Below are 362,166 nucleotides of genomic sequence, written 5' to 3' on the forward strand. Positions count from 1 at the left end.
GGGCGCCTTCGTGCGCCAGGTGCTGATCCGCCTGGCATTTCTGGTCATGGTCACGGCCGTGCCGATGATTGCGCTCGATCAATACATTCCGGACGGATTGGCACATACGGCGGCCATCATTTTTTCTGCTCCCGCACTTTCCGTGCTGGCCATGTGGCTTTTCGTGCTGACAGCGACCGAACGCCGTTATGTGATCGCCGGCCTGGGCAAGCTGATCGCCCGCCGCAGAGGTGATCCGGCCAGGGCCACGAGCTGATGGAACCGAGCGGCACCAACCCTCCGATTAGCGTTTACCGGTTTCCCCCCTCCTCGTTCTGCCGCCCTCTCGAACCATGCTCGTGCGCCCGACCGTCCACTTAGCCCAGCCGCTCATGCGGCTTGTGATCCTGATTCTAATCAGCACGGCTGCCGCCACGGGTTCCGCAGCCCGCGCGGCTACCGAGCCCACTGTCGCGATGCCTGAGCTCGAGAAGAAGCTGGCCGAGTTGGCCGGTCCCGCCGCCGAGACGCCATCCGAACCGGACTGCGGCAGCGAAGTGGCCCGGGCGTATAGCGCACGCAAATTCACATCCGCCTGGTTGACCGGCACCCATCCGTCCTCCCGCGCCGCTGTGCTGCGGAGCGTGCTGGAGGCTTCCGGCGACGAAGGATTGTCCCCGTCCCGTTATCGCACGGCCGACATGGCGCGCTGGTGGGCCAGAACCGATAACACCAGTCGGGCGCGACTGGAAATCGCTCTGACGGAAGGCCTTTGCCGCTATATTCGCGACATCACACTGGGCCGCAGCGAACTGCGCAGCGTCGAACAAGCCACGACAGGCACGAACGCCGCGGGTGTCAGCGCCCTGCGAGCGCTACTCCAGAAGGCACTCGACACAAGCTCGCTCGAAACGTTCTTGCGCCAGCTGCCACCGCAGGATGCGGAGTATCAGCAACTCCGGACCGCCCTACGCAGCCTGCGCCAACGTGCACGCGAGGGCGGCTGGAAGGACGTCGTGGCCGGTCCCATCCTGAAGCCGGGCGCCAGTGACCCGCGTATCCCGGCGATACGGCAACGACTCTCTGTGTCGGGCGATTTTTCGGGCCCACTATCGAGTGCGATCGCCTACGACGCCGAACTCACCAAGGCCGTTCGTCGGTTCCAGCGCCGCCACGCGTTACCGCAGGAAGGCGTCATCGGCGCGGCCACGGTGAGCGCTTTGAATATCCCGGTCGAGCAGCGGGCACGGCAGATCATCGTCAATCTCGAGCGCCGTCGCTGGAATCCTTCCCGCAGTGCCGGTCGGCAAATCGTCGTCAACATTCCCGGCTTCGAACTGGTTGCGCTCAACGACACGAAGACCGTCCTGGATATGCCGGTCGTGGTCGGCAAGGCCTACCAGCAGACACCCGTCTTCGACGAAAAGATGGAGTATCTCGAGTTCAATCCGGACTGGCTGGTGCCGCCCGCGCTGGCGGCCGCCGAGTTCCTGCCCGAACTGCAACAGGATCCGAGCCGTCTGGCGCGTAAACATATCCGCATCTTCAAGGGCCTGGGCAAAGACGCGCCCGAAGTCGACCCGAAGTCGGTCGACTGGAAGACGATCACGCCGACGACGATGGTCCGTTATGCCTTTCGCCAGGATCCGGGACCGTGGAATGCGCTCGGCCGACTGAAGTTCATGTTTCCCAACCCCCACAATGTCTACCTGCACGACACCTCCGAGCCGCAGTTCTTCAATGAGCGCCAGCGCACCTTCAGCCACGGGTGTATCCGGCTGAGCCGCCCGGAGGAACTGGCCGCATGGGTCCTGGAGGGGCTGGACCCGCCCTGGGATCGTTCCCGCATCCGCGCCACCGTAGCGGGCGGCCACCCGTTAACGGTCCCGCTGGCGAAGCCGATTCCGATTCAGCTCGCCTACCACACGGTGTTCTTCAAGGACGATCCGCTGCTGCACTTCCTGCCGGACATCTATGGCCGCGACGCGGCGTTGGAACGAGTACTCCTCGGCGAAGAGACCGGAAGCGAACATGCGCAGAAGCCGAAGGCGGCGACCACCACGGCGGCTCCCGCGAACCGGCAAGCTTCTGGTACCGCAGCAACGTCCGCGCTCGCGCGCACGCCGCCGCAGAAGACGCCACCGGCGGTGCCCGGCGGACCACGTCCGAAACCTCCGGCATCAGTCAATACTCGCATGATGATGCGATAGACTATGCCGGCATAGCCCTGTTGCTGACGTCAGGACTGCTTGCTTTCCGTGCCGCTGAGCACGACCTGATCCAGGCTGTCGTCGAGAAGGCCCGGATCGTGCAGATGCGCCGAGTCGCCTTGCGACAGTCGCTAAAGATCGAAATTTGGACCGGGCATGAAGAAACCCGAAGACAGCGGCATTGGGCAAGGCGAGGGGCAACCCGCCACAAGGCCCGGTCCGAAACGAAAAGCCACCGCGCACCGGAAGAACGGGGCAACACCGCTGCGCGAGCTGCAGCGACTCCGGCGAGCGCTCGCGGACTCCCGGCAGCGCTGTTCGAAACTGCTGGAACTCGCGCCTACCGGCTGCCTGATTATCGGTCCCGATGACAGGATACGGGACGCCAACCCCGCCGCAGCCCGGCAACTCGGCTTCCCAGGGTCGGATCTGAACCGGCAGTCCCTGTCGCAGTTCATCCTGCCGGAGGATCGCGAGGCCTACGATCGGTGGCGACTGGCGCTGTTCTCGGGGTGTGCGGTGCCACCGTTCGAGTTTGAATTCAAACCGCACAACGGCGCAGCGAGACGTGTGCGACTGGAAGCCGCATCGCCGGCAGCCGCCGGCCGGCCACCGTCGGAAGCTTATCTGCTGTTGACTGGCCCTGCCACGGGCCGGTCGGCGGACGACATCGAACAGGATGTCACCGAGCACTTCCGTCTGCTGTATGAGGAAGCGCCGGTGCCCTACCAGTCCCTGGACGCCGAAGCCAGGATCCTCCATGTCAACCACGCCTGGCTGAAGCTGCTCGGATACCAACGCGCCGAAGTCATCGGCCGTTGCATCAGTGATTTCCTGAGCCCACAGCACGTCGAACGACTGCCCTTGCGATTCGCCCGCTTCCGGGAAGAGGGCCACCTGCACTGTGCCGAGGTCGAGTTCGTCCACAAGGATGGCAGACGCATCCTCGTCGAAGCCGAAGGGCGGATCTGCCGGGATCGGGACGGTCGGTTTCTCCGGACGCATTGCGTGCTGTTCGACATCACCGAACACAAGCAGGTCGAGCAGACCCAAGCCTTCCTGCTGACCTGCGGGGTACCGGGCAGCGGCGAGGACTTTTTCCTGTCCCTGGCCCGCCACATCGCCGCCAGCCTGGAGATGGAATACGTCTGCATCGACCGTCTGGAAGGCGACCGCCTCAGCGCAACGACGGTAGCCGTGTACAACGACGGTCAATTCGAGAGCAATGTAACGTACACGCTCAAGGACACACCCTGCGGCGCCGTGCTCGACGAAAGCGTCTGCTGCTTTCCGCGCGACGTACAGCGGTTATTCCCGAGAGACACGGTGCTGAAGGAGCTGCGAGCGGAGTCCTACATCGGTACCATCCTCTGGGACTCCAGGGGACAGCCGATCGGCCTCATCGCCGTCATCGGACGGCGCCCCTTGTCGGCTTCGCAACGTGGCGAGGCCCTGTTGGCGCTGGTCGCACCGCGGGCCGCAGCGGAACTGGAACGACGGGAGGCGGAACGGCTGCTGCGGGAAAGCGAGGAACGACTTCGGCTGGCGCTGCAAGCCACCCACGACGTCATCTGGGACTGGGATGCGGTCAGCGACCTGCAGCGTTGGAACGTGACCGGAACCGAGGTGTTCGGATGGTCGGACATCGTCACGCAACAGAAGAGCGCGGCCTGGTGGCTCGAGCGGGTTCACCCTGTGGATCGGTCCCGCGTCGCGGCGGGCTTCTATCAGGCGGTGGGACATCCCTCCACAACGCATTGGGAGGACGAGTATCGGTTCCAATGCGCCGACGGCCGCTGGGCGCTGGTGTATGACCGGGGCTACGTGTTGCGTGATGCCGATGGTTGCGCGCAGCGGATGATAGGCGCGATGCAGGATGTCACCGCGCGCAAACAGGCGGAATCCGAACTGGAAGGTTATCGGTCCCACCTTGAGGACCTGGTGGAGCAGCGCTCGGCCGAATTGCTCGCCTCGGAGGCCAGAGCGGCTCAAATCCTGCAATCCAGCGCGGACGGACTGTTCGGCATCGGCCTCGATGGCCGTACGACCTTCATCAACCGGGCGGCGTGTGAGATCCTCGGGTACCGGGCCGAACAAGTCATCGGCCGATCGGCCCATGACCTCTTCCACGGCCGACACGCCGATGGCAGCCCTTATGCCGCGGCCGATTGCCCCAGCCTCCGGTGCCTCACAACCGGACAACCGATGCGCGTCAATCGCGAAGTCTTCTGGCATGCGGACGGACATTCGATTCCGGTGATGTATGCGAACCATCCCTTGGTTCAGAACGGGGAGATCACGGGCGCCGTGGTCAGTTTCGTCGACATGACGGCACGTCAGGCAGCAGAACAGGCGCGTGAGGAGGCGCTGGCCGCCGCCGAGAATCTGGCGCGTGCCCGACGGGAGTTTCTCGCGAACATGAGTCATGAGATCCGTACGCCATTGAACGGCGTCATCGGCTTCGCCGAGATCGGACACCGTCATTGCCAGGACAGCGAAAAAGCGCGCCTGGCGTTCGAGAAAATTCTGCAGTCCGGACGCTTGCTGCTGGGGGTCGTCAATGACATTCTCGATTTCTCGAAGATCGAGCAAGGCAAGCTGATCATCGAAGCCATTCCGGTGGATCTGGTCGCCCTGATGCGCGAAGTGCTGGCTCCCTTTGAAGAAACGGCCCGCAACAAGGGGCTCGCCCTCCACGTCAGGAAGGCCGCGGATCTGCCGGGACACTGCATGACCGATCCCCTGCGGCTCAAGCAGATCCTGATCAACCTGATGTCGAACGCCGTCAAGTTCACGGCCACGGGGAACGTGACGCTGGCGGTGCGACGGGAGAAAGACAACCTGGTCTGGGTGGTCACCGATACCGGGATCGGCATGACGGAAGATCAACTCGAGCACCTGTTCGAGCCGTTCGAACAGGCCGACAGTTCCACCACCCGCGAATTCGGCGGTACCGGACTGGGTGTGGCCATCACCAGCCGGCTGGCCAGGTTGATGGGGGCCAGCCTCCGCGTCGAAAGCACCCCCGGCATCGGCAGCACCTTCGAGTTACGCTTACCTTACCGGGCTGTGACCGGCTCCTCCGCGCCGGCGCCTGTTGCGGCAACGTCGTCCGGGGACTCCGCGCTCCCGCTCGCCGGACTGTCGATCCTCGTGGCCGAGGACAACGAAATCAATCAGCAGATCATCGAAGCCAATCTCGTGGATCGCGGCGCGCGCGTGGTCATCGTCGGCAATGGGAGCGAGGCCGTGTCTTACATCGCCGAGCACGGTCCGCAGGCATGCGATATGGTGTTGATGGACGTGCAAATGCCCGAGATGGACGGCTATGAGGCCACGCGCCGAATACTCGCCCTGGCGCCCGACCTGCCGGTTGCCGGACAGACCGCCCATGCCTGCGAAGAGGAACGGGCCAAATGTTTTGCCGCCGGCATGATCGATCACATCCCCAAGCCGATCGATGTCGGCCGACTCGTCGACTTGATCCGCCGGCATACGGGTCACCGCACTGCCGACACACGCCTGATCGACGATGCCGGCAGTACGCCCTCCAAGGTTGGAGCAACCGCCATGGTCCCCGATGACGCCGACCCACACTGACCTGACCCATCGTCAGCTTCCGGCCCCCGCTGCGCGACGCACCGCGACTAACGAGTGCGCGCGACAGTCGCGTAATGGCCGAACAGGATCCCTCCGACGGCTCATGGCACCCAAAATTCGCCTCGCCATCATGTGCCTGTTCGCACCGCTCATGGCAGCGGGTGACGAGATTGCGGTAATCCGCCTGCACCACCGCACGCTGGAACAGGTCGTGCCGATACTGCAACCGCTCGTCGATCCGGGCGGCGCGTTGTCGGGCATGGACGATTCGCTGATCGTGCGTTCCAGCCCCGAGAACATTGAGCAGATCCGGCAGGTTCTATCGGCCATCGACACCGCAGCGCGGACACTGATGATCTCGGTGCGTCAGGGTAGCCGCAATGCCGCCGATGTGCGGGACGCCGGCGTCTACGACCGCATCGGGCGCGGGCACGACGACGTGCTGCAACGTGTGAAGACGCTCGAAGGCAACCCCGCGTATGTCGCGATCGGCCAGTCGGTCCCGGTCCCCTCCGGTTACGCGACGGTCACACCGGGCGGTGTCGTGTTCCAGAACACCGTAACGATGCAGGACTACGCCACCGGGTTCACCGTCGTGCCGCGGCTCAGCGGAGATCAGGTCACGCTGGAGATCGGCACGGCCAAAGACCGGCCGATCGGCTATGGCGGCGCAGCCCGCCTCCAGGGACTGGCGACCACGGTCAGCGGCCGGCTCGGTGAGTGGATCGATCTGGGCGGCGTCGTGCAGACGATCGCCCGCGACGAACGCTCGATCACCTCCGGGGCGGCAGAGACACGCAGTCGCGCGGCAACGATACAGGTGCGGGTGGATGAGGTACGGTAACGGATCGAAGGGATTGGGAGGCACCGCGGCCGTGGCGACGCGGCCGCCATCATGAGCGTGCGGTCGGACCCCGGAGCTTCCCGGGCCGGACGGCTGGTCTGGATCGGGCTGCGGCCGGAGCGGCTGGCGCCGCTGGCGACGCCCGACCAAGCCGATCTCGATACCGAGACCGGCCTCGCCGGCGACCACTATGCCGGGCGAACCCAGCGCAAGCGCCAGGTCACCCTGCTGCAGTACGAGCATCTGGCCGTGATCGGATCCGTGCTGGGGCGCGAGGTCACACCGGCACTGCTGCGGCGCAACTTGGTCGTCGCCGGCATCAACCTGCACGCGCTGAAGGATCAGCCGTTCGAGATCGGCCCGGTGCTGCTTCAGGGCACCGGATTCTGCCATCCGTGCTCGCGGATGGAGACGGCATTGGGACCGGGCGGCTATCAGGCCATGCGCGGCCATGGCGGCATCACGGCCCAGATTCTTCGTGGCGGGACCATCCGGCTCGGCGATACCGTCCGGCCCACGCAGTTGGATCTGTTCGCCAGCAGCAACGGCGACTAGTCCGCCGCCGCGGGCGTCAGCGCGTCGATAACTGCCCGCGCCACCGGCTCCGACGAGGCCGGATTCTGTCCGGTGATCAGCAAGCCATTGCGTACGCAATACGGCTGCCAGTCGGCGGCCTGCTCGTAACGACCGCCGTTCGCCTTCAGCATGTCCTCGACCAGGAACGGCACCACGTCCGTCAATCCGACCGCCGCCTCTTCGCTGTTGCTGAAGCCGGTCACGCGTTTGCCTTCGACCAGCGGCTTGCCGTCGGGAGCGTGCGCATGACGGAACACCGCGGGCGCATGGCAGACCGCGGCCACCGGCTTGCCGGCGCTGATGAGCGCCTCGATAAGTGTGATCGAATCCGCATCCTCAGCCAGATCCCACAAGGGGCCGTGTCCGCCCGGGTAAAACACCGCGTCGAAGTCTCGCTCGGACACCTCACTGAGTGGCACCGTGTTCGCCAGCGCGGCTTGCGCCTCTGCATCCTGCGCGAAGCGCCGCGTCGCCTCGGTCTGGAAGGCCGGGTCGCTGCTCTTCGGGTCGAGCGGCGGCTGGCCTCCCTTGGGCGAAGCCAGTGTCAGCGTAGCGCCGGCATCGGCAAACACGTAGTACGGCGCTGCCAGTTCCTCCAGCCAGAAACCGGTCGGCTCGCCGGTCTCACCGAGACGGTCATGGGAAGTCAACACGATCAGGATATTCATCAGACACCTCCTGGTGTAATGCGCGTGCTACCCGTCGTAGCGCGCAAGGCCTTCGAGCACGAGGTCCGGGGCTTGCTCGTGGCGTATCGACAGCCGTGGCGCGATCGTCGCGGAATCACCGCCGGTCAGCACCACGGTGGGTTCGGCGAGCAAGTCCTCGTGAGCCTGACGGACGGCGCGCTCGACCAATGCAACGGTCATCTGAACGATGCCGCTTTCCAGGCAGGCACCGGAATCACGCCCCCAGAATGCGGAACGCTCCACGTCGGCCTCGGGCCTGACGCCTTCCGCCCGTTGCAACACGCTGTCCTTCATCAAACCGAGACCTGGCGCGATGAGTCCGCCACGGTGGCGACCATCGGCGTCGACCAGATCGACCGTCACCGCAGTACCGAGGCTAACCACACAAACCGGCAGGCCGAATACCGCCACGGCGCCGATCATCGCGACCCAGCGGTCGGCACCGAGCCGTGACGGATCGGCGTAGGCGTTGACGATGCCATGTGCCTGCGGCGCGCTGCGAATCCAGCGGGGCGCCATGCCCCAGAGCGGGGTGCACCAGTCGGTCAGGACAGGCTCGAGCTCCGCGCCCTTTACATTGCAGACCCACACCGCGGACGGACGTTCAATCCCGCCCCAGTGCCGCTGCAATTCACCCGGCAGCGCTTCGATGTCGCTCGGAAAGCTCGTGCCGGCGATCAGATGACCCGCGCCCGCATCACAGGCCCATTTGACCCGAGTGTTGCCGATGTCGACCAGCAGCCTCATGCCGAGACCGGACGTAGTCTCACATCCCCCGAAGCAAACTCCCGCCGCACTCCGTCGTCGCAGTCGAGCAGCAGGGTGCCGGATGCCGAGACGCCGGCGATGCAGCCCTCGATCGCCGTCGTGTCCAATTCCAAGCGGGCCCGGCGCCCATCGAAGACGTGATAGCGCCGCCATTCCCCGATATGCGCGCCGAAGCCGCGCTCCTCGAAGCACGCGAGCATCGGCAGCAACTCAGCCAGCAGCGCCGCCACCAACTGATTGCGCGAGGGCACGCGCTCACCCAGGATGCCGTGCAGATCGACGACGGCCTGATCGATCGCTTCCGCCTCCCGCGCGGTCAGATGGCAATTGAGGCCGATCCCGATGACGGCAGCGACGCGGCCGTGCGTCTCACCGGTAACCTCGACCAGCACACCGCCCAGCTTGCGCTCGTTCCAGAGAATGTCGTTAGGCCATTTCAGACCGGCCTCGGCGACACCGGCCGCGCGTAGCGCCCGGATCAGCACGGCCCCGACCGCGAGGCTCAGCCCGCCCAGCACCGACGAATCCGAGAACGACCACAGCACCGACAGGTAGATGTTGCCGGCGAACGGTGAGTGCCAGATTCGCCCGAGCCGGCCGCGGCCCTTGGTCTGCATTTCCGCCAGACAGACCGTGCCGCGCGGCGCGCCCTCACGCGCAGCCGCCAGCAGTGCGGCGTTCGTGGACTCGATGCACTCATGCACCCGGATCTCGCCCGCCAGCGGCCGAGCAGCAGGCGTCAGCGCACGTCGGATCACCTCCGCATCCAGCAGTTCCAGCGGGGCATCCAGGCGATAACCCGCGCCCGGAACGGCATGGACTGTCAGGCCCAAAGCCTCGAGCTGGTGGATCGCCTTCCAGATCGCGCTGCGGCTCAGACCCAGAGCCGCGGCGAGCCGACTGCCGGAATGCGCCCGACCGTCGGCCAGCAAGCCGATCAGCGCTCGCTGGAGGGCGGTCAGGTCCGGCGCGGCGTCATGACGCATCGGTCTTCGGGGCGATCCCGCTGGCCGCGCGCAGCGCCGCCAGCTTCTCGGCAATCTTGATTTCGAGCCCGCGCGGCACCGGATGGTAGTAGATGCGGCCCTGCAATCCCTCCGGCAGATACACTTCGCCGGCCGCGTAGGCATCGGGTTCGTCATGCGCGTAGCGGTAGGCCTTGCCGTAACCCAGCCCGCGCATCAGTGCCGTAGGCGCATTGCGAAGGTGCAGCGGCACCTCCAGCGTACCCGTCGCATCGGCCTCGGCCCGCGCGGCCTGGAAGGCGCGGTAGACGGCATTGCTCTTCGGTGCACAGGCCAGGTAGGCGACGGCCTGGGCCAGCGCCAACTCGCCCTCGGGACTGCCGAGCCGCTCCTGGGCATCCCAGGCATTCAGCGCCAGAGCCAACGCCCGCGGATCGGCATTGCCGATATCCTCCGAGGCAATCCGAACGATGCGCCGCGCCAGATAGGTCAGGTCGCACCCGCCGACCATCATGCGGCTCAACCAGTACAGCGAGGCATCGGGGTCGCTGCCGCGCACCGACTTGTGCAGGGCGGAGATCTGGTCGTAGAAGGCCTCGCCCTGCTTGTCGAAGCGCTGACTCAGGCCACCCGCCAACACTTGCTCGGCCAGTTCGCGCGACACGACCGGGGCCGCGGCGTCGGGCATCAGGTCAGCGGTGATTTCAAGAAAACCGAGGAGTCGACGCGCATCGCCACCGGCTGCGCGCGCATACCAGCGGCGGATCTCTTCGGGAAAGTCCCAGACCCTCCCCTCGGGCGACGCCAGTTCGGTCCGCAGCGCCCGCTCCAGCACGGCCAGCAAATCGTCTTCATCGATGGCTTTCAGCACATACACGCGCGCCCGCGACAATAGCGCGCCGTTCAACTCGAACGAGGGATTCTCGGTGGTCGCACCGATGAAATAGATCGTGCCGTCTTCGATGTGCGGCAGGAACGCATCCTGCTGGGACTTGTTGAAGCGATGGACCTCATCGACGAACAGGAGGGTCCGCCGACCGTAGCCGGCCCGCGCCTGGGCCCGGGCGATCGCATCGCGGATGTCCTTGACGCCCGACAACACGGCAGAGAGTGGCTCGAATTCGGCGTCGGCCTGCTGCGCGACCATGCGTGCCAGCGTGGTCTTGCCGGTGCCGGGCGGCCCCCACAGGATCATCGAATGCAGGCGCGCCGAACGCACTGCCTCGTATAGCGGCTTCCCGGGTGCCAGCAGATGCCGCTGCCCGCAGAACTCGTCGAGCCTGGTGGGCCGCAACCGGTCGGCGAGCGGGCGGTAGTCGCTGGAAACGGTCAACGGCTCTTTTCGTCGAACACGTCCACGCCGGCCGGCGGCGTGAACTTGAACAGCTCGGGCGACAGGCGCAGACCGCGCTTGACGTTCGAAAAATAGATGCGCGTGACCTGCCCGAAATTGTCGTTCAGTTCCATGCCCCGCAAATCGTCCCCGACCAGCCCGATCAAGACGTACTTGAAACCGCTCTCTTCCGATTTCGGCAACAGACGGATCCAGGCCATGCCCTCGTCGGTGCCCTGGTCTTCGATCGTGAAGTTGGTTTCGATCGCAATCTCACCGCTCAGCAACAGTGCGGGAGTCGAGCCGATGGCCTCGTTCAGTTGCTTGACGGTGACCTGCTCCAGGTCCGCGTCGTAAAACCAGACCTTATTGGCGCTGGTCACGATCTCCTGATGGAAGGGCTGCGTGTAGTTCCAGCGAAATTTGCCCGGCCGCTCCAGATAGAACACGCCGGAGGTCTTCTTACCCGAGGCGTTCCCCTTGGCATCGATCTGCACCTGCGAAAAATCGGCCTGCAAGGTCTTGGCACCGGCCAGGAAAGCTCGCAGCCGGTCGACCGGTGCGGCGGTCACCGCAGTGACGCCGGCAGCCCATAACAGCACGGCGCCTATCAGGGGACTCCAGAACGACACGCAGCGGCGCTGCGATTCAGATTTCATGCGCAAGTTGCTCCGCATAGCCAAGATAGGTTTCGGGGGTCAGTGCCAGCAGTCGGGCCTTGGCCTCGGCCGGAAGGTCGAGACCTGCGACGAAGACGCGCAGATCGTCGGCCCCGAGGCGTCGCCCGCGGGTCAGTTCCTTGAGCTTTTCGTAAGGTTGCGGCACGCCGTAGCGGCGCATGACCGTCTGGATCGGCTCGGCGAGCACCTCCCAGTTGTCGTCGAGATCCCGGTGCAGCGCGGTGCGGTCGATCTCGAGCTTCGAGACGCCCTTCAGCGTCGACTGCAGCGCGATGAGCACATGTGCGACGGCCACGCCGAGATTCCGCAGCACCGTGGAGTCGGTCAGATCGCGCTGCCATCGCGAGATCGGCAGCTTTTCGGCGAAGTGGCTCAGCAACGCGTTCGCAAGTCCGAGGTTGCCCTCGGAATTCTCGAAGTCGATCGGGTTGACCTTGTGCGGCATCGTCGACGAGCCGACTTCCCCCGCTACGACACGCTGCTTGAAGTAGCCGACCGAGATGTAGCCCCAGATGTCGCGGTTGAAATCGGTAAGAATCGTGTCGAAACGCACCAGCGCGTGGGCCCATTCGGCGATTCCGTCGTGTGGCTCGATCTGGATCGTATAGGGATTCCAGACCAGCCCCAGCGATTCGACAAACCGCCGCGCCAAGCTCTGCCAGTCGACCTCGGGATAGGCTACGACGTGGGCATTGAAATTGCCGACCGCGCCGTTGATCTTGCCCGTCAGACTTGCCATGGCGAACTGGTCCCGCTGCCGGCGCAGGCGCGCGACGACGTTCGCCCATTCCTTGCCCATGGTCGTCGGACTCGCCGGCTGGCCATGGGTCCGTGACAGCATCGCATCGGCCGCATATTCATGCGCCTTGACGCGCAGCGCCTCGATCACGCGATCCATCTCCGGCAACAACACGGTCGAGCGGGCGTCGTTCAGCATGCACGAGTACGCGAGGTTGTTGATGTCCTCGGAGGTGCATGCGAAATGGATGAATTCACAGATCCGGCTGAGCTCGGCCGAGTCGACCAGACGTTCCTTCAGGAAATACTCGACGGCCTTGACGTCGTGGTTGGTCGTGCGCTCGATCTCCTTGACGCGCGCCGCGTCCTCCGGCGCGAACTCGGCCGCGAGGCGCCGCAGGCGTTCGGCCGAAGCGGCGCTGAGCGGCGGCACCTCCGCTATGCCGGAGTCTGCCGCAAGGGCTTCGAGCCAGCCGATCTCGACCTTCACGCGGAAGTGGATCAGGGCATATTCGCTGAACAGGGACCGCAGACTCGCGACCTTATCGGCGTAGCGGCCGTCGACAGGCGAAATGGCGGTCAGGGATGACAAAGGCTGCATGCGGATTCTGAGCGTGGTTGAAGTGAACGGGGTGCAGAGGCTCAGGCTGCGGCGACGGCCGGCGCCTGGGCGAGCGTATTCTGGTTGTAGGCGTTGGCGATGATACCGCCGCCCAGGCACTCGTCACCCGCGTAGAGGACGACCGACTGACCGGGCGTGACCGCGCGTTGCGGCCGATCGAAACTGACCCGCACCCGCCCCTCGGCGAGCGGCTGCACCCGACAGGCCTGATCCGGCTGGCGGTAGCGGGTTTTCGCGACACAGCGCAAGGGCTGCCGCAGCGGCTCGCCCAGCCAGTCGAGGCTGTCGGCTTCCAGCGTGTCGCTGTACAACAGCGGGTGATCGTGTCCCTGGCCCACGATTAGCGTGTTCGTCGCCGTGTCCTTGGCCAGCACATACCACGCATCGCCGCCGCCGTCCTTGCGACCGCCGATGCCGAGGCCCTGCCGCTGACCCAGCGTGTAATACATCACGCCATAGTGCTCCCCGACAACGGCCCCGTCGGGCGTCCGCATCTCGCCGGGCTCACCAGTCAGGAAGCGGGCCAGGAATTCCCGAAAGCGACGCTCGCCGATGAAGCAGATGCCGGTGCTGTCCTTCTTGCGATGGTTCGCGAAGCCGGCCCGCTGCGCCATTGCCCGCACCTCGGACTTGTGCAACTCGCCGACCGGGAATAGCGACCGCTGCAGCGCGGCCTGCCCCATCGCATACAGGAAATAGCTCTGATCCTTGCCGGCGTCCCTGCCCTTCAGCAACGTGCGTCGACCGCCGTCCCCGCCGACGCGGGCATAGTGTCCGGTCGCGATCCGCTCGGCGCCGAGATCCAGGGCGTGCTCCAGAAAGGCCTTGAACTTGATGTGCTTGTTGCACAGGATGTCGGGGTTGGGCGTTCGTCCGGCCTGGTATTCGCGCAGGAAAACCTCGAAGACGTCGTCCCAATACTCAGCGGCGAAGTTGACCGTGCGGAGCGGGATGCCGAGCCGTTCGCAGACCTGGCTGGCGTCCTCCAGATCCTGCTTCGCGGTGCATAGGCTGGTGCCGTCGTCCTCCTCCCAGTTTTTCATGAACAGGCCGGTGACCGCAAAACCCTGCTCCAGCAGCAGCAACGCCGCCACCGCGGAATCGACGCCGCCCGACATACCCAGGACGATGCGCTCCATTAGCTGGCTACCGGCCCGTGAACGACCTTGATCAGGCCGGTGGGATAACGCTCACCCGCCAGGTAATCGGCGACCACGCTGCGGACCAGCGGACTGCGCAGCTGGTCTGACCTTTCGTTCAATTCGTGCCAGTCGAGCCACAACACGTCTTCGATCCCCTCGTCCAGTTGCGGAGCTTCGTCGCGCACGGTGACTTCACCACAGACCGCGAAACGCACGTAGTTCGGGCCATAAATCGAATGCTGCCACTGGTAGACGCCGACCACGGCTTCCGGGACGAAATGCCAGCCGGTTTCCTCGCGGGTTTCGCGGACCACGGCCTCCATCAACGACTCACCGCGTTCGAGATGGCCCGCGGGCTGATTGATCACGAGTCGCCCGTCGGCGGCGCGCTCCAAAACAAACAGGAAGCGCGAGTCGCGTTGCACCACGGCGGCGACGGTTACGCGCGGTCGTTCCCGGGTCCCAGACGCCATTTCGCGTTCGTACATGCAGTCTTCACCGTCGGTCCAATTGTATTGTCGAGACGCCTATGCTATCAAAATGCCGTAAGGGATCCGGGGCGCGTGCCCTTGGGTGGCAGGACACTGGTCGTCGCGATGTGAACTCCGATCTCGCGGGTAAGGGCCGGCATTCTACCCGATGTCCGCAGCCGACGAAGCGGCGTTCCCGATGCCGCACGGATCGGCCCGGGCCACCCAAGCTGCAACCTAATGGCCCCGGCGCCGTCCAAAGCCGCGAGGCCGCGGTATCCGGCGCCGAATGCGTGCGTCGTCCCGGCGCGGCGCAGACTCTCCGTGGTAAGCTGGAATCCGGGGCACCGATGACCCGGCAGCATATATAGTTGATTGCAGTACAGGTTTGGCAGATGGCACAGTTTCCCGACCGGGTTCCCGGCGACGACTTCCTGGTACAGGAGGCCAAGCCGAAACTCAAGCGGCCGCCGCTGTTCAAAGTCATTTTGCTCAATGACGACTTCACGCCGATGGAATTCGTCGTGGACGTCTTGATGAACTTCTTCGGCATGGACGAGGAGAAAGCCACGCAGGTGATGCTGCACGTGCATACGCGCGGCGTTGGCGTGTGCGGGGTCTTTTCGAAGGATGTCGCGGAGACGAAGGTGAAGGTCGTAACCGACTATTCACGGCAACATCAGCATCCGCTATTGTGTACCTTGGAAGAAGCTTAACGAGCCCTCCTAACCCAGGCCATTCTTATGCTCAGCAAAGAACTCGAATATTCGTTGAATACGGCGTTTCGGATGGCCTACGAGAAGCGCCACGAATTCATCACGGTGGAGCATCTGCTGCTGGCCATGCTGGACAACTCGGTGGCCGTGGAAGTGCTCAAGGCCTGCGGCGGCGACGTCGACGGGTTGCGGCGGGAACTGAACGAATTCCTCGATGAGACCACCCCGCAAATTCCGCCGGGCGTCAAGCGCGAGACCCAGCCGACCCTCGGTTTTCAGCGGGTGCTGCAACGGGCGGCCTTCCATGTGCAATCCTCCGGCAAGAAGGAAGTGACCGGCGCCAACGTGCTCGTCGCCATCTTCAGCGAACAGGACTCCCATGCCGTCTATCTGCTAAACAAGCAGGACGTGACGCGACTGGACATCGTGAACTACATCTCGCACGGCATCTCGAAAGTGCGTGACGAGAGCGAACCGTCACCCCGCGGCGCGGCGCCGGAAGGCGACGACAGCGAAAGCCCGGTCGGCAACCCGCTCGAGAAATTCGCGGCGAACCTGAACGAAATGGCCCGCAAGGGCAAGATCGACCCGCTGATCGGTCGCAAGGACGAAATCGAGCGGACCGTGCAGGTGCTGTGCCGCCGGCGCAAGAACAACCCGCTGCTGGTCGGCGAGGCTGGCGTCGGCAAGACCGCGATCGCCGAGGGTCTGGCGAAGAAGATCGTCGAGAATGACGTCCCCGAAGTGCTCAAGGACTGCGTGATCTATGCGCTGGACCTGGGTGCCCTGGTCGCCGGGACGAAATACCGCGGCGACTTCGAAAAGCGTCTGAAGTCATTGCTGGCGCAGTTGCGGAAGGAACCCAATTCAATCCTGTTCATCGACGAGATACACACGATCATCGGCGCCGGCTCGGCCTCGGGCGGCGTCATGGACGCATCCAACCTGATCAAGCCCGTGCTGGCTTCGGGCGAACTGCGCTGCATCGGATCGACCACCTACCAGGAGTTCAGGGGCATATTCGAGAAGGACCGCGCACTGGCGCGCCGCTTCCAGAAGATCGACATCCACGAGCCGACGGTCGAGGAGACCTACCACATCCTGCGTGGGCTCAAGTCGCGCTTCGAGGAACACCACGACGTGAAGTACTCGCTGGCTGCGCTGAAGACCGCGGCCGAGTTGTCCAGCCGTTACATCAACGACCGCCACCTGCCGGACAAGGCCATCGACGTGATCGACGAGGCCGGGGCGAGCCAACGCCTGCTGCCGCCGTCACGCCGGCGCAAGCTGATCGGAACACTGGAAATCGAGGACATCGTCGCCAAGATTGCCAGGATCCCGCCGAAGACCGTGTCGACCAACGACAAGGACAAGCTGCGCGAACTCGAGAAGAACCTGAAACTGCTGGTATTCGGCCAGGACGAGGCCATCACGACCCTGGCCTCCGCAATCAAGCTGTCGCGAGCGGGCCTGCGCGAGACGCAAAAACCGATCGGCGCCTTCCTGTTCGCGGGCCCGACCGGCGTCGGCAAGACCGAGGTGACGCGTCAGCTGGCCCGCGTGCTGGGTATCGAGCTGATTCGTTTCGACATGTCCGAATACATGGAGCGGCACACGGTGTCGCGTTTGATCGGCGCACCGCCCGGCTACGTCGGCTTCGATCAGGGCGGACTGTTGACCGAAGCGATCAACAAGCATCCCCACGCTGTTCTATTGCTCGACGAAATCGAGAAGGCCCACCCGGATGTCTTCAATCTGCTCCTGCAGGTCATGGATCACGGCACGCTCACGGACAATAACGGCCGCAAAGCCGACTTCCGGAACATCATCCTGGTCATGACGACCAATGCCGGAGCCGCCGAAGGGGGTCGGCCGTCGATCGGTTTCACGCAGCAGGACCACACGACCGACAGCATGAAGGCCATCGAGCGTCTGTTCTCGCCGGAATTTCGTAACCGGCTCGACTCGGCAATCCAGTTCAAGCCGCTGAACATCGACATCATCGGGCAAGTCGTGGACAAGTTCATCTTCGAGCTCGAAACGCAACTCGCCGAGAAAAGCGTATCGCTGGTGCTCGAGCCGGAGGCGCGACAGTGGCTGGCGGAGCATGGCTTCGATCCGCGAATGGGCGCACGACCGATGGCGCGCGTCATTCAGGACAACATCAAGAAGCCGTTGGCGGAAGAGATTCTGTTCGGAACGCTCAAGGCGGGCGGCATCGTCCGCATCGCCTTGGCCGCGGACGGCGCGGGGCTGACCCTGGACGTTAGGAATACCGAACGGGCAGTGGAAACGGTGTAGCGACGGGTGGCGCTGATGCGCCCTACCCTTAGCGCTGACGGAAGGTGATTCGGCCTTTCGTCAAATCGTACGGAGTCATTTCGACCTTCACGCGGTCGCCGGTCAGGATGCGGATGTAGTTCTTACGCATCTTGCCGGAGATGTGGGCCGTGATGATGTGTCCGTTATCGAGCTGGACCCGAAACGTCGTGTTGGGCAGGGTCTCGATGACCTTGCCCTCCATCTCCAGATGATCTTCTTTCGCCATGAATGAGCTTTTGCAACCGTAGAGCAATGCAGCCGCGGAGTATAGCACGCATCCGCGTACGCTCCGAATTTGGCGCCGAATGCAAGCAGGCATCCTCAACTCGCGCCATTGCCCCCGTTCCAGCGGTGCCGAACATACGGCCCGCCCCCGCCGCCGCAGGGCACTCCGGTCAGTAAGGCGCACACCGCTGTCCCAAGGCATAGGGAGCGGATTCCCACTGTTTGATGGCAGTTCGACACCCGCAACCGGTATCCTGTCGCCGGCCCATTACGCACCCGTCGTGTGGCAATCCTCTACTCGCCTCGGAGATTCCGCCGTGAAGCCAGCTTTCAAGTGGACATTGTTCGGATTCCTGCTAGTTGCAGCGCCGACCGTACTTGCCGCGGAGACGATCCGCCGGGAACCCATCCATTTCGCCAAGGGCGCCACCAGCGCTAGCGTCAAGGGCACCCTCAAGGGCGACCAGACCGTTGACTATCTGTTGCAGGCCAAGGCCGGCCAGTCGATGACGGTCGACTTCAAGCCGAGCAATGCCTCCGCCTATTTCAACGTTCTGCCACCCGGCTCCGAGACCGCGCTGTTCGTGGGTTCGACCTCCGGCAACCATTTCGTCGGTGACTTGCCCGCGGATGGTCAGTACACGGTCCGGGTTTACCTGATGCGCAACGCAGCGCGACGCAACGAAACGGCCAAGTATTCGCTCGACTTCGCGATCGGGGGCGCCAAGACAACCGCCGGAGCCGCGACCGGACCCGCGGCGGGCGGCCGATTCGACCGCAAGCTGGAACTGAATGGCATCCGCTTCCACGTCTCCAGCGGCAACGACGGTTCGCAAAACACCCTTAAGATCACCCCATCCGGACTGGAAATCGACAATGCCCCCATCGTCCGAACCGTCGACGGCACCGTAACCGGGGCCGAGATCGCCGACATCAACGCGGATCGCTCGCCCGAACTGTATGTCTACGTGACCTCCGCCGGTAGTGGCTCTTACGGCATGCTCGTCGCGTACTCCGCCAATCGTCGCAAATCGCTGAGCGAGATTTATCTGCCGTCCGTCGCCGAGGACGCAAAGTTGGGAAAGGGCTACATGGGGCATGACGAGTTCGCCGTGGTCGAGGGTACCTTCGTCCAACGCTTTCCCGTTTACCGCGAAGGTGACACCAATACCAAGCCCACCGGCGGCATGCGGCAGATTCAATACAAGCTCAAACCCGGCGAAGCCGGCTGGCTGCTGAAGGTGGATCGGGTCGTCGAGTACTGAAGAACCCGGCAGCCACACGCGTCGCCGATGTCTCGCACCGTGTCGTCGGCCCGATACCGGACTCGTTGACCGGGATCGACGGCCGAAAGCGATCGCCCTGTGCGGGTTTTCACCACAGGGTCTGCCTGCTCCGACGCGACAGGCGGCGGCTTACCGGGTGGCTTGGTGGGTATGTGATCTGCCTACACGGCGACCGAGCGATGTTCCCGGCGACAGCCGACTGAAGCGGCTAATCGGAAGGAATAGCGGCCCTTCCTGTATCATACGGCTTAGGCAATATATCGGGACGGTTTCGGTCCGATGCGGGCTGACAGCCGCACCAGTCCCCTTTGTCACACAGCAGGAACCAATTCCGTGAAACGATACGCCCCACTCGCGTTGGCGTGCTTCGGCCTGTTGGTCTCGCCCGCCTGGGCCGACAACGCCATCCAGCAGAAGACGGTGCAGTTTGCCAAAGGCAAGGACAGCATCACGCTGAAAGGTCACATCAAGGGCGACGAGACCATCGACTACAAACTCGTGGCTCGGGAAGGACAGACCATGACGGTGACGCTGAAATCCAGCAATCGCATGAATTATTTCAACATCCTGCCGCCGGGGGCTGACTCTGCCCTGTTCGTCAGCGCCGACTCGAGCAACCACTATTCGGGAGCGCTGCCGAAGAATGGTGGCTATACCGTGCGGGTTTACCTGATGCGCGCCGCAGCGCGCCGCAACGAGGCCGCCGACTACAGCCTCGACATCCGCATCACCGGGCATTGAGCAGTGACCGGCCGATCCGGCGACCATCGCGACTGCCCGGCTCCTGTGCCGCTTGCGTGGTCGCCTGTCGGCGGCTCAGGGCAACCGGTGATCACTGACCGGGCTACCGGGTCAATCTGAGGAATGGTCTGGACAGTGCGAAAAGCCACCGGATCGCACCAAGGGCAAGTTCCCCGGCGGCGGCAGCAGTCTCCTGACCTGCTCCCGCCCGAACGCAATCCCCGATTCCAGTGAGGCCCGGCGGCAACGCAAAGTCGATGCGATCGTATCTGTGCTTGTTCGGCGCGGCCACATTGAGCGGCTGCAGCTTGTGGGGACCCGACTACCAGGAGCCGCAAAACCAGGCGCCCGGCGCGTGGCGCTCCCAGGACGCTTACGCGAAGATCGGCGCCGAACGGATTCCCGAGATGGCATGGTGGAACAAGTTCCGCGATCCATTGCTGCAACAGCTGGTCGACAAGGCCCTGGAGCGCAACAACAACATCCAGTCCGCGGTGGGCGGGGTCTACAAGGCCAAAGCCATCCTGCAGCAGATCGAGATGAACTGGGTACCGACGGTCAATCTCGGCGCGGGCTACATGTCGACCCAGCACGACCGCAATGACAGCACCTACACGACCCTGCCCTTCCCCGGTGCGTTCTCGGCGGGCTTCGTGCCCAACTACTCGCTGAACATACTCCAGCAGCTGCGCAACCAGGAACAGGCCGAGGCAAATATCGCGAGTGCCGTCGCGGCCAAGAACGCGGTCCGCCTGGCCATCATCGGCCAGGTCACGGGAAGTTATTTCAGCCTGCGGGAGGAGGAATACCGGCTGGAGCAGCAGCGGCAACTCGTCAGGAACCTGCAGGAAGTCGTTGCAAAGTATTCGGAGGCGCACCGGGCCGGGTTGATTTCGCTGTTCACGCTGCAACAGTACGAGGTGGAACTGGCCAAGGCGAACGCCGAGATCCCGGTGATCGAGTACAACATCGTCCGGCTGAGCAATGCCATTCACGTGCTGCTGAACGAGAATCCGGGCACCATACCGCCCGGACAGCCCTTCATGGACCTGCAGTACAAGGGTATCGTCACCGGCAATCTCCCGTCGACGGTGCTCAAGAACCGCCCGGATGTCATCCACGCCGCTGCCGTGTTGAAGCAGGCGAATGCCAACATCGGGGTGAATACGGCCATCTTCTTCCCGACGGTCAAGCTGACCACACCACTGGGCCTGGCATCTAACTCCCTGAGCAATCTGTTCACCGCCAAGGACAGTTACTGGCAATACCAGGGTGGCATCAACATGCCGATACTCAATCTGGGCGCATTCGGCGCCATCAAGTCCGCAAAGGCACAGTACTACGCGGACTTTTTCGCCTACCAGGAAACGGTCAAGACCGCCTTTGCGGCCGTCGACAGCGATCTGTCGTCGCATCAGAAATATACCGACAGCCTGGACCGCATGCTGGCCTTCTACGGCACCACGGATCAGCGCTACCGCAACGAGCAGCTGCGCCATCAGGAAGGACTCGTCGGCGGGCCACAGGTGCTGGCTCTGCGTGTCACGCTCAATCAGGCGGCGATCATGACGGCCCAGAGCAAGCTGGCCCAGTTGTTGAGCATCGTGACGCTCTATCAGGATCTGGGCGGCGGTTACCAGTACAAGAACAACGAAACAGTCCGGGATCTCGGTGATGGACATCGGTTCGGCGACCTTTTCTAGAGCGCACGAGATGCGGATACCCTGCTTATTGCTGGCATTACTGGCTCTGTCGACGGCCTGCAAAAAGGAGGAGCCCCCTCCGGACCCGACCATGCACGTCAATGCCCAACAGGTTTACGGGCACGACATCGAATACATCTATGAGTACCCCGGTGTCGTCCAGGGTGTCACCGACTATCCGGTGATCCCGCGCATCAGCGGCGCGATCTTCAAGCAGCTCTATAAGGAAGGCGGTTACGTGCAGAAGGATCAGCCGCTGTACGAGATCGACAAGCGCCCTTACCTCTTTGCGCTGAAGAGCCTCGAAGGACGACTGCAGAAGGACAAGGCGGCCCGGGACAACTACAAGATCATCTACGACCGCTATGCGAGCCTGACCGAAAAGGATGTGACCTCCATCCAGGAAGTCAACACCGCGCTGATCAGCTATCAGGCGGCGGTCGGCGATGTCATGACGGATATCGCCAACATCGACAATGCCAAACTCAATCTGGAGTACTGCACGGTGCGGGCACCCGCCTCGGGCTACATCTCGGAGCGCATGATCTCGCCCGGCATGATGGTTACGGCCTTCCAGACTCAACTCAACGTCATCAACTCGCAGGATGCGATGTATGTCGCGTTCTCGATGCCGGAACTGGACCGCCTGGCCATCGAGAACGGAAAGCTGGACAGGCTGTATCAGGTACCTGACGACTATCGCTTCAATGTCGATCTCGAACTGGCCGACGGCACCCGTATTGCCAACGCCGGGCGGGTCGAGTTCAAGGACATCCGGGTCTCGTTCTCCGACGGCGTCTGGCAACTGCGCGCCACGATCGACAACACCCGATTACCCCGCAACAAGCTGCTGGCGGGACAGTTCGTGCATGTCTACCTCCGGAACCTCTACGTCAGGAAGACCTACGCGGTACCGCAGGAAGCCATTTTCCGCGACCGCGAATCCTCGTACATCTTCGTAAAGGACGGCAATAACGCCCGCAAGCACCGCGTCACGGCCGGCAAGTACCTGACGGACGGAACGCAACTGGTCGATGCGGGCCTGCAGGACGGCATGATCGTCATCACCAACGGCGGCGTCCGCATCGCCGACGGTGATCCGATTGCCGTGGATGAGTTGAAGAGCGACCGCGACCCCAGTTCGTCCACGCCGACGACTGACAGCCCACAGGACGCGCACCGGTGATCTCCGAGACCTTCATCAGTCGCCCGGTGCTGGCGATCGTCTGCTCCATCATGATCGTGATCGGCGGCGTGATGGCCGCGCTGAATGCGCCGATCGACCAGTACCCGCTGATCATTCCGCCGGTGCTGAACATCAACTCCACATTCCCGGGCGCCAGCGCGGAGGCGATCGCGAACGCCGTCGCCGCGCCGATCGAAGACCAGATCGCCGGCACCGAAAACATGATCTACATGCAGTCGGCCAGCCAGAACGGCAGCAACAGCGTGTCGATCAACGTCTACTTCAACGTGGGCACGAGCCTCGGCATCGTCGAGGCGGATACCCTGAACCGCTCGCTGACGGCTTCCAATTCCTATATTCCCGAGCAGGCCCGGGCGCAGGGCATCCGTATCCGCAAGATGATCCCGGACCTGTTCCAGGTCATCCCCTTCTACACGGAAACCGGCTCACCCGACCCGCTGTATATCGCCAACTACGTGCAGCGCTACATCTACCCAGTGATCGAACAGATCCACGGCGTCGGCTTCGTCAACATTCTCGGTCAACGTTCCTACGCGATCCGCATCAACGTCGACCCGAAGCGCCTGGCCTTCTACAAGATCGGCATCCCCGAGATCATCGAAAAGGTCCGCGACCAGAGCGATCAGTACGCGGTCGGGCAAAACGCAATGCCGCCCACCTATGGGCCGGAAAAGTCGAACTTCCTGATCACGACCACTGGCTATTACACCGACGTCAAGCAGTTTGAGAACATCGTGCTGCGGGCCAATCTGGACGGCAAGAACGAGGTACCGCTCAATAACCCTGATCAGGTCGAAGCCGCGAAATTCAGCCTGGCGGGCAACGCCCAGATCGTCAAGCTCAAGGATGTGGCGCGGGTCGAACTGGATGCGAACAACTACAACAACTACTTCCACGTCCACAAACGGGACGAGAAAACCGGCGAGGTCAAGACCTTCGAGGCGGTGTCGCTGCAGCTCTATCTGGTCCCTGGCGCCAACCAGCTCGAGACCAAAGCCTCCGTCGCCGCGGCGATGTCGCGCATCGACCAGTTCCTGCCGAAGGGTATCAAATATTTCTACCACTACGACTCGTCGATCTTCGTCTATCAAGCCATCCAGGGCGTCGTCGTCACGCTGCTGATCGCGTTCGCGCTGGTCTTCGCGGTGGTGTTCCTGTTCATCCAGAATTTCCGCGGCACCATCATTCCAATCCTGGCCATCCCGGTCGCCGTGATCGGCGCGTTCGCCGGAATCTATGCCAGCGGGTTCATCATCAATACACTGTCGCTGTTCGGCCTGGTGCTGGCGATCGGTATCGTAGTGGACGACGCCATCGTCGTACTGGAGAACGTCGAGCGCATCATGGAGGAGGACCAGCTGAACTCCTTCGATGCGACGGTGAAGGCCATGCGGGAGGTCTCGGCGCCGGTCATCGCGATCGTGCTGGTGTTGAACGCGGTCTTCGTGCCGGTGGCGTTCCTGGGCGGATTCAGCGGCACGATGATGCAGCAGTTCGCCGTGACCATCGCAATCTCGGTCGTGATTTCGGGCTTCGTCGCGCTGACGCTGACACCGGCGCTGTGCGTGATCTTCCTGAAGAACGTCAAGCACGACGCATCTAAACCGAAGTTCGTGTTCTTTCGCTGGTTCGATGCCGGCTTCGCGAAACTCCAGAACGGCTATATGTCGACGGTGATCTGGCTCATCGACCATGCCAAGATCGGTCTGACGGTCTGGGCAGTGGTCCTGGTGGCGACCGTGGCGATGTTCCTGCGGATCCCGACCTCGCTGATCCCTCTGGAAGACATGGGCTATTTCTACAACGTGACGCACGTCAATCCGGGCGGCGCGCTGAAATACAGCGTCGACGAAGCGAACAAAATCGCCGCCGAGATGATGAAGCGCATTCCCTATCTGGACCGCCTGGTCGTGATGGGCTCACAGGACATCATCGACAACGGCACGTTCAAGACCAACACGTCGACCATCATGGGCGTCCTGAACGATGAGGACAAACGCGACATGGTCCATCAGACCATCGACACGGCCATCGAGGAAACGACGAAGATCAATGGCGAAAACAAGAACATCAACGGCTATGCGTTCAACCAGCCACCGATCCGCGGGCTGAGCCCGTCCGGCGGCGTGACGTTTTACCTGCAGGCGACGCAGCCGGTCTCGATCAAGGAAATCCACGACGATTCGGTCAAGCTGGTCGAATATCTGGAGAAGAACTACCCCTCGGTCAAGCGCGCCAGCCAGTTCTACGAGATCGACACCCCGGAACTGCGCGTCGATGTGGATCCCGAGAAGGCCTACTACTACAAGGTCGATTTCAAGAGCGCCTACAACTCCCTGCAGGGCATCTTCGGCCTGTACTACATCACCTTCTTCACGAAGTGGGCAGACCTGTTCTGGGTCGAGATCACTGGCGAATACGATTACCGCAAGAATCCCGAACTGCTGAATACCGTCTACATCAAGAACTCGGCCGGCGAAATGGTTCCGGCCGGCAACATCATGAAGTTGACCGAGACCACGGGTGCGGAAGTCGTGACGCGTCTGAACGACTTCCTGGCCAGCCAGATCGTCGTCGACCCGGATTCGGACAATGGCCACACGTCCGGCGAAATCATGGACATCATCGAGGACGTAGTGCCGAAGGTCCTCGGCAACCGCTACGACGTGAAGTGGTTCGGGCTCGCCTATCAGCAGCAAATCGCCGGCAACCAGTCCGCCGTCGCGCTGTCGCTGGGTCTGATCATGGTGTTCCTGATCCTGGCCGCGTTGTTCGAGATGTGGAGCCTACCGATCGCGATCGTGATGGCCCTGCCCTTCGCCCTGTTCGGCGCCGCCTTCGTGCTGCTCGTGTTCCAGAAGCCGAACGATCTGTACTTCCAGGTCAGCCTGCTGACACTGATCGGCCTGTCGGCCAAGAACGCGATCCTGATCGTCGAGTTCGCTATCGAGGGCGTCAAAAAAGCGGCAATGTCCTACCGCGATGCGGCGATCCACGCCGCCAAGCTGCGTTTCCGGCCTATCGTGATGACGTCCATCGCGTTCATCCTGGGCGCGGTGCCCCTGGTCACCGCCACCGGCGCCGGTGCGCACGCCCAGAACTCCGTCGGCGCCGGCATCGTCGGCGGCATGTTGGGCTCGACCTGCGTCGCGGTGCTGTTCGTTCCGATGTTCTTCGTCGTGATGATGGGCTGGTCGGGAAAGAACAAGCCCGAGCCCGAGGGGACACCGGCGCCGGAGAACGTCAGGGGATAGCCGGGGCCGGACGATCGTGGACGCCAAGACATTCTGACGGAATGATGTCAGCGGTTATTCCGAGAGCGACATTGTTGTCTTTCCCGAGAGGATTAGATTCGCGATCGTTACTGGATCACGCGTTTCCGGCAGCCATCATGCGTAGTGAGTAAACGAAGCACCAATTAGACGGCCAATAGGACCAACAAAAGGATTTACAATCCGGGCCGAAATTCTCTGGCCCCACATGCCTCACGGGTTCCGGTAGAATTGGGGCCACGTTTTAGGCGCAAGTTCGAGCATGAATATATCGAATCGGTAATTTTCCTAACGCTAGAGGACACGGCGATGAAAGTGATGAGTTTAGTGATAACGAGCGCCTTATTGGCTACTGGCTGCGCAACGCAGACCTTTTACATCAATCCGAGCGCTTCAGCATCATCGGTACCGACAAAGCAACAAGAACAAAGCTTCATTTTCCGCGGGGTCGGGCAAACAGAATCGATAGATGCTGCACAAATCTGTGGTGATTCCAGTAAAGTCGTCAAAGTGGAAGCAACCTACACGGCAACTGATGGACTTTTTGAATTCTTGACGCTCGGGATCTATGCGCCGAGGGCGGCAAGGGTTTACTGCGCGAGCTAGATACAGGATAAACAAACCCGCCCGGATCTTCGGGCAAGTCCGCCAGACTATCGCGGACACGCCTCCTACTCCGTCATTTTTGATCTTCTCCGCAGAGAAACCCGGCGGACAGCCCGCTGCGAAGGGGCACAGCAAAGGGAAAGGCGCGACAGCGGACGAGCGGTATGCTGCGCCTCCCTGCGTAGTCGCAGAGCCACTTGTGAGGAGAGCGGGGCCAGCGTGAGGTTCCTTTTCAATCACAGAACTCCGTCATCCGCAACCTGGATTCGACCTGCCTCGCGGCGTAATTCAATCCGACGTTTTCGTCGTGCTGATGGACTGGTCGGGAAAGAACAAGCCGGAGGCCGAGGGGACGCCGGCGCCGGAGAAGGCCGGGGGATGGGCGGTGCCTGACGCTTCCGGCCGCCCGTGCAGGACTCCCTCGTTCAGTTGCTTAAGCGCACGCCAATAGCTATCATTTGGTAGCTATCACTTAACGAGGCGTCCCGTGGAGACCGCAAAACTGTTCACGTCCGGACGCAGTCAAGCGGTTCGGTTACCCAAGGCTTTCCGTTTTGAAGGAAAGGAAGTCATCGTCAAGCGCTGCGGAAACGGGGTCTTGCTGTTGCCGATGACAGACCCGTGGCAAGTGTTGGAAGAAGCTCTGGACGAGTTCGAACCCGGGTTTAGGCTCGAACGCTCGCAACCGGACGATCAGGTTCGTTCCGATCTGGCGCCGTGAAGTACCTGCTCGATACCAACATCTGCATCTACATCATCAACGCCCGACCGGCCCACGTACTCGAACGGTTCCGGGACAACGCGATCGGTGACATCGGGATCTCGGCGATCACCGCGGCGGAGTTGGCATTCGGCGTCGCCAAGACCGGATCGCAACGGAACCGGCTCGCGCTCGAAAAGTTTCTTGCGCCGCTGGAAATCAAAGCCTTCGATGCCGACGCGTTCTGGCGCTATGGGGAAGTACGTGCTGCCCTGGAGAAACGAGGTCAGCCCATCGGTTCCCTCGACACCCTCATTGCGGCCCATGCCCTCGCCCTCGGCACCACGCTGGTGACGAACAACCAGGCCGAGTTCGCGCGTGTCGAGGGCTTGCAGCTAGAGAACTGGGTATAGCTCTGGACTTTGGCTGCGGCCGACGTTCAGGGGACGTCGAGAGATTAAGCGAGTGCCACCGTTGGCAAGGGAGCTAATCCGAGCCCGAGCCAGGCCCCTTTTTTCTTTCGTCAACCGTTCATCGGCGCTGCAACAAAACGAGTAGCTGGCAGACTTCTATCGCGCTCCGGACGTGACTCAGGTCTGCCCGTCGACCGACTCATGAGTAGGCCCTTCCGAGGATTGACCGTTTAGGCACCGCTCACGGCGGAAGGCGGTCAAAAGCAGGCACAGTGTCAAAGTTCTGATCCCAGACCGCTCTGCTCGCAACGAAAAGATGCGCGTCGGGCCTGAGAGCCACAGGCACATCGAGAGAACCTGCAGGAACGACCAGCATGTCACCCGTTTCGTACGGCAGGGCTGACCCACAGATGGAACAGAAGCACTTCCTGTGTCGCGTACCCGGTAGATTGAACGAGGTTGCCTTTTCCGCGCCGGCGGTCCAGCTGAGACGAGCCGTCGACGAGAACAGATTGGCGGCGTGGCCCGAGCCCGTGTCCTTGCGGCAATGTTCGCAATGGCAGAGATAGAAGCGCTCAAACTCGCCGTCCACCTCGAACCGCACTTCACCGCACAGGCAAGATCCGGAATATCGCTTGCTCATCTCACACCTCGTGGATGCTTCGCGAACCGCAACCGAACGTGAGCGGAACTGGAAGCCGCCTTTCTGTAACGCAGGATCCGGACATTCTAGACTTACCGATTTATCCGCAAGCTATTCGCAGTCTCGTACCTGACACCGAAAGGGCCCATGCCTCATCCAAACCTACCGACCAATATGAACTGATTAAATTTTAAGTTTTCTTTCCGCCTCTAACAGTCACGCCGATTCCCTTCGAGAACATCTGTCGTGCATCATCAAGCCAGTCTCCGCTTAGCTTAAGCTCAACGACAAAACCATGAGGCTCGGCATTGCTTGCCGCCACCAGTAAATGAATTTCATAGTCTCCTGGCTCAAGGCTTGAGCTGCCGATATAAGGTCTCACTTGGGTCTGCATTTGAAAGTGTGTTTTACCATCTCGAAGCTCCGCAGGCCGAATAATTCTGGCATGCCGCATACCGGGCGGGTATACGTAACCGAGATCGCAATGTTGTCCCATTCTTGGCGCTATCCCTTCTGAGAAAACCTCGCCCGTATGCGCCCACAAAAGATTCATCGGCTGAAACTTATCGAGGACGCGAAATTTTGAATCGGCGCATTTTTGCTCAACTCTATCAACAAATACCTGCACCCGCACTCCTGTAGATCTTCCGACATTCTTTACCCAAATGCGAACGCAATAGGGGTTAGCCTCTACAGAAGCTGGTATTACTTGGCCCTGGCCAGAAAGAATGCTAGTAGCAAGGTCCTGGCGTATCCGAAGACAGTCTGGGGCTGACTGAACAACTCTGATCTCAAACCGCGGCCGTCGAATCCACAGAAAAAGACTCTCTCGAAATAGCGCAACCAAGACAGCCACCGTGGTCGCAAGCGCACTAACCAGAGGGGCCCAGTCGAGCAGATATGCTAAAAAATACATCTGATCTGTACGTATCGTAGGTTTTTTGCTCAGAACCCAAGAAGGTAACGGAACGGGTTCAGGTTTTTTATCGGTGTACGCGAGGCCAACTCTCGCGTTACAACATCTCCCACCCGAAAAAAATGGGCCAGGCTGGAATTAATAGAAAAAGTGAACCCTCGCCCTGCTCCCTGTTGGCCGCCTGGAGCTATCTTGATGCCCCTTTCAGCATCTTCGTATCCAGCAACCGGGCGCCGTGCAACACTCGGAGCACGATCACGTAATCACCGGTAATCTTGAAGATAGCCCGATAGTGACCGAACAGTAAATGGCGATATCGGTCGCCAAGAAGGCCGCTCTCCGGAATGTGAGGGCAGCGCTTGGGGAACCGTTCCAGGGCGCCGATCTGCTCGTCCAAACGCAGGATAAAGGCCGATGCCGCCGCGGGACTATCCTGCGCTATGTAGTCCCAGATGTCGGCAACATCGGCCTCGGCCGTTGCTGTAATCTCAACCCTGTATGTCCTTTCCACTCTTGAACTCTTCCATGAATTCGCGCATCGGACGGGTCTTTCCGCTTTCGATATCGCGTTCGGCTGGTGTCAACAACTCGGCCATATTTCCCGCCCTCAGAAGCTCTTCGTAAGCGCGGACATCCAGCAACACGGAATTGGCACGCCCGTTCACCGTCAGGATGACCGGCCTACCCGTCGCATGAAGATGGTCGAGGATTTCGCGCGTATGGCGCTTCAGATCGGTGACGGAGCGGATGTCTTCTGAAGGGCTGATCTGTGACACGGCTTTCCCCTATGATGCTTAATTTCGCACCGAATTTAGCATTGCATGAGGCGATAGACAAGGTGTTTGGGAACGGTCAAAGCGGGAGCTGCACCCCCCGCACGGCCTGATTGGGTCCCTGGCGCACGATGGCGATCATCGGCATGAGATATTTGGGAACCAGACTGAAAGCGAACGCAGACAAACGGGACACTCGTACCCCCGAGCAGTACAACCACAACGCCGGCTACAGGCCGCCTTTACTGACATGGCTCGCGCAGCACCCCCACCGCCCGCAAACACATCCTCCATCGTCCGCGGCATCGCCCTTTTCGAAGCCTCGAAGGGCGCAGTGGTGTTCCTGGCGGGGTTTGGCATCCTGTCGCTGATGCACAAAGACGTGCAGGCCATAGCGGCGGAGTTGCTGACGCACTTTCACCTGAATCCCGCCAAGCACTATCCCAGCATCTTTCTCGATGCCGCGGGAAAGCTAACGGATGCGCGACTCTGGACGCTTGCGGCACTGGCCGCGGCCTACGGCACCGTCCGCTTCATCGAAGCCTATGGGCTGTGGCGGGAGCGGCGCTGGGCGGAATGGCTGGCCGCCGGCAGTGGCGGTCTTTACATCCCTTTCGAGATCTACGAGATGACGCGGGGCTTCGGCTGGCTGTCGGTCGCCGCGCTGGTCATCAACGTGGCGATCGTCGGCGTGATGGTCGATGCCCTGCGGCACCAGCGGGCGGCGGGGCCCTGAACCGTGCGGTCGACTCAGTGCGCGGTCCGGCGCATGGTGCGTAACACGTCGGCCGGCACCCGCGACAACTGCCCGTCCGCGGTCACGCTAAGCCGCCCTACATCCACCTGTCCCAGCACCTCCGGCCCCGTTTTCGCGAGCCGGCACACATCGCCGTTTTCGATCACGCAGGCCGTCGGCACATGGCAGTCGGTCGCAATCGCCGCATTGGCGGCCAGATGGCGCGGCGTCCCGTGCACCGGGATCACGGCCGGCGGCCGCACCCAGTCGTAGAGTCGGCGCAGATCGGCTTCGGCGGGATGTCCCGAAACGTGCACGTGGGCGTGGGCGTCGGTCACGACCTCCACGCCGTGCTGTTTCAGGTGGGCCTGCAAGCGCTCCACCGAACGCTCGTTGCCGGGAATCATGCGGGACGAGAAGATCACGGTGTCGCGCGGGTCCAGCAGCAAATAGGGGTGGCGATCGGTCGCGATACGCGCCAGCGCGGACGTGGCTTCGCCCTGGCTGCCGGTGCATGCGGCCAGCACCTCGCCGGGTGGCAGGAAGCCGAGATGGCGCGGGTCGACGAGGTCGGGCAGATCGTCCGGCCAGTAGCCGGCGCCGCGGGCGAAAGCGACCATCCGTTCCATGGCCGGGCCGATCACACCGAACCGGCGGCCGACGCTCTTGGCCACCCGCGCCAGCGTGACCAGACGCGCGATGTTGCTCGAAAACGCGGTGACCAGCACGCGCCCGTGGGACTGCTCGGCCACTTCCCGCAGCGGAGCGAACAGCGAGGACTCGGAACCGGTGCTGCCGGGCACGACGGCATTGGTCGAATCGCAGACGACGGCGAGTAGCGGCTCGCGCCGCAGCGACAGCAGGCGTCGGTGGTCGTAGCGGCGGCCGATGACCGGATCGTCGTCGAGTTTCCAGTCGCCGGTGTGCAGCACTGCGCCGCACGCCGTCGTGATCAACAGCGCGTTCGGTTCCGGGATCGAGTGCGTCATGCCGATGTATTCAACGGCGAACGGGCCGACCTCGAAGCGTTCGCCGAGTCCGATCTCGGTCACCGGAGCATCGTCGATGCCGGCCCGCGCCAGTTTGAAGCGCGCCAGCGCCGCCGTGAACGGGGTCGCATAGACCGGGCAGCGCAGCCGCCGCCACAGATAGGGCAACGCGCCGAGATGATCCTCGTGGGCATGGGTCAGCACGACCCCCGCCAAGCGCTCGCGGCGGTGCGCAATGAAAGCCGGATCGGCCATCATCACGTCGTAATCCGGAAAGTCGTCGCCCCCGAAGGTGATGCCGACATCCACCGCCAGCCACCAGCCGTCATGACCGTAGAGGTTCAGGTTCATGCCGATCTCGCCGGTACCCCCGAGGGGTACGAACAGGGTTTCATCCGAGGCAGGCGTCACGTGCATGAGATTCGAGCGTGCATGAGATTCGAGTCGCCCGAGGGCGATGGGAGCCTATCGGCTGGCCGCCATTCTGCCATCCTTTCGTGGCGCTGAGGCCATGGCGGCGGGTCCGCGGAAGGCACCGAGCGGTGCGAATCGCCCGTTACGAGTGCGATGCTTCCGCGAACGCCCCCCGGCCCGTTGCCTCCGCGAGCGGAACCCACGACCCGCCTACCCGGCCTTCCAGGGGCCGGAAGCGGCGCTTGTAGTCCATCTTCCGACTGCCTTCGATCCAGTAACCGAGATAGCACCAGGCCAGATCCAGGGCCCGGCAGCGTTCGACCAGATACAACACGGCATGAGTGCCCAGCCCGCGCTGGTGCTCGTCGGGGTCGAAGAACGTGTAAACAGCTGACAGTCCTGCATGCACCCGGTCGGCCACCGACACCGCCAGCAACCGGCCTTGCCGCCGAAATTCGACGAAGACGGTGTCCTGCCAGTCGCAGCTCAGGAAGCCGAGATATTCGTCCGGACTCATGCCCGCCATGCCGCCATCGGCGTGACGGGACCGCTGATAGCGGAGGTAGAGACGATAATGTTCGTCGCGGAACTCCGCTTCGGTTTCGGCCACGGTCAGATCGGCGTTCCGGCGCCAAGTCCGACGCTGGGAGCGATCCGGCGCAAACGCCGCAACCGGGAGGCGAACCGGAATGCAGGCCGCACACGCTTCGCAGTGGGGCCTATAGACGTCGCCGCCGCTGCGGCGAAAGCCCTGGGCGACTAGCGCGCCATAGACCCCGGGAACCGCCGCCCAGGCAGGGTCGACCCAGGCCAGGCGCGCCACGCGGCCAGGCAGATACGGGCATGCATGGGGCGGACCGCAGCGAGCCGAAATCGCCGTCAGAGCCATGCGACGCGGCAGTCCTTCCAGGCAGACGGGTCGACCTTCGCGTCGCGATGCCGGCCCAGCAGCGTCACGAACTCGGCGCGGGCGATCTCCCGCGCGCCCAGACTCATCAAATGCGGCGTATGCACCTGGCAGTCGATCAGGCGGTAGCCCCAGTGCGCCATCGCGGCACAGGCGAAAGCCAGAGCCGCCTTGGATGCGTTGTCGACGCGATGGAACATCGACTCGCCGAAGAACATCTGCCCGATCGCGACGCCGTAAAGCCCGCCAACCAGTTCGTCCCCCTGCCAGGCTTCCACCGAATGGGCATAGCCCTGCCGATGCATTTCCACGTAGGCGCGCTTCATCTCCGGTGTCAGCCAGGTGCCCTGAGCGTAGGCGCGCGGCTCGGAACACGCGTGCAGCACACCTTCGAAGGCGCGGTCGCAGCTGAACTGGAACTCCTCGCGCCGAAGGGACCGCCGCAACGTCCGCGACAGATTGAAACCTTCGGGTTCGAGGACGAGCCGCGGATTGGGCGACCACCAAAGAATTGGCTCGCCCACCGAGTACCACGGAAAAATGCCGTGGCGGTAGGCGTTGACGAGGCGTCGCACCGAAAGGCACCCGCCGATGGCCAGCAAGCCATTGGGATCCTCAAGCGCCGATTCGACCGGCGGAAACGGCTGGTTACGATCGTGCGGATTCAGCACCTTCAGCATCCCGCCTCCCGGCGATAAACCGAACGTCCGGCCAGTGCAGCCATGTAGGCGTCTACATCCTGGGCCTCGCGCTGCACGAAGTGCCGGATCCCGACCCGCAGTTCGGGATCGGCAATCCAGTGGTAGGACCAGGTCGGCCGCGGCATGAAACCGCGGCTGACCTTGTGCTCGCCCTGAGCGCCGGGTTCGAAGCGCCGCAGGCCCTGCTGAATGCAGTATTCGATGCCCTGGTAGTAGCACAGCTCGAAATGCAGCGCGGGCACCTCGTCCTCGGCACCCCAGTAGCGGCCGTACAAGGCGTCCGAGCCCACCAGAAAAAAGGCCGCGGCGACGATCTCGCCGCCCTTGTGCGCGACCGTCAACAAGACCTGAGCGCCCATGGCCTCCCCCAGCCCCGAGAAGAAGGCGCGTGTCAGCGCCGCATGATTGCCGTGCTTGTCGAAAGTGATCCGGTACAGCCGGTGAAACTGTCGCCAGTCGCCGTCGCTGGCGCGATCGCCGGTAAGCCGCTCGATCGACAGCCCCGCTGCGGCGGCCTGCCGTCGCTCGCGCCGGATCTCCTTGCGGCGCTTCGCCGTCAGCGTATCGAGAAAATCCTCGAAATCGCGATAGCCCGGGTTCTCCCAATGAAACTGGCAGCCCTTGCGGGCAAGCAGTTCGGGATGTGCAGCCAGTTCGGGGTCCGTCCCGAACAGCCAATGTGCGGAAGACAGGCCGAGCTTGCGGGCAGCAGCGAGGGCGGCATCGATCAGCGCCGTCGCCGCGGTTTCGCGGGGGGCCTGCGCAGCGATCAGCAGCCGTGGGCCGTTGGCCGGCGTGAACGGCGACGCGATGACGGCCTTCGGGTAATACTTGAGACCGCAGCGCTCATGGGCGTGAGCCCAGGACCAGTCGAACACGAATTCGCCGAACGAGTTGGCCTTCAGATACATCGGCAGTGCACCGATCAGACGACCGTCATCCTCTTCGCAGACGAGATGACGAGGAAACCAGCCGACGTAACGGCCCAAACAATCGTGCGCCTCGAGCGCGTGCAGAAATTCGTGACGGAGAAACGGGTAAGGCTCAACCGACAGGGCATTCCAGACCTCCGGCGACAGCTCGTCGATACGGCTGAGCAGGCGCGTGTTCAGTGGCAACTCCGTTGATTCGAAAACGGTACGCGGTGCGCGGAGGGCGTCTGCCGTGAAATAATAACGGGTTTTCGAAACCCCATTCCTCGGCAAGCCATGGCCCAATACATCTATACCATGAATCGTGTCAGCAAGGTGGTCCCGCCCAAGCGGACCATCCTGCAGAACATCTCGCTGTCCTTCTATCCGGGCGCCAAGATCGGCGTGCTCGGCCTGAACGGCTCGGGCAAGTCCTCGTTGCTGCGCATCATGGCCGGCGAAGACGCGGATTTTGACGGCGAGGCACGGCCGCAGCCAGGCATCCGCATCGGCCACCTGCCCCAGGAACCGCGCCTGGACCCTGAGAAGACCGTGCGCGGCAACGTCGTCGAAGCCGTGGCCGAAGCGCAGGCGCTGCTGGACCGCTTCAACGAGATCAGCAATGCGTTCGCCGATCCCGACGCCGATTTCGATGCGCTGCTCGCCGAACAGGCGGAATTGCAGGAAAAGATCGACGCCGCCGGCGCCTGGGAACTGGAACGCAAGCTGGAAATCGCGGCCGACGCCTTGCGCCTGCCTGACTGGGACGCGGACGTCACCAAGCTGTCCGGCGGCGAGAAGCGCCGCGTCGCACTGTGCCGCCTGCTGCTGTCCAATCCCGACATGCTGCTGCTCGACGAGCCCACCAACCACCTCGACGCTGAGTCGGTGTCGTGGCTGGAGCGCTTCCTGCACCAGTACCCCGGCACCGTCATCGCCGTCACCCACGACCGCTATTTCCTCGACAACGTCGCCGGCTGGATCCTCGAACTGGACCGCGGACAGGGCATCCCGTGGGAAGGCAACTACTCCTCGTGGCTGGACCAGAAGGAACGTCGCCTGGAGCAGGAAGAGAAAACCGAAAGCGCCCGGATGAAGGCGATGAAGTCGGAACTCGAATGGGTGCGGGCTAACCCCAAGGGGCGCCACGCCAAGAGCAAGGCCCGTCTGGCCCGCTTCGAGGAACTGTCCTCGGTCGAGATGCAGCAGCGCAACGAAACCCAGGAAATCTACATTCCGCCCGGCCCGCGCATGGGCAATATGGTGGTCGAGGTCGAGAACGTGCGGAAGTCCTTCGGCGACCGGTTGCTGGTCGACGATCTGAGCTTCCGGCTGCCGCCGGGCGGCATCGTCGGCATCATTGGCCCGAACGGGGCCGGCAAGACCACGCTGTTCCGCATGATCGCCGGGACCGAGAAGCCAGATTCCGGCACGATCCGGATCGGCGAAACCGTCAAGATCGGTCATGTCGATCAGATGCGCGACCACCTCGACGATAACAAGACCGTCTGGGAGGAAATCTCCGACGGACTGGACATGGTCACGGTCGGCACCTACCAGACGCCATCGCGCTCTTATTGCGGCCGTTTCAACTTCAAGGGGCAGGACCAGCAGAAGCGCATCGGCGACCTGTCGGGGGGCGAGCGCAACCGCGTCCACCTGGCCAAGCTGCTGAAGAGCGGCGGCAACCTGCTGCTGCTGGACGAACCGACCAACGACCTCGACGTGGAAACCCTGCGGGCGCTCGAAGAAGCGCTGCTGGCCTTCCCCGGCTGCGCCGTGGTCATCTCGCATGATCGCTGGTTCCTGGACCGAATCGCCACGCACATGCTGGCCTTCGAGGGCGACAGCAAAGTGGTCTGGTTCGAAGGCAATTACGCGGACTACGAGGCCGACCGGAAGCGCCGTCTCGGTCAGGACGCCGACACGCCGCACCGGATCAAGTTTCGGAAGCTTGCCTGACGGCCGGCCGGGCATTGCAGAGAACGTCCATGAGACGGCGAGGCCGCAGCGACGAAGCCGCTCAGCTTGGGCGGGTGTTGACGCAGGCGGAGCGACTGCTGGCGCGTATCGAGACCCGGCTCCCGGCGCCCGAGGTGCCTCGCTTTGCCTGGGACGGCCACATCGCGTTCCGCTGCCTGGCTACCGACGGCGGGATCGCGCTGAAGGGCATCCGGCATCCGCACCGGATCGGGCTGGCCGACATCCGCTGTGTGGATTCCCAGAAACAGGAACTGGCCCGCAACACGCGCCAGTTCCTCGCCGGGCTGCCGGCCAACAACGCGCTGCTGTGGGGCTCGCGCGGGACGGGCAAATCCTCGCTGGTCAAGGCCCTGCTGCACGAATACAGCCCGCAGGGGCTGCGCTTGATCGAAGTCGACAAGGCGCTCCTGACCCATTTGCCCGACATCATGGAACTGCTGGAGGGCCGCCCCGAGCGCTATATCCTGTATTGCGACGATCTGTCGTTCGAGGCCGATGAGTCGGGTTACAAGACCCTGAAAGCCGTGCTCGACGGCTCGGTCAGCGCGCTCGGTGGGAACGTGCTGGTGTATGCGACCTCGAACCGTCGTCACCTGCTGCCCGAGTACCACCACGAGAACCTCGCCACGCGCAGCGTCGACGGCGAGATCCATCATGGAGAAGCTGTAGAGGAAAAAATCTCGCTGTCGGAGCGCTTCGGGATCTGGCTGTCGTTCTACCCGTTCACCCAGGACGAGTATCTGGAGGTCGTGCGTCACTGGCTGGACAGGCTCGGCGGACCGAGCGGCGCATGGGATGAGGTTCGGGCGGAAGCCTTGCGTTGGGCCCTGCAGCGCGGATCGCGCAGCGGGCGTTCGGCCTGGCAGTTCGCCCGGGACTGGACTGGCCGGCAGGGGCTTCCATCAGGGGTGGACCCATCATCGGCAGACTTGCAAGACTGATCTCACCCCGAGGCCCGCGCTGGCGGCTCACAAACGCTCACCCTGCGCTCATGGCATGAACAGCTTATGAAATCCATCTCCGCAAGCTCCTGCGCCTTCGCCTTACTGCTGGGCAATGGACCTGCACTGGCAACCGACACTGCCTGCCAACCGATCGTCGACGCCGGCAAGGCCCAGTGGCGCGCACCGATGGTGCATGACCGCAAGGTTCTGAGCGATGGCTACACCTACGAAATCATCAAGCTGGGCGACATGCTCTACCTGAAGAACGGCGCGACCTGGCGCATGATGCCGTCAGCCATGGCCAAGATACTGACCGATCCGGCCAGCATCGAGAAAGCCGGCCAGGAAATGCGTGACTGCAGGCAGACGGGCACCGAAATGATCGGTCCGATGTCGACCGTGATTTACAGCTTTACGTCCACCCTCGCCAGCGCGCCGCGAGACTCCGGCACCAGCAGGATCTGGATCGGCAGCGACGGCCTGCCCTATCGCCAGGAGAGCAAGGAATTCAACGCGACAACGGTATACGCGGGCGTGACGGCGCCGGCGCTGGGGAAGTAAGGCCGGCCAGCCCTGCGCTCAAGACGAGCACGTGATCGATGGAGAGGCCGTGACGCCCGAATGCCTGACGAGGCCTCCTCCGCTGCTCAGGCGGTAGCCGATTCCAGCCAGGCGAGGTTCCGGTAGGCCGTTTCGTCCCGGTCCCCGCACTGTTCCAGGCTGGCGCGAAAGCTGACGCAGATGGCCGGCCGTTCGGGCAGACCGAACAGACCGCAGCGGTTATCCTCCGTCAACTGCACGCACCGCACGCCGGCCGGTTTCCCATGGGGCATGCCGGGGATGGCGCTGGAGATCGAGATGACGACGCAGCAGGCGCCGCAGCCGATGCGGCACGACACCGGGCTCGACCCGGCCAGCGGCACATCCACCGTCATACAGATGCCTGCAGATCCGGCAGGTGGCGCAGGAAGGCCCGCAGCAACTCACCGACCTGTTCCGCGGGATAGGGTTCGCCCCGGTCGCGGCCCCAGACCGTGCCCGGCCAGGCCGGATCGCTGCGGTACCGCGCCACGTGGTGCACATGTAGCTGGGGCACGAGATTGCCGATCGCCGCGATGTTGAGCTTGTCGGGCTTGAACAGGGTCAGCATCGCTTGCGCCACACTGGACGACTCGGCGATCAACACCTGCTGGTCGGCTTCCGTCAGCTCGCAGATTTCCGCTATCCCGTTGCGTTGCGGCACCAGGATCAGCCACGGATAGGTCCGGTCGTTCATCAGCAACACCCGGCACAGCGGGAGGGTGCCCAGCGTCAGGCAGTCGCCCGCCAGACGCGGATGCAGGGTGAAATCGTTCATCGTTCGTTCAACGCACGTCGCGCCCGTAGACGCGGGTGATCCAGCGCGTCATGACCGGCACACCGACGATCAGATAGGGGTAGTAGCCGATCAGGCGCCACAGGATGGCCACCGACAACGCGGTGCCTACCGGCAGCAGATCGCCGAACATCCAGGAAAAGCCGAGTTCCGCGATGCCCGCACTGCCGGGCGTCGGCGAGAGCACCATGAGCACCCAGAGCACGGCCTGACGCGCAGATGCCAGCACGAAGTCGAAGAAGCCGAGCGGCGTCGTGGCGAAGGCTCCGACGAGACCGTTCAGGATCCAGTAGCGCGCCAGCCAGGCCAGCGAGGTCGCGGCCCACACCGCGAGCCAGAAACGCAGGGGCCGCCGCCGAAGGTCTCCCGACGCGACCAGCAGGTCGTTCGCCATGTGCAGGCCGCGCTCGCGCCACGGCGCCAGCCAGCGCAAACCGAACAGCTTGGCGAGCCACCAGTGGATCAGGCGCGGAGCCACGAACAGCGCCGCGATCAGGAACAGCACATAGACCAGCAGCGAACCCCAGGCGCTCCAGAACCCCGCAACCATGCTCGTACCCAGCAGGTCGGACCTGACCCGATACAGTGGCGCGAAGATGTCGTCCTGCGGCACGAAGAAACTGACGTACAAAGGGATCGCGGTATAGAACACCTGATCGAGGAAGATCGTCGTGAACACGATCGTCGTGGTCCGCCCTACGCTGAGCCCTTCCTTCAGCAGCATGAAAATCGCGACCGCCGTGCCGCCGATGATGGACGGCGATACCGCCGCGAAGAAATTCCACAGCACGACCACCTGGAAGCAGCTGGCCCAGCTGAGATGGCGATCCGTCAACAGCCGCAATTGCCAGATGTAGCCGAACTCGCGCACCGGCACCATCGCCACCGAGAACGCGAGCCAGAAGTAGGTGCGCGAGTTCCAGTCGACCGCCGACCAGGCCTCCTCGAGTTGTTTGCCGCTCTTGGCGAACTCTCCGTAGAGCACATAGCCGACGATGCCAAGCCCCAGCAGAATCGGAATCACGATGCGACCCGGACTGAACTGGCGGAGCGCTTCGGGTGATTTTCGGTCCATGATGGCTAGGATTGTTCTCGGCGAGGTACAGGCGGGGCGTCGCGGTCGCCGGAGGCCCCCCTCAGTGGCTGGGCGCGAACCGGGAGGCCATTACACGCAAGCCGGCGCGGGTGGCGATGCGATTTATCGTCGGATCTTCGGCGTGACGAACATCGCGTCGCCGTAACTGAAGAACCGGTAGCGGGCGTCGACCGCATGCCGATAGGCCGACATGGTCTCATGATATCCGGCCAAGGCACAGACCAATGCCAGCAGGGTCGATTCGGGCAGATGGAAGTTCGTGATCAGCGCATCGACGCAGCGAAACGAAAAGCCGGGGCGTATGAAAAGATCGGTCGCCCCGCGATAAGCCTGCAGATCGCCATCGCGGGCCGCGGTCTCCAGCGAGCGCACGACCGTGGTCCCGACCGCGACGACACGTCCGCCACGTTCGCGGGTCGCGCGCACCTGCCCGACCAGATGCTCATCCACCTCACATTCCTCGCTGTGCATCGGGTGATCATTCAGATCGTCGACCCGGAGCGGCTGGAACGTGCCGCTGCCGACATGCAGCGTCACGAAACCCTGGCGGATGCCGAGCTCGGTCAGAGTCCGCAGTACGTCCTCGTCGAAATGCAGGCCCGCGGTGGGCGCGGCAATTGCCCCGGGACGGCAGCCGTAAACCGTCTGGTAGCGCATCGCATCGGCCGGTTGATCGGCACGTTCGATGTACGGTGGCAAGGGAATGTGGCCTATCGCCTCGAGCACCTCGGACACCGAGTGACCGGCGGCGAACTCGAGCAGGAACCGTTGATCCTCGCGCGCGACGACCGTTGCCGAGTAACCTCCGTCGAGCAGGATCGTGAATTCGCTTCGCGGAATCTTGCTGGCGCGTAGCATCGCCAGCGCGCGTCGATCCGACAGGACCCGCTCGACCAGCACTTCGACCCGTCCCCCGGACGGCTTCCGGCCGAACAGGCGCGCGCGGATCACCCGGGTGTCATTGAAAACCAGCAGGTCTTCGGGGCGCAACAAACTAGGAACATCGCGGAACATCCGGTCCTGCACGCTTCCGGTCGCCCCGTCCAGCACCAACAGGCGGCTGGCACTGCGCTCGGACAAGGGTTCCTGGGCAATCAGGTGTTTGGGGAGTTCGTAATGGAGATCGCTTCTCCGCATGGCGGGTTTGAATGGTAAGGGACGATAGACAAGGCGCATCTGGCGCGCCGGGACTTAATTTTCTATACTACCGCGCTGATACGCCGGGGTGGCGAAACTGGTAGACGCGCCAGACTCAAAATCTGGTTGGGGAAACTCAGTGTCGGTTCGATTCCGACCCTCGGCACCAAATAAGAAAAAAGGACTTGCGAGGAATCGCCGGTCCTTTTTTTTGGCCCCGGTGGCCAAGTTGCCCGTCACCGCAATCCCAACCCACGGTCATCCATGAAGCTAGAGAAATCAGCCCGTTTCAGCCCCTGCCCCGGCCCGCTCGTCACCGTGATCCTCGACGGCGTGGGCATTTCGCCGCGTGAGGACGGGGATGCCGTCAAGTCCGCGCGCACACCAACACTGGACCGGCTGATGGCGACGTGTCCGACGACCGCGCTGCGCGCCCACGGCACCGCCGTCGGCATGCCCAGCGACGAGGACATGGGCAACAGCGAGGTCGGCCACAACGCCTTCGGTGCCGGCCGCGTGTTCGCGCAGGGCGCCAAGCTGGTGGCCGAGTCGATCGCCAGCGGCAGCCTGTGGCACGGACAGGCCTGGGCGGACGTCATCGGCGCCGCGAAGAGCGGTGGTACGCTCCACTTCCTGGGACTGTTCTCGGACGGCAATGTGCATTCGCACATCGACCATCTGAAGGCGATGCTGATCCGGGCCAAGGAAGAAGGCGTCAAACGGGTCCGCATCCACATCCTGCTGGACGGCCGCGACGTCGGCGAGACCTCGGCGCTGGACTATGTCGATCCGTTCGAGCTGTTTCTGGCCGGCCTGCGCGACGGCGGTTTCGACGTGGCGATCGCGTCCGGCGGCGGTCGCATGCAGATCACGATGGACCGCTACGAGGCGGATTGGTCAATGGTCGCGCGCGGCTGGGCGATTCATGTGCGCGGCGAGGGGCGCGCCTTTGCCAGTGCCCGTGAGGCCATCGAGACGTACCGCGCGGAAGCCGCGGTAATCGACCAGGATCTGCCCGGCTTCGTGATCGCTGCCGACGGCAAGCCGCTGGGCCCGATCGTCGACGGCGACGCGGTGGTGCTTTTCAATTTCCGTGGCGACCGGGCGATCGAAATTTCGCGGGCGTTCACCGAAGAGCACCTTGCGGCCTTCGATCGCGGCACCGTGCCACGGGTGACCTATGCCGGCATGATGCAGTACGACGGCGACACCAAGATGCCGGCGCGCTTCCTGGTCGAACCGCCGGCGATCGACCGCACTCTGGGCGAGTATCTGGCCCGCAATGGCATCAGTCAGTATGCCATCAGCGAAACCCAGAAGTACGGGCACGTCACCTACTTCTGGAACGGCAACCGGTCCGGCAAGTTCGACGAAGCAACCGAGACCTACGTCGAGATCCCGAGCGATGTCGTGCCGTTCGAGCAGCGACCCTGGATGAAATGTGCCGAGATCACCGACGCGCTGATCGAAGCCGTCCAGAGCGGGCATTACCGCTACCTTCGCGTCAACTACGCGAACGGCGACATGGTCGGCCACACCGGCAACTTCGAGGCCGCCGTGACCGCAATGCAGGGCCTCGATCTGCAACTGGCGCGCTTGATTCCGGCCGTCCTTGCCGTCAATGGCACCGTGATCATCACCGCCGACCACGGGAATGCCGACGAGATGTACGAACTCGACAAGAAAGGGAACGTCAAGCGCGACGCCGACGGCCGCACGAAGGCCAAGACTTCGCACACGCTGAACCCGGTGCCCTTCGTGCTGATCTCGGCGGCCAGCCACCCCGGCTATGCCCTGCGCGACGATCTGGCGGCACCCGGTCTGTCGAACGTTGCCGCAACGATTCTAAATCTGCTCGGTTTCGAAGCGCCGGCAGACTATGATCCGAGCTTGATCAAGCCGGTGTAGCCCGGCGACTGTTTTGTCTATATCGGGAGTGTGATCCGGCGCTGCCGGCGTTATCATGGACGACATATGGAAACACCCCGCTGGCAGCTGACCCCATGAAGTACAAGGACTATTACAAGGTCATGGGCCTCGAGCGGACGGCGACGGCGGAGGACATCAAGAAAACCTACCGCAAGCTGGCCCGCAAGTATCATCCGGACGTCTCGAAGGAAGCCAACGCCGAGGAGAAATTCAAGGAAGTCGCCGAGGCCTACGAAGTTCTCAAGGACCCGGAAAAGCGAGCCGCCTACGACCAACTGGGCAGTCATCAGCCCGGCCAGGATTTCCGCCCGCCCCCGGGATGGGAACAGCAGTTCAGCGAGCGCGATTTTTCGTTCGAGGGCATCGACCTCTCGGATCTGTTCGCCACCTTCGGCGGAGCGCGCCCTCGCGGAGCTGCCAGCGGTGGCCGCCACCCCATCCCCGGCGAAGACTACGAGGTCAATGTCAAGATCACGCTGCAACAGGCCTGCGATGGCAGCGAGCTGGACCTGCGGCTGGAACTTCCCGAGTACGATACCCACGGCTTCGCACACCGGGTGCCACATACGGTCAAAGCCCGCATTCCAAAGGGCGCCACCGAAGGGCAGCGGCTGCGCCTCTCGGGCAAGGGCGGCAAAGGACTGAACGGCGGTCGCGCTGGCAACCTATACCTGAACATCTCGCTGGAACCGCATCCGCTCTTCCGTGTCAGCGGCCACGATCTATACCTGGATCTTCCGCTGACTCCCTGGGAAGCCGTGCTTGGCACGACCGTCCAGGTACCCACCCTTAAAGGGGATGTGCGGCTCAAGATACCGTCCGGCACCACCGGTGGACAACGACTGCGCGTGGCCCACAGGGGTCTCCCCAAACCTCATGAAGGTGCGGGCGACCTGTTCGCGATCGTGCAAATCGCGGTACCGACGACGGTCAGCGACGACGAGCGGAAGCTGTTCGAAGCGCTGGCCGAGAAATCACAGTTCGATCCGCGCCGCCATTTCGAACGGAGGTAGGCCATGTCGGAAGGACCAGCAGATTCCCTGTGGCTGCACCACTATCGCATGTGCTCCCTGACCGAGGTCGTCGAACTCTCGGGACTGACGGAATCGGAGCTGCGCGAGTGGGTCGAGGCCGGCATTCTCGATCCTGCCGACCCGCAGGTCGAACCCTGGTCGTTCCGGGCCGACTGCGTCGTGACACTGCGCACGGCCTGCCGTCTACGCCAGGATTTCGATCTGGATACGCACAGCGTCGCCCTGATGGTGACCCTGTTGGACCGAGTGCATGCGCTCGAGGCGGAGGTTCGCGAGTTGCGCGCCCAGTTGCCGCAGACTCATCGCTGACCCCCGACGGTCCGGTGCGACCGATGGTTCAACCGTCTCTCCCGCGCACTTCCGGGGCAGGGTGCCAAGTCGCAGGGGATGAACAATAAACCAGGAGAAAGACGACCGGGAGCCGCTAAGCCAGGGGGCAAGTGCCTCGATCCGGTCTTGACAGTGTGGAGGATCGCTGACGGAATGCGGCGCGCCCCTGTTGGTTACCTGCGGAGGGTGCAGGTGCAGGCAGAGGTGCTGCGTCATCCAGGCGCGGTGGCTGTCTGCAAGGGGCTGCCGCCTTGTCATAGCGAGGGAAGGCGTGGCTCAGCCACTGCCACGGCGGGAAGTGGGATTCAGAGGAAACAACGGTGAAAGTAGTACTTTTTTGCGGCGGGCTCGGAACACGGCTTCGGGAGCATTCGGATACTATCCCCAAACCCCTGGTCAACATCGGCTACCGGCCGATCATCTGGCACCTGATGCGGTATTACGCTCACTATGGCCACAATGATTTCATCCTCTGCCTTGGCTACCGTGGCGACCTGATCCGGAAGTTCTTTCTGACCTACAACGAGTGCATGTCGAATGACTTCGTGATGTCGGAAGGAGGTAAGAAGATCGAACTGCAGTCCAGCGACATCGACGACTGGCGCATCACCTTTGTCGATACCGGGATGCATGCGAATATCGGGCAGCGCCTGTTGCGGGTCCGGAAATACCTCGAGGGCGAAGAGATGTTCCTCGCGAACTACTCCGACGGACTCTCGGACCTTCCACTTGATCGGCACATCGCCGACTTTCAGGCACGCGACGTCGTAGCCGGATTTCTGTCGGTACGGCCATCACAAAGTTATCACGCCATCCGGACTGACCCGCAAGGCTTCGTGACCGAATTGGAGCCGGTCAGTGAATCGGACCATTGGGTGAACGGCGGCTTTTTCTGTCTGCGTCCGCAGGTATTCGACTACATCAAGGAAGGCGAGGAACTCGTGGAAGAACCCTTCCACCGCCTGATTGCCGAGAAACAGTTATGGGCACCCCGTCATCAGGGGTTCTGGGCATCGATGGATACCTTGAAGGACAAGATCACCTTCGATCGTCGCGACGCCCGCGGCGATTGCCCGTGGGCGGTCTGGAACTCCTGAGCACCGGCCTGCGGCCGGTGTCCCGCGCAGGCACCGATCCGGTCAGAAGCGGCCCGATGCGAATTCCCTCACTCGCATCGGGCCACCGATCAGGTCATCCGCCCCATCATCAACAGCACGATTCCAGGTAGCAATACGGCCGGACCCCACCAGTTCCCAATCACCGTAGCGATCACGCCCGCCGCCAGCAGCAGGATGCCGACGGCCTGGAACTTGCCGCCGATCCCGGCGATCAACCGACGCCCGCCCTTTGACGGCGCTCCAGAGGCCCCGCCACATTTGGGGCATTCGACCGCCTTGTCGGATATCTCGGCCCCACATTCGGGACATGCGATCAGTGCCATAACCTCTCCCCTCCCCTTTTTTGCGGATCGAGCGCTACGCGGCGCCCGTCTCTTGGTTTTGTATCCGACGGGCGGATGGCAGATCCGGAAACGGGCCAAACCGAACGTCGTTGTCGCCGGATGAGTTTGTCGCAGGCCGCGACTCCGCTCCGGACCGGCGGAGCGTATCATGGCGCGGCCCTTCGTTTCGAGACGAACGGAGAAAACCCGCGGACGATGCGCGGCGCCCGGACGCTCCGAGCGGCTCCTGCTGGGCTAGGGGAGGAAGTAAAAGGCAATCGCCAGAATCACATACACAGCGAGCAACTGGACGCCTTCCATCCAGTTCGACTCACCGTCCATGGCGATGACCAGCACGACCCACGATGACAACACCACGGCGACCGTCTCGAAAGTCGTGAAGACCAGGTCCATCGGCTGGCCGATCAGGTAGCCAGTGAAAACCAGCACCGGCGCTACGAACAGTGCGATCTGGATGCTCGACCCGATCGCGATATTGATGGCCAGGTCCATCTGGTTCTTGGCGGCCATCAGCACCGCAGTGCTGTGCTCGGCTGCGTTGCCGACGATCGCGACGAGCACCACGCCGATGAACACATCGGTCATTCCCAGTGCTCGCGCGGTGTGCTCCACGGCGCCGACCAGGAATTCGCTCATGACGGCTACCACCATCGTTGCGAGCAACAGGACGATCAGCGATTTTTTCTGGCTCCACGTTTCCATACCGAGGGCTTCGTCGCCAGCCTGAGTGGCTTCGCCGACGTACAGGTGCCGATGCGTGCCCAGAGAGAAGATCAGGCTCAGGATGTAGCTGATGAACAGGACCGCAGCGATCTCCAGGCTCAGTTCGCGCTCGTGAGCGGCGGGATGACCGGCAACCACCATGTGAAAGATCGCCGGCACCACCAACCCGATCGTGCTGAGCGACAGCAGCGTCACGCCGACGCTGGCAGCCGTCCGGTTGAAATACTGGGTCTGGTGCTTGAGCCCACCGACCACGACTGCCCCGCCCAGCACCAGCAACGCGTTGCCGATAATTGACCCGGTGATGGAGGCCTTGACCACATCGATCAAGCCGGCTTTCAATGCCATGAAGCCGATGATCAACTCCGCCGCGTTCCCGAACGTTGCATTCAGCAGTCCGCCGAGCCCCGCACCGACATGCTCTGCCAGATGTTCGGTGGCCTTGCCCATCAAACCGGCCAAAGGGATGATCGCAAGGCCCGACATCGAAAAAATCCAGACCGGATCGGCTTCCAGGAATTCCAATACGATACTGATCGGTACGAAGATCAGCATGACCGACAGGGGCTCCACGTCCCAGGTTCCGATTCGCATTATTTTGGTACTCAAGAATGATCGTTCAGCCACCCTGGCTCTGGCCAGGCGCGGTCGGTCGCGTGCCTCTGCTCCGCGGTATCCCAGCCGCACTCCGTCGAAGGAACGGAAAGGGTTCGACGCGCCGGGGCGGCACGACAGGCGGGCATCGCGTGGTGGGCGGAGATGGCGGCGACCGGTCACCCCGTGAGGCGCCGCGAACAACGCAGGCCGGCCATGCGCAGCCTGGCTGCATTATCGCCGAGCCCCGAAGCAAACGCGACGCGGTGAGCACGCCGTCATCGTGGCGGTTTGTGAAAATCCGGATTCTCCATGCGCTCGACCGCTGCGGCGACCGGCGCCAGTGAAATTACCACGCTGATCGCAGCGGCACCGAGAGCGGTCGCCAGCGCCTCGGTCCACGGCCCGCCAAACCCAGAGGGATGGGCCAGCCGATCGGCCATCAGCGTGCCCAGAAAGGAAATGAGCGCAAACGACACAATGGGGTTATAGCGTCGGAACAGCGGCGTGAAGCTGACGAGAACGGCGAAGGCACCGGCCAGCGCCCCGGTCATCAGGGCCACAGTCCAGTGCTTCAGCGTGACGGTCGAAAAGTCGCCCTGAGTCATGGCCGTGAGGCACGCAATAGTAGACTGCCCCAGATGGCGACCGAAGATCGCGACCTTGATCATGATGCTGTTCCACATGGAGGCGCTCCTTAGTACCGTTGATGTGTCGCACGCGCTACGCAGTTGCCTGCCCTGACTGATGCGGCGCTTCCTGCGATAGAGGGCTGTATCGCCTGACCACACCCACGGAGCCAGTCACTCAGCGTAAGCTTAGGCCGCCGCGATATCCGCGAGAATCTTATCCCGAACGAGCTGTCCGGACAGCGTGACCATCGGCATACCGCCGCCGGGGTTCACGCTGCCGCCGACGAAATACAGATTCCGATATGTCCCGCTGCGCTGGGGCGCCTTGAATCCCAGATTCGTGAAGCGGTCGCTGACGACACCATAGATCGAGCCCTGATTGGAATAGTACTTGGCCTGAATGTCCAGCGGAGTCCAGGTCTCCTCGCAGACGATATGCCGGCGGAGATCGGTCAAACCCATGCGCTCCAGTTTCGTCAGAACGCGCTCGCGAAATGCCAGATAATCCTGTTGCGTGAGGGGTTGGCGCTCATCGATATGCGGGATGTGCGGCAGCGCCTTGATGACTTCGCAGCCGGCCGGAGCCTGCCCAGGATCGGACTTGCAGGGTGCCACCAGATAAATCGTCGGATCCTCGGACAACTGCCGGGTGCGGAACACGGCGTCGAAATGTGCCTTCGAGTTCCGCGAGTAGAGGAAGTTGTGGTGAGCCAGTTGCGGGTACTGCCGATCGACCCCCAGATGCAGGACCAGGCCCGAGCAGGTCGGCGCGAACTTTCGCAGAGGACGCAGCGCCGCCTCGTCGGCCTTGAGCAAACGCCGCAACGCCGGAATGACCTCCATGTTCGAAACGACGATGTCGGCCGGGAGTCGTTCCCCGGCCGCGGTCAGCACCGCACTCACTCGACTGCCATCCCGCTGCACCTCGACGATTTCGGTATTCAGTCGGACCTTGACGCCCAGTTCCCGCGCCAGCCGCTCCAGGCCGGCCGCCAGGTTGTACATGCCCCCGTTGACGTACCAGAGGCCGTAACCGAACTGGATATGCGGCAACAGGTTCATCAGGGCCGGAGAATGGTAAGGCGATGAGCCGACGTACTTGATGAAGTAGTTCAGCGTATCGACGAGTTTGTCGTTGGTGACGAACCGTCGGACGCCCTGGTCCATCGAACGGAACACATCGAAACCCAGCAGACTCCGCACCGGGCCATACCACTTCAGGAGTTCCCAGAATGAATCCAGGCCCTTCGCGAAATAGCCCTCTTCGGTAATGGCAGAGAGCTTGCGCGAATACTCCAGGAAACGGTAGAAACCGGCCGCATCTTCCGGCGCGACGCGGGCCAGTTCGGCGTCCATCGCGGCGCGGTCAGGCGTCAGGTCGAATACCGTCCCGTCCTCGAAGAAATTGCGCCAATGCGGCATCACCGGGGACAGGCTCACGTAATCGGACATCTTCCGTCCGGCCCGCGTGAACAAGGCCTCGAAGATGTGGGGCATGGTCAGGATCGACGGCCCCAGATCGAATGTGAACCCCTCCTTGCGCAGCACGTTCAGCTTGCCGCCCAGCTTGTCGTTCTTCTCGACGATCGTGACGGCGAAGCCCTCGGTCGCCAGCGAGATCGCCGCCGACAACCCACCGAGCCCGCCCCCGATCACCACCACCTGTTTGCCATCGCTTGCTGACATGAGACTCCCGTTGCGCAGACACCGGCGAGGCGGCTAACCGCCCTTGTTCAACTTCTGCCGGAGATTGAATGTGAAGAACTCGCGAAAGCTCTTGAGCGCCGACCAGTTGCGCACGAAACGCCGCGGCAGGCTACCCTCACCGAACACGAAGTCCATGAAGCCGCGGAGATCGCGGTAGCGCTCCGCCGAGTACGGAAACCAGTTCGGCTCGCGCGGCATGCGCCCGGTGTTGACGAGCACGGAGACCGGCTGCGTAAAGCTGAGCAAACCCTCGGCACCGTGCGAACGCCCGAACCCGCTGTGCCGAACGCCGCCGAACGGCAAGCCCGGGTGCCCCGCGTTCTTGATGACGTCGTTGACGGCGCAGCCCCCGACCGCAAGGCGGGAGGCGAGGCGCCGTCCCTTGGCGAGATCAGTCGTCCAGACGCTGCCGTTGAGGCCGAACGGCGTGTCGTTCGCGAGACGAACAGCCTCATCTTCGTCGTCGAACGGCATGACCGCCAACAGCGGCCCGAAGGTCTCCTCGCGCATCACCTGCATCGAGTGGTCGACATCCCACAGCACCACCGGATGGACGAAATCACCCTCCTGCTGCCAGGGTCCGGAGGCCTGTGCGCCTTTCGCCAAGGCATCGCGATAGTGCGCTTCGACGATCTCGATCTGCCGAGGCGAGGTCATCCGACCGAGGTCGCTGTCGCCGTCAGTCCCGACGCGCAATGCCCGCGTCGCGGCAACCACGTCCTGCACGAAACGCGGATAGATCGGCCGCTCGACATAGAGACGCTCGACCGCGATACACATCTGGCCGCTGTTCGCGAAGGCGCCGTAGACCGCCGCGCGCGCGGCACGTTCCCAGGGTGCATCGGCACAAACGATCATCGCATCCTTGCCCCCCAACTCCAGGATTACCGGCGTGCCACTTCGGGCCGCCAGCGCCATGACCGCGCGCCCCGCCTCCCCGCCACCCGTGAAGAAAATCAGATCGGGGCCGGCCGCAACCAGGGCCCGCCCGGCTGCGCCATCGCCCTCGAGTACCGTCAACGCCGCGCCTATCGCCGGCACCTCCCGCAACAGGTCGGCAATCAGCGCCGCGACCGACCCGCATAGTTCGGAGGGCTTCAGACACACGGTATTCCCTGCCAGCAGCGCAGTCGCCGCCGGAATCAGCGACAACTGAAAGGGAAAGTTCCACGGCGAAATCACGGCGACCGTACCGAACGGCCGCCGTTCGACGTACGCGCTGGCAAAGGGATAGGCGAGCGCCGAGGTCGGCACGGACTGAGTTCGAAGCAGCCGAGCGGCTTCCTTCTCGTAGTACCGCAGCATTTCGAGCGTCGGGTAGATTTCCCCGAGCAGGGCCTCCGTTGGCACCTTGCCGGTATCGCGGCAGACGATCTGGACGATCTCGTCACTCCGCTGCTGGATGACGCGTCGCAAGGCGGCCAGGGCTGCCGCGCGCGCAGCAACGGACCGGGATGACCAATCCGGAAAGGCCGCGCGCGCCGCGACGAGGCACTCGTGAGCGCGCCGCGCGGGATCGCTATCAGCCACGACGGAGTCCGGCATCCAGCGTCGTGCTCATGCCGGGGTCAAGCGCCAGCCTCGTCCAGCAAGGGAGCCGGCTGCGGATACGGGATGCCGAACTGGCGGCAGATCAGATTCGAGGAAAGCTGCGCGGACACGTAAATCGTCGGCAGTCCGCTCCCGGGGTGCGTGCCACCGCCCACGAGATAGCAGTTATCCAGTTCCTCGAACTTGTTGCGCGGCCGCAGGTAGAGCAGTTGGGAAAACTTGTGGGACAGGTTGAAGGTCGCGCCCTGATAGATGTTCTGGGCGCCTTCCCAGTCGCCGGGGCTGATCATCCGTTCCACCTCGATCTGGTCGCGGAGATCCGCAAAGCCGGTCCGCTGAATGACCGTGTCGAGCAATCGGTCGCGGAAAGCGGACTTCTCGGCCTGCCAGTCGATTCCACTGCTATTGTTCGGAACCGGCGCCAGGATATACAGCGTCGACTTGCCCGGAGGCGCCAGCGTCGGGTCGGTGACCGAAGCATTCTGGACGTAGATGGACATGTCGTCGGACAGCTTCTTGTCGCGAAAAATGTCCCTGATGTTCGTCTGATAATCTCCGGCGAACAGGACGTTGTGGTGCTGCAGCGGGTACCGCTTCTTGACGCCGAGGTACAGCATGAAGGTGGAGCACGAAAATTCGCGCTTTTCGAGTTTTTCCGGGCGGTATTTCTTCAACACGCCCGGCGGCACCAGACGTGACATCGCGTAGCCGAAATCCGCATTGACTACGACCGAATCGGCAGCGATCCGTTCGCCGTCCTCGAGCACGACGCCTTTGACCCGGCGACCGTCGAGGTCCAGCGAGCGCACCGCGGTATTCGTCAGAATCGAGCCGCCATTCTCCCGAATCACGGTGGCCATGGCCTCGGAGATCCGGTTGAGCCCGCCCATGACGTGATGAATACCGTACCGGTGTTCGACGAAGGGCAACATCGTGAATAACGCAGGGCATTCCCACGGGGACATGCCGAGGTATTTCGACTGGAAGGAAAACGCGAGGCGCAGTTTCTCCTCGCCAAAATATCGCCCCAGGTTCTTGAAGACGCTGTTCGGCAGGGCCAGATAGGGCACCGCACGCAGCAGGTCCCACGACAGGAAGCGGCTGAAACTGGTGTAGTCGCGCTGGATACAAGGGTAGAGCCGTTTGAAGCGTTGCTCCTCCTTAGCCAGAAAGGCATCGAGACCGGCATCGCCCTCCGGAAAAGCCCGCCGCAGTTCACGCCGCATCGCTTCGCGATCCGACGACACCAGCAGTTCGCGGTCGTCGTATTGCAGGCGGTACATCGGGTCCAGCTGAACCGTCTCCAGATAGTCTTCGATCCGTCGCCCGGCTTCCCGGAACATTGCATCCAGCACGAACTTCATCATCAGAAAGGTCGGCCCGGTATCGAAGGTGTAGCCGTCGACATGGATCGGGCGGTTGCGCCCGCCGACGGCGGACTCCTTTTCGACCACGGTGACATTGAAGCCACGCTGCGACAGGATCATTCCCGCGCATAAACCTCCGGGACCCGCCCCGACGATGACGATATCTTTGGTCTTCGACATGATGAGAAAGTTGAGGTAGCTAGAACGAGCAATGGCTAGCGGCGTCGTGCCCTACATTCAGCCCGCCGATACAAATGGCATTCGGGTGACCCCCGCCGTAAGCGCGGCGGAAAACCGCAGTTCCAGAGGATTGCAGGAAAGGGGAAATCGCTTCGCACCCGGGGTCATCGCGCGTAATGCCGTGTCGGTGCTGCCGCAGCGATGGCACGGCAGCCTTCCAACAAGTCCAAATACTGAGACCGCTGTCGATGGTCCGACAATCCGTCCGAGGTTTTGTTTCCGCAGGCGCGCCCGCCCGGACCAAACGTATGGCCCGGGCGGGCAGCGGCTAGACGGCATAGGCCTTGCGGTAGTAGGGCCAGGTTTCCACATGCAGATACCGCCGTATCGGAGATTTGATCACCGAAACGCACAGCGCGATCGAGAACAGACACCAAACCGCCGCGTATTCGTTCGGATCGCGGGTCAGTATGTCCGAAATCAGCGGCCCTACTAGATAATGGAATCCCACGAAGCGCCAGGAACCATAGAGGATCGGCATCCAGAACGCCGTCACGATGTACGTCACGCCGTGCAACCCGTAGCGGAAACCGATCGCATTTTCGGGCGAGTCCGACAGCAGGCCGTTCAGCGGTAACTGCCACGCGATATGCCAATCTCCCGACACCGAGCAGGCCTGCGTGCCGCAGAAGCCCTCCCAGCCGACGATGCAGTTACCCGCCCAGGCCATCGGATACATCTTGACGAGCATGGCGAGGGCGCCGACCGCGCAGATCGAGTAGACAATGGTGCTGATGCGCTGTTTGACCTCCTGCGGAATGAAATACATCGCCACCATGTTCACGAAGAAGGGCTGGAAAGCGATGTGGATATAGCCGAACAAGGTCAGTATCTGGTTCGGAGGCGCATCGCACTGATCGATGTAGACGTACGTTGCGGCCTGCAGCAATTCCATGCAGGCGAAGTACGTCAGCGGGATCCACAGTTCCTTGGACTCGCCCTTGTACGCGACATAGGTCGCGGTTCCGAAGCCGATCGTGGCGAGGACCGCCGACGCTTCTCCACTCCAACACATACCGTTTCCTCCCGAGAATGCTTGATATCTAGGTATTCGTGATTATTTCTGACGCAGACGGGCGCCGGGCAAGGATAACACCAGGCCTCCCGCCCTTGCCGAACGCCGCCGACGGTGATCAACCGACATCGAACGTCCGATAAGTCTTCATGCCTCCGGACAGGATCTTCACCTTTAGACCGTGCTGCATCAGCGCCCGCAACCCGAAGTAGGCCCGCTGCCCGACCCCGCAGACCAGCCAACATTCGCGATCGCGCGGCAGTTCCACAAGGCGCTCACGCAACTCCTCCAGCGGCAGGTTTACGGCCCCCGGTACGTGTTCCTGCGCAAATTCATCGCGACTGCGAACGTCGACCACCAGGGCTGAGGTGCCCGGCAGATCCTCCCAGCGCGCAAGCGGCAGATCGCCCCGAACATGGTTGGCGGCGATCATGCCGGCGATGTTGACGGGGTCCTTGGCCCCACCGTACTGAGGCGCGTAGCACAACTCGGCCTCTTCGAGATCGAACACGGTACCGCCCATCTGCAGGGCCATGGCGATCACATCGATGCGCCGGGCGACATCGGCTTCGCCGACGGCCTGAGCACCCAACAACCGGCCGTCGGTCGGCGCGAACAAGAGCTTCAGGTGAATGGGCTTGGCGTCCGGAAAATACGAGGCGTGATTGCCGGGGTGCAGGTAGACCTTCTGGTAATCGGTCTGCCCGGCAGCCAGCAAGGCTTTCTCGGTCGCGCCGGTCGCAGCCACCGTGAGACCGAACGCACCGCAAACGGCCGTGCCTTGAATGCCGCGAAAACGCATCGGCGAGCGCTTCAGGCAATCAGGATCGCCGAGCCCTCGCAGCACCGACGATGCCGCGATGCGTCCCTGCCGGTTCGCCGGCCCCGCCAGCGGTACCGGCTGGTTGACCCCGGTGACGATGTCCGGACTGCCGACGACGTCCCCCACCGCCCAGATGTGCGCATCGCTGGTTTGCATAAACTCGTCGACGACGATCTCGCCCCGCTCGCCGAGCCGCAGCCCAGCCTCGGCGGCCAGCGTCGACGCTGGCCGGACGCCGATACCCAGGATGGCCAGGTCGGTCGCAATGGCCTCGCCCGCCGATGTCTCGACCCGCAGGCCACCGTTCGGCGCTTCGATAAAGGCGCTGACGCTCTGTCCCAACAGCAGCCGCACCCCTTGCTGCTCAAGGCGCTCCGCCACGTACACCGCCATCTCGGCGTCGAGCACCGGCAGGATCTGCGGTGCCAGCTCGACGAGCGTCACCTGAAGCCCGCGATGAACGAGATTCTCTGCCATCTCGAGGCCGATCATCCCGCCGCCCACCACGACCGCGCGCTGTGCGCTCTCGACCGCGGCACGTATCTTCCGGCTGTCGGGGATGGTTCTGAGCACATGGACACCGGGCAGGTCGATACCGGGCAGCGGCGGCCGAATCGCCTGAGCTCCGGTCGACAGAACCAGTGCATCGTAAGCCTCTTCGCGCCGGGCACCGGTGCGCAGATCCCGCACCTCGATCACGCGGCGCAGCGGATCGACATGCGTCACCTCATGCTCGAGATGCACAGCGATGTTGAAGCGGTCCCGGAACAGCTCGGGCGTCGCGATCAGCAGCTTTTCCTCGGCCTTGATCACGTTGCCGACATAGTACGGCAGGCCGCAGTTCGCGAAGGAAACGTAAGGCCCCTTGTCGTAGATGACGATCTCGCACCGCTCGCAAAGCCGCCGCGCGCGGGTCGCACAGGACGCGCCTCCGGCTACTCCGCCGACGATCAGGATACGCTTCCTCGTTGAGCTAGCCATGACTTCTCCGTGAACTCGTGTTGACTGCCGCCGCAAAGATGCTGGGACCAACGCCGGCCGCACCTAATGCGGCAGCGCGATCGCGGCAGCGGGACCCGGGTGCGCCGAGCCGCCATCCCGTTCCAGATCGTGCACCAGCGACTGCGCCGTCAGAATGAGGGCCACGCCGGCCGCGATGAACACGATCTGCTGCACGGTTTCGATTCCGCGCGTCTTGCGGTGCAGCGAGGGTATCAGGTCGGCCACGGCGACGTAGATGAAACTCGATGCGGCGATGGCCAGAAAGTACGGCAGGCTGTCGTGCATCGATTCGAGGCCGAGGTACGCCAGCACCCCACCCACCACCGCGCCGAGGCTGGACAGGAGGTTGTACATGAAGGCCCTGGCCGGCGGATAGCCGCTTTGCAGCAGAATTGCAAAATCGCCGACTTCCTGCGGTATCTCGTGGGCCGCCACGGCCAGACTGGTCACGACGCCGAGTTGGATGTCGACGAGGAAGGCCGCGCCGATCAGGACGCCATCCACCAGATTGTGGATGCCGTCCCCGAGCACGATCAAGGTACCGGCCGGCTGATGGAAGTGCGCTTCCGAATGCACGTGGCACTCGCTGGCATGACAATGACGCCAGATCAGGAGTTTCTCCAGCAGGAAAAAGCCCATCAACCCGGCCAGCACCGTCGCGAACAGCCCGCCCACGCGCTCCGGTCCCACCTTCTCGACTGCATCGGGCAATAGGTCCAGCAGGGCCACGGTCAGCAATGCACCGAGCGCGAAACTGACGCCGTGCGGCACGATGTCGGGATGACGGTGATGGGGGATCAGCAGCAGCATCGATGCCGCCGCAACGCTCAGCACCCCGCCTAGCAGCGTAAAGGCCACGATCCAGATCAGCATCCCGCCACCGCCCCGCATGCGGGAATGCGCTGCCCTACACGCGCCATATCAGCGTCGCCATACGCCCCGTGATGCCATCCCGCCGGTACGAAAAGAAGCGGTCCGGATCGCTGTACGTGCAGTGCCCGCCGCCAAAGCAGTCGTCAACGCCGACGGTGTGCAGCTGCCGGCGGGCGATCGCGTAGATGTCGGCCAACCACTTGCCGTCACCAACGGCACGGAAAGCACCAGCCAGCTCCGCATCGCCGGCCAGAAAGGTATCGCGCACCTCGTTGCCAACCTCAAAGGCCTCCGGCCCGATGGCCGGCCCGAGCCACGCGATCAGGCGGCGTGTCCCCATTGCGGTGACGGTCGTTTCCAGGATGCCGGCCGCCAGACTCCGCCATCCGCCATGCACCGCCGCGACGCACTGCCCGTCGACGGAACACAGCAGCACCGGGAGACAGTCGGCCGTCATGACCGCACAGACCGGCCCAATGGCCGAGGTGAACGCCCCATCCGCTTCCGACCCCGTGGCGCCTTCCGCATCGACCACGCGGGAACCGTGCACCTGCCGGAGCCAGACCGGCTCCGAGGGCAGGGCCAGTGCCTCGCGCACCCGCTGGCGATTGCGCTGCACGACGTCGGCGGCGTCGCCGACGTGATCGCCCAGATTGAGTGCCGCGTAGGAACCCTGGCTGAATCCGCCGGCCCGCAGCAGGCTGGCGGCCCGCACGCCCGGCGGCGCCGGCCATTCCGGCGTCAGCCAGAACGTCATGCTTCCTCCCTCAACACGGCCAGTAGGCCACAAAGATCCGCTGGCATCGGAGCGCGCCATTCGAGCGATTCGCCGCTGGTGGGGTGCTGCAGTCCCAAGCGTTCGGCATGCAGGGCCTGACGCCGGAAGCCGCGGAGCGCAACCGAAACCGCCTCGCTTGCGCCGGCCGGCAAGCGCAGCCGACCGTAGACCGGATCGCCGACGAGGGGATGATGCAGATGACTCATGTGGACGCGGATCTGGTGGGTGCGGCCGGTCTCCAGACTGACCCGCAGCAAGGTGTGTTGGGACAAACGTTCTTCAACCCGAAAATGCGTGACGGAGGGTTTACCCGCATGGTGTACGGCAAAACGCTTGCGGTCGACCGGATGACGGCCGATGGGCTGATCCACGGTCCCGCCCGCGATGACCTCTCCCTGCACCAGAGCCAGGTATTGCCGCCGCGCTGTCCTGGCCTGGAGCTGCTCCACCAGCGACTTATGGGCCATCAGTGAGCGCGCAACCATCAGCAGGCCGCTGGTGTCCTTGTCGAGGCGATGCACGATACCGCAGCGCGGCAGCTTCGCCAATTCCGGCATCGCGTGCAGCAGTGCGTTCAACAACGTGCCACGACTATGGCCGGCTGCCGGATGGACAACAAGTCCGGCCGGTTTGTCAATAATGACAAGATCGGCATCCTGATGGACGATACGCAGCGGGAGATCTTCGGCGACATCGCCCACGGTCTCCTCGAGGTCCGCCCGCAGGGCCACGACTTCGCCACCGACGATGCGCTGCCGCGGCGCCACCTGCGCGCCATCCAGCAGCGCACACCCGTTGCGGATCCAGCTCTGGAGCCGGCTCCGTGAGTACGCGGGAAATAGCTCGGTCAATGCCTGATCGAAACGCAGGCCAGCCAGATGATCCGGAATCGCTACGACCTGGTCCGACCCTGGCGGCGCTGAAGCATCAGTCATGATTGTCGGTATAATCCCGAATCCCGGTCCAGAACGACTTTTCCCGCATGGTTTCCTCGCGTTCACGATCCAGGATCGCCGACTACTTGAGGCACCTGGGTATGCTGCTGCTGTTCGCTTCACTGTCCGCGTGTTCGGTCACCAAGGACTTCTCGTCCCTGACGAACATCTTCTCGGGCGACGACAGCGAGGAGCCGCAGGACGAATTCTCGGCTTACACGGAAGAACAGTTCGCCGAGGAAGCCAAGATTGCTCTCGATGAAGAACGGTGGACCAAGGCCATCCAATTATACGAGAAACTGGAAGCACGTTACCCATTCGGTCCGTATACCACGCAAGCACAGATCAACATCGCCTACGCCTACTACAAGAACAACGAGCCCGACTCCGCGCTCGCCGCTGTCGACCGGTTCATCAAGCTGAACCCGGCGCATCCCAATGTCGACTATGCGTACTACCTGAAAGGCCTGATCAACTACAACCGTGGCCTGACCTTCGTCGATCGCTTCGTACCGACCGATCCGTCCCAGCGCGACCCCGGCGCCGCGCGACTCGCCTTTCGCGACTTCGAGGAGCTGGTCAACAAGTTTCCCAACAGCCGCTATGCGGAAGACTCACGGAAACGCATCACCGCATTGCGCAACAATCTCGCCATGTATGAATTGCATGTGGCCGAATACTATATGCGCCGCGGCGCCTACCTCGCCGCATCGCGCCGCGGCGCGGAAATCCTGCGCAACTACCAGCGCACGCCTGCAGTGCCCGAAGCGCTCCAAATCATGGAAGCGGCCTACCGGAAACTGGAGATGGACGATCTCGCTGACGACATCAGCCGGGTCTACGCCTTCAACTACGCCAACGGCGTCCCCACCGAGGCCGAGGGCCTCGAATACGAACCGGCGCTCGCCGAACGAGTGATGCGGACACTGGGCTTCGAATGAGGCCAACGTCCGGGTCGTTCGCGCCTTGCGCACCCGGGGCCGCTCTCGCTCCATAATCGACCGCGCCAAACAGTAGGAGAGCGCTCCACCCGCCGCCCAATGGGCCAGCGCCCAACGAGAGCCAGCAACCCTACCGACAAGGTCCGGAGGGCGCCCTCGACACGCAGCAGGGCAAGAGCACAGGGCGGCCGGGCCCCGCCTTGCCCGGTCCGGGTCGCTGCCGGGCAGTGCGATCAGCGAACCGCTACTCGGGTCACGCGGCCGCAAGGCCGGACGAGCGCATCGCTCACCACTTATCACGGGAGGCGCGGCGAAGCCGCTCAGAGCGCGCTAAATGGCCCCGTCCGGCATCTACACCGATCTTTCTGGCGGGGGATGAGCTTCCGCCGGATCTCCGTCCGCCACGATTAGGAATCTGGAGCAGAAAACGGTTCATGGCCAAGTCGTCTTCCCCTGCTACACTCGACGTCCTCTGCGTCGGGCACGCCTCCTTCGATCTGGTACTCAGCGTGCCGCACCACCCGGATGCGGACGAAAAGCTCTTTGCGGATAGCCTGCTTGGCTGCGGCGGTGGGCCGGCCGCGAACGCTGCTGTCACGGCGGCCCGCCTGGGTTCACGCGCGGCCTTTGCCGGCTATCTCGGACAAGATCTTTACGGCTCCACGCATCTCGAGGAACTGCAGCACGCGCGTGTGGACACGCGGCTCGTGGTCCGCGGCAGCAGCCCGACACCGCTCTCGGTGGTTCTCGTGAAGCCGGACGGGCGTCGTGCCCTGGTCAACTACAAGGGCGGAACGGAGGCGCTCCGGGCTGATGCGATCGACTTTTCGCCTCTGGCACCCAGGGTCGTGCTGTTCGACGGCCACGAGCCCGACATCTCGACCCCACTGGCCACCGATATCCGGCGCGCCGGCTCGGCCATCACCGTGCTCGATGCCGGGTCGCTACATCGGGGAACGCAGGCGTTGATGGGACACGTCGACCACCTGGTCTGCTCCGAAAAATTTGCGGCGCAGTGGTTGCAGAAGGACGACCCAGCAGAGGCCCTCGGCCGGCTCGCGCAGGTCGCACCGGCGGTGGTCATCACGCTGGGGGAACGCGGCTTGATCTGGCGCATCGGCGGGGAGCAGGGCACGCTGACCGCGTTTGAGATACACGCGGTTGACACGACCGGTGCGGGCGATACCTTCCACGGGGCATTCGCCGCCGGCCTGGCAGCGGGGCTCCCGTGGGCAGAGTTGCTGCGCCTGGCCAGTGCCGCCGGCGCGCTGTGCTGTGAGCGCCTCGGTGCCCGGCCGGCGATACCGACTCAGGCCGAGGTGTCCGCGCTGCTGTCCCGCGGCACCGCTGTCGGCTAGCAAACCGACCCTATCCGCATGAGCGGAATGAGCGGACTCAGCGCTTTTTCTTGACGTGCCGCATCATGCGGCGACGACTGCGCACCTGTCTTTCCGTCAGTTCGTTCTTGCGGCCCTTGAACGGGTTGAGCGAACTGCGGAAATCGAGACGCACCGGTACGCTCTGCAAGTCCAGCGCGGCGCGAAAGGCGTTCATCAGGTAGCGGCGATAGGCACCGGGCAACTCGTCGGTCTGATTTCCGTGTATCACGATCGTCGGCGGGTTGTGCCCACCCATATGGGCCACCTTGAGGCGGATTCGGCGCCCCCTTACCAGTGGCGGCTGATGGTCGGCCTGGAACTCCTGCAGCAGGCGCGTCAGCAGCGAGGTCGGAAAGGCCGCGACGACGGAACGGTGTATCAGGTCGACCGCCTCGAGCAGGTGCCCGACGCCGGTGCCGTGCAGGGCCGAGATGAAATGCTTCTCGGCGAAATCGATGAAGGGCAGCTTGACGTCGATTTGCCGTCGCACGCGTTCCCTTTGATCCCCGGTCAGACCGTCCCACTTGTTCAGTGCGATCAGCAGACCACGCCCCATCTCGACGACGAGCCCGAGCAAGTTGGCATCCTGGTCAGTGACGCCTTCGCTGGCATCGACCAGGTAGATCACCACCTCAGCCTGCTCGACGGCTTTCAGCGCCTTGATCGCGCTGAATTTCTCGATGACCTCCGAGACTCTGGCACGGCGCCGCAGACCGGCGGTGTCGATCAGCACATAGGCCTTGCCGTCCTTTTCGAATGGTACGTCGATACTGTCTCGTGTCGTACCGGGCTGGTCGAAGACGACCACCCGCTGCTCACCGAGGATACGATTCACGAGCGTGGACTTGCCGACATTCGGACGGCCGACGACAGCAATCCGTATACCGGGCGGGCCGGATGCCTCGGCCTCGGCGTCTGCCCGTGGTAGCAACTCGTCCAGCCGGGACTGCAATGCCTCCATCCCGGAGCCATGCGCGGCGGCGATCGGCAGTGGCTCGCCTAGCCCGAGCCCATGGAAGTCAGCCGTCACGACGTCGCTACGCAGACCATCGACCTTATTCGCGACGACCACCAGCGGCTTGCCCATCCGGCGCAGTCGTTCGGAGAAGTACTGATCGCTGACGTTCAGGCCGGCGCGCGCATCGACCAGAAACAGGATGACATCGGCCTCCTGGAGCGCAGCATCGACCTGCCGCATGGACATCTCGTCGATGCCATCGGCCATCTCCACCATACCTCCAGTGTCGACGACCAGGAAGCGACGTTCACCCAGTTGCGCGCGACCGTACCGTCGATCCCGGGTCAGGCCCGGGTAATCGGCGACCAAGGCATCGCGGCTGCGCGTCAGGACATTGAACAGCGTCGACTTGCCGACATTCGGACGCCCGACCAGCGCGACAACCGGCAAGCCCATCAGTCGAGGCTCACTGCGGCGAGCGTGCCACCGGAACTGTAGGCATACACGACATCGTCAAATACCACTGGCGGGGCCTCGATCGGGGTGTCGTCGATCTGGATCCGGCCGGCGACGCTGCCATCATCCTTGGACAGGAAATGCAGATATCCTTCCATGTCGCCGACGACGAGCCAGTTTCGCACCGGAACGGGCGCAGTCAGCCGCCGTTGATGCAAGGCGGTCTGCTTCCAGAGGTCACCGCCGTTGCCGACATCCAGTTGCCATACGTCGCTGACCGGATCCGTCAGATAGAGGAAACGTCGGTCCGCCGACAGCCCCGTGGGCGTGGACAGGTTCTCTCGTCGCCAGAGCACCTCGCCATTGCTCAGCCCGACCGACGCGATGCCGCCCTGGTAACCGGAGACGTAGGCCGTGTCACCCTTGATGACCGGCGTCGAGTCGATGTCGACGAGCCGCTCGATCTCGGAACGTCCATGGGGAATCGCAATGACCGCCTCCCACTCCTGCTTGCCGTCTTCGAAGCGCAGCGCCATCAGCTTGCCGCTCGCGTAACCGTCCAGCACGAGGTCACCGGCGATAACCGGGGCGCCCCGGCTACGCACCGACAACGGCGGGACCGAGCGTTCGTGGGACCACAGTGTGGTACCGGTCTTTTCATCCAGCGCCGCGATGCGGCCGTCATTGCTGCGCACCAACACACGCCCCCGGTTGATCTGCGGGAAGGCGAGGACTTCGCTACTGACGCTGGTGCGCCAGGCGATCTCACCGCTATCGGGGTTGATCGCAAGCACATCGCCATTGTTCGATGCCACCACGAGCACGGTCTTGCCGATGGCGGGGCCGGCCGTCAGCGTCAGCTCGACTTCGGTCGACCACAGCTCGTTGCCGGTAGACCGATCGTAAGCCACAAGGTACCCGCGGCGATCGGCTATGAAAACACGACCCGAGTCCACCGCCGGACGCAGGTTGACGTACTGCCCATCGTAACCTTTGCCGATGTCGTGGTCCCACAGCGTCCGCACCGACAGGGTCGGCGTGATTTCGGCCAATTCGACGGGCGGATCGACCGGCTCGGTGGTATCGAACAGTTCGGTCAGCCCGCTGAACCCCTCCTTCAGCGCACCGAGGCCGGCACAGCCCGCCAGCAAGGCACTCAGCAGCAATAGAGCAAGGCGCGTCACGATTTCGGCGCCGCCAGATCCTGGAGTTTCAGCTCGAGCAAGGGCGAGATTTGGCCCAGTTGTTTGGCCTGGAGATACGCAGTCCTCGCCTCCTCGGTACGGGCCAGCGACAGCAGCAGATCCCCCTTCAGTTCGGCGTAGAGTCCTTGATAGGCCTCAGCCTTCTTGGCTTCCGGCGCGTCGATCAGTTTCAGGCCCTCTTCCTCCTGATGCAGAGCCAGCATCACCTGTGCGGCTCGCAACCGGGCCAGCGCCTTTAGATTATCGTCCTTGGCGTTCGCCAGAACGGTCAGCAGTTGATCCCGGGCACCCACGAGATCGCCGCCGGCCGTCTTGTACTTCGCACTGAACAGCCGCCCATACCATGCGTAGGCCGTCGACGGAAACTCGTCTGCCAAACGCTGGCTGAGCTTCAGCGCCGCTTCGGATTGCTTGTCATCATCGGCCTTCAGCAGTTGCTGAAACACGCCCGATGCCTGCTCGGCGGTTTGCTGCTGGCGGCTCTGCCAGACATTCCAGCCGGCGACGATCAAGGCCCCGAAGCCCACCCCGAACACGACCGAACGCGCATTCTCCTTCCACCAGCGCTTCAGCGCCTCGACGCGTTCTTCCTCGGTCAAATAATCATCCATCGTGTATCCCTCAGAATCGGAAAAAATCGCGGAGATACTGCGGCAGCACCGACTGCTCCACGGTTGTCTGATCACCGCCACCGCGCAGCGGCTTCACGCCGATCAAGCCCACACGCGCCTCATCCTCACCCAGGATCAGCGCGAGCGCGGCACCGCTGCGGTCAGCGCGCTTGAACTGTGACTTGAAGCTGCCGGCACCGCAATTGGCGACCAGTTGCAGATGAGGAAGTGCGTCGCGCAGTCTTTCGGCCAGGACGCCGCCATGCCGCTCGGCGCTTTCTCCCACCTGGATAAGGTAGACATGCGGTGCCGCGACATCGAGGCCCGCCGCCCCATCGTCCAGCATTTCGATGAGCCGCTCGACGCCCAGCGCGAAACCGATGGCCGCCGAACCGCGTCCACCGAGCTGCTCAATCAACCCGTCGTAGCGGCCGCCCGCACACACCGTGCCCTGCGCTCCCAGTTCGGTCGTCACCCACTCGAACACGGTCTTGCAGTAGTAGTCCAGGCCGCGTACCAGCCGCGGATTGAGTACGTAGGCCAGCCCCGCGAGTTCCAGCCTTTCGCGCAGACCGTCGAAATGGCGCCGCGACTCGTCACCGAGAAAGTCGCTGAAGGCCGGAGCGTCGGCTATCAGCGCGGCCAGATCGGGGTTCTTGCTGTCGAGAATACGCAGCGGATTCGTTTCGAGGCGGCGCAGGCTGTCGGGATCGAGCAGGGCGCGATAACGGCCGAAGTAATCCACCAGTTCGGCACGATAGGCGAGACGTTCTTCCAGCGTGCCCAGCGAGTTCAGTTGCAGTTCCAGGCGACCCGCGAGATTCAGCGCCGACCACAGCCGGCGGCTCAGCAGGATGACCTCGGCATCGATATCGGGCCCCGGCATGCCGTAGGCCTCCACCCCGATCTGATGAAACTGCCGGTAGCGCCCTTTCTGTGGCCGCTCGTGCCGAAACATCGGACCACCGTACCACAGTCGCAGCACCTGATTATGCAGCAGACCGTGTTCCAGGCAGGCGCGCAAACAGCCGGCCGTTCCCTCCGGCCTGAGCGTCAGCGAGTCTCCATTGCGGTCGGCAAAGGTGTACATCTCCTTCTCGACGATGTCCGTCACCTCACCGATCGAGCGCTGGAACAGTTCGGTCTTCTCGACGATCGGCAGCCGGATCTCGCCGTATCCATAGGCTCCCATCACTCGGCGCACTTCGGCTTCGAGACGCTGCCAAGCGGGAGTCCGATCGGGCAGGATGTCGTGCATCCCGCGTATGGCCTGTACCTTCTCTGTCATCGCGGCAATTGGGGTGATTATCGGAGGAAGCGCACTTTCATCAGTGACCCGCCAGCGTCCCGGCGGCGACGTGCGCCTCGCGGCTGTCGGGATACTGCCGCTGCAGCTGATCGACATGGGTCTGCGCAGCCGTTCGGTCGCCGAGGGCGAGCTCCGTCTGCGCAGCCAGCCAGAGCGACTCGGGGGACTGACGCACAAGGCCGCGGTAGCGATCGAGGAAAACCCGTGCGGCGGCATAACGCCGGCTGGTGAAATTGAGCTTCGCCATTTCGAACAAGGCCGGCGCGAACTGTGGGTTGCGTTCGAGCGCCCGACGAAAAAAGTCTTCGGCGGCGGCGTTCTGCCCGGCCGCCCGTGCGCACAACCCGGCGTTGGTCAGTGGGATCCAGGGCTGCTGGTACAGCGGCTCGGCGATAACGCGCTGGACCTGCGCCATGCCTTCGTTGACGCGTCCGCGAGCGCAGAGGTAACGTCCGTAGTTGTTGCGGGCACTGAAATTATCGGCGTCCAGGGACAAGGCCTTCTGGAAGTTTTGCTCGGCGTCCGGTAGTCGATTCAGCCGCTCGTACAATACCGCGAGGGCATTGTAGGCTTCGCTGTTGCCGCTGTCGGCCTCGATCGCCCGGGTCAGATCCTGCAGGGCAACGGCGAGCGAACCCTGCTCCATGTACTGTACGCCGAGTTGTACATAGACGTCGGACTCACTCAGAGAAGCGTAGGGATCCCCCACGGATCCCGGCTTGGGAATCTCCAGCGGAGGCGGCGGCTCGGGCGTGCTCTCGCAGGCGACGTTCATCGCCGCGATTCCCAGAGAGAGTCCAACGAGCCAACCATTCATTGACCTACCGAATGAATTCTCTGGAAGCGCTGGCTGTTTCCGCGCTGCCGGACCTCTCCGACCAGCTGCCCGCAGGCCGCATCGATATCCTCGCCGCGCGTTTTCCGTCGGGTCGTGACCAGACCGGCCTCACGCAGGATGTCGCCGAAACGCTCGATGGCTGCGGGGGTGGAGCATTGATAGCCGGAGTTCGGGAACGGGTTGAACGGGATCAGGTTGACCTTGGACGGAACATGGCTGAGCAGGCGCACCAGTGCCCGCGCGTGGGCCGGTGTGTCATTGACGCCGTCGAGCATGACATATTCGAATGTGATCTTGCGCCGGCTGTCGCGCCCCACGTAGCGCTTGCAGGCCGCGATCAGGTCCCGTATGGGGTACTTGCGATTGATCGGCACCAGTTCGTCGCGCAGCACGTCATCGGTCGCATGCAGGGAAACCGCGAGGCTGATGTCGCTGACCATTCGCAGCCTGTCCAGAGCGGGCACCACGCCCGAAGTGCTGAGCGTCACCCGGCGTTTGGACAGGCCATAGGCAAAATCATCCATCATCAGCCGGGTGGCTGTGACGACATTGTCGAAGTTGAGCAGCGGTTCGCCCATGCCCATCAACACGACATTGGTGATGCGCTGCTGATCGCCCAACGCGCGGGACGCAACCCAGAGTTGCCCGATGATTTCGGCGACGCGGAGGTTGCGGTTAAAGCCCTGACGCGCCGTCGAGCAGAAGGAGCAGGCCAGGGCGCAGCCGACCTGCGAGGACACGCACAGCGTGCCGCGACCCGGTTCGGGGATGAAGACCGTTTCGATCCGATTGACCGGATCAACCTCCATCAGCCATTTCCGTGTGCCGTCGGCCGAGGCCTGCTCGTGCACCACCTCGGGCGCCCGGATCACGCATTGCTCCGCAAGCCGGTCCCGGAGACCCTTGCTCAGATTGGTCATCGCATCGAAACCGTCCGCGCCGCGCTGGTGGAGCCATTGCAGCACCTGCTGGGCACGGAACGGCTTCTCGCCGATCTGCCGAAAATATGCCTCCAGTCCCTCCCGATCCAAATCGAGCAGGTTGACCGGAGCAGTTACCTCAGCGGGTGCGGGGGCAGAGTTCATCGCTGTTGAAGAAGTACGCAATCTCCTGCGCTGCCGTGTCGCTGCCGTCGGAACCGTGCACGGCGTTCTCGTCGATACTCACCGCGAAGTCGGCGCGAATCGTTCCCGGAGCCGCTTCTTTGGGATTCGTGGCGCCCATGATGTCGCGATGCGCAGCGATGGCATTTTCGCCCTCGAGCACCTGGATCATGACCGGCCCGCTGATCATGAAGGCGACCAAGTCGTTGAAGAACGGCCGCGCCTTGTGCACTGCATAGAAGCCTTCCGCATCGGCGCGGCTCAACTGCTTCATCTTTGCCGCGACTACCTTGAGCCCTGCCTTCTCGAAGCGGCTGTAGATTTCCCCAATGACGTTCTTCGCAACGGCATCGGGCTTGATGATCGACAGCGTACGTTCAACCGCCATGCTTGGCACTCCTTAAGAAAGTTTGGATGAGTCTGGAATCGGTTAGGGGCGATACGGGGTATGGCACCGCCATCCTAAGGCTGGAGCGCGGCAAAGGAACGTCGTCGAACCGCTATGCTTGGCGGAGATAAGGCAACTTGAGCCGCGAGAGCCCGATTTAGCCTGCGGATTGTAAAGGAATCGGCGCGCCTTGGTAAGGCTTTCGCCTGGGGAGGGCTAGATCGTGAAACTCTCGCCGCAACCGCAGCTGGCCTTCACATTGGGATTATTGAAGCGATACGCTTCGTTGAGCCCCTCCCGCCGATAGTCGACTTCGATACCGTCCAGATACGGTAAGGCATCCTGACTGACGACGACCTTGACGCCATGCTGCTCGAACACTGCATCCTCCGGCAGCACGGAATCGGCATAGTCGATCACATACGCGAAACCGGAACAGCCCGATTTCTTAACCCCGAGCCGGAGGCCAATCGCGTCACTGCGCCGCGCCAGTTGTTTGTTGATCTGCCGCGCCGCACTCTCGGTCACCGTCAATGTCATGTTCTCACCTCTCTCAATCGATGCGTATTGGCTGTCGGGCGTGGGGCCGCCAACAGGCTTAGCGATCCAGCGAGTGCCCGGTGGCGCGAAGCCTCGGTCAAGCTACCGACCGGATCAGGCACTCGCGGCACGTGGCCAGTGCTCGGCACCCGTCTGCGCGGCAAACTGCTGCAACGCGGCGAGAAACTGGTCGACCTCCTGCCCGGAGTTCGCGGGCCCCAGACTCACTCGCACTGCTCCCTTGGCGACGGCGGGTTCCACGCCCATCGCCAGCAGCACCGGACTGGGTTCGTCCACACCACTGCCGCAGGCTGATCCGCTCGACACGGCGAATCCGGCACGATCAAGCGTCATGACCAGCATCTCGCCATCATAACCATGCAGTGCGAACTGCACGGTGTTCGGCAATCTCGCCCCATGCTCGGCAAACAGCGTGATGCCCGGCATCGCAGCCAATCCCTGTTCGAGGCGCTCCCGCAGTTGCCGGGTATGCCTGCTGCGCTCGTCGAGCGCGCTGCGCGCCAGTTCCGCGGCCTTCCCAAAGCCCACGATCGCCGGAACGTTCTCGGTGCCGCCGCGCAGCCCGCGTTCCTGTCCGCCGCCATGCAGCAGCGGCACGAGGGAGACCGCCGGATCGCAGATCAGTGCGCCAGCACCCTTGGGGCCGAATATCTTGTGCGCCGACAGGGACATCAAGTGAACGCCCGATCGGTGGAAATCGACGGGCACCTTACCCGCAGCCTGCACCGCATCAGTGTGCAACAAACCTCCCCGCTCGCGAACCGCGCCGGCGATTTTCGGAATGTCGCTGATCGCCCCGGTCTCGTTGTTGGCCCACATCACCGAAGCGAAGCTGAGCCCGCCCGGCTTGAAGCGGTCGAGCTGTTCGGCAACGATGTCCCCATCGGCTCCGGCGGACAGCGTCTCCACGCGCCACCCCATCGTCCGCAGGAAAGCCGCCGGCGCGCTGACGGCAGGGTGTTCCGTCGCCCCAACCGCAACGGTACCCGGCCTCATCGAGAAGGCCAAACCCTTGATCGCGAGATTGTTCGACTCCGTGCCGCCGGAAGTGAAAGTCACCTCCGCGGGTTCGGCACCGACCAGTGCCGCGACCTGTTCCCGGGCCGCTTCCACCGCCCCACGACAGACCCGGCCAAGCCGGTAAAGATTCGAGGCATTGCCGTACAAACGGGACAGATACGGTTCCATCGCCTCGCGGACCCGCTCGTCGAGCGGTGTCGTGGCGTTATGATCGAAATAGATCATCCGCCGGTATCGAAGGCCTGCACGTCCGACCGCAGTGCCATCTCAATCGGTTGACCGGCGCCATGCCGGTCCTGCCGCTCGGCGACCTGGCGGACGCTGCGACGCTGCAGGAGATCGTGCAGATTGATAGTCGCCAGATAGTTGCGTATCTGGTCGCTCAGACCCATCCAGAGATCGTGCGTCAGGCAGGGCTGATTGTTTTGGCAGTTCGCCTTGCCCCCGCAGCGCGTCGAATCGATCGGCTCGTCAACGGCGAGGATGATGTCCGCGACATTGATGAGTTGCGCATCGCGGCTGAGCTGATAGCCACCACCGGGACCGCGGACACCTTCAACCATGCCGGCACGCCGCAAGCGCGCGAACAGCTGCTCCAGGTACGATAGCGATATGTCTTGCCGCTTCGCGATGTCCGTCAGCGTTACCGGACGCTTTTCGCTATGATAGGCAAGGTCGAGCATCGCCGTCACGGCATACCGCCCCTTCGTCGTTAACCGCACGGGCGTTCTCCCATATGTTGATCAAAAGCGTAGGAAAACAATTAGGACACATCCGGTTTTAAGAGTCAATTTCCCGAACGATCGCGGGGTGATCAAGCGCCCTCGCCCGCCTCGGTGACGCCCATGCAGCGTGGCTGGGAGTTCTGGATCGACCGCGGCGGTACGTTCACCGACATCGTGGCGCGCAGACCCGACGGGGTGCTTGAGGCGCGCAAGCTGCTGTCCGAGAATCCCGAGCGTTATGCGGACGCGGCCCTTCACGGGATCGCCGAGATCCTCACGGGCCGTGCGGAGAGCGCGACCCGGGTGTCGGCAGTCAAGATGGGTACGACCGTCGGCACCAACGCGCTGCTCGAGCGCAAGGGCGAACCCACCGTTCTGGTAACCAACCGCGGCTTTGGGGACATCCTGCAGATCGGCTACCAGAACCGCCCCGATATCTTCGCACTCGATATCCGGCTGCCCGACCGACTCTACACAGCCGCGATCGAGATATCCGGCCGCATCGATGCGGCCGGGAGCGAACTCGAGCCCCTGGAACTGGCCGACGTCGAGATCAGCCTGCAACAGGCCTATCGACATGGCCTGCGTTCGGTGGCCGTGGTCCTGATGCATGCCTGGCGCCATCCGGAGCACGAGACGTTGGTGGGCCAGGTCGCCGCCGACATCGGTTTTACCAATGTCGTTCTGTCGCACCGCACCAGCCCGACGATCCGGCTTGTCAGCCGCGGCAACACCACCGTTCTGGACGCTTACCTGTCACCGGTCCTGCGCCAGTATGTGGAGCGGTTCGCCTCAGGCCTCGAGAGGGTGCTCGGGCAGGTCGGCTCCGCGGGCCCATGCCGGCTATCGTTCATGCAATCCCATGGCGGGCTGACCGACGCGACGCGCTTCGGCGGCAAGGACAGCCTGCTTTCCGGACCAGCTGGCGGCATCATCGGCGCCATCGCGAGTGCTCGCCGAAGCGGCTGCGAGAAGATCATCACCTTCGACATGGGCGGTACGTCCACCGACGTGGCGCACCATGCCGGTGCACTGGAGCGCACCGAGGAAGCCGAGGTCGCTGGCATTCGGGTGCACTTGCCGCTGATGGCCATCCACACGATCGCGGCCGGCGGGGGCTCGGTACTGCGTTTCGACGGCGGTCGCTACCGCGTCGGCCCAGAGTCGGCGGGTGCCAGTCCGGGACCGGTCGCCTACCGCCGCGGCGGGCCGCTGTGCGTCACCGACGCAAACCTGATGGTCGGTAAGCTCCATCCCGACTTCTTTCCGCGCGTGTTCGGGCCGAATGGGAACCAGGCACTGGACCGCGACGGAGTGCAGGCCGCCTTTGCTGAACTTGCCGCGGAGATCGCCGCGTCCACCGGACGACCGGTCCAACCCGAAATCGTTGCGGAAGGATTCCTGCACGTGGCGGCGGAAGGGATGGCCAATGCGATCCGCAAGATCTCGGTCGAGCGCGGCCATGACATCAGCGACTACACCTTGTGCTCTTTCGGCGCCGCAGGCGGCCAGCACGCCTGCCAGATTGCGGACCTGCTCGGCATTCGACGCATTCTGATCCATCCGCTCGCCGGTGTGCTGTCGGCCTACGGCATGGGACTCGCGGACCACCGGACCCTACGCGGGATGCCCATCGCCGCGGAACTGCGCGCGGGACTGATCGCCGAGCTCGAACAACTCGCCTCGGAGTTGGAGCTTGCCGCCCGCAACGAACTGATAGCGCAAGGCATTACGCGCGAAAAAACGTCCGTGATGCGCCGCTTGCTGCTGCGCTATGCCTGGACCGATACACCCTTGACGATTCCGTGGGGCACGGAACAGACCATTCGTCGGAGCTTCGCGGACGCTCACCGTCAACGCTTCGGCTTCGTCGCTCCGGACAAACCGCTGGTCATCGAACGCGTCGAGGTCGAAGCGATCGGGAGCAGCGAGCCCATGGACCAACCGCCGCATGCCGTGCGATCGCGGAGTGCCGGGGCACCCGGTGCCTTGACGCAGTTCTACTCCGGCGGCCGCCATCACGTGGCCGGCATTTACCGGCGGTCGGAGTTGGCGCCCGGGATGCACCTTGACGGCCCTGCCATCATCGCCGAGGACACCGCAACGACCGTCATCGAACCGGGCTGGTCGGCCGAGGTATCCGCGAACGAGGACCTGCTCCTGCAGCGCATCGGAACCGCGTTCAGGCGCGCAGGCAGCGACACGGCCGTCGATCCGGCGATGCTCGAAATCTTCAGCCAGGCCTTCATGGCCATCGCCGAACAGATGGGGTTTGCGCTGCAGAACACGGCGCATTCGGTCAACATCAAGGAGCGGCTCGACTTCTCCTGCGCCGTATTCGACCACCTCGGCGAACTGATCGCCAACGCGCCCCACATCCCGGTCCACCTTGGGTCGATGGGAGAAAGTGTCAGAAACCTCCTGGAGGCGGTTGGCCAGGGCCTGCGCCCCGGCGACGTCTACCTGACCAACTCGCCGTACCACGGCGGAACGCACCTGCCCGACATCACGGTGGTTACGCCGGTTTACCTGGACCCTGCCGAACGACCAGCGTTCTACGTCGCCAGCCGCGGGCATCATGCCGACGTCGGCGGACCGACGCCAGGCTCGATGCCGCCGCACAGTGTATCGATCGCGGAGGAAGGCGTGCTCGCGGAAAGCCTTCGCATCGTGGCCGGCCAACGCTTCGACGAAGCGGCTGTCCGCGACTGGCTGGGAGCGAACGCGTACCCGGCCCGCAACCCGGACCAGAATCTGGCGGATCTTCGCGCGCAGGTTGCGGCCAACGAAAGGGGAGCCGAAGAATTGAGACGGCTCGTCGCCGAATATTCGCACGCGACCATCGCCGCGTATATGGGGCATATCAAGGACCACGCCGAAACCGCTGTGCGCGAGGTCATCGGGACGCTGACGGACGGGTCGTTCTCCTACCCGCTTGACGACGGGGCCGAGGTCTGTGTGAACATTCGGGTGGATCGGGATGCGCAGCGAGCCTGCATCGATTTCACCGGAACCTCTCCGCAACGGACGAACAATCTCAACGCACCGGCAGCGGTCTGCCGCGCCGCAGTACTGTATGTCTTCCGTACCCTCGTGAAGCGCGACATTCCTCTCAATGCCGGCTGCCTGCGACCGCTGGAGATCGTGATTCCCGACGGTTCGATGCTGAATCCTCGCCCCCCCGCAGCGGTCGTTGCCGGGAATGTGGAGACTTCCCAATACATCGTCGATGCCTTGTATGGCGCCCTGGGCATCATGGCCGCATCGCAGGGCACCATGAACAACGTCACCTTCGGCGATGATGATCTCCAGTACTACGAGACCATTTGCGGCGGTGCCGGCGCCGGACCGGACTTCGACGGCTGCGATGCGGTGCATACCCACATGACCAACTCACGCATCACCGACCCGGAGATCCTCGAAAGCCGCTTTCCGGTGCGCCTGGAAGCGTTCTCGATCCGGCGTGGAAGCGGTGGCGCCGGCCGTCATCGGGGCGGGAACGGGGTAATCCGGCGAATCCGCTTCCTGAAACCGATGAATCTCGCCGTGCTGTCGAGCCACCGGCTGCACCCGCCCTTTGGCCTCGCCGGCGGCAAACCCGGTGCGCTGGGCCGCAACACCTTGGTGCGAGCGGACGGCCGGAGCGAGGACTTGTCCGGGCGCGCGGCCTGCACTGCGCTGGAGGGCGACGTGTTGGTGGTCGAAACACCGGGCGGTGGCGGATTCGGTCAGGAACGGGAGCCGACGCCGCCGGACAGCGAGCCCGCTGACGACAGCGCGACCGCTGCGGCGTGACGAGCCGTAGGAGCGACCGCCCTGAAACCTGAAGGCTGGGAGCAAACCTGAAATGCGTGTATGCGACAGATTCCGGCCATAGCTGGAATCCGCCGCCGGTGGCGCTCCGCGGCATTCCATGTAAAATAATGGCTTATTCACTTGGATCGGATCGATTGCGTGTCGCGTATTAACAACTCACGTTCACCCGATAGCACGCCGTCCTGCGCTTCCATGGGCTTCAAACGGTCATCGGCCACATCATGAAGGTAGGCTCATCAATGCGGCGCGGTTTGCGGGCGTGGTCCCGATCCTTGTTCCTGGGCCTGGTGTTCTGCCTGCCGCTGGTTTTCGCCGCCGCGTTTCGCGACTGGCAGCAGTACGTCGAGGAGATCCGGCAATGGTTCGCTCAGGTCGGTGTGCTGGCGCCGGCAATCTTCACGCTCGGTTCGGCGCTGCTGACGGCGATCGGCATGCCGCGCCTGATCTTCTGTGCGGTTGGCGGTGTGCTCTTCGGAGGTGCCTGGGGTTTCCTTTGGAGCCATCTCGGCACCGTGCTGGGCGCTTATGGGGCGTTTGTCGTAGCCCGCTGGACCGCGCGCGATTACCTGTTGGCGCGTTATCCGAGCCTGCAGTCTCTGGCGGCGAAAATCGATGACTCCGGCTGGTGGTCAGTGATACTGATACGTCAAATGCCCATTAGCGGCCTCTACAACGACATCCTGCTGGCCTTGTCGCCCGTCACTCACGGCGCCTTCTGGGCGGGTACGCTGCTAGGGTTTCTACCGTTGGGTGTCACTGCGACCCTGATCGGTGCGGGCCTGATGCAAGCGGATATCGGCCAACTGACAGCCTATCTCGCATCGGCAGCCATCGCGATGGTTGCGCTCGGCGGTGCCTGGAACTGGCTCGCATCCCGGACGCGGAAGCCCGATCTGCGGTACTGACAAGCGCCCCGCAGACTCCGGTCGCGAGCGGTCTCGACGCCAGTGTACCGGTTGCCGTCAACGGGTCGGAAGCGCAGCGCTACGCGATGTCTCCGCGTCTCCCGCGGGGGCCGCTCGACACAGTTGCAAGCGCTGATCGCGGTCAATGCCTCGCCTGCCGCGGGGGATTCCTGGAAGAAGGAGATGAACTCGGCGGGGGCATCACAGGCTGTTGGGCCCTGTATACCCCCACCGCGAACGGCGACTAACGCGACCGCAACAACCGTTCGATTCGTTGACGGGCGAGGCGGGAGCGCTGCGAGCTGGAGCAGCGATAGACATGGAGCGTGTGCACCAATGCCCAGGAGTAGGTAAGCAGGGCTGCGGTGATGGGAAGAGCGATCATGACGATTCATCCTGTCGCGGGCCGACCTTGTGAAAGACGAAGCCAAAACGACAAGAAGCATAGCCGGCGCCGCGAGATATTCCTGCGTACGCGTTAACAGTTGGTTGCTGCGCCGGCTAACTTCACAAACCTCAGGCTCAGCGACACCAGTTGACGTTGGCCGAACGCCCTCACCGATGACGCGCCCATCCATCCCTCGCTACGCGAATCTGACTCTCTTCCTCGGCGCCCGGCTACTCGCCACGATGGCCGTGCAGATGATCAGCGTCGGCGTCAGCTGGCAGGTGTATGCCCTCACGGGGAACGTGCTCGACTTGGGCTGGCTGGGACTGGCGCAGTTCGCTCCGTTAATCCCATTGGTCCTGCTGGCCGGCCACGCTGCGGACCGCTTCAGTCGGCAATGGATCATCGCACTGTGTTACGGTCTGGAACTCGTCTGCGCGTTGTTGCTGATGGCAGTCAGTGCGGTACCGCAGGCCGACGTCGGGATGATCTTTGCGGTCATGGCGCTGCACGGCTCTGCCCGCGCATTCCTGATGCCCGCAAACCAGGCGGTACTTCGGGATCTCGTACTCCGGGATGATTTCGAGCGAGCGGTCGCCCTCAGTTCATCCACGTTCCAGCTCGGGGTCATCGCCGGACCCGCCGTCGGCGGCCTGCTTTACCTTGGGGGGCCCACCACCGTGTACGCGTCGGCAGGGTCACTCCTCGGCATCGCCATCATCCTGATCAGCAGCACGCGCCCAAGCCGAGCGCGCCCCGTCAGCGGTCCACTAAGCCTGGAACGCTTGCTCGACGGCGTGCGTCATGTGCGTTCCCGGCCGGTCATCCTGGGTGCGATTTCGCTGGATCTGTTCGCGGTTCTATTCGGCGGCGCGTCGGCGTTATTGCCCGCCTATGCCAACGACGTCCTCGGCGTCGGGCCCGCCGAACTCGGCCTGTTACGAACTGCGATGGCCCTGGGCGCAGCGGGTACGGGACTGCTGCTGGCGTTCAAACCCATCACGCGGCGCGTCGGCCTGAGCATGTTCGCCGGCGTTGCGCTCTTCGGCACGGCAACCCTTGGACTCGGCCTCTCAACCGACTTCCGGCTATCGCTGCTCGCGCTGGGCTTGATGGGTGCGGGCGACATGGTCGGCGTCTATGTCCGCCATACACTGATCCAGCTGGACACCCCCGACGCCATCCGTGGTCGGGTCAGTGCCGTGAACTCCGTGTTCATCGGCGCTTCCAACGAGTTGGGGGAATTTGAGTCGGGGCTGACCGCAGCCTGGTTCGGATTGGTGCCCGCGATTCTGATCGGCGGCACGGCAACACTGCTGGTCGTCGGCCTGTGGCTTTGGAAATTTCCGGCACTGCGCTCGATGGACGGCTTTCCGCGAGAGATGGCACGAAGCCCGCAAACCTGAGACCAGCGAACGCGGCCAGGCGCCGCGCCATGCCCGGCTCTTGGTTAAGTGCCTGTCAGCGCGCTCACACCTCGGCAGCGACGGAAAAAGCATCGATCCTGCGAAGCGTGCTTGCCTCGGTGACTCGGCGCCGACAGGCAAACCCTGCGTCAAGAAGGGCATCCCTACGCGTCGAGATCGGGGATCAGGGCACTCTCCGCCAGAGCGATCAGATCCTTGAGCCGCAGCTTGTGCTTTTTCAGTCGCCGCACCTGAATCTCGTCGGTCAGGGCTTCGGACTGCAAGCGCTGGATCAACTCGTCTAGCTGGCGATGCTCGGCACGCAATTCCCGCAAGTACGCGGTACGTCCGAAGGTTTCGGTTTCGATGTTGTCCGGATACTCGTCCATTCGGGCTGTTTGTTACCAGTTGGGAAAGTACCTCGTGGACCGGGGCGGGCTCCTGCACCGGAACCGCAACTCCTGAGGAGCGAGCATGGACCAGTTCGCTGTCCAGAATGCTCCGTTATCCGCGCGGTTCTTAAGCTTACCAGTTGCGGGCGCGCGCGTGACATGTGGCCGGCGCAGGACACCCTGCAGGACCCTATGCGAGTTCAGTCCTTGCGCGCATCTCGCGCACGCCGACTCTCGACGATCTCAACGGTGCGCAACCCCACAATGATCGCGACGATCACGACCAGATAGATCTGCCCGACCAAAGCCTCCAGCGTGGTGAGCATCCGCGCCAGCGCCGTCAATGGCACGATGTCGCCGTACCCGGTGGTCGTGATGGTGATCAGGCTGAAATACAGAAAGTCCGCTCGCCAGCCCTCATCCGCATCGGCTCCGGAGACATGGGCGAACGAGCCGGGTTGTAGCGCCTCGAGGAACTCGAAGGCAAAGGTCCAAACGAAGGCCAACAACACATACACCACCTGAGCCGCAAACACGACATTGTGAGTGACCGAGTGCTGCCGACCGATAAAGCGCATCAGCACGAAAATGATCAGGCCGAAGTAGGCTGCATTCGCGGCACTGTGCCATAAGCCCGCCATGACCGAAGCCGTCGTAACCTCGATGACCAGGGTCAATTGCGATATCAGCACCAAGACCATCGTGATGAACAACAGTGTTCGGCTGCGGCGATAGGCGATGATGCTGGGGAGGAAGATCGCGACGAACAGGCTGCCGCGCAAGAGATGCAGGATCAGGGGGCCTCGCAGCAGGGGATAGCCCACCAGCAGCAGCAGTGTGAGGACAAACAGCCAGACGAAGCTGGCTTCCCGCAACGACCTCAGCAACCCTCCGAATGGACCCTCCATCCTGGTCTCCATGAAACATCCCGTGACGGACCGCCGGCGCGGCATGAAAACCGCACCATCGCTTTGGCTGGGCCGCTTGTCAAGATCGATTTGAAGAGCGACACCCGCACTGTGCAAGGATATGCGACGGCGCCCGTTGCTTCCCGCCCCCCCGCAGGGTGGGGTACCATCACAACAGTCCAGACGCCGCGAACGATGAGCCACCCGAACCAACCACTCCTCTCGTTCCCGGATTTCCTGTCGGTCGCTCCCTTCCAGACCGTCAACGACGACGTCATGGGCGGCATCTCGACCAGCCGGGTAAGGCATGAGGGCGACGCACTGATCTTCGCCGGCGCCCTTTCCCTCGCCAATGGCGGCGGATTCGCCTCCTTCCGCGGCCCGCTGGCGCTGCCGCCAGAGACCACCGTCCTCTCCGTGCATCTGCGTGGAGACGGGCAGCGCTACCGTATCACGCTGAGAACGGAACCCTGCGAAAATGGCTTGACCTATCAGGCGCCATTCGTGACATCAGGCCACTGGGAGTGGTTAAGCTTCTCGGCGAGTGATTTCACTGCTCGCCGTCGCGGCCGGCCCGTCGAACATGCACCCGGGCTGGCGTTCCCGCAGGCCAAGGCTCTCGGCATCCTGATCGCCGACCGTCAGGCCGGCCCGTTTCGCCTCGCGTTAAGCGCGGTGCGGGCCAGGTGACGGCTCCATCAACCATGCCCGCAGGGGACGCGCCCCGGCGGATCTCGGCGCTGAAGACTTTAGGGCCCTTCCTGCGGCCTTATCGGCTGCGCATCGCTCTCGCCTTCGTCCTGCTGTGCATCGGCTCGGCCTCGATCCTGATGGTACCCGCAGGCTTTCGCAACCTCATCGATGAAGGGTTCCTGCGCGCCGGCGCCGGGCCCGAAACCATGGAACGCGCGCATTGGCGGTTCGTCGCACTCTTCGGCATCGGACTGGTCTGGTCATCAGCCGTCGCCGGGCGGTACTACCTGGTCAACTGGCTGGGTGAACGGGTCACGGCCGACCTCCGCAACGCCATCTATGCGCGCGTCCTGCGCCAGTCGCCGGCCTTCTTCGAGACGCTGCAGACCGGCGAGATCCTGTCCCGGCTGAGCGCCGACGCGACACTGGTCCAGACAGTGGTCGGTTCCTCGGCTTCGATGGGTCTGCGGAGCCTGTTTCAGGCTCTGGGCGGTCTGGCCATGCTGGCCGTCACCGACCTCCGGCTGTTCGGGATCACGGCCGGACTGCTGGCCACGCTGATATTGCCGCTGATCGTCCTGGGACGCCGCGTTCGCCGTCTGTCGCGCGACTCCCAGGATCGTATCGCCGACGCGTCGGCCGTCGCCGGAGAGATCCTGAACGCCGCCAGCACCGTCCAGTCCTACACGCACGAGGACATCGAGGCCCGCCGCTACGCCGGGCTGGTCGAAACCGCCTTCCGGACGGCGATGACGCGCTCCCGATGGCGCGCCCTGCTGACCCAGCTGGTCATCATGGCGGTCTTCGGCGCCATTCTCTTCGTGCTGTGGCTGGGCGCACGCGCTGTGGCGGAAGGCAGCATGACCGGCGGCCAACTGACGTCGTTCGTGCTGTATGCCGTCATCGTCGCGGGAGCGGCAGGCACACTGTCGGAAGTGTGGGGGGACGTCATGCGCGCTGCCGGTGCTGCCGAGCGACTGATGGAACTGATGCATGCCGTGCCCTCGCTGAGCCCGTCGCCAGCGCCGGTTCGACTGCCGCAAGTGCATCGAGCCGGCATCCGCTTCGAACGCGTTAGCTTCCGGTACCCGTCACGCCCGCAGATTGCCGCGCTCTCGGGTTTCGATCTGGCAGTCGACGAGGGCGCGACGGTCGCCCTGATAGGTCCATCGGGAGCGGGCAAGACGACGGTGTTCCTTCTGCTGCAGCGATTCTTCGACGTGAGCGAGGGTGCCGTGCGGTTCAACGGTACCGACGTCCGTGCACTCGCCCTGGACGAACTCCGCGGAGCCATCGCCGTCGTGCCGCAGGAGCCCGTGATCTTCTCGGCCGACGCGATGGAAAACATCCGCTACGGCCGGCCCGACGCCGATGACCAGGCAGTGATCGCTGCCGCGCGCGATGCGCAGGCCGACGAGTTCATCCAGCGACTCCCCGATGGTTATCGGACCTTCCTCGGCGAGCGCGGAATCCGGCTTTCCGGCGGTCAGCGACAGCGTATCGCCATTGCGCGTGCCATTCTGAAGAACGCGCCGCTGTTGCTGTTGGATGAGGCCACCTCGTCGCTCGATGCCGAGTCGGAGCGTCTCGTGCAACAGGGGCTGGCGACGGCCATGGCCGGACGCACGACGCTGATCATCGCCCACCGGCTCGCGACGGTGCAGCGCGCCGACTGCATCGTGGCCATGGAGCATGGCCGCATCGTCGAACAGGGACGACCCGATGCGCTGAAGCAATCCGGCGGTCTCTATGCGCGGCTTTCGGAGCTGCAATTGATTGGGGGTTGACGCAGCTGCCTGACCGACGGATCGGTCCTGTCCCCGAATGGCGGCTCTCGCGGCCCACGAGGGAACCGTGCCGCGATTCGGTTAAACTGTGTCGGCCGCCAAAGCCCAGCCGTTCGAGTCGGGTCCTCCCGGTTCATCCGCTACGCCAGCGCGGCCCCTTCGGAGAGCCGCTGCCATGGCCGATCTGCCTTCCTTTCTGGCGTGCCAAGCCGCGCGGCACGCGACCTGCCTCGCGCTGCAGAGCCGTCCGCGCTACCGCACGATCCGCTGGACCTACCAGGACCTGTCGGTGCGGGCAGCACTTGTCGCGGCCGATCTGGGCGACCGCGGTGTCGTCGCGGGCGATCGCGTGCTGCTGTTCGCGGAGAATTCACTCGACTGGGTCGCCGCGTTCTTCGGCATCCTGACGCGGGGAGCCGTGGTCGTGCCACTGAACCCCACGAGCCCCGCGTCGCAACTCGAACGCATCGTCGCGGCGGCGGAACCAAAGCTGGTTCTGGCTTCGATACATTCATCGTGGCCGCTGGCAGCCCTGCCGCTGATGACGATAGCTGTGCCGTTCGACCGCAACCCGCCAGCTACCAGCGAGGTGTCGGCAGGCGTTGCCGGCGGCCTCGCCGAAATCATTTACACCTCCGGAACCACGGGCGATCCGAAGGGCGTCATGCTCTCGCATGCCAATCTGCTGGGGAATCTCGAAGGGGTGCACGCAGCCGTGCCACTGCAGCCGCAGGACCAGGTGCTGACGCTGCTGCCGCTATTCCATGTCTTCGGCCAGATGACCGGAATCCTTTGCCCTCTCCGGGCCGGGGCCAGCGTGACCTACCTGGCAACCCCGACGTCTCGGGCGATACTCGAGGCCCTCGCTCATACCCGGGCCACGCACCTGGTCGTGATCCCCGAGGTGCTCAGGACGATGATGGACCGCCTGGAAGCCAGGCTGGGCGGCCTGCCCCGGTGGTCCCGCCCGCTGCTGCGCTCCCGCATCCGCCGGCGCCTGTCGCCAACACTGCGGACCATCGTCTGCGGCGGCGCACCGCTGGATGCGGAACTGGAGGAGAAGTGGTGGGCGCTGGGATTCGAGGTGCTGCAGGGCTATGGCCTGACCGAAACCAGCCCTGTGATCGCCGCGAATACGCCGAACGCGCACCGCAGCGGTACGGTAGGCCGCCCCATCGCCGGGGTGGAGGTCCGAATCGCCGGCGACGAGATCGAGGTTCGCGGTCCGGGCGTTATGCAGGGCTATTTCCGCAATCCCGCTCGCACCGCCGAGACTTTCGATGGCGACTGGCTCCGCACCGGGGACGGTGGTCGCCTTGACCCGGACGGTTTTCTGCACGTGTTCGGGCGTCGGAAGTATATGATTCTGGGGCCAAGCGGAGAGAACGTGTTTCCCGAGGATATCGAGGCCGAACTCAACAGGATCCCCGGCGTGATCGACAGCGCCGTGGTTGGCCTGGACCGCAACGGAAGAACGATCGTACATGCTGTCCTGATCTGCGACACCGGGGACGCAGCAGCAACCGTCGCCGCCGCGAACCGCCATCTGGCGCCCCATCAGCAGGTCACGAGCTGGTCGCTGTGGCCGGAGGCCGACTTTCCGCGCTCGGTGACGCGCAAGATCAAGAAGGAAGAGGTGATTCGGCGCCTGGCAGAACATCCCGAACCACCCGCCAAGCCGGACGGGCGCCACACGCCGCTGCGCCGGCTGATCGCCGAGTTGACGGGCACCCCCCTGAACGCGCTGTCCGATACCCTGCGTCCGGTCGCGGATCTGAACCTGGACTCTCTGCACCGCCTCGAACTCGTCGCCCGCATCGAGGACACGTTGGGCGTCGTGCTACAGGAGGTGGAGATCAAACCGGAAACGACGCTCGCCGAACTCGAAAATCGGGTGGAACGGCAGTCCGCGCTAGCGCCATCCGTGGCCCGCTATCCGCGCTGGTCGCTGTCCGCCTGGGCCTGCGCGCTGCGGCCCGCGGCGCTGGCGATCTTCCTGCGCTCATGGCTGCAGCCGTTCTGTCGGCTGCACATCAGTGGCCTCGAACACTTGACCGAGGTTCGGGGACCGGTGCTGTTCATGGCCAATCACCGCAGTTATCTCGACTCGGCCGTCGCGAGTTTCTCCCTGCCCGCGCGCATACGCAGCCGTCTCGCCATCGCGGCCTCCACGGAAGTGCTCTACCGGCGGTTCCCGTGGGCCATCCCATTGGGGGAACTGGCGCTGAATGCGTTTCCGTTTCCGACCGGCAGCGACGAAAACATCCGGCCGGGACTCGAGTACATCGGGCGCCTGCTCGATGACGGGTGGAATGTGCTGGTTTTCCCCGAAGGCCAGATGAACCGCACGGATCAGCCATTGCTGGAACTCAAGGGCGGCACCGGGCTCCTGGCGGTGGAGATGGCCGTGCCGATCGTTCCGTTGGCGATCGTGGGCACGGCCGGGATCATGCCGCCCGGCCGCATACTTCCCCAACGGCGCGCGACGGTGGACGTCCGCTTCGGCGCGCCCATGCAACCCGCCGAGGAAACCCGGGCCGACGTCCTGACCGCACGCGTGCACACGGCGTTGGGCAGATTGCTGTCCTTCTGACCGGGCGTAGGATCTTTTGGGCGCCCCGCCCCGTCAACGCCCCAGGAAGAAACCGGTCAGCGCTGGGACACGGGGCGCTGAGCACGCAGCCGCGGGAGCAGCGCGGACATGACGCGATCATCCAGCTCCGGATCCTCGCTGACGAACGACAGCGCTTCGTGTTCGCGGCGCAGCCAGGTGTACTGCCGCTTCGCGAACTGCCGGGTCGCGACAATCGCCCGCTCGATCATTTCCGCCTGGTCGCACTCGCCCTTCAATAGAGACCAGATTTGGCGATAACCGACCGCGCGGATCGCTGGACGCGATTCATCGAGATCACCGCGACGAAACAGGGCTTCGACCTCGGCAACCAAACCACGATCCAACATATCGAGGAAGCGCGAGCGGATACGCTCGTGCAAGCGTTCGCGGTCTGCCGGGGCCACTATCAGGCGAATCACACGGAACGGCAGGGGCTTGGTGGCCGCACGCTCCCACAGCGCCGTCAGCGAATGGCCGGTGAGCCGGTATACCTCTAGGGCACGCTGGATGCGCTGCGGATCGTTGGGATGGATCCGGCGCGCGGCGGCGGGATCGACGACCTGAAGTTGGGCGTGCAGATGGTGCCAACCGAAGCGTTCCGCCTCATCATCGATCGCACGCCGCACTGCCGGGTCGGCTTCGGGCAAATCAGCCAGGCCCTGGAACAACGCATTGAAATACAACATGGTGCCGCCCACGAGCAGCGGCAGCCGGCCGCGCTGCGCTATGTCCTGGATCAGGTTCAGGGTCTGGTCCCGGAACTGCCCGGTAGAGTAAGCCTCCCGCGGATCGATGATGTCGATCAGGTGGTGCGGTACACCAGCCCGTTCGTCCAGTGTGGGCTTGGCCGTGCCGATATCCATGCCGCGGTAGACCAGCGACGAGTCGACGCTGATCACCTCGCCGCCGAAAAACTGGGCCAGCCGGATTCCCAGCCCGGTCTTGCCCGAGGCCGTCGGGCCCATCACGGCCACGACGACCGGCAGGTCGGCCTTCTTCACCGCCCGCGCAGAAACAGGCGATCGAGGTCCCGGGTACTGAACTGCACCCAGGTCGGCCGCCCGTGATTACACTGACCGCTGTTCTCCGTCGCTTCCATTTCGCGCAGCAGGGCATTCATCTCGGGCACAGTCAGTTTGCGATTGGCGCGGACCGACCCATGACAGGCCAGTGTCGACAGAATCTCGTGGCGGTACTGTTCGAGGCGGGAACTGCGCCCGTGCAACACCAGATCCGACAGCAGATCGCGCACCAGGCTTTCGGCATCGACCTCGTCCAGCAGCGCCGGAATGCCGCGGATCAGCACCGAGCCGGGCCCGGCGCAGCTGAGCTCCAGTCCCAGAGCAGCGAGTTCCTCGCCATGCTTCTCCACCAGATCGGCTTCGGCTGCGCTGACCGCAATCTGGACCGGCAGCAGCAGCGGCTGGCAGGCGACGGCACCACAGGACCATTGCCGCTTGAGCTTCTCGTAAGTGATGCGCTCGTGAGCGGCATGGGCATCCACGACCACGAGCCCTTCCTGCGACTCCGCCAGAATGTAGGCGCCATGAAGGTGCGCCAGCGCGAAACCGAGCGCCGGTATCTCCTGCCCGCTCGGCGCGGCCATTGGCGATCCCGCGCTTTTCGGGGAAGGCCGATACAGGTCGGCGTAAGCACGAACCTGATCGGCGACACCGAAGGACAATGGTGCCTGGGCGGGGGTCCGGCTGCCGCCGAAAGGCTGTGCCTCAGGGAAGGCCGGAGCCTGCACAGACGCCAAACCGGTGGCCGTCGGCTCTTGCCCCGGCCGGTGGTCGGCCAGGACTCTCTTGACCCCTCGGTGCAGAAAGTCATGGACCAGGCCGCTCTCCCGAAAGCGGACTTCGAGCTTGGCCGGGTGGGCATTCACATCGACCAGTACCGGATCGATCTCCAGATGCAGCACGTAGGCGGGATGACGCCCATGGTAGAGGACATCGTCGTAGGCCAGACGCAAGGCATGGCTGACGATCTTGTCCCGAACCAGACGTCCGTTGACATAGAAGAACTGCAGGTCGGGCTGGCTACGTGAGAAGGTCGGCAACCCCAACCAGCCCGTCAGCCGCAGTTCGCCCACCGCAAAGTCCAGTCGCAGCGACTGCTGCAGAAAAGCATCGCCACACAACAGTGCGACGCGCGCGCTCTGCTCATGCTCCTCGGTCGCGGGTCGCAGGTTCAGGATCTCACGCTGGTTATGGCGGAGCTGAAAGCCGGTCCCGAAGCGGCTCAGTGCCATGCGCCGGATCAGCGTGTCGATATGCGAGAACTCGGTCTTGTCCGACCGGAGGAACTTGCGCCGCGCCGGCGTGTTGTAGAACAGGTCGCGAACCTCGACGGTCGTCCCCGGAGGATGCGCCGCGGGCTGGAATTCGAAGCCGTCCTCGGTCCCGTCGGCGACGACCGACCAGCCGCAGGCGTCATCCGCGGTACGCGAGGTCAGACGCAGGCGAGCGACCGAGCTGATGCTCGGTAGGGCCTCACCGCGAAAGCCCATGCTGCGGATCCGCTCCAGATCGCGCAGCGTAGCAATCTTGCTGGTCGCGTGACGGGACAGCGCCAGTGGCAGGTCCTCGCGGACAATACCGCAGCCGTCGTCGCGCACACGGATCAGCGCGAGCCCTCCCCGCTCGACATCGACGTGGACGGTTCCGGCACCGGCATCGAAGGCGTTCTCGAGCAATTCCTTGATAACCGATGCAGGCCTTTCAACCACTTCGCCGGCGGCAATCTGGTTGACCAGTTGGGGGGGCAGGATTTGGATACGCATGAGGTCAGCCGACACAACGGCCTTCATTGTAATGGGAAAGCGTCCGACTGATGCCGGGTGGCAGAAAAACCGCTCTGAAGGGCTGAAACTGGCTGTCCAAGTTGCTACCATCTTCGACGAATAATGGCGACCCCATGGTCCGCCACCCGAGGCTTGCCGCTACCCTGCACAACCGCGGGGACAGCGCAGGGAGCCCCTCAAGGAGTATCCATGTCCGACATCGAAATTGCGCAATCCGCCCGCATGCGGCCCATCATCGAGCTTGCCCAAGACCGCCTGGGTATACCGCCTGAACACCTTGATCCGTATGGCCACTACAAGGCCAAACTGTCACTGGAATACATCGACCAACTGCCGGCCCGCCCCGATGCCAAGCTGGTGCTGGTAACGGCGATCAGCCCGACCCCGGCCGGAGAAGGCAAGACAACGACCACGGTCGGACTGGGGGACGCGCTGAACCGGCTCGGCAAGAGTACGATGATCTGCCTGCGTGAACCGGCCCTGGGCCCCTGTTTCGGTGTCAAGGGCGGTGCCGCCGGCGGCGGCTATGCGCAGGTCGTCCCCATGGAGGACATCAACCTGCATTTCACGGGCGACTTCCATGCGCTTGCTGTCGCCCACAACCTGTTGTCGGCAATGATCGACAACCACCTCCATCACGGGAACGCGCTGAATCTCGACGCGCGGCAAGTCCATTGGAAACGCGTCGTGGACATGAACGACCGCGCGCTGCGGGACATCGTCGTCGGACTCGGCGGCGTTCCCAACGGTTTTCCGCGCCAGGACGGCTTCGACATCATTGCGGCATCGGAGGTCATGGCGATCCTTTGCCTGTCGAACTCGCTGCAGGAACTGAAACATCGACTCGGCAACATCCTGGTCGGTTACACGCGAGGCGACAACCGTCCGGTCTTCGCGCGTGACATCAACGCCCATGGCGCCATGGCGGTCCTGCTGAAGGATGCGCTGCGCCCGAATCTCGTGCAGACCCTCGAAAACAATCCGGTACTGGTCCACGGCGGGCCCTTCGCAAACATCGCCCACGGCTGCAACTCGGTGGTGGCAACCAAAGCCTCCCTGAAACTCGCCGACATCGTCGTCACCGAAGCCGGCTTCGGCGCAGACCTGGGGGCCGAGAAATTCCTGGACATCAAATGCCGCAAGGCCGGCATCCAGCCAGACGCCGTCGTGCTGGTCGCGACGGTGCGCGCGCTCAAATACCACGGCGGCGTTCCCGTCGCAGAGTTGCAGACCGAGAACCTCGCTGCACTGGAAACCGGCTTCGCGAATCTGGCGCGGCATTTCCACAATCTGACTCAGCAATTCGGTCTGCCCTGCGTGGTCGCGATCAATCACTTCAGTTCCGACACCGACGCCGAGATCAATCTGCTGCAACGCCGGGTGGGCGAACTGGGCGTACGAGCCGTGCTGTCCAAGCACTGGGCGGAAGGCGGCAAGGGAGCGGAAGATCTCGCTCGGGAAGTGATGTCGACGCTCGACAACGAGCCCCCCGAATTCCGCTTTCTGTATGACGAGCATGCGCCGCTTTGGGACAAGATCAAGGCCGTGGCGACGAAGATTTACGGTGCTGCCGACGTCACGGCCGACTCCAAGGCGCGGGAACAACTGGCCCAGCTCAGCAAGGACTACAGTCACTTCCCGGTCTGCATTGCGAAGACTCAGTATTCGTTTTCCGGTGATGCCAGCCTGAAGGGCGCCCCGACCGGCCATATTCTGTCGATACGCGAGGTCCGCCCCAGTCTTGGCGCCGAATTCGTCGTCGCTATCTGCGGCAACATGATGACGATGCCCGGCTTGCCTCGAGTTCCGGCCGCAGAACATATCGACCTCGACGAGCAAGGCCGGATCACCGGTCTGTTCTAGCGGCACTACACGCCTGCCTGTCAGGTCAAAGTCAGTGTTCATGAATGCCCAACGCTGTCGAGAAGAACTTCCAGCATGACGAACACATCGGTCTACGACTTTGCTCTACGAACACTTGACGGACACCCGCTCAAGCTGGCCGACTTTCGCGGGCGCGTCCTGTTGATCGTCAACACCGCCAGTCGCTGTGGCTTCACACCGCAGTATGCCGGGCTCGAACGGCTGCACCGGGATTACGCAGCGCGTGGTCTGACGGTCATCGGCGTTCCATGCAATCAATTCGGAGCGCAGGAACCCGGAGATTCCGAGGCGATCGCCGCGTTCTGCGACACGCATTACGGCGTCAGCTTTCCGCTGTCGGAAAAGGAGGAAGTGAACGGCGACGGAGCTCACCCCTTGTTCAACTACCTTAAGCAGAGCGCTCCCGGCCTCCTCGGCACTACCGCGATCAAGTGGAACTTCACGAAGTTTCTGGTGAATCGCGATGGCCAGGTCGTTGCTCGTTACGCGCCGACCGACGCGCCGGAGTCACTGCGCAGTGCGATCGAGCGGCTGTTGCACCAGAACCATTGAACACGCAACGGGCCCAAGGGCTCAGAAAAACCGGCTCCAAACGCCGCGCGCCGACGGGTGGGGGACGGAAGCGCCGGATCATCTATCGGTAACTTCCGGCAGCCAGCCAGATCCGGAACATGAGTAACACGGACAGCAACTTCGAGGCTGACAGAGCGACCATACTGGCCGTCGACGACATGCCGGAAAACCTCGTGGTTCTGGGTGAACTGCTGCAGCCCCATTACCGCGTGCGGGCCGTGAATAACGGCACACGTGCGCTTCGGGCCGCCGCCAGCGCGCCGCACCCGGACCTCATCCTGCTGGATGTGATGATGCCCGACATGGATGGATATTCGGTGCTTCAGGAATTGCAGGCTAATCCATCGACCAGGGACATCCCGGTCATCTTCGTGACCGCGATGGACCAGATGGACGACGAGGAACGTGGACTCGACCTGGGCGCGGTCGACTACATCACCAAGCCCATTCGCCCGGCGATCCTGCTCGCGCGAGTGCGGAACCATCTCGAACTGAAACGAACACGCGACTGGCTCAAGGACCAGACGGGGTTTCTGGAGTCGGAGGTCGCGCGGCGCATCCGTGAAAACCAGCTGATTCAGGACGTCAGCATCCGCGCACTCGCCAATCTCGCCGAAACCCGCGACTGGGAGACCGGAAACCATATCCGACGCACTCAGGCCTATGTGTCGTTGCTGGCCAATGCGCTGCGCGGCCATCCCCGCTTTGCGGAAGCCCTGACGCCGCGTCGCCTCGAACTGATCGTCAAGGCCGCACCGCTGCACGACATTGGCAAGGTCGGCATTCCCGATCAGATACTGCTCAAGGACTCAAGGCTGACCGAGTCGGAATTCGAGATCATGAAGACCCATAGCCGGCTCGGCGCGGATGCCATTGACAAGGCCATGCGCGGCGCTCTGAACAGCGACGATTACGCGACGCTGCAAAAACACTGCCGGCTGGGATTTGAGGCGCTCGACCGCAGTGGTCAGGAAATCGAGGGTAGTCCACTCGCCTTCCTTGAAATTGCGAAGGAGATTGCGCTGCGGCATCACGAGAAATGGGATGGCAGTGGATACCCCGACGGACTGGCGGGCGAGGCAATACCGGTGCCCGCCCGCCTGATGGCTCTGGCTGACGTGTTCGACGCTCTGATCAGCCGTCGTGTCTACAAGGAACCGATCCCGCTGGACGAAACGGAAGGGATCATCGTGGCGGGTCGTGGCAGGCACTTCGACGCGGATGTCGTCGACGCCTTCATGGCACTCAGGGAGGAGTTTGCCGCGGTTGCATTCCGGTATCCGGACCAAACCCCACCAAACCGTTAGTCGATACGGTAACGCAGAGTCGCTCGGATAACGCCCTTCTTTCGGGATTGCTATCGGCCGGTGGGCTTCAGATGGCGCCGCATCGTGGCTCCGGCGCCGCGGCGATCAGGCAGAGATCGCCCCAACGGCCAGCGTGAAAGGACATTCAACCGGTTCGGGCCCTTATCTGGCGCACGACCCATTCAATGACCACAACGGCATGGTCCCACATCCGGCGAGCCGCAGCCGCAAGGACGTTCCCCGCATCCTTTGCCGTGAGGCGAGCCAGCCGACCGCCCCACGCACGGGCCGCGAACGGGGCACCGAAGGCACCGACCAGTGCGCCGATCACCGTCATGCCGGAAAACCACGATTCGGCTTCCGGCGCAGGCGCGCTTGCCGGTGCAGCCGCACTGGACATCCCGGTTCGATCAACATCCGCGGGCGCCACCACCTGAGTCGGCGCAGGCCCCGGGCCGTAGTGGTCCCGAATCACCTGATCGGTCAGGCCCGGAATGCTCGGAAACGGCGCACTGCCCTTCCCGACGATCAGCTGTGCCTTCATGCCCTTCTCCATGTGCTGCGCGATATCGCAGTGCACCAGATAGGTCTTGTCCTCGTTGGGCAGGATCAGCGTGCCGCTGATTTTGGCCGGCCCGGTGACTTCAAGGTGGAACATGCCCTTGTCGTACATGTACTTCGGCAGGCCATGCATCATCCATTGATGACGAATGTGATCCTCGTTGATGAAATGCACGGTCAGTTTGGTGCAGGGCTCGAAGCGAAACTCCTGCTGGTCGAACGCGAACATCGTTCCGGGAAACTTCTTCGAGTACTTATGTCCGGCGCGGACCGTTACTTCCTTGGTCGCGGCAATCTTGCTGCAACCGTCCGGCAGACGATCCTTGTTCTGCCCCATGATCATACCGCCGTCCATATCCATCAAATGGCCGTCACCATGGTCCATCAGCATGGTGTGTTCGACGATTTCGTTGGATTCACCGGCAGGGTAAGCCGTCGTCGAACCGGCCGCGACAGCAGAGGCCAGGAGTAAGCGTCTGAGCGTGTTCATCGGGAATCTCAACCGGAAGTCTTGCTACGGAACTGGGTGATGAGCTGGTTGGAAAGCGCCATCACTCGCTCACGGTGAACAAACAAGAAGTAACCCAAGGTGCCCAACAAAAGGCCAAAGAACAGGTTTCCCCAGGCGCCTGAAGCGGATGCGGCCGGCGCGCCAACACTCGCTGTGGGTGTTGGTGCTGGCTCAGCCGACACTTCGGTTTCGGGCAGCGCCAGACTGCCCCAGTCATCCGCCCATTCCTGCCAGACCGGTACTTTCTTTTCCCAGAATTCCTTCGTGAAGTACGGCTTGAGGTCCATCCCGTGAGTCTTCGGAAGCCCCTTGTCATCGATGTACTGCTTGTAGACCAACAAGCTGATGCTGCCACCCTCGCCGACCCCATCGGTTGTAAAGGCCTTCTCGGTATGGTCGTGGAACATCCATATGCCCGACCCGAAACTGTGCAGGCCATCGTTGGTGGTGTTCAATTCAAGGTCGAGTCGCTGCGCGGGGACCATCGCGTATACGTCGCGCGTCACGCGCGCCTCGGGCCGCTGCGGCACACCGTCATAGTGAGTTTCAGTCGCCTTGTGGCCGTGGATATGCAAGGCCAGGCTCTCCGTATGCCCATTCAAAATGCGCAATTTAATCTTCTGATTGGGCTCGGCCACGATCAGCGACTCGCGCAATGTGTACGGAAATGCACGACCATTCAGCAGGTAGTAGTCATCCGTGGCGTCCGTGATGTCGTATTCCTGGTTGATCGCCCGGGCGATCAGGCGCGGGTCGTTGTACGACTGCGTCAGCTTGTGCAGTTCCTTGTCGACCGACTGGTAGTGGATGTCGTATTCCTGTTGATACTCCGCAGCAACGGCCGCGGACGGGTGCCGTACTTGCCCGGCCCCGACGTTCAGTGTCTGTACCCAGTTGTTCGGACGGTTTTCCTCCACGACCAACATGCCCGCCAATCCCATCGGAATGTGGGTGTGCGGCTGCACGTGGCAGTGGTAATACATGGTGCCGGCCTGACGCGGCTTGATCACATAGGTCTTGCTCTGACCCGGCATGACGTCCATCTGACTGGTCTGTCCGACACCGTCATTGCCGTCGCCGCTGTGATCCATGAATGGATGATCGACGCCATGCAGATGGATTGAATGCGGAAAGTAGTGGCTGTTCTCGAGCGTGATCCAGACGACATCGCCCTGCTCGACGCGAATCACCGGAGCCGGTGCCCTGAGATACGGATTGGCTTCGGCGCTGGCGAAGCTCTTTGTGGACATGTCGCGCGTCTTCGGGGCGAATACCCAGAAGGCAGGCTGGATGCCGGGCGCCACGTCGAAAGTCGGCACGACGCCCGGGAAATCGGGCGAGTGCCCGTTGACTTCGATAACTTCCAGCTTGATCACGATATGGTCGGGGTCGCCGTCCCCGTCGATATCGTTCGTCTTGGTGATGGCGTCCGCAGCGAGCTGCGTATCCATCAAGGTCTGCATGGAGATATTGTTCGTGCCTTTCACGAACGCCGCAATGTCGGCAGGATTGTCCGGATCGCACACCCGTGATTCCTGAATTGCAACTCCCTCGAGGGTTTGCGCATCGCGCCAGATCGAAGGTGTTCCGGTGTCACAGAACGGTTCCGACTTGCCGGGGGCCACTTTGGCGCTCGGCGGCGGCGTGTTGACGGCACTGGCGGGTGCGGCCCCGAGGGCGAGCATCGCACCGGCGAGGAAAGCAAACGAGCGATTGATCATCTTGCACGGGGCCATTACGGCGTAATGTGTGTAGCGCTAATTACGTCGGGCGACGTCCCTTTCGTTCTCCCGAAGTGTCTCTCCAGATCCGGCAGGGATCAGGCTGCTTTCTTTTTCTTCAGCAACTTGTCCACGATCGCCTGGAAGGCCGGATTCGACAGATAAAGGATGTAACCGACAGCGATCAGGATCACGGCAATCACGATGAAGGTGGTGGTCGACATCCCGCTGGCGGATGCACCCACTTTGAACGGGACGTGCGCGTCGACTTTCTGGCCTTCATTCACCAGCGTCACATGCGCCAGGTAGGGACCGGACTCCGTCAGGTTAAGCTGCGTGTTGTAGGTCCCCTTAGGGTTCTTCGTGGGCGGCTGATAGAAGACACGGGTGCCGGCAGGCTCCTTCGTGATCTCGAACTCCACCGTCATCTCGCGCAGCGCCTTGCCCTCGTAGTCGAATACGATGGTGACCGGGCCCACTTCGGGAATGTCGTTACAGTATTCCGTGGTTCCGCCGATCTGCGGCTGGTAAGCCGTAAAATGCACCAAGTGCGGGCCGACGTTGATCCGGCACTTGTCTGCCTCGACGCTCGCACCGCCATGGGCCCAACTGGCCGACGGGGCCAGTGCAGCCAGGAACAGGGTGATAACGAGCAGTCCGCCCCTTATAAAATTGGATGTACGCATAAGATCTTCCCTCGCTTGCAATTCAAGGTTGTTGTATTTCTCTATCCGGAACTCAGAACAGAGTGTCTGGCTGGTCGTACGCTAAGCGCTCGGAATGCCCGGATGCCGTTTCACCCGGCCTCAGGATGAGGAGTGGCGACTATACATTAGCGTGCGCTCAACGGTCAAAACCTGACGGTTTGTCAACCATTGTGGTGCGAACGCCGTGCACCGAAGAGCTTCGAGAACGAAACGTACACGGATGGTATGACAAATACTGTCAGAAAGGTTCCAATCGTCATGCCGCCGACGATAACCCAGCCGATCTGCTGTCGGCTCTCGGCGCCCGCCCCGGTAGCCAGGGCCAGAGGCAGTGCGCCGAGGATCATCGTCAGCGAGGTCATGACGATCGGGCGCAACCGGAGCACCGCGGCACTCGCGGCGGCATCGACGGCCGCCATGCCCGAGCGCGCGAGCTGGTTGGCGAACTCCACGATCAGGATGCCGTTCTTGGTGATTAGCCCGACGAGCATCACGAGGCCGATCTGACTATAGACATTGAGCGTACCCCCGCTGAGCTTGAGTGCGAGCAGCGCCCCGATCAGGGCAAGCGGAACGGTCAGCAGGATAATCAGCGGATCGACGAAGCTCTCGAACTGCGCCGCCAGCACCAGGTAGATGAAGGCCAGCGCGAACAGGAAAGTCAGATACAAAGTCTGGCTGGACTCCCGAAATTCAAGCGACTGCCCGGTCAGGTCGGTCTTGAAGCTGGGCGGCAGCAACTCACGCGCGACGCGGTCGAACTCCGCCAGCGCCTGCCCCAGCGTAAACCCCGGCGCGAGATTCGCGGAGACGGTCGCAGCTCGCAGGCGGTTGAAGTGATTCAGTTCCTTGGCCGAGGCCAGCGTCTGCAAGTCGACCAGATTCGCCAGCTGTACCAGTTCGCCCTTTTCGCTGCGCAAGTAGATGGAAAGGATGTCGCCCGGCGCGGCGCGCTCGCTGTCCGCCAAGCGCACGATGACATCGTACTGTTCTCCCTCCCGCTTGAAACGGGTCACCTGCCGGCCGCCGAGCAGCGTCTGCAGCGTCCGCCCGATCTCATCGATATCGACCCCGAGGTCCGCCGCCTTCTCCCGGTTCACGAACACACGGATCTGCGGCTTGTCCATTTTCAGATCGCTGTCGACGTTCATGATTCCGGGAAGCGTTGTGACCTTGCGCATGAAGGTGGTCACGCGCTCCTCCAGTTCCGCATAGGTCGGCCCCTGGATCACGAACTGAACCGGCGGGTTCCGGAAATTCTGCCCGAGGGACGGAGGATTGATGGGAAAGGCGAGCACCCCCGGCAGGCTCGTAAATTTCGGCATCAGCTCGGCGGCGATTTGCTGCTGCGACCGCGTGCGCTCACCCCACGGCACGAGCCGAATGAAGGCCAGCGCACTGTTGACAGGATTCGGCCGTTCCAAACCGGGCGCGACGACCATGAAATAGCTGCTGACCTCCGGGATGACGGCGACGAATTTTTCAATCTGCGCCGCATAGGCATCCGTGTAATCAATCGATGCACCCTCGGGGGCTGAGATCGCTCCGATGATGTTACCGCGATCCTCCTGCGGCGACAGCTCCGATGGCAGCGCCGCAAACAGCCGGTAGGTCGCATACCCCATCAGGCCCATCAACACGAAAGTCCAGAGACCATGGCGCAGCCACACGCGCAGCAGCGCCTCGAAGCCCCGCATCATCCGTCCGGGCCTAGCGGGCTCGTGGCCGCCGGCCTCCGGCCGGCTCGCGCGCAGCAGGCGGGAGCACATCATCGGCGTGAGTGTCAACGCCACGAAACCGGACACCAGCACCGCGCAGGACACCGCCAGCGCGAATTCCGAGAACAATCGCCCGGTGTTGCCGCTCATGAAGGCCAGCGGCGTAAACACCGAGGCCAGGGTCAGCGTCATCGCGATCACGGCGAAGGCGATCTCCCGACTACCCTCCAGCGCCGCGGGAAACGGCTTCATGCCGGATTCGATGCGCCGGAAGATGTTCTCCATCATGACGATCGCGTCGTCGACCACGAGACCGATCGCCAGCACCAGCGCCAGCAGCGTCAGGATGTTGACGGAAAAGTCGAACACATAAAGAAAGATGAATGCACCGATCAGCGACACTGGAATCGTCACGAAAGGGATCAGCAATGTGCGGAGCGAGCGCAGGAACACGAACGTGACGGCGAGCACCAAGCCCAGCGCTTCGAACAATGCCTTGTAGACGGCGCGGATGGACTCCTCGATGAACAGCGAGGTATCGAAGGAAACCCGCAGCGTCATGCCCGCCGGCAGGGTGGCATTGATCTTCGGCAGTTCCTCCTTGACCAGACGCGCGACTTCGAGGGTGTTGGCGGTCGCCTGCTTCACGACGCCCAGCCCGACCGCCGGATTGCCATTCACGCGCACGATGTTGCGCTCGTCTTCGGAGCCGATCTCGGCGCGCCCGACGTCGCTCAGCCGAATCGGATACCCGTTGACCTCGCGGATGATCAGCGCGTTGAATTGTTCCGGTGTGCGCAAATCCGTTTCGCTGAAGACCGTCAACTCCCGCATCAAGCCCTCGATGCGCCCGCCCGGGAGTTCGACGTTACGACGCTGCAGTGCGTTCTCGACATCCCCCACGGTCAGACCGTGTGCGGCCAGCCGGTCCCGATCGAGCCAGATGCGCATCGCGTAGCGCCGCTCGCCGCCGATGATCACATTCGAGACACCGGGCAGGGTCTGCAGGCGATCCTGCACGAAGCGGTCGGCAATGTCGGTGATCTCGAGCGCACTGTGGCGTTCGCTGGAGAACGCCAACCAGAGTACCGGCTGCGCGTCCGCATCGATCTTGCTGATGACCGGCTCTTCGATTTCCTCCGGCAGGCGGGCGCGCACGCGCGACACGCGGTCGCGCACGTCGGCCGCCGCCGAGTCCGGATCGCGTGCCAGGGTGAATTCGACCGAGATCCGGCTGACCTCCTCGCGACTGACCGACTTCAGAATCTTGATGCCCTCGATTCCGGACAGCGAATCCTCGAGTGGACGAGTCACCTGGCTCTCGATGACCTCGGCGCTCGCGCCCTTGTAGACGGTGTTCACCGAGACCACCGAGGCATCGATATCCGGATACTCGCGGACCGGCAGGCGTTCGAAGCACATGGCCCCGAGCAGGATCAGGATCAGGCTGGCGACGGTCGCCAGCACGGGACGTCGGATCGAGAGATCGGACAGGACCATTCGGGAATCAGCTCTGGGGTTCCAGCACCGAGACAGTGGCACCGTCGCGCAACTTGGTCTGGCCATCGGTCACGACACGGTCGCCAGGCGCCAGTCCCGACGTGATCTCCACCGCGCCCTGCCGATGGCGGCCGGTCGTAACCTCGACCATGTTCACCTTGTCGCCGGCAAGGCGGAACACGTAGGCGCTGCTGCTCTTCTGCACGATGGCCTGTTCGGGCACGAACAGCGCCTCGCGCGTGCCGGCGAGCCCGAGCCGGATCCGCGTGAACATACCCGGCCGCAGCAGCATCCTTTCATTCGGCAACCGCGCTCGAATCCGCACCGTTCGCGTCGCCTCGTCCAGGCGCGGATCGATCGCAAAGATCTTTCCGGCAAAGGTACGGCCAGGGTAAGCCTCGACGCTGGCGGTCACCGCCAGTCCATTGCTTATCGACCCGGAAAACTTCTCGGGAATCTTGAAGTCGAGCTTGACGGGATCGACCGCCTCCAGATTGACGAGATCCTGGCCGACGGAAACATAGTCGCCCACGCTGACCACCCGTAAGCCGATGATGCCGTCGAACGGAGCCCGGATCACCATCTTCGCAAGGCGCACCCGCTCGCGCTCGACCGTGGCATCGGAGACCTTGAGCTTGGCCAGTACCTCGTCGTACTGCTGCACGCTGGTCAGGTTCTTGCGGCGCATCTCCTTGATCCGCTCGAAGTTCTGACGGTCCAGCAACTGCTGAGCCTCAGCCTGGGCCAGGGTGGCTCGAATCTCGTCGGCGTTCAGGACGAACAGTTCATCGCCGGCCCTAACCTTCGCGCCTTCGGTGAAGCGAATCGCCTCGATACGGGCGGCCAGCTCCGGGCGGATCACCACCGACTCGTTAGCCGCCAGCGTGCCGACCGCGTTGATTTCGTCATCCACGCGCTCCTTCGCGACCCGTGCCACGCGGACACCGACAGCGGGCGGCGGCCCTGGGGATGGCGGCGCCGGTGCTGCCGGCCGCTGCGCGGGCAGATCACCCGATGCGGCGGTTTGCAGATACCGCCACAGCCCCAGACCGGCAGCGAGTGCCAGCAGGGCGATCAGCGCGAGAATTCGGGTTCGCATGAAGGATATCGAAGAGGGCAAGGCCACTCATGCCGGTAATGAAAAACCGGCCGGGGTAGACTCCGGAATCCACCAGCGTGTCGGCGGTGGTCCGTGGCTGGCGTCGGACCGGAAACCGACTTTGGCTGTCGTAGACGTATCCGGCGCGAAGGATCAGGGCTGAGGCAGAATGCCCGTGATCCCCGTGTTAGCCGGCTCCGAGCAACCCGTCCAGCTGCCCGGACCGGTCCAGGGCCGCCAGATCGTCGAAGCCCCCGACATGGAAGTCGTCGATGAAGATCTGGGGGACTGTCCGCCGCTGCGTTCGGGCGATCATCTCGGCCAGGCGCGCCGGCTCGACGTCGACCTGAATCTTCTCGATCTGCTCGACGCCTTTCGAGTTGAGCAGCCGTTCCGCCATACGACAGAACGAACACAAGCGACTCGTGTACATCACGACTTTGGGCATGCCCGCTCCGGAAGAAAGACTGGGCATTTAGTGTACCATGCACCCTCCGAGTACCGCCGCGCCGCGGCTGCTGATTAAGGGGTGAAATAACGATGACCACCGAACGATGGGTCCGCGTCGTTGCCGGATTCTTTGTGCTGCTGTCACTGAGCCTAGGTATCGAGACCAGTCCTTTGTTCGTCAGTTCAAACTGGCTCTGGTTCACCGCATTCGTCGGTGCCAATCTGCTGCAAAGCGGTTTCACCCGACTCTGCCCGCTCGAAATGATCCTCAGAAGGATGGGCGTGAAATCTGCCGAGAGCGCCTGCTCGCGCTGACCGAAGCCTCGCTCGCCGCCGGCCAATCCCCCCGGAGGATCGCCCGGAAAGGGCCGCAACGACAACGGGCGCCCTGAGGCGCCCGTCCGCGAAGTCCGGAACGTCCGGTCCGATCAGAGGTTGTAGCCGCGTTCGTTGTGCTCGGCCAGGTCGAGACCCAGTGTCTCGTCTTCCGGGGAAATCCTAAGGCCGCCGACCAGCAGGCCGACCACCTTCAGAATGATGTAGGTGCCGATCGTCGTGAAGACGACCGTGACGAGTACGCCCTTGACCTGCACACCAAGCTGCGCGCCGATCGTGACGCCTTCGGCCAGGCCCGCGCCACCGAGTTCGGCGGCCGCGCACAGGCCGGTCAGAATGGCGCCTACGATACCGCCGATGGCATGGACGCCGAACACGTCCAGCGAATCGTCATAACCCATCGCCCGCTTCAACTTTGTCGACGCGAGGAAGCAGGCGACGCCGGCCACGCCGCCGATCAGCAGCGCGCCCATCGGGCCGGCCGTGCCGGAAGCCGGGGTGATGGCTACCAGTCCGGCAACCGCGCCCGACACGATACCGAGAACGCTGGGCTTGCCGTGGGTCAGCCATTCGCTGAACATCCAGGCCAGCGCCGCCATGGCCGTCGCGATCTGCGTGGTCGCCATCGCCATGCCGGCCGTGCCGTTCGCCGCCACGGCGCTGCCTGCGTTGAAGCCGAACCAGCCGACCCACAGCATCGACGCGCCAATCACGGTGAGCACCAAATTGTGCGGGGGCATCGGGGTTTCGGGATAGCCTTTGCGCTTGCCGAGCATCAGGGCGGTCACAAAGCCGGCGATACCCGCGTTGATGTGCACGACGGTGCCGCCAGCGAAGTCAAGGACGCCCCAGTCCCACATCAAGCCACCGTCGCCGCTCCACACCATGTGCGCGATCGGGGTGTACACCACCGTGAACCAGAGACCCATGAAGAGCAGCAGCGCGGAAAACTTCATGCGCTCGGCGAAGGCACCGACGGTCAGGGCCGGGGTGATGATCGCGAACGTCATCTGGAAGGTCATGAACACCGTTTCCGGTATCGTCATCGTCAAACTGTCACGCCCCACCGAAGCGAGGAATGCCTTGTCCAAACCGCCGATCAGCGAATGGAAGTTGAACACTCCCTTCTCCATACCGGTGGTGTCGAAGGCCAGACTGTAGCCGTACAGCATCCACAGCACGGTCATCAACGACGTGATGGCGAAGCACTGCATCAACACCGACAGCACGTTCTTCGTTCGCACCATGCCGGCATAGAACAGCGACAGGCCGGGGATGGTCATGAACAGTACCAAAGCCGTGGAGGTCAGCATCCATGCCGTGTCACCGGAGTCCAGTTTCGGTTTTTCCTCAGCTGCCGCGGCCGTGTCCGGCGCAGCCTCGGTCTCGATGACCTCAACGATGGTCTCGGCGACCGTGCCTGCGGGCGCAGCTGTCTCGGCGAGCGCAGCGCCCGACAAACCCAAGCTCAGGAAAAGCAACAACCCAGTCAAATATCTCATCTGATTCTCCGTTTCTTATAGAGCTTCGGGACCGGTTTCACCCGTCCGGATGCGGATGACCGAATTGAGATCGAACACGAAGATTTTCCCGTCACCGATCTTGCCGGTGTTGGCGGTCCGGCGAATGGCATCCAGCACGGCGTCGAGCTGGTCGTCGGCGAGCGCGACTTCGAGCTTGACCTTGGGCAGGAAGTCGACCACGTACTCGGCGCCCCGGTACAACTCGGTATGGCCTTTCTGCCGTCCGAAGCCCTTGACCTCGGTCACCGTGATCCCGGAAACGCCCACTTCGGAAAGAGCCTCCCGTACATCATCGAGCTTGAACGGCTTAAGAATCGCTGTCACAAATTTCATCTTAAGTTCTCCTGAGAAAACATCACTATGGCGGCTCCGTCGAGACCTCGAATGATCCGGGCCGAAATCAATAATCACCGTCACGGACCGACAATTCGGCCGATTCGGAACCAGGAAAAGCACGTCCTATGCCATGACCGGCTTCGACCGAAACCTACCGCTTCTTGACGAAGCGCCAAGCCTGCCACAGCCCCTGGAACGCACCATAATCGAGCCGATTGACGCTGGCGCACTATCTCGGTGCATACAAAAACCGCTCAGGGCAGCCTCCTCGGCTTCGGCTGGACAGCGTGGCCACCCTTCGCTATCCTCCGACGCATGTTCGATCCCGCATCCCTTGATGAACTCTCCAAGCGTCTGGCCGATGCCATCCCCGGCGGCCTGGTGCAGATCCGCGACGAGATTCAGAAAAGCTTCCGCGCCATCCTTCAGGGCACCCTCTCCCAGATGAATCTGGTCAGTCGCGAGGAGTTCGACGTGCAGCGCGAGGTGCTGGCCCGGACCCGGGCGAAACTCGAAGCGCTCGAAGCCCAGATCGCCGAGTTGGAAGAGCAGTTTCTGAAGCCCTAGCGCCCGGCCGCGTCACAGCGTGAGCCTGGCCATCGTCTACACGCGGGGAAGGCAGGGTATCGCCGCCCCGCTGGTCACCGTCGAAGTCCACATCTCCAACGGCCTGCCGAACTTCACCATCGTGGGCCTGCCCGAAACCGCCGTGAAGGAAAGCAAGGACCGCGTGCGCGGCGCCCTGCTCAATTGCCACTTCGAATTCCCTGCCCAGCGCATCACCGTCAACATGGCGCCGGCCGACATTCCCAAGGAAGGCGGCCGCTTCGACCTGGCCATCGCACTCGGCATCCTCGCCGCGTCGGGGCAGATACGTCACGAAGCATTGGCAATGATGGAGTGCGTTGGCGAGTTGTCCCTAAGCGGCGAACTGCGGCCGATCGTCGGCGCCTTGCCGGTCACCGTCGAAGCCCGCAATGCAGGCCGATCGCTGGTTTTGCCCTGTGGCAATGCCGCCGAGGCCAGTCTGGTCGACGGCGCCGACATCCTGCCGGCAGCTCACCTGCTTCAGGTTTGTGCGCAACTGAACGGCCAGGAATCCATCGCATTCGGGACCTCGGTCCCCGAATTCGAGGCGCCCGCAACCATCCCGCCGGATCCCCCCGATTTCGCGGACGTGCAAGGTCATTTCCAGGCCAAGCGCGCGCTGGAGGTGGCTGCCGTCGGCCGTCACAACCTGCTGATGGCGGGCCCGCCGGGCACGGGCAAGTCCATGCTCGCCACCCGCCTGCCGGGCATCCTGCCACCGTTGAGCGAGGCCGAAGCGCTGGAAACCGCGGCGATCGCATCGGTCAGCGAGTTGCCGTTCTCACCGGCGCTGTGGCGAACGCCGCCGTTCCGCGCACCGCATCATACGGCTTCGGCAGCGGCCCTGGTCGGCGGGGGCAGCAACCCGCGGCCCGGCGAGATCTCGCTGGCGCACAATGGCGTGCTTTTCCTGGACGAGTTGCCGGAATTCGACCGCAAGGTACTCGAGGTACTGCGGGAACCGATGGAAGCCGGCACGATCACCATCTCCCGCGCGGCCCGGCGCGTCGACTTCCCGGCACGCTTCCAGCTCATCGCCGCGATGAACCCCTGCCCCTGCGGCTATCTGGGCGATCCTTCCGGGCGCTGCCGCTGCACGGCCGATCAGGTTCAGCGCTACCGCCAGCGCATATCAGGCCCATTGCTCGATCGCATCGACATGCATATCGAAGTTCCGCGCATCGGACACGCGATGCTGCGCGACGCGAGCCCCGACCGAGAGGAAGCCAGCGCCACGATCCGCGCACGAGTTGCGGCGGCCCGTCAGCGTGCGCTGGACCGCAGTGGCGTGCCCAATGCCGCGCTGACGCCGCAACAGATCAAGCGCGTATGCCGGCTCGATGCGCCCGGACAGAACCTGCTAGAGCAGGCGATTCAGCGGCTCGGCCTGTCGCACCGGGCCTATCACCGCATCCTGAAGGTGGCGCGCACCATCGCCGATGTTGCCGGCAGCGCCGACATTCTTCCGCCGCACGTCGGCGAGGCGATCTCCTACCGCCGGCTCGACCGCCAAACCCCGGCCGCGTGACGCATGGCGATCGAACTGAACCCGCCGCAGCGCGCCGCGGTCACGACCGTCGACTGTCCACTGCTAGTGATCGCCGGCGCCGGCAGCGGCAAGACGCGCGTAATCACCGAGAAAATCGCCCATCTCGTGCGCCAGGGCACGGCGGCCCGCTATATCACCGCAGTCACGTTCACGAACAAGGCCGCCCGGGAGATGAAGAGCCGCGTCAGCCGTACCCTGGACGACCGCGAACTGCGTGGGCTGACGGTCTCGACCTTCCATGCCCTCGGGCTCGACATCGTCCGCCGCGAGCACAAGGCGCTGGGCCTGAAGTCCGGCATCTCGATCTTCGACGAGCACGACCGGATGGCCGTGATCCGCGAGCTGTGCGCGCAGCACCCCGAACGCTTCGATGCCGATCTCGCGGCCGCGTACGCGAGCCAGATCAGCCGCTGGAAGAACCTGTTCCTGCTGCCCGAGCAAGCGCTGCAAGCGGCGACGGACGAGCCGCAGCGCGCTGCAGCGGGCCTGTATGCGGAACTGCTGCGCCTGCTGAAGTCATACAACGCAGTCGACTTCGACGACCTGATCCTGCTGCCGGTCATGCTGTTCCAGCAGCACGAAGAGGTGCTCGAGAAATGGCGCAACCGCATCCGGTACCTGCTGGTCGATGAGTATCAGGACACCAACGAAACCCAGTATCAGCTCGTCAAGCTGCTGACCGGGCGACTGGGCCGCTTCACGGTCGTCGGCGACGACGACCAGTCGATTTACGCTTGGCGGGGCGCGCAGCCGGAGAACCTCGCGCAGTTGCAGCGCGACTTCCCGCGCCTGAAGGTCATCAAGCTGGAGCAGAACTACCGCTCGACCGGACGGATCCTCCGCGCCGCGAATCAGTTGATCGCGAACAATCCGCACGTCTTCGAGAAGAAACTCTGGAGCGCCCTGGGCCACGGCGATCCGATCCGGGTCTTGCGCCATGCGGACGAAATCGCCGAGGCGCGCCAGATCGCGTCCGACATCGTCCATCACAAGTTCCGTCACGGCACCGAGTTCCGTGACTATGCCCTGCTCTATCGCGGCAACCACCAATCCCGGCTATTCGAGCGCGCGCTGCGCGAGTTCAGCGTGCCGTACTTCATCAATGGCGGCCCGTCCTTCTTCGGCTACGCGGAGATCAAGGACGTACTCGCCTATCTCCGGCTGATCATCAACCCGGACGACGACGCCGCCTTCCTGCGTATCGTCAACGTGCCGCGCCGCGAGATCGGGCCTGCAACGCTCGAGAAGCTGGGCCAGTATGCGCAGCGGCGGCATGTCAGCCTGTTCGATGCCTGCTTCGAGCTCGGGCTCGCGCAGGAACTGTCCGACTCCGCCCTGCAGCGGCTCCGGCATTTCTGCGAGCGCATAAGCGACGTCGCCGACCGCTGCGAGCGCGGCGACACCTTCGGCGTTCTCGACGACTTCATTACGGGCATCGGTTACGAGCATTGGCTGCGCGAGAACAGCGCCAGCGCCGCGACCGCCGAACGGCGTTACGGCAACGTGCGGGAGCTGCTGGACTGGCTCAAGCGCATCGCCAGCGAGCAGGAAGAGCAGAAGACGCTGGCCGAGTGCGTCTCCAAAGTGCTGCTACTGGATCTGCTCGACCGCCAGGACGAGGAAAATAGCGGCGACCGCGTCAACCTGATGACGCTGCATGCGGCGAAGGGCCTGGAGTTCCCGTACGTCTATGTCGTTGGCGTCGAGGAGAACCTGCTGCCACACCAGACCAGCATCGAGGAAAACGGCATCGAGGAAGAACGCCGTCTCGCCTACGTGGGCATTACCAGGGCGCAGAAGCAGCTCACACTGAGCTACTGCTCGCAGCGCAAACGCTATGGCGAAGCGGTCAGTTGCGAACCCAGCCGCTTCCTCGAAGAATTGCCGCCGGAAGATCTGGAGTGGCCGGACCGCGTGCCGATCGACCCCGAAGAGCGCAAGGAGCGCGGCCGCGCCTCGCTGGCCCAACTGCGCAGCCTGTTAAGCGACGGTTGAACTGTGATATAGTTCGCGTTCAACGCGCCCGTAGCTCAGTTGGATAGAGTGTTGGCCTCCGAAGCCAAAGGTCGGACGTTCAAGTCGTCTCGGGCGCGCCACTCTATCGCTTCCGCAGTGATAGAGCGCAGTTGTCTTCCCCAGTGCCGGCAATCGGCCAAAGTCCAGTCAGTCGTCGGGGCGTAGCGCAGCCTGGTAGCGCACCTGTATGGGGTGCAGGTGGTCGGAGGTTCAAATCCTCTCGCCCCGACCAATTAAAACAGTCGCTTAGGAAATATTTTCGACTGTTCTTTCATCCCCACCGTGACGAAATCGTGACATTTCGTCCAGTCTACCCACGGCCGCCCGAACGTTGTCCGGTCGGAGATGGGCATATCGCTCCGTCATGGCCACCGTGCTGTGACCGAGAAGGTCACGAACCTCCGGCAGGGGAACCCCGGCGGATACGAGCCACGCCGCACAAGTATGGCGAAGGTCATGCACATGAAAGTCGGTGATCCCTGCACGACGACAGGCGGTACCGAAGCTACCCTTCACGCACGCCAACCGCTTACCGCTTCGATCACAGAACACCCAGTGCGAGCTAGGGCAGTTCTCAGAGCAGAACCGCCTGCGACCGTTTAGCGCCGCCTGGGCATGCTCGTTGAGCGGTACCGTCCTTCGCTTACCTGTCTTCGTGTGCCTGCCTTCCAGCAGGATGAGCCCACGCTTCATGTCGACTCGGCTCCACTCGAGACCGAGCATTTCTCCGCGCCGCATCCCGGTGTTGAGGCCCAGCCGAATGAAATCCGCCAAGTGAGGCGCCTTCGGCTCTGACTCCGCAGCAGCCACCAGGGCAACCGCCTCGTCCTCCGTCAAATACCGCACCCTACCTTCAGGCTCCTTCAATTTCTGGCCGGTGATCGGATTCGGGAGTTGCCACTCGAAGGCGTGATTGCAGAAACTGATACAAGCCGCCAGAAACGCCAGCTCTCGATTGATGGTCGAGTTACTGACGCCCATTTCCTTCCGCGTTGCGATGTACCCGCTGATATCCGACCGTTTCAGCGACTGAATGCTACGATCGGGCAACAATTGCCGCCAGCGTTTCGCATGCAGCTTGTCGTCGGAATGACTCCGCTTATCGCGTTTTGCCTGCAAGAACGCGAGCATCACTTCCTCGATGCTGCGGTCCGGCTCTCGGCCCCAATGTTGCTCTTCGTGAGCGGCGAGCTTCCATTTCGCCTCTAGGCCAACCGCTTCCTTGCGGTCGGTAGTCCCAGTAGACCGTCTAACACGACGGCCGCTGGCGTCCGTATACGACACCCACCAGATGGGGCTGTCTTTTCGTTTGTAAGGCATGTGAATGTCTCCTGTCGCACATGCCCCGCGCGCGGAGCATTATGCGCGGTCTGGGTATGGCTCGCCACCCATGCCCGGAGTCCGTCGACCGGCACCGTCAACCGGCGACCGATCCGCACCACCGGCAACTCCCCGGCCTCGATCAGCCGCCGCACGGTGCGGACCGAGATCCCACCCAGTAGACGCGCGGCATCATCCAGGCTGCACAGGAGCGAGTCTTCGGTCACGGCGCTGCGACCTCGGCGCTGTCGTCGTTGGGTGCGGTCTTTTCCGGTTCCAAGGGGAGCCCCGACATTACGAAGCGCGCGGGCGTACCTTCGACCGAGAGCGTCGCAACGATCCGCGCGGCGTCCCAACCGAGAATGTTGGAGAGGAACCAGATCAGCTTGCCGTAGCTCTTCCGGGCGTAATGAATAAGCCGCTCGAAACTGATCGTGAAGCGTGCCTTGTGGGTCCGGATGCGCTCTTGCGTCTCGGACACCCACGCCAAGCAGGGATAGGCGCCCGCGAGATAGACCCCAGGCCGGAGCAGCGCATCGCGCGGGATGATGCGATCGACCGTATGGAGTTCCAGCTCCCAGCGAACCCAGGGGCTGTCCGGGTCCCCTTCTTTCTTGCCCTTCTCGTAAACGCGCAGCAGCTTGCCGTTCTTCCGCTCGCCCACGTACAGGGTTTTGCCCTTGCCGGAATCGAAATCGTCGGTGTACTTGGCACTCGGCGGACGTCCACCCGTCGTGAACCCACCGGTCGCCAGCATGCCCAACGCCGTTTGGATGTCGAAGACTCCGGCGTAGTCGTCGTGTGCCAGATCGACTCGGGTGATCTTGGCGTCTCGTTGCACCAGCCACGCATGCACCGCCAGCCAATCCGGCACCAGGGCGCAGGCTTCGCCGGACAGACTCAGGAAACAGGTCCCGCCTTGCGACGCGCCGCCTTGGGCCAAGATTCCGACACGGTGACCCAGTTCCCAGGAATCCGTGTACCCCAGGTGCCCGATGTTTCGCTTGCTGCCCACGGGCATACCAAAGACCCGTTCCATGTCCTCGACGAGCCAGGCATCCAGCACACGGCTCCCCCGCTTCGGCACATGCGGGAAAGTGACGTTGAGCCAATCGATCAGCGCGGCATCACCCACTCCCTTGCCCGCGTCCTCACAGGTACTTTCCCCCCGTATTACCTCACGGGGGGACGCCGGCAAGGGGGCGTCGACAGGGCAGCCTGCGAACTCAGCAGGAGCGGCCGCGCCGGGCGCGGGCGCGTCTGGTCGCGCGCCTTCGCGCCCCGCGTGGCCGCGGCCCAGGTCTGAGGGATCGAAACGGTTCATGGCACACACTCCAAAGGGGTAATCAGTTACCCTAGAGTGTAGCCGGAAGGAAGGGGGCCTTGTGACCCCTTAGGGTGGAATCTGTGATCTACTCGTCACTAATCTCGCGCCGCTGCTCCACCTTGATGTCGCCGCTAACGGCCTTCCAAAAATTGCCAAGCTTTTTGGCGATCTGGTAGCCCAAGGACCGGTACGCCATCGGCCCTTCTTCCGGGAAGAACTCGCGTACGTTAATGCCGAGGATCTCTTCGTACTTGCGGATGGTGCGCTTGTTGTGTACCAGCACCAGCACCTTCCAGCCGACGTGATCGCCGAAGCGCAGCATGCCCAATGCCGCCTCCAGTTCATCCAGTTGCCCCTTGAAGTTTGCCAGCGCGTCCCGCTCGACGCGCATTAGCTGGGCAATGCGTTCCTCGTCGCGGACTGCGAGTCTGAGAAGGTTCTGTTCGTACTTGGGGTTCTTTTGCATGGCGTATTTGGTGCGTGCCCAAACGGGACGGTAACGCCACGCAAGGAGCTTCGCAACCCCTTAAGAGTTGAGGGGACGAACCCCGAGAAGTGCTAACGGCCTTGTGGTTCAGCCGCGGCCCGCTCAGCGGACCGTCCGCTGCAAGCCAATGTTAGACAGCTGTCTCGGCAACGTTCGGCAAGCATGTAGAACATCACGGCTGACCAGCTTCCGCGTGATCAAGCAACTCGAAGACTAACTGCTCGGCCAGTTGTTGCGTCGTGACGACCTTTCCGTCACTAGCAGCCCACGCCCAGCCATTAGCTTGCGTGCGTATTGGCGCATACTCGCCCGACCTAAGGGGCGATGGCTGCTTGATGAATCGCCGGCCATCGCCAGGTATCGGCGCTTCTTGGCGGAGGAAGGCGAAACACAAGGCGGCTCCATGGATGCTATTGCTCCAGTGAATCTGGAGCTCGATGCACAGTGACGCGCGACGAGACGCTGCAACCATCGATCGGGCACTAGCACCGTGACGGAACCCTAAAGAGGGGGCACTATCCTGGACCTCATCGATTCGGCGTGAGACTTCGCTCACCAGATCCGAAAACTCGGAGTCAACTTGCGCCACCCCTGCTTCTGTGCGCTCTAGGTTCCTCGTTTCAGCATCGAACTCGATCTTCTTCGCGGCCGAAGCGGCTCTCTGCGCCGGCGTCTGGGGAGTACTTGTCGCGCCTGCCTCCAGGGCGCGGGCTGAGATTGCACCGATAGCTGCTTCACGGCCAAAAGTATCTAGGTCGAAATGGAGATACGTTTCCGGAACCCAAGGAGGGGTTGGCGCGCCCGCCTCCAGCCTCAGCACGAAAAGGAACTTGGCACCCTCGCGCAGAAACCTCGATTCGATCGCAGTTTGCTCAACGCGGGTCCAAGGAGTCTCGCCGTAGCCACTACGGTGGAGCATGACGACGAGCTTTGCACGTTTTCCGTAGACATCGGAAAAGCTATCCAGGCCATTTGTGCCCGCGAGATCGACCTGCCGATCAACGTAGATGAACACCCGAAAGTTCTTGCTGAGGGCGTCAGCCAAGCTCTGTGCGAGAGCTAGGTCTCCGTTAAGAAAGGAGATTGCGATGTCGTAGTCAGCGTCGAGGTCAAGGGTTGTCAGGTCCAAGGCGACGGTTCCATTCGTCCGTCTAACGCATCAATAACCGGCGCGCTCGCACGCGTCCGGCGCCGCTGGCGCTAAGTTGATTGAATTGCTAGGTCTCACGGAATATGTTTTCACGGTGGAATTTCATATATTCCTGGTTTTCTGGCTTCAGCTTCACTTCCATATCACTGATGATCCCCAGTTTGTTTGGGTATTGCAGTAGTGGCGAAATTAGAATCCTTCCTGACTCATCAAAAGATATAAATCCCGAGTCGAATGCTCTATCAAGCGTAGGAAGTAGAAGTAGTCCGTTATAACCATCAAGACGCTCATTATTCGAAGACGCCCGCCAGGGCTTGATGTGTGACGCCACCAACATAGACGTGTCTTTGTAGCCTGTAACCGCGCAACCGCCCCAGAGCGCAATCAGCCTTTGCCTGAAGTTTCCTTGGCCGATTCTTGTTTTTAGCAATGACGCCCTTTCGGTGTCAGTGATGCTACGTTCAGCCAATATTGCCTCTAGATCCGCCTCTATGTCGGAATCGAAGCCTTCCCCCAGATACTCAGCGTACTTGTTCAAGGCGCTGTTGTACATGTTGTGGCCGCGTTCGTTCCTCTCTTGATAGATCGGGAGCTTTCGAACGCCGATGGAAATCGACTCAAACTGGCTAAGGCTTTGGATTGATGTAAGCGGACCAGCTATAAGGCCGGCATGAACCGCCCATGCGGACATAACACCGCTGATCGCTCCCTCGTATTTCTTGACGGAGGACTCAGATAATCCGCGATGTCTCATCCACTGTTCAAACGTCAAAAATTTCCCCTCCTAGTGACACATAACGTAGCGCTTAGCCGCGGTCCGGGATGGTGCGAGCTGTCCTCTGCACAGGCCGTGACAGACTAGGCCATCGGCTACAACGCATTGTTAGCGGCTACTTATGCACATACAGTTTGCTGCGAAACTTCCTGGGGTTCCAGTCCACGCCCATCAGTAAGTACCTATCGCCCGGGGTCGAGTTTGCGAACATCATGACACTGTTTATGATGGCCTCGAAGGTTTCGTCGATTTGTGCTTCCGTCTTCCGTTCGAAGATCCATACGCGATGCTCTGCTCGGCCCAGCATAAGCTTATAAAAGTCTTTGTCAATCACGTAGGAAGGGGATTGGAGTTCGGATTCCAGTATTAGTGGAACCTTCGTCATGAAATCGCCTTCCTGCTTCCACCAGGTCATATCGTATAGAAATTCGGATTCCTCTGCGCCAGTGCACCCTGAAGCAGCTACCCGAAATCCTTGTTTACGCGCGTAGTCGCAGAGAGATTGTTTGATAGCCTTTGTCCATTTGCCTCTGGTCCATTCCCAACCCTCGGCACGAGACCGCTCGGGAACGGCCTCGACGATCCTTTTCACAGCCAGCTCAATTTGAGTCGGTGTCGGTTTCATTCCTTTCCTGTGTTAACGTTGAAGGTGAGCAGCGCGGAGCAGGCGGGCGAAGTCCGTTTGCGGATCGTCCCTCTCGACCGAAACATTAGGTTTCGTCAGCATGCTGAATCCTAGAGTATAATGGCGAGCTCTCGGCAAGCGGAGTCCTTGTGCCAGGCTGCGGAAGCAAGCTAAAGAAGGCGTCGCCTCGATCCACCAGCGCCTGTGGGTTATCACATTCAAAGACCTCATTCAGGATGCGGCTGCAGTCAATACGTGTGAGTGAATCCATCGCGGTTAGCTCCCATGACCTTCTTGAGGGCCATGCTTTCAAAACTTTTGCTGTTGGCGCAGCTGTGCGGTGCTGTGAAAGACGCTGATCGATACTTTCGGCAAATCCAAGCTTAAGCCTTTTCGGGTCGAGTTCGGGAATGAGTTGAATAACGTAGAAAAAGCCAACGTCCGATACAGCGACAACAACGGATGCCGTAAAACCTTGGTCGACACGTTGAGATACTATTTCCTCGGCCTCGGCGTTGCTTACACAGAGCGTCAATTGCCCTCCAGAATCCTGAGTACGCCGCTTATGGAAGGAATATCCAAGCTTGAGCACATAGCGACGAGCATGGGAACGATCCATTCCAAGCCGCTTAGATAGTTCCTTGATCGAGGTGAATTCGTCTTCTGCCATGAGCTTACTTCTAGAAACCTAAGGTGTAGTAGACACCCTAAATCGCTCAATTCCTTGCCCCACATGAGGCGTGTAAGCCGGCTAGGAGCTCAGGAACATGTGAAAATTCATGCGCTTCTATTCGCATAGGGGGTGTGCATTGCTTGTTTATACACTGTTGGAGGTACTACCCGCAAGGCGACCGGACCGCGTAAATTGGGAGAATGCCTCCCGCAGCAGGAACGGTCCCACAGGGCTAGAGGGATACCGTGACCCGATCGGGACACCCGCCAGTGAATTTGGGGACACGGAGGTTACTTACAGTCCCGTTGGCGCGGAGCAGGTGCCCGAAATTTCTGAATGAAATAGACACGAACCTGCGGTGTCTTATTCGGGAGGCACCAGCAGTTAGACTCCGATAGCACTCGGATCGGCACTCGGATCGACCACTTCCACGTGACACGATCGTGACGAACTACCGTTCTGTCCTGTCGTCCGCTGTCATTTGCAGTCACAATTGCGCGGGGCATGCCCTTATAACATATTGAAAGTAAGAGCTCTTGTCAGGGAAGCCCCGTATGGGGTGCAGGTGGTAGGATGTTCAAATCCTCTCGCCCCGACCAATTGGAACAAGACGTTAGGACAGCCCGTCCGCAAGGGTGACCCCAGCCACACCGCTTCGGGATAACCATTTTCTGCGATAGCCCAGCGCATTTCACATCGACTGGCGCGGATAGCGACGCCTACCCTCCGCATCAGGCATGACGGAACTCCACCGCGAGTGCGAAACTTCACAACAACCCCCATATCCAACTGGCTGAATCCTATGTGATTTCAGGATCAGGCCTTCCAACTGGGGGGATCAGCACAACAACGAACTGAGCGAACCGGTTACTGATAAGGCAACTCGGGAGAGGGCAGTCGACCAGCAACGGTGGAGCTGACCCATTACGTGCTGAACGACACGGTGGTGGCGACGGAATGACAGGAGCCTCGCCAACGCGGCCAGCTACGCACGACGACTCCCCCGGGCATCGCGCATGGTTCAGAAACGGCTATGCAGCCGCAGCAAACCGCCGTATGTCGATTTCGACGCCTTGGGCGACCACCACCTCTGCCTGCGCCAATAGCGCTTCCGTCACTTCGGCGGAATGAAACACCTCGCCGCAGTTGTCGCAGATCTCGGCCGGCACCTGGCGGAAAATAATGGTTGAGGCGCCCCGCTCCAGCGTCACTGTCGCAGTCCCTGGCCGCGTATAGCCGTGCCTGCAGATCGGACACTTCATGGTCTGATCCTCGTTCTAAAATCCGCCGTCCACTGCGCCGCATCCGGCTCATAGACGGTAATGATCACCCGCTCGCCGGCCTGAATGTTGTCCGCAAAGACAATATGCAGCGGTCTTTCAACTCGTCCTGCAGATCGACCAGATCGAACAGGCTCGCGCGTGCATCCTCGGCGAACTCCAGCAGGACATCCACATCGCTGTCGGGCCGAAAGTCCTCACGGGTCGCAGAGCCGAACAACGACAAACGCCTGATCCGATGCTTGCGGCAGAACGCCGCGATCGCATCCCTGGAAAGGGCCAAACTCGGGTTGATCATGGGGCAGTGTATACGTCGGGATGAATCCCGACCTACGCACACCGTTCCGTGTATCCCCTGTAGGTCGGGATTCATCCCGACTCCAACCCCATCGAATCCCACCACGGGTAATCGCCAAGCGTCTCGACCAGACGTGCCCGCAACGGATTCGCGACGATGTAGCGGGCCAGAGCCAGCAAGTCCTCATCGCTCCGAACCGCGTGATCATGGAAGTTCGGTTGCCAGACAGAACCACCAATAGCCCGCGCGGTTCGACCCTTCAGCAGACGAACGGTATCCGACAGCGTGCCGCCACGCAGGGTCATCAGCCAGTGCAGGTGATCCGGCATCAGCACATAGCAGACGGTTTCGGCGAGCCCCTCGTTGTACAGCGTCTTCAGTTGGCGGACCACAAGACGCACCGCATCGAAGTCGAGGAAGATCGGTAGGCGATCCCGCGTGACCGTCGTCACGTGATACGTCAGGCCGATCGCGGAATGGCGTCCGGTTCTGAGGTTGTTGTAGGGCATTGTCTGGGAGCGCTTTTGTCGGCCTGAAGGCCGACCTACAAGGTTAGGTCACGCCACGCTGTCGGGCTTCATCCCAATAATCCCTCGATACGGTAGATCGGAATTCATTCCGATAACACCCCCGCAACCTTTCGGCCCCCCCTCTCGGGTGCGCGCTCGGCGCGCTGTCCACGGAGATGTTCCAGCAGCGCGGAGGCGGGTTGTCGTTTCGGCCCCGCGATCCTTGTCGGCCTGAAGGCCGACAAGCACGCCGTTCCGCCTACCGGCCGTAGGTCGGGATTCATCCCGACATGAGGCCGATTTGGTATCACCGCATTCATCCCGGCGCAACCCCCGTTGCCTTACGGCGTCGCCGTTCGGGTGCGCGTTCCGTGCGTTGGGCGCGGAGACGTTCGAGCAACGCGGACGCGGGTTCGTCGTTCGGGTCCTGTGGGACGAGCTCGCCGCGGAAGGCCTTGGCGAGCAGCGCCGGGGTCAGGCGTTCGACCTGTGAGCGCGCGGTCCTATAGCGCGCTTCGAGGCGGTCGGCGTAGGCGAAGAGGCATTCGACGCGGCGGACGATTTCGGCCTGCTCATCACGCGGAGCCAGGGGCAGAGGGAAGTGTCGGAAGCGTTCCAAACTAACTTTTTGCTGCGCGACGCCGGCTGTGATTTCCTCCATACGGTCACGGGTCCATGGACTTTCAATCACGTAGCCGACAAATCGTGCGTCAGCAATTTTTGAGTCAACTCTGAGCTTGATACAGTCCGCTGTAATGATCGCGGGCGGCGAACCGAGCGGATAGATTGCTGTATCGCCGGGCGGGTCACCCATCTTTGTGATCAGCAAATCTCCTTCTTGCAACGAGTGCGCAGCTAGTTCCCTCGCCTTCTGAGTCGATACGAACCTTGTTCCCGGCCCACCGAAACTCCGTGCCCGAATATCGCGAACGAAGACTAGTGGCACACCTTGGTCCATGTAATCAGCAACCTTCAGGTTGCTTCCGAATGGTCCGATGGCAAACGAGTAGCGCTCAGCAGCCTTTAATCGATCCGCACAAGACCAAGTCCAGCCTGGCGGGAGGTCGTAATCACACCTGTCGAAACTCCTGCCAGAAAGAGCGAATTGTTCCCGCCAATCCTCGGTCAACGCGCCGGAGGTCGCGGCCGCTAGGACGGATTGGCGGAAGCGCTTGAGTATGGCGGGCACGCGGTCGAGGCGTTCGCGGCAGGCGTCGACCCGCGAGAGGGTGGCGTCGAGTTTGCCAACGATGCGGGCCTGCTCGGGGAGCGGGGCGAGGGGAATCGGGACCGCCCTCAGCTTGGGCTGCGAGAGATTGCGCATAGAGTGGCTAGTGCCGGTGGCGTTCTCCTCCATGTATAAGCGCGCAGTTTGGCTGCGCAATGCGAACAGCAGATACCTGCTCACAATAACGCGCTCGTCGTAGAGCAGGCGCAGAATTTTGTCGGGAAGCATCAGGTGCGGATAGTCGCCATCGACCAGGACAGGGGCCCCCACCAGTTCCGTTGTGTTCGCACGTGAAATTAGCAGGTCTCCCGACCTTACCCGCTCGTGCCTGTATGGCGAGTCGCCACGCAACAGCGCCTTGTTCTCTTCTGGCCGAAATCGGCCCCAGGTCACAGCGCTGATCTTCAGCACGCCAAACTCGCTATCGCGCGCCCGTTTGGGTGAGGCCTTTATGTTGCGCCCGGTCTCGAACCCATTGATGACGTCGCCAAGAGTGGCTTTGACCCACCCACGAGCAAGCCCGCTCACTGCGCCACCTCTTCCTCAACGTCCTCACCGAGCTCGGTGAGAATCCCCCGCAATTCCTCCAGCGCACCGTCCAGTTCGAGCATGGCTTCGCGGGCCAGATCGACCGGTTCGGGCAGCTCGTCGCTAGCGCTGTCGCTATCGTCTTTAAGCCAGGCGATGTCCAGGCTGTCGCCGCGCTCGGCGATCCACTCGCGGGTGAAACGGCGGAAGCGGCCCGTTTCGCCGGTGTCCTCCCGCTTGGCGAGGCTGGCCGGCAGGCCCAGCGGGTCGTCGCCGAAGGCGGCTTCGAATTCGGCGAAATGCGCGCGGGTCAGCACCGTGCGCTTGCCGAACTGCGGCATGTTGGCGCGGAGGTCGTAGACCCAGACTTCCCGGGTGTTGCCCTTGTCGGTGTCGCCGCGCCGGAAAAACAGCACATTGGTCTTGACGCCTTGCGCGTAGAAGATGCCGGTCGGCAGCCGCAGGATGGTGTGCAGATTGCACTTGTCCATCAGGTCGGCGCGGATCTGCTTGCCGGTGTTGCCCTCGAACAGCACGTTGTCGGGCAGCACGACCGCCGCGCGCCCGCCGGGGTTCAGGCCGCGGACGATGTGCTGCAGGAAGCAGAACTGCTTGTTGCTGGTCGGATACGTGAAATCGCCGCGGGTCGGCAGCCCGCCGCCCTTCTTGGTGCCGAATGGCGGATTGGTCAGGATCAGCGTCGCGCCCTGGCGGCACAGCGCCTCGCCTTCCTGGCCCAGCGTGTCACCGTAGCGAATGCCCGCGCCGTGCGGGTCGGAATCCAGCCCGTGCAGCATCAGGTTCATCAGTGCGAGCCGGTGCGTGTCCTGCACGTGCTCCATGCCGTAGAAGGTGCGGGTGTAGAAGCGCTGCTGCTGGGCCTCGGTCAGCGACGCCAGATCCTGGCGCTCGCGCAGGTAACGGCTGGCGGCGATCAGGAAGCCTCCGGTGCCCGCTGCCGGGTCCTGGATGGTGTCATGCAGTGACGGCTGCATGACCGCGACCATGCTATCGATCAGCGGGCGCGGCGTGAAATACTGCCCGGCACCGGACTTCTTCTCGTTGGCGTTCTTTTCCAGCAGGCCTTCGTACAGATCGCCCAGGCCTTCCTGGCGCGCGCTGTACCAGTCCAGCTTGTCGATCTCGGCGACCAGCGTCGACAGCGTCGCCGGTTTCTTGATGAAGGAACTGGCGTTCGCGAAGATCTCCTGCACCAGCGTCGAACCGTGAGTGCCGAGGTGGATCAGCGTGAATTTGTAGTGCTCCAGCCGGTCCGGTGCGGGCAGCGCTTCGAGGTCGTCCCAGCGGTAGCCGGCCGGGATTTGCTCCTCGGTACCGGTCTCCTTGGCCATCTTCAGGAACAGCAGATAGGTCAGCTCGGTGACGTACTGGTGGTAGGTGACCCCGTCGTCCTTCAGGACGTTGCAGAGGTTCCACAGCTTGGCGACGATGTCGTGCGTGACGGTGCTCATGCGGGCGGCAGGCGTTCGAGAATGTGGGCGGCTAAAGGGTTTGTCAGGACGGGTTGGTCCTTCTCGCCCAGGTGACGGCATCGATGATGTCCTGTGGCGACACACACCGTTTGGCCAGTTTGAGCCGCACGGCATCACCGGATGGGGCCGGATTGGGCTGGACGTCGGAGCGCGCCCTCTCGGGGCGGTGGTTAACGCCGGTGGATTCGGCCGGCTTCCCAGGATGCAATGGCGGATCAGTGACGGTGTTCAATGCTGAAGGTACTCTTCGACGACCAGACCGGGCACCCGCGTGAACGCGCGGTCCGCGCTCACGAGGACGCAACCCTCGGTCAAGGCATGCGCGGCAATCAGCAGGTCCAGCGGTGCGAGCGGCTTGCCGAGCGCGTCCAGTTCCGCTCGGAGCGTCCCGTAGCGGCTGGCCGTGCGCGAGGTCCAGGGACGAATGTCGATGGAATCCAGCAAGGCTTCGACCAATGTCCGCAGGTCCCTATGCAGGGGCCGGCGCGCGAGGCCGTAGCGCATCTCCGCCTCGGTGATGACCGAGATGCAGCAAGGCCTTGAACCCAGCAACCCGGTCAGGGCCGGCGCCCGCCCCTTGACCAAGGCCGACACGGCATTCGTATCCAGCATCAGCGGCTGGCTCACGGCCAATCGCGCTCGGCTTCGGCTCCCTGATCCCGATCTGCCATGAAGGCATCCAGTTCCTCGGCCGGAATGTTCGGCAGCAAGCGGTCGCGGACCCGGAACCAGTCCCGGAGCGTTTTGTGCAACGGGCTCAGGATGACGTCGCCGGTGGCCGGGTCACGGCGTATCGAGACTTCATCGCCCTCGAACCGGAATTCGGCCGGCAGCCGCACGGCCTGGCTGCGGCCGTTCTTGAAGAGCTTTGCGGTAGTCATGGTCGTTCTCGACGCGTGATGCAGGTATAGACCGAATATATACCACAACCCCGCCCCAGAATCAGGCGGCGGGCTGCTCCCACAGTTGGTCATGAAAGCCGTCGAGAACCTGTGCCAGTTCGCCGTCGAACAACCGATCGAGCCGCTGGAAGCCGCCGCCCTCACGCTTGAACACGAGGTCGGGGTCATCGAGCGCGGCCCGGTCGACCACGAGATTGGCCTTGGTCTGCGCCGCGATCTTTGCCAGCCACTGGCGCTGGGGTGCGGTCCAGTTCCGCGAGGCCAGCAGCCGGTCCAGCGCCTCGTCGACGCGGCGTTCCCAGGGCCGCAGCGGGTCGCCGATCGCGGCCTGGCGGATGTAGCCGATGATGCGGGCGGCGATGTCCTGATTGGTCATCTCGCGCCAGGCTGTCGTCAGGCTCGCCTCGCTGAAGCCGGCCTGGTCGAGCGCCAGCGCCAGTTCGCGCAATTGCTTGCGGGTCAGTTCGCGGGGGCGGGTCAGCACGGTCAGCAGCGCGGGGATGTCGTTACGATGGCTTTCGATGAACTCGCGAAACGCGTTCAGATAGTCTTCCGGGCGAGTGGCCTTGCCGTAGCCGCGCTCGGTGCCCAGCAGCTGGTCGGGATGGTCCGATATCAGCACCGGGTCGGCGCGCCCTTCGGTTTTCCGATCGAGGATCTCGCCGAGATCCGGGTTCTGCGCGAACCACGCGGCGATGTCGACCAGCGGCAGGCTGCGCAGTTCCGCAATGAAAGCCTCCGGGCTCATGCCGGCGCAGGTCTCGAAGTCGCAGGCATCGGTCTCGCTCAAATGGTGCCGCTTGCGCTGCAGCTTGGCGACGAACTGGTCGCGCACCAGCGCGCGTTCCTCGTCGGTGCCGACCGTCTGGAACTCGGTCGCCAACTGCGCGAAGCCGATGGACGGGTTCACGACGACCGGTTGCATCGCAGAGACGTGCTGCAGGGCCTCGTAGATCCGCACGGCATCGAAGATACGGAAGGTCTCCTTGCTGATGCCGTCGCACAGCCGCGTCGCACGCCCGAGCATCTGTTCGAACAGAATCCGGCTGTTCACGCGGCGCAGGAACACCAGGTTGCAGATCTCGGGTACGTCGACGCCCGTCGTCAGCAGATCCACCGTGACGGCGATGTTCGGCTGGCGCTCGTTCTTGTAGCGGCGGATCAGTTGCAGGGGTTTGTCGGACGCGCCGGTGATCTTGATGATGGCATCGTCGTCGACCGTCCCGTATTGGTCCCGAAACGCCGTCTTGAGCAGATCGACGACCAGGTCGGCATGCGCGTCGGTGGCGCAGAAGATCAGCGTCTTCTGCCGCGAGGCGGGATCGAGTTCGCGCGCGAGGTACTCGCACACGGTGCGGTTGAAGGCTTCGGTGATGACTTTGCGGTTGAAGCCCTCGATGTCGATGTTGATCTCGTCGGGGGTGGTGTACAGGTCGATCTGGCCGCGGCGGGGATCAAACACCGGGACCTTTTCCCCAACCTTCCACTGGATGCCGTTCGCGGAAAGCTGCGTGCTGATCTGCACCGGCGGCTCATGGTCGACGAGGTACCCGTCGATGACGGCCTCGCGGTAGCTGTAGGTGTAGATCGGCTTCCCGAAGATCTGCGTCGTGTGCAGTGCGGGGGTCGCGGTCAGCCCAATCTTCACGGCATCGAAGTAGTCCAGCACCCGCCGGTATTTCGAGATGTAATCGTCAAAGCTGCGGAAGCCGACTTCAGTATCGGACAGTTCGCGGTCGAGCAGATAACCGCGGTGGCATTCGTCGACGACGATGCAGTCGTATTGGTCGACCGGCGGCGGCGCGGCTCCTTCGCTGGTATACAGCACGCGCTGCACCATGCCCTGCACCGTGGCGACATGCACGGCGGTATCGCTGTCCGGCGTCTGTTCCTCCAGCTCCTTGATGCCGAAGATGTCGGCGAAGGTCTGCAGGCTTTCCATCCGCGTGTCCTTGAACGCGTTGGCGGCCTGCTCGCCGAGCGCGGAGCGGTCGACCAGGAACAGCACGCGCCGAAAGCGTTGCGCCTTCAGCAGCCGGTAGATCAACGCGATACAGGTCTTGGTCTTGCCGGTCCCGGTCGCCATCGCCAGCAGCATCTCGCGTTGCCCTTGCTCGATGGCGGACTCGCTGGCCAGGATTGCGGCCTGCTGGTACGGCCGCAGCGCGAAGCCGTATGCGAAGGCCGCTTTACGAAGCTGTTCGTGGGCACGGGCTTCATCGCGCTTCAACAGGGCCGTCAAGCCTTCAGGCGTATACCAGCCGTCCAGCACGTGGCCCAGGTTGTCGGGACGGCGCAGGTCGCAGAACCAGACGCCGCTCTTCGTCGCCAGCTGCCGCAGATAGGGGCGGCCGTTCGACGAAAACACGAATGGCAGGCGGTAGCCGTCATCGCCAAATGTCTCGGCGGCGGAAGAGCCGGTTCCCTCCAGGCCAGCGAAGCCGCGACTGTATCGTTTGGCCTGCTGCAAGGCGCCCGACACGTCGACGTTCCTGCGCTTGGCTTCGACCGCCGCGACCGGCGTCAGGCCGACGAACAGCACGTAGTCGGCCGGGCCGCTGGCCGTCGGCCATTCGGCGATTGCGAGGTTGCGACCCTTCTCCGGACGGGCACCGGCGGCATAGCGGAGCGTCGTCGAATCGGCCGTCCAGCCAGCCTGTCGCAGTTGCTCGTCGATCAGCGCGCGCGTTTCCGCCTCGTCGAGATGCACGGCCGAAGCGGCCATGTTCGCCGCGACGATCAGCTCGGTCACCGTGCTGTCGGACGGCGCCGTCTGTTGAGCGAGCAGCCGCTGTTCCAGCGCGAGCTTCGCCGCGTCGGCCTCCTGTGCCATCTGTTCCCAGAAGGCGCGCTCGTCGGTCGCGGTGCTGAGTTCGGTCTCCAGGGATTCCAGGCGTCGGACCGCCTCGTGATGGGCGGACTGACGCTCGGCCAGCGCGGCCGACAGGCGTTCCAGCTCGACGCGCAGCGCATCGCTCTGATCGGTGGGCGGTACCGGCGGCCGAAACGGGCCGGACTTGAAGCCCGGGTCCTTGAGCGTGCGGTGGAACCAGACCGAAAGCTGCCAGGCGATCTTCAGCCCGGCGAGCGCCATCGCATGATCGCCGGTCATCCGGTGGCTGGCAGCGTTACCGGCGCGCCGGATTTCCTGGAACAGTTGGCCGATCTCGCGCGGCAGGATGCCACGGTCCTGAAGCCGACGAAGCAAATCGAACTGCGCTTCGTCTGGCGACTCGTGGGACCCCACCTTGATCGCGACCAGCCGCGCGAGCAACTCTGCGAGCTGCCGGAGCTTGATCAGCGAGGTATTGGGATCGTCCGGGAAATAGCGCTCCGCCAGCATCCCCAGCCGCAGCAACTGCTCATCGTGTTCCGCCAGATGGGCGAAGTTGCTGTAGCGGTTTGGGACTGGCGTCATCGATTACGCCGTCTTTACCGACGGAAGGACGCCGCCCGTCGTCTCTAAAGCCGACTTGCCGGCACCGCGGTGCAGGCCAGCATTCGCCCCGGACCCCAACATGTCAATTTCCCCACCTTTCCTATGCAGGTCAGGCGAGTATAGCGGAACCCGGCAGGCGTAGCGCCTCCCGGCAAGGATTCCTTGAGCGTCTGGCGGTCATGCCTCGCCGAACGCCATTCCCGGTTTCCCCCGGCGCGGTCCGCGACCAACCGTCTGACCCCTATCGCGTAGGACGAAGCCAGGGTGGCCGAGCGGCGCCCGGCCATCGGCAACGCGCGACCAACGTACCGCCGATCCGCTGTCGCTCGGCAGCGACAACGCCCGACCCCGGAAGCCGGTCGGCGGCACCAGCCAGATTGCATCGCATCCTGATGCGAGTTCCGGACGCCGCACTGGAACGACAGCGAACACCTCTCACTCCCCCTATTTGAAACAAGGACTTGCTTCAAGGCTGAGTGTGAAGGGAAGGCCGGATTTGGAACCGCGCGGCACTGGTCGGGCGCCGGGTGGCATACCGATTGCGTACAACCAAATGCAGAGCCGTTCCTTTCCGGCTCGTCCCCATGTGGGCGGCGATCTGCCTGAACCTGCGCCATGCCCGCGCCGGTCGCCGTGGCCGACCGATGCCGAGCACCCCACGGCACAGGGTCGCATCACGGCACCAAGTCTGCCGGAAGAGCAGCCTTCACTCAATGGAGCCAATCGTATGTCTTTTCATCAATTTCCTAGGATCGAAACGGAACGGGCACCCGTTTCTGCAGGCCGAAGCCTTCTGCTCATCGCCGGGATGAGCCTCGCGAGCGCCGGCGGCAATGCGGTCGCCGCGACCTATTACGTCGCGCCGGGCGGCAGCGACGCGAACCCCGGCTCCTTCGACCGTCCCTTCAAGACGCTAACCGCCGCCAGCAGGAAACTCGTCCCGGGCGACACGCTGTATGCACGCGGCGGCACTTATGTCGAACGCCTGGTCATCAGCAAATCCGGCACCGCCGCCGCACCGCTGGCCGTCCGCGCTTATCCCGGCGAAACCCCGGTCATCGACGGCCAGAACCGCCTGGCCGCCAACTGGAGCAATCTCGTCGCCCTGACCGGAACCTACATCGAGTTCTCCGGCTTCGAGGTCAGGAACGGCCTCGGCCAGGGTATCAATATGGTCGGGCCCCACAACATCGTCCGCCGCTGCGACGTGCATCACCATGCCGCACGCGGCATCATTGCCGCAGGCGATTACAGTCTGGTCGAGGCCAGCACGATCTGGTGGAACGCCACCGACAACTGCCGCCTCAGCACCTGTCCCCCGACCAAGACCCCGAACGGCGGCTGGGGCAGTGGACTGAGTGCGGCAAAGGACCCGGTCGACGGCCTGACGCAGCATGCCGTGCTGCGTGGCAATACCGTGTTCAACAACTGGGGCGAGGGCCTGTCGACGTTCCAGGCCGACGATACCACGCTCGAGGGCAACGTCGTCTACGACAACTGGGCCGCCAACCTCTATGTGTCGGATGCCACGAACGCCTGGGTGGCGGGCAATCTGATCTACTTCTCGGCGAACCCCGCGGTCGGGCGCGTCGCCATCAATATCGCCCTCGCCGATGAGAAGGGCACACCCGCGTCCCGCGGCACGACCCTCGTCAACAACCTGGTGAAGGGCGGCTCGCTGAACCTCAAGTGGTGGGCCGACCGGCGCTTCCCTCAGGGCAAGCTGCAGGACGTCCTCATCGCCAACAATACCTTCGTCGACACGCAATCGACCAACGTCCAATCGGCCTCCCTCGCCATCGACGCCGCCGCGCATGTGAACGTGCAGATCCGGAACAATCTCGTGAAACAGGACACCGCCCCGCGTTGCATCAATGTCGGCGCCGGCGACATCACCTTCTCCGCCAACCTGTGGTCCAAGGCGCCGAATGCGGCCGCCTCGGCCGGCAACGATGTCGTCGGGTCACCGCAACTGGCACAGACCGGACCGGTCGCGGCCGGCGCCCTCACCGGCGACTACTTCACGCTCACGCCGACCTCACCCGCCATCGGCCGCGCCGACCTGCTCAGCGACGTGCTGGACGATTACTTCGGCACCCCGCGTGACACGACGCCCGACATCGGAGCGGATGAATTCTGACCTTGACCGATGGGGCGACGGACCGGCAGCTCGTCAACAGTTGCCCCGTCGCCCCTTTCGGATTTTGGTGTTAAATCGAGAGCCGACTGCGGAGCCGATCGCGGCGAGCGTGCCGGAGCGCCCTGCCGAGGCCGCGCCCGTAATGTTCCGGCCGGACGATGAAGAACCTCATGAAGCCGAATTCGCCGGCATAGGACGTGTGGCTCCGCCCCCCAATCAACTCACGGTCACACTGGGCCGAGATGAAGGCTGCGGGATCCGTCGCTCAGACCAGCGCGGCATCGTGCAGACCCGGATTCCACCCCTCATCCGCAGCCCAATCGACCAGCTGGTCTAGCTCGGCTGGATTGGAAGCCTTGACCCAAGTGACCTTGCCCTTCATAGGGCGGATGCCCGCAGAGCCTGCCCCGGACCCGATCCGGGGGCGATCCGCCAAAATCCAATGCCGCCGTAACTGCCACGGCCCGAAAAACCGCAACAAAACCCAGCCAAGTATCCCCCGCACCCTACGTTATCCGGCGGAACGCGTGAAAGGTTCCGCCTTCGGGGCATGGGTTCTAAGCCTCATGGCGATCGCCACTGAACGAAAGCACGAAGAAACCGTGTTCTGTCTCTTGTCAGTTGCTTATCATCTCGGCCGCTCATTACGAACCCTGAACACGAACTCAGGCGTCACTGAGGAGTTAATCGATGGCGAAGCCGCCGCGCCCACGGGCTGACACCGTGCGGAACCAAGAGAGCAAGGGCTGGTTATCGGCACGCCGCGGGAAGCTCATCGCTGCGGCCGGCCTGGTGAGTACGGCAATGCTCGTCTGGTTGCTGATGAGCCCCGAGCGACCTCAAACCGACAGTGAACGAGCGCCGGGCCCCTACGCGCCCCCACTGAACTGGAAGACTTGCGATACCCAGCGCGAGTATGACTGCGCGACGATGGAAGCGCCACTTGACTACGCGCAGCCGACGGCCGGGACGGTTTCCCTGGCGGTCATCAAGCTCCCGGCCACGGATCCGGCCAGACGGCTCGGAACCCTCTTCCTGAATCCGGGCGGTCCCGGCGGCGCCGGAACGGTGGAACTCCCGCGCTGGAAGCCCCTTTTCCCGCTCCGCCTGCGCCAGCATTTCGATATCGTCAGTTGGGATCCGCGGGGCATTGGTGACAGCACCGCGGTGCAGTGTTTCGAGTCTTCATCGGTCGAAGCCACATTTTTCGGGAACGTTGCGGTCAATGCTTACCCGCGCGGCAAGAACGAGAGCGCGCGCTGGCTCGAGCGCTTCAACACCTTGACGCAGCCGTGCGCACGACGCAACGGCACACTGCTGGACCATGTTTCCACGACCGAGTCGGCGCAGGACCTCGAACGCCTGCGTCAGGCGATCGGCGAACCCCGGCTCAATTATCTGGGTCTTTCGTACGGCACGCTGCTGGGCGCCACCTACGCCAATCTGTTTCCGGATCGTATCCGGGCCATGGTGCTGGACGGCAACATCGACCCCGTGAACTGGTACGCTCGGCCCGGATTGTCGCTGAGCCTGCGCATCAACACCGACCAGGCCGTGGCAGCGACGTTCGAGCAGTTCATTCGTTTGTGCGGCCATGCATCCGCCGCGCATTGCGCGTTCTCGGCCGGCAGCCCGGAGGCCACCCTGGAAAAGTGGGAAGCGCTTCTGCGCCGGCTTGACGAAGGTGCGATCGAGATTCCGCCCGGCAAGCTGCCGAACCATCCCGGAGGGCTTGCGGTGACGTACGCGGTGACGGTTGCTGCGGTGTCGGACCAACTGATGTTCACGAAGTCGCCGATCAGCGCCGGCTGGGAGGGTATCGCCACGTTGTTGCAGACGCTTTGGGACTCCCGGAACACGCCGCCGAGTTCAAAGCGGCCCGCGAGTCCGCCGGTCACCGCCGGCCGCTACGCGGGGCCGGAACAAGCCTGGGCCGTGATTTGTGCCGAGGCGCCCAATCCCCGCAAACCGGGCTTCTATGCAGTCGAAGCCAGCCTCGCGACCTTCAATTCCGGCGTATTCGGTCCCTTCTGGGCCTGGTCCGACTCACCCTGCCACAACTGGCCTGGCCGGACAGCACATCCCTATACGGGCCCCTGGAACCGCCCTACCTCGGCGCCGATCCTGGTCATCGGCAACACCTTCGATCCATCGACGGCCTATGTGAACAGTGTCGCGATGACGCGGTATCTGGCTCGGGGCCACCTCATCACTGTTGAAGGGCACGGACATACCGCGCTGCTCAATCCGAGTAGCTGCGCCAACAGACTCATGACGGACTACTTCTTGACGGGTGCGCTCCCGCCGCCCGGCACGGTCTGTCCTCAGGACCGCACTCCCTTCTCGGGTGCACCCGACAGCTAGTGCGGGCAGTGCCTCGGAGTAACGGGGGCGCGGGGCATCTTCCGCTGCCTCCAGAATGCCGACATCATCGTCGTCCCCGGACTGACCGGGACGGCACGGCCGCTACCAACTGGAAGGAAGCAACCGTCCGGCCGACGCACTTGGACGGGTGTCGGGATATCCGGAAAGAAGACGGTATCAGGCGTTACGGTTCGGTTTGACCGGGAAGAGATCGATGGACTCGGGGTCGGTGGGGGTAATGTCTCGGGGTTCGGCCCGGCGCAGTAAGCCCGGGGAGACGTTCCAGCGTTCAGAGTTGTCGGTGATGACCGTGACGCTCTTCTTGTTGTAGCGCATCAGCGTGCCGACGATGACACGACCGTCGGCGGTATCGAAGGCGACCCGGTTGCCGAGCGAGAACTGCAACATCGTGGCATGGGCGCGCATCTGATGCAGAAAACGCAGGCGCTCGACGATGCGCCGATTGAGGTCGACGAGTTCCGCTTCGCTGAGACGGTCAATGTCGATGGCCATAGAGTGTCGGGAATGGGTTCGCCGGGTCCGGTACCAGTCGGCGCAGCTCACCTTGAATCTTCCGGCAGGAGCTTCGGGAAGGCTGATCCGAGGCGCTATTTTACCAGCCCAGATGCGCTACAAGTCCCGTCGGAAACGTCTTGGGTGGCTTCCTCGAAGGGTTCGAGCCGGCGCCGATCGCCACCTCGGAACAGCATCTGGACTTGGTGCAGGGCTGAGCCACATCAGTGCGTCGCCAGGCTGGGGCCGGATTCAACGAACGCGCTTCAGACAGCAATGTGTGCGCCGGAACTCGTTTCGCGGAACTTTTGGATCTCTTCTTTCGTGAACTGCGGAAGCCCATCGACGATCTCGTCCCACTCTGCCTTACGCTCTGCGTAGATATGCTTGTCAGGCAAAAGGCCGATGGGGTCTTTCACGCAGCCGGCTGGAATTCGAAACGAGCTTCCCGTGGGAGTCGGGTTCGGCACTGGAGATCCGCACACTTGACAGAAGAATCTACGGTAACTGGGTGGCCGTTCGACAGCAGGTAGTTCAAACGAGCGAATCAGATCCGCGCCAGCCGTGATCCGAAAGCCTTCAACACTGATACCGACCATCGCTGCGTACGCAGACCCGGTCGACTTTCGGCATCGCGAGCAATGACATAGCTCGAACGGGCCGACAACCGATGCGGCCTCAAACTGAACAGAGCCGCACAAACACTCACCCTTGATCATTACCGTCCTCCGATTTGTGGGGCATGACGATTAGCATCAGTCGCGCGTGCAGCGCCGCCCGCTGCATGCTGTTGTCAGGCCGTTCTAGTGCCTGCTTCACGGGGGCCTCTCAGTCGTGGGGAATCATGAACTTGAAGACTTCGGCTGGCTTGAAGTTGGCTGTCTGGTTGCCGCCGATGTCGGGGTTGCCGTCGAGCTGCAGCTTGCGGGCGCCGGAGCCTTCGCTGAAATCGAGCTTCCTGAAGTCGGCCCAGACGATGCTGGGGCTGTTGGTATCCTGATAGTAGTAGACCTTGTTCTTCTGATCGGAGACGGTGAGCCAGAGCGTGTCGGCGATGTTGGGCTGACCGGGGATCTTGATGCCGATGGGCACGCTGACGTTGCGCATCACGCTCAACACGGTCGCGACCGCGGTACGCGGATCGGCCGATTGCTTGGCCTCATTGATGTAGTAGGAGGCGCGCACGAAGCGGTCCGCCGCTCGATTGGTGCCGGGAATGAAGACGGAGCCGCCGATCTTGTCCCAGTAGGTGTTGAGGGCGAGCTGCTGGTCGAATGTCGGGGAGTTGGTCATCACCTGGTACTGGCGGCCGTGGTGGATGACGAGCTTGCCGTCGAGGTATTCGAAGATGGCCGAATCCCCTGAGGCGTCGGAGATGGAGAGGTGGACCGTGCCCGGTTCGCCGGTGGGCGCCTTGATGGCGACGACGCGAAATTTTTCTTTCCTGAGGTCGGCGACGGCCTCGGCCACGGCTGCGTAGTTGTCGAGGACATATTGCACCCAGGCGGAGTTGGGGAGCGTGGGGCGCTTGTCGGCCGCGGTTTCGGGCGGATACTTGGATTCGGGCAGGTAGAGCAGGTTTGCGACCAGGCCCTTCTCGTTCATGCCGTCGGCCGACGCACCTTCGTAGATGGTGGTGACGACGCTGCCGTACTTGCTTTTCCAGACTGTTGGCTTGGCGGTACCCGAGGTGCGCTGCAGGCCGCGCGGGTAGAGCCAGAGGTTGGTGTCCATGTCAGACATGAACCAGTCCATAGTCCGGCCGGTGACCGTCTGCCCTTCGAGGCCGAAGTAGACGGCGCGGGTGCAGGTGTCGGCGACCGACGGGATGAGCAGAGAGGCCGAAAGCAGGGCTGCGAGGGCGTGGCGGGTAGTCATGGCGGTCTCCTTGCTGTATGGAAAAATGGGGCGGCCTAACGGGGATAACCGGGATAACCGGGGACAGACCATGGTTCTGGGGATAACCTGGGACAGACCGCGGTTGTCATCGTATTGGCCACTACAAATCACCCGTGACACCGTCACGCTGGCGCCTGGGTCGACCGGATCGTCCCCGAACCACGCGACGCCCTAATGCCGCGGCGACCTCTTCCTCAAACCGGCCGCTGCCCAACGCGTAGTTGCCATTGGTGGCTGCACGAATCTGATCAACCAGCCCCGGATCGAGGTGATAACGAAACAACGCGCGATAGGCCGCTTGTCGTCCCTGGTCATCCGCCGCCAACGCACGATAGCAGCAGTGCGGTTCCAGCCAGTCGCACCCCTCTCCCTGAGCGTTCGCCCGATAACTGGACCACCGATAATCCCCGGGATGCTCCACCATGCCCGCTCGCACCGCGTTCATTTCGATGTAGCGATAACAACTCAGCACGTAGGACTCTTCCTGGGTGAGGCACGATCGGAAGCGCCCCTCCCACAAGGTTCCGGTACGTCGGTACGTCCGGTTGATGTACTGGACGTAGCGTTGCCCCAGTCGCTTCATCATCGCCCCGACACCCCCAGGAGTTGCCGAGGACAGCAACAGGTGAACATGATTGGTCATGAGCACATAGGCATGCACGGCGCAACCGGTCTCCCCAGCGTAGGTTCGCAGCCACTCCAGATACGACCGATAGTCGTCATCCGCGAAAAAACAGGCTTGCCGGTTGTTTCCCCTCTGAATCACGTGTAGCGGCACACCGGACAGCACCACTCGCGGTCGTCGTGGCATCGTCTCTGATCCTCACAGCCAATTCGACGCAAACATAGCACAAGAAACCGTGGTCTGTCCCCTATTTTCCCCGCTGCGTCGGTACGTCCGGTTGATGTACTGGACGTAGCGCTGCCCCAGTCGCTTCATCAGCGCCCCTACGCCCCCAGGAGTTGCCGAGGACAGCAACAGGTGAACATGATTGGTCATGAGCACATAGGCATGCACGGCGCAACCGGTCTCCCCAGCGTAGGTTCGCAGCCATTCCAGATACGACCGATAGTCGTCATCCGCGAAAAAACAGGCTTTCCGGTTGTTTCCCCTCTGAATCACGTGTAGCGGCACACCGGACAGCACCACTCGTGGTCGTCGTGGCATCGTCTCTGATCCTCCACAGCCAATTCGACGCAAACTTAGCACAAAGAAAACGTGGTCTGTCCCATATTTTCCCAGGCCTGGATTCCACCCTTCATCCGCAGCCCAATCGACCAGTTGGTCTAGCTCGGCTGGATTGCAAGCCTTGACCCAAGTGACCTTGCCCATCGTAGGGCGGATGCCCGCAGAGCCTGCCCCAGACCCGATCCGGGGGCCATCGGCCAAAATCATCCGGCGGAACCCGTGAACGGTTCCGCCTTACGGCCTTACGGCCTTGCACATTTAGGGCACCGTTCTCTTGTGCTGATCGCGACGATGAACTGGCTTTTAATTCAGTTAGGCGACGCCCCAAATTACCAATTAACTATCGATTTTTTGGTAGGCAGAAATACCGATTCACGACAGTAGGTGCTCGCGCTATAAAACACAAGGTCTTGGAGCCGGAACGGCGATGTTTTCGGGACGGAATGCCGGATTCAAGGAGACCCAAGTTAGCCAAACTTTCGCGCCCTGCTTGCGCCAGTATCGCAAGTCCAGGTTGGGTTCTTTGTCGAATAAAGAGATGTATCGATGTATCCAAAGTAATTGTGATGCAAAGATATAGGCTCAACATAGGAGCTATTTTATGAACACAAAAAAACAATGGGTGGGAGCCAGAAGCGGCCCACTCTGGCTCGCCACGGCGGCGCTGGCACTGACCGCCTCAACATTCATGGGGGCGGCGCGGGCGGTTGACGATCCGGATGGTGTGAGCTTCACGCTGGAGGGCTGCCGCAACGACGGGACCATTACCCTGCCGATCGGTGGAAAGTTCGTTTGCCCAGACGGGGCCTACACCACTGGCAACCTGGGAAAGGGCTGGAACGAGCTCGACCTGGTACCGTTTCGCATCACCGCCGCGGCCGGCAACTCGGCACCCACGACCCAGAACTACGCGGTTTCGATTGCACTAGATAACCTTGACGTCGGCAAGCCCGGCTACGATGTCCTCGCGTCCGACAACCAGCCCAGCGGGGCCCCGGTCCTCAACACGAGCCTCTCAGATGCGTCGTGCACGCCCCTGACGGCCACGGCTCAGCAGACGCTGACGCCCGGTGTCGGCGGGATCGATAAGACTATCTACCGGATCCTGACCATCACCCAGCCCAAGAACACGACCTGCGTGTACGACTGGTACGGTCGACTGGCGCTCGGTTCGCACCTCTTCCCGGGTTCATCGCTGCACGCCAATCTGCTCAACCAGAACCTTGGCACTGCGGGCATTGGCTCGAAGGACGTTTCCATCCCGGTGAAAGAGATCTCGCCGCAGGAACTGCGCAAGGACATGTCGGCCAAGCAGAATGCCGACCATGCGTGGAACCTGACCAAGGCAGCTGATCCGGCTTCGGTCTCGTTCGGCGATGTCTGCGCCGCAGGCTTCTCGGATAACAAGCAAGTCACTTTCCGAGTCGAATGGGAGAAAGTGGCGGCCACGCCGGGGATGATCACGGTGGTCACCAACATCTACGCCAAGAACCCGGCGGCGCGTGCGATCACGGTCAACGTCACCGATAACATCTACAAGGGAACGACTCAGACCGATCAGCTGGCTACGGCGAACTCGGGCAACGTATCCGTTCCGGCGAACACCGAACTGAAGGTGTTCGAGCATACGGCAACTCTGCCGAACACCGCGGGGAATATCGGCCACTACCTGAACGATGTGGCCAAGGCAACCTACACCGACGAGGCGACGGGCATCCCGGTGCCGGGACAAACGGAAGCAAGGGCCAGCGCGCAGATCATATCGGGGATCGTCACCAACACGTCGGCTGATATCAGCGACAGCGAGTCCCTCACTGGCGCCGGTCTTACCTTCTCCGTGGCTGCACCGACGATCGGAAGCTTCCTGGACGCCTACATCCCTGGAACGGCAACTGTCGGTCCGGTCAAGTGGGAGGTGCTGGCTCAGAAAGCGAGCGGTTCTGTCGACTTCGCCAAGACCCTCTACCTCGATAAAAAGCGGGTCACCAGCGGCACGCTGAGCGATACCGCGAAACTGTCGGGCTCCGATGGCTTTACCAAGACAGCAGGTCCGATCAGCGTCGCTATAGATTCGAGCGCTTCGGTCCAGCTGAGCTTCACCAAGAAAATCCCGAACGTGCTGGAAACCGGCGAGAAGATCGAGGTTATCTTCCACATTTCGCGTAATTCGGATCTGAGCTACTCGCGGGATGAGACCATCACGTTCAGCGGCAGCTGCGGAGGAGGATCAGAGTGCACGAGTAACCCTGTAGTGCTCACCGGTCTCGTACCGGACAGCTACACGGTGATGGAAAAGGGTTCTGTGTTCTACCCGGCCGGATGCACTGAACAGTCGTGCACGATCGCGGATCCCCTGGCCTCGGATAACCCTAGCCAAACGGCAAACCTCAGCCTTGGCGAGGGAGGCACAGTTTCCAAGTGCTCGGCCACGTTAGCGTTTGAGAACCGGCTGCGTGAGGAAAAATTCGCCAAGGCCAAGGTAGCCAAGGTGACCGATCCCACGCTGACTTCGGGCGAGGCGGACTACGACTGGACGTTTACGCTCAATCCTGGTGGTCATAGCGCTACGGCGGGCGCGGGGGCAGCCCCGGTGTTCTTCAAAGGTGGTACCGGTGAGGCGCTGCTCTTGGCTGCTGGCACTTACACAGTGACCGAAACCACCAAGACCGGTTGGGATTTGACCAAGGTGCTTAATCCCGACGGCACCACCACGACGGTCAATCCCTGTACCTTCACCGTCGATTATCCGGAGGACTACGACAAGACCTTCACCTGCACATTCACCAACACCAAGCGGGCTAAGGTCGACCTCGTCAAAACAGTACAAAGCAATGTACCGACAGGAACCCAGGCCTATACCTTCGAGATCCGGGAAGGCGCCTCGACTACGAGTGATGGTAAGACCCTGGAAACGAAAGCGGCAGATGCGGCTAATGGGGGCGAAGTGGCTTTCACGACGCTGCTCAAACCAGGGACCTATCAGTTCTGCGAAGTGGTGATGCCGGGCTGGAATACCAATCTTGGCACATATGGACCGCTATTCGTGCCCAACAGCATTATCCCGCCGACGCTGCCCAACCCCAACGTCAATAACATGACCGTTTGCGTTGACTTCACGGCGACCGCAGGCGAGACCAAGTCGTTCGCGGTGGATAACGCCCCGCCTCCAGGGGGAATGGCGCTAACCATCGGGTTCTGGAAGAACTGGGCCTCCTGTGCCAACAGCAAAGGTAGCCAGGCCTGGGTACTCGACAACACCATGCACAAGGCAACGCTGCCCGGAATTATGGTCGGCGGGTTCTATCTGAAAGGCGTTGACGGTGCAGAAGTGGAAGATCCCAAACTTCTGACCGTAACCGCACCGGATTGCAGCAAGGCAGTGGCCCTGCTCAACAAGTCGACCTTTGACGGCAAGAAGAAGGCGAGCGATCCGCTGTTCAACATGGCTGCGCAACTCGTCGCTGCCGAATTGAACCTGACGGCGGGCGCCTATACCTGCCCGGACGTTGTCCTGAAAGTCCAGCAAGCCAACGCGTTGTTGGTAAAGTATGGATTCAACGGCAACACGTACTCGCCGAAGCTGACGGCAGCCGATGCCACGGGGGCCAACAACCTGGCGAAGTACCTGGATGACTACAACAACAACCGCACGGGTGTCTGTCCGTAGTTCGGGGATGCCACTCGAGTGACGCGGAGCCCGGCTTCGGCCGGGCTCTCCTTCCAAAACCAAGCCCTGCTGGGGAAGACCAAGCGGGGCTTGTTATTCTCGATTCCCAAAAGCACAGCCAACGCGCCCTCAAAAGCTCCGGACGAGCCGCACGGCCGCCTCGGCGATCGTGCCGTCGCTGGTGATACGCGCGCCGGCGCCGGTCTGCAGCATCACGTAGTCGGTCACCTCCCAGTGCAGCTGCGGCATCAGCAGCAGGGCGGCGCGGCCGGTGAAGGTGTGCGAGAAGTTCGTTTCCAGGCCGGCGGTCAGGTGGCCGGAAAGGTCGGCGAACAGCGACACGTTGGCGATCATCTCGACGCGGTCGCCGCCCAGCTCGGTGCCGGAATTGCCCCGCGCGCCGAACATGCCGAGGACGCTCCAGACCTCGTCGAAGCGTTTGCCGGCAAGGTACAGCAGGGCCGGCAGCCAGCTCGCCGGTGCGCGGTCGTATTGCACGATCAGCTGCGCGCCGTGGATGAACTGCCGCGCCGGGTCTACCCCGAAGGTCCATTGCGCGGCGCCCTTGTACGCGCCCAGCGTTGCGCCCTGAAACGGCGCCTCCAGTTCCAGCGCGAAGTCGTCACGCACCGCGTATTCCATCTCCGGCGCCCATTCGATGCCGCCCTCATCCAGCCCCAGCGCATCGGGTATGGCATCGCGACTCTCCGGCACCGGGCTTAGCGGGAACAGGCCGAGCGTGTTGACCTCGAACTCACCCCGGCGCGCGCCGAGCGGACGGATCAGGTCGAACACCATCGGTTCGGGAATGCGCGGGCGGTCGTCCTCGGCCGATCGGTCCTCGGCGCCGAAGGGCTCCGGGCCTTCGGGTGCGGCCAGCGGAACCGCGTCCAAATCGAACGCGCTCGCCAGCGGAACGGCATGCCAGAATGCCAGCGCCACCGCGACGAGGAACGCCGACCGGCGCCTGCCGGAAACCTGGCTGCGGCGCATCGGGCGATGGCCTGGCTGGGGTCGGCTGGGCTTCACCATCGGCCGTGACTGACGGTTCCTGTTCGAAAGGGACCGGCAGTTTACCGAGGCCAGCTTTCAGGGGGCTTACAGCCCGCAACGGCAGCGCCGGGAACGGCCCATGGCGTCGCGGGTCGAACCGTTTCGGTAAGCCGCGGAACGTGAAGCGTCGGTGCTGTTCCCGGCTCCGGCCGCATTGTCCGGCCATCGCGATGACCCAATGCAACCGATTTCACGATGCAGGAAACACTGACTTGTGCCCGCTGCGGCCGCCGCATGACACGCCGGCGCCGCTGGCGCGATCGGCCGGACACCGTCCGCTATTGTTCCGACGCCTGCCGGAATCGGCGTATCGGCCAGAGCGACCGCGCATTGGAAGCGGCCATCGTGAGCCTGCTCGAATCCCGCAGCGCTTCGGCGACCATCTGCCCTTCCGAAGCGGTGCGAGTCGTGTACCCGGAACTGCCCGGCAGCGAACTGCGCCGCCATATGGAAGCGGCACGGCAGGCGGCGCGGCGCCTGATCGCAGCGGGGAGTCTGGAAATGTTGCAACGTGGGCACGTCGTGGCCCCCTCGACCGCCCGCGGACCGATCCGGCTGAGACTCAAGCGAACGCCACCGGAGGCCTGATGGAAGCCTGCGCAACAGCGCCATGGACGCGAGCGTGGCGGCCGACCCGCGTCGTCTATCGCACGGAGACGCAGCAGTCGGGCTGTAAAGACCGGCTCCGGGAACGGCGGCCGAGTCCCGCGCCGCGATGACTACGCTGAACGCATCCGACGCCACCGGCCGCTGCCAGATTTGCGAGCGCTCGGGCCTGCCACTGACACGGCACCACCTGATTCCGCGCTCCCAGCACCAGAAGCGCTATGCGCGCGCGAGTTTCAGCCGCGAGGAACTGCTCACCCGCATCGCCTGGGTCTGCGCGCCGTGCCACAAATATCTGCATTCGGTGTTCGACGAGCGCGAGCTCGGCCGGACGCTGAATTCGCTGGATCGGTTGCGCGCCCACCCGGAAGTGCAGCGCTTCGCGGTCTGGCTGGGCGCCAAGCCCCCGGGCTTCCTGCCTCGCGTCTACACGATGAAACGGCCTCGCATCGAGAAGGGCTGACCGGTAGCCTGCCACGCTCTGGGTCACGGTGACCTCATTCGTCCGGCGACGGCTTCCGGGCGACTGGTTCGGAGGTAATCGGCTGGCGAATCGACCAGCGATCGAAAGGCCTTTTCACTTGATAGGTTCGACCGTATACAATCCACAGCCGAAACAATGCCGGGACTGTCGAGTCCGATCCGTTCGGGGGTGCAGCGGACACTTTTTTCCGGCCTTATGTAGTACGTCCCTTCACGATGGCGATCAGCATGGGCCAACGATTCCGGGCACCGCCCCCCTCGCGATTTCTTCCGTCACGCCTGTTTGCGGCCCCCGCCTTCTGGCTGTTGCTCGGTTGCGCCGGATTCCTTTTCTTCTGGCCCGAACTCGGCGAAGCCCATGAGCGGTGGATTCTGACGCCGAGCCAGATCATCGAGTGGAACGCCAAGCCCAGACCCGGATTGTTCAGCCACTGGAGCACCGTCAATGTGACGATGATCTCCGGCTTCGCGTTGTTCACCGCCGGGTGGATCTGGCTGGGCTTCACGGGGGCCCGTGAACTCTTCCCCGATCTACAGGCCCGCCTGGGAGCGCTCGGCGACTATGTGCCGCCGGTCCTGCGGTTCTGCATGGCCTGGGTGCTGATCTCCTCCGCCATCGGCCTGGAGCCCCGCTACGGAGTCGAGCGCTTTTCCTCGCCCACGCTGTTCGCGCCGGATCTCGAACTGAGCTTGCTGGGCCCCATGGGCGCGGGTTTGCAATGGCTCGAACTCGCGCTGGGCCTCGGCCTGCTCTTCGGCATCTATGTCCGGCTCCAGGCCGTCGGTTTGCTGGTCCTTATCCTGCTCGCGACCCTGCTGTTCCAGGCCGACATGCTCGCGTACCTGGGCGCATTGCTGGGCGTGGCCATCTATCTGCTACTGCAGGGCCCAGGCAACTTTTACATCCCGTTGCCCACCCATCCGGCGCTGCTGGACTGGCAGGCGCAACTCGCCGAGATTCCGCGCCAGCGGGCGCAGGCCATCATGCGCGTACTGACGGGGGTGAACATCTTCTACCTGGGGGTCCTGTACAAGGTTTTCCAACCGAACCTGGTCCTCGGCATCATCAGTATCTACGACGTTCCGTTGTTCTCGGCGGCACCGGAAGGCTTCACGATGCTGATGATGCTCGTCGAGGTCGTCGCCGGCATCCTGATCGTCGCGGGCATCCTGCTAAGGCCTCTGTCGCTGTTCTTTCTGTTCGCGTTTCTGTTTTTCGCTGCGCTATTGCCCGAGAGCTGGATGGCGCATGCGCTTTACTATGGCGTGATGATTTCCTTTTTATTCAACGGAGCGGGGCACTGGCACATGCCGGAAGCGCAAGACAAGTCGGCCCACATCGTCGTTATCGGTGGCACGGTCGCGGCGATTCATGCCGCAATGAAGGTCGAGAAACTGGTCGGACAGTATTCGAATGTCCGACTGACCCTGGTCCACGACGACCCGAACATCCTGTTTTATCCCCTGCTGCCGGAAGTCATCGGCGGCACGATGCAGCCCGGAAACGCCGTCAATCCAATCCGACGGGTACTGCCGCAGACGCATGTGATTCAGGGCTCGCTCAGTCAGATCGAGGCCTCGGCCAAACGGGTACGACTGCGGCTCCGGAACGAGCAAGCGCTGACCATCGACTACGATCAACTGGTCCTCGCGCTGTTTCCTATCCCCAAGCTCACCGGCATTCCCGGCCTGATGACGCACGCAAGCCCGATCAACTCGATCGGCGACGCGCTCCAGATCCGGAAGAACATCATCGACCGCGTGGGAGAGGCCGAGGCCGCCTCATCTCCTGCGGACATCGAACGGCTGCTGACCTTTGCCGTCATCGGTTCCGGACAGCGGGCCTGCGCCAGTGCCGTCGAGATCTGCGAGATGCTCAACGCCGCGGAACCTTCCTACCGCGTTCTGAAGCAGCATGGATGGAAGGTTCATCTGTATGAGGACACCAAGATCCCCTACAGCCGCTTCGAGGAAGAGATCCAGGCGAAGCGTGACAGGGAATTGCAGAAGGCCGGGGTCACGCTCTGCCCGGGACGCGAGGTCGTCGCACTGACGCCTCAGGAACTGGTATTCGCCGACGGGCAGAGACAAGTCGTCGCCTTTACCGTCAACGCATCCTTCACCCTCCCGCGCGTGCAGGTCGACGACCGCGTGTTTACCTGGCCATTCGAGCTCGACGACCAACTCCGGTTCACGCAGAACGCGAACATCTGGGTCACGGCGATGCAGGATCAGGATCGTGCACGCCGGTTCCTGACCACGGCCGACTGGGTGGACCTGGGCAAGGCCGCCGGCGCGAACGCCTGGGCGGCGTCCCAGGGCTACGAAACCAAGACCTACCACCCGAAGAAGCGCTGGTTCCAGCCCTACAACATGGGTCGCCGGTCGATCTGTCGTATCGGCCCCATCGTTTTCGGCGGCTTCCCCGCATGGCTGGCCTCGCGGGTCAGTCATCTGGCCGCTTTCCCCGGTCTCGAACGAAACCTCCGTGTGTTGCTGGACTGGTTCCTCGATATCCCCTTCCGGGCGGACATCGCCATCCTAGCGCCCGACCCGTCATCGCGACTGGAGCGGATTCACCTCGAAGCCGGCGACGACGTCATCCGCGAAGGTGAGACCGGGGACGTCGCCTACGTCATCGAATCCGGCCGGGTCGAAGTCCTGAAAAAGGGCAAGCGCGTAACCGAGTTGGGCGTAGGCGAGTGCTTCGGCGAAATCGCACTGATCGGCGGCTCCACCAAACGCGTCGCGACCGTGCGTTGCCTGACGGCTTGCGAACTCACCGTGCTGGGCAAAGACGACTTCCAGGCGCTGACGCTAGGCTCGGGCGCCCTGGCCAAGGCGATCCGGACCCAGGCGGATGACCGCCTCAAGGCCTTGCGCAAATTGTGATCGCGCCGATGCGGCGCCGCGTTGCGCAGTCGCCCGTTGCGGTACCGATGATCGCGAAACCCTGACGTTCGCCTGACACCGAGTCGGGTTTCAGGCGCCGACACCGAAGCAGCAGCGGGCGCGTGAAGCGCGAAGCGACCACACACCAACCGGCGATAGGGAATCCCTTCGACTTTGTCCTGGATTCGCTCTATCATCGATCCGATTGCACGATAATGTTTCGCCATGAACTTGACATTCATTGGGGCTGGCTCCGCCTTTTCGCTCGAGAGTTTTCAGTCCAACATGCTGATCGAGAGCCGCGGAAATCGTTTGCTGGTCGATTGTGGAGGAGACGCCCGTTTCGCGCTCAACCGACTCGGACTGGGCGCCAAGGATATCGACGCGCTCTATGTCAGCCACTTACATGCGGATCATATCGGCGGCATCGAGTGGTTATGTTTTTCCCGGTATTTTACCCATTCATCGAGACCCGAACTTTTCATCAACAATCGGCTGGCTGAATTGTTATGGGAGCAATCTCTGCGCGGAGGCATGGCATCGATACAGGAACGGGTTGTCGGACTGGATGATTTCTTTGCCGCAGTTCACCGTTTACCCGCAAACGGCATTTTCGATTTTGGCAGTGTCCGGTGCCAGCTGTTCTCGACCGTGCATTACTTCGACGGCTACGAACTCGTGCCCAGCTATGGCCTGCTGCTGGACGTGTACCCCGAGGAATTCGACATCGCGTCCCCTGCCGCGCGAGATACGGCACCGCGCCGCCGGGTGATGCTGACCACCGACACTCAGTTTTGCCCAACACAGTTGCGCGATTTTTATAATAGTGCAGACGTCATCTTCCAGGATTGCGAAACATCGAACTGGAAATCAGGCATCCATGCACACTATGACGATCTGTGTACACTGCCTGATGCGATACGCGCCAAGATGTGGCTTTACCACTATTCAGACGGTAAATTGCCTGACGCGGTGGCGGCCGGTTTTGCAGGTTTTGTCAGGCAGGGACAAACCTTCAGCTTCTGAGCCGTATAATGGTGTCCGAGAAGCCGGGGCAGCATCGAGCACGCGTGTTCGGGCATGACCTCCCGCGGATCGCCGAGAACGATTCTGAACAGCCGCGCTGTCCAGATCGTCTCCCCATCGTCACGCTACCTTGAGAAGGATGAAAATGAATAAAGCACTACGCAACACCCTCTTCCTGGGCTTGGCTTTGCTTTCCATCGACACACCTGCCAGCGAAGCATTGGCAAAGAGCAAGGGCTGCCTGGGCTGTCACGGCATCGACAGCAAGATCGTGGGTCCCGCCTATAGGGATGTCGCCAAGAAGTATGCCGGAGCGGCGGACGCCGCAGACAAATTGGCCGAAAAGGTTATGAAGGGCGGCGGCGGAGTATGGGGCCAGATGCCCATGCCTCCCAACCCGCAAGTCAATGCCGAGGAGGCCAAACAGTTGGTCCAGTGGATTCTCGGTCTGCAGTGACCGATACGCTTGCCCTCACGGCCATCGCATCACCGACCCGCGAACGGGGTAAGACTTTCTAGGCTTGCGCTCAGGCGTCTTGGCCGACAGTCCCTGGGCGACTGGCCGTTTGCGTCGACTCAGGGACTGCGGCCAGGTGCTGCAGGCCCTTTCGCCAAGGGCCCGTCTGGCGCCGCAGCGAGCATCAGCGCGAGTTCGCTGGAATCCCGGAAATCCGCCACCACCGGATCGGCGATCGTGTAGACGGGGCAGGTGCCGGAGTGTCCTTTCAGCTCGAACTCGCCCGCGCACTCGAACCCCCAGTCGGATTTGGCATTTTCACGCACCGCACGGCTGACCGCGAGTGCCCGATGAATGACCCGGGTCAGGGATTCGAGCCGCTGCGCTCGATTGACTTCCTCGCCGAGGATCGTGTAATCCATCTTGATCGTTGACCCGATGTTGCCCTCGATAACCTGGCCTCGGGTCAGGCCAAATCCGCCGAAGAGGTACTTCCTAAGCCGGCCTCCAGCTACCCCGGCACGGAAATGCTGCAGGTCACCCAGCGCCTTGACACAGGCCTCGATCGCGGCATCCGGCGCCTCCGCCGGAAAGTGCGCCATCACACAGTCTCCAATATATTTGGAAACCTCTCCCCCGAATTCGATAATCCTCTTTGAACACAGTTCAAGGTAGGTATTGACTGCGAGGGTCACCTCCTCCGTTGGAAACCTCTCCGATAGTAAAGAAAAACCGACCATGTCCCCAAACAGGATGATCCTGTCGACTGCCTTGGGTGGAATTTCGAGCGGATTGATGCCCTGGGTCAGCAAATGCAGCACACTTGGCTGGGTGTAGCGCTCGATGATGCGGTGTGATTCCGCAATCGTCTCCAGCATGAGACGCACTGCCTGCAGGATCATCCCTTGCGACTCCTCGAGCCGAACGGTTCGCATGGACCAATTCGGGAAAAGTCTCGTCGAAACCCCATCCTCGCATTTGAGGATCAGAAAATCCCGGTGACGGGGATCCCGCCGGATCTTTTCAACCAGCGACTCCACGATCACCTGCTCTCCTTCCAGAATCTGGAAGAAGAATTCATGGGCGAAAAGCAATACACCGGTCACATCGATCTTCTTGTTGTTCCTTGACGATATACGGCCGATCGACCGGATTTCATCGTCCGAAAGCGATGTACTCAAGGAACTGATATACATGATTCTTCGCATGGCGCACTGGGCTCCTGGCTCTTGGATGAGCTCTTATGTGTATCTCCGGGCCTTCACGGCCCGTCTGAAGGACGGGCCCGGCGCATGGCGCTGCGGCGGGCTTTCCGGAGTCGGCATTCACTCTTGGCCGATAGCAAGTTACGCAATGCGCGGCACGAAGGCAAGCGCAAGACCGGCATTGATTTACTCAGGTCGACAGGCGTATTGGAACATGCACGTCGAGCTGAGCGACAATTCAGGGGATGACCGATAGTCCCCCATAATTGGCTGAGCTCGCCACAGGGTAAGCGGGTTTTTCGCCAGCCATGAACCGGCTCTTTGGTCTGCAGTAAAGCAACCCTTCGATCAGGCTCAAGTGCAGTTGCCATACCCAACAGGGATTAATCATGGCGGCACTGGAGAACTCATGGCAAAGGCGTGTCATGGCGCGAGACGCGCCGATTTCTGGCCTAAATCCGGTTGACGACGTCAGGAGATGCCTTACAGATGGAAGGCGACGGCAGCAAGCCCCTGCAGCATCACGGCGGCCGAAAAGTTCAGAACGTACCAAGTGCACATTGGCAATAGGGGGCCGCAGTGAAAGCACATTTCGGCCCCCCGTTGGACCAGTGGGCCGCGTACCAGAGCTCAGAGCAGAGGCGGCGCCCCCCCCTTTACCGCAAGAACCGGCGCCACCGGTCCCGGACGCTAGTCACCACCGCAACTGCCGCCATCCCCGGCTCCGTCGCCGCCTGCAAAGCCCTGGTCGGCAAAGCCATCGGTGGTTCCATCGAAGCTCGTCGATGAGAAATCCCCGACGCAATAGACCGCGTGGGCCTTGGTGCCACCCGCGTCAGTCCGCCGCGCCGATTCGCAGTCGGCCTCGTAGTGGAAACCGTCGGGGATATCGAGAGTCGCGTCCAGGGTAAACAGGAGGGGCAGGCGCGTCGCGGCGCGTGGATCGATACCCTCTTCGCAGCAGGCAAACCACCAGCATCGGCGCAAACCCGCGTTACTTTGCCGCTCGCTCCCGAGCACCGAGGCCGGCGTGTGGTGCAGAAATCGCCCGAACGCCTTTGAACAAAACAGCTGATAGTGTTTGGTGTAGAGAATGAACTCGTGCCACAGGTCGTCCACGATCTGTGACGGCATGGATACGAACTGCCGGCCGCTCTTGAGGTAGACCAGGAAGAACTGGCACAGACCCTGCCCTACGAGTTCGCAGTCTTCAGGCGTCAGCTCGGGGCGACGTTTGCGGAACCCGTCGAACAGGCCGTCAGGCCAGGTCATGGCGCGAATATAGGCCTCGCGCCGAAGGGCGCGCTCGTGCCGCCAGAACATCACCGACGCAACGATCAACACAATTACGACCAGCCATTCATTCATCGCGGCACACAACCTCACGTAAAGGATCCGTCTCCGCGCCGCCCCGTGGTCACGCCATGCGTTCCCGCACCGCTGCGGAGAATGGAATCGTCCGCCTGCAGTGGAGCGAGCGCTTCGGGAACAGACTCAGGGACGGTAGGCAGCAGCTTAACTCAAGCCTTTCAAGGGCGCCTGAGCATACTACGGTCCATCCGGTGCAACGAGAGGTCCGCTCTGCGGCGCAGGATCGGATACTCCCGAAACTCGGTTTGTCAGCGTTGACAGCAGCGCTCAACCCGTCAAGAATGTTATAACATCACATTATTGGCGACTTCTCCATGGCTACTTCCTCCGCCTCCCTCAATGCCGCCAACACGGGAGAAGAACACGCGACCAGGAGACTCCCGGTCACCGTGCTGTCCGGGTTCCTCGGTGCCGGCAAGACCACCCTGCTGAATCATGTGCTCGCCAATCGCGAGGACCGCCGTGTCGCGGTCATCGTCAACGATATGAGCGAGATCAACATCGATGCCGCGCTGGTCAAGAGCGAGGCGGGGCTGAGCCGGACCGACGAGAAGCTGGTCGAAATGTCCAACGGCTGCATCTGCTGCACGCTGCGCGAGGATCTGCTGATCGAGGTCAGCCGGCTCGCCCGGGAAGGCCGCTTCGACTATCTGGTGATTGAGTCGACCGGCATCTCGGAGCCGCTGCCGGTCGCCGAAACGTTTACGTTTCGCGATGAACAGGGCGCCAGCCTGTCCGATCTGGCTCGGCTGGACACGATGGTGACCGTGGTCGACGCCGTGAATTTCCTCAAGGACTACGAGGAGGCCGACGCGCTGGCGGAGCGCGGCGAATCCCTGGGCGACGACGATGAGCGCTCGGTCGCGGACCTGCTGATCGAACAGGTCGAGTTCTGCGATGTGATCCTCGTCAGCAAGGTTGACCTGATCAGCGCCGCCGAGTTCGCGAACCTGAAGGCGATCCTGCAGCGCCTGAACCCGGAAGCCCATATCGCGCCGATGCTGATGGGGCAGGTGCCGCTCGACACGGTCTTGGACACGGGCCGCTTCGACTTCGCTCGCGCCGAACGCGCCGCGGGCTGGCTCGCCGAGCTGCGCGGCGAGCACGTGCCGGAAACCGAGGAATACGGCATCCGCGGCTTCACCTACACCGCGCGCCGCCCGTTCCACCCGCAACGCTTTCATGACCTGCTGCACGCAGGGCTGGGCACCGGCAACCTGCTGCGCTCCAAAGGCTTCTTCTGGCTCGCCTCGCGGCCGGACGCCGTCGGCTCGTGGTCTCAGGCAGGCGGCATCATGCGCCATGGCTGCGCCGGTCAGTGGTTGGCCGCCGCGCCCGAGGAAGACGGGCCGACCGATGCGGCGCTGCGCGACGAGATCCTCGCCAACTGGGCGGAACCCTACGGCGACTGCCGCCAGGAACTCGTCTTCATCGGCCAGAACGTCGACGAGCCGCGCCTGCGCGAAGCACTGGATCGCTGCCTGCTGACCGATGCGGAGCTCGCGGCGGGGCCCACCGCGTGGCGGCGCTATGCCGACCCCTTCCCGCAGTGGTTTGCCGACGAAGCAGCCTGACCGAAGTCGTGGATACACCCATTACCCCGCAACCCCGTTGCGCGAGGCACTGCCAACCCCCCACGCTGATCCGCCAGGAACCTTCTCCATGAACGCAGTCTGCTATCTGGAAGAACGTACTCTCGCCCCCGCGCCTCGAACCGTACACTCCACGGACCCGGCCGATCTGTCGCGCATCTACGATCCGGACGTCAATCTGTGCATCATCGAACGTCAACCCCCGCCGGAAGTGGATCGCTTTGTCCGTGGCCTGCTGGCACAGGCGACGCCGATCGAGGTGGCCCGGACGATCCAGTTCGAGTCTTTCGACGGGCGGGACCTGCTGCCCGAGGAGTTGCGCGATCCGGGCGCCGGCGGTGAGTCCTGGCGACGGGACGTCATCCGGCTGACCGCGTTGTTCTGTGATCTGTTCGAGGCCGATACTGTCGGCCTGCGCCTGCGGCGGCTGGAAAGACCGATGTGCCCCCGGTTTCACACCGATTTCGTGCCGGCGCGGCTGATCTGTGCTTACGGTGGCCCGGGCACGCAATGGCTGCCGGAAGATGCGGTCGATCGACGGCGGTTGGGATCGCGCTCGGGTGGCCTGCCCGATGCCGAATCGGGGCTGATCGGGCGCACCGATGCGGTCGAGGAAGTCCCGCCGTACGCGATCGCCTTGCTGAAGGGCGAGCGTTGGGAGGGCAACGAGGGGCGCGGTGCGGTGCACCGTTCGCCGCAACATACCGCGGGCGAACCCGTTCCGCGGCTGCTGCTGACACTCGATCTGATCTGACGATGAGCACCACATCCCCGCTGGATAAACAGTGGCCTCTTCCGGGGGACACGGACTCGCGGGTCAAGCCGAGAAGATCATTTCCCATGCCCGGTCCTGCATCCTGGATCCACCCCGTATGCCGGCACGGCCTCGCGGTCGAGTGCCGCGTCCCGCTGACGCCCGGGTCCATGACCCGACGACCCGGCATTCCGCGGCACCCCACGCATGGGCAGACGGCACGCGTTCTCGCCGAGGCCTACCTGGCGCGGCAAGCCCCGTGCCACGCGCGCTTCGAGACGACTTCGCCGGCCGCAGGCTCTCCAGGGACTCCGTCCGACCACGCCGGGCTGTCGGCGGAGAGTGGTTTAGGGCAGTATGGCGGGCTAGTTTGACTGAGTTAAGGGGGACCCACCATGCGCGAAGACCCGGAAGCCTCGCGAGCATCGCCCGACAGGCTGCTGCCGGAATCGCTGACGCTCGATGAATCCGTGTTGCTGGCAATGCCCGACTGCGAGTACATGGGCCGCGAGCAACAGGATCACTTTCGCGCTCGCCTGCTCTGGATGCGGGCCAGTTTGCTGCTACACGCCGACGTGACGCGAGCCCATTTACGCGAGAACGAGCCCCTGGCCGACCCGAGCGATCGGGCCACAATCGAGGAAGAGAACCTGTTGGAGCAACGCGTGCGAGACCGCGAGCGCAAACATCTGCGCAAGATCGAAGCGGCACTGGACCGCATCGACGCTGGCACGTATGGCTACTGCCTGGAAACGGGGGAGCCCATCGGCCTGAGGCGCTTGCTGGTGCGGCCGACGGCCGAATTTTGCCTGGAAGTCCAGGAAATGCACGAACGCCGGGAGCGGGCACGTGGCTCGTGACCCGTCCCCGGCACCATGAAGGACTGCCGCCGATGACCCGCGCCGCGCCCTATCCGATGCTGCCGGTCTGGGTCATTACCGGATTCCTGGGCAGCGGCAAGACGACGCTGGTCAATCGGCTGCTACGGGACCGGCCGCGTTCTGCGGTCGTCACCAATGAGTTCGGGGCGGTGCCGGTCGATCAGAAACTGCTTGAGCATGCCGGGGCACCGCTCGCCGTGCTGTCCGGCGGATGCCTGTGCTGCCAGGTGCGCACCTCGATGGCGCCGTTGCTGAAAAACCTCTGGATGGCCTGGCGGGAAAGGGATCAGGATCCCTTCGAACGGGTTCTGATCGAAACCAGCGGCGTGGCCAGCCCCGGGCCGGTGCTCGACACCTTGCTGTGCGACCGATGGCTGGCACAGCGCTTCCGGCTGGAAGCCGTCGTCACGACGGTGTCGGCCGTCGATGGCAGCGTACAGCTCGCCCGTTTCCCGGAGGCCGCGGCCCAGGTCGCGCTCGCGGACGCGCTGCTGATCACCCACGGCGACCTCGACTCGTCGGCATCGGCGGAAACTCTGGCGACCGAGCTCGACCGGCTGGCGCCGGCCACGCCCCGCATCGCTGGTCATCCGGATAGCCTGGGTTTCGATGCGCTGCTCGCCCTGCATTCGAGCGCGTCCGGCTTTCGCCCGGTTCGAGGCGATGAGCTCGAGCACAGTTTCCGCAGCGTGACCCTCAGCCTTGAGGCACCCGTCGACCCGGCCCGGCTGCAGAGTGTCCTGGCCGACCTGCTGCACCGGCACGGCGCACGCCTGGTGCGCGTGAAGGGCCTGCTGCCGGCCATGGACGGGGGATCGCCGCTCGTCGTGCAGGCTGCGGCTGGCCGTTTCTATCCACCGGTCCCGGTGCCTGGCCCCCTGGCCGACCCGAGCCGCGGACAGCTGGTGTTCATCGGCGCGGGGCCGATCGACGACCTCGCACAGGCAGTCGTCACGGCCCTGGCCGGCGGCAACAGGCCACCCGCGCTGCGCGGGCTGCATTGAATCTGTCGGGCTCGGAGCGGTGCGGAGGGGGCTTACGCGGCATCGCTGCTTGATCGCACGCAACCGGCCTGCAGTCCGCAGAGCGTGAGACTCAGGCCTGCCCGGGCTTCGCCCCGCGGCGCATTCCCCGCAGGGTCAGACCATTCGCCAAAGCCGTGCCGGTGAGGATGACACCCGTCGCCAGCACGGCATGCCAACCGATGCGCTCGCCCAGAAAAATTGCGCCCCATAACATCCCGAAGACCGGAATCACGAAGGTCACGGTCAATGCACCGGTCGCGCCGATCTCGGCGATCAGGCGGAAATACAGCAGATAGGCGACGCCGCTGCAGAGGACGCCCAAGGCCGCGACCGAGGCGACCACCGCGACGCCGGGCCTGGGGATTTCCGCCACGAACGGCAACAAGGGGATCATCAGCACGGTCGCCGCAACCATCGTGCCGTGCGCGTTCGCAAAGGGTTCGACCGACTTCGCGGAGCGTGCATAGGTCGTCGCAATGCCATAGGAGAACGCCGCCCCCAGCGCTGCCGCCATCGCCCAGGCACCCTGAGCCGGCAGCGACACCGATTCCACACCCGCCAGCAGCGCCACCCCGGCGAATCCCAGGATCAGCCCGACGGCTGACGGGAGCGTGAGCCGCGCCCGCATCCACAGCGCACCGATCAGAGCACTCCAGATGGGGGCCGTCGCGTTCAGTATCGACAGCAAAGACGCGGAGATCGTCTGCGCCGCGTAGGCCAGCAGCAGGAATGGCAGCGCCGCGTTCAGCAACCCGAGCACGACATAGTGCCGCCAGTGAACGGTCAGGTGCAGCGGCTTCCTCAAGCCGACACCGACGATCAACAGAAACAGCGCGGCCAGGCCAACGCGCAGCGCGATCAGCACGGTCGGGCCCAACACCGGCGCGCCGATGCGCATGAACAGGAACGATCCGCCCCAGATGGCCGAGAGGATCAGTAGCCGCAGCAGGTTGACCGCACTCATCAGCTCGAACGACCGTCCGCGGGCGAACCGGAGAGAACTGCACCGCGGAGCGCCCTCGGCCGGATCGGGCCCGACACTGCTCGGTGGAGCTTCGGGCCAGCGCCGTGCGGCGCGGCCCGCTTGCGGGACGGGGGCATACGGTTTAGTATCGAAACCACATGGCGCGGGCGCTGCGCGTGTAGCATAGGACACGCGGAGACACACTCCCCTCGCGGCTTCAGCCGGCCATCGCTCCGCGCCATCCCTGCATGCCTATAAGTCGAAGAACACGTCATCGGAGACAAGCCAATGATCAAAGTTGGAAACTACCTCGCGCTCGGCGCCCTGTTGGCGAGCGCCCCGGCTCTGGCCGGCGAAGACTACCTCCGTTTGCAGGAGGCCGAAGTGGAATGGGCGGGAACGGCCGCTGCCAAGACCGTCTCGGTCGAAATAAAGGCGGCCGCCTCGGTGCCGATGGACGGCAAGTCCGGCGCCTTCGGCTATGCCTTGCTGTCGGACAGCGGCAACAACGTCCTCGTTATCGTAACCCACCTGCCGATCGACGACAGTTCGTATGAGACGGTGCCCAGCGGCTTCCATACCCACGTACTGGATCTGAAGGCGCCGGGCCCGTCCTGCCCCGGAGCGAACTTCGAAGTGGATCTGCCGGGATCGAAGGCCAACGCGCGATTCGATGCCGACTACCAGTGGCAGGCCAAAGGCAGCGAGATCGAAGTCGAGCACATCCCTGCGGCCGACCTCGGCGATGCCGGCATCGAAAGCGTGGCCTCGTTCAAGTTGAAGCCCGTCGTCGGAGCCGACGGCAAACCGACCAACCTCTGCGTGTCCGTCATCGAGCAGATCTAGGGCGGCGACACGCCGGTGCATCGCCCCACCGCGGCCGTGCATCGGCGACTGTCCCGGACATCCCGGCCCGGAACGGTGTAGCGACACGAGCACCGAAACCACCCGAGGGTGGTCTTGGCTCGGCCTCCCACATCGCCGAGGAACATCCCCGCCCCGCCTGGCTCCGCTCCCGCCCAGGGGCCATCGCTGCGACCCCCAACCGAGAACGCGCGCGAGTGAATGCTCCGCACCGCCCGCATCGCCGGGCCGCCATTGTCGCCTTTCGTGCAACCATGGCACACTGCGCCCGGTCGGAAAGCCTCCGACCGGGGCCGCATTCGTCTCGCCCAGCCCCGGGATTCCGCGCATTGGTTGGTGACCGCGGAAACCGGCGGTAGTCTCGGCGGGCACCCGCTGCCGCTCGCCTCGAGCCAGTCCCATAAAGCCCTGTGCCGCATGAATCTGATCCATATCCTCTCGCTTCTGGTCGTGTTGGCGGCCGCGTTCAGTTACGTCAACCACCGCTGGCTGCGCTGGCCGAGCACGATCGGCCTGATGGTCCTGTCGATGACACTGTCGCTAGGTCTGTTGGTCGTCGGTACCTGGCTGCCGGAAGTCGAGGAGTCGGTACGGACGATGCTCCATCGGCTGCAGTTCGACAAGTTCATGATGGAGTGGATTCTGAGCTTCCTGCTGTTCGCCGGCGCGCTGCACGTCAGTATCGAAGATCTGTTGCGCCAGAAATGGGAGGTCGCCGTCCTGGCCACCATCAGCGTCGTCCTCTCCACGTTTCTGGTCGGTGTCCTGTCGTGGTGGGTCCTCAATCATCTCGGTTTCGGTACACCCTTGATCTGGTGCCTGCTGTTCGGCGCGCTCATTTCGCCGACCGACCCGATCGCCGTGCTGGGGATCCTCAAGACCGCCAAGGCACCGAAGTCGCTGGAAACGATCATCGCCGGTGAATCCCTGTTCAACGACGGGATGGGCGTGACGATGTTCTCGCTACTGCTCGGGCTCGCAACGGGCCGGCGCGCAATCGACCTTGAAGGTGTTTCGGTCCTCTTTCTGGAGGAAGTCGCCGGCGGCGTGGCGTTCGGCCTTGTGCTTGGCTGGCTGGGCGTGCGTCTGGTGCGCACCGCCGACGATTTCAACGTGGAGCTCATGATTACCGTGGCGATGGCGATGGGCGGGTATACGCTGGCCTCGGCGCTCGGCACCTCCGGACCGATCGCGATCGTCGTGGCCGGACTGGTGCTGGGCAATCACGGCCACCATCTGCAGACGATGGCGCCCCGCAACCGGCTCTATCTCGACCATTTCTGGGAGTTCGTCGACGAGGCACTGAACGGGATTCTGTTCGTCCTGATCGGTCTGGAACTGCTGGTGCTCGTCAGCCGCGGCGAACATGCGCTGGCGGTGCTCGGCGTGATCCCGATGGTGCTGTTGTCGCGCTTGATCAGCGTGGGCTTGCCGATCGGGCTGATGCGCCGTTTCCGCCGTTTTCCGAAGAAGGTTGTCCAGACCCTGACGTGGGGTGGACTGCGCGGCGGGGTTTCGGTCGCTCTGGCTCTGTCACTCCCGGCCGGTGCCGAACGCGAGGTCATCCTGCATCTGACCTACGGTGTGGTCGTGTTCTCGATCATCGTCCAGGGGATGACAGTCGGCCGCTTCGTCCGCACCGAGAGTGCCTGAGGCGCCGTTGCCACACGCGGCGATGGCTACTGAACGGCCTCCACCAAGACCCGTGCCGTACCGCGGCTGACGACCCCGAGGCGCTTCGCCGCACCGTAGGAAAGATCGATCAACCGTCCGGGCACGAACGGCCCCCGATCGTTGACGACCAGCGTGATCCAGGTGCGCGTATCGAGATTCGTCACACGCACCCGTGTGGGCAGCGGGAGGGTCCGGTGGGCGGCGCTTAGCCCTTCCGGATTGAACGGCAAGCCCATGGCGGTCTGATTACCCGATTCGAACCCGTACCAGGACGCGATGCCCGCGGCCCGATAGCCTCGGCTCGTCGACATTGGAACGAAGCGGTAACCCTTGACCGTATAGGGCCGGTTGTACGCGGCTGACAGTTTCGGCGGCGGGAGCCGCGCACTGACTGTCGCGGGCGGTGGCGCGCGACGCTTCGGGGCCGACGAACAGCCCGCCAGCATCAGCGCGGCCGTCACAGACAGCAATATCGTCAGCCGGGACGGGCAGAGGCGGCTGGCAACGAATGTCCGAGATCTGCGAAACATAAGCTGGTTAAGGGACGCTCGATCGCTGCGGCTCCGGACAAGACCTGCCCGCCGCGGAGCCCGGCCCACTGACTGGCGACTACCGCGCGGGCCCCTCACGGGCACCTGTGACACCTCATTGCCACGGTGCCGCGGCGGGCTCCGGACCCAGCATCAGTCGCGCTCAAGCCCCCCCGTGTCTTCCGACGCCGTGGGTACCGGCCCACTCGCCTGCTGCAGCAAGCGCAAAGCGCCTGGGTAATCGAAGGCGGCGATGCGCCGCAGGACGTCTGCTGCCGATGCACCGAGCGCACCGTTGAGGACGCCTGCATTACGCTCAGCCAACTGGCTGGCGGCAAGGTCGCCCGCTTCGAGCAAGGCCAGCAAACGCGCTACGACGGCGCCGCTGAGTTCCGGATTCGGCGCGGCGGCCGGTACCGACTCAAGTGTCGGCATCAGGCCCCTGAGGCGTCCGATCAGATCCTCCAGCGCTGATCTCACCGCCGCCGCCGCGTGCTGGATCTCGCTCGCCGCGGCACCATGACGCAGCAGGGCATCGAGCTCCGCCGCCAGTTGCTGGACCAGGGTCGCGCCGATACTGCCGGCAGCCCCCTTGAGCGCATGCGCCCGATGCCGTAATTCGGTCCAGTCGCTTTCCGCAAGCTCGTGCCAGGGCAGGACATCCGGCGCGTACTGTTCCGCGAACATTTTTAGCAGGCGCCGATACAGCCCTTCGTTACCGCGCACGAGAGCCAGACCGTACGCGGCATCGAGGCCAGGCACAGAGAAGGACTGCGCGATCACCGCGGCCGACTGCGACGCCGCCTCCGGCTTGGCTGGGTTCGAGGCGTCTCCCCCCGCCAGCAACGGCAACCAGGCCAGCAGTGCCGCGTAGAGCTTGTCGGGGTCCACCGGCTTGGCCACGAAATCGTTCATCCCGGCTTCCAGGCAGGCCTTGCGGTCCTCCTCGAACACGTTAGCCGTCATCGCCAGGATCGGCGTCGCTGCATGGCCGGGCAACGCGCGGATGGAACGGGCAGCGCCCAACCCGTCGAGCTCCGGCATCTGCACGTCCATCAAAATCAGCGCGTAATCGTTTTCGGCAGCCCGATCGACCGCCTCGCGCCCGTTCGATGCGGTATCGACCGAAAAGCCCACTGCACGGAGCAGTTCCAGCGCGACTTCCTGGTTGATGGCGTTGTCCTCCGCCAGCAACAGGCGGGCACCGGCACAGCGCCGTCGCAACTTCGACTCGGCATCAGGGTCGACTGCCGCGCGGGGCGCCATGACCGGCTGCACTCGCTGGAGCCAGGCAGTAAACCAGAAGAGGCTGCCCCGCCCCGGCTCAGTCTCCACGCCGGTTTGCCCACCCATCAGTTGCGCCAGCCGGCTCGTGATCGTCAACCCAAGACCGGTACCGCCATACCGTCGGGTGGTCGAGGCGTCTGCCTGCTCGAAGGCATCGAACAGGGTCGGCAGCTTGTCGGCGGCGATGCCGATGCCGCTGTCCTCCACTTCGAAACGCACCAGGACATCGGCATCCTTTTCCCCCAGAACTCTCGCCCGCAGTTGGATGCTGCCCCGCTCGGTGAATTTCGCGGCGTTGCCGGCATAGTTCAGCAGTGCCTGCCGGAGTCGCGTTTCGTCGCCCCGAACCCACGACAAGCTCTGGTCCAGCTCGATCGACACTGTCAGCCCCTTGGCCTGCGCATCGGCCGCGATCAGGGCACCCACCTGTTCCAGCAGGGTACCGAGCTGCAGATCGACCCGCTCCAGCACCAGGCGGCCCGCTTCGATCTTCGACAGATCCAGAATGTCGCTGATGATGGACATCAGGTGCTTGGCAGCCGCGTCGATCTTGGTCACATGGTCGCGCTGCCGTCCATCGAGCGAGCTGCGCTGCAGCAGATGCGTCAGCCCGACGATCGCGTTCATCGGCGTGCGGATTTCGTGGCTCATGTTCGCCAGAAATGCACTTTTCGCCCGATTCGCGGCCTCTGCGCGCGCGCGCGCCTCGGCCAGCTGCACCGTCCGTTCCTCGACGAGACTTTCCAGGCGCTGGCGATAACCGGCCAGCTCCTCCTGCGCCAGCTTGCTCTCGGTGATGTCCTGCTTGACCGCGAGATAGTGCGTGATGCGCCCATCCGGTTGCCGGATCGGGGCAACGATCGCTGCCTCGACATAGGCGGTACCGTCCTTACGCCGATTCGAGAACTCGCCGGACCAGACGCGTCCTTCGGTCAAGGCCCGCCACAGCGCTGCATGCGTGTCCGGCGCCGTCTGTCCGGACCGCAGGATCCGGGGATTCTGGCCGATGACCTCCTCGCGCGTGTATCCGGTCACACGCAGGAACGCCTCGTTGACGTACTCGATCTCCGCCTGCAGATTGGTGATCACGATACTCTCGGGACTCTGCTCCACGGCCTGGGACAGTTTACTGAGCTGCTCTTCCGTGGCCTTACGCTCCGTGATGTCGACGGTGATCGCGGCGTAAAACTGGGGCTGTCCCGTCGTGTCCGCACTGACCCAGGCGTTCATCATGGTCGGAAACACAGAGCCATCCAGACGCCGGTGCCAAACCTCCTCGCCGACGAAGCTGCCTTCCCGATGCAATTGCTCCACCAGGGCCAGGACCCGAGGACGCTGCTCGTCGCTGTGTAGCACGAGCAAAGGACATCCCACCAGCGCGGATCGATCCCAGCCGTGCATTCGGGCAAAGGCCTCGTTGACATAAGTCAGGCGCGTTTCCATGTCGGCGATGGCGACGCCATAGGTCGCTTCTTCGGCCAGGGATCTGAACTGCCGCAGTTCCAGTTCGCTCGTCTTCCGCTCCGTGACGTCATCCACCAGACCGTGCCACACCGTTCCGCCGTCGGTGTCCGGGACCGGCATGGAGCGGCCCTCGAGCCAGATCGTGCCTTTGTGGGGATGCAGATAGCGGAACTCGCTGTGCCAAAGCTTCTGGGACCGGGCCGATTCCGTGATACCTGAGATGACCCGTTCCCGGTCCTCGGCGTGGATGCGTGACAGGAATGGCGAGAAATCACGCGCCAGTTCATCCGGAGCCAGTCCGAACACCTCTGCGGCGCTCGGGCTCGCGTACGGCATGGCGAAGGCGCCATCCGGGCCCTGTCGAAATGAGTAGATCACCCCGGGAGAGGCCTCGACCAGATTGGTGAGCTTTTCCGACACGTCCTGCAACGCGGCCTGGGCCGCGCGTTGATCTTCCAGCACGCGCAGCAGCTCCAGACGAGCGCGTTCGGCTTCTTCCGCATTCCGGCGCAAGGTCGCCTCGGCCCGATTGCGCTCGGTGACATCGAAGAAAGTGGCCAGATAACCGTCACCGATGGCCGTGCCGGAAATGAGGTAGCTGCGCTCCTCGCCATTCCTGGCGGTGACCCGGTACTCTTCGGCCAGAATGTCGCCGCCGCGCTCCGTCGCCGCCGACACGGCGGCCGTCCAGGTATCGATCACCCATTGCCGGTAGGCGGGATCCGGGTAGGCCTGCTGCCACCAGTCATCGAGCGTCGGCAGATCGGCACGGCTGTAGCCGAACGCCTGCTCGAAGCGGGCATTGCACCCGACGATGACGCCGCTGCTGTCAACGTGACACAAGGGGACCGGCGCGTGATCGAACAATTGCCTGAAGCGCGCTTCGCTGCGCTGCTGGGCTGCAGCCGCTTCCCGTCGGGCCTGTCGCTCCCGGGCATCCTTCAACTCGCGCTGCACCGCGGGCGCCAGACGTGCGAGATGGTCTTTCATGAGGTAGTCGCTGGCGCCCGCGCGCATCAACTCCACCGCACGCTCCTCGCCGATGTTGCCCGACACCACGATGAACGGCAGGTCCAGCGGACTGGCCTGAACGATCGGCAGCGCGTCGCCGGCCGTGAAGCCGGGTAGCTGATAATCCGACAATACGATGTCCCAGGCGCCCTCGGCCAGCGCCGACCGAAGCTCGTCGGCATTCTCGACCCGTCGGTGGGACACCGCGAAGCCGCCGCGCTGCAACTGCCGCAGCACCAGCGCGGCATCGCTGGGAGAGTCTTCGATGATCAGTACGGAGAGCGGGACTGTCGCGAAGGCGTCCATTGCCGGCTCAGCGCGACGGTGGGGGCTCATTGATGACGAGCCAGTACAGCCCCAGCTGTTTGACGGTCCCTACGAAATCGCTGAAGTCGACCGGCTTCCGGATGTAGCTGTTGGAGCCGAGATCATAGCCGCAGTCGATATCGTGCTCCTCGTTGGACGAGGTCAGGATGACGACCGGTACTCTTCGGGTCCGGACGTCGGCCCGAATACGGCGCAGCACATCCAGCCCGTCGACCCGCGGCAGTTTCAGGTCGAGCAGCACCAACACCGGCAGATCCGTCGCGTCGCGGTCGCCGTGTGGCCCCGTGCCGAACAGATAATCCAGCGCCTCCTGCCCGTCCTCGGCCACAACCAGGCGATTGCCGATACCGTTTTTTGCCAGGGCTCGCCGCGTGAGCCCAACGTCGCTGGGATTGTCTTCAACCAGCAGGATCACCTTCTCTTTCATGCCTCAGCCCCCAGCGTGAAATAAAGGGTTGCACCACGATCAGGCACGGCCTCCGCCCAGAGCCGCCCCCGATGCCGTCGGACGATGCGCTGCACCGTTGCCAGACCGATCCCCGTACCGGGGAACTCACTGGCCTTATGGAGCCGATGAAACGGATCGCCCAGTTTGTCAGCGTGCGCCATGTCGAAGCCCACACCATTGTCGCGCACGAAATACACGCGTCGCAGGGCACCCGCCTGCCGCGTCTCTTCGCAGCCGAACGCGATGCGCGCCACCGGACGCGGTCGCGTGAACTTGAACGCGTTTTCCAGCAAGTTGGTCAGCGCGATTTCGAGCAGCCGGGCATCGCCCTCCGCCAGCACGCCGACCTGAATCGTGCATTCGATCTGTCGTGACGGTTGCGCCTGCAGCAGCCGGTCGGCGACCGTCCGGGCGAGTTCGCTGAGATCGAGCGATTCGTACCGGAGCTCCTGCCGAGTCACGCGGGACAGCAACAGCAAATCATCGATCAGACCGCCCATCCGCTGCGTTTCGGCACGCACCAGGTCGATGTAGCCTTGCGCCGTGGCATCGAGTTGCTCACGGTAGTCTTCCATCAACGCCAGGCTCCAGCCATCGATCCCGCGCAGCGGCGCCCGCAGATCGTGCGCCACGGAGTAGGAAAATGCTTCCAGCTCCCGGTTGGCCAGTTCCAGCCGCTCTTCGGCGCGCTGCAGTCCGCTGATATCTCGCGCGGCGGCGAACACCCCGGCCACCCGGCCGGCCTCATCGCGATAGACACTGGCGTTATAGAGGACGGGGGTGACGGCTCCCGATGCATGGCGGATCGCCAGTGGAAAGTCGATGACCCGGCCATTGGCATAGGCCTCCTGGTAGCCAGCTCGGGCTCGCTGCGGTTCCGTGAAGTAATCGCTGAAATCGCTGCCGATCAGACGTTCCCGTCCGCAGCCAGTCGCCTGTTCGGTGGCCTCGTTGACGTCCAGGATCCGGCCATCGGCACCGATGGTGACCAGTGGGTCCAGGCTTGCCTCAATCAAACTGCGAGCGTACTGGTATGACTCGCGCAGTTTCTGGTTCGACGCCTCCAGCTGTCGGGCAGATGGCGCCTTCAATGCCATCGGCATGCTGCGCCACAGGACGATCGCCGTAGTCAGGGACAGCAGAGCCGTCAGGACCCGGGCACCGGCATCGGCGACGTAGCTGGCCCGCCAGACGTTGATCACGTCGAAGACATGCGTCGTACCGCAGGCCATTACGAACAGACCAAACAGGACCAACAGCCAGCGATGGGAGACGTCGGGGCGTTTCCGTGCGAAGAACCAAAGTGTGAAAGGGATTGAAAAATAGGATGCGGCCGTGACGCCGTCAGCGACCACCAGCGTGGCCACCAGACCGGACTGCCACTGCAGGCAGTAGCCATGCGGCATCCACTGCAACGCATTCAGGGAGGTTGTAAACCAGTCGCCCATCGCTCCGCCTACCGCCGAGTCTTGAGGCGTCGCGCCGCCATGACCGCCGCTCGCCGCATGAGTGGATTGGAGATAGGGTAGCGTGATGACGGAAGGGCGGGCACCATGGCGGGACATCTGTCCGGGACGCGAGCAGTTCCCGCGGCACGGTCGCACGGCACACGCAACACGGCCTCGCAGCGCGCCGTCACAGCGCTCGCCCGCGGCGCTTCGCATCGGGCCAGCACCTCAGTCGATTCCGGTGTGACGCTCGACGATCTCGGCAAACGCATCGAAGCCCTCGATGAAGGCGTCGGTGACATCCGGATCGAAGTGACGGCCTCGTTGCGCGGCGATCATGACGCGGGCTTGCTCGAGCGGGAAGGCCTTCTTGTAGACGCGCGGAGAAACCAGGGCATCGAACACATCGGCCAGCGCCATCAGCCGCGCGCACACGGGGATTCGGTCTCCCGCCAGTCCATCGGGATAACCGGCGCCATCCCAGCGCTCGTGATGCGACCGCGCGATATCCTTGGCGACCGACAGAAACTCCGGTGGCTCTTCGATGTCCTGCTCCGCCCGTTCGATCGCGGCAGCGCCCAGTTCGGCATGCGTCCGCATGACACTCCATTCCGCGGCGGTCAACGCGCCGGGCTTGCGGAGAATGTGATCCGGGATGCCTACCTTCCCGATGTCATGCAGTGGCGCCGAAAGGATTACGAGTCGGATGGCGTGCGCATCCAGTGAATCGCGGAAGCGGGGGTGATCCTGCAGACCGTTTGCCAACAGCCGGACGTAGGCTTCGGTCCGCAGGATGTGGTTACCGGTTTCCGGGTCCCGCATCTCGGCCAGGTGCGCAAGGGCCCGGATCGTGAGGTGCTGGATCAGGTCGTTTTCGGCCATGCGCCGGGCGACTTCCGTTTCCAGGAAGGAATTCTGATCGCACAACCAATCCCGGGCTCTCTTGGCGTCGATCTGCGCACGAACCCGAGCCAGAACGACAGCGGGCTGAATGGGCTTGGTGATGTAGTCGGCGGCCCCGAGGCCGAGACCATGCGCGACTTGAGCGGCCTCATCCAGCCCCGTCAGGAAGATCACCGGAATCTTCCGCGTGACGGGATCCGCACGCAGCCGTTCGAAGACTTCGTAGCCGTCCACATCCGGCATCATCACATCGAGGAGCACGAGGTCCGGGATCGGATCGCGCCGGGCGTAGTGGAGCGCCGCCTGACCACAGTTCGCGACCTTCACGCGATATCCGGCGTCGCTCAGCAGCTCTCCGAGGACTTGCAGATTCTCGGGCGCGTCATCCACCAGCAACAGCGTGCGGGACAGGTTTCCGCCATCAAGGTCGCAGCTCTTCATTCTTGGACTTGGTACGGCTGGCCTGATCATTAGACTTGTCCCGACAGGCCGGATGTCATGCCCAGTCGAGTCCCCTGCCGAGGGAGAGTTCCGCGGATGGAAAACAAACACGGCACGCGCCGCAGGTCGTTTGCTGACCCGGTCGCAGCACCCGCCGATGAGCACCCTTTCCCCCCTAAGCCCCAGGGATTATACCGAACGAAAGGGGTAGCGGATGGGGTGTTTGGAGACCTTCCATGCCAACGGTCAGACGCTTCGCAAGGCGACTGGAATTGCCGCTCGAACCGAGTAACCACCCTTCGATACAGGTGTTAATCCGCCAGCGCGATGGGGGCTGAGGTCAACCCGCGGAGAAGGCAGCCATTCGCGGAACCCGGATCTGCCCCGACGAAGCGCCCGGCCCCCCCGGTTTTCGCCCTTGATGACGACTATCAACGTCGCGGCATGTCAGCCTTTCTGGATAGGCGATTGTTCCCATGTACGGTCCCTGGCGTTGCGACTAGGCTGACGCACGAAGCCTTCCTAGACCACGCGACGATGGATGACCTGATTCAATTTGGCGAGTGGGTTGGCCTCGGGGAACGCTCCTCCAGGTTCATCGCTACCATCCTGCAGCACATGCTCAGCCCCGACCATGGCGGATTGTGCGGATTCGTCGATCGCTTCCGGCGCACCGGAGACGGGGCAACCGTCGCATCCTGCAACGCCAGGGATCCGGCGAAGCTTGCGCTGACCGAGGCCGAACTGGACCTGGTGCTGCCCGTCTGGGTGGTGCATCAGCTCTCCGGATTATTCTGGCTATCGAGAAACGAAGTGAGAGGTGCCCTACGCTCTCTGATACCACGGCTTGTCGACCGGCTGATTCCCGATGGCTTGGTGCCCGACGTGATTGCGCCGGAGATTCAACAGTTCGTCGTTAGTGCCGCCTGGGGCAGCCCGCCCAATACCGCAAGCGCGAGTCCGATGGATACACCGGCGGCGCATGGCTGCCATGCGGTTCAGTCTGCACGGCATCCGCCTGATGGAAATGGGATGGAGCGCGCGGACGCCTCCTAGCGGGGACAGCCGCGAACAGGTAATTCAACGACAGCCCAAAAGGAGAACCACATCCAGCCAGCGGAGCCCGGGCAGAGGTGGCAGGAGCCCGACGGCGGACGGCGATGCGACGAACAGAGCGGGAATCTTCGAACGGTGGCCAACCGGATACGCTGGGCGTCCGGGTAACAGAACCATCGGCGTCACCCGACGGGCGATGCCCCCCGCGGATACCATCGGCGGACCGTTGCAAAAGGCCTCACTGTGCCGCCGATTACGCTCAAACGCTTGTAATTGTCAGTCACTCATTACTAGACTGCCGCAGTCGGAAAAGCGCCCCAACCGCTGGCACACCGACGGGACTCGAACCACACCACGAACGGAGTAGACGCATGGCCACGAAATCTGATTTCTCGACGGCGGAATGGCAAACACTGCGCGATGCCCCACATCTCGTCGTCATCGCCGTGGCGGCAGCCGGCGGCAGCGGCCTGTTTGGCAGCCTCAAGGAAGCCATTGCACCTGCGGGGGGTATCGTCGAAGCGCTGAAGGGTAACAACGCCCTGCTCCGCGATGTCTGCGCGAAGGAAGAAATCAAGGCGGCAATCGACAACTTGAAGGATCAGTCGAAGGCCGAAGACCTCAAGTCAATTCAGGCCGTTTTCCGGCAGCGGGCGATCGAATCCTCGCGGGATGCGGTCGACATTCTGAAAAACAAGGGGTTGACTGAAGATGCGGCAGCCTATGCTGACTTCATCAAGAATCTCGGTGACCGGGTTGCCAACGCCGCCAAGGAAGGTTCGTTCCTGGGCTTCGGTGGTGAACGCGTCAGCGAACCGGAACGGATCCTGCTCACGGAGCTGGCCGAAGCCCTACTCGTCGCCTCCGCCTAGAGCGGCAGCGGCAACCCGCACCGGCCCGTACGCGGCCCCACCCGGCAGCGACGACCGGACACCCTCGGCCCGTTTCGCCGCAACCGGCGCGGCTGGCCGTCGAGACATCTCCCGACAGCAACACATCCACTTTTAGGAGAAACCGATGAGTATTTTCGACGACTTGTTGAAGTCAGCCTTGGGCGGCGGTTCCACGCCGGCACCCTCCCAGACCCAGACCCTGGTGCAGGGGGCCCTCGAGATGCTCAACAGCGCCGGGGGCGTGCAGGGCATCACCGAGAAATTCAAACAGTCAGGGCTGGGCGACCTCGTCGCCTCCTGGGTCGGTACGGGCGAAAACAAGCCGATCAGCGCCGAACAGCTGACGAACGTGCTGGGGCCTGACAAAGTCGCGTCGCTCGCGCAACAGGCAGGGATTCCCGCTGAAAATGGCGCGCAGGCGCTGAGTCAGGTCTTTCCGGCCCTGTTGGACAAGCTGACCCCGGAAGGCATCATGCCGGACAAGGACCAGTTGATGACGATAGGCAAGGTCATCCTGGGCGGTGTCGGTGTGGCGGCCGCAGCCAAGGCTGCGGCCTCGATGTTCGGCAAAAAGGGCGACGAAACGGCCGTCGCGGAAGCGGCAACCGCGGGTGCTGCGGCAGCGCCAAATGTCGCGGCAACGGCGTCGGCCGTGACTCACACGGTGGTCTCGGGCGATACCCTGTCGAAGATCGCCAAACAGCATCTCGGCGACGCGAATGCCTGGCCGCGCATCTTCGAGGCCAACCGGGACGTGCTCGACAACCCCGACCGCATCTTTCCGGGCCAGGTACTGCGCATTCCCTAAGTGGTCCGCCAGCCGTGGCGGCGCTGTGCAGACAGCGGCGCGCGGCGGACTGCAATCCCGTTCACATTCGAGCCGCGGGCCCCGACGCTTGCGGGACCGCGGCTCGTTCTCGACCAGCGGGCCGTCAGAAGTGCAGCGGTCCCGAACCCAGTTGCTCCCACATCACGTCCGAACCCTCACGGGACGCATCTTCCAGCAGCTTGATGAGAGGCAGCGCGCGCTGCCGCAGGGAAACCGCCGGCTTCGTCTCGGCCTCTTCGTCATTCTCCGGCGGCGGTTCGGTAGCCCGGTCGCCGACCGTCTGCAGGCCCTCCCGCAGCTTCGACAAGGCTTCCGGAATCTCGGCGGCGAGCACGGCACCAGGCACGGCGCCGGTACGGCCCATCATCCGGATCAACTGCACGGCGATATCGCCGAACAGTGTCACGCGACCCACTTCGCTCTCGAACGTTACCAGCATCGTGCGATACCCCCGACGTTCAACCGACGAGGCCTTCGGCCTTCATCGCGGTCTGCACCGCCGGCCGCGCACTGGCGCGCCCAAGGTAGGCGGCCAACACAGGCCACGGCGCCAGATCGATCTTATGGAATGCCGTCCAGCCGAGCACCGTGCACAGGTAGGCATCGGCCACGGTAAAGCGGTCACCCATCAGCCAGTCCTTGCCGGCCAGGGCGGTCGCGAGGAAATCGAAGCGCTTGGCTAGCAGCGCCAGCGCCCCCTGCCGCGTCACCTCGGGTGTGGCCGGATTCCACAGCGGCCCGAAGCCCTTGTGCACTTCGGTCGCAATGAACGCGAGCCATTCCATCAAGCGGTAGCGCTCCATGGAACCGGCGGGCGGCGCCAGACCGGCGTCGGGCTTCTGGTCCGCCAGGTACTGCAGGATGACCTGATCCTCGGTCAGCAACTGCCCGTCGTCGAGGATCAGCGCCGGCACGTAGCCCTTGGCGTTGATCGCGCGAAAGTCAGCACCGGTCTCGGTCTTGCCGGTCGCGAGATCGACCCTTTCGAGATCGAAGGCGAAGCCGCCTTCGCGCAGCACGATATGGGCCGCAAGTGAGCAGGCCCCGGGGTAGTAGTACAGCTTCATGGCTTGATTCCTGTGATGCGGGTCCTTGATGACGGCCCTGGGCCGAAACGTGAAGTATACCCCTGCCGACAGTCAGTCAGATGACGGAAGCGGCGTTGCGGTCGCCGGCGGGTGCTTCGGCTAAACTATGCGCCGGCAATGCCGCAGCAATGCGGCCTGGTTCAATGCGAGTCGAAGAAACCACAACATGAAGTCATACAAACTGGCCATTCTGGCGGGCGATGGGATCGGACCGGAGATCACCCGCGAAGCCGTGAAGGTCCTGAAGCTGATCGAACAGCGCAACGACATCCGGTTCGAACTGCTGGACGCACCGTTCGGGGGTCACGCCTATTTCGAACATGGCCATTCCTTCCCGGAGCAAACCAAAGCGATCTGCGACGCCGCGGACGCCATCATCAAAGGCCCCATCGGGCTCAGCTACGAGGAATCGCAGAAGATTCCGGTGGACGAGCAGCCGGAGCGCGGCGCACTGCTGCCGCTGCGGGCCCGTTACCAGACCTATGCCAATTTCCGGCCGGTTTCGCTGCCGAAGTCGCTGGCGCACTTTTCGCCGCTGAAGCCGGAAATCGTAGGCGACGGCATCGATATCGTCATCGTGCGGGAACTGGTCGGCGGGCTGTATTTCGGCCACAAGGAAGTCGGCGTCAACCAGCAAGGCCGGCGCTACGTCCGGGAGACCCTCGAATACGACGAGGAACAGATCAGCCGGATCCTGCACGTCGCGTTCAAGCTCGCGCAGCGCCGCAAGAAGGTGCTGCACAACATCCATAAGAGCAATGTGCTGAAGTCCAGCGTGCTGTGGAACGAGGTTCTGGCCGAAGTGGCGCAGGACTACCCGGACGTCAAGGTGGTCCAGATGCTGGTCGATGCGGCCGCGACCCATCTGTGCCTGAACCCGCGGCAGTTCGACGTGATGGTCATGGAGAACATGTTCGGCGACATTCTCAGCGATCAGGCCGGCGGCATCCTGGGCTCGCTGGGCCTCATGCCTTCCGCCTGTCTGGGGCCCGACAAGGCCTACTACGAACCGTCCCACGGCTCGGCGCCGGACATCGCCGGTCAGAACATCGCCAATCCGTACTCGATGATCGGTTCGGTCGCGATGATGCTGGAGAACAGCTTCGGCATGTTCGAGGAAGCCAGGAACGTCTGGGACGCAATGCAGGGCGTATTCGCCGACGGGTATTCGACGCCGGACCTGTCGAAACCGGGCGCCGGGGTCAAGATGATTTCGACGGATGCCTTCGGCGACCGGGTCGTCGAGAAGCTGAAAGCGATGCCGCGCGTCGCGGGCTAAGCCCGACGCTACCCCGTCAGCCGCGGTGCCATTCGGCGCCGCGGCTGACTCTCACCGCGCTTCCTGAAGTTGGCGGTTGATCAGCCGGATCGTCGCCAGCACGCCCGCGAACACCTGGTTCGCATGCACGCCGCGAGTCATGATCGTCTTGTTGTTCGGCCCTTCCCAGTTCACGATACATTCGGTCAGTGCACTGGTGTTGCCGCCTTTCGCGATTCGAATTTCGTAGTCGATCAGCTTGGGTAGGTGGTAGCCGGTCGGCTCCAGGATTTGCTGGATGGCCTTGATGAAGGCATCGAAGCCACCGTTGCCATGACCGGTCGCGGCGCGTCGCTCGCCGTCCAGATCGACCTCAATGGTCGCGGTCGATTCCTCGTGCAGGTTGCTGGTCACCGAGCAGTCGAGCAGCCTGACGTGCTGATAGTCTCGGCTTTCCATCGCATCGGCGATGATGAACGGCAGATCGTCCAGCGTCATCAGGTGCTTCGAATCGCCGAGTTCCACGATGCGCGCCAGCACCTTCGCCTGTTCGTCCTGTGACAGTTCGAGCCCCAGCGCTTCGAGATTCTTGGCCAGCGAGGCCTTCCCGCTCATCTTGCCAAGCGCATAGCTGCGGGTGCGCGAAAAGCGCTCGGGTTTCAGCTTGCTTTCGTACAGTCCACCCTTGCGGTCGCCGTCCGCATGGATGCCCGCCGTCTGGGTGAAAACGTCGGCACCGACGATGGGCGCATTGCCGGGAATCCATTTGCCGGAAAAGTTTTCGACCATCTTGCTGACCCGGACGATGTGCTGTTCGTCGATCGATAGGTCCAGATTCAGTTTGTCGCGTAGCACGACCGCGACTTCTGCCAGCGACACGTTGCCGGCCCGTTCGCCGAGGCAGTTGACCGTGCAGTGGATGGAGGACACCCCCGCACGCACCGCCGCCATGACGTTCGCGATCGCCAGACCGTAGTCATTGTGCGGGTGGAAGTCGAACTGTAGGCCCGGGTAGCGCCGGATCATGTCGGACAGCGCGTCGTAGACCTCGCTCGGAGCCATCACACCCAGCGTGTCAGGCAACATGAAATGCGAGATGCCCAAACCCTTGAGACGGTCCATGAGCCGGAAAACGTAGTCCGGGCTGTCGCGATAGCCGTTCGACCAGTCCTCGAGGTAGGTGTTGACGCTCAGACCCTTGGCAAACGCATAGTCCACGGTCTGCTCGATCTTCGCGACATGCTCCTCGAGCGTGCAGCGCAACTGGGCGTGGCAGTGTTTCTCGCTGCCCTTGGTCAACAGGTTGATGACTCTGCCACCGGTCTCGACGATCCAGTCGACGCTGCGGGTGTGGTCGACGAAACCCAGCACCTCGACCTGCCCGTCGAAGCCGGCCTCGACCGCCCAGCGGTTGATCCGCGCCACGGCTTCCTTTTCGCCGGTCGAAACACCGGCCGAGGCCACTTCGATCCGGTCGACGCGGAGCGACTTCAGCAAGGCTTGCGCAATGTTGACCTTCTCGTCGGGCGAAAACGAAACGCCCTGGGTCTGTTCACCATCCCGCAGGGTGGTGTCCATCAATTGGATGTGTCGGGGTCGATTCATGCGGATCACGGAGCCCTGCGGGGCGGGTCACTGGAGTGCGTTGGCGGACGGCGAATAGGCTCACAGTTTGCGATCGCGCGGGCGCGGGCGCGCTCGCGGGCCACGCACGATGCCCTGCGCTGCGAGCCTTGTCAAGGACCGGGAAGTTCACCATCGACCGACACGCCGGACGGCCGCGGGTGGCGGGTCACGCCCGGCGCCGCAGTAAGTACCAGGACAGGCCCAGGAAAGCGAGCGCCGGCAGCAGGTTTCGCGTGACCAGCCACATCGCATTCGGCACCCGGTAAACGAAGCCCCAAAAGCGGTCGCGGTTGCCGGGAGAATACTCATTCGGCAGAAAGCACGCCGTGTAGGTGTGCCAGCTGCTGTCGAAGGTGAAGCACTTCGCCGTTTCCTTCATGAAGAACCCGTCCTGACGCGGGTTCAAGGATTCCTCCTGATAGACCGACGACATGACGTTTACCGCAGCCTTGAGCTTCTCGCTCTGGCTGCCGGGGTTCTGCTCGAACTCAAAACTGAAGTTCTGACCGGTTTCCTTGACCGTGTAGGGAAAGGCTCCGGCCTTGCTGTAGTAGGTGTAGGTACCTGCGCCCGCGGCACCACCGGGTTCGGGAAACAACGCGGCTCCAGTGAGTAGCGCGGCGAGCAGGGACGACAGGCCGGCGCGCGCTGCGCCGGCCAGGGCGGGTCTTGTTCTCATTGTTTTCCCCTGATTGCAGCCGACTCTCGATGCGCCGGCGCAGGCATTATAGGTCACTGGCTGACGGCACGGGCGCGGCGGTGCGGCATGCGAATCGGGCAATCGGAGCAAACTCCTCACTGGCTGACCGTCGCATTAATAACTTAATGGAATTTACTTCTAATAATTTATTCTTTTTGTCTCGGTCTGACAGGCACTAGCATCGATCGCGAAGTGCAACCCGGTCCACTCGACGACGAGACGACAATCGAGCCTGAACGATGCGCCAAAACACGCTTGGCGGCATGATCCCAGGCCCGGATTGCGCTCGGCTTTCCATGCAACCGCTGCCGATCCACCAGAGGCAGCGCCGATTGAGGACCGACGTCATGAAACATCGCCTTTTGCACTGCCTGATCTTTCTGTTCCGCCTCTATCTCAGAGGCATTGCCCTGCTCGCCATCGCGATTCTGTGGCCTGCCCACGTCCTGATGTCCTCGCGGCTTGCAGAATCAGCGCCGGGACATCGCGAATTCGCCCCGCTGCGCGGCCGCGGCGAGGTCCGGCCGGACCCCGCGCTAACGCGCCAGGCCTGGGCGTACGAAACCGAAACCGGTGACGCGACGCCGGCGAACGCCGTGCTGATCGAATTCGCGGTCTAGCCCAAGCGCTCGGAGTGCGGCCCAACCATCCCGCGGGAACACAACGGGCGCTTGCTCCATAAAGGTTCGCCGCGTGCGCCAAAGCGGCACAGGCCCGCCCCCCTGCCGACACATAACGTGTGCCCGTCAGGGGCGGGGACGCTCGCAATGCCGCCAGCCTGACGCAGGCGCAACCGGGCGTTCCCGCCGCTCGCCCGACACCGAAGTGGCATATCACTTGCTGTCGCATGGATATCGCCATAACGGTTGAACGACATGCTGACCTCGCAACATTCCGCACTGCTGAACTCGACGGTGTTTCTGAACGACCCTTCGCTGGAAACGCGCTACCGACAGACGAAGATCGTGTTCACGATCGGGCCGGCCACATCGAGCGATGAGGTACTGAAGCAACTCATCGAAGAACAGGTCGACATCTGCCGGCTGAACATGGCTCACGGCGACCATGCCTGGACGCGGGCTACGGTGCGGCAGGTCAAGCGCGTCTGTCAGGAAACCGGGCGACACATTGCGATCCTGATGGACATCAAGGGGCCGGAGATTCGTACCGGAGACGTCGGTGACCCGCTGTATCTGGAACAGGGCGAACTGTTCGAATTCCTGATGGAGCGCAGCGCCGAGCGGATCAGTCCGGACGGCGTCCGCGGCGTCGACGTCAACTACCCGGGGCTCGCGAACGATGTGGCGGTAGCTGACCGGGTCCTGGTCGACAGTGGCCTGATCCATATGGAAGTCGTGACGAAACAGCCGGACAGGATCCGCTGCCGGGTCCTGATCCCTGGCGTCCTCGGCAACCGTCGTCATATCAATCTGCCCGGCGTCCGCGTCGGTTTGCCTTCGCTGACCGACAAGGATCGGGCCGACATCGAGGTCGGGCTCGAAGAAGGCGTCGATTTCTATGCCCTGTCGTTCGTCAGGGACGCGGCGGCCATTGAGGATCTGCGTAGCCTCCTCGGAGCCAGTCAGTCCAAGGCACGCATCATTGCGAAGATCGAGGATCAGCAGGGCATCGCCAATCTCGATGCAATCATCGAGGCCAGCGACGGGGTCATGGTGGCGCGCGGCGACCTCGGCATCGAATGCCCCTACGAGGAACTGCCGATCATTCAGCACCAGATCATCAAGGCCTGCATCCGCAAGAGCCGCCCGGTCATCGTCGCGACCCACATGTTGGAATCGATGATCGAGGCTCCCGTGCCGACCCGTGCCGAGGTCTCCGACGTCGCCCACGCGGTGCTCGAAAAGGCCGACGCGATCATGCTGTCCGGAGAGACGACCACCGGCAAGTATCCGGTGGAATGCGTGCGGGTGTTCAAGCGGATCGCGCGACGCATCGAGAGCGTCCACGATGACGAACCGACGCGAGAACTGGCGTTGCCGACCCCGAAGGGTAAAATGCTGAGGTCTGCGGTGTATCTCGCGAACGACATACAAAACTCGGGGATCGTCGTATTTTCGCGCAGCGGCTATCTCGTCAGAATGCTGTCATCCTTGCGGCCTAAAGTGCCGATCTATGCATTCACGGATATCCCGGCGCTGTTCCGCCACCTGCTGATCCTGTGGGGTGTCGAGCCCTTCCAGATGACGTTCTCCGAAAATCCGGAAGACACCCTCGGGAACGCCCTCGATTATCTGAAGCGCCGCAACTGGGTCACGGAGGGGCAACACCTCGTCGTGATCAGCAATGCGCTGGCCAGCGGCCAGGTTATCGACACCCTGCAGATCCGCACCGTGCAATAGGCAACGTGCGGTTAACCCGACCCTTGGACTCCCGCGCTTCCGAATGCTTTTCACCTCATGAATACCATCGAGCCCTGTACCCTGGTCATTTTTGGCGCACGCGGCAACCTGTCCCGCATCAAGCTGATTCCTTCCCTGTTCCGTCTGGAGTCGATGAAGCGGCTGCCCGACCGCATGGTCATCCTGGCCTGTGGGCTGGAGGCGGTCACGCGGGAGGAGTGGCTGGAGGAGGTTGCGTCGATTCTGCAGGCAAAGTTTCCGCAGGGTTTGGATGAAGCGGCCTTCGCGCGCTTCCGCGATCGGCTGCATTACCATGCCAGCCCGCCCGATGATGCCGAATCCTTTCGGCGTCTGAAGCAGACGATTGACGAGCATCCCGATTTTCCGCCGAATGTCGTCTTCTACATGTCGGTGCGTCCTTCCGAATTCCCCGAGATCATCGCGAGCCTCGGCAAAGTCGACTTGCTGAAGCAGAAGCGCGGCTGGCGCCGGGTTGTCATCGAGAAGCCCTTCGGTCAGGACCTGCTGACGGCGCAGATTCTGCAAAGCGGTATTTCGCGCTACCTGAAGGAAGAGCAGATCTACCGGATCGACCATTACCTGGGCAAGAACACCGTTCAGAACATCATGGTGTTCCGATTCGCGAACATCCTGCTCGAGCCGCTATGGAACCACCAGTACATCTCTTATGTGCAGATCACGCACTCGGAGACGCTGGGCGTCGAGGGCCGTGCCGGCTACTACGACACGGCGGGTGCACTGCGCGACATGATCCAGAGCCATCTGCTGCAGCTGCTCGCGCTGGTGGCGATGGAACCGCCGGTGTCGATGAACCCGGAACACCTGCGCAACGAAAAGGTGAAGGTGCTGAATTCGATCCGGCCGATCACGCAGAATGCCGTCAATGCCCACGCCTTCCGCGGCCAATACACCAGTGGCGTGATCGATGGCGAAGTGGTGCCGGCCTATCTGGACGAACCCGGCGTGGCGCCGGAGAGCGTGACCGAGACCTACGCGGCGATGAAGCTGTTCGTCGACAACTGGCGCTGGGCCGGCGTCCCGTTCTACCTGCGGACCGGGAAGCGACTGGCCGAGAACAGTTCGGCGATCTGCATCCGCTTCAAGAGTCCGCCCAAGGACTTGTTGCGGAACAAACTGCACGAGTATTCCCATCCGAACTGGCTGCTACTCGGCATACAACCGAACGAATGCATCAAGATGGAGATGCAGGTCAAGGTGCCCGGCTTCGAGCTGAACACGCGCACCCTTAGCCTGGATGCGACCTACCGCGGGGGCGAGGACAGCGAACACGATGCCTACGAGGGCCTGCTGCTCGACGTGATGGAAGGCGACCAGTCGCAGTTTTTGCGCTTCGACGAAGTCGAATGGGCGTGGCGCGTCGTCGATCCGGTGCTGAAGGTGTGGTCGATGGAGCGCAACTTCATCAACACCTACAAGTCGGGAACCTGGGGCCCGCGCGGTACCTACCGTCTGTTCGACCGGGACGACCAGTTCTGGCGTCATTCGCTGGATGTCGACGGCGCCGAACTCCACCCGTACTGAACCGGGAGCGGACCGGCGCCGGACGACGCCAACCGGCACGCTTTATGGTCGAAACCCGACTCAGCCCCGTTTGCGATCGGGCGGGCTCGCGTCAGTCTGGCGCGGAACGGATGTTCGGCGCGCCGATTTGATTGCCGGCTGTTTGACCGGCGTCAACGGCACCGAGCGAAAGCCTTCGTCGAGAATCCGCGCCATGGTCTGATTGCGGGTGGCGGCGGACGAGGAGCCCATCACGACGCCGATCAAGCGGCGCCCGCCCCGCTTCGCCGACGCCACGAGGTTGTAGCCGGAAGCGCGCGTGAAGCCGGTCTTGATCCCATCCATGCCCGGATAAACTCCGAGCAGCCGGTTGTGGTTGTGGTAAGTACGACCGCCGAACCGGAATTCACGCTGGCCGAAATAATGGTAATGGTGCGGGTGATGGCGCAGCAGCGCCCGCGCGAGTGTGGCCATATCGCGCGCCGTCGTCCGATGACCGGGATCCGGCAGTCCCGACGCGTTCGCAAACCGGGTCCGGTGCATCCCCAGGGCATGCGCCTTGGCCGTCATCAGGTTGGCGAACCGCGATTCGCTCCCGGCCAGGGTCTCGCCGACCAGAACGGCCGCATCGTTGGCCGACTCTGTCGTAATCGCGAGAATGGCATCGCGCAGCGTGATGCGTCGCCCAGGCGTCAGGCCAAGTTCGGTAGGTGGCATCGCCGCAGCATTGCGGGAGGTGCTGAGCTGGCTGTTCAATCTGAATCGCTTGCGGTCCAGGGCGTCGAAGGCCAGGTACAGCGTCATCATCTTCGTGAGCGACGCCGGGTAGCGCGGCTGATCCGCATTGACGGCGTGTAGAACCTTGCCTGTGGTGGCGTCGAGGACCAGCAAGGAAGTCTGCGCGCCGGCTGGCGCCGGCGCCCCCAACGTCGCGAGGGCCAGTGCGATCGCCGCAACGACGCCGGCAGGGCGATTGCCCAGCCACGAGCGGAGCCCCGCATGGATGGCGATCGCGCTGAGTAACAGGGCGTGGTGGGTAAGCAACGCGTTCACGGTCTAATCCGCAACGTTTGACTCAATCACAACAACAATGTTGTAGAAAGGTCGAACATGCGCCCCTGCCGGGCCCTTGTCAAGTCTCGTCTTCTCGTTGCGGATGCCGGCTTGCCGGTTAATTGGGCGTCACGCAGTGCGCGCTCAGGCAAAGACCGTCGTCACCAACATCCCCACGATGATCAGAATCAACACGACGGCCCAGAGCAGGCGGTAGTTGACGTTCACTTGCTGCTTATCCATGTCCGATAACCTCGTTACGCTCCGCGGGTTTAGCGAGACTCATCACGCGGGACGGAAGGAACGGCCTACCGACTGCCTCCCCGTGACACGGGGGCTAGCGTAAACCATCGAGTGGACGGGTGCACGCGATGGCCGACTTCCTCTCCCCATCGCGCAGCAGATCACGCTCGGGCCGAAGGCAGCCGGGCGCTGCGAATGGCCTGTGCCAGCGCGCGGCGCTGGGCGGTGTTCAGCCATTTATCACACCATGCCGCGAGATCGAGCGCATTGTCCTGCGCCGCTGCGAAATCCGCCTGCGCCTGCAGCGGACCTTCGGTCGGCCACCACGACCGCTCCTCGAACTGCTGGCGGATGTAACGCCGGGCGACTTCGAGCTCGGACCCGTCGATCGCGACGGGGAAACGGGATTGGGTCATCGGGAGCCTCCGCTGTCAGGTCGTATGGATGGGAAATGGCGTTATCGGCCGTTCGCTTCAACCCGTCCTGAGAGTTCGGGCTTGGAAAACGCGTACGATCGTGAGCTTAGCGCGCACGGCTGGATCTCCGAACACGACATGTGGTTCAACGGCTTTACTGCCCGCGTCCCGACACGCTACGGTCCGTTCGATGAGGGTCGGGCCGAACGCCGTCGTGGCGATCCGCATCCGTTCGATCGGCCACGCCCCTTCGCTTCGATCCAGCTATTGACCCAGCCCTGGCAAAAGGGGACTCTTGTCGTCGTTCATTCACTGGCCGTACCGAAAGTGTCACGGTCCCGCTCCGTCTTCCCGTTATGAAATCCTGCCGCGCTGTATTATTTGTTCTCGGTCTAGGCATCACCACGGCACGCGAGGCAATCGCGACCGACTGGTGGCTCGTTCCTGCCGGCCCGGACGGCCCCGGTGACGCGATGGTCTATGTCGACAAATCGAGCATGCGTAGAACCCGGGGAACCGGCATCGTCAACGCGACCACCTGGATCTTCCATCGGCAGGAACAAGCCTCCGAGTTCGGCAGTTACCGGAGCGAAAGAGCTCGCATGACCCTGAATTGCGAAACCCGCGAGGCCGGGGCGGATTCCGGCTCGCTGTTGAACGCTTTCGGCGGTGTGGTTCACCGCTACAAGTCGGACACCGCACCGATGAAGCCTATTGACGGAAGGTCGACCGACGCGGTCATGGCCACCTTCATGTGCAGCGATGGCAAGCAGCCGCCGCGATCACTGCCTGTCTACGACCCCGCCCGGGATGTCGACCAACGCTTTCTTCAACTCGACCGGGAGCGCGGCGCCAGCGCGGTGCCCGCCCGCTAGGCCACGCGATCGACCACCGCTCCCCCCTTTCACTTGGCGAAATCATGGCCCCATTGCCCCCGAATGACACCCCCCTTGGCACCTGCCTGGTCAGGAAGCCGGTGGCATTGCAATTCGGCACGAGCGGCCGGCGCGGACTGCTGCTCGACCTGACGCAACTCGAAGTCTTCCTCAACGCACTGGCGGAACTCGAGTATCTGCAGTCCCTGCCACCTCAGGACGGCGGGATCGTCCGCGGCGATGTGTTCTACTTCGCCCACGATCTGCGCCCGAGTTCGAGCCGCTTCGTCGACCTGCCGCCGCGACGCGGGGAACTCGCGCAGGCCATCGAGTACGCGATCCGGACCGCCGGCATGAAGCCCATCAACCTTGGCTGCATCCCGACGCCGGCCCTGATGCTCCATGCGATGACCCGGGGCAAGGGCAGCATCATGGTGACCGGCAGCCATATTCCGTTCGACCGCAACGGCTACAAGCTCAATACGGCCGTCGGAGAACTGTTGAAGCAACATGAAGGCCCGATCAACGAACATGTGCTGGAAGTCCGCCAGCGGCTCTATGAACAGCCGTTCGACGCATCTCCCTTCGACGAACAGGGGATGCTCAAATCAGGATCGTCGGCACTGTCCCAAGCTCGCGATGACGCTGCGCTGGCTTATCTCGCACGCTACACCCAGTTCTTCGGCGACTCGGCCCTGCGCGGCCTGCGTTTGCTGGTCTACCAGCATTCCGCGGTGGGACGCGACCTGCTGCCGGAGATCCTGCGCAGCGTCGGCGCGGAAGTCGTCTGTGCCGGTCGCAGCGAGACCTTCGTCCCCATCGATACCGAGAACATCGGTGCGGCGGAATTGGCCGCGGTACAAACGCTCTTCGATGAGGCCGTCGCAGAGTACGGCGCCTTCGACGCGGTTGTCTCCACCGACGGCGACAGTGACCGCCCGCTCATCCTCGGAGTCGAGCCCGGCACGCAAACCCTGCGCTTTTTCGGTGGCGATCTGGTCGGCATGGTCACCGCCGAGTACCTCGGTGCGGATGCCGCCGTCGTTCCCATCAGCTGCAACGATGCCATCGATCGCGGCCGGCTGAAGTCCATCACCGAGCCGAAGACGCGTATCGGCTCTCCTTTCGTGATCGCCGGCATGGAACGAGCCCGCGCCCAGGGCAAGAGCGCGGTGTGCGGATGGGAGGCCAACGGCGGTTTCCTGACGGGCACCGATTTTGTTCGCGACGGGCGCGTGCTGGCCGCACTGCCGACCCGCGACTCAGTGCTGCCGATGTTGGCGGTGCTCAGCGCGAGCCGGGCGGCCGGTATGGCCCTGACCGAGTTGTTCGGACAATTGCCAGCGCGGTTCAGCCGTGCCGCGCTGTTGAAGGACTTCCCCCGACCCGTCGGTCTGGAGATCGTTCGTCGTCTGTCTCCAGTCGATCCGGCTGTCGCCGAATTAGGTTTTGCCGACGGCAGCCCCGCGGCACGGTCAGCGGGCGGAGCCCGGTACCCGCTGGACGAAGCGGCGGCTGATCGCGCGACGGCCATACGGCAGGATCTGACCCACTTCTTCACCCCGGGACTCGGCTTCGCACCCATCTCCGCACTGAGCTTCGTCGACGGCGTCAGGATCTTTTTCCTCAACGGTGAGGTCGCGCACTTGCGTCCCTCGGGCAACGCCGATGAGCTTCGGATCTATGCGGTCGCCGACACACAGGCGCGCGCGGATGCCATCGTCGCCGCCGCGATTGCCGAACCGGGCGGGATACTCCGTCAGCTCGAACGCTGGGCACGGTAAACCGTCAGGTTCCGTGCTTGCGCCAAGCGACATGCCCCTTCCACGGGCGAGCGAACCGCCCGGAAGGGGAACCGCGCTCGACTGAGCCTGTCCTTAACTGGGTAATGCCTGTGGGGCCGTCAACACGGGGACCGTTCGCATTGACAAGTGGTCGACCCCGGTGCATCGTTCCGTCCCGGCGGAGACGAGGGACGTGAGGGTCTCGACACGACCAGATCATTTTTCAGAAGCAGTGAGGTTATCCGATAATGTTTAAGGACTTAGTAAAATTTTCCAAGGCAGACACGCTGATGTGGGCCGGGATCGCCATATTCAGCTTGATCCTGATCGTCGCGTTCAGCCTCATGGCATCGAATCCGGGGCTCGTGGTCAAGAGCCTGATCGGTCTGGTCGTCGTCATGATTCTGCCGGGCTACACCATCGTGAAGCTCTTTTTCGACCACATTCAGATCAGCGACAACATGACCAAGAATCCCGACATCAACAAGGCACTGGACAAGTTGATCATGTCGATCGGGATCAGCGTCGCGTGCATCATTCCGCTCAACTTCGTCTGGAACTATCTGCTGACGATGGGTGGCGGCGAAGGTGGCGCCCCGGATTGCGCGGCCGGTGCCGATTGCAAACCCTCCGGCAGCAACCTGTGGGGCAACGTCGACGAAGAACTCATCTATACCGGTTCTGCAAGTTGGCGTTCGCTGGCGACGGTGATTCTGGTCATCGGCATCGCCGTGGGTTACCGCGTTTTTCAATACAAGCGGGTCGGCAAGGCATAGATCGGCGGGCTATCGATTGCCGCGCGACATCCACGGAACACCGAAGCCCGGCAAGGACTGACAAAGCCCTTCCGCGCGCGGGAGTTCGCGCTACAGGGCCGTCGTCGATAGCAACACCGCCCGACCCTCCCCAGCCGGACGCTGGGGAAGGTCGGTGTCGGGACCGCGCGCCAGCCGCTGCGCTGCTTCCAAGCCGCTCGCCGATGCCGGGCCAGAAGGCGAGGGTCCCGGGCATCGCAAGCGCGTCCTTCAACTTGTCTCGGTCACGGCGCCGCTGCCGCGCTCCGAGAGATTCGAGAAGCAGCCATCCGCGGGTCGGCGACGTCACCCGAGCAGCTACCCAGCCTACCACCGTGACGTAGCGAACATTTCGCGCTTATAGTGTTTTCGCCGAAAAATCAGTGGCCGCTCAGACGCCCGGCCGCTTCGGTCCTGCCGCCGGATCGCCGGTCACAGGGCAACGAATCGAGCCCCCGCGGCTTTCCCAGACAGATGGTTGGCGACGCATGGTCAAAAGCATCGACGAGGCGTTTAACGATTACTTCGAAATCGTTCCGGCGACGAGCCCTGAGCTCAAGAACGAAGTCTATCGGTTGCGCTACCAGGTATATTGCCTGGAAACGGGCTTCGAAAATCCTGACGACTATCCTGACGGGCTCGAACGGGATGAGTACGACGAATCCTCCATCCACAGCCTGATCCGACACCGGTCAACCGGCCTGTACGCGGCCACCACACGGCTGATTCTTCCCGACCCCAGCAATCCTGACCGACCGTTCCCCATTGAACGCTACGCGAAGGTGGCGTTGCCGAGCAGCGTCGGCAAGATCGACCGGATGCATCTGTCGGAGATCTCCCGATTCTGCGTCTCCAAGGAGTTCAAACGGCGGCGCGGGGAACAGGGCTCGGCCACGGGACTCAACGATCAAAACTTCAATGAGTGGTTCGCCACCCCGGACGAGCGCCGGGCCTTTCCGCATATCACGCTGGCCCTGATGGCGTGCATCACGCGCATGAGCGCGCAATACGGACTCAGCCACTGGTTCGGCCTGATGGAAGCTCCATTGATCCGTATGGTCGCGCTGCTCGGAATCTATTGGACCGCCATCGGTCCGCCGGTCGAACATCACGGCCGCCGTCTGCCCTGCATCATGCCGTTTCCGGATTTTCTCGCCCCGGTTGCGGAAAAGAGTCCGGAGACATTGGAACTGCTATCGGACCATGGGCGATTCTGGCCACCGCAGGTGCCGCAACATCAGGCATCGGTCTGGCATTGAACTGATGCGACGAATGCACCCTCCGATACCCCTCCGAGACCCGAGCTTGTTGCTGCCTCTGCCTGCCGTGACCGTTCCCACCGCGCACCGGAGCAGCCGTACCCCGTGAACAGCATCTCGTACGACATCGACTCCAGCCATCGCGATGCCGCAAGCGAAGCCGCCCGGCTTCAGGTGCAGGCGACGGCAGGCTGGACGAAGGAAATGCGCAACCTGACCGGCTTCGGACTTCGTGACGGCATGGCCGTCCTGGAAGTGGGGTGTGGTCCCGGCTACATCACCGAACATCTGCTCAAGGCCCTGCCGACGTCGCGCATCACGGCAATCGAGATCGACGCTGCGCTCGCTCAGCAGACGGCGGATCGGCTGGGAAGCTGCGATCGCTTGCAAATCGTGCACGCCGCGCTGCTGGATGCGGAATTGCCCGACGCCGGTTTCGACTTCGCCATTGCCCGGCTGGTCTTCCAGCATCTGCCGGATCCGGTGGCGGCGGCCGTCGGCATCCTGCGCATGCTCAAGCCGGGGGGCAAGCTGGTCATCGTCGACAGCGACGACGCCCTCTGGGGTCTTAGTGACCCGGAAATTCCCGAGATGGATGCCGCGCTGCAGATCTATGGCCACGCGCAGGCGGCCCAGGGCGGCAATCGCCGGATCGGACGGGCTCTGCTGCGCATCCTCGAGAAAGCCGGCTTCGTCAACCTGGACCTCGAAGCACTCCTCAACCACAGCGACCTGCTCGGACTCGACGCCTTGCTCCCCCACCTGGATCCGGACCGGCTGTTGCCGCTGGTAGCCCATGGCGCGATGTCGGGTTCGACCTTCGCCGCATTCAAGGCTTCGCAGATGCGTTTCACCGAGGCTACGGCCCCCCTGCTGATGATGTTGTTGCTGATGGCTTGCGGGGAAAAGCCAGGCTGAATTCGCCGAACGCCCCTCACCAACTCCAAACTCAGCATCCGCGCCTCGACGGGGGCTTGGATGCCGGGACGGCGCGAGCCCGCCCGCCCAACCAGCAAGGAACCGGCCGCGAGGCGGCGGGCCACGGCGCATCAGGGACCCCGCAGCGCCTCAGGGCTCTGAACGAAAGCCGTCCTGGCTTTGTTCCGAGCCGGTGACACGAAACGCCGTCTCGCCTCAGATCACAGGATCAAACGTTTACAAGGGCTGATCCTGGCGATCCGTCCCTGCATCACGGGAAGCGCTGGATGAATCAGAAATTCCCTCAGGGGGATCGTTGCCGACCAACAGAAAGGCGACGGAAACCAGCGCCGCTCCCGCAGCATTCCCGTAAATCAATTCCTGGAGCCCTACGCGCCCGCTCAGAATCCCGAACAGCGCGAAGCTCAACGGGACGGCAAGCGTGCAGACGCTTCCGAGCAGCGCAAAAAAACGCCCCTTGAACGCGTCCGGAATGCAGCGCTGAAAAGCCGACAGCGCCAGATAACTGACAAAGGCCACCAAGACGCCCCAGATGAGTAGCAGCATGAACAACATGCCGAGGGTGCGGGCCTCGGCCAGGAACCACATGATCCCCGCGGAGGCCAGGACCAGACCGAAACGCAGCCAGCGCGTCCGGACGAAGGTGCTCGGCCACGCCGCGAAAAACGCAAACAGCAGCAGATTGCCCAATGCGAACGCCAATTCCAGCAGCGACAACTCGAATCCTCCGCCGTTCAATACGTCGCGAGTCAGCAGCGGCAGGTAAAGAAAGATCGGGGCGACGAAGAAGTTGATCAGCCCGAACAGCGCCATCAACAACACCGTGTCCGGGTAGCGGCGCAGGAATCCGTAACCGGTTTCGTGTAACGGCGACTGCGCATCACCGCGCCGGGCGGCGAGCGGCGGCAGCCGCGCCACGAACACCAAGGACACGAGGAAACTGCCCGCATTAAACCAGAAGGCACCCTCTACCCCCCACAGGGCAATCGCACCACTGCCGAACAGCGCCCCGAGAGTGGAGGCCAGATTCGGTATGGCGCTCTCCAGGGCGACCAACTGCGACAACATCTGCGGCCCGTTCGACAGCGGCGACAACGAGGCGCTGGCAGCCGAGTCGAACAGGGGGGTGAGCGCGAAGAGCGGAATGCACAACCCGAACAGGACCGGCACCGTCAGCAGCCCCTGATGAATGACGTAGGCCAGTGCGCAGGCCAACACGCAACGCCCCAGATCGGCCACGACCAGACAGGAGCGCTTGTTGACGCGATCGATCAATGGCCCCAGGAACGGCCCGGCCAGCGCGATCGGCAGGGTTGCCACGGCGAGCAGCAAGCCGAGTGTCAGTTCGCGATTGGGTATGGATGCGTCGGCAACGACCCACCAGGACAAGGCAATCGCAAACATCTTGTCCCCGGTCGCCGACACGAAACGGGCGAGAAACAGGTACTGAATCGGCCGGCTCGCCAGCGGACCGCTCATGCCTGCCCGCAAGCCCGTTCGTCGACGATGAGCCGGATCTTTCCGGTGCGCTCGATACGCGGCAGTGTACCCGGCGGCAAACACTCGATCGCCACGCGCTGCCGCAGGCTGTTCACGTCGAGCGCGACCGCGAGATCACCGGAGTACCGATGGAGCTTCCGGATAAACGCCTCGACCACGCCGGGGGCTGGACTCACCCGTTCCAGACGCACGAGGAGTTGCTCCGGGTGCGCGGCAGACCCGACGCGTTCACGCACCACGAGTTGCAGCGCCGGCGCCTCCAGGCCGGCCTCGAGCAGGGCGCGTTCGACATCCTCGTAGGCGACCCGGCAGCCCCAGATATTGATCACATTGTCGACACGGCCGAGCAATCGGAAGCGCGGGTCCGGGCTGCCGCAGGGACAGGCAACCGTCACCCACTCGACCCGATCCCCGGTCCGGTAACGCACGACCGGCATGGCGCGGCGCAGCAGCGAGGTCACGACCGCCTCCTCGTCGATGACTTCCAGATGGACATCGCGGCTGAACAGATGGTGTTCGCCACCGTGGCAGTGGGCGCATTGCCACCCGATGGGCCCGACATCCACCGCCGCGTAACCGGCCGAGTGAAATGACCGGGTTTTCCAGATCCGGCTCAGATACTCGCGTGCCGCGGCATTGAAGTGCTCTCCGGCGTAGAAGATTCGCTCGACGACCAGATCGATGCCGGCGCTTTCGCAGTGGCGCGCATAACCAACCAGCAGCGACGGCAGACCGAAGGCGACCTGCGGTCGGAACCGCGCGATGCAGGATACGATCTCGTCGACCGGGCAGCTCCCGCCCATGGGCAGGACGTAGACGCCACAGCGTCTGAGTGCCTCATCGACAGCCAGGAAAGCCGACCAGAGATGTCCGGCGACGAACAGGTTGATCGCGATGTCTCCGGGCCTGAGGCCGTTCGCGCGAAACGCCTGGGCCAGCATTTCGGTCGACCGAGCGATCTCGTCCGGCGTGTAAAGGGCGTATTTGGGCGCCGTCGATGTCCCACCGGAGGAAAAGATCGCCCCCGCAGCAACCTGCTCGTGCAGAAAGCGACGGCTGCAATAAACCGGCTCGCGGGCGAGATCGGCTGCGGTCAGAAGTGGCCAGCGATCCAGCCGGGAAACCTCACCCTCGGGCCTGGCGTCGCGGTAGTAAGGAACGCGCTGGCTGACATCCCGCAACAAATCGGCCACACCGCCATCTTCGTCGTCCTCCATGACATGCACCAGTTCGCGCAAGGAACCACCGTCCGAGAGCCTGCCTTCGATCTCGTCGGGAAAGGCGTTGAACGAGACGAAGCGCCGGAAGTGTCGTCCAATGCGTTCGAGGTAAGCGCCGCGCTCCGCGCTGCCGAGCCCGCCGACACAGCAGGCAGCGGCCCGCGGCAAGGCCGCGAGCGTGCCGGCCAGATCGTCCACTCCGACGTAGGCCTTGAAGGATGGCATTCGTGTCAGGGCCGAATGCGACCCAGCCTCGGCATCGAGAACCGCAGCCAGATCGACCCCGGCCTCGACGTAGACTGTATCCAGCGCCGCCGCGGAACTGTCCTCACGCCACCGAGACTCGGTGCGCAGGATGTCGATGAGCCGCCGTCGGTCACAGTCATTCCAGTAGGCTCTGGAAACGACACCGACCAAAACCGGAGGCATCCGCGCGATCCTGCGCCTGCCCGTTGCCTGCACGCCGACGGTGCGGCCGCCGTCGCTCCAGTCGACAAAGGCATCGACGAGTCCTTGCGCGCGCGTGAACAAGCCGGCGCGCCGCTTTTCGTCAACGGCGAAGGCCGCAACGGCCGCGGAAAGAACCCCATGGGGATCCGCTCGTTGCAGCGAAGCCAGGAACAGGGCAGCGAAATGCCGGCATTCGTCCGGCAACCACAGGACGGGGGCATTGTGGGTGAGCAGGCAGGCCAGTGTGCTGTCGACGAGATCCAGCGCACCACCCGCGGGGAGCGAATGGACCACGAGGCCCAGGGGGAAAGCCCGGGCCATGCGACCGCGCCACCGGACGGCACGGTCGAGGCACACGGGCGTCGGCAATTCGCTCAGACGCTGCTCCCAGCGCTGACGCGACATCAGCCGTGCGACCGGGAATTGCGACGAGCCGGCAGGGGTTCCTGGGTGCGGTTCCGCGGCTCGCGCAAAGAATTCGCCACCCGGCAGCCACAGCGACTGCAAGACCTCGAACATCCTCAAGGTGTCCTCGAGACTCGCCGAGGCCAGCGGCACCAGTCCCTCCCTGGCGGCAACGAGTGCGGTGATCAGTTGATCGTCGGTTGCCGGCTGAGCGAGGCATTCGCCGCAATGATTCATCGCACCCGCGTCTGTTGAGCTCATCGAGCGAACCGGTTGTCGTGGATCCGCAGCCGCAACCGTGCGCGGTGAATCCTTTCGGCTAGTCGCAAGCGGGTCCGCAGATCATCACCGAGCGTGTTCTCCGAACGGAACTCGCCAAGCGGAGAATTAGAATCGGAGCGATGCCGATACGCCGAAAAGACTCCAGTGCTGCGATGTTTCTCCGCGGTTTTCATTCGGCGATATCCATCCCGTCCCATTGATGTAGTGGTATTCGCCGCGCAACATGAAATAGGGTGTCACGTCCCATCGCAACCCGACTCCAAGATCTTTTGCAAAGTTATCGTACGCGGGCACATCAACGCCCTGAGCGGCGTAGATGGCAGACGTCTTCTTGCCATTGCGATCACTGCGATCGGCGTACAGGACATCGTAGCGCAGAAAGCCCTCGACGTCCGAAGTCACGCGGTAGGTTCCCTGCACATAGTAGCTTTCACCGGTGAGGGTCGGAACCGGACTCCCAGGGCCTTCGAACTCCGAGTAGCGAATCGCATATTCGCTGGTGAGGCTCCAGTTCTCCTCGTTGATCTGTGCCGAGAAGAGCACTGGTGAAAAGTGCAGCGATGTCGCCGTCACATTCTGCGGCAACCCGAACGGAAAGGCCGAAAAGAAATTTTGCCCAATGAGCCCGGACAGAACGATCGGCTCGGGCTGGTAACGGATGTTCATCGTCGCGCTGGTAGCCCCCAATCGCACGCGACCGCCTTGCCACTCGTACATCAGCCTCCCCACCCAGGAGGGTTCGCCGCTAACCGATCGCGCGTTCAGCACGGATTTCCAGGACGGATCCTCGGTGCGGGCATAGCCACCGTTCACCTGCAATTGAAAATCGCCGAAATCGGTGCGCTGTTCTCCATATACCTGAATGCCGTCGCTCGACAGGGTCGTGTTTCTCGTGATGTCAAAATAAATCGACTGCGGCAACAGAATACTGGGCCTGGTGAACGGCATATCCCGGGTATCATTGTAAAGCCCGTAAGGATTTACAACTCGTCCCAACCGAATACCGACGGTCTGCCTGGCATCCGAAAGAAAACTGTAATCGAGGAAGCCGAAATCAATACGCAAATCCTGATTGTCGGTCTGCCCCGCACGGCGATAGACGACCTGCAAGGAGGTTTGCAGTTGCGGGATGGGGCGCCACGATCCGTTGATTCCCATCTCGGTGAAATCGAGGGATCCCATGTTCTGGGTATAACCGAAGAAATTGTTGGCTGTGCTGCGAAGATAACTCTGCGACGCAAAACCATGAATCTGAACCGTCTCCGGAAGCTTCAACCCCAGTTGGTCGAGTGGACGCGACCAGTCGATGTCGGCACGGCCGTTCGCCGCCATCAAGGCCAGAAGCGGCAATGCGACAAGACCAAATCGTCGGATATGTGCATTCATGGCATCACTCAACCCTGACGATCCTGACGCCCTTGTCCAACAATCCGGCAGGCAGGTAGCCAACGGCACCGGGCGTGGCATGAATACGGTCACGCATCTCGGCGAGCGACTTGACTTCGATAGGAGCCTGGCCCGTCCCCGAGAACACCAGTCGGTCCCAGGCTCGGCGCAACTGGTAGGGAAAGGTGTCCAGGACAGTCTTCGAGAACTCGGCGTGTACCGGGCTGCTATCGGCCAGCACGAAGACCGTCGTCGGCGACCCGTCCGACCAGGTTCGAAGACGCATGCTGAAGACGGCCCAGGCTGTGGCGCGCTTGAGGGCGACATCGGGAACCGAGGGATTCGCGACGACGTCCACCGCCACCGCAGTCCCGGTGCCTAGGGCAAGACAAACCAGCACGAACGCGAGCGCGCGCCGGGCACGGATGGAGTCCACCCGCTTGCGAGCTTGGCCTGACACGAACTCGGGCTCAGTCATCCGGTGTGCTGCAAGTGGTTCCGTAGACAGCCGCAATGCGCGATGGACGGAGGGGCTCAGGGTCGTGCACCCACGCCTTCGAAACTGCACCGTCGGGTGTACGGCTAGGCGAACGCGCGCGCAACCCGAAGGGGGAGGGAAACCTGAACCGCCCTTGGGCCAAGCGGCCGGCTATGGGGCAACAGCCGGGCCGTCGGACGCCCACCGTTGCGCCGGCGAGCTTTGGTGCGGTGTCCGTACCGGCTATCATTCAAAGACTTGACCTAAGTTGCAAGCGCAACGGGTCACGCCTCCCCCTCGCGGAAGCGGGCGGGGAAGGCGAGACACGCCGTGAATCCGTCCCTGGAGGCTAGCCTGCGGGTTCCCTCCCGCAGACGGTCTCGCCCTCCCGGCCCGCTCCCACTTCCCAGCAAAGGGGTGGTGAATGGTTACGTTGCAAGCGGCTGAGCCAGCACAAGCGGGCGGCTCGCCGTGGATTTTCGATGCAGCGCTAATGCCGATCCCCCCGAACAGGCCTGGCAGCTGAGCACAATCCCAACGTCTCGCCTCCTTCAATCGGCTTGGTTCCTGCCAGATTAACGCTCCCCGGGTCGCATGATACTGTATTGGCGTATCGGCAAAAAACCCGACGACGCCAGAATATGCGAACGCGGTGCGCCCCGGCACGACCGACTAATGCGGCACGATTGGTAATCCGATCGGAATTGTCGGTGCGCGGCGCTCAGCACTCGGGGCGTTACTTCCGTTCTCACCGCATTGATTGCGCCTCATGAGCCGCTATGTCGCAGCGATAGATCAGGGTACGACCAGTACCCGGTGCATTCTTTTCGATCATTCGGGTTGCCCCACCAGCGTCGCACAGCGGGAACACCGGCAAAGCTACCCGCGAGCGGGATGGGTAGAGCACGATCCCGAGGAAATCTGGGCTTGCACCCAGCAGGTATTCGCAGAGGCCCTGGGCCGCGCACGCGCCCGGCCGGGCGATATCGTCGCGCTGGGCGTCACCAACCAGCGCGAAACGGTGCTGTTGTGGGACCGCCGCACCGGGAAGCCACTGCATCCCGCAATCGTCTGGCAGGACACGCGCACGGCGGCGGCATGCCGGTCACTGGCCGGTGAAGCGGGCCCGGACCGTTTTCGTCACAAGACCGGGCTGCCTGTCGCAACCTATTTCTCGGGCCCCAAGTTGCAGTGGCTGCTCGACTCGATTCCGGGAGCGCGGGGCCGCGCCGAGCGCGGCGAGTTGCTTGCCGGCACCATCGACAGCTGGCTGATCTGGAACCTGACGGGAGGCCCCGCGGGAGGCCGGCACGTCACGGACATCAGCAACGCGTCGCGCACCCTACTGATGAACCTCGCAACCCTCGACTGGGACGAGGAACTGCTGTCGGCGATGGACGTGCCGCGAGGCCTCCTGGCGGAGATCCGGCCTTCCAACGAAGTTTACGGTCCCGGTGTCGACGCCTTTGCGGGCATCCCGATCGCCAGCGATCTGGGCGACCAGCAAGCCGCGCTGTTCGGACAGACCTGCTTTCAGCGCGGCATGGCCAAGAATACCTACGGCACCGGCTGCTTTATGCTGCTCAACACGGGGGAAGAGATGCGACCCTCTCAGCACGGCTTGCTGACGACCGCCGCATGGCAACTCGTGGACTCCCGCCCGGTATATGCGCTGGAGGGTTCCGTCGCGATTGCGGGCGCACTCGTGCAGTGGTTGCGCGACCAGCTCGGCCTGATCGGCTCGGCAGCGGAGATCGAGACGCTCGCCGGCAGCGTGGCCGACAACGGTGGGGTCGTCATCGTCCCCGCCTTCTCGGGGCTGTTCGCTCCCTACTGGCGCAGCGACGCGCGTGGCGCGATCTTCGGTCTGACGGCTTACGCGGGCAAGGGCCATCTGGCCCGCGCAGCACTCGAGGCTACCGCCTTTCAAACCCACGACGTGCTGGAGGCCATGCGGCGCGACACCGGCATCGAGCTGACCGAGCTGCGGGTCGACGGCGGAATGGTGGTCAATGAGATCCTGATGCAATTCCAGGCCGACATCCTTAACGTGCCGGTGGTTCGTCCCGCGGTGACCGAAACGACAGCACTGGGCGCAGCTTATGCGGCTGGACTCGCCGTGAGTTTCTGGAGCGGGCTCGATGAATTGAACGCACTGTGGCAACGGGACCGGCACTGGCTGCCGCGCATGAAAGCCGCAGCCCGCGGCGAGCTGTGCGCCAACTGGCGCAAGGCAGTCACCGGCACGTTCGGCTGGAGCCCCGACTGAACGCCGCGAACGGAGGTGCCACGCGTCCGCATCCCGGCTTGATGAGTTAATGCCGAAACGGCTCAGTAGGCGCTATGATATGGAGCTGGCTGGTCGCAGATGGGTGGCACGCGAAGGCCTCCGTAACAGCGAGGCACCGCGCAGCCTCCGCGACCCAGCCAAACCGGATGGTACGGGGGCCGATTCGCTGCCCACCGTATCGCGCTCTCTCACGACCCGCAATCTGGGGCACACCGTGCCCGGAGGTCGACATGACCAGCCTGACCAAGGCCTTGCAGCACATGCGATTTGTCAGTGCGCCACCCGGTGGTTTGGCTGACACCCACTCCGAGGAAGAACGCCGCCAGCAGATCGCCCAGCTGGCTTATTTCAAGGCCCTCGACCGAGGATTCGCACCTGGGCATGAACGCGAGGACTGGCTTGAAGCGGAAAGGGAGGTCGACGCTCGCCGTTATCAATGATGCGGCCAAGCGAAGCATAAACCACAACGCGCAACGGATGGCGGGGTGATCGGGCAGGGTCCCGGGGTATCCAGCCATTGGCGTTCCCTACCGAAAATCGGCTGACCCCGGCGACATTGCGCCAGCACCGCGGACACCCGGGTCCGCGGTGCAAGGTCCGCAGCCAGTCCGGCTGGCCAAAGGGTTGCGCCTGCTCGCGCGATCACCCTGCAGCGCGGCTGCGACCCCGCTGCGACGCTCTCGCTCGACATCCAACGGGGGCTGATCGACCCGCTGCCATCTGGCGTTTTTCCCGGACCGAAACGCACATCTTCAGTCACTCAGAAACTGTTCCCAACGGCTTCGTCCTCTTCCAGCACCCGCGTCGCCGAACCGACCAGCAACGCGTCAGGCGCGCAGGCGACCTTGGTGTTCTTGTCCGGATACGGCAGGGCGTGCAGGAAGTGCCGCATGCAATTGATGCGTGCCCGTTTCTTGTCGTCGGACTTGATCACGGTCCACGGCGCATCGGCGGTGTCCGTGTGAAAGAACATCGCCTTCTTGGCCTCGGTGTAATCGTCCCAGCGATCGAGCGAGCGGATGTCGATCGGGCTCAGTTTCCAGTGCTTAAGCGGATCGTCACGCCGGGAGATGAAGCGGCGTAGCTGTTCCGCCCGGCTGACCGAAAACCAGTATTTGAACAGCAGGATGCCGCTGTTGACCAGCATGCGCTCCAACTGCGGCGTCTGTCGCAGAAACTCAAGATACTCCAGTGGCTTGCAGAACCCCATGACCCGCTCGACACCCGCGCGGTTGTACCAGGAACGGTCCATGAAGACCATCTCCCCGTGGGTCGGGAAATGGGCGACGTAGCGTTGAAAATACCACTGGCCACGCTCCATTTCCGTCGGTTTCTCGAGCGCCACGACACGCGCTCCGCGCGGATTCAGATGTTCCATGAAGCGCTTGATCGTACCCCCCTTCCCGGCCGCATCCCGCCCCTCGAACAGCACGATGATGCGCTGCCCCGATTCCTTGACCCAGCTCTGTACCTTCAGCAACTCGATCTGCAACTCCTTCTTGAGCCTCTCGTACTCTCGCCGCCGCATCCGTTCCGGATAGGGATAGCCGGGCGGTAGTTCGGCAAGGTCGCTGTCCTCGTCACTACCATGAGGGGCCGTGGCCACCAGATGGGCGGTCGGTGCCTGGCTTACCGCTTCGATCTCGGCGGCTGCAACGGGATTCGGTGGCGCCGCATCGGGCCCGGCGCCGGAAGGCGCGGGGGCAACTGTGGCCGGGCCTTCCGCCACTCGCGTCGCCGGCCTGTTCTCTCCCGCGCCCTCGGCAGCGGGAGCAGCCGGGGTCTTGGCGGCCTTGGGTTTTACTTGCGCCATCTCAGTCTCCGATGCTTTGGATAAGTCATACCCGCATTTTATCCGAACGGTCGGCCAGGCAGAGACCGCGACCACGGCGCGGCTTGTGCCCGATCACGACTGACGGTTAGCATGCGCACCCATGGAAGCGCCGTCGGAACCGCCACCACCGCCCAGCGTCGACGAGGAATCCGTCGGCCTCGCAGCGCTTTGGCCCGACACGTCGCGCACCGGCGCCGCACCCGGCATCGAGACGCACGAGCTGAGCCTGATCGGGTCGAGCCCGAGCGACGTTCGGGTATCCTGCGTGGATTATGGTCTCGATGACTGCGCGTTCCAGACCGTGGACGATGTCAACGCGTTCGTAGCAAACCATCGGCCGGAATGGAGCGCGGTCCGGTGGATCCGGGTCAGCGGTCTCACGGACATGGGCGTGATTCGGGCGATTGCCGAGAAGTATGCCCTGCACCCGCTGGCTATCGAGGATCTGCTGCATCTGGGACAGCGCCCGAAGGTGGAAGACTACCCCGCGTCGCCCGAGCACCCGGGCCGGATGTTCATCGTTGCGCAGTTGGTGCGCTGGGTCGGCGGTGTGCTGCGAACCGAACAGATGAGCTTCTTCCTCGGTCGCCGCACGCTAATCAGCTTCCACCCGCGTGAAGAAGGCCTGTTCGATCAGATCGACCATCGGCTCCGCAGCCGGGATTCGCGTTTGCGTCGCCACGATGCCAGTTTCCTGCTGCATGCCCTGCTCGACGCGATCGTCGATCAGTTTTTTCCGGTGCTGGAGGGCTTCTCCGCACGCCTCGAGGAACTCGAGGAAATCGTGCTGGTGGGAGGCAAACCGGAAGTGCTGAGGGACATCCATCGCGCCAAACACGATCTCGTGCTGCTGCGGCGCACGGCATGGCCGATGCGCGAGCTGGTAAACCAACTCCATCGGGACCACCACGAAGGCCTGTCCGAAACGACGCGCACCTATATGCGTGACGTCTATGACAATCTGATCCAGATCCTCGATCTGCTGGAAACCTACCGGGAATTCCTGACGAGCCTGACGGAGACCCACCTGTCCACCGTGTCGCAGCGCCTGAACGACATCGTCAAGACGCTAACCATCATCAGCACCATCTTCGTGCCACTGACCTTTTTCGCCGGCGTCTACGGCATGAACATGCCGATTCCGGAGAACGAGTCCGAATGGAGCTACCCGCTATTCTGGGGCTTCTGCTTCGTGCTCGTCGGCGGCATGCTGTATATGTTTCGGCGCCGTGGATGGCTATAGGTGCCCAGTTCTTGGCCAGCCGAGGAACGGGCCAACGCAGCGTAACCGTTCACACCCCCTTGGAGCGGGAACGGGAGGGGGACCGGGGAGACGGGACCGTCTGCGGGACGGACCCCGCAGCCGAGCCGACAGGGACGTCTTCACGGCGTGTCTCGTCTCCCCGGCCCCTCCCGGAACAGCAGGAGTCGGAACGGTTACAACACAGCGGCTTCCCCCATTCAGGAAACCCCAGATGAAATTCACCGAGACTGAGTTGCCCGGCGTGTGGATCATAGATCTCGAGCCGACCGAAGACGACCGCGGCTTTTTCGCGCGGACCTATTGCGCGAAGGAGTTCGCGGCGCACGGCCTGAACGCACATTGGCCGCAGACCAACCTGTCGCGGACGCTGCGACCGGGAATGCTGCGCGGCCTGCATTTTCAGGCGGAGCCGCATCCCGAGATCAAGCTGATCCGCTGTGCGGTCGGAGCGATTCATGACGTGCTCGTTGACGTGCGACCCGACTCACCGACCTTCGGGCGCTGGCAGTCCTTTGAACTGACCGGGGCCAACGGCCGGACGCTGTACGTGCCAGGCGGTTACGCCCATGGGTTCCAGTGCCTCGCCGAGCACTCGGAAGTGTTCTACCAGATGTCGGAGTTCTATTTCGCGGACCTCGCACGCGGCATTCGCTGGGACGATCCGACGCTGGCGATCGACTGGCCGATGCCCGACCCGTTCCTTTCCCCGCGCGATCGGGCGCTGCCTTTCCTGAAGGAACTTGTCCGGTAACAAGACGAGATTCGCTTCGGCACCTCGAACACGATGAGATACGGAATGTCCGGCCCTGACCCCGAGGTCCCCAAGGACCCGAGCGGTCGCGGCCGGCTCTCGCCCGAACCGATTGACGTCCGGTGAGGCCATGGAAGCCCGACAGCGCAGTAAGCCGGCAATGAACGTAACCCAGCATTTCACAATACCGGATACCGCACAGTCCAGGATCCGCTTAGCGGCACACATAAAGCCGCAGCGACGCCGATCGAAGCCATGCGACGACGGCGGCCCTCCGTGCCGGGCGGGGTCACCGTGACGCTGCGTCCGGGCCGGCATCTCCTGGTCCTGTCGGCGGCCGCCATGTTCGGCATAGGACTGACCATCGTCGCGTTGCTGGAAATCACCCAACAAACGCAAGAGCGGCGCTCCGCCGCCGAGATCGGCTACCAGTTCGCCGAGCATCTCAAGGAACAGTTCTCGAACGCGCTGTCCGCAACGTATGCACTGTCTGCAGTGGTCCATCAGGGCAAGGGCACGGTGCGCGACTTCGAGTCCCTCGCGCTCGAGGTACTCAAGCTCTATCCGGGGATCGACGCGATCCAACTGGCTCCCGGTGGAATCATACGCGAGGTCGTCCCGTTGGCAGGCCATGAGGCGGCCCTGGGGCACGACCTGCTGAAACCGGACATCGGCAACCGGGAGGCCAGGCTGGCTCTGGAGACCCGTCAACTGACCCTGGCCGGTCCGTTCCAGCTACGCCAGGGCGGTGACGCCATCATCGGACGTCTTCCGGTGTTCCTGACCGACGCCAGGGGCCAGGATCGGTTCTGGGGCTTTACGATCGTGCTGATCCGGTTGCCGCGCATCCTTGCCGCCGCTCAGTTTGAACGTCTGGAGGAGGCTGGCTACAACTACGAACTTTGGCGCTCGAACCCCGATAGCGGCTACCGGCAAAGCATCATGAACTCCCGTAGCCCGCTCGTCGGGCCACCGGTGACGACCGCGGTGGACGTTCCGAACGGTCAGTGGATGCTTGGGCTGACGCCTGCCCGCGGCTGGTACAGCGGCACGCGCATTGCCATCGGTACAGCCGTGGCGGCGCTCCTTACGGTCGTGTTTGCGGCGATGTTGAACGCGTATCTCCGAAACCGGCAGCGCGCCTGGGACAGCGCCGAAAGCTACCGTCGGCTGTTCGACAATGTTCAGGAGGCCGTCCACATCTGCTCCTCAGACGCCCGTTTGCTGGCCGTCAATCCCGCCGCCGCGCGCCTGTACGGCCGTTCGCAGGAATGGCTTGCCGGACGGTCACTGAGTGCCGTCGCCGCTCCGGGCCGCAATGATTTGGAAAGTCTGCTGGGGCGGCTCCGCGAATCACTGGTAGGCACTCCCCAGCGCGCGGATTTCTGGGGCTTGCATAGCGAGGGTCAACCCTTCCAGCTCGAACTCAATCTGGTTCGCTCGAACTACCGTAGTGAGCCGGCGGTGATCGCCGTCGGGCGGGACGTGACGGAAAGGGCCCGAGTGGCGCGCCGCGAGCGGATGCGGACCGCGGTTCTGGAACGGATTGCCAGCGGCGGGACGCTCGCCGAGATCCTGGCGGCACTCGCCCGGGACGTCGAACAGGAATCCACGGGCACGCTGTGTTCAATATTGCTGCGAGACGACACCGGAACCCGCCTGCGGCTAGCCTCGGCCCCAAGCCTCCCTGCGTTCTACAACGAAGCCGTCGACGGCGTTGCCATCGGCCCGCATGTCGGCTCCTGTGGCGCCGCAGCGTTCCTGCGGCAAAGGGTGGTGGTCGAGAACATCGCGGAACACCCGAATTGGGTTGAGTTTCGTGCCGTGGCCTCGCGGGCCGGACTGGGCTCATGCTGGTCGGAACCGATCTGCGGCCGCAAGGATCAGGTACTTGGAAGCTTTGCGATCTATCATCGGGACCCGGGCGCACCCAAGCCCGACGACGTCGAACTGATCACCCACGCTGCGAGACTCGCGGGCATCGCCATCGAGCGGGACGCCGACCAGCGCGCCCTGCGCGAAAGCGAGGCGCGCTTCCGGGCGCTGATCGAGGGGGCCTCGGATGCGTTCTTCGCGCATGAGCTGGACGGCACACTGGTCGAGGTCAATCAGGCCGCCTGCGACTCCGCCGGTTACCGCCGCGACCAGCTGCTTGCGCAACGTATCCCGGACCTCTTCGAGGAAGGCGGCGCTCTCGAAGACCGTCCGCACTGGGACGCGCTGCAGCCCGGCCAATCGATAACGGTGCGATCCCGGCAGCGACGCAGTGATGGTTCCGCGTTCCCGGTCGAGATCCGGCTCAGCGCCTGCGATCTGGGCGGACAGCGACTGATCCTGAGACTCTCGCGCGATATCACCGAGCGCGTGCGCAGCGAAGCCGAACTCGAACGGTATCGTCATCACCTTGAAACGCGGGTCGAGGAGCGCACGGCGCAACTTCATAGCGCCAATGCCCGACTCGAAGCGGCGAGCCGCGCCAAAAGCACGTTCCTCGCCAACATGAGTCACGAGATCCGGACTCCGATGAACGCAATACTCGGCCTGACACATCTGATGCTCAGCAAGAGCACTCGCCCGGAAGAACAGGTGCGATTGGGCAGGATTGCCGAGGCGGCCCAGCACCTGCTGTCGATCATCAACGACATCCTCGACATCTCGAAGATCGAGGCGGGCAAGCTCCAGTTGGAGGAGAACGACTTTCGCCTGCAGGAAGCCTTCGACTACGTCAGCGCGCTGATCGCCGAAAAAGCGCGCGACAAGGGGCTAACCTGGGATGCACTGATCGAACCCGGAGTCAACGGGCCGCTCCGCGGCGATGGGTTCCGCCTGCGCCAGATCCTGTTGAACCTCGCGAGCAACGCCCTGAAGTTCACCGAAAAAGGCGCGATACGGCTCCGCGCACGACGCATCGCTAGCGATCACGAAGGTGTCACCGTGCGCTTCGAGGTCGCGGATACCGGCATCGGAATCGCGCGGGAACACCAGGGGCGGCTGTTCAACGCCTTTGAACAGAGCGACAACTCGATCACCCGCAACTATGGCGGCACCGGCCTGGGGCTGGTCATCTGCAAGCGTCTGGCCGAACTGATGGGCGGACACATCGGTGTCGACAGCGAACCGGGCCGGGGCAGCGTCTTCTGGTTCACGGCGCACTTCGGTGCCGCTGTAGGCGCCGCGCCGAAGCCCGCGCCAACTCCAGACGCTGAGTACACCGCGGAAGCCGTGGCCCGGCTGCACGGCGGAGCGCAGCTGCTGCTGGTCGAGGATAATCGGCTCAGTCGGGAGGTTGCGCTCGAGTTGCTGGCCGACTGTGGGCTGACGATAGATACCGCCGAGAACGGACTGCAAGCCGTTGCGATGGCGCGGACGACCGATTACCACGCCGTGCTGATGGACTTGCAGATGCCGCTGCTGGACGGTATCGAAGCCACCAGGCGGATCCGACGCATCCCTGGGCGGGAACGGACGCCGATTCTCGCCATGACCGCGAATGCGTTCGACACCGACCGCGACGCCTGCCTGGCAGCTGGCATGAATGAACACCTGCCCAAACCGATCATCCCCGCAACGCTGTACGCGGCGCTGCTACGTTGGCTGTCGCCGCAGCCACCCGTCCCGGACGTTGCGCCCGCCGTGCAAACGCCAGCGGCCCCGCAGACGGAGGCCACGCCGGATTTAGGACCTATTTCGGGTCTGGATATCGAGCGCGGGCTCGATCACCTCGGAGGCAATCTCTCCAGCTATCGCCGCATGCTGCGCCTGTTCGCGGAACGGGCCCCCCGCGACCTGCAGGCACTGCGCGCGGCCCTCGCGGAACGCGGGGACGGCACGGCACGCCGTATCGCGCATACCATCAAGGGAACGGCGGCGACCCTGGGTGCAACGACGGTCGCGACGGTGGCCGCCCAACTCGAAGCGGCCCTGCACGACGGCGAGCCTGCGCCGCTGCTGGACGAACTGACGGATGCAGTCACGCAGACATACAGCACCGTTGCCGCGTCGATCGTCGAGGGTCTTGCCCGCGACGAAGCAGAAGCGGCCGAAAACGGCCAACCGACGGCCGGAACCTCGACGACCTGAGCACTCAGCGCGGACGCGAGCGCGCCGTGGCGGCCGTACCGCCAAAGTCGGTGGGCGCCGGCAGCGATTCCCGCCGCGCCTTGTCGAGGGCCTGGCGGTGATTCAGATCGGCCGGAATGAACTCGACCGGTTTGCCCGAGTGCTGCGCGGCGATCATCTCATCGCGGGCGACATCACCACCACCGATCGCAACGAGAACATCGCTATTCTCGACCATCGCCTGCGAGGTCGGCGACAGGAGCGCAGTCCCTTTGATGAAACCGCCCCAGGTGGGATCCGGGACGAAGAACACCCGGTCCACGTGCGGGGACAGCGGCACGCGTTCGATGAGCGCCTTGATCGACACGATCCCGGTGGTCGAAAACCCCTTCGCCTTCGCCAGTGCATACACGGCGCCGATCCCCTCGGCGGTCGCACCTCCGTTGACGATCGTCGTCTTCGGATCGTAGCGCTCGAGAACCCGACGGGCGTGATCCAGCATCGCGGCCGGGTCCTCGTACCCGGCGCCCGAATAACCGAGAAACGTCAACACGCGCAGTTCCCTGCCGGCGAAATACGCGCGGACGGCGGCCGGATCCGCCTCCGATACGGTCCTGCCGGGGTCAGCGGCCAGGGTCATGCCCGCCGTCAGCAGGGTCAGCAGGCCGAGGCACAGTCCATGGCCACGGAGGGATCGGGCGCGAGCGGCAGTCATCGATCGTAGCTCCTGGAATCATGGAGGAGAAAGTTTCACGACATCGGGCCTGGCTCGACGCGACTTCGGATACGTTCCACTACAAGCTGGCGGCCAATGCGGTCAGCGCCGGCCGCAGTGCGCGCCAGCCATCACCGGTAGCGCCCGAAGTCCCATGCTCCGTGACAATCGGCGGCCGCCCCAGCCAGCGGCTCAGATCGGCCGCGTTGTCCATCTCCGGGTCGCTCAACGGCTCGGCGCGGTTAAGGACGATTGCGGCCAGCGTCAGGCCGCGGCGTTCGATGGCTTCGACGGTCAGCAGCGTATGGTTGATCACCCCGAGTCGATCGGCCGCGACGAGCAGCACCGGCAAGCCTAGGGCCGAGGCGAGGTCGGCGTTGAGCGCCCCGGCGGCGATCGGACTGTAAAAGCCGCCGGCTCCTTCGACTAGCAGAAAGTCGTCCGCGCCGACCCCGGTTCGACATGCCTGCACCAGATCCTGCAGGGTCAGCCCCGCGCTCGATAGCATCGCGGCCCGCTCGGGCGAAAGCGCGGGCTCGAACGCATGCGGGCAAATGGTTTCCAACGGAAGATTAAGGCCAGCCGCGGTCCGGAGCGTCAGCGCATCGTGCGGAAGCAGCCGGTCATCGATCCGCTTGCAGCCCGACTCCACGGGTTTGCGCGGCTGCACGACGATCCCCCGCTCGCGCAGCAGGCTGGCGACGGCCGCGCCGACCTGGGTCTTGCCGACGCCGGTATCGGTGCCAGTTACGAACAGCCCCGGCGAGAGCGCACGCTTCATCGACTAAGCCACGTGATCATGCGAGTTGCACCTCGAGCCGGTTGTCGCAAATGTCGAAATGCTCGGCAAACTGCGCGCGGCCCAACAGCGCTCCCCCCGTGCGGTAGGGGTTCGGCTCCCGGCTGAAAACGAGCGGCGTCCCGTTCAATACGATTTCCTTTGGCCCGCTGCCGGTTTCGGCGAGACGATAGACCACGGTGACCGGCCGCTCCCACAACACGATCTCGACCTCCAGGCCATCCAATGCGCACGGCAGCACGGGATCCAGCAATAGCGCCGCCTCGCGGATTTCAAAGCCCAGCAAGCGCTGATGGATCAGCCGGGTCGCAATGCCGGCGCCGCTCGAATAGACGCGCCAACCCCCTTCGAGGGGAACCGTGCCGGCATTGACTTCGCCATAGCGAGCCGCTGCCTCGTAGCGGTCGAAGAACGCCGCATCGGAGCTCGAGTAGTAGCAGTTGGCCTGTCGCAAGGCGGCATTCGGTACGAGTGTGCGGATGGCGATCGGGTTCGCGCGGCACAGCGCATCGAAAAGCGCTTCGGCATCGCCGTGCCGGGCCATCGCCTCCGCGTAGCGAAGATGGGCATGCATGTACATCACACCGATCTCCCGCCCGAAGAACGAACTGCTCTCGGCCCGCTGAAAATAAGTTTGTGGACCGCCATGGTAGGGCGGTGGCCGGTCGAACAGACGGGCACCATCAGGCGCCAACAAGTGCGCCTGGATCAGCGCGATGTGCGCACGCGCCTGCTCCGGCGAAAACAGATCGTTGGCCAAGGCGTGGATCATTGCCAGCAGGCCGTAATGCATCCCGGTGTGCGTGTCGCGGGGATGAACCAGATAACGGGTTGGGCCGGTTTCCGGAAAATAGGCGAAACCAGTCAGAACGCCATCGGGCAGCAGGTGTTGCTGAAAGTCGGCGAGGATGCGGGGCAGACGGGACTCGATGGGAGCGGCCAGCGCTTCGCGGCCGACCGTCCGCAGGCCCTTCGCCAGCGTCGCCAGCATCTGGTGATGCAGGGTCACCGTCCAGGCGCTGCACAGACGCTCCCGCATGGACGGGTCGGCGGGCTGCAACGAATCATTCCAGTCACCATGGCCATAGGCGGCCAGCGCCGTGCCGGGAATGACTCGGCTGTCGATCACCGCCAGCGCACGCTCGACATGCCCCCAAACCGTCGCACGCTCCGCACTCTCGTCCCCGTCCGGGTGAAAGTACGCGAGTTCCTGATCCAGGATCGAGGCATCGGCTGCGGCCACCAGGTACTGCGCCAGCGCCAGCAGGGGCCAGAATACGATATCCCCATGCGAATCGCCGGCGCGAATGCCGCGGTCGCGGTCAAAGAACGTGAACCACTGCGGCCAGTCGCCATCGGGGTTCTGGGCGCGAAACACACGACACAGCAAATCGCGCACCGGCGCGGTCAGGCCGAAGCCGAGCAGCAGCTCGACCGGACCCTGGCTGATGTCACGTGTCCCCCAACCGCCGCCCGAGAACTGTTCGAGTCCGCGGGGAGCCAGGTAATGCACCATGGCGTTGTGAGCGAACCAGGGCAGAATCTCTTCGAGACACAGGATACCGGCAGCATGCCGGTCGCTGGAACCGGCGCCCGGCCGGATGCGGGCGATCAGCAAGGGCGCCGTCTCGTCGAGAGACTGGCCGTCGACGCCTCGCGCAAATCCGGCGCCCATCCCGGATTGGGGTGCCACCAGGTGTCCGCTGAGGTGGAAATCTGCCGATGCGGTCGGGCCCGTAATGACGACGAGGAACGGTTGATGACGTGTCTCACCGTCCGCAAACAGCAATTCATCACCGCCGATCTGCTCAACATGGGTTCCCGGACCGGCATCGAACCGGAAGAATCCGTCGGGAAACCGCCTTCCTACATCCGACTCCGTGATGGCCTCAAGTATGACGCCGTCACCATCCCGACGGTATCGCACCGGCACCGGATCGGCCCCATCGTCCCCGTTCAACGCCACCCGGTGAGAGATCAGAAATCGGCAGGCCGCGCCGGCCAGTACATCGATGGACAGCGACAGCACAGGGTCTTCGGCACCGGCCGTGCAGGTGATCTCTATCAGCCCCGCCGGATGCTTGTAAAGCCAGCGCGCGCCTTCCGGCGTGATTTCGAAAGCTGACGGGGTTTCCAGCAGATGGAAGGAGCCGCGCTGCTCGACGAAGATGCGCTGGCCGCCCGAAAGGAACAGGTTCAGGTAGCTCCGCGTCGTGGACAGCAGGCGGTTGATGCTCACATGTCCCTGTGTGAGCAGGGAGTTGAACACCCCTTTCATCCACAGCGTCGACGTCAGCGAGGACTCGTCCGGGGTCAGGTGCTGGCCGGTTCGCAGCAGGTGGCCATGCGGGCGCAGCACCTGAAGTTCCTTCGCCTTCAGCACGACATGCCCGTTGGCCCCGGTGAAAAAGGACAACAGATTGCCGGCCTCCTCTTCCGGCGCCCGACGCTCCTCTCCAAAAAACTCATCCAGCTCGGCCGTCGTCAGATCCAATGTGGGCAGCGGCTTCGGTGTGCTGAACCGCGTTGGCACGGTGCGCCCGGTCACCGGGTTCCCGGACGGAGAGGGTACCGCGGCCTCGGGCAGCGCCAACGCGCGCTCGACGAACACCAGGTCGGCATCGCTGCTGGCCTCCGGATGATCTGCTTCGAACCAGATGAAAAAACCGCTCTTCGCCTGCGCCCCGGGAACGAGGAAGATCGGCCGATCCTGGATCGCGGCCAGGGAATGCTCGTGCTGGTGACGGACACTGGGCAAAGCCGGTGACGTCAGTCCAATCGGCAACGCTCCGGCGCGGTGAGCCCGACCATAGAGCTGCAACGCATCGGTCGCAAAGCCGACCCCTTCCCCGAGCGAACCGATCAACGCCCAGGGCTGGCGTCCACTCATCGGAAGATTCTGCCGCACGGCAAGCAGGGCGCCCTGCTCGGGATGGGTCAGTGGCGTATGGTCCACGTATTGACTGACATAGTATTCGTTCAGCCGTATGGCGCCATAATGCGCCAGCGCCGTATCCTGCACATGGACCAGATCGATCAGCGCGGAGCGCGGGCCCGCGTTATGCAAGCTAAGGTGCCAGAACCAGGCCGTCGCCGTCTCGGCCAACACGAGAGTCAGTCGATAACGGATACCTTGCCATTCTCCGGTTGCTGTCAGCTGACGTCCATCGCAGCCGATGACGCTCGGGCTGGAGGGGCCAAGCAAGGGAACGCAAGCAGTGGTCGCACCGCGCCGGCGCAAGTAGATGTTCGCCAGCCCCCCTTCGACTTCATCGCCGGGAAACAGGTTGAAGGTGATGTCGCCACACGCGATCCGCCGTACGGACCCGTTGGCGTTGCACTGAATCGACAGGCCGCAAGCGTTTTCGAGAGACGCTGGAAGATTCGCGCGTACGTCTGCAGGACGGTTCATGCTTGAATTATCCCTGGTTATCGTTGTTCTTCGCGGGACGTTCACCGCGTCCCGGTGGTCGCGACGCATCGGCGGCACGAGCGGGTGGTCGAGGGCCGAAGGCGTCGCGCTACCGGCACCCTGCTTCCACGAACGCCCGGCTTGATTCGGCGCGCTACATGGTATCAACTTTCGCTCGCGCCATTCTCGTGCCCGGTGCGTCCAGACGCACCGGGCGACGTTTTTCAGCGGTAGACTTCGGCGTGAACTAGAATCTGACGCTAAGGCCCGGGCCGCGACTCCGGCGACGAGATGCACCGCCGACCCTGCGATCGCCAAAGCCGAAGTTTAATTTCTCTGCGCTTGGCGAGGGAGTAGACCATGAACAACACCATTTATTTCGATGCCCGCTGCGACGACGAGACTCGCCGTAAACAGCTTTATGCAGGCCAGCTGTTCGTTTACTCGCCGACCGCCAATACCTTGGCCTTCTGCGATTTCGCCCGCGCGTTGATTGCCAATGCGTTCCAAGGCCTTGATCCCGAGACGGCCCAGCATCACCTGCCGGTCGAGGAGTATGCCCGGATCCTTGGCGAGCTCAAGCCAGCGTTCATCCATCACCCGGAATCCAAACGGCACCTGAGGAACATCCTGGACGAGTTTGGCTGCGATCTCGGGGAGACGTACTTCGACGTCCCGAAGCTGCGCAGCTCGACCAGTGACAATTACCTGACCACCGGAATCGCGTACGCATGGCATCCGCACCGCGATACCTGGTATTCGGCACCCTTGTCGCAGATCAACTGGTGGATTCCGCTTTACGAGCTGTCACCCGAGAACGGCATGGCTTTCCACCCGCAGTACTGGGGAAAGCCGGTCAAGAACAGCTCGGACGGCTACAACTACTACGAATGGAACAAGCTGCATCGCGGCGCCACCGTGACGCAGTATTTACGGGAAGACCCGCGGCCGCTGCCCAAGCCGACCGAGGCGCTGGAACTGGACCCGCAGATCCGGCTAATCGGGCAAGTCGGAAGCATCGTGCTTTTCTCCGCTGCACAGATGCATTCGAGTGTTCCGAACACGTCCGGCAAGACGCGCTTCAGCATCGATTTTCGCACCGTGCACCGCAGTGATCTGGCAGCCAGGGCCGGGGCACCCTGGTGCGACGAGCGTTGCACCGGCTCGACAATCCGGGACTATCTCCGCGCCACCGACCTGGCCACACTGCCCGACGAAATCATCGCAATTTACGACGACGAGACCGGTCACCACGGCGAACTCGTCTACGATCCCAACCGCTAAGCGGCGCGCGCGAGTCCTCGCTACGGCGGACTGCCAACAGCCGAACCGGCACCGAACCCGCGTCTCGCGCGACCGATGATCGCCGGATTAAATCGGGCGCAAGTTCGGCCGAAAGCGGATTGCTGTGCCGCGTCGGCTCCACGGACGTAGAATAGGGGTTCGGTTGGCACACCACGGAGCGCCCGCAACCATGTCTACCCCCTCCTGCGATATTGGTCTGATCGGCCTGGCCGTGATGGGCCAGAACCTGGCATTGAACGTCGCGGATCACGGCTTTCGCATCGCGGTCTACAATCGTACGACGGCGACGACCGAGAAGTTCGTTGCCGACCATCCGGACACACCCGGCGGACTGCAGGGCGAGACAACGCTGGCCGGTTTCGTTCAGGCCCTGAAGCGGCCGCGCAAAATCGTCATCCTCGTCAAGGCCGGCGCGGCGACTGACGCCGTGATCGACGGTCTGGTGCCACTGCTCGAACCGGGGGACATCGTCATCGACGGCGGCAATGCCCAGTGGATGGACACGATCCGGCGCGAGAAGACGCTGGCGGACCAGGGGCTGCGTTTCGTCGGGTCCGGCGTATCGGGCGGCGAAGAAGGAGCCCGTTTCGGGCCATCGTTGATGCCCGGCGGCGACCCGGCAGCCTATCGCGAGATCGAACCGATATGGACTGCCATCGCCGCGAAGGTCGACCCGAACTCCGGGAAGCCGCTGGAAGGGGCCGCCCCGGGACGGCCGGTGACCGGCGGGGTGCCCTGCACGACGTACATCGGCCCCAACGGGGCGGGACACTACGTCAAGATGGTTCACAACGGCATCGAGTACGGCGACATGCAGATGATCTGCGAGGCGTACGCCCTGATGCGAAACCTGCTCGGGATGACGCCACCCGAGATCGCGGCGGTCTTCTCGACCTGGAATAGCGGGCTGCTGGATTCCTTTCTGATCGAGATCACGGCGGACATCCTGCAACAGCGTGATCCCCTGACCGGCCAGCCTTTTGTCGATGTCGTGCTCGACACCGCGGGCCAGAAGGGCACGGGCAAATGGACCTCGGTCAACGCACTCGACATGGGCGTCCCCGCACCGACGGTCGCCGAAGCCGTATTCGCGCGCTTTCTCAGCGCGGTGAAGGACGAACGAACGGCCGCGGCAAAAATCCTGAGCGGACCCAAGGCGAACTTTTCGGGCGATCGGCAGCACTTCATCGACGCGATTCACGACGCCCTGTATTGCTCGAAGATCTGCGCCTACGCGCAGGGCTTTCAGCTGATGCGCCATGCCCAGACGGAATACGGCTGGCAATTGCCCTTCGGCGACATTGCCAAAATCTGGCGCGGGGGGTGCATCATACGGGCCCGCTTCCTGCAGAAGATCACCGAGGCCTATCTGCGCGACCCGAATCTGACCAACCTCCTGCTGGATCCCTATTTCAGGGGCGAAGTCGATCGCTGCCAGGGTCACTGGCGGGAGGTCGTCGGAGCCGCTGCCACCAACGGTGTCCCCGCTCCGACCTTCTACTCGGCCCTCGCCTACTATGACGGATATCGCAGCGAGCGGCTGCCGGCCAGCCTGCTGCAGGCGCAGCGCGACTACTTCGGGGCCCACACTTACGAGCGCACGGACCAGCCGCGCGGGCTGTTCTTCCACATCGACTGGCCAGTACCCGGGCGACCACAGATCCAGAGCTGAGAGGGACGCTCGAACACGACAGGCGGGGCGATGCGCTGCAATGCTCATCGCCCCGGCCACAACCGGGAGCCATTTCGCGGCAACGACGACGCGCGGTCAGGATGAATCCGGCCGGCGCACCCGATCGAACAGCCAGTAGCACCCATGGGTCGCCATGACCCCCAGCATGAAGGCGCCGATGAAAAACTCGGACGCATGGTGTTGCATCATCTGTGCGGCGAACTTTCCGGCCAACACGCCGACAACCAGGGCAAAGCCGACGCGCAGACGGTGGACGATTTCGGTGGAGGTCATTTTCGTCTCGGAGCGGAAGGGAGAATAACGGATCATGGTAGACCGGGCCGTGGGCGCATGAAAGGCGGTGCCCGCCCCCCCCCCGCATTGTGTAACGCTTCAGGAATTTAGGATAATAAGCCTGAAGTAATGGGCGCGGTCCTCTCGAGCCGGCTGATGATTTCCGGGGAATGGCCCTGGATCAAGCCGGATCCGTTCCGGAAGTCGGCCCGACCCGCATTCAGCCATTCAGAACCGTCGGTGGCACGGCCGACATCCGGCTACGTGACGTAACGCCGCAAGGTACCTTCCCGTTTACATGATCAAGAACCGACTGATCCGTCTGCTCGAACACGCCATTGCTGCGCTGCAGGCCTCGGGCGACCTGCCCTCCGATTCGACGCTTCGCCCCGGCATCGAGAGGGCGCGTGACGCGCAGCACGGCGACTTCGCTTCCAGCATCGCGCTGAGCTTCGCCAAAGCCGCGAAGTGTCCTCCCAGACAACTCGCCGAGCGCATCATCCAACAGCTGCCCGGCGACCCGCTGGTGGTCAAGGTCGAAGTCGCCGGGCCGGGGTTCATCAATTTTTTCCTCGCACCCGATGCGCACACCGCCGTCGTCCGCACCATACACGAGGAAGGGCCGCTGTTCGGCCGGAGCCGGATCGGTGCCGGCCAGAAGGTGCAGATTGAATTCGTCTCCGCTAACCCGACCGGACCCCTGCATGTGGGCCATGGGCGGGGCGCGGTTTATGGATCGGTGGTGGCGAGCTTGCTGCAGGCCTGCGGCTTTGAAGTTCACCGGGAATACTACGTCAACGACGCCGGTCGACAGATGGACATCCTGGCGACCAGCGTCTGGCTGCGTTATCTGGAGGAGTGCGGCGACGTACTGCCGTTTCCGAGCAACGGCTATCGCGGCGAATACATACGCACGATCGCCTGGGACTTGCACCATAGCGCGGGCGATCGCTACCGGCGGCCGGCGACGGACGTGCTCCAGGGGCTACCGTCCGACGAGCCGGACGGGGGCGACAAGGAACTGTACATCGACGCGATGATCGACCGTGCAAAGTCATTGCTGGGCAACGACTACCGGCTCGTGTTCGATGCCGGACTGACGAGCATCCTGCAGGATATCCGCGACGACCTCGACGAGTTCGGGGTCACCTACGAGGAATGGTTCTCCGAACGCCGACTCGCCGACAGCGGCGCCGTAGAGGGTGCGCTCGGCGTACTCAGGGAAGCGGGCTTGCTGTATCAGCAGGACGGGGCAACCTGGTTCGCATCGACCCGTTTCGGTGACGAGAAGGATCGCGTGGTCGTGCGCGAGAACGGCCAGATCACCTACTTCGCCTCGGACATCGCGTACCACTGGCACAAGCTGCAGCGTGGCTACGACCAGATCATCAACGTCTGGGGCGCCGATCATCACGGGTATGTGCCGCGCGTAAAAGGCGCGATCCAGGCCTTGGGGGGCGACGCCAGCCGGCTGCATGTGTTACTGGTCCAGTTCGCCGTGTTGTACCGCGGTGCCGAGAAGGTCCAGATGTCCACGCGATCCGGCGAGTTCATCACGCTGCGCCAGTTGCGGGGCGAGGTCGGCCGCGATGCGGCCCGGTTCTTCTACGTCATGCGCCGCTCCGACCAGCACATGGATTTCGACCTGAAACTGGCGACCTCAAAGAGCAACGAGAACCCGGTGTACTATGTGCAGTATGCCCATGCCCGGATCTGCAGCGTGTTTCGCCAACTCGATGAAAAGGGCTGGGCGAGGAATCTCCAGCAGGGTATGGATCACCTCAAGCGGCTGGGCGAGCCGCATGAGGCGGCCGTCCTGTCGAGTCTGTCCCGGTACCCTGAAGTCGTAGAAAGCGCCGCTTTGAGCCATGAACCCCATCAGCTGGTACAGTACCTGCGGCAGCTCGCGAGCGACTTTCACACCTATTACAATGCGTGCCCGTTCCTCATCGATGACCACGAGCTGCGCGACGCCCGTCTGAATCTGATCGACGCCGTGCGGCAGGTTATCGCCAACGGCCTCGATTTGCTTGGCCTCTCGGCACCGGAAGCGATGTAGCATGCCCAAGGATTACAAAGACCGAGTCCCCAATTCATGGCGAGGCCCTCGGCGCCGGCGGAAGCCGGTGTGGGTCTGGTTGTTGCCGGTACTGGTCTTGATCGGCGGCGCCGGCACTTTCGCTTTGATCACGCATCAGAACAACGCGGCAACGGATGAGGAGGCAGCAGCCTCGGGGCAGACGGCGGCAAGCGAGGAGAAACCTGACCCGAATGCCAAAACTGCGTCACGGGAAAGCCCCAAGAAACCCGAACGCACCAAGGGCAAAAAAGCCGGCAAGCCTGAGGCACCGCCGGATATCGAACTTCCCGAGCCGCGTTTCACCTTCTACAAGATACTGCCGGAAAAGGAAGTCATCGTTTCGGAGCGGGACATCGCCAGCCTGAAGCGAGACGAGAAGGCCGGGAAACCGACAGCTCCGGGTGGCTTCGTGATCCAGGTCGGTGCCTACTCGAAACTGGAAGATGCCGAGAAAACGCGGGCGCGACTCGGCGAAGCCAAGGTGAAAGGCAAAATGGAGAAGGTGCTGATCGATAAGGCCACTTGGTATCGAGTGAAACTGGGACCGTTCAGCACGCTGGCGGAAGCCGAGAAGGTCCGGGCGCAGCTCCGCAAACATCACATCGACAGCGTGCTGCAACAGAGCAAGTCCGTCAAGTAAGCGTGCCGCCGGGATCGCACACGATCCCCCCGTCCCTATCGATCCCTCAGTCAGCCAGACGGTAACAGGGTTCGTACTTCGTACCAGGCAGTTTCATACGACCCTGGTCGACGAACGCGGACAGCATGCGGTCGAGGGGTGCCATCACCTCAGCCTCTCCGGAAATCCTGAATGGCCCGCCTTCCTCGACTCGCCGGATGCCCTCCGCCTTGACGTTGCCGGCCACAATCCCGGAAAAAGCGCGGCGAAGATTCGCCGCCAGCCGGTGTCCCGCCTGACCGCGCTGCAACTCGAGGCCCGCCATATTCTCGTGGGTCGGCACGAACGGCGTTTGAAAATCCTGATCGACTCTCAGCAACCAGTTGAAATAGAACGCATCGTTGTGCTGAGCGCGAAAGTTCTCGACCAGTGCCATACCGCTCCGCACCTCGCGGGCCACACGCGCCGGATCGTCCAGGATGATACGGTAGCGCTTCTGCGCATCCGGCCCCAGGGTGGCTGCGATGAACGCATCGATCATCGCGAAATACTCCGCACTCTCCCTGGGACCGGTGAAGATCACCGGCAGCGGGATGTATTTGTTGTCCGGCGTCAATAGAATGCCGAGCAGGTAGAGGATCTCCTCGGCCGTACCGGCACCGCCCGGAAAAACGATGATCGCATGCCCGACGCGAACGAACGCCTCGAGGCGTTTTTCGATGTCCGGCATGATCATGAGTTCATTGACGATGGGGTTGGGCGGCTCAGCGGCGATGATTCCGGGTTCGGTGATGCCGACGTACCGCGCTCCGGTCAGACGCTGTTTGACGTGACCGATGCTGGCGCCCTTCATCGGACCCTTCATGGCGCCCGGCCCGCAGCCCGTGCAGACATCCAGGCCGCGCAGACCCAGTTCGTGCCCGACCTCCTTGGTGTAGTCGTATTCCTCGCGGCTTATCGAGTGGCCGCCCCAGCAAACGACGAGATTCGGATCCCGCTGCGGGCTCAGACTGCCGGCATTCCGCAGGATATGAAAAATCGCGTTGGTGATGTTCGCCGGCGACAATAGGTCGAACGCGGGATTTTCGACGATCTCGAATTGTGTGTAGACGACATCGCGCAGGACCGAGAACAGATGCTCCCTGATCCCCTTGATCATGGCCCCGTCGACAAACGCGCCGGCAGGCGCATTGACCAACTCCAGCTGGATGCCGCGTTCCTGCTGCAGTACGCGGATGTCGAAAGTCCGGAACCGCTCGAAAATGGCTTTACTGTTGTCCTCCGTGCTCCCGCAGTTCAGTACCGCCAGGGAACAGCGCCGAAACAACTCGTGCAACCCGCTCTCGCTGGTATCGAGCAGGCGGTTGACTTCCAGGCGTGACAGGACCTCCATGCTGCGCTCCGGACTGACCAGAACGTTTACGGTGCCCATGGAATCCGAATTCTCAGGGACGGAAGGCCTGTTCGTCATCGCGCCTCCATAGCCCCGCGCCGCTCGCAGGCTCCACGGAAGAGATACCCACAGAACCTGTGGATAAAGCTGTGGAACAGGGCTTGGCAATGGCCGGAATGCGGCATGAGACGGCGGGATACATCACCTTGAGCGAGATTTTTCCAGTCCATTGGACTCCAATAAAAACAGCGTCCTACATCCATCATCCAGCGAATTCCAGGTAATCGATGGTCTATGTCGGCAGCGCGGTCAGGCGCCGCGCACCGTGTGTACAACTGTATCGACTACGAAGCGGCGCGCTGCGGACTGGCGTTCCCAGTGTCGCGTTGCGCCCAGGACAGGATGTGCAGCCGGGTCAACGAGTCGGGATCGGCAGCGAGTGCCCGCTTCTCCGGCACCGAAAGCGAACTGGGACCTTCCTCGATCACTTGGTAGGTCAGCGCGCGCAACTGGTGACGTTGACGGCGCTTGACGAGGCGATGAGGCAGCAACGCGATGTGCAGCGAGCAGACCGCGGGATCGCCGATCTTGCTTTCCAGGGTGTCGTCCACGGCGAGCCGAGAGGCGGCCGCCTGCGCCAGATTGTCCTTCAGGTAGTTCAGGACGGCAGGGGGCGCGGACTCCTCCGGAGTCAGAAACAAGCCGAGCCGCCTCGCGAGCAGTCCGAGGGCCGTGCTGCTCGACAGCATCGACAAAGGAATCGCAAAGGCCAACCCCGCCAGCACCGGCAGGAACCACCAGAAGAAGCTCGGCACGTAACGGTAGCTGACGTAACCGGCGAGAATACCGACGAAGGTCTGTCCCCAATGCGCCAGAAACGCCTCCTTCACACTGAGCCGGTGGTCCGAACGCTGCTGCGCCAGCCAGGCCGTGCTGCGACGCGACAGAATCGCCAGCACGAAATTGGTCTGGTACAACATCAGGATGGGGGCGGTCAGTACCGAAAAGATGCTTTCGAACAGCACGCTGAGCGTGATGCGGACGATGCCGCCATACGCCTTTCGGTCCTCGCTGCGCACCAGTAACAGCAGCAGGCTCCAGATTTTGGGCAGGAACAGCATCGCCAGCGTCACGAGCAATACCGTCGTCATCTCGACCGCATACGACTCGGGCCAGACCGGGAACACATTGTCGCCGAAGAAATAGACCGGCATGGTCTGGCTCTGCACATAGGCCTCGAAGCCCGTGACGAGCAGAAACAGGAACCACAGCGGCGACGACAGGTAGGACATGATGCCCATCAGGAAATGCAGGCGGCTGAGCGGCGAGAAACCGCGCGCGAACACCATCCTGACGTGTTGCAGGTTGCCCTGACACCAGCGACGGTCGCGCTTCGCGTAGTCGATCAAAGTCGGTGGCAACTCTTCGTAGCTGCCTTTGAGATCGTAAGCGAGCCAGACTTCCCAACCCGCCTTGCGCAACAACGCGGCCTCTACGAAGTCGTGGCTGAAGATTTCTCCCCCAAACGGTTCCTTGCCTGGCAGCTTAGGCAGCCCGCAATGCTCGGCGAAAGGCTTCACGCGAATGATCGCGTTGTGGCCCCAATAGTTGCTGTCCGAGAGCTGCCAGAAAGAGGCGCCCGCGGCGAAAATCTCCCCGTACAGACTGCTGGCGAACTGGAGAATACGCGCGAACAACGACTTGTGGTTGACCGGAAGCGGAGGAGACTGGATCAATGCGACGGTGGGATGGGCTTCCATCAGGTCGACCATGCGTGTCAGCGTGGACCCGCACATCAGGCTGTCCGCATCGAGCACGATCATGTAGCGGTAGCGCGCGCCCCAACGGTGGCAGAACTCCTCCAGATTACCGCTCTTGCGAGCGATGTTCTTTTCCCGGTTGCGATAGAAAATCTTCCCATGCGCATCGAAGTCACAACACATTCGATACCAGTGGACTTCCTCTTCCAGCCACACATCCGGATTCCGCGAATCGCTCAGTACGAACAGTTCGAACTCGTCGGCTCGCCCCGTGTCTCGCAAGGATTGGTAGATCGCCCGCAACCCGGCGAACACGCGCTCGGGATCTTCATGGTAAATAGGCATCACGAGGGCGGTCTTCGGCGGCGCCTGATCCGTCCGGCCGCCCGCGCGCGGCGGCAGACGAGAGATCGACTGCCGGTCCCCACCCCACAGCAGTAGCCAGAAGCCGATCGTGGCCTGCCAGAACGACGTGCTGACCCAAAGAATCAGCAACATGTAGAGGAAGAGCAGTAGCAGTTCCTGGGGCGTGATGCCGTTTTGCTGGAAGGCACTGGCGATCATGGCCAGCGCCGCAACCGTCGTCAGAACCACCAGGGAGAAGAAGACGACGCGGCGCAAAACGCGTATGCGGCGAGGAAAGACGGTGGCGGCAGGCATGGAGTCAATCACCGGAGCAATAGAGCGTCAGGAAGACTTGAAGAACACGAAGTGGAACGGCTGCGCCGGCATCGGCAAATGGGCTTCGGGCGGAGTGGCGATCGGCAGTCGCGCGATCAAGCGGGCCAGCTGTTGCTCCCGGTTGTCAGCGTCACGCCCCTCGAACAGGAAATCGGCAGACAAATCCGGCTGGCCCATGGCGAGCGCAGCGCGCAAGCCCGCGAGCTTCGCCGCGTCCCGCACCGGATGCAACCCCAGACCCTGCGCGAGCGCGCGGTCGAGACGCCGCTGTACCTCTTCGATCGCCTCCGAGGCCAGCTGCTCCGCGACCTGCGGGCCTGCGCCTTTCCGAGCCTGTTTCAGGCATTGCCGGGCGAGCGAAGCGCGCAGCGCCTCATTACGTACGCCCACGCGATCGAGGTAATCCCACAGGGCTTGCGGCACGGGAGACGCCTCTTCCGCAGAGGCGGCTACCGTCACGTCGGAATCGATAACCGAACCTGTCAACGAGCGCTCCACTGGTAAATCCATGTTTCTGACAAGACGTCCGCACCGGCCTTCAGGACGGCGCGCAGTTCCACTGGATCCTGGTCCTCTTCCCGCTCCAGGTCGAAGCTCACGCGCCAGGTACCCAGCGCATCATTCTTTTCTACCGACAGCTTCACGATCTGCCCCGACGAGCTTCCGACATCCGCGACCAACTGCGCCTGGGGACTCAGCCGGCTGAGCGCCTCGCCGGCGAAATCGACGACGAAATGGCGCCGCGGCCGGTCCGACTTGCCGGGACTGGCCGAGACCCGCGTCGCCACGACGCGTCCGTTCTGAGGCGCCATGCTCTCGTCGAGCAGGAAGTGAAGACGGTAATCGAAGGCCACTTCCGACCCTTCCTTGATCGGTGCGTCCGGCACCCAGAAGGCGACGATGTTGTCGTACTTTTCCGCATCGCTGGGGATTTCGATCAGGTAGACGGCCCCGCGTCCCCATTCACCGCGCGCCTCGACCCAGACGCTGGGACGAAGTTGGTAACGGGCTCCGAAATCCTGATAGTGATCCGGGTTACGGTCACGCTTGAGCAGGCCGAAACCGACCGGATTCTCCTCGCGGAAGACGCTGATGCGAAGCTGTCGGGGGTTGTTGAGCGGGCGCCACAGCCATTCGCCGTTGCTACGCGCCATCAGGAGCCCATCCGAGTCGTGCACCTCCGGACGAAAATCGTCCATGAATCGGTCCGTGTTCTCACCGTGAAAGAACATGCTCGTCAGCGGAGCCATCCCAAGCCGGTCCACCGGCTTACGGAAAAACAAGCGACTTTGTACGTCGACGGTGAGTTGGTACCCCGGCTTCAGATCGAAGCGGTAAGCTCCTGAAACACTCGGGCTGTCGAGTAGCGCATAAATCGTCAGCACACCGGCCTCTTTGGCCGGCTTGGCAATCCAGAACTCGCGAAAGATTGGAAACTCCTCCGCCTTCGGCAACCCCGTATCGACGGCCAGAGCGCGAGCGGACAGGCCATAAATCTGGCCCAGTCCGGCGGCACGGAAGTAGCTCGCGCCGAGAAAGATGGCGATATCCTCGAAGCTGCCGTCGCGTCGCAGCGGGTAATCGATCTTCACTCCGGCAAACCCGAGATCGGGCGGGAGCGGGGCCGGCGGCTTGGCTGCGCCGAAATCGAACAGTTCCGGCGAGTACGCAATGCGCGTCGGAGTGCCCTGATCAACGACGTTGATCGCGACCCGGTCGCGAAACATGTTGCCCCGGTGGAAGAGCTGCAACTGAAACGGCAGGCCTTCACCCCGCCACAAGGCACGGTCGGACTTGAAGCGAATCTCCTGGTAAGCGTCGTAGTCGAGTTTGGCGAACTGCTCCGGCAAACCGCCATCGTCACGCGCGTAGGGTTTCGCTGCGAGCGCCCGTGCTTTCGATACGACGGCCGCGAAATCGAAGGGAACGGGCGCAGCCGGTTCCGCGCGCGCAAAATGCACGAACAGCAGCACGAATCCCACCAGGAGGGCTCTCACGACGCGGGAGTGGTCACTATGAAATGTGTTCACGGGGAAATGGGTCGGATGCAGAAACTCAAGGATTGCAGAATTGGAATATGACCATCATCGCAAACCCTGCGATGGGCCGGGGGACGGCAGGTCAGGCGCGGAACGTGGCGCGTGCGGCTCGACGTGTAGCGGCAGCGCTACGGGGCAGGCGGTCCCGGTCCCGCAGGCCACCGGTAACCCCAAGCGCGCCAGCATCGCCGCGTCGGATCAATCCTTCACTGCAGCGCGGGAATAGCAGTCCACCCGCTGCTTCCGTATGCCTCAGAGTATCCCCTGCATCGCTCCGGGAATCGCTATAGTATACCGGCACGACCATCAATACAGCATCATCCGGTCTCGCACCCCAATCGCCGCAGGTAGACTTCGAGGCATTCGAAAACGAACGTGGGCCCTCACCCCCTCCGGGCAGGGCCAAAACGCGCCGGCGGCGGCGGCATAAGGGCTCGACGCAGATTCGAAAGGCACACGAAACCCAATGAAAAATCTGGTTCTCATCAGGCACGCCAAATCGAGTTGGGACGACCCGGGTCTTGACGATCGGGATCGCCCGTTGAACGGCCGCGGCCAGCGGGATGCACCGCTCATGGGCGCGGTCCTGAGGAAACGCGGGCTGTCGCCCGACCGCATGATTTCCAGTCCGGCCCGACGTGCGTTGAACACGGCCAAGCTGATCGCCGCGCAAATCGGCTTTCCGGTCTCACAGATTGCGGTTGACGACCGGATCTATCTGGCCGAGGCGACAAGCCTTCTGGCCCTGATCCAAGGCCTGCCGGACGACTCGAATCAAACGATCCTGTTCGGGCACAATCCCGGCTTCACCGAATTGGTCAACGCCCTGACCGAAACGGGGATCGACAACGTTCCGACGTGTGGGGTCGCCGCTATCGAGTTTGCCGTCGACACGTGGGCCGCGGTCAGTCCGGCAGCCGGCCGCCTGAAATTTTTCGACTACCCGAAGCAACACCGGTCGTCGGAAAGCTAAAGCCCTCCGTCGCTCATTGCCGAAACCCGGTGCACGGTCGTCAGGACAGGCTGAAGAATTCGTTTTTGCCCTTGCGTTCCACGCTCACCTTGCCCTCCCGGGCCAACCATCCGATGGCGCGCTGGACGTCGGTGCGCTCGAGCCCGATGCTGTCAGCCAGCTTGGTGGCGCTTGCCGGGCCACTCTCCGACAGAAATGTCCACACCTTGCCCGCGGCTGCGCCAATGCTCTCGTGGAAATCATCACTCATGTTTCGGCCTCTCTGTAGGTCTGATTCAATAAGGATTGCCAGCGTAAACGTGATCCACGCAGCGCGGCTTCGGCTCAACGCCGCGGATGAGATCGCTGTCGGGGTTTCGGCTTCGGCGCTGCGGCAGCCTCCTCGGGCAGCACGATGTTTAGTTCCAGCACCTCGTGAGTGCCGTCTTCCTCCATCGTGACGGTGATCGCGTTATCGTCGACATGCACATAGCGCCGCACCACTTCGAGTAGATCGCGCTGCAGCCGCGGCAGGTAATCGGGCTTATTGCGCTCGGAGCGTTCGTGCGCGACGAGAATCTGCAAACGCTCCTTGGCGACCGAAGCGCTGGACGTGTTCGGGGTGCGGGAACGGAAATAGTCCAAGAGCCCCATGGGATTAGCCTCCGAAGAGCCGGCTGAACAAACCTTTCTTTTCCTCTTCGACGAACCGGTGCGGTACGCGTTCCCCGAGGTACCGGCGGACGACATCACGGTACGCCTGGCCCGCGTCGCTCTTCTCGTCCAGCGTAACGGGGGTGCCGGAGTTCGAGGCACTCAATACCGACTTGGACTCGGGGATCACTCCGAGCAGATGGAGCGAAAGAATATCCTGGACGTCCGCCACGCTAAGCATCTCGCCGAGGCGCACACGCTCCGGGGAATACCGTGTCAGCAACAGGTACTCCTTGATCGGCTCAAGACCCTGCTCGGCACGCCGTGACTTGCTGGCGAGGATGCCGAGCATCCGATCCGAATCCCGCACCGAGGAAACCTCCGGATTGGTGACAACAATCGCGTCATCGGCGAAGTACATCGCAAGTGTCGCACCCCGCTCGATACCCGCGGGGGAATCACAAACGATGTATTCAAACGTTTCCGACAACTCGTTCAAGACCCGTTCGACGCCCTCCTGCGTCAGAGATTCCTTGTCGCGCGTCTGTGACGCGGGCAGGATCGACAGGTTATCACGCCGCTTGTCGCGGATTAGCGCCTGATTCAGCGTGGCTTCGCCATTAATGACGTTGACGAAATCGTAAACGACGCGCCGTTCGCACCCCATGATCAGGTCGAGGTTGCGCAGGCCCACATCGAAATCGATGACCGCCGTCTTATAGCCCTTCATGGCCAGGCCCATGGCAAACGCAGCGCTCGTCGTGGTCTTTCCGACCCCGCCTTTACCCGATGTCACCACAATGATTCTTGACACGTGTTTCCTCCCGAGAACCCAGAATACGGCAGCGCTCTACAAATCCTCGATGATCAGAGCGCCGTCACGCAGAAAAACCTGAACCGGCTTGCCGCGAATCGATTCCTCGAGGTTTTCACTAATCTGATAGTGCCCGCCGATCGCGATGAGCTCCGCCTGCAGATCCAGACAGAAGATGCGGCTGCTCAGGTTACCCTGCACGCCGGCCAGCGCCCGGCCGCGCAGCGAGCTGTAGATATGAATGTTGCCGTCGGCCAGCAACTCGGCACCGGCACTGACCGGCGCCAGCACGATAAGATCGCCCCCGGCTGCATAGAGGCGCTGGCCCGAGCGGACTGGTTGATCAATTACGCGCGACCCCCCGCCGAGCGTCGGCAAGGGCGATTCCGACTTCGGCGCCACCGGCTTTGGCGCTTCTCGGGCAGGCGTCTCCACCCGCTCCGCCAACACCGCCAGGCCGGCAGATTCAGCCCCCTGATTGAGCGCACCGTGCCCGCCACGCACCCCCACCGGACTCAGACCCAGCGAGCGGAGCAGGGTGCTCAGACGCTCAAAATCCAGGGTGGACTGCCGCGTATTCAGCGCGCTGAGCTCGATAACCACCGGCGCATTCCGGAAGAATTCCGGCGCGTTCTGCACTTTTTCGGTCAGTTGCTTGGCGACCCGGTCCAGATCGCCGTCGGCGAGTTTCAGCGTCAGCAGATTGACCGAACCCGACTTGATCTCGAGGGCAACGGAAGCGGGAGGGTCTGTGGCTTGCGGGGGCATTGCGCGAGGGGGTGCGACTTCCAGTGGAAAAATTTTCGCCAATTCTATCACTTACAGGCAACAAAACGGCACTGGAAGTTCTTCAGCGGGCGCGTGGCGTGACACCTGTGCGCTTCGCCTGGATTCCCCCGCACCCGTTTCAACCGCTTCAACCTGAGCCCGCGCGACGGTGATGAGGCGCTGCACGGAACACGCTCGACAACCGGCCCGGGCCAAAGCCCGGCTCAGGAAGCTCTAGTGCCCCTTTTGTAAATGGAGCATGGTGAACAGGCCGAGCGGAGGTAGTCGATGCCGCTTGACTTCCCGCAATGAGGTGTTTTGCAGGATCTCCTCGACCGGCATGTCGGGCCGCCACCCCAGCTTGTTCGATAGGGGGGCCAGCAGGCTCTCGAGATTCCGGCGCATACCTTTGCGCGCGGCAAAGTGATTCACGATGATCACATCCCCGCCCGGCTTGCATACCCGCTCGATCTCGCTGATGACCCGCTCCGGCTCGGGGACGACCGACATCACATATGCTGCGACGACCGCGTCGAAGCTGTTGTCGGGGTACTGCATTTCCCTAGCGTCCATGATTTCCAGGTGGCTGACGTGTGCCAAGCGCATCCGCGACACGCGCCGGCGTGCCCGCTCCAGCATATGGGGCGAAATGTCGATGCCATGCACCTGGTGCTCGCGGCGATAGTAGCTCAGGCTGATGCCGGTGCCGACACCGACTTCGAGCACCCTGCCAGGCCGGTGATTGGTGACCCCCGCTGCCATGGTGCGACCGCGATAGCTCAACAGCCAACCGAAGGTCTGATCGTAGACGGGCGCATAGCGCTCGTAGGATTTCAGAATGGATTCCAGCTGCATATTTGTGATTATTCCTCAACCCCGATCCGTATTGATGACGCGGTCCCGAGAGTCGTTCCAGTTCCCCGGAGGCGGACTGGACCGGGACTGAGCTTCCCGGCTGACGGAGCGGCAGCAAGATCATAATGGCTAAGGCACGCAATTGGAATGCACTTGCCCCGCGCCGCGGCGGAGCGCGCCCACTCCCGAGAGTACAGATCCCGGCCGGGTTCGCTAAAATCACTTCGCGCATCGGAGATGGCTCCCGCACCGCATGCCCTTCCGGACTCGGGAACGACGCCGCCCCGACTCCGCCCCACCGACCGCGCCCCCCCGCAAACGGACGAGATGCCCGACTGATGACTAATCCCATGGAATCGCTGCTGGTGCTGGTGGACGGCTCCTCGTTCCTGTACCGCGCCTACCACGCCCTGCCGCCGCTGACCAATTCCAAGAACATGCCGACTGGCGCGGTCTACGGGGTCGCGAACATGCTGCGCAAGCTGATGGCCGAGTATCCCGACGCCGACGTCGTCGTCGTGTTCGACGCGCCGGGCAAAACGTTCCGGGACGACCTGTTTGCCGAGTACAAGGCACAGCGCCCGCCCATGCCGGACGACTTGCGCTGCCAGTTGGAACCTTTGCAGCGCTTGATTCGCGCCATGGGCCTGCCGCTGCTGATCGAAGCAGGCGTCGAAGCCGACGATGTCATCGGAACCCTGGCCACACGGGCCGCGGCGGAAGGCAGCCCGGTCGTCATCTCGACCGGGGACAAGGACATGGCGCAACTCGTCGGCGAGCGGGTCACGCTGGAGAACACGATGTTCGACAGTCGCCTCGACCGCGAAGGAGTCATCGCCAAGTTCGGCGTGCCCCCCGAGCGTATCGTCGACTTTCTCGCGCTGACCGGAGACACGGCCGACAACATCCCCGGCGTGCCCAAGGTCGGCCCCAAGACCGCGGCCAAGTGGCTCAACGAATTCGGTGACCTGGATCAGTTGATCGCGCGCGCCGACGAGATCGGCGGAAAGATCGGCGAGAATCTCCGCGGCTGTCTCGACCAGATCCCACTGTCGAGGCAGTTGGCCACGATCGCTTGCGATCTGCCTCTGCACCTGTCCTCGGACAGTCTGCGGCGCCAAGCGGTGCACACAGACGTCTTGCGAGAAATCGCGGCCGAGCTCGAGTTCTCGTCCTGGCTCAAACAACTGAACGGCGCGGGCAGCCCAGCGGCGCCGACCGCCTCGACGGCGCCCGAAGAACCCGGCCGCGAGTACGAGATGGTCGTCACCGAAAGCGCGCTCGACGCGTGGCTGGCCGAGCTCGAACGGGCCGAACTGTTCGCGTTCGACACGGAAACCAGCAGCCTTAACTACATGGACGCCGAGATCATCGGCGTGTCGTTCGCAGCCGAACCGGGACGGGCCGCCTATGTGCCGCTGCGGCACGACTACCCGGGTGCGCCGCCGCAGTTGTCGCGCGAGGCCGTGCTGGAGCGCCTGCGGCCGCTGCTGGAAGACCCCGGCCGTGCCAAGCTGGGCCAGCATCTGAAATACGACGCCAACGTGCTGGCCAATCATGGCATCGCGCTGCGCGGCATCGCCCATGACACGATGCTCGAGTCCTACGTGCTGAACAGCACGGCGACCCGGCACGACATGGACTCGCTGGCCTCACGCTACCTCCAGCGCCAGACCATCCACTACGAAGACGTGGCGGGGAAGGGTGCCAAGCAGATCCCTTTCTCGGAGGTCTCGGTCGAGCGCGCCACGGAATACGCGGCCGAGGACGCTGAGATCACGCTAGCCCTGCACCGCGCACTATGGCCGCAGCTCACGGCCGCCCCGCGGCTGGAAGCGCTGTACCGGGATGTCGAGATACCGCTGGTGCCCGTGCTGTCGCGCATCGAGCGGACCGGCGTGCTGGTCGACGTGGAACTGCTCGCGGTGCAGGGCGGCGAACTGGCCGCGCGGATGTTCGAAATCGAGCAGGCAGCCTGCGCCGTTGCCGGGCACCGTTTCAACCTCGGCTCCCCGAAACAGATCCAGAGCATCCTGTACGACGAGTTGAATCTACCTGTCCTGAAAAAGACGCCCACGGGCCAGCCCTCGACCGATGAATCGGTGCTGCAGGATCTGGCCGAGCACTACGAACTGCCGCAGCTGATTCTCGACTTTCGATCGATGAGCAAGCTGAAGTCGACGTACACGGATCGTCTGGTCGAACAGGTGAATGCCCGCACCGGCCGGGTCCATACCTCTTATCATCAGGCTGTCGCGGCCACCGGCCGACTGTCCTCGTCCGACCCCAATCTCCAGAACATTCCGGTCCGGACGCAGGAGGGGCGGCGCATCCGCCAGGCCTTCATCGCACCGCCGGGGCATCGCATCATCGCCGCCGACTACTCTCAGATCGAACTCCGCATCATGGCCCACCTTTCGGGCGACGCCAGTCTCACGGCCGCCTTCGCCGCGGAAGCCGACGTCCATCGCGCCACCGCTGCCGAAGTCTTCGGTCTAGCCCCCGACGCGGTGACAGCCGACCAGCGACGCTCGGCCAAGGCCATCAATTTCGGGCTGATCTACGGCATGTCGGCCTTCGGCCTCGCCAAACAGCTGAAGATCCCGCAGAAGGAAGCCCAACTCTACATCGACCTCTATTTCGCCCGCTATCCGGGGGTCAAGGCGTACATGGAGCAGACCCGCGAAGCGGCGCGGGCGCAAGGCTACGTCGAAACCCTGTTCGGCCGGCGACTGCATGTCGAGGACATTCAGTCGCGCAACGGCCAGCGGCGGCAATATGCCGAACGCACGGCGATCAACGCACCGATGCAGGGCACGGCCGCCGACATCATCAAACGGGCCATGATCGCGGTCGATGCCTGGATCGAAACCAGGCGCCTCCCGGTCCGGATGATCATGCAAGTCCATGACGAACTGGTGTTCGAGGTCGCGGAAGCTTACGTCGACACGGCGTGCGCGGCGATCCGCGACCACATGGTCGGGGTTGCAGAACTCGCAGTGCCCCTGGTCGTCGACATCGGTGTGGGCCGGAACTGGGACGAAGCGCATTGAGGCGCCCTCTCCGGCAACAGCGCTACGGCGGGAAACGATACAGATCCTGGCCCGGCACGGCCCACACGCCGACACCACGGCTGCGGGCGATGCGCTCGATCAAGATGTACTCCAGCGGCGCATCGGGCAACACGACGCCAAAGCCCTGTTCGATCAGATAGGTTCCGAGATCATAACCCTCGACGTCGCAGTAGGCCGGATACGTACCGTCCCCGTATTGACCATCAGCCAGGCAATGCACGAACTTCGAGCCGATCTTGAACTCCAGCGCGAGGCGCGTCTGCGAGGCGCAGTTGTTCGGCAGCGTGAACCGCTGGCAGGTATAGGCCGTACGCGGGATATAGAGGCCGAACAAGCGGAACGTGCGATTCTTGATGCGGATGGTGCCGTCGTCGTTGACGAACGCGTAGCTGCTGACCTCGAAGGCCGACACCGCCGACGGCAGGAGGCCCCACAGGGTTGCCGCCAGCAGGACCAGGAGCCAACCTACGCCGGTGCGCGACGAATCGATGCCGAGGCCTCTTCGCCAACCGCCCTCTTGATCGGGAGCAGCGACTGCCAGATCAGGGCTCTTAGTGCCGTCCGGCGCCGTCATCGGCCGCGCTCGGGCGAGGGCGAGTCGTCCGCCTCCGCATACAAATCGGCAATCAGGTCCCGAAACCACCGAGGCCGACGCAGGACCACATAGAATCCGAGCAACGTCGTCGTCGGTATCGGACCGATGCCCAGCAGAGCCAGCACCGTCAGGGCGGCAAGGCATTTTGCGCGTGCGCTCATAGCAAGGTCCTGGAGCAGGCGTAAAATGAAACGATCATCACTAGACGCCCCGGGCCTGCGCTTGTCAAGCGAGACGCGGAGGCCGGCACCTCGATCGTCAGCAGGGGTACGGCAGCTGAACACCATGCTACGCAAGATTATCTCCGGGGGGCAGACCGGCGTGGACCGCGCCGCCCTCGACGCGGCAATGGCTTCCTTTTTTCCGTGCGGCGGCTGGTGTCCCGCAGGTCGGCAGGCGGAGGATGGCAAGCTGCCGGAGCGCTACCCGCTGACCCCTCTGGACGAGGGCGGTTACGCCGAACGCACCCTCAAGAACCTGCTCGAAGCCGACGGCACAGCCGTGATCTACTTCGGCCAACTGGCGGGCGGAACCGAACTGACGGTTCATCAGTGTATTCAGCACGGTCGTCCCTATCAGTTGATCGATGGCGACGAAGTTGCCGTCGAGCGTGCGATCCACCTGCTCCGCCGGTTCGTCCGAGAGCAACACATCGGCGTTCTGAATGTCGCAGGCCCTCGCGCCAGCGCCCGCCCCCAGGGCTATGTGTACGCGCGCGCCGTCATCGCGAGCCTGATCGGCCATTACGCCGACGCGCCATGATCGTTCGGCAAACGACTCAGTTCCTATGGCTGCTGCCCGACGCGGCCAGCAGCGCGCGATTTGGACACCTCATCGGCGACTTGTCGGCCCGCGTCGGCGCAGCACCCTTCGAGCCTCATGTCACACTGCTGGGCAGTCTCTGCGCGGAGGCTGCCGACCTGATCGAACACACGCGTGCACTGGCCAGGCTCATCGCTCCTTTTCGCATCGCCGTCGAACGCCCGGACCACAGCGACGCCTATTTCCAGTGCGTTTTTTTAGTAACGGCGCTGGATGGGGAACTGATCGCGGCTCGCGCCGAGGCGGAGCGGACCTTCGGCTGTGCGCCGAACTCGACGCCGTTCTTTCCGCACCTGTCGCTGGTCTATGGCACCTTCGACCCAGTCATCCGACAGCAGCTGGTTGAATCGGCAGCCTGCGAGCTGCCGACGCATTGCGCCGTCGATCGCCTGCAGCTCGTCGAGGGCGCACCCGATTATCGCGACTGGCGAACGATCGAAACCTTTGCCCTGAGCGGCACCCGGAACCCATGCTCGCAGTCAGGGCGGGCCTGAAGGGAGGACTTCATGACCAATCGATTGACCGTGATCAGCGCGCAACGGATCGGACAGTTGAGCGACACCGCCGCCGCATCGCCCCGGCGACGCCAGAATCTGAATCTGCATCCCGTGCTCGAAGACCCGATCCAGCGGCTGTTCAACGCCATGGAACCCGGCACCTACGTGCGGCCGCATCGGCATGCGCGGGAACTCGGCTGGGAGTTGATGATGGCCGCGCGGGGCGCGTTCTCCATTCTGACCTTCGATGACGAGGGCACGGTACTCGAACGTGTCGATCTCGGAGCGGGGCAGGCGGCCGCGGCCGAAATCCCTGCGAATACCTGGCATGCGGTCGTCGTGATGGCACCCGGAACGGTCATGTTCGAGGTCAAGCCAGGCCCATACTGCGCCGTCAGCGACAAGGACTTTGCGGCCTGGGCGCCCGCGGAAGGTGCGCCCGACGCCGCCCGCTACGTTGCGTGGTACGAGCACGCCCGGCCCGGCGACCGGATCGCCTGATGAGAGAGCCCCGAAGCGGGCTGTCCGCCTTGACGGATCAGGCTTTACCGAGTATTTTGGCCGACCATTTGCCTTTTGCTTACCATACTTCGCCGGGCGCCCTCAAGCGCCCCGTGTCTTTTTGAGGGTTGTCGATCGTGGAGCTGAGCGGCGCGGAAATCGTTATCCAGTGTCTGAAGGACGAGGGTGTCGAGTACATCTTCGGTTACCCGGGCGGCGCGGTCCTGCATATCTACGACGCGCTGTTCAGGCAGGAGGACGTCAAGCACATCCTGGTTCGCCACGAGCAAGGCGCGACGCATGCCGCTGACGGCTACGCCCGGTCAACCGGCAAACCCGGCGTCGTGCTGGTGACCTCGGGTCCCGGCGCGACGAACGCCGTCACCGGCATCGCGACGGCCTACATGGACTCGATCCCGATGGTCGTGCTGAGCGGCCAGGTCCCGCTGCCGGTCATTGGCAGCGATGCATTCCAGGAATGCGACACCGTCGGCATCACGCGTCCCTGCGTCAAACACAACTTCCTGGTCAAGGACGTCCACAAGATCGCCGAAACGATCAAGAAGGCGTTCTATATCGCCACGACCGGTCGGCCGGGCCCCGTCGTCGTCGACATCCCGAAGGACATCACCGACCCGCGCGTCAAGATTCCTTACGAGTACCCGCGCAGCGTGAGCCTGCGTTCGTACCATCCGTCGACGAAGGGCCACCGCTGGCAGATCAAGAAGGCGGTCGAACTGCTGTTGTCCGCCAAGCGGCCGATGGTCTACAGCGGCGGCGGCGTCGTACTCGGCAATGCCTCGGACGAACTGACCCGGCTGGTCGACCTGCTTGGCTTTCCGATCACCAACACGCTGATGGGCCTCGGGGCCTACCCGGCCACGGGGCAGCACTTCGTCGGCATGCTCGGGATGCACGGCACTTACGAGGCCAACATGGCGATGCACGACTGCGACATGCTGCTCGCGATCGGCGCGCGGTTCGACGATCGCGTGACCGGCAAGATCGCCGAGTTCTGCCCCTACGCCAAGATCGTCCATATCGATGTCGACCCGGCTTCGATTTCGAAGACGGTGCGTGTGGATGTGCCCATCGTCGGCGAGGTGGCATCGGTGCTGACCGACCTCTGCGACATGATCCAGTCAGGCGAACGCCGCCCCGACCGCGAAGCCCTGGCCACCTGGTGGGACCGCATCTCCCACTGGCAGAAAGTCGACTGTCTGCGGTTCGACCGCAGCGGCACGGTCATCAAGCCGCAGTTCGTGGTCGAACAGTTGTACGAAGCCACCCATGGCGACGCCTTCATCACCTCGGACGTGGGCCAGCACCAGATGTGGGCAGCCCAGTTCTACAAGTTCGACAAACCCCGGCGCTGGATCAACTCCGGCGGCCTGGGCACGATGGGCTTCGGCTTGCCCGCGGCCATCGGCGTCAAGCTCGCGCATCCGGACTCCGAGGTCTGCTGCATCACCGGCGAGGCGAGCATCCAGATGTGCATCCAGGAGTTGGCGACGGCCCTGCAGTACCGGACACCGATCAAGATCGTCAATCTGAACAACGGCTACATGGGCATGGTGCGCCAGTGGCAGGAATTCAGCTACGAAAGCCGTTATTCGCATTCGTACCTGGAAACCATACCGGACTTCGTCAAGCTGGCTGAAGCCTATGGCCATGTGGGCATGCGTATCGAGAAGGCCGCCGACGTGCGGCCGGCACTCGAGGAAGCCCTTAAGCTCAAGGATCGCACGGTGTTCATGGACTTCCTGACGGACCCGACCGAGAACGTCTACCCGATGATCGAAGCCGGTAAGGCCCACAACGACATGCGTTTGTCCCCGGGGATGATCGACGCGAGGGAGTTGGCCTGACCATGCGCCACATCATTTCGATACTGATCGAGAACGAAGCCGGCGCGCTGTCGCGTGTCTCCGGTTTGTTCTCCGCCCGCGGCTACAACATCGAATCCCTGACGGTCGCACCGACTCAGGATCCGAGCCTGTCGCGCATGACACTGGTGACCTCGGGCAGCGACGAGATCATCGAGCAGATCACCAAGCAGCTCAACAAACTGATCGACGTCGTGAAGCTGATCGACCTGTCGGAGTCGTCCCACATCGAGCGCGAGCTGATGATGGTCAAGGTGCGCGCGGTGAACGGTGCGCGCGAGGAAATCAAGCGCCTGGCCGACATCTTCCGCGGCAAGATCATCGACGTGACCCCCGGCACCTTCGTAATCGAGATCACCGGCGAAAAATCAAAGGTGGATGCGTTCCTGAGCGCGCTCGCCGAGGACTCGATCATCGAAGTTGTGCGCACCGGCGCGTCCGGCATATCCCGCGGCGATCGGGGCCTGACGCTGTAGGCCCGCGCCCGACCATCCCTTTTCATGCATTCGGCCAGAAACCAATAGAAAACAGAGGAATCCCCATGCACGTCTACTACGACAAAGACGCCGACCTGTCGATCATCCGCGGCAAAAAGGTCGCCATCATCGGTTACGGCTCACAGGGCCATGCCCATGCCAACAACCTTAAGGAATCGGGCGTGCATGTCATGGTGGCACTGCGCCCCGGCTCGGCATCGGCCGCGAAAGCCGAGGCCGCCGGCCTGACCGTGCTGCCCTTGACCGATGCCGTCAAGGAAGCCGATGTCGTCATGGTGCTGGCGCCGGACGAACATCAGGCCAAGCTCTATGCCGAGCAGATCGAGCCGAACATCAAGCAGGGCGCCGCACTCGCGTTCGCACATGGCTTCAACATCCATTTCGAACAGATCCAGCCGCGCGCCGATCTGGACGTCATCATGGTGGCGCCCAAGGGTCCCGGCCACCTGGTGCGCTCGACCTACACCCAGGGCGGCGGCGTGCCGAGCCTGATCGCGGTGTTCCAGAACGCCAGCGGGCGTGCGAAGGAGCTGGCGCTGTCGTATGCTTCGGCGAACGGTGGTGGCCGCGCCGGCATCATCGAGACGTCCTTCCAGGAAGAAACCGAAACCGATCTGTTCGGCGAACAGGCCGTGCTGTGCGGCGGCGCGACGGCGCTGGTGCAGGCCGGTTTCGAGACGCTGGTCGAAGCGGGCTATGCGCCGGAGATGGCGTACTTCGAATGCCTCCACGAACTGAAGCTGATCGTCGACCTGATGTACGAGGGTGGCATCGCCAACATGCGTTACTCGATCTCGAACACGGCCGAGTACGGTGATCTGACCCGCGGCCCGCGCGTGATCACCGAACAGACCAAGGCCGAGATGAAGAAGATCCTCGGCGAGATCCAGCGCGGTGAGTTCGCGCGCGAGTTCATCCTCGAGAATCAGGCCGGCTGCGCAACGCTCAAGGCTAAGCGCCGACTGGGCCGCGAACATCCGATCGAGGAAGTCGGCGCACGCCTCCGTGACATGATGCCGTGGATCAAGGCGAACAAAATCGTCGACAAGTCCAAGAACTAACCGGTCGCGCCCACAGCACCCACCCGCCACTCCGCCCGCATCGGGAGCCTCATCGATGGACGAACCCGTCGTTCCGCGCAAGCGCGGCCGCGGCATTTATTTGCTGCCGAATCTGTTCACGACGGCAGCGTTGTTCGCGGGCTTCTACGCGATCACGGCGGCCCTGGGCCAGAACTTCGAGCACGCTGCCGTCGCGATCTTCATCGCGATGGTGCTCGACGGTCTGGACGGGCGGGTGGCGCGGCTGACGAACACGCAGAGCGCCTTCGGCGCCGAGTACGACAGCATGGCCGACCTGACCTCGTTCGGGATCGCGCCGGCGGTGGTGCTGTATATCTGGTCGCTGCACTACCTCGGCAAGCTCGGCTGGGTCGCGGCCTTCGTGCATGCGGCGGGGGCAGCGCTGCGGCTGGCGCGCTTCAACACCCAGATTGCCACCGCCGACAAGCGCTACTTTCAGGGTCTGCCCAGCCCGTCGGCGGCGGCCATCCTGGCGGGTTTCATCTGGTTCGGCATCGAGCACGGCTTCGAGGGGGAAACCCTGCGCCACATCGCGCTGGCGCTGGCGATGATGACCGGCTTGCTGATGGTCAGCAATTTCCGCTACTACAGCTTCAAGGACGTGGATCTGCGCGGGCGCATTCCCTTCGTGCGGGTGATCGTCATGATGCTGGCCTTCGGCGTGATCTTCACCAATCCGCCGCTGATGCTGTTCGCCTTGTTCACGGCCTATGCGATATCGGGGCCGGTGCTGACGGTGCTGCTGCGCAAACGCCGGCGCGAGCGACGGAGCTGATCGATCCTGACCACGGTTCTTGGCAGAACGAGACGCGGGCGGTATAGTCTTGTTGTCCCTGAAAAAATACCTGCAATGAACTGCCTTTCCTCCAATCGAATGCTGAATCGCCTTTCCGTGACGATGCCGACAGCGGCAGCGCGCGGCAGCTTGCGTTCGATCCGCCTGCCGGCGCTGCTGCTGCCCTGAGGGGCAGACACACCAAACTCCCATACCCCCTGCATTTCGTCTGCCGCCGTTGAACCGGCGCCACTGCAATCGATGGATTTTGGAGCATCGCCATGAGCGACAAACTGATCATTTTCGACACCACGCTGCGCGACGGCGAACAAAGCCCCGGCGCCTCGATGACCCGGGACGAGAAGGTCCGGATCGCCCGGGCGCTGGAGAGGCTGCGCGTCGACGTCATCGAAGCCGGCTTTCCGGCCGCGAGCCCCGGTGACTTCGAATCGGTGCAGGCGGTTGCCCGCGCCGTCCGCGACAGTTCAGTCTGCGGCCTGGCCCGCGCGCTGGACCGCGACATCGACCGGGCGGGCGAAGCCCTTAAAGACGCGCAGCGGCCGCGTATCCACACGTTCATCGCCACCTCGCCGATCCATATGCAGCGCAAGCTGAACATGACGCCGGATCAGGTCGTCGAGCACGCGGTCAAGGCCGTGCGGCGCGCACGGCAGTACGCGGATGACGTCGAGTTTTCGCCCGAGGACGCGGGCCGCTCCGAAGAGGATTTCCTGTGCCGCATACTCGAAGCCGTGATCGATGCCGGCGCACGGACATTGAACATTCCGGATACGGTAGGCTACGCCATGCCCGATCAGTTCGGAGGGATGATCGGCCGCCTGATCGAACGGATCCCGAATTCGGACAAGGCGATCTTTTCGGTCCATTGCCACAATGATCTGGGCCTGGCCGTCGCGAATTCGCTGTCCGCTGTGATGCACGGCGCCCGTCAGGTCGAATGCACGATTAACGGCCTCGGCGAACGGGCCGGCAATGCTGCGTTGGAGGAGATCGTCATGGCCGTCAGGACGCGCCGCGATTTCTTCCCGTGCCACACCGACATCGACACACGGGAGATCGTCGCGTGCTCGAAGCTGGTATCGAACATCACCGGCTTTCCGGTGCAGCCGAACAAGGCCATCGTGGGCGCCAATGCCTTCGCCCATGAATCGGGCATCCACCAGGACGGCGTGCTGAAGAGCCGCGAAACCTACGAGATCATGTCGGCCGAGGAAGTGGGCTGGACCGCTAACCGGATGGTGCTGGGCAAGCACTCCGGACGCAATGCGTTCCGCACGCGGATGCAGGAACTCGGCATCGATTTCGCTTCCGAACAGGATCTGAACGCCGCTTTCCAGCGTTTCAAGGAACTCGCCGACAAGAAGCACGACATCTTCGATGAAGATCTTCAGGCCCTGATCACCGAGGCCGGAGTCGAGGCCGAGGACGAGTGCGTGCGCCTGGTCTACCTGCACGTCTGCTCCGAGACCGGTGAGGTACCCAACGCCCGCGTGACCGTGAAGGTCGACAACGAGGAACTGACCGGGACGGCCGTGGGCGGCGGCGCGGTCGATGCCAGCCTCAAGGCGATCGAGTCGCTGGTGCATGCCGAAGCCAATCTGCAGCTCTATTCGGTCAACGCGATCACCAGCGGCACCGATTCGCAAGGCGAGGTCACCGTGCGCCTCGAGAAGGGCGGGCGCATCGTGAACGGACAGGGTGCCGATACCGACATCGTGATCGCCTCGGCGAAAGCCTACGTCAACGCGGTCAACAAGCTGCGGACGAGCAAACAGCGCATGCACCCGCAGGTCGGCGACGTCTAGGATCGCCGCAGTGGAACGTGAGGCCCTGCGCCTGGAGTATCTCGCGGCGATGGGAATCGAGGCCTGGGTGCCGCGCCATGCCGCCGGTGCGGGCGCCATCGAAACCGCATCGGCGGTTCCGGACAACGCAGCCAGCGAGGACTTCCAAGCACCGCTGACCACGCCGCCGAGCCCTCCCGCTGCACTGGAGATCCCGTTCGCCGCCCCCGCCCAGCCCAGCGAACCCGTCCAGACCGCCGCGACGGATGCCATCGATCACCTCGGCTGGGACGAACTCGAGTTCCGTGTGGCCAAATGCAAGGCTTGTGAACTGCATGCAACCCGGACGCAGACGGTCTTCGGTGTCGGTGATCGCACCGCGAGCTGGCTGATCATCGGAGAGGCGCCGGGCGAACAGGAGGATCTGAAGGGCGAGCCCTTCGTGGGCCGGGCCGGACAACTGCTGAATGAAATGCTGCGCGCGATCGGGCTGTCGCGCGACACCGTCTACATTGCCAATGTGCTCAAATGCCGCCCACCGCGGAACCGGGATCCGTCACCGGCCGAGGCCGGCTCCTGCGAGCCGTTCCTCCACCGCCAGGTGGCGCTGATTGCGCCCGACATTATCGTTGCGGTCGGCCGCATCGCCGCGCAGAACCTGTTAAAAACCGCGACGCCGATCGGTAAACTACGCGGCACCGTGCACCGTTATCAGGGCATCCCGCTGGTGGTCACCTACCATCCGGCCTACCTGCTGCGCAGCCCTGGGGAAAAGCGGCGCGCCTGGGACGACCTGCAGCTGGCCGTCAACACGTTCCGCGAACAACAACAGCAAAAAGGAAACGTCGTTTCGTCATGTTCGAATGGCTCGATCGGGTAAGACGCTGGATGTCCTACGACGCCGAGATCGACTTTTACTACAAGCACTTCCCCAGCCTGATCGAACAGGCGGAACTGCGGTTCCGGCCGATGCGCCGAGCGGACGTGTCGGTGGTTTCGGCGATCGAGGAAGCCGCTTATGAGTTTCCCTGGGAACCGCTCGCGTTCCGCGACTGCCTGACCGTCGGCTACAACTGCTGGATCGCCGAGAAAGCCGGCGAGATCATGGGCTACGGGATCGTCTCGGTGGGAGCGGGAGAATCGCACGTCCTGAATGTGTGCGTCGCGCCGCATGCGCAGGGCCAGGGCGTTGGCCGCCGGATACTCGAAAAGCTGATGGAGGTCGCGCGCGGCTACCGCGCTGAAACGATCATGCTCGAGGTGCGCCCGACCAACCGGGTTGCGCTGCGGCTGTACCGAAACATGGGCTTCAACGAGATCGGCACCCGCCGCGACTATTATCCGGCTCGGGACGGGCGCGAGGATGCGCTGGTGCTGTCCCGTCCGCTGTCAGACTAGGCCGCGGCCATCCGGCCCAGGTCGCCACCCGATTGACGAGGAGCCCCCCCGATGCATTTCCACTGCAGATTTCCCATCCTCCTCGCCCTAATGGCGGTGCTCGCGGTGGCACTGGTAACCCCCCGCCAGGCACATGCCGACGAAACCCTGCGGATGGCGATCAGCGACTGGCCGCCCTATGTCGAGACCACCGCCCCGAGCCAGGGCCTCGCCATCGAGATCGTCCGGACTGCACTGGACCGTATCGGTTACGACATGGCGCTGGCCGACGAACCCTGGTCGCGCACGCTCGAGGGTGCCTCGATCGGCGTCTATGATGCCTTGGCCGCCGCCTGGTATAACGCCCAGCGGGCCGGCAACTTCCTCTTCAGTCAGCCGTACCTGATCAACGAAATCAAGTTCATCAAGCGCCGCGGCGACCCGTTCCAGTTCCGCAGCATCGACGATTTGCGGGGACGGGTCGTCGGCATCGTCAAGGACTACGCCTACGACGACCGCTTCGATCAGGCGCGCGGCCTGACCCGCTTCGTGAACAACCATGTGCTGGAGAACCTGTTGCTGATGCTGCAGGGTCAGGTGGATGTGACGCTGGACGATGAGCGCGTGCTGCGTTACGAGATCGACCAGTACATGTCGAACAGCCGCGATGCGTTCGAGATCCTGCCCGAACCCTTCTCCCGCCGTGGACTGTGCTTCGCGATGAACCGCCAGCACCCGAAGGCACGCGAAATCATCAAGGCCTTCGACGCCGAAATCCGCGAGATGCAAGCGGACGGGACGTTCCGTCAGATCCTGGGCAAGTACGGGAACTGACACCCCGCTCGATGCCCTGCCCTCCGAGCCAGCGCACCAAACCGGACTAACGGCTCCGGCTGACGACCACCGGCGCCAGCCCTGTCCCCGCCTGATTCGCCTGAAACATCGGATGAATACCGCGACAGTGCCCAGCCCAGGGTCACTGGCGGTGCCGCCGCGCCCAGCCTTTACCGCAACTGTCTATTTTTAGAAGGCGTTTAGGCCGTCGGAGCGAGCATTGGGTCATTGTGTGATGCAGTTCACACTTCTTGCCCTGGTGGTCTCCTAAGCTCTGCTCACCGAAGCTGTGAAATTCTTCACAGTTTTTTGGTCCTTGATTCCCCCTGGAGAGCAGTCATGAACACTTCAAGAACATTACTCGCCACCGCGATTGCGTTCGCACTCGGCAGTGGCTCAGCGATTGGCGGACCCAACACGTCATCCGTACAAGGTTCGGGCGGAGGCAACTACTCCACGACCACGACCACCGGTAGTACGGGTGACAGCGCCATCGACATCTATCAGGTCGGCGAAGGCACCGGTGCCAGCGATGCGGAACGAAACCGGGCCATTGTTACACAAGGTGCGGCTAGCCAGACCGCGCGGATCGGCCAGGGCGCGACCTACGATGCCCCGGACTGGACCGCGGGTACTGCCACTAAAGGCAACGTGGCGACCATCACTCAGTCGGGCGGCGCCGGCAGCACCGCTTCGGTGTTCCAGAATGGCGGAACCAACACGGCCAGCGTCACGCAGAGTGGAACTGGTATCAAGACCGTTACGATGACTCAGGGCGCAGGGACGAACGTCGCGACGTTGACCCAATCCGGTGACGGTGCTCATGGAGCCACAATCACGCAGAGTGGTAGCAGCACATTAAACGCCTTATCAACCCAGAGCGGCGCCAATGCGAACACCCTGACGCTTACTCAGACTGGCGGCACGGCACGCGTCAATCAGGACGGTTCGGGTGGCCACACGGCAACGTTGACGCAAAGCAATGGCTCGCTCACCGTGAATCAAACCGGTGGCGGGGCCGGCGTGTTGGGCAACCAGGCGACCGTGACTGCTCTAAGCGGAGCAGGCAGCAGCCTGACCATCAACCAGTCCGGTATCAAGGGACAGGTAACGGTTGACTCGATGAGTGGTGGCACCGCCGCATTCAGTCAAAGCGGCGAGTCCAATACCTTGACTGCGACGAACGTCAGCCAGGGCTCAGTCATAGTACTTCAGAGTGGTGACAACACGGTTGCAACGCTGGCCCATACCGGGACTGGAACGGGCAATCTGACGCAGTCGGGCGACTACCAGTCGGCACAGTTCAGTGGAACGTCGGCGAATAGCTTCACCGGCACCTACTCCATCAATGGAACCGCTGCAGCCCCCGCCAACATCGTAGCGAACTACTGAAGTCGGCTAACAGGGCGGGCTTCTTCAAACACCCCCTGCCCGCCCTTAACTCCGAAAATCGAATCGGGCCAACGGAAGGCCCCCACCGACGCCGGCTGACGGCGTTCCACCCGCCGGGGCTGCATGGCGCAAGGCCGCAGACCCGGCGGGGAAAAAAGACCGCAATCCTCCCTTTGGGGATGCCAGCATGAACGGATCACGCACGCTGCTCGCCGCGGCGATTTCTATCGGCCTGACCGGCGGCCCCGCCTCAGCGGCGCCGAACCAGTCCACGGTCGGCGGCTCGGGCGGCGGCAACTACTCGGCGACCGACCAGAGCGGAAGCAGCCAGGACAGCGCGATAGAGCTCTACCAGGTCGGCAACGGCGACGGTAGCAGCCCCTTGCAGCAGAACCGCGCCCTCGTGACGCAGCGCGCCCAAGGCCAGCAGGCGTTTGTCGGCCAGGGCTACACCCACCCCAGCGGCTGGGTGCCAGGCGACGCGACGACCCACAACCTCGCAACAATCGAACAGGTCGCGGCCATCGGCAGCCGCGTCGACGTGTTCCAGACCGCGAGCGGCAACACCGCCACGCTCAATCAGTCCGGCGCCGGCCAGCACCGCGTGACGCTGACCCAGGGCGCCGGCGGCAACACCGCCACACTGACGCAGTCCGGCGCCGGCAGCCATACCGCGACGATCGCTCAGAGCGGCGGCAGCACGCTGCACGCGCTGTCGACGCAGAGCGGCCCGAATGCCAACACCCTTGCGCTGAGCCAGACCGGCGGCAGCGCTCGGGTCAACCAGGACGGCCTGGGCGGCCACACCGCCAACCTGACGCAGAGCGCCGGGGCCTTGACGCTGAACCAGACCGGCGGCGGCGCCGGCGTGCTGGGCAACAACGCCACGGTCGCGAGCCTGAGCGGCGGTACCCTGGGGATCAACCAGTCGGGCACCTCCGGGCAGGCGACCGTCTACGCGATGAGTGGGGGCACCGCCTCGCTGAACCAGTCCGGAGCGGGCGACCGGATCACGGTCGGCACCGCGCTCGGCGGCGGCGTGTCCGACACCGCCTCGCTGACGACCTACCAGCAGGCCCTGGGCAGCAACAAGCAGATCGCCGTGGACAGCCTGAGCAATGGCGCGATCCTGACGATCACCCAGGCGGCCGACTCGGCCTACGCGCACGTCGTCAGCATGAGCGGCGGCACGGCCGACGTCAGCCAGACGGGTTCCAACGCCAGCGTGACGATCAACTCGATGAGCGGCGGCGCGCTGAACACCGTGCAGAGCGGGGCCAACAACAGCATCGTCGTCGAGGCGATGGTGGCCGGGAATGTGACGCTGTCGCAGACCGGCAACAACAACCAGGCCACGCTGACGCAGACCGGCAGCGCGGTCGCCGACCTGACCCAGTCCGGCGACTACCAGAGCGCGACGTTCAACGGGACGTCGACGAACAATTTCACGGGTACTTACACGATCTCCGGTACGGCCGGCGCACCGGCAGTGATCGTCGCCGATTACTGACCCGGACCGGGGCAGCGTTCACGCCTCAGGCCCGCGCGCCGGCCCACTTCGCTGTCGCGGGAGGGCCTCGCAAAGATCCTCCCGCGCGCGCTTTCCGATGCGCCCTGCCGCCGCAAGCCCAAGCCCGATCGTACCCGTCGACGCGGTCAGGGTGGCTCCCAGCCAGCCGGCTCATCGCGCGGCGGCCGGTTGTGCTGCCTCGGTGCGGGTCGTGAAGCCGCTCAGTTCCCCGTCCTCGTCGTAGACCGGGACCGGCTTGACCTGCTTTTGCTCTTCGTATTTGGCGATTAGTTGCTTGCCGCGCTCGGGGTCGGCGAAATTCCAGACGCCGTCGAGCGCGCCTTCCATGACCAGCGCGTACACCCCCTGCTCGATGGCCTCCTGCACCGACATCTGGGGCGGTTCGTTGCTGCTGTAGCCGGCCTCGACCTCGAGCAGATTCTGGTAGCTGACGAACTTGAACACGTTCGCATCCAGCCGGATAGAGAAAATGGTCTTGCGGGTCTCGACCGACTTCAGGATACGCCCGTCCTTGACCGATACCAGGCGCAGATAGATCGTGACCGCATCCCGGGAAAACTCGGTGTTGCCGCCAATTCCGAGATAACGCGCCCCAAGCCCGCCTGTCAGTAGATTCGTCTCATAGCTGATGACGCCCCCGTCGAGCAGCAGGGGCGAGTACAGTAACGGCGGCAGCGGGGGAACGCGTTCGAGTTCCTCCTGGCTCATGTACTGCAGCCGGGTCTGCCGAATGATCTTGCGTTCGTTCAGGATGTTGGGCAGCGATTCCCGTTCCAGCACCGTGAACCAGCTACCGTTGCCGGCATCCTCGAGCGCCTTGATCAGCATCGAAGTCGCGCCCTGGGTGATCGCGGTGGAATAGTTGACCGCACCGGCCTGGAACCGGTATTGACCGGTCTGGTCGCGAAATTTGTAGACGGTGACGACGATCTTCTGGGCCGGCGGCGGCAGCGAGATCAGGTCGTCGATGACCTGCGTGTGCCAACCGGTTTCGGGCTTGGATGAGCGGAAGGGCTTGATTTTGGAAGTGCAGCCGGCCACGGTGACGACAGCGGCCAACAGAACGGCGCAGCAGCGGGCTGCCGATATGGGCAACATGGTAGTCTGAGACAATCGGCCGCCGCCGCCCTCCGGCCGCGGCGGCGCATGATCGAGCTATAGGTTGGGAACATCGAGGACCGTCCTGTTCCCCGTCGCATTGTCGATGATCGTGACGCGGGTCGCGGTGGACCCTACGCCGCCTTCCAGCATGATTGTGTTGACGCCGGTATTGAACACGGAGTTCGTTCCCTCCGTCGTCGTGCCGGTGCCGGTCCCGACGGCCTGGTCGACCAACCGGTTGGCGAGCCGATTCAACAGCAAGGCATTGAACTGCTCGGCGAACAGGTCGGCGCTGGTCTTGGCTGCAGTCGTCGTGTTCGAAGTCGTTGTCTTGGTCGTCGGCGCCTTGAACTTGTTGATCGCATTCGCGCCCGACATCAGGTTCGAATAGTTGAAGGGATTGCCACCGAAATCCGGGTTGACGAAGCTGTGCACCAGTTCGGAACCGTGGGCGACGGGCAGCGCCAGCAGTGCGACCGCGAGTGCCCTAAGCATTTGCGTAAACATGGCCATTCTCCTGTCGATGAATCGACGCCAAGCGAACCGCAGTACGGCTCGTCGGCTCAGTAAAGCCCGCCTTCGTCACTCTGCAGGTACGTGTTCTTCAGTAGCTGACGGATATCCTTGGCAACGGCTGCCGCGGCGGTCCGGATGTCCTCGAAGCGCGGCGTAACGTAACTTTCCCACATTGGCGAATCATTCAGCGTCACCCGGATCAGGCTGCCGCGAATGGGATCGAATAACTCGCTAACCTTGATGTCGTAGCTGACACCCTCGATCGGCCGCCAGGCATGGGTAAACGCGTCGAAGAATTCGTGGCCGAACTTCGTGACCGTCTGATCGGTCATTAGCCCCTGGATCTCCAAGCCGCCTTCCAGCCCTGAATCGGACTCGAGGACACCCTCGTCGATGAAGTCTTCGTGTGGCGCGGGCCGCGCGGGAACTTGCGGCTTGGCCGACGGGGCATTCTCCGTGTTGCCGGCTGCGGTCGCGAGGTTCGCGGTGAGAAAAAGCAAAGACAGCCAAATCAGCTGCTTCCCGACTTTCCTGCTCATCGTCAACCCCTACTACCGACCGCTAAACTATAGCGCATATTGCGTATTCCCGGGGCAGGTTTTGGCAGCGGCTACAACCACGCGGCCGCCGTTCCGGACGAGTGCGAATGGTGCTGCGCGGAAAGCCCGCAAGCGCTGCAACCGTCAGCGCCGGAACCACTGTCGTGGATCGTACCAAGGGCCATCGTCGCGCTCGTCCTTGCGAAACTCCCACGGCGGCACCGGACGGGCTTTTGCCCACAGGCCGAGCCGGGCCCGTCGGGCCGCGGCCTCGGCGGCCAAATAGCGCTCATCCTTGCCGTATCTGCGGTAGACCCACGCCATACCGCGAGCCACCTGCTCCAGATTGATGTCGTAACCGCCCCACAAGACCTTGCCGACCAGGCGGTGATAGCGATCGACCGTGGTGACCTCGATGGAAACGTCGCGCTTGTAGACCAGTTGGGACAGCGACTGCTTTGAACGCGAGCCGTAGTCCTGGTTCTTCTCCGGTGCATCGATCAGGTGCAACCGGATGCGGTACTCGCGGCGATACCGGTCGAGCACCGTCAGCGTATCGCCGTCATGCACCGCAACGACCCGCCCCTGAAGCACGGTACTGGCAACCGCCGCCAAGGGCGTCAGCGGCAGCAGGCATGACAGCATCACCCGCGCTGCGAATCGGCGCAATCGTCTGAAATTCATTTCGCTGTGCCAGGGACCCGTTGGAACGAAGCGGAAGTATAGGCGTACGGCCACAACCTCGCAGCGAACGCTCACCCGTTGATGGCGAATGGGTGCCAGGGATGTCACTCCGGGGGAATGGCGCTATGATCAAGGACAATCCGCACAACCGTGATCGCCATGAACGACAGCTGTTGCCGACGCTTTGTTCGACCCGGCCACCGAAGGACAGGCGCGGAACGCAGCCTGCTGCTGACCGGCGTGCTGGTCGCGATGACTCCGTTAGCCCACGCACAACGCCCGGCGCCACTGCCCAAGTCCGAAACCGGCAGCGCGCTGGACCTTCGTTACCATGACGCAACGCTCGCGGATCTCGCTCGGGATGCACAGCAACTGGGGGGCATCGCCATCACTGTCCCGGCGGAGTTGAAGAGCGATGTCCTCAAACGCGATGCCCGAGCCTCCAGCTGGGCGGACGGTCTCGCGGACCTGCTCGGCGATTACAACTACATCGCCGTGCGTTCGCCCGCTGGCAGGCTCGAGCGCATCGTGATCCAGGCGCGGCAGAAACCCAACAAGCGGCCACAGGCCGCGGCGAAGCAGCCTCCGGGAACCGGCGCGGCCCTGTTCGAAGTCGATGCGAGCGCATTGAACAAGCCGGTACCCAAGGCGCTGGCCAGTCTGAACCCGCATGCCATCACGCCGATCAAGCTGTCGGTCGAGCGCCTCGCAAGCATGAAGCCGGGCGACACCCTGTCGGTTCGGCTCGGCGATCGCGCCTATAAGCTCGTGCATGACCACGCCCAGCGTCACGACACCGGCGACACGAGCTGGATCGCCTACGTCGAGCAGGACGGGTCAGCATTCCGAGCGGTTCTGACCTACCGCGCCGACGGCGCGTTGACCGGGCAGATCAACACCGCCCGAGGCCTGTTCCAGATCATCCAGTTCGACGAGAAAACCTGGGTCGTCGATATCAAGGCCTCGGGTCTCGGGGCCGGCAGCCTCGATGAGGATCAGCGTAGCTTCCCCACTGGCGGGGGAAAAGCCACCGCGGCCGTCGCCGACGGCCAGCCGGCAACCGCGCAGTCGCACGCGACCGTCGACCTGATGGTGCTGTACACGCACGAAGCCGGACCGCAGCCCGTGATGCGGGCCAGTCACCTAACCGCGGTCACGCAGCAAGCGTTCACGGACAGCGGTGCGTTCGTGGAACTCAGACTGGTGCGAACGGAGCGGGTCGACTACACCGACAACAATCCCAACTTTACCGCCCTGCAGGATCTGACCCGCAACCGCATCGGCGCGGACGTCAACGCCCTGCGATCACGTTACGGCGCCGACATGGTGGTTTTGCTCCGCCCTTTCCACTCGTCGGCACAGGGCAGCTGTGGCGTAAGCTGGATCGGCGGCGCCAATGGCCTACCGCTGACGCCGGCCGCAGGGTTCGCGGTCGTCTCGGACGGCTTCGACGACCGCTACTTCTGTCATGAGTACACCTTCGCGCACGAACTCGGACATGCGTTCGGCAACGTCCACGATGCCGATCTGTCGCCGCCGGGCATCTTTCCGTTTTCCTACGCCTGGGCCGTGCCGGGTAAGTTCGCGACGATCATGAGCTATCTGTTCGATGTCGCGCCGCTGGTCGGCAAGTTCGCGAACCCGGCCGTCGCGTGCACCGACAAGGGTCTGCCCTGCGGCCGCAAGGATATCGCCGACAATGCCCGGACGATCAACCTGACCGCGCCTATCGTGGCCGGGTTCATGCCAACCGCGGCCGACTGAGCGACGAAATCCGTCAGAACCGCCGCGGCGCGCGCCGGTACCGTTCGATCCCGGCCCGGACGCGGGGCAGATAGCGATGCAACCGATACCAGCGCGGGTACGCGCGGGTGAAGCACAGCGCCGTTACGAGTAGCGCCACACCCGCCGCACTGGCAGCCATCCGCTGACTCAAGGAGCCGGCAGCGGTCAGGACGTGCAGTCCGGCGGTCGCGGCGAAGCTGGCTCCCCACACCGCGGTGATGATCTGGTTCACCCGCAGGAAATGGCGGTCGTCCCACCACTCCGGACCAACGGCCTGCCGGGCATACTGCAAGGTGAAGGGTTGGCCGACCAGGCTGGAACCCAGCGCGAGGACTGCCAGCAGCGACGGCAACCAGGCAGAGCGCAACGCGCTCCAGTCGGCCAGAGCGTGGCAGCACTCATCGACCGCGACGGCGACGAAAAACGCCAGAATCGCCAGATCGGGAAGCTTGACCTCGCGCCACCGTCGCAGCCGCAGGATGACGAGCGCAACGGCCGCCGCCATGGCCCCGGCCAGGGGCTGCTCCAGGACGGCCGCGATCCCGTAAAGAGTCCACGGCAGCACCGCGGCCCGCAGGTCACGGATGAATTCGGCCGGGGGGGCCGTCACGGCCGGCGCGCGGTGTACTCGCTGAAGATACCGGCCTCGACGTGCCGCCGCGGCTCGTCCAGACCCGCCGCCGCCAGGGCTTCGAGCACCCGCGTCGGATCGACCATGTGGTCCAGCGTCTCCCAGTAGTATTCCATCAGATAGGTAGCTTCGCGGCTGCCGGTGATCAGGCGCGTGAAGCGCGGCATGAAATCGCGAAAGTAGAACTTGACCACCGCGTTCGCGACGCGCCCGTCGGGTTTGGTGATATCCATGATCAGCAGCCGTCCGCCGGGCTTCAACACGCGCCGAAACTCGCGGAACGCAGTTTCGAGGTTCTCGACATGGCGCAACGCGAAGCCCATGCTCAGGAAATCACATCCGGCATCGGGCAAGGGCAGCGCATCCGCTCCCGCCTGGAGGTGTTGCGCCTCGGGCAGCTGTCGCTCCGACTCGCGCAGCATCCCGAGGCTCGGCTCGATACAGGTGATCAGTCCCGGCGCCCCGACGATCGCGGCTGCCGCTCGAGCGGTAATGCCGGTCCCGGCCGCAACATCGACCACCGCCATGCCGGGCTTCAATCCAGCGCGCTGCAGCGCCCAGCGGCGGTACCAGTTCCCGGTGCCGAAGAAACCCCAACTCGCGATCCGCTCGTAATGGGGCGCCGACTCATCGAATACGCGCCGCAGGAAGGGCTGCTTGTCTTCGGGCGCCGAATAATGCGGGGCAAGAACCTCGTGGGGCTTGAAACGGGGATCGCTGTCCATGGTTCCTGAGGGTGACTTTGGCAGACCGCCAATACTACCATCGAGTAATCAGCGGCAGAGGAAACCCATCCCTCGGCATGTTCAATCGCCCACCGCGACGACACGCATCGACAGCCCGCGGTGAAAATGAAGGCGTGGACGGACACCCGATCAACGAAACAGGGCTCGCAGGCAGGTAGCGATTGAGTGAGCCGCGCCGCGGGCTCAGTAACGGGCGACGATCACGGCCGGCGCAGTTGCCGTCCCGGAGATTTCATAATTTCCCGTGAAATCGGCTCCGGACACACCATGGAACGTCGCTGCCTGATAGCTGCCGGCTTGGCTCAGCCTGGCCGTCGCAGTGCCGTTGTGGATCAGTGTCGCGCTGTTTTCATGGCCGGTCTGGGTCAGGATGACCGTTCCGGCAACCATCGCCTTAACGGCAATCGTATCGTGTTCGCCGCTCTGGACGGTGCTCAATACCCCCCCTCTCATCGACTCGATGGTCACGCTGGAGTAGGCCCCCGTTTGATTCAGGTCTGCCGCGCCACCGCTCATGCTGACGACATGGACGGAGGCGACGTCGGCGACCTGGGTAATGGCGACCGTGGCTGTGCCGCTCAACTCACCCACGTCGACCTGTTGGAGTTTGACCGCGCCGGTGCCGTCACTCGCAGGCGGCGCCGCGGCGAAGACACCGCCGGGGTCGGCGTTCCCATTCTGACGGGCGCCAGCGGCAATGGACGGCATCGCAAAACTCAGGGCAATCAGGCACAAAACCAGCGATGCTGTTCGATTCAAGAAGGGCTCCACGAGAATTCACGACAACGAACCTTGCTATGCCAGTTGGAAGATCGGCATGGGTGGCGCTTAAGCTCACTTCGTGCCAGGAATGAAGTTTCTTATGCTGTACAAAGACTTCTGGGTACGGCCCCAGCCTTCGTGGCATGACTAAAGGTCAAAGACTGTAAAAAGCCTGCAACAGGCGTGACAGTCCTTAATGGGATCGCCGAAAGCTGATACTCCAGCCAAGCCCTCGCCATGTCTGGCCCAGCTCGGCACCGTGTGCAAAACCGACCCGAGACAAGAGCAGAGAACACCTGTTCATGCTCAACCGCGAGCCGTACGATGAGAGCATTGCGTGCCGTTGGCGGGAAACCCGGATGGAACTGCGGGGCTCGGCGGTCCCGGCTACATCCGCGCGCGACAGCCGACCAGTTTCAGGGGGAACCGACATGAACGACGACGATCTGGCCCGCGAATGTTTCGTGATCATGCCCTTCGGCGAGAAACCGTTCGATGACGGCAGCGGCAACAGTGAACTCGTCGATTTCGACCGGATCTACGAGGACATCATCAAGAAGGCGGTAGAAGAGGATCTCCAGGAGGGCGGCGAGAAACTGATCGTCCGCTGTCTGCGCTGCGACGAGATCGAATCGGCAGGGCTGATTCACGAGCGGATGTTGCAGCACATCCTCAAGGCCGACGTCGCAGTCGTGGACATCACGACGCAGAACCCGAACGTCTTCTACGAGCTCGGCGTGCGCCACACGCTGCGCGACCGCGTCACCGTACTGATCCGCCGCGCGGGCACGAAAATCCCGTTCAACATCGGCGGCATGAACGTCATCGAATACGACGTATCCGACGAGGCGCACAAGCAGCGTTCGCGCCAGGGTATCGCCAGCTTCATCCGCAACGGCCTTTTGTCCAGCAACCGGGACAGTCTGGTCTACGCCAATATCCCGGGACTGGAGGTGACGGCGGGGTTAGGGTCGCTGAGCGACTGCGACGTCTACCGTTACCGCCTGCAGACACAGCCTGCCGGTAAGGTGAAGGAGTTGTGGCTGGTAACGGGCGACCTGCGCCATGTGAACGTGAACCCGTATCTCGAAGAAAGGCCCATCGACATCTGGGTCAGCTCCGAGAACATCAACATGCAGATGGCGCGGGTCTTCGAAAAATCGGTGTCCGGTCTGGTGCGGTATCTCGGATCGCGCAAGGACGAAACCGGCGACATCGTCGAGGATGCCATCGCGGACGAGCTGCGCGACCTGATGCGCGGGCGGCAGCAGGTCAACCCCGGCACCGTCGTCGCCACCGGCAGCGGCGCACTGCTGGAGTCGCACAAGGTCCGGCGCATCTATCATGCCGCCTCGGTCTACGGCACGATCGGCGGCGGCTACTTCCCCATCGCAAACGTGGAGCACTGCATCACGGCCGCGCTGGCGCTGGCCGACCGCGAATCCGAACGGGACAGGCAACGGAAGGGCGATGCCGTGCCCTACACCTCGATCCTGTTCCCGCTGCTGACCACGGGGACCGGGTCTTCGAACCTGATGGACCCGGCCCGGAAACAGTTGCGCGCGGCGATCCGCTATCTTCAGGCCCGCGCCAAGGTGACCGCACTCGATCGGGTCTGCTTTCTCGCGCCGACCAAAGCCTACCTCGACGCCTACCGGCTGGTGCTGGCCGAACTGGATATCGAGCAGGCCGAGGAAAGCGCCGCCGCGGCCACGCAGACACCGTCCAGCGCAACGAAGGGCTCGGCGCGCGCGGCGACGAGGCAGGACTCAGCCAAGAGCAAGACCTAGAACGACGCGATGCCGGAAACGCCAGCGTCGACCGGCCCATGGCATGACGCCAGGCCGGCCGGGCAGCACGCCTCCGACACGACTCCCACTTCGAGAGGAATTCATGGAACATCGACTTCTCGGCCGCTCCGGCCTGAACGTACCGATCCTGAGCTTCGGCGCCGCAACCTTTGGCGGCGGCAACGCCTTTTTCGAGGCCTTCGGCACCAGCGGCGTCACCGAAGCGACCCGACTGGTCGACCTCTGCCTCGATGCGGGCGTGAACCTGTTCGACACCGCCGATTTCTACTCCCAGGGGCTGTCGGAGGAGATCCTCGGCCAAGCCATCGCCGGGCGGCGCGACCAGGTATTGATCTCGACGAAGGCGGTCTTTCCGATGGGGCCCGGCCCCAACGACTACGGTTCATCCCGCCATCACCTCACCCGTGCCTGCGACGCCAGCCTCCGGAGGCTCGGAACGGACACCATCGACATCTACACGCTGCACGGCTTCGACGCCCGCACGCCCATCGAGGAAACCCTGCGCACGCTGGACGACCTGATTCAAGCCGGCAAGGTGCGCTATCTGGCTTGCTCCAACTTTTCCGGCTGGCATCTGATGAAGTCCCAGGCGATCGCCGAAAAGTATGGCTGGACGCGCTACGTGGCCCATCAGGCCTACTACTCGCTGGTGGGGCGCGACTACGAGTGGGAACTGATGCCGCTCGCCATCGACCAGGGGGTCGGGACGGTGGTGTGGAGCCCGCTGGGCTGGGGCCGGCTGACGGGAAAGCTACGGCGCGGACAGGCGCTGCATGCCCGGAGTCGCCTGCACGTCACGGCCGAAGCCGGGCCGCCGATAGCCGACGACCATCTGTTCAAGGTCGTGGATGCGCTCGACGAGGTGGCGGCGGAAACCGGCAAGACGCTGCCCCAGATCGCGATCAACTGGCTGCTGCAGCGCCCGACCGTGAGCACCGTGATCATCGGCGCCCGCGACGAGGCACAGCTCAAGGACAATCTCGGCGCGGTAGGCTGGCAGTTGACTGCGGAACAGATGGCGAAGCTGGATGCTGCCAGCCATGTCACACCGCCTTACCCCTATTGGCACCAGCGGCAGTTCCCACAGCTGATTTCGTGGCCGGTCTGACCCGAGCGACCGGCTGACGTGACCCGGGACTCGGGCCTCAGTGCCGAGCCGCCGATCGCGCGGCCATTGGACCCAGGAACCAACGGCTCAGGCGCGGCTCGATCGCATCGAGCGCGACCAGGAAGACCAGGCCGATCGTGACGTTGAACAGCAGATGCGCCCAGGCGACGGCACGGCTCGGGTCGCCGGCAGAGTCGACGACGGCACCCGCAAAGGCATGGATGAACGGGAAGAAGATCAGCGCACCGGCGGCGTTGAAGAGCAGGTTCGCCGTCGCCGTGGCTCGCGCGACGGCCCCCATGCCGAGACTGGCGACCAGCGCCGTCGAGGTCGAACCGACGTTGGCACCGATCACGATCGGTATCGCCGCCTCCGCGGGCAACGTGCCCTGCTGGACCAGCAATATGGACACGCCCGTCGTCACGCTGCTGGATTGGATCAGCGCCGTGAACACCATACCGACCAGGATCCCCAACCAGGGCGCCTGCGCGAGTTCCAGCCACGCGACGAACGCCGGCTGCTCGCGCAGCGGCCGGAGTTCGGTGCCGATCAGATCGAGCGCGAAGAAAATCAGCCCGAAATAGAAGATCGCCTTGCCGGCGATGCCCACTCGCCATGGCAGCGCCGACAGGCAGGCACCCAACACGATGAAAGCGGGACCGACCCCGGTCAGCTTCATGGACACCAGCCAGGCCGTGGCCGTGGTGCCGACGTTTGAACCGAGCAGCACGCCGAGGCTGGCTCTGAACGAGATGACGGCCCCGTCGACCAGGGCCGCGGTCAACGCCGTCACGGCACTGCTCGATTGCACGATGGCCGTCGCGACGGCCCCCACGGTGAAGCCGAGCCAGCGGCTCGCGGTCACGCTCGCCAGCCAGTTCTGCAGCGCGGTGCCCCCGGTGACCCGGAGTTCCCGGCTGAAACCCTGCAGCCCGTAAAGGAACAGCACGATCGCGGACAGTGCGGCGAACAGGGCTTGCAGTTCGGTCATCGGCTCAATACTCCACATCTTCCAGCGAAACAGGGGGCGGCACCGCGCCCGGCAGGTACCCGTCCGGGCAATCGCTCCGGGAAAGCCCATCTCAGGCACTCAGCGCGTCCGCTCCGCCGGCTTTACCCAATACCTGCCGCAGTCCCGCGATGAGCTGGGACAGCGCTGCGGCAAGCTCAAGGCACCGATCGTCCATCTCCGCCGCCGACAAGGCCTGCTTCGCTCCCGCATTCACGCTTTCGGCCAGTTCCATGACCCTGAGCGCACCGAGGTTGCCCGCAGCGCCCTTCAGCGCGTGGGCAAGGCGGCCGACCTCGGCCAGGTCACCGTTCCGCAAGGCGGCCAGCAGATGGTCGGCGTCATGCCCATGATTCTCGACCAGTAGACCGAGGAGTCTGAGGTAAGTGGCCTCTTTGCCGCATACGGCTTGCATACCGCGCTCCGCGTCAAGGTCGGGAATCTCCCTGAGCGCCCGCAGCTTATCGGCCACTTGAGGCTCGATGGGCGCGGTCGCCCGATCGATCGAGCCCGCCCCCGGTGCGGGCGGCAACCATTTGAGCAGGGTCGCGTAGAGGATCTCCGGGTCCACCGGCTTGGCGACGAAATCGTTCATGCCCGCATCGAGACAGTCCCGGCGGTCCTCATCGAACGCGTTGGCCGTCATCGCGAGAATCGGAATTGTCGCCCGGTCAGGGAACGAACGAATGATCCGTGTCGCCTCCAGGCCGTCCATGACCGGCATCTGAACGTCCATCAGGATCAGGTCGTAGGCGTTCGCTCGCGCTTTGTCCACCGCCTGCTGCCCGTTCTCCGCGACCTCCACGACCAGCGCCGCGCTGCGCAGCAGTTCCAGCGCCACCTCCTGGTTGATGGCATCATCCTCGACCAGTAGCACCCGCTCCCCCGCATGGCGCGCCTGCAGCACAGCCTGGTCACTCGCGCTCGCAAGGCCTTCAGACAACGGGGCACCGTCCTGTCCCCGCTGCAGTCGCACGACGAACCAGAACGTGCTGCCTCGACCGGGCACGCTCTCGACGCCGGCGTGTCCACCCATCAGGTGCGCCAACCGGCGGGTGATCGCAAGACCAAGCCCCGTGCCTCCATGTCTGCGCGTCGTCGACGCGTCAGCCTGCTCGAACTCCTGGAACAACCGGTCCAGTTTGTCCGGCGGAATTCCGGCCCCGGTGTCCTCGACCTCGAAGCGGATCAGTAGACTCTCGCCGTCGTCCTCCAACAGCAAGGCACGGATAGTCACAACGCCACGCTCGGTAAATTTGACCGCATTGCTGGCATAGTTCAGCAAGGCCTGGCGCAGCCGTGTCGGATCGCCCCGCAGCCACAGCGGCACGTCATCGCGATCCACTTCGACCACGAGGTTCTTTTCCCGCGCCTGTTCCATGACCAGCGAGCGGACGTGATCCAGAACCGCGCCAAGGGGGAAATTGACCTCTTCCAGTTCCAGACGCCCGGCCTCGATCTTCGAGATGTCCAGAATGTCGTTGATGATCGACAGCAGATGCCGTCCCGCCCCTTCGATTTTGCCCAGGCGGACCAACTGCTGCGGATCCGGCTGGTCGCGTCGGAGCAGATGGGTCAGACCCAGGATCGCGTTCATCGGCGTTCGGATCTCGTGGCTCATATTCGCCAGGAACGCGCTCTTCGCCCGGGTCGCGGCCTCGGCCCGTTCCCTGGCCTGCTCGATCTCCTCGTTGGCCCGTTGCAGTGCTTCCGTGCGCTGGGCGACCAACTCTTCCAGGTGGTGCCGATAGGCTTCGAGTTCCTGTTCCGCCTGCTTGCGTGCGGTGATGTCTCGAAAGAACCCGGCCAGATAATGTTCTCCCTCGATTTCCAACACGGTGGCGCTGATGTCGGTGGGAAACACCACCCCATCCTTGCGCAGCACGGGCACGTCCTCACCTACCGTCATCTCTCCTCGTGCCATCCGGTCGAAGGTCTCCAAGACCTGCGGTAGAGCGTCCGCGGGGTGGATGTCGACCGGCGTCATCATCAGCAGTTCTTCGCGCTGATACCCCAGCATGGTGCAGATCGCAGGATTGGCATCCACGAAGCGGCGCGACACGGCGTCCGCCATCAGGATGCCGTCGCGCGCCCCCTCGAGCAAGGCGCGCAGGCGCATCTCACGATCCCGCAACCGCTGGTCCTGGTGTTTCCGCTCGGTGATGTCGAGCGTCACGCCAACGTACTTGACCAGTGTCCCGGCCTCGTCGAAGTAGGGTCTGGCCAGATCCTGCACCTCGCGCACCGTGCCGTCCGGGCGCACGATCCGGTGTTCCAGCTCGAATGGAGCGGATAGCGCCAGGGCCCGACGAAACTCCCGGTCGAGCCGTTCCGCATCGTCCGGATGAATCCGCTCGCGCAGCATGCTCTGATACACCGGACAGGGACCCGCGGGGTCCATGCCGTAGATCCGGAACTCCTCATCCGACCAGTTGATCGTCTCGCTGGCGACGAAAAACTCCCAGGAGCCGAATCGTGCGATACGCTCACCCTCGGCCATCAGCAACCGCATGCGATCGAGTTCGGCTGCGGCGAGCTTTTCCACGGTGATATCCCGCAGGATACCGACCAGGGTCGGCTCACCCGACACACTGGTGCGCGGCGAACCACACGCATGGATCCAGCGCATTTCGCCGTCCGACCTGCGAATCCGGCATTCGAACTCCCATCGGGATTCATCCTGCGAGGCGTGGCGGAACAGCCGGTCCACCCGCTCGCGATCCTCGGGCACGACGTGCGCCAGGAACCGGTCGTAGGTCCAGCTGGCCAGCAGATCGTCGTAGCCGAAGATGTGGTCGTGCCGGAGCGAGCGGACGGCAGCCTGCGTGGTCAGGTTCAGTTCCCATTCGCCGGCACCCAGGGTTTCGAGCGCGAACTGACGCCGGGCTTCGGATTCGAGGACCGCCGCTTCGTGCTGCTTCAGGTCCTCGATGTCGGTGCAGGTACCGAACCATTTCGAAATCGTTCCGTTCCCATCGATGACCGGTACGCCCCGGATCAGCCACCAGCGATAAACCCCGTCGAAGCGGCGCAAGCGGCACTGAAGCGCATACTCGGCGTTGTGTTTGACGGCGTTCCGCCAGGCGTCCCACGCGCGCTGCTTGTCTGCGGGATGGAATGGAATGATCCAGCCGTGCCCGCGGCTCTCCTCGAACGACAGGCCCGTATAGTCGACCCATTGGCGGTTGAGGTAGGTATTCCAGCCGTCGGGACGGGTGACCCAGACGATCTGCGGCATCGCTTCGGCCAGCTGCCGAAATTCCTGTTCACTGGCGCTGATGGCGTCCTGCAGGCGAACCCGGTCGGTGATGTCCTGCGCTGTGCCGACCATGTACAGGGGGGTTCCGTCGGCGGTTCGAATCAACTCGCCGCGTCCGCACAGATGGCGGATGCTCCCGTCGGGACGAACGGCGCGGAAATCGAATTCGGGCGCGGGTTTTCCCGCGGCACAATCGGCAATCCAGTTGCTCAGGAACTGACGGTCGTCCGGATGCACCAATTCCAGCAGGGATTCGAGAGTGGGTACGAAGGTCTCCCGTTCCACGCCGTAGATGCGGTAAGTCTCGTCCGTCCATACGATCGGACCAGTCAGGTCCCAGCGCCAACTGCCGATCCGGGCAATGCGCTGCGATTCGGCGAGCATCTGCTCTCGCTCCCGCAGCCGGGCATCCGCAAGCTTTATGTCAGTGACGTCCTGATTGATGCCGGACAGACGCAGCGCGTTGCCGGCATCGTCGTAGCTCGCCCGGCCCTTGCTGACGATCCAGCGAATTTCCCCCGACGGACGCCGGATTCGGAACGCGACCTCGAACGGTTCGCCGCGTTGGACCGGTCCCCACTGCGCCTCGATCAAGGGCAGGTCGTCCGGATGGACCAACCGCAACCAGTCCTCGTTGTTGCGTATGCTGTCGGGCGGGACGCCGTAAAGCCGCTCGCATTGCCGGGACCAATGCCGTTGCCCCGTGACCAGGTCCAGTTCCCACATTCCGATTTGGGCGCCTTCCTGCGCCAATATCAGACGCTGCTCACTTCTCCTTATCTCCGCCTCGGCCCGTTTGCGGCTCGTGATGTCCTGGTCGATCCCGGTGAGTGTTACCACCTTGCCGTCGGCATCGCGTTCAGCGCTGCCGCGGGCATACAGCCAGTGGACGCTGCCATCGGGCCAGCAAACCCGGAATTCGGCGTCGATCAACGCGCCCGCCAATGCCCCCGCCAGTTGCGTGTCGACCAACCCATAGTCGTCGGGATGTATACGTGCCCGCCATTGCGCCTTGTCCCGCAGGGTGCCCGGGGCGACGCCATAAAGTAACTCACACGCCGGAGACATCCAGAGCGCGCCGCTCGCGACGTCAAACTCCCAGAAGCCGAGCCAGGCGCCAAGCTCCGCCATCCTTAGCTGGCGGTCGTTGCGGCGCAACGCCTGCTTCACCGCCTCCGCCGCGCGCCGATGGTCGGCCGCCTGGCAGCGGAAGCGCCGCGCCAACTCGCCGAGCCCGCCGGCAATGACGCCGCTCAAGACAAGGGCCGCCCATTGCAAGACGTCGCGCGAGGACTCAATCGCCCATTGGCCGACCGGTGGCAACACAAACCAGCACGTGACCAGCGCCGTGAACCCGGTCGCGACCAGGGCCGGACCCAGGCCACCGAGCAGCGCCTCCAGAAGCAGGAAGGGGACAAACAGGACCAGCATCCGATGCTGATCGAGAGGAACCGGCCAGTGTGCGCGGAACCATAGGACCGCCAGCGGCAGCATCAGGGCGAGAACGTAGAGGAGACCGCGCTTACGGAGGCTTTGCGATCCAGGCGATGACAGTACGCGCCACAGGCGCGACCTCACGGTATCGATTTCAGACATCGCGGTTGTGCCTTGAAGGGAATCTCATGATGGGGTCGCGGCACCGGCCCCGCACTGCCGCGTCGAGCTGGCGATGGCCCCGAGCATCATACGACTATTTCAGTCCGGCCCGGAACGAGCGCCGCGACGAACGCGCATGGTTCGTACTGAGGGCACGGCGCGCCACACCACCGATCGGGTTCCGATCAACTGCGAACGCCGACAGGGCCGCGTTGACAAGGGACCGGTCTCAGCGTCGAGCGTCACCATCGAGACACGGGGCACGCCTGGAAACTAGGAAGGCTTCCTTCGCGTCCGTCGTTGGTGGACCGCGCGAAGGCAATGAGCTGACGGTCCCCAGTGCTTCGCGCGTAGCGCTCTGCAACATCGGCCAAGGCGCTTCGAGCCGCTCGCCGAAGCGCTCCGCAACGCGGGGTCAACCATCCGGCAACAGGTTCTTCGACGCGATGTGCGTCGGTATGCCGTCGATGCTGAGCGGGTTCTTGCGCTCCCAATAGTCCCGCAACCCGGCCTCCCCCTGTTTTTCGGCCCAGGCCGAGAGCTGTTCGCGCTCGCCTTCGTAGCGGAGGAAAGGGACCGCCATGCCGCATGACGTTTGCACCAGATCGAGCGTGACATCGAAGATCTGCCGCGCACCGGGCAAAGGCTGGAACAGCGGGAACAACGATGCCCAGTCGGGATCCGCCTTGTGCACCACCCTAGCTCGACCGTAAAGGCGCAGTATCACGGGTTTTCCCTCGAAGGCGCAGAACATGATCGTCATGCGGGGAGCGACCTGCACATGCGCGGCGGTCTCATTGCCGCTGCCGGTCACGTTCAGCCACACTACGCGCCGGCTCCCGAGCACGCGGAACGAGTCCATCCCTTTCGGGGAGATGTTAACCCGGCTGTCCGCCGTCGCCGTTCCGACGAAGAAGATCTTCTGCTCCCGGATGAAGTCGACGTGCCGATCGGAAAGCTCGGTGTACTGCTGACCCATTTCCCGTTCTCCTGACAGAAAGCACACCCGGTTCTCGCGCGCGGATTAGCGAAGGCGTTTGGCCAGACTCCCTGCGCTCGGATCCCCAGCCGGTGGTCGGAGGGGGTGTATAGCGTCCGCGCGGCGATCAGCCCGCGCAATTACCACGCGCGGCCGTCAAGGCACCGGGGTGATGGCCGGCGGCGTCCAGCTTCGATCGAGCATCGACGGCGCCTTTGCGCTGGGCCAGTACATCCGCAGCGTCACGTTGAAGGGACCGGCTGCCGCAGGCAGCCAGTTGTTCTCCTTGTCCTTGCCCGGCGATTGGTGCTGGACATGGATGTCGATGGAGCCGTCCTTATTCTTCTTCAGCGGCATCCAGCTACTGATCGCGTAGCGGTTGATCGGGTTCGGGACGAAGAAGGACTGGGCGTCATATAGCGTCAGCGACCAGAACGCGTCGACCGGCGGCGTCGCCCCCTTGTCGAAATGGATCACGTAACGGTTCGCGCCGGTTAGCGGCGCGCCTGCGCCATCGGTGAACGCCGAGGGATAGATCGCGTCCTGCGGCAGATTGGCGCCGAGACCCATCAACGCGATGACGGCACGCGTACCGTAATCGCTGCCGAAATTGCCGACATTCATCGGCGTCACCCGCCAACCATTGACCGGCGCGCCGGTCTCCTTGGCCGCAGCCTCCAGCTTGGCGAGCGTCGCGGGCAGAGCCTTTTCCAGCCCTTTCGCCACCGCCGGATCGAGCTTGCCGGGATCGAATTTTTCGCCCGGAACAATCCCGATGGCCGCAAGCTTGGCCAGCATCCCGGTTTCGGACGTCGGCGGTGGGTTGGCCTTGAGCAGCGCCGCCAGGCGGTCGAAGAACGCGGCCGAGCTCATCGCCTTGAGCTGATCCACCGGCGGCGTCTTCATGTCGACCGCCGCATTCACGAGGGCATCCGGCGCCCTGTAGCGCCCCTTTCCGAAGGCCGACAGCGGCACCAGCCGGTAGCCGTTCTGGATCGCATGCACCGCCGGATAGTCCTTCGGTCCGTTGGTCTGCGTGCGGCCGATGATCCAGACCATCGCGGTCGGCGCCTTGATCTGCTGCACGCCCTTGGGCAGGGTTCCGGCCCATCCGGGACCGGTGATGGCGAACTGGCCGGGTTGGGTGCCCGTCGTGCGCTTGCCGGGCGACGCGAACACGTTCGTCCAGGCATCGAGCATCGGCATCAGGTAGTAACGTCCGTTCGTGTCGGGAACCGAAAGCACCATCGGTTCCCTGGATACGTCGAGCCAGGCGACGGAGTAAAGCGTGTCGACGTTCGCGCGGACCACATCCTTGAACGAGGCGTCTGGAAAAACGCGGACGTGGGCGAACTGATTGACCGGCGCGGAGAAGGCCTCAGGCCTGGGCACATTGGTCGACTTCTGCTTGGTGAGGTCCATGATCACCAGCGGCAGGCCGTAGACCACGGCCTCAGCGCCGGCTGCCATTGCGGCCTTTTCCTTGGCGTCGGCCTCGGCCAGCGCTTGCGTTCTGGCCGCATCCGCCGCGGCGGAAAGCGGCAGCGGCTTCTGTTCCGCACATCCGACCAGACCGGCCAGCAGTACCGCCGCAACGGCAAACGCAAAACTCCGCTTCATTCCGCCCCCGTCCGTATTGATTGCTCAAACGTTGGGATTCTATCCCGAAACCTCGGGATGACGGACCAGTGCGGCTGTTGGCGGGCGCTCCGGGCGCGCGGGGTGAGTTCTTGCGGCGGCGCCCGGACGGACAGCCTGCGAGCCAACCGGGACCTGATTTACTAGCGGTTTGACGTATCGAAGCCCTGCCTCTGCGACCTTAGCCCTTTTGCCAGTTTGTCGCCCCGATGAATCCGACGACTCGCTCGTACGCCGCGCTACTCGAATACGAAAATCCGGGCTCGATGATCTCTTTGAGGCGCGCCAAGCGAGCCATATCACTCAAGCCATCGTTCCGGGTGGGACACCGGAACGAGGAAATCCAGGGACAGCGAAGCCGAACACATCCCTGTCACTGGTTGCCGGAGCCACGCCCGGCATGACGCTGCGAAGCGACGTGTTGAACGAGTCGGGTCTGCCGAATGCCCGATGAGGGCCTTCTATCCCTTCCATGATTGCAGCGGCGTTGACTCGGGAAGTTGCCTGCTTTACTTTCAGTATGTTACCCATTCTTGGCGCGCAAGGCTGAGAAGGTCAAGGACACCAGCCAAGCCAGAGCATGCGTCGTGCGATCCACACCATATGTTTCACATGTAATCGCTATTGCGCACAGCAAGCAAATTTTTGCCGAGTAACGGAAGTAATATTGGCACCTAACCAAGGATACGCTTATGGCATCTGAATTAACGTGGAAAAAGGCCATAGACAAGGTTCTCAGTTCGTCGCCGACGCCACTGCACTATAACGAAATCACAGAACGGATTATTTCTGAAGGGCTGCGCAGGAACCTGGGTGCTACGCCAGCCGCGACTGTCAATGCCCAGATATCGGCTTCTATAAAGCATGACGGCCTTTCATCTCAATATATTCGAGTATCAAAAGGTACTTTTGCGATGCGCTCCGTATCCGATGGTACGGTAGTCATTCCACAGAAACTGACGCCAGACGTTCCTGAATCAGAGGAATCGGAAGAACAATATGAAATTGTCACTTCCTTCGGGATGTTCTGGCGTAAAGAAGCGATAGAATGGATGGCAACTCCGAAGCTACTTGGGATGCAACAGATCGGAGCAACCCCTGTTGACTTCTTCAAGCAACTCGGGATCTATCTTCTTTACGATGGCCGAGAGGTCATTTACGTTGGCAGAACGACGGATCGACCACTCGGCCGAAGACTTTATGAACATACAATCGACAGACTATCGGCTCGGTGGGACAGGTTTTCATGGTTTGGTCTTTTACCAGTATCGGATGATGGAAAATTGGGATCGCTACCAGCGGCCTACAGCGCGGCCAAGCTAATTCCTGCATTCGAGGCGGTATTGATCGAGGCATTGGAGCCGAGACAGAACAGGAAGAGAGGAGATGACTTAGCGGCTGTGGAGTACCTTCAAAAGGTCGATCCGGAAATCGAGAAAAAGAAGGTAAAGGCAACGCTTGATGCCGCTTTAAACAAGCTATAGGTGATTTGGCCTAGTGCCCTCTTTCTTCTGCGCGACGCATTAATCCGCATCATCCGCACTGTATCTTAACCCCGCCATGTCCACCCCTGACCGCGACTCCCTGGAGCGCTTCGTGCGCGCACAAGAGCACGACTATTCAACCGCACTCGCGGAACTTCGAGCTGGATTCAAGAGGACGCATTGGATCTGGTATGTGTTGCCGCAGCTGCGCGGTTTGGGCCAAAGCCACATGGCCCAAGCCTACGGGCTGTCCAATCGTGAAGAGGCCACTGCCTACGCACGCCATCCGGTGCTCGGTCCAAGGCTGGTCGAGTGCGTCAATGCAATCCTGGCCCATGCCGGCCGAAGCGCCGTCGACATCCTCGGCGACATCGACGCCATGAAGTTCCGATCCTGCCTGACGCTGTTCATCGAGGTTGCACCGGATGAACCCTGCTTCAAAAATGCCCTGAACGTGTTCTACGAAGGTCAACCAGACACCGCGACGCTACGCCTTCTCGAAGCCAGTGCCGGTCGAAGCTAGATCAACCCAGCAGGCGCCTTTCATTGAATCGGCTCCGCAGGTGCTCGGCCACGGGTTGGCACGCTTGGGCCTCAGTCTCAACGAGACCAAGACCCGGATCGTGGATACCAGTGTTGCGCGTTCTGATTTTCTGTGTTTCGCGCTGCAGTTGAGTCGGAGACGAAAACGAGCCTGCGGTACCCCGACACCCCGCTGTCGAGTCAGGCCGTTAAACAGATCCGTGCGCGCCTGAAGTCACTGACGCAACGGGAACCGATCTACACCCCGCTGGCGAGGCAGCGGAGCACATGAGCCGCAGCTTGAGAGGCTGCGCGAACCGCTTCCCTTATCGGGACGCCTGTCTGGCGATGCACTCTCTTCCGAAGACGCCGCAAGCTGAACCGGATCATGGGGCGGCAACGGATCAGCCCGCCCCAGGTCACTTGGATCACCGCTCTCGAGTCTACCTAAACGGCGAACACCCAAATTTCGGACCGAGATATGGGTATTTCTACGTATAGGATTTCCCTATCGTTCAGCGTATAAGCTTATCCATCGGAAGACCAAAGGCGCGGTCAGGCAGGAATAGATGACATAAGTGGATCCGAAACGACGGTTAAGTGGCTCTTCCACTTCCGTGTGGCCACTCAGTCTGCAAATGACACCTGTAAGAGTTGCAGGGCAAGACTATCCGCAGCGCGTCACGACTGATGAGCCAACGCTAAATTGGAGTACGGGCGGAGATTGGTCATTGCCTGTCGTGAAACATTATGTTGCACAGCCATTCGCCGTGAGAGCTGCAATGTGGCGATGCCTTTGTAACACTTTTTCGCAACTGCAGTGCAGATGGCGGAGCCAATAATCAGCAGGATCGCCAGCGTCACTCTATAGCGCAAAGCGTACAACATTTTGGGATGGAGCCGGATTAGACATCATGCAGTGGATACGCATCCCGACTCTACGCCCTTAAAACGAACGAACAGGATTCTGGCCAGTGGCTGTTTGGTTCATCCAGGACAATGATGGGACTTGGCAGGACACTCAGATGAGCGCATTTCTGAAGCTTTTATTACTCTGGCTTGTGTGTTTTTTTTCCGTCACCGCTGGATCGGGTGTCAACGCGCTAGAGTTGCGCTTGATCCGTACGATCGGTGGCCCGGCCCTCATGGAGTTGTACCCATCCGGGATCGCCGTGGATCCGCATGGCGGAAACCTAATCGCGGCCGACACCGGTAATGACCGCCTTAGGGAATACTCGGCAGATGGGACCCCGATTCGCACCTTCGGGGCTTATGGGCACGGCGTGGGACAGTTGTCCTACCCGCGTGATATCGCCATGGACGACGACGGCAACATCTACTTCTCCGACAGAAAAAACAGGCGCGTCGTCAAGTTGCGACGCGACTACACCTGGCTCGGATCGCTGCCCATCAATGCCATGGGGATCTCGGTAAAGGGCGGTAAGGTTTATATAACCGATCCCGAACGAGGAAGTGTGCAAGTCTGGAACCAGGACCTCACGAACCAGGAACTGCTTGTTCGGCCGAATGGCATTTGTACATTCGGCTCCAGTCTATCGGACGTGGACGCCGATGCGGCCGGAAACATATATCTCTCCGACAAAACCGCCAACGGCGTGTACATCCTGGGTGCGGACGGCACCTGTTTGCGGAGACTGAGCGGCAACGGCCACCGAGCGATTTCGCTTCGCGTTGCGCACGATCCCGTACTCGGGCAAGAGTTGCTGTACGAAACGTCGACTTCCTCCTCGCCGCGAGTCCGTGTCTATCGACTCGACGGAAGCTATGTGGGCGGCATCAGTTCGTCAGCATTCCTGGTTGAACCATGGTTCATGGATGTCGCGCCAGATGGGGATATCTGGGTTGCGGATGAGAGTGCCAATCGTGTCAAACGCTTCGACCGCACTCCTCGCGGGTGGGTCGAAGCGCAGACGATACCGTCTGATTCGCCTCCGACCTCGCTGGCACCGAAACCGCTAGCGGATGACGCGATGTTCAATACCGTAAACGGTATCGCCTTTGGATCAGACGGCACGGTCTACGCCGCCGACTACATGAACGCCCGAATCGTCCACCTGACCTCGGATGGGGGTGTCATCAACGCCTGTCCCGACCCCCATGGAACTCCGACGTCGCGGCCGCTGGGTCTGGCGGTCGACACGGTGGCGGATGAAATCTGGTTTCTCCAAGCCTATTCCAGCCATGTGGACATCCTGCGTGCCGACTGCGTAAGGCTCGCCACACTCAGACTTGAGGCGACGCCCGGGTTCACACCCTTCAGACCGGTCGCCATCGCGATACGCGCCGCGGATCGGATAGCTTTCATCGCCGACCGCGATAACCACCGGATCGTCGCCTACGATGTCGCCACCCGTCAGCCACTGACCACATTCGGCTCCGTGGGCAGCGGCATCAATCAGTTCCGGCTGCCATCGGGCATTACGGTTCATCCGGTCAAAGGCACGGTGCTGGTCGCTGACAGCGGCAATGCCCGACTCGTCGAACTGCAATTCGAACGGGGCACGTTTCTATGGCGGCGCACCATCAGTCAATCTTCACTGAACGGGGAATTCGGGGACGTCGCGATCGACCGTCATGATCATATCTATGTCGCAGACAACCGACGGAGCCAAGTTCTGGTCATGGCCGACAGCGGCACAGTGGCGGCCACTATCCAGGATCTGCGCGACCCGGCGGGGATCACGGTCAGCCCGACCGATGAGGTATTCGTTGCGGACTCGCACAACGACCGGATCCGCGTGTACTCGTACAGCCTTCTGGTCAATGGAGGGTTCGAGAATGGGCTGGCAGACTGGACGGGCTGGCGCCTGGGCGAGGTCACGACCACGGATGTGTATGGCGGCGCAAGGGCCGCGGTGTTCTCGAGCCCGGTCGCCTTCAGCAACTCCATTCAGCAGACGACCACCGGCTTGCCCGCGGGTACCTACACCGCTTCGATCTGGTACAAGCGGCTGAATGGCGTCAGATGGGCCCGTCTTCGCGTCAGGGTGCTTAACCCGGCAACCGGCGCCATTTCTCTAACGCGAACTGCCGGAATGCCCACAACCGGTGCCTGGACACGAGCGGAAATCCCCGATATCCCGGTGAATCCGGGTGAGACGATCAGCTTGAACGTCTGGATGGACAGCAGCGCGGGCGGCACCTTATATCTCGATGACGCGGAACTGAGGTAACTCCCGGATAAATCGCCCAGCGCAAATGCCTTGATCACGTCGAGCGGCACTCTCTATAACCAAGAATGCCGCTCGACAAGCATCCATTTCCTTCTGCCAGAATCGCGATGATTTCACGTTCGCGGAGACAACCGGAGAATACTCGGTCTGGCCGATTTTGTTCATGGCGTAAGCGCCCCAATGCGACCATTCTGACGCTTCAATCGAAATGTCAGACACGCCCACTAACGGCTGAAAACATCGCCTCCAGATCATGCACAAGGCCCGACGATCACCCCGCTTGCCCCGCCGCCCCGGCAACCGAGACTGTATCTGACTTAAACAAACCAACTATCTAATTCTAATAGGTATTCATACCTATTGTTCAGACCCCCTATCAACCTTAATCTTCTGATCTGACGAAGGTAGGAATACCGCTTTCATCGGAGGATCCCTATGCGCCATGCGCATCTTCTTTCCTTGATATTGATACTGCCGGCCACCCTCAATTTCGGGTTAGCTGGAGCGGCACCACAGCCGAACATCCTGTGGATCACAATAGAGGATACCTCCCCACAATTCGTTGGAGCTTATGGGAACAGCGATGCCCATACCCCGAATATCGACCGATTGGCTCAGGAAGGGGTTCGGTTCACAAGCGCATTCTCGACTGGGACGGTCTGTGCTCCGAGTCGCTCCACGATCATCACTGGCGTCCGAACCTATGAACTCGGCACGGGGCATCACCGCAGCCAGTTTCCGATCCCGGCGAATATCAAGGGGTTTCCATATTATCTGCGCCAGGCCGGGTATTACACGACCAATAACAGTAAGACCGACTACAACATTGCAAACGGGGAGGCCTTCAACAAGGAGGCCTGGAACGAAAACTCAAGCGAGGCGGGATGGTGGGGACGTCGGCCGGGACAGCCGTTTTTCTCGGTCTTCAACTATCTGGATTCCCACCAATCTCGGACGATGGTCTGGCCGTACGATCAGTACGTCTCGGACGTCCTGGCGCAACTGGGTCCGGGCGAGACCATCGATGACGGGGGCTTCACCATGCCCCCGTTCTATCGTGACTCCGCTGCGATGCGCCGGAGTTTCGCCCGTGTATACAACGCCTTGTCGTTGGTCGACAAGCGCATCGGTCAGTTATTGGAGCGCCTTCGGACCGATAATCTGCTCGACAGCACGATCATCTTTTTCTTCGCCGATCATGGCGAAGCGATGCCGAGAGGAAAGACAAATGGCATCGGCCTCGGCCATCGCGTTCCCTTCGCCATCTGGTTTCCAGCGCAATATCAGGCGCTATCGCCCTGGGGCCCGATTCCGGCCGTTACCAACGAACTGATCAGCTTCGAGGATCTCGCCCCGACGGTGCTGAGCCTGGCCGGTGTTCCCCGCCCCGGCCATCTGAAGGGAAGACCGATCCTGGGCATCGACCGCGCTGCGCCGAAGGATGTGCTGTTCCTCTCGACCGACCGCGCGGACAGTGGGATCGACTTCGTCAGGAGCGCGACCGATGGTCGTTACCTCTATTCGCGCAATTTCATGCCGTTCATACCGGAACTCCGGTACACCCTGGACTCAGTCGAAAGCAGCGACATCATGAAACAGATCCGGGGCGATTTCGCGAGCGGTCTGCTGACACCGGTACAGGCGCGCGCCCTGCAGACCCGTCCCGCGGAATTCCTGTTCGATCTTGCGAACGATCCCTGGGAACTGAACAATCTGGCGTTCAGTGCTTCGCACTCCGCGGTCCTGACCCGTCTGAGGGATGCGGTCAACAGCAACCTCGTCAGCTCGCGGGATGTCCTGTTGCTTCCCGAGTATGAGTTGGGGCAGATCGCGCGCCTCACCGCTCCCTACGATTATCGGCTCGACAACACCAAGTTCCCGATCAGCGCGATCCAGGCGGCGGCCAAGGTTTCCGGCAGGCGAAGCGCCCGTTACACACAGCAGCAGATCGGCTGGCTGTCCAGCGGCAACAAGATCGTTCGCTATTGGGCCGCTGTGGGCCTGCGATCGCAGTCAACGGCCGATTTGTCGAATTATCAGACGCAGTTGTCGAAGGCGTCGTCCGACCCATACCCGCCGGCCGCTATTGCGGCGGCAGCGGTCAGCTATCACAACTTCCGGAACGACCTTGCCCGTGACGCCTTGATCAACTATCTGCGAAGCACGAACGCGAGCCTCGTGCTGCTGGCGATCAACTTCCTGCAGTATTCTGCCGCACCCGAACCGTTCATTCAGGTGGTGCAGGAGATAAAGGGCCGTTGGGCCGGAAACTACACGGTCAGTTCTGCCTGCCGGGTATTTCTGAAAAGGAACGGTGTCTGAGCCAGCGCGCTCGAGGCAGCGCTGGCGCGTTGACCCTCGGAAGCGATTGTGCCTCGCGCAGGCCCTCGTCAGCGTTTGTCCACCGATCGACCGCCTACGCCAGCAGGTGCTGTCGCAGGAAGGCGTTCGGCCCCTCGTACGAGACCGGTTCGATGCGGTACGCGCTGAACTGCCGAGCCAAATCCGGGATGCTATCGCGTTGAGGGCGAAGCCCATCAAACACGCTGGCCGACGGACCCCGGGGCAACAGAATCAGGCGCGGCCGAGCCCTTAACAGCCGCGCGGCATCTATCGCCTCCCAGCGAACACCGCATTCCCCAAGCCGGGCGCCCGGCCGCTGGCCCTGACCGGATCAGCACGCGATAATGGACGACATGATCGCCGGGACACTCACGTCATGTCCGAAGTCGTCACGATAGGCGACTACCTGCTGCAGGGCCTGTTGCGCGTGGGCATTCGCCATGTGTTCGGCGTTCCGGGGGATTACATCCTCCGCTTCTATCAACAACTCGACGCAAGCCCGCTCGAACTCGTCGGAACGACGCGCGAGGACACCGCCGCCTTTGCCGCCGACGGTTACGCGCGCTGCCGCGGAGCCGGCGCGCTGGCCGTGACCTATGGCGTCGGGGCGCTAAGCGTCGTCAACGCAATCGCCGGTGCCCATGCCGAGTCCTCGCCCGTCGTCGTGATCAGCGGCGCACCCGGCGTGGTCGAGCAACAGAAGGACCCGCTGATCCACCACCGCTTCGGTCCGTTCAACTTCCAGCGAGAGATCTTCGAGCGCATCACGTGCGCCACGGCGGTGCTGGACGATCCGATGATCGCGTTCCGGCAGATCGACCGCACGCTGGCGGCCGCCCTGCATTACTGTCAGCCGGTCTACATCGAACTGCCTCGCGACAGGGTCGACACGCCGGGTTACCCGATGCCGGCGACCGACTCGCCGGAACAGACGAGCGGCGATGCCGGTTCCCTGCGGGAAGCGGTCGAAGAGGCCGTCACGTTGCTCGAGGCAGCCCAGTCGCCCGTGCTGATTGCCGGAGTCGAGCTGCATCGCCGCGGGCTGCAGCCGATCCTGATGCGGCTGGTCGAGCGGGCGCAATTGCCGGTGGCGGCGACGCTGACCGGGAAATCCGTGATCGGCGAGCGGCATCCCCTCTACCTGGGCGTCTACGAAGGTGCGATGGGTGCTGAAGCAACGCGGCAGGCAGTCGAGCAGGCCGACCTGCAACTGATCCTCGGCATGACGATGAACGATATCGACCTCGGTATCTTCAGTGCGCGGCTGGACCCGCAGCGGATGATACGTGCCAGCCAGGACGAGGTCGTGATCCGGCACCATCGCTACCCGGGCGTCGCGCTCGGCGACTTTGCCGCCGGGCTCGCGGAGCGGCTGGCGCCGCGTCCTCCGGCCAGGCTGGCGAACCGGGGCGATCGCCCGCTCCCCGATTTCCCCAGGGCCGGCGCAGCCATGACGGTCGCGCGCCTGATCGCGCGGCTGAACGATTTCCTGACACCGGATACCACCGTCGTCTCGGATACCGGCGACTGCCTGTTCGCGGCACTGGACCTCCGTGTGCACGACAGTGCCGCATTTCTCGCTTCGGCATATTACACGACGATGGGTTATGCGATGCCGGCCGCATTGGGCGCGAAAGTGGCGCGGCCCGAAACGCGCGTCCTGGTGTTGGTCGGCGATGGCGCCTTCCAGATGACCGGCACCGAATTGTCGACGATCGCGCGCCTGAAACAGGACACGATCATCATCGTCTTCAACAACCGCGGCTACAGCACCGAGCGCTATATCCTCGACGGACCGTTCAACGACATCGCCGCATGGGCTTTCCATCGACTGGGCGAAGTTTTCGGGCCGCTGCATGGGTATGATGCAGGGACCGAGGATGAATTCGAAAGCGCATTGATGGGGGCGGCCTCCGACCGCAGCAGGCCTAGCCTGATCAATGTGCATCTGGCGCCGGACGATCCGTCGCCGGCGATGCGCCGCCTAGGCGAGCACCTGCGCGCCCGCGTCGTCCGGGAGCCGCACTGAGCGCGCCCGTCGAGTTGCGCCGCGGCGGGCCCAGCCAGCCCAAAGACGATGTCGGCCAACCGCATAAGCTCAAGCCTGCCGAAGGGATCCGGCGAGGATGACGCAACTACCGAATACCTTCACTAGCCTCAGGAGCTCGATCGCATGATTCAAGTCACGACACTGGCAAAACTGCCACAAGCCTACAAGGTGCTGTTCACCGGATTCCTGATGGTCATCGGCGTGGGGCTGATGATGGCCGGCGCCCAGATCATGCTGACTCACGGTATGGCCGACGGCAAGCCGGGCCTGTCGCTCAACGATATCGTCTATAGCTACCACGGCAACCGCTCTGGATCGAAGCTCGAAAGCATGCTGAACGGACAGATGAAAGCCATGGCACCGGATGAAGTCCGGTTCGCCATCATCCAGTGGGCCCGTGACGAAGCACCGGCCGACGAGTGGAACTCGAAGATTCAGCCGCTGTTCCAGAAGCACTGTCTCTCCTGCCACAACGCCGAATCCGGTTTGCCCAACTTCACCGAGCTAGCGGACGTCAAGAAAGTGGCCGCAGTCGACGAGGGCGCCAGTATCGGGTCACTGACGCGGGTCTCACACATCCACCTGTTCGGCATCGCCTTCATCTTCCTGTTCGTCGGCTGGATCTTCGGGCTCGCCGAGTTCCCGCTGAAATGGAAGCTCGTACTGATCTCGACGCCGTTCGCCTTCCTGGTCATCGACGTGCTGTCCTGGTGGTTGACGAAATACCACCCGGTCTTCGCCTGGCTGACGATGCTCGGCGGCATCGGCTACTCGATCGCGTCGACGATCATGATCTTCACGTCGTTCGCGCAGATGTGGGCGCCGCGCAGCCTGTGGCCGACGATGTGGACCGGTGTCCCGTCCGAAGCTCCGCAGGAAGCGACGAAGGAAGCGTAGCGCCGGCTCGCCGCGCGGCAGCCCGGTGCTGTCGCGCGGCCTATGGCGTCTGCAGGTGCTTGACAATTTCCTGAGCGCGACGCATGGTTATCGGCCAGTTGCCGGTCAACGCCCGGCCGGCTGCTCATCCAAACGACCCACAGGAGTTCTCATGACCATCAAAGTTGGCGACCGCCTGCCCGAAGGCACCCTCAGCGAATCGACCGAGTTCGATTCGACCACCCACTGCCCCCTTAAGCCGCAATCGCTGGCCGTGGGCGAGCTGGTCAAGGGCAAGACCATCGTGCTGTTCGGTGTACCCGGCGCCTTCACGCCGCTGTGCTCCGCCCAGCATCTGCCGGGCTTTATAGCCCGTTGCGATCAATTCAAGGCCAAGGGAGTCGATGAGATCTGGTGCATGGCCGTCAACGACGGCTTTGTGATGGCGTCATGGGGACGGGAGCAAAAGGCCGACGGCAAGGTACGCATGATGGCTGACGGCAGCGCCCACTATGCGAAAGCACTCGGGGTGGAACTCGATCTGACCGAAAAGGGCATGGGCATGCGTTGCCAGCGTTTCGCGCTGGTCGCCAAGGATGGTGTCGTCACCTACGTCGGCGTCGAAGCGCCCGGCAAGTTCGAAGTGTCGAACGCCGAGACCGTGTTGGCGCAAGTCTGAATCGACCGGGGCGGCCTGGCGCCGCCCCGTTCTCACATTCTCACGAACTCGGTCAGACGAGTTTGACCGTCCGCTTCTCGGCGGCGGATTGCATTGCCGCATTGATCGCCGCACAGTTGAGCTTGGCATCGGCGAGCGACAGCGCCGGCGGCTTCCCGTTCAGCACGCAGTCGCTGAAGTGCTCGATCTCGAGCCGGAAGTGATTCGCCGGCGGCATCCGCTCGGTCACTTCCCAACCGTCCTCGGTCCACCAGGAAATCACCGGCACATCGCCTGGCAGCTGCCATACCGTGTGGCACTTGATGCCGCCCTTGCTGCCGATCACTTCGTATTCCGACCGGCGCGCTCGCTCGAAGCTAAAATCGAACAGCAGATGGCGGCCCTCGCCGTAATCCATAACACCACTCGTCGTGATGTCGGCGCCGCTGTCGACATAGCGGGCGATGGCCGTCACAGCCTTCGGAGCGCCATCGAAAAACAGCCGGCCCGAGTGGATCGCATAGCAGCCGATATCCCACATCGCGCCGCCGCCGCGGGCGACCGGCTCGACGAGCCGGTACATGCGCGCCGGCCGCATCGTGAACGAATAGGTCGCCCGCACCGTTCGCACCTCGCCGATCCGACCGGAGGCCAGGATTTCAGCCACCCGCGCATGTTGCGGATGGAAACGGTACATGAAGCCTTCCATGACCGTGACCTTATGTTTCCGCGCAGCGGCTTCGATCGCGTCGATGTCGGCAACGGTCAGCGCCATCGGCTTCTCGCACAACACGTGCTTCCCGCGTGCGATGGCCTTCAACGCCCATTCGGCGTGCTCGTGATTGGCCATCGGCAGGTAGACGGCCTGGACCCGTGCATCGTCCAGCAGCGGCTCCAGTGCATCGTAGGTCGCAACACCGGACTGCTGCGGGGCGTATTTCGCGAGCGTTTCGGCGGAGGCGCCGGGACGCCGGCTGGCAATCGCGACGAGTTCGGCGTTGGATGCCTCGACGATGGCCGGTAACAGGCGCTCGTTGACGCGCGCGGCGCCGAGGATGCCCCAGCGGAGTTTGGCTTGATCGGTCATGCTCGCTCCTGGTGTGTTCGAGGTGAATCGGAGCGCTGGCCGCACGGCAGCGGCACCGGAGGAAAAGGGGCCCGCCGCACTCGGCGTCGCCCCGAAAACGGGGGCCGCGAGACGCTGGGAAGCGCCCCGCGGCTCGGGGTCCTTAGCCGACCAGCGACTTGACCTTCTTCATGATACCGACCGGGTCGATACCCTGGTGCGGGAACTGCTCCCACAGACCGCCACAGCCTTCCTCGTGCGTGCCAAGGTAGGCGAATTTCGGCGTCAACCCGCGTTCGAGCAGCCAGGAGCCGAAGCGGCTGCCCAGGCCGGTCTTGCGGTTGAAGGCTTCGACGACCATGACGAACGGCGCCTTGCCAACCTTCGCCAGCATGTCCTCATCGACGACGTTCAGCGTCGGCTTCGCGATCAGGCCGACATCGATGCCTTCGGCCTTCAGACGCTCGACCGCATCCAGCGCGCGGTATAGCGACTCGCCATAGCTGACGATGTAGCCGGCCGTGCCCTCGCGGATGACCTCGTCCTTGCCCGGCACGAATTTGTAGCCGGCGCCGTAGAAGTCGTTGCCCTTGTCGTCCAGGATGTTCGGCGTCTTCGAACGGGTCGAGAAGATGAAGCGCAGACCTGGGTTATGGAACACCGATTCGACGACGGCCTTCATCTGCGCGGCATCGGCCGGGAAATACAGCTTGGTGTCGTAGCCGTCTTCCAGCCCATTGTCGGCGAACATGTTGTTGATCCCGAAATGGCAGGTGTTGTCCGCCATGTCGTCGATACCGGAGTGCGAGAAGTGGCACAGCACGTTGCACTTGTTCAGGCGCGCCATCGTGATCTCGGAGATGATCATCTCCAGGAACGCGCTGAAGGTGCCGAAGATGCCCTGCTTGCCCGGCTCCATGCCGAAGCCGGCGGCCGCGGCGAAGTTGGCGCGCTCCATGATCCCGGAGGGCACGAAGATGTCCGGATAGGCATCGTGGATCTTCTTCAGACCGCAGGAACCTTCCAGGTCACTGTCGATGACGACGACCTTTTCTTTGCGCTCGGCTTCGGTCATCTTGCCCAGCACCGACACGACCGCGTCGCCGAAGACGTTGCGGTTGGCATCGGAGTTTTTGCCGGAGCCCTGGTAGACGTAGGTGTCCTTGGGCTTCTCGATGTTCTTCAGGAAGTTCACGGCATCGGTATGGCCGCGCTTCTCGAGGTAAGCGATGGCCTTTTCGACCGAGATCACGTCGTGACCGTGGGTCGAGCCTTCGAGTCCGTCGATACCGGCGCACATCTTCCGCTTGTTGACGACCGCGAACGGGCCGGGGGCCACTGCCGCTTCGCACATCCGCCAGTAAAGCGATTCGAGGTCTTCGCCATCGCCTTCCGTGACCGTCAGGCCGTGAGCGGCCAGCGTCGCGGTTACGTTGTAGCCTTGCAGATAATGCGACGGATGGCCCGCGATCGTGACGTCGTTGTCATCGATGATCAGCTTGACGTTCAGGCGACGGGCGACCGCGATACGGGCGGCTTCGGCGTCGTTGCCTTCCTGCTGCGAGCCGTCGGAACCCAGGCAGAACACGATCTTGTCCGGGTTGGCCATTGCGACGCCGTTGACGTGCGGCCACATGTGGCCAAGCCGGCCGGAGCTGAACATGACGCCCGGCGTCAGTCCGAGTTCCGGATGGCCGGGCAACTTGGAGTGCGCGGCGCGGTAGTTGGTCAAATGCTCGAACGGCATATGGCCGTAAAGCGCAGACATCAGGTATTGGGTCGCGACGCGGTGGCCGGCTTCGTCGAAGAAGATCGGCACGAACTTGTTCGGGCTGCCGCGAAAGAAGGCATCCATGATCATCACTTCCGGCACCGTGTCATACGGTCCGCCGGTATGGCCGCCCACGCCGCGCGCGGCGCCGGTCGCGGTGAAGAACACAATCGCGTCGCGGCAGAACTGGATGTTGTTCGCGAGCGTTTCGCGCTGCGCGGCGCTGAGCTTCGGGTTGGCCGGATCCAGTTCCAGGGGCTTGAACGCGGCGGGATCGATCGGAAACTTGACTGTCATGTTGGCTGTCCTTGAGAGGTTTGGCGAATCGGAAAAACAGGGACCGTCGCGGCGACGGCAGGACGTCTCTGCGGTAGGGTCGGGCACGATCCCACCGACCGGCGAAATTTCTAGTCGCCGGAAACGAAACAGGCTTCGCGAGCGAAGCCTGTTTCGAGCAGTCCTGCGCTAGGCGGGCTTATCAGGCAGCCGCGCCAACCGCTACGCCGCTTTCCAGCTGAGCCAGACGGTTGGCCAGCAGCGCCTCGAGTGTTTCGAGAGCCTTCGCGAAACCGTCAATGCCTTCGCTGAGCTTGTCGGTCGCCATCCGGTCGGCCGCGTGCATCGCGTCGAAGGTTGCCTTGTCGACCGTGATCTTCGTGATGTCCATCGTTGCCGCATTGGCCGGATCGAGCTTGCGCACCAAGGTGCCCTCGGTTGCTTCGAGTTCCTTCAACAGACCCGGCGAAATGGTCAGCAGGTCGCTGCCGGCCAGTTCGGTGATCTCACCGATATTGCGGAAGCTCGCGCCCATGACTTCGGTCTTGTAGCCGAACTTTTTGTAGTAGTTGTAGATGGTCGTCACCGACAACACACCCGGATCTTCAGCCGGGGCGTAGTCCTTACCGGTGTCCTTCTTGTACCAATCCAGGATGCGGCCGACGAACGGCGAGATCAGCGTGATGCCGGCCTCGGCGCAGGCGATGGCCTGATGCAGACCGAACAGCAGCGTCAGATTGCAATGGATGCCTTCCTTCTCGAGGATCTCGGCAGCGCGAATACCTTCCCAGGTAGCCGCGATCTTGATCAGGACGCGCTTGCGGTCAATCCCCGCCTTCTCGTACTCCGAGATCAGGAAGTGTGCCTTCTTGACGGTGCCTTCGGTGTCATAGGACAGACGGGCGTCGACTTCGGTCGAGACACGGCCCGGGACGATGTCCAGGATCTTCTTGCCGAACGAGACGGCCAGTCGATCGAATGCCAGCGACAGGATCGCAGCCTTGGAAGCAGACTCGCCGGCATCCTTCTTGGCCTGCAGCAGCGTCTCGTCGACGATGACCTGGTACTCCGGCATCTGGGCCGCCGCCGTGATCAGGCTGGGGTTCGTCGTGGTGTCCTGGGGCTTGAACTTCTCAATGGACGCCAGGTCGCCGGTATCGGCTACCACTACCGTCATCTTGCGCAGTTGTTCCAGTAAGTTCGCCATAGTGTGTTACCTCGATTGGATGATGATCCTGCGGATGGTCGTCGTAGACCGATTCGATCCGGCTCGCATCGAGCCGATCGGTTGGCAGCCTCGGGATTCTACCGCAACTTTTTCGCCGATGGGAGATGGCGGAACGCAATGCCCGCGCCGCCGCCAATACCACTCGGCCAAGACTGATTCCGCACCACCAAACAGTGGCTTGCGGCACGGTGCGAAGCCGGGGACCACCCCATCACTCCGCTTTCGGTGGCGCCGTACACGGGGTCGGACCGCCCGTTCAAACGAAAAGGCCGATGCGACTGCATCGGCCTCTCCCGGAGACGAAAGATCCGCCCTAGAGCGAGTTCGTCGCGTTCAGATCGGCAAAAGCCTGTTCCAGGCGGGTGACCATGCTGACCTGGGCTGCGCGGACCCACACGCGCGGGTCGTAGAATTTCTTGTTCGGCTTGTCGTCCCCTTCCGGGTTACCGATCTGGCCCTGCAGATAGCCTTCGTTCTTGATGTAGAACTGTCGGATGCCGTCCCAGTACGCCCACTGCGTGTCGGTGTCGATATTCATCTTGATGACACCGTAGCTGATGGACTCCGCGATTTCCTCCGGGCTGGAGCCCGAGCCGCCGTGGAACACGAAGTTCAGGGTGTTCGCCGGCACGCTGAATTTCTCGGACACATAGGCCTGGGAGTCGCGCAGGATGGTCGGGGTCAGCTTAACGTTGCCCGGCTTGTAGACGCCGTGCACGTTGCCGAACGACGCAGCGATCGTGAAGCGGTGGCTGATCTTGCTCAGGTGGGTGTAGGCGTAGGCCACGTCTTCCGGCTGGGTGTACAGCATCGAGTGGTCCAGACCGCTGTTGTCGACGCCGTCTTCCTCACCACCAGTCACACCGAGTTCGATCTCCAGCGTCATGCCCATCTTCGACATGCGCTCCAGGTACTTGCCGCAGATCTCGATGTTTTCCTTCAGGCTCTCTTCCGAGAGATCGAGCATATGCGAGCTAAACAGCGGCTTGCCAGTGCGCTCGTAGTGCTCCTCGCCGGCATCCAGCAGGCCGTCGATCCACGGCAACAGCTTCTTCGCGGCATGATCCGTATGAACGATGACGGGCACACCATAGTGCTCGGCCATCAGATGCACGTGACGTGCGCCCGAGATCGCGCCGAGGATGTTGGACTGCTGACCGTCGAGCTTCAGACCCTTGCCGGCAACGAACTGCGCGCCGCCGTTGGAAAACTGGATGATGACGGGCGACTTGACCTTCGCCGCCGCCTCCAGCACCGCATTGATGGAATCGGTGCTGATGACGTTAACTGCCGGCAGGGCCATCTTGTTGGCCTTGCAGGCTGCGAAGACTTTCTGTACGTCTTCACCGGTAACGACGCCAGGCTTAACGATGTCTGAGATTTTCTGTGCCATATCACTCATCCTGTTGCGGCATGCCTAACGCACACCCAAAGTTGCCAGAGGAGAAATCGCAACGTGCGAGACTGCGCTCGCACGGAACGGTCGAACTGCACCTCGCTGAGGTTAGCGATTACCGAAACGAGGACCGGGGCTCAACCCTGCCGCAAGGCGTCAGGCCGAGGACCGGACCACTCCTTCGTGGCGGCCGCAGGTGCAGGGCCGCGCGCGATTACCCGGCCATGCGACCGGGGAGCTGAGGGGACGGGACGGAGCCCCGTTCCCCAGCCGGGAAGTCTCCCTTCAGGGAAGCCGTGGTTTATTCAGGGCTTCCCGCCATGCAGGGAAATATCGCCAAAACCAAGCCAGTACGGCTTGTGTTCGGAGTTCCTTAGAGTACCGCTTCGACGTGCTTGACCACGTTCTCCGCAGTGAACCCAAACTCCTTGAACAGCAGGCCCGCCGGCGCCGACTCGCCGAAGCGGTCCAGACCGAGGACCTTGCCGGCGCTGCCGACATACTTCCACCAGCCGTCGGTGACACCCGCCTCTACTGCCACGCGCTGCGTAACGGACGGCGGCAGCACGGAATCGCGATAGGCCTGATCCTGAGCGTCGAAGACGTTGGTCGACGGCATCGAAACGACGCGGATCTTCTTGCCTTTGCCGCTCAGCTCCTCGGCCGCCTTGACAGCAATTTCGACTTCCGAACCGGTCGCAATGATGATGGCATCCGGCGTGCCGGCGCAGTCACGTAGCACGTAGCCACCGCGCGAGATCGCCTTGATCTGCTCTGGGGTGCGGCTCATGTGAGGCAGGTTCTGCCGCGAGAAGATCAGCGTCGAGGGACCTTCGGTGCGCTCGATTCCTTCCTTCCAGCAGACGGCAGACTCCACTGCATCGCACGGACGCCAGACGTGCATGTTCGGGATCATGCGCAGGGTCGCGGTCTGTTCCACCGGCTGATGCGTCGGGCCGTCTTCGCCCAGACCGATCGAGTCGTGGGTGTAGACGAAGAGCGTCGGCGCCTTCATCAGGGCCGCCATGCGCAGGGCATTACGGGCGTACTCCGAGAACATCAGGAAGGTCGCGCCGTAGGGCTTGAAGCCGCCGTGCAGCGTAATACCGTTCATGATGGCCGACATGCCGAACTCACGCACGCCGTAGTAGACGTAGTTGCCGTTGTGGCCTTCGGCGTTCACGTCCTTGCACCCCGACCAAAGGGTCAGGTTGGAACCCGCCAGGTCAGCCGAACCGCCCAACAGTTCCGGCAGCAAAGGGCCATAGCCATTCAGGGTGTTCTGGGAGGCCTTACGGCTGGCGATGGTCTCGGCCTTCTCGTTGACCTTGGCGATGAACGCAGCGGATTTCTCGGCCCAGTCGCTCGGCAATTCGCCGGCCATGCGGCGCTCGAACTCGGCCGCCAGCTCCGGGAACGCGCTGCGATAGTTCTCGAAACGGTCGTTCCAGTCGCCTTCGGCCTTGGCACCGCACTCCTTCGCATCCCAGCCTTCGTAGATCTCTTCCGGAATCACGAACGGGGCGTGCGGCCAGCCGATGGTCTCGCGGACTAGCGCCACTTCATCGTTGCCCAGCGCCGCACCGTGGCATTCTTCCTTGCCCTGTTTGTTCGGGGAGCCCCAGCCGATGATCGTCTGGCAGCAGATGATCGACGGACGGTCGGTGACTGAGCGAGCCTCTTCGATCGCCTTCTTGACGGCTTCGGGATCGTGACCGTCGACCTTGGGAATCACATGCCAGCCATAGGCCGCAAAGCGCTTCGGCGTGTCGTCCATGAACCAGCCCGGCGTCCCGCCATGGCCACGAACCTCACCGTCGATCGAGATGTTGTTGTCATCGTAGAAGGCGATTAGCTTGCCGAGCTTCATCGAACCGGCCAGCGAACACGCTTCGTGCGAGATGCCTTCCATCAGGCAGCCATCGCCCAGGAACGCATAGGTGTAATGGTCGACGATCTTGTGGCCTGGACGGTTAAACTGTCCGGCCAGAGTGCGCTCGGCGATGGCGAATCCGACGGCATTCGTGATGCCCTGACCCAGCGGACCGGTGGTGGTCTCGACGCCGGGCGCGTAACCGTATTCCGGGTGGCCCGGGGTCTTGGAATGCAGCTGACGGAAGTTGGCGAGTTCTTCCACCGGCAACGCGTAGCCGGTCAGGTGCAACAAGGAGTAGAGCAGCATCGAGCCATGGCCGTTCGACAGCACGAACCGGTCGCGATCCGGCCACTTCGGGTTGGCGGGGTTGTGGCGCAGGTAGTCGTTCCACAACACCTCGGCGATGTCCGCCATTCCCATCGGAGCGCCCGGATGTCCGGAGTTCGCTTTCTGGACCGCATCCATGCTCAGGGCGCGGATGGCGTTGGCTAGTTCTCGGCGCGAAGGCATGTTCTTCTCCTTAGTTGTTTGATGAACAAAAATCGCTTTATTATCATCAGCCCGACAGCCAAAGTCACGCGCTTGCCGAGGCCGGGAGGCCGACGTACTGAGCGTCCCTCCGCGAGCGCAACGTTATAGCGGGAAAAGGGGGCGTCGAACAGTCAGTGTTTCTTGGGTGAATCATAAGGTCGGGCAATCTGCGAGGCGCTGCGGGATTCCGACCGGGCTCTCTATTGGCGCATGGACGCGCAAAAGAAAGCCACTTCCTTCATACACTTGAACGGCTAAGGCCCCTCCCGTCGGCAACCGTGTTACCGCCCGGGAAGGGCCTTAGGTCACTGGCGACCGGGTTCGAGACCGTGGGGTATCGAACTCGGTCACCACCAACTGGATCGGGGCATGCCCCGGATACGATTACTCCAGATTGGCGTGACGGGTCCTCATCTCTTCTTCCGGAATGCCCTTCTCGTGAATGATGTGGGCGATGGTCGCCTCCAGGAACATCAACGTCGAGAGTTCGAACGTCGTGCCCATGGGCATGCCCACGACCTTTCCGTACTGCTCCGGCGAACCGATGCGGATCACCATGTCGGCCATGTCACCGATCGTCGAACTGGTCTTGGTCGAGATCAGCCCGATGTAGGCTCCCAGTTCCTTGGCCCGCTTCGTGAAGGCGATCATCGTTTCGGTCTCGCCCGAGCCCGAAATCACGATCAGCAGATCACCCTTGCGCAGGCTGGGCGTCACGATTTCCCCAACGACGTAGACGTCGTAACCGCCATGCATCAGCCGCATGGCGAAGAATTTCGCGATCAACCCAGACCGGCCGGCACCGGCAACGAAGATGCGGGACGCTTTGTCCAGCAGTTCCGTAAGCTTTTCATCATAGGTCGAATCGGTAGCCTCAAGGATACCGGAAATCTTATCTATGATAAGTTGCTGATGCATATGAAGTCCTGGTAGAGATTAAACAGCGCTGGCGAGTTCGAAGATCTCGCGGGCGGCGTCGGCCGGGGACGGCGCACCGTAGATGGCCGCACCGACCACGACGATGTTGGCACCCGCCTTCGCAACCTGCTGAACCGTCGACTGCTTGATGCCGCCGGCAACCGAGACGCGAACCGGCAGACCCAGCTTCGTGATCGCCTGGAGATCGGCGAACGGCGTCTGGCCTGCAGCCTGAGCGTCGAGACCGGTGTGAACGCCGATGATCTGCGCGCCCATCTTGGCGGACTCGCGTGCGCAGCCCACTTTGTCGGGAACATTGATCAGGTCGACCTGAACTTCGGCGCCGTGAGCGTTGGCCGCCTTGATCACACCAGCGATCGTCGGCAGACCCGAGACGCCCAGCACGGTGCAGATGTCTGCGCCAGCGGCATAAAAAGGAGTCGCCTCATATTCGCCGGCATCCATCGTCTTGAGGTCGACCAGCAGCAGCTTGTTCGGGAAGCGGCGCTTCAGTTCCTTGACCAGCGGAACCCCATTGTGCTTGATGCAAGGCGTGCCGATTTCGAAGATGTCGACGTACGGGGCTGCCAGCTGTGCCAGCTTCAGCGTTTGGTTGACATCCAGGGAATCCAGCGCCAATTGAATCAGTGGTCGTGCCATTGTATTTTCTCCGATGTTTTATCGTTGGTTAATGGGGTGGCCGATTGCTGCGAGTGCAAGCAGTCGCTAAATGCACTGTTTCTCAACTGTACAGAACAAAGAACAAACCTGTCAACGCACGCCGCTCGGCTCGATCTTGCGGAACACCCCTTTGAGGACTCTGCGGTTCAGCGTCGTGGCTAACGGCGATGGAGGTCGCCGAAAGCCCACTCATCGAGCCGGACATGGTGTGCAACGTCTCGGGGTGGCGAACTATCCCACCTTCTTCAGATACTTCGCAACTCCGGTCTCCGCACCGCCGGCGGAAGACGACGCCGCGGGAAGGCTCTTCAGATACTTGGCAACGCCGGTCTCCGCAGCGGCGGATGCGGCACCCTGGATACCCTTCAGGTACTTGCTGACGCCCGTTTCAACGGTCACACCCAAGGTGCTGCGCAAGTAACTTGCCACGCCGGTTTCACCCGCCAGACGTCCAGCCGGAGCCACTGCCGCGGGGGCGGATGCTGCCGGAGCACCTTCCCCAGCGCCCGAGCGCTTCTTCCAGAAGAACAGCCCGGCGAGCGCGAGCACGCCGATACCGATCAGAGGGGCGTTCTCCGACAGGGGATTGCCAGCCTTTTCACTCGCGGCGGCCGCCTTTGCCGGCGCCGCGGAAGCCGTGCTTGCGGACGAGGACGCGCTTGAAACCGTGGCCGGACCGGTCGCCTTCTTGATCGCTTCGGCATCACGGTAGAGCACTTCCGGCTCGAAACCGGCCGGATATTTCGTGCTGTCCGCCTTCGCTGCCGGCGCCGCTGCAGCCGGGGCAGGGGCCGGCGCTGCCTTCGTGGCGCCTCCGGACTTCTCGATGTAGTCGCTATCCTGATAGATCACCTCCGGCTCGAAACCAGGAGGATAGGTCGTGGCGCCCGCCATGGGGCTCCCCAAAGCGGAGGCTGCAAGCAAACTGGCTATTAAGTTCTTGTTTTGCACTTCATTCCCCTCTCGGTCGGAATAGTTGGATTAGGGCACAGCCCATCACATAGGCCGTACTGGCCGGCACCGCGGGCAGTATAAGGGCTCGTTCTGGTAAAAGGAATATATCCGCGGTGCCGACAATCGGGACCTCCGGGAGCTTCGCCGGAACCCGGGCGGGAAGAATTCCCCGTGGTGGACGAAACGGCGAGAACCCACGCGCCTAGCATTCCAGCGGGGCAGGAGCGCATCTTCGAAACGCAGCGGCTGCCCGCTCCGCGAGCCGCCGGACCAGCCTCTCCCGCTCCCGCGAGACCGAGGGCAGTCATACGCGGACGGACGGCAGCGTCCTTTAGAGGTTGAGCGCGAGGCCGTCGGGCAACCGCACCTCCATCGCGATCGGCAGATGGTCGGAGCACGGAAAATTGAGCACCCGGACATGTTCGGTCCGCAGGCTCGGCGTGACCAGGATGTGGTCGAGCATCTTGTCCGGATGCCAGCTCGGAAAGGTCTTCAGGTCACACATCGGATCGCACAGATGCGTCGACTCCGCCAGCAGGCGCAGTTCGGGCGAACCGGGCTCGCAGTTCAGATCCCCCATCAGGATCACGTTCGGGAAGTGGCTGATCAGTTCACTGACGAAGCGGACTTGCCGCAATCGCGCCCGACGGCTCAGCGCGAGGTGCAGCACGCAGACATAGAGCGCGTGTTTGGAAGGCTTGCCGAAGCGCGCGACGACGGCGCCGCGACCTGGCAGCCCGGGCAGCTTGTAATCGTGGACCTCGTCGGGACGCAGGCGGCTCAAAAGGCCGTTGCTGTGCAGCGCGATGTTGCCGAAACGGCGGTTCACCTGGTTGTGCCAGTGGGCGAATCCGCCATGTTCGGCCAGGTACTGTGTCTGGACGATATGGTGGCTGCGCGCACCGCCGCCGTCGACTTCCTGCAGCCCGACGATGTCGAACGGCTTCAGGATCTGGGCGATCCGGTTCAGGTTCGGCAGCCGCTTGGTCGACGGCCAGATGTGGCGCCAGCTACCCGTGATGTAATCGCGATAGCTGCTGGTGCTGATGCCGGTCTGGATATTGAAGCTGGCGACCTGCAGCACCCGCGGCCGGGCGCTGGCGCCCCTGTGTGCCAGGGGCGCGTAGCCAGGAGAGCCGCCGGAGGGCGGCTCGACCAGGAACGAGGCATCCCCTACCTTCAGGGTCACTGTCCGTGCAAAGCGACGGGTAAGGGGCTCGTGGAGGCCGCGCTCACTTCTTTGCCGGTTTCAGCGCAGCGCTCTCCTGAGCGATCAGCTGATTCATGATCTCGATCATGCGCGGAAATGATTTGGCCAGCGACCCGCTGGTGCGGTACTTGCCATTGATCACGACGGCGGGCGTGCCCGTGATGCCATAGCGCTGGGCCATGGTCGCCGCCTGCCGCATTTTCGTGTCCACCGCGAATGACTTATAGGCTTTACGGAAATCGGCCTCCGCGACGCCGTGCTCCTTGAAGAACGGGGCCAACTCATCCTCTGTCTCGAGCTTGCGGTTCTGGTTCTGGATGGCTTCGTAGAAGTCGGCGTGCATCTTGTCCAGAACGCCCAGCGCTTCGGCCGTGAAGAAAGCCTTCGCATGCGCGCCCCAGCGCTCGTTGAATATGGCCGGCTGACGGATGAACTCGACGTTGTCCGGCTTCTTCTTGAGCCACGCATTCAGGTCGGGCTCCAGATGGTAGCAATGCGGACATCCGTACCAGAAAAACTCCAGTACCTCGACCTTCGACGGGTCGACAGTGGGCTGCGGCGGCTCGACCATCTCGTAGCCGAGGTCGGGCCGCGGGCTGTGGTCGGTCGCGAACAGCGCCGGTGACGCAATCAGCGCGCCCAACGCCAGCCAGAGCGAAACAGCGGTCCGTGCGAACGTCCTTGGAAAGTGTGTCTTCATGATGTTGTCGATGTCTCGCAGCCTCGTGGATCAAACAAAACCGGCGCCCGCGCGGACGACACTGCGCAGCGCCTCGGGGCGACTCAACGCAAACCCGCGATGTATTCCGAAAGCCCCGTGATTTCCTCGTCGGTCAAGTGAGCCGCCACGACACGCATCATCTCGTTGGTGTCGTTGTAGCGGGCCTTACCCTTGAAGTCGTGCAGGGTCTTGCTGAGGTAGGCCGCATACTGCCCCCGCAGCGCCGGGTAACCGGCCGGCTCGTTGCCCTTGGCTTCAGGCCCGTGACAACCCGTGCAAGCCGGTACACCGCGCTGGGGATCGCCGGCCCGGTAGATCGTGCGACCCAGCTCGTTCTCCTGGGCCGCCTCCACCTGAACGGCCTGAGCGGCATAGAACGCGCCAATATCGGCCATGTCGTCATCGCTCAGGGCCAGGGCCATGGCGGTCATGGTCGGTTCCGGACGCTTCTCGGTCTTGAAATCGTGCAACTGTTTCGTCAGGTAACTCGCATGCTGCCCGGCGAGCTTCGGGAAGATGGGCGCGGCCCCGTTGCCGTCAGGGCCGTGGCAACCGCCACAGCTCTCGGCCTTTTGCTTGCCTTCGGTCGGGTCTCCGGCACCGAGTGCGACCGGTGCCGCTAACGCGGCCGCCGCGCTGAGCAGGACCCAGAGAATTCGTGTCATGGAATGCCTCGTCGATCAGAGGTGTGAAAGGCGCGCCCTGTGGAAGGTCCGCCTTCCCGAGAGCCGCGATTTTACGATGGCTGCGGAAATATAGGTAAACTTTGAGGCCCAACGCAAGCCCAGCCGCGCCCTGCCCAACGTGACCCAATCCCGATATCACCGCAGTCACTTCCTCACCAGCGCTCCAGCCGTCAAGGACGCCCCGCCAGACGAAGGCGCCGAAGTGGCTTTCGCCGGACGATCGAACGCCGGAAAGTCCAGCGCCATCAATACGATCGTGATGCAGAAGAATCTGGCGCGGACCAGCAAGACGCCCGGGCGCACGCAATTGCTGAATTTCTTCGAGGTCGATCCCGAACATCGGCTCGTCGACCTTCCCGGCTATGGCTACGCGAAGGTCAGCGCCAAACAACGCGGCACCTGGCATCGCGTCGTGGAAGCCTACCTGGCCGAACGCCAGAGCCTCGCGGGCATCTTCCTGGCGATGGACATCCGCCATCCGCTCACCGATTTCGACTGCCTGATGATCAACTGGTGCGGGGAACTCGGTCTGCGCGCCCATATCTTGCTGACGAAGGCGGACAAACTGGGACGCGGAGCGGCCAAGGCCACGCTACTGCAAACGGAGCGTGCCCTGCGCGAAGGGAACGATGTGCGGACGACGGTTCAACTGTTCTCGTCGCTGGACCGCACCGGCCTTGATCAGGCGCACGCCACCCTGGACGATGTGCTCGGGTATGGCTAGGGGATAAGTGTTCTGGAGCGCTCATGCGGCGCGCCGCATAAAAAGGCTCCGAAGCGCAAAGGGGCAGCGCCTCGGAGCAAATCCCCGACTTGGGGAAGCCGGGATTGAAACTACTCATAAGGGAGGAGATGAGTAGTCTGCGTCGTTCCAGACACGTAACCCTATGACTGCCTCTCCGCGAAAGAGTTCGACCTCTCGCGACAACGGGCGCAGCGCTACCTATCGGGCACCACGGCGAGTCCGCGCACACCGTCACCGGGACCGTATGCCGGTCCTATCCCGGAATGCCCGCCAGTCCCATCGACTCATCGTATGTTGCCGGCCGCGCTTCGCACCCGCTGCACGACCGCCTCGGGGAGCGGAATGTATCCCAGCTCCGCAGACTGCTTCTGTCCCTCGGTCAGACCGAACTCGACCAGTTCTCGCAGCACGCGGGCTTTGTCGGGATCGCTGTTGTCCTTGTAGAAAATCATCCAGGAGAACGTCGCGATGGGATAAGCGGTCGCGGCTTCCGGATCGAGGACCCACGCGATCAGATCCTCCGCAAAGCGCGCGTCCGCCAGCGTCGCCTCGCCACCGGCAATGCCCGGCATGACGTAAGTGCCGGCTTTGTTCTGCAAGCTGGCTATAGCCACGCCCGCTCCCCTGGCCTGAACGTAATCCACATACCCGATCGCCCCTGGCGTGCGCTTGATGACTTCGATGACACCGTCGTTTTTCGGTGCTGCCACGAAATGGTCGAAGTGTGGCCATTCAACGGTGTTACCGGCGCCGGGCCCGTCCTTCCATTTCGGGCTGACCGCGCTTAGATGACTGGTAAAGACGAACGTCGTGCCGCTGCTGTCGGCTCGCCGGACCACGGTGATTGGCAGGTCGGGCAGGGTCACCCCCGGGTTGGCACGGACGATTCGCGCGTCGTTCCAGCGACGGATTTCCCCCAGGAAGAATGCGGGATACACGCTGCGCGGCAACTTCAGTTCAGCCGTCATGCCGGGCAGGTTGTAAGCCAACACGATCTCACCCGCCGTCATGGGCAGGAGTTGGACGCCACCGGGCACTTTGGCGATATCCTCGGGCTTCATCGCCGAATCGCTCGCGGCAAAATCGACCACCCCATCGAGGAAATCGTGAATCCCTGCGCCGCTGCCCTTGGCGTGATAGGCAATGAGGACACCTTTATGGCTCTTGGAGAAACGCTTGAACCACTCGTCGTAAAGCGGGGCAGGGAAGCTTGCCCCGGAGCCCGACAATCGCAGCTTTTCATCCCCGGCGGCGCTCGCCGAAATCAGAAGACTCACCAGAACGCCCGCGACAACACGATGAAAAGCTATTTCCAACATAGCGTTACGACTCTTTTCTGAAGGACACCCAGACGATGCATGGGATTGTGGGCGCGTACGATGGCCCGCGGCCCAAAAGCCGTCATCTTCTCATCCGATGCTTTCGGAGCAGCGCCAAGGCAACACGCAAGCCGTTCAAACCGGCGTGGTCGGCTCAACCCGCGTCGCTGCGTCTACGGCGGGGAGGAAACGCCTAAACCCGCCCCTCAAGGCGGAGGCTCAAATAGACGAGGCTCAGTAACGAGAGACCGGCCAGTAAAGTATGCGCGACAACCGTTGTGACCGGTAGCCGGAACATAACCGCGGCGATGCCTGTCCCTGTGGTCGCAAGCACCAGCAGGCCCAGGAGGAGCGCGGCGGGACGCAAGTCAGCATCTCGTCGATGCCAGGCCATGATGACCGCAATCAGCGTCAAGGCCACACCGAGTAACAGCCCGCTGATGCGATGCGCCCAGTGAATCGCGGCCCGTTGCTGCTCTGGCAACCACACAAGGCCGTTTTGGGACGCCCCCTGCTGGCCCCACGCGAAATCGCTGATTTGATCGGACTCTGGCCACAGCTGCTGCAGACAGGCCGGAATCTCGGAACATGCCAATCCCGCCTGGTGGGTGCTGGTCCATCCGCCGACCAGCAGCTGGCTGAGCAGCAAGAGCAGAGCGATCCGGGCCGCCCAGCGTCTTCCGGGGCCTGCCCCTCCGAAGGACGACGCTGCGCGGGGCTTCGAATCGACCGCCAGATGCGTCAGAAACAAGGCCAGCAGGATCGAGTAACCGAGAAGCAGATGAGCGGTTACGGCCAACGGCAGAAGCGCGTGCTCCAACGTCCACAAGCCCAAAGCCGTCTGCATGACCACCATGCACACGCTGGCCATCGCCCAAAACGTGGCCTTCGGACGGTTGTCAGGAAGCGTCCAGACCAAGGATGCCAGCAACAGAACGCTCAGACCGACTGCCCCAGCGACGTAACGATGCGTTTTGATGTCTAGACGGACCCGGGCCATCATTTCGGCCGTCTTCCTGCCGCTAGCGCCTGCCCGAAGACTGCGGTCGGGCGGACTGTCCGGCTGTTGCACACAAGCGGGCCAGGGAGCGCAGCGACTCTCCGTATCCGCGCTTCGGACATAGGCGCCCAGGGCAATCGTCGCGAGTGTCAGGATGACAGCGATGAGCGCCAGCGCGCGAACTACCCCGACCAAATGGCAACCTCGGAAAAGAGTGGCGTCGAACCCGCGACTCCGCCGGCAGACCATCCCTCAGGGTTGGCCCAGTTCCGCGCGGGCGGTGCATTGCGCCGCATCGTACCCAAATCTCCGGGACAGCATCACCTTCATCAGCGCGACCCATTCACAGCCCTTCGGGAACGCAGACCGGCCGACATTACGGCTGGTGACGACGCGCAGGCCGAACGGACGTCAACTGCGCTACTCTAACCGGGACATCCCGCTATCCCAAAAACGGAAATCAACTGGCTTGGCGACCGACCCTCCCCTTGTCTCAGCCCTGTGACCGCTCTTTCCGGACCTGATCCGACGACAGAGGCGCCCCCCCGGCCGCGTTCAGCAGAAGTGACCGGAACCGGCACCTTCCTGTCAGGCGAAAACTATTCCCGGCCGTTGGGTCTGGCCGGCCTTGCCGTCGCCAATTACTTGCTGCTTTATGTTGCCAACATCGCGGTAGCCCGCCACCTCAATCCGGCAGACTTCGACGACTACAGCGTGGCATTGTCGATCGTGACGGTGCTCAGCACCGTCTCGACACTCGGGCTCGAGAAATACGCCTTGCGGTGCCTCCCCGTTTATCGGGAACGCGGGGACTGGAGCCATGCCCGAGGGTTTTGGCGCTTTTCCTTACGCACCACCGCCGGTGTCAGCCTCGGACTATGGGCAGGGCTCTCGCTGCTGCTGGAGATGGTCTTGTACAGCCGTCACGCTGACTCACATGTGGCGATCCTGTTGCTGGTTGCGTTCCTGCCCGCCATCACTGCGACGCTGTTCCTGGTGGAGGTTGCCACTGCCATGGGAGAAAAAATCCAGGCGGTTGTGATCTACCGCTTCCTGCTGCCCGCGAGCTTTTTCGTGCTGGTGAGCATGAGCCGCCTGTTTGAACTGCCGAGCAGCGCAGCCATCGTGGCGCTGTGCTACGGACTTTCCTGGCTGATCTCGCTCTCGGCCATCGGCTTTCTGGTCCGGTACGCCATGCCTGTTGAATTCTGGCACACGGAACCCGCGTACCTCCGCAAGAAATGGCTGCGGAGAGGCGCACCGTTCCTGATGAACAGTTCGATGCTAAGCCTGATGGCGAGTTCGGGCGTCATCATTCTCGAGTTACTGTTCACCTCCGAGACCGTCGTCGGCACGTTCGCTGTCGTCGCGCAAACGGGAACATTCATCGTGTTGCTCGCCAACACGATCAATCGGTTCTATCTGCCCCTGATCTCGCTGTATCTGGAGCGGCAGGACAAGGTCTCGATGCGCCGGATGGCGCGCCATCGAATGCTCGTGATCGGGATGCTGGTAATGCTCTTCCTGACGGTTGTCTTCAGCGTGGGGGAGGACATTCTCGGCTGGTTCGGGCCCGGCTTCCGCGAAGGCTATCCTGCGCTACGGGTCATAGCAGTGGGAGCGTCGATCAACGCGCTGTGCTCCGACTCGCCCTATTATCTTCAATTCATGAAACAGGAGCGGGTCGTGTTCCTGTCGACTGCCGCGGGGCTACTGATCAACCTGACAGCCACTGCGTTCCTCAGCGCCCACGCCGGCGCGCTCGGTGCCGCCTATGGCTACGCTCTATCGATGGGGTGGGTGTTCGCGCTGCAGCGCGTCCGGGCCGCTCAGCATGTCAGCCGGCACCTGGCCCAGGACGGACAGCCTTAAGAATTCTGTAACATTTCACTGGCACCATGCACATTGGCAGAACACCACCATGTGCGAAACCAAGTGTTCGCCCCGGGGGTTCCTGCGAATCGTTCTCTTCGCGCCTCGGCACCCCTTGTCACTCCGAACACCGTCGAACGTCCCCATGAAACTGTCTCCGATTCTGTTGTCTGCCACTCTGGCCTTGTCAACGGCGACGTTACCCGCGCAAGCTGCGGTCACATTCATCGGCGAAGGCTCGATTCCCGGCGATGCGGTGGATCAGTCGAAGCTCGACCGCAAGCTGGAAGACGGCGCGTCACCCCATAATCGCGTCGGCGGCCTGGGTTCGGCCATCACCTACAGCGGTAACGGGAACTCCTATCTCGCACTACCGGACCGCGGACCGGCGGGCGGCAAGACATCCTATTTCAACCGTTTGTACAGAATCGATATCAAGCTGGCCAAACTCGCCGAGAACCGGTATGCGGTGGAACCGGCGCTGACGAGCACCTTGCTGCTCCGGACCGAGGACGGTAGGCAGTTCACCGGGCATGCTGCCGCGTTCGATGCAATCAATTCGCCTGACGGTCTGCGGCTCGACCCCGAGGGCCTGCGCATCAGCGGGTGCGGCCACACCGCGCTGATCTGCGATGAATACGGCCCACACATCTACGAAGTCGACCTCAAGTCCGGCAAGCGCATCCGGAACCTTCCCGTGCCACGAAAATTCCTCGTCGACTTCCCCTCGGAGAACCCCGACGAAGAGAAGAGCAAGAATCTGACCGGTCGTCAGCCCAACCGCGGCTTCGAGGGGCTCGCGATCACACCCGACGGAGCGCGCCTGCTGGCAGTGATCCAGCAACCGCTGCTTCAAGACGGCGCACTGGGCACCGACCGCAAGCCCGTCGGGGTCAACTGCCGTATCCTGGAAGTCGATCTGCAAAGCGGCGCCGTACGCGAGTACATGTACGTCATGGAGCGTCCCGCGAACGGCCTGAGCGAGATCCTCGCGATCAACGATCACGAATTCCTGATCATCGAACACGACTCCAAGCCGGCGGCCGAAACTACCTTCAAAAGCATCTTTCGCGTCGATCTCAACGGCGCCACCGATGTCCGGTCCATCAAGGCCTTGCCGTCGACCGGCAATACGGTGAGCGACGGCGGCGGTACGAATCAGGTTACCCCGGTCGCAAAAACACTGTTCGTCGATCTGTTGCGCGCCGGCATCCCGGACATGCCCGAAAAGGTCGAAGGACTGACCTTCGGGCCGGATCTCGGTGACGGACGCCATCTGCTGATCGCTTCCGCCGACAATGACTTCGCCGGAGACCGCGCGAGCCGCTTCATGGCCTTCGCGGTCGATCCCGCCGATCTTCCCCGTTATCAGCCGCTCCCCCGAGCAGGCGCCGGACCGAACCACGCCTGTTCCACCCCCCTCAACCGCGTAGCCTCCGGGCAGCCGGCGCACAGCAAGGAGCGGGGCTCACACACTGCCCACACGAAACTGACGCGCCTGGGCTCGAACTGACTTAGGGGCGGCCCAGCGGCGTCAAGGAAAGCCTGACCCGCCCCCGAGAACCCTGACCACGCGACGACGATGCCGATGGATCAATGCCCCGCGCCGGGTCACGGACGCTCTGAATTTATTCAGGTAGGGCGAAACCGCCTCTTGCGTCGCCGACTCCGTACGAAGCGAGCACGGCTTTTGTTCAGATTTTCCTTGGGGTAGCCTCTCGCCACTCGGCGCCGGCACATCGGCGCGGCCGCATCTGTGCGAGGCGTTGATTGGAGCATCCCTGAGGCCTGGCCGAGGTGCAGCTTCAAAGCCGGAGCCAGGCTGGAGCTGGATAAGCTTGGTCGTTACCGGGGCGGGCTCACAGGACATAGCCGTCCTCCTTATCACACCGCATGCTTCAGGTCCCGGAGTAGCATTGATGACCACAGGCAGCAAGGCCATGCCACCTAGCGAACCCGACGTCGTCCGCCCCAAGCGGCTAAAGTTCATCTCCGACATGAGCTTCGGCACCCGCGTGGTGGTCGGCTTCGTGCTTGGCGTCGCGGTCGGCTTGTTCTTCGGTGAAGGCGCGGCCGTGCTGCAGACGGCAGTGGACGCCTACATCCGGCTGATGCAAATGACCGTCATCCCCTACCTGGTCCTGGGGCTGATGGCTTCGCTCGGACGCCTGTCACGCAGCGACGCTCGCCTGCTCGCGCAGGGCGGGGGCCTGTCGATCGTCGCGATGTGGGTGGTTACGGCACTGCTGATCGTCGCAATGACGCTGGCCTTTCCGGATCTGCAAAGCGGCTCGTTCTTCAGTACGGCCCTGGTCCAGCCACCGCGGCCGTTCAATGTCGCCGAGGTATTCATCCCCGACAATCCGTTCGCGTCGCTGGCCAATAGCGCCGTTCCGGCAGTGGTCCTGTTCTGCGTCGCCATGGGCCTGGCACTGATCGAGACGCGCAACAAGGAACGCGTGCTCGACGCCTTCCTGGTGCTCAACGAGGCGGTGTCCCGCGTCACCAAGTTCGTCGCCGGGTTGACGCCTTTGGGAATTTTCGCGATCGGCGCGGTTGCTGCCGGCACCATGAGCATCACCGAGTTTGAACGACTGCAGGTGTATTTCGTGACGTTCATCGTGGCCGCCGTGCTGCTGACGTTCCTGGTCGTGCCATTCTTTGTCACGGCCCTGACGCCGTTCCGCTACCGCCACGTCGTCTCGGTCGCCAAGGACGCACTGCTGACGGCGTTCGTCGCCGACAACCTGTTCATCGTCCTGCCGCTGCTCGCGGAACGCGCGAAGGAGCTGATCAAGGACTACGACCTGCACAGTGAAGCGGCCGAAAACAGCGTCGACGCGATCATCCCGATCGCGTTCAACTTCCCGATGGCGGGCAAGCTGCTGATGCTGCTGTTCCTGCCGTTCGCCGCCTGGCTGGCCGACGAGGCGCTGGACTGGAGCGATTATCCAGTCCTGTTCGGTGCCGGCGTGCTGAGCTTTTTCGCCAAGACCTCCACCGCCGTCCCGTTCCTGATGGACCTGCTGGACATCCCGCAGGATCTTTTCCAGCTCTATCTGGCCAGCGACCTCGTCACGGGGCGCTTCAGCAGCCTGCTGGCCACGATGTGCCTGCTCGCGACCTGCCTGGTCACCGGCGGCTTCATGGCCGGCTACCTGCGTTTCGACCGGCACCGGATTCTGATGGCTCTGGCGATATCCGGGGGCGTGACCGTAGGCACGGTCATTGTCACGAAGATCCTGTTGTCGCTGTTCATCGATCCGGAGAATCATCAGGATCAGTTGCTCATGAACATGCAACTGCCGACACGCCCGGTTGAGATCATCGTCGACGACGAACCCCCGGAGGAGATTGGGGCACCGCTCGCGCGGAAACATAACGGCGCACTGGAGCGCATCCGCCGAAACGGCGTCCTCCGCGTAGGCTACAACGCCGACCGCCTGCCGCTGACATTTTTCAACGCCCACCATGATCTGGTGGGCTTCGACGTCGATCTGGCCGGCTCCCTGGCGCACGAACTGGGCGTGAAGCTGGAGTTCGTGCCGTTCACCTGGCAGAACGTGACGCATGAAATCGATGCCGGCCTGATCGATGTCGTGCCGAGCGTCCCCTACAGCACCTCGCTGATCCCGGCCAAGCGCCTGTCCACCCCCTATTACCAGGGCGTGCTCGGCTTCGCCGTGCGCGATCCGGACCGCGCCAAGTTTGCGACCCTGGAGGCGATCCACAAGCAACATCACCTGACGATCGGCATACCGACGGAGTTGCAGCTGCCCGTGGCGGCTCTGACCAATTACCTGGCCCCGGTCGAGGTGAAGACCGAGTTCGTCAGAGCCTTGCGTTACTTTTTCGAGGAGAAAGTGACGAACGTCGACGCGATGCTGGTGACGGCCGAGGTTGGCACCGCCTGGACCCTGCTCCATCCACATTTCACCGTGGTCGTGCCGCGCCCGACTTCGGTGCAGATACCCATGGGCTACATGGTTCACCCTGAGGATGAGGACCTGCTCGAATTCATAGAAAGCTGGCTCGTGATCCACCGGGCCCGCGGCACCGTCGACCGAGCCTACGATTTCTGGATTCTCGGCCAGGGAGCGAAGTCACATACCCGGCGCTGGTCGATCATCCACAACGTGCTTGGCTGGACGGATTGATCGATCCCGCACTTCACGACGCCTGAACGCGTCGAATTTCGGAGCGCCCATGAAGCACCCGACTTCACCCTGTCCGATCGGCCTGATCGTAGCCCTGGCAGCGCTTTCGAATGCACATTCCGCCGAGCTTTCGCGTTATGGCGGCATGTGCGACGCATCGGCCGCGGCGCCCATCGGACGCCACTACTTCGTCGTCGCGAACGACAAGGACAGCGTGCTGCGGGTCTACGATCGTGACGAACCGGGTCAACCGTTCTATGAGCACGACTTCACCGCATTCCTGGGACTGGCCGATACCGAAACCGATCTCGAGGGCGCCACCCGGATCGGAGAGCGAATCTATTGGATCACTTCCCACTCGGCAAACCCGCGCGGCGATGCGGATTCGAGGCGCCGACTCTTCGCGACGCACGTCCAACACGATGGCCGGACCATTCGGCTCGAAGCCGTAGGCACGCCCTACCGCACGCTGCTCGAGGACCTCACCGGTCACCCCGAACTGCGGGAGCTCGGGCTGGACAAAGCGGCCACCCTTCCGCCGGAAAGTGAGGATGGCCTGAATATCGAAGGTCTGTCCAGCACCCCGCCGGGTGGCTTGATGATCGGCTTTCGCAACCCACGCCCGTCCGGCAAGGCTCTGCTGGTGCCCATCGAAAACCCCGAGGACGTCATGCAGGGCCGGATCGCGCGCTTCGGTTCGCCGGTGCTGCTCGATCTGCATGGCCGCGGCGTCCGCAGCATCGAATACGCCGACGCCCTCGGCCAATATCTGATCGTGGCGGGACCCCATGACGACGAGGGTACGTTTCAGGTTTACGAGTGGACCGGACGCCCGGCCGACCCACCGAAGCCGGTCAGCACGGCGCCTTTCGCCGGACTCAACCCGGAGGCCCTGGTGCTCTATCCCGACGAGGGGAGTCGGGAGCAAGTCCTCAGCGATGACCGCGGAGAGGAGGTCAACGGCACGCGCTGCCTGCGGCGGACCTTGGAGCTACAAAGTTTCCGGGGGCTTTGGATCGGCCACTGATCCCAACCGGGGGCCAACTCTCAGGGCGGTCCTGGCGAAATGGATCGTTGCAGGCCTGCCGTCAGATGCGGGAGACGGAAGACTTCATGCAGTACTGAGGGCCGTGCGCTGGCGCAGCTCTGGGGGACGGCGGTCGGGCCGCGGGGAAAGAACCGAAGGGAGCACTGAGCCCGATCCGGCTCGCGAGCAAGGGATCGGTTACGCGGGGTCCGGGTTTCCGCAGGCGCCGAAAAATCGGCCCCCGCGGAAACCTGTTCGAACAGCGGACTACGGCGAAAACGTCTTCATCTGGCGAGCTGCTTCGCCGACCGACTTCCGCTCGTATTCCGGCAGAGGAATGAAGCCCTTCTTGGTCAGGTAGCCGTCATCGCCCCAGGCCTTCTCGCTGGTGAACTCCGTTACGAACTCCTGTATGCCCGGCACCGTTCCGACATGCGCCTTCTTGACGTAGAAGAACAGCGGCCGGGATACCGAATACTGCATGGAAGAGATGGTATCGTAATCCGGCGTCACGCCTTCCACCGGCAGGGCTGCGACCTTGTCCGTGTTTTCTTCGAGGAAGCTGTAGCCGAAAATGCCGAGCGAGTTCGGATTCGACAGCAGCTTTTGCACGATCAGATTGTCGTTCTCGCCCGCCTCGATGAACCCGCCGTCCTCACGCATCGTCTGGCACATCTTCTTGAAGTCTGCCTCCTTCTTCTTTTTCCAGTCCTTGATCCATTCGAACTCCTGGCAACCCGCCTCCATGACCAGTTCAGCGAACGCGTCCCGCGTTCCCGAGGTCGGCGGCGGACCCATGACTTCGATCTTGCGGTTGGGAAGCGATGAGTTGACATCGCTCCAGGTCTTGTAGGGGTTGTCGATCAGCTTGCCGCAGTCCGAGCAATCCGGGTCCGGCACCTGCTTCGCCAGGGCCAGATAGATGTCCTTACGCGTCAGCGGAAACGATGCCGACTTCTTGGACTGGGCGATCACGATGCCGTCGTAGCCGATCTTGACTTCGACGATTTCCTTGACCCCCGCTGCCTGGCAACTCTTGAATTCGGCCGGCTTCATTTTCCGCGAGGCATTGGCGATATCGGGGTACTGCACACCCACCCCTCCGCAAAACAACTTGATGCCGCCGCCGGTTCCCGTCGACTCGACTTTGGGCGTCTTGAAAGTCCCGCCTTTGCCGAACTGTTCGGCAACCACGGTGGAAAACGGATAGACCGTCGACGAACCGACGATGCTGAGCGCATCGCGCCCGGCAGCCCAGGTGGATCCCGCGGCCACGGTGGCAACCAATGCAGTGCCGATCAATAAAGCTCTATTCACGAAACACTCCTCTTTCTTTTAACGTTTCTTGCGGTAGTCATCCCGGGGCACCGAACTGCTGACGGGTTCCGGACGAACGTTGCCCGACGCTTCGGACAAGCGTCACTGAATCACCCAAAGATCACTGGACCATCAGACGTGCCTCTCAGCCCCCTAAGTGTCCGCCGACACAACGCATCGCGAAGCGTCGCATATCATAGGGGCCTCCAGTGGCCGGGGGAAGCTGGTCCGTACGTCGTCCTGCGCTCCAGCAACACCCCAATTCGCGTAGGCCAGAGCCCAAAGCCCACCTTCAACAGGCGGGCTTTGCGCAGAGGGAAGCCGACTACGGTCCGGCGTGATAGGCCCTTTAGTACGCCAGCGACACGCGGGCCGAGACCTGATCCCATCCACCCGTGTTGTTGCCCGGGACGCAGCACAACTGAGCGCGGCGGACGCCGGCGGCACCGATGTCGAGATCCCAGACGTGGGTCCAGTCGACCAGCAACCGGGCCCAGTCGTTCCAGTGCCAGTTGACACCGAAGGTCGAGGCCAGCTCGCGACCACCCGTGTTGCCGGGATCGCCGACGTTGTTCATGTCGACGTACATGATACGACCCTTGAGTTCCCAGGCACCCCAGCCACCCGCCAGATCGAAATTCTGGTTCGGTCGGAGCTTCCGGATGACGCCCTGCTCGGCGTTGTAGAACGCCGCTCGCGATTCGCCGGTCAGACTGTAGATCAGGTCGAAGTGGTAACCGCTCAGGAAACCGTCGTCGAACCCGCTGTCACGATTCAGCCAGGTCGCGTTGTATTCGCCCTCGAAGGACAGCGGTCCCCAGGCACCCGTCGCTTCGGCATTGAAGAACTGGCTGTTCTCGTAACCCTTCAGATTGCCGGTATCGAGGTAATTCACATGATCGATGGCGCTGGGCGCGATGCGATAACGGATATTGGGATCGCCGGAACGCGGCGCTCGATAGGCCACGGAGGTACCGACATGCAGCAGCGTGTCGGGCGTATAAATCGGTGCCGCAGTCAGACGCGCCGCCGCACCCCAGCCTTCGTCATCCGCGGGGGTCGTGCCCGAGGCCTGACGCGTGGCGGTATCGCCGTACCAACCGACCCCGAAACCCCATTGCTCGCCGCCAACGTCGTAGCGGATACCCACGGCTCGGTTGACCGAGCGGTTCGTGAATTCGTATTCGAGCGAACGTTCCATGAACGGCATGTCGTTCGACGACATCATCTGCTGGTAGCTGAACGGCTGCTTGCTTTGACCCAGTGTCCACTTGCCCCAGTCGAAACCGGTGTACTGGATGAAGGCGTCGCGGATACCGATCGTACCGTCGCCGCCCGAGTTGGCGATTTCCGGCTGCATCTTCCAGATGAAATCGTCGTAGAACTGACCCGCGAACTCCATACGGAACCGCCGGATTTCGGTACCGTCGGTCAAGCGATTCGTCGTGAGTGGGTCACCCGGCTGATAGGTGCCGGTCCCGCTGTTGTCGTTATAGGTGATGATGTCGCCGCCCGAGTTCAGGTTGGCGTCGGTGTGCAAACGTCCGTTGATGCTGAACTTGAACTTGCCGTCGTTGGTTTCCCAGCGGATGCCCTTGCCGTCGATCGTGCCTTTGGATTCGTTGGGTTTCTTCGGTTTATTCGCGATCGCGTCGATCTTCTGGTTCAGCTTCGATTCGACCTTTTTCACGTCATCGACACTGGCGACTTGCGCCGGCGCTTCTGCCGCCATCTCGCCAGCCATTTCGTCGACCTGCTTGAAGGCACCCAGCTTCACGCGGTGCGGCCCTGGCACCGTGTAGACTTGGTTCGTTTTGACATCGACGTACAGGTCCAGCGCCTCGGCCGGTGTGACGCACACACCACCCATCAGCGCCGATACCGCCATCGCGACACGGCTCGCTTTCATGGAACAGACCCCTTGTTATCGGTTGGAGGGTTAAAAGTCGCCGGCGGGGCTGTTGCCAACACCACTACGCGGAAAGACTTATTCGCGACAAACGATAAAGTTGTTGTATGACAGCCAGATTACGGAGTTGTGAAAAAACGATGACAGTTGTATCTGCGCATCAGAACTGTCACACCGCGATGATGCTGCTGTAACAATTGCCGCCTAACTTGGCCGCCACAACACCAATGAGAAAGAGGTTGTGCCGGTGAAGCTGAATTACCGAACCGTCTGGATATCGGACGTGCACCTGGGAACCCGTGGCTGCAAGGCCGAGTTCCTGCTCGATTTCCTGAAGCACATCGACTGCGAGCAACTCGTACTCGTCGGCGACATCATCGACCTATGGAAGATGAAGAACGGCTGGTACTGGCCACCCATGCATTCCGAAATCGTCCAGCACCTGATGGCCCTGGCGAAGCAGGGCAAGCGCGTGATTTATGTTCCCGGCAACCATGACGAATTGTTTCGCGGCTATGTCGATAGCCTCATGGCGGGGATCGAGATCCGCAACGAGCTCATCCATCGGACGGCTGATGGGCGCCGCTTCCTGGTCATGCATGGCGACGAGTTCGATGCGGTGGTATGCAACAGCCGGTGGCTGGCCGTATTGGGCAGCGAGGCCTACGACTTTTCGCTGCTGCTCAATCGCTGGTTCAATGCGCTGCGGCGGCGCCTCGGCTTCCCGTATTGGTCGCTGTCGGCCTACCTGAAGCACAGCATCAAGAACGCCGTCAGTTTCATCAGCAGCTTCGAAGCGGCGCTGGTGCACGCAGCCGAACAGCGCGGCGTCGACGGCGTGATCTGTGGCCACATCCATCACGCAGCCATCCGCGATGTGGACGGCATCACCTACTGCAACACCGGGGACTGGGTCGAGAGCTGCACCGCGCTCGTCGAAAGCCCCGAAGGCAAGCTGTCGATCCTGCGCTGGGCCGAGGAGAGCGCATTCCTGTTGACGGAGTCGGATATTGAAACTCGCGCTGATAAGCGACGCCTGGCGACCGCAGGTTAACGGCGTCGTCACGACGCTGACGAAGACCTGCGGGACGCTGGAACGTCTCGGACACCAGGTCGAGGCCTTCACGCCCGACCGGTTCTGGAATGTTCCCTGTCCCACCTATCCCGAAATCCGGCTCGCGCTGGGCTGCGGACGGCAGCTCGCGCGCTGGCTCGATGCCATGCAGCCGGACGCGATCCATATCGCAACGGAAGGCCCGCTCGGCATGGCGGCGCGGCGTTATTGCCTGCGCCGCAAACTGCCATACACCACGTCGTTTCACACGCGGTTTGCCGAGTACGCGAACCTGCGTTTCAAGTTTCCGCTGGCCTGGGGCTACGCCTTGCTGCGCTGGTTCCACAGCGGCAGCACGCGCGTGATGGTCGCGACACCCACGCTGCGCGACGAACTGGCCGGGCGGGGCTTCCGCAACCTGGTGCTGTGGTCGCGCGGTGTCGACGCGTCACTGTTCAAGCCCGGCGACAAGCACCTGCTGCCGGACCCCCGCCCGATTTTTTTGTATGGCGGGCGAGTCGCGGTGGAGAAGAGCATCGAAGACTTCCTGAGCCTCGATCTGCCGGGGACGAAAGTCATCGTCGGTGATGGTCCGGACCGGGAGATGCTGGAGGAGAGATATCCCGCGGCACGGTTCGTCGGCTGCAAGTACGGCGAGGAACTTGCCGCACATTTCGCGGCAGCGGATGCGTTCGTGTTCCCGAGCCGCACGGACACCTTTGGGCTGGTGCTGCTGGAAGCGCTGGCCTGCGGCGTGCCGGTGGCAGCCTACCCGGTTCCGGGGCCGAACGACGTCATCACCGACCCGGCCGTCGGCTGCCTGAACGAGGACTTGAAGGAGGCGGCCATGACGGCACTGACATTGGACCCGGCCGCCTGTCGCCGCTACGCGCAAGGCTACAGCTGGGAAAACTGCGCTGCCCAGTTTCAGGGGAATCTGGCGCCGATCGGCGGGCGCTCCGCGATCCCATCCCCTGGCGTTGCGGGCTGAAAGACGTGCGGAGCCAGCGCGCCCCGGCCCACACCTGGGCCAGAATGCTCAGTGTTGGCACTGTGGACAGAAAAACGTCGAGCGCTGGCCAGTCCTGACGGTTCGAATCGCGGTCCCGCACACCCGACAGGGCTCGCCGGCGCGATCGTAGACCGCCAGTGTCTGCTTGAAATAGCCCGGGTTACCGCGTTCGTTGACGAAATCCCGCAAGGTCGTCCCACCCGCAGCAAGGGCCTGCTCCAAAACCTCACGTACCGCCCCGGCGAGCCGTTCATACCGCGCCTCGCCGACGCGTCGCGCCGCGCGCCGCGGATCGATCCCCGCCCGAAACAGCGATTCGCTGGCGTAGATGTTGCCCACGCCAACGACCAGCTTGTGGTCCATCAGGCACAGCTTCACTGCCGCAGCGCGACCGCGCGTCGCGGCGTACAGGTAGGCTCCGGTGAACTCCGGCGCCAGTGGCTCGATCCCGAGCTCCGCGAGCAGCGGGTGATCGTGCGGGTCGGAGTCCGTCCACAACAGGCACCCGAAGCGCCGCGGATCGTGAAAGCGCAGCGCGACCGCAGCGTCGAACAGCAGATCGAAGTGATCGTGTTTGCGGGGCGGCTGGCGCGGATCGCAGACGCGCAAGCTGCCCGACATGCCGAGGTGCACGATCAGCGTCCCCGCCTCCAGTCGCAGCAACAGATATTTTCCGCGCCGCTCCAGTGCGCGCACGCGCTGTCCCCGGACCAGCGCGGGCAACTCTGCCGGAACCGGCCACCGCAGGGCTGGCTGCCGGACGACCAGATCGGCAACGGTCTGCTCCAGCACGAAGGGCGCGATCCCGCGCCGCGTGGTCTCAACTTCGGGTAATTCGGGCATCGCTGAGGGAGGTCAAGAAACGAGAAGAAGGTAAGCGACACTAGCGGCCTTTCGTGCAACGCGCATCTCCCTCGCGACCCGCCGATTGCCTCGGGCACCGACGATCGCCGTCAGTTCCTGGCGCCGTGTTCATCCCGACACACGACTCAGAGCAACACAGCCCGGAGTGAGACTGTTTCGCCGCAGGCACTCGCGGACATCGCACGACAGGGCCTCTCTGCGGGTATCATAGTGTGCAGCCACCGGAGGCGGATAGTCAGCCGCCCCTCCAGCGCCGACATCGGCCGCGGTGTTCGACCTGCGGCGCAGCACCCTTCACTCACCATCGATGAACAGCTTTTCTTCCCGGCCTGCCGACGTTGTCATCGTCGGCGGCGGCATCATCGGACTTCTGAGCGCACGCCTTCTGGCACAGCAGGGGCTGCGCGTCAGACTGCTCGAAGCCGGCAGCATCGGCACCCAGTCCTCGTGGGCGGGCGGGGGGATTCTGTCGCCGCTCTGCCCATGGCGGGCCCCCGAACCGGTAACGGCCCTGTGCAGCCTGAGCCAGACGCTGTACCCGCAGTTGGCCGCGGCACTGTTCGAGGAGACGCGCATCGACCCGGAGTGGACGCGCAGCGGGCTCGTTTTCGTCGACTCCGCCGAGATCGCCGAGGGCCTGGCGTGGTGTGAGCAGAAGGCAGTCGAGACGCGCCTGCTGCTACCGGATGACCTGCAAGCCCTGGAGCCCGCCCTCAGTCGGGCCGGCGCCGCGTCGCTGTGGCTGCCCTCCATCGCGCAGGTTCGCAATCCGCGTCTGTTGCAGGCCCTGCGCGCATCGCTGGTCAAGCTGGAGGTGGATCTGGTCGAGTTGCAACAGGTCACCGGTTTCGAGACGAGCGAAGGCCGCGTCACGGCGGCTCGCACCGAGAAAGGCTGGCATGCGGCGGAGCGCTTCGTGGTCGCGGCGGGCGCGTGGACCGCGAAGCTGTTGGCCGAACTGGGCTCGACGCTGCCGATCGCGCCGGTCAAGGGCCAGATGCTGGCCTATGGCGCTGCGCCTGGCCTGCTGTCACGCATCGTCGTCAGCGGCGACCGCTACCTGATCCCGCGTCGCGATGGCGTGATCCTGGCCGGCAGCACGGTGGAAACCGTGGGCTTCGACAAGACGACGACCGAGGACGCGCGGGGACAACTCACCAACTTTGCCGAGCGCCTCCTGCCACCGCTGCGCGATGCGAAAATCCTCCGCCACTGGGCAGGGCTGCGCCCTGGCTCACCCAGCGGCATTCCCTACATCGGCCACCATCCGCAACTGCACAATCTCGTGCTGTGCGCCGGACACTTTCGCAACGGCTTCGTGATGGCGCCCGCCTCCTGCCAGCTGCTGGCCGACCTCCTCCTCGACCGGCCCACGGCGCTGCCGCCCGAGCCCTATGCGCTCGATGCCGCTCATTGAACCCCTCGCCGGAATGCCCGGCTTGTGCAGGACGAAGCGAGTTCCTTATAATACGCGGCCAAGCCGATGTAGCTCAGCTGGTAGAGCAGCACATTCGTAATGTGCGGGTCGTAGGTTCAAATCCTATCATCGGCTCCAATCAAAACATAAGCTTGAGGCGATATTTCGCCAATCGCCAAGCTATCAGATGAAACGGTGCAGGGTTGGTGCAAGACCACAGCCCCATTCGCACCTCCCGTCACGCACAGCTTGAAGTATCTCAGGCACGCATCGCGGCCAGAGTAACCACCAACGTGGGTCGCGTGGCACCGGCCCAAAACAGCTATTGGCCTGCGATTTTTCTGGCCGCAGCCACGCGGCTGCGTAGCTAGGCAACTGTCACCCGCGAGGCGCGGGGATGTGATCCCGACTGAGATCGCGTTCCCCTCCGCGAAACGACCCAATTCGGCACGCACCCGCAGGTTTCCTGCATGCCTCACAATCTGGCCCTGCCCCGAAGTACAGTGGGTCCGCGCGCAGGCCGACGAAAGCGCTGCCGGGAGGAATGCCGCTCGGCCCTTAGGGTCGATCTGCGGAGGGAAATGGTGCAACAGAAATTGCAAGTGGCTGGAAGCGTGAATCGGCATCGGGGACCAAGGCCGTGGACCCTATCGGGTGCTCTGATCGGCTCCTGACAGGCGCCCATAGACCTGGCTGCCTAACCACTTGAAGCGAGTTCCTGCATGTCGGGTTTGCTCATGTAGTTCGTGAACAACACCTCGTTGAGTTCCATGCGCTCGATGAACAGCGACTCGAGCGCTTGGCGGAACACCAGTTGGAACTTGTCGAGGGAGTTGACTGCCGCCGCTTTTCGGAGCGCTTCGTTCTGACCAGCCGCTTCGGCGATCTGGTCCAAAAAACAATAGATCGGCCTCGTTGAGTTCGGCGCCGAAGCGTTCGTTGAGGATATCGATCAACCGCGATAGCGTTAGCTTCTCCTCACGTATTCTTCCGCTGCCTACTTCGCGTGGGCCGTCGAGCGGTTTGGCATAACCCTCGTTCAGGCGGATCGACCCTTCGCTGATCTTTTGCAACCGGGCCACAGTTCGGCCACGTCGTCCTCGGCGGCCTGCATCTGCTTGAAACGTTCCACCCCCTGACCCAGCAGCGCGTTCATGGCCTTGTGATCGCCGGGGCTTTGCCGGCGCTTTGGCGCAAAGAACACGCGGGCGAATTCGGCAATTTGGATCTGCAGACAGCCGCGGATATGACGCGCTCGCTCACAGGATCCTGTTGCCGTCAGCGGCGTTCCACTGACGATAAGAAGTTCGCTCCAAATGGCGGTTCAGTGCCGGGTGGCACCCTTGGATCGTTACCCCAGACCGGATAGTCGTCAGTCAATGTCTCCAAAAAGGCCACTATCGCATCCTCTTCCTGATCTGTTAACCCTAAGCTCCCGACTTGAAAGAGATTGACGTTTTTCGCAATTTCCGGCTCCGGCCAGCCCATCACGCCAAACCCCGGATTCTTGTTACTCGGAATCCACCCCAAGGTATCCCGGGTATTATAGAAATGCACGACTTGCTTCAGGGTTTTTAGGACGCCGTTATGTCCGTAAGGCGGCGTCAACGCGACATTCCTTAGCGACATCACTTTATGTTTGCCCACCTGTTCTCCTTTCATGTCGAGCGCCTTGATATCAAGACGACCGCCTAATCCCAAATCCGGCTCAGGGTTACCTGGGATATTTTCATTACGCGGCAACCCGATATTGTGATAGGTGAAGTCTGTAAACAAAGGAGGGATAATTATGTCTTGCTCGCTATTCCTGCCGCCTGCCGCACCTTCATGACACCTCTGACACTGGACTCTTCCATTGTTCTTCAAGTGTTCCATTTGACTAATGTGACAACCAGCACAGTTACCTTTCCCATTGAACAGCACCAACCCTTTACTCTCGACACTCGTGAGTTCCGCCATGCCCGCTAAAAAGTAATCGTATTTTGAATTAAATTTGTTGAAGACATAACTCTTTTCGAACTCACCTATCGCCCAAGCCATTAGCTCATAAACTTCGAAAACCTGCGCTGCGACTCTCGACCTATCCGTATCTTTCGCATCAAAAACTTGAGCAAGATCTATATCGAATAAACGTCTGAAGGTGTTTCTATAGAAGCGATCTCCCTTGAGTCTCATCACCACTGCCCACCTGCTGGGCATAGCCATTTCTGTAGGATTGAGAAAGGGTTGCTTCGCTTGTGCCTTCAATCGGCTCGAACGACCATTCCAAAATAGCCCGCCAAAATATATGCCGAGCTTTTCGCTTGTATGAAAGGCAGGACTGTAAGCGGCATAGGCGACACTTGGGGCATTTAGCCTGCCGAAAGCATTAGGCTCCGATCCAATAGATACAGCCGACCCATTACGGACATTCCTACTGTCAACGAAACCTGGAATTCCTCCCTTCCCTCTTGCTGGCCGTAATCGATGACAACTACTGCACGATTGGTTTCTGTTCAACGAGAGGTTTTTATCTCTGAAGAGTCTCTGTCCTAACTTCTGTTCCGCCGTTAACGCTGGCGGTACTGCAAAAGCAGCGTTGGCGAGACAAACGAGAACAATGGTGACCAACAATTTAGACATCGACAGGAACCAGTGTTATCTTCAGTGAGTAACCTATCGGGTGAGACATCTTTCGACTCAGTGGCGCGATCGCCCGTGAGGCATCGCCGCCCACTCTGGTGACACGCTTCGAGGGTCCCATGCGCGGCGGTCTGGCGGCGCGAGGGCTCGAGTTTCCGTGCTCGCCGTCCCCCACATCGCGCCAGTGGCGGCCGGAGAGTGCTCGTCAACTTAACCGTCCTGGGTTTCACGCCACGTTGATGCATGCAATCGGCACGACGTCCGTTGTCGCATGTCCGGCGACCCCTTACCGCGGAGTTTTCCAGGGCCTGTTGCAACGTGATCTGTCGAAGGAAACACTCGACCAAGCTCAGAGTGCAACCGAGCGGATAACCCCGTCTTGAGTAGCCCCTTCTGCAACGACCCCGGCTTTCAGTTCGCATTCTTTATCGGTGGAATGTGCCTCCCATCGTCCGCAGCCACCTGATCGTCTTTCCGTGACAAACCCTACAGCTTCCCGACATGCTTGGCGGTGGCGTTGCAACCGCGAAGCGGTCTGCACCACGCCGATTTGTCAGGCGACACAGACGCCCGTTTCCCTCGCGCGCCACGGTTCGACCTCAACCGCCCCTAGTCTCCGAGAGTCAGTTCCCCTTGCAGGACGCCCTTTATCGACCATAGCCCTCACGAGCATTGCGGCTGTGAACGTGTTCGCCATATCAACTTAGATCGATAATCTTCGCAATCGAAGGAGTTCCGTTCTTGTCGATCAAGAACAACATATAGAAACCTGGAGTAGCGCTATTCTGATCAAAATCCACTTTGAATATCAGACTATTCGAATCCTGTTGATGCATTTCCAACGGCACCAGGCGCTGTTCGGCGTTGAAAGTGTGAGTGAGTGCACCGGTCCGCACCATGACGGCTCTTCTTATGTCACTTTTCCCTGAGAATTGAACCGGATACCACTTCTTCCAAGTAACTTTGCTAGGCGCCCTTATGATTTCCGGGCGCGGTAACGGTTTTCCAGTTTTACTGTAAAGATATGGAGGGTAATAGATTTCCGCGTTGAAGTTGCTTACCGGACCAGGCGAGCCTCCACCCGCTGTCAACACTGACGCATCGGGAAGTAACAGAGCGGTTGAGTGGTACAATCGGGGCTTGGTGGCATTGTCGCCTTGTGTCCATAAGCCAGTTTTCGGATTCCATATCTCAGCATGCGTAGCCACATCCACCAGTTCGTTCGCGACAGCCGATCCACCGGTAGCCAAGACATCCCCGGTTGGAAGAACTGTCAGATTCGCCCAAATACGTTCCTGGCTGAGGGAACTGGTCTTGGTGACAAAAGGCTTTAAGTTTTCTGGACTTATATCGATAACGTTAACTTCCGCCTTTTCACGCATTGCCAATATTTTATTGGGGTGAAACATTACAGAAGAATGACCGGGCGATCCGGTGGCCAGTCTCTCCGGGCTGGCAAAGTCTACCGCCCCCTCTCCGGTGGGATCCATCCAGAACATATTTCTATCAAGGATCGCATGTCCGACGATGAAGATCTTGCCATTTGGCGCCTGAAATGCTTGCGGATAATTCCAGTTTGAGCCCCTCCAGCCGTAGGCATAATCGCTCTGGGCTCCGTTCAATTGACGGAACAAGCCGGTGGCAGGGTTGAAGATTTGCGGTATGGATGCGGTCTGGGGGGCTTTCGTATCGATGGTATGGTCCCGCCCTCCGAGAATGGCGATCTCGCCATTCGCCAATACCAGGACCGTTGGATACCATCGTCGCTCCGTGATACCCCCCAACGATGAGAGTGAATTTGTCTTATAGTCAAAGGTGTTAACATCGCTATTCGAGCCGATAATTAGGGCCTGGCCAGTACCCGGTATTAGAGCCACCCCGCTGCAGAAGATATTTGTCTTGATGCTATTCGGGTAGACTGCCTGTTCTCCCGAAACGGGATCCCAGATCACATGAGTGTACCCTCGCAACAACCCTGAATCGTCTGTGCCAAAGCTGAATACGCGACCATCCGGCAATAGGCTGACATGGATAGCTATGATTGGCCAGCTGAACGCAGGCCCAAATTTTCCCTTCCAGTGAGCTTCTGGCGTGCCAAGCGGTACTTCGGCATGGGCCTGCGTTAAGTACGAGAAACTTGAGATGCAGACGGCAAAAGCTGTCAGTAGTAATTTCCTGAAATGATCAATCAACATCATGCGTCTCCGGGTGTATCGGGTAGAGAGTCTGAGGGGCTAATTTTGTCGCATCATCTGAGTCAGGCCGTCGTCCCGGAGGAAACCGGACGGCGTGAGTAGGGCCGCTTTTGCTATGGGTTTATCTACGCAGGGCGGCCCTCTAAGAGTGGCAAAACATTGTTTCGGTGAACTTTCATAGACTGGGTGCGGAGCAAGCCGTATGTGCACTGCGGAGGCGGTGAGCGCGAAGGGAGGACCTGCAACTGCTGGGCAAAGGCAGCCCCAGGCTCACATTCAGTGGCGGGGTTTTTCGGAATATGGCTAGGGAGATCTTCGGCGGAATGGATTGGGACCACCGATAAGGCATTAAATCGCCACCTGGCAGGGAGTACTTCGTTCATCCTTCCATGGTTTCCGACACAGGGTTACGAACCGGCTTTACTTGTGTCTTGCGTTTGAAACGTCATTTCAGTCCTGGATGCCGTATCAAATAACAGGCAACCCAGCGGTAAGCGGCGGCAAACAAGAAATTCCAACGTGACCTCGCCCTTTGGGCCCTGACTCCCGATTTGTTTTCGGATGTACTGGACTACGCCTGAATGCTTACAACGATCGGTTGTACGGTCAACGTTCGTGGCGGTTTGTTTCTCGATACTCTCAGAAAATACGTGTTTATACGTAGACGACTACGTAGGAATACGTAATCTTTTTAGAGATTTTCCCTAGTTTCGATAGGGGTGGGCAGGTAAGAACCGTCCTTGCGGTTGACTGAACCCTTCTTCGGCTCTTGTTTCAGTCAGGAGATGATCTTGTGCGCCCGTTGTGGCGTATCGCATCGAGAAAATCGGAAGGGGCACCGACTTGTTCCTTCGGAGGTGATCAAGGGAGAGCGTGGGTGGCGGTGATCGTCAAACGGCGCGATCAGGGCGGGCAAACGATGAATGAAGGGCTGGTCGCCTTAACCGGCAGAGGAGTTTTGGTTCATTCGGACTTGCGGTCGACGGCACAGGTGCGGGTCCCGATCGGGCATTCAGAACAATGCCGATCTGGCCCAATGCGCGGAGAGTCCGTATCTACCGACGGGGGTCGCCCAATATGTCACGATCGACATCGTGTGGCCGAACTGAAATCAAGGGATCGCCGTCTCGCGACGGGCGCCGGATACCCAGCCCGCGATCGGTGGGCATTTTGGCATTGATGGCGTGTTCTTGAGTCGTGCCGGAGCCAGCGCAGAAACGCGCTCGACGGAGGAACGCACCGGCATGACGGTGCATGGCCGCGGGTGTAGCGCAAGCGGCCGCGGCCCCGGAGCCCTCACGGAGTTGCGAGCTTTCAGGCGCGCAGGGACCGCAGTCCCTCTTCGACGGTGGCGTAGCAGGGCATGATCATGGCGAAGCCGCTGATATCCAGGATCTCCTGGAGCTGCGGGTTGATGTTGCAGAGCGCCAGGGCACCGCCGACCTGTTTAAGTTGTTTGGTGGCCTTGAGCAGCACCCGCAAACCGGCACTGGACACGTAATCGGTCAGCCCGAGATCCACGAGGATCCGGGTCTCGCCCTGCTCGATCTCACTGGCGATTCGCTTCTCGGCTTCCGGCGCGCTGTTCGTGTCCAGGCGCTGGCCCGGCACCACGATCAGCACCCCGCCGTCCCGGCTCGTGACGATGCTCATGACTCAGGATCCTTGTATCGGTGTTGGTTGCCCGGCAAACCCGGGCTGACTTCGTCGAGTTGCCGCTTGACGTGCTCCCGCAGGGGCGATCCGGAAGCGCTGCCCGGCTGAACGGGTTCCGAGGAGGCCTGACCGGGGGCATCCAGCCAATCGAGCGCGTCGAAGCGCAGACCGACCAGATCGGCCAATGTCGGCAGGATGTGCGCTTCCAGGAGCTGACGCTCGCGCCCGACCAGCCTTCGGAAATACAGGTTCAGTTCCTCGACGAAAAAACGCGGGGACTCGGCGAACGGGTTCAGCGGCACCTCCAGCAGCATCTCGAAATTCGGCCCCAGGCGGGCCGCCAGAGCGCTTTGCGTGGCGCGGGAAAATGCCGTCTCCCAAGTCGCCTTGCGGCTTGAATCGGTTTCCAGGTCAATGACGAAGGTCAAGGTCAGGTACCCGTCGTGATCGGGGCGCCGAAACGCCGCGATCTTGAGCACACCCTCGCTGACGAACGGGCCGTCCTCCGCCAGGAAGCCGGCGAAGGCGATCATCCCCTCGTTGGCCTTCGCGGAAAACAGGCTCGCGGTGAGGTCGTAGTAATCTTCCATGTCAGTGTTCTCAAACCGGGGTGTGCGATCGCACGGGACTCGTTGGCCGCGCCGGTGACTCCACACAGCCGCACAGAGGCGGGGCGGAAGGGCTCGCGAGCCTCGGGCCGCACGATGCGGTAAACCGCTGGTACGGGGGGAGACCCGCGGGAATTCCGCCGAAAGTATACGGAATTCGCCGTAGCCTCCGCCAACCCGTCGTATGCGGAAGGAGCGGCCCGTCGGTTGCGGTCATTCCCGTCGCACCGCTACCCTCGGCCGCCTTGGCCTGTGCCTGTATTCGGGTGCATACTCCAAACGTACAGGGAGCCGCCGGCGCCGAACCGGGAAGGCGCCTCCCTCGCGACCCTTGGTTTCCGGAATCCATTCTTGGCACTCACCTACCTTCGGCTGCGAACCCGAATTTCGCTCGTCGTTCTCGTGCCTTGGTTGGTCGGCTGCGCCAGCCAACCGCCGATCACGCTGCCTCCCACGTCGCCTCCGCCTGCGGTGCTGGAATCCTACACGCTGGAAGAACTGCTGATTCACCACGAGGGTTTGCGGCTGAAGCCCTACCTCGACTCGGCCAATAAGCTGACGATCGGCGTGGGACGAAACCTCGCGGACACCGGCATCACCGAGCAGGAAGCGCGGTATCTGCTGCACAACGACGTCCAGCGGGCTTCCCGCGAACTGGACGAAAAGCTGCCCTGGTGGCGTGAGCTATCCGAGACACGGCGCAAGGTCATGATCTCCATGGTTTTCAATCTGGGCATGACACGCCTGCTCGACTTTCACGACATGCTTTCGGCAGCGCAAGAGGGCGACTACTCCGCCGCCGCGAAGCACATGCTCGACAGCCGCTGGGCCGGCCAAGTCGGCCGAAGGGCAACGGAACTGGCCTATTTGATGGAAAACGGCTGACGGTCTGCCCGGCTCGCGCTGACCGGCCTTGAGCTGACAAGCGTCCCGACGCCGTTTCAGCGGCAAACCGTCTCCCAACTCCATTGTCCCGAGGCATCCTTTACCTGGAACGGCTGACACTGGCTGGTGCCAATGGCGGAATGGTCGGTGGCTGGATCGGCCGGATGCTCAGGGGCGCGATCGGCGCGATGGCGGGCGGTTCGGGGGGCGGGAGGCTGAGCGTGGAGTCGCACAAGGGCACGTGCTCGCATTGCCCACTGCCATCGCAGATCCACTGCCACTGGCAGGCTCCAGGAACATCGGTGGAGGTCGACGCCAGCAAAAGGGCCAAGACGCGTGCGCCTGTCATCCGGCAGTCCCATGAGTCATCGTTCGGTCGTCGAGCCTACTCCCGCGGCGCTGGAATTGCCAAGTGAACTCCACACCACGATGCTGCCTGAGGAACTGTCCAGCAAAGCCGCTGTGTCTGAAGTGCGGCTTCGTTATCATGACGACCTAAGCGAACAGGTACCGGAGGGCTTACCGCCCCCCTCACAACCTGGCGGTCTCGGCCTTCTTCCGCATGGAGTCTACCGGTGAAATCACAACACCTGATCACGCTCACCTGCGCGCTACTCGCACTGAGCGCCTGCGTCAGCCGCAACATCCAGGAGAACGTTCCGGACCGCGGACCGCAAGTCAACGCCAGTCGGCCGCTGCCCCCCTCGGAGCGCATGACGATCGCGATCGCGCGCTTCACCAACGAGTCGATCTACGGCAGCGGCCTGTTCACGGACGCCTCCGGCGATCGCCTCGGCAAGCAGGCCGCCGATCTGCTGGCACGCCATCTGATGCAGACGCAGCGCTTCAATGTCGTCGAGCGTCAGGACATCAGCAAGCTGAAAGCCGAAGCCGAGTTGATGGGTCTTTCGGAAGACCAGTTCAAACAAGACCTGCAGGGCGTGGACGCCCTGATCATGGGCTCGGTCGCCGAGTTGGGGAGGGATGAAACCGGGGGATCCTGGCTGATCGGCAAAGAACGGACCCAGCGTGCCCGCGCCCGCGTCGTGTTGCGGATGGTCGATCCAAGGACCGGACAGGTCTTCTATTCGCAGGAAGGCTCGGGCGATGCCACCTTGTCCTCGACCAGCACGCTGGGTTTCGGCGGCACGAGCGGCTTCGACTCGACCCTGGAAGGCAAGGCGATCGACGCCGCCATCGTGAACATGATGAACAACGTCGTGCAGACGCTGGATTCGCGGCGGCGGACCACCCGCTAGCCAGCGCGACGCAGTCCGGGAGCATGGGTATGCGGGATCGGCCAGCTGCGCAACGCGGAGCGAAGCGGGCCCTACGCGTCGTTTGCCTGCTTGCCGCGAGCCTGTTCGACACCGGCTGCGCCCCGAAGACGCTCTACAACTGGGGGGGCTACGAGGACAGCCTGTATCTCCGGTACACGGCTCAGGACTTCGCTCAAGCCGAAACCGAGGTTGCCGGCACTTTGCCGACCACCGCACACCCGTCGCGGGTACCGCCCGGCGTGTACGCGGACTACGGATTTCTGCTGTATCGGCGCGGCGACTACGCGCGCGCCATACAGTATTTCGAAAAGGAGAAGGCGACCTACCCGGAATCCTCGCTGCTGATGACCAGGCTGATCGATCGCGTCCGGCAGAGAACGGAAGGCAAATCGGGCAACAGCTTGAATACGCCCCCCGCAACGGGAGGAAGCGGCCCGTGAAACAGGTGGCACGGGCGGTGTTGCTGGCGCTTTTCGGAGCGCTGTACGGCTGTGCCGTTCACCGGCACGATCTGGCGGCCTTCTACGCCCACCGTCCGCGTTCCATCGTGGTGGTGCCGGTGGTCAACGAGTCAACCGAGATCTCCGCGCCGACGGTATTCCTCAGCACCGTCACCGCACCACTCGCCGAGCGCGGCTACTATGTGTTTCCGGTCTATCTGACCGGGATTCTGCTACAGGATCTCGGGCTCTCCGAAGCCGGTCACATACATCAACTGCCGCCGCAACGTTTCCTCGACCTGTTCGGAGCCGACGCCGTGCTGCTGATCACCATCAAGGACTGGAGCACCAAGTATCTCGTCGTCCAGTCCGCCGTGGTCGTCGACATGGCTTACGTGCTGAAGGATACCCGCACCGGCCTGGTGCTATGGGAATCGCGGCAACCGGTGGTCTATAACTCCGGTGGCGGTGATCCGATCGCGATGGTCGTCTCGGCGGCCCTCAACGCACTGCTGACCGATTACCGCCCGCTGGCGCAGCAGGCGAACGCCAGGGTATTCCTGCCGCCCAACGGCATTCCGGCAGGGCCTTATCATCCGGAGTTTCAGAAGGATCAGGCGCGGTTTTGACCGCAGCGAAGCGACGCGAAGCCCGCGGGACGCTGACTGCCGTCGAGCCGCAAGTCCGGCGGGTAAGCGATCGTCTTATGGGCATTCCGACGAATCGGGATACCCGATACCGGACTGGTTCGCGGCAGTTTCAAGCGGCGTCAAACGGCGCTGCTGAGCCTATTCAGCCGTCAGCGCGACAGGCTCGGTGGGGCGGCCGTCATCCCTTTCGACCGACGTGCCGGCAACGTCAAGAATCGTTTCCACAACCCTGTCCGCGAGCCACGGATCACGCACGCGAATGGCCCGATAGGCCTCGACGAGTTTCGCTTCTTGTGCGGAGTTGTCTTTTTCGGTCATGGCGGCTACCCCCCCAGGTAACGATAAGGTCAATGTTCCAGCGCCGCCTCGCGGCGCGACGGGCCTCTTCGGCAATTAAGAATCGAAACGGCGCCTCGCGCGGCCGCGTCGAGGTGAAAACGGAACGTTGCGTCAAGCGGTGACGGCGGCCCGATGCGGGTCTTGCTCTGTCGAATGGCCAGGAAACCGGAGCGGTCGGGGCGTGCGTTCAGCGGTATCCGGAATCGTCACAGCAACGATACCTCGCCGCGCATACCCATCAAAAACGAGGTGACTCGCAGATTCACCTTCTGCTCCTCTGCCCAGTCAGCGATTTCGCCTTCCAGCAGCCTTGCATACTTCCGGTGCAAGGCAGCCTCCTGTTCCATCTCTTCCTCGGTATCGCCGAGTTCCGGCGCAACATTGAAAACCTTGTGATAAGCACCGCAGTGCCGGTGCTCCAGTATGTAAACGTCTTCGATTTTGTGCAGGTTGCAGGCCGCAGCCAAATGATCGAAAAAGACCTTCTTCCAATGCTTGTACTTCTTCGAGCCTCCGCCCAGGGCTCCCAGCGCCGCACCCGCCAGAATCACATGATCGTACCGATTCTGCAGATTGTCGTGGTTCATGAAGGAGACCGTATCGTCCAGGAGTCTCGGGTCCATGCAACTGAGCAGCAGCACGGTACCGCGCGGCGCGGGGTAGGTCAGTTCATCAAACTTCGAAACCTGGGTCTTGGACATTAAGTTCTCCACTGCGATTTCGGGAGCCGAGCACCCGCTGCGGCAGGAGGCGCCGATTTGAAGCGATACGCGGCAGCAAGATGGCGGTTTCCTCGGCTCTCGAAGCCTCGGTGAAAACGCGGTGAAGGCTACCCACGCTCATGTCGGAAACTTATCCGGCGACGACAGGCGCGTCAAGCGAAAACCAATCGACGCGCGTTGCGGAACTCCGATCTCTTCGTGCCACCCGAAAGCCGAACGCATTCGGAAGAGGCGGAGTCGACCGGCCCAGACCATGGGCAATGCGCCGGGCGAGCGGCAGTCAGGGTCGACTCGCGTGGCCGGGCTGAGGGAAAATGCTGCTCGGGGTGGCCGCTGGCGGGTCGAGTGAGGGGGACAAGAGGAGATGCAAGAGCCGATTGTCGTTGTCGGGATGGGTGAAATGGGCGAACTGTTCGCCCGCGGTTTCCTGAAGCGCGGACATCCCGTATACCCCGCGCTTAGGGGTATATCCCTGGCGGAGTTGGCTGCGACCGTGCCGGAGCCGGGCCTCGTCATCGCCGCCGTCGGGGAAAATGACCTCGCATCCCTGCTGGAGTCGATCCCCCCGAGCTGGCAAGGGCGCCTGGCGCTGTTGCAGAACGAGTTGCTGCCGTACGACTGGCAGCGGCACGGGATCGTGGACCCGACGGTCATCGTCGTCTGGTTCGACAAGAAGAAAGGCCGCCCTTTCGTCGCGGTACTGCCGACCGCCGTCGGCGGTCCCCGCAAGGAAAGCGTACTCGAGGCGCTGCACGCGCTGGAGATCCCGTGCTATCCGGTGCAGCGCACTGAACTGCTGTATGAGTTGGTCAGGAAGAATCTTTACATCCTGACGATCAACATCGCCGGCTTGCGGCTGCCACCGGGCAGCACCGTCAGCCAATTGTGGGCACATCATCGTCCGCTGGCCGAGGCGGTCGCTGCGGAAGCCCTCGACATTCAGGAACGGCTGGCCGGCGCCCCCCTGCCACGTCCCCGACTTCTCCAAGGCATGCTAGAGGGCTTTGACGGCGACCCGGACCATATCTGTACCGGCCGCACGGCGCGCCAGCGGCTGCAGCGGGCACTGGCCATCGCCCGGAGCTCGGGCATCACGGTACCCACCATGGCGGCCATCGAACTCGAATTGTCTGCCTCCGGCTGAACCGCGGGACCCGCCCATCCGCGTGCGCATGGGCCAGGATCGCAAACTGCATCCTCACGGTTTTTCCCCTCGACCAGCAGTTTGGCGTTTTCCGACGCGACCACCCGGATTCAAACCCCGCCGCGTCCCAGCAGCAAACGTAACCATTCACCCTAACCTGGCTTGGTGGTGGAAGCGGGCTGGGAGGGAGAGACCGTCTGCGGGAGGGAACCCGCAGTCGAGCCAGGGACGGATTCACGGCGTGTCTCGGACTCCCGGCCCGCTCCCGCGAAAGGGGGGCGTGAACAGTTACGCAGCGAACTCCCGCCACCCGCACTGCGCCTGCAGTTACGCGGTCCCGTGACCATCCGCTCCGGTTCCGGCACGAACCGTAAGACGCGTCGGCAATCCGCTCGCGCATCCCTCTCCCAAGCTTAAACCCTCGACCCGGACGACCCAATAAAGCGGGTCTTTCCGGGCTTCTCCGCGCTCGGGCTCCGCGTGTTCTGGCACTGGCGACATCGCAATCGACCAGCCATCCGCGTAGCCCGTGGACGACACCAAGGCCGGCACCGTCGGCTCTCTCCCCCAAAAGTCAGTGGAAGCCAGCACTCGCCCGGCCGTCCATCCTGTCAGGAGAACTTACAAAACTAGATCGTTCGGTTTACAACCAAGAGTAAACAATTGATAAAAAGAAAAAATTTTGGCTGGCACGCCCACTGCTAAAGCCCCTACAAAAGAAAGTGAAATTGGCCAGGCCAATCTCCGTCTTTCACCTATCTTTTGGATTGTTTGGACTGGATCACAGAAATTACCGGAGAACTCAGATGAACAAGATCGTGTTGCCCCTTCTGATGGTGCTGTCGGGTACTGCCCTGGCAGCCGAAACCGGCCAAAGCCCGGCACCCCGCACTGCCGATGACGAACTGCTCAACTACAGCGTCGGCTATCAGATCGGCGAGGATTTCAAGCGCCAGAGTATGCCGGGCAAGCCCGAGGCTCTGTCACAAGGCTTGATGGACGCATTGTCCGGTAAACAGCCCACGGTGAACCGCGTGGAAATGACCCGCGTGCTGGCGGACTTCAAAAAGAAGATGGTGGAGTCACAGGTCCTCACCGAGAAACAGGAAGCCAAGGCCCGCATCCAGGCGGCAGACGAAGTGTTCGCCAAGAACAAGGCCGACCCGAGCGTCGTGAAGCTGCCAAGCGGTGTGCAATACCGGGTGCTGCAGGACGGTAAAGGCACCCCGCCCAAGGCTGGCGAGGTCGTCACGATGAAGTATCAGGCGTCGATTCTGGGCGGCTACGTGTTCGACCAGACCGGCGACAAGACCAAGGAATACGAGGTCGACAAGCTGATCAAGGGCTGGAGCGAAGCCATGTTGCTGATGCAGCCGGGTGCAAAGTGGGAGGTCTTCATCCCGGCCAGCCTGGGCTACAAGGGACACACCCCGCTGCGTGATCGCCCCATCAAGCTCGAAGTGGAACTGGTTTCGGCAGGTCCGGCCAAGCCGGGTTCGGCGGAACCGAGCACGGAGGAGCAGGCCCCGCACAGCGGACATCACCCGGGCTAGAGACGACGCCCCCCACAGTTTTATCGATCGCTCCTTGAGCGCTCATCGCATCATGAGGTGAAAACAATATGAAAACCAAACACGACGAACTGTCCTCTCCCCCCAGCCTGAACGATGGGGCAGAGGCTCGGTGCGCCCGCATCGATGCGGCGACCGTCAGCACGTTATCGGTGGCGATAGCGATGCTGCTCGGCAGCAGCGGTGCCAGCGCGATTCCCATTCCAGGCGGCTCGCTGAACCCGATCCGCATTCCGAAGTACGTGTCGGACCTGCCCATCCCACCGGAGATGCCGGACAGCACGGTGCAGCCGGAAAACCCCTCGGGGTGCGTGACCGACATGACGCAGTTGCCCGCGATCGACCCGAACAACCCGCCGGCGGACATCCCGGCCGCACCGTACACCTGCGGCACCAATGGCGTTCCCAATGCGCACTACAACATCGCCCAGCGCCAGTTCCAGCAGCAGATCCTGCCGAGCAACTTCCGCCCGACCACGGTGTGGAGTTACGGCCGCGCGGAGGATCCGATTCCTAACGGTCCGGCACCGCAACCGCTGAGTTCCGGCTCTTCGTTCAACTATCCGGCCTTCACGATCGAGAACACCGCTGGCGAAGTCCACAGCGTGCGCTGGATCAATGAACTGGTAAAACTCGATCCGAACACGGGCAAGCCCTACCCGGCCCAGATCGTGACGCCCGGCAGTTGCACCGCAGACCTGACCAATCTGGTCTGGAACTGCACGCAGCCCAGCGTCATGAAAAATGCCGACCGCAAATTCCTGCCGCATGTGCTGAAGGGCTCGGTCGACCAAAGCCTGCACTGGGCCAAGCCGAACCAGGATATTGCCTGCGATCCGGCGCATTTTGCCGGCGCCACGGTCGACTGCACCCCGGCCCTGAACGATCCGCTGATCAAGGAAGCCTACACTGGTCCGATCCCTATGGTCGTGCACGTGCACGGCGCCCATGTCAACGCGATCAGTGACGGCTACTCCGAAGCCTGGTGGCTGCCGGATGCGTCCGACATCGATCCGCTGACCTACGCCCTGCGCGGCTCCAAGTACGACCAGTTCGACAAGACCAACGCGGTGCCGGGCTCCGCGTTCTATCAGTACGAGAACAATCAGCCGGCTTCGATCGTCTGGTATCACGACCACGCGCTGGGTATGACCCACAACAACGTCTATGCCGGACCCGCCGGTTTCTGGCTGCTGCGCGGCAACTATACCGATCCGGTCTCCAAGGCGACCATCACCGACATTTCGGCGCAACTGCCCGGCGGCCAATCGCCGTTCGGTCGGCCTACCCACCCCAGCAAGACCTACACCGTCAACGGCGTGGCCCAGCCGGGTTGCGATCCGAATTTCGACACGGCCTGCCGCGAGCAGATCCGCGACATCCCGCTGGCCATCCAGGACCGGTCGTTCAACACCGACGGCAGCCTGTTCTATCCGACCAGCCGCGCCTTTTTCGACATCGTCGATCCGAACGTAATGATTCCGTTCATCGGAGATCCGGTGTCTGGCGTCACCAACTCCTCGATGTCGGACATCGCACCGATCTGGAACCCGGAGTTCTTCGGCAACTCGATGGTGGTCAACGGCAAGACCTGGCCCATCATGCAAGTGGCGCCGGAGCGCTATCGTTTCCGCATCCTGAACGGCACCGACGCGCGCTTCCTCAACCTGGCCTTATTCGCTTACCCGCCGCAACCGGGCAAGCCGCATTCGGTCACCAATCTGGAACTGTTCAACTTCGCCCAACGGCAAACCGGCGGCGTGCAGGAAATTCCGTTCTTCCAGGTCGGATCGGAACAGGGTTATCTGCCGAAGGTAGCGATGATCAGCACCGGCTACGCGCTGTCGCTGAACAAGGGCCAGGCCATTCCGGCAGTGACCGTCTTGCCGGGCAACACCCGCAACCGTCCCAACCCGGTACCCGCAGGCTGGTGCAATCCGCGGGCGGCGGTACCCAACCCGATGGACCCGGGCTGTGAGCAGGCCCTGCTGCTCGGGCCGGCCGAACGCGCCGACGTCGTAATCGATTTCAGCGCCCTGCCGGACGGCACCTACGTGCGCATGACAAACAAGGCGGCGGATGGTCCGTTCGGCGGCTTCCCGCCGCTGATCCCGACCGATGACGGATCGACCGCGCAGGTCATGGTGTTCCAGGTAAATCATGCGATCCCGGTGGTCGGTGGTGACACGCCGCCGAACCAGTTGACCATGCCGACCGATCCGCAGTTGACGGGCAAGAAGGTGATCAAGACCCGGCAGGTCAGCCTCAACGAGTCCACGTCGGATAACGTGTGCGTGGTGGTCAACGCGCTGACGGCAGCGATCAGCATCGTGCTGGACCCAAACGATCTGGAACTGTACCCGGATGGCATCAAGCCCTTTGGCGACATCCATACCCTGTGCAACATGATGATCGATGCGGACGGCAACCCGCTGTTCGGCGTTCCTTACCTGCCGCGGGCGGCCGAACTGGGCACCATGCTGGCGCCAGCCAAAGTTGGACCGGCTGCGGGCTACTACCGCCCCAGCTCGCAGAAATGGATGGATGCGATCCGCCAGGCACCGAAGACCGGTTCGGTCGAGACCTGGGAGATCTACAACAACACCATCGACGCCCACCCGATCCACCTGCATCTGGTGCGCTTCCAGGTAGTGGACCGGGAGCCGGCCCAGCAGATCCTGGATCCGTTCAACGGCACGATCATCGGGGCCCGGCCGCTCTCGCTCGCGGGCAGGAAACAGAACCGTCCCGCGCTGCCGAATGAGATCGGCTTCAAGGACACCGTGATCAGCTACCCCGGCGAGATCACGCGGGTCAAGGCCTTCTTCGATACGCAGGGACTCTATGTCTGGCATTGCCACATCGTTGAACACGAGGACAACGAGATGATGGTGTCCTATTGCATCGACGCCACCACGGGTCAGGCTTCGAAGAGCGGCCAGTGCACCAGCCCGGGCGGCAGCGCCCCGGCGGTTCCAGTCGTCCCCGGCTCCTGACAACCCGGCCGCCTCCCGGTACCGGCGCCCAATCGGGTGCCGGTATCCGGCAGGCCCTCGCCCTGACCGAACGAATTTTGGAGAAACATCATGAACTCTTCACGTCCCACGCTCTTCGGGATCCTGCTGGCCCTCGCTGCGGTGCCGATCATCGCCACGGCGCAGGCCGTGGACCCGGCCCTGGCACCCGTCGATCCAGCGGCAGCCCCGATCGAAGTCATCCCCGACGCGGACCGGATGGCCGGCGCACCGACCGACCCCGCCACCGCCGCCGCAGCGACAGCGGCGCCGACGGCAGCCAATCCAAATCCGATACAACGCTTGCCGAGCGGCGTCCGCTACCGCGTGCTGAAGCTTGGCAAGGGCCCCTTGCCCGATGCTGACGACATCGCATTGGTGAGCTATGTGGCAAAGATCCAGCATGGCCCGATCTTCGACCAGTCCGGTCCCAATCCGAAGGCCGTCCGGGTCGGCACGCTGATCCCCGGTTGGGCCGAGGTGATGAAGCTGGTTCCGGTAGGCACCCGCTGCCAGATCTGGATCCCGGCCAATCAGGCTTTCAAGGGCAATACCCCGCTGCGCGGGAAACCGGTCGCGATCACCATGAAACTGCTCAAGCTCAACCCATAGGGACATCTACACGAGCCCGCAGGGAGCCAACCGGTTCCCTGCGAAACTCTGCTGTACCGCGCACTCACCGCAATGGACCGCCGGAAACCACGCTCGTTGACACCCCCCGCCACGGCGGGCATTCTCGGCGCGCAGCGTGTTGAACTGCCCAACCGTCCTTAATTCGAGGAAATCAATCCATGACCATTCGACCATTCGTATTCCTGCTCCTCTCGGCCTTTCCGATGCTGGCCTTCTCCCAAATGGCCGGGATGAACCCGGAAGAGATGAAAGCGATTCGCACCTACTGCAAGGCCGATGTCGAGCGGCTGTGCCCCGGTGTCCAGCCGGGCGGCGGACGGATCAAGGCCTGCCTGATGGAGAAGAAGGAACAGATGTCGGTGGGCTGTGCACAAGCCCTGCAACAGTTGAAGAAGGACAAGCAATAGGCACCACGAGCTGCACGTCGCGGGTGGAGAGGGTTCTCGGCGTCAGCCCCGGTCGGCCAGGATGTTCCGCAACAGGTCGCTGGCCTTAGACAGCGCTGTTTCGGTCGTCGCCCAGTCGATGCAGGCATCGGTGACCGAACGGCCATATTGCAGCTGCGACAGATCCTTGGGGATCGGCTGGCTCCCGGCTGCGATATGGCTCTCCAGCATCACGCCGACGATAGAGCGATTCCCGTCACGGATCTGGTTGACCACGTTCTGCAGCACCAGCGGCTGGTACTCCGGATTCTTGAAGGAATTGGCATGCGAGCAGTCGATCACCAGGTTCTGCGGCAGGGAGACCTTCGCCAACGCCTGCTCGGCCAGCGCGACGCTGACGCTGTCGTAGTTCGGCCGACCGCCCCCGCCACGCAACACGACGTGGCCGTAGCGATTGCCGCGGGTCCGGATGATCGCGGAGCGACCCTCGCCATTGATGCCGAGGAAGCAGTGTGGATGCGAAGCCGACAGGATCGCGTTGATGGCAATGCCCAGATCGCCATCGGTCGCATTCTTGAAACCGACCGGGGTCGACAGGCCCGAGGCCATTTCGCGATGGGTCTGCGATTCCGACGTGCGGGCCCCGATCGCGGTCCATGCAATCAGATCGCCAAGATATTGCGGCGCGATGGGGTCCAGCGCCTCGGTTGCGGCCGGCAGGCCCAGCTCCGCGACATCCAGCAGGAAACGCCGCGCCTTGCCCATGCCTTCCTCGATCCGGAACGAGTCGTCCATCCGCGGATCGTTGATGTAGCCCTTCCAGCCGGTCGAGGTGCGCGGCTTCTCAAAGTAAACCCGCATGACCAGCACCAGCGTATCCGACAGTTCGTCGGCCAGGCGTTTTAGGCGCTGCGCATAATCGATGCCGGCCACCGGATCGTGAATGGAGCAGGGTCCGACGATCGCGAAGAGGCGTCGGTCCTCGCGGTCGAGAATGCGGCGCAGGGTTGCCCGCGCGGCCGTCACGGTCTGCGCCGCGGTTTCGGTGAGCGGCTCCCGCGACTTGATCGTGTCGGGAGAGGGCATCAGCTCGAACGAGTCGATGTTCAGGTTTTCGGTCGGCCGCAGTGGCATGGTCGTGTCTCCCTTGAATCGCTCGCGAGCGCACCCCGGCCAGTTTATACCGCGCGTGGGGCAGCGCGTCGAGTTGCCGGCAGACCAGGCATAGTCGGTTCGCGATGGATCACCCACACCTCTCGGCAATGGCAGAAAGCGTACGGTCCGCGCGGCGAACAGCGGCGGTTGGGACGCTGGCAGCCAGGCCCCCCGGTGCCTCGCGTGAGTCAGCGACGTAGCGGAGGCAGAGTCCGGACGTCACCCCGCTGCAAGACCCGCAACGCGCGGGGCTGATCTAACTCTTGCTGCGCACGCTCTTCGGCGAAACGCCAAAGTATTTCTGGAAGGCCACCGTGAAATTGGTCGCGTGACGGTAGCCGACCGCATAAGCGGCGACGGAGACGTGACACCGCGTGGCCTCCAGCATCCGATAGGCGTGCTGCATGCGTGTCTCCAGCAGCAAGGCATAGGGCGTCGTCTGGAACAGCTGGTGGAACAGCTGCTTCAGCTTGAACTGGTTGATACCCACCCGTCGAGCCAGTTGCTCCACGGACGGTGGCTCCCGAAACTCGTCGAGCAGGATATCGCGGGCCTGATGCGCGGCGGCCACATCCCGCGCCGACAGCCGACCTTTGGCGGGCGCATCGGGTTGCAGACACTCCAATTCCGCCGCCAGGATCGCCAGCGCCTGACCGTGTACGAACAGGCTCCGGAATTGCATCGGGGCACCGTCGTTCAACAGCTGTCCGGCAGCAACCCGGGCCGCGCTCGACATGGGCCGGTGGCTGACGACCCGTACGCTGCCACGATCGAACAGATGCGGGCAGTAATCCGTGCCGAAATGGCGGTCCAGCCATCCCCGGGTCAATGACAAGCGCAGCTGCGCGACGGGCATTGCGGCCTGGTATTCACGCGCCCCGCGGCTCGATGCGAACGTGGTGACGGTCGAATAACCCTCCCGGAAGATGACCTCCGGACCGGAGTTTGCGGTAAAGCGCGACGCGCCCTGGACGCCCAGCGTCACGACCAGACGCGGCTCCGCGTGATCCACCTGACTGAAGATCGCCAGGTCACGCGACGGCCGGTAGCGGGTCTCGATATAGCTGAGATCTTCGTCGAGGACACGGATCAGGGTGGAACCCTTTCCCAGGGTTTCCGGCAACGGCTGCCGGAGCCCCTCGGCGACCCGTTGAATCGCCATGTCGTCGACACTTACACGCGCTCGCGATGAGCTGCGGCCGCTTCCGTTAGGCATTGCGGAATCCCTCGTCAAACTACCTGTGCCATACGAAACGCTCCTTCTACCATAGTTTTGCCTATGGAAGACAAGTGCTTGCGTTGGCAGTATGGCCCGGCTCACCGCCCGGGACAGATCATGAACGGGCGAGAGAGCCAATCGAGCGGGATCGCGCCCAGGGCCGGTCCGACGCAAACCCGCACAGCCACTCACAACAGGAAGAAATGATGACGACACCCAAACGACGCTTCTTCGGCGGCATTGCCGCGGCCTTCGCCGCCAGTCTCGCCGGCCAGACCGCCAACGCCACGGCGGACCACTGGCATCCCGGCGGCCCCCTGCTGATCAAGGCCGATGTGCTGTTCGACGGCACCCAATTCCTCTACGGACAGGCCGTCCTGGTCCGGCAGGGCAAGATCGTCAAGGTGGCGCCGGCCGGCGAGATCAAGGCCGACGGCGCCAAGGTCGTGACCGTCAAGGGCGGCACGATTCTGCCCGGTTTCATCGACATGCACACTCACCACCTCGTCCAACACGTGCCACCGCAGCGCATTCTGGAACATGGTGTAACCACGGCGCGCGACCTCGGCGGGCCGCTGACTCCGGCCACCATCGACAAACCGTACCAGTTGCGGCAGCCCTTGTCGGGACACATCATCTCGGCGCCGGGCGGCTATCCGAATGTGGTGTTCCCGGGTTCAGGGGTAGAGATCGCTGGCGAAACCAATGTGCGGGCCAAAGTGGACGAACTGGCCGCCGGCGGCGCCAGCATCATCGCGCTGTCGCTCGAAACGGGCGAATCGGAAGGCGCCGCGTGGCAATGGCACATGCCGGCAACGCCCCCGCCCTGGCCGACGCTGACGAAGGGCGAGCTCGAGGCTATCGTCGACCAGGCTCACAACGTCCATCATCTGCGCGTCGTGGCCTACTTCGGCTCGGATGCGTCGGCGCAGAGAGCGCTTGACGCCGGCGTGGACGAATGGGCGCACATGCCCTGTGACGCCCTCTCGCCGGGCGTGATCGCCAGCGCGGGAGCCAAGGGTGTTGCGATCGACACGACCATCGACACCGCCGTGCAATGCACGGGTGTGCATGAGAATGCCGCGGCGCTCTTTGCGTCGGGCGCGAAGATCTTCTACGCGACCGATATGGGGCATCCCGACATCCCCCATGGCATCGACGCGCAGGAGATTCACGTGGGCATCCACGCCGGCATGCACAATGGCCTCCCGTTCCCGGATGCCGTTGCCAGGGCTCTCGCCTCGGCGACCAGCCTGGCCGGTGACTACCTCGGCCTCGCTCCGCTCGGACGTATCGTACCGGGCGCACCCGCCGATCTGATCGTGATCGGCAGCGACCCGCGCGCGAATTTCAAGGAACTCGAATTTCCGCGCGTGGTGATCAAGGATGGCCGGATCGTGATCCAGCGTAAGGCAGGCCAGTAGGGGCCAGTGACCGCGGGCTGCCGCGCATCGCGCCGGCCAGCCCGCCACCATGACGGGCGACGCCGGTAAAAGCTTGCCGGACCAGAAGCTCGCATTGCGAGATTCGTGTCACTCAGGCTTGGCCGCCCCCTTCTGGAAGGATTGCCACAGCCCATACAGGCCTTCCATCGACTGCAGGTGCGGCGGCAACCAGGGCCGCATCAGGACCATCGGATCGAATCCTTCGGCGCCCGATGCCATCTGGCGGCGCAGGGCTTCGAGCATTTCCTGCTGCAGCGGCTCCACATCCGGCAAGCCGAAGAAAGTCCGCAGTTCCTGGGGCGTCACGTCGATGTCGAGCTTGATGTGCATGGGTCACCTGCGGGATGGAACCGTTTAAAGTGAAAGAGTCGCGCAGCGAAACCGGCGCGCCTCTCGCCCCGGGAGAGAATGGGTGAGGGAAAGCGGTCATGGCACGCGTACCTTCATCCTCCGGGATGGCACGCGGAGCCTACGATTTCGCGATCAGGCGGCGGGATCGCCGCAACGCGCGACGCCGCTCGCGCCCGAACCATTACACCGTCGGACCGGAGCTGCCGTGCGTACCCGAGGACACCGTACGACGCCGGCCCCGACCCGATGCTCGGAATCAGGGTTGCGGCGCCGCCTTGGTACGGGTCTCAGGCTTTCGCGTCCTCGTTCCAGATCTCGCAGCTGTGGTCTTCCGGATGCAACTGCGCAGCGTTTTCCGGCTTGATGTGCCAGTAGGACTGGTCGATGGCCGAACCGGTGTATTCCGACTTCCGCTCATGGAAGAACGGGCACCAGAAATTCTCTACCGTCTTGACGAGGTAAGCCGACCACTCGTACAGGCCGACGCTGAGCGGGCAGTAGAAGTTACAGTTGAACATCCAGAACAGCTTGGAGTTCACCCACGGAGCGGTCGCGTCCATCTTGAAGGTGATCTGGTCGGACAACTTGTTGTAGCGGTGCGTCGACCACCCCGGAACGAAGTCCCAGTACGACTTGATGTTCTCGGCCCCCAGGACGCGCAAATGCGCCCAAAGCACCCCCGCCCCGATGAGCACGAAGGGCAGCGAGACGAACAGCGGCAGGTAGATCAGGATGGCCCCGCCATAGCGTCTCCACGGCGACAGCGTGTAGAACCGCTTGCCGATCGCTATGCGCTCGCACTGGCATTGCTCACAGGCCTTCGGAAGTGCACTCATTACGAAACCTCTTTCTTCTTGTTAAATTGGGTGGAAGGGATGGACAGGAGTGGAATGGTCTGCGACCCGGCGCGACGTCAGACCCGCCAGATGTCCACAAGTCGACGGTGCGGTCGGGCAGCGCGCGCTGGCCAGGCGATCGCGCCCTGCCTTGTCCTCTGTCGGACAACATGGCTGGGGCTTACCCTGGGTGGCCTGGCGAGGCTCTCGGCCCCGGAACGATGAAACCCATCGACGCGCAGGACGGCACGCCTCGTATCCGGCTGGCTCAAGGCCAGCTTCTGATTTTCCGCCCTTTCACCGCCCGCACCGCATCGCAAGAGCCTGCGGAAACAACTCGCCATCGATCCACGCTCCTCGATGCCATGGGCTTCCGCCCGCAACCGTCGACAGGAACAGCGCTGGTGCGGCATCCGTTGCGACACAAGCTGCTGTTCCGCCGAATGGTATCAAGTTCGCCGCTCGGTGGGAAATACGCCGCGGATCTGCCTCGGCTGTCCCCGTCCCGGCGCGACAGCCGGATCCCGGGCGGGCAGCGCGCCACCCCGGAGCACCGAATCGCGCTCAGCGCGAGGCCGAGAACGCGCTGCGATACCGGCTCTTGACCGCCTGCGCCAGATCATGGACCGCCATGGCGTAATGCGTGCTGTGGTTGTAGCGGGTGATGACGTAGAAGTTCTGGTAGCCGAGCCAGTACTCGTCGCCGTCGTTGGTACTCAGGCGTAGCAGTGCGACCGGCTCGGCGGCCACGCGCAGGACGCCCGAGGGATGTATCCCATGGCTGGCCAGCGCCGCGAGGGTGTAGCGGGTGTCGAAACCCGATTCCAGTTCGGCGGCCGAAGCCCCGTCGGCCAATGCCGGTGTAACGACGGCACCGCCGCTCTGCCAACCGTGGCGCGCAAAGTAATTCGCGACGCTGCCGATCGCATCGACCGGCGCCCATAGATCCTTGCGCCCGTCGTCGTCGAAGTCGACGGCCCATTCGAGAAAACTCGAGGGCATGAACTGACCGAGCCCCATCGCACCCGCGAACGATCCGCGGGGCGAAGCCGGATCCATGCGTTCGGCTCGCGTCATCAGCAGAAAGCTCTTCAATTCGTCCGTGAAGTACTCGGCGCGGCGCGGGTAGTCGAAGGCCAGGGTCGCCAGCGCGTCCAGCACGCGGTCCTTACCGACGTTCGAACCGTAGATCGTTTCGACGCCCATGATGCCCAGCACGTACTCGGGCGGCACACCGAAGCGGGCCTGAGCGCGTTCCAGCGCCCCCGCGTAGCGATGCCAGAACGCCGCACCCTTGGCGATGTGGTTTTCGGTCAGGAACTTCGCACGGTAGCGCGACCAGCCGCCCGGCTTCGGTTTGACGCTGGGCGCCTCCCGGTTCATGTAGGCAATGGTCCATTCCTTGCGGCGTGCCTCGGACAGCAGCCCCTTCAGGTAGTCGGGGCGGAATCCATGCTCCGCGACCATGCGTTCGATGAAGCGGTCGACCGCCGGCTGGCCGCCAAAGTCACCGGTCACGAACGGAGCGGAATAGGCGCCCACGGGCTCAGGCTGCGCCGGCGCTCGGGGCTTCTCCGGCTTGGGGACCACGGTCGCGATCGGTTTCGCCGGTGCCGGCGGAGCCCGGTGTGCTTCGCACCCGGCCAAGGCCACCACGACGCTCAGTGTCGCCGCAACCAGCCCTTTCGCCCTCGTCTCCATCGCCAACTCCATCATCGTGCTCCCGCAAAATACCGAGATCGGAACGCCCGGCGGCGCAAGCTCGTGCCGGCAGAGACCGGCACCTCGTTGCGGAGTCGGTCCACCGGATTCGGCACGTCCCGCCGCGTGACCGCCTATGATACGCGGCGCGGCGTGACGCTCAAAGGCTCAGCACTCGATCACGTTGACGGCCAGACCGCCGCGTGCGGTTTCCTTGTACTTGCTCTTCATGTCGGCGCCGGTCTCACGCATCGTCTTGATGACCTTGTCCAGCGACACATGATGCTTGCCGTCACCGCGCAGGGCGATGCGGGCGGCATTGATCGCCTTGACCGAGGCCATCGCGTTGCGCTCGATGCACGGAATCTGCACCAGCCCCCCAACCGGATCGCAAGTCAGGCCGAGGTTGTGCTCCATGCCGATCTCGGCCGCGTTTTCGACCTGCTCCGGCGTTCCACCCAACACGCCGGCCAGCGCGCCGGCCGCCATCGAGCAGGCCACGCCGACTTCCCCCTGGCAGCCGACATCGGCACCGGAGATCGACGCGTTTTCCTTGTACAACAGCCCGATCGCGCCGGCAGTCAGCAGGAAGCGCACGACGCCGTCTTCCAGTGTCTCTCGATCCGTCGCTACGAAACGGGCCCAATAGTGCAGCACGGCGGGAATGATGCCGGCCGCGCCATTGGTCGGCGCGGTGACGACCCGACCGCCCGCCGCATTCTCCTCGTTGACCGCGAGCGCGTAGAGATTGACCCAGTCCATGATGCTGAGTGGGTCGCGCAAAGCCGATTCGGGATTGCCGGAAAGCTTCTGGAACAGTTCGGGCGCCCGTCGCTTGACTTTCAGCCCGCCCGGCAGCGTCCCGACATGGTGGCAACCCCGCCGCACCGTGTCCTCCATGACGTGCCAGATCTTCAACAACCCGCGGCGGACCTGGGCTTCACTGCGCCAGGACAGTTCGTTCGCCATCATCAGGTCGCCGATCGACGACCCGTGCCGCTGGCACAGCGCGAGCAGTTCCGTGCCGGACCGGAAGGGGAAACGCAGCCGGGTCGTGTCCTCCTTGATGCGGTCTACCCCGGCCGCATCTTCGTCGACGACGAACCCGCCGCCGACCGAGTAGTAGGTGCGCGCATGGAGCAACGCGCCATCGTCGCCGAAGGCCTGAAACGTGAGACCGTTGGGGTGATAGGGCAGGGTCTGGCGGCGGTTGAAGACGAGATCGGTCTTTTCGTCGAAGGCGAGGGCATGCCGGCCGAGCAGGCTCACCGTCCTGGCGGCCCGGATGGCGGCCAGGCGCTCCGGGACCGTGGCTGTGTTCACCCGTTCCGGCTCCTCGCCCTCCAGGCCGAGCAGGACCGCCTTGTCGCTGCCATGCCCTTTTCCGGTCGCTCCCAGCGAGCCGAACAGTTCGGCCCGCACCCGGACGACGCGTTCGTGCAGCCCCTGCCGTTCCAGTCGCTGCGCGAACAGGCGTGCGGCCCGCATCGGGCCGACCGTATGGGAACTCGAGGGACCGATACCGATCTTGAACAGATCGAAGACGCTGATCGACATGAGCGCTTACCCCAGCACGAATCCACCGCAAAAAGCCCCGGCGCCAGGAAGAGCGGTCCGGGGCTGACTGCATGGACTGAGGATAACGGCTGGCTGCGGATCAGAATAGATCCGAATTCCGAACAATCCGTTTTGGCGATCAGGGTGGAGCGCCGGTAGATGCTCGGGGCCGGTGGCGCATCACGGCGGCGCGGGGAAGCCCTGATTTATGCCAGGCTTCCCGCGATCGAATTTGGCAAATGTTCTGGCAGGTAAGGTGCGCCGAAACCGCGTTTCGTCTCACCCGTTCCGAACGAAGCCGGGTTGGCGTTCGTTCAGCGTTGCCTTAGAAGCGCCGAGCCGTCGTGGTGACTCCTTCCGCACTGGCCTGCTTGCGCGGCTGCAGTTGTCCGACCTCGTAGGCGATGGTCTGATACAGCTCGGGCACCCATTCCGGCAGGTCGCCGCTGGCAGGCATCAATGCTTTCTGCCGCGGATCGTGCGGCGCGATGACGACTTTGACGTTCTCCTTGCCCACATGCGCAACGAGCACGAACAGTTCCTCGATGGTCATGTCACCCATCGCGAGGCAACCCGCGGACACCGCCTTGCCATGGATGAAGATCTCGCCACCGAGGCGACTGCGACCTTCCATCTGGGCCTGATAGCGATCGAAGCTGTTCGGATAGTCCAGTTTCATCGACAAGTGGTAGTTGCTGTTTGGGTTCAGCAACACGAGCCGGTAGACGCCTTCCGGCACTTGCCGGTCGCCCTCACGCAGTTTCGGGCCGCGGGTTCCGCTGGCCGCCTGGATGTCATAGGACCGGATCAGCTTGTTCGTGCCGCGGCGGTCAGGGGCCCAGATTTCCATCCGTCGTTCAGCCTTCAAGGCCAGCAGCGTCACCTCGCGCGGCGGATAGTCGACGCCTGCCTTCTTGAAATACGGCACCAGCCGTTCGACGGACTCCGGGCCGTAGATATGCAACACATCGGAGACCGAGCGCGATCCGGAGAAGTTCAGGGGGATCTCGGGCACGGGAATTCGCGATAAGTAGCGGGGTTCGAAGTGCTTCTTCGGCACGGGCGCAGCGGCGACCGGCTGGGGCTGAACGGTGCGCGTGCTACAACCCGAAAGCCAGACCGCTAGGGCCGCCGCGAGGAGGGGAAACAAGGTTGTCGTCTTCATCTCTCTTCGTCCACGTCTAAGTGCTTGCCGGGGGCCTTGCGCCGTTCGGTGTCGCTTTTACGTCACAGTGTTGCTTGGATCACAATGGCGCTTGGTATAACGCCAACAGCATGCCCTTGTCAAGCGGCTCCCCATGACAGCCCGAAAAGGCCTGCGAAAAATACCACAGTCCACCGTCTGCCGACCGACCGCCGGTCCATGCTAGAGTGCCAGTCGCCGGCATTTCAACCCTCTCGCCAACACAACCCCATGACAGCGCTCCCCTTCGACACCTACTACCGCCACGACGAACTGACCCGCGCGCTGGAACGTCTCGCCGCCGATCATCCCGGCCTGTTGCGCCTGCACAGCATCGGGCGCAGCCATGAAGGCAGGGACATCTTGCTGGCAGCGGTCACGCGCTTCGACACCGGGGAGGACCGCGACAAACCGGCACTCTACATCGACGGCAACATCCACGCGACCGAAGTCACCGCGTCGATGGCCTGCCTCTATTTCATCCAGCACCTGGTGACGCGTTACGGCGCGGATGCCGATGTGACCCGCTGTCTCGACTCGCGCGCATTCTACATCTGTCCGCGGCTCAATCCGGATGGCGCAGAACTCGCGCTGGCGGATGTGCCACGCTTCATCCGTTCGAGCACGCGGCCCTACCCCTATGAGGAAGAACCGGTGGGCGGCTTGCGGCGGGAGGACATCGATGGCGACGGACGCATCCTGACAATGCGGATCCCCGACCCCACCGGACCCTGGAAGATCAGCGAACACGATCCGCGCTTGCTCGTCCGCCGCGAACCGACCGAGACCGGCGGCAATTACTACCGCCTGTTGCCGGAGGGCTCGATCGAGGACTACGACGGCGCGCTGTTGAAGCTCCAGCCCTTGCACACGCAGCTGGACCTGAACCGCAACTACCCCGCCAACTGGCGTCCAGAGCGGGAACAGCACGGCGCCGGCCCGTTCCCGGCATCCGAACCCGAGGTCCATGCCGCGGTCCGCTTCGTCAGCGACCACCCGAACATCACCGGTGCCGTCACCTTCCATACCTTCAGCGGCGTGCTGTTGCGACCTTACTCCCACCGGGCCGACGACACGCTGCACGCCGAGGATCTATGGACCTACCAGAAAATCGGCGCCAAAGGCACCGAGCTGACCGGCTATCCGGCGATTTCGGTGTTTCATGACTTCCGCTACCACCCGAAGTCCGTGATCACGGGCACCTTCGACGACTGGGTGTTCGAGCACCTCGGCTGCTATGCCTGGACCGTCGAGATCTGGAGCCCCCAGCGCGAAGCCGGCATCACCGACTACCGGTTCATCGAGTGGTACCGCGAGCATCCGATCGAAGACGATCTGAAACTGCTGAAGTGGAACGATGAGGTGCTGGGAGGCCATGCCTTCGTCGACTGGTATCCCTACGAGCATCCGCAACTGGGACCGATCGAACTGGGGGGCTGGGATACGCTGTATTCATGGAGCAATCCGCCCCCGGCAATGCTGGAACGGGAAATCGCCAGATTCCCGGACTGGCTGGTCTGGCATCTGCTGATTTCGCCCCGGCTCGAACTGCGGGCCGCGACGGCCGAAGCCCTGGGCGACGACACCTGGCGGGTCCGACTGGTCGTCGACAATACCGGCTGGCTGCCAAGCTACGTCACCAAGCTGGCCCTAGAGAAACGGCTGACGCCGGGGGTGATTTGCGAGATCGAGCTCCCCGAAGGGGCGCAGTTGCTGGTCGGAAAGCCTCGATCCTCACACGGGGAGCTCGAGGGGCTGGCCTACACGCCGGTCACCTCATCGAGCTGGGCAGGGTGGAGCGGCGATGAAACCAACCAGCGCCTCAAAGTGGAATGGGTCGTGCGGGCCAAGGCCGGCGACACACTCAAATTGACCGCACGCCATGCGCGCGCCGGCCGGGTACGGACGGTCGTGACGCTTTGATGCCCCCGCCCACACGACGGGACCCGAACCGTTCACCCGGGATAAACGGCCGCCCCGATCAGTAGCACGGCCGCTCCTGACAGCACGAAGAAGGTCGCGACCATGCCGCCGACGCGAAAGCGGAAATCCTCCGGATTCTGGCTCATGCCGAACGCATGGGCGACCCGTCCGGCGAGCAGGACGAGACAGAGGCCGTTGACCAGATAGCCTGGAAAGCCGCGGGTTTCGACCCACGCCAGCAGGAGCAGCGCCAACGGGACGTATTCGGCGAAATTGCCCTGGACGCGGGCTGCCCTGAGTAGCTCGGCCGAGTCGCCGTGACCGACCGCGATCTGGTCGCGGCGCCGGCACCGGATGACCCGGAGGCTCAGCGCCACGAAAACGAGCGCGAGAATCGCCGCGTAGACGGGAACGATGACCGGCGTCACGGATGTCGGGTCGTCAACGTGAGGATCCCAGGCCGGTCAATGAGTGACGACTTTCGGCAACTGCTTGGCCTGTTCGACCCAATCCGCGACGAACGATGCGGCGGGTACGCGACCGGTCAGCCCCTTCTGTTCCTGGACCTCGGTCAGCTTGGCATGCAGATTGGCCGGCACGCGCTGGGCCAGTTCCGCAACGGTATCGACGCCGGCCGCTTCGAGCAGTTCGGCGTATTGGGGGCCGATGCCGTTCACCCGGAAAAGGTCGGCATGGTTGACCCAGCGCAGCACGAGACTGGCGCTGATGCCGGTGGACTCACAAATCTTCTGTCGTCCGGCTGCCGTTGCGCCCTGCTCCAAGAGACCGGCACAATCGCCAATGCCCGCCTGAGCCAGCTTTTCCGCGTACGCCGGGCCGATGCCCTCGATTTCCTCAATTTTCGCCATTCCATCCCTCCTTTACGGTTGAATCGTCTGCCGGGTTACCAGCCGCCAGTCCCGCGGCGCAGTGGTTGCGAGCCGCTGCAGCATCCCCGGCCTATCGCTGCACGCTGAGGACCCGCTCGGGGCTATTTCGGGTTGACCTTCACGAATTCCGCCAGAAACGCCGCGATCCGTTCGTGAACCCCCTTGTACACGGCGTCTTCCAGCGGAGAAAGCCCGCCCGTTCCGGCAACGATGAGCTCGCTTTCCCACAGGACGGCATTGACATGCTGGGGCACCTCGAGCGGGCTCCGTCCGTCGCCGGCCTCCTGTAAGGGATGAAGTTCCGAAGACCAGTTCACCGCATGCGCATAATGCGCCAGCGCCTGCACACTGGCCGACAGCGCTGCCGCCGGGCTCTCCGGCCCCGTCGCGAGGATGTCGACGACCAGCAGCAATCGGCCGGTCATATGCGGCAGGAAGTGCAGGTCGAACGCATTCTTGGCGACCTGGAACTTGATGTTCGATGCCGCCATCATCGACCCGACTTCCGCGTTGATGCGGCTGCAGACCGTCTTGATCGCGTCGCTCTTGGCTTCCTCGACAGGGCAGTAGAACACGATGCCCGGCCACCCGTGCAGACGCTGCAGATCCGTCTGCTTCATATGGTCGAGAATACGCTGCTTCACATGAGCGGGAATCGGCGCGGTGTCCGGAACCACATCCGGCATCGTCTTCGCCGGGGCGACCGCGGTCGTCTGCGCAACCAACTGCGGGCTAAGCATAACCATCGTCACCAACCCCGCCCGGCAGAGCCATTGCAGCCATCGCAAATTCACGTTCATCATGCAAGTCTCCTGAAAAAAAGACGGTCCGGGCGGATGATACCGGATCGACGCCGGGCAATGCCCCCGTGGTTGACGTGCCATATCGTATTACGAGGCGGGGGACTAAGGAAGCCGAACCGCCGCGCCGGCCGCTGTCGAGAGACGTCCGGGCCGCGCGCCGCGCCCGAGCATTCGGCAGCCGAAGCAGGCACGGCACGCGCCCCTCTGCTACCATCCTGCGGTTCATCCAACGCGCTCTGGGAGCCCTTTATTGTCCGCTACCGAACCCGGCCGAAGCCCGCGTCGCCAGAGCAAGCCCATGGCGACGCGGAAACGGAGCACGGCACGGCGGCCCGCGCCTCGCAGCCTGCCGGCCCGCCTGACCTGGCAACAAGCGCTGATCCTGAGTATCGAGACCGCCGCCTTAATCGCGGCGGCCCTGGTGGCGATCATCGCGGCGCTGGGCCACGCGGCCGAACGCTTCGCCGGAACCGGGCTGATGTCCAGCCTGCTGCCCTTCGCCGCGATCGTGTTGGGGCTGGCCCTGACGACGACCGTGGCACTCAAGGTCTGGCGCCTGTGCCGGTCTTGGCTGCTGCGGCTGAAGCCGTTCCTTCCGGCGCTTGCGGCTTGCCTGCTGGCCGCCTGGGCCGGCTGGTTTGCGTCACGGGACGCCTATCATCGCCAGCTCACCAATTTCCGGACGCTGGTGGGCGGCACCGCGGAAGCCGAGCGCACGACCCTGGCCCATCAGGTTTTCGCTGCCTACCGGCGCGCCGACCTGTACCAGTACCAGCTCATGTGGGAGAGGGCGGGCGCCTATCTCCCGTTCATCCAGGAGGCCGCCAAGATCTACGGCGTCGATGAAGACGTCCTGGTCGGCGTCGGCGCGGCCGAATCGTCCTTCCGGCCACGCGACAGCAAGGACGGCGGGCGTGGGCTGTTTCAGATCACCGCGCCACCAAAAACGGCCATGGCCGAGGCCCGCAAGCATCTCGACGCCACGACGGTCGACCTGCGCGACCATCGGCACAACACCTTCGTGGCTGCCGCAACGCTGAGCCACTATCTCGCGGAAATGAAGGGAGACTTGTTCCTGGGCCTGCTGGCCTACAACATCGGCCCGCGCAACGGCGGTCTGCTGTCGATCATGAGCCAGTACCACGCCCGCGATTTCGTGACGATACAGCCCTACCTGCAACACCTGCCCCGGGATTACCCGGTGCGCGTGCTGACGGCCGCGCTGGCCTATCGGTTGTGGCGCACCGAGGGCAGACTACCGAAGTACGAGGAAGGCAACAACGCCGTGCACATCCAGAAGGTCGGCGTCCCGGGCCTGGGCTAGCCCTGCGCCCTGCAGCCCCCTGGGCGGTAAGCGGGCCGGATGGCGGGACCGCGCCGGACTCTCATCCCGTTGATCCCGCCTGCAACCAATTCCCCAGCGCATCGAAAGTGTGGCAGGCCGCGTCTATGGCGCGCGCCTCAAGCGCCGGCGCCGCCACCGCCGCCGCCAGCCGGAGGCGGAATGCCAGCCAGCGCGCATCCACCTCATCGCCGTATGCGTTGAAGAAATCGGCACCGGCTCCCGCCGCCACGCCCAGCCGGGCGGACAACTGCCGCGCGATCAGGCGCCCGCCCAAGGTCGCACCCTCGAGGACATAAGTCACGCCGAAGGCTGCGGCGAGGTCGCCTACCGCGGGCAGGGCGGCACAGCGTGGCAGAGCGGCGATCGCTTCCACCGATAGTCCGAAATGCCGTAGATCGGCTTGCAGATGGAGGGCCTTGCGCCGCACCGTCCAGTCGATGGCCATCTCCGGCGCCCAAGGCTCCAGCACAGCTTCCAGAGGCCCGTAGAACCCATGGAGGCGCGCCAGCCAGAAGCGATAATCCGCCCGCGTCAGGGTCGGCTCAAGAATGGGGAACGTCCGTTCGACACGCCGATGCTGCGCCGCGGTGGCCATCTTGAACCGGTTCCAGAGCGCCTCGGCCGCCGCATCGCGCACCACGGGAGCTGCGCTCAACCCTCGCCCTCCGGAAGCGTCACGGCCATGAACCAGTACGCTGCGAAAACGCGGAGTTTTTCGACGAAATCGTCGAGATCGAGGGGTTTGCTGAGATAACCCGAGGCACCCAGCCGGTAGCAGGCGACCACATCGCGCGGGTTGCTCGACGTCGACAGAATCACCAGAGGCACTGGGGGCCGCCGCGGCAACCGGTTCAGATCTTCCAGCAGCTGGCGTCCGTCGCCGGTCGGAAGGTTCAGGTCCAGCAAGACCAGGCACGGCAGCGGCGGCGCGGGGTCGGGCGATTTTTCCGGGGGCAGCAGATAGCCAAGCGCGCCCTCGGTCGAGGTGCAGCGAATGATCGGCCTTTCCACGCCGACCTTGCGAAGCGCCCAACAGGTGACTTCGAAGTCCTCGTCGGAATCCTCGACGATCAATAGCGGCACGTTGCGTCTCATGTTCCTCGTCCTGCGCCGCCCGGCGCCAGCGTGAAGTAGAACTGGCACCCCTCGCCCGGCACCGATTCCAGCCAGATCCGCCCGCCTTGCTGATCGACATGTTTGCGGACGATGGCAAGGCCGGCACCGGTCCCGCCACCATAGGCATCGCGCGGATGCAGGCGGCGGAAGATCTGGAACACGGCGTCCCGGTGCCGTTCGGCGATGCCGATCCCGTTGTCCTTGACGAAGAAGGTCGGGGGGGTTCCGTCCAGATAGCCCACCTCGATGCACTTGTCGGACCGATCGTTGTACTTGATGCCGTTGGTGATCAGATTTTCGAACACGGCCGCGGTCCGCACCGGATCACAGGCGATCGTCGGCAGGGGTCGCGGAATCTCGATCCGCGCCGCCGACTCGGTGATCTGCGCGGACAGGTTCTCGAAGACGGTGCGGAGCAACTGATTCAGGTCGACCGTCCGGACGGCCAGGTCCTGTCGTTCGATCTGCGCGTACTGCAGCAAGGCCTCGATCTGGCTGCTCATGCGGCCGGACAGCGTCCTGATCGTATCCAGCCAGGCCAGTTCCTGGGGTTGCAGCCGTTCGGCGGCGGCATCATGCAGGAAACAGGAGAAGTTGCGGATTCCGCGCAGCGGCTCACGCAGATCGTGCGCTGCGGTGTGCGCAAATGCTTCCAGCTCGGCGTTGCTGCGCTCCAGCCGCACCGTCAACTGGCGCAGCTTCTCGGCTTGCTGCCAGGGAATCAGTGCGCGCTGCAGGTCGGCCACTGCTTCGCGTTCAGGCTCGCCCCAGGGCCTGGCCGTGCCGCGAACCTCCTGCTTCCAGACCTCGAAGGAGCCGCGCGCCGTCAGGCGCGCCTCGCCGCTGGTGACATCGATCTCGACCGGCTTCTGCGGATTCCCGGCCCACTCGACCTCGTGCACCCACTCGGGACGAAAGCCCAAAATAAATTGACCCGGCTCAAGCAAGCGCACCGCGACGAGGCCGGTTGCCCGGTCGGCATACGCGGCAACCGCCGGGTAGAGCGATGGGAGGCGATCGGTCGTGAAACACTCTGCCTGCGCCTCCAGCCAGGGGCGCATGGCTTCGATCAGATCGGCGGGCGGGGTGTTGCCCGCCAGGATCACTCGCTGCCCGTCGCACAGCGCGGCTCCGGTCACATCCATCGCTTCGATCAGCCGAGCCGGCAATACGGCCAGGGCCTCGTCGAGCGATGGCTCTGCGGACAGCGCCTGCATCAGGTCGGCGATTCGCCGTTTGGCGGCCAGCGTTTCGCGCTGACGTTCGGCCGCCTCCTTTTCGACCACGAGCAGCGCCACGGTTTCGGCCAAGGCCCGGCAGGCGAGGCGAGCGGCATACGGCAACGCACGCGGTGCCGAGTTCCAGCACGACAAAAAACCCCACAACTCACCCTGCTGAGCCAGCGTCACCACCAGCCGGGCCCGCACGCCGACGTTCAGATAAAACCGGTTGCACATGCGCGAGATGCTGCGCAGCGACGCATAACCCAGGTCGATTGTCGCCGGATCCAGCCCCGGCTCGAACGAGACCAGTGGCACCGGCTCGTCGCCGAGGTCAGGGGAATACTGAAACGGCATCAGGAGCATCTGGCGGCGCCCCGGTTCCGGGATGTCGGAGCGCGGAAAACGCTTGCCGAGCACATCCAATACATGCGGCTCGCGGGACTGAGCGACCGTCCAGGACGATCCGTCGGGCAGGAACCGGTTCGCAGAAACCGAATCGAAACCGGTCAGCCGTTTCAGGTGGCTCACGGCAACGCCCAGGGCATCCTGCCAGTTGGCTGCTGCCTGCACCGCGGCGATGGCGCCGGAAACCGCCTCGAAGCCGCCAATGTCTGCTGACCCTCCGACGTCGGCGGCGGCCGGCTCGCATTCGACGACGATGACGTCTGCCGAGCGGTGGGCGAACACCTCGAACGCGGCACCACCCGACGGCATCCCGAAACGTCCCAGATGGCGCGGGGGGCCCGGCTCCCCCAAGTGCGCAAGCTGCGTTTCCAGCGTCACCCACGTGTCCGCAGCGATGAGCTGCGCGAACCGGGCCCCTGCCAGCACTCCGCACTCTTGCTCGAACCGGGCGATCGCGTTCGCACTCGCCCCCAACAGACGGTAATCACCGGGCGAAAGCAGGAAGAGCAGGCCGTGCGACATAATTGCCGCCGGAAACTGCACCCGCTCCCGATCGCAGGCGCTAGCGTCGAGGGCAGGAGTCCCTGGCGCTGGCTGTGCAGCGGTCACCGCGCCGTCGGCGAAGGACCTGCTCGTCACGCCTTACCTCCCTCGGGCACCCTCCGCCCTAACGGTACGGCACCGCCATCGACAGGCTCGTCGTCGGCAGGCGCCTCCAGCGTGAAATAAATGGTGGTCCCCTCGCCCGGCGTTGAATCGAGCCAGATCTGGCCACCATGGCGAGTGACGACCTTCTTCGCGATCGTCAGGCCAACGCCGGTGCCCCCACCGTACGCGTCGCGGCCGTGCAAGCGGCGAAACAGCTCAAAGATGCGCTGCCAGTGCTGCTCGGGGATCCCGATGCCGTTGTCACGCACGAAGAAGACCGGCGGATGCAGCGCTTGATCGCAGCCGATTTCGACCCACTTCGCAGGTTTGTCGTTGTACTTGATCGCGTTGCCGATCAGGTTGTGCAGCAACTCCGTGACCCGGATGCGGTCGCACAAAACCGTCGGCAACGGACCCTGCACGCGCACGTCGACGTCCAGCGCCGAGCGGTTGCCCGACCTCAGCATCGCCACGACTTGTACGATCAGCTCATCAATGGCCGTCGCCTGCAGATCGAGCTCACTCCGTCCGACCCGCGAATAGTGCAGCAGGGACTCCAGCAAGTCATTCATGCGCTTGGTCAGCCGGACGATGGTCTCGATCCGCTGCCTGCCTTCCTCCGTCAGCCCGGGTTCGGAGTCCTGCAGAAAGCGTGCGAAATTGCTGATGCCTCGGAGCGGTTCCTTCAGATCGTGGGACGCGGCGTAGGCGAACGAATCCAGTTCGAGGTTGCTCTTCTCCAGTTCCTCGTTGATCCGGGCCAGCGTTCGGGCCCGCTCGCCGATCACTTCGACGATCGCGCTGCGCAGCTGGCTGGCATGGTCCACTTCGCAGGTCAGCCACGGGCGCGCGCGGCCGCTTACGGTCTGTTTCCAAAGGGCGAAGGAGGTGCGGGGTTGCAGCCGAATCTCGCCGTCGGTCTCGCTGACCTCGACGGGTTTACGCGGATCGCCGGCCCAGTTCACTTCCTCGACGGTGGCAGGCCGGAACCACATCAGATATTCGGCAGCCACATGCGACAGGCGGATGGCCAGCAAACCGGCGCAGCAGGGGCCGAATGCGGCGGCCTCCGGAAAATCGTCCGTGAGCGCATGGGTCACGTAGCGGCTTTCGCCGCGCTGGGCCAGCCACTCGGCCAGCGCCCTGACAGACGCCTCCGGAGGCGTCTGTCCCAGCAGGCGCACCCCCTCCTCGGTCACCACGGCGGCACCGGCGGCATCGATGACGGAAAGCATGTTCGGCTCGGTCCCGGCCAGGGCGTCCTGCACCGTCGCCGCCTTGCGGATGGCGGCCAGCAGCGCCTCGGTCACACCGTTCAACCGCGCCCGGTAGGCCTGATGGTCTATCGTTTCCTTTTCGCTCAGCAAGAGCGAAACCATGTGGGCGAAGAACTCGGATGCGAGCCGTATCTCGTACGACACCGCCTTGGGGCTACGGTGGTGCATGCACGAGATCAGGCCCCACAACTTGCCGGCACTTAGCAAGGTCATGACCAGCGTGGACTGGACGCCCATGTTGCGCAGGTACCCGGTGTACATGACCGATACGCTGCGCGACGACACATAGCTGAGGTCCGTAGGACTGCCGGTCTGCGGGTTCAACTCGGGCACCAGCGGCACGGGCACATAGTCGACGTCAGGCAGGTGGCGGACCCAGTTCAGCAGGAACAAACGGCGGGCCGGCTCAGGGATGTCGCTGGCCGGGTAGTGCAGGCCGAGATAGGGATCCAACCCGGGTTCGAGCGATTCGGCAACCACCTGTCCACTGCCATCCGCGCTGAAGCGGTAAGCCATGACCCGGTCGAAACCGGTCAAGGCACGAATCTCGTCGACCGCGAGCGACAGGAAGGACTGCAGGGAGGTCGTTTTCTGCAGCCGATTCAGGACTGCTCTGACGTCGGAGTGTACCTCGGCCGAACGGGCGAGATCGGCAGGCGCGGCAGGTTCGAACTCCAGCAGGAGTGCGTCCGCGGTGCGATGTCCAAAAACATGGAACGCGGTCTCTTTACCGCACAGATGAGGCACCGACAGCACATGCGACAGCGCATCGTTCAGATCGTCACGCCGGATTCGCTCCCGTAGGGCAGCCGTTGGGTCCGGGCCCAGTACCGTTTCGACGGACTGTCCGAGCGAGGCCTCCGTTGCGACGCCCAGTATGTCCGAGGTGTTACCGCTGGCCTGCAGTATGGTCAGCTCGGGCTCCTGCAAAACCAGCAACGCGGCGTGTGGCTGGATTGCACCACACAGATGAATCAGCTCGCGATCGCAATTACTCAGATCGACCGCTCCAGCCGTAACGGTTGACGCGCCGGTTTCGGTCGTTGCCTTGGGTGGAGACTCAGTCATGGTCCTTTACGAGTTGTTCGATCACAGTCCCGGTGAACAACAGAGACTTCCGGTGGTAGACCGGATGCCGCAACATCGGCGATGATCCGTAGTCAGAGATCCTGACCTCGTCGACCGAGCCCCGATGTTTGCACAGGGATCCGCGCCGTTCAAGCGACAACGTCGAGGCGACCCGGGCGCGACCAAGCTTACCTAAGGCTTTCCCTGGATTATCTTAAAAGACATAGACTGACCGCTTAGCGCGGTCTGACGCCGTAACCCGTATCCGCATGCCGCCACCAGCGATGAGATCCCCGCTGTGAACGCCGTCGCCGAACACCATGCTCCCGCCGTCCTGATCATCGACGATTCGCCTGAAGACCGGATCGTCTACCGCTATCAGCTGGAACCGGCGTTTCGCATCCTGGAAGCGGAAAACGCCGCTGAGGGCCTCAGCCTGTGGGAGGGCTCGCGGCCCGATTGCATCCTGCTCGATTACCGTCTGCCCGACATGGACGGAATCGAAGTGCTCGACGAACTCCACGCGGCCGGTGCCTTGGGCGACTGTCCTGTCATCCTGCTGACCGGGAACGCCGACACGGAAACGGCCGTGGCGGCGCTGAAGCACGGCGCCATCGACTTTCTCGACAAGTCCCGCGCCGAGCCCATCGCTCTGCGGCGAGCCATCGCGAATGCCATCGACAAGGCAGCGCTGGAAAAAGAGCTCCATCGACAGCGGGAATGGATCGCGGCGGTGGTGACCAGCGTCGGCAGTGGCATCATCGCCACCGATCCCAGAGGCTGCGTCAGTTTTCTGAATCGGGCGGCGGAAATCCTGACGGGATGGCCCGAGACGGAAGCCCTCGGCAAACCTTTGGCCGAGGTATTGACCCTGCTCGACGGCCAGGCCCGCATGATCGGCTTCGACCTGGAATCCGTAGCGCAGCGCAATCAGAACGCAGCGTCACGCGTCAGTATGCTGGTGGCGCGTGACGGCCGCGAAACGCCGATCGAACTCAACAGTGCGCCGATCCGCGCGAAAGGCGGCGGTATCCTGGGGGCCGTGCTGGTCATTAGCGACATCAGCAGCCAGCGCGCGGTCGAGAACGCCCTGAGGGAGAGCGAAAAACGCTTCCGGGACATTGTCTATGCGACCGCGGACTGGGTCTGGGAAACCGATCGCGAGGGGCGCTACGCCTTTGCGTCCGACAACGTCGAAACGCTGCTCGGGTATCGACCGGAAGAAATCATCGGGCGAACCGCCTTCGACCTGATGCCGGCCGGGGAGGTCGAACGCGTCAGGTCGGTGTTCGAACAACTCGCGGTGCTGCGGGCCCCGATCCACAATCTGCCTAACCAGATGGTGCACAAGGACGGCAGCGTGCGGCACGTGCTGACGAACGGCGTGCCCATCCTGGACACCGCCGGACAGCTCATTGGCTATCGTGGCCTAGACCAGGATCTCACGGCGCGGCGTTACGCGGAACTGGAATTGGAGCGACACCGTAACCACCTCGAGGAACTGGTCGCGGAGCGGACTGCCGAGCTGGAACGGACCAATGCCGAGCTCGCCACGGCGAAGATCGCGGCCGAGGCCGCGAACGAGGCGAAAAGCGCATTCCTGGCGACCATGAGCCATGAGATTCGCACACCGATGAATGCGATCGTCGGACTCACTCACCTACTGCTGGACCGCGCGCGCGATGCGGGCGACCGGAAGCGGCTGCAGCAGATCGCGGGCGCTGCGGAACACCTGCTCGGCGTCATCAACGACATCCTGGACGTTTCGAAGATCGACTCGGGCAAGATGGTTCTCGACCGGACCGACGTCAATCTTGTCCAACTGGTGGAGGAGCGCTGCGAACTGGTGGCGGAGAGGACCCGGACCAAAGGCCTGAGCCTGAGACGGGAGACCGACCCGCGACTGGCTGCGCTGGGGCCCTTGCTCGGTGATCCCACCCGGATTTCCCAGGTGCTCCTGAATTTTCTGGGCAATGCCGTCAAGTTCACGGACCGCGGCACTATCACTGTCCGGGCGAGGGTAGCGGAGGATCGCGCGGACGCGGTGCTGATCCGCATCGAGGTTCAGGATACCGGCATCGGCATCGACACGCGCGACGTCGGGCGGGTCTTCGATGCGTTCGAGCAGGCCGACAAGTCCGCGACGCGGCGTTTTGGCGGCACGGGCCTGGGTCTGGCAATCAACCGCCGGCTGGCACGGCTGATGGGCGGCGACGTGGGCGTGACGAGCCAGCCGGGAGTCGGCAGCACGTTCTGGTTCACGGCACTGCTGCCGAAAAGTTCGGCGCGAACCGCGGCTCCGGCCGGGGCGGTCCTACCCCGGAACGATCCGGAATACCTCGATCCCGCGGTTGAGTTGGCCCGCCGCCACTCGGGCAAAACCATCCTGCTGGCCGAGGACAACCTGATCAACCGCGAGGTCGCGACCGAACTGCTTCGCGCGGTGGAACTCAACGTCGAGGTTGCTGAACATGGTGCAGAGGCCGTCGAACGAGCGCGGCGCCAACGCTACGCCGCGGTCCTGATGGACATGCAGATGCCCGAGATGGATGGGATGGAGGCTTCGCGGGCCATTCGCCAGCTCCCGCACGGCGACACCGTCCCGATCATCGCAATGACCGCCAATGCCTTCGACGAGGACCGGGAAAGCTGCTTCGCAGCCGGCATGAACGATTTTCTCGGTAAGCCGGTCAAGCCAACGGTGCTCTACGCGACGCTGCTCAAGTGGCTCGACGAGGCCGATACAAAGCCGGGGCGAACCAACCACCGCCCCTGATCAACGCCGATCGCCGAGAGGGCTCCGCGCCTACAACAATACGGCACCATCCTGTAGGAGCCCGGCCCCCCTGGGCGAACCAGCCACCGCCCTGATCAACACCCCTTCGCCGAGAGGGCTCGGCTCCTACAACAAAACGGCACCATCCTGTAGGAGCCCGGCCCTCCGGGCGAACCAACCACCGCCTCTGACCAAAGCCCATTCGCCGAGAGGGCTCGGCTCCTACAACAAAACGGCACCATCCTGTAGGAGCCCGGCCCTCCGGGCGAACCAACCACCGCCCCTGATCAACGCCGATCGCCGAGAGGGCTCCGCGCCTACAACAAAACGGCACCATCCTGCAGGAGCCCAGCCCCCTGGGCGAACCAACCACCGCCCCAATCAACGCCCATTCGCCGAGAAGGTCGGCCTTTACAACAAAAACGCACCGCATGAGTCACTGACAGGGCACAGAGCGGGACGAGCCGAACCCAACCCGCCTGATTGTTGCGGTAGCCGCCATTCCCCATGGGATCGCTCGCATAGATCCAAGCCAGCTTTCCGGTAACCCAAACCCACCGAATCGCGCCAACCCGCCAGAACCCGAATACGCCGGCATACGGATATTTCCGGCTGACGGCAGCTCACGGCAAAGCCCAGAAAAAGGTCACGGCGGCGACCCGTAAATCCGGCGATCGGAACCCCCCGACAAACCGGATCACGCCTAACGTTTCGCCCAGTCAGCATGCCTGTGCCTTGTCTGCCGGACATCGAGCCACGACACGAGACCGCTGTCGCGACCGGGTATCCGTGATCCAAGCGATAGCCAACGATGGCATCGGGTGACGGCGACGACACACTCGTGTTGTTCCTGTCTGCCCAGGTCTCGGCCACTACGTGGAACTACGTATTTACATGGTTTTTGGCGCTGCGTATGGTTCTCGCGCGGAAACCTGCCTCGCCCTGGTTATCCAGGATGACTAAGGATATCCGCGCCAGATGGTCTTGCTCGCTCGAGCTGACACCTATTGGAAGGCCCATACACGATACACCCGCAACAATAATTGAACAGCCCGAGGCAAGCGTAGGTAATGTTCCCGCAATAGCGCTCCGTAAAAGCCGGCGTGGTTTCGTTCCAAATCACGGAACGCCTATCTCGTCGATCCAAGTCTCTAGAATCAAATGGAGAGAGCAGAATGAGAACGACACCCGTGACTTTTTGCCTGCTACCCGCCGTGCTGATGGCGGCTTCTACCTGTTGGGGAGGGACGCTGCCGCCCTCCGCCGCAGTATCGCAAGCCGCCAGAGTCGGACCGGAAACCGTGCGCGCGGCGTCCGCGCAGAGCGCGCACGGGCATTGGAACTCGAACAACAATAGCTATGCGCGCCTTTCTGCCCGCTGGTGGCAGTGGGCATACTCCGGAGCCGACGGCAATAACAGCGTGCAGGACACGACCGGCGCACTCTGCGGACTCCGCCAACCCAAGGACGACGTCTGGTTCCTGGCCGGCACCTTTGGCGGGCCAGCGGTCGAGCGAAACTGCACGATTCCAGCGGATCGCAAGCTGTTCTATCCAGTGGTGAATTCCATCTGGACCGATTGTCCGGGAACCGCGGATGAAGCGCTCACCGATCAAGAGGTCAGAGAGATACTGGTCAATTTCACCATCGGGGGCGATCCCGCCTGCCAGATGAGCAGCACGCTCGATGGCATACCCGTAACCGCATCGGGCATCTCCGTGGTTCGAACCCAATCGCCGAAATTTTCTACTTACCTGCCGAAGAACAATTTAATCAGGGGTTGCGATGCGAGCGATCCCAACAAGCCGTTGCCGGCTGGAAAGACCGGTAGGCAGATCGCCGAGGGCCATTGGGTCATGCTGCCACCGCTGCGGCCGGGTAAACATACCCTGACCCTGCATGGTGCTGGCTGCGATGCCAGCCAGGATGGCCTCCCGTTTTTCCAGACGGAAGTTACCTATCACCTCAACGTGCGCGCAAAGCCTAAGGACTAATCGCAGATTCAGGACCCGCCGCGCCAGAGACTCGCCTCGGGCGCGGCGGGTTGCCCGCAGAACGAGATCGGTGTCCCGCTACAGGACAGCCGACGAGTACGGTTAGAGCCAGCAGCAGGCCCGCGGAAATGGCACCCACCTTGCAGGAGCCCGGCCCTCCGGGCGAACCAGCCACCTCCCCAATCAACGCCCCTTCGCCGAGAGGGCTTGGCGCCTACATCAAAACGACACCACCTTGTAGGAGCCCGGCCCTCCGGGCGAACCAGCCACCGCACTGATCAACGCCCCTTCGCCGAGAGGGCTCGGCTCCTACAACAAAACGACACCACCTTGTAGGAGCCCGACCCTCCGGGCGAACCAACCACCGCACTGATCGACACCCCTTCGTCGAGGGGGCTCGGCTCCTACAACAAAACGACACCACCGCGTAGGAGCCACGCCTACTGGGCGAATACACGACGGACCAAACCTCAGAACGACTCGAACTTGTTCAGGTCGATGCCCGGCACCTGCTCAAACACCTGAATCATCGAATCACGGTCGCACCCATCGACGATCATCGGCAAGCCGACGATCAGCGCCAGCTGCTCGGCTTCGTGCGCGACGCGCTGATGCACCAGCGACGACGCAACATACTGCTGCCAGTAATCGAGACTTTGCGGACCGACGGTCGCAAAATGCCACAGCGTATCGAGCACCACCGGATGGTGCACCCGCGGGCCCCGCTTGCCGCCATGGATCAGGTCGGGCACGTTCTGCGGTTCGCCCCTCAGTATCTCCGTGTAGCGCACCAGTGCCCGGGCGAGGCTATGCACGTCGGTCGTCGTGTACACCTCGACCTCATCGGGAAAATTCGGCATGTCGGGCAGCAGTCCTTCGCGGAAATACCGCCCCAGATCGATGGTCTTGCTCATTTTCCGATGAACCTCCTGAATGAATGAGGACGGAACGGGAAGCCGCTTCGGTCAACCCCCGGCCTGCTCTTATAGTTTTTGTTTACCCGCCATCTGGACGCATCACACAAGCACAGCGACCGACCTAAACGATCCCCCCGCTGCCGCGCGCACCTGAAACGAACGTCCGAATCGATGGTAGCTCATGGCCGACGCCAGCGAAAGGCGACGGCATCGGCAGGCCTGCGATGAGCCCGCCCTTGTGGCCTGGACCGCCGGACCCGCGTCATCGCTTTCGGCTAGAATGGTGATCCGACTTCATGAGGTGAACGGTCATGGGCCTCGCACTGCGCGATCACGAACGCCACACCTATGGCGACTACCTGCACTGGCCGGACGATGTCCGGTACGAACTGATCGACGGCGACGCCTACCTGATGGCGCCGGCGCCGACGCTCGATCATCAGGAGGTGGCCGGTGAAATTTTCCGCCAGCTGGCAAACTTCCTCGTCGGCAAACCTTGCCGCGCCTTCATCGCGCCGGTCGACGTTCGGCTCCCGAAGGGGGACGAGGGAGATGAACAGATCGACACGGTCGTGCAGCCCGACGTGCTGGTCGTCTGCGATAAGTCGAAACTCGACCGCCGCGGCGTTCGGGGCGCCCCGGATCTGGTCGTCGAAGTGCTGTCGCCATCCACTGCCAGTCACGATCAACTCCTGAAACGCGCGGTCTACGAGCGCGCCGGCGTGCAGGAATACTGGCTGGTCCACCCGACGGACCGTGTAATCTCGGTCTACCGGCTGAACGGAAGCGAATACGGTAAGCCGGAGATCTACGAGATGAAGGGAACCACTCCGGTCGGCGTGCTGGCCGGCGTGTCGATCGGTTGGGACGACCTTGCGGAGCGTCTGCCCAAGCCGGAACTCTGAGACCACCTCTGGACTACCCTGTAGGAACCCAGCCCCCTGGGCGAACCAACCACCGCACCAACCAACACCGCTTCGCCGAGAGGGCTCGGCTCCTACCAAAAACCGTTGCCCACCCTGTAGGAGCCCAGCCCCCCTGGGCGAACAGTCCACCGCCCCAATCAACGCCGCTTCGCCGCGAGGGCTCGGCTCCTACGAAAAACCGCTGCCCACCCTGTAGGAGCCCAGCCCCCTGGGCGAACCAACCACCGCCCCGATCAACGACCCATCGCCGTGAGGGCTCGGCTCCTACCAAAAACCGCTGCCCACTCTGTAGGAGCCCAGCCCCCTGGGCGAACCAACCACCACCCCGATCAACGCCGCTTCGCCGAGAGGGCTCGGCTCCTACCAAAAACCGCTGCCCACCCTGTAGGAGCCCAGCCCCCTGGGCGAACAGACCGCCTCCACAATCAACGACCCATCGCCGAGAGGGCTCGGCTCCTACCAAAAACCCGGCGTGGCGGCGCTCACCACAACGACAGATCGGTCGCGAAATCGGTCGTCACGACCGGTGTGCATTCATCGTCGGCCGGCCGGCACGGCGTGACCGGCACCGCCTCGAGCTGCTGTTGTTCGCCAAGCCGGAAACTCAGCGGCACGGGCGGATCCGATTCCTTCGCGTAGGTCAGCTGCACCTGGAAGTGCACGAAATCGAATTTCTCCCGGTCGGCATAGAAGATCATGTCGCGGGAAATCGATTCGCCGGGAAACAGCACCGACTCACCCACCGCCTGCCCGTCATCCAACTGCGCCGCTCCCTTGAACAGAATCCCATGACGCAAGATGACCTCCTGCTCCGGTGCCGAGTAATAGCGTGCCGACGTAATGCGGTTCGAGCGGCTCAGCTCGAGTTCCGGCTCGGGGCCGGGCCAGATCTTGTCCGCGAACGCGACCTTGCTGCCGATCAGGTTGTAGGTCAGCGCCAGCAGACGGACGCCGGTATGCCCGACGTTGGTCCGCGTCACGGTCGAGCGGATTGCTACCTGATCGCCCTTGTGCCCCACCTCCGCCAGCGTGCTCGTCACCGACAGGCTGGGCGGCTCCTGGCTCGGCGCGATCTTGGCCTGGTAGATAAACGTGTACACCGCCCAGGCACCCGCCGCGACGATGGCCACCGTCTGCACGATGTTGTTGGCCGCCTCGGCACCGAAGCGCCAACGCCGGGAGGATTCGGGTTCGCTCTGCTGTTTCATGCGGGGCACGGACTGATTTCAGTGACTTGCGGCCGGATCTGCCGTCGCCGTCATTGTACCGGACCCGGCTGCGCTGGCCCCCGTGGTGGCATAAACGGCGCATGGCAAAGCCCGTCAATCCCCACGACCGGTTCTTCAAGGAGGCGTTCAGCCGCAAGGATGTCGCCGCCTCGTTCCTGCGTCATCACCTGACGGCTGACCTCGCCGGACTGATACAGCCTGACAGCCTCGAGATTCGCAAGGACAGCTTTGTCGATCCGGGACTCGCGGAGCATCATTCCGATCTGCTCTATGCCGTGCGCTGGCTGAACGGCGAGCCGGGTTATGTCCACGTGCTGTTTGAACACAAGAGCCACCCCGAACGGCGCATCGCACTCGATCTGATGCGCTACATCACCCGCATCGCCGAGCAAACGCTGAAGGCCGGCCATGCGGGATTGTTGCCGGCCATCCTGCCGGTGGTTGTCTATCACGGGCGTCAGCCCTGGAACATCCCGCTCGACTCGCGTGCCCTGTTCGATGCCCCCGGCGCGTTCGATCCGTTCATTCCCGCGTTCCGTTACCTGCTGACCGACCTTTCGGCCTATTCGGACGAGGAACTCCAGGGCGATGCGCTGTTGCGCGTCGCTCTGCTCGTGCTCAAGTACATATTCAGCCCGCAGCTGGGCGAGCGCCTGCCCGGTATACCGACGCTACTCGCCAACCTGGCAGAACAGCGAAGCGGCCTGGATTATCTCTACACCGTGCTGCGCAACGTCGCCAGCGGCGCCCCGCACTTGAGCCGCGCGGCACTGTCCGAATCCGTACAACGCATTTTCACCCGAGGCAACGAATTCATGTCGACGATCGCCGAAGAATGGGTCCGCGAAGGACTGTCGGAAGGACGCCGCGAAGAAGCCGCGGCCCTGGTCAAACGCTTGCTCGCCAGCCGCTTCGGCGACCTGCCCGATTGGGTCGACGCGCGACTGCAAACGGCGAGCCTCGCCCGCCTCGAAGACTATGCGGTCCGCGTGCTGGACGCCGCCAGCCTGGAAGCCGTACTGGCCGACTGAGGGCGCCGGGCCGTAACCCCCGCCACGGCCTACCCGCTGCCATGACAAATACAGCGATCTAGCCAGGACCGTAGGGCGGATAAGCCGTCAGGCGCATCCGCGGAATCCATCCTCGGCGGATGCGTCCGCCCCTCGCTTCCGCTCAGGGCTGGCTTATCCGCCCTACCACTGAGTTCCGGGGTCCCACCCGGAACGACGCGGGCGTCGCTGACAGGGTTCTCCTTCCGCACCGTAACCCCACATCCCGCGCAGCTCTGTTATCTGGAGCGCAGCGGGGAGCCCGGTACCGGTCGTGGCAGCACGATGGCCGCCAATCGCCGCGACGCGGCCACGGACCGCTCGGCGGCCGCGCGTAACCCCGCGCCTTCGATCTGTGGCAGCACCGTCGCCGCCGCATCGCTCATGAACGCGGTGGCCAAGCGTTCGACCACGGCAGTCAGCACCCGGTCCTTCTCGTCCGGCGCGGCGATGCGTTCCGCCGCGCGCAGCGCATCCGTGACATAGCCGTCGGCACGGGAGCGATCCCCGGCCAGGAACTGCGCCGCCGCGAGCCGCCCGAGCACGTCGGCCTGTTCCGCCGGATCGGCCACTTCGCGCGAGCGCGCATCCGCCTGAGCGAAGGCTGCCGCGCCATCGAGTCGCACCCGCGTTCGCGCCAGCCCCAACCAGGCTTGGCCCCGCGCGGCGTATCCCTGCACCGTCAGCCGATCCACGAGTTCCGCACCCCAGGTCAGCTGATCCCCGTTCAACGCCGTCCGCGCGAGCGCGAACACGGCTGCATCGCGCCCGGGCCCCGCGGGCAGGCGCCGGATGGCATCCCAGGCCGCACCGAAATCGTCCAGCGCCGCGTGCGCCAGCGCGAGGCGTGCGCCGACGTCCGCCCGCGCATCCGCCTTGGGCAGGGCCGCCAACTGCCGCGCCACATGATCCAGCGCTGCCAGCGCGTTGGCGCGCCGGCCCGCCAACGCATAACGCTCGGCCAGCGCGCAAATCGCCTGCAGCCGGTCCGCCGGACTACGCAGCCCCAGGACTTCGGCATTGGCCTTGCGGAACAGCGCATCGGCATCGTCCGGCCGCAGACCCCGCGCCGCTTGCACGGCCAGCGCTGCCAGACCGGCGCCGCGTCCGGCGGCATCCGGCAACTGCCCTGCCAGCGCCAGACCGCGGTCAAATGCCTCGTCGGCCCCCTTCCGGTCCCCCAACACGAAGCGCACATAGGCCAGCGTCGCGGCCGCATTCACCGCCGGCAGCCCAGTCAACCCGCTCGCGGCCCGTTCCTGCATTTCGGCGGCGACTGCCGCCGCCTTGCTCGCATCGCGCAGGGCCAGGAAATGCAGCGCCAGTTGCCCCAAGGCTTCGAGCGGATCGGCCGCAGCGCTTGCGTCCGCTATCATCGCCGCCCGCACCACGACCGGATCGACCACGAAACGCGGCGGCTTGGCAACGACGCGCTCGCCGCCCTGAGCCGGCAGCACCGCACCGCCCGCCCCCGCATCGGACAGCACCGGGTCTAACGTGGCAGGCGCGGCACCGTTCAAAGGCATCACACCGGCGCCCAGTGGATCAATCGGCAGCCCTTGCGCGCCGGCTGCCAACGAAGTCGCCGGATCGGCCGACCCATCCCCCTGCATCGCGGCGACCAGTTCCATTCCAGGGTCAGCCGGAATGTCCCCGCCCACCGCCGGTGTCACCGTGTCTGCTGCCGCGAAGACATCGGCCGAATCCGCGCCCCGGTCGCCGAACCGCCCGGCGAGCTGCGATGCGCCCAGCCCGACCAACAGTCCGGCCAGCAGCAGGCCGCTCGCTGCACCCGCCAGTCGGGCGCGACTGTTGATCACCGAAGGCAAACCCAGCTCGCGGCGGACCTCGTCTTCGACCTGCCGCGCCAGCGCCTGTCGCGCGATGCGTTCGGCTTCCTCCCGGGCCTCCGCCTCCTCGGCCTTCATCTTGGCCAAAAGGCGCTGGCGCAGGCGTTCGCGCTGCTTTTGCTCCTGCGTGTACTGCCCGTATTTCGCAAACACGATGTCGCAGGACGGACAGACCTCCGGCAAGACCTCGCCCGGCTCGGTGGTGATCTCGGTCCCGCAGTTCGGACAGACCAGGGTCTCGGACCGCGCTTTCTCTTCTTCCAGCGGGACCAATTCGAACTGGTGAGTTCCCCGCGACGCCGGCTGGTAGTTGCTGCGAATGCCGATGCGGAACAGCGCCGCCTGCAGGGCCCTGGCTTCCTCTTCCAGAAGCTGCTGCCGCAGGATCACATTGGGCCGGTTCAACACGGCCTCGGCCTGCGGCAACTCGATGCCGAGCAGACGCGCCAGTCCGAGCGCCGCGAGTTCGCGAGCGTCCTCCTGCTCCGCAACGCCGAAATACAGCAAATCGTACCGCTGAGTCTTCATGGCTTTCCTTGGGGTCATGACCGGGATACGGATAGGAAGATAGCAGGCAGGCGCTGCGCGGGGGACGTGGATAGCCGCCGGCTATGGGGCGAGGCGGCCAAGGGGACTGAGGTTTGCCTCTAGAGAGTCAGCGCGCGCGAATCCCGGCCCCCCATTGCTTGCGTTCGGCTGGGGGCGACCCCCAGCCGAACGGGTGACGAAAAGCGTCACTTCCTGACCCGGTCCGTCGATCACCCAGGACGGTGCCGGATCAGAGACATCAATCACGCCACGTCGGCTGCCAAAGCCCTTGCCCAGCAGCCATGCGGCTTACAGCGTAAACAAGGGCGATAAAACATCGCTTGGCACGGTTACTGATTACTAAGGGCATGGGAGTACAAACACCCATTCACAACATTCAACCGGAGACGACCATGAACGCATTAAACCAACTGAAACGCCCGCCGGTTACCTCCGGTCAACAGGGCTTCACCTTGATCGAATTGATGATCGTCGTGGCGATCGTCGGTATTTTGGCAGCTATCGCGATTCCTGCGTATCAGGATTACACCATTCGCGCGCGAGTCTCAGAAGGCTTGGCAATCGCTAGCGCTGCCAAGACAAACGTCGCAGAGAATGCAGCCTCGGCCGCCGCCGACCTCGGTGCTGGCTGGACCTCTCCCGCAGCGACGACTAACGTATCCGGCGTCGCTATTACCGCCGCTACGGGCGTAATCACGGTGACTTATACCGCCAGGGCAGGTGGAGCGAACGGTGCTGATACCCTTACCCTTACGCCTACCTCCGGGGGTAATGCACTTGCAATAAACACAGCACCTACAGACGCCATAGTCTGGGCATGCTCAGGCACGCTTGCTGCCCGCTATCGCCCAGCGAACTGCCGCTAAGTCTTGACGTCCCTGCTATTGCCTAAATTCAGTCAACCAAAGCCCCTCCCCCGAGGGGCTTTTTCTTGCCAGGAAAACCGGAAAACGGGGGTCGCGGTAGGGACGGAGATTACTCCCCGCCCCCCCGCACAGATCCGTACGAGCGGAACTACCGCATACGGCTCCTGCCTCAGGTCATGACGCGAAGCGCACCGTCGGATACGGATGACGCTGCTTAACCGACGGGAAGTATTTCCGAACCAGCTTGTTACACCTCGAAGAAAACGGGGACAGACCACGGTTTCAAGGCGGAGAGTGAAAAAGCCAGCGTAGCTCCGAATAGCGCCGCGTATTCGGAGGAATGGAAGCGCCAAATTTGTGCGATTACACTACGCTAATCGCGCCTACGGCCCTCTCCTGGCACCGTCCGACCGGGCCGATGGTCGGTCGTGTCGGCATGAATCCAAACCCACAATTCGCGGTTATCAGTCCGGTTTCAGACTGACGTCACTGCTTTCCGTCAGACTGTCGCCAGCCTTTCAACCGTATCGGGGTAACGCTCGACCAAGCGAATCAACAATGCGGCTTGGGCATTCGGACGCGCCCGACCCTGCTCCCAATTTTCCAGGGTGCGCGCGTTAGTCCGCAGATAGCGTGCAAACACCGGGCGGGATAGCTGCAGCCGTTCCCGCAGCGCCACCAACTCGGCAGCGCTGATTTCCACCGGCTGCGTAACGACCACTTCGTGAGTACGCAGCGTCAGTTTTCCGGTCCGTTCATCCGCCAAGGCCTCGATGCCCTCGACAAGCTCGGCAAACAGGTTCCGCTTTTTCATCGTCTCGCCTCTAACTCGCGATTTAGCATTTCTTTTGGAGTCTTGCGATCCGTCGCGCTCAGGTCGTCCAGCGTATCCTTATCATAGAGGGTGAAGAGCCAGAACTGCTGCCCGGTCTTCCACCAGAAGTAGATCACCCGAAGCCCGCCGCGCTTGCCCTTGCTGCGCCGCGGATCGACTTGGCGAAGCTTCCGCAGCCCGCCGGCACCCTCGATCACGTCACCCGCTTCAGGATTCGATATCAAGGTGTTCTGCAAGGCCCGGAGGCCTTCGTCCGTCAAAAACTCTGCTCTGTGGCGGGAGAAGGCAGGCAGTTCTACGAACAAGGCTTTCATGACTCATGTATACGCAAGTTACGGATACTTGGCAAGCTCGGACAGCAGAACGCAAAAACGGGGTCGGGTTGCTTTTTTGCATCATCTTTCGCCTTTCTTGACCGCCCCTGTTGAACACTTCTGGCTCGTCGGCCGGCCATCGCCTCGATCTCCTTCTGAAACGTGCTCGATCAGAAGGGAGAACGTGGCCTGGCTCCGGTAGCGAGCCTACTTCAGGGAGCGGCGTCGGTTCGTTGCCAGGGGCCCAGCCCTCTCGCGAACGGGCGGAAATCAGGACGGTGGTCTGTTCGCCCGGAGGGCCGGGCTCCTACAGGGTGCGGTTTAGGCAGATCCCAAGACAGGCGGCCAAGAAAGTGGCGGCAATCGGGGTCAGCGTGATTTTTCGCGGGCTTCCAAAGCGGCGATAGACGGCGGCAGTCTGCTCGATCCACGCGTCGGATTGGCATCGTAGGGCCGTCGAGGCACGGCCGATTCAGATGGCTTCAGCGTACCAACCCGCGCCCAGCGCGGGCGAAGCCCGCACAGGAAACCCGCATCGTGGCGCGGGTCTATCCGTCAGGTTCAGCGGGAATGATGGCGCGCAATCTTTCAATGAGTTCCGGCAGGTCACGAATAACGGTTTCGAACAGTCGCGCGTGATCGATGTGCCCGTACTCGTGGGCGAGAATGTTGCGCAAGCCGACGATCTGCCGCCATGGAATCTCAGGATAGGCAGCCCGCGTTGCCTGCGAGACATGACGCGCCGCTTCGCCGACGATTTCGACGCTGCGTTCGACCGCGAGGCGGATCACCCGATCCTGATTCCAGGCCGCCTTGTCCCGCCCGGCCAAGATCTCCACGGCGTCGCGTGCGGCCTCCAGCATGTCCCACAGATAGGCTGGATCCTCGTCATTCATCGGCATACAGCGTCTCCAAGTCGCGAGTGACACTGCGGCGCCGAAACGGATTCTGCAGGATACTCGGTGTAGCGACGTCGACGGTCCGGCCAGGGAACAGCGTCGACAACTCTTCCTGCATTTCGACCAGATCGAACAGACTCGCCCTTGAGTCCTCGGCGAACTCTAACAGGAGATCGACATCGCTCTCGGGACGAAAGTCATCACGGGCAGCAGAGCCGAACAGCGACAAACGCTTGATCCGGTGCTTTCGGCAGAACGCCGCAAGCGCATCCCTGGAAAGGGACAAACTCGGGTTAATCATCGGATAATCGCTCACCAAGCGCCTGTTCGCTATGGGAAAAACAGGGACAGACCAAGGTCTTCAAGGAAAACCAGCAAATAAGGGACAGTAGCGAACAGGGTAATCATACGGTAGCTCCAGCCTATCAAAAGAAGGGTCGGGTTAAAAAGGTATTTGGCGACTTGACTTCACAGCACCTGCTCGAAAGATCTTCAGTGGCTCCGCCGCTGCTGCCATCGGCCCTTGAGAGAGGTGGTGGCGATGGCTGGAGTATCGGTGTCGCACGTTTCGCAGATCCAGACGGATAGCAAGGACGAGACGACGATCGGAAACCGGCCAGCGGCGTCAGCAGGTATAGGGGAAAGAAGCGACCCCAAGCTCGCACGCATCTAGCCGGCTCGGGTCAATAGGACGAAACCGGAAAAGGCGCGGAAAAGAGGTCGGGTTAATTTTTTGCACCATCTTTCGCCGTTCTTGACCGCCCCTGTGGAACATTTCTGGCGCGTCGGCCGCCCATCGCCTCGATCTCCTGCGGAAACTCGCTTGATCCGAATGCGCATTCCCTTTTGTTGTAGGCGCCGAGCCCTCTCGGCGAATCCGGGCTGATCAGGGAAGCGGTCTGTTCGCCCAGGGGGCTGGGCTCCTACAGGGTGGGCAGCGGTTTTTGGTAGGAGCCGAGCCCTCGCGGCGAAGCGGCGATGATCAGGGCGGTGGTTGGTTCGCCCAGGGGGCTGGGCTCCTACAGGTGAGGCATCGGTACCTTTGGAGGAGCCGAGCGCTCTCGGCGAAGCGGCGTTGATCGGGGCAGTGGTCAGTTCGCCCGGAGGGCCGGGCTCCTACAGGGTGCGGTTTCGGCAGATCCTGCCACAATGCCACCGGCCGGTCGGGTTTCAACCGGACGTGACGACGGTACGGACCGCAGCCAGGATCGCATGTGCGTGCGTGCAGGCCTGATCCGCTTCCGCACGGGTATAGGCCTCAGACGGCGTCAGCTCCGCCAGGGCATCGGGATAGCGTGTCGGGATGTACAACTTGTCAAGCGACAGCGCGCTCGGAATAGCGCCTCGAACCCTTCGCGGGCACTATCCGGCAACGACTTGATCAGCCGGGTCAGCGAGTGCCCCCAAGGATCGAGATCGAGCAGGAACCACAGGCCCTAAAGCGCCTTCTCGCCCGCCTGTTGGCAGAGGAACGCGGCCTGCGCGTGCTTCCCGAAATTCACCAGGGCCTCGGCCGCCTCCAAATCGTCCTCGGCCTGGAGCAGCCAACGGCCGGCCTCGGCCCTAATCCGCTCTACGCTCATAGAGTATTTTTCCCTCCTCGAGCGCGCGGCGCAGGAATGGGCTGTGACGACGCGCCTGAAGGTCAGCGGGGGTATACGCGATGACATCCACCGGCCAAGGGCTGTCGGCGAGCAGGCCCAGCACTTGGCCGATGCGTTCCAAGGGCGGGGCATCGGTGTTCCAGACGACCAGCAGGTCGATGTCGGAGCGACGAGACTCGGTGCCGCGCGCGCGCGAACCGAACAGCAGAATCAGTTCCGGGTTGAGGGCGGCGCGCAACCGCTGCGCGGCCTCGTGCAGCCAGCGGTCTGCGAGCGCACGCCCGAAGTCAGTTTCGTCTGGGAGCATGGAGGTGGTTTCCGCCGCTGCTGAGGAACCTTGATTTCACGAGTGATAAAGGACGATAGCAGAACCACGACGCGGGTGACAGACAACGCGGGGAGGAAAAAGGAGGCTGATTCGGTTAACACAGTGGAGAAAATTCGCCCCGACCGCAAGGTCGCGCGCCTTACGCGATCCCGACACCATCCCATGAAGCCAGAAACTCATTGACCGCCTGAAAGGCAGTCGCCGGGACTATCGAAACTCGCAAAGCTAACCCCGGGAGAAGGGGGGCTAAGTGGCGTGTTCGCCCGGAGGGCCGGGCTCCTACAGGGTGCGGTTTCGGCAGAGCCCGCCACAACGCCACCGGCCCGTCGGGATGAATCCCGAGCGACAATCAGCCATCCGTTACCAGGTGGGATGGAGGCACACCGATGTCCCCAGAGAGTTCATCCACCGGCACTGCCCGTCAACACGGGGATCGGACATCGCGCCTCCTTCAGGGCAAGAGACGCAAGGGTCAGGAAATCGACCTTGCGCTCAATAGTGATAGCGAAGCTGGGCGATCAAAAGGGCGTCTTCGCCTACGCTGTAGACCATGCGGTGTTCTTCGGTGATACGTCGCGACCAGTAGCCCGATAAGGCGTGCTTGAGCGCTTCCGGTTTCCCGGCGCCGGAAAACGGTTCGCGCTGCGTGTCGCGAATCAGCTTGTTGATTCGCTCCACCATGCGCCGGTCCTGACGTTGCCAATACAGATAGTCATCCCAGGCGGCTTCAGAGAAGACAAGCTTCATTCTTCAACGAGTCGCTGTTCCGTGCCCTGTCCCCGATTCAGTTGATCGATTGACGATAGCAGGCGTTTCGCGTTCTCCGGACTGCGAAGCAGATAAGCGGTCTCTTCCAGAGCGCTGTAATCCTCCAGGGAGAGCATGACCACCGACTGTTGGCCGTTCCGTGTGATGATGATCGGCTGGTGATCGTCGCAAACCCGGTCCATCGTGCTTGCCAAATTCGCTCGCGCCGCAGAATAGGTGATCGCATCCATTAGTTAGCCCTCTCAGTTGTACGTTTTATTGTACAAGCTGCGCACTGGAGAGCAAGGCCCCCAACTCCTCCGATGCCGCCGGTGGCGGTGACGCCGTGCTGGTTGGGACGATGGGATCACCCTTTGGCCCAGGGCAATCGCGGAAAAGGGGTCCGGAAAAGGGGTCTGGTTACTTTTCCGCACCATCTTTCGCATTTCTTGACCGCGCCTGTGGAACATTTCTGGCGCGTCGGCGGCCCATCGCCTCGATCTCCTGCTGAGACTCGCTTGATCGGAATGCACATTCCCTTTTGTTGTGGGAGCCAAGCCCTCTCGGCGAAGCGGCAATGATCAGGGCAGTGGTCAGTTCGCCCAGGAGGCTGGGCTCCTTCAGGTGAGGCATCGGTGCCTTTGTAGGCGCCGAGCCCTCTCAGCGAAGCGGCGTTGATCGGGGCGGTAGTTCGTTCGCCCGGAGGGCCGGGCTCCTAAAGGGTGCGGTTTCGGCAGAGCCTGCCATAACGCCACCGGCCGGTCGGGATGTATCCCGACCGACCACCCGCCAGCGGGAACCTCAGGCCCTTGAGCGCCTTCTCGCCCGCCTGTTGGCAGAGGAAAGCGGCCTGCGCGTGCTTCCCGAAATTCGCCAGGGCCGCGGGCGACCGGTGGACCGGGAGCGACACAGTCTGCGGCATCGCATGCGGCCCCGTCCTCCATACAACGCACGGACCTTGGGAGCTGCCCTAATGCAGCCAATGAGTCAGGTCGCGTCCAGTCAGGCGTCCCAATTTTTTCACGTCGTCCGCGAAGAAGCGGATCAAGTCGTCCCGCAGCGCGCCATCCGGCTTCGCCTGCTCCACCTCGACCCTGTTGAAGTGCTCCAGTCGCCGCAGCAGGCCGGTCCCGTGGCTCAATCCCAGTCTGGCCTTGATGGGGCGCGCGACGTCTCGGGCGCAGGTCCGCACCAGTTTGACCAGCCAGCGATAGCGGGCCTCCTTGCGCTGATTGAGCACCGGAAAATCGACACGACCGTCAGAGGGTTGGCCGAGAAAACGCAAGGTATTCTCGTAAACCTCGCGGACGTTGGCCTTCATGTCCTCAAGAAAGATGACGTGCACGCGCTCTCGGGGCACCTGCTGGTAGAGGCGCTCAAGCTGATCGCCGAGCTTGCATATGTAGCCATAGTCGAGCAGGCGTGGATCGGGTATCAGACCATCCGACGCGGCGCCATGCGCAATCGTGGTCCGTTCCCGCCAAGCCTTCGAGAAATCCGCGACCTTTTGCATGCCGGCGTAAACGACCTCGCTATGATAGGACTGCGCGAGTTCTAGCGGATTACGCATCATGACCACGAAGACCGCCGCCGGGTTGTAGTCGAGGATGGCGCCCACCGCGTTGGGCGAGGCCAGGTACAAGGTGGACGCCTCACCCGCCAGCAAACCATCGGCGCGCGGGACGTTTGCAAGGAGCCGCTGATACTCCTGCAACGTTCTGATCTTGCGCAACTCGTTCATGCGCAGGTCATCCTTGCAGAAATACGACGGCTCCTTGGGGTCCGTCATAAAGATGCCCGGATGCTCGGCAAGGTACCCTGCCAAAGATGTGGTGCCGCACTTCGGTGCGCCGACCATGAAGAAGTCGATGTTTCTCACCCAACCCCCCTAACTCTCTGAATGAAACCCATCCTGGCTGTCATTATGGCGATTCCTTTCCGTATCACGGAAGGCCCTGGAGCGTGCTGAGCCTTCACTGCGCACTGACCATAAGACATCATGGCGCTCCGGATCAATCAGGCTTCTCCTTAACGCCCTCGGCGGAGCGGCGTCGATCAGGACCGTGGTCAGTTCGCCCAGGGGGCTGGGCTCCTACAGCTGGGGCATCGGGTTCTTTGTAGGCGCTGGGCCCTCTCGGCGAATACGCCCCGATCAGCGGCGGTGGTCAGTTCGCCCAGGGGGCTCGGCTCCTACAGCTGGGGCATCGGGTTCTTTGTAGGGGCTGGGCCCTCTCGGCGATTACGCCCCGATCGGGAGCGGTGGTTCGTTCGCCCGGAGGGCCGGGCTCCTACAGCTGGGGCATCGGGTCCTTTGTAGGCGCCGGGCCCTCTCAGCGAGTACGCGCTGATCGGGGGCGGTGGTCCGTTCGCCCGGAGGGCCGGGCTCCTAAAAGCGGGGCAGCGGGTCCTTTGTAGGCGCCGGGCCCTCTCGGCGAATACGCACCGATCGGGGGCGGTGGTCTGTTCGCCCGGAGGGCCGGGCTCCTACAGGCGGGGCAGCGGGTCCTTTGTAGGAACCGAGCCCCCTCGGCGAATACGCGCCGATCGGGGGCGGTGGTTCGTTCTCCCAGGGGGCTGGGTGCCTGGCAGCGCTCCACGGAGGGCCCGGAATGCGAAATAATGGCGCCGCGATTGCGCTCGGGGAACGTGTCGCAGGCCATGGTGGCCAATTTCAACGATCCATTTCAGAGGAGATCCGTCATGAGCGTCATCGGTCGAAGCGTTTTTGGTGCCTGCCTGCTCAGCCTGTTGGCAGGCTGTGCGGGTAGCTCGGTCACTTCGCATCAGAATTATGCGAGCTCCAAACGGCCGCGGCCGGATCACATCCTCGTTTACGACTTCGGGGCAACGCCTGACGACGTCGACGCCGGATCCAGCCTGCAGGGCAAAGTCACTAGCCACGATACACCACAGACCTCCGAGCAGGTGGCCGCGGGCCGCAAGCTGGGCGCCGAAGTCGCCGAGGAGTTGGTGGCGGAAATTCGCAGGATGGGGCTACCTGCGGCCCGCGGCACGGGTGGTCCCAAACCCGTCGTTGGTGACCTGGTCATCAAGGGCTATTTCCTTTCGGTCGATCAGGGAAGCGCCGAAAAGCGCGTTCTCGTCGGATTCGGCAAGGGCGCCGCGGAACTGAAAGCGGCCGTCGAGGGCTACGAAGTCACCCCAACCGGATTGCGCCTGCTCAGCCGCAGCGCCACCGACTCGAGCGGCGGCAAGAAACCCGGGCTGCTGGTCGGGGCCGCGACCTTGGCAGCTACCGGGAATCCGGTAGGCCTGATCGTCAGCGGCGCATCGAAGGCAATGGGAGAAGCCAAAGGCTCCGAGACGATCGATGGCCAGGCCAAGAAGACCGCCGACGATCTGGCCGAGGCCATGAAGGAAGAATTCAGGAAATTGGGCTGGATCTGACGGACCGGGGCGCTCCGGCACCCCGGAATCGCCCCGCCGGGATAAATCCCGACCGACTCGACCGTGACCGACTAGGCCAAGTCGGATCGCCCAGGGGGCCGGGCTCTTACAGGGTAGGGCGTCGGTTGTTTTGTAGGAGCCGAGCCCTCTCGGCGAACACGCGGTGATCAGGGCGGTGGTCTGTTCGCCCGGAGGGCCGGGCTCCTACAGGGTGCGGTTCCGGCCGGGCCTGCCCCACTCACCAAGGCCGTGTCGGGATCAATCCCGACCTCCAAAACGTGCGCCCGTAGCCCGTAGGTCGGGTTTCAACCCGACATCACCGCCACACCGTATCGCAGATCGGGATAAATCCCGACCTACTCGACCGTGACCGATTTGGCCAGATTGCGCGGCTGGTCGACATCGGTCCCCTTGATCAGGGCGACGTGGTAGGCGAGCAACTGCAATGGGATCGTGTAGATGATGGGCGCCAGCACGTCGTTGACCTCGGCGACGCGCAGCAACTTGACGCCGGCCATGCTCTCCAGCGGCGCGTTGACGTCTGCGAACACGTAGAGCTCGCCGCCGCGCGCCTGGACTTCCTGCAGGTTCGACTTGAGCTTTTCCAGCAGCTCGTTGTTCGGCGCTACCGCGATCACCGGCATCTGGTCGTCGATCAGCGCCAGCGGCCCGTGCTTGAGCTCGCCGGCCGGGTAGGCCTCGGCGTGAATGTATGAGATTTCCTTGAGCTTCAGCGCGCCTTCCATCGCAACCGGGTAGTGCATGCCGCGGCCAAGATACAGCGCGTCCTTCTTGTCGCCGAAATTCTCGGCCCACTTGACGATTTCGGGCTCCAGCCGCAGCACCTGTTCGATCTGTGAGGGCAGCCGGTGCAGCTCTCGGACGATCGCGACTTCCCGTTCTTTGCTGATCCCGTTCCGCTTGCCAATCGCAATCACCAGCAGCAGCAGCGCGGTCAACTGGGTCGTGAAGGCTTTGGTGGAGGCCACGCCGATCTCGGGACCGGCCCGGGTCATCAGTGCCAGCTCGGATTCGCGGACCAGCGAACTCTCCGGCACATTGCAGATCGCCAGGGTGTGGGTATAACCGATAAGCCTCGCCTGCTTCAGCGCAGCCAGTGTGTCGGCGGTCTCGCCCGACTGCGAGATGGTCACGAACAGCGTGCCCGGCTGCACGACGTGCCTGCGGTACCGGAATTCGCTGGCGACCTCGACCTGGCAGGGCACGCCGGCGATTTCCTCCATCCAGTAACGCGCCACCATCCCGGCATGGTAACTGGTGCCACAGGCGACGATCTGGACGTTCCGGACCTGATCGAAGATCGCGGCCGCCGTGTCGCCAAAGGCCTCGTCGAGCAGGCGCTCGCCCTGGTAGCGCCCGTCCAGCGTCTTTTCGACGGCGATGGCCTGCTCGTGAATCTCCTTCTGCATGTAGTGGCGGTACTCGCCCCGCTCGACGGCATCGGCCGCGATCCGGGTTTCGTGCACCGGCCGCTCGACGGCGGCCCCGGCCGCATCGTAAATCTCGACGCCGTCCGTGGTCAGCACGGCGGTGTCGCCGTCTTCCAGGAACAGGAAGCGCTGGGTTTCGGCGACCAGGGCGAACACGTCCGAAGCGATGTAGTTCTCGCTGTCGCCGAGGCCGACCACGAGCGGGCTGCCCTGGCGGGCGGCGACCAGCTCGCGCGGATGGGCGCTGCTGATCACGCCGATCGCAAAAGCGCCGCGCAATACGCCGCAGGTCGCCTGCACGGCTTTCAGTAGCGGCAGGCCCTGTTCCAGAAAAACATCGATCTGATGGGCGATGACTTCGGTGTCGGTCTCCGAAGTGAACTCGTAGCCCTTGGCTTGCAGTTCGCCGCGCAGCGCTTCGTAGTTCTCGACGATGCCGTTGTGGACCACGGCCACGCGCTCACGGCACACATGCGGATGCGCGTTGCGCTCGGACGGCACGCCGTGCGTGGCCCAGCGCGTGTGCGCAATGCCGATCCTGCCGACCAATGGCGCCTGCTGCAGCGCGGCTTCGAGTTCCAGGATCTTGCCGATGCGGCGCGTCCGCAGCAGCGTGTGGTCCTGGTCCAATACCGCGATCCCGGCGGAGTCATAGCCTCGATACTCGAGACGCTTCAGCCCTTCCAGCAGGACGGGCGTCACCGTCCGGTGCGCGATCGCGCCGACTATGCCGCACATGCTATTTCTTCTCCTGTTTGACCGGGCGCTGCCAACCGTCGATGCTCAGCTGTTTGGATCGGCTCAGCGTCAGCGTGTCCTCGGGCGTATCCTTGGTAATCGTGGAACCCGCGCCGATCGTGGCATTGCGGCCTACCCGGACCGGGGCGACGAGCTGCGTGTCGGAGCCGATGAAGGCACCGTCCTCAATGATCGTCTGGAACTTGTTGGCGCCGTCGTAATTGCAGGTGATGGTGCCGGCGCCGATGTTCACGCGCTGGCCGACAACTGTGTCCCCTACGTAGCTCAGATGGTTGATCTTCGAGCCGCTCGCGACCGTCGAGTTCTTCACTTCGACGAAATTGCCGATATGGACATGATCGGCGAGGCGCGTTTCCGGCCGAATGCGGGCAAAGGGGCCGATCCGGCTGCCGTCGCCGATCTCGGCATTTTCCAGATAGCAGTTCGGCAGGATCTGCACGTCGTCGCCGAGCACGCAGTCCTTCAGGTAGACGTTCGCGCCGATCTTCACACGATGACCGAGCCGAACGCAGCCCTCCAGCACGACGTTGACGTCGAGTTCGATCTCCTGCCCTTCGACCGCGACGCTGCCCCGCAGATCGAAGCGCGCCGGGTCCAGCAGTGTGACGCCCTGGTCCATCAGGCTCTGCGCCTGCCGGCTCTGAAACACCCGCTCGGCTACCGCCAACTGGGACTGGGTATTGATGCCGAGCACTTCGTTCGGCTCGCGCGCCTGGCTGACTGCGATCTCGTGCCCCTCGGCGGCGGCCATACCGATGATATCGGTCAGATAGTATTCGCCTTTGGCATTCCCGTTATCGAGCCGGCCGAGCCACTCGCGCAACGCGCGGCCGCGGCAGGCGAGTATGCCGGTGTTCACTTCCCGAATCCGCCGTTCGTCGGGCGTCGCATCGCGCTCTTCGACGATGCGCAGCACCCGCCCGTGCGCGTCCCGGACGATGCGCCCATACCCGGTCGGATCATCGATCTGCATGGTCAGCAGCGCCAAGGTCGCGTTCCCCGCTCCGGCGATCAGTTCCTGGACGGTTTCGCGGCGCAGCAGCGGCACATCACCGTAAAGGATCAACACGAGCCGGTCGTCGGCAAAGTGCGGCATGGCCTGCTGGACCGCATGGCCGGTGCCGAGCTGTGGCGACTGCAGGATCCAGGTCGCCTCGAAACCCGGGCAGGACTCCGGAATCCGCTCACCGCCATGACCGTAGACGATGAATACGGCCTCGGCGCCGAGCCCCTGCGCGAGTTCGTAGACATGTCCCAGCAGAGGCTTTCCGCCTATCGGGTGCAACACCTTGGGCCGGGCCGAACGCATGCGCGTTCCCTGGCCGGCCGCGAGAATCACGGTTTGAAAAGTCATGGCAACAACAGTGAAGTCGGGGATGAACGATCCGTGTAGCGCAGCCACATGCTAGCAAAAAAAAACCCGGCGGGCGGGAGTCCGGTACGACTCCTGCAACCACCGGGTCCTTGTCTCGGGCGGAATCGCCCGGCCGTCAGCGGCCTTTGCGGAGCTTCTCGATGCTCCGCAGCTGCGCCATCGCTTCGAGCAGCTGGGCCTGGGCCTTGGCGTAGTCGATGCGGCCCGACTTGTCCTGCAGCATCTCCTCGGCGCGTTTCTTCGCCTCGATCGCGGCCGCCTCGTCCAGGTCCTTGGCACGGATCGCGGTGTCGGCCAGGATGGTCACAATATGCGGCTGCACTTCGAGCATTCCGCCCGAGATGTAGAACGGCTGCGTGTCCTGGGCATTGACCTTGACCCGCACTTCGCCGGGCTTCAGGCGGGTCAGGAACGGGGCGTGGCGGGCGGCAATGCCGACCTCGCCCATTTCCGCCGGGGCCACGACCAGCTCGGCCTGTCCCGAGAAGATCTCCCGTTCGGCGCTCACGATATCGACGTGAATCGTCATGGCCATGTCGTTGTTCCTCCGCAGCCCTTACGCAGCGAGCTTCTTCGCTTTCTCGAGCGCTTCGTCGATCGTGCCGACCATATAAAAGGCCTGCTCGGGAAGATCGTCGTACTCACCGTCGATGATGCCCTTGAAGCCGGCGATCGTGTCCTTCAGCGACACGTACTTGCCCGGGCTGCCGGTGAAGACTTCGGCGACGAAGAACGGCTGCGACAGGAAGCGCTGAATCTTGCGCGCCCGTGACACGGTCAGCTTGTCCTCTTCGGACAACTCGTCCATGCCCAGGATCGCGATGATGTCGCGGAGTTCCTTGTAGCGCTGCAGGGTGCTCTGGACCTTGCGCGTCACGGTGTAATGTTCCTGACCGATCACCAGCGGGTCGAGCTGGCGGCTGGTGGAATCGAGCGGGTCGACGGCCGGATAGATTCCCAGCTCGGCGATCTGGCGCGACAACACGACGGTCGCATCCAAGTGCGCGAAGGTCGTTGCCGGCGACGGGTCGGTCAAGTCGTCGGCCGGAACGTAGACGGCCTGGATCGACGTGATCGAGCCGGTCTTGGTCGACGTGATGCGCTCCTGCAGGATGCCCATTTCCTCGGCCAGATTCGGCTGGTAACCCACGGCCGACGGCATGCGGCCCAGCAGCGCCGACACTTCGGTACCGGCCAGCGTGTAACGGTAGATGTTGTCGATGAACAGCAGCACGTCGCGGCCTTCCTCGCGGAAGTACTCGGCCATGGTCAGGCCGGTCAGCGCGACGCGGAGACGGTTGCCCGGCGGCTCGTTCATCTGGCCGTAGACCAGCGACACCTTGTCGAGAACGTTCGAATCCTTCATTTCGTGGTAGAAGTCGTTCCCTTCGCGGGTACGCTCACCGACCCCGGCGAATACCGAGAACCCGCTATGCTCGATGGCGATGTTCCGGATCAGCTCCATCATGTTGACGGTCTTGCCGACGCCGGCGCCGCCGAACAAGCCGACCTTGCCGCCTTTCGCGAACGGGCAGATCAGATCGATGACCTTGATACCGGTTTCCAGCAGTTCGTTGGCCGCCGACTGCTCTTCGAAGCTCGGCGCCTTGCGGTGGATCGCCCAGCGATCCTGCTCTCCGATCGGGCCCTTCTCGTCGATCGGATCGCCGAGCACGTTCATGATGCGGCCCAGCGTCGCCTGACCGACCGGCACCGAGATCGGCGCGCCGGTGTTCGTGACATCGAGGCTGCGCTTCAGGCCGTCGGTGGTGCCCATCGCGATCGTGCGGACGATGCCGTCGCCCAGCTGCTGCTGCACCTCCAGCACGATCGGCTGGCCCTGCACCTGCAGCGCGTCGTATACCTTCGGCAGTGACTCGCGGGGAAACTCGACGTCCACGACGGCACCGATGATCTGGACGATTTTGCCCGTACTCATTCGCTATTCCTCTTCCCGATTCGGGTCTTAAAGTTTTGCTTAAACTGCCGCGGCGCCGCCGACGATTTCGGCGATTTCCTGCGTGATGGCCGCCTGCCGCGCCTTGTTGTAGATCAGCTGCAGCTCCTTGATCAGCTTGCCGGCATTGTCGGAGGCGCTCTTCATGGCCACCATCCGTGCCGACTGCTCGCAGGCGTTGTTCTCGACCAGGCCCTGGAAGACGAGTGACTCGATGTAGCGGATCATCAGGTCGTCGAGCACCTCTTTGGCATCCGGCTCGTAGATGTAATCCCAGTGGCCCTTCAATTCCTCGCCGAGTTCCTCGGCACGGATCGGGATCAGCTGGTCCACGCTGGGGCGCTGCGTCATCGTGTTGACGAATTCGTTGTAGACGACGTGCAGTTCGTCGAGCCGACCCTCGTTGTACTCGTCGAGCATGGCCTTGATGACGCCGATGATGCTCTCGAGGTGCGGAGCGTCGCCGAGGCGCGAGACCTGCGCGACGACATTCGCCCCGATGCCGTTGAAGAAACCGGCGGCCTTCTGGCCGATGGTCGCAACGCGCATCTCGCAACCCGCCTCGGACCAGGTCTTCATGCGCTTCAGCAGCATGCGGAACAGGTTCGAGTTCAGGCCGCCGCACAGACCGCGGTCGGACGAGATCACGATCAGCCCGACCGTCTTGACCGGGCGCTCGAGCATGAAGGCATGCTTGTATTCCGGATTCGCGTGCGCCAGATGCTTGATGATCCGGCCGATCTTCTTGGAATACGGACGCGTCGCCTGCATGCGGTCCTGCGTCTTGCGCATCTTGCTGGCGGCCACCATCTCCATCGCACGCGTGATCTTCTGCGTGTTGCGGATGCTGCCGATCTTGGTGCGGATTTCTTTGCCGACGGCCATGCGCGCTTACCTCACCAGGCGTGCGATTCTTTAAACTTCGTCACCGCCGCCTTCAGGTCCTTCTGAATCGCGTCGCTGTAGTCGCCGCTCTCGTTGATCTTGTCCATCAACTTGGCCTGGCTGGTCTTCATGTAGTTCTGCAGCGCGTCCTCGAAGTCGCGGACCTTGTTGACGTCGATGTCATCGAGGTAGCCTTCATTGACCGCGAACAGCGACACCGCCATCTGCGCGACGCTCATCGGCGCATACTGGTTCTGCTTCATCAGCTCGGTCACGCGCTGGCCGCGTTCGATCTGTTTGCGGGTCGCTTCGTCGAGATCAGAGGCGAACTGCGCGAAGGCCGCCAGTTCGCGGAACTGTGCCAGGTCGAGACGGATACCGCCGCCCAGCTTCTTGACAACCTTGGTCTGCGCGGCGCCGCCGACGCGGGAGACCGACAGACCGGCGTTCACGGCGGGGCGGACGCCGGCGTTGAACAGGTTCGTTTCGAGGAAGATCTGGCCGTCGGTGATCGAGATCACGTTGGTCGGAACGAAGGCGGACACGTCGCCGGCCTGGGTTTCGATGATCGGCAATGCCGTCAGCGAGCCGGTCTTGCCCTTGACCTCACCGTTGGTCAGCTTCTCGACTTCCTCGACATTGATCCGGGACGCGCGCTCCAACAGGCGCGAATGCAGATAGAAGATGTCGCCGGGATAGGCTTCGCGGCCCGGCGGACGGCGGAGCAGCAGCGAAATCTGGCGGTAGGCCCAGGCCTGCTTGGTCAGATCGTCATAGATGATCAGCGCGTCTTCACCGCGGTCACGGAAATACTCGCCCATCGCGCAACCCGAATAGGCCGCGATGAATTGCATCGCCGCCGAATCGGACGCCGAAGCGTTCACGACGATGGTGTGTTCCATCGCACCGTGCTCCTGCAGCTTGCGGACCACGTTGGCGACCGACGACTGCTTCTGGCCGATGGCCACGTAGATGCACTTAACGCCAGTGCCCTTCTGGTTGATGATCGTGTCGATCGCGATCGCGGTCTTGCCGGTCTGGCGGTCGCCGATGATCAACTCACGCTGGCCGCGGCCAATCGGGATCATCGAGTCGATGGCCTTGAGGCCGGTCTGCAGCGGCTGGCTGACCGACTGCCGGCTGATGACGCCCGGCGCGATCTTCTCGATCGGCGACATCCCAGCCGCAGCGATCGGGCCCTTCCCATCGATGCCGTTGCCGAGGGCGTCCACGACGCGGCCCAACAGCGCTTCGCCGACCGGGACTTCGAGAATGCGACCGGTGCACTTGACGGTGTCGCCCTCGGTCAGGTGCTCGTAGGCACCGAGGACCACCGCACCGACCGAATCGCGCTCCAGGTTCAAGGCGACGCCGAAGGTGTTGCCCGGGAACTCGACCATCTCACCCTGCATCACGTCGGCGAGACCGTGAATGCGGACGATGCCGTCGGTCAGGCTGACGATGCTGCCCTCGGTCCGGGCTTCGACACCGAGGTCGAAATTCGCGATCTTGCTTTTGATCAGTTCGCTGATTTCAGAAGGATTGAGTTGCATGTTTCATTCTCACTCTAATTCCACAGGGTCTTTTCCAGCCGCTGCAGCTGGCCGCGCACCGAACCATCGATGACGCGGTCTCCGGCGCGAATGACGACACCGCCGATCAGCGATGCGTCTTGATGTACGGTCAGTCGGGCTTGCCGCTTCAGCAGCTTTTCGACGAGTCCGGCGATGTCCTGCTCTTCTTCCGCATCGAGCGGAAAAGCCGTGGCCACCGAGACATCGATATACCCCTCGTCTTCCGCCCGATAGTGGGAAAATAGGGTGCGAATCGACGGCATCAGTCCCAGCCGGTGGTTGTGCACCAATAGCCGGACGAAGTTCTTGCCATCGTCATTCAGGTGATCCTGGCCGAGATCGAAGAAGGCGGACAGGAAACGCTCCTTGTCGGCTTGCGGATTGCTCGCCGCCTGCTGCAGCTGCGCATCCGCGAGCGCGGTCTCGAGAAACTGCAACATGGTTTCCCACTGCCCGGTGGAGCCCGTTTCCTTCGCGCGCTGATAGGCCGCAACCGCGTACGGTCGGGCCAGCGTCATCAGTTCACTCATCGATCATCAGCCCAGTTGTTTCTTCAGATCTTTCAGAACTTCCTTGTGCTTGTTCTGGTCGACCTCGGTCTTCAGGATCTGCTCGGCGGCAGCAATCGCCAGCGTCGAGACCTGCTTCCGCAAGCCCTCCTTGGCCGCTTGCACTTCACGGTCGGTCTCGGCCTTCGCGGCAGCGACGATCCGCTCGCCTTCCTGCTTGGCGGCATCCTTCGATTCATCCACGAGGTCGTTGGCACGCTTCTGGGCGAGATTCACGATCTCGGCCGCCTGATCCTTGGCTTCCTTCAGCAATACCTTCGCGCGCTTCTCGGCATTCTCGAGATCCTGCTTTCCCTTGTCGGCAGCGGCTAGCCCTTCGGCAATTTTCTTCTTCCGCTCCTCCAAAGCCTGCATCAAGGGGGGCCAGACGTACTTCATGGTGAACAGCACCAGAAGTGCAAACGTGATCATTTGCCCGAGCAGGGTGGCGTTGATACTCACAGCGCTTTCCTCATGCGTGAAGACGTGAAATGGACGACGCGCTCAGACCGCTTATTTGATAAACGGGTTGGCGAACGTGAAGAACAGCGCAAGACCGACACCGATCATGGTCACCGCGTCGAGCAGACCCGCGACGATGAACATCTTCACCTGCAGCATCGGCACCATTTCCGGCTGCCGAGCAGCGCCTTCCAGGAACTTCCCGCCCAGGAGACCAAAGCCGATAGCGGTCCCCATTGCACCCATACCGAGGATCAGCCCCACGGCGATCGCGGTCATGCCAGATACAGATTCCATAAGTCCTCCGATAGTCGAACGGTTTGAGAGAAAACGGCTCAGTGGTCTTCGTGTGCCAGACTGAGGTACACGATCGTCAACACCATGAAGATGAATGCCTGCAGGGTGATGATCAGGATGTGAAAGATCGCCCATGGCAGGCTCAGCGCAGGCTGTATGTACCACGGCAGCAACGCGATCAGGATGAAGATGAGTTCGCCGGCGTACATGTTGCCGAAGAGTCGCAGGCCGAGCGAGATGGGCTTCGCGATTTCCTCGACCAGCTTCAGCAGCAGATTGAATGGAATCATCCACGGCCCGAAGGGCGTCAGCAGCATTTCCTTGGCGAAGCCGATCGGCCCCTTGACCTTGATGCTGTAGAAGATGATCAGCGCGAACACGGAGATCGACATCGCGAAGGTCGCGTTCAGGTCCGTGCTGGGCACCACGCGCAGATAGCCGAGTCCGACGGCCTTGCCGATGCTCGGCAACAGGTCGACGGGGATCAGGTCCATGAAATTCATCAGCCAGACCCAGACGAAGATGGACAGGGCGAGCGGCGCAATCAGCGCGCTGCGGCCGTGAAAACTGTCCTTTACCTGGGTATCGACGAACTCGACCAGCATTTCGGCGAAATTCTGCAGCGGGCCGGGGACGCCACTGGTCGCCTTCTCCGCGGCTTTCATGAACAGAACCAGAAACACGGCGCCGAGTACGACGGAGAAGAAAAGCGTATCGAGATGGAGAGTCCAGAAACCCTCACCGGTCGCCAGTGGCGTCAGGTGGTGAATGATGTAGCCGGTTGCACCTTCGGGACTGTGTGCCTCTGTCGCCATGCTTGATTCTCAGCTGTCGGTATCCGAAAAAAGGAGGGCGGCCCAAAATGCACCCTGCACCGCGATGAAGGCGGCGAACAGCGGTGCATAACGCACATCGGGCAGTTGGAACACCAGGAAAAAGAGAACGGCCGTCATCGCCATCTTACTGGCTTCGCCGGCGTAGAAGGCCCTCACGATCTCCTGCGCGGATCGACTCGCCGCCGATGTTCCGAACCGCAGCGCGAACACCGCATTCGGCACAAATCCAATCAGGCCGCCGATCAGCGCCGAACGCCCCGCGGGCCAGCCGGCCAGGGCTGTCGACAGCGATACGGAGAAAGCGATGATTCCAATCTGCCAGTGCAGGACGCGTCGGACGGCCGCGAACACTTACCGTCCTCCGAGGTCGGCGCCTCCACTCAAAACCCCGCGGAGTCTATCAGCGGGGTTGCGGGAAATCAACGACGAAGCTAGCGCTCAAGCCGGTCCAGAATCCCCTGCAGATGCTCCAGGCTGGCATAGTTGATGATCAGCTTACCGGTCCCTTTGCGGCCCTGCTGGATCTGCACATGCGCGCCAAAAGTCTCGCCCAGCCGGTTCATCAGCGCGGCGATGTCCGGATCCGGGCGTCGCGCGGCGGGCTGCGACGGCGGCGCTGAAAGCAGCCGCCGGACCAGTGTTTCCGTAGCGCGCACAGTTAATTGCTTCGACGCAACACGTTGCGCGACCGGTGCCTGCTGTTCGAGGGGCAGCGCGAGGATGGCCCGGGCGTGGCCCATTTCGAGACTGCCGGCGCTCAGCAGCAGCTTGACCTCGGGGTGCAGTTCGTTCAAACGCAGCAGGTTGGTCACGGTGGCGCGCGACCTTCCGACCGCGTCGGCGATCTGCTGATGGGTCAGGTCGAACTCCTCCGACAGGCGACGGAGTGCCTCCGCTTCTTCGAGCGGATTCAGGTCTTCCCGTTGTATGTTCTCGATCAGCGCGATGGCCATCGCACTCTGGTCGGGGACATCGCGGATGATGACCGGGATGTCCCGCAGACCGGCAAGCTGAGCGGCTCGCCAGCGGCGCTCGCCGGCGATGATCTCGTAGTCGAAGGTCCCGCTGGCGCGAACCAGAATCGGCTGGACCACGCCCTGGGCACTGATCGAATCGGCCAGTTCCTGCAGGCGCGCCGGATCGAAGTCCTTGCGCGGCTGGTACGGACTGGCGCGGAGCGCTTCGACCGGCACCACACGCAAGGTTTCGCCGGCCACAGGCTGTGTTTCGGCGGGCCCAAGCAAAGCGTCCAGGCCGCGACCCAATCCACGTTTTTTGGTTGTCATCAGGTTCACGAGGCGAGGGAAACGGCGGGTTTGTTGCGGCGAACCAGTTCGCCGGCCAGGGACAGGTAGGCGGTGGCGCCCTTCGAGCTCTTGTCGTAGAGCATGATCGGCAGACCGTGACTCGGCGCCTCGGCCAACCGGATCGTACGCGGGATCACGGTGCGGAACACCGCATCGGCGAAATGTTGCGTCAACTGCTCGGACACCTCTTTGGCAAGGTTGCTCCGCGCGTCGTACATCGTGCGCAGCAGGCCCTCGATGCGCAGCCGGGGATTCACGCTTTCGCGCACGTTCCGCAGCGTGTCCATGAGGTCCGACAAGCCCTCCAGCGCGTAGTACTCACACTGCATCGGGATCAGCACGCTGTCTGCCGCCACCAGGGCGTTCACCGTCAGGATGTTCAGCGCCGGCGGACAATCGATCAGCACGAAATCGTAGCGGTCCCGGGCCGCTTCGAGCACATTCGACAGCACCCGGTCGCGAGATGCCTTCTCGAGCAGCTGGACCTGGGCGGCCGCGAGATCGGCATTGGCAGGGAGCAATTCCAGATTGAAGGCCTGCAGCTTAACCACGGCCGCATCGAACGCCGACTCACCGATCAGCACCTCGTACACCGAGGCCTCAAGCGCCTTCTTGTCGACGCCTAGACCCATCGTGGTGTTGCCCTGCGGGTCCAGATCGATCAGCAGCACCTTCTTCTTCGTGGCGGCAAGGCTGGCGGCGAGGTTGATGCTCGTCGTGGTCTTTCCGACGCCGCCCTTCTGGTTCGCCACCGCAATGATCTTTGCCATACGTGATTGTTTCATATGCGCTTCGGTGGAATGCTCGAGCCGTAAATCGCCCTGATTGGCCCCGTCCGTGAGAGGACCGGCGAGCCGCCGAGAGTAAGGCCGGACGACGAAGCTGTCCAGCGCGCCGGCGAACGACCGCCTCCGATGGGCGTAACCGTTCACACCCCCCTCGCGGGAGCGGGCGGGGAAGGCGAGACACGCCGTGAATCCGTCCCTGGTGGCTCGGCTGCGGGTTCCCTCCCGCAGACGGTCTCGGCCTCCCGGCCCGCTCCCACTACCCAACACGGCAGCAGGATGAATGGTTACCCGATGGGCGGGGCACGATTATAGACCGGGATAGGACCGGCCGCCGCGCGACGTGACGCAGGGTCAGCCGCAACCGATAATTGCCGTTCCGCAGGGCCATGCCGTGCACGGCATGGCGCCAGACTGCCGCAACGTCTTCGACCGGCCAGAGCAAAACATGCCCCTTCGCTACCGTCGCTTCTACGACATTTCCGTAAGCGAGCGCATCCTGAACAGCGCGTTTCTACTGACGATCGGGATCGGCTATGCGTTCGCGCTCGCGAACCTCTACTACACCCATCAGGCCCGCGACGGCCGGCGGGGCTTGTCGGTACAGGACGTCATGATCGCCTACCACGGCTCGACCCACCGGACCCGGCTGGAGGTCGCGATCAACGGCATCATGGAACCGAACCTGAAATACAAGAGCGACAAGGAAGTGATCGTCAAATGGATCCATTCCGGAGCCGGCGAAGCCGAGTATCACGCATTGATCGCGCCCATCCTGAACCGTGACTGCGTGGTGTGTCATACACCGGCCATCAACCCCAACCTCCCCGACCTGACGCGCTATGCCGGCGTTTCGGAGGTCGCGGCAAAATCGAGCGGGGCAACCCTGCCCGCGCTGATTCGCGTATCGCACATCCACCTGTTCGGCATCGCCTTCATTTTGTACTTCATCGGCCGTATCTTCATCCTTGCGGAAATGAACGTGACCGTGAAGCGAATTACGGTCGCGATTCCGTTCGTGGCAATGCTGCTGGACGTCGCGGCCTGGTATATCACCAAGTCGATCCCGGGCTTTGCCTACGTCGTCGTCGCAGCGGGTGCGCTGATGGGCATCTCCATGGGCGCGCAGATCCTGGTAAGCCTCTATCAGATGTGGTTCCACCGCGTGCACCCGATCCCCGCGGGGGCCCCCGCCGGAACACGGGCCCGAGCATGTTGCGGCATCCTCGCCGAACTCGGCTATGAACTGACCGAACTGCCCGATGGCTGGGAGTTGCGCGACCCGGACGGCGCCCGCTGCCGCCTCGGCACGCTTGAGGAGTTGGAGACGGTCTGCAGCGGGCTGGAACTCAAGCATCAGCAGAGCTATTGAATGCGCGCGACCGGCCGGGGCATGGTCCCGACCGACTTGCAACCTCACGGCCTGGTTACCGCGGCGGTGACTCGACCTGATGACTCCGCCTGCTCTGTGAAGTGGGGGGTATTCCTTGGCCCCCAGCGCAGACGTCAGCGGTGTGAACCGCCCTGATGTGAAACGAAACGGCCCCAACAGCATGCGACTCAAGAAAAGTCCTCCGCTCGCCGGCAGCGAGCGGAGGCATCACGCGATCGCGGGTACGACCGTCGTGCGATTTAGGCGGGAAGCGCTGCCAGCGCGGGTTCGGCATTCGCCAGTTGGCGTTGCTTGCGGCGGATCTGGAAGGCCATCAGGCCCGCACCCATCACCATCAACGCCCATTCTTCCGGTTCCGGGACCGGAGCGGCGATCGCCCCCGCACTGAACTTGAAGGCACCGCGAGCGAAGCCCGGCTTCATCTTGCCCGCCACGACGAGTTGGTAGGAACCCTCGCCGAGCGCGCCGGCGAAGCTGGCCAGGCGGCCACCGCGGGTGCTGGCGATCAGATTGTTGTCGCCATCCAGCAACCGCATGCGGACGCTGCTGAACTTGAGATGCTTGCCCAGCGCTCCGCCGCCGAAACTGCGGGTCAGATTGACGTCGGCGTTTTTCGACAAGTCGAACTTGAAGGTGTTGCGGAACTTGCCTTGCGTATTTTGCTTCACGACGTAACGGCTTTCCCCGCCGCTGATCGACGGAGCCAGAAGATCCCCCAACTGAATGACCTTGGCGCTGGCGGGAGCCGTCAGACCCAACAGCATCGCCGCGATCCACGCCTTCTTCCAAAGACCCTGCTTCATACAACTCTCCAAAATCAAGATTCTTTTGTGACGCAATACCTCGGCACCGTCGTATGTATCGAACAAGCGCCTACGCGGCACTTAAAGCCAAAACCGTGCCTATTTCTGATGTGATTGATAAATATAATGTCTTTAGCGGATACCACAGACCCGCAGCGTCGAATGTAAATTTCTCTGAACGGCAGCAAACCGGGGCCGCATAGGCGCGACCATCAGGGTAGTCGGCAGACACTACACAACCGATCTTGCCGCGGTGTGCGGAGGGAGATATCGGGTCAGGGAGCTTGCTGGTTGGGGCTGGGCCAGCGCAGGGG

At 63.1% G+C, this 362,166-nt stretch carries 314 protein-coding genes and 4 tRNA genes (1 of these 318 running past the window's edge); 131 read left to right on the forward strand and 187 right to left on the reverse strand.

Features of this window, described 5'->3' with window-relative positions:
- From BWR02_RS01045 to BWR02_RS01065, 5 genes are all read left to right on the forward strand, one after another.
- Nucleotides 1-256: the final stretch of a lipopolysaccharide biosynthesis protein gene (locus BWR02_RS01045; RefSeq protein ID WP_139555917.1), read on the forward strand. It extends 1,289 nt beyond the left edge of the window; the window shows 256 of its 1,545 coding nt (coding positions 1,290-1,545); its start codon lies beyond the left edge, outside the window; the stop codon is at nt 254-256.
- Nucleotides 257-380: 124 nt separating this feature from the next.
- The gene (locus BWR02_RS01050; RefSeq protein ID WP_162559958.1) at nt 381-2,189 is read left to right on the forward strand and encodes a L,D-transpeptidase family protein; all 1,809 of its coding nucleotides are present in this window, start codon (nt 381-383) and stop codon (nt 2,187-2,189) included.
- Nucleotides 2,190-2,345: 156 nt separating this feature from the next.
- A complete protein-coding gene (locus BWR02_RS01055) occupies nt 2,346-5,789 on the forward strand; it encodes a PAS domain-containing hybrid sensor histidine kinase/response regulator (RefSeq protein ID WP_139555919.1) in 3,444 nt (1,147 codons plus the stop codon).
- Nucleotides 5,790-5,892: 103 nt separating this feature from the next.
- The gene (locus tag BWR02_RS01060) at nt 5,893-6,633 is read left to right on the forward strand and encodes a secretin N-terminal domain-containing protein (RefSeq protein WP_139555920.1); all 741 of its coding nucleotides are present in this window, start codon (nt 5,893-5,895) and stop codon (nt 6,631-6,633) included.
- Nucleotides 6,634-6,684: 51 nt separating this feature from the next.
- Nucleotides 6,685-7,188, forward strand: coding sequence for an MOSC domain-containing protein (locus tag BWR02_RS01065; RefSeq protein ID WP_139555921.1), 504 nt, complete (start codon nt 6,685-6,687; stop codon nt 7,186-7,188).
- On the opposite strand, the gene BWR02_RS01070 is transcribed toward BWR02_RS01065, so the two are convergent.
- From BWR02_RS01070 to BWR02_RS01105, 8 genes are read right to left on the reverse strand one after another with little or no spacing between them, the layout of a single operon-like run.
- Nucleotides 7,185-7,877, reverse strand: a complete 693-nt coding sequence (locus tag BWR02_RS01070; RefSeq protein WP_139555922.1) for a type 1 glutamine amidotransferase domain-containing protein — start codon at nt 7,875-7,877, stop codon at nt 7,185-7,187. The two genes, BWR02_RS01065 and BWR02_RS01070, sit on opposite strands and share 4 nt — an antisense overlap.
- A 27-nt stretch (nt 7,878-7,904) precedes the next feature.
- Nucleotides 7,905-8,645: a type III pantothenate kinase gene (locus tag BWR02_RS01075; RefSeq protein ID WP_139555923.1), complete on the reverse strand. Its 741-nt coding sequence runs from the start codon at nt 8,643-8,645 to the stop codon at nt 7,905-7,907.
- A complete protein-coding gene (locus BWR02_RS01080; protein ID WP_139555924.1) occupies nt 8,642-9,652 on the reverse strand; it encodes a biotin--[acetyl-CoA-carboxylase] ligase in 1,011 nt (336 codons plus the stop codon). The genes BWR02_RS01075 and BWR02_RS01080 overlap by 4 nt, the downstream gene beginning before the upstream one ends.
- A complete protein-coding gene (locus BWR02_RS01085; RefSeq protein ID WP_139555925.1) occupies nt 9,642-10,964 on the reverse strand; it encodes a replication-associated recombination protein A in 1,323 nt (440 codons plus the stop codon). Before BWR02_RS01085 ends, BWR02_RS01080 begins: the two co-directional genes overlap by 11 nt.
- A complete protein-coding gene (lolA, locus tag BWR02_RS01090; RefSeq protein WP_139555926.1) occupies nt 10,961-11,623 on the reverse strand; it encodes an outer membrane lipoprotein periplasmic chaperone LolA in 663 nt (220 codons plus the stop codon). The genes BWR02_RS01085 and lolA overlap by 4 nt, the downstream gene beginning before the upstream one ends.
- Nucleotides 11,613-12,983, reverse strand: a complete 1,371-nt coding sequence (purB, locus tag BWR02_RS01095) for an adenylosuccinate lyase (RefSeq protein WP_201276087.1) — start codon at nt 12,981-12,983, stop codon at nt 11,613-11,615. The genes lolA and purB overlap by 11 nt, the downstream gene beginning before the upstream one ends.
- Nucleotides 12,984-13,024: 41 nt before the next feature.
- Complete coding sequence (mnmA, locus tag BWR02_RS01100; RefSeq protein WP_139555927.1) at nt 13,025-14,143, reverse strand: tRNA 2-thiouridine(34) synthase MnmA; 1,119 nt, start codon at nt 14,141-14,143, stop codon at nt 13,025-13,027.
- Nucleotides 14,143-14,634, reverse strand: coding sequence for an NUDIX hydrolase (locus BWR02_RS01105; RefSeq protein WP_129882979.1), 492 nt, complete (start codon nt 14,632-14,634; stop codon nt 14,143-14,145). Before BWR02_RS01105 ends, mnmA begins: the two co-directional genes overlap by 1 nt.
- 377 nt (nt 14,635-15,011) lie before the next feature.
- Between BWR02_RS01105 and clpS the strand changes: the two genes are divergently transcribed.
- Both clpS and clpA read left to right on the forward strand, forming a co-directional pair.
- Nucleotides 15,012-15,332 carry an ATP-dependent Clp protease adapter ClpS gene (clpS, locus tag BWR02_RS01110; RefSeq protein WP_129882980.1) on the forward strand — a complete coding sequence of 107 codons (321 nt, stop codon included), beginning with the start codon at nt 15,012-15,014 and terminating at the stop codon, nt 15,330-15,332.
- A gap of 27 nt (nt 15,333-15,359) precedes the next feature.
- Nucleotides 15,360-17,633, forward strand: coding sequence for an ATP-dependent Clp protease ATP-binding subunit ClpA (clpA, locus tag BWR02_RS01115; RefSeq protein WP_139555928.1), 2,274 nt, complete (start codon nt 15,360-15,362; stop codon nt 17,631-17,633).
- Between the two features lie 28 nt (nt 17,634-17,661).
- Here the strand turns inward: clpA and infA are convergent, their stop codons facing one another.
- On the reverse strand, nt 17,662-17,880 hold the full coding sequence (gene infA / locus BWR02_RS01120) for a translation initiation factor IF-1 (RefSeq protein ID WP_129882982.1): 219 nt from the start codon (nt 17,878-17,880) through the stop codon (nt 17,662-17,664).
- A 316-nt stretch (nt 17,881-18,196) separates the two neighbouring features.
- On the opposite strand from infA, the gene BWR02_RS20755 reads away from it, so the two are divergent.
- The 8 genes from BWR02_RS20755 (at nt 18,197) to vapC (ending at nt 27,807) form a co-directional block, all read left to right on the forward strand.
- The gene (locus BWR02_RS20755; protein WP_162559959.1) at nt 18,197-19,144 is read left to right on the forward strand and encodes a PliI family lysozyme inhibitor of I-type lysozyme; all 948 of its coding nucleotides are present in this window, start codon (nt 18,197-18,199) and stop codon (nt 19,142-19,144) included.
- Nucleotides 19,145-19,498: 354 nt separating this feature from the next.
- Nucleotides 19,499-19,906, forward strand: a complete 408-nt coding sequence (locus tag BWR02_RS01130) for a hypothetical protein (protein ID WP_139555929.1) — start codon at nt 19,499-19,501, stop codon at nt 19,904-19,906.
- A 257-nt stretch (nt 19,907-20,163) separates the two neighbouring features.
- The gene (locus BWR02_RS01135) at nt 20,164-21,609 is read left to right on the forward strand and encodes an efflux transporter outer membrane subunit (protein ID WP_139555930.1); all 1,446 of its coding nucleotides are present in this window, start codon (nt 20,164-20,166) and stop codon (nt 21,607-21,609) included.
- 91 nt (nt 21,610-21,700) lie between these two features.
- A complete protein-coding gene (locus BWR02_RS01140; RefSeq protein WP_162559960.1) occupies nt 21,701-22,795 on the forward strand; it encodes an efflux RND transporter periplasmic adaptor subunit in 1,095 nt (364 codons plus the stop codon).
- Nucleotides 22,792-26,070, forward strand: a complete 3,279-nt coding sequence (locus BWR02_RS01145; RefSeq protein WP_139555932.1) for an efflux RND transporter permease subunit — start codon at nt 22,792-22,794, stop codon at nt 26,068-26,070. Before BWR02_RS01140 ends, BWR02_RS01145 begins: the two co-directional genes overlap by 4 nt.
- Before the next feature lie 327 nt (nt 26,071-26,397).
- A complete protein-coding gene (locus BWR02_RS01150; RefSeq protein ID WP_139555933.1) occupies nt 26,398-26,694 on the forward strand; it encodes a Bor family protein in 297 nt (98 codons plus the stop codon).
- A gap of 487 nt (nt 26,695-27,181) precedes the next feature.
- A complete protein-coding gene (locus tag BWR02_RS01155) occupies nt 27,182-27,415 on the forward strand; it encodes an antitoxin (protein WP_139555934.1) in 234 nt (77 codons plus the stop codon).
- Nucleotides 27,412-27,807: a type II toxin-antitoxin system tRNA(fMet)-specific endonuclease VapC gene (gene vapC, locus BWR02_RS01160; RefSeq protein WP_139555935.1), complete on the forward strand. Its 396-nt coding sequence runs from the start codon at nt 27,412-27,414 to the stop codon at nt 27,805-27,807. The genes BWR02_RS01155 and vapC overlap by 4 nt, the downstream gene beginning before the upstream one ends.
- Before the next feature lie 241 nt (nt 27,808-28,048).
- Here the strand turns inward: vapC and BWR02_RS01165 are convergent, their stop codons facing one another.
- From BWR02_RS01165 to BWR02_RS01180, 4 genes are all read right to left on the reverse strand, one after another.
- Nucleotides 28,049-28,450 carry a GFA family protein gene (locus BWR02_RS01165; protein ID WP_139555936.1) on the reverse strand — a complete coding sequence of 134 codons (402 nt, stop codon included), beginning with the start codon at nt 28,448-28,450 and terminating at the stop codon, nt 28,049-28,051.
- A gap of 190 nt (nt 28,451-28,640) precedes the next feature.
- Nucleotides 28,641-29,078, reverse strand: a complete 438-nt coding sequence (locus BWR02_RS01170; protein ID WP_139555937.1) for a hypothetical protein — start codon at nt 29,076-29,078, stop codon at nt 28,641-28,643.
- Between the two features lie 475 nt (nt 29,079-29,553).
- Nucleotides 29,554-29,877: a type II toxin-antitoxin system RelE/ParE family toxin gene (locus tag BWR02_RS01175; protein WP_162559961.1), complete on the reverse strand. Its 324-nt coding sequence runs from the start codon at nt 29,875-29,877 to the stop codon at nt 29,554-29,556.
- Complete coding sequence (locus BWR02_RS01180; RefSeq protein WP_139555939.1) at nt 29,855-30,142, reverse strand: type II toxin-antitoxin system Phd/YefM family antitoxin; 288 nt, start codon at nt 30,140-30,142, stop codon at nt 29,855-29,857. The genes BWR02_RS01175 and BWR02_RS01180 overlap by 23 nt, the downstream gene beginning before the upstream one ends.
- A 247-nt stretch (nt 30,143-30,389) precedes the next feature.
- Here BWR02_RS01180 and BWR02_RS01185 point away from each other — a divergent pair, with 247 nt between their 5' ends.
- Nucleotides 30,390-30,875: a DUF2127 domain-containing protein gene (locus tag BWR02_RS01185; protein WP_139555940.1), complete on the forward strand. Its 486-nt coding sequence runs from the start codon at nt 30,390-30,392 to the stop codon at nt 30,873-30,875.
- A gap of 14 nt (nt 30,876-30,889) precedes the next feature.
- On the opposite strand, the gene BWR02_RS01190 is transcribed toward BWR02_RS01185, so the two are convergent.
- The 4 genes from BWR02_RS01190 to BWR02_RS01205 all read right to left on the reverse strand — a co-directional run bounded on the left by BWR02_RS01190 (nt 30,890) and on the right by BWR02_RS01205 (nt 35,004).
- The gene (locus BWR02_RS01190) at nt 30,890-32,275 is read right to left on the reverse strand and encodes a ribonuclease J (RefSeq protein WP_139556197.1); all 1,386 of its coding nucleotides are present in this window, start codon (nt 32,273-32,275) and stop codon (nt 30,890-30,892) included.
- A 145-nt stretch (nt 32,276-32,420) separates the two neighbouring features.
- Complete coding sequence (locus BWR02_RS01195; RefSeq protein ID WP_139555941.1) at nt 32,421-33,167, reverse strand: arginyltransferase; 747 nt, start codon at nt 33,165-33,167, stop codon at nt 32,421-32,423.
- Nucleotides 33,158-33,865: a leucyl/phenylalanyl-tRNA--protein transferase gene (gene aat / locus BWR02_RS01200; protein ID WP_139555942.1), complete on the reverse strand. Its 708-nt coding sequence runs from the start codon at nt 33,863-33,865 to the stop codon at nt 33,158-33,160. The genes BWR02_RS01195 and aat overlap by 10 nt, the downstream gene beginning before the upstream one ends.
- The gene (locus tag BWR02_RS01205; protein ID WP_236101807.1) at nt 33,859-35,004 is read right to left on the reverse strand and encodes a GNAT family N-acetyltransferase; all 1,146 of its coding nucleotides are present in this window, start codon (nt 35,002-35,004) and stop codon (nt 33,859-33,861) included. The genes aat and BWR02_RS01205 overlap by 7 nt, the downstream gene beginning before the upstream one ends.
- Before the next feature lie 90 nt (nt 35,005-35,094).
- On the opposite strand from BWR02_RS01205, the gene ettA reads away from it, so the two are divergent.
- From ettA to BWR02_RS01220, 3 genes are all read left to right on the forward strand, one after another.
- Complete coding sequence (ettA, locus tag BWR02_RS01210) at nt 35,095-36,759, forward strand: energy-dependent translational throttle protein EttA (protein WP_139555943.1); 1,665 nt, start codon at nt 35,095-35,097, stop codon at nt 36,757-36,759.
- A 29-nt stretch (nt 36,760-36,788) separates the two neighbouring features.
- Nucleotides 36,789-37,721: an ATP-binding protein gene (locus tag BWR02_RS01215; RefSeq protein WP_139555944.1), complete on the forward strand. Its 933-nt coding sequence runs from the start codon at nt 36,789-36,791 to the stop codon at nt 37,719-37,721.
- A 66-nt stretch (nt 37,722-37,787) separates the two neighbouring features.
- A complete protein-coding gene (locus BWR02_RS01220; RefSeq protein WP_139555945.1) occupies nt 37,788-38,285 on the forward strand; it encodes a hypothetical protein in 498 nt (165 codons plus the stop codon).
- Nucleotides 38,286-38,371: 86 nt separating this feature from the next.
- On the opposite strand, the gene BWR02_RS01225 is transcribed toward BWR02_RS01220, so the two are convergent.
- From BWR02_RS01225 to queA, 4 genes are all read right to left on the reverse strand, one after another.
- Nucleotides 38,372-38,659 carry a YkgJ family cysteine cluster protein gene (locus BWR02_RS01225; protein ID WP_139555946.1) on the reverse strand — a complete coding sequence of 96 codons (288 nt, stop codon included), beginning with the start codon at nt 38,657-38,659 and terminating at the stop codon, nt 38,372-38,374.
- Nucleotides 38,656-39,081, reverse strand: a complete 426-nt coding sequence (locus BWR02_RS01230; RefSeq protein WP_139555947.1) for an HIT domain-containing protein — start codon at nt 39,079-39,081, stop codon at nt 38,656-38,658. The genes BWR02_RS01225 and BWR02_RS01230 overlap by 4 nt, the downstream gene beginning before the upstream one ends.
- Before the next feature lie 7 nt (nt 39,082-39,088).
- Nucleotides 39,089-40,174, reverse strand: a complete 1,086-nt coding sequence (locus tag BWR02_RS01235; protein ID WP_139555948.1) for a lysylphosphatidylglycerol synthase transmembrane domain-containing protein — start codon at nt 40,172-40,174, stop codon at nt 39,089-39,091.
- Between the two features lie 123 nt (nt 40,175-40,297).
- Nucleotides 40,298-41,332 (reverse strand): tRNA preQ1(34) S-adenosylmethionine ribosyltransferase-isomerase QueA, encoded by a 1,035-nt coding sequence (gene queA, locus BWR02_RS01240; RefSeq protein ID WP_139555949.1) that lies wholly within the window; start codon nt 41,330-41,332, stop codon nt 40,298-40,300.
- 82 nt (nt 41,333-41,414) lie between these two features.
- Between queA and BWR02_RS01245 the strand changes: the two genes are divergently transcribed.
- The 5 genes from BWR02_RS01245 to BWR02_RS01265 all read left to right on the forward strand — a co-directional run bounded on the left by BWR02_RS01245 (nt 41,415) and on the right by BWR02_RS01265 (nt 45,722).
- Nucleotides 41,415-41,501: transfer RNA gene (locus BWR02_RS01245), tRNA-Leu, on the forward strand.
- Nucleotides 41,502-41,596: 95 nt separating this feature from the next.
- Entirely contained in the window at nt 41,597-43,240 is a 1,644-nt protein-coding gene (gpmI, locus tag BWR02_RS01250; protein ID WP_139555950.1) for a 2,3-bisphosphoglycerate-independent phosphoglycerate mutase, read from the forward strand.
- Between the two features lie 95 nt (nt 43,241-43,335).
- Nucleotides 43,336-44,274, forward strand: coding sequence for a DnaJ C-terminal domain-containing protein (locus tag BWR02_RS01255; protein WP_139555951.1), 939 nt, complete (start codon nt 43,336-43,338; stop codon nt 44,272-44,274).
- A gap of 3 nt (nt 44,275-44,277) precedes the next feature.
- Nucleotides 44,278-44,604, forward strand: a complete 327-nt coding sequence (locus tag BWR02_RS01260) for a chaperone modulator CbpM (protein WP_139555952.1) — start codon at nt 44,278-44,280, stop codon at nt 44,602-44,604.
- Nucleotides 44,605-44,945: 341 nt separating this feature from the next.
- Entirely contained in the window at nt 44,946-45,722 is a 777-nt protein-coding gene (locus BWR02_RS01265) for a sugar phosphate nucleotidyltransferase (RefSeq protein WP_139555953.1), read from the forward strand.
- Between the two features lie 89 nt (nt 45,723-45,811).
- On the opposite strand, the gene BWR02_RS20760 is transcribed toward BWR02_RS01265, so the two are convergent.
- From BWR02_RS20760 to rluD, 11 genes are all read right to left on the reverse strand, one after another.
- Nucleotides 45,812-46,066 (reverse strand): zinc ribbon domain-containing protein, encoded by a 255-nt coding sequence (locus BWR02_RS20760; RefSeq protein WP_162559962.1) that lies wholly within the window; start codon nt 46,064-46,066, stop codon nt 45,812-45,814.
- A 255-nt stretch (nt 46,067-46,321) separates the two neighbouring features.
- A complete protein-coding gene (cax, locus tag BWR02_RS01275; RefSeq protein ID WP_139555955.1) occupies nt 46,322-47,404 on the reverse strand; it encodes a calcium/proton exchanger in 1,083 nt (360 codons plus the stop codon).
- Nucleotides 47,405-47,682: 278 nt separating this feature from the next.
- Nucleotides 47,683-48,090, reverse strand: a complete 408-nt coding sequence (locus tag BWR02_RS01280; RefSeq protein WP_139555956.1) for a hypothetical protein — start codon at nt 48,088-48,090, stop codon at nt 47,683-47,685.
- 132 nt (nt 48,091-48,222) lie between these two features.
- Nucleotides 48,223-49,722: a phytoene desaturase family protein gene (locus tag BWR02_RS01285; RefSeq protein WP_139555957.1), complete on the reverse strand. Its 1,500-nt coding sequence runs from the start codon at nt 49,720-49,722 to the stop codon at nt 48,223-48,225.
- A 33-nt stretch (nt 49,723-49,755) separates the two neighbouring features.
- Nucleotides 49,756-51,273 (reverse strand): aldehyde dehydrogenase family protein, encoded by a 1,518-nt coding sequence (locus BWR02_RS01290; RefSeq protein WP_162559963.1) that lies wholly within the window; start codon nt 51,271-51,273, stop codon nt 49,756-49,758.
- Nucleotides 51,274-51,311: 38 nt separating this feature from the next.
- On the reverse strand, nt 51,312-52,874 hold the full coding sequence (locus BWR02_RS01295; protein ID WP_268921373.1) for a phytoene desaturase family protein: 1,563 nt from the start codon (nt 52,872-52,874) through the stop codon (nt 51,312-51,314).
- A gap of 295 nt (nt 52,875-53,169) precedes the next feature.
- Entirely contained in the window at nt 53,170-53,916 is a 747-nt protein-coding gene (locus BWR02_RS01300; protein ID WP_129883010.1) for a DUF5765 domain-containing protein, read from the reverse strand.
- Between the two features lie 118 nt (nt 53,917-54,034).
- Nucleotides 54,035-55,720 carry an FAD-dependent oxidoreductase gene (locus BWR02_RS01305; RefSeq protein ID WP_139555960.1) on the reverse strand — a complete coding sequence of 562 codons (1,686 nt, stop codon included), beginning with the start codon at nt 55,718-55,720 and terminating at the stop codon, nt 54,035-54,037.
- A gap of 63 nt (nt 55,721-55,783) precedes the next feature.
- Nucleotides 55,784-56,614 (reverse strand): ZIP family metal transporter, encoded by an 831-nt coding sequence (locus tag BWR02_RS01310; protein WP_129883012.1) that lies wholly within the window; start codon nt 56,612-56,614, stop codon nt 55,784-55,786.
- A gap of 34 nt (nt 56,615-56,648) precedes the next feature.
- Nucleotides 56,649-57,371 (reverse strand): peptidoglycan editing factor PgeF, encoded by a 723-nt coding sequence (gene pgeF, locus BWR02_RS01315; protein ID WP_139555961.1) that lies wholly within the window; start codon nt 57,369-57,371, stop codon nt 56,649-56,651.
- The gene (gene rluD, locus BWR02_RS01320) at nt 57,368-58,327 is read right to left on the reverse strand and encodes a 23S rRNA pseudouridine(1911/1915/1917) synthase RluD (protein WP_139555962.1); all 960 of its coding nucleotides are present in this window, start codon (nt 58,325-58,327) and stop codon (nt 57,368-57,370) included. Before rluD ends, pgeF begins: the two co-directional genes overlap by 4 nt.
- A 101-nt stretch (nt 58,328-58,428) precedes the next feature.
- Here rluD and BWR02_RS01325 point away from each other — a divergent pair, with 101 nt between their 5' ends.
- On the forward strand, nt 58,429-59,268 hold the full coding sequence (locus tag BWR02_RS01325) for an outer membrane protein assembly factor BamD (RefSeq protein ID WP_129883137.1): 840 nt from the start codon (nt 58,429-58,431) through the stop codon (nt 59,266-59,268).
- 434 nt (nt 59,269-59,702) lie between these two features.
- Nucleotides 59,703-60,626, forward strand: coding sequence for a carbohydrate kinase family protein (locus BWR02_RS01330; protein ID WP_139555963.1), 924 nt, complete (start codon nt 59,703-59,705; stop codon nt 60,624-60,626).
- Nucleotides 60,627-60,663: 37 nt separating this feature from the next.
- On the opposite strand, the gene der is transcribed toward BWR02_RS01330, so the two are convergent.
- From der to BWR02_RS01380, 10 genes are all read right to left on the reverse strand, one after another.
- Nucleotides 60,664-62,061 carry a ribosome biogenesis GTPase Der gene (gene der / locus BWR02_RS01335; RefSeq protein WP_139555964.1) on the reverse strand — a complete coding sequence of 466 codons (1,398 nt, stop codon included), beginning with the start codon at nt 62,059-62,061 and terminating at the stop codon, nt 60,664-60,666.
- Nucleotides 62,061-63,245, reverse strand: a complete 1,185-nt coding sequence (gene bamB / locus BWR02_RS01340) for an outer membrane protein assembly factor BamB (protein WP_139555965.1) — start codon at nt 63,243-63,245, stop codon at nt 62,061-62,063. Before bamB ends, der begins: the two co-directional genes overlap by 1 nt.
- A complete protein-coding gene (locus BWR02_RS01345) occupies nt 63,242-63,877 on the reverse strand; it encodes a YfgM family protein (RefSeq protein WP_139555966.1) in 636 nt (211 codons plus the stop codon). Before BWR02_RS01345 ends, bamB begins: the two co-directional genes overlap by 4 nt.
- A 10-nt stretch (nt 63,878-63,887) precedes the next feature.
- Nucleotides 63,888-65,165, reverse strand: a complete 1,278-nt coding sequence (gene hisS / locus BWR02_RS01350; RefSeq protein ID WP_139555967.1) for a histidine--tRNA ligase — start codon at nt 65,163-65,165, stop codon at nt 63,888-63,890.
- 40 nt (nt 65,166-65,205) lie between these two features.
- Nucleotides 65,206-65,961, reverse strand: coding sequence for a type IV pilus biogenesis/stability protein PilW (gene pilW, locus BWR02_RS01355; protein WP_236101809.1), 756 nt, complete (start codon nt 65,959-65,961; stop codon nt 65,206-65,208).
- 38 nt (nt 65,962-65,999) lie between these two features.
- Nucleotides 66,000-67,109, reverse strand: a complete 1,110-nt coding sequence (gene rlmN / locus BWR02_RS01360) for a dual-specificity RNA methyltransferase RlmN (RefSeq protein ID WP_139555969.1) — start codon at nt 67,107-67,109, stop codon at nt 66,000-66,002.
- Nucleotides 67,084-67,515, reverse strand: a complete 432-nt coding sequence (gene ndk / locus BWR02_RS01365) for a nucleoside-diphosphate kinase (protein ID WP_139555970.1) — start codon at nt 67,513-67,515, stop codon at nt 67,084-67,086. The genes rlmN and ndk overlap by 26 nt, the downstream gene beginning before the upstream one ends.
- Before the next feature lie 216 nt (nt 67,516-67,731).
- Nucleotides 67,732-68,055: a HesB/IscA family protein gene (locus BWR02_RS01370; protein ID WP_139555971.1), complete on the reverse strand. Its 324-nt coding sequence runs from the start codon at nt 68,053-68,055 to the stop codon at nt 67,732-67,734.
- A 114-nt stretch (nt 68,056-68,169) separates the two neighbouring features.
- A complete protein-coding gene (locus BWR02_RS01375) occupies nt 68,170-69,321 on the reverse strand; it encodes a cysteine desulfurase family protein (protein ID WP_139555972.1) in 1,152 nt (383 codons plus the stop codon).
- Entirely contained in the window at nt 69,318-69,818 is a 501-nt protein-coding gene (locus BWR02_RS01380; RefSeq protein ID WP_129883025.1) for a Fe-S cluster assembly transcription factor, read from the reverse strand. Before BWR02_RS01380 ends, BWR02_RS01375 begins: the two co-directional genes overlap by 4 nt.
- Nucleotides 69,819-69,941: 123 nt before the next feature.
- On the opposite strand from BWR02_RS01380, the gene BWR02_RS01385 reads away from it, so the two are divergent.
- Entirely contained in the window at nt 69,942-73,616 is a 3,675-nt protein-coding gene (locus tag BWR02_RS01385; protein ID WP_139555973.1) for a hydantoinase B/oxoprolinase family protein, read from the forward strand.
- 242 nt (nt 73,617-73,858) lie between these two features.
- Nucleotides 73,859-74,542: a TVP38/TMEM64 family protein gene (locus BWR02_RS01390; protein WP_236101811.1), complete on the forward strand. Its 684-nt coding sequence runs from the start codon at nt 73,859-73,861 to the stop codon at nt 74,540-74,542.
- Nucleotides 74,543-74,786: 244 nt separating this feature from the next.
- On the opposite strand, the gene BWR02_RS20765 is transcribed toward BWR02_RS01390, so the two are convergent.
- Complete coding sequence (locus BWR02_RS20765) at nt 74,787-74,927, reverse strand: hypothetical protein (protein WP_162559964.1); 141 nt, start codon at nt 74,925-74,927, stop codon at nt 74,787-74,789.
- Nucleotides 74,928-75,103: 176 nt separating this feature from the next.
- Here BWR02_RS20765 and BWR02_RS01395 point away from each other — a divergent pair, with 176 nt between their 5' ends.
- Complete coding sequence (locus BWR02_RS01395) at nt 75,104-76,336, forward strand: MFS transporter (protein ID WP_139555974.1); 1,233 nt, start codon at nt 75,104-75,106, stop codon at nt 76,334-76,336.
- Nucleotides 76,337-76,500: 164 nt separating this feature from the next.
- Here the strand turns inward: BWR02_RS01395 and BWR02_RS01400 are convergent, their stop codons facing one another.
- Together BWR02_RS01400 and BWR02_RS01405 are read right to left on the reverse strand one after the other, a co-directional pair.
- The gene (locus BWR02_RS01400; protein ID WP_139555975.1) at nt 76,501-76,725 is read right to left on the reverse strand and encodes a YdcH family protein; all 225 of its coding nucleotides are present in this window, start codon (nt 76,723-76,725) and stop codon (nt 76,501-76,503) included.
- A gap of 203 nt (nt 76,726-76,928) precedes the next feature.
- Nucleotides 76,929-77,636, reverse strand: coding sequence for a potassium channel family protein (locus BWR02_RS01405; RefSeq protein WP_162559965.1), 708 nt, complete (start codon nt 77,634-77,636; stop codon nt 76,929-76,931).
- A gap of 195 nt (nt 77,637-77,831) precedes the next feature.
- Here BWR02_RS01405 and BWR02_RS20770 point away from each other — a divergent pair, with 195 nt between their 5' ends.
- From BWR02_RS20770 to BWR02_RS01420, 3 genes are all read left to right on the forward strand, one after another.
- Nucleotides 77,832-78,326 (forward strand): CIA30 family protein, encoded by a 495-nt coding sequence (locus BWR02_RS20770; RefSeq protein ID WP_162559966.1) that lies wholly within the window; start codon nt 77,832-77,834, stop codon nt 78,324-78,326.
- A gap of 14 nt (nt 78,327-78,340) precedes the next feature.
- Nucleotides 78,341-80,116 carry an ABC transporter transmembrane domain-containing protein gene (locus BWR02_RS01415; RefSeq protein WP_139555977.1) on the forward strand — a complete coding sequence of 592 codons (1,776 nt, stop codon included), beginning with the start codon at nt 78,341-78,343 and terminating at the stop codon, nt 80,114-80,116.
- Nucleotides 80,117-80,291: 175 nt separating this feature from the next.
- The gene (locus BWR02_RS01420; RefSeq protein ID WP_139555978.1) at nt 80,292-82,709 is read left to right on the forward strand and encodes an AMP-binding protein; all 2,418 of its coding nucleotides are present in this window, start codon (nt 80,292-80,294) and stop codon (nt 82,707-82,709) included.
- A gap of 56 nt (nt 82,710-82,765) precedes the next feature.
- Here BWR02_RS01420 and miaA read toward each other — a convergent pair whose 3' ends face one another.
- Both miaA and mutL read right to left on the reverse strand, forming a co-directional pair.
- On the reverse strand, nt 82,766-83,731 hold the full coding sequence (miaA, locus tag BWR02_RS01425) for a tRNA (adenosine(37)-N6)-dimethylallyltransferase MiaA (protein WP_236101813.1): 966 nt from the start codon (nt 83,729-83,731) through the stop codon (nt 82,766-82,768).
- A complete protein-coding gene (mutL, locus tag BWR02_RS01430; protein ID WP_201276089.1) occupies nt 83,728-85,515 on the reverse strand; it encodes a DNA mismatch repair endonuclease MutL in 1,788 nt (595 codons plus the stop codon). The genes miaA and mutL overlap by 4 nt, the downstream gene beginning before the upstream one ends.
- 210 nt (nt 85,516-85,725) lie before the next feature.
- Between mutL and BWR02_RS01435 the strand changes: the two genes are divergently transcribed.
- From BWR02_RS01435 to BWR02_RS01445, 3 genes are all read left to right on the forward strand, one after another.
- Nucleotides 85,726-87,399, forward strand: a complete 1,674-nt coding sequence (locus BWR02_RS01435) for a formate--tetrahydrofolate ligase (RefSeq protein WP_139555979.1) — start codon at nt 85,726-85,728, stop codon at nt 87,397-87,399.
- A 75-nt stretch (nt 87,400-87,474) separates the two neighbouring features.
- On the forward strand, nt 87,475-87,972 hold the full coding sequence (locus BWR02_RS01440) for a glutathione peroxidase (protein ID WP_139555980.1): 498 nt from the start codon (nt 87,475-87,477) through the stop codon (nt 87,970-87,972).
- A gap of 119 nt (nt 87,973-88,091) precedes the next feature.
- Complete coding sequence (locus tag BWR02_RS01445) at nt 88,092-89,300, forward strand: response regulator (RefSeq protein ID WP_139555981.1); 1,209 nt, start codon at nt 88,092-88,094, stop codon at nt 89,298-89,300.
- A gap of 145 nt (nt 89,301-89,445) precedes the next feature.
- Here the strand turns inward: BWR02_RS01445 and BWR02_RS01450 are convergent, their stop codons facing one another.
- From BWR02_RS01450 to BWR02_RS01470, 5 genes are all read right to left on the reverse strand, one after another.
- On the reverse strand, nt 89,446-90,351 hold the full coding sequence (locus BWR02_RS01450) for a cupredoxin domain-containing protein (RefSeq protein ID WP_139555982.1): 906 nt from the start codon (nt 90,349-90,351) through the stop codon (nt 89,446-89,448).
- A gap of 8 nt (nt 90,352-90,359) precedes the next feature.
- The gene (locus BWR02_RS01455; RefSeq protein WP_139555983.1) at nt 90,360-92,093 is read right to left on the reverse strand and encodes a multicopper oxidase domain-containing protein; all 1,734 of its coding nucleotides are present in this window, start codon (nt 92,091-92,093) and stop codon (nt 90,360-90,362) included.
- Nucleotides 92,094-92,191: 98 nt separating this feature from the next.
- Entirely contained in the window at nt 92,192-92,779 is a 588-nt protein-coding gene (locus tag BWR02_RS01460) for a hypothetical protein (RefSeq protein ID WP_139555984.1), read from the reverse strand.
- 182 nt (nt 92,780-92,961) lie between these two features.
- Nucleotides 92,962-96,018, reverse strand: coding sequence for an efflux RND transporter permease subunit (locus BWR02_RS01465; protein ID WP_139555985.1), 3,057 nt, complete (start codon nt 96,016-96,018; stop codon nt 92,962-92,964).
- Between the two features lie 7 nt (nt 96,019-96,025).
- The gene (locus BWR02_RS01470) at nt 96,026-97,117 is read right to left on the reverse strand and encodes an efflux RND transporter periplasmic adaptor subunit (protein WP_139555986.1); all 1,092 of its coding nucleotides are present in this window, start codon (nt 97,115-97,117) and stop codon (nt 96,026-96,028) included.
- On the opposite strand from BWR02_RS01470, the gene BWR02_RS20775 reads away from it, so the two are divergent.
- On the forward strand, nt 97,116-97,280 hold the full coding sequence (locus BWR02_RS20775; protein ID WP_162559967.1) for a hypothetical protein: 165 nt from the start codon (nt 97,116-97,118) through the stop codon (nt 97,278-97,280). The two genes, BWR02_RS01470 and BWR02_RS20775, sit on opposite strands and share 2 nt — an antisense overlap.
- Before the next feature lie 24 nt (nt 97,281-97,304).
- Here the strand turns inward: BWR02_RS20775 and grxC are convergent, their stop codons facing one another.
- Nucleotides 97,305-97,565 (reverse strand): glutaredoxin 3, encoded by a 261-nt coding sequence (gene grxC / locus BWR02_RS01475; protein WP_139555987.1) that lies wholly within the window; start codon nt 97,563-97,565, stop codon nt 97,305-97,307.
- A 92-nt stretch (nt 97,566-97,657) separates the two neighbouring features.
- Here grxC and BWR02_RS01480 point away from each other — a divergent pair, with 92 nt between their 5' ends.
- Nucleotides 97,658-97,882 (forward strand): YgaP family membrane protein, encoded by a 225-nt coding sequence (locus BWR02_RS01480; protein ID WP_139555988.1) that lies wholly within the window; start codon nt 97,658-97,660, stop codon nt 97,880-97,882.
- Nucleotides 97,883-97,995: 113 nt separating this feature from the next.
- Here BWR02_RS01480 and BWR02_RS01485 read toward each other — a convergent pair whose 3' ends face one another.
- Both BWR02_RS01485 and glnK read right to left on the reverse strand, forming a co-directional pair.
- Nucleotides 97,996-99,405 (reverse strand): ammonium transporter, encoded by a 1,410-nt coding sequence (locus tag BWR02_RS01485; RefSeq protein WP_139555989.1) that lies wholly within the window; start codon nt 99,403-99,405, stop codon nt 97,996-97,998.
- A 15-nt stretch (nt 99,406-99,420) separates the two neighbouring features.
- Nucleotides 99,421-99,759, reverse strand: a complete 339-nt coding sequence (gene glnK, locus BWR02_RS01490; RefSeq protein ID WP_129883045.1) for a P-II family nitrogen regulator — start codon at nt 99,757-99,759, stop codon at nt 99,421-99,423.
- Between the two features lie 318 nt (nt 99,760-100,077).
- On the opposite strand from glnK, the gene BWR02_RS01495 reads away from it, so the two are divergent.
- From BWR02_RS01495 to BWR02_RS01515, 5 genes are all read left to right on the forward strand, one after another.
- Nucleotides 100,078-100,329 (forward strand): accessory factor UbiK family protein, encoded by a 252-nt coding sequence (locus tag BWR02_RS01495; protein ID WP_139556203.1) that lies wholly within the window; start codon nt 100,078-100,080, stop codon nt 100,327-100,329.
- A 19-nt stretch (nt 100,330-100,348) separates the two neighbouring features.
- Complete coding sequence (locus BWR02_RS01500) at nt 100,349-101,878, forward strand: YifB family Mg chelatase-like AAA ATPase (protein ID WP_139555990.1); 1,530 nt, start codon at nt 100,349-100,351, stop codon at nt 101,876-101,878.
- A gap of 3 nt (nt 101,879-101,881) precedes the next feature.
- Nucleotides 101,882-103,894, forward strand: coding sequence for a DNA helicase Rep (gene rep, locus BWR02_RS01505; RefSeq protein WP_139555991.1), 2,013 nt, complete (start codon nt 101,882-101,884; stop codon nt 103,892-103,894).
- 24 nt (nt 103,895-103,918) lie between these two features.
- Nucleotides 103,919-103,995 (forward strand) — tRNA-Arg (locus BWR02_RS01510).
- Between the two features lie 75 nt (nt 103,996-104,070).
- Nucleotides 104,071-104,147 (forward strand) — tRNA-Pro (locus tag BWR02_RS01515).
- Between the two features lie 14 nt (nt 104,148-104,161).
- On the opposite strand, the gene BWR02_RS01520 is transcribed toward BWR02_RS01515, so the two are convergent.
- The 16 genes from BWR02_RS01520 to hsdR form a co-directional block, all read right to left on the reverse strand.
- Nucleotides 104,162-105,235: a tyrosine-type recombinase/integrase gene (locus tag BWR02_RS01520; RefSeq protein WP_139555992.1), complete on the reverse strand. Its 1,074-nt coding sequence runs from the start codon at nt 105,233-105,235 to the stop codon at nt 104,162-104,164.
- Nucleotides 105,121-105,462, reverse strand: coding sequence for a helix-turn-helix domain-containing protein (locus tag BWR02_RS21575; protein ID WP_162559968.1), 342 nt, complete (start codon nt 105,460-105,462; stop codon nt 105,121-105,123). The genes BWR02_RS01520 and BWR02_RS21575 overlap by 115 nt, the downstream gene beginning before the upstream one ends.
- Entirely contained in the window at nt 105,459-106,370 is a 912-nt protein-coding gene (locus BWR02_RS01530) for a replication initiation factor domain-containing protein (RefSeq protein ID WP_162559969.1), read from the reverse strand. The genes BWR02_RS21575 and BWR02_RS01530 overlap by 4 nt, the downstream gene beginning before the upstream one ends.
- A 277-nt stretch (nt 106,371-106,647) precedes the next feature.
- A complete protein-coding gene (locus BWR02_RS01535; protein ID WP_139555995.1) occupies nt 106,648-107,028 on the reverse strand; it encodes a hypothetical protein in 381 nt (126 codons plus the stop codon).
- Between the two features lie 193 nt (nt 107,029-107,221).
- A complete protein-coding gene (locus BWR02_RS01540) occupies nt 107,222-108,178 on the reverse strand; it encodes a TIR domain-containing protein (RefSeq protein ID WP_139555996.1) in 957 nt (318 codons plus the stop codon).
- A gap of 88 nt (nt 108,179-108,266) precedes the next feature.
- Nucleotides 108,267-108,971, reverse strand: a complete 705-nt coding sequence (locus tag BWR02_RS01545) for an HNH endonuclease (RefSeq protein WP_201276090.1) — start codon at nt 108,969-108,971, stop codon at nt 108,267-108,269.
- Between the two features lie 118 nt (nt 108,972-109,089).
- Entirely contained in the window at nt 109,090-109,599 is a 510-nt protein-coding gene (locus BWR02_RS01550) for a hypothetical protein (protein ID WP_139555997.1), read from the reverse strand.
- 85 nt (nt 109,600-109,684) lie between these two features.
- Entirely contained in the window at nt 109,685-110,269 is a 585-nt protein-coding gene (locus tag BWR02_RS01555) for a hypothetical protein (protein ID WP_139555998.1), read from the reverse strand.
- A gap of 1,034 nt (nt 110,270-111,303) precedes the next feature.
- A complete protein-coding gene (locus BWR02_RS01560) occupies nt 111,304-111,534 on the reverse strand; it encodes a type II toxin-antitoxin system MqsA family antitoxin (RefSeq protein ID WP_139555999.1) in 231 nt (76 codons plus the stop codon).
- A gap of 64 nt (nt 111,535-111,598) precedes the next feature.
- A complete protein-coding gene (locus BWR02_RS01565) occupies nt 111,599-111,850 on the reverse strand; it encodes a nucleotidyltransferase family protein (protein ID WP_139556000.1) in 252 nt (83 codons plus the stop codon).
- A gap of 71 nt (nt 111,851-111,921) precedes the next feature.
- Nucleotides 111,922-112,359, reverse strand: a complete 438-nt coding sequence (locus tag BWR02_RS01570) for an REP-associated tyrosine transposase (protein ID WP_139556001.1) — start codon at nt 112,357-112,359, stop codon at nt 111,922-111,924.
- A gap of 316 nt (nt 112,360-112,675) precedes the next feature.
- Nucleotides 112,676-114,115: a restriction endonuclease subunit S gene (locus tag BWR02_RS01575; RefSeq protein WP_139556002.1), complete on the reverse strand. Its 1,440-nt coding sequence runs from the start codon at nt 114,113-114,115 to the stop codon at nt 112,676-112,678.
- A complete protein-coding gene (locus BWR02_RS01580; protein ID WP_139556003.1) occupies nt 114,112-115,587 on the reverse strand; it encodes a class I SAM-dependent DNA methyltransferase in 1,476 nt (491 codons plus the stop codon). The genes BWR02_RS01575 and BWR02_RS01580 overlap by 4 nt, the downstream gene beginning before the upstream one ends.
- 249 nt (nt 115,588-115,836) lie before the next feature.
- The gene (locus BWR02_RS01585; RefSeq protein ID WP_201276091.1) at nt 115,837-116,235 is read right to left on the reverse strand and encodes a type II toxin-antitoxin system VapC family toxin; all 399 of its coding nucleotides are present in this window, start codon (nt 116,233-116,235) and stop codon (nt 115,837-115,839) included.
- Nucleotides 116,232-116,489, reverse strand: a complete 258-nt coding sequence (locus tag BWR02_RS01590) for an antitoxin (RefSeq protein WP_139556004.1) — start codon at nt 116,487-116,489, stop codon at nt 116,232-116,234. The genes BWR02_RS01585 and BWR02_RS01590 overlap by 4 nt, the downstream gene beginning before the upstream one ends.
- Before the next feature lie 61 nt (nt 116,490-116,550).
- Nucleotides 116,551-119,928 carry a type I restriction-modification system endonuclease gene (hsdR, locus tag BWR02_RS01595; RefSeq protein WP_139556005.1) on the reverse strand — a complete coding sequence of 1,126 codons (3,378 nt, stop codon included), beginning with the start codon at nt 119,926-119,928 and terminating at the stop codon, nt 116,551-116,553.
- Between the two features lie 829 nt (nt 119,929-120,757).
- Here hsdR and BWR02_RS01600 point away from each other — a divergent pair.
- Nucleotides 120,758-122,089: a right-handed parallel beta-helix repeat-containing protein gene (locus BWR02_RS01600; protein WP_162559970.1), complete on the forward strand. Its 1,332-nt coding sequence runs from the start codon at nt 120,758-120,760 to the stop codon at nt 122,087-122,089.
- Nucleotides 122,090-122,159: 70 nt separating this feature from the next.
- On the opposite strand, the gene BWR02_RS21580 is transcribed toward BWR02_RS01600, so the two are convergent.
- Complete coding sequence (locus BWR02_RS21580) at nt 122,160-122,333, reverse strand: hypothetical protein (protein ID WP_407941047.1); 174 nt, start codon at nt 122,331-122,333, stop codon at nt 122,160-122,162.
- 446 nt (nt 122,334-122,779) lie between these two features.
- On the opposite strand from BWR02_RS21580, the gene BWR02_RS01610 reads away from it, so the two are divergent.
- The gene (locus BWR02_RS01610) at nt 122,780-124,453 is read left to right on the forward strand and encodes an alpha/beta hydrolase (protein WP_139556007.1); all 1,674 of its coding nucleotides are present in this window, start codon (nt 122,780-122,782) and stop codon (nt 124,451-124,453) included.
- A 177-nt stretch (nt 124,454-124,630) separates the two neighbouring features.
- Here BWR02_RS01610 and BWR02_RS01615 read toward each other — a convergent pair whose 3' ends face one another.
- From BWR02_RS01615 to BWR02_RS01635, 5 genes are all read right to left on the reverse strand, one after another.
- Complete coding sequence (locus BWR02_RS01615; RefSeq protein ID WP_139556008.1) at nt 124,631-124,966, reverse strand: LSm family protein; 336 nt, start codon at nt 124,964-124,966, stop codon at nt 124,631-124,633.
- Between the two features lie 266 nt (nt 124,967-125,232).
- The gene (locus BWR02_RS21420; protein ID WP_139556009.1) at nt 125,233-125,685 is read right to left on the reverse strand and encodes a GFA family protein; all 453 of its coding nucleotides are present in this window, start codon (nt 125,683-125,685) and stop codon (nt 125,233-125,235) included.
- Between the two features lie 109 nt (nt 125,686-125,794).
- Entirely contained in the window at nt 125,795-126,844 is a 1,050-nt protein-coding gene (locus BWR02_RS01625) for a linear amide C-N hydrolase (protein WP_139556010.1), read from the reverse strand.
- A 121-nt stretch (nt 126,845-126,965) separates the two neighbouring features.
- Complete coding sequence (locus BWR02_RS01630) at nt 126,966-127,676, reverse strand: transposase (protein WP_139556011.1); 711 nt, start codon at nt 127,674-127,676, stop codon at nt 126,966-126,968.
- Between the two features lie 12 nt (nt 127,677-127,688).
- Entirely contained in the window at nt 127,689-128,033 is a 345-nt protein-coding gene (locus BWR02_RS01635) for a transposase (RefSeq protein WP_201276092.1), read from the reverse strand.
- A gap of 622 nt (nt 128,034-128,655) precedes the next feature.
- Here BWR02_RS01635 and BWR02_RS01640 point away from each other — a divergent pair.
- Nucleotides 128,656-131,721: a hypothetical protein gene (locus BWR02_RS01640; RefSeq protein WP_139556012.1), complete on the forward strand. Its 3,066-nt coding sequence runs from the start codon at nt 128,656-128,658 to the stop codon at nt 131,719-131,721.
- Between the two features lie 129 nt (nt 131,722-131,850).
- Here BWR02_RS01640 and BWR02_RS01645 read toward each other — a convergent pair whose 3' ends face one another.
- A complete protein-coding gene (locus BWR02_RS01645; RefSeq protein WP_139556013.1) occupies nt 131,851-132,714 on the reverse strand; it encodes a hypothetical protein in 864 nt (287 codons plus the stop codon).
- Between the two features lie 255 nt (nt 132,715-132,969).
- On the opposite strand from BWR02_RS01645, the gene BWR02_RS01650 reads away from it, so the two are divergent.
- The 5 genes from BWR02_RS01650 to BWR02_RS01670 all read left to right on the forward strand — a co-directional run bounded on the left by BWR02_RS01650 (nt 132,970) and on the right by BWR02_RS01670 (nt 138,238).
- A complete protein-coding gene (locus tag BWR02_RS01650) occupies nt 132,970-133,362 on the forward strand; it encodes a DUF3253 domain-containing protein (RefSeq protein ID WP_139556014.1) in 393 nt (130 codons plus the stop codon).
- Between the two features lie 127 nt (nt 133,363-133,489).
- Nucleotides 133,490-133,843, forward strand: coding sequence for a hypothetical protein (locus BWR02_RS01655; RefSeq protein ID WP_139556015.1), 354 nt, complete (start codon nt 133,490-133,492; stop codon nt 133,841-133,843).
- Nucleotides 133,844-134,091: 248 nt separating this feature from the next.
- Entirely contained in the window at nt 134,092-136,755 is a 2,664-nt protein-coding gene (locus BWR02_RS01660) for a cyclic nucleotide-binding domain-containing protein (protein ID WP_139556016.1), read from the forward strand.
- 225 nt (nt 136,756-136,980) lie between these two features.
- Entirely contained in the window at nt 136,981-137,781 is an 801-nt protein-coding gene (locus BWR02_RS01665; RefSeq protein WP_139556017.1) for an MBL fold metallo-hydrolase, read from the forward strand.
- 139 nt (nt 137,782-137,920) lie between these two features.
- Entirely contained in the window at nt 137,921-138,238 is a 318-nt protein-coding gene (locus tag BWR02_RS01670) for a c-type cytochrome (RefSeq protein WP_201276093.1), read from the forward strand.
- 119 nt (nt 138,239-138,357) lie between these two features.
- On the opposite strand, the gene BWR02_RS01675 is transcribed toward BWR02_RS01670, so the two are convergent.
- Nucleotides 138,358-139,446 (reverse strand): BLUF domain-containing protein, encoded by a 1,089-nt coding sequence (locus BWR02_RS01675; RefSeq protein WP_139556018.1) that lies wholly within the window; start codon nt 139,444-139,446, stop codon nt 138,358-138,360.
- A 687-nt stretch (nt 139,447-140,133) separates the two neighbouring features.
- Nucleotides 140,134-140,811 (reverse strand): glycine-rich domain-containing protein, encoded by a 678-nt coding sequence (locus BWR02_RS01680; protein WP_139556019.1) that lies wholly within the window; start codon nt 140,809-140,811, stop codon nt 140,134-140,136.
- A 392-nt stretch (nt 140,812-141,203) separates the two neighbouring features.
- On the opposite strand from BWR02_RS01680, the gene zigA reads away from it, so the two are divergent.
- The 4 genes from zigA (at nt 141,204) to BWR02_RS01700 (ending at nt 145,045) form a co-directional block, all read left to right on the forward strand.
- Nucleotides 141,204-142,388 (forward strand): zinc metallochaperone GTPase ZigA, encoded by a 1,185-nt coding sequence (gene zigA / locus BWR02_RS01685; protein WP_328591496.1) that lies wholly within the window; start codon nt 141,204-141,206, stop codon nt 142,386-142,388.
- A gap of 88 nt (nt 142,389-142,476) precedes the next feature.
- On the forward strand, nt 142,477-143,160 hold the full coding sequence (locus tag BWR02_RS01690) for a DUF1826 domain-containing protein (protein WP_139556021.1): 684 nt from the start codon (nt 142,477-142,479) through the stop codon (nt 143,158-143,160).
- A 395-nt stretch (nt 143,161-143,555) separates the two neighbouring features.
- On the forward strand, nt 143,556-144,020 hold the full coding sequence (dksA, locus tag BWR02_RS01695; protein WP_139556022.1) for an RNA polymerase-binding protein DksA: 465 nt from the start codon (nt 143,556-143,558) through the stop codon (nt 144,018-144,020).
- A 32-nt stretch (nt 144,021-144,052) separates the two neighbouring features.
- Nucleotides 144,053-145,045 (forward strand): CobW family GTP-binding protein, encoded by a 993-nt coding sequence (locus tag BWR02_RS01700; protein WP_139556023.1) that lies wholly within the window; start codon nt 144,053-144,055, stop codon nt 145,043-145,045.
- A gap of 91 nt (nt 145,046-145,136) precedes the next feature.
- On the opposite strand, the gene BWR02_RS01705 is transcribed toward BWR02_RS01700, so the two are convergent.
- Nucleotides 145,137-146,030, reverse strand: coding sequence for a DMT family transporter (locus BWR02_RS01705; RefSeq protein WP_139556024.1), 894 nt, complete (start codon nt 146,028-146,030; stop codon nt 145,137-145,139).
- A gap of 288 nt (nt 146,031-146,318) precedes the next feature.
- Here BWR02_RS01705 and BWR02_RS01710 point away from each other — a divergent pair, with 288 nt between their 5' ends.
- The gene (locus tag BWR02_RS01710) at nt 146,319-146,876 is read left to right on the forward strand and encodes a hypothetical protein (RefSeq protein WP_139556025.1); all 558 of its coding nucleotides are present in this window, start codon (nt 146,319-146,321) and stop codon (nt 146,874-146,876) included.
- A gap of 354 nt (nt 146,877-147,230) precedes the next feature.
- The gene (locus BWR02_RS01715; protein ID WP_201276094.1) at nt 147,231-148,547 is read left to right on the forward strand and encodes a cation:proton antiporter; all 1,317 of its coding nucleotides are present in this window, start codon (nt 147,231-147,233) and stop codon (nt 148,545-148,547) included.
- Nucleotides 148,548-148,573: 26 nt separating this feature from the next.
- Here the strand turns inward: BWR02_RS01715 and BWR02_RS01720 are convergent, their stop codons facing one another.
- The 5 genes from BWR02_RS01720 to BWR02_RS01740 all read right to left on the reverse strand — a co-directional run bounded on the left by BWR02_RS01720 (nt 148,574) and on the right by BWR02_RS01740 (nt 156,427).
- The gene (locus BWR02_RS01720; protein WP_328591497.1) at nt 148,574-149,029 is read right to left on the reverse strand and encodes a septal ring lytic transglycosylase RlpA family protein; all 456 of its coding nucleotides are present in this window, start codon (nt 149,027-149,029) and stop codon (nt 148,574-148,576) included.
- Nucleotides 149,030-149,251: 222 nt separating this feature from the next.
- Nucleotides 149,252-153,166 carry a PAS domain S-box protein gene (locus tag BWR02_RS01725; RefSeq protein ID WP_162559971.1) on the reverse strand — a complete coding sequence of 1,305 codons (3,915 nt, stop codon included), beginning with the start codon at nt 153,164-153,166 and terminating at the stop codon, nt 149,252-149,254.
- Between the two features lie 7 nt (nt 153,167-153,173).
- On the reverse strand, nt 153,174-153,614 hold the full coding sequence (locus BWR02_RS01730; RefSeq protein ID WP_139556028.1) for a response regulator: 441 nt from the start codon (nt 153,612-153,614) through the stop codon (nt 153,174-153,176).
- Nucleotides 153,611-155,200, reverse strand: a complete 1,590-nt coding sequence (locus BWR02_RS01735; protein WP_162559972.1) for a sensor histidine kinase — start codon at nt 155,198-155,200, stop codon at nt 153,611-153,613. Before BWR02_RS01735 ends, BWR02_RS01730 begins: the two co-directional genes overlap by 4 nt.
- A 111-nt stretch (nt 155,201-155,311) precedes the next feature.
- The gene (locus tag BWR02_RS01740; RefSeq protein ID WP_139556030.1) at nt 155,312-156,427 is read right to left on the reverse strand and encodes an HD domain-containing phosphohydrolase; all 1,116 of its coding nucleotides are present in this window, start codon (nt 156,425-156,427) and stop codon (nt 155,312-155,314) included.
- A 537-nt stretch (nt 156,428-156,964) separates the two neighbouring features.
- On the opposite strand from BWR02_RS01740, the gene BWR02_RS01745 reads away from it, so the two are divergent.
- From BWR02_RS01745 to BWR02_RS21585, 3 genes are all read left to right on the forward strand, one after another.
- Nucleotides 156,965-157,483: a YidB family protein gene (locus tag BWR02_RS01745; RefSeq protein ID WP_139556031.1), complete on the forward strand. Its 519-nt coding sequence runs from the start codon at nt 156,965-156,967 to the stop codon at nt 157,481-157,483.
- A gap of 371 nt (nt 157,484-157,854) precedes the next feature.
- A complete protein-coding gene (locus BWR02_RS01750) occupies nt 157,855-158,355 on the forward strand; it encodes a hypothetical protein (protein WP_139556032.1) in 501 nt (166 codons plus the stop codon).
- Nucleotides 158,356-158,500: 145 nt separating this feature from the next.
- Nucleotides 158,501-159,184 (forward strand): YidB family protein, encoded by a 684-nt coding sequence (locus BWR02_RS21585; protein ID WP_139556033.1) that lies wholly within the window; start codon nt 158,501-158,503, stop codon nt 159,182-159,184.
- A 124-nt stretch (nt 159,185-159,308) separates the two neighbouring features.
- Here BWR02_RS21585 and BWR02_RS01760 read toward each other — a convergent pair whose 3' ends face one another.
- Both BWR02_RS01760 and gstA read right to left on the reverse strand, forming a co-directional pair.
- Nucleotides 159,309-159,644, reverse strand: coding sequence for a DUF1840 domain-containing protein (locus BWR02_RS01760; protein WP_139556034.1), 336 nt, complete (start codon nt 159,642-159,644; stop codon nt 159,309-159,311).
- Between the two features lie 19 nt (nt 159,645-159,663).
- The gene (gstA, locus tag BWR02_RS01765; protein WP_139556035.1) at nt 159,664-160,272 is read right to left on the reverse strand and encodes a glutathione transferase GstA; all 609 of its coding nucleotides are present in this window, start codon (nt 160,270-160,272) and stop codon (nt 159,664-159,666) included.
- Between the two features lie 187 nt (nt 160,273-160,459).
- Between gstA and leuB the strand changes: the two genes are divergently transcribed.
- The gene (gene leuB / locus BWR02_RS01770; RefSeq protein ID WP_139556036.1) at nt 160,460-161,572 is read left to right on the forward strand and encodes a 3-isopropylmalate dehydrogenase; all 1,113 of its coding nucleotides are present in this window, start codon (nt 160,460-160,462) and stop codon (nt 161,570-161,572) included.
- A gap of 51 nt (nt 161,573-161,623) precedes the next feature.
- Here the strand turns inward: leuB and BWR02_RS01775 are convergent, their stop codons facing one another.
- Together BWR02_RS01775 and BWR02_RS01780 are read right to left on the reverse strand one after the other, a co-directional pair.
- On the reverse strand, nt 161,624-163,156 hold the full coding sequence (locus tag BWR02_RS01775) for a hydroxymethylglutaryl-CoA lyase-like TIM-barrel protein (RefSeq protein WP_236101819.1): 1,533 nt from the start codon (nt 163,154-163,156) through the stop codon (nt 161,624-161,626).
- Between the two features lie 187 nt (nt 163,157-163,343).
- A complete protein-coding gene (locus BWR02_RS01780; RefSeq protein WP_139556037.1) occupies nt 163,344-163,856 on the reverse strand; it encodes a hypothetical protein in 513 nt (170 codons plus the stop codon).
- Nucleotides 163,857-164,224: 368 nt separating this feature from the next.
- On the opposite strand from BWR02_RS01780, the gene BWR02_RS01785 reads away from it, so the two are divergent.
- The 3 genes from BWR02_RS01785 to zwf all read left to right on the forward strand — a co-directional run bounded on the left by BWR02_RS01785 (nt 164,225) and on the right by zwf (nt 167,800).
- The gene (locus BWR02_RS01785; RefSeq protein ID WP_139556038.1) at nt 164,225-164,497 is read left to right on the forward strand and encodes a hypothetical protein; all 273 of its coding nucleotides are present in this window, start codon (nt 164,225-164,227) and stop codon (nt 164,495-164,497) included.
- Between the two features lie 255 nt (nt 164,498-164,752).
- On the forward strand, nt 164,753-166,237 hold the full coding sequence (gene pyk, locus BWR02_RS01790; protein ID WP_139556039.1) for a pyruvate kinase: 1,485 nt from the start codon (nt 164,753-164,755) through the stop codon (nt 166,235-166,237).
- A gap of 57 nt (nt 166,238-166,294) precedes the next feature.
- Entirely contained in the window at nt 166,295-167,800 is a 1,506-nt protein-coding gene (gene zwf, locus BWR02_RS01795) for a glucose-6-phosphate dehydrogenase (RefSeq protein WP_139556040.1), read from the forward strand.
- Nucleotides 167,801-167,860: 60 nt separating this feature from the next.
- Here zwf and BWR02_RS01800 read toward each other — a convergent pair whose 3' ends face one another.
- Together BWR02_RS01800 and BWR02_RS01805 are read right to left on the reverse strand one after the other, a co-directional pair.
- Nucleotides 167,861-168,832, reverse strand: a complete 972-nt coding sequence (locus BWR02_RS01800; protein ID WP_139556041.1) for a D-alanyl-D-alanine carboxypeptidase family protein — start codon at nt 168,830-168,832, stop codon at nt 167,861-167,863.
- A 404-nt stretch (nt 168,833-169,236) separates the two neighbouring features.
- Nucleotides 169,237-169,491: a hypothetical protein gene (locus BWR02_RS01805; protein ID WP_139556042.1), complete on the reverse strand. Its 255-nt coding sequence runs from the start codon at nt 169,489-169,491 to the stop codon at nt 169,237-169,239.
- Nucleotides 169,492-169,572: 81 nt separating this feature from the next.
- Between BWR02_RS01805 and BWR02_RS20785 the strand changes: the two genes are divergently transcribed.
- From BWR02_RS20785 to BWR02_RS01830, 6 genes are all read left to right on the forward strand, one after another.
- Nucleotides 169,573-169,851 carry a hypothetical protein gene (locus BWR02_RS20785; protein WP_162559973.1) on the forward strand — a complete coding sequence of 93 codons (279 nt, stop codon included), beginning with the start codon at nt 169,573-169,575 and terminating at the stop codon, nt 169,849-169,851.
- Nucleotides 169,848-170,366, forward strand: a complete 519-nt coding sequence (locus BWR02_RS01810; protein WP_139556043.1) for a surface-adhesin E family protein — start codon at nt 169,848-169,850, stop codon at nt 170,364-170,366. Before BWR02_RS20785 ends, BWR02_RS01810 begins: the two co-directional genes overlap by 4 nt.
- Nucleotides 170,367-170,410: 44 nt before the next feature.
- Entirely contained in the window at nt 170,411-172,150 is a 1,740-nt protein-coding gene (locus BWR02_RS01815) for a phosphohexomutase domain-containing protein (protein WP_139556044.1), read from the forward strand.
- A 248-nt stretch (nt 172,151-172,398) separates the two neighbouring features.
- Nucleotides 172,399-172,926 carry a DUF8471 domain-containing protein gene (locus BWR02_RS01820; RefSeq protein WP_139556045.1) on the forward strand — a complete coding sequence of 176 codons (528 nt, stop codon included), beginning with the start codon at nt 172,399-172,401 and terminating at the stop codon, nt 172,924-172,926.
- Nucleotides 172,927-173,432: 506 nt separating this feature from the next.
- A complete protein-coding gene (locus tag BWR02_RS01825) occupies nt 173,433-174,203 on the forward strand; it encodes a PEP-CTERM/exosortase system-associated acyltransferase (protein WP_139556046.1) in 771 nt (256 codons plus the stop codon).
- Between the two features lie 105 nt (nt 174,204-174,308).
- Nucleotides 174,309-175,121, forward strand: coding sequence for a class I SAM-dependent methyltransferase (locus BWR02_RS01830; RefSeq protein ID WP_139556047.1), 813 nt, complete (start codon nt 174,309-174,311; stop codon nt 175,119-175,121).
- Nucleotides 175,122-175,358: 237 nt separating this feature from the next.
- Here the strand turns inward: BWR02_RS01830 and BWR02_RS01835 are convergent, their stop codons facing one another.
- The 4 genes from BWR02_RS01835 to BWR02_RS21175 all read right to left on the reverse strand — a co-directional run bounded on the left by BWR02_RS01835 (nt 175,359) and on the right by BWR02_RS21175 (nt 180,845).
- Nucleotides 175,359-176,621 (reverse strand): MFS transporter, encoded by a 1,263-nt coding sequence (locus BWR02_RS01835; RefSeq protein ID WP_139556048.1) that lies wholly within the window; start codon nt 176,619-176,621, stop codon nt 175,359-175,361.
- Complete coding sequence (locus BWR02_RS01840) at nt 176,618-178,978, reverse strand: acyl-CoA reductase (RefSeq protein WP_139556049.1); 2,361 nt, start codon at nt 178,976-178,978, stop codon at nt 176,618-176,620. The genes BWR02_RS01835 and BWR02_RS01840 overlap by 4 nt, the downstream gene beginning before the upstream one ends.
- A 126-nt stretch (nt 178,979-179,104) precedes the next feature.
- Nucleotides 179,105-180,385: a hypothetical protein gene (locus tag BWR02_RS01845; RefSeq protein WP_139556050.1), complete on the reverse strand. Its 1,281-nt coding sequence runs from the start codon at nt 180,383-180,385 to the stop codon at nt 179,105-179,107.
- 4 nt (nt 180,386-180,389) lie between these two features.
- A complete protein-coding gene (locus BWR02_RS21175) occupies nt 180,390-180,845 on the reverse strand; it encodes a type 2 periplasmic-binding domain-containing protein (RefSeq protein WP_236101821.1) in 456 nt (151 codons plus the stop codon).
- A gap of 787 nt (nt 180,846-181,632) precedes the next feature.
- Between BWR02_RS21175 and glpK the strand changes: the two genes are divergently transcribed.
- Together glpK and BWR02_RS21180 are read left to right on the forward strand one after the other, a co-directional pair.
- On the forward strand, nt 181,633-183,132 hold the full coding sequence (gene glpK / locus BWR02_RS01855; RefSeq protein ID WP_139556051.1) for a glycerol kinase GlpK: 1,500 nt from the start codon (nt 181,633-181,635) through the stop codon (nt 183,130-183,132).
- Nucleotides 183,133-183,383: 251 nt separating this feature from the next.
- Nucleotides 183,384-183,593, forward strand: a complete 210-nt coding sequence (locus tag BWR02_RS21180) for a DUF2934 domain-containing protein (RefSeq protein WP_236101823.1) — start codon at nt 183,384-183,386, stop codon at nt 183,591-183,593.
- 320 nt (nt 183,594-183,913) lie between these two features.
- Here BWR02_RS21180 and ppk2 read toward each other — a convergent pair whose 3' ends face one another.
- A complete protein-coding gene (ppk2, locus tag BWR02_RS01865; RefSeq protein WP_139556053.1) occupies nt 183,914-184,966 on the reverse strand; it encodes a polyphosphate kinase 2 in 1,053 nt (350 codons plus the stop codon).
- A gap of 121 nt (nt 184,967-185,087) precedes the next feature.
- Between ppk2 and corA the strand changes: the two genes are divergently transcribed.
- The 3 genes from corA to BWR02_RS01880 all read left to right on the forward strand — a co-directional run bounded on the left by corA (nt 185,088) and on the right by BWR02_RS01880 (nt 191,082).
- Nucleotides 185,088-186,230 (forward strand): magnesium/cobalt transporter CorA, encoded by a 1,143-nt coding sequence (gene corA, locus BWR02_RS01870; RefSeq protein WP_139556054.1) that lies wholly within the window; start codon nt 185,088-185,090, stop codon nt 186,228-186,230.
- Between the two features lie 232 nt (nt 186,231-186,462).
- Complete coding sequence (gene rfbC / locus BWR02_RS01875) at nt 186,463-187,002, forward strand: dTDP-4-dehydrorhamnose 3,5-epimerase (protein ID WP_139556055.1); 540 nt, start codon at nt 186,463-186,465, stop codon at nt 187,000-187,002.
- A gap of 255 nt (nt 187,003-187,257) precedes the next feature.
- Nucleotides 187,258-191,082 carry a PAS domain S-box protein gene (locus BWR02_RS01880; RefSeq protein ID WP_139556056.1) on the forward strand — a complete coding sequence of 1,275 codons (3,825 nt, stop codon included), beginning with the start codon at nt 187,258-187,260 and terminating at the stop codon, nt 191,080-191,082.
- Nucleotides 191,083-191,086: 4 nt separating this feature from the next.
- On the opposite strand, the gene BWR02_RS01885 is transcribed toward BWR02_RS01880, so the two are convergent.
- The 3 genes from BWR02_RS01885 to BWR02_RS01895 form a co-directional block, all read right to left on the reverse strand.
- Complete coding sequence (locus BWR02_RS01885) at nt 191,087-191,776, reverse strand: hypothetical protein (protein WP_139556057.1); 690 nt, start codon at nt 191,774-191,776, stop codon at nt 191,087-191,089.
- A 79-nt stretch (nt 191,777-191,855) separates the two neighbouring features.
- On the reverse strand, nt 191,856-192,557 hold the full coding sequence (gene bioD, locus BWR02_RS01890; RefSeq protein WP_139556058.1) for a dethiobiotin synthase: 702 nt from the start codon (nt 192,555-192,557) through the stop codon (nt 191,856-191,858).
- A gap of 16 nt (nt 192,558-192,573) precedes the next feature.
- Nucleotides 192,574-195,987 carry a hypothetical protein gene (locus tag BWR02_RS01895; RefSeq protein ID WP_139556059.1) on the reverse strand — a complete coding sequence of 1,138 codons (3,414 nt, stop codon included), beginning with the start codon at nt 195,985-195,987 and terminating at the stop codon, nt 192,574-192,576.
- Between the two features lie 360 nt (nt 195,988-196,347).
- On the opposite strand from BWR02_RS01895, the gene BWR02_RS01900 reads away from it, so the two are divergent.
- Together BWR02_RS01900 and gnd are read left to right on the forward strand one after the other, a co-directional pair.
- Nucleotides 196,348-197,271 carry a phytanoyl-CoA dioxygenase family protein gene (locus BWR02_RS01900; protein ID WP_139556060.1) on the forward strand — a complete coding sequence of 308 codons (924 nt, stop codon included), beginning with the start codon at nt 196,348-196,350 and terminating at the stop codon, nt 197,269-197,271.
- A 190-nt stretch (nt 197,272-197,461) separates the two neighbouring features.
- Nucleotides 197,462-198,964 carry an NADP-dependent phosphogluconate dehydrogenase gene (gene gnd, locus BWR02_RS01905; RefSeq protein WP_139556061.1) on the forward strand — a complete coding sequence of 501 codons (1,503 nt, stop codon included), beginning with the start codon at nt 197,462-197,464 and terminating at the stop codon, nt 198,962-198,964.
- Nucleotides 198,965-199,060: 96 nt separating this feature from the next.
- On the opposite strand, the gene BWR02_RS01910 is transcribed toward gnd, so the two are convergent.
- Nucleotides 199,061-199,258 carry a hypothetical protein gene (locus BWR02_RS01910; RefSeq protein WP_139556062.1) on the reverse strand — a complete coding sequence of 66 codons (198 nt, stop codon included), beginning with the start codon at nt 199,256-199,258 and terminating at the stop codon, nt 199,061-199,063.
- 301 nt (nt 199,259-199,559) lie between these two features.
- Here BWR02_RS01910 and argS point away from each other — a divergent pair, with 301 nt between their 5' ends.
- Nucleotides 199,560-201,317 (forward strand): arginine--tRNA ligase, encoded by a 1,758-nt coding sequence (argS, locus tag BWR02_RS01915; RefSeq protein ID WP_139556210.1) that lies wholly within the window; start codon nt 199,560-199,562, stop codon nt 201,315-201,317.
- Between the two features lie 67 nt (nt 201,318-201,384).
- A complete protein-coding gene (locus BWR02_RS01920; protein WP_162559974.1) occupies nt 201,385-201,978 on the forward strand; it encodes an SPOR domain-containing protein in 594 nt (197 codons plus the stop codon).
- Between the two features lie 46 nt (nt 201,979-202,024).
- Here BWR02_RS01920 and ppnN read toward each other — a convergent pair whose 3' ends face one another.
- The 4 genes from ppnN to BWR02_RS01940 all read right to left on the reverse strand — a co-directional run bounded on the left by ppnN (nt 202,025) and on the right by BWR02_RS01940 (nt 207,821).
- Entirely contained in the window at nt 202,025-203,389 is a 1,365-nt protein-coding gene (ppnN, locus tag BWR02_RS01925; protein WP_139556064.1) for a nucleotide 5'-monophosphate nucleosidase PpnN, read from the reverse strand.
- A 305-nt stretch (nt 203,390-203,694) separates the two neighbouring features.
- Nucleotides 203,695-205,770 (reverse strand): glucans biosynthesis glucosyltransferase MdoH, encoded by a 2,076-nt coding sequence (mdoH, locus tag BWR02_RS01930; RefSeq protein WP_139556065.1) that lies wholly within the window; start codon nt 205,768-205,770, stop codon nt 203,695-203,697.
- 27 nt (nt 205,771-205,797) lie between these two features.
- Nucleotides 205,798-206,277 carry a hypothetical protein gene (locus tag BWR02_RS01935; protein WP_139556066.1) on the reverse strand — a complete coding sequence of 160 codons (480 nt, stop codon included), beginning with the start codon at nt 206,275-206,277 and terminating at the stop codon, nt 205,798-205,800.
- Complete coding sequence (locus tag BWR02_RS01940) at nt 206,274-207,821, reverse strand: OpgD/OpgG family glucan biosynthesis protein (protein WP_236101827.1); 1,548 nt, start codon at nt 207,819-207,821, stop codon at nt 206,274-206,276. Before BWR02_RS01940 ends, BWR02_RS01935 begins: the two co-directional genes overlap by 4 nt.
- Nucleotides 207,822-208,296: 475 nt before the next feature.
- Between BWR02_RS01940 and BWR02_RS01945 the strand changes: the two genes are divergently transcribed.
- Nucleotides 208,297-208,803, forward strand: a complete 507-nt coding sequence (locus BWR02_RS01945; protein WP_139556067.1) for a SixA phosphatase family protein — start codon at nt 208,297-208,299, stop codon at nt 208,801-208,803.
- Between the two features lie 40 nt (nt 208,804-208,843).
- On the opposite strand, the gene BWR02_RS01950 is transcribed toward BWR02_RS01945, so the two are convergent.
- The 5 genes from BWR02_RS01950 to BWR02_RS01970 all read right to left on the reverse strand — a co-directional run bounded on the left by BWR02_RS01950 (nt 208,844) and on the right by BWR02_RS01970 (nt 211,873).
- Nucleotides 208,844-209,053 (reverse strand): winged helix-turn-helix domain-containing protein, encoded by a 210-nt coding sequence (locus BWR02_RS01950; protein WP_129884263.1) that lies wholly within the window; start codon nt 209,051-209,053, stop codon nt 208,844-208,846.
- 74 nt (nt 209,054-209,127) lie between these two features.
- Nucleotides 209,128-209,436, reverse strand: coding sequence for a cell division topological specificity factor MinE (minE, locus tag BWR02_RS01955; RefSeq protein ID WP_139556068.1), 309 nt, complete (start codon nt 209,434-209,436; stop codon nt 209,128-209,130).
- A 4-nt stretch (nt 209,437-209,440) separates the two neighbouring features.
- Nucleotides 209,441-210,250: a septum site-determining protein MinD gene (gene minD, locus BWR02_RS01960; RefSeq protein WP_139556069.1), complete on the reverse strand. Its 810-nt coding sequence runs from the start codon at nt 210,248-210,250 to the stop codon at nt 209,441-209,443.
- 36 nt (nt 210,251-210,286) lie between these two features.
- A complete protein-coding gene (minC, locus tag BWR02_RS01965; RefSeq protein WP_139556070.1) occupies nt 210,287-211,018 on the reverse strand; it encodes a septum site-determining protein MinC in 732 nt (243 codons plus the stop codon).
- Between the two features lie 234 nt (nt 211,019-211,252).
- Nucleotides 211,253-211,873 carry a class I SAM-dependent methyltransferase gene (locus tag BWR02_RS01970; RefSeq protein WP_139556071.1) on the reverse strand — a complete coding sequence of 207 codons (621 nt, stop codon included), beginning with the start codon at nt 211,871-211,873 and terminating at the stop codon, nt 211,253-211,255.
- A 338-nt stretch (nt 211,874-212,211) separates the two neighbouring features.
- On the opposite strand from BWR02_RS01970, the gene polA reads away from it, so the two are divergent.
- Nucleotides 212,212-214,926 carry a DNA polymerase I gene (polA, locus tag BWR02_RS01975; RefSeq protein ID WP_139556072.1) on the forward strand — a complete coding sequence of 905 codons (2,715 nt, stop codon included), beginning with the start codon at nt 212,212-212,214 and terminating at the stop codon, nt 214,924-214,926.
- 22 nt (nt 214,927-214,948) lie between these two features.
- On the opposite strand, the gene BWR02_RS01980 is transcribed toward polA, so the two are convergent.
- The gene (locus tag BWR02_RS01980) at nt 214,949-215,521 is read right to left on the reverse strand and encodes a thermonuclease family protein (protein WP_139556073.1); all 573 of its coding nucleotides are present in this window, start codon (nt 215,519-215,521) and stop codon (nt 214,949-214,951) included.
- Nucleotides 215,518-215,703, reverse strand: a complete 186-nt coding sequence (locus BWR02_RS01985; protein ID WP_139556074.1) for a hypothetical protein — start codon at nt 215,701-215,703, stop codon at nt 215,518-215,520. Before BWR02_RS01985 ends, BWR02_RS01980 begins: the two co-directional genes overlap by 4 nt.
- Before the next feature lie 124 nt (nt 215,704-215,827).
- Between BWR02_RS01985 and BWR02_RS01990 the strand changes: the two genes are divergently transcribed.
- The 13 genes from BWR02_RS01990 to BWR02_RS02050 all read left to right on the forward strand — a co-directional run bounded on the left by BWR02_RS01990 (nt 215,828) and on the right by BWR02_RS02050 (nt 228,520).
- Nucleotides 215,828-216,304: a putative molybdenum carrier protein gene (locus tag BWR02_RS01990; protein ID WP_139556075.1), complete on the forward strand. Its 477-nt coding sequence runs from the start codon at nt 215,828-215,830 to the stop codon at nt 216,302-216,304.
- Nucleotides 216,301-216,858 (forward strand): 2'-5' RNA ligase family protein, encoded by a 558-nt coding sequence (locus tag BWR02_RS01995; RefSeq protein ID WP_139556076.1) that lies wholly within the window; start codon nt 216,301-216,303, stop codon nt 216,856-216,858. The genes BWR02_RS01990 and BWR02_RS01995 overlap by 4 nt, the downstream gene beginning before the upstream one ends.
- A 12-nt stretch (nt 216,859-216,870) precedes the next feature.
- Entirely contained in the window at nt 216,871-217,362 is a 492-nt protein-coding gene (locus BWR02_RS02000) for a WbuC family cupin fold metalloprotein (RefSeq protein ID WP_201276095.1), read from the forward strand.
- 137 nt (nt 217,363-217,499) lie between these two features.
- Nucleotides 217,500-219,230, forward strand: a complete 1,731-nt coding sequence (locus BWR02_RS02005; RefSeq protein ID WP_139556077.1) for an acetolactate synthase 3 large subunit — start codon at nt 217,500-217,502, stop codon at nt 219,228-219,230.
- 2 nt (nt 219,231-219,232) lie between these two features.
- Nucleotides 219,233-219,724, forward strand: a complete 492-nt coding sequence (gene ilvN / locus BWR02_RS02010; RefSeq protein WP_129884275.1) for an acetolactate synthase small subunit — start codon at nt 219,233-219,235, stop codon at nt 219,722-219,724.
- A gap of 65 nt (nt 219,725-219,789) precedes the next feature.
- Nucleotides 219,790-220,806: a ketol-acid reductoisomerase gene (gene ilvC, locus BWR02_RS02015; RefSeq protein ID WP_139556078.1), complete on the forward strand. Its 1,017-nt coding sequence runs from the start codon at nt 219,790-219,792 to the stop codon at nt 220,804-220,806.
- A gap of 55 nt (nt 220,807-220,861) precedes the next feature.
- A complete protein-coding gene (gene pssA, locus BWR02_RS02020; protein ID WP_139556079.1) occupies nt 220,862-221,602 on the forward strand; it encodes a CDP-diacylglycerol--serine O-phosphatidyltransferase in 741 nt (246 codons plus the stop codon).
- A 281-nt stretch (nt 221,603-221,883) separates the two neighbouring features.
- Nucleotides 221,884-223,428, forward strand: a complete 1,545-nt coding sequence (locus BWR02_RS02025) for a 2-isopropylmalate synthase (RefSeq protein ID WP_139556080.1) — start codon at nt 221,884-221,886, stop codon at nt 223,426-223,428.
- Nucleotides 223,429-223,438: 10 nt separating this feature from the next.
- Complete coding sequence (locus tag BWR02_RS02030) at nt 223,439-224,287, forward strand: uracil-DNA glycosylase (RefSeq protein ID WP_236101829.1); 849 nt, start codon at nt 223,439-223,441, stop codon at nt 224,285-224,287.
- Nucleotides 224,263-224,805 (forward strand): ribosomal protein S18-alanine N-acetyltransferase, encoded by a 543-nt coding sequence (gene rimI / locus BWR02_RS02035; protein WP_165370223.1) that lies wholly within the window; start codon nt 224,263-224,265, stop codon nt 224,803-224,805. The genes BWR02_RS02030 and rimI overlap by 25 nt, the downstream gene beginning before the upstream one ends.
- 51 nt (nt 224,806-224,856) lie before the next feature.
- Nucleotides 224,857-225,618, forward strand: coding sequence for a substrate-binding periplasmic protein (locus BWR02_RS02040; RefSeq protein WP_139556081.1), 762 nt, complete (start codon nt 224,857-224,859; stop codon nt 225,616-225,618).
- A 339-nt stretch (nt 225,619-225,957) separates the two neighbouring features.
- Nucleotides 225,958-227,010: a hypothetical protein gene (locus BWR02_RS02045; protein ID WP_139556082.1), complete on the forward strand. Its 1,053-nt coding sequence runs from the start codon at nt 225,958-225,960 to the stop codon at nt 227,008-227,010.
- A 187-nt stretch (nt 227,011-227,197) separates the two neighbouring features.
- On the forward strand, nt 227,198-228,520 hold the full coding sequence (locus BWR02_RS02050; protein WP_139556083.1) for a beta strand repeat-containing protein: 1,323 nt from the start codon (nt 227,198-227,200) through the stop codon (nt 228,518-228,520).
- Between the two features lie 171 nt (nt 228,521-228,691).
- On the opposite strand, the gene BWR02_RS02055 is transcribed toward BWR02_RS02050, so the two are convergent.
- From BWR02_RS02055 to BWR02_RS02070, 4 genes are all read right to left on the reverse strand, one after another.
- Nucleotides 228,692-229,639 carry a CsgG/HfaB family protein gene (locus BWR02_RS02055; RefSeq protein WP_139556084.1) on the reverse strand — a complete coding sequence of 316 codons (948 nt, stop codon included), beginning with the start codon at nt 229,637-229,639 and terminating at the stop codon, nt 228,692-228,694.
- 57 nt (nt 229,640-229,696) lie between these two features.
- Nucleotides 229,697-230,149: a curli assembly protein CsgF gene (locus tag BWR02_RS02060; protein WP_162559975.1), complete on the reverse strand. Its 453-nt coding sequence runs from the start codon at nt 230,147-230,149 to the stop codon at nt 229,697-229,699.
- A 56-nt stretch (nt 230,150-230,205) separates the two neighbouring features.
- A complete protein-coding gene (locus tag BWR02_RS02065) occupies nt 230,206-230,697 on the reverse strand; it encodes a CsgE family curli-type amyloid fiber assembly protein (RefSeq protein WP_139556086.1) in 492 nt (163 codons plus the stop codon).
- Between the two features lie 144 nt (nt 230,698-230,841).
- Complete coding sequence (locus tag BWR02_RS02070) at nt 230,842-231,381, reverse strand: thermonuclease family protein (protein ID WP_201276096.1); 540 nt, start codon at nt 231,379-231,381, stop codon at nt 230,842-230,844.
- A gap of 159 nt (nt 231,382-231,540) precedes the next feature.
- Between BWR02_RS02070 and BWR02_RS02075 the strand changes: the two genes are divergently transcribed.
- Nucleotides 231,541-233,145 (forward strand): reprolysin-like metallopeptidase, encoded by a 1,605-nt coding sequence (locus BWR02_RS02075; protein ID WP_139556087.1) that lies wholly within the window; start codon nt 231,541-231,543, stop codon nt 233,143-233,145.
- A gap of 13 nt (nt 233,146-233,158) precedes the next feature.
- Here BWR02_RS02075 and BWR02_RS02080 read toward each other — a convergent pair whose 3' ends face one another.
- From BWR02_RS02080 to BWR02_RS02090, 3 genes are all read right to left on the reverse strand, one after another.
- Nucleotides 233,159-233,776, reverse strand: a complete 618-nt coding sequence (locus BWR02_RS02080) for a DUF3159 domain-containing protein (protein WP_139556088.1) — start codon at nt 233,774-233,776, stop codon at nt 233,159-233,161.
- Nucleotides 233,773-234,522, reverse strand: coding sequence for a class I SAM-dependent methyltransferase (locus BWR02_RS02085; protein WP_139556089.1), 750 nt, complete (start codon nt 234,520-234,522; stop codon nt 233,773-233,775). The genes BWR02_RS02080 and BWR02_RS02085 overlap by 4 nt, the downstream gene beginning before the upstream one ends.
- Before the next feature lie 204 nt (nt 234,523-234,726).
- The gene (locus BWR02_RS02090) at nt 234,727-235,302 is read right to left on the reverse strand and encodes a hypothetical protein (RefSeq protein ID WP_139556090.1); all 576 of its coding nucleotides are present in this window, start codon (nt 235,300-235,302) and stop codon (nt 234,727-234,729) included.
- Between the two features lie 434 nt (nt 235,303-235,736).
- Here BWR02_RS02090 and BWR02_RS02095 point away from each other — a divergent pair, with 434 nt between their 5' ends.
- Nucleotides 235,737-237,095 carry a macro domain-containing protein gene (locus tag BWR02_RS02095; RefSeq protein WP_139556091.1) on the forward strand — a complete coding sequence of 453 codons (1,359 nt, stop codon included), beginning with the start codon at nt 235,737-235,739 and terminating at the stop codon, nt 237,093-237,095.
- Between the two features lie 103 nt (nt 237,096-237,198).
- Nucleotides 237,199-238,224, forward strand: coding sequence for an aldo/keto reductase (locus BWR02_RS02100; RefSeq protein WP_139556092.1), 1,026 nt, complete (start codon nt 237,199-237,201; stop codon nt 238,222-238,224).
- Nucleotides 238,225-238,261: 37 nt separating this feature from the next.
- On the opposite strand, the gene BWR02_RS02105 is transcribed toward BWR02_RS02100, so the two are convergent.
- The 4 genes from BWR02_RS02105 to BWR02_RS02120 form a co-directional block, all read right to left on the reverse strand.
- Entirely contained in the window at nt 238,262-239,215 is a 954-nt protein-coding gene (locus BWR02_RS02105; RefSeq protein WP_162559976.1) for a Na/Pi cotransporter family protein, read from the reverse strand.
- A 91-nt stretch (nt 239,216-239,306) separates the two neighbouring features.
- Complete coding sequence (locus BWR02_RS02110) at nt 239,307-244,088, reverse strand: PAS domain-containing protein (protein ID WP_139556094.1); 4,782 nt, start codon at nt 244,086-244,088, stop codon at nt 239,307-239,309.
- A 415-nt stretch (nt 244,089-244,503) separates the two neighbouring features.
- On the reverse strand, nt 244,504-245,067 hold the full coding sequence (locus BWR02_RS02115) for a pyridoxamine 5'-phosphate oxidase family protein (protein WP_139556095.1): 564 nt from the start codon (nt 245,065-245,067) through the stop codon (nt 244,504-244,506).
- 156 nt (nt 245,068-245,223) lie between these two features.
- The gene (locus BWR02_RS02120; RefSeq protein WP_201276097.1) at nt 245,224-246,516 is read right to left on the reverse strand and encodes a DUF1254 domain-containing protein; all 1,293 of its coding nucleotides are present in this window, start codon (nt 246,514-246,516) and stop codon (nt 245,224-245,226) included.
- 881 nt (nt 246,517-247,397) lie between these two features.
- Between BWR02_RS02120 and BWR02_RS02125 the strand changes: the two genes are divergently transcribed.
- From BWR02_RS02125 to BWR02_RS02155, 7 genes are all read left to right on the forward strand, one after another.
- A complete protein-coding gene (locus tag BWR02_RS02125; protein WP_139556097.1) occupies nt 247,398-248,189 on the forward strand; it encodes an HTH domain-containing protein in 792 nt (263 codons plus the stop codon).
- 76 nt (nt 248,190-248,265) lie between these two features.
- Nucleotides 248,266-248,712, forward strand: coding sequence for a DUF1810 domain-containing protein (locus BWR02_RS02130; protein ID WP_139556098.1), 447 nt, complete (start codon nt 248,266-248,268; stop codon nt 248,710-248,712).
- A gap of 1,024 nt (nt 248,713-249,736) precedes the next feature.
- Nucleotides 249,737-251,905, forward strand: a complete 2,169-nt coding sequence (locus BWR02_RS02135) for an NHL repeat-containing protein (RefSeq protein WP_139556099.1) — start codon at nt 249,737-249,739, stop codon at nt 251,903-251,905.
- 435 nt (nt 251,906-252,340) lie between these two features.
- A complete protein-coding gene (locus BWR02_RS02140) occupies nt 252,341-254,227 on the forward strand; it encodes a sulfatase family protein (protein WP_139556100.1) in 1,887 nt (628 codons plus the stop codon).
- A gap of 397 nt (nt 254,228-254,624) precedes the next feature.
- Nucleotides 254,625-256,277, forward strand: a complete 1,653-nt coding sequence (locus BWR02_RS02145; protein ID WP_139556101.1) for an alpha-keto acid decarboxylase family protein — start codon at nt 254,625-254,627, stop codon at nt 256,275-256,277.
- 144 nt (nt 256,278-256,421) lie between these two features.
- On the forward strand, nt 256,422-257,195 hold the full coding sequence (locus BWR02_RS02150; RefSeq protein ID WP_201276098.1) for an Aq_1264-related membrane protein: 774 nt from the start codon (nt 256,422-256,424) through the stop codon (nt 257,193-257,195).
- Between the two features lie 151 nt (nt 257,196-257,346).
- Nucleotides 257,347-257,853, forward strand: coding sequence for a peroxiredoxin (locus BWR02_RS02155; RefSeq protein ID WP_139556102.1), 507 nt, complete (start codon nt 257,347-257,349; stop codon nt 257,851-257,853).
- Between the two features lie 52 nt (nt 257,854-257,905).
- On the opposite strand, the gene BWR02_RS02160 is transcribed toward BWR02_RS02155, so the two are convergent.
- The 11 genes from BWR02_RS02160 to BWR02_RS02205 all read right to left on the reverse strand — a co-directional run bounded on the left by BWR02_RS02160 (nt 257,906) and on the right by BWR02_RS02205 (nt 271,125).
- The gene (locus BWR02_RS02160) at nt 257,906-258,919 is read right to left on the reverse strand and encodes a Gfo/Idh/MocA family protein (RefSeq protein WP_139556103.1); all 1,014 of its coding nucleotides are present in this window, start codon (nt 258,917-258,919) and stop codon (nt 257,906-257,908) included.
- A 142-nt stretch (nt 258,920-259,061) separates the two neighbouring features.
- Nucleotides 259,062-260,966, reverse strand: a complete 1,905-nt coding sequence (locus BWR02_RS02165) for a thiamine pyrophosphate-binding protein (protein WP_139556104.1) — start codon at nt 260,964-260,966, stop codon at nt 259,062-259,064.
- Between the two features lie 181 nt (nt 260,967-261,147).
- Nucleotides 261,148-262,152 carry a transaldolase gene (locus tag BWR02_RS02170; RefSeq protein WP_129884380.1) on the reverse strand — a complete coding sequence of 335 codons (1,005 nt, stop codon included), beginning with the start codon at nt 262,150-262,152 and terminating at the stop codon, nt 261,148-261,150.
- 334 nt (nt 262,153-262,486) lie between these two features.
- On the reverse strand, nt 262,487-263,566 hold the full coding sequence (gene fbaA / locus BWR02_RS02175) for a class II fructose-bisphosphate aldolase (RefSeq protein ID WP_139556105.1): 1,080 nt from the start codon (nt 263,564-263,566) through the stop codon (nt 262,487-262,489).
- Between the two features lie 376 nt (nt 263,567-263,942).
- Nucleotides 263,943-265,955, reverse strand: a complete 2,013-nt coding sequence (gene tkt, locus BWR02_RS02180; RefSeq protein WP_139556106.1) for a transketolase — start codon at nt 265,953-265,955, stop codon at nt 263,943-263,945.
- Between the two features lie 405 nt (nt 265,956-266,360).
- Nucleotides 266,361-266,894: a 6-phospho-3-hexuloisomerase gene (hxlB, locus tag BWR02_RS21185; RefSeq protein WP_129884377.1), complete on the reverse strand. Its 534-nt coding sequence runs from the start codon at nt 266,892-266,894 to the stop codon at nt 266,361-266,363.
- Between the two features lie 18 nt (nt 266,895-266,912).
- Nucleotides 266,913-267,554, reverse strand: coding sequence for a 3-hexulose-6-phosphate synthase (hxlA, locus tag BWR02_RS21190; protein ID WP_129884376.1), 642 nt, complete (start codon nt 267,552-267,554; stop codon nt 266,913-266,915).
- A 252-nt stretch (nt 267,555-267,806) separates the two neighbouring features.
- Nucleotides 267,807-268,469 carry a hypothetical protein gene (locus tag BWR02_RS02190; RefSeq protein ID WP_139556107.1) on the reverse strand — a complete coding sequence of 221 codons (663 nt, stop codon included), beginning with the start codon at nt 268,467-268,469 and terminating at the stop codon, nt 267,807-267,809.
- A 391-nt stretch (nt 268,470-268,860) separates the two neighbouring features.
- Entirely contained in the window at nt 268,861-269,718 is an 858-nt protein-coding gene (locus BWR02_RS02195) for an endonuclease/exonuclease/phosphatase family protein (RefSeq protein ID WP_236101831.1), read from the reverse strand.
- Nucleotides 269,719-269,761: 43 nt separating this feature from the next.
- Nucleotides 269,762-270,439: a thiol:disulfide interchange protein DsbA/DsbL gene (locus BWR02_RS02200; RefSeq protein WP_139556108.1), complete on the reverse strand. Its 678-nt coding sequence runs from the start codon at nt 270,437-270,439 to the stop codon at nt 269,762-269,764.
- A gap of 83 nt (nt 270,440-270,522) precedes the next feature.
- On the reverse strand, nt 270,523-271,125 hold the full coding sequence (locus tag BWR02_RS02205) for a c-type cytochrome (protein ID WP_139556109.1): 603 nt from the start codon (nt 271,123-271,125) through the stop codon (nt 270,523-270,525).
- Between the two features lie 139 nt (nt 271,126-271,264).
- On the opposite strand from BWR02_RS02205, the gene yihA reads away from it, so the two are divergent.
- Nucleotides 271,265-271,870: a ribosome biogenesis GTP-binding protein YihA/YsxC gene (gene yihA / locus BWR02_RS02210; RefSeq protein ID WP_236101833.1), complete on the forward strand. Its 606-nt coding sequence runs from the start codon at nt 271,265-271,267 to the stop codon at nt 271,868-271,870.
- Nucleotides 271,871-272,175: 305 nt separating this feature from the next.
- Here the strand turns inward: yihA and pstS are convergent, their stop codons facing one another.
- A complete protein-coding gene (gene pstS, locus BWR02_RS02215; protein ID WP_139556111.1) occupies nt 272,176-273,210 on the reverse strand; it encodes a phosphate ABC transporter substrate-binding protein PstS in 1,035 nt (344 codons plus the stop codon).
- 193 nt (nt 273,211-273,403) lie between these two features.
- A complete protein-coding gene (locus BWR02_RS02220; RefSeq protein WP_162559977.1) occupies nt 273,404-274,405 on the reverse strand; it encodes a COX15/CtaA family protein in 1,002 nt (333 codons plus the stop codon).
- Nucleotides 274,406-274,774: 369 nt separating this feature from the next.
- On the opposite strand from BWR02_RS02220, the gene BWR02_RS02225 reads away from it, so the two are divergent.
- The 4 genes from BWR02_RS02225 to BWR02_RS02240 all read left to right on the forward strand — a co-directional run bounded on the left by BWR02_RS02225 (nt 274,775) and on the right by BWR02_RS02240 (nt 281,266).
- Nucleotides 274,775-276,082, forward strand: a complete 1,308-nt coding sequence (locus tag BWR02_RS02225) for a lipopolysaccharide biosynthesis protein (RefSeq protein ID WP_139556113.1) — start codon at nt 274,775-274,777, stop codon at nt 276,080-276,082.
- A 145-nt stretch (nt 276,083-276,227) separates the two neighbouring features.
- Nucleotides 276,228-277,595 (forward strand): esterase-like activity of phytase family protein, encoded by a 1,368-nt coding sequence (locus tag BWR02_RS02230; RefSeq protein WP_162559978.1) that lies wholly within the window; start codon nt 276,228-276,230, stop codon nt 277,593-277,595.
- 406 nt (nt 277,596-278,001) lie between these two features.
- Nucleotides 278,002-280,239, forward strand: coding sequence for a cation:dicarboxylate symporter family transporter (locus tag BWR02_RS02235; protein ID WP_139556115.1), 2,238 nt, complete (start codon nt 278,002-278,004; stop codon nt 280,237-280,239).
- A 49-nt stretch (nt 280,240-280,288) separates the two neighbouring features.
- Nucleotides 280,289-281,266, forward strand: a complete 978-nt coding sequence (locus BWR02_RS02240; protein ID WP_139556116.1) for a DUF3616 domain-containing protein — start codon at nt 280,289-280,291, stop codon at nt 281,264-281,266.
- Nucleotides 281,267-281,533: 267 nt separating this feature from the next.
- Here BWR02_RS02240 and BWR02_RS02245 read toward each other — a convergent pair whose 3' ends face one another.
- Together BWR02_RS02245 and BWR02_RS02250 are read right to left on the reverse strand one after the other, a co-directional pair.
- Nucleotides 281,534-282,583: a PstS family phosphate ABC transporter substrate-binding protein gene (locus BWR02_RS02245; protein ID WP_139556117.1), complete on the reverse strand. Its 1,050-nt coding sequence runs from the start codon at nt 282,581-282,583 to the stop codon at nt 281,534-281,536.
- Nucleotides 282,584-282,932: 349 nt separating this feature from the next.
- Nucleotides 282,933-284,492 (reverse strand): OprO/OprP family phosphate-selective porin, encoded by a 1,560-nt coding sequence (locus tag BWR02_RS02250; RefSeq protein ID WP_139556118.1) that lies wholly within the window; start codon nt 284,490-284,492, stop codon nt 282,933-282,935.
- Between the two features lie 247 nt (nt 284,493-284,739).
- On the opposite strand from BWR02_RS02250, the gene BWR02_RS02255 reads away from it, so the two are divergent.
- Both BWR02_RS02255 and BWR02_RS02260 read left to right on the forward strand, forming a co-directional pair.
- Entirely contained in the window at nt 284,740-285,546 is an 807-nt protein-coding gene (locus BWR02_RS02255; RefSeq protein ID WP_139556119.1) for a UDP-2,3-diacylglucosamine diphosphatase, read from the forward strand.
- Nucleotides 285,503-286,537, forward strand: coding sequence for a glycosyltransferase family 4 protein (locus tag BWR02_RS02260; protein WP_139556120.1), 1,035 nt, complete (start codon nt 285,503-285,505; stop codon nt 286,535-286,537). The genes BWR02_RS02255 and BWR02_RS02260 overlap by 44 nt, the downstream gene beginning before the upstream one ends.
- Before the next feature lie 48 nt (nt 286,538-286,585).
- Here BWR02_RS02260 and mutM read toward each other — a convergent pair whose 3' ends face one another.
- Complete coding sequence (gene mutM, locus BWR02_RS02265) at nt 286,586-287,401, reverse strand: bifunctional DNA-formamidopyrimidine glycosylase/DNA-(apurinic or apyrimidinic site) lyase (protein WP_139556121.1); 816 nt, start codon at nt 287,399-287,401, stop codon at nt 286,586-286,588.
- A gap of 328 nt (nt 287,402-287,729) precedes the next feature.
- Between mutM and thiO the strand changes: the two genes are divergently transcribed.
- Nucleotides 287,730-288,839, forward strand: a complete 1,110-nt coding sequence (gene thiO / locus BWR02_RS02270) for a glycine oxidase ThiO (RefSeq protein WP_139556122.1) — start codon at nt 287,730-287,732, stop codon at nt 288,837-288,839.
- Nucleotides 288,840-288,901: 62 nt separating this feature from the next.
- Nucleotides 288,902-288,977 (forward strand) — tRNA-Thr (locus BWR02_RS02275).
- A 559-nt stretch (nt 288,978-289,536) separates the two neighbouring features.
- Here the strand turns inward: BWR02_RS02275 and BWR02_RS21025 are convergent.
- From BWR02_RS21025 to BWR02_RS02300, 5 genes are all read right to left on the reverse strand, one after another.
- Nucleotides 289,537-289,734 (reverse strand): hypothetical protein, encoded by a 198-nt coding sequence (locus BWR02_RS21025; RefSeq protein WP_201276099.1) that lies wholly within the window; start codon nt 289,732-289,734, stop codon nt 289,537-289,539.
- A gap of 383 nt (nt 289,735-290,117) precedes the next feature.
- Entirely contained in the window at nt 290,118-291,461 is a 1,344-nt protein-coding gene (locus BWR02_RS02285) for a cytochrome-c peroxidase (RefSeq protein WP_139556123.1), read from the reverse strand.
- A gap of 698 nt (nt 291,462-292,159) precedes the next feature.
- The gene (locus BWR02_RS02290; protein ID WP_162559979.1) at nt 292,160-293,656 is read right to left on the reverse strand and encodes a galactose oxidase early set domain-containing protein; all 1,497 of its coding nucleotides are present in this window, start codon (nt 293,654-293,656) and stop codon (nt 292,160-292,162) included.
- A 1,314-nt stretch (nt 293,657-294,970) separates the two neighbouring features.
- A complete protein-coding gene (locus BWR02_RS02295) occupies nt 294,971-295,309 on the reverse strand; it encodes an STAS domain-containing protein (protein WP_139556125.1) in 339 nt (112 codons plus the stop codon).
- The gene (locus BWR02_RS02300; protein ID WP_139556126.1) at nt 295,306-295,902 is read right to left on the reverse strand and encodes a hypothetical protein; all 597 of its coding nucleotides are present in this window, start codon (nt 295,900-295,902) and stop codon (nt 295,306-295,308) included. The genes BWR02_RS02295 and BWR02_RS02300 overlap by 4 nt, the downstream gene beginning before the upstream one ends.
- 369 nt (nt 295,903-296,271) lie before the next feature.
- On the opposite strand from BWR02_RS02300, the gene BWR02_RS02305 reads away from it, so the two are divergent.
- From BWR02_RS02305 to BWR02_RS02320, 4 genes are all read left to right on the forward strand, one after another.
- The gene (locus BWR02_RS02305) at nt 296,272-296,805 is read left to right on the forward strand and encodes a glycoside hydrolase family protein (RefSeq protein ID WP_201276100.1); all 534 of its coding nucleotides are present in this window, start codon (nt 296,272-296,274) and stop codon (nt 296,803-296,805) included.
- 575 nt (nt 296,806-297,380) lie between these two features.
- Nucleotides 297,381-298,064, forward strand: coding sequence for a CsgG/HfaB family protein (locus BWR02_RS02310; RefSeq protein ID WP_139556127.1), 684 nt, complete (start codon nt 297,381-297,383; stop codon nt 298,062-298,064).
- A gap of 29 nt (nt 298,065-298,093) precedes the next feature.
- Nucleotides 298,094-298,525, forward strand: coding sequence for a DUF4810 domain-containing protein (locus BWR02_RS02315; protein ID WP_139556128.1), 432 nt, complete (start codon nt 298,094-298,096; stop codon nt 298,523-298,525).
- Nucleotides 298,522-299,154: a DUF799 domain-containing protein gene (locus BWR02_RS02320; RefSeq protein WP_236101835.1), complete on the forward strand. Its 633-nt coding sequence runs from the start codon at nt 298,522-298,524 to the stop codon at nt 299,152-299,154. The genes BWR02_RS02315 and BWR02_RS02320 overlap by 4 nt, the downstream gene beginning before the upstream one ends.
- 159 nt (nt 299,155-299,313) lie before the next feature.
- Here the strand turns inward: BWR02_RS02320 and BWR02_RS02325 are convergent, their stop codons facing one another.
- Both BWR02_RS02325 and BWR02_RS02330 read right to left on the reverse strand, forming a co-directional pair.
- Nucleotides 299,314-299,493 (reverse strand): hypothetical protein, encoded by a 180-nt coding sequence (locus tag BWR02_RS02325; RefSeq protein ID WP_139556129.1) that lies wholly within the window; start codon nt 299,491-299,493, stop codon nt 299,314-299,316.
- Between the two features lie 227 nt (nt 299,494-299,720).
- Complete coding sequence (locus BWR02_RS02330) at nt 299,721-300,215, reverse strand: hypothetical protein (RefSeq protein ID WP_139556130.1); 495 nt, start codon at nt 300,213-300,215, stop codon at nt 299,721-299,723.
- Between the two features lie 385 nt (nt 300,216-300,600).
- Here BWR02_RS02330 and BWR02_RS02335 point away from each other — a divergent pair, with 385 nt between their 5' ends.
- The 5 genes from BWR02_RS02335 (at nt 300,601) to BWR02_RS02355 (ending at nt 307,005) form a co-directional block, all read left to right on the forward strand.
- Complete coding sequence (locus BWR02_RS02335; RefSeq protein ID WP_139556131.1) at nt 300,601-301,380, forward strand: hypothetical protein; 780 nt, start codon at nt 300,601-300,603, stop codon at nt 301,378-301,380.
- 806 nt (nt 301,381-302,186) lie between these two features.
- Nucleotides 302,187-302,933 carry an FKBP-type peptidyl-prolyl cis-trans isomerase N-terminal domain-containing protein gene (locus BWR02_RS02340; protein WP_139556132.1) on the forward strand — a complete coding sequence of 249 codons (747 nt, stop codon included), beginning with the start codon at nt 302,187-302,189 and terminating at the stop codon, nt 302,931-302,933.
- A gap of 68 nt (nt 302,934-303,001) precedes the next feature.
- Entirely contained in the window at nt 303,002-305,947 is a 2,946-nt protein-coding gene (locus BWR02_RS02345; RefSeq protein WP_201276101.1) for a multicopper oxidase domain-containing protein, read from the forward strand.
- Nucleotides 305,948-306,037: 90 nt separating this feature from the next.
- Complete coding sequence (locus BWR02_RS02350; protein WP_139556133.1) at nt 306,038-306,577, forward strand: FKBP-type peptidyl-prolyl cis-trans isomerase; 540 nt, start codon at nt 306,038-306,040, stop codon at nt 306,575-306,577.
- 179 nt (nt 306,578-306,756) lie between these two features.
- A complete protein-coding gene (locus tag BWR02_RS02355; protein WP_201276102.1) occupies nt 306,757-307,005 on the forward strand; it encodes a cysteine rich repeat-containing protein in 249 nt (82 codons plus the stop codon).
- 42 nt (nt 307,006-307,047) lie between these two features.
- On the opposite strand, the gene BWR02_RS02360 is transcribed toward BWR02_RS02355, so the two are convergent.
- Both BWR02_RS02360 and BWR02_RS02365 read right to left on the reverse strand, forming a co-directional pair.
- The gene (locus BWR02_RS02360) at nt 307,048-308,118 is read right to left on the reverse strand and encodes a 3-deoxy-7-phosphoheptulonate synthase (RefSeq protein WP_139556134.1); all 1,071 of its coding nucleotides are present in this window, start codon (nt 308,116-308,118) and stop codon (nt 307,048-307,050) included.
- Between the two features lie 277 nt (nt 308,119-308,395).
- Nucleotides 308,396-309,355, reverse strand: a complete 960-nt coding sequence (locus BWR02_RS02365; RefSeq protein WP_139556135.1) for a helix-turn-helix transcriptional regulator — start codon at nt 309,353-309,355, stop codon at nt 308,396-308,398.
- 209 nt (nt 309,356-309,564) lie between these two features.
- Between BWR02_RS02365 and BWR02_RS02370 the strand changes: the two genes are divergently transcribed.
- Nucleotides 309,565-310,782, forward strand: coding sequence for an amidohydrolase family protein (locus tag BWR02_RS02370; RefSeq protein ID WP_162559980.1), 1,218 nt, complete (start codon nt 309,565-309,567; stop codon nt 310,780-310,782).
- 108 nt (nt 310,783-310,890) lie between these two features.
- Here BWR02_RS02370 and BWR02_RS02375 read toward each other — a convergent pair whose 3' ends face one another.
- The 5 genes from BWR02_RS02375 to BWR02_RS02400 form a co-directional block, all read right to left on the reverse strand.
- Nucleotides 310,891-311,133, reverse strand: a complete 243-nt coding sequence (locus BWR02_RS02375; protein WP_139556137.1) for a DUF6489 family protein — start codon at nt 311,131-311,133, stop codon at nt 310,891-310,893.
- Between the two features lie 308 nt (nt 311,134-311,441).
- A complete protein-coding gene (locus BWR02_RS02380) occupies nt 311,442-311,990 on the reverse strand; it encodes a hypothetical protein (RefSeq protein WP_139556138.1) in 549 nt (182 codons plus the stop codon).
- 564 nt (nt 311,991-312,554) lie between these two features.
- Complete coding sequence (gene mltB, locus BWR02_RS02390) at nt 312,555-313,691, reverse strand: lytic murein transglycosylase B (protein ID WP_139556140.1); 1,137 nt, start codon at nt 313,689-313,691, stop codon at nt 312,555-312,557.
- A 168-nt stretch (nt 313,692-313,859) separates the two neighbouring features.
- Complete coding sequence (locus tag BWR02_RS02395) at nt 313,860-315,248, reverse strand: L-serine ammonia-lyase (protein WP_139556141.1); 1,389 nt, start codon at nt 315,246-315,248, stop codon at nt 313,860-313,862.
- Between the two features lie 325 nt (nt 315,249-315,573).
- Nucleotides 315,574-316,413, reverse strand: coding sequence for a L,D-transpeptidase family protein (locus tag BWR02_RS02400; RefSeq protein ID WP_139556142.1), 840 nt, complete (start codon nt 316,411-316,413; stop codon nt 315,574-315,576).
- Nucleotides 316,414-316,662: 249 nt separating this feature from the next.
- On the opposite strand from BWR02_RS02400, the gene BWR02_RS02405 reads away from it, so the two are divergent.
- Entirely contained in the window at nt 316,663-318,354 is a 1,692-nt protein-coding gene (locus BWR02_RS02405) for a M14 family metallopeptidase (protein WP_139556143.1), read from the forward strand.
- Nucleotides 318,355-318,386: 32 nt separating this feature from the next.
- Here BWR02_RS02405 and BWR02_RS02410 read toward each other — a convergent pair whose 3' ends face one another.
- The 3 genes from BWR02_RS02410 to BWR02_RS02420 form a co-directional block, all read right to left on the reverse strand.
- On the reverse strand, nt 318,387-318,782 hold the full coding sequence (locus BWR02_RS02410) for an MAPEG family protein (RefSeq protein ID WP_201276103.1): 396 nt from the start codon (nt 318,780-318,782) through the stop codon (nt 318,387-318,389).
- 36 nt (nt 318,783-318,818) lie between these two features.
- Nucleotides 318,819-319,223 (reverse strand): DUF4332 domain-containing protein, encoded by a 405-nt coding sequence (locus BWR02_RS02415; RefSeq protein WP_129884333.1) that lies wholly within the window; start codon nt 319,221-319,223, stop codon nt 318,819-318,821.
- Between the two features lie 122 nt (nt 319,224-319,345).
- Complete coding sequence (locus BWR02_RS02420) at nt 319,346-320,047, reverse strand: hypothetical protein (protein ID WP_236101837.1); 702 nt, start codon at nt 320,045-320,047, stop codon at nt 319,346-319,348.
- A 298-nt stretch (nt 320,048-320,345) separates the two neighbouring features.
- Between BWR02_RS02420 and BWR02_RS02425 the strand changes: the two genes are divergently transcribed.
- Nucleotides 320,346-321,371: a lytic transglycosylase domain-containing protein gene (locus BWR02_RS02425; RefSeq protein WP_139556144.1), complete on the forward strand. Its 1,026-nt coding sequence runs from the start codon at nt 320,346-320,348 to the stop codon at nt 321,369-321,371.
- Between the two features lie 61 nt (nt 321,372-321,432).
- Here the strand turns inward: BWR02_RS02425 and BWR02_RS02430 are convergent, their stop codons facing one another.
- From BWR02_RS02430 to BWR02_RS02445, 4 genes are read right to left on the reverse strand one after another with little or no spacing between them, the layout of a single operon-like run.
- Complete coding sequence (locus BWR02_RS02430) at nt 321,433-322,047, reverse strand: biliverdin-producing heme oxygenase (protein ID WP_139556145.1); 615 nt, start codon at nt 322,045-322,047, stop codon at nt 321,433-321,435.
- A complete protein-coding gene (locus BWR02_RS02435) occupies nt 322,044-322,487 on the reverse strand; it encodes a response regulator (protein ID WP_139556146.1) in 444 nt (147 codons plus the stop codon). The genes BWR02_RS02430 and BWR02_RS02435 overlap by 4 nt, the downstream gene beginning before the upstream one ends.
- The gene (locus BWR02_RS02440) at nt 322,484-324,775 is read right to left on the reverse strand and encodes an ATP-binding protein (protein WP_139556147.1); all 2,292 of its coding nucleotides are present in this window, start codon (nt 324,773-324,775) and stop codon (nt 322,484-322,486) included. The genes BWR02_RS02435 and BWR02_RS02440 overlap by 4 nt, the downstream gene beginning before the upstream one ends.
- Nucleotides 324,772-327,129, reverse strand: a complete 2,358-nt coding sequence (locus tag BWR02_RS02445) for an ATP-binding protein (protein WP_139556148.1) — start codon at nt 327,127-327,129, stop codon at nt 324,772-324,774. Before BWR02_RS02445 ends, BWR02_RS02440 begins: the two co-directional genes overlap by 4 nt.
- Before the next feature lie 298 nt (nt 327,130-327,427).
- On the opposite strand from BWR02_RS02445, the gene BWR02_RS02450 reads away from it, so the two are divergent.
- Both BWR02_RS02450 and BWR02_RS02455 read left to right on the forward strand, forming a co-directional pair.
- Nucleotides 327,428-329,905, forward strand: coding sequence for a response regulator (locus BWR02_RS02450; protein ID WP_139556149.1), 2,478 nt, complete (start codon nt 327,428-327,430; stop codon nt 329,903-329,905).
- 1,214 nt (nt 329,906-331,119) lie between these two features.
- The gene (locus BWR02_RS02455) at nt 331,120-331,899 is read left to right on the forward strand and encodes a hypothetical protein (protein WP_139556150.1); all 780 of its coding nucleotides are present in this window, start codon (nt 331,120-331,122) and stop codon (nt 331,897-331,899) included.
- Nucleotides 331,900-332,369: 470 nt separating this feature from the next.
- Here the strand turns inward: BWR02_RS02455 and BWR02_RS02460 are convergent, their stop codons facing one another.
- Nucleotides 332,370-332,813 carry a hypothetical protein gene (locus BWR02_RS02460; protein WP_139556151.1) on the reverse strand — a complete coding sequence of 148 codons (444 nt, stop codon included), beginning with the start codon at nt 332,811-332,813 and terminating at the stop codon, nt 332,370-332,372.
- 314 nt (nt 332,814-333,127) lie between these two features.
- On the opposite strand from BWR02_RS02460, the gene BWR02_RS02465 reads away from it, so the two are divergent.
- Entirely contained in the window at nt 333,128-333,721 is a 594-nt protein-coding gene (locus BWR02_RS02465; protein ID WP_139556152.1) for a Uma2 family endonuclease, read from the forward strand.
- Nucleotides 333,722-334,224: 503 nt separating this feature from the next.
- On the opposite strand, the gene BWR02_RS02475 is transcribed toward BWR02_RS02465, so the two are convergent.
- Nucleotides 334,225-334,950 (reverse strand): hypothetical protein, encoded by a 726-nt coding sequence (locus tag BWR02_RS02475; RefSeq protein WP_139556153.1) that lies wholly within the window; start codon nt 334,948-334,950, stop codon nt 334,225-334,227.
- Between the two features lie 101 nt (nt 334,951-335,051).
- On the opposite strand from BWR02_RS02475, the gene BWR02_RS02480 reads away from it, so the two are divergent.
- A complete protein-coding gene (locus BWR02_RS02480) occupies nt 335,052-336,002 on the forward strand; it encodes an Rpn family recombination-promoting nuclease/putative transposase (RefSeq protein WP_139556154.1) in 951 nt (316 codons plus the stop codon).
- A 257-nt stretch (nt 336,003-336,259) separates the two neighbouring features.
- On the opposite strand, the gene BWR02_RS02485 is transcribed toward BWR02_RS02480, so the two are convergent.
- A complete protein-coding gene (locus tag BWR02_RS02485) occupies nt 336,260-338,398 on the reverse strand; it encodes a hypothetical protein (protein WP_139556155.1) in 2,139 nt (712 codons plus the stop codon).
- A 413-nt stretch (nt 338,399-338,811) separates the two neighbouring features.
- On the opposite strand from BWR02_RS02485, the gene BWR02_RS02490 reads away from it, so the two are divergent.
- Nucleotides 338,812-339,285, forward strand: a complete 474-nt coding sequence (locus tag BWR02_RS02490) for a pilin (RefSeq protein ID WP_139556156.1) — start codon at nt 338,812-338,814, stop codon at nt 339,283-339,285.
- Nucleotides 339,286-339,784: 499 nt separating this feature from the next.
- Here the strand turns inward: BWR02_RS02490 and relB are convergent, their stop codons facing one another.
- From relB to BWR02_RS02545, 10 genes are all read right to left on the reverse strand, one after another.
- Nucleotides 339,785-340,099 (reverse strand): type II toxin-antitoxin system RelB family anti-toxin transcriptional regulator, encoded by a 315-nt coding sequence (gene relB / locus BWR02_RS02495; RefSeq protein WP_139556157.1) that lies wholly within the window; start codon nt 340,097-340,099, stop codon nt 339,785-339,787.
- Nucleotides 340,096-340,434 carry a toxin gene (locus BWR02_RS02500; protein ID WP_139556158.1) on the reverse strand — a complete coding sequence of 113 codons (339 nt, stop codon included), beginning with the start codon at nt 340,432-340,434 and terminating at the stop codon, nt 340,096-340,098. Before BWR02_RS02500 ends, relB begins: the two co-directional genes overlap by 4 nt.
- A 548-nt stretch (nt 340,435-340,982) precedes the next feature.
- Complete coding sequence (locus BWR02_RS02505) at nt 340,983-341,336, reverse strand: HepT-like ribonuclease domain-containing protein (protein ID WP_139556159.1); 354 nt, start codon at nt 341,334-341,336, stop codon at nt 340,983-340,985.
- Nucleotides 341,323-341,634, reverse strand: coding sequence for a nucleotidyltransferase family protein (locus tag BWR02_RS02510; RefSeq protein WP_139556160.1), 312 nt, complete (start codon nt 341,632-341,634; stop codon nt 341,323-341,325). Before BWR02_RS02510 ends, BWR02_RS02505 begins: the two co-directional genes overlap by 14 nt.
- A gap of 869 nt (nt 341,635-342,503) precedes the next feature.
- A complete protein-coding gene (locus BWR02_RS02520; protein WP_162559981.1) occupies nt 342,504-342,644 on the reverse strand; it encodes a HEPN domain-containing protein in 141 nt (46 codons plus the stop codon).
- A 125-nt stretch (nt 342,645-342,769) separates the two neighbouring features.
- Complete coding sequence (locus tag BWR02_RS21030; RefSeq protein WP_201276104.1) at nt 342,770-342,916, reverse strand: HEPN domain-containing protein; 147 nt, start codon at nt 342,914-342,916, stop codon at nt 342,770-342,772.
- On the reverse strand, nt 342,897-343,244 hold the full coding sequence (locus tag BWR02_RS02530; RefSeq protein WP_139556161.1) for a nucleotidyltransferase domain-containing protein: 348 nt from the start codon (nt 343,242-343,244) through the stop codon (nt 342,897-342,899). Before BWR02_RS02530 ends, BWR02_RS21030 begins: the two co-directional genes overlap by 20 nt.
- A gap of 513 nt (nt 343,245-343,757) precedes the next feature.
- Nucleotides 343,758-344,012 (reverse strand): Txe/YoeB family addiction module toxin, encoded by a 255-nt coding sequence (locus BWR02_RS02535; protein WP_139556162.1) that lies wholly within the window; start codon nt 344,010-344,012, stop codon nt 343,758-343,760.
- Complete coding sequence (locus BWR02_RS02540; RefSeq protein WP_129884317.1) at nt 344,009-344,263, reverse strand: type II toxin-antitoxin system Phd/YefM family antitoxin; 255 nt, start codon at nt 344,261-344,263, stop codon at nt 344,009-344,011. The genes BWR02_RS02535 and BWR02_RS02540 overlap by 4 nt, the downstream gene beginning before the upstream one ends.
- 719 nt (nt 344,264-344,982) lie before the next feature.
- Complete coding sequence (locus BWR02_RS02545; protein WP_236101847.1) at nt 344,983-345,870, reverse strand: sulfotransferase domain-containing protein; 888 nt, start codon at nt 345,868-345,870, stop codon at nt 344,983-344,985.
- 842 nt (nt 345,871-346,712) lie between these two features.
- Between BWR02_RS02545 and BWR02_RS02550 the strand changes: the two genes are divergently transcribed.
- A complete protein-coding gene (locus BWR02_RS02550) occupies nt 346,713-347,420 on the forward strand; it encodes a DUF4410 domain-containing protein (RefSeq protein ID WP_162559982.1) in 708 nt (235 codons plus the stop codon).
- A 356-nt stretch (nt 347,421-347,776) separates the two neighbouring features.
- On the opposite strand, the gene glmS is transcribed toward BWR02_RS02550, so the two are convergent.
- The 13 genes from glmS to BWR02_RS02615 all read right to left on the reverse strand — a co-directional run bounded on the left by glmS (nt 347,777) and on the right by BWR02_RS02615 (nt 359,641).
- Nucleotides 347,777-349,609 (reverse strand): glutamine--fructose-6-phosphate transaminase (isomerizing), encoded by a 1,833-nt coding sequence (gene glmS / locus BWR02_RS02555; protein ID WP_139556165.1) that lies wholly within the window; start codon nt 349,607-349,609, stop codon nt 347,777-347,779.
- A 1-nt stretch (nt 349,610) separates the two neighbouring features.
- A complete protein-coding gene (gene glmU, locus BWR02_RS02560) occupies nt 349,611-350,984 on the reverse strand; it encodes a bifunctional UDP-N-acetylglucosamine diphosphorylase/glucosamine-1-phosphate N-acetyltransferase GlmU (protein ID WP_139556166.1) in 1,374 nt (457 codons plus the stop codon).
- Between the two features lie 136 nt (nt 350,985-351,120).
- Nucleotides 351,121-351,540, reverse strand: a complete 420-nt coding sequence (locus BWR02_RS02565) for a F0F1 ATP synthase subunit epsilon (protein ID WP_139556167.1) — start codon at nt 351,538-351,540, stop codon at nt 351,121-351,123.
- Nucleotides 351,541-351,561: 21 nt separating this feature from the next.
- Nucleotides 351,562-352,944, reverse strand: coding sequence for a F0F1 ATP synthase subunit beta (atpD, locus tag BWR02_RS02570; RefSeq protein ID WP_139556168.1), 1,383 nt, complete (start codon nt 352,942-352,944; stop codon nt 351,562-351,564).
- Between the two features lie 39 nt (nt 352,945-352,983).
- Nucleotides 352,984-353,847, reverse strand: coding sequence for a F0F1 ATP synthase subunit gamma (gene atpG / locus BWR02_RS02575; protein WP_129884310.1), 864 nt, complete (start codon nt 353,845-353,847; stop codon nt 352,984-352,986).
- Between the two features lie 11 nt (nt 353,848-353,858).
- On the reverse strand, nt 353,859-355,400 hold the full coding sequence (gene atpA, locus BWR02_RS02580) for a F0F1 ATP synthase subunit alpha (RefSeq protein WP_139556169.1): 1,542 nt from the start codon (nt 355,398-355,400) through the stop codon (nt 353,859-353,861).
- Between the two features lie 14 nt (nt 355,401-355,414).
- A complete protein-coding gene (locus BWR02_RS02585) occupies nt 355,415-355,951 on the reverse strand; it encodes a F0F1 ATP synthase subunit delta (protein WP_129884308.1) in 537 nt (178 codons plus the stop codon).
- Between the two features lie 6 nt (nt 355,952-355,957).
- The gene (locus BWR02_RS02590) at nt 355,958-356,431 is read right to left on the reverse strand and encodes a F0F1 ATP synthase subunit B (RefSeq protein WP_139556170.1); all 474 of its coding nucleotides are present in this window, start codon (nt 356,429-356,431) and stop codon (nt 355,958-355,960) included.
- Nucleotides 356,432-356,482: 51 nt separating this feature from the next.
- Nucleotides 356,483-356,728 carry a F0F1 ATP synthase subunit C gene (gene atpE / locus BWR02_RS02595; protein ID WP_129884306.1) on the reverse strand — a complete coding sequence of 82 codons (246 nt, stop codon included), beginning with the start codon at nt 356,726-356,728 and terminating at the stop codon, nt 356,483-356,485.
- Nucleotides 356,729-356,766: 38 nt separating this feature from the next.
- A complete protein-coding gene (gene atpB, locus BWR02_RS02600) occupies nt 356,767-357,543 on the reverse strand; it encodes a F0F1 ATP synthase subunit A (protein ID WP_139556171.1) in 777 nt (258 codons plus the stop codon).
- Nucleotides 357,544-357,552: 9 nt separating this feature from the next.
- On the reverse strand, nt 357,553-357,915 hold the full coding sequence (locus tag BWR02_RS02605; RefSeq protein WP_139556172.1) for an ATP synthase subunit I: 363 nt from the start codon (nt 357,913-357,915) through the stop codon (nt 357,553-357,555).
- An 80-nt stretch (nt 357,916-357,995) separates the two neighbouring features.
- Nucleotides 357,996-358,850 (reverse strand): ParB/RepB/Spo0J family partition protein, encoded by an 855-nt coding sequence (locus BWR02_RS02610; protein WP_139556173.1) that lies wholly within the window; start codon nt 358,848-358,850, stop codon nt 357,996-357,998.
- A 5-nt stretch (nt 358,851-358,855) separates the two neighbouring features.
- Nucleotides 358,856-359,641 (reverse strand): ParA family protein, encoded by a 786-nt coding sequence (locus BWR02_RS02615; protein ID WP_139556222.1) that lies wholly within the window; start codon nt 359,639-359,641, stop codon nt 358,856-358,858.
- Nucleotides 359,642-360,104: 463 nt separating this feature from the next.
- On the opposite strand from BWR02_RS02615, the gene BWR02_RS02620 reads away from it, so the two are divergent.
- A complete protein-coding gene (locus tag BWR02_RS02620) occupies nt 360,105-361,028 on the forward strand; it encodes an Aq_1264-related membrane protein (protein ID WP_236101839.1) in 924 nt (307 codons plus the stop codon).
- Between the two features lie 260 nt (nt 361,029-361,288).
- Here the strand turns inward: BWR02_RS02620 and BWR02_RS02625 are convergent, their stop codons facing one another.
- The gene (locus tag BWR02_RS02625; protein ID WP_139556174.1) at nt 361,289-361,852 is read right to left on the reverse strand and encodes an FxDxF family PEP-CTERM protein; all 564 of its coding nucleotides are present in this window, start codon (nt 361,850-361,852) and stop codon (nt 361,289-361,291) included.
- Between the last annotated feature and the right edge of the window lie 314 nt (nt 361,853-362,166).

Source organism: Methylotetracoccus oryzae, from assembly GCF_006175985.1.
In the GTDB taxonomy this organism is placed as follows: Bacteria; Pseudomonadota; Gammaproteobacteria; order Methylococcales; family Methylococcaceae; genus Methylotetracoccus; species Methylotetracoccus oryzae.

What these genes read in the sequence shown, in the direction of transcription:
- mutL (WP_201276089.1), bottom strand. Translation starts at nt 85,515, where the DNA reads ATGCGTATCCAAATCCTGCCCCCCCAACTGGTCAACCAGATTGCCGCC.
- BWR02_RS01630 (WP_139556011.1), bottom strand. Translation starts at nt 127,676, where the DNA reads ATGCCACGACGACCGCGAGTGGTGCTGTCCGGTGTGCCGCTACACGTG.
- ilvC (WP_139556078.1), top strand. Translation starts at nt 219,790, where the DNA reads ATGCACGTCTACTACGACAAAGACGCCGACCTGTCGATCATCCGCGGC.
- BWR02_RS01310 (WP_129883012.1), bottom strand. Translation starts at nt 56,614, where the DNA reads ATGCTGATCTGGATCGTGGCCTTTACGCTGCTAGGCGGGGTGCTGAGC.
- BWR02_RS02345 (WP_201276101.1), top strand. Translation starts at nt 303,002, where the DNA reads ATGAAAACCAAACACGACGAACTGTCCTCTCCCCCCAGCCTGAACGAT.
- BWR02_RS01450 (WP_139555982.1), bottom strand. Translation starts at nt 90,351, where the DNA reads ATGAACACGCTCAGACGCTTACTCCTGGCCTCTGCTGTCGCGGCCGGT.
- BWR02_RS02330 (WP_139556130.1), bottom strand. Translation starts at nt 300,215, where the DNA reads ATGTCCAAGACCCAGGTTTCGAAGTTTGATGAACTGACCTACCCCGCG.
- BWR02_RS01140 (WP_162559960.1), top strand. Translation starts at nt 21,701, where the DNA reads ATGCACGTCAATGCCCAACAGGTTTACGGGCACGACATCGAATACATC.
- BWR02_RS01985 (WP_139556074.1), bottom strand. Translation starts at nt 215,703, where the DNA reads ATGAGCGCACGCGCAAAATGCCTTGCCGCCCTGACGGTGCTGGCTCTG.
- atpB (WP_139556171.1), bottom strand. Translation starts at nt 357,543, where the DNA reads ATGGCGACAGAGGCACACAGTCCCGAAGGTGCAACCGGCTACATCATT.
- BWR02_RS01105 (WP_129882979.1), bottom strand. Translation starts at nt 14,634, where the DNA reads ATGTACGAACGCGAAATGGCGTCTGGGACCCGGGAACGACCGCGCGTA.
- minE (WP_139556068.1), bottom strand. Translation starts at nt 209,436, where the DNA reads ATGGGGCTCTTGGACTATTTCCGTTCCCGCACCCCGAACACGTCCAGC.
- BWR02_RS02375 (WP_139556137.1), bottom strand. Translation starts at nt 311,133, where the DNA reads ATGCACATCAAGCTCGACATCGACGTGACGCCCCAGGAACTGCGGACT.
- BWR02_RS20765 (WP_162559964.1), bottom strand. Translation starts at nt 74,927, where the DNA reads ATGATCGCTCTTCCCATCACCGCAGCCCTGCTTACCTACTCCTGGGCA.
- BWR02_RS01805 (WP_139556042.1), bottom strand. Translation starts at nt 169,491, where the DNA reads ATGACCCAATCCCGTTTCCCCGTCGCGATCGACGGGTCCGAGCTCGAA.
- zwf (WP_139556040.1), top strand. Translation starts at nt 166,295, where the DNA reads ATGAATACCATCGAGCCCTGTACCCTGGTCATTTTTGGCGCACGCGGC.
- fbaA (WP_139556105.1), bottom strand. Translation starts at nt 263,566, where the DNA reads ATGGCACAGAAAATCTCAGACATCGTTAAGCCTGGCGTCGTTACCGGT.
- BWR02_RS01325 (WP_129883137.1), top strand. Translation starts at nt 58,429, where the DNA reads ATGCTGCTGCTGTTCGCTTCACTGTCCGCGTGTTCGGTCACCAAGGAC.
- BWR02_RS01345 (WP_139555966.1), bottom strand. Translation starts at nt 63,877, where the DNA reads ATGGATGATTATTTGACCGAGGAAGAACGCGTCGAGGCGCTGAAGCGC.
- BWR02_RS02335 (WP_139556131.1), top strand. Translation starts at nt 300,601, where the DNA reads ATGCAAGAGCCGATTGTCGTTGTCGGGATGGGTGAAATGGGCGAACTG.
- BWR02_RS01370 (WP_139555971.1), bottom strand. Translation starts at nt 68,055, where the DNA reads ATGACATTGACGGTGACCGAGAGTGCGGCGCGGCAGATCAACAAACAA.
- BWR02_RS01415 (WP_139555977.1), top strand. Translation starts at nt 78,341, where the DNA reads ATGCCCGCAGGGGACGCGCCCCGGCGGATCTCGGCGCTGAAGACTTTA.
- corA (WP_139556054.1), top strand. Translation starts at nt 185,088, where the DNA reads ATGGAAGCGCCGTCGGAACCGCCACCACCGCCCAGCGTCGACGAGGAA.
- mutM (WP_139556121.1), bottom strand. Translation starts at nt 287,401, where the DNA reads ATGCCCGAATTACCCGAAGTTGAGACCACGCGGCGCGGGATCGCGCCC.
- atpG (WP_129884310.1), bottom strand. Translation starts at nt 353,847, where the DNA reads ATGGCCGTCGGCAAAGAAATCCGCACCAAGATCGGCAGCATCCGCAAC.
- ppk2 (WP_139556053.1), bottom strand. Translation starts at nt 184,966, where the DNA reads ATGGCGCAAGTAAAACCCAAGGCCGCCAAGACCCCGGCTGCTCCCGCT.
- gnd (WP_139556061.1), top strand. Translation starts at nt 197,462, where the DNA reads ATGTCTACCCCCTCCTGCGATATTGGTCTGATCGGCCTGGCCGTGATG.
- bioD (WP_139556058.1), bottom strand. Translation starts at nt 192,557, where the DNA reads ATGAAGCGTGCGCTCTCGCCGGGGCTGTTCGTAACTGGCACCGATACC.
- BWR02_RS01550 (WP_139555997.1), bottom strand. Translation starts at nt 109,599, where the DNA reads ATGAAACCGACACCGACTCAAATTGAGCTGGCTGTGAAAAGGATCGTC.
- BWR02_RS02025 (WP_139556080.1), top strand. Translation starts at nt 221,884, where the DNA reads ATGAGCGACAAACTGATCATTTTCGACACCACGCTGCGCGACGGCGAA.
- BWR02_RS01780 (WP_139556037.1), bottom strand. Translation starts at nt 163,856, where the DNA reads ATGAGAACAAGACCCGCCCTGGCCGGCGCAGCGCGCGCCGGCCTGTCG.
- pstS (WP_139556111.1), bottom strand. Translation starts at nt 273,210, where the DNA reads ATGTTGGAAATAGCTTTTCATCGTGTTGTCGCGGGCGTTCTGGTGAGT.
- BWR02_RS02075 (WP_139556087.1), top strand. Translation starts at nt 231,541, where the DNA reads ATGAACGACAGCTGTTGCCGACGCTTTGTTCGACCCGGCCACCGAAGG.
- BWR02_RS01635 (WP_201276092.1), bottom strand. Translation starts at nt 128,033, where the DNA reads ATGCCACGACGACCACGAGTGGTGCTGTCCGGTGTGCCGCTACACGTG.
- BWR02_RS02000 (WP_201276095.1), top strand. Translation starts at nt 216,871, where the DNA reads ATGACCAATCGATTGACCGTGATCAGCGCGCAACGGATCGGACAGTTG.
- BWR02_RS02610 (WP_139556173.1), bottom strand. Translation starts at nt 358,850, where the DNA reads ATGACAACCAAAAAACGTGGATTGGGTCGCGGCCTGGACGCTTTGCTT.
- BWR02_RS01535 (WP_139555995.1), bottom strand. Translation starts at nt 107,028, where the DNA reads ATGCAAAAGAACCCCAAGTACGAACAGAACCTTCTCAGACTCGCAGTC.
- BWR02_RS02055 (WP_139556084.1), bottom strand. Translation starts at nt 229,639, where the DNA reads ATGTTGCCCATATCGGCAGCCCGCTGCTGCGCCGTTCTGTTGGCCGCT.
- BWR02_RS02475 (WP_139556153.1), bottom strand. Translation starts at nt 334,950, where the DNA reads ATGAAACAGCAGAGCGAACCCGAATCCTCCCGGCGTTGGCGCTTCGGT.
- BWR02_RS02535 (WP_139556162.1), bottom strand. Translation starts at nt 344,012, where the DNA reads ATGAAGCTTGTCTTCTCTGAAGCCGCCTGGGATGACTATCTGTATTGG.
- BWR02_RS02205 (WP_139556109.1), bottom strand. Translation starts at nt 271,125, where the DNA reads ATGACACGAATTCTCTGGGTCCTGCTCAGCGCGGCGGCCGCGTTAGCG.
- BWR02_RS01670 (WP_201276093.1), top strand. Translation starts at nt 137,921, where the DNA reads ATGAAAATGAATAAAGCACTACGCAACACCCTCTTCCTGGGCTTGGCT.
- glnK (WP_129883045.1), bottom strand. Translation starts at nt 99,759, where the DNA reads ATGAAATTTGTGACAGCGATTCTTAAGCCGTTCAAGCTCGATGATGTA.
- BWR02_RS02130 (WP_139556098.1), top strand. Translation starts at nt 248,266, where the DNA reads ATGTCCACCCCTGACCGCGACTCCCTGGAGCGCTTCGTGCGCGCACAA.
- ppnN (WP_139556064.1), bottom strand. Translation starts at nt 203,389, where the DNA reads ATGGGCACCGTAAACGTTCTGGTCAGTCCGGAGCGCAGCATGGAGGTC.
- BWR02_RS01565 (WP_139556000.1), bottom strand. Translation starts at nt 111,850, where the DNA reads ATGATCAACCCGAGTTTGGCCCTTTCCAGGGATGCGATCGCGGCGTTC.
- BWR02_RS01885 (WP_139556057.1), bottom strand. Translation starts at nt 191,776, where the DNA reads ATGACTGCCGCTCGCGCCCGATCCCTCCGTGGCCATGGACTGTGCCTC.
- pgeF (WP_139555961.1), bottom strand. Translation starts at nt 57,371, where the DNA reads ATGACGTTCTGGCTGACGCCGGAATGGCCGGCGCCGCCGGGCGTGCGG.
- gpmI (WP_139555950.1), top strand. Translation starts at nt 41,597, where the DNA reads ATGAAGCTAGAGAAATCAGCCCGTTTCAGCCCCTGCCCCGGCCCGCTC.
- BWR02_RS01910 (WP_139556062.1), bottom strand. Translation starts at nt 199,258, where the DNA reads ATGACCTCCACCGAAATCGTCCACCGTCTGCGCGTCGGCTTTGCCCTG.
- rimI (WP_165370223.1), top strand. Translation starts at nt 224,263, where the DNA reads ATGTTCGAATGGCTCGATCGGGTAAGACGCTGGATGTCCTACGACGCC.
- BWR02_RS01970 (WP_139556071.1), bottom strand. Translation starts at nt 211,873, where the DNA reads ATGCAGCTGGAATCCATTCTGAAATCCTACGAGCGCTATGCGCCCGTC.
- BWR02_RS01730 (WP_139556028.1), bottom strand. Translation starts at nt 153,614, where the DNA reads ATGAAAGAGAAGGTGATCCTGCTGGTTGAAGACAATCCCAGCGACGTT.
- BWR02_RS01480 (WP_139555988.1), top strand. Translation starts at nt 97,658, where the DNA reads ATGACCACCGAACGATGGGTCCGCGTCGTTGCCGGATTCTTTGTGCTG.
- BWR02_RS20760 (WP_162559962.1), bottom strand. Translation starts at nt 46,066, where the DNA reads ATGGCACTGATCGCATGTCCCGAATGTGGGGCCGAGATATCCGACAAG.
- BWR02_RS02480 (WP_139556154.1), top strand. Translation starts at nt 335,052, where the DNA reads ATGGCAAAGCCCGTCAATCCCCACGACCGGTTCTTCAAGGAGGCGTTC.
- BWR02_RS01615 (WP_139556008.1), bottom strand. Translation starts at nt 124,966, where the DNA reads ATGGCCATCGACATTGACCGTCTCAGCGAAGCGGAACTCGTCGACCTC.
- BWR02_RS21420 (WP_139556009.1), bottom strand. Translation starts at nt 125,685, where the DNA reads ATGATCAAGGGTGAGTGTTTGTGCGGCTCTGTTCAGTTTGAGGCCGCA.
- BWR02_RS02290 (WP_162559979.1), bottom strand. Translation starts at nt 293,656, where the DNA reads ATGTTGATTGATCATTTCAGGAAATTACTACTGACAGCTTTTGCCGTC.
- BWR02_RS01815 (WP_139556044.1), top strand. Translation starts at nt 170,411, where the DNA reads ATGGCCCCATTGCCCCCGAATGACACCCCCCTTGGCACCTGCCTGGTC.
- hsdR (WP_139556005.1), bottom strand. Translation starts at nt 119,928, where the DNA reads ATGACGCCAGTCCCAAACCGCTACAGCAACTTCGCCCATCTGGCGGAA.
- BWR02_RS01460 (WP_139555984.1), bottom strand. Translation starts at nt 92,779, where the DNA reads ATGCGTACATCCAATTTTATAAGGGGCGGACTGCTCGTTATCACCCTG.
- atpE (WP_129884306.1), bottom strand. Translation starts at nt 356,728, where the DNA reads ATGGAATCTGTATCTGGCATGACCGCGATCGCCGTGGGGCTGATCCTC.
- infA (WP_129882982.1), bottom strand. Translation starts at nt 17,880, where the DNA reads ATGGCGAAAGAAGATCATCTGGAGATGGAGGGCAAGGTCATCGAGACC.
- BWR02_RS02100 (WP_139556092.1), top strand. Translation starts at nt 237,199, where the DNA reads ATGGAACATCGACTTCTCGGCCGCTCCGGCCTGAACGTACCGATCCTG.
- clpA (WP_139555928.1), top strand. Translation starts at nt 15,360, where the DNA reads ATGCTCAGCAAAGAACTCGAATATTCGTTGAATACGGCGTTTCGGATG.
- pyk (WP_139556039.1), top strand. Translation starts at nt 164,753, where the DNA reads ATGCTGACCTCGCAACATTCCGCACTGCTGAACTCGACGGTGTTTCTG.
- queA (WP_139555949.1), bottom strand. Translation starts at nt 41,332, where the DNA reads ATGCGGAGAAGCGATCTCCATTACGAACTCCCCAAACACCTGATTGCC.
- BWR02_RS02435 (WP_139556146.1), bottom strand. Translation starts at nt 322,487, where the DNA reads ATGAGACGCAACGTGCCGCTATTGATCGTCGAGGATTCCGACGAGGAC.
- mltB (WP_139556140.1), bottom strand. Translation starts at nt 313,691, where the DNA reads ATGGAGACGAGGGCGAAAGGGCTGGTTGCGGCGACACTGAGCGTCGTG.
- mdoH (WP_139556065.1), bottom strand. Translation starts at nt 205,770, where the DNA reads ATGCCTGCCGCCACCGTCTTTCCTCGCCGCATACGCGTTTTGCGCCGC.
- BWR02_RS01195 (WP_139555941.1), bottom strand. Translation starts at nt 33,167, where the DNA reads ATGGCTCTGACGGCGATTTCGGCTCGCTGCGGTCCGCCCCATGCATGC.
- BWR02_RS02300 (WP_139556126.1), bottom strand. Translation starts at nt 295,902, where the DNA reads ATGGAAGATTACTACGACCTCACCGCGAGCCTGTTTTCCGCGAAGGCC.
- BWR02_RS02085 (WP_139556089.1), bottom strand. Translation starts at nt 234,522, where the DNA reads ATGGACAGCGATCCCCGTTTCAAGCCCCACGAGGTTCTTGCCCCGCAT.
- ndk (WP_139555970.1), bottom strand. Translation starts at nt 67,515, where the DNA reads ATGGCGGTTGAACGTACGCTGTCGATCATCAAGCCCGATGCCGTTGCG.
- BWR02_RS02460 (WP_139556151.1), bottom strand. Translation starts at nt 332,813, where the DNA reads ATGAGCAAGACCATCGATCTGGGGCGGTATTTCCGCGAAGGACTGCTG.
- BWR02_RS01740 (WP_139556030.1), bottom strand. Translation starts at nt 156,427, where the DNA reads ATGAAGAGCTGCGACCTTGATGGCGGAAACCTGTCCCGCACGCTGTTG.
- BWR02_RS01135 (WP_139555930.1), top strand. Translation starts at nt 20,164, where the DNA reads ATGCGATCGTATCTGTGCTTGTTCGGCGCGGCCACATTGAGCGGCTGC.
- BWR02_RS02405 (WP_139556143.1), top strand. Translation starts at nt 316,663, where the DNA reads ATGACAGCGCTCCCCTTCGACACCTACTACCGCCACGACGAACTGACC.
- BWR02_RS01710 (WP_139556025.1), top strand. Translation starts at nt 146,319, where the DNA reads ATGATCAAAGTTGGAAACTACCTCGCGCTCGGCGCCCTGTTGGCGAGC.
- BWR02_RS02350 (WP_139556133.1), top strand. Translation starts at nt 306,038, where the DNA reads ATGAACTCTTCACGTCCCACGCTCTTCGGGATCCTGCTGGCCCTCGCT.
- BWR02_RS02145 (WP_139556101.1), top strand. Translation starts at nt 254,625, where the DNA reads ATGTCCGAAGTCGTCACGATAGGCGACTACCTGCTGCAGGGCCTGTTG.
- BWR02_RS01690 (WP_139556021.1), top strand. Translation starts at nt 142,477, where the DNA reads ATGAACGCAGTCTGCTATCTGGAAGAACGTACTCTCGCCCCCGCGCCT.
- BWR02_RS02235 (WP_139556115.1), top strand. Translation starts at nt 278,002, where the DNA reads ATGACCACAGGCAGCAAGGCCATGCCACCTAGCGAACCCGACGTCGTC.
- BWR02_RS01300 (WP_129883010.1), bottom strand. Translation starts at nt 53,916, where the DNA reads ATGTGTTGGAGTGGAGAAGCGTCGGCGGTCCTCGCCACGATCGGCTTC.
- BWR02_RS01845 (WP_139556050.1), bottom strand. Translation starts at nt 180,385, where the DNA reads ATGAATGCACATATCCGACGATTTGGTCTTGTCGCATTGCCGCTTCTG.
- BWR02_RS02550 (WP_162559982.1), top strand. Translation starts at nt 346,713, where the DNA reads ATGAGCGTCATCGGTCGAAGCGTTTTTGGTGCCTGCCTGCTCAGCCTG.
- BWR02_RS01285 (WP_139555957.1), bottom strand. Translation starts at nt 49,722, where the DNA reads ATGTCAGCAAGCGATGGCAAACAGGTGGTGGTGATCGGGGGCGGGCTC.
- BWR02_RS01745 (WP_139556031.1), top strand. Translation starts at nt 156,965, where the DNA reads ATGGATGACCTGATTCAATTTGGCGAGTGGGTTGGCCTCGGGGAACGC.
- BWR02_RS02165 (WP_139556104.1), bottom strand. Translation starts at nt 260,966, where the DNA reads ATGACAGTCAAGTTTCCGATCGATCCCGCCGCGTTCAAGCCCCTGGAA.
- BWR02_RS01995 (WP_139556076.1), top strand. Translation starts at nt 216,301, where the DNA reads ATGATCGTTCGGCAAACGACTCAGTTCCTATGGCTGCTGCCCGACGCG.
- BWR02_RS01165 (WP_139555936.1), bottom strand. Translation starts at nt 28,450, where the DNA reads ATGAGCAAGCGATATTCCGGATCTTGCCTGTGCGGTGAAGTGCGGTTC.
- BWR02_RS02050 (WP_139556083.1), top strand. Translation starts at nt 227,198, where the DNA reads ATGAACGGATCACGCACGCTGCTCGCCGCGGCGATTTCTATCGGCCTG.
- BWR02_RS02285 (WP_139556123.1), bottom strand. Translation starts at nt 291,461, where the DNA reads ATGTCTAAATTGTTGGTCACCATTGTTCTCGTTTGTCTCGCCAACGCT.
- rep (WP_139555991.1), top strand. Translation starts at nt 101,882, where the DNA reads ATGGCGATCGAACTGAACCCGCCGCAGCGCGCCGCGGTCACGACCGTC.
- BWR02_RS01640 (WP_139556012.1), top strand. Translation starts at nt 128,656, where the DNA reads ATGAACACAAAAAAACAATGGGTGGGAGCCAGAAGCGGCCCACTCTGG.
- BWR02_RS01435 (WP_139555979.1), top strand. Translation starts at nt 85,726, where the DNA reads ATGTCCGACATCGAAATTGCGCAATCCGCCCGCATGCGGCCCATCATC.
- BWR02_RS01980 (WP_139556073.1), bottom strand. Translation starts at nt 215,521, where the DNA reads ATGACGGCGCCGGACGGCACTAAGAGCCCTGATCTGGCAGTCGCTGCT.
- BWR02_RS02400 (WP_139556142.1), bottom strand. Translation starts at nt 316,413, where the DNA reads ATGAAGACGACAACCTTGTTTCCCCTCCTCGCGGCGGCCCTAGCGGTC.
- BWR02_RS01590 (WP_139556004.1), bottom strand. Translation starts at nt 116,489, where the DNA reads ATGACTACCGCAAAGCTCTTCAAGAACGGCCGCAGCCAGGCCGTGCGG.
- BWR02_RS01560 (WP_139555999.1), bottom strand. Translation starts at nt 111,534, where the DNA reads ATGAAGTGTCCGATCTGCAGGCACGGCTATACGCGGCCAGGGACTGCG.
- clpS (WP_129882980.1), top strand. Translation starts at nt 15,012, where the DNA reads ATGGCACAGTTTCCCGACCGGGTTCCCGGCGACGACTTCCTGGTACAG.
- BWR02_RS01440 (WP_139555980.1), top strand. Translation starts at nt 87,475, where the DNA reads ATGACGAACACATCGGTCTACGACTTTGCTCTACGAACACTTGACGGA.
- BWR02_RS02465 (WP_139556152.1), top strand. Translation starts at nt 333,128, where the DNA reads ATGGGCCTCGCACTGCGCGATCACGAACGCCACACCTATGGCGACTAC.
- BWR02_RS01665 (WP_139556017.1), top strand. Translation starts at nt 136,981, where the DNA reads ATGAACTTGACATTCATTGGGGCTGGCTCCGCCTTTTCGCTCGAGAGT.
- BWR02_RS01705 (WP_139556024.1), bottom strand. Translation starts at nt 146,030, where the DNA reads ATGAGTGCGGTCAACCTGCTGCGGCTACTGATCCTCTCGGCCATCTGG.
- BWR02_RS01675 (WP_139556018.1), bottom strand. Translation starts at nt 139,446, where the DNA reads ATGCGAAGAATCATGTATATCAGTTCCTTGAGTACATCGCTTTCGGAC.
- BWR02_RS01260 (WP_139555952.1), top strand. Translation starts at nt 44,278, where the DNA reads ATGTCGGAAGGACCAGCAGATTCCCTGTGGCTGCACCACTATCGCATG.
- rfbC (WP_139556055.1), top strand. Translation starts at nt 186,463, where the DNA reads ATGAAATTCACCGAGACTGAGTTGCCCGGCGTGTGGATCATAGATCTC.
- grxC (WP_139555987.1), bottom strand. Translation starts at nt 97,565, where the DNA reads ATGCCCAAAGTCGTGATGTACACGAGTCGCTTGTGTTCGTTCTGTCGT.
- BWR02_RS01700 (WP_139556023.1), top strand. Translation starts at nt 144,053, where the DNA reads ATGACCCGCGCCGCGCCCTATCCGATGCTGCCGGTCTGGGTCATTACC.
- BWR02_RS02190 (WP_139556107.1), bottom strand. Translation starts at nt 268,469, where the DNA reads ATGGCGGGCGCCACGACCTATCCTCCTGGTTTCGAGCCGGAGGTGATC.
- BWR02_RS01330 (WP_139555963.1), top strand. Translation starts at nt 59,703, where the DNA reads ATGGCCAAGTCGTCTTCCCCTGCTACACTCGACGTCCTCTGCGTCGGG.
- BWR02_RS01900 (WP_139556060.1), top strand. Translation starts at nt 196,348, where the DNA reads ATGAACAACACCATTTATTTCGATGCCCGCTGCGACGACGAGACTCGC.
- BWR02_RS01840 (WP_139556049.1), bottom strand. Translation starts at nt 178,978, where the DNA reads ATGAGCTCAACAGACGCGGGTGCGATGAATCATTGCGGCGAATGCCTC.
- atpD (WP_139556168.1), bottom strand. Translation starts at nt 352,944, where the DNA reads ATGAGTACGGGCAAAATCGTCCAGATCATCGGTGCCGTCGTGGACGTC.
- BWR02_RS01990 (WP_139556075.1), top strand. Translation starts at nt 215,828, where the DNA reads ATGCTACGCAAGATTATCTCCGGGGGGCAGACCGGCGTGGACCGCGCC.
- BWR02_RS01235 (WP_139555948.1), bottom strand. Translation starts at nt 40,174, where the DNA reads ATGGACCGAAAATCACCCGAAGCGCTCCGCCAGTTCAGTCCGGGTCGC.
- BWR02_RS01470 (WP_139555986.1), bottom strand. Translation starts at nt 97,117, where the DNA reads ATGCGAACCCGAATTCTCGCGCTGATCGCCCTGCTGGCACTCGCTGCC.
- BWR02_RS02060 (WP_162559975.1), bottom strand. Translation starts at nt 230,149, where the DNA reads ATGTTTACGCAAATGCTTAGGGCACTCGCGGTCGCACTGCTGGCGCTG.
- aat (WP_139555942.1), bottom strand. Translation starts at nt 33,865, where the DNA reads ATGCTGAAGGTGCTGAATCCGCACGATCGTAACCAGCCGTTTCCGCCG.
- lolA (WP_139555926.1), bottom strand. Translation starts at nt 11,623, where the DNA reads ATGAAATCTGAATCGCAGCGCCGCTGCGTGTCGTTCTGGAGTCCCCTG.
- BWR02_RS02315 (WP_139556128.1), top strand. Translation starts at nt 298,094, where the DNA reads ATGCGGGATCGGCCAGCTGCGCAACGCGGAGCGAAGCGGGCCCTACGC.
- BWR02_RS02445 (WP_139556148.1), bottom strand. Translation starts at nt 327,129, where the DNA reads ATGACTGAGTCTCCACCCAAGGCAACGACCGAAACCGGCGCGTCAACC.
- BWR02_RS01810 (WP_139556043.1), top strand. Translation starts at nt 169,848, where the DNA reads ATGAAATCCTGCCGCGCTGTATTATTTGTTCTCGGTCTAGGCATCACC.
- BWR02_RS02040 (WP_139556081.1), top strand. Translation starts at nt 224,857, where the DNA reads ATGCATTTCCACTGCAGATTTCCCATCCTCCTCGCCCTAATGGCGGTG.
- BWR02_RS01230 (WP_139555947.1), bottom strand. Translation starts at nt 39,081, where the DNA reads ATGAACGATTTCACCCTGCATCCGCGTCTGGCGGGCGACTGCCTGACG.
- BWR02_RS01680 (WP_139556019.1), bottom strand. Translation starts at nt 140,811, where the DNA reads ATGAATGAATGGCTGGTCGTAATTGTGTTGATCGTTGCGTCGGTGATG.
- BWR02_RS01255 (WP_139555951.1), top strand. Translation starts at nt 43,336, where the DNA reads ATGAAGTACAAGGACTATTACAAGGTCATGGGCCTCGAGCGGACGGCG.
- BWR02_RS01625 (WP_139556010.1), bottom strand. Translation starts at nt 126,844, where the DNA reads ATGACTACCCGCCACGCCCTCGCAGCCCTGCTTTCGGCCTCTCTGCTC.
- dksA (WP_139556022.1), top strand. Translation starts at nt 143,556, where the DNA reads ATGCGCGAAGACCCGGAAGCCTCGCGAGCATCGCCCGACAGGCTGCTG.
- cax (WP_139555955.1), bottom strand. Translation starts at nt 47,404, where the DNA reads ATGCGAATCGGAACCTGGGACGTGGAGCCCCTGTCGGTCATGCTGATC.
- thiO (WP_139556122.1), top strand. Translation starts at nt 287,730, where the DNA reads ATGAACAGCTTTTCTTCCCGGCCTGCCGACGTTGTCATCGTCGGCGGC.
- BWR02_RS01610 (WP_139556007.1), top strand. Translation starts at nt 122,780, where the DNA reads ATGGCGAAGCCGCCGCGCCCACGGGCTGACACCGTGCGGAACCAAGAG.
- BWR02_RS02510 (WP_139556160.1), bottom strand. Translation starts at nt 341,634, where the DNA reads ATGATTAACCCGAGTTTGTCCCTTTCCAGGGATGCGCTTGCGGCGTTC.
- BWR02_RS01280 (WP_139555956.1), bottom strand. Translation starts at nt 48,090, where the DNA reads ATGTGGAACAGCATCATGATCAAGGTCGCGATCTTCGGTCGCCATCTG.
- BWR02_RS01185 (WP_139555940.1), top strand. Translation starts at nt 30,390, where the DNA reads ATGGCTCGCGCAGCACCCCCACCGCCCGCAAACACATCCTCCATCGTC.
- mnmA (WP_139555927.1), bottom strand. Translation starts at nt 14,143, where the DNA reads ATGGAGCGCATCGTCCTGGGTATGTCGGGCGGCGTCGATTCCGCGGTG.
- BWR02_RS02240 (WP_139556116.1), top strand. Translation starts at nt 280,289, where the DNA reads ATGAAGCACCCGACTTCACCCTGTCCGATCGGCCTGATCGTAGCCCTG.
- gstA (WP_139556035.1), bottom strand. Translation starts at nt 160,272, where the DNA reads ATGAAGCTGTACTACTACCCCGGGGCCTGCTCACTTGCGGCCCATATC.
- BWR02_RS01820 (WP_139556045.1), top strand. Translation starts at nt 172,399, where the DNA reads ATGTTTAAGGACTTAGTAAAATTTTCCAAGGCAGACACGCTGATGTGG.
- BWR02_RS01655 (WP_139556015.1), top strand. Translation starts at nt 133,490, where the DNA reads ATGACTACGCTGAACGCATCCGACGCCACCGGCCGCTGCCAGATTTGC.
- BWR02_RS01495 (WP_139556203.1), top strand. Translation starts at nt 100,078, where the DNA reads ATGTTCGATCCCGCATCCCTTGATGAACTCTCCAAGCGTCTGGCCGAT.
- tkt (WP_139556106.1), bottom strand. Translation starts at nt 265,955, where the DNA reads ATGCCTTCGCGCCGAGAACTAGCCAACGCCATCCGCGCCCTGAGCATG.
- polA (WP_139556072.1), top strand. Translation starts at nt 212,212, where the DNA reads ATGACTAATCCCATGGAATCGCTGCTGGTGCTGGTGGACGGCTCCTCG.
- BWR02_RS02295 (WP_139556125.1), bottom strand. Translation starts at nt 295,309, where the DNA reads ATGAGCATCGTCACGAGCCGGGACGGCGGGGTGCTGATCGTGGTGCCG.
- BWR02_RS02485 (WP_139556155.1), bottom strand. Translation starts at nt 338,398, where the DNA reads ATGAAGACTCAGCGGTACGATTTGCTGTATTTCGGCGTTGCGGAGCAG.
- hxlA (WP_129884376.1), bottom strand. Translation starts at nt 267,554, where the DNA reads ATGGCACGACCACTGATTCAATTGGCGCTGGATTCCCTGGATGTCAAC.
- BWR02_RS01060 (WP_139555920.1), top strand. Translation starts at nt 5,893, where the DNA reads ATGGCACCCAAAATTCGCCTCGCCATCATGTGCCTGTTCGCACCGCTC.
- BWR02_RS02340 (WP_139556132.1), top strand. Translation starts at nt 302,187, where the DNA reads ATGAACAAGATCGTGTTGCCCCTTCTGATGGTGCTGTCGGGTACTGCC.
- BWR02_RS01485 (WP_139555989.1), bottom strand. Translation starts at nt 99,405, where the DNA reads ATGAGATATTTGACTGGGTTGTTGCTTTTCCTGAGCTTGGGTTTGTCG.
- BWR02_RS02200 (WP_139556108.1), bottom strand. Translation starts at nt 270,439, where the DNA reads ATGAAGACACACTTTCCAAGGACGTTCGCACGGACCGCTGTTTCGCTC.
- BWR02_RS02325 (WP_139556129.1), bottom strand. Translation starts at nt 299,493, where the DNA reads ATGACCGAAAAAGACAACTCCGCACAAGAAGCGAAACTCGTCGAGGCC.
- BWR02_RS02620 (WP_236101839.1), top strand. Translation starts at nt 360,105, where the DNA reads ATGCCCCTTCGCTACCGTCGCTTCTACGACATTTCCGTAAGCGAGCGC.
- hisS (WP_139555967.1), bottom strand. Translation starts at nt 65,165, where the DNA reads ATGACAGAGAAGGTACAGGCCATACGCGGGATGCACGACATCCTGCCC.
- BWR02_RS01385 (WP_139555973.1), top strand. Translation starts at nt 69,942, where the DNA reads ATGCAGCGTGGCTGGGAGTTCTGGATCGACCGCGGCGGTACGTTCACC.
- BWR02_RS02115 (WP_139556095.1), bottom strand. Translation starts at nt 245,067, where the DNA reads ATGGGTCAGCAGTACACCGAGCTTTCCGATCGGCACGTCGACTTCATC.
- BWR02_RS02370 (WP_162559980.1), top strand. Translation starts at nt 309,565, where the DNA reads ATGACGACACCCAAACGACGCTTCTTCGGCGGCATTGCCGCGGCCTTC.
- BWR02_RS02155 (WP_139556102.1), top strand. Translation starts at nt 257,347, where the DNA reads ATGACCATCAAAGTTGGCGACCGCCTGCCCGAAGGCACCCTCAGCGAA.
- BWR02_RS01650 (WP_139556014.1), top strand. Translation starts at nt 132,970, where the DNA reads ATGCAGGAAACACTGACTTGTGCCCGCTGCGGCCGCCGCATGACACGC.
- BWR02_RS01375 (WP_139555972.1), bottom strand. Translation starts at nt 69,321, where the DNA reads ATGATCTATTTCGATCATAACGCCACGACACCGCTCGACGAGCGGGTC.
- BWR02_RS01520 (WP_139555992.1), bottom strand. Translation starts at nt 105,235, where the DNA reads ATGCCTTACAAACGAAAAGACAGCCCCATCTGGTGGGTGTCGTATACG.
- BWR02_RS01785 (WP_139556038.1), top strand. Translation starts at nt 164,225, where the DNA reads ATGAAACATCGCCTTTTGCACTGCCTGATCTTTCTGTTCCGCCTCTAT.
- ettA (WP_139555943.1), top strand. Translation starts at nt 35,095, where the DNA reads ATGGCCCAATACATCTATACCATGAATCGTGTCAGCAAGGTGGTCCCG.
- BWR02_RS01750 (WP_139556032.1), top strand. Translation starts at nt 157,855, where the DNA reads ATGGCCACGAAATCTGATTTCTCGACGGCGGAATGGCAAACACTGCGC.
- BWR02_RS01725 (WP_162559971.1), bottom strand. Translation starts at nt 153,166, where the DNA reads ATGGACGCCTTCGCGACAGTCCCGCTCTCCGTACTGATCATCGAAGAC.
- BWR02_RS02110 (WP_139556094.1), bottom strand. Translation starts at nt 244,088, where the DNA reads ATGTCTGAAATCGATACCGTGAGGTCGCGCCTGTGGCGCGTACTGTCA.
- minC (WP_139556070.1), bottom strand. Translation starts at nt 211,018, where the DNA reads ATGCCCCCGCAAGCCACAGACCCTCCCGCTTCCGTTGCCCTCGAGATC.
- pssA (WP_139556079.1), top strand. Translation starts at nt 220,862, where the DNA reads ATGGACGAACCCGTCGTTCCGCGCAAGCGCGGCCGCGGCATTTATTTG.
- BWR02_RS01945 (WP_139556067.1), top strand. Translation starts at nt 208,297, where the DNA reads ATGAAAAATCTGGTTCTCATCAGGCACGCCAAATCGAGTTGGGACGAC.
- BWR02_RS02490 (WP_139556156.1), top strand. Translation starts at nt 338,812, where the DNA reads ATGAACGCATTAAACCAACTGAAACGCCCGCCGGTTACCTCCGGTCAA.
- BWR02_RS02500 (WP_139556158.1), bottom strand. Translation starts at nt 340,434, where the DNA reads ATGAAAGCCTTGTTCGTAGAACTGCCTGCCTTCTCCCGCCACAGAGCA.
- BWR02_RS01455 (WP_139555983.1), bottom strand. Translation starts at nt 92,093, where the DNA reads ATGATCAATCGCTCGTTTGCTTTCCTCGCCGGTGCGATGCTCGCCCTC.
- BWR02_RS02070 (WP_201276096.1), bottom strand. Translation starts at nt 231,381, where the DNA reads ATGAATTTCAGACGATTGCGCCGATTCGCAGCGCGGGTGATGCTGTCA.
- BWR02_RS01220 (WP_139555945.1), top strand. Translation starts at nt 37,788, where the DNA reads ATGAAATCCATCTCCGCAAGCTCCTGCGCCTTCGCCTTACTGCTGGGC.
- BWR02_RS02355 (WP_201276102.1), top strand. Translation starts at nt 306,757, where the DNA reads ATGACCATTCGACCATTCGTATTCCTGCTCCTCTCGGCCTTTCCGATG.
- BWR02_RS01775 (WP_236101819.1), bottom strand. Translation starts at nt 163,156, where the DNA reads ATGAATCGACCCCGACACATCCAATTGATGGACACCACCCTGCGGGAT.
- BWR02_RS01420 (WP_139555978.1), top strand. Translation starts at nt 80,292, where the DNA reads ATGGCCGATCTGCCTTCCTTTCTGGCGTGCCAAGCCGCGCGGCACGCG.
- pilW (WP_236101809.1), bottom strand. Translation starts at nt 65,961, where the DNA reads ATGAACGTCGCCTGCGAGAGCACGCCCGAGCCGCCGCCTCCGCTGGAG.
- hxlB (WP_129884377.1), bottom strand. Translation starts at nt 266,894, where the DNA reads ATGCATCAGCAACTTATCATAGATAAGATTTCCGGTATCCTTGAGGCT.
- BWR02_RS02105 (WP_162559976.1), bottom strand. Translation starts at nt 239,215, where the DNA reads ATGACCGAACTGCAAGCCCTGTTCGCCGCACTGTCCGCGATCGTGCTG.
- BWR02_RS01075 (WP_139555923.1), bottom strand. Translation starts at nt 8,645, where the DNA reads ATGAGGCTGCTGGTCGACATCGGCAACACTCGGGTCAAATGGGCCTGT.
- BWR02_RS01305 (WP_139555960.1), bottom strand. Translation starts at nt 55,720, where the DNA reads ATGGCTAGCTCAACGAGGAAGCGTATCCTGATCGTCGGCGGAGTAGCC.
- BWR02_RS01645 (WP_139556013.1), bottom strand. Translation starts at nt 132,714, where the DNA reads ATGCGCCGCAGCCAGGTTTCCGGCAGGCGCCGGTCGGCGTTCCTCGTC.
- BWR02_RS01660 (WP_139556016.1), top strand. Translation starts at nt 134,092, where the DNA reads ATGGGCCAACGATTCCGGGCACCGCCCCCCTCGCGATTTCTTCCGTCA.
- BWR02_RS02125 (WP_139556097.1), top strand. Translation starts at nt 247,398, where the DNA reads ATGGCATCTGAATTAACGTGGAAAAAGGCCATAGACAAGGTTCTCAGT.
- BWR02_RS01395 (WP_139555974.1), top strand. Translation starts at nt 75,104, where the DNA reads ATGACGCGCCCATCCATCCCTCGCTACGCGAATCTGACTCTCTTCCTC.
- BWR02_RS20775 (WP_162559967.1), top strand. Translation starts at nt 97,116, where the DNA reads ATGAAGGATATCGAAGAGGGCAAGGCCACTCATGCCGGTAATGAAAAA.
- BWR02_RS20770 (WP_162559966.1), top strand. Translation starts at nt 77,832, where the DNA reads ATGAGCCACCCGAACCAACCACTCCTCTCGTTCCCGGATTTCCTGTCG.
- BWR02_RS02415 (WP_129884333.1), bottom strand. Translation starts at nt 319,223, where the DNA reads ATGGCGAAAATTGAGGAAATCGAGGGCATCGGCCCGGCGTACGCGGAA.
- BWR02_RS01950 (WP_129884263.1), bottom strand. Translation starts at nt 209,053, where the DNA reads ATGAGTGATGATTTCCACGAGAGCATTGGCGCAGCCGCGGGCAAGGTG.
- BWR02_RS02065 (WP_139556086.1), bottom strand. Translation starts at nt 230,697, where the DNA reads ATGAGCAGGAAAGTCGGGAAGCAGCTGATTTGGCTGTCTTTGCTTTTT.
- glpK (WP_139556051.1), top strand. Translation starts at nt 181,633, where the DNA reads ATGAGCCGCTATGTCGCAGCGATAGATCAGGGTACGACCAGTACCCGG.
- BWR02_RS01150 (WP_139555933.1), top strand. Translation starts at nt 26,398, where the DNA reads ATGAAAGTGATGAGTTTAGTGATAACGAGCGCCTTATTGGCTACTGGC.
- BWR02_RS02505 (WP_139556159.1), bottom strand. Translation starts at nt 341,336, where the DNA reads ATGCCGATGAATGACGAGGATCCAGCCTATCTGTGGGACATGCTGGAG.
- BWR02_RS01400 (WP_139555975.1), bottom strand. Translation starts at nt 76,725, where the DNA reads ATGGACGAGTATCCGGACAACATCGAAACCGAAACCTTCGGACGTACC.
- BWR02_RS01390 (WP_236101811.1), top strand. Translation starts at nt 73,859, where the DNA reads ATGAAGGTAGGCTCATCAATGCGGCGCGGTTTGCGGGCGTGGTCCCGA.
- purB (WP_201276087.1), bottom strand. Translation starts at nt 12,983, where the DNA reads ATGCAGCCTTTGTCATCCCTGACCGCCATTTCGCCTGTCGACGGCCGC.
- rluD (WP_139555962.1), bottom strand. Translation starts at nt 58,327, where the DNA reads ATGACTGATGCTTCAGCGCCGCCAGGGTCGGACCAGGTCGTAGCGATT.
- BWR02_RS01555 (WP_139555998.1), bottom strand. Translation starts at nt 110,269, where the DNA reads ATGGCAGAAGACGAATTCACCTCGATCAAGGAACTATCTAAGCGGCTT.
- der (WP_139555964.1), bottom strand. Translation starts at nt 62,061, where the DNA reads ATGGGCTTGCCGGTTGTCGCGCTGGTCGGGCGTCCGAATGTCGGCAAG.
- BWR02_RS01055 (WP_139555919.1), top strand. Translation starts at nt 2,346, where the DNA reads ATGAAGAAACCCGAAGACAGCGGCATTGGGCAAGGCGAGGGGCAACCC.
- BWR02_RS21180 (WP_236101823.1), top strand. Translation starts at nt 183,384, where the DNA reads ATGACCAGCCTGACCAAGGCCTTGCAGCACATGCGATTTGTCAGTGCG.
- BWR02_RS02395 (WP_139556141.1), bottom strand. Translation starts at nt 315,248, where the DNA reads ATGTCGATCAGCGTCTTCGATCTGTTCAAGATCGGTATCGGTCCCTCG.
- BWR02_RS02420 (WP_236101837.1), bottom strand. Translation starts at nt 320,047, where the DNA reads ATGATGAACGTGAATTTGCGATGGCTGCAATGGCTCTGCCGGGCGGGG.
- BWR02_RS01570 (WP_139556001.1), bottom strand. Translation starts at nt 112,359, where the DNA reads ATGCCCTACAACAACCTCAGAACCGGACGCCATTCCGCGATCGGCCTG.
- BWR02_RS01215 (WP_139555944.1), top strand. Translation starts at nt 36,789, where the DNA reads ATGAGACGGCGAGGCCGCAGCGACGAAGCCGCTCAGCTTGGGCGGGTG.
- BWR02_RS02170 (WP_129884380.1), bottom strand. Translation starts at nt 262,152, where the DNA reads ATGGCGAACTTACTGGAACAACTGCGCAAGATGACGGTAGTGGTAGCC.
- BWR02_RS02095 (WP_139556091.1), top strand. Translation starts at nt 235,737, where the DNA reads ATGAACGACGACGATCTGGCCCGCGAATGTTTCGTGATCATGCCCTTC.
- BWR02_RS21585 (WP_139556033.1), top strand. Translation starts at nt 158,501, where the DNA reads ATGAGTATTTTCGACGACTTGTTGAAGTCAGCCTTGGGCGGCGGTTCC.
- BWR02_RS01065 (WP_139555921.1), top strand. Translation starts at nt 6,685, where the DNA reads ATGAGCGTGCGGTCGGACCCCGGAGCTTCCCGGGCCGGACGGCTGGTC.
- rlmN (WP_139555969.1), bottom strand. Translation starts at nt 67,109, where the DNA reads ATGAACTCTGCCCCCGCACCCGCTGAGGTAACTGCTCCGGTCAACCTG.
- BWR02_RS01465 (WP_139555985.1), bottom strand. Translation starts at nt 96,018, where the DNA reads ATGGTCCTGTCCGATCTCTCGATCCGACGTCCCGTGCTGGCGACCGTC.
- BWR02_RS02615 (WP_139556222.1), bottom strand. Translation starts at nt 359,641, where the DNA reads ATGGCAAAGATCATTGCGGTGGCGAACCAGAAGGGCGGCGTCGGAAAG.
- BWR02_RS02540 (WP_129884317.1), bottom strand. Translation starts at nt 344,263, where the DNA reads ATGGATGCGATCACCTATTCTGCGGCGCGAGCGAATTTGGCAAGCACG.
- BWR02_RS02565 (WP_139556167.1), bottom strand. Translation starts at nt 351,540, where the DNA reads ATGGCCATGACGATTCACGTCGATATCGTGAGCGCCGAACGGGAGATC.
- BWR02_RS01735 (WP_162559972.1), bottom strand. Translation starts at nt 155,200, where the DNA reads ATGTCCCGCCATGGTGCCCGCCCTTCCGTCATCACGCTACCCTATCTC.
- BWR02_RS01825 (WP_139556046.1), top strand. Translation starts at nt 173,433, where the DNA reads ATGGTCAAAAGCATCGACGAGGCGTTTAACGATTACTTCGAAATCGTT.
- BWR02_RS02360 (WP_139556134.1), bottom strand. Translation starts at nt 308,118, where the DNA reads ATGCCACTGCGGCCGACCGAAAACCTGAACATCGACTCGTTCGAGCTG.
- BWR02_RS02585 (WP_129884308.1), bottom strand. Translation starts at nt 355,951, where the DNA reads ATGAGTGAACTGATGACGCTGGCCCGACCGTACGCGGTTGCGGCCTAT.
- BWR02_RS02425 (WP_139556144.1), top strand. Translation starts at nt 320,346, where the DNA reads ATGGCGACGCGGAAACGGAGCACGGCACGGCGGCCCGCGCCTCGCAGC.
- BWR02_RS02230 (WP_162559978.1), top strand. Translation starts at nt 276,228, where the DNA reads ATGAAACTGTCTCCGATTCTGTTGTCTGCCACTCTGGCCTTGTCAACG.
- BWR02_RS01835 (WP_139556048.1), bottom strand. Translation starts at nt 176,621, where the DNA reads ATGAGCGGTCCGCTGGCGAGCCGGCCGATTCAGTACCTGTTTCTCGCC.
- BWR02_RS02380 (WP_139556138.1), bottom strand. Translation starts at nt 311,990, where the DNA reads ATGAGTGCACTTCCGAAGGCCTGTGAGCAATGCCAGTGCGAGCGCATA.
- BWR02_RS01070 (WP_139555922.1), bottom strand. Translation starts at nt 7,877, where the DNA reads ATGAATATCCTGATCGTGTTGACTTCCCATGACCGTCTCGGTGAGACC.
- BWR02_RS02625 (WP_139556174.1), bottom strand. Translation starts at nt 361,852, where the DNA reads ATGAAGCAGGGTCTTTGGAAGAAGGCGTGGATCGCGGCGATGCTGTTG.
- BWR02_RS01445 (WP_139555981.1), top strand. Translation starts at nt 88,092, where the DNA reads ATGAGTAACACGGACAGCAACTTCGAGGCTGACAGAGCGACCATACTG.
- BWR02_RS01880 (WP_139556056.1), top strand. Translation starts at nt 187,258, where the DNA reads ATGCGACGACGGCGGCCCTCCGTGCCGGGCGGGGTCACCGTGACGCTG.
- BWR02_RS01225 (WP_139555946.1), bottom strand. Translation starts at nt 38,659, where the DNA reads ATGACGGTGGATGTGCCGCTGGCCGGGTCGAGCCCGGTGTCGTGCCGC.
- BWR02_RS01580 (WP_139556003.1), bottom strand. Translation starts at nt 115,587, where the DNA reads ATGAGCACCGTCACGCACGACATCGTCGCCAAGCTGTGGAACCTCTGC.
- relB (WP_139556157.1), bottom strand. Translation starts at nt 340,099, where the DNA reads ATGAAAAAGCGGAACCTGTTTGCCGAGCTTGTCGAGGGCATCGAGGCC.
- glmS (WP_139556165.1), bottom strand. Translation starts at nt 349,609, where the DNA reads ATGTGCGGCATAGTCGGCGCGATCGCGCACCGGACGGTGACGCCCGTC.
- BWR02_RS02250 (WP_139556118.1), bottom strand. Translation starts at nt 284,492, where the DNA reads ATGAAAGCGAGCCGTGTCGCGATGGCGGTATCGGCGCTGATGGGTGGT.
- BWR02_RS21030 (WP_201276104.1), bottom strand. Translation starts at nt 342,916, where the DNA reads ATGAGCGTAGAGCGGATTAGGGCCGAGGCCGGCCGTTGGCTGCTCCAG.
- BWR02_RS01600 (WP_162559970.1), top strand. Translation starts at nt 120,758, where the DNA reads ATGAGCCTCGCGAGCGCCGGCGGCAATGCGGTCGCCGCGACCTATTAC.
- BWR02_RS02140 (WP_139556100.1), top strand. Translation starts at nt 252,341, where the DNA reads ATGCGCCATGCGCATCTTCTTTCCTTGATATTGATACTGCCGGCCACC.
- BWR02_RS02545 (WP_236101847.1), bottom strand. Translation starts at nt 345,870, where the DNA reads ATGGTCGGCGCACCGAAGTGCGGCACCACATCTTTGGCAGGGTACCTT.
- BWR02_RS02150 (WP_201276098.1), top strand. Translation starts at nt 256,422, where the DNA reads ATGATTCAAGTCACGACACTGGCAAAACTGCCACAAGCCTACAAGGTG.
- leuB (WP_139556036.1), top strand. Translation starts at nt 160,460, where the DNA reads ATGAAGTCATACAAACTGGCCATTCTGGCGGGCGATGGGATCGGACCG.
- BWR02_RS02530 (WP_139556161.1), bottom strand. Translation starts at nt 343,244, where the DNA reads ATGCTCCCAGACGAAACTGACTTCGGGCGTGCGCTCGCAGACCGCTGG.
- atpA (WP_139556169.1), bottom strand. Translation starts at nt 355,400, where the DNA reads ATGCAACTCAATCCTTCTGAAATCAGCGAACTGATCAAAAGCAAGATC.
- BWR02_RS02045 (WP_139556082.1), top strand. Translation starts at nt 225,958, where the DNA reads ATGAACACTTCAAGAACATTACTCGCCACCGCGATTGCGTTCGCACTC.
- BWR02_RS01405 (WP_162559965.1), bottom strand. Translation starts at nt 77,636, where the DNA reads ATGGAGGGTCCATTCGGAGGGTTGCTGAGGTCGTTGCGGGAAGCCAGC.
- ilvN (WP_129884275.1), top strand. Translation starts at nt 219,233, where the DNA reads ATGCGCCACATCATTTCGATACTGATCGAGAACGAAGCCGGCGCGCTG.
- BWR02_RS02365 (WP_139556135.1), bottom strand. Translation starts at nt 309,355, where the DNA reads ATGCCTAACGGAAGCGGCCGCAGCTCATCGCGAGCGCGTGTAAGTGTC.
- BWR02_RS01895 (WP_139556059.1), bottom strand. Translation starts at nt 195,987, where the DNA reads ATGAACCGTCCTGCAGACGTACGCGCGAATCTTCCAGCGTCTCTCGAA.
- BWR02_RS02135 (WP_139556099.1), top strand. Translation starts at nt 249,737, where the DNA reads ATGAGCGCATTTCTGAAGCTTTTATTACTCTGGCTTGTGTGTTTTTTT.
- BWR02_RS01760 (WP_139556034.1), bottom strand. Translation starts at nt 159,644, where the DNA reads ATGCTGGTAACGTTCGAGAGCGAAGTGGGTCGCGTGACACTGTTCGGC.
- glmU (WP_139556166.1), bottom strand. Translation starts at nt 350,984, where the DNA reads ATGACTTTTCAAACCGTGATTCTCGCGGCCGGCCAGGGAACGCGCATG.
- BWR02_RS02160 (WP_139556103.1), bottom strand. Translation starts at nt 258,919, where the DNA reads ATGACCGATCAAGCCAAACTCCGCTGGGGCATCCTCGGCGCCGCGCGC.
- BWR02_RS01080 (WP_139555924.1), bottom strand. Translation starts at nt 9,652, where the DNA reads ATGCGTCATGACGCCGCGCCGGACCTGACCGCCCTCCAGCGAGCGCTG.